Source organism: Pantoea sp. X-Soil-ISGK-259, assembly GCF_059730705.1.
On sequence record NZ_AP035986.1, the window covers coordinates 2,637,317 to 3,098,689 of the forward strand.

General features: G+C 54.8%; 422 protein-coding genes, 8 tRNA genes, 2 other RNA genes, 5 pseudogenes and 1 riboswitch (2 of these 438 only partly in view). Of the genes and pseudogenes, 172 read left to right on the plus strand and 265 right to left on the minus strand.

Going from position 1 to position 461,373, the window contains the following annotated elements:
* The 11 genes from mdtC to AC6I77_RS12540 all read left to right on the plus strand — a co-directional run.
* Positions 1 to 418, plus strand: the 3' end of a protein-coding gene (gene mdtC / locus AC6I77_RS12490) for a multidrug efflux RND transporter permease subunit MdtC (protein ID WP_004571271.1). Its footprint begins 2,654 nt before the window's first position; 418 of the gene's 3,072 nt are visible here — the last part of the coding sequence; its start codon lies off the left edge, out of view; its stop codon occupies positions 416 to 418.
* Between the two features lie 54 nt (positions 419 to 472).
* Positions 473 to 1,879 carry an MFS transporter gene (locus AC6I77_RS12495; RefSeq protein ID WP_033762022.1) on the plus strand — a complete coding sequence of 469 codons (1,407 nt, stop codon included), beginning with the start codon at positions 473 to 475 and terminating at the stop codon, positions 1,877 to 1,879.
* A complete protein-coding gene (gene baeS, locus AC6I77_RS12500) occupies positions 1,876 to 3,264 on the plus strand; it encodes an envelope stress sensor histidine kinase BaeS (protein WP_497816989.1) in 1,389 nt (462 codons plus the stop codon). Before AC6I77_RS12495 ends, baeS begins: the two co-directional genes overlap by 4 nt.
* A 6-nt stretch (positions 3,265 to 3,270) precedes the next feature.
* Positions 3,271 to 3,978, plus strand: coding sequence for an envelope stress response regulator BaeR (baeR, locus tag AC6I77_RS12505; RefSeq protein ID WP_004571268.1), 708 nt, complete (start codon positions 3,271 to 3,273; stop codon positions 3,976 to 3,978).
* A 120-nt stretch (positions 3,979 to 4,098) separates the two neighbouring features.
* The gene (trhP, locus tag AC6I77_RS12510; RefSeq protein ID WP_192377812.1) at positions 4,099 to 5,481 is read left to right on the plus strand and encodes a prephenate-dependent tRNA uridine(34) hydroxylase TrhP; all 1,383 of its coding nucleotides are present in this window, start codon (positions 4,099 to 4,101) and stop codon (positions 5,479 to 5,481) included.
* A 222-nt stretch (positions 5,482 to 5,703) separates the two neighbouring features.
* Positions 5,704 to 6,603 (plus strand): lipid kinase YegS, encoded by a 900-nt coding sequence (gene yegS, locus AC6I77_RS12515; RefSeq protein ID WP_004571266.1) that lies wholly within the window; start codon positions 5,704 to 5,706, stop codon positions 6,601 to 6,603.
* Between the two features lie 207 nt (positions 6,604 to 6,810).
* On the plus strand, positions 6,811 to 8,025 hold the full coding sequence (gene manD / locus AC6I77_RS12520; protein WP_497816990.1) for a D-mannonate dehydratase ManD: 1,215 nt from the start codon (positions 6,811 to 6,813) through the stop codon (positions 8,023 to 8,025).
* Positions 8,026 to 8,035: 10 nt separating this feature from the next.
* The gene (locus tag AC6I77_RS12525) at positions 8,036 to 9,046 is read left to right on the plus strand and encodes a Zn-dependent oxidoreductase (protein ID WP_039659783.1); all 1,011 of its coding nucleotides are present in this window, start codon (positions 8,036 to 8,038) and stop codon (positions 9,044 to 9,046) included.
* Between the two features lie 80 nt (positions 9,047 to 9,126).
* Entirely contained in the window at positions 9,127 to 10,410 is a 1,284-nt protein-coding gene (locus tag AC6I77_RS12530) for an MFS transporter (RefSeq protein ID WP_004571263.1), read from the plus strand.
* Positions 10,411 to 10,477: 67 nt separating this feature from the next.
* The gene (locus AC6I77_RS12535; protein WP_192377743.1) at positions 10,478 to 11,938 is read left to right on the plus strand and encodes a mannitol dehydrogenase family protein; all 1,461 of its coding nucleotides are present in this window, start codon (positions 10,478 to 10,480) and stop codon (positions 11,936 to 11,938) included.
* An 87-nt stretch (positions 11,939 to 12,025) separates the two neighbouring features.
* On the plus strand, positions 12,026 to 12,712 hold the full coding sequence (locus AC6I77_RS12540) for a GntR family transcriptional regulator (RefSeq protein ID WP_004571261.1): 687 nt from the start codon (positions 12,026 to 12,028) through the stop codon (positions 12,710 to 12,712).
* Positions 12,713 to 12,763: 51 nt separating this feature from the next.
* Here the strand turns inward: AC6I77_RS12540 and thiD are convergent, their stop codons facing one another.
* Together thiD and thiM are read right to left on the minus strand one after the other, a co-directional pair.
* Positions 12,764 to 13,564 carry a bifunctional hydroxymethylpyrimidine kinase/phosphomethylpyrimidine kinase gene (gene thiD, locus AC6I77_RS12545; protein ID WP_078804585.1) on the minus strand — a complete coding sequence of 267 codons (801 nt, stop codon included), beginning with the start codon at positions 13,562 to 13,564 and terminating at the stop codon, positions 12,764 to 12,766.
* Positions 13,551 to 14,348 carry a hydroxyethylthiazole kinase gene (thiM, locus tag AC6I77_RS12550; protein WP_497816991.1) on the minus strand — a complete coding sequence of 266 codons (798 nt, stop codon included), beginning with the start codon at positions 14,346 to 14,348 and terminating at the stop codon, positions 13,551 to 13,553. Before thiM ends, thiD begins: the two co-directional genes overlap by 14 nt.
* Before the next feature lie 34 nt (positions 14,349 to 14,382).
* A riboswitch (TPP riboswitch) is annotated at positions 14,383 to 14,483 on the minus strand.
* 307 nt (positions 14,484 to 14,790) lie between these two features.
* On the opposite strand from thiM, the gene AC6I77_RS12555 reads away from it, so the two are divergent.
* Positions 14,791 to 14,988, plus strand: coding sequence for a hypothetical protein (locus AC6I77_RS12555; RefSeq protein WP_004571258.1), 198 nt, complete (start codon positions 14,791 to 14,793; stop codon positions 14,986 to 14,988).
* Between the two features lie 98 nt (positions 14,989 to 15,086).
* Entirely contained in the window at positions 15,087 to 16,046 is a 960-nt protein-coding gene (locus AC6I77_RS12560) for an AEC family transporter (protein WP_004571257.1), read from the plus strand.
* Positions 16,047 to 16,109: 63 nt separating this feature from the next.
* Here the strand turns inward: AC6I77_RS12560 and ahpF are convergent, their stop codons facing one another.
* Entirely contained in the window at positions 16,110 to 17,675 is a 1,566-nt protein-coding gene (ahpF, locus tag AC6I77_RS12565; RefSeq protein WP_004571256.1) for an alkyl hydroperoxide reductase subunit F, read from the minus strand.
* A gap of 71 nt (positions 17,676 to 17,746) precedes the next feature.
* On the minus strand, positions 17,747 to 18,310 hold the full coding sequence (gene ahpC / locus AC6I77_RS12570) for an alkyl hydroperoxide reductase subunit C (RefSeq protein ID WP_004571255.1): 564 nt from the start codon (positions 18,308 to 18,310) through the stop codon (positions 17,747 to 17,749).
* 247 nt (positions 18,311 to 18,557) lie between these two features.
* On the opposite strand from ahpC, the gene AC6I77_RS12575 reads away from it, so the two are divergent.
* The gene (locus tag AC6I77_RS12575; protein WP_004571254.1) at positions 18,558 to 19,013 is read left to right on the plus strand and encodes a GNAT family N-acetyltransferase; all 456 of its coding nucleotides are present in this window, start codon (positions 18,558 to 18,560) and stop codon (positions 19,011 to 19,013) included.
* Here the strand turns inward: AC6I77_RS12575 and apbC are convergent.
* Positions 19,010 to 20,122 (minus strand): iron-sulfur cluster carrier protein ApbC, encoded by a 1,113-nt coding sequence (gene apbC, locus AC6I77_RS12580; RefSeq protein ID WP_004571253.1) that lies wholly within the window; start codon positions 20,120 to 20,122, stop codon positions 19,010 to 19,012. The two genes, AC6I77_RS12575 and apbC, sit on opposite strands and share 4 nt — an antisense overlap.
* 176 nt (positions 20,123 to 20,298) lie before the next feature.
* Here apbC and metG point away from each other — a divergent pair, with 176 nt between their 5' ends.
* From metG to sanA, 6 genes are all read left to right on the plus strand, one after another.
* Positions 20,299 to 22,332 carry a methionine--tRNA ligase gene (metG, locus tag AC6I77_RS12585; protein WP_039659778.1) on the plus strand — a complete coding sequence of 678 codons (2,034 nt, stop codon included), beginning with the start codon at positions 20,299 to 20,301 and terminating at the stop codon, positions 22,330 to 22,332.
* A 229-nt stretch (positions 22,333 to 22,561) separates the two neighbouring features.
* Positions 22,562 to 22,954 carry a CidA/LrgA family protein gene (locus AC6I77_RS12590; protein WP_004571250.1) on the plus strand — a complete coding sequence of 131 codons (393 nt, stop codon included), beginning with the start codon at positions 22,562 to 22,564 and terminating at the stop codon, positions 22,952 to 22,954.
* The gene (locus AC6I77_RS12595; protein WP_004571249.1) at positions 22,947 to 23,639 is read left to right on the plus strand and encodes a CidB/LrgB family autolysis modulator; all 693 of its coding nucleotides are present in this window, start codon (positions 22,947 to 22,949) and stop codon (positions 23,637 to 23,639) included. The genes AC6I77_RS12590 and AC6I77_RS12595 overlap by 8 nt, the downstream gene beginning before the upstream one ends.
* 120 nt (positions 23,640 to 23,759) lie before the next feature.
* Positions 23,760 to 24,650, plus strand: coding sequence for a cytidine deaminase (gene cdd, locus AC6I77_RS12600; protein WP_004571248.1), 891 nt, complete (start codon positions 23,760 to 23,762; stop codon positions 24,648 to 24,650).
* 269 nt (positions 24,651 to 24,919) lie between these two features.
* Complete coding sequence (locus AC6I77_RS12605) at positions 24,920 to 26,617, plus strand: NAD-dependent malic enzyme (protein ID WP_004571247.1); 1,698 nt, start codon at positions 24,920 to 24,922, stop codon at positions 26,615 to 26,617.
* A 135-nt stretch (positions 26,618 to 26,752) separates the two neighbouring features.
* A complete protein-coding gene (gene sanA, locus AC6I77_RS12610; protein ID WP_004571246.1) occupies positions 26,753 to 27,472 on the plus strand; it encodes an outer membrane permeability protein SanA in 720 nt (239 codons plus the stop codon).
* A gap of 442 nt (positions 27,473 to 27,914) precedes the next feature.
* On the opposite strand, the gene mglC is transcribed toward sanA, so the two are convergent.
* The 7 genes from mglC to AC6I77_RS12645 form a co-directional block, all read right to left on the minus strand.
* Positions 27,915 to 28,925 (minus strand): galactose/methyl galactoside ABC transporter permease MglC, encoded by a 1,011-nt coding sequence (mglC, locus tag AC6I77_RS12615; RefSeq protein WP_003854114.1) that lies wholly within the window; start codon positions 28,923 to 28,925, stop codon positions 27,915 to 27,917.
* A gap of 19 nt (positions 28,926 to 28,944) precedes the next feature.
* Positions 28,945 to 30,465: a galactose/methyl galactoside ABC transporter ATP-binding protein MglA gene (mglA, locus tag AC6I77_RS12620; RefSeq protein ID WP_003854115.1), complete on the minus strand. Its 1,521-nt coding sequence runs from the start codon at positions 30,463 to 30,465 to the stop codon at positions 28,945 to 28,947.
* Between the two features lie 68 nt (positions 30,466 to 30,533).
* The gene (gene mglB / locus AC6I77_RS12625; RefSeq protein ID WP_003854116.1) at positions 30,534 to 31,529 is read right to left on the minus strand and encodes a galactose/glucose ABC transporter substrate-binding protein MglB; all 996 of its coding nucleotides are present in this window, start codon (positions 31,527 to 31,529) and stop codon (positions 30,534 to 30,536) included.
* Between the two features lie 351 nt (positions 31,530 to 31,880).
* Positions 31,881 to 32,879: an HTH-type transcriptional regulator GalS gene (gene galS, locus AC6I77_RS12630; RefSeq protein ID WP_497816992.1), complete on the minus strand. Its 999-nt coding sequence runs from the start codon at positions 32,877 to 32,879 to the stop codon at positions 31,881 to 31,883.
* Between the two features lie 146 nt (positions 32,880 to 33,025).
* A complete protein-coding gene (gene yeiB / locus AC6I77_RS12635) occupies positions 33,026 to 34,186 on the minus strand; it encodes a DUF418 domain-containing protein YeiB (RefSeq protein ID WP_497816993.1) in 1,161 nt (386 codons plus the stop codon).
* A 48-nt stretch (positions 34,187 to 34,234) separates the two neighbouring features.
* Entirely contained in the window at positions 34,235 to 34,900 is a 666-nt protein-coding gene (gene folE / locus AC6I77_RS12640; protein WP_008926107.1) for a GTP cyclohydrolase I FolE, read from the minus strand.
* A 124-nt stretch (positions 34,901 to 35,024) separates the two neighbouring features.
* Positions 35,025 to 36,152: a YbfB/YjiJ family MFS transporter gene (locus AC6I77_RS12645; protein WP_485522929.1), complete on the minus strand. Its 1,128-nt coding sequence runs from the start codon at positions 36,150 to 36,152 to the stop codon at positions 35,025 to 35,027.
* 117 nt (positions 36,153 to 36,269) lie between these two features.
* Here AC6I77_RS12645 and ptrR point away from each other — a divergent pair, with 117 nt between their 5' ends.
* The 3 genes from ptrR (at position 36,270) to fghA (ending at position 39,234) form a co-directional block, all read left to right on the plus strand.
* On the plus strand, positions 36,270 to 37,181 hold the full coding sequence (gene ptrR / locus AC6I77_RS12650) for a putrescine utilization regulator PtrR (RefSeq protein ID WP_003854125.1): 912 nt from the start codon (positions 36,270 to 36,272) through the stop codon (positions 37,179 to 37,181).
* Between the two features lie 73 nt (positions 37,182 to 37,254).
* Positions 37,255 to 38,379: an S-(hydroxymethyl)glutathione dehydrogenase/class III alcohol dehydrogenase gene (locus AC6I77_RS12655; protein ID WP_003854127.1), complete on the plus strand. Its 1,125-nt coding sequence runs from the start codon at positions 37,255 to 37,257 to the stop codon at positions 38,377 to 38,379.
* Between the two features lie 12 nt (positions 38,380 to 38,391).
* A complete protein-coding gene (fghA, locus tag AC6I77_RS12660; protein WP_008926109.1) occupies positions 38,392 to 39,234 on the plus strand; it encodes an S-formylglutathione hydrolase in 843 nt (280 codons plus the stop codon).
* 143 nt (positions 39,235 to 39,377) lie between these two features.
* Here the strand turns inward: fghA and AC6I77_RS12665 are convergent, their stop codons facing one another.
* The 5 genes from AC6I77_RS12665 to AC6I77_RS12685 all read right to left on the minus strand — a co-directional run bounded on the left by AC6I77_RS12665 (position 39,378) and on the right by AC6I77_RS12685 (position 44,296).
* A complete protein-coding gene (locus AC6I77_RS12665) occupies positions 39,378 to 40,166 on the minus strand; it encodes an ABC transporter ATP-binding protein (protein ID WP_003854130.1) in 789 nt (262 codons plus the stop codon).
* A complete protein-coding gene (locus tag AC6I77_RS12670; protein ID WP_003854131.1) occupies positions 40,166 to 41,242 on the minus strand; it encodes a FecCD family ABC transporter permease in 1,077 nt (358 codons plus the stop codon). Before AC6I77_RS12670 ends, AC6I77_RS12665 begins: the two co-directional genes overlap by 1 nt.
* A 219-nt stretch (positions 41,243 to 41,461) precedes the next feature.
* Positions 41,462 to 42,928: an amino acid permease gene (locus AC6I77_RS12675; protein WP_375150283.1), complete on the minus strand. Its 1,467-nt coding sequence runs from the start codon at positions 42,926 to 42,928 to the stop codon at positions 41,462 to 41,464.
* A 117-nt stretch (positions 42,929 to 43,045) separates the two neighbouring features.
* A complete protein-coding gene (yieE, locus tag AC6I77_RS12680) occupies positions 43,046 to 43,912 on the minus strand; it encodes a DNA-binding transcriptional regulator YeiE (RefSeq protein WP_003854133.1) in 867 nt (288 codons plus the stop codon).
* A gap of 9 nt (positions 43,913 to 43,921) precedes the next feature.
* Entirely contained in the window at positions 43,922 to 44,296 is a 375-nt protein-coding gene (locus tag AC6I77_RS12685) for a YkvA family protein (RefSeq protein WP_003854134.1), read from the minus strand.
* A gap of 106 nt (positions 44,297 to 44,402) precedes the next feature.
* On the opposite strand from AC6I77_RS12685, the gene AC6I77_RS12690 reads away from it, so the two are divergent.
* Positions 44,403 to 45,458, plus strand: a complete 1,056-nt coding sequence (locus AC6I77_RS12690) for a YeiH family putative sulfate export transporter (RefSeq protein WP_375150284.1) — start codon at positions 44,403 to 44,405, stop codon at positions 45,456 to 45,458.
* A gap of 51 nt (positions 45,459 to 45,509) precedes the next feature.
* Positions 45,510 to 46,355, plus strand: a complete 846-nt coding sequence (nfo, locus tag AC6I77_RS12695; protein ID WP_003854136.1) for a deoxyribonuclease IV — start codon at positions 45,510 to 45,512, stop codon at positions 46,353 to 46,355.
* Between the two features lie 165 nt (positions 46,356 to 46,520).
* Here the strand turns inward: nfo and fruA are convergent, their stop codons facing one another.
* From fruA to AC6I77_RS12715, 4 genes are all read right to left on the minus strand, one after another.
* Positions 46,521 to 48,233: a PTS fructose transporter subunit IIBC gene (fruA, locus tag AC6I77_RS12700; protein WP_110411237.1), complete on the minus strand. Its 1,713-nt coding sequence runs from the start codon at positions 48,231 to 48,233 to the stop codon at positions 46,521 to 46,523.
* Between the two features lie 16 nt (positions 48,234 to 48,249).
* Positions 48,250 to 49,188 carry a 1-phosphofructokinase gene (fruK, locus tag AC6I77_RS12705; protein ID WP_003854138.1) on the minus strand — a complete coding sequence of 313 codons (939 nt, stop codon included), beginning with the start codon at positions 49,186 to 49,188 and terminating at the stop codon, positions 48,250 to 48,252.
* The gene (gene fruB, locus AC6I77_RS12710; RefSeq protein ID WP_314508965.1) at positions 49,185 to 50,315 is read right to left on the minus strand and encodes a fused PTS fructose transporter subunit IIA/HPr protein; all 1,131 of its coding nucleotides are present in this window, start codon (positions 50,313 to 50,315) and stop codon (positions 49,185 to 49,187) included. Before fruB ends, fruK begins: the two co-directional genes overlap by 4 nt.
* Positions 50,316 to 50,587: 272 nt before the next feature.
* On the minus strand, positions 50,588 to 50,842 hold the full coding sequence (locus AC6I77_RS12715; protein ID WP_003854141.1) for a YkgJ family cysteine cluster protein: 255 nt from the start codon (positions 50,840 to 50,842) through the stop codon (positions 50,588 to 50,590).
* 163 nt (positions 50,843 to 51,005) lie between these two features.
* On the opposite strand from AC6I77_RS12715, the gene yeiP reads away from it, so the two are divergent.
* The 9 genes from yeiP (at position 51,006) to yejF (ending at position 61,821) form a co-directional block, all read left to right on the plus strand.
* On the plus strand, positions 51,006 to 51,578 hold the full coding sequence (gene yeiP / locus AC6I77_RS12720; protein ID WP_003854146.1) for an elongation factor P-like protein YeiP: 573 nt from the start codon (positions 51,006 to 51,008) through the stop codon (positions 51,576 to 51,578).
* Positions 51,579 to 51,652: 74 nt separating this feature from the next.
* The gene (locus tag AC6I77_RS12725; protein WP_375150285.1) at positions 51,653 to 52,621 is read left to right on the plus strand and encodes a CobW family GTP-binding protein; all 969 of its coding nucleotides are present in this window, start codon (positions 51,653 to 51,655) and stop codon (positions 52,619 to 52,621) included.
* A 42-nt stretch (positions 52,622 to 52,663) separates the two neighbouring features.
* Entirely contained in the window at positions 52,664 to 53,371 is a 708-nt protein-coding gene (locus AC6I77_RS12730) for a phosphatase PAP2 family protein (protein ID WP_003854148.1), read from the plus strand.
* 512 nt (positions 53,372 to 53,883) lie between these two features.
* Positions 53,884 to 54,459: a bifunctional murein DD-endopeptidase/murein LD-carboxypeptidase gene (gene mepS / locus AC6I77_RS12735; RefSeq protein ID WP_071591717.1), complete on the plus strand. Its 576-nt coding sequence runs from the start codon at positions 53,884 to 53,886 to the stop codon at positions 54,457 to 54,459.
* A 216-nt stretch (positions 54,460 to 54,675) separates the two neighbouring features.
* The gene (gene pdeN, locus AC6I77_RS12740; protein ID WP_497816994.1) at positions 54,676 to 56,238 is read left to right on the plus strand and encodes a cyclic di-3',5'-guanosine monophosphate phosphodiesterase PdeN; all 1,563 of its coding nucleotides are present in this window, start codon (positions 54,676 to 54,678) and stop codon (positions 56,236 to 56,238) included.
* A 44-nt stretch (positions 56,239 to 56,282) separates the two neighbouring features.
* The gene (locus AC6I77_RS12745) at positions 56,283 to 58,091 is read left to right on the plus strand and encodes an extracellular solute-binding protein (RefSeq protein ID WP_497816995.1); all 1,809 of its coding nucleotides are present in this window, start codon (positions 56,283 to 56,285) and stop codon (positions 58,089 to 58,091) included.
* Positions 58,092 to 58,102: 11 nt separating this feature from the next.
* Entirely contained in the window at positions 58,103 to 59,197 is a 1,095-nt protein-coding gene (locus AC6I77_RS12750; protein ID WP_003854153.1) for a microcin C ABC transporter permease YejB, read from the plus strand.
* The gene (locus AC6I77_RS12755; protein WP_003854154.1) at positions 59,194 to 60,216 is read left to right on the plus strand and encodes an ABC transporter permease; all 1,023 of its coding nucleotides are present in this window, start codon (positions 59,194 to 59,196) and stop codon (positions 60,214 to 60,216) included. Before AC6I77_RS12750 ends, AC6I77_RS12755 begins: the two co-directional genes overlap by 4 nt.
* A complete protein-coding gene (gene yejF / locus AC6I77_RS12760; protein WP_105098966.1) occupies positions 60,217 to 61,821 on the plus strand; it encodes a microcin C ABC transporter ATP-binding protein YejF in 1,605 nt (534 codons plus the stop codon).
* On the opposite strand, the gene AC6I77_RS12765 is transcribed toward yejF, so the two are convergent.
* The 3 genes and pseudogenes from AC6I77_RS12765 to rsuA all read right to left on the minus strand — a co-directional run bounded on the left by AC6I77_RS12765 (position 61,808) and on the right by rsuA (position 64,383).
* The gene (locus tag AC6I77_RS12765; RefSeq protein WP_003854157.1) at positions 61,808 to 62,128 is read right to left on the minus strand and encodes a YejG family protein; all 321 of its coding nucleotides are present in this window, start codon (positions 62,126 to 62,128) and stop codon (positions 61,808 to 61,810) included. The two genes, yejF and AC6I77_RS12765, sit on opposite strands and share 14 nt — an antisense overlap.
* Positions 62,129 to 62,415: 287 nt before the next feature.
* Positions 62,416 to 63,612: a Bcr/CflA family multidrug efflux MFS transporter gene (locus AC6I77_RS12770; protein WP_008926121.1), complete on the minus strand. Its 1,197-nt coding sequence runs from the start codon at positions 63,610 to 63,612 to the stop codon at positions 62,416 to 62,418.
* A gap of 49 nt (positions 63,613 to 63,661) precedes the next feature.
* Positions 63,662 to 64,383, minus strand: a pseudogene (gene rsuA, locus AC6I77_RS12775) (16S rRNA pseudouridine(516) synthase RsuA).
* A 155-nt stretch (positions 64,384 to 64,538) separates the two neighbouring features.
* Here rsuA and radD point away from each other — a divergent pair.
* The gene (radD, locus tag AC6I77_RS12780) at positions 64,539 to 66,293 is read left to right on the plus strand and encodes a DNA repair helicase RadD (RefSeq protein WP_008926122.1); all 1,755 of its coding nucleotides are present in this window, start codon (positions 64,539 to 64,541) and stop codon (positions 66,291 to 66,293) included.
* Between the two features lie 176 nt (positions 66,294 to 66,469).
* Positions 66,470 to 66,754, plus strand: coding sequence for a 50S ribosomal protein L25 (rplY, locus tag AC6I77_RS12785; protein ID WP_003854168.1), 285 nt, complete (start codon positions 66,470 to 66,472; stop codon positions 66,752 to 66,754).
* Between the two features lie 120 nt (positions 66,755 to 66,874).
* Here the strand turns inward: rplY and yejK are convergent, their stop codons facing one another.
* Positions 66,875 to 67,879, minus strand: a complete 1,005-nt coding sequence (yejK, locus tag AC6I77_RS12790; RefSeq protein WP_033743236.1) for a nucleoid-associated protein YejK — start codon at positions 67,877 to 67,879, stop codon at positions 66,875 to 66,877.
* Positions 67,880 to 68,037: 158 nt separating this feature from the next.
* Between yejK and AC6I77_RS12795 the strand changes: the two genes are divergently transcribed.
* The 6 genes from AC6I77_RS12795 to AC6I77_RS12820 all read left to right on the plus strand — a co-directional run bounded on the left by AC6I77_RS12795 (position 68,038) and on the right by AC6I77_RS12820 (position 73,549).
* Positions 68,038 to 68,265 (plus strand): YejL family protein, encoded by a 228-nt coding sequence (locus AC6I77_RS12795; RefSeq protein WP_010248348.1) that lies wholly within the window; start codon positions 68,038 to 68,040, stop codon positions 68,263 to 68,265.
* A 22-nt stretch (positions 68,266 to 68,287) separates the two neighbouring features.
* Complete coding sequence (gene yejM, locus AC6I77_RS12800) at positions 68,288 to 70,042, plus strand: LPS biosynthesis-modulating metalloenzyme YejM (protein WP_003854173.1); 1,755 nt, start codon at positions 68,288 to 68,290, stop codon at positions 70,040 to 70,042.
* Positions 70,043 to 70,115: 73 nt separating this feature from the next.
* Positions 70,116 to 70,192, plus strand: a tRNA-Pro gene (locus AC6I77_RS12805).
* Positions 70,193 to 70,641: 449 nt separating this feature from the next.
* Positions 70,642 to 70,845, plus strand: a complete 204-nt coding sequence (locus AC6I77_RS12810; RefSeq protein ID WP_003854174.1) for a hypothetical protein — start codon at positions 70,642 to 70,644, stop codon at positions 70,843 to 70,845.
* A 68-nt stretch (positions 70,846 to 70,913) separates the two neighbouring features.
* Positions 70,914 to 71,630 carry a 4'-phosphopantetheinyl transferase family protein gene (locus tag AC6I77_RS12815; protein WP_312544006.1) on the plus strand — a complete coding sequence of 239 codons (717 nt, stop codon included), beginning with the start codon at positions 70,914 to 70,916 and terminating at the stop codon, positions 71,628 to 71,630.
* Between the two features lie 254 nt (positions 71,631 to 71,884).
* Positions 71,885 to 73,549, plus strand: coding sequence for a carboxylesterase family protein (locus tag AC6I77_RS12820; protein ID WP_375150310.1), 1,665 nt, complete (start codon positions 71,885 to 71,887; stop codon positions 73,547 to 73,549).
* Between the two features lie 230 nt (positions 73,550 to 73,779).
* On the opposite strand, the gene AC6I77_RS12825 is transcribed toward AC6I77_RS12820, so the two are convergent.
* From AC6I77_RS12825 to apbE, 3 genes are all read right to left on the minus strand, one after another.
* A complete protein-coding gene (locus AC6I77_RS12825; protein WP_003854180.1) occupies positions 73,780 to 75,432 on the minus strand; it encodes a multidrug ABC transporter permease/ATP-binding protein in 1,653 nt (550 codons plus the stop codon).
* A gap of 96 nt (positions 75,433 to 75,528) precedes the next feature.
* The gene (gene alkB, locus AC6I77_RS12830) at positions 75,529 to 76,170 is read right to left on the minus strand and encodes a DNA oxidative demethylase AlkB (RefSeq protein ID WP_003854182.1); all 642 of its coding nucleotides are present in this window, start codon (positions 76,168 to 76,170) and stop codon (positions 75,529 to 75,531) included.
* Positions 76,170 to 77,219, minus strand: a complete 1,050-nt coding sequence (apbE, locus tag AC6I77_RS12835; protein ID WP_003854184.1) for an FAD:protein FMN transferase ApbE — start codon at positions 77,217 to 77,219, stop codon at positions 76,170 to 76,172. The genes alkB and apbE overlap by 1 nt, the downstream gene beginning before the upstream one ends.
* 168 nt (positions 77,220 to 77,387) lie before the next feature.
* On the opposite strand from apbE, the gene AC6I77_RS12840 reads away from it, so the two are divergent.
* A complete protein-coding gene (locus AC6I77_RS12840) occupies positions 77,388 to 77,498 on the plus strand; it encodes a hypothetical protein (protein WP_008926126.1) in 111 nt (36 codons plus the stop codon).
* A 149-nt stretch (positions 77,499 to 77,647) separates the two neighbouring features.
* Positions 77,648 to 77,842: a hypothetical protein gene (locus AC6I77_RS12845; protein ID WP_003854187.1), complete on the plus strand. Its 195-nt coding sequence runs from the start codon at positions 77,648 to 77,650 to the stop codon at positions 77,840 to 77,842.
* A 17-nt stretch (positions 77,843 to 77,859) separates the two neighbouring features.
* Here AC6I77_RS12845 and ompC read toward each other — a convergent pair whose 3' ends face one another.
* From ompC to AC6I77_RS12875, 6 genes are all read right to left on the minus strand, one after another.
* Complete coding sequence (gene ompC / locus AC6I77_RS12850; RefSeq protein WP_039659746.1) at positions 77,860 to 78,972, minus strand: porin OmpC; 1,113 nt, start codon at positions 78,970 to 78,972, stop codon at positions 77,860 to 77,862.
* A 598-nt stretch (positions 78,973 to 79,570) separates the two neighbouring features.
* The gene (locus tag AC6I77_RS12855; protein ID WP_039659744.1) at positions 79,571 to 80,740 is read right to left on the minus strand and encodes a beta-barrel domain-containing protein; all 1,170 of its coding nucleotides are present in this window, start codon (positions 80,738 to 80,740) and stop codon (positions 79,571 to 79,573) included.
* Entirely contained in the window at positions 80,737 to 82,881 is a 2,145-nt protein-coding gene (locus AC6I77_RS12860; protein ID WP_140033193.1) for a type I secretion system permease/ATPase, read from the minus strand. Before AC6I77_RS12860 ends, AC6I77_RS12855 begins: the two co-directional genes overlap by 4 nt.
* A gap of 16 nt (positions 82,882 to 82,897) precedes the next feature.
* On the minus strand, positions 82,898 to 84,253 hold the full coding sequence (locus AC6I77_RS12865) for a TolC family outer membrane protein (protein ID WP_003854194.1): 1,356 nt from the start codon (positions 84,251 to 84,253) through the stop codon (positions 82,898 to 82,900).
* A 303-nt stretch (positions 84,254 to 84,556) separates the two neighbouring features.
* Entirely contained in the window at positions 84,557 to 86,491 is a 1,935-nt protein-coding gene (locus AC6I77_RS12870; protein ID WP_375150311.1) for an Ig-like domain-containing protein, read from the minus strand.
* 341 nt (positions 86,492 to 86,832) lie between these two features.
* The gene (locus AC6I77_RS12875) at positions 86,833 to 104,532 is read right to left on the minus strand and encodes an Ig-like domain-containing protein (RefSeq protein ID WP_497816996.1); all 17,700 of its coding nucleotides are present in this window, start codon (positions 104,530 to 104,532) and stop codon (positions 86,833 to 86,835) included.
* A gap of 749 nt (positions 104,533 to 105,281) precedes the next feature.
* Here AC6I77_RS12875 and AC6I77_RS12880 point away from each other — a divergent pair.
* The 3 genes from AC6I77_RS12880 to rcsB are packed head-to-tail and all read left to right on the plus strand — an operon-like array spanning position 105,282 to position 109,765.
* The gene (locus AC6I77_RS12880; RefSeq protein WP_003854200.1) at positions 105,282 to 106,436 is read left to right on the plus strand and encodes an MFS transporter; all 1,155 of its coding nucleotides are present in this window, start codon (positions 105,282 to 105,284) and stop codon (positions 106,434 to 106,436) included.
* Positions 106,437 to 106,455: 19 nt separating this feature from the next.
* Positions 106,456 to 109,113, plus strand: a complete 2,658-nt coding sequence (gene rcsD / locus AC6I77_RS12885; RefSeq protein ID WP_008926131.1) for a phosphotransferase RcsD — start codon at positions 106,456 to 106,458, stop codon at positions 109,111 to 109,113.
* A gap of 1 nt (position 109,114) precedes the next feature.
* The gene (rcsB, locus tag AC6I77_RS12890) at positions 109,115 to 109,765 is read left to right on the plus strand and encodes a response regulator transcription factor RcsB (RefSeq protein WP_003854204.1); all 651 of its coding nucleotides are present in this window, start codon (positions 109,115 to 109,117) and stop codon (positions 109,763 to 109,765) included.
* 52 nt (positions 109,766 to 109,817) lie between these two features.
* Here the strand turns inward: rcsB and rcsC are convergent, their stop codons facing one another.
* Both rcsC and gyrA read right to left on the minus strand, forming a co-directional pair.
* Positions 109,818 to 112,670 (minus strand): two-component system sensor histidine kinase RcsC, encoded by a 2,853-nt coding sequence (gene rcsC / locus AC6I77_RS12895; protein ID WP_003854206.1) that lies wholly within the window; start codon positions 112,668 to 112,670, stop codon positions 109,818 to 109,820.
* Between the two features lie 459 nt (positions 112,671 to 113,129).
* Positions 113,130 to 115,802: a DNA topoisomerase (ATP-hydrolyzing) subunit A gene (gene gyrA / locus AC6I77_RS12900; protein ID WP_140033189.1), complete on the minus strand. Its 2,673-nt coding sequence runs from the start codon at positions 115,800 to 115,802 to the stop codon at positions 113,130 to 113,132.
* A 177-nt stretch (positions 115,803 to 115,979) separates the two neighbouring features.
* Between gyrA and ubiG the strand changes: the two genes are divergently transcribed.
* The 4 genes from ubiG (at position 115,980) to yfaE (ending at position 120,962) form a co-directional block, all read left to right on the plus strand.
* Positions 115,980 to 116,705, plus strand: a complete 726-nt coding sequence (gene ubiG / locus AC6I77_RS12905; protein WP_003854209.1) for a bifunctional 2-polyprenyl-6-hydroxyphenol methylase/3-demethylubiquinol 3-O-methyltransferase UbiG — start codon at positions 115,980 to 115,982, stop codon at positions 116,703 to 116,705.
* Between the two features lie 505 nt (positions 116,706 to 117,210).
* On the plus strand, positions 117,211 to 119,496 hold the full coding sequence (nrdA, locus tag AC6I77_RS12910) for a class 1a ribonucleoside-diphosphate reductase subunit alpha (RefSeq protein WP_003854215.1): 2,286 nt from the start codon (positions 117,211 to 117,213) through the stop codon (positions 119,494 to 119,496).
* A gap of 72 nt (positions 119,497 to 119,568) precedes the next feature.
* Complete coding sequence (gene nrdB / locus AC6I77_RS12915; RefSeq protein WP_003854217.1) at positions 119,569 to 120,699, plus strand: class Ia ribonucleoside-diphosphate reductase subunit beta; 1,131 nt, start codon at positions 119,569 to 119,571, stop codon at positions 120,697 to 120,699.
* A 2-nt stretch (positions 120,700 to 120,701) separates the two neighbouring features.
* On the plus strand, positions 120,702 to 120,962 hold the full coding sequence (gene yfaE / locus AC6I77_RS12920; RefSeq protein WP_003854219.1) for a class I ribonucleotide reductase maintenance protein YfaE: 261 nt from the start codon (positions 120,702 to 120,704) through the stop codon (positions 120,960 to 120,962).
* 139 nt (positions 120,963 to 121,101) lie between these two features.
* Here the strand turns inward: yfaE and AC6I77_RS12925 are convergent, their stop codons facing one another.
* Together AC6I77_RS12925 and elaB are read right to left on the minus strand one after the other, a co-directional pair.
* Positions 121,102 to 122,298, minus strand: coding sequence for a nicotinamide mononucleotide deamidase-related protein YfaY (locus AC6I77_RS12925; protein WP_110411226.1), 1,197 nt, complete (start codon positions 122,296 to 122,298; stop codon positions 121,102 to 121,104).
* A 246-nt stretch (positions 122,299 to 122,544) separates the two neighbouring features.
* Positions 122,545 to 122,856: a stress response protein ElaB gene (elaB, locus tag AC6I77_RS12930; RefSeq protein ID WP_003854223.1), complete on the minus strand. Its 312-nt coding sequence runs from the start codon at positions 122,854 to 122,856 to the stop codon at positions 122,545 to 122,547.
* A 335-nt stretch (positions 122,857 to 123,191) separates the two neighbouring features.
* Between elaB and AC6I77_RS12935 the strand changes: the two genes are divergently transcribed.
* Positions 123,192 to 124,850: a glucan biosynthesis protein D gene (locus tag AC6I77_RS12935; RefSeq protein WP_008926468.1), complete on the plus strand. Its 1,659-nt coding sequence runs from the start codon at positions 123,192 to 123,194 to the stop codon at positions 124,848 to 124,850.
* Positions 124,851 to 124,883: 33 nt separating this feature from the next.
* Here the strand turns inward: AC6I77_RS12935 and AC6I77_RS12940 are convergent, their stop codons facing one another.
* From AC6I77_RS12940 to lrhA, 15 genes are all read right to left on the minus strand, one after another.
* Positions 124,884 to 125,342, minus strand: a complete 459-nt coding sequence (locus AC6I77_RS12940; protein ID WP_105098956.1) for a GNAT family N-acetyltransferase — start codon at positions 125,340 to 125,342, stop codon at positions 124,884 to 124,886.
* A gap of 125 nt (positions 125,343 to 125,467) precedes the next feature.
* Positions 125,468 to 126,925 (minus strand): NADH-quinone oxidoreductase subunit NuoN, encoded by a 1,458-nt coding sequence (gene nuoN, locus AC6I77_RS12945; protein ID WP_003854230.1) that lies wholly within the window; start codon positions 126,923 to 126,925, stop codon positions 125,468 to 125,470.
* Positions 126,926 to 126,931: 6 nt separating this feature from the next.
* Positions 126,932 to 128,452 carry an NADH-quinone oxidoreductase subunit M gene (nuoM, locus tag AC6I77_RS12950; protein WP_003854232.1) on the minus strand — a complete coding sequence of 507 codons (1,521 nt, stop codon included), beginning with the start codon at positions 128,450 to 128,452 and terminating at the stop codon, positions 126,932 to 126,934.
* 210 nt (positions 128,453 to 128,662) lie between these two features.
* A complete protein-coding gene (gene nuoL, locus AC6I77_RS12955; protein ID WP_497816997.1) occupies positions 128,663 to 130,498 on the minus strand; it encodes an NADH-quinone oxidoreductase subunit L in 1,836 nt (611 codons plus the stop codon).
* Positions 130,495 to 130,797 (minus strand): NADH-quinone oxidoreductase subunit NuoK, encoded by a 303-nt coding sequence (gene nuoK, locus AC6I77_RS12960; protein WP_003854236.1) that lies wholly within the window; start codon positions 130,795 to 130,797, stop codon positions 130,495 to 130,497. Before nuoK ends, nuoL begins: the two co-directional genes overlap by 4 nt.
* Positions 130,794 to 131,345, minus strand: coding sequence for an NADH-quinone oxidoreductase subunit J (gene nuoJ, locus AC6I77_RS12965; protein ID WP_003854237.1), 552 nt, complete (start codon positions 131,343 to 131,345; stop codon positions 130,794 to 130,796). The genes nuoK and nuoJ overlap by 4 nt, the downstream gene beginning before the upstream one ends.
* A 10-nt stretch (positions 131,346 to 131,355) precedes the next feature.
* Positions 131,356 to 131,898, minus strand: a complete 543-nt coding sequence (gene nuoI, locus AC6I77_RS12970; RefSeq protein WP_003854239.1) for an NADH-quinone oxidoreductase subunit NuoI — start codon at positions 131,896 to 131,898, stop codon at positions 131,356 to 131,358.
* Between the two features lie 11 nt (positions 131,899 to 131,909).
* Positions 131,910 to 132,887 carry an NADH-quinone oxidoreductase subunit NuoH gene (nuoH, locus tag AC6I77_RS12975; RefSeq protein ID WP_003854240.1) on the minus strand — a complete coding sequence of 326 codons (978 nt, stop codon included), beginning with the start codon at positions 132,885 to 132,887 and terminating at the stop codon, positions 131,910 to 131,912.
* On the minus strand, positions 132,884 to 135,607 hold the full coding sequence (nuoG, locus tag AC6I77_RS12980; RefSeq protein WP_497816998.1) for an NADH-quinone oxidoreductase subunit NuoG: 2,724 nt from the start codon (positions 135,605 to 135,607) through the stop codon (positions 132,884 to 132,886). The genes nuoH and nuoG overlap by 4 nt, the downstream gene beginning before the upstream one ends.
* 109 nt (positions 135,608 to 135,716) lie before the next feature.
* Positions 135,717 to 137,057, minus strand: a complete 1,341-nt coding sequence (nuoF, locus tag AC6I77_RS12985; RefSeq protein WP_497817225.1) for an NADH-quinone oxidoreductase subunit NuoF — start codon at positions 137,055 to 137,057, stop codon at positions 135,717 to 135,719.
* 2 nt (positions 137,058 to 137,059) lie between these two features.
* The gene (nuoE, locus tag AC6I77_RS12990) at positions 137,060 to 137,575 is read right to left on the minus strand and encodes an NADH-quinone oxidoreductase subunit NuoE (RefSeq protein WP_003854243.1); all 516 of its coding nucleotides are present in this window, start codon (positions 137,573 to 137,575) and stop codon (positions 137,060 to 137,062) included.
* Between the two features lie 2 nt (positions 137,576 to 137,577).
* Positions 137,578 to 139,377 (minus strand): NADH-quinone oxidoreductase subunit C/D, encoded by a 1,800-nt coding sequence (nuoC, locus tag AC6I77_RS12995; protein WP_375150313.1) that lies wholly within the window; start codon positions 139,375 to 139,377, stop codon positions 137,578 to 137,580.
* A gap of 113 nt (positions 139,378 to 139,490) precedes the next feature.
* Complete coding sequence (locus AC6I77_RS13000; RefSeq protein WP_003854245.1) at positions 139,491 to 140,168, minus strand: NuoB/complex I 20 kDa subunit family protein; 678 nt, start codon at positions 140,166 to 140,168, stop codon at positions 139,491 to 139,493.
* Between the two features lie 15 nt (positions 140,169 to 140,183).
* A complete protein-coding gene (locus AC6I77_RS13005) occupies positions 140,184 to 140,627 on the minus strand; it encodes an NADH-quinone oxidoreductase subunit A (protein ID WP_003854246.1) in 444 nt (147 codons plus the stop codon).
* Between the two features lie 638 nt (positions 140,628 to 141,265).
* Positions 141,266 to 142,189 carry a transcriptional regulator LrhA gene (gene lrhA, locus AC6I77_RS13010; RefSeq protein WP_003854247.1) on the minus strand — a complete coding sequence of 308 codons (924 nt, stop codon included), beginning with the start codon at positions 142,187 to 142,189 and terminating at the stop codon, positions 141,266 to 141,268.
* Positions 142,190 to 143,153: 964 nt separating this feature from the next.
* Between lrhA and AC6I77_RS13015 the strand changes: the two genes are divergently transcribed.
* Together AC6I77_RS13015 and yfbR are read left to right on the plus strand one after the other, a co-directional pair.
* A complete protein-coding gene (locus AC6I77_RS13015; RefSeq protein WP_003854248.1) occupies positions 143,154 to 144,371 on the plus strand; it encodes a pyridoxal phosphate-dependent aminotransferase in 1,218 nt (405 codons plus the stop codon).
* Positions 144,372 to 144,440: 69 nt separating this feature from the next.
* Positions 144,441 to 145,040: a 5'-deoxynucleotidase gene (yfbR, locus tag AC6I77_RS13020; protein WP_003854249.1), complete on the plus strand. Its 600-nt coding sequence runs from the start codon at positions 144,441 to 144,443 to the stop codon at positions 145,038 to 145,040.
* Between the two features lie 29 nt (positions 145,041 to 145,069).
* Here the strand turns inward: yfbR and AC6I77_RS13025 are convergent, their stop codons facing one another.
* The 3 genes from AC6I77_RS13025 to yfbV all read right to left on the minus strand — a co-directional run bounded on the left by AC6I77_RS13025 (position 145,070) and on the right by yfbV (position 146,835).
* A complete protein-coding gene (locus tag AC6I77_RS13025; RefSeq protein WP_314508868.1) occupies positions 145,070 to 145,729 on the minus strand; it encodes a sugar phosphatase in 660 nt (219 codons plus the stop codon).
* Between the two features lie 13 nt (positions 145,730 to 145,742).
* The gene (locus AC6I77_RS13030; protein ID WP_003854251.1) at positions 145,743 to 146,237 is read right to left on the minus strand and encodes a YfbU family protein; all 495 of its coding nucleotides are present in this window, start codon (positions 146,235 to 146,237) and stop codon (positions 145,743 to 145,745) included.
* A 145-nt stretch (positions 146,238 to 146,382) separates the two neighbouring features.
* Positions 146,383 to 146,835: a terminus macrodomain insulation protein YfbV gene (gene yfbV / locus AC6I77_RS13035; protein ID WP_497816999.1), complete on the minus strand. Its 453-nt coding sequence runs from the start codon at positions 146,833 to 146,835 to the stop codon at positions 146,383 to 146,385.
* A gap of 337 nt (positions 146,836 to 147,172) precedes the next feature.
* Here yfbV and ackA point away from each other — a divergent pair, with 337 nt between their 5' ends.
* Positions 147,173 to 148,375 carry an acetate kinase gene (ackA, locus tag AC6I77_RS13040; protein ID WP_187512878.1) on the plus strand — a complete coding sequence of 401 codons (1,203 nt, stop codon included), beginning with the start codon at positions 147,173 to 147,175 and terminating at the stop codon, positions 148,373 to 148,375.
* 86 nt (positions 148,376 to 148,461) lie between these two features.
* Positions 148,462 to 150,591 (plus strand): phosphate acetyltransferase, encoded by a 2,130-nt coding sequence (gene pta / locus AC6I77_RS13045; RefSeq protein WP_033743374.1) that lies wholly within the window; start codon positions 148,462 to 148,464, stop codon positions 150,589 to 150,591.
* A 110-nt stretch (positions 150,592 to 150,701) separates the two neighbouring features.
* Here the strand turns inward: pta and yfcD are convergent, their stop codons facing one another.
* Entirely contained in the window at positions 150,702 to 151,226 is a 525-nt protein-coding gene (yfcD, locus tag AC6I77_RS13050) for an NUDIX hydrolase YfcD (RefSeq protein ID WP_003854255.1), read from the minus strand.
* A gap of 108 nt (positions 151,227 to 151,334) precedes the next feature.
* Positions 151,335 to 151,976, minus strand: coding sequence for a glutathione transferase (gene yfcF, locus AC6I77_RS13055; RefSeq protein WP_497817000.1), 642 nt, complete (start codon positions 151,974 to 151,976; stop codon positions 151,335 to 151,337).
* Positions 151,977 to 152,158: 182 nt separating this feature from the next.
* Between yfcF and AC6I77_RS13060 the strand changes: the two genes are divergently transcribed.
* Positions 152,159 to 153,058, plus strand: coding sequence for a TIGR01777 family oxidoreductase (locus AC6I77_RS13060; protein WP_497817001.1), 900 nt, complete (start codon positions 152,159 to 152,161; stop codon positions 153,056 to 153,058).
* Between the two features lie 36 nt (positions 153,059 to 153,094).
* Here the strand turns inward: AC6I77_RS13060 and hisP are convergent, their stop codons facing one another.
* The 15 genes from hisP to AC6I77_RS13135 all read right to left on the minus strand — a co-directional run bounded on the left by hisP (position 153,095) and on the right by AC6I77_RS13135 (position 166,904).
* Positions 153,095 to 153,868: a histidine ABC transporter ATP-binding protein HisP gene (gene hisP, locus AC6I77_RS13065; RefSeq protein ID WP_497817002.1), complete on the minus strand. Its 774-nt coding sequence runs from the start codon at positions 153,866 to 153,868 to the stop codon at positions 153,095 to 153,097.
* Positions 153,869 to 153,876: 8 nt separating this feature from the next.
* Positions 153,877 to 154,593: an ABC transporter permease gene (locus AC6I77_RS13070; protein ID WP_003854259.1), complete on the minus strand. Its 717-nt coding sequence runs from the start codon at positions 154,591 to 154,593 to the stop codon at positions 153,877 to 153,879.
* Positions 154,586 to 155,275 (minus strand): histidine ABC transporter permease HisQ, encoded by a 690-nt coding sequence (locus tag AC6I77_RS13075; protein ID WP_003854260.1) that lies wholly within the window; start codon positions 155,273 to 155,275, stop codon positions 154,586 to 154,588. The genes AC6I77_RS13070 and AC6I77_RS13075 overlap by 8 nt, the downstream gene beginning before the upstream one ends.
* A gap of 179 nt (positions 155,276 to 155,454) precedes the next feature.
* Positions 155,455 to 156,237 (minus strand): lysine/arginine/ornithine ABC transporter substrate-binding protein ArgT, encoded by a 783-nt coding sequence (gene argT / locus AC6I77_RS13080; RefSeq protein ID WP_003854262.1) that lies wholly within the window; start codon positions 156,235 to 156,237, stop codon positions 155,455 to 155,457.
* Positions 156,238 to 156,496: 259 nt separating this feature from the next.
* Entirely contained in the window at positions 156,497 to 157,066 is a 570-nt protein-coding gene (locus tag AC6I77_RS13085) for a UbiX family flavin prenyltransferase (RefSeq protein ID WP_008926477.1), read from the minus strand.
* 112 nt (positions 157,067 to 157,178) lie between these two features.
* A complete protein-coding gene (gene purF / locus AC6I77_RS13090) occupies positions 157,179 to 158,696 on the minus strand; it encodes an amidophosphoribosyltransferase (protein ID WP_078804617.1) in 1,518 nt (505 codons plus the stop codon).
* A gap of 37 nt (positions 158,697 to 158,733) precedes the next feature.
* Complete coding sequence (cvpA, locus tag AC6I77_RS13095) at positions 158,734 to 159,219, minus strand: colicin V production protein (RefSeq protein ID WP_003854265.1); 486 nt, start codon at positions 159,217 to 159,219, stop codon at positions 158,734 to 158,736.
* A 265-nt stretch (positions 159,220 to 159,484) separates the two neighbouring features.
* Positions 159,485 to 160,267, minus strand: coding sequence for a cell division protein DedD (gene dedD, locus AC6I77_RS13100; protein ID WP_003854266.1), 783 nt, complete (start codon positions 160,265 to 160,267; stop codon positions 159,485 to 159,487).
* A complete protein-coding gene (gene folC / locus AC6I77_RS13105) occupies positions 160,257 to 161,525 on the minus strand; it encodes a bifunctional tetrahydrofolate synthase/dihydrofolate synthase (RefSeq protein WP_337026994.1) in 1,269 nt (422 codons plus the stop codon). Before folC ends, dedD begins: the two co-directional genes overlap by 11 nt.
* Positions 161,526 to 161,619: 94 nt before the next feature.
* Positions 161,620 to 162,534, minus strand: coding sequence for an acetyl-CoA carboxylase, carboxyltransferase subunit beta (accD, locus tag AC6I77_RS13110; RefSeq protein WP_031590594.1), 915 nt, complete (start codon positions 162,532 to 162,534; stop codon positions 161,620 to 161,622).
* 144 nt (positions 162,535 to 162,678) lie between these two features.
* On the minus strand, positions 162,679 to 163,341 hold the full coding sequence (locus AC6I77_RS13115; RefSeq protein WP_003854268.1) for a DedA family protein: 663 nt from the start codon (positions 163,339 to 163,341) through the stop codon (positions 162,679 to 162,681).
* Between the two features lie 29 nt (positions 163,342 to 163,370).
* Positions 163,371 to 164,174: a tRNA pseudouridine(38-40) synthase TruA gene (gene truA / locus AC6I77_RS13120; protein WP_008926481.1), complete on the minus strand. Its 804-nt coding sequence runs from the start codon at positions 164,172 to 164,174 to the stop codon at positions 163,371 to 163,373.
* A 2-nt stretch (positions 164,175 to 164,176) separates the two neighbouring features.
* Positions 164,177 to 165,184 (minus strand): aspartate-semialdehyde dehydrogenase, encoded by a 1,008-nt coding sequence (locus AC6I77_RS13125; RefSeq protein ID WP_003854270.1) that lies wholly within the window; start codon positions 165,182 to 165,184, stop codon positions 164,177 to 164,179.
* A gap of 303 nt (positions 165,185 to 165,487) precedes the next feature.
* Positions 165,488 to 166,621: a 4-phosphoerythronate dehydrogenase PdxB gene (gene pdxB, locus AC6I77_RS13130; RefSeq protein WP_497817003.1), complete on the minus strand. Its 1,134-nt coding sequence runs from the start codon at positions 166,619 to 166,621 to the stop codon at positions 165,488 to 165,490.
* Positions 166,622 to 166,676: 55 nt separating this feature from the next.
* Positions 166,677 to 166,904 (minus strand): hypothetical protein, encoded by a 228-nt coding sequence (locus AC6I77_RS13135; RefSeq protein WP_181162194.1) that lies wholly within the window; start codon positions 166,902 to 166,904, stop codon positions 166,677 to 166,679.
* An 89-nt stretch (positions 166,905 to 166,993) separates the two neighbouring features.
* Between AC6I77_RS13135 and AC6I77_RS13140 the strand changes: the two genes are divergently transcribed.
* Positions 166,994 to 167,893 carry a DMT family transporter gene (locus AC6I77_RS13140; RefSeq protein WP_442843622.1) on the plus strand — a complete coding sequence of 300 codons (900 nt, stop codon included), beginning with the start codon at positions 166,994 to 166,996 and terminating at the stop codon, positions 167,891 to 167,893.
* On the opposite strand, the gene AC6I77_RS13145 is transcribed toward AC6I77_RS13140, so the two are convergent.
* Both AC6I77_RS13145 and tctD read right to left on the minus strand, forming a co-directional pair.
* A complete protein-coding gene (locus AC6I77_RS13145; RefSeq protein ID WP_003854274.1) occupies positions 167,874 to 169,262 on the minus strand; it encodes a sensor histidine kinase in 1,389 nt (462 codons plus the stop codon). The two genes, AC6I77_RS13140 and AC6I77_RS13145, sit on opposite strands and share 20 nt — an antisense overlap.
* Positions 169,253 to 169,924 (minus strand): transcriptional regulator TctD, encoded by a 672-nt coding sequence (tctD, locus tag AC6I77_RS13150; RefSeq protein ID WP_003854275.1) that lies wholly within the window; start codon positions 169,922 to 169,924, stop codon positions 169,253 to 169,255. Before tctD ends, AC6I77_RS13145 begins: the two co-directional genes overlap by 10 nt.
* Positions 169,925 to 170,044: 120 nt before the next feature.
* Here tctD and AC6I77_RS13155 point away from each other — a divergent pair, with 120 nt between their 5' ends.
* The 4 genes from AC6I77_RS13155 (at position 170,045) to flk (ending at position 174,145) form a co-directional block, all read left to right on the plus strand.
* Positions 170,045 to 171,025, plus strand: coding sequence for a tripartite tricarboxylate transporter substrate binding protein (locus AC6I77_RS13155; protein WP_008926486.1), 981 nt, complete (start codon positions 170,045 to 170,047; stop codon positions 171,023 to 171,025).
* Between the two features lie 12 nt (positions 171,026 to 171,037).
* Positions 171,038 to 171,469, plus strand: coding sequence for a tripartite tricarboxylate transporter TctB family protein (locus tag AC6I77_RS13160; protein ID WP_008926487.1), 432 nt, complete (start codon positions 171,038 to 171,040; stop codon positions 171,467 to 171,469).
* A 10-nt stretch (positions 171,470 to 171,479) separates the two neighbouring features.
* Entirely contained in the window at positions 171,480 to 172,985 is a 1,506-nt protein-coding gene (locus AC6I77_RS13165) for a tripartite tricarboxylate transporter permease (protein WP_105098949.1), read from the plus strand.
* Positions 172,986 to 173,098: 113 nt separating this feature from the next.
* Entirely contained in the window at positions 173,099 to 174,145 is a 1,047-nt protein-coding gene (gene flk / locus AC6I77_RS13170; protein WP_003854279.1) for a flagella biosynthesis regulator Flk, read from the plus strand.
* A 1-nt stretch (position 174,146) separates the two neighbouring features.
* Here flk and AC6I77_RS13175 read toward each other — a convergent pair whose 3' ends face one another.
* Positions 174,147 to 174,590: a rhodanese-like domain-containing protein gene (locus tag AC6I77_RS13175; protein ID WP_003854280.1), complete on the minus strand. Its 444-nt coding sequence runs from the start codon at positions 174,588 to 174,590 to the stop codon at positions 174,147 to 174,149.
* 87 nt (positions 174,591 to 174,677) lie between these two features.
* On the opposite strand from AC6I77_RS13175, the gene pdxR reads away from it, so the two are divergent.
* On the plus strand, positions 174,678 to 176,102 hold the full coding sequence (gene pdxR, locus AC6I77_RS13180; RefSeq protein WP_497817004.1) for a MocR-like pyridoxine biosynthesis transcription factor PdxR: 1,425 nt from the start codon (positions 174,678 to 174,680) through the stop codon (positions 176,100 to 176,102).
* A gap of 78 nt (positions 176,103 to 176,180) precedes the next feature.
* Here the strand turns inward: pdxR and fabB are convergent, their stop codons facing one another.
* Positions 176,181 to 177,401: a beta-ketoacyl-ACP synthase I gene (gene fabB / locus AC6I77_RS13185; RefSeq protein ID WP_003854282.1), complete on the minus strand. Its 1,221-nt coding sequence runs from the start codon at positions 177,399 to 177,401 to the stop codon at positions 176,181 to 176,183.
* 154 nt (positions 177,402 to 177,555) lie between these two features.
* On the opposite strand from fabB, the gene mnmC reads away from it, so the two are divergent.
* On the plus strand, positions 177,556 to 179,562 hold the full coding sequence (mnmC, locus tag AC6I77_RS13190) for a bifunctional tRNA (5-methylaminomethyl-2-thiouridine)(34)-methyltransferase MnmC2/FAD-dependent 5-carboxymethylaminomethyl-2-thiouridine(34) oxidoreductase MnmC1 (protein WP_140033183.1): 2,007 nt from the start codon (positions 177,556 to 177,558) through the stop codon (positions 179,560 to 179,562).
* Positions 179,563 to 179,598: 36 nt separating this feature from the next.
* Here mnmC and AC6I77_RS13195 read toward each other — a convergent pair whose 3' ends face one another.
* From AC6I77_RS13195 to prmB, 6 genes are read right to left on the minus strand one after another with little or no spacing between them, the layout of a single operon-like run.
* The gene (locus AC6I77_RS13195) at positions 179,599 to 179,883 is read right to left on the minus strand and encodes a YfcL family protein (protein ID WP_003854283.1); all 285 of its coding nucleotides are present in this window, start codon (positions 179,881 to 179,883) and stop codon (positions 179,599 to 179,601) included.
* A 32-nt stretch (positions 179,884 to 179,915) separates the two neighbouring features.
* Positions 179,916 to 180,461, minus strand: a complete 546-nt coding sequence (locus AC6I77_RS13200; protein WP_140033182.1) for an elongation factor P hydroxylase — start codon at positions 180,459 to 180,461, stop codon at positions 179,916 to 179,918.
* Positions 180,462 to 180,480: 19 nt separating this feature from the next.
* Complete coding sequence (locus AC6I77_RS13205) at positions 180,481 to 181,284, minus strand: sulfite exporter TauE/SafE family protein (RefSeq protein ID WP_003854285.1); 804 nt, start codon at positions 181,282 to 181,284, stop codon at positions 180,481 to 180,483.
* Positions 181,285 to 181,292: 8 nt separating this feature from the next.
* The gene (gene mepA, locus AC6I77_RS13210; RefSeq protein WP_003854286.1) at positions 181,293 to 182,117 is read right to left on the minus strand and encodes a penicillin-insensitive murein endopeptidase; all 825 of its coding nucleotides are present in this window, start codon (positions 182,115 to 182,117) and stop codon (positions 181,293 to 181,295) included.
* A 4-nt stretch (positions 182,118 to 182,121) separates the two neighbouring features.
* Positions 182,122 to 183,207, minus strand: coding sequence for a chorismate synthase (gene aroC, locus AC6I77_RS13215; RefSeq protein WP_078804626.1), 1,086 nt, complete (start codon positions 183,205 to 183,207; stop codon positions 182,122 to 182,124).
* Between the two features lie 45 nt (positions 183,208 to 183,252).
* Complete coding sequence (gene prmB / locus AC6I77_RS13220) at positions 183,253 to 184,185, minus strand: 50S ribosomal protein L3 N(5)-glutamine methyltransferase (protein WP_008926490.1); 933 nt, start codon at positions 184,183 to 184,185, stop codon at positions 183,253 to 183,255.
* Positions 184,186 to 184,344: 159 nt separating this feature from the next.
* Between prmB and smrB the strand changes: the two genes are divergently transcribed.
* A complete protein-coding gene (smrB, locus tag AC6I77_RS13225; protein ID WP_031590577.1) occupies positions 184,345 to 184,893 on the plus strand; it encodes an endonuclease SmrB in 549 nt (182 codons plus the stop codon).
* 29 nt (positions 184,894 to 184,922) lie between these two features.
* On the opposite strand, the gene sixA is transcribed toward smrB, so the two are convergent.
* From sixA to AC6I77_RS13245, 4 genes are all read right to left on the minus strand, one after another.
* Complete coding sequence (gene sixA, locus AC6I77_RS13230; protein ID WP_078804627.1) at positions 184,923 to 185,405, minus strand: phosphohistidine phosphatase SixA; 483 nt, start codon at positions 185,403 to 185,405, stop codon at positions 184,923 to 184,925.
* 224 nt (positions 185,406 to 185,629) lie between these two features.
* Positions 185,630 to 187,726 (minus strand): fatty acid oxidation complex subunit alpha FadJ, encoded by a 2,097-nt coding sequence (gene fadJ / locus AC6I77_RS13235; RefSeq protein ID WP_497817005.1) that lies wholly within the window; start codon positions 187,724 to 187,726, stop codon positions 185,630 to 185,632.
* Positions 187,726 to 189,036 carry an acetyl-CoA C-acyltransferase FadI gene (gene fadI, locus AC6I77_RS13240; protein ID WP_497817006.1) on the minus strand — a complete coding sequence of 437 codons (1,311 nt, stop codon included), beginning with the start codon at positions 189,034 to 189,036 and terminating at the stop codon, positions 187,726 to 187,728. The genes fadJ and fadI overlap by 1 nt, the downstream gene beginning before the upstream one ends.
* A gap of 158 nt (positions 189,037 to 189,194) precedes the next feature.
* Positions 189,195 to 189,491, minus strand: coding sequence for a YfcZ/YiiS family protein (locus AC6I77_RS13245; RefSeq protein WP_003854289.1), 297 nt, complete (start codon positions 189,489 to 189,491; stop codon positions 189,195 to 189,197).
* A gap of 358 nt (positions 189,492 to 189,849) precedes the next feature.
* Between AC6I77_RS13245 and fadL the strand changes: the two genes are divergently transcribed.
* On the plus strand, positions 189,850 to 191,133 hold the full coding sequence (gene fadL / locus AC6I77_RS13250) for a long-chain fatty acid transporter FadL (RefSeq protein ID WP_008926495.1): 1,284 nt from the start codon (positions 189,850 to 189,852) through the stop codon (positions 191,131 to 191,133).
* A gap of 317 nt (positions 191,134 to 191,450) precedes the next feature.
* On the opposite strand, the gene mlaA is transcribed toward fadL, so the two are convergent.
* From mlaA to ccmA, 10 genes are all read right to left on the minus strand, one after another.
* Positions 191,451 to 192,215 carry a phospholipid-binding lipoprotein MlaA gene (gene mlaA, locus AC6I77_RS13255; protein ID WP_003853085.1) on the minus strand — a complete coding sequence of 255 codons (765 nt, stop codon included), beginning with the start codon at positions 192,213 to 192,215 and terminating at the stop codon, positions 191,451 to 191,453.
* 150 nt (positions 192,216 to 192,365) lie between these two features.
* Positions 192,366 to 193,577 carry a c-type cytochrome biogenesis protein CcmI gene (ccmI, locus tag AC6I77_RS13260; RefSeq protein ID WP_003853087.1) on the minus strand — a complete coding sequence of 404 codons (1,212 nt, stop codon included), beginning with the start codon at positions 193,575 to 193,577 and terminating at the stop codon, positions 192,366 to 192,368.
* A complete protein-coding gene (locus AC6I77_RS13265) occupies positions 193,577 to 194,029 on the minus strand; it encodes a cytochrome c-type biogenesis protein (RefSeq protein WP_003853088.1) in 453 nt (150 codons plus the stop codon). Before AC6I77_RS13265 ends, ccmI begins: the two co-directional genes overlap by 1 nt.
* Positions 194,026 to 194,583: a DsbE family thiol:disulfide interchange protein gene (locus tag AC6I77_RS13270; protein ID WP_003853089.1), complete on the minus strand. Its 558-nt coding sequence runs from the start codon at positions 194,581 to 194,583 to the stop codon at positions 194,026 to 194,028. The genes AC6I77_RS13265 and AC6I77_RS13270 overlap by 4 nt, the downstream gene beginning before the upstream one ends.
* Positions 194,580 to 196,538, minus strand: a complete 1,959-nt coding sequence (locus AC6I77_RS13275) for a heme lyase CcmF/NrfE family subunit (RefSeq protein ID WP_008926497.1) — start codon at positions 196,536 to 196,538, stop codon at positions 194,580 to 194,582. The genes AC6I77_RS13270 and AC6I77_RS13275 overlap by 4 nt, the downstream gene beginning before the upstream one ends.
* Positions 196,535 to 197,020 (minus strand): cytochrome c maturation protein CcmE, encoded by a 486-nt coding sequence (ccmE, locus tag AC6I77_RS13280; RefSeq protein ID WP_008926498.1) that lies wholly within the window; start codon positions 197,018 to 197,020, stop codon positions 196,535 to 196,537. Before ccmE ends, AC6I77_RS13275 begins: the two co-directional genes overlap by 4 nt.
* On the minus strand, positions 197,017 to 197,250 hold the full coding sequence (ccmD, locus tag AC6I77_RS13285; RefSeq protein WP_003853092.1) for a heme exporter protein CcmD: 234 nt from the start codon (positions 197,248 to 197,250) through the stop codon (positions 197,017 to 197,019). The genes ccmE and ccmD overlap by 4 nt, the downstream gene beginning before the upstream one ends.
* Positions 197,247 to 197,987 carry a heme ABC transporter permease gene (locus AC6I77_RS13290; RefSeq protein WP_008926499.1) on the minus strand — a complete coding sequence of 247 codons (741 nt, stop codon included), beginning with the start codon at positions 197,985 to 197,987 and terminating at the stop codon, positions 197,247 to 197,249. Before AC6I77_RS13290 ends, ccmD begins: the two co-directional genes overlap by 4 nt.
* Positions 197,988 to 198,054: 67 nt before the next feature.
* Positions 198,055 to 198,714 carry a heme exporter protein CcmB gene (gene ccmB / locus AC6I77_RS13295; protein WP_003853097.1) on the minus strand — a complete coding sequence of 220 codons (660 nt, stop codon included), beginning with the start codon at positions 198,712 to 198,714 and terminating at the stop codon, positions 198,055 to 198,057.
* The gene (gene ccmA / locus AC6I77_RS13300) at positions 198,714 to 199,331 is read right to left on the minus strand and encodes a cytochrome c biogenesis heme-transporting ATPase CcmA (RefSeq protein WP_008926501.1); all 618 of its coding nucleotides are present in this window, start codon (positions 199,329 to 199,331) and stop codon (positions 198,714 to 198,716) included. The genes ccmB and ccmA overlap by 1 nt, the downstream gene beginning before the upstream one ends.
* A 242-nt stretch (positions 199,332 to 199,573) precedes the next feature.
* On the opposite strand from ccmA, the gene AC6I77_RS13305 reads away from it, so the two are divergent.
* From AC6I77_RS13305 to AC6I77_RS13320, 4 genes are all read left to right on the plus strand, one after another.
* Positions 199,574 to 200,509 (plus strand): formate/nitrite transporter family protein, encoded by a 936-nt coding sequence (locus AC6I77_RS13305; RefSeq protein WP_008926502.1) that lies wholly within the window; start codon positions 199,574 to 199,576, stop codon positions 200,507 to 200,509.
* 561 nt (positions 200,510 to 201,070) lie between these two features.
* Positions 201,071 to 201,904, plus strand: coding sequence for a ParA family protein (locus AC6I77_RS13310; RefSeq protein WP_497817007.1), 834 nt, complete (start codon positions 201,071 to 201,073; stop codon positions 201,902 to 201,904).
* A gap of 1 nt (position 201,905) precedes the next feature.
* Complete coding sequence (locus AC6I77_RS13315) at positions 201,906 to 202,307, plus strand: hypothetical protein (RefSeq protein WP_497817008.1); 402 nt, start codon at positions 201,906 to 201,908, stop codon at positions 202,305 to 202,307.
* Positions 202,308 to 202,976 (plus strand): hypothetical protein, encoded by a 669-nt coding sequence (locus AC6I77_RS13320; RefSeq protein ID WP_497817009.1) that lies wholly within the window; start codon positions 202,308 to 202,310, stop codon positions 202,974 to 202,976.
* 83 nt (positions 202,977 to 203,059) lie between these two features.
* Here the strand turns inward: AC6I77_RS13320 and AC6I77_RS13325 are convergent, their stop codons facing one another.
* The 31 genes from AC6I77_RS13325 to AC6I77_RS13475 all read right to left on the minus strand — a co-directional run bounded on the left by AC6I77_RS13325 (position 203,060) and on the right by AC6I77_RS13475 (position 227,391).
* A complete protein-coding gene (locus tag AC6I77_RS13325; RefSeq protein ID WP_497817010.1) occupies positions 203,060 to 203,383 on the minus strand; it encodes a S24/S26 family peptidase in 324 nt (107 codons plus the stop codon).
* A 1-nt stretch (position 203,384) separates the two neighbouring features.
* Positions 203,385 to 203,624 carry a DNA polymerase V gene (locus tag AC6I77_RS13330; RefSeq protein WP_497817011.1) on the minus strand — a complete coding sequence of 80 codons (240 nt, stop codon included), beginning with the start codon at positions 203,622 to 203,624 and terminating at the stop codon, positions 203,385 to 203,387.
* A 557-nt stretch (positions 203,625 to 204,181) separates the two neighbouring features.
* On the minus strand, positions 204,182 to 204,997 hold the full coding sequence (locus AC6I77_RS13335; protein ID WP_497817012.1) for a hypothetical protein: 816 nt from the start codon (positions 204,995 to 204,997) through the stop codon (positions 204,182 to 204,184).
* Complete coding sequence (locus AC6I77_RS13340) at positions 204,998 to 207,406, minus strand: hypothetical protein (protein WP_497817013.1); 2,409 nt, start codon at positions 207,404 to 207,406, stop codon at positions 204,998 to 205,000.
* A gap of 60 nt (positions 207,407 to 207,466) precedes the next feature.
* Complete coding sequence (locus tag AC6I77_RS13345) at positions 207,467 to 211,072, minus strand: TipJ family phage tail tip protein (RefSeq protein ID WP_497817014.1); 3,606 nt, start codon at positions 211,070 to 211,072, stop codon at positions 207,467 to 207,469.
* Positions 211,073 to 211,128: 56 nt separating this feature from the next.
* A complete protein-coding gene (locus tag AC6I77_RS13350; protein ID WP_497817015.1) occupies positions 211,129 to 211,752 on the minus strand; it encodes a tail assembly protein in 624 nt (207 codons plus the stop codon).
* Complete coding sequence (locus AC6I77_RS13355) at positions 211,745 to 212,464, minus strand: C40 family peptidase (protein WP_497817016.1); 720 nt, start codon at positions 212,462 to 212,464, stop codon at positions 211,745 to 211,747. Before AC6I77_RS13355 ends, AC6I77_RS13350 begins: the two co-directional genes overlap by 8 nt.
* Before the next feature lie 2 nt (positions 212,465 to 212,466).
* Positions 212,467 to 213,204 (minus strand): phage minor tail protein L, encoded by a 738-nt coding sequence (locus tag AC6I77_RS13360; protein ID WP_497817017.1) that lies wholly within the window; start codon positions 213,202 to 213,204, stop codon positions 212,467 to 212,469.
* Positions 213,205 to 213,255: 51 nt separating this feature from the next.
* A complete protein-coding gene (locus AC6I77_RS13365) occupies positions 213,256 to 213,597 on the minus strand; it encodes a phage tail protein (RefSeq protein WP_497817018.1) in 342 nt (113 codons plus the stop codon).
* 15 nt (positions 213,598 to 213,612) lie between these two features.
* Positions 213,613 to 216,096, minus strand: coding sequence for a phage tail tape measure protein (locus tag AC6I77_RS13370; protein ID WP_497817019.1), 2,484 nt, complete (start codon positions 216,094 to 216,096; stop codon positions 213,613 to 213,615).
* 21 nt (positions 216,097 to 216,117) lie between these two features.
* Positions 216,118 to 216,288 (minus strand): phage tail assembly protein T, encoded by a 171-nt coding sequence (locus AC6I77_RS13375; RefSeq protein WP_164913083.1) that lies wholly within the window; start codon positions 216,286 to 216,288, stop codon positions 216,118 to 216,120.
* 5 nt (positions 216,289 to 216,293) lie between these two features.
* Complete coding sequence (locus AC6I77_RS13380; RefSeq protein WP_497817020.1) at positions 216,294 to 216,779, minus strand: phage tail assembly chaperone family protein, TAC; 486 nt, start codon at positions 216,777 to 216,779, stop codon at positions 216,294 to 216,296.
* 43 nt (positions 216,780 to 216,822) lie between these two features.
* The gene (locus tag AC6I77_RS13385; protein ID WP_497817021.1) at positions 216,823 to 217,326 is read right to left on the minus strand and encodes a phage tail tube protein; all 504 of its coding nucleotides are present in this window, start codon (positions 217,324 to 217,326) and stop codon (positions 216,823 to 216,825) included.
* Between the two features lie 54 nt (positions 217,327 to 217,380).
* Complete coding sequence (locus tag AC6I77_RS13390) at positions 217,381 to 217,746, minus strand: DUF3168 domain-containing protein (RefSeq protein ID WP_497817022.1); 366 nt, start codon at positions 217,744 to 217,746, stop codon at positions 217,381 to 217,383.
* The gene (locus AC6I77_RS13395; protein ID WP_497817226.1) at positions 217,743 to 218,228 is read right to left on the minus strand and encodes an HK97-gp10 family putative phage morphogenesis protein; all 486 of its coding nucleotides are present in this window, start codon (positions 218,226 to 218,228) and stop codon (positions 217,743 to 217,745) included. The genes AC6I77_RS13390 and AC6I77_RS13395 overlap by 4 nt, the downstream gene beginning before the upstream one ends.
* Positions 218,221 to 218,553, minus strand: coding sequence for a phage head closure protein (locus tag AC6I77_RS13400; protein ID WP_497817023.1), 333 nt, complete (start codon positions 218,551 to 218,553; stop codon positions 218,221 to 218,223). The genes AC6I77_RS13395 and AC6I77_RS13400 overlap by 8 nt, the downstream gene beginning before the upstream one ends.
* 2 nt (positions 218,554 to 218,555) lie before the next feature.
* The gene (locus AC6I77_RS13405) at positions 218,556 to 218,774 is read right to left on the minus strand and encodes a hypothetical protein (protein WP_497817024.1); all 219 of its coding nucleotides are present in this window, start codon (positions 218,772 to 218,774) and stop codon (positions 218,556 to 218,558) included.
* Positions 218,775 to 218,834: 60 nt separating this feature from the next.
* Complete coding sequence (locus AC6I77_RS13410; protein ID WP_497817025.1) at positions 218,835 to 219,161, minus strand: head-tail connector protein; 327 nt, start codon at positions 219,159 to 219,161, stop codon at positions 218,835 to 218,837.
* The gene (locus AC6I77_RS13415; protein WP_497817026.1) at positions 219,109 to 219,360 is read right to left on the minus strand and encodes a hypothetical protein; all 252 of its coding nucleotides are present in this window, start codon (positions 219,358 to 219,360) and stop codon (positions 219,109 to 219,111) included. Before AC6I77_RS13415 ends, AC6I77_RS13410 begins: the two co-directional genes overlap by 53 nt.
* Before the next feature lie 19 nt (positions 219,361 to 219,379).
* Positions 219,380 to 220,546, minus strand: a complete 1,167-nt coding sequence (locus AC6I77_RS13420) for a phage major capsid protein (protein WP_497817027.1) — start codon at positions 220,544 to 220,546, stop codon at positions 219,380 to 219,382.
* A gap of 11 nt (positions 220,547 to 220,557) precedes the next feature.
* Complete coding sequence (locus tag AC6I77_RS13425) at positions 220,558 to 221,226, minus strand: HK97 family phage prohead protease (protein ID WP_110330224.1); 669 nt, start codon at positions 221,224 to 221,226, stop codon at positions 220,558 to 220,560.
* 17 nt (positions 221,227 to 221,243) lie between these two features.
* Entirely contained in the window at positions 221,244 to 222,521 is a 1,278-nt protein-coding gene (locus AC6I77_RS13430) for a phage portal protein (RefSeq protein ID WP_497817028.1), read from the minus strand.
* Between the two features lies 1 nt (position 222,522).
* Entirely contained in the window at positions 222,523 to 224,055 is a 1,533-nt protein-coding gene (locus AC6I77_RS13435) for a terminase large subunit (RefSeq protein WP_497817029.1), read from the minus strand.
* Between the two features lie 12 nt (positions 224,056 to 224,067).
* Positions 224,068 to 224,502 (minus strand): hypothetical protein, encoded by a 435-nt coding sequence (locus AC6I77_RS13440; RefSeq protein ID WP_110330221.1) that lies wholly within the window; start codon positions 224,500 to 224,502, stop codon positions 224,068 to 224,070.
* A 182-nt stretch (positions 224,503 to 224,684) separates the two neighbouring features.
* Positions 224,685 to 224,894: a serine acetyltransferase gene (locus tag AC6I77_RS13445; RefSeq protein ID WP_497817030.1), complete on the minus strand. Its 210-nt coding sequence runs from the start codon at positions 224,892 to 224,894 to the stop codon at positions 224,685 to 224,687.
* Between the two features lie 12 nt (positions 224,895 to 224,906).
* Positions 224,907 to 225,197 carry an HNH endonuclease gene (locus AC6I77_RS13450; RefSeq protein WP_497817031.1) on the minus strand — a complete coding sequence of 97 codons (291 nt, stop codon included), beginning with the start codon at positions 225,195 to 225,197 and terminating at the stop codon, positions 224,907 to 224,909.
* Between the two features lie 22 nt (positions 225,198 to 225,219).
* Positions 225,220 to 225,753 (minus strand): hypothetical protein, encoded by a 534-nt coding sequence (locus AC6I77_RS13455; RefSeq protein ID WP_497817032.1) that lies wholly within the window; start codon positions 225,751 to 225,753, stop codon positions 225,220 to 225,222.
* A 92-nt stretch (positions 225,754 to 225,845) separates the two neighbouring features.
* Entirely contained in the window at positions 225,846 to 226,073 is a 228-nt protein-coding gene (lysC, locus tag AC6I77_RS13460; protein ID WP_446676388.1) for an Rz1-like lysis system protein LysC, read from the minus strand.
* Positions 225,988 to 226,425, minus strand: a complete 438-nt coding sequence (locus AC6I77_RS13465; RefSeq protein ID WP_010246551.1) for an Rz lytic protein — start codon at positions 226,423 to 226,425, stop codon at positions 225,988 to 225,990. Before AC6I77_RS13465 ends, lysC begins: the two co-directional genes overlap by 86 nt.
* Complete coding sequence (locus tag AC6I77_RS13470) at positions 226,413 to 227,045, minus strand: glycoside hydrolase family 19 protein (RefSeq protein ID WP_497817033.1); 633 nt, start codon at positions 227,043 to 227,045, stop codon at positions 226,413 to 226,415. Before AC6I77_RS13470 ends, AC6I77_RS13465 begins: the two co-directional genes overlap by 13 nt.
* Positions 227,029 to 227,391, minus strand: a complete 363-nt coding sequence (locus AC6I77_RS13475; RefSeq protein WP_083838704.1) for a phage holin, lambda family — start codon at positions 227,389 to 227,391, stop codon at positions 227,029 to 227,031. Before AC6I77_RS13475 ends, AC6I77_RS13470 begins: the two co-directional genes overlap by 17 nt.
* Positions 227,392 to 227,874: 483 nt before the next feature.
* Between AC6I77_RS13475 and AC6I77_RS13480 the strand changes: the two genes are divergently transcribed.
* Positions 227,875 to 228,885: a hypothetical protein gene (locus AC6I77_RS13480; RefSeq protein WP_442843597.1), complete on the plus strand. Its 1,011-nt coding sequence runs from the start codon at positions 227,875 to 227,877 to the stop codon at positions 228,883 to 228,885.
* A gap of 30 nt (positions 228,886 to 228,915) precedes the next feature.
* On the opposite strand, the gene AC6I77_RS13485 is transcribed toward AC6I77_RS13480, so the two are convergent.
* The 13 genes from AC6I77_RS13485 to AC6I77_RS13545 form a co-directional block, all read right to left on the minus strand.
* Entirely contained in the window at positions 228,916 to 229,281 is a 366-nt protein-coding gene (locus tag AC6I77_RS13485) for an antiterminator Q family protein (protein WP_442843596.1), read from the minus strand.
* Positions 229,282 to 229,302: 21 nt separating this feature from the next.
* Positions 229,303 to 230,319: a DUF968 domain-containing protein gene (locus AC6I77_RS13490; protein WP_497817034.1), complete on the minus strand. Its 1,017-nt coding sequence runs from the start codon at positions 230,317 to 230,319 to the stop codon at positions 229,303 to 229,305.
* Positions 230,316 to 231,032 (minus strand): phage antirepressor KilAC domain-containing protein, encoded by a 717-nt coding sequence (locus AC6I77_RS13495; protein WP_497817035.1) that lies wholly within the window; start codon positions 231,030 to 231,032, stop codon positions 230,316 to 230,318. Before AC6I77_RS13495 ends, AC6I77_RS13490 begins: the two co-directional genes overlap by 4 nt.
* A gap of 150 nt (positions 231,033 to 231,182) precedes the next feature.
* Positions 231,183 to 231,548: a RusA family crossover junction endodeoxyribonuclease gene (locus tag AC6I77_RS13500; protein WP_497817036.1), complete on the minus strand. Its 366-nt coding sequence runs from the start codon at positions 231,546 to 231,548 to the stop codon at positions 231,183 to 231,185.
* Positions 231,545 to 231,742, minus strand: coding sequence for a hypothetical protein (locus AC6I77_RS13505; RefSeq protein ID WP_497817037.1), 198 nt, complete (start codon positions 231,740 to 231,742; stop codon positions 231,545 to 231,547). Before AC6I77_RS13505 ends, AC6I77_RS13500 begins: the two co-directional genes overlap by 4 nt.
* A complete protein-coding gene (locus AC6I77_RS13510; protein ID WP_497817038.1) occupies positions 231,739 to 232,035 on the minus strand; it encodes a hypothetical protein in 297 nt (98 codons plus the stop codon). The genes AC6I77_RS13505 and AC6I77_RS13510 overlap by 4 nt, the downstream gene beginning before the upstream one ends.
* On the minus strand, positions 232,032 to 233,369 hold the full coding sequence (locus AC6I77_RS13515) for a ParB/RepB/Spo0J family partition protein (RefSeq protein WP_497817039.1): 1,338 nt from the start codon (positions 233,367 to 233,369) through the stop codon (positions 232,032 to 232,034). The genes AC6I77_RS13510 and AC6I77_RS13515 overlap by 4 nt, the downstream gene beginning before the upstream one ends.
* Complete coding sequence (locus AC6I77_RS13520) at positions 233,366 to 233,488, minus strand: hypothetical protein (RefSeq protein WP_261766356.1); 123 nt, start codon at positions 233,486 to 233,488, stop codon at positions 233,366 to 233,368. Before AC6I77_RS13520 ends, AC6I77_RS13515 begins: the two co-directional genes overlap by 4 nt.
* Positions 233,485 to 233,919, minus strand: a complete 435-nt coding sequence (locus AC6I77_RS13525; RefSeq protein ID WP_497817040.1) for a PerC family transcriptional regulator — start codon at positions 233,917 to 233,919, stop codon at positions 233,485 to 233,487. Before AC6I77_RS13525 ends, AC6I77_RS13520 begins: the two co-directional genes overlap by 4 nt.
* Positions 233,920 to 233,932: 13 nt before the next feature.
* Positions 233,933 to 234,826 carry a conserved phage C-terminal domain-containing protein gene (locus AC6I77_RS13530; protein WP_497817041.1) on the minus strand — a complete coding sequence of 298 codons (894 nt, stop codon included), beginning with the start codon at positions 234,824 to 234,826 and terminating at the stop codon, positions 233,933 to 233,935.
* Entirely contained in the window at positions 234,816 to 234,998 is a 183-nt protein-coding gene (locus AC6I77_RS13535) for a DUF4222 domain-containing protein (RefSeq protein WP_497817042.1), read from the minus strand. The genes AC6I77_RS13530 and AC6I77_RS13535 overlap by 11 nt, the downstream gene beginning before the upstream one ends.
* Before the next feature lie 186 nt (positions 234,999 to 235,184).
* Positions 235,185 to 235,733, minus strand: a complete 549-nt coding sequence (locus AC6I77_RS13540) for a YmfL family putative regulatory protein (protein WP_010246575.1) — start codon at positions 235,731 to 235,733, stop codon at positions 235,185 to 235,187.
* A gap of 54 nt (positions 235,734 to 235,787) precedes the next feature.
* Positions 235,788 to 236,003: a helix-turn-helix transcriptional regulator gene (locus tag AC6I77_RS13545; protein ID WP_497817043.1), complete on the minus strand. Its 216-nt coding sequence runs from the start codon at positions 236,001 to 236,003 to the stop codon at positions 235,788 to 235,790.
* Positions 236,004 to 236,111: 108 nt separating this feature from the next.
* Between AC6I77_RS13545 and AC6I77_RS13550 the strand changes: the two genes are divergently transcribed.
* The 3 genes from AC6I77_RS13550 to AC6I77_RS13560 are packed head-to-tail and all read left to right on the plus strand — an operon-like array spanning position 236,112 to position 238,431.
* Positions 236,112 to 236,759 carry a LexA family protein gene (locus AC6I77_RS13550; protein ID WP_497817227.1) on the plus strand — a complete coding sequence of 216 codons (648 nt, stop codon included), beginning with the start codon at positions 236,112 to 236,114 and terminating at the stop codon, positions 236,757 to 236,759.
* Between the two features lie 32 nt (positions 236,760 to 236,791).
* Positions 236,792 to 237,616, plus strand: coding sequence for a HipA family kinase (locus AC6I77_RS13555; protein ID WP_497817044.1), 825 nt, complete (start codon positions 236,792 to 236,794; stop codon positions 237,614 to 237,616).
* Positions 237,613 to 238,431, plus strand: a complete 819-nt coding sequence (locus AC6I77_RS13560) for a DUF3037 domain-containing protein (protein WP_497817045.1) — start codon at positions 237,613 to 237,615, stop codon at positions 238,429 to 238,431. Before AC6I77_RS13555 ends, AC6I77_RS13560 begins: the two co-directional genes overlap by 4 nt.
* A 77-nt stretch (positions 238,432 to 238,508) precedes the next feature.
* On the opposite strand, the gene fumD is transcribed toward AC6I77_RS13560, so the two are convergent.
* Positions 238,509 to 238,712, minus strand: coding sequence for a fumarate hydratase FumD (fumD, locus tag AC6I77_RS13565; protein WP_497817046.1), 204 nt, complete (start codon positions 238,710 to 238,712; stop codon positions 238,509 to 238,511).
* 427 nt (positions 238,713 to 239,139) lie between these two features.
* Positions 239,140 to 239,586 carry an ECs1072 family phage-associated protein gene (locus tag AC6I77_RS13570; protein WP_497817047.1) on the minus strand — a complete coding sequence of 149 codons (447 nt, stop codon included), beginning with the start codon at positions 239,584 to 239,586 and terminating at the stop codon, positions 239,140 to 239,142.
* Positions 239,587 to 240,031: 445 nt separating this feature from the next.
* Here AC6I77_RS13570 and AC6I77_RS13575 point away from each other — a divergent pair, with 445 nt between their 5' ends.
* Genes AC6I77_RS13575 through AC6I77_RS13585 form a run of 3 tightly spaced genes read left to right on the plus strand, consistent with a single transcriptional unit; the run spans position 240,032 to position 241,043 of the window.
* Positions 240,032 to 240,568, plus strand: coding sequence for a beta clamp domain-containing protein (locus AC6I77_RS13575; RefSeq protein ID WP_497817048.1), 537 nt, complete (start codon positions 240,032 to 240,034; stop codon positions 240,566 to 240,568).
* Between the two features lie 29 nt (positions 240,569 to 240,597).
* Entirely contained in the window at positions 240,598 to 240,756 is a 159-nt protein-coding gene (locus AC6I77_RS13580) for a DUF1317 family protein (RefSeq protein ID WP_497817049.1), read from the plus strand.
* A 5-nt stretch (positions 240,757 to 240,761) separates the two neighbouring features.
* A complete protein-coding gene (locus AC6I77_RS13585; RefSeq protein WP_497817050.1) occupies positions 240,762 to 241,043 on the plus strand; it encodes a hypothetical protein in 282 nt (93 codons plus the stop codon).
* 216 nt (positions 241,044 to 241,259) lie between these two features.
* Here AC6I77_RS13585 and AC6I77_RS13590 read toward each other — a convergent pair whose 3' ends face one another.
* A complete protein-coding gene (locus AC6I77_RS13590) occupies positions 241,260 to 242,429 on the minus strand; it encodes a tyrosine-type recombinase/integrase (RefSeq protein ID WP_497817051.1) in 1,170 nt (389 codons plus the stop codon).
* Positions 242,430 to 242,622: 193 nt separating this feature from the next.
* On the opposite strand from AC6I77_RS13590, the gene AC6I77_RS13595 reads away from it, so the two are divergent.
* The 3 genes and pseudogenes from AC6I77_RS13595 (at position 242,623) to AC6I77_RS13605 (ending at position 243,560) form a co-directional block, all read left to right on the plus strand.
* Positions 242,623 to 242,694: transfer RNA gene (locus AC6I77_RS13595), tRNA-Arg, on the plus strand.
* A gap of 173 nt (positions 242,695 to 242,867) precedes the next feature.
* Positions 242,868 to 243,045 (plus strand): annotated as a pseudogene (locus tag AC6I77_RS13600) (Arm DNA-binding domain-containing protein); the annotation flags it as partial.
* Between the two features lie 296 nt (positions 243,046 to 243,341).
* On the plus strand, positions 243,342 to 243,560 hold the full coding sequence (locus AC6I77_RS13605; protein WP_497817052.1) for a hypothetical protein: 219 nt from the start codon (positions 243,342 to 243,344) through the stop codon (positions 243,558 to 243,560).
* A gap of 232 nt (positions 243,561 to 243,792) precedes the next feature.
* Here AC6I77_RS13605 and AC6I77_RS13610 read toward each other — a convergent pair whose 3' ends face one another.
* On the minus strand, positions 243,793 to 244,608 hold the full coding sequence (locus tag AC6I77_RS13610; RefSeq protein ID WP_497817053.1) for a serine protease: 816 nt from the start codon (positions 244,606 to 244,608) through the stop codon (positions 243,793 to 243,795).
* A 60-nt stretch (positions 244,609 to 244,668) separates the two neighbouring features.
* On the opposite strand from AC6I77_RS13610, the gene AC6I77_RS13615 reads away from it, so the two are divergent.
* Positions 244,669 to 245,016 carry a hypothetical protein gene (locus AC6I77_RS13615; RefSeq protein WP_497817054.1) on the plus strand — a complete coding sequence of 116 codons (348 nt, stop codon included), beginning with the start codon at positions 244,669 to 244,671 and terminating at the stop codon, positions 245,014 to 245,016.
* A gap of 1 nt (position 245,017) precedes the next feature.
* Here AC6I77_RS13615 and AC6I77_RS13620 read toward each other — a convergent pair whose 3' ends face one another.
* Complete coding sequence (locus tag AC6I77_RS13620; RefSeq protein ID WP_008926506.1) at positions 245,018 to 245,806, minus strand: DUF4225 domain-containing protein; 789 nt, start codon at positions 245,804 to 245,806, stop codon at positions 245,018 to 245,020.
* Between the two features lie 82 nt (positions 245,807 to 245,888).
* Here AC6I77_RS13620 and AC6I77_RS13625 point away from each other — a divergent pair, with 82 nt between their 5' ends.
* A complete protein-coding gene (locus AC6I77_RS13625) occupies positions 245,889 to 246,371 on the plus strand; it encodes an Hcp family type VI secretion system effector (protein ID WP_008926507.1) in 483 nt (160 codons plus the stop codon).
* A 295-nt stretch (positions 246,372 to 246,666) separates the two neighbouring features.
* Here AC6I77_RS13625 and AC6I77_RS13630 read toward each other — a convergent pair whose 3' ends face one another.
* Complete coding sequence (locus tag AC6I77_RS13630; RefSeq protein WP_039659619.1) at positions 246,667 to 247,545, minus strand: helix-turn-helix domain-containing protein; 879 nt, start codon at positions 247,543 to 247,545, stop codon at positions 246,667 to 246,669.
* 177 nt (positions 247,546 to 247,722) lie between these two features.
* On the opposite strand from AC6I77_RS13630, the gene AC6I77_RS13635 reads away from it, so the two are divergent.
* Positions 247,723 to 248,622, plus strand: a complete 900-nt coding sequence (locus AC6I77_RS13635) for a DMT family transporter (RefSeq protein ID WP_497817055.1) — start codon at positions 247,723 to 247,725, stop codon at positions 248,620 to 248,622.
* Between the two features lie 36 nt (positions 248,623 to 248,658).
* On the opposite strand, the gene AC6I77_RS13640 is transcribed toward AC6I77_RS13635, so the two are convergent.
* A complete protein-coding gene (locus AC6I77_RS13640) occupies positions 248,659 to 248,892 on the minus strand; it encodes a hypothetical protein (protein WP_003848934.1) in 234 nt (77 codons plus the stop codon).
* A 291-nt stretch (positions 248,893 to 249,183) separates the two neighbouring features.
* On the opposite strand from AC6I77_RS13640, the gene AC6I77_RS13645 reads away from it, so the two are divergent.
* Positions 249,184 to 250,410, plus strand: coding sequence for an L-lactate MFS transporter (locus AC6I77_RS13645; RefSeq protein ID WP_008926511.1), 1,227 nt, complete (start codon positions 249,184 to 249,186; stop codon positions 250,408 to 250,410).
* A 48-nt stretch (positions 250,411 to 250,458) separates the two neighbouring features.
* Here the strand turns inward: AC6I77_RS13645 and AC6I77_RS13650 are convergent, their stop codons facing one another.
* Positions 250,459 to 251,334: an SMP-30/gluconolactonase/LRE family protein gene (locus AC6I77_RS13650; protein ID WP_497817056.1), complete on the minus strand. Its 876-nt coding sequence runs from the start codon at positions 251,332 to 251,334 to the stop codon at positions 250,459 to 250,461.
* Positions 251,335 to 251,597: 263 nt separating this feature from the next.
* On the opposite strand from AC6I77_RS13650, the gene AC6I77_RS13655 reads away from it, so the two are divergent.
* Positions 251,598 to 251,771 carry a hypothetical protein gene (locus AC6I77_RS13655; RefSeq protein WP_497817057.1) on the plus strand — a complete coding sequence of 58 codons (174 nt, stop codon included), beginning with the start codon at positions 251,598 to 251,600 and terminating at the stop codon, positions 251,769 to 251,771.
* Between the two features lie 75 nt (positions 251,772 to 251,846).
* Here AC6I77_RS13655 and AC6I77_RS13660 read toward each other — a convergent pair whose 3' ends face one another.
* The 4 genes from AC6I77_RS13660 to AC6I77_RS13675 form a co-directional block, all read right to left on the minus strand.
* Positions 251,847 to 252,128 carry a lipoprotein gene (locus AC6I77_RS13660; RefSeq protein WP_003848928.1) on the minus strand — a complete coding sequence of 94 codons (282 nt, stop codon included), beginning with the start codon at positions 252,126 to 252,128 and terminating at the stop codon, positions 251,847 to 251,849.
* A 274-nt stretch (positions 252,129 to 252,402) separates the two neighbouring features.
* Positions 252,403 to 253,209: a hypothetical protein gene (locus tag AC6I77_RS13665; protein WP_003848926.1), complete on the minus strand. Its 807-nt coding sequence runs from the start codon at positions 253,207 to 253,209 to the stop codon at positions 252,403 to 252,405.
* A gap of 9 nt (positions 253,210 to 253,218) precedes the next feature.
* A complete protein-coding gene (locus AC6I77_RS13670) occupies positions 253,219 to 253,671 on the minus strand; it encodes a universal stress protein (protein ID WP_105098939.1) in 453 nt (150 codons plus the stop codon).
* A gap of 13 nt (positions 253,672 to 253,684) precedes the next feature.
* Positions 253,685 to 254,464, minus strand: coding sequence for an IclR family transcriptional regulator (locus AC6I77_RS13675; protein WP_003848922.1), 780 nt, complete (start codon positions 254,462 to 254,464; stop codon positions 253,685 to 253,687).
* 149 nt (positions 254,465 to 254,613) lie between these two features.
* On the opposite strand from AC6I77_RS13675, the gene AC6I77_RS13680 reads away from it, so the two are divergent.
* The 3 genes and pseudogenes from AC6I77_RS13680 (at position 254,614) to ypdK (ending at position 257,523) form a co-directional block, all read left to right on the plus strand.
* Positions 254,614 to 256,212, plus strand: coding sequence for an MFS transporter (locus tag AC6I77_RS13680; RefSeq protein ID WP_438476788.1), 1,599 nt, complete (start codon positions 254,614 to 254,616; stop codon positions 256,210 to 256,212).
* Between the two features lie 2 nt (positions 256,213 to 256,214).
* Positions 256,215 to 257,245: pseudogene (locus AC6I77_RS13685) on the plus strand (HlyD family secretion protein).
* 203 nt (positions 257,246 to 257,448) lie between these two features.
* The gene (gene ypdK / locus AC6I77_RS13690) at positions 257,449 to 257,523 is read left to right on the plus strand and encodes a membrane protein YpdK (RefSeq protein WP_099257831.1); all 75 of its coding nucleotides are present in this window, start codon (positions 257,449 to 257,451) and stop codon (positions 257,521 to 257,523) included.
* A gap of 51 nt (positions 257,524 to 257,574) precedes the next feature.
* Here the strand turns inward: ypdK and alaC are convergent, their stop codons facing one another.
* Positions 257,575 to 258,807, minus strand: a complete 1,233-nt coding sequence (alaC, locus tag AC6I77_RS13695; protein WP_438476786.1) for an alanine transaminase — start codon at positions 258,805 to 258,807, stop codon at positions 257,575 to 257,577.
* Between the two features lie 117 nt (positions 258,808 to 258,924).
* A complete protein-coding gene (locus AC6I77_RS13700) occupies positions 258,925 to 259,449 on the minus strand; it encodes a GNAT family N-acetyltransferase (protein WP_003848913.1) in 525 nt (174 codons plus the stop codon).
* A 269-nt stretch (positions 259,450 to 259,718) separates the two neighbouring features.
* On the opposite strand from AC6I77_RS13700, the gene AC6I77_RS13705 reads away from it, so the two are divergent.
* Together AC6I77_RS13705 and AC6I77_RS13710 are read left to right on the plus strand one after the other, a co-directional pair.
* Positions 259,719 to 261,389: a sensor histidine kinase gene (locus tag AC6I77_RS13705; protein WP_003848911.1), complete on the plus strand. Its 1,671-nt coding sequence runs from the start codon at positions 259,719 to 259,721 to the stop codon at positions 261,387 to 261,389.
* Complete coding sequence (locus AC6I77_RS13710; RefSeq protein WP_003848909.1) at positions 261,386 to 262,114, plus strand: LytR/AlgR family response regulator transcription factor; 729 nt, start codon at positions 261,386 to 261,388, stop codon at positions 262,112 to 262,114. Before AC6I77_RS13705 ends, AC6I77_RS13710 begins: the two co-directional genes overlap by 4 nt.
* Positions 262,115 to 262,279: 165 nt before the next feature.
* Here AC6I77_RS13710 and glk read toward each other — a convergent pair whose 3' ends face one another.
* Together glk and ipdC are read right to left on the minus strand one after the other, a co-directional pair.
* Positions 262,280 to 263,245: a glucokinase gene (gene glk, locus AC6I77_RS13715; protein WP_003848907.1), complete on the minus strand. Its 966-nt coding sequence runs from the start codon at positions 263,243 to 263,245 to the stop codon at positions 262,280 to 262,282.
* 160 nt (positions 263,246 to 263,405) lie between these two features.
* Positions 263,406 to 265,058 (minus strand): indolepyruvate decarboxylase, encoded by a 1,653-nt coding sequence (gene ipdC / locus AC6I77_RS13720; protein ID WP_003848906.1) that lies wholly within the window; start codon positions 265,056 to 265,058, stop codon positions 263,406 to 263,408.
* 219 nt (positions 265,059 to 265,277) lie between these two features.
* On the opposite strand from ipdC, the gene mgrA reads away from it, so the two are divergent.
* Both mgrA and AC6I77_RS13730 read left to right on the plus strand, forming a co-directional pair.
* Positions 265,278 to 266,267 (plus strand): L-glyceraldehyde 3-phosphate reductase, encoded by a 990-nt coding sequence (gene mgrA / locus AC6I77_RS13725; RefSeq protein ID WP_003848901.1) that lies wholly within the window; start codon positions 265,278 to 265,280, stop codon positions 266,265 to 266,267.
* A 171-nt stretch (positions 266,268 to 266,438) separates the two neighbouring features.
* A complete protein-coding gene (locus tag AC6I77_RS13730; RefSeq protein ID WP_003848899.1) occupies positions 266,439 to 266,858 on the plus strand; it encodes a DUF2502 domain-containing protein in 420 nt (139 codons plus the stop codon).
* Between the two features lie 46 nt (positions 266,859 to 266,904).
* Here AC6I77_RS13730 and AC6I77_RS13735 read toward each other — a convergent pair whose 3' ends face one another.
* Entirely contained in the window at positions 266,905 to 268,146 is a 1,242-nt protein-coding gene (locus AC6I77_RS13735) for an Nramp family divalent metal transporter (RefSeq protein ID WP_008926522.1), read from the minus strand.
* A 369-nt stretch (positions 268,147 to 268,515) separates the two neighbouring features.
* On the opposite strand from AC6I77_RS13735, the gene AC6I77_RS13740 reads away from it, so the two are divergent.
* Positions 268,516 to 269,706: a NupC/NupG family nucleoside CNT transporter gene (locus tag AC6I77_RS13740; protein WP_003848895.1), complete on the plus strand. Its 1,191-nt coding sequence runs from the start codon at positions 268,516 to 268,518 to the stop codon at positions 269,704 to 269,706.
* Between the two features lie 314 nt (positions 269,707 to 270,020).
* Here the strand turns inward: AC6I77_RS13740 and AC6I77_RS13745 are convergent.
* A tRNA-Ala gene (locus tag AC6I77_RS13745) sits at positions 270,021 to 270,096 on the minus strand.
* 44 nt (positions 270,097 to 270,140) lie between these two features.
* Positions 270,141 to 270,216: transfer RNA gene (locus AC6I77_RS13750), tRNA-Ala, on the minus strand.
* Positions 270,217 to 270,575: 359 nt separating this feature from the next.
* Between AC6I77_RS13750 and AC6I77_RS13755 the strand changes: the two genes are divergently transcribed.
* Positions 270,576 to 271,364, plus strand: a complete 789-nt coding sequence (locus AC6I77_RS13755) for a formate/nitrite transporter family protein (protein ID WP_003848892.1) — start codon at positions 270,576 to 270,578, stop codon at positions 271,362 to 271,364.
* Between the two features lie 111 nt (positions 271,365 to 271,475).
* The gene (locus AC6I77_RS13760; RefSeq protein ID WP_003848889.1) at positions 271,476 to 271,829 is read left to right on the plus strand and encodes a YfeC-like transcriptional regulator; all 354 of its coding nucleotides are present in this window, start codon (positions 271,476 to 271,478) and stop codon (positions 271,827 to 271,829) included.
* 35 nt (positions 271,830 to 271,864) lie between these two features.
* On the opposite strand, the gene gltX is transcribed toward AC6I77_RS13760, so the two are convergent.
* Positions 271,865 to 273,280, minus strand: a complete 1,416-nt coding sequence (gene gltX / locus AC6I77_RS13765) for a glutamate--tRNA ligase (protein ID WP_039659597.1) — start codon at positions 273,278 to 273,280, stop codon at positions 271,865 to 271,867.
* 271 nt (positions 273,281 to 273,551) lie between these two features.
* On the opposite strand from gltX, the gene AC6I77_RS13770 reads away from it, so the two are divergent.
* The 6 genes from AC6I77_RS13770 to AC6I77_RS13795 all read left to right on the plus strand — a co-directional run bounded on the left by AC6I77_RS13770 (position 273,552) and on the right by AC6I77_RS13795 (position 274,994).
* Positions 273,552 to 273,627 (plus strand) — tRNA-Val (locus tag AC6I77_RS13770).
* A gap of 41 nt (positions 273,628 to 273,668) precedes the next feature.
* Positions 273,669 to 273,744, plus strand: a tRNA-Val gene (locus AC6I77_RS13775).
* A gap of 36 nt (positions 273,745 to 273,780) precedes the next feature.
* A tRNA-Val gene (locus tag AC6I77_RS13780) sits at positions 273,781 to 273,856 on the plus strand.
* A gap of 4 nt (positions 273,857 to 273,860) precedes the next feature.
* Positions 273,861 to 273,936, plus strand: a tRNA-Lys gene (locus tag AC6I77_RS13785).
* Positions 273,937 to 273,979: 43 nt separating this feature from the next.
* A non-coding RNA gene (locus tag AC6I77_RS13790) (RtT sRNA) lies at positions 273,980 to 274,112 on the plus strand.
* Positions 274,113 to 274,655: 543 nt separating this feature from the next.
* Complete coding sequence (locus AC6I77_RS13795; protein WP_008926525.1) at positions 274,656 to 274,994, plus strand: FlxA-like family protein; 339 nt, start codon at positions 274,656 to 274,658, stop codon at positions 274,992 to 274,994.
* Here the strand turns inward: AC6I77_RS13795 and AC6I77_RS13800 are convergent.
* The gene (locus AC6I77_RS13800) at positions 274,991 to 275,911 is read right to left on the minus strand and encodes a LysR family transcriptional regulator (RefSeq protein WP_008926526.1); all 921 of its coding nucleotides are present in this window, start codon (positions 275,909 to 275,911) and stop codon (positions 274,991 to 274,993) included. The two genes, AC6I77_RS13795 and AC6I77_RS13800, sit on opposite strands and share 4 nt — an antisense overlap.
* A gap of 95 nt (positions 275,912 to 276,006) precedes the next feature.
* Between AC6I77_RS13800 and AC6I77_RS13805 the strand changes: the two genes are divergently transcribed.
* Positions 276,007 to 277,023: a bile acid:sodium symporter family protein gene (locus AC6I77_RS13805; RefSeq protein ID WP_003848880.1), complete on the plus strand. Its 1,017-nt coding sequence runs from the start codon at positions 276,007 to 276,009 to the stop codon at positions 277,021 to 277,023.
* Between the two features lie 27 nt (positions 277,024 to 277,050).
* On the opposite strand, the gene AC6I77_RS13810 is transcribed toward AC6I77_RS13805, so the two are convergent.
* The 3 genes from AC6I77_RS13810 to zipA all read right to left on the minus strand — a co-directional run bounded on the left by AC6I77_RS13810 (position 277,051) and on the right by zipA (position 280,369).
* Positions 277,051 to 277,269: a DUF3820 family protein gene (locus AC6I77_RS13810; RefSeq protein WP_003848878.1), complete on the minus strand. Its 219-nt coding sequence runs from the start codon at positions 277,267 to 277,269 to the stop codon at positions 277,051 to 277,053.
* 1 nt (position 277,270) lies between these two features.
* Positions 277,271 to 279,289, minus strand: coding sequence for an NAD-dependent DNA ligase LigA (gene ligA, locus AC6I77_RS13815; RefSeq protein ID WP_182629653.1), 2,019 nt, complete (start codon positions 279,287 to 279,289; stop codon positions 277,271 to 277,273).
* A gap of 75 nt (positions 279,290 to 279,364) precedes the next feature.
* Positions 279,365 to 280,369 carry a cell division protein ZipA gene (gene zipA, locus AC6I77_RS13820; protein ID WP_008926527.1) on the minus strand — a complete coding sequence of 335 codons (1,005 nt, stop codon included), beginning with the start codon at positions 280,367 to 280,369 and terminating at the stop codon, positions 279,365 to 279,367.
* 218 nt (positions 280,370 to 280,587) lie between these two features.
* Here zipA and cysZ point away from each other — a divergent pair, with 218 nt between their 5' ends.
* Positions 280,588 to 281,355, plus strand: a complete 768-nt coding sequence (cysZ, locus tag AC6I77_RS13825) for a sulfate transporter CysZ (RefSeq protein ID WP_039659590.1) — start codon at positions 280,588 to 280,590, stop codon at positions 281,353 to 281,355.
* A gap of 141 nt (positions 281,356 to 281,496) precedes the next feature.
* On the plus strand, positions 281,497 to 282,465 hold the full coding sequence (gene cysK, locus AC6I77_RS13830) for a cysteine synthase A (RefSeq protein WP_003848872.1): 969 nt from the start codon (positions 281,497 to 281,499) through the stop codon (positions 282,463 to 282,465).
* Here the strand turns inward: cysK and AC6I77_RS13835 are convergent.
* On the minus strand, positions 282,443 to 282,757 hold the full coding sequence (locus AC6I77_RS13835) for a hypothetical protein (RefSeq protein ID WP_153574537.1): 315 nt from the start codon (positions 282,755 to 282,757) through the stop codon (positions 282,443 to 282,445). The two genes, cysK and AC6I77_RS13835, sit on opposite strands and share 23 nt — an antisense overlap.
* 95 nt (positions 282,758 to 282,852) lie before the next feature.
* Here AC6I77_RS13835 and ptsH point away from each other — a divergent pair, with 95 nt between their 5' ends.
* From ptsH to crr, 3 genes are all read left to right on the plus strand, one after another.
* Positions 282,853 to 283,110 carry a phosphocarrier protein Hpr gene (gene ptsH / locus AC6I77_RS13840; protein ID WP_003848868.1) on the plus strand — a complete coding sequence of 86 codons (258 nt, stop codon included), beginning with the start codon at positions 282,853 to 282,855 and terminating at the stop codon, positions 283,108 to 283,110.
* A gap of 161 nt (positions 283,111 to 283,271) precedes the next feature.
* Complete coding sequence (gene ptsI / locus AC6I77_RS13845) at positions 283,272 to 284,999, plus strand: phosphoenolpyruvate-protein phosphotransferase PtsI (protein WP_003848857.1); 1,728 nt, start codon at positions 283,272 to 283,274, stop codon at positions 284,997 to 284,999.
* A 42-nt stretch (positions 285,000 to 285,041) separates the two neighbouring features.
* Complete coding sequence (crr, locus tag AC6I77_RS13850; RefSeq protein ID WP_008926530.1) at positions 285,042 to 285,542, plus strand: PTS glucose transporter subunit IIA; 501 nt, start codon at positions 285,042 to 285,044, stop codon at positions 285,540 to 285,542.
* A 61-nt stretch (positions 285,543 to 285,603) separates the two neighbouring features.
* Here crr and AC6I77_RS13855 read toward each other — a convergent pair whose 3' ends face one another.
* The 10 genes from AC6I77_RS13855 to AC6I77_RS13900 form a co-directional block, all read right to left on the minus strand.
* Positions 285,604 to 286,944 (minus strand): ATP-binding protein, encoded by a 1,341-nt coding sequence (locus AC6I77_RS13855; RefSeq protein WP_003848854.1) that lies wholly within the window; start codon positions 286,942 to 286,944, stop codon positions 285,604 to 285,606.
* Positions 286,941 to 287,621 carry a response regulator transcription factor gene (locus AC6I77_RS13860; RefSeq protein WP_003848852.1) on the minus strand — a complete coding sequence of 227 codons (681 nt, stop codon included), beginning with the start codon at positions 287,619 to 287,621 and terminating at the stop codon, positions 286,941 to 286,943. The genes AC6I77_RS13855 and AC6I77_RS13860 overlap by 4 nt, the downstream gene beginning before the upstream one ends.
* A 168-nt stretch (positions 287,622 to 287,789) precedes the next feature.
* Positions 287,790 to 288,674, minus strand: coding sequence for a cysteine synthase CysM (gene cysM, locus AC6I77_RS13865; RefSeq protein ID WP_003848848.1), 885 nt, complete (start codon positions 288,672 to 288,674; stop codon positions 287,790 to 287,792).
* 81 nt (positions 288,675 to 288,755) lie between these two features.
* A complete protein-coding gene (gene cysA, locus AC6I77_RS13870; RefSeq protein WP_039659586.1) occupies positions 288,756 to 289,844 on the minus strand; it encodes a sulfate/thiosulfate ABC transporter ATP-binding protein CysA in 1,089 nt (362 codons plus the stop codon).
* Positions 289,834 to 290,709: a sulfate/thiosulfate ABC transporter permease CysW gene (gene cysW, locus AC6I77_RS13875; protein WP_008926532.1), complete on the minus strand. Its 876-nt coding sequence runs from the start codon at positions 290,707 to 290,709 to the stop codon at positions 289,834 to 289,836. Before cysW ends, cysA begins: the two co-directional genes overlap by 11 nt.
* Entirely contained in the window at positions 290,709 to 291,542 is an 834-nt protein-coding gene (gene cysT / locus AC6I77_RS13880; RefSeq protein ID WP_003848842.1) for a sulfate/thiosulfate ABC transporter permease CysT, read from the minus strand. The genes cysW and cysT overlap by 1 nt, the downstream gene beginning before the upstream one ends.
* Positions 291,542 to 292,558, minus strand: coding sequence for a sulfate ABC transporter substrate-binding protein (locus AC6I77_RS13885; RefSeq protein WP_039659584.1), 1,017 nt, complete (start codon positions 292,556 to 292,558; stop codon positions 291,542 to 291,544). Before AC6I77_RS13885 ends, cysT begins: the two co-directional genes overlap by 1 nt.
* Before the next feature lie 252 nt (positions 292,559 to 292,810).
* A complete protein-coding gene (locus tag AC6I77_RS13890) occupies positions 292,811 to 293,428 on the minus strand; it encodes an RpoE-regulated lipoprotein (protein ID WP_039659582.1) in 618 nt (205 codons plus the stop codon).
* 65 nt (positions 293,429 to 293,493) lie between these two features.
* The gene (locus tag AC6I77_RS13895) at positions 293,494 to 293,961 is read right to left on the minus strand and encodes a DUF2919 family protein (protein ID WP_003848836.1); all 468 of its coding nucleotides are present in this window, start codon (positions 293,959 to 293,961) and stop codon (positions 293,494 to 293,496) included.
* Positions 293,951 to 294,376 carry a GNAT family acetyltransferase gene (locus AC6I77_RS13900; RefSeq protein WP_003848834.1) on the minus strand — a complete coding sequence of 142 codons (426 nt, stop codon included), beginning with the start codon at positions 294,374 to 294,376 and terminating at the stop codon, positions 293,951 to 293,953. Before AC6I77_RS13900 ends, AC6I77_RS13895 begins: the two co-directional genes overlap by 11 nt.
* A gap of 207 nt (positions 294,377 to 294,583) precedes the next feature.
* On the opposite strand from AC6I77_RS13900, the gene amiA reads away from it, so the two are divergent.
* From amiA to ampH, 5 genes are all read left to right on the plus strand, one after another.
* Positions 294,584 to 295,429 carry an N-acetylmuramoyl-L-alanine amidase AmiA gene (amiA, locus tag AC6I77_RS13905; RefSeq protein ID WP_008926534.1) on the plus strand — a complete coding sequence of 282 codons (846 nt, stop codon included), beginning with the start codon at positions 294,584 to 294,586 and terminating at the stop codon, positions 295,427 to 295,429.
* A gap of 100 nt (positions 295,430 to 295,529) precedes the next feature.
* Positions 295,530 to 296,444, plus strand: a complete 915-nt coding sequence (gene hemF / locus AC6I77_RS13910; RefSeq protein WP_105098929.1) for an oxygen-dependent coproporphyrinogen oxidase — start codon at positions 295,530 to 295,532, stop codon at positions 296,442 to 296,444.
* A 346-nt stretch (positions 296,445 to 296,790) separates the two neighbouring features.
* Positions 296,791 to 297,741 (plus strand): transaldolase, encoded by a 951-nt coding sequence (gene tal / locus AC6I77_RS13915; protein ID WP_003848827.1) that lies wholly within the window; start codon positions 296,791 to 296,793, stop codon positions 297,739 to 297,741.
* Positions 297,742 to 297,798: 57 nt separating this feature from the next.
* On the plus strand, positions 297,799 to 299,799 hold the full coding sequence (gene tkt, locus AC6I77_RS13920; RefSeq protein WP_008926536.1) for a transketolase: 2,001 nt from the start codon (positions 297,799 to 297,801) through the stop codon (positions 299,797 to 299,799).
* A gap of 259 nt (positions 299,800 to 300,058) precedes the next feature.
* Positions 300,059 to 301,222: a D-alanyl-D-alanine-carboxypeptidase/endopeptidase AmpH gene (gene ampH / locus AC6I77_RS13925; protein WP_003848822.1), complete on the plus strand. Its 1,164-nt coding sequence runs from the start codon at positions 300,059 to 300,061 to the stop codon at positions 301,220 to 301,222.
* Here ampH and AC6I77_RS13930 read toward each other — a convergent pair.
* The 4 genes from AC6I77_RS13930 to AC6I77_RS13945 all read right to left on the minus strand — a co-directional run bounded on the left by AC6I77_RS13930 (position 301,219) and on the right by AC6I77_RS13945 (position 305,254).
* Positions 301,219 to 302,292, minus strand: coding sequence for a DUF1176 domain-containing protein (locus AC6I77_RS13930; protein WP_187512851.1), 1,074 nt, complete (start codon positions 302,290 to 302,292; stop codon positions 301,219 to 301,221). The genes ampH and AC6I77_RS13930 overlap by 4 nt on opposite strands.
* 189 nt (positions 302,293 to 302,481) lie before the next feature.
* Positions 302,482 to 303,060 carry a GDP-mannose pyrophosphatase NudK gene (gene nudK, locus AC6I77_RS13935; RefSeq protein ID WP_497817058.1) on the minus strand — a complete coding sequence of 193 codons (579 nt, stop codon included), beginning with the start codon at positions 303,058 to 303,060 and terminating at the stop codon, positions 302,482 to 302,484.
* A 144-nt stretch (positions 303,061 to 303,204) separates the two neighbouring features.
* The gene (ansP, locus tag AC6I77_RS13940; RefSeq protein WP_008926539.1) at positions 303,205 to 304,701 is read right to left on the minus strand and encodes an L-asparagine permease; all 1,497 of its coding nucleotides are present in this window, start codon (positions 304,699 to 304,701) and stop codon (positions 303,205 to 303,207) included.
* A gap of 280 nt (positions 304,702 to 304,981) precedes the next feature.
* Positions 304,982 to 305,254 (minus strand): YdgH/BhsA/McbA family protein, encoded by a 273-nt coding sequence (locus AC6I77_RS13945; RefSeq protein ID WP_078804647.1) that lies wholly within the window; start codon positions 305,252 to 305,254, stop codon positions 304,982 to 304,984.
* Between the two features lie 257 nt (positions 305,255 to 305,511).
* On the opposite strand from AC6I77_RS13945, the gene narQ reads away from it, so the two are divergent.
* The 3 genes from narQ to acrD all read left to right on the plus strand — a co-directional run bounded on the left by narQ (position 305,512) and on the right by acrD (position 311,241).
* Positions 305,512 to 307,200, plus strand: a complete 1,689-nt coding sequence (gene narQ, locus AC6I77_RS13950; RefSeq protein WP_497817059.1) for a nitrate/nitrite two-component system sensor histidine kinase NarQ — start codon at positions 305,512 to 305,514, stop codon at positions 307,198 to 307,200.
* A 128-nt stretch (positions 307,201 to 307,328) separates the two neighbouring features.
* Positions 307,329 to 307,958, plus strand: a complete 630-nt coding sequence (locus AC6I77_RS13955; RefSeq protein ID WP_497817060.1) for a response regulator — start codon at positions 307,329 to 307,331, stop codon at positions 307,956 to 307,958.
* Positions 307,959 to 308,124: 166 nt separating this feature from the next.
* On the plus strand, positions 308,125 to 311,241 hold the full coding sequence (gene acrD / locus AC6I77_RS13960; RefSeq protein WP_003848807.1) for a multidrug efflux RND transporter permease AcrD: 3,117 nt from the start codon (positions 308,125 to 308,127) through the stop codon (positions 311,239 to 311,241).
* 105 nt (positions 311,242 to 311,346) lie between these two features.
* Here acrD and ypfM read toward each other — a convergent pair whose 3' ends face one another.
* The gene (gene ypfM / locus AC6I77_RS13965; protein ID WP_376747919.1) at positions 311,347 to 311,409 is read right to left on the minus strand and encodes a protein YpfM; all 63 of its coding nucleotides are present in this window, start codon (positions 311,407 to 311,409) and stop codon (positions 311,347 to 311,349) included.
* A gap of 412 nt (positions 311,410 to 311,821) precedes the next feature.
* Between ypfM and AC6I77_RS13970 the strand changes: the two genes are divergently transcribed.
* Genes AC6I77_RS13970 through AC6I77_RS13980 form a run of 3 tightly spaced genes read left to right on the plus strand, consistent with a single transcriptional unit; the run spans position 311,822 to position 313,530 of the window.
* Positions 311,822 to 312,190 (plus strand): ArsC family reductase, encoded by a 369-nt coding sequence (locus AC6I77_RS13970; RefSeq protein ID WP_033761518.1) that lies wholly within the window; start codon positions 311,822 to 311,824, stop codon positions 312,188 to 312,190.
* 1 nt (position 312,191) lies between these two features.
* A complete protein-coding gene (gene dapE, locus AC6I77_RS13975; protein WP_003848801.1) occupies positions 312,192 to 313,319 on the plus strand; it encodes a succinyl-diaminopimelate desuccinylase in 1,128 nt (375 codons plus the stop codon).
* 22 nt (positions 313,320 to 313,341) lie between these two features.
* Complete coding sequence (locus AC6I77_RS13980; protein ID WP_003848800.1) at positions 313,342 to 313,530, plus strand: YpfN family protein; 189 nt, start codon at positions 313,342 to 313,344, stop codon at positions 313,528 to 313,530.
* Between the two features lie 261 nt (positions 313,531 to 313,791).
* On the opposite strand, the gene ypfH is transcribed toward AC6I77_RS13980, so the two are convergent.
* The 6 genes from ypfH to dapA form a co-directional block, all read right to left on the minus strand.
* Positions 313,792 to 314,472, minus strand: a complete 681-nt coding sequence (ypfH, locus tag AC6I77_RS13985; protein ID WP_003848796.1) for an esterase — start codon at positions 314,470 to 314,472, stop codon at positions 313,792 to 313,794.
* A gap of 97 nt (positions 314,473 to 314,569) precedes the next feature.
* Complete coding sequence (locus AC6I77_RS13990) at positions 314,570 to 316,522, minus strand: tRNA(Met) cytidine acetyltransferase TmcA (protein WP_033761487.1); 1,953 nt, start codon at positions 316,520 to 316,522, stop codon at positions 314,570 to 314,572.
* Entirely contained in the window at positions 316,522 to 317,388 is an 867-nt protein-coding gene (ypfJ, locus tag AC6I77_RS13995) for a KPN_02809 family neutral zinc metallopeptidase (RefSeq protein ID WP_003848793.1), read from the minus strand. Before ypfJ ends, AC6I77_RS13990 begins: the two co-directional genes overlap by 1 nt.
* Before the next feature lie 140 nt (positions 317,389 to 317,528).
* Positions 317,529 to 318,242, minus strand: coding sequence for a phosphoribosylaminoimidazolesuccinocarboxamide synthase (gene purC / locus AC6I77_RS14000; protein WP_003848791.1), 714 nt, complete (start codon positions 318,240 to 318,242; stop codon positions 317,529 to 317,531).
* A 145-nt stretch (positions 318,243 to 318,387) separates the two neighbouring features.
* The gene (bamC, locus tag AC6I77_RS14005) at positions 318,388 to 319,419 is read right to left on the minus strand and encodes an outer membrane protein assembly factor BamC (protein WP_003848789.1); all 1,032 of its coding nucleotides are present in this window, start codon (positions 319,417 to 319,419) and stop codon (positions 318,388 to 318,390) included.
* 14 nt (positions 319,420 to 319,433) lie between these two features.
* A complete protein-coding gene (dapA, locus tag AC6I77_RS14010) occupies positions 319,434 to 320,312 on the minus strand; it encodes a 4-hydroxy-tetrahydrodipicolinate synthase (protein ID WP_003848787.1) in 879 nt (292 codons plus the stop codon).
* Positions 320,313 to 320,455: 143 nt separating this feature from the next.
* Between dapA and AC6I77_RS14015 the strand changes: the two genes are divergently transcribed.
* Both AC6I77_RS14015 and bcp read left to right on the plus strand, forming a co-directional pair.
* On the plus strand, positions 320,456 to 321,037 hold the full coding sequence (locus AC6I77_RS14015; RefSeq protein ID WP_497817061.1) for a glycine cleavage system transcriptional repressor: 582 nt from the start codon (positions 320,456 to 320,458) through the stop codon (positions 321,035 to 321,037).
* Positions 321,038 to 321,192: 155 nt separating this feature from the next.
* Complete coding sequence (bcp, locus tag AC6I77_RS14020) at positions 321,193 to 321,660, plus strand: thioredoxin-dependent thiol peroxidase (protein WP_003848783.1); 468 nt, start codon at positions 321,193 to 321,195, stop codon at positions 321,658 to 321,660.
* Between the two features lie 93 nt (positions 321,661 to 321,753).
* Here bcp and AC6I77_RS14025 read toward each other — a convergent pair whose 3' ends face one another.
* The 9 genes from AC6I77_RS14025 to AC6I77_RS14065 all read right to left on the minus strand — a co-directional run bounded on the left by AC6I77_RS14025 (position 321,754) and on the right by AC6I77_RS14065 (position 330,386).
* A complete protein-coding gene (locus tag AC6I77_RS14025) occupies positions 321,754 to 323,319 on the minus strand; it encodes a sensor domain-containing diguanylate cyclase (protein WP_008926546.1) in 1,566 nt (521 codons plus the stop codon).
* Between the two features lie 160 nt (positions 323,320 to 323,479).
* Entirely contained in the window at positions 323,480 to 324,310 is an 831-nt protein-coding gene (locus tag AC6I77_RS14030; protein WP_003848775.1) for a phosphodiesterase, read from the minus strand.
* Between the two features lie 10 nt (positions 324,311 to 324,320).
* Positions 324,321 to 325,304, minus strand: a complete 984-nt coding sequence (locus AC6I77_RS14035) for an ABC transporter ATP-binding protein (protein ID WP_003848773.1) — start codon at positions 325,302 to 325,304, stop codon at positions 324,321 to 324,323.
* A complete protein-coding gene (locus tag AC6I77_RS14040) occupies positions 325,301 to 326,116 on the minus strand; it encodes an ABC transporter permease (protein WP_008926548.1) in 816 nt (271 codons plus the stop codon). Before AC6I77_RS14040 ends, AC6I77_RS14035 begins: the two co-directional genes overlap by 4 nt.
* Entirely contained in the window at positions 326,113 to 326,988 is an 876-nt protein-coding gene (locus AC6I77_RS14045) for an ABC transporter permease (protein WP_039659561.1), read from the minus strand. The genes AC6I77_RS14040 and AC6I77_RS14045 overlap by 4 nt, the downstream gene beginning before the upstream one ends.
* Complete coding sequence (locus tag AC6I77_RS14050; RefSeq protein WP_003848768.1) at positions 326,988 to 328,010, minus strand: ABC transporter substrate-binding protein; 1,023 nt, start codon at positions 328,008 to 328,010, stop codon at positions 326,988 to 326,990. The genes AC6I77_RS14045 and AC6I77_RS14050 overlap by 1 nt, the downstream gene beginning before the upstream one ends.
* Positions 327,994 to 329,016: a LacI family DNA-binding transcriptional regulator gene (locus tag AC6I77_RS14055; protein ID WP_497817062.1), complete on the minus strand. Its 1,023-nt coding sequence runs from the start codon at positions 329,014 to 329,016 to the stop codon at positions 327,994 to 327,996. Before AC6I77_RS14055 ends, AC6I77_RS14050 begins: the two co-directional genes overlap by 17 nt.
* Positions 329,017 to 329,141: 125 nt before the next feature.
* Positions 329,142 to 329,750 (minus strand): DsrE family protein, encoded by a 609-nt coding sequence (locus AC6I77_RS14060; protein WP_003848763.1) that lies wholly within the window; start codon positions 329,748 to 329,750, stop codon positions 329,142 to 329,144.
* 30 nt (positions 329,751 to 329,780) lie between these two features.
* Positions 329,781 to 330,386 (minus strand): DsrE family protein, encoded by a 606-nt coding sequence (locus tag AC6I77_RS14065; RefSeq protein WP_003848761.1) that lies wholly within the window; start codon positions 330,384 to 330,386, stop codon positions 329,781 to 329,783.
* 753 nt (positions 330,387 to 331,139) lie between these two features.
* On the opposite strand from AC6I77_RS14065, the gene bepA reads away from it, so the two are divergent.
* The gene (gene bepA, locus AC6I77_RS14070) at positions 331,140 to 332,603 is read left to right on the plus strand and encodes a beta-barrel assembly-enhancing protease (protein WP_485522864.1); all 1,464 of its coding nucleotides are present in this window, start codon (positions 331,140 to 331,142) and stop codon (positions 332,601 to 332,603) included.
* A gap of 50 nt (positions 332,604 to 332,653) precedes the next feature.
* Complete coding sequence (gene arsC, locus AC6I77_RS14075; protein ID WP_497817063.1) at positions 332,654 to 332,995, plus strand: arsenate reductase (glutaredoxin); 342 nt, start codon at positions 332,654 to 332,656, stop codon at positions 332,993 to 332,995.
* Here arsC and hda read toward each other — a convergent pair.
* From hda to upp, 3 genes are all read right to left on the minus strand, one after another.
* Positions 332,992 to 333,699: a DnaA inactivator Hda gene (gene hda / locus AC6I77_RS14080; RefSeq protein WP_033743385.1), complete on the minus strand. Its 708-nt coding sequence runs from the start codon at positions 333,697 to 333,699 to the stop codon at positions 332,992 to 332,994. The two genes, arsC and hda, sit on opposite strands and share 4 nt — an antisense overlap.
* A gap of 102 nt (positions 333,700 to 333,801) precedes the next feature.
* Positions 333,802 to 335,085 carry a uracil permease gene (uraA, locus tag AC6I77_RS14085; RefSeq protein WP_497817228.1) on the minus strand — a complete coding sequence of 428 codons (1,284 nt, stop codon included), beginning with the start codon at positions 335,083 to 335,085 and terminating at the stop codon, positions 333,802 to 333,804.
* A gap of 137 nt (positions 335,086 to 335,222) precedes the next feature.
* Positions 335,223 to 335,849, minus strand: coding sequence for a uracil phosphoribosyltransferase (gene upp, locus AC6I77_RS14090; RefSeq protein ID WP_003848753.1), 627 nt, complete (start codon positions 335,847 to 335,849; stop codon positions 335,223 to 335,225).
* A 229-nt stretch (positions 335,850 to 336,078) separates the two neighbouring features.
* Between upp and purM the strand changes: the two genes are divergently transcribed.
* Positions 336,079 to 337,119, plus strand: coding sequence for a phosphoribosylformylglycinamidine cyclo-ligase (gene purM / locus AC6I77_RS14095; RefSeq protein WP_003848745.1), 1,041 nt, complete (start codon positions 336,079 to 336,081; stop codon positions 337,117 to 337,119).
* Positions 337,116 to 337,754, plus strand: coding sequence for a phosphoribosylglycinamide formyltransferase (gene purN, locus AC6I77_RS14100; protein WP_375150746.1), 639 nt, complete (start codon positions 337,116 to 337,118; stop codon positions 337,752 to 337,754). The genes purM and purN overlap by 4 nt, the downstream gene beginning before the upstream one ends.
* Before the next feature lie 280 nt (positions 337,755 to 338,034).
* Here purN and pstB read toward each other — a convergent pair whose 3' ends face one another.
* Genes pstB through AC6I77_RS14115 form a run of 3 tightly spaced genes read right to left on the minus strand, consistent with a single transcriptional unit; the run spans position 338,035 to position 342,539 of the window.
* Entirely contained in the window at positions 338,035 to 338,802 is a 768-nt protein-coding gene (gene pstB / locus AC6I77_RS14105; RefSeq protein WP_003848740.1) for a phosphate ABC transporter ATP-binding protein PstB, read from the minus strand.
* Between the two features lie 12 nt (positions 338,803 to 338,814).
* Complete coding sequence (gene pstA / locus AC6I77_RS14110) at positions 338,815 to 340,449, minus strand: phosphate ABC transporter permease PstA (RefSeq protein ID WP_003848739.1); 1,635 nt, start codon at positions 340,447 to 340,449, stop codon at positions 338,815 to 338,817.
* Positions 340,446 to 342,539: an ABC transporter permease subunit gene (locus AC6I77_RS14115; RefSeq protein WP_497817064.1), complete on the minus strand. Its 2,094-nt coding sequence runs from the start codon at positions 342,537 to 342,539 to the stop codon at positions 340,446 to 340,448. The genes pstA and AC6I77_RS14115 overlap by 4 nt, the downstream gene beginning before the upstream one ends.
* A gap of 150 nt (positions 342,540 to 342,689) precedes the next feature.
* On the opposite strand from AC6I77_RS14115, the gene ppk1 reads away from it, so the two are divergent.
* The 5 genes from ppk1 to mgtE all read left to right on the plus strand — a co-directional run bounded on the left by ppk1 (position 342,690) and on the right by mgtE (position 348,791).
* A complete protein-coding gene (gene ppk1 / locus AC6I77_RS14120; protein WP_003848735.1) occupies positions 342,690 to 344,750 on the plus strand; it encodes a polyphosphate kinase 1 in 2,061 nt (686 codons plus the stop codon).
* A gap of 5 nt (positions 344,751 to 344,755) precedes the next feature.
* Positions 344,756 to 346,282, plus strand: coding sequence for an exopolyphosphatase (gene ppx, locus AC6I77_RS14125; RefSeq protein ID WP_140033150.1), 1,527 nt, complete (start codon positions 344,756 to 344,758; stop codon positions 346,280 to 346,282).
* 41 nt (positions 346,283 to 346,323) lie between these two features.
* Positions 346,324 to 346,938 (plus strand): tellurite resistance methyltransferase TehB, encoded by a 615-nt coding sequence (gene tehB / locus AC6I77_RS14130; RefSeq protein WP_140033149.1) that lies wholly within the window; start codon positions 346,324 to 346,326, stop codon positions 346,936 to 346,938.
* 102 nt (positions 346,939 to 347,040) lie between these two features.
* Entirely contained in the window at positions 347,041 to 347,226 is a 186-nt protein-coding gene (locus tag AC6I77_RS14135; protein WP_003848728.1) for a YfgG family protein, read from the plus strand.
* 131 nt (positions 347,227 to 347,357) lie between these two features.
* Positions 347,358 to 348,791, plus strand: coding sequence for a magnesium transporter (mgtE, locus tag AC6I77_RS14140; RefSeq protein WP_008926560.1), 1,434 nt, complete (start codon positions 347,358 to 347,360; stop codon positions 348,789 to 348,791).
* On the opposite strand, the gene AC6I77_RS14145 is transcribed toward mgtE, so the two are convergent.
* Positions 348,792 to 349,289, minus strand: a complete 498-nt coding sequence (locus AC6I77_RS14145) for a helix-turn-helix transcriptional regulator (RefSeq protein ID WP_140033148.1) — start codon at positions 349,287 to 349,289, stop codon at positions 348,792 to 348,794.
* Positions 349,290 to 349,309: 20 nt separating this feature from the next.
* Entirely contained in the window at positions 349,310 to 349,555 is a 246-nt protein-coding gene (locus AC6I77_RS14150; protein ID WP_003848722.1) for a hypothetical protein, read from the minus strand.
* A gap of 194 nt (positions 349,556 to 349,749) precedes the next feature.
* On the opposite strand from AC6I77_RS14150, the gene AC6I77_RS14155 reads away from it, so the two are divergent.
* The gene (locus AC6I77_RS14155; protein ID WP_140033147.1) at positions 349,750 to 349,929 is read left to right on the plus strand and encodes a GDFGVC terminal motif YodC-like protein; all 180 of its coding nucleotides are present in this window, start codon (positions 349,750 to 349,752) and stop codon (positions 349,927 to 349,929) included.
* A 30-nt stretch (positions 349,930 to 349,959) separates the two neighbouring features.
* Here the strand turns inward: AC6I77_RS14155 and AC6I77_RS14160 are convergent, their stop codons facing one another.
* From AC6I77_RS14160 to guaB, 3 genes are all read right to left on the minus strand, one after another.
* Positions 349,960 to 350,733, minus strand: coding sequence for a DUF3750 domain-containing protein (locus tag AC6I77_RS14160; RefSeq protein WP_003848719.1), 774 nt, complete (start codon positions 350,731 to 350,733; stop codon positions 349,960 to 349,962).
* Between the two features lie 306 nt (positions 350,734 to 351,039).
* Positions 351,040 to 352,620 carry a glutamine-hydrolyzing GMP synthase gene (guaA, locus tag AC6I77_RS14165; RefSeq protein ID WP_003848716.1) on the minus strand — a complete coding sequence of 527 codons (1,581 nt, stop codon included), beginning with the start codon at positions 352,618 to 352,620 and terminating at the stop codon, positions 351,040 to 351,042.
* 68 nt (positions 352,621 to 352,688) lie between these two features.
* Complete coding sequence (gene guaB / locus AC6I77_RS14170) at positions 352,689 to 354,155, minus strand: IMP dehydrogenase (protein ID WP_497817065.1); 1,467 nt, start codon at positions 354,153 to 354,155, stop codon at positions 352,689 to 352,691.
* 168 nt (positions 354,156 to 354,323) lie between these two features.
* Between guaB and xseA the strand changes: the two genes are divergently transcribed.
* The 3 genes from xseA (at position 354,324) to AC6I77_RS14185 (ending at position 357,156) form a co-directional block, all read left to right on the plus strand.
* Positions 354,324 to 355,697 (plus strand): exodeoxyribonuclease VII large subunit, encoded by a 1,374-nt coding sequence (xseA, locus tag AC6I77_RS14175; protein WP_033761516.1) that lies wholly within the window; start codon positions 354,324 to 354,326, stop codon positions 355,695 to 355,697.
* 116 nt (positions 355,698 to 355,813) lie between these two features.
* Complete coding sequence (locus tag AC6I77_RS14180) at positions 355,814 to 356,827, plus strand: M4 family metallopeptidase (RefSeq protein ID WP_140033146.1); 1,014 nt, start codon at positions 355,814 to 355,816, stop codon at positions 356,825 to 356,827.
* Entirely contained in the window at positions 356,824 to 357,156 is a 333-nt protein-coding gene (locus tag AC6I77_RS14185) for a protealysin inhibitor emfourin (RefSeq protein ID WP_008926700.1), read from the plus strand. Before AC6I77_RS14180 ends, AC6I77_RS14185 begins: the two co-directional genes overlap by 4 nt.
* A 40-nt stretch (positions 357,157 to 357,196) precedes the next feature.
* On the opposite strand, the gene AC6I77_RS14190 is transcribed toward AC6I77_RS14185, so the two are convergent.
* The 13 genes from AC6I77_RS14190 to AC6I77_RS14250 all read right to left on the minus strand — a co-directional run bounded on the left by AC6I77_RS14190 (position 357,197) and on the right by AC6I77_RS14250 (position 377,317).
* Positions 357,197 to 359,638, minus strand: a complete 2,442-nt coding sequence (locus tag AC6I77_RS14190; protein ID WP_039659542.1) for a glucose/quinate/shikimate family membrane-bound PQQ-dependent dehydrogenase — start codon at positions 359,636 to 359,638, stop codon at positions 357,197 to 357,199.
* Positions 359,639 to 359,948: 310 nt separating this feature from the next.
* On the minus strand, positions 359,949 to 360,170 hold the full coding sequence (locus AC6I77_RS14195; protein WP_039659539.1) for a zinc ribbon domain-containing protein: 222 nt from the start codon (positions 360,168 to 360,170) through the stop codon (positions 359,949 to 359,951).
* Between the two features lie 62 nt (positions 360,171 to 360,232).
* Positions 360,233 to 361,723, minus strand: a complete 1,491-nt coding sequence (gene der / locus AC6I77_RS14200) for a ribosome biogenesis GTPase Der (protein WP_008926703.1) — start codon at positions 361,721 to 361,723, stop codon at positions 360,233 to 360,235.
* A gap of 174 nt (positions 361,724 to 361,897) precedes the next feature.
* A complete protein-coding gene (bamB, locus tag AC6I77_RS14205; RefSeq protein ID WP_003848699.1) occupies positions 361,898 to 363,079 on the minus strand; it encodes an outer membrane protein assembly factor BamB in 1,182 nt (393 codons plus the stop codon).
* 19 nt (positions 363,080 to 363,098) lie between these two features.
* Entirely contained in the window at positions 363,099 to 363,716 is a 618-nt protein-coding gene (locus AC6I77_RS14210) for a YfgM family protein (RefSeq protein ID WP_136196758.1), read from the minus strand.
* A gap of 39 nt (positions 363,717 to 363,755) precedes the next feature.
* Positions 363,756 to 365,030 carry a histidine--tRNA ligase gene (gene hisS, locus AC6I77_RS14215; RefSeq protein ID WP_039659536.1) on the minus strand — a complete coding sequence of 425 codons (1,275 nt, stop codon included), beginning with the start codon at positions 365,028 to 365,030 and terminating at the stop codon, positions 363,756 to 363,758.
* A 105-nt stretch (positions 365,031 to 365,135) separates the two neighbouring features.
* Complete coding sequence (gene ispG, locus AC6I77_RS14220) at positions 365,136 to 366,257, minus strand: flavodoxin-dependent (E)-4-hydroxy-3-methylbut-2-enyl-diphosphate synthase (RefSeq protein WP_003848692.1); 1,122 nt, start codon at positions 366,255 to 366,257, stop codon at positions 365,136 to 365,138.
* A gap of 37 nt (positions 366,258 to 366,294) precedes the next feature.
* A complete protein-coding gene (rodZ, locus tag AC6I77_RS14225; RefSeq protein ID WP_003848690.1) occupies positions 366,295 to 367,314 on the minus strand; it encodes a cytoskeleton protein RodZ in 1,020 nt (339 codons plus the stop codon).
* Positions 367,304 to 368,038, minus strand: a complete 735-nt coding sequence (gene pilW, locus AC6I77_RS14230; protein WP_039659535.1) for a type IV pilus biogenesis/stability protein PilW — start codon at positions 368,036 to 368,038, stop codon at positions 367,304 to 367,306. Before pilW ends, rodZ begins: the two co-directional genes overlap by 11 nt.
* An 80-nt stretch (positions 368,039 to 368,118) precedes the next feature.
* On the minus strand, positions 368,119 to 369,288 hold the full coding sequence (gene rlmN / locus AC6I77_RS14235) for a dual-specificity RNA methyltransferase RlmN (RefSeq protein ID WP_039659533.1): 1,170 nt from the start codon (positions 369,286 to 369,288) through the stop codon (positions 368,119 to 368,121).
* A gap of 186 nt (positions 369,289 to 369,474) precedes the next feature.
* Complete coding sequence (ndk, locus tag AC6I77_RS14240; RefSeq protein ID WP_003848684.1) at positions 369,475 to 369,906, minus strand: nucleoside-diphosphate kinase; 432 nt, start codon at positions 369,904 to 369,906, stop codon at positions 369,475 to 369,477.
* Positions 369,907 to 370,081: 175 nt separating this feature from the next.
* Positions 370,082 to 372,418, minus strand: a complete 2,337-nt coding sequence (pbpC, locus tag AC6I77_RS14245) for a peptidoglycan glycosyltransferase PbpC (RefSeq protein ID WP_039659532.1) — start codon at positions 372,416 to 372,418, stop codon at positions 370,082 to 370,084.
* A gap of 3 nt (positions 372,419 to 372,421) precedes the next feature.
* Complete coding sequence (locus AC6I77_RS14250; protein ID WP_497817066.1) at positions 372,422 to 377,317, minus strand: alpha-2-macroglobulin family protein; 4,896 nt, start codon at positions 377,315 to 377,317, stop codon at positions 372,422 to 372,424.
* A 146-nt stretch (positions 377,318 to 377,463) separates the two neighbouring features.
* Between AC6I77_RS14250 and sseA the strand changes: the two genes are divergently transcribed.
* Positions 377,464 to 378,306, plus strand: coding sequence for a 3-mercaptopyruvate sulfurtransferase (sseA, locus tag AC6I77_RS14255; RefSeq protein WP_003848671.1), 843 nt, complete (start codon positions 377,464 to 377,466; stop codon positions 378,304 to 378,306).
* 41 nt (positions 378,307 to 378,347) lie between these two features.
* Here sseA and sseB read toward each other — a convergent pair whose 3' ends face one another.
* The 5 genes from sseB to trmJ form a co-directional block, all read right to left on the minus strand.
* A complete protein-coding gene (gene sseB, locus AC6I77_RS14260) occupies positions 378,348 to 379,112 on the minus strand; it encodes an enhanced serine sensitivity protein SseB (protein ID WP_003848669.1) in 765 nt (254 codons plus the stop codon).
* Between the two features lie 46 nt (positions 379,113 to 379,158).
* A complete protein-coding gene (gene pepB / locus AC6I77_RS14265; RefSeq protein WP_003848667.1) occupies positions 379,159 to 380,445 on the minus strand; it encodes an aminopeptidase PepB in 1,287 nt (428 codons plus the stop codon).
* A 161-nt stretch (positions 380,446 to 380,606) separates the two neighbouring features.
* Positions 380,607 to 381,767 (minus strand): IscS subfamily cysteine desulfurase, encoded by a 1,161-nt coding sequence (locus tag AC6I77_RS14270; protein ID WP_140033139.1) that lies wholly within the window; start codon positions 381,765 to 381,767, stop codon positions 380,607 to 380,609.
* 88 nt (positions 381,768 to 381,855) lie between these two features.
* On the minus strand, positions 381,856 to 382,353 hold the full coding sequence (gene iscR / locus AC6I77_RS14275; protein WP_003848664.1) for a Fe-S cluster assembly transcriptional regulator IscR: 498 nt from the start codon (positions 382,351 to 382,353) through the stop codon (positions 381,856 to 381,858).
* 130 nt (positions 382,354 to 382,483) lie between these two features.
* Positions 382,484 to 383,236, minus strand: coding sequence for a tRNA (cytosine(32)/uridine(32)-2'-O)-methyltransferase TrmJ (trmJ, locus tag AC6I77_RS14280; protein WP_003848663.1), 753 nt, complete (start codon positions 383,234 to 383,236; stop codon positions 382,484 to 382,486).
* A 132-nt stretch (positions 383,237 to 383,368) separates the two neighbouring features.
* Here trmJ and suhB point away from each other — a divergent pair, with 132 nt between their 5' ends.
* On the plus strand, positions 383,369 to 384,172 hold the full coding sequence (gene suhB, locus AC6I77_RS14285; protein ID WP_008926709.1) for an inositol-1-monophosphatase: 804 nt from the start codon (positions 383,369 to 383,371) through the stop codon (positions 384,170 to 384,172).
* A gap of 62 nt (positions 384,173 to 384,234) precedes the next feature.
* On the opposite strand, the gene AC6I77_RS14290 is transcribed toward suhB, so the two are convergent.
* From AC6I77_RS14290 to AC6I77_RS14300, 3 genes are all read right to left on the minus strand, one after another.
* Positions 384,235 to 385,248 (minus strand): TIGR04086 family membrane protein, encoded by a 1,014-nt coding sequence (locus AC6I77_RS14290; protein ID WP_008926710.1) that lies wholly within the window; start codon positions 385,246 to 385,248, stop codon positions 384,235 to 384,237.
* 204 nt (positions 385,249 to 385,452) lie between these two features.
* Positions 385,453 to 386,433: a nickel/cobalt transporter gene (locus AC6I77_RS14295; protein WP_497817067.1), complete on the minus strand. Its 981-nt coding sequence runs from the start codon at positions 386,431 to 386,433 to the stop codon at positions 385,453 to 385,455.
* Positions 386,424 to 387,050, minus strand: coding sequence for a DUF1007 family protein (locus AC6I77_RS14300; RefSeq protein ID WP_497817068.1), 627 nt, complete (start codon positions 387,048 to 387,050; stop codon positions 386,424 to 386,426). The genes AC6I77_RS14295 and AC6I77_RS14300 overlap by 10 nt, the downstream gene beginning before the upstream one ends.
* 155 nt (positions 387,051 to 387,205) lie before the next feature.
* Here AC6I77_RS14300 and csiE point away from each other — a divergent pair, with 155 nt between their 5' ends.
* Positions 387,206 to 388,474, plus strand: coding sequence for a stationary phase inducible protein CsiE (gene csiE, locus AC6I77_RS14305; RefSeq protein ID WP_312543865.1), 1,269 nt, complete (start codon positions 387,206 to 387,208; stop codon positions 388,472 to 388,474).
* Here csiE and AC6I77_RS14310 read toward each other — a convergent pair.
* Both AC6I77_RS14310 and glyA read right to left on the minus strand, forming a co-directional pair.
* Complete coding sequence (locus AC6I77_RS14310) at positions 388,456 to 389,604, minus strand: 3-phenylpropionate MFS transporter (protein ID WP_003848653.1); 1,149 nt, start codon at positions 389,602 to 389,604, stop codon at positions 388,456 to 388,458. The two genes, csiE and AC6I77_RS14310, sit on opposite strands and share 19 nt — an antisense overlap.
* A gap of 128 nt (positions 389,605 to 389,732) precedes the next feature.
* Positions 389,733 to 390,986: a serine hydroxymethyltransferase gene (gene glyA / locus AC6I77_RS14315; protein ID WP_003848651.1), complete on the minus strand. Its 1,254-nt coding sequence runs from the start codon at positions 390,984 to 390,986 to the stop codon at positions 389,733 to 389,735.
* Positions 390,987 to 391,312: 326 nt separating this feature from the next.
* Between glyA and hmpA the strand changes: the two genes are divergently transcribed.
* Positions 391,313 to 392,497: an NO-inducible flavohemoprotein gene (gene hmpA / locus AC6I77_RS14320; RefSeq protein WP_497817069.1), complete on the plus strand. Its 1,185-nt coding sequence runs from the start codon at positions 391,313 to 391,315 to the stop codon at positions 392,495 to 392,497.
* Positions 392,498 to 392,902: 405 nt separating this feature from the next.
* Here the strand turns inward: hmpA and glnB are convergent, their stop codons facing one another.
* From glnB to purL, 5 genes are all read right to left on the minus strand, one after another.
* Positions 392,903 to 393,241, minus strand: a complete 339-nt coding sequence (gene glnB, locus AC6I77_RS14325) for a nitrogen regulatory protein P-II (protein ID WP_003848647.1) — start codon at positions 393,239 to 393,241, stop codon at positions 392,903 to 392,905.
* Between the two features lie 184 nt (positions 393,242 to 393,425).
* Positions 393,426 to 394,760 (minus strand): two-component system response regulator GlrR, encoded by a 1,335-nt coding sequence (glrR, locus tag AC6I77_RS14330; protein ID WP_003848633.1) that lies wholly within the window; start codon positions 394,758 to 394,760, stop codon positions 393,426 to 393,428.
* A complete protein-coding gene (gene qseG, locus AC6I77_RS14335) occupies positions 394,760 to 395,428 on the minus strand; it encodes a two-component system QseEF-associated lipoprotein QseG (RefSeq protein ID WP_003848631.1) in 669 nt (222 codons plus the stop codon). The genes glrR and qseG overlap by 1 nt, the downstream gene beginning before the upstream one ends.
* Before the next feature lie 3 nt (positions 395,429 to 395,431).
* Complete coding sequence (locus AC6I77_RS14340; protein ID WP_003848629.1) at positions 395,432 to 396,859, minus strand: sensor histidine kinase; 1,428 nt, start codon at positions 396,857 to 396,859, stop codon at positions 395,432 to 395,434.
* A gap of 579 nt (positions 396,860 to 397,438) precedes the next feature.
* On the minus strand, positions 397,439 to 401,326 hold the full coding sequence (gene purL, locus AC6I77_RS14345; protein ID WP_497817070.1) for a phosphoribosylformylglycinamidine synthase: 3,888 nt from the start codon (positions 401,324 to 401,326) through the stop codon (positions 397,439 to 397,441).
* 266 nt (positions 401,327 to 401,592) lie between these two features.
* Between purL and mltF the strand changes: the two genes are divergently transcribed.
* Positions 401,593 to 403,050 (plus strand): membrane-bound lytic murein transglycosylase MltF, encoded by a 1,458-nt coding sequence (gene mltF / locus AC6I77_RS14350; protein WP_003848623.1) that lies wholly within the window; start codon positions 401,593 to 401,595, stop codon positions 403,048 to 403,050.
* Here mltF and tadA read toward each other — a convergent pair.
* Entirely contained in the window at positions 403,047 to 403,538 is a 492-nt protein-coding gene (tadA, locus tag AC6I77_RS14355; RefSeq protein ID WP_110411086.1) for a tRNA adenosine(34) deaminase TadA, read from the minus strand. The two genes, mltF and tadA, sit on opposite strands and share 4 nt — an antisense overlap.
* A gap of 63 nt (positions 403,539 to 403,601) precedes the next feature.
* The gene (yfhb, locus tag AC6I77_RS14360; protein ID WP_039659517.1) at positions 403,602 to 404,240 is read right to left on the minus strand and encodes a phosphatidylglycerophosphatase C; all 639 of its coding nucleotides are present in this window, start codon (positions 404,238 to 404,240) and stop codon (positions 403,602 to 403,604) included.
* 155 nt (positions 404,241 to 404,395) lie between these two features.
* Between yfhb and AC6I77_RS14365 the strand changes: the two genes are divergently transcribed.
* Together AC6I77_RS14365 and AC6I77_RS14370 are read left to right on the plus strand one after the other, a co-directional pair.
* On the plus strand, positions 404,396 to 405,235 hold the full coding sequence (locus tag AC6I77_RS14365) for a MurR/RpiR family transcriptional regulator (RefSeq protein WP_003848617.1): 840 nt from the start codon (positions 404,396 to 404,398) through the stop codon (positions 405,233 to 405,235).
* A 55-nt stretch (positions 405,236 to 405,290) separates the two neighbouring features.
* A complete protein-coding gene (locus AC6I77_RS14370; protein WP_003848615.1) occupies positions 405,291 to 405,539 on the plus strand; it encodes a YfhL family 4Fe-4S dicluster ferredoxin in 249 nt (82 codons plus the stop codon).
* Here the strand turns inward: AC6I77_RS14370 and acpS are convergent.
* From acpS to rpoE, 11 genes are all read right to left on the minus strand, one after another.
* Positions 405,536 to 405,916 (minus strand): holo-ACP synthase, encoded by a 381-nt coding sequence (acpS, locus tag AC6I77_RS14375; protein ID WP_497817071.1) that lies wholly within the window; start codon positions 405,914 to 405,916, stop codon positions 405,536 to 405,538. The two genes, AC6I77_RS14370 and acpS, sit on opposite strands and share 4 nt — an antisense overlap.
* On the minus strand, positions 405,916 to 406,647 hold the full coding sequence (pdxJ, locus tag AC6I77_RS14380; protein WP_003848612.1) for a pyridoxine 5'-phosphate synthase: 732 nt from the start codon (positions 406,645 to 406,647) through the stop codon (positions 405,916 to 405,918). The genes acpS and pdxJ overlap by 1 nt, the downstream gene beginning before the upstream one ends.
* A 72-nt stretch (positions 406,648 to 406,719) precedes the next feature.
* Entirely contained in the window at positions 406,720 to 407,448 is a 729-nt protein-coding gene (gene recO / locus AC6I77_RS14385; RefSeq protein WP_003848609.1) for a DNA repair protein RecO, read from the minus strand.
* A gap of 4 nt (positions 407,449 to 407,452) precedes the next feature.
* Positions 407,453 to 408,358 carry a GTPase Era gene (gene era, locus AC6I77_RS14390; protein ID WP_003848607.1) on the minus strand — a complete coding sequence of 302 codons (906 nt, stop codon included), beginning with the start codon at positions 408,356 to 408,358 and terminating at the stop codon, positions 407,453 to 407,455.
* 145 nt (positions 408,359 to 408,503) lie between these two features.
* Positions 408,504 to 409,184, minus strand: coding sequence for a ribonuclease III (gene rnc / locus AC6I77_RS14395; protein WP_003848606.1), 681 nt, complete (start codon positions 409,182 to 409,184; stop codon positions 408,504 to 408,506).
* A gap of 131 nt (positions 409,185 to 409,315) precedes the next feature.
* The gene (lepB, locus tag AC6I77_RS14400; protein WP_003848604.1) at positions 409,316 to 410,290 is read right to left on the minus strand and encodes a signal peptidase I; all 975 of its coding nucleotides are present in this window, start codon (positions 410,288 to 410,290) and stop codon (positions 409,316 to 409,318) included.
* Between the two features lie 9 nt (positions 410,291 to 410,299).
* Positions 410,300 to 412,099 carry a translation elongation factor 4 gene (gene lepA, locus AC6I77_RS14405; RefSeq protein ID WP_003848603.1) on the minus strand — a complete coding sequence of 600 codons (1,800 nt, stop codon included), beginning with the start codon at positions 412,097 to 412,099 and terminating at the stop codon, positions 410,300 to 410,302.
* A gap of 218 nt (positions 412,100 to 412,317) precedes the next feature.
* Positions 412,318 to 412,782 carry a SoxR-reducing system protein RseC gene (gene rseC, locus AC6I77_RS14410; protein WP_008926717.1) on the minus strand — a complete coding sequence of 155 codons (465 nt, stop codon included), beginning with the start codon at positions 412,780 to 412,782 and terminating at the stop codon, positions 412,318 to 412,320.
* Positions 412,779 to 413,735: a sigma-E factor regulatory protein RseB gene (gene rseB / locus AC6I77_RS14415; protein ID WP_003848599.1), complete on the minus strand. Its 957-nt coding sequence runs from the start codon at positions 413,733 to 413,735 to the stop codon at positions 412,779 to 412,781. The genes rseC and rseB overlap by 4 nt, the downstream gene beginning before the upstream one ends.
* Positions 413,735 to 414,388: an anti-sigma-E factor RseA gene (gene rseA, locus AC6I77_RS14420; protein WP_497817072.1), complete on the minus strand. Its 654-nt coding sequence runs from the start codon at positions 414,386 to 414,388 to the stop codon at positions 413,735 to 413,737. The genes rseB and rseA overlap by 1 nt, the downstream gene beginning before the upstream one ends.
* A gap of 30 nt (positions 414,389 to 414,418) precedes the next feature.
* The gene (rpoE, locus tag AC6I77_RS14425) at positions 414,419 to 414,994 is read right to left on the minus strand and encodes an RNA polymerase sigma factor RpoE (RefSeq protein ID WP_003848595.1); all 576 of its coding nucleotides are present in this window, start codon (positions 414,992 to 414,994) and stop codon (positions 414,419 to 414,421) included.
* 412 nt (positions 414,995 to 415,406) lie between these two features.
* On the opposite strand from rpoE, the gene nadB reads away from it, so the two are divergent.
* Complete coding sequence (nadB, locus tag AC6I77_RS14430; RefSeq protein WP_039660456.1) at positions 415,407 to 417,026, plus strand: L-aspartate oxidase; 1,620 nt, start codon at positions 415,407 to 415,409, stop codon at positions 417,024 to 417,026.
* On the opposite strand, the gene trmN is transcribed toward nadB, so the two are convergent.
* Entirely contained in the window at positions 417,011 to 417,760 is a 750-nt protein-coding gene (gene trmN, locus AC6I77_RS14435; protein WP_039659514.1) for a tRNA(1)(Val) (adenine(37)-N(6))-methyltransferase TrmN, read from the minus strand. The two genes, nadB and trmN, sit on opposite strands and share 16 nt — an antisense overlap.
* A gap of 164 nt (positions 417,761 to 417,924) precedes the next feature.
* Here trmN and srmB point away from each other — a divergent pair, with 164 nt between their 5' ends.
* On the plus strand, positions 417,925 to 419,253 hold the full coding sequence (srmB, locus tag AC6I77_RS14440; protein ID WP_003848590.1) for an ATP-dependent RNA helicase SrmB: 1,329 nt from the start codon (positions 417,925 to 417,927) through the stop codon (positions 419,251 to 419,253).
* A gap of 217 nt (positions 419,254 to 419,470) precedes the next feature.
* On the opposite strand, the gene grcA is transcribed toward srmB, so the two are convergent.
* On the minus strand, positions 419,471 to 419,854 hold the full coding sequence (gene grcA, locus AC6I77_RS14445) for an autonomous glycyl radical cofactor GrcA (protein WP_008926720.1): 384 nt from the start codon (positions 419,852 to 419,854) through the stop codon (positions 419,471 to 419,473).
* Positions 419,855 to 420,096: 242 nt separating this feature from the next.
* On the opposite strand from grcA, the gene ung reads away from it, so the two are divergent.
* On the plus strand, positions 420,097 to 420,777 hold the full coding sequence (gene ung / locus AC6I77_RS14450) for a uracil-DNA glycosylase (RefSeq protein ID WP_105098901.1): 681 nt from the start codon (positions 420,097 to 420,099) through the stop codon (positions 420,775 to 420,777).
* A 59-nt stretch (positions 420,778 to 420,836) separates the two neighbouring features.
* Here ung and grpE read toward each other — a convergent pair whose 3' ends face one another.
* On the minus strand, positions 420,837 to 421,418 hold the full coding sequence (gene grpE, locus AC6I77_RS14455; RefSeq protein ID WP_003848585.1) for a nucleotide exchange factor GrpE: 582 nt from the start codon (positions 421,416 to 421,418) through the stop codon (positions 420,837 to 420,839).
* A 122-nt stretch (positions 421,419 to 421,540) separates the two neighbouring features.
* Between grpE and nadK the strand changes: the two genes are divergently transcribed.
* The 3 genes from nadK to bamE all read left to right on the plus strand — a co-directional run bounded on the left by nadK (position 421,541) and on the right by bamE (position 424,699).
* A complete protein-coding gene (nadK, locus tag AC6I77_RS14460) occupies positions 421,541 to 422,419 on the plus strand; it encodes an NAD(+) kinase (RefSeq protein WP_003848582.1) in 879 nt (292 codons plus the stop codon).
* A gap of 84 nt (positions 422,420 to 422,503) precedes the next feature.
* Positions 422,504 to 424,165: a DNA repair protein RecN gene (gene recN, locus AC6I77_RS14465; RefSeq protein ID WP_003848580.1), complete on the plus strand. Its 1,662-nt coding sequence runs from the start codon at positions 422,504 to 422,506 to the stop codon at positions 424,163 to 424,165.
* A 186-nt stretch (positions 424,166 to 424,351) separates the two neighbouring features.
* A complete protein-coding gene (gene bamE / locus AC6I77_RS14470) occupies positions 424,352 to 424,699 on the plus strand; it encodes an outer membrane protein assembly factor BamE (protein ID WP_003848578.1) in 348 nt (115 codons plus the stop codon).
* Between the two features lie 96 nt (positions 424,700 to 424,795).
* On the opposite strand, the gene AC6I77_RS14475 is transcribed toward bamE, so the two are convergent.
* Both AC6I77_RS14475 and AC6I77_RS14480 read right to left on the minus strand, forming a co-directional pair.
* Positions 424,796 to 425,089: an RnfH family protein gene (locus AC6I77_RS14475; protein ID WP_154926906.1), complete on the minus strand. Its 294-nt coding sequence runs from the start codon at positions 425,087 to 425,089 to the stop codon at positions 424,796 to 424,798.
* A complete protein-coding gene (locus tag AC6I77_RS14480) occupies positions 425,082 to 425,516 on the minus strand; it encodes a type II toxin-antitoxin system RatA family toxin (RefSeq protein WP_008926724.1) in 435 nt (144 codons plus the stop codon). The genes AC6I77_RS14475 and AC6I77_RS14480 overlap by 8 nt, the downstream gene beginning before the upstream one ends.
* Positions 425,517 to 425,674: 158 nt before the next feature.
* On the opposite strand from AC6I77_RS14480, the gene smpB reads away from it, so the two are divergent.
* From smpB to AC6I77_RS14500, 4 genes and pseudogenes are all read left to right on the plus strand, one after another.
* Entirely contained in the window at positions 425,675 to 426,157 is a 483-nt protein-coding gene (gene smpB, locus AC6I77_RS14485; protein WP_003848573.1) for an SsrA-binding protein SmpB, read from the plus strand.
* Positions 426,158 to 426,200: 43 nt separating this feature from the next.
* Positions 426,201 to 426,562, plus strand: a transfer-messenger RNA (tmRNA) gene (gene ssrA / locus AC6I77_RS14490).
* Between the two features lie 175 nt (positions 426,563 to 426,737).
* Positions 426,738 to 427,421: pseudogene (locus AC6I77_RS14495) on the plus strand (phage integrase central domain-containing protein); the annotation flags it as partial.
* Positions 427,422 to 427,589: 168 nt separating this feature from the next.
* Positions 427,590 to 427,916 (plus strand): hypothetical protein, encoded by a 327-nt coding sequence (locus tag AC6I77_RS14500; protein WP_187512834.1) that lies wholly within the window; start codon positions 427,590 to 427,592, stop codon positions 427,914 to 427,916.
* A gap of 18 nt (positions 427,917 to 427,934) precedes the next feature.
* Here AC6I77_RS14500 and AC6I77_RS14505 read toward each other — a convergent pair whose 3' ends face one another.
* Positions 427,935 to 428,207 (minus strand): hypothetical protein, encoded by a 273-nt coding sequence (locus AC6I77_RS14505; protein WP_140915747.1) that lies wholly within the window; start codon positions 428,205 to 428,207, stop codon positions 427,935 to 427,937.
* A 381-nt stretch (positions 428,208 to 428,588) separates the two neighbouring features.
* Positions 428,589 to 429,146, minus strand: coding sequence for a hypothetical protein (locus AC6I77_RS14510; RefSeq protein WP_238343229.1), 558 nt, complete (start codon positions 429,144 to 429,146; stop codon positions 428,589 to 428,591).
* Between the two features lie 327 nt (positions 429,147 to 429,473).
* Between AC6I77_RS14510 and AC6I77_RS14515 the strand changes: the two are divergent.
* Together AC6I77_RS14515 and AC6I77_RS14520 are read left to right on the plus strand one after the other, a co-directional pair.
* Positions 429,474 to 429,898: pseudogene (locus AC6I77_RS14515) on the plus strand (hypothetical protein); the annotation flags it as partial.
* A 412-nt stretch (positions 429,899 to 430,310) separates the two neighbouring features.
* Positions 430,311 to 430,775 carry a hypothetical protein gene (locus AC6I77_RS14520; protein ID WP_337026957.1) on the plus strand — a complete coding sequence of 155 codons (465 nt, stop codon included), beginning with the start codon at positions 430,311 to 430,313 and terminating at the stop codon, positions 430,773 to 430,775.
* A 316-nt stretch (positions 430,776 to 431,091) separates the two neighbouring features.
* Here the strand turns inward: AC6I77_RS14520 and AC6I77_RS14525 are convergent, their stop codons facing one another.
* Positions 431,092 to 431,313: a hypothetical protein gene (locus tag AC6I77_RS14525; RefSeq protein WP_050556827.1), complete on the minus strand. Its 222-nt coding sequence runs from the start codon at positions 431,311 to 431,313 to the stop codon at positions 431,092 to 431,094.
* Positions 431,276 to 431,920: an Ssp6 family T6SS pore-forming effector gene (locus AC6I77_RS14530; RefSeq protein ID WP_497817073.1), complete on the minus strand. Its 645-nt coding sequence runs from the start codon at positions 431,918 to 431,920 to the stop codon at positions 431,276 to 431,278. The genes AC6I77_RS14525 and AC6I77_RS14530 overlap by 38 nt, the downstream gene beginning before the upstream one ends.
* A 385-nt stretch (positions 431,921 to 432,305) precedes the next feature.
* Between AC6I77_RS14530 and AC6I77_RS14535 the strand changes: the two genes are divergently transcribed.
* The 3 genes from AC6I77_RS14535 (at position 432,306) to oxlT (ending at position 434,689) form a co-directional block, all read left to right on the plus strand.
* On the plus strand, positions 432,306 to 432,605 hold the full coding sequence (locus tag AC6I77_RS14535; RefSeq protein WP_497817229.1) for an RNase A-like domain-containing protein: 300 nt from the start codon (positions 432,306 to 432,308) through the stop codon (positions 432,603 to 432,605).
* A 7-nt stretch (positions 432,606 to 432,612) separates the two neighbouring features.
* A complete protein-coding gene (locus tag AC6I77_RS14540) occupies positions 432,613 to 432,909 on the plus strand; it encodes a contact-dependent growth inhibition system immunity protein (RefSeq protein WP_140033128.1) in 297 nt (98 codons plus the stop codon).
* A gap of 505 nt (positions 432,910 to 433,414) precedes the next feature.
* Complete coding sequence (gene oxlT, locus AC6I77_RS14545; RefSeq protein ID WP_039659478.1) at positions 433,415 to 434,689, plus strand: oxalate/formate MFS antiporter; 1,275 nt, start codon at positions 433,415 to 433,417, stop codon at positions 434,687 to 434,689.
* 174 nt (positions 434,690 to 434,863) lie between these two features.
* Here oxlT and cirA read toward each other — a convergent pair whose 3' ends face one another.
* A complete protein-coding gene (gene cirA / locus AC6I77_RS14550; protein ID WP_497817074.1) occupies positions 434,864 to 436,837 on the minus strand; it encodes a catecholate siderophore receptor CirA in 1,974 nt (657 codons plus the stop codon).
* Positions 436,838 to 436,887: 50 nt separating this feature from the next.
* The gene (locus AC6I77_RS14555) at positions 436,888 to 438,039 is read right to left on the minus strand and encodes an ABC transporter substrate-binding protein (protein WP_105098878.1); all 1,152 of its coding nucleotides are present in this window, start codon (positions 438,037 to 438,039) and stop codon (positions 436,888 to 436,890) included.
* A gap of 629 nt (positions 438,040 to 438,668) precedes the next feature.
* Here AC6I77_RS14555 and AC6I77_RS14560 point away from each other — a divergent pair.
* From AC6I77_RS14560 to AC6I77_RS14610, 11 genes are all read left to right on the plus strand, one after another.
* Complete coding sequence (locus AC6I77_RS14560) at positions 438,669 to 439,499, plus strand: DeoR/GlpR family DNA-binding transcription regulator (RefSeq protein WP_008926749.1); 831 nt, start codon at positions 438,669 to 438,671, stop codon at positions 439,497 to 439,499.
* Between the two features lie 12 nt (positions 439,500 to 439,511).
* On the plus strand, positions 439,512 to 440,495 hold the full coding sequence (locus tag AC6I77_RS14565) for a substrate-binding domain-containing protein (protein WP_003850327.1): 984 nt from the start codon (positions 439,512 to 439,514) through the stop codon (positions 440,493 to 440,495).
* A gap of 1 nt (position 440,496) precedes the next feature.
* Positions 440,497 to 442,002 carry a sugar ABC transporter ATP-binding protein gene (locus AC6I77_RS14570; protein WP_039659473.1) on the plus strand — a complete coding sequence of 502 codons (1,506 nt, stop codon included), beginning with the start codon at positions 440,497 to 440,499 and terminating at the stop codon, positions 442,000 to 442,002.
* Positions 441,995 to 442,984, plus strand: coding sequence for an ABC transporter permease (locus tag AC6I77_RS14575; RefSeq protein WP_008926751.1), 990 nt, complete (start codon positions 441,995 to 441,997; stop codon positions 442,982 to 442,984). The genes AC6I77_RS14570 and AC6I77_RS14575 overlap by 8 nt, the downstream gene beginning before the upstream one ends.
* 15 nt (positions 442,985 to 442,999) lie before the next feature.
* Positions 443,000 to 444,049 carry an ABC transporter permease gene (locus tag AC6I77_RS14580; protein ID WP_033743482.1) on the plus strand — a complete coding sequence of 350 codons (1,050 nt, stop codon included), beginning with the start codon at positions 443,000 to 443,002 and terminating at the stop codon, positions 444,047 to 444,049.
* On the plus strand, positions 444,049 to 444,741 hold the full coding sequence (gene alsE / locus AC6I77_RS14585) for a D-allulose 6-phosphate 3-epimerase (protein ID WP_003850331.1): 693 nt from the start codon (positions 444,049 to 444,051) through the stop codon (positions 444,739 to 444,741). The genes AC6I77_RS14580 and alsE overlap by 1 nt, the downstream gene beginning before the upstream one ends.
* On the plus strand, positions 444,738 to 445,634 hold the full coding sequence (gene alsK / locus AC6I77_RS14590; RefSeq protein ID WP_003850333.1) for an allose kinase: 897 nt from the start codon (positions 444,738 to 444,740) through the stop codon (positions 445,632 to 445,634). Before alsE ends, alsK begins: the two co-directional genes overlap by 4 nt.
* Entirely contained in the window at positions 445,631 to 446,593 is a 963-nt protein-coding gene (locus tag AC6I77_RS14595; RefSeq protein ID WP_003850334.1) for a ribokinase, read from the plus strand. Before alsK ends, AC6I77_RS14595 begins: the two co-directional genes overlap by 4 nt.
* Before the next feature lie 328 nt (positions 446,594 to 446,921).
* Complete coding sequence (locus tag AC6I77_RS14600; RefSeq protein WP_003850337.1) at positions 446,922 to 447,167, plus strand: YmjA family protein; 246 nt, start codon at positions 446,922 to 446,924, stop codon at positions 447,165 to 447,167.
* Positions 447,168 to 447,311: 144 nt separating this feature from the next.
* Positions 447,312 to 447,800: a cold-shock protein gene (locus tag AC6I77_RS14605; RefSeq protein WP_039659471.1), complete on the plus strand. Its 489-nt coding sequence runs from the start codon at positions 447,312 to 447,314 to the stop codon at positions 447,798 to 447,800.
* A gap of 324 nt (positions 447,801 to 448,124) precedes the next feature.
* A complete protein-coding gene (locus AC6I77_RS14610; protein WP_003850345.1) occupies positions 448,125 to 448,979 on the plus strand; it encodes a PA4780 family RIO1-like protein kinase in 855 nt (284 codons plus the stop codon).
* Positions 448,980 to 449,047: 68 nt separating this feature from the next.
* Here the strand turns inward: AC6I77_RS14610 and mgtU are convergent, their stop codons facing one another.
* A complete protein-coding gene (gene mgtU, locus AC6I77_RS14615; RefSeq protein ID WP_008926754.1) occupies positions 449,048 to 449,179 on the minus strand; it encodes a magnesium transporter protection protein MgtU in 132 nt (43 codons plus the stop codon).
* Entirely contained in the window at positions 449,145 to 451,847 is a 2,703-nt protein-coding gene (mgtA, locus tag AC6I77_RS14620; protein ID WP_192377793.1) for a magnesium-translocating P-type ATPase, read from the minus strand. Before mgtA ends, mgtU begins: the two co-directional genes overlap by 35 nt.
* A gap of 657 nt (positions 451,848 to 452,504) precedes the next feature.
* Between mgtA and AC6I77_RS14625 the strand changes: the two genes are divergently transcribed.
* The 6 genes from AC6I77_RS14625 to speG all read left to right on the plus strand — a co-directional run bounded on the left by AC6I77_RS14625 (position 452,505) and on the right by speG (position 458,270).
* Positions 452,505 to 454,073 (plus strand): ABC transporter substrate-binding protein, encoded by a 1,569-nt coding sequence (locus AC6I77_RS14625; RefSeq protein WP_003850350.1) that lies wholly within the window; start codon positions 452,505 to 452,507, stop codon positions 454,071 to 454,073.
* Entirely contained in the window at positions 454,073 to 455,125 is a 1,053-nt protein-coding gene (locus AC6I77_RS14630) for an ABC transporter permease (RefSeq protein ID WP_192377794.1), read from the plus strand. Before AC6I77_RS14625 ends, AC6I77_RS14630 begins: the two co-directional genes overlap by 1 nt.
* Positions 455,122 to 455,979 carry an ABC transporter permease gene (locus AC6I77_RS14635; RefSeq protein WP_192377795.1) on the plus strand — a complete coding sequence of 286 codons (858 nt, stop codon included), beginning with the start codon at positions 455,122 to 455,124 and terminating at the stop codon, positions 455,977 to 455,979. Before AC6I77_RS14630 ends, AC6I77_RS14635 begins: the two co-directional genes overlap by 4 nt.
* Positions 455,969 to 456,799, plus strand: coding sequence for an ABC transporter ATP-binding protein (locus tag AC6I77_RS14640; protein WP_140915753.1), 831 nt, complete (start codon positions 455,969 to 455,971; stop codon positions 456,797 to 456,799). Before AC6I77_RS14635 ends, AC6I77_RS14640 begins: the two co-directional genes overlap by 11 nt.
* A complete protein-coding gene (locus tag AC6I77_RS14645) occupies positions 456,792 to 457,469 on the plus strand; it encodes an ABC transporter ATP-binding protein (protein WP_497817075.1) in 678 nt (225 codons plus the stop codon). The genes AC6I77_RS14640 and AC6I77_RS14645 overlap by 8 nt, the downstream gene beginning before the upstream one ends.
* 255 nt (positions 457,470 to 457,724) lie before the next feature.
* Positions 457,725 to 458,270, plus strand: coding sequence for a spermidine N1-acetyltransferase (gene speG / locus AC6I77_RS14650; RefSeq protein WP_003850356.1), 546 nt, complete (start codon positions 457,725 to 457,727; stop codon positions 458,268 to 458,270).
* Here speG and AC6I77_RS14655 read toward each other — a convergent pair whose 3' ends face one another.
* The 4 genes from AC6I77_RS14655 to AC6I77_RS14670 form a co-directional block, all read right to left on the minus strand.
* On the minus strand, positions 458,271 to 458,690 hold the full coding sequence (locus AC6I77_RS14655) for a hypothetical protein (RefSeq protein ID WP_003850357.1): 420 nt from the start codon (positions 458,688 to 458,690) through the stop codon (positions 458,271 to 458,273).
* 85 nt (positions 458,691 to 458,775) lie between these two features.
* A complete protein-coding gene (mmuM, locus tag AC6I77_RS14660; protein ID WP_003850358.1) occupies positions 458,776 to 459,711 on the minus strand; it encodes a homocysteine S-methyltransferase in 936 nt (311 codons plus the stop codon).
* The gene (gene mmuP, locus AC6I77_RS14665; RefSeq protein WP_008926759.1) at positions 459,701 to 461,110 is read right to left on the minus strand and encodes an S-methylmethionine permease; all 1,410 of its coding nucleotides are present in this window, start codon (positions 461,108 to 461,110) and stop codon (positions 459,701 to 459,703) included. Before mmuP ends, mmuM begins: the two co-directional genes overlap by 11 nt.
* Positions 461,111 to 461,244: 134 nt before the next feature.
* Positions 461,245 to 461,373, minus strand: the 3' end of a protein-coding gene (locus tag AC6I77_RS14670) for a DUF2002 family protein (protein WP_003850360.1). It continues 207 nt past the right edge of the window; only the last 129 of its 336 coding nucleotides appear in the window; its start codon lies off the right edge, out of view; its stop codon occupies positions 461,245 to 461,247.

Sequence of the window (461,373 nt, forward strand, 5' to 3'; positions counted from 1 at the left end):
CTCGGCGGGTGTCGGGGCGTTGCTGGCGCTGGAACTGTTCGATACGCCCTTTAGCCTGATTGCGCTGATCGGTATTCTGCTGCTGATTGGCATCGTGAAAAAGAACGCCATCATGATGGTCGATTTTGCGCTGGAGGCCGAGCGTAACGGCCAGCTGAGTGCGCGAGAGGCGATTTTCCAGGCGTGCCTGCTGCGCTTCCGGCCAATTATGATGACCACACTGGCGGCATTGTTTGGCGCGCTGCCACTGGTGCTGAGCAGCGGCGACGGTGCCGAACTACGTCAACCGCTGGGAATTACCATTGCAGGCGGGCTGGTGATGAGCCAGCTGCTGACACTCTACACCACGCCGGTGGTCTATCTGATGATGGATAAATTGCGGCGCAAAAAGCGTCCGCTGACCGCCGCCGCGCAATAGCCGTAATGAGTGTGTCGGCAGGCACGGCGCGTGATGCTTTTATCGGGGGGATCGATGACTACGCAAAGCACTAACGTCCGCTGGCAACTGTGGATCGTTGCCATCGGCTTCTTTATGCAGACGCTGGATACCACCATCGTCAATACCGCGATCCCATCGATGGCGCACGATCTGGGAGTCAGTCCGCTGCACATGCACTCGGTGATCGTCTATTACGTGCTGACGGTGGCGGTGATGCTGCCGGTCAGTGGCTGGCTGGCGGATCGTTTTGGCGTGCGTAACGTTTTCTTCTGCGCGATTCTGCTGTTCAGTATCGGCTCGCTGCTGTGCGCCATGTCCGGCACGCTGGATCAGCTGGTGCTGTCGCGCGTGGTTCAGGGGATTGGCGGCGCCATGATGGTCCCCGTGGGTCGCCTGACGGTGATGAAAATCGTGCCGCGCGAGCAATATATGTCCGCCATGACCTTTGTCACCCTGCCCGGCCAGATTGGCCCCCTGCTGGGTCCGGCACTGGGCGGTGTGTTAGTAGAGTACGCCAGCTGGCACTGGATCTTTCTCATCAATATTCCGGTCGGCATCGCCGGCGCTATCGCCACTCTGATGCTGATGCCCAACTACAGCATGCAGACGCGGCGCTTTGATTTCGCCGGGTTTATCCTGCTGGCCGCTGGCATGGCAACCCTGACACTGGCGCTGGATGGCCAGCGCAGCAGTGGTGGCTCACCGCTGTTACTGGGTGCCATGATTCTCGTTGGCCTGTTCTCTCTGCTCTTCTACCTGATACATGCACGCGGCAATGATAATGCGCTGTTCAGCCTGAAACTGTTTGATAACCGCGTTTATGCCATTGGTCTGCTGGGCAGTTTTACCGGCCGCATCGGCAGCGGCATGCTGCCCTTTATGACCCCTATTTTTCTGCAGATTGGCATGGGCTACAGCCCGTTTCACGCCGGTCTGATGATGATTTCAATGGTGCTGGGGAATATGGGGATGAAGCGCATAGTGGTGCGCATCGTCAATCTTTACGGCTACCGCAACGTGCTGGTGATGTCGACGGTGGCGCTGGCGCTGGTGGTCCTGCTGTTCCCCCTGGTGGCGCTCATGGGTTGGGTCTGGCTACTGCCGCTGGTGCTGTTTCTGCAGGGCATGGTCAATGCCATTCGCTTCTCTTCAATGAATACCCTGACGCTGAAGGAGCTGCCCGATGAGCTGGCATCCAGCGGCAACAGCCTGTTGTCGATGATTATGCAGCTGTCGATGAGTATTGGCGTCACCGTCGCCGGGCTGTTGCTGGGCGCATTTGCTCATGAAAACATGGCGAACAGCACCGCGAATCACTCAATGTTTATTTATACCTACCTTTGCATGTCGCTGATTATTCTTCTGCCCGCGCTGGTGTTCTGGCGCGTTCCGCCACAGACGAATGCCAACGTTGATTTGCGACGCCGGAGAGAAAAATGAGAGTTAACCTGCGACTGGGCATCGGTGCCAAACTGTTTATGGCGATTTTCGCTACCTGCATGTTGGTCCTGATCACCATGCACTGGGGCGTTCGGATGAGTTTCGAGCACGGCTTTGTCGACTACATTAAACGCGGCAACGAGCAGCGGTTAAACCTGCTCAGCGATGCCCTCGCCGATCAGTATGAGCAGCACGGCAACTGGGATTTTTTGCGCCATAATGATCGGCTGGTCTTTACCATGCTGCGCTCGCTGGAGCAGAATCCCGACAGCAACAGCCAGCTACCGCCGCACGGCTGGCGGACCCAGTTCTGGATTCTTGACCAGCAGTATAAAGTGCTGGCCGGACCAAAATCGCCGGTGCCACCCGAAGGCACACGACGCAACATCACCACCAGCAACAATAAAGTGGTCGGCTGGGTGATCGGCTCGCCGCCGGAGCGGCTGACGCGCAGCACCGATATTAACTTTGATCAACAGCAGCGGCGCACCAGCTGGATTATCGTGGGGCTTTCAACGCTGCTGGCGGCACTGGCGACGTGGCTGATGGCGCGCGGTCTGCTGGCGCCGGTCAAGCGACTGGTCGACGGCACCCATCATCTGGCGGCCGGTAATTTTGCTACCCGCGTGGAGGTCAGCAGCCGGGATGAGCTGGGCCAGCTGGCCGGTGACTTTAACCTGCTTGCCAGCTCGCTGGAGAAAAACGAGAGCATGCGGCGCGCTTTTATGGCCGACATCTCCCATGAGCTGCGCACGCCGCTGGCGATCCTGCGCGGTGAACTGGAAGCGATGCAGGATGGGGTGCGCAAACTGACGCCGGAAGCGATCGCCTCGCTGCAGAGCGAGGTGGTGGTGCTGACCAAGCTGGTGGACGATCTGCACCAGCTGTCGCTGTCGGATGAGGGTGCCCTTGCCTACCGCAAACAGGCCACCGATCTGGTTCAGTTGCTGGAGGTGACGGCGGGCAGCTTTGCCGAACGCTATCGCGCACACGGCCTGACGCTGAAACTGAATCTGCCCGAAAACGCCCCGTTCTTTGGCGATCCCGACCGGCTGATGCAGTTATTCACCAACCTTCTTGAGAACAGCCTGCGCTACACCGACAGCGGTGGCCGCGTTGAAGTGACACTGAAGTATGAAGCGCCCAACTGGTGCATCGATTTTGATGACAGCGCACCTGGCGTGGATAAAGAACATCAGGTGCAGATTTTTGAGCGTTTCTTCCGCACCGAAGGCTCGCGCAACCGCGCCAGCGGCGGCTCGGGTCTGGGACTGGCCATCTGTAAAAATATCGCTGATGCACATGGTGGCGATATTCATGCGTCGCACTCTGATTTAGGTGGACTGAAAATCGCGCTACACTTGCGCTATGTTCCCCTTGTGTAAACGCTTATGAGCCAGGAAAACCACGACCCGCTGATTCTGGTGGTCGAAGATGAGCCGAAACTGGCGCAGCTGATGATCGATTATCTGCACGCCTCAAATTACCGTACCCATCACATCGCCGACGGCAACGCGGTGCTGGAGTATGTGCGTCAGACGCCACCCGACCTGATGCTGCTGGATTTAATGCTGCCCGGCACCGATGGCTTAACGCTTTGCCGTGAAATCCGTCGTCATTCCGAGCTGCCGATTATTATGGTCACCGCGCGTACCGAGGAGATCGATCGGCTGCTGGGATTAGAGCTGGGCGCGGATGACTACATCTGCAAACCCTTCAGTCCGCGTGAAGTGGTCGCACGGGTCAAAACGATTCTGCGCCGGGTCAGGCGTTCAGCGGAAGAGCCGCAAAGCGCCTCGTTGCTGCGGGTCGACGAAAGCCGCTTCTTCGCCAGCTGGCGCGAAAAGCCACTGGATCTAACTCCGGCGGAATTCCGCCTGCTGAAAACGTTGTCGCTGGAACCGGGCAAGGTCTTTTCACGTGAACAGCTGCTCAACCATCTTTATGATGACTACCGCGTGGTCACGGATCGCACCATCGACAGCCATATCAAGAATCTGCGGCGGAAGCTGGAGAACCTCGACAGTGAGCAACCTTTTATCCGCGCTGTTTACGGGATGGGCTATCGCTGGGAAGCCGATGCCTGTCATTTGATCTAGTTTGATCCCGATCAATTTACTTCCCTTTTCTCACTGCCTACAATTCCGCACCCTTTGCAGGGCTTAATGGTCCTGCACCTGTCGCCTGAAGCGACATACTGACCTGACATCAGTGAGAAGATCATGAAACCCGAACTGCTTTCCCCTGCTGGCACGCTAAAAAACATGCGTTACGCCTTTGCTTATGGGGCCGATGCCGTCTATGCCGGCCAGCCGCGCTATAGCCTGCGGGTGCGCAACAACGAATTTACCCACGAAAATCTTGCGCTGGGCATCAATGAAGCGCACGCGCTGGGCAAAAAATTCTATGTGGTGGTGAACATTGCGCCGCATAACGCCAAGCTGAAAACCTTTATTCGCGACCTGACGCCGGTGGTGGAGATGCAGCCTGACGCGCTGATCATGTCCGATCCCGGTCTTATCATGCTGGTGCGCGAGGCTTTTCCGACGATGCCGATTCACCTGTCGGTGCAGGCCAATGCGGTCAACTGGGCCACGGTAAAATTCTGGCAGCAGATGGGGCTGAGCCGGGTAATCCTGTCACGCGAGTTATCGCTGGAGGAGATTGGCGAGATCCGCCAGCAGGTGCCGGAGATGGAGCTGGAAGTCTTCGTTCATGGCGCGCTCTGTATGGCCTATTCCGGTCGCTGCCTGCTGTCAGGCTATATGAACAAGCGCGACCCGAATCAGGGCACCTGCACCAATGCCTGCCGCTGGGAATATAAAGTGCAGGAAGGTCAGCAGGATGAGGTGGGGAATATCGTCGGTATTCACACGCCTGTCGCAGTGCAGGATGTCACGCCGGTGCTGGGCATCGGTCAGCCTACCGACAAGGTGTTTCTGCTGGAAGAGAAGATGAAACCTGGCGAAGTGATGAGCGCATTCGAAGATGAGCATGGCACCTATATCATGAACTCGCGGGATCTGCGCGCGGTCGCGCATGTTGAACGGCTCAGCGAGATGGGCGTTCATTCGCTGAAAATCGAGGGGCGTACCAAGTCCTATTACTACTGCGCCCGCACCGCCCAGGTGTATCGCCGGGCGATTGATGATGCCGCTGCCGGGAAGCCGTTTGATCCGTCACTGCTGTTAACGCTGGAAGGCCTGGCCCATCGCGGCTATACCGAAGGCTTCCTGCGCCGCCACACGCATGACAGTTATCAGAATTATCAGCAGGGTTTTTCCGTGTCCGATCGCCAGCAATTTGTCGGCGAATTTACCGGCGAGCGTCGGAATGAGTGGGCTGAAGTGGCGGTGAAGAACAAGTTTATGCTGCACGACAGCGTGGAGATCATGACGCCCGAAGGAAACCTGAATTGTCAGCTTGATGCGCTGCAGAACGCGCGCGGCGAACCCACAGAGGTTGCGCCGGGCGATGGCCATCGTGTCTGGTTGCGGGTGCCGCAGGAAGTCGATCTGCGTTTTGCACTGCTGCTGCGCAACTTCGATCATGGTGAAGATACCCGGGATCCACATAATCGTTTACCAACGGAAACATTTTGAGGAAATCAGAACAGGATCACAGACCCCTGTTCAGCGCTGCTTTATAGTCCTGCCTGCTGCTAATGAGTAACAACAAACGGCAGATTTACCTGGAACCACCTCATTTACCCGCCCGGCTCCCCCGTGCGGGTTTTCTTTTTTCTCTCTTTCGCCAATTATTTACTGCTGGCAGCTATGTTATAAATTCCCCTTCTTACTCTGTAGATCTCCAAGGAACGCAAAATGGATAATAAACCGCTAACGCTACTCATTCTGAATGGGAAAGGCGCGGGCAATGATGATCTGCGCGAAGCCATTACTGCCCTTCGTGAAGAAGGCTTCGATATTGCGGTGCGTGTCACTTTTGAAAAAGGTGATGGCGACAGGTACGTCAAAGAGGCGATTGCGCTGCAGGCGGAGACGGTGGTCGCAGGTGGTGGCGATGGCACCATCAACGAAATCGCGACGGCGCTGGCGGCATCGAATGCCGATCATCGCCCGGTGCTGGGCATCCTGCCGCTGGGAACGGCCAATGATTTTGCCACCAGCGTGGGCATCCCGGAAGAGATGGAACCGGCATTGCGCCTGGCGATCCAGGGCAAAGCCAGCACCATCGACCTGGCCAGAGTGAACCAGGATCACTACTTCATTAACATGGCGACGGGTGGATTTGGCACCCGTATCACCACGGAAACCCCGGAAAAGCTAAAGTCGGCACTGGGCGGTGTTTCCTATTTTATTCACGGCCTGATGCGCATGGATACGCTGAAACCTGATACCTGCGAGATCAGCGGTCCCGATTTCAACTGGCAGGGTGATGCGCTGGTCATTGGTATTGGTAATGGACGTCAGGCGGGCGGTGGTCAGCGACTCTGCCCTTCGGCCCTGATTAACGATGGCCGGCTGGACGTCAGCATTGTCACCGCACAGGAGCTGCTGCCGACCCTGTTGCACTCACTGACGGGCGACGATGACAATCCGGGCATCGTCACCGCACAGCTGGAGTCACTGACCATCCGTTCTCCGCATGAAATGACCTTTAACCTTGATGGCGAGCCGCTTTCGGGACGGGAATTCGTGATTGAGGTGATGGCGGGCGCATTAAGCTGTCGCCTGCCACCACAGTGTGAACTCCTTTCCTGAGCCTGATTCAGGGGGCGAAAGCCCCCTTTTAATGCCGGTCTGAATCTCTGTTTGTAAAAAACGCCTCTTTCATTCCCCCTGTTTGCCGCGCCAGGGTACCCCTGAAAACACTCTGTGACTGGGTTCACAACTCTGTCAGACCAACTTGTATGGTAGTATTAAAGTGCGTACTTTTTCATCATTGAACGCTGACTGAAAGGCACCAGGATGAAAATTGTTAAGGCGGAAGTATTTGTAACCTGCGCAGGCAGAAACTTTGTCACTCTAAAAATCACCACGGATCAGGGGCTGACCGGCATTGGCGACGCCACGCTGAATGGCCGTGAATTACCGGTCGCCTCCTACCTGAAAGATCACATCTGTCCGCAGCTGATAGGCCGCGATGCCCATCAGATCGAAGATATCTGGCAATACTTCTACAAAGGCGCTTACTGGCGTCGCGGTCCGGTGACCATGTCCGCTATCTCTGCGGTCGATATGGCACTGTGGGATATCAAAGGTAAAGCTGCCAATATGCCGCTTTACCAGTTGCTGGGTGGTGCCTCACGCACTGGCGTTATGGTCTATTGCCACACCACCGGTCATTCCCTTGATGAAGTGATGGATGACTACGCCAAACACAAAGAGCTGGGCTTCAAAGCGATTCGCGCCCAGTGCGGCGTGCCGGGCATGAAAACCACTTACGGGATGGCAAAAGGCAAAGGCCTGGCTTACGAGCCAGCAACCAAAGGTCACTGGCCGGAAGAGCAGTTCTGGTCAACCGAGAAATACCTCGATTTCACGCCGAAACTCTTTGCGGCTATCCGCGACAAATTTGGTTTCGATGAGCATCTGCTGCATGACATGCACCATCGCCTGACACCGATTGAAGCCGCGCGTTTTGGCAAGAGCGTGGAAGATTATCGCCTGTTCTGGATGGAAGATCCGACACCCGCCGAAAACCAGGAATGCTTCCGTCTGATCCGCCAGCACACCGTCACGCCGATTGCGGTGGGCGAAGTGTTTAACAGCATCTGGGATTGTAAGCAGCTGATTGAAGAGCAGCTGATCGACTACATCCGCACCACCATCACACATGCGGGCGGCATTAGCGGTATGCGACGTATCGCTGATTTTGCCTCGCTCTATCAGGTGCGCACCGGCTCCCACGGTCCTTCAGATCTCTCCCCGATTTGCATGGCGGCGGCACTGCACTTTGACCTCTGGGTGCCGAACTTCGGCGTGCAGGAGTACATGGGCTTCTCTGAACAGATGATGGAGCTATTTGACGCAAACTGGACCTTTGATCAGGGCTATATGCATCCCGGCGACAAACCGGGCCTTGGCATAGAGTTCAACGAGAAACTGGCTGCGAAATATCCCTATGAACCTGCCTATCTGCCGGTCGCCCGTCTTGAAGATGGCACCCTGTGGAACTGGTAAGGAGAAACTCATGAAAAGTGTTGTTATTGAACAGCCAGGCGAACTGGTGATAGCTGAACGTCCACTGCCACAACCGGCGGCAGGTGAAGTCCGGGTCAAAGTGGCCTATGCCAGTATCTGCGGTTCGGATGTGCATATCTGGCACGGCCATAACCCGTTCGCGAAATATCCTCGGGTTATTGGTCACGAATTTTTTGGTGTGATCGATGCGGTAGGTGCGGGAGTCGATGCGGCCCGACTGGGTCAGCGCGTGGCGGTCGATCCGGTGGTGAGCTGCGGCAGCTGCTATCCCTGCTCGGTAGGCCGCCCCAATGTCTGTACCACACTGCAGGTGATTGGCGTGCATCGCGACGGCGGCTTCAGCGACTATGCGCTGGCACCGGCAAAAAATGCCTGGGAGTTGCCGGACGCCATCCCCGACAAGCTTGCCAGCCTGGTTGAGCCCTTTACCATCGCAGCCAACATCACGGCGTTTCTTAAGCCGCAGCCAGACGATGTCGCCCTGATTTATGGCGCCGGACCAATGGGGCTTACCGCGATTCAGGTACTGAAAAACGTCTATAAAGTGAAAAAAGTGATGGTGGTGGATCGTCTGCCGGAACGCCTGGCGCTGGCTGAAGAGAGTGGTGCCGATCAGCTGTTCGATAACAGCGAAATCCCACTGGCAGCACAGCTTGAGGGCGTCCAGCCCACGCTGATTATCGACGCCGCCTGCCATCCCGCTATTCTGGCAGAAGCCGCCGCGCTCGCCTCACCGGCCGCGCGTATCGGTCTGCTGGGCTTCTCCGGCGAACCGTGCAGCATTACTCAGCAGAGCCTGACCAGCAAAGAGCTGTCGCTGTTTACCTCGCGTCTCAACAGCAACCGCTTTCCACAGGTGATCGCGTGGATGGAAAAAGGCTTGATCCAGCCAGAGAAACTCGTGACGCACTACTTCCCGCTGCAGGAGATTGAACGCGCGATGAGCCTGTTCGAAAAAGATCCGCGCACCTGCTGCAAAGTGATCCTGCAAATGGGTTAACTCCCGCTGAACACCAGGTCTCCTTCGCCGGTGCGTACCCGCCGGCCTGATTAAAAAAGAAAACAGATCACGGAGTTTGTATGTTCAAGAATCTGCGCTGGACCCTCGTTTTGCTGCTCTTCCTGGTTTACATGATCAACTACCTCGATCGTGTTGCCCTCTCACTGACGGTGCCGCTGGTGGAGAAAGATCTGGCGATCAATGCTGAGCAGTTCGGCATGATTTTCGGCAGCTTCTTTTTCGGCTATGCCCTGTTTAACTTTGTCGGCGGCCTCGCCACTGACCGCTTTGGCCCGAAAATCGTGCTGGCCGTGGCGGTGGGTGCCTGGTCCATTTTCTGCGGCATGACTGCACTGGCGACCGGCTTCTGGTCGCTGCTGATTCTGCGTGTGCTATTCGGCATGGCGGAAGGCCCAATCTGCTCCTCAGCCAACAAAGCCATTAACGGCTGGTTCCCGAAAAAACAGGCCGCAACAGCGATGGGCTTACTGAGTGCCGGCTCACCTTTGGGTGGCGCCGTCGCCGGCCCGATTATTGGCTATCTTGCTCTGGCCTATGGCTGGCGTCCGGCGTTTGTGATCGTCTGCTGTATCGGTCTGGTCTGGATGGCGTTCTGGCTCTTCTTTGCCGCTGATAACCCGGCAAAAAGCAAAATTGTCACCGAAAAAGAGCGTCTGCTGATTGATCGCCTGAAAGCCACCAATCCGAATGATGAGGTTGACCTGGCTGAAACGCCGCATCCGTTTGGCTACTACCTGCGCCAGCCGATTATCCTGGTCACGGCGTTTGCCTTCTTCTGCTACAACTACATCCTGTTCTTCTTCCTGAGCTGGTTCCCGGCCTATCTGGTGCAGGCGCACGGCCTGGATATCAAATCCATGAGCATCACCACCATGATCCCGTGGATAGTCGGATTCGTTGGTCTGGCGCTGGGTGGCTGGATCTCCGATAAAATCTTCAATATCACCGGCAAACTGTTGTTGTCCCGTAAAATTGTGCTGGTTGTCTCACTGCTGGCAGCCGCAATTTGTGTGGCACTGGCGGGTACGATAAAAGAAGTGGTTCCCGCCGTTATGATGATGTCGGTGTCGATTTTCTTTCTCTATATCACCGGCGCGATCTACTGGGCGATTATTCAGGATGTGGTACACAAGAGTCGTATCGGCAGCATCAGCGGCTTTATCCATCTGGTGGGTAGCCTCTCCGGCATCATCGGGCCGATCGTCACCGGCTTTATTGTCCAGCACACCGGTAAATTCGATAGCGCCTTTGTACTGGCGGGTTGTGTCGCCGCGCTGGGGGCTTTCCTGGTGCTGTTCGTGATTCGCAGTCCGAAATCCCAGGATAAACCGGTTTCGGTCTGAGTGTTGTTCCGCTAACAGAACGATGATTTCGGGGCGCCATGCGCCCCGTTTGCCATAAGGACGGAGTATGTTACAGATTGATCGCCTGCCCGCTGAGGTCCAGCGCCCCACTTACGACCGCAGCAATTTAAAGACTCGCATGGTACATATTGGTTTTGGTGCGTTTCACCGCGCGCATCAGGCACTCTGCAGCGATAAGCTGGCTGAACAGGGCAGTGACTGGGGCTACTGCGAAGTTAACCTCAACAGCGGCGATCTGATTCAGGCTCTGCGTGAGCAAAATCTGCTCTATACCCTGACAGAGATGGCCGATGACTCACTGCAAACCCGGGTCATTGGCGTGATTACTCAGGCGCTGCACGGCAAAAGTGATGGGATTGAGGCGGTGATCAACGCAATGAGTCAGCCAGAGGTGGCCATTGTCTCTATGACCGTCACCGAGAAAGGCTATTGCCATCAGCCCGCCAGTGGAAATTTAAACCCCGATCATCCTGACATCGTGCACGATCTGCAGAATCCAGACTCGCCTCGCTCGCTGCCGGGTCTGATTCTGGCCGCGATTCGCCGTCGGCGGAAGCAGGATCTGCCTGCGTTCAGCGTAATGTCCTGCGACAACATGCCGGAAAATGGTCACGTCATCCGTAATGTGATTGTGCAGCTGGCACAGTATCAGGATCCGGCGCTGGCAGACTACATTCAGCAGCACATCACCTTCCCCTCCACCATGGTGGATCGCATCGTTCCGGCCATGACCGATGCGGCATTTGCCGCGCTGAACGCGCGCCTGGGTTGCAGCGATCCCGTTGCGGTTGAAGCGGAACCCTTCTTCCAGTGGGTGATCGAAGATAACTTCGTTAATGGTCGTCCGGCGTGGGAAAAAGCAGGCGCAGAGCTGGTCAGCGATGTCCTGCCCTATGAAGAGATGAAACTGCGGATGTTGAATGGCAGCCACTCTTTCCTGGCCTATCTTGGCTTCCTGGCCGGTTATGAGTACATCAGCGACTGCATGGCCGATCCTCATTTCCGCGCCGCCGCCCGTTCACTGATGGTGGATGAGCAAGCCCCGACGCTGCGCACTCAGGGCGTGGATCTCAATGCATACGCCGATTCGCTGATTGCCCGTTATGAAAACCGCGCGATTAAACATCGCACCGGACAGATTGCCACTGACGGCACCCAGAAGCTGCCACAACGTATGCTTGATAGCCTGCGCTGGCACCTGCAGCGCGGCAGCGACTGCGAGCTGCTGTTGCTGGGCGTGGCGGGCTGGATGCGCTATGTCGGCGGCATTGATGAGAAGGGTCAGCCGATTGAGATTCGTGATCCGATGAAAGCGCAACTGGCAGAATGCGTCGCCAGCAGCGAAGAGGGTGAAGCGCGTGTACGGGCGTTACTCTCCATGCGCGAAGTGTTTGGCGACGATCTGGCGCAGAATGCCGATGTGGTCGGCCGACTGACCGCCTGGTATAACAAACTGGCCACTCAGGGCGCGCGCGCGACCGTGCATCAGTCTCTCAACCGCAGCTAAAAGGGCTGGCGCAGACGCAGCGCGCTGATTAGACTGGCACTTTCCCATCGCGCTGGCTTTTGCCAGCCGTAATATGGATATTGCTGCATGTCGATCGCCTATACCATTACGACCAGCGAACCGGTAAATCAGCAGATTTACCGGTATCTGCGCAAAGATATTGTCACCTGCGCAATTCAGCCAGGCTCGCTGCTTTCTGAAAAGGAAGTGTCCGCGCGCTTCAACGTCTCACGCCAGCCGGTGCGCGAAGCGTTCATCAAGCTGGCTGAAGCCGGACTGGTACAGGTATTGCCGCAGCGCGGCACCTTTGTGCGCAAAATCTCCGCTAAGCGGGTAGCGGATGGCCGCTTTATCCGTGAAGCGGTGGAAGTGTCGGTGGTTCGTCGCGCGGCGCTGGAGATAGACGACTCGTCGCTGATGGCGCTGGAACATAACCTGCAGCTGCAGCGCATGGCTGCTGAACGCCATGACAGCCAGGCTTTTCTTACGCTGGACGATGAGTTTCATCGCCTGATCGCTGAAAGTATCGACTGCAAGCTGGCCTGGGAGACGGTTGAGAACATCAAAGCGGCAATGGACCGCGTGCGCTTTCTGACGTTGAGTGAAGTCTCGCCGCCAGAAAAGCTGATTGAGCAGCATGAAGAGATTTTTGCCGCGCTCAAGGGCCATGACGACAATGCTGCCGAAGCGGCGATGCGTCGCCACCTGCAGGAGATGATCTTCTCAATCACCCCCATTGCCGAGCGTAACAGCGCCTGGTTTGAAGCACCCTAATCGCTCATCACCCGCACCGCCTGAATGTCAGGCCGGTGCGGGTCTTCGCCGTCACCACCATTGATGAAAATGGTGAACCGGCCCGATGCCCTTCCCGACCTCCAGCGTATCTGCCATTAACAACGCCTGTTGTAACCAGTTTTTGGCTTCCCCAATCGTCTCTGCCCAGTCAGCATGACGCGGACGCAACGCGGCTAAGGCGGCCGACAACGTGCAGCCGGTGCCATGGGTGTGACGGGTGTTGACGCGAGACGTGCTGAATCGCTGCTCAGTGGAATGCGTGATCAGCCAGTCCGGGCTCTCTGCCGCCGTAAGATGTCCGCCTTTCATCAGCACAGCCTGACAGCCCAGCGCCAGCAATGCCCGTCCCTGCTCGCGCATCTCCGCCTCATCGCTGGCGACAGCACAGTTGAGCAACGCCGCCGCTTCCGGCAGATTCGGTGTGATCAACGAGACCTGCGGCAATAACAGCTCACGTACGCTGGCCACGGCGTCTGGCGAGAGCAGCGCATCGCCACTTTTTGCGACCATCACGGTATCCAGTACCACAAACGGGATATCTGCCTTTCTCAGCCGGGCAGCAACCTGCTCTACGATAGCCGTTTCTGACAGCATGCCAATTTTTGCGCTGTCGATGCGCACATCACTCAGCACCGAATCGAGCTGGGCGGCAACAAACTCAGGTGCAATCCGGTAAACAGACTGCACGCCTTGCGTGTTTTGTGCCACCAGCGCGGTTATGACGCTGGTGCCATAGGCGCCCAGAGCCGAGAAGGTTTTCAGATCGGCCTGAATGCCTGCCCCGCCGCTGGGATCGGTACCGGCAATCGTCAGGGCATTAATGCGCTTCATTGCCCACCTCCAGCGTCCAGAGGGCATCAATAAACGCGGTGGCAAAACTGCCCGGCCCGGCAGCCTGCGCCGCTGCCTTTTCTCCCGCCAGGGCCATGACCTGACAGGCGGCCGCGACATTCATTAGACGATCACCAGGCAGACTGCTGAAGCCCGCTACCACGGCGGAGAGTGCACAGCCGGTGCCCACCACCCGTGTCATTAACGGGCTTCCACCGCTTATGGCGAGGATCCGCTGACCATCCGTGGCGTAGTCCACTTCACCGGTGACGATCACCAGCGTTTTCCAGGTCTCAGCGAGTTGCTGTGCTGCATCAATTGCCGCATCCGCCTGATGCAGTGTATCAACGCCCCGCCCGCCACTGGCCTGCTGTGCCAGCGCCAGAATCTCTGATGCATTGCCGCGGATCACCGCCGGTTGCTGACTCAATAACCGCTGACAGAAGTCACTGCGCAGCGTCAGCGCGCCGACCGCAACCGGATCGAGTGTCCAGGGTGTGCCCGCCAGATTAGCGGCAGTGATGGCAGCCTGCATCGCCTGCTGCCGTTCGGGGGTTAACGTGCCCACATTAATCAGCAGCGCATCGGCCAATTCACTGAACTCTGCGGCTTCTTCCGGATCGATCACCATCGCCGGTGAGGCATTAAGTGCCAGCAGTACATTGGCGGTGAAGTTCTGAACCACGTCATTGGTCATGCAGTGCACCAGCGGTGACTGACGGCGGAAAGTGTGCAGGATGGGCGCGAAGTGCGCGGCAGAAAGGTGTTGAGATTGATGTGTCATCGTAGCTCCCAACCGGCGAACAAGAAGGCGAATGCGGTCAGGCATCAGACTTCCCTACGCTGGCATTATCCAGTTCAGGTCAGCGGGTTTTTCTCAGCCCTTTCCGTGTGGAAAGCGGCACCCCGAGTCGTGTTACGGCTTGCAGCATAGGAGAGCTATACGGTGAAAGCAAGCGACACCTGTCGGGGAAATAATCCGTGCTGAAACAATTCATATGATCCCGATCAACGCCTGAGGTCACAAAAAAAGGCTTAATGCTGCGGGTTAACGAAACACCTCTTTATAGTTAGCTTTATTTATCCCCCTGACAGGAAATATTTCCTGCAGTGTCTCTGACTGCATAATAATAATTAACCTGCTTGCAGCATCATCGTAAAAAATATTTTATTTCATGAGGTTAGTTACCTCCTGAAGCGGAACTTCATACTATGCAGGATGTATGATGCGATTTTTAGCGCTTATTCCACACCGTCATCGATGGCAGGATATTATTATTGAACGTCAGGGTGCCGTCGCACCCAGTGGCAGATATTATTTTTCAACCTATATTTCCGCACGCTGCTCAGGCTGTAACGAAATAATCCATCGCGTCTATTATCGTGATATCACCGATGAACAGGCGCGTCGCTGGCTAGATTAGTCGCCCTCACGGCGGAGGGTTCAGACACCGTTCCAGTTAACAGTTAGTTAGCAATTTGTTAGTCTGATAACTAATCATCGCCTGATCAGACGCCCTCTATGCCACTGCTGTTTGAAAGCTTAAGCCATCAAATTTATCTCTCAGCTCCGCTGTTTATCCTGATCTTACTGGGATACTGCCTGACACGCCTCGGAAAATGGCCTGCCAGCATCAGCGAAGGGATGAACCGCTTTGTGTTTAACGTTGCACTGCCCTGCATGCTGTTTCGGGTAATGAGTACCTTCTCACAAAGCCCGCCGGTGGATGCGCGCCTGTTACTGGCCTTCTTCGGCAGTTGCCTGCTGGTGTTTATCGTGGGGCGACTGCTGGCAACAAGGCTGTTCGATCTGGATGGCGTGGCGGCTTCAGTCTTTGCCCTGGGCGGTATCTTCTCTAATAACGTGATGCTGGGGATCCCGGTGGCCACCGTGTTACTCGGGCCAGAAGCGCTGCCGCCGGTGGCGCTGGTGCTGGTGTTTAACAGCCTGATCCTGTGGACTTTACTGACCGTTTCAGTCGAGTGGGCGAAGCAGGGCAGCTTCTCGCTGAATGGCCTTTGGCGCACATTGATCGGTGTGCTGAAGAATCCGCTCATCATCGGCATTCTCAGCGGTACAGCCTGGAGTTTTCTGCAACGCCCGTTGCCACTGCTGGCCGCTGAACCATTAAAGATGCTGGCCTCGCTGGCCGCGCCGCTGTCGCTGGTCACGCTGGGCATGAGCCTGGCGCACTATCGGGTGCGGGACGGCTTAAAAGAGAGCTACACCATTTGCCTGCTGAAGCTGGTGCTGCAACCGATGACGGTATGGGCTATCGCGTGGCTGACCGGTCTGCCGCCGCTGGAGAGTAAAGTGGTAGTCCTGCTGGGATCAATGGCGGTGGGAGTAAACGTTTATCTGATGTCGCAGAAGTTTAATGTCATTACCGGCCCGGCGGCGGCCAGCATGCTCTTTTCTACGGTGTTTGCCGCGGTAACGACGCCGATATGGATGATGCTGATGACGCTGGCGGGCTATTAACAGACTAAAAAAAGCCCCTCAGCACGAATGCTGAAGGGCTATTGTCTGTCTGACTAAACGTTATTAAGCTGATTTAGTGCGAATCAGATAGTCAAAAGCGCTCAGTGAGGCTTTTGCGCCTTCGCCGCTGGCAATAATAATCTGCTTGTACGGCACGGTAGTGCAGTCGCCCGCCGCGAACACGCCTTTCAGGCTGGTTTCGCATTTACCATCGATGATGATCTCACCCATTTTATTGCGCTCAACCGCGCCTTCCAGCCACGGGGTATTTGGCAGCAGACCGATCTGAACGAAGATACCAGAGAGCGGCAGCTCATGGGTGGTCTGCGTCGTACGGTCAAGATAGTGCAGGCCGGTCACTTTAGTGCCGTCGCCTTTCACTTCGGTGGTCTGCGCGTTCAGGATGACATCAACGTTCTTCAGGCTACGCAGCTTATCCTGCAATACCTGGTCGGCACGCATCTCACCGGCAAACTCCAGCAGCGTAACATGTTCAACGATACCCGCCAGGTCAATGGCTGCTTCAACGCCGGAGTTACCGCCGCCGATCACTGCCGTACGCTTGCCTTTAAACAGCGGGCCATCGCAGTGTGGGCAGTAGGTGACGCCTTTGGTGCGATACTCTTCCTCACCCGGCACACCCATGTTGCGCCAGCGTGCGCCGGTCGCCAGAATGATACTGCGTGACTTCAATACTGCGCCGGAGGCGGTTTCGATGGCATGCAGTCCGCCCTCTTTCGCCGCCGGGATCAATTTGATGGCGCTCTGGCTTTCAATGACATCCACATTGTAATCATCAACGTGTGCGCGCAGTGAACCTGCCAGTTTCGCGCCTTCGGTTTTCGGTACGGAAATATAGTTTTCGATATCCACCGTATCCAGTACCTGGCCGCCAAAACGTTCGCCCATCAGGCCAGTACGGATACCCTTACGCGCTGAGTAGATGGCTGCCGCTGCACCCGCCGGGCCACTGCCGATAATCAGGACTTCATAGGCGTCACGCTTGTTCAGCTCTTCCGCTGCACGTTTATCCGCGTTGGTATCTACTTTGCTGACGATTTCCGCCAGGCTCATGCGGCCCTGACCAAACTCCTTACCATTCAGGTAAACCGCTGGCACGCCCATCACGTTGCGTTCCTGAATCTCGTTCTGGAACAGGCCACCGTCGATAGCGGTGTGGCTGATGCGCGGGTTAATCACCGCCATCAGGTTCAGCGCCTGGACGACGTCCGGGCAGTTATGGCATGAGAGTGAATAATAGGTTTCGAAATGGAAGTCGCTGTCCAGCGCGGCGATCTGGTCCAGCAGGCTCTGTGCTTCTTTAGACGGATGCCCACCGGTCTGTAACAGTGCCAGCACCAGTGAGGTAAATTCGTGACCCAGAGGTGAACCGGCAAAACGCGGGCCGCTGTTCGAACCTGGGTTGGTGATCAGAAATGAGGGCTTACGCACCTGACGATCGTTCTCTTCGCGGAAGCTGACTTTGTCAGACAAGCCGGCGATATCAACCAACAGTTCACGGATCTCGGTTGATTTTGCACCCTCATCCAGGGTGGCAATCAACTCAACAGGTCTGGTTAATTTCTCAAGGTAGGCCTTGAGCTGGGTTTTCAAATTTGTGTCGAGCATAGTGATATCCTGGTCAAAAAATCGGGTGCCGCAGCACCCGATTGGAGAATGATCGAAAGAGCGAAGCGGGATTAGATTTTGCCAACCAGGTCCAGAGACGGAGCCAGTGTTGCATCACCTTCTTTCCATTTAGCCGGGCACACTTCACCTGGGTGAGAAGCCACGTACTGAGCCGCTTTCACTTTACGCAGCAGGTCAGAGGCGTCACGGCCAATGCCTTCAGCAGTGATTTCGATTGCCTGGATTACGCCTTGCGGGTCAACGATGAAGGTACCACGGTCAGCCAGACCTTCATCTTCACGCATGATTTCGAAGTTACGGGTCAGCGCGCCAGTCGGGTCACCGATCATTGTGTATTTGATCTTCGCGATGGTGTCTGAAGAACCGTGCCAGGCTTTGTGGGTAAAGTGGGTGTCGGTAGAAACGGAGTAGATGTCTACGCCCAGTTTCTGGAACTCTTCGTAATGGTCAGCTACGTCGCCCAGCTCGGTCGGGCAGACGAAGGTGAAGTCAGCTGGATAGAAGAAGAACACACTCCATTTACCTTCAACGTCTTTCTCGGTTACGTCGATGAATTCGCCGTTTTTGAATGCTGCGTTTTTGAACGGCTTAATTTTGGTATTGATAATAGACATCTGGTGGCCTCCGTTAAAATATGTGATGCAGGTTACATAATTTTCGGGCCAACATCTAATACGCGGACGTTATCAATCTGATAAACGAAAGCTATCAAACGCTGAGAGCCTGATGCTCTCTGGCCCGGCAGGCAGTGTACAGCGATTTACGTGACATTTAACCCGCTTTATCTTTTACGCGATCTTTTAGGCACGTCTCGGCTAATCACTGCTAGTTTTGTAAGACCAGATGATAAGGAGCTGACCCGTGGAGATTCGTCCGTTTACTGAAGCCGACCGTCCTTTCCTGCGTACGCTGTTTCTGGCAGCGCGACGACATAACTGGCGCTGGCTGGAGGGCAGCGAGTGGCAACTGGAAGATTTTGATGGCGTTATTCTGGGGGAGACCGTCCTGGTTGCGGAGGCTGATGGCCATCGGGTCGGCTTTGCAGGTCTGCTGGAGAACGACAACTTCCTGCACAGTCTCTATGTCGATCCAGACTGGCAGGGGCGCGGCGTGGGCAGCGCGTTGCTGGAGGCGGTAGAGGCGCGTTTTACCTCAACCGGCGCGCTTAAGTGCCTGCAGAAGAACAAAGCGGCGCAGGCATTTTATCTGAAGCATGGCTGGAAGATGATTTCACAGGGCGAAGGCGAGCACGGCGGTTATGTGCTGATGCACTACCCGCTGGCCTCACAATACGCCAGCGGGTCGGGTCGGGCTTAAAGCGCGCGGAAGGCGATATCGCCAGGGATGACCTCGCCCTGCCAGTAAAGCTGGGCCGCGACGCGTCCGGCCAACTGGCGATACAGCGTGGTAAACTCGCTATCGGGCCGGCGAATCACTGTCGGTTCACCTTCATCAAGATCTTCGCGCAGGTCAATGTGCAGTGGCAACTGGGCCAGCAGTTGCGTCTGGTAATCCTCCACCAGTTTCTGCGCGCCGCCGGTGCCGAAAATCGGCTCGTGGAAGCCACACTGGCTGCAGACATGCAGGCTCATATTCTCTACCACACCCAGCACCGGCACATTGACCTTTTCAAACATGACCAGTCCTTTGCGGGCATCAATCAGGGCGATATCCTGCGGCGTCGTGACCACCAGCGCACCGGTTACCGGCACGTTCTGCGCCAGCGTCAGCTGAATGTCGCCCGTGCCGGGCGGCATATCCAGCACCAGATAATCCAGCTCAGGCCACAGAGTCTCATTCAGCAACTGCATAAGCGCTTTACTGGCCATGGGGCCGCGCCACACCATCGCATTGTCATCCGTGACCAGATAACCAATGGAGTTGGTGGCCAGCCCATGTGCCATGATCGGCGCCATATGGGTCCCATCCGGCGAGGTTGGCCGCTGGTCCTGAGTCCCAAGCATGTTCGGCACAGACGGGCCGTAGATATCCGCGTCAAGAATGCCGACGCGCGCGCCCTCAGCTGCCAGCGCCAGTGCCATATTTACGGCGGTGCTGGATTTACCCACGCCGCCTTTGCCGGAGCTGACCGCAATAATGTTTTTAACCCCGTTAACGCCCGGCTGGTTTTTCACCCGCTTCAGGGTGGCGATATCGTGGCTGAGCCGCCAGTCGATGGCGCGTGCGCCGGTCTGACGCAGCAGGTCGGCGCTGACCTGCTCTTTCAGGGCATCGAACCCGCTGGCCCACGCAAACGGCATCAGCAGTTCAACATGCAGCGTTCCATCCAGCTGCGCCACGTGGTGCAGCGCTTTCAGCGAGGTGAGATTCTGTTTAAGGGTCGGATGCTCAAAGCTTCTCAATACGCCCGCTACGATGGCGCGCAGGCCCTCTGGCGTATGCGGTTCCCGGGATTGTACTGTCATCCCCTGCTCCTTATTTCTGCTGTGCTTACGCTGTGTTTCAGCGATGTATTGTCAATGATATCAGATGCTCGTGGATCTGCGGCGACTGGCGGGGTGAATCCCTTATGTTTACGCAGGAGAAGCCATCAGTTACCATCTAAGCCCGTTTTTTCAATCAACAGAAAGCTACGCAAACTATGACTCAAGTCGCTAAAAAAATTCTGGTAACGTGCGCACTGCCTTACGCGAACGGATCAATCCATCTCGGCCACATGCTCGAGCATATCCAGGCAGATATTTGGGTGCGTTACCAACGAATGCGTGGCAATCAGGTTTATTTCATTTGCGCCGATGATGCGCACGGCACGCCTATCATGCTGAAAGCTCAGCAGCTGGGCATTGCGCCGGAGCAGATGATTGCAGAAATGAAAAGCGAGCATGAAGCCGACTTTGCCGGTTTCAACGTCAGCTATGACAATTATCACTCCACTCACGGCGATGAAAACCGCGAGCTGTCTGCGCTGATTTACGGCCGCCTGAAAGAGAACGGTTTTATTAAAAACCGCACCATTTCCCAGCTTTACGATCCGGAAAAAGGGATGTTCCTGCCGGACCGTTTTGTGAAAGGCACCTGCCCGAAATGTAAGTCACCTGATCAATACGGCGACAACTGTGAAGTCTGCAGCGCGACCTACAGCCCGACCGAGCTGATCGATCCGAAGTCTGTGGTTTCTGGTGCGACGCCAGTTCTGCGCGACTCTGAGCACTTCTTCTTTGATCTGCCGTCCTTCAGCGCCATGCTGCAGGCGTGGACCCGCTCCGGTGCGCTGCAGGATCAGGTGGCGAACAAAATGCAGGAGTGGTTTGAGTCAGGCCTGCAGCAGTGGGATATCTCACGCGATGCGCCTTACTTCGGCTTTGAAATTCCGGATGCGCCAGGCAAATACTTCTACGTCTGGCTGGATGCGCCTATCGGCTACATGGGCTCGTTCAAGAACCTGTGCGACAAGCGCGGCGACATCGACTTCGACGAATTCTGGCGTAAAGACTCCACCACCGAGCTGTATCATTTCATCGGTAAAGATATCGTCTATTTCCATAGCCTGTTCTGGCCAGCGATGCTGGAAGGCAGCAACTTCCGCAAGCCGAACAATCTGTTTGTACACGGCTATGTCACCGTTAACGGTGCCAAGATGTCGAAGTCGCGCGGCACCTTTATCAAAGCCAGCACCTGGCTGCAACATCTGGATGCCGACAGCCTGCGTTACTACTACGCGGCGAAACTCTCTTCACGTATCGACGACATCGACCTGAATCTGGAAGATTTCGTCCAGCGCGTAAATGCCGACATCGTCAACAAAGTGGTTAACCTGGCGTCACGTAACGCAGGCTTCATTACCAAACGCTTTGAGGGCAAACTGGCAGCAGAACTGGCCGATCCGGCGCTCTATCAGACCTTCGTTGATGCGTCAGAGAAGATTGGTGATGCCTGGGCTGCGCGCGAATACAGCCGTGCTATCCGTGAAATTATGGCGCTGGCCGACCTGGCGAACCGTTATGTCGATGAGCAGGCTCCGTGGGTGGTCGCGAAGCAGGAAGGCCGTGATGCCGATCTGCAGGCCATCTGCTCAATGGGCATTAACCTGTTCCGCATTCTGATGACCTGGCTGAAGCCGGTGCTGCCGTCACTGAGCGCCCGTGCAGAGGGCTTCCTGAACTGTGAATTGAGCTGGGATGCCATTGCGCAGCCGCTGCTGGATCATCAGGTTGCGCCATTCAAAGCACTCTACAGCCGCATTGAAATGGCGAAGGTTGAGGGACTGATTGACGCCTCAAAAGAGGATGCTGCCGCAGCAAGTGCACCAGCCGCAACCGGTCCGCTGGCAGATGCGCCGATTGGTGACACCATCACCATCGACGATTTCGCCAAAGTGGATATGCGCGTTGCGCTAATCGAGCAGGCGGAACGGGTTGAAGGTTCAGACAAGCTGCTGCGTCTGCAACTCGACCTGGGCGGTGAAAAGCGTCAGATTTTCTCGGGCATCCGCGCCGCTTATCCTGATCCCTCTGTGCTGGTCGGTAAAATGACCATCATCGTGGCCAACCTGGCGCCGCGTAAAATGCGCTTCGGCATCTCCGAAGGTATGGTGCTGTCAGCGGGTCCGGGCGGGAAAGATCTGTTCGTGTTGTCCGTTGATAGCGGTGCTGTACCGGGCATGCCGGTTAAGTAAAGGTCTGCCCTCTGCGGTTTAAACTGCAAAGCACACTGCCGTTCTGAAACCCTTCGTGCCTTAGCTCTGGCACGAAGGGTTTTCTCTTCTCTGTTACCACGACTACTCAACCTCTCCTTTTCTTTCCCGGCACGCTTCACCCGACCCTGCCCTGTACCCATAAGTGTGATCGCTAGCACGCTAAGCGGTTAATGCGTATGATGAAGCTCAGTGAAAACAGGAGCCTGCCATGCTCACCGTGCTGTCTGTCTGCGGACGTTATCTTCGCGCTTTTATCATCATTTATCTCTGCTTATACGCCGGTATCGGTATCGCCTCGCTGCTGCCTATAAAAATGCCCGGCAGCATTCTGGGGATGTTAATTCTGTTTGCCCTGCTTGCGTCACAGATTCTGCCAGTGAGCTGGGTGAAGCCGGGATGCCATCTGCTGATTCGCTATATGGCGCTGCTGTTTGTGCCGATTAGCGTCGGGGTAATGAGCTACACCGATATTCTTACCGCGCAGTTCGGCCCTATCGTTGTCTCCTGCGTCGTCAGCACCCTGCTGGTCCTCTCCATTGTTGGCGTAAGTGCCCACAAGCTTCACAGCCGCCGTCCGGCCGGGGAGTCTGCTGATGAGTGAGATATGGTGGTCGCTGCCATTGACGCTGGCCGCCTTTTTTCTGGCGCGCAAGCTGGCGATAAAACTGAAGATTTCGCTGCTCAATCCGCTGCTGGTGGCGATGGCGATCATTATCCCGATACTGCTGCTGTTACAGCTGCCCTACTCGCGCTATTTCGCAGGCAGTGAGATTCTCAATCAGCTGTTGCAACCGGCCGTGGTTGCGCTGGCATTGCCGCTGTATGAGCAGATGCACCAGATTCGTGCCCGCTGGAAGTCCATTATCGGCGTCTGCTTTATTGGCAGTGTGACCGCCATGAGTTCAGGTACTGCTATTGCTCTGTGGATGGGTGCCACGCCCGAAATTGCCGCCACGATCATGCCCAAATCCGTGACCACACCCATCGCGATGGCTGTCTCCGGCTCGCTGCATGGTATCCCCGCTATCAGCGCTATTTGTGTACTTATTGCCGGGGTGCTGGGTGCGGTGTTCGGGCACACGGTACTGAATCTGCTGGGCGTGAAGTCTAAAGCCGCGCGCGGACTGGCAATTGGCAATGCGTCACATGCCCTGGGCACAGCACGCGCGGCCGAGCTCGACTATCAGGAGGGCGCCTTCAGTTCACTGGCGCTGGTGATCTGCGGCATCATCACCTCACTGCTGGCGCCCTTTATTTTTCCGCTCCTGCTGCACTGGTTTGGCTGAAACTTTGCGATAGATCTCGCAAAGTTGAAACATGCAACACAGGTTACATTGTCAGAGCGATGTGGATCACATATAAACCGGTGACTGGCACATCGCCCTGCTGAATTTAATGAGGCTCACATGCAATCCCGTTTCCTCTCCGCTTTTGAGGCATTGCCGTCAACGCTGCAAACTGCACTGGCTCCCCTGCTGAACGAGGCTGACTTCAACGCCGTGCTCAGCGCCGACCAGGTCGCCTCGCTGCAACAACAGACCCAGATGGATGCCGATGCACTGGCGCTGGCGCTGCTGCCTCTGGCGGCGTCCTGCGCCGTGGCTACCGTGTCGCATTTTAACGTCGGGGCGATTGCCCGTGGCGTCAGCGGCAACTGGTACTTCGGGGCCAACATGGAATTTGTCGGCACGGCGATGCAGCAGACGGTTCACGCCGAGCAGAGCGCCATTACCCATGCGTGGCTGCGTGGCGAGCGCCAGCTTGAGACGATAACCGTTAACTACACGCCGTGCGGGCACTGCCGTCAGTTTATGAACGAGCTGAACAGCGGCACCAGCATTCGTATCAGCCTGCCAAAGCGCGCGATCAGCACCCTGGCCGACTATCTGCCCGATGCCTTTGGCCCACGCGATCTCGACATCACAACCTTCCTGATGGACGAGGTTGATCATGGTTACGTGGCCGTGGGCGATGAACTGGTACAGGCCGCCGTGGCCGCCGCCAATGCCAGCCATGCGCCTTACAGTCAGTCACACGCTGGTGTTGCCCTGCTGACCCAGGATGGCGCGATTGTCGCGGGTCGCTATGCGGAAAATGCCGCGTTCAACCCAAGCTTCCCGCCACTTCAGGCGGCGCTGGTCTTGCTGAACATGCAGGGCGGCGATGTTCATCAGATAAAAAAAGCGGTTTTAGCTGAAGTAGAAAATGCCACGTTAAGCCAGTTCGCCGCCACACAGGCAACACTTGAGACATTTGGTTGCGGTGAGCTGCTGCAGGTGACGCTGTACAAAGCATAACCCGCTGTCAGAGAGGCCACAGTTTTGTGAGCTTTTATGAACAAACGCTGTACTTCTGCGGGAAATTTCATAGGATCTGGCGCCAGAATTCACGTGATCACAAATTACTCTGAATAATTCAGGTTGCAGGATGGCACCGCGGTCGTGAATCTTTCTGGAGCGGTTACCCTGCCGCTGCCGGGCCTGCAGTCTGAGCTATAACGGGTAAGAAAACTGGCGCTACCTTTCCGGCGTGACGCCAGACAACACTGCAACCGGAGCATCACTGCATGGAACTCGACTACGAAAGTAAACGCCCGCTGTATATCCCTTATGCTGGCCCGATTTTGCTGGAATTTCCCCTGTTAAACAAAGGCAGCGCCTTCAGTATCGAAGAACGTAACGAATTCAACCTCAATGGTCTGCTGCCAGAAGCCGTAGAATCGATTGAAGAACAGGCGCAGCGTGCCTGGCGTCAGTTCCAGGACTTCAAAAACAATAACGATAAGCATGTCTACCTGCGCAACATCCAGGACACCAACGAAACGCTGTTTTACCGCCTGCTGGATAACCATCTCGAAGAGATGATGCCGATTATCTACACCCCGACCGTTGGCGCAGCGTGTGAACACTTCTCTGAAATCTACCGCCGTGCGCGTGGCGTGTTCATCTCCTACCCAAACCGCGATCGCATCGAAGATATGCTGCAAAACGCCACCAAGCAGAATGTGAAGGTCATTGTGGTGACTGATGGCGAACGTATTCTGGGCCTCGGCGATCAGGGCATCGGTGGCATGGGTATCCCGATTGGTAAGCTTTCGCTGTATACCGCCTGTGGCGGCATCAGCCCGGCGTACACGCTGCCGGTTGTGCTGGATGTCGGCACCAACAATCAGCAGTTGCTGAACGATCCGCTCTACATGGGCTGGCGTCATCCGCGTATCACTGGCGAAGAGTATGATACGTTCGTGAATGAGTTTATTCAGGCCGTTAAGCGCCGCTGGCCGAAAGTGCTGTTGCAGTTTGAAGATTTCGCCCAGAAGAATGCTATGCCGCTGCTGAACCGCTATCGCGATGAAGTCTGCTGCTTTAACGACGATATTCAGGGCACCGCCGCCGTGACCGTTGGCACGCTGATTGCGGCCAGCCGCGCAGCCGGTAGCCGCCTGTGCGAGCAGAAAGTGGTGTTCCTGGGTGCCGGTTCTGCGGGTTGCGGAATCGCTGAACAGATCATTGCGCAGATGAAATCAGAAGGTCTGAGTGATGATGAAGCGCGTGGCCGGGTAATGATGGTGGATCGCTTTGGTCTGTTGACTGATAAGCTCCCCAACCTGCTCGACTTCCAGAGCAAGCTGGTGCAGAAAAGCGAAAACCTGCAGACCTGGGATATCACCAATGATTCCATTTCGCTGCTGGATGTCGTACGCAATGCGAAACCCGATATTCTGATTGGTGTCTCCGGCCAGCCGGGTCTGTTCACCGAAGAGATCATTCGCGAGATGCACAAGCACTGTAAGCGCCCTATCGTGATGCCGTTGTCGAACCCGACATCACGCGTGGAAGCCACACCTGCGGATATCATTGCCTGGACTGACGGTGCCGCGCTGGTCGCCACGGGCAGCCCGTTCTCACCGGTGAGCTGGAATGGTAAAACCTATCCGATTGCGCAGTGCAACAACTCCTATATCTTCCCCGGTATTGGGCTGGGTGTGATTGCGTCAGGCGCCAGCCGCGTTACCGATACCATGCTGATGACCGCCAGCCGTGCGCTCGCCGACTGTTCACCGCTGGTGAATGAAGGCGAAGGCCCGGTGCTGCCTGAGATTAAAGATATTCAGGGTGTGTCGAAAATCATTGCGATGGAAGTGGGTAAAGCGGCTCAGCTGGCGGGTGTCGCCGTAGTGACCTCAGAGGATGTGTTGTCACAGGCTATCGCCAACAACTTCTGGCTGCCGCAGTATCGTCATTATCGTCGTACCTCGATTTAACCTTCAGACTGCCGGATCGCAGGCGATCCGGCAGTGTTCAAAAATAGCACAGCCAGCCGGCAGTAACTTGCTTCACTGCGACAGCTCAAGTAGCCTTGTCCCATCTCAACATTCTGACATCGAGTCTCCAGGCGCATGCTGAAACGCGTTTCCATTGGTCTGCTTTTCATCATCTTACTGATGATGGCAACGGCGCTCGGCCTTGATCGTTGGATCAGCTGGAAAACTGCGCCTTTTATCTACGAAAATGTCGCCTCTTTACCCCATCGTCAGGTTGGCGTGGTGCTGGGTACGGCTAAATATTATCGTACCGGCGTCATCAATCAGTATTACCTCTATCGCATTCAGGGCGCGCTGAACGCCTACAACAGCGGCAAGGTCAATTACCTGCTGCTGAGTGGTGATAACGCGCTGCAAAGTTATAACGAGCCGATGACCATGCGACGCGACCTCATCAAAGCTGGTGTCGATCCGGCTGATATCGTGCTCGATTATGCCGGGTTCCGTACGCTGGACTCCATCGTTCGCACACGTAAAGTGTTTGATACCAACGATTTCATTATTATCACGCAGCGTTTTCACTGTGAGCGTGCGCTGTTTATCGCCTTACAGCTGGGTATTCAGGCGCAGTGCTATGCGGTGCCCTCACCTAAAAACATGCTCAGCGTGCGCTTCCGTGAAGTCGGTGCCCGACTGGGCGCGCTGGCGGACCTCTTTCTGCTCAAGCGTGAACCTCGCTTCTTAGGTCCGCTGGTACCTATTCCCGCCGTACGCGATGTCCCTGAAGATGCGCAGAGTTACCCTGCGGTGACGCCGGAGCAGCTGCTGGAGCTGGAACAAAAACTGCGGAAATAGCTGGCGCTCAGCGGCTTCTTTTAGCTTTGCTGAAATCGCATTGTTAGCACTTTGCTGCGGTCTGGCAGCAAGGTACAAGGTTCAGGGAATTCTGACAGCAACGACTAAGCTCAACGCGCAGGGAACAGGGTCAGAAGAGAAAAGCGTCCCGCGTCAGGGACGACGCGGGACGAGCGTGTCATGGATGACGGCCTTTGCGACTTTCCGATCTGACCCTGTTCCCTTCGCTGACTCGATCTCACAGCAATGCCTCCAACACTCTCCCTCATAAAAAGCGTTCTGCAGAGGAATAACACGAGCCGAGCGTGTCATGGATGACAGGTTTTGCGTCTTTCCGATCTGACCCTGTTCCCTTCGCTGACTCGATCTCACAGCAATTCCTCACAACATCTGCCCATAAAAAAAGCGACCCGAAGGTCGCTTTCTTAGCGTTGAATCAGACTTACTTCTTACGAGAGTATTTCAGTGAATCCAGCGCAACGGCGAAGATAATGATGCCGCCTTTAATGATGTACTGCCAGTAAGGGTTGACGCCGATATAGGTCAGACCGTAGTTGATAACGGTGAAGATCAGTACACCGGTCACGACGCCCGCTACGCTACCCACACCACCGGCGAAGGAGACGCCGCCGACCACACAGGCCGCAATCGCATCCAGCTCATACATAAAGCCGAGGTTGTTGGTGGCAGAACCGATACGACCCGCTTCCAGCATCCCGCCGAAGGCGTAAAACACACCTGACAGGGCATAGATCATGATCAGGTTCATCGGGACGTTCACGCCAGAGACTTTCGCCGCTTCCGGGTTACCGCCGATAGCAAAAATGTTTTTGCCGAAGCGGGTTTTGTTCCACAGCACCCAGACGAAAATAATGGCAATCACAGCGTAGAACGTGATGAACGAAAGTTTGAAATCACCAAAGCGCAAGAAGCCCTGGGTAAATTTCGAGAAGCCCGCGTCAAAACCGGCAATCGGTGATGCACCAACAAAGTCGTAATAGAGTGAGTTGATACCGTAAACGATAATCATGGTGCCCAGCGTGGTGATAAATGGCGTTACCTTCAGGTAAGCAATAATCACACCGTTGACCAGACCAATCACACCGCCGATGATGCACACGGTCAGAATAACCAGTGGAATCGGCACGGTATCCAGCGTCGGGAAGACTTTGTTCGCGTTATCCATCGCCTGCAGCAACGTCGCGGCGACAACCGCAGCCAGACCAACCTGACGTCCGGCTGACAGGTCAGTACCCTGGGTCACAATCAGACCTGCCACACCCAGTGCAATAATAATGCGCACTGAAGATTGGGTCAGAATATTACTCAGGTTCATTAAACTTAAAAACGATGGATCCTGGAAGATGATAATAGCCAGCAATACCAGCAGAACGACGTAAATGCCGCCCTCTTTTAACCAGGTTAGCGCATTCTTTTTTGTGGTCGCTTTCATGTTAACAGCCCTTGCTTCATTAAAGGTGTAATGACGCTAAACGCAATATTTCGTTCTGCGTGGTCGTTTTGGTATCAACTATGCCTGCTACCAGTCCATTACTCATTACCAGAATACGATCGGTAATGCCTAACAGCTCCGGCATTTCAGAAGAGATAATAATGATGCCCTTTTCTTTCTTCGCCAGCTCAGCAATCAACTGGTAAATTTCGAATTTTGCACCAACATCAATACCGCGAGTTGGTTCATCAAGCATCAGGATTTCAGGCTGGGTCAATAACCAGCGGCCAATAATCACTTTTTGCTGGTTACCGCCCGAAAGCGAACCAATTTGAGTATGGTGGCCTGGTGTCTTAACGCGCATAGAATCGATCACCCACTGGGTATCACTCTTCATGCGTTTATTATCCAGCAGCCCCATACTGTTTTTATATTTTTTAATATTGGAAATAAGCGAGTTAAAACCAATATCCAGATAAGCATAAATACCGGTTGAGCGACGCTCTTCCGTCACCAGCGCAAAACCGTGGTTAATGGCTTCGTTGGCGCTGTGATTATTAATCGGTTTACCATGCAGTTTAATGGTGCCGCCCGATTTTTCGCGAATGCCAAACAGCGTTTCGACGATATCGGTACGTTTGGCGCCCACCAGCCCGGCAATGCCGAGTATCTCCCCTTTACGCAGATCAAATGAGATGTCACGAATCGACGGCTGACGCAGCGACGTCAGATTGCGCACCTCAAGAATGGTCTCGCCTGGCACGTTGGTACGGTCAGGGAAACGCTGGTTCAGTGAACGGCCGACCATCATAGCGATGATCTTATCCATATCCAGCCCTTCCAGCGGCTGAGAGGTAATCCACTGACCATCACGCAGAATGGTGATCTCATCGCACAGCTGGAAAATCTCTTCCATCTTGTGCGAAATATAAACAATGCCGCAGCCGCGATCTTTCAGTTTGCGAATAATCGTGAACAGGTGATTAACCTCTTTCTCAGTCAGCGAGGAAGTCGGTTCATCCATAATCACAATTTTCGCGTCGTAAGAGAACGCTTTGGCAATTTCAATCATCTGCATCTGAGATACAGAAAGATTGGCAACTTTGTCGCGCGGATCGATATCGATATCCAGCTCGTCAAAAATCGCTTTTGTATCCTGATACATTTTATCCTGATCGACAAAAAAGCCTTTGCGCGGATAGCGCCCAAGCCACATGTTGTCCATCACGGTACGTTGCAGTACCAGGTTTAATTCCTGATGCACCATCGACACGCCATTTTCCAGCGCCTCTTTGGAGCTTTTATAATCGATCTCGTTACCCTGAAACAGGATACTGCCGGTATCTTTTTTATAGATACCAAACAGGCATTTTAATAATGTGGATTTCCCGGCACCGTTCTCGCCCATTAATGCATGAACAGAGTGAGGCCGCACTTTCAAATTAACATTATCTAACGCTTTAACGCCGGGAAATGATTTTGAAACATTCGTCATTTCCAGCAAATATTCTCGCTGCGCGGTCGTGTTATCACTGGCCATATTTTACCTGGCTAAAAAACGGTGGTGACATAAAAAAGGCGCGACCGCGGTCGCGCCCGTAATCGATCTTATTTCACGAACTGAGACAGGTTTTCTTTATCAACCGGCACGTAAGGAACGCGGACGATCTTATCAACCATCTTGAAGTTAGTGCCATCAGTTGCCGCTTTGCCGTTCGCCAGGTTATTGGCAATATCCAGCGTCGCTTTCGCCTGGTTTTCCGCATCGTTCAGCACGGTACCGGCCAGCGCACCGGATTTAACCAGCGCCAGCGCTTCTGGCAGGGCATCGACGCCGAACACAGGGATTGAGGTCATGTTGTGCGCTTTCAGCGCTTCAACCGCACCCATTGCCATCGCATCGTTGTTGGCAATCACCACTTCGATTTTTTTGGCGTTCGGGCCTGACAACCATGCATCCATCTTATCTTTAGCCTGCGCGGTATCCCACATGGCCGTATCCATTGCTAACTGCTGGGTTTTCAGACCATCTTTGTTCAGGGTGTCGATCACATATTTGGTACGGGCTTCTGCATCAGGATGACCCGGCTCGCCTTTCAGCAGCACGAACTGAATGGTGCCATCTTTGTTCAAATCCCAGGCTGGCGTCGCTTTCCAGTGTTTCTCGATCAGCTGACCCTGAATGATGCCGGACTCTTTAGAGTCGGTACCGACGTAGTAGGCTTTGTCATAACCCGCCAGCACTTTGGCGTTCGGTTCTTTGTTGAAGAAGACAACCGGCACATCGTTAGCACGCGCTTTGTCTACGATCACCGCAGCGGCAGCCGGGTCAACCAGGTTAATCGCCAGCGCTTTCACGCCTTTTGCCATCAGCACGTCAACCTGATCGTTCTGTTTGGACTGGTCGTTCTGTGAGTCATTCATCAGCAACTGTACGCCACCGATCGCTTTCGCTTCTTTCTCGATGTCTTTACGCACCATTGACATGAAGTTGTCATCGTATTTGTAAATGGTCACGCCGATACGGGTGTCAGCTGCGTGAGCGGTTGCACCAAACATCATACTGGCAACCAGTGCTGTAAGCGTGAAAACCTTCTTATTCATGGTATCTCCGGTTTTATTATGCAGGGTCTTTTTAGCGCTACCGCGCAACATGCGGGAGAGCAATCGGTAAAACAGATCGGCGCGTCGGCTAACGTAATGGGGATGTTGAGCCGTTGAATACCGTCTAAAACCTGACATCCTTGTGCCTGAATGCTTCCATGAAGAGGGGGTGAACCCTATAACCGGCTACTGAGACCACAACTGATGCCGTTACACTGGCGTTACATAATGTTTCAGTCCGGTAAGACGCTGCCATCATAGTGAGAGCAATGTTAATTAACTGTGAATGTAATCACAGATTGAAAACGGTTACATGCCTGAATCGCCTGAATTAGTGACGGACTCCACATTTTACCGCTGCGCCACCGAATGACGCCGCACCAGCGTCGGCATAAAGATATGTGTTGCGGTGTCATCAAGCAGGCCTGCTGCGCCCTGCAGTGCCAGTTCTGTGGCGATTTTTGCCATAGATACAATGGGATAGCGAACAGTCGTTAACTGTGGGTCGGTGTAACGGGAAATGGGAATATCATCGAAGCCAATGACAGAAAAATGCTGTGGAACCTGAATGCCGTTGTCTTTCAGCGCAGTGAGCGCGCCAGCAGCCATGCCGTCGTTATAGGCAAACACCGCCGTAAGGTTGAGATTGCGCCCCAGCAACTCCACCATCGCTGCTTCACCGCCCTGCATGTCGGGCTCTGCACTGGCTATCCAGCTCTCCTGGGGCCGAATGCCCTGCTCTGCCATTGCCTGCATCCATCCTTCACGACGCTGGGCCACATCTTCGATCGGATGACTGGAGCAGAGATAGCCGATGCGGCTATGTCCCTGTTGTAACAGGGTTCTTGAAGCCATCAATGCGCCAGTGACGTTATCCAGACTGACGCTGCGGTGTTCAAAACCGGGAACGATACGGTTAATGACTACCATGCCGGGTACGTGCTGCATAAAGTCCGCCAGTTCCGCATCCGGCAGTGTTTTTGCATGCACCACCAGCGCGCTGCAGCGCTGACGGATCAGCACTTCAATGGCATGACGCTCTTTCTCTTCCTGATGCCAGGAGTTGCTGATTAACACATGTTTGTGCACGCGCTGCGCTACGGTATCGACTGCTTTAACCAGCGCCCCGAAGAAGGGATCGGAGACATCCATCACCACCACCCCAATCGTGTCGCTGACCTGCGTCGCCAGCGCCTGGGCGTTGGCGTTAGGGCGATAGCCCAGCGCTTCAACCGCCTGTAACACGGTGTCACGGGTATCTGAGGTCACGGCGTTGCTCTGATTAAGGACGCGCGACACGGTCGCCACTGACACGCCAGCCTGACGGGCAACATCACGAATAGTTATCATGCAGCAGTTCCAGAAAGGAAAATTAGGCATCACGCCGGGTTGAACACCGGCGCTATTTTGTCAGGGGCGGGAGGCGAGCAGCGTGAATTGCGTCACATCAATGAAAACGGTTACATACAATTCTGCAACCTTTGTGATGGCGGTCATTATCCTGCGTTGTCAGTGATGCGTGATTTACCGGCTGAGAGCAGCGTAAACCGCCGCCACAGCCATTCCAGCGGACCCTGTGCGAAGAAATGTAACCAGATGAGAGAAAACAGAATATTGATGAGCCACACCGCAGGCACCATCAGCACCAGCTCCAGCCGGGTGAAGTGCATATAGAAGCCAAAGCGATAGAACAATGTAGTGCAGATCACGGTCTGAAGCAGGTAGTTGGTCAGCGCCATCCGGCCCACGCACTGGATGGCATAGCTGATGCGCCAGCGCGCGATCTGCGGCCAGTAAGCCAGGCAGAGTGCGGTGTAGCCCAGACTAATTAGCGGGCTGGCAAGGTCGCGCGGCGCTTGCAGGTAAAATGCGGTCCAGCGAAACTCCCAATGTAACAGCCATTGCGCTGCCACACCGGCCACCGCAATGGAGAACCCAATGATTAACAGCAGCGCCGCCGCCTGACGATAATGCCGTGCAGGGAATTCGCCAATCAGCCAGCCGCTGCGCAGCAGTGCGCCACCGATCATCATCAGACCTGCCAGCTGCCAGCCATACTGCGCCGCAAGCGCCATCAGCCCTGACGAAAGATGGTCCAGCCGGTTCTGTATCGCGTCCCAGCCGCCAGCAAGTTTCCAGAACTGTTCATATTGCAGTTCTGCTGCACCCGGCAGCCAGGAATGAGTCGGCTCAGGAGAGGAGATCGACCCAAACACCAGCAGCACCCCGCAGCCGACCAGGTAGAGCAGAATGCCGGTATTCATCAGGCTGCGGGTGGAGGGAACATCACGCAGCACCCGCCACACCACCAGCCCGATAATGCCGTAGTCCAGCAGGATGTCACCTTCCCAGAGAAAAACCCCGTGTACAAAACCGATCAGGACCAGAAGGGAAAGCCGGGCTGTGAGCCAGCGACTGCCGCGCGGCAGCTGCATTTGCAGACCCGCGCCAAACAGCAGCGCAAACAGCGTGAGGAATTTGAGCTGAGCAAAAACGTCAGAGAGTGCCCATGTCCAGGCATCGGAAAGCGTGACGCTACCCTGCCAGGCTGGATTAAGGTAGGCGGCTGAAGGCAGACCGAAGCCGACAATATTGAGCAGCAGAATGCCGAGAATGGCACATCCACGAATGAAATCCAGCGCGTGATAGCGTTGCATGCGGCACCTGCACATTGAGGCGGGCAACGTTATGCGCCCGCCATAAACTCAACTATGGCGCACCGCGCGCAAAAATTCCTGACGGGTGTTCTGACTTGACTTGAACAGGCCACCCAGCGACGTCGTGGTAGTGGCGCTGGTGGCATCTTTTACGCCACGCGCTTTGACACAGTAGTGCACCGCATCAATAGAAACAGCCACATTGTTAGTGCCCAGCAGCGTCTGCAATGCAACCAGAACCTGCTGCGTCAGCCGCTCCTGCACCTGCGGACGCTGAGCAAAGAACTGCACGATGCGGTTAATTTTCGACAGGCCAATCACCTTTTCTTTGGGAATATAGGCGACGGTAGCCTTGCCATCGATGATCACAAAGTGGTGTTCACAGGTGCTGGTCAGGGTGATATCACGCACGGTCACCATCTCATCGACCTTCATTTTGTTCTCAATGACGGTGATTTTCGGGAAGTTTGCGTAGTCGAGGCCGGAAAAGATTTCATCCACATACATTTTGGCGATGCGATGTGGCGTTTCCATCAGGCTGTCATCTTCAAGATCCAGATTCAGCAGCTGCATAATCTCGGTCATGTGCCCGGCAATCAGGCTCTTACGCGTTTCGTCATCAATGTCGCGCGTCGGTGCACGTAACGGCGTTTCCAGTCCACGCGCCAGCAGCGCTTCGTGAACCAGGGCAGCTTCCTGACTTAAGGTGCTCATCTACTCTTCTCCGGCTGGTGTTGCGCCCGCAAGCTTTTGCCTGCGGGCCCTGTAATCAGGCGCGTATTGTGAAACTTTCTTTGCGGGGAATCCAGCAATCAATCAGATTGGTGATGAAAGCTTTTCACTCAATTCTTCGCCAGACCAGCAGGCCTGCCCAGACCAGACTCACCCCTGCCACCCAGAGCGCAGGCTCAAGCCGATGTAACAAGGCCGTTGAGAGAAAAGAGAGCAACGGGCCGACAAGTTGTCCAATCGCATAGCCGGTCGTCAGCAGGCCAGCCATGAATCGCAGATGGTTGGGCGCCAGTTCGCGGGCGCAGAGCATTGACAACTGCACCACACTCAGGAAGCCGCCTCCGACCAGCAACGCACCGGCCAGCAGGCCACTAAAGCCGGGCAGCAGCGCCGCAGCAAACACACCCAGCGCCTGTGCCCAGAGCACCAGCGCCAGGCGGACATGGCTGTGCCCCCAGCGCCGCGTCAGGATACCCAGCAGGATGCCGGTCATTGCCGCCCCGCCAAATATCGGCCAGACAAACTGCGCGAAGATGCCGTCAGGAAAACGTGTGGCGGCCATCTGCGACAGAAAAGTCGCGGGCAGGATGTAGCCAAACCCTGCCAGACTGTAACTCAGCACCAGACGTTTAAGATTGCGGTTCAGCACCAGCGGCTCGGGTGCCTGATCCGGACGATGCAGTTCGCCGCGACGCGGTAAGTTACGGGTGATTAGCGCAATCAGCAGCAGCGCCAGCGCACCGTAAGCAGCCCAGGCAAGACCGGCGGAGACCTGGAATGTGTGCAGCGCGACCCCCAGCAAACCACTGACAAAAATGCCGCAACCCGGTCCGGCAAACACGGCCGCCGACAACCCTGCCCGCCCATGCCGATGCAGCTGTTCGTTGCTCCAGGCCGCCACCAGCACCATCGCCCAGCCGCTGGCCCAGCCAATCAGAAAACGAATAGCGCCATGCAGCCACGGGCCGGTTGCCAGTGCCGAGAGCAGCGTCAGGATTACCGCGCCCCACACACCCGCCTGCAGCCGCAGTTCGACCCTTTGATGCGCCCGCATCGCATCAAAGGAGCCACACAGGTAGCCTAAATAGTTGAGGGCTGCGACCAGGCTGGCACTGGTAAGCGTCAGCTGGTGAGCCTGAATCATCAGTGGCACCTGCGGCGTAAAGGCAAATCGCCCTATGCCCATCGCCACAAATAAAGTTAAAAATGCACTGAGCGCGACGCGTAACGCCATTGCTGAACTCCTGTTGTTCTGCCCTGAGATCTCTTCTGACTTGCTAATAGCATGCAGGATGACTAAACTCACGGAAAGTGAATAATATTAACCAACTTGTTTACAGGAAGAGAAGATATGGATTTAGTTCAGCTGCGTATGTTCTGTTCCGTCGCCGAAACGGGTTCACTGGCGCGCGCAGCAGAACATCTGCATCGCGTCCCCTCTAATCTCACCACGCGGCTGCGTCAGCTGGAAGAGGAATTAGGTGTTGATCTCTTTATTCGTGAGAAGCAGCGCATTCGCCTGTCGCCGATGGGCCATAATTTCCTGAATTATGCGCAACGCATTCTGGCGTTAAGTGAAGAAGCGATGAGCATGACCCGAACCGGCGAACCGGCGGGAAACTTTGCACTGGGCTCCATGGAGAGCACCGCAGCGACCCGCCTGCCTGGCCTGCTCGCCGCCTATCATCAGCGCTTTCCTAAAGTGGCGCTGTCGCTGATTACCGGCACCTCAGGCGAAATTATCGATCGGGTCCGTGAAGGCACCCTGGCCGCTGCGCTGGTGGATGGCCCGGTTTCTCATGATGACCTGAATGGCTGCATCGCTTTTCGCGAGGAGATGGTGCTGATCACCGGGCTGGATCATGGGCCAATCACCACGGCGCGCGACGTGCAGGACGATACTCTGTTTGCGTTCCGCAACAGCTGCTCTTACCGGGTGAAGCTGGAGAGCTGGTATCGCGACAGCCAGACCGCACCCAACAGTGTGATGGAGATTCAGTCCTATCACGCCATGCTGGCCTGCGTAGCGGGCGGTGCAGGGGTCGCGATGATTCCGGCTTCGGTGCTGAAGCAGATGGCGGATCGGTCGCGGGTGCAGGCGCATACCCTGCCCGCAGCTTATCGCGACACCGCCACCTGGCTGATGTGGCGGCGTGACGCCTTTACCCCGAATGTAGAAGCGCTGAAATACCTGATTATTGAACAGTTTGACGATCGTCCGCTCAACGATGAGCTGATCCACCCATTGCAGGCGACGGAATAAGCGTTCCACGCTATGTTTAACTCACGAAAAAAGGCGCTATTACGCGTCACAATCTGACTGGAAGAGGGATTGCATGAACATGATCAAAACCCGTGCCGCGGTTGCCTGGGCTGCTGGCGAACCACTGAAAATCGAAGAAGTGGATTTAATGCCACCGCAAAAAGGTGAAGTGCTGGTGCGTATTGTCGCGACCGGTGTCTGTCATACCGACGCCTACACGCTTTCCGGCACTGACCCGGAAGGTGTTTTCCCGGCGATCCTTGGCCATGAAGGCGGCGGCATCGTGGAAGCGGTGGGCGAAGGCGTAACCAGCGTGGAAGTGGGAGACCATGTCATCCCGCTTTACACCCCGGAGTGCGGCAAATGTAAGTACTGTCTTTCGGGCAAAACTAACCTCTGCCAGGCGATTCGCGCCACCCAGGGTAAAGGCCTGATGCCGGACGGCACCACCCGCTTCTTCAAAGATGGCAAACCGATTTTCCATTACATGGGTACTTCGACCTTCTCTGAGTACACCGTCATCCCGGAGATCTCACTGGCAAAAATCAGTAAAGAAGCACCGCTGGAAGAGGTTTGTCTGCTGGGCTGTGGCGTCACGACCGGCATGGGCGCGGTAATGAACACCGCCAAAGTGAAAGAAGGCGACACCGTGGCGATCTTCGGTCTCGGCGGCATCGGTCTTTCTGCGGTGATTGGCGCGAAAATGGCGAAAGCAGGCCGTATCATTGCCATCGACCTCAACACCAGCAAATTCGATCTGGCACGTAAACTGGGTGCCACCGATCTGATTAACCCGAAAGATTACGACAAACCGATTCAGGATGTGATTGTCGAGCTGACCGACGGCGGCGTGGACTTCTCGTTTGAGTGTATCGGTAACGTCAACGTAATGCGTTCCGCACTGGAGTGCTGCCACAAAGGCTGGGGCGAGTCTGTGATTATCGGTGTTGCCGGTGCCGGTGAAGAGATCTCTACCCGTCCGTTCCAGCTGGTAACCGGTCGCGTCTGGCGCGGTTCCGCGTTTGGTGGCGTAAAAGGCCGTTCACAGCTGCCAGGCATTGTGCAGGATTACCTCGACGGTAAATTTGCCCTTAACGACTTCATCACTCACACCATGCCGCTGGAAGAGATCAACGACGCCTTTGATTTGATGCACGAAGGAAAATCGATTCGCTCGGTCGTGCACTTTAACAAGTAATCAGGAGGCGTTATGGCATCCACTCTGGAGCTACTGGAAGAACACCGTATTTTTGGCGGCTGGCAGCAGCGCTGGCGTCATCAGTCAGCCGTGCTGAACTGCCCGATGACCTTTAGCATCTATCTGCCCACCCCGCACGGTGATGCACCGCCGCCGGTGGTCTGGTTTTTAGCCGGCCTGACCTGTAACGACGAGAATTTCACCACCAAAGCGGGCGCGCAGCGCGTTGCGGCGGAACTGGGTCTGGTGCTGATTATGCCGGACACCAGCCCGCGCGGTGACGGCGTGGCGAACGATGAGGGATACGATCTGGGTCAGGGTGCGGGATTTTATCTCAATGCCACCCAGCAACCCTGGGCGAGTCATTTCCGCATGTTCGACTATCTGAGCAGCGAGTTACCTGCCCTGATTGCGGATAACTTCAAGGTCAGTGAACGCCAGTCAATCATGGGTCATTCTATGGGCGGACACGGCGCGCTGATGCTGGCGCTGCGTCTGGGTAACCGCTTTGCCTCGGCTTCAGCCTTTGCACCGATTGTGAATCCAATGCAGGTGCCTTGGGGCCAGAAAGCGTTTCAGGCCTATCTGGGCGACGATCGTGCGGCGTGGCGGGAATATGACAGCTGCCAGCTGATGGCGGAAGTCTCCCATCGGTTGCCAATGCTGATCGATCAGGGTGACAGCGATCAGTTCCTGGCCGATCAGCTGCAGCCAGAGCGGTTAGAGGAGATCGCCCGCGAGGTGGGTTTCCCGCTGACGCTGCGTATTCAGCCGGGTTATGACCATAGCTACTTCTTTATTGCCAGTTTTGTGGAAGATCATCTTCGCTTCCATGCCCAGCATCTGCTGGCGTAAATAATCAGGGCCGCTATTGCGGCCCTCTTTTTTTGCATGCTGTAGAGGCGGGAACATGGTTGCAACGTCAGCGCCCTGCCAGCCCTGCACTCTCCTTTCCGAAAGAGGCGGATACTTCAGCCGCCGCAACCTTAACCTGACGATCAGACTAAGGCCGGACCGGTCAGCCCATCGATCATCACCTGCGGAATGCCGCGTGAGCAGTGTTCGATACGCCCGTTGACGCCATACACTTTTGCCAGCGTAGCCGGCGTAATCACCTTATCCGGCTGCCCTTCTGCGACCAGCGCGCCCTGCTTAAGCATCAGGGCATGTTGCGCATGACGCAGCGCGATGTTGATGTCATGCACCACCACCACCGTCACGATGTTGCGCTGGGCCGTTTCGCGGCGCACCAGGTCCATGACGTGGAACTGGTAATTGAGATCCAGCGCGCTCAGCGGTTCATCCAGCAGCAGCAGTTTAGGGCGACGGATTAAAGATTGCGCCAGCCCGACCAGCTGCTTCTGTCCGCCCGAAAGCTGATCAAGGTAGCGCATCGCCAGATGGGCAATGCCCAGTTGTTCCAGCAGATGCATGATTTCCGCTTCACTGCTGGCACTGTGCAGGCCACCGGAGGCACGCTGTGCCACGATAATCGATTCCAGCACATGCAGATGCACGCCCGCAGGCAGCGACTGTGGCAGATAGACTACGTTTTTCGCACGGCGGGCAAACGGCTGAGTCATGAGATCTTCACCGTTAAGCCACATCTCGCCCTGACCTTTATTCAGACCAGCCAGTGCACGCAACAGCGTCGATTTACCGCAACCATTCGGTCCCAGCAGAACGGTAATCTCACCCCGTGGCAACGGAGCCACGTTGAGGTTTTCAATCACTTTATGTTTGGGATAACCGGCACTGAAGCCGCGTAATGTCAGACCCGTTTCCATTATACCGTCCCCCGATGGCGCAGAATAATACTCAGGAAGAACGGCACACCAATCAGTGACGTCACAATACCCACGGGAATAATGACACCCGGCAGCAGGTTTTTCGACGCGACTGACGCCAGGGAGAGCACCAGCGCGCCAACCAGCGCACTGGCAGGCAGATAAAAACGGTGATCTTCACCAAACATCATGCGGGCAATGTGGGGTGCAACCAGGCCGATGAAGCCAATGGGTCCCACAAACGCCACCGCAAGCGCCGAAAGGATACTGATGCGCAGCAAGGTGGTCAGGCGCAGCCGACGCACGTCGATACCAAAGCTCACGGCGCGGTCTTCACCCAGACGCAGCGCCGTCAGCTTCCAGCTGCTCATCATTGAGAACGGCACCAGGATGGCCAGCGCCACGGTCAGCACGCCCAGCTTCTCCCAGGAGGCGCGCGCCAGGCTGCCCATGGTCCAGAACACCAGACCCTGCAGCGTATCTTCGCTGGCAATGAACTGCATCATTGAGACCAGTGCGTTAAAGGTAAAGACCAGTGCGATACCGAACAAAACGACGCCCGCAGAGGAGACCTGCGTCCAGCGGGTCACAGCATCCAGCATCAGCGCGGCAAACAGTGCAAAGACAAAGGCGTTGGCTGAGATTAACCACTGATCAGGAATGCCAGGAATACCGACGCCGAGAATGATCGCCAGCGCGGCACCAAACGCCGCCGCCGATGAGACACCGAGCGTAAACGGGCTGGCCAGCGGGTTATTCAGGATAGTCTGCATTTCTGCGCCGGCCAGGCCCAGCGACAGCCCGACCACCAGCGCCATCAGTGCATAAGGCAGACGAATATCCCAGACGATAACACGGGTACCGGCATCGACACTGTCGGGGCTGAGCAGCGTATTCCACAGCGTGTCCAGTGAGAGCCCGGCCGGACCGAGCGTAAAGTCGAGGATTAACGAGGCAACAATCGCCACCAGTAATACGCCAATCCAGATCAGGCGGCGGCGCAGCACCTGATGATAGTTTTGCATGGTGTGGTGAAGCGTCTCTTCCCCCGCCAGCAGCGAAGTTTCGGTAGTCATTTTTGAACCCTGTGTGGCTATCACGTCAGAAAACGCAGTCACAATAGTGCAGGTGATAATAATTATCAATTCGTTCGCATAAGCGAGGCGAGAAAAAACCGTAAAAAATGGTGTTGTTAGGGGAACGATAATGGCAGTTATAGCGCCTTGACGTTAAAGATGGGGAAGAGCTCAGGGCGCTGTGTCAGGTACCTGACTTAACAGCGCCAGCGCACAGTTCTAATCTTTATGAACCGGGAACTCCATCTCGCTGTACTTCACGAAACGGCTGCCGCGCGTCAGCCTGTAGCCGAACCAGATAATCAGGAACAGCGGAAGGCCAATGTAGGTGGCCGCTACGCTGTACCAGTCAATGCTGTCGTTAAGGAATGCCTGATAGTTCTGACCCAGCGTAATGATCAGGCAAAGCACAAAGGCGAAGATCGGCCCCAGCGGGAAGAAGCCGGAACGGTAAGGCAGATCGTTCAGGTCATGTCCCTGGGCGACATAGCCGCGGCGGAAACGATAGTGACTGATGGCAATACCCAGCCAGGCGATAAAACCAGTCATGCCTGAGGTATTCAGCAGCCACAGATAGACTTCCTGATTACCAAACTTAGAGGTCAGGAAGCACAGCCCGGCCACAACGGTCGTCGCCCATAAGGCATTGCGCGGCACGCCGCCTTTGGAGAGTTTCGCGAAAATGCGCGGCGCTTTGCCTTCACTCGCCAGGTTGTAAAGCATACGCGTTGAGGCGTACATACCGGAGTTACCGGCTGACAGCACCGCCGTCAGGATCACCGCATTCATCACCGCTGCCGCGGAGAGCAGACCGGCGTTCTGGAACACCAGGGTGAACGGGCTGACGCTGATATCGTCTATGTCGTTATGCAGCAACTGTGGATCGGTGTACGGCAGGATCAGACTGATAATCAGGATGGCGAACACATAGAACAGCAGGATACGCCAGAAAATCTGCCGCACCGCGCGCGGGATATTTTTGGCCGGATCTTCAGATTCGCCCGCCGCGATACCGATCAGCTCGGTGCCCTGGAAGGAGAATCCCACAATCATCGCCACGCCAATCATTGCCGCAAAGCCACCCGCAAACGGCGCATCGCCAACCTGCCAGTTATGCCAGCCCGCATGCTCCGCACCGCGCATAATGCCGATAATCATCAGCACGCCAACAATGATAAAGATAATCACGGTGGCCACTTTAATCAGCGAGAACCAGTATTCCGCCTCGCCAAAGCCTTTCACCGAGATGTAGTTAAGCAGAAATATCAGACCCAGGAACAACGCGCTCCAGATCCAGCCTGGCGTGTCAGGGAACCAGTAGGTCATCACCAGCTGGGACGCCACCAGGTCAACTGCGATGGTCACCGCCCAGTTGTACCAGTAGTTCCAGCCTAGGGCGAAGCCAAAACCCTCTTCGACATATTTCGCGCCGTAGGTGGCGAAAGAACCCGAGACGGGCATAAAGGCGGCCAGCTCACCGAGACTGGTCATCAGGAAGTAGACCATCAGGCCGATGAGCATATAGGAGAGAAGTGCTCCACCGGGGCCAGCCTGTGCGATGGTTGCGCCAGAGGCGACAAACAGGCCAGTACCGATTGAGCCGCCGATGGCGATCATCGTCAGATGACGGGCTTTTAACGCACGTCGTAATGCAGGTTGTTGTGTTGTATTTGGGTCATTATGCATGTGTTAACGCTACGCTGGGTAAAAATGAGGCGCGATTGTAGCAGCCAGACCGCCTCTGTATAGCTGATGCCATGCTGTTATAAGTTATGTTCATGATCGCGCCCGAATTATTAGCGGTCACTCACGGCAATAGGACAAAAAGCGCGTCAGCGCTTTTGAAATATGCTTCTGCCGGTGATGAATGCGGTAGAGCGTTCGGGTCAGACGCGGCAACGGAATCGTCAGTTCTGTCAGCGTGCCCGCCTCCAGCAGATCGGCAATCACCCGGCGTGAAAGACAGCTGATCCCCATGCCATGCCGCACTGCATGCTTGATCGCTTCGGAGTTGCCCAGCTCCATGCCCAGCTGAAAACTTGGCAGGTGTGACAACAGCAGATAGTCGACGATTTCACGGGTGCCCGAGCCACGCTCGCGCAGGATCCAGGGCGCTTCGGCCAGCGTTTTCAGCGTCACCGGCTGTTGCAGGATCGCGGCGTCAGGTGCGGCAAACACCACCAGTTCATCTTCCAGCCAGGGTTCACTGACCAGCTCGGTCATGTGACACGGCCCTTCAATCAACCCGACGTCTACGCGAAAATCGGAAACCGCCTGAATCACATCCTGACTGTTTCCGACGCTCAGCTCCAGCGGCAACCCCGGAAAATCACGGCGATAAGCGGCCATCATGCCCGGCAGCAGATAGTTACCGATGGTGCTGCTGGCGAAGATGCGGATTGCGCCGTTATCCTCTTTGAACAATTGCTCAATTTCACCTGCCTGCTCCAGCAGTCCTACCGCACGCGGATAGAGCAGCCGCCCGTGCTCATTTAGCACCAGCCGTTTGCCGACCCGATCAAACAGCTGCACCCCGAGCTGACTCTCCAGATCGGCCAGCGCCGCGCTGACTGCGGACTGCGACAGCGCCAGCAACTGCGAAGCCTGCGTCGTTGAACCGCTTTTGAGCACTTCGGTGAACACTTCGATTTGCCGCAGCGTAATGTGCATTGTTGCCTCTTAACTCAATGAATGCCTGACAAGATAAATCATTAATGCCAGCCAGAGCAGCCCGGCGATGCCCAGCCAGCCTGCCATTTTTTTACCGCGCGCACGCTGAGACTGCGCTTTCGCGATGCTGCTGATACGCACGTCTTTCGGCAGCAACCGCATCAGCACCATGACGCCCGTCGGGATAATCACCGCGTCATCCAGCAGACCAACAAACGGGATCACATCCGGGATGAGATCGATCGGGCTGACGCCATACGCGACCAGCCCCAGCATCGCCACTTTGTTCCACCAGGGCGTGCGCGGATCGCGAAAGGCAAACCACAGCACCCGGGCATCTCTTTTGATCAGCGTCGCCCAGCGGCGCAGACGCGAAACTATCATGATTGCGGCCTTATCGTTTATTCTGGTCAATTATAAATATATTATCAATTTCACTTTTAAGCCAGTCGCCGTCATGATCATGACTCAACCATGAGGAGTGACCACCATGACCGAACTGAGCATCGCTAAACCCCATCATCCTGTTACGCTCTGGTTCCCCGGTCTGCTGCTGACTGCCGCGATTGCCGCGGCTGCCAGCTGGCTCGCACAGCAACCGGTGGTGGCAGCAGCGGGGCTGGGTTCACTGACCCTGGCAATCATGCTGGGCATCCTGGTCGGCAATAGCGTCTTTACGCCTCTGGCGTCGCGCTGCGACAGCGGCGTGATACTGGCTAAGCAGAAGCTGCTGCGGCTGGGGATCATCCTGTTTGGATTTCGCATCACCTTACAACAGATTGCCGACGTTGGTTTTAGCGGCATCCTGATTGATGCGCTGACGCTGAGCAGCACCTTCTTTATTACCTGCCTGCTGGGCATCCGGCTGCTGAAACTGGATCGCGATACCGTCTGGCTGATTGGCGCGGGCAGCAGCATCTGTGGGGCAGCGGCCGTACTGGCGACCGAGCCAGTGGTAAAAGCCGCCTCCTCGAAAGTGGCGGTGGCTATTGCAACCGTGGTGCTGTTCGGCACGCTGGCAATCTTTATCTATCCAATGCTGTGGCCGCTGGCGCACCATCTTTTTCCAGGCCTGAGTGCATCGCAGTTTGGGGTATTTACCGGTTCGACCATCCATGAAGTGGCACAGGTCGTGGCTGCCGGACACAGCATCAGTCCCGATGCCGAGAACAGCGCGGTGATTGCCAAAATGCTGCGGGTGATGATGCTGGCCCCGTTCCTGCTCTGCCTGAGTGCAGTGCTACGCGGCAAACGCAAAGCGAGCAACGCGCGTCAGCCGGTGACGTTTCCCTGGTTCGCCCTGCTGTTTATCGCAGTCGCGCTGTTTAACTCGCTGCAGCTGCTGCCTGCCACGGTAGTGGCCACGCTGAACGAGCTGGCGGGTCTGCTGCTGGCGATGGCGATGGCGGCTCTGGGATTAACCACCCGTTTTAGCGCATTACGTGAGGCGGGCGTTAAACCGCTGCTGCTGGGCGCACTGGTATTTGGCTGGTTAATCGCGGGTGGCGGCACCATCAATCTGCTGGTGCAACATTTCATGGGCTAACAGCATCGGGTATCATGCCGTTTCATCCGTGCATAGCCCCAGGAGAAAGGCATGAAATATATCGGCGCACACGTGAGTGCGGCAGGTGGTGTGGATCAGGCAGTGATTCGCGCCCATGAAATAGAAGCCACCGCCTTTGCCCTCTTTACTAAAAATCAGCGTCAGTGGAAGGCCGCCCCGCTCTCCACTGAGGTGATTGATGCTTTTCGCGCCGCCTGCGAGACGTACAAATTCAGTCCGCAGCAAATTCTGCCGCACGACAGTTTTCTGATTAACCTCGGTCATCCGGTTGAAGAGGCGCTGGAGAAATCCCGCGCGGCCTTTATTGATGAATTAAAACGTTGTGACCAGCTCGGCCTGACGCTGCTGAACTTCCATCCCGGCAGCCATCTGCATCAGATTGAAGAAGAGGCCTGCCTGAAGCGGATTGCGGAGTCGATCAACATCGCCCTCGACCAGAGCCAGAATGTGACCGCCGTCATTGAGAATACCGCCGGTCAGGGCAGTAACCTCGGATTCCGCTTCGAGCACCTCGCCACCATTATTGAACATGTCGAAGATAAGTCGCGCGTCGGCGTCTGCATTGATACCTGTCATGCGTTTGCTGGCGGGTATGACCTGCGTACCGAAGCGGACTGCGAGGCAACCTTTGCTGAGTTTGAGCGCATTGTCGGCTTTGATTATCTGCGCGGTATGCACCTTAACGATGCCAAAAGCGCCTTCGACAGTCGCGTTGACCGCCATCACAGCCTGGGTGAAGGGAATATCGGCAAAACCGTATTTAGCTGGCTGATGAAAGATCCGCGGTTTGATGGTATTCCGTTAATTCTTGAGACTATTAATCCCGACATCTGGAAAGATGAGATTGCCTGGCTGAAAGCTGAACAGCAGGGATAGAAAAAGGGAGCCAGCTGGCTCCGAGATTTTTGACAAAGTCAGGCCTGGTTGCTGTAAGACTGAGCCTGAACAGGGAACAAGGTCAGATCGGAAAGACGTAAAAGCAAACAGGGAGCCACCGGCTCCCTGTTATTATCACTTCAGCAGATTATGCATTTCTGCACATCAGGCTTTCGCCAGCTGCTCTTCCGGACGTTTCAGTATCGCATAGCCCAGACCCGCAACCGCAGTACCGATGACAATCGACATCAGATAACCGACAACCGGGGTAATGGCGCCAGGGATCAGCAGTACAAACAGTCCACCGTGCGGTGCCATCAGTTTCGCGCCAATCGCCATGGAGATCGCGCCGGTGATTGCGCCGCCCACGATACAGCAAGGCAGAACACGCATCGGGTCACGGGCTGCGAATGGAATCGCACCTTCAGAGATAAAGCAGAGACCCAGAACCAGTGCCGCTTTACCACCTTCCTGCTGACCTTTGTTGAATTTACGACGGGCAACCAGCGTAGCCAGACCCATCGCCAGCGGTGGCACCATACCGGCTGCCATGATGGCGGCCATCGGTGCATACGTCTGCGAACTCAGTAAGCCGACGCCAAATGCGTAAGCCACTTTGTTCACCGGACCGCCCATATCGGTACACATCATGCCGCCCAGGATTGCGCCCAGCAGGACCGCATTCGCCGTGCCCATGTTAGCCAGCCAGTGTGTCAGGCCATTCATGATGCCCGCAACCGGTTTGCCCACCACGTAGATCATCAGCAGGCCGGTGATCAGACTCGCGAACAGCGGGATAATCAATATCGGTTTCAGCGCTTCCATACTCTGCGGCAGTTTGACTTTGCCGCTGATCAGCTTCGCTGCATAACCGGCAATAAAGCCCGCGATAATACCGCCTAAGAAGCCTGCATTGATGCTGGTGGCGATCATACCGCCAATCAGACCTGGCGTCAGACCCGGACGGTCAGCGATGGAGAAGGCGATAAAGCCCGCCAGCACTGGTACCATCAGAGCAAAAGCGCTGCCCCCACCGATTTGCATCAGCGCAGCGGCCAGAGTGCCCTGTTCTTTAAACGCTGTGATACCAAAAGCAAACGACAGGGCGATGCTCAGACCACCCGCGACCACCATCGGCAGCATGTAAGAAACACCGGTCAGCAGGTGACGATAAGCCCCTGCCCCGCCTTTCTTCTCTTCTTCACTGCTATTGCTCTGTCCACCAGCCACCGCTTTATACGGCTTCGCTTCTGCAACCGCTTTATCCAGTTCCTGCGCGGTTTTCTTCAGCGCCAGACCGGTTGAGGTGCGGTACATCGGCTTCCCGTCAAATTTCGCCAGATCCACTTCGATGTCAGCTGCGACGATCACCAGATCGGCGGCAGCAACTTCTTCCGGGGTGATGGCGTTACCCGCACCCACTGAACCGCGAGTTTCAACTTTCACCCACCAGCCGCGACGGGTCGCTTCAGCCTGAATAGCTTCGGCAGCCATAAAGGTGTGTGCCACGCCGGTCGGACAGGCGGTAACGGCCACAACGCGTTTCTGCGCGCCAGCCTGAGCCGGTGCTGCAGCTGATGCACCTGCAGGTGTTGCCACAGCCGCAGGAGCCTGCCAGGTTTTGGCTTCAGCTTTGGCGCGGTTAAGGAAGGTTTCCGGCTCGCGGACCGCCAGCTGGATATCACCCAGCCAGACCGCTTTGCCGTTCAGCGCCGCATCATCCGGCACGTTTTTACCCAGCACAATCGCCAGTTCAGCGTCGGCAGGGTTCTCAGTCAGGGTCAGGCCCGCAGCAGCTGCGGCGGCAGCCAGACGTTGTTGCGCCATATATGCGGAAGCCAGTCCCAGTGTAGGGTCTTTAATCAGCAGCGTTTTCATTATCGCTCTCCTGCTGTCAGTTAACGGGTTGTAAGTCGACACGCGCCATCATTGCGGCCAACTGCGTACGATCGGAAACGCCAACGTTGCTCTGGCTGACGGCCATCGCCGCCACGGCAGTCGCAAGACGCAGCGTGTGTTCGCTGGATTCACGCATCAGCAGGCCATAAATCAGGCCGCCCACCATCGAATCACCGGCACCCACGGTGCTGACGACTTCACACACCGGCGGTTTAGCAATCCATTCGCCTGACGCGTTGACCCACAGTGCGCCTTCCGCGCCCAATGAAATCACCACATGGGCGATGCCCTGCTCGCGCAGTTCGTGCGCAGCGCCAATCACATCCTGCAGACCAGGCAGTTTGCGACCGGCCCAGATCTCCAGCTCACGGCGGTTAGGTTTCACCAGCCATGGTGCGGCTTTCAGTCCTGCCACCAGCGCCTCGCGGCTGCTGTCAAAAATGATGCAGGGGCAGTGAGTACGCAGTTCGGTCATCCAGCGGGTAAAGGCATCGTGATCAACGCCTTCTGGCAGGCTGCCGCTGACGCAGACCATGTCGAACTGGCCCAGCCAGGTCAGAGAATCAGCCGTAAAACGATCCCAGTCCTGACCCGTGACCTGGAAACCGGAGAAGTTCAGATCGGTAACGTCGCCGGTCTGTTCAGTGAGTTTAACGTTAATACGGGTACGGCCCGGCACCACCTGGAAACGGTTGGCAATGCCCAGCTCGCTGAACAGCTGCTGGAAGCCGTCCTGATTCTCTTTACCCAGGAATCCACCCACGGTGACATCGATACCCAGGTCTTTCAGGACTTTAGCAACGTTGATGCCCTTGCCCGCCGCGTGCAGCCCGGTGGTTTTCACCAGGTTGACTTCGCCGCGTTCAATTTCAGGGGTATATCCCACCAGGTCATACGCCGGATTCAGCGTGATGGTGGCGACGCGTCTGCTCATGCTGCCCCCTCGCCCAGACCGCTGTTGATCGCCTCTTCAATGGCGGTCAGCGCCTGCTGTGCATCGTCACCGCTGGCGGTGAAGCGCAGGCGATGGCCTTTCTTCACGCCCAGCGCAACCACTTTCATCAGGCTACGGCCGTTAGCAGGTTTACCGCTGCCGTCGAGATTGGTCACCGTGATGTCGCTGTTGAACTGCTTGATTACGCTAACCAGCGCGGTGCCTGGACGGGCATGGAGACCATGCTCGTTGCGAATAGTGAATTCTGCGGTCAGCACCTCAGCCTGCTCATCAACTTCGCTGGTCAGCAGTGCGTAAACACCTGCCGCATCCGCTTTAAGCAGGCGATCTGCTTTGTTCTGCTGCAGTAATGCGCTGAGGTAACCCAGCACTTCCAGTGGACGTTCATCGGTCGCTGAAACGCTGATTAACAGCGCCGCGGATTCGCCCTGATGGTCGAATGCATGTTCAGCGCGGCTGATGGCAACACCGCTGCGCAGGTTGCCGAGGCTGCTGTCGCTGAGCCAGATGCCCTGACCCAGATTCAGCGGAGCCGTCGAGACCACGTCTGCGACGTAGCTCGCATCCACCACACCCGCGGACTGCAGCCGGCCAGCATTCATTGCCTGCAGAGTGATCAGATCGCTGGCAGCGACGTTGAGCGTAATTAATGAGGTGTCAAAGCTGAACTCGGCGGCCTGTTTTTCGCCCATCAGCAACGCACGGAGATCTTCAGCAGAGGCGGTTTTGAGCTGTTCAGCAATGGTGTCATCGCTCAGAACATGGGTCAGTTGACGCAGCAGCGCCAGATGCTCATCCGACTTAGCGGCAATCCCGATGGCGACATAAGCAGTCTGATCGTCACCCCAGGCAATGCCCTGCGGGAACTGAAACACCTGAACACCGGTTTTCAGGACCATGTCTCGGGTATCGGTGGTGCCATGGGGAATTGCGATGCCGTTGCCGAGGAACGTTGAGGTTTGCTGTTCGCGGGCCAGCATGCCATTGACGTAGCCTTCCGTCACATTACCCGCAGCGGTTAACGCGGCAGCAACCTGACGAATGGCCTCTTCTTTATTCTGGGCGCTGGCTCCGGTATGGATGGCCTGCAATTCGAGCTGGAACATAATTCTCCTCGCTTGCTGAGATTGAATCGTTTCAGCCAGTGGGGGTTTTTTTACGCCATGCTGTTGAAAACAGGTGGCGCAGTCACCGCTGAAACGTTTCAGGGATTGTGGTACAGCAATTTTCCGGAGGCAAGAGAATGCGCAAACGGCGTAACAGATTTTTGACGTTACGCACATTTCAGGGGGATTATGGGGAATAAAAAGTGAACAGGCTGACGCGGTTGCTGTAATGCAGAGATCTGTGGACCGAAAATGTCAGCAGCGTCAGCGCTTCAGGGGGCAGTATCGGCTTCGAGCTGAAGTAAGTATGTCATCGCCTCCTGGCGTGAGTTGCCACACATGCTGTATGCAGGCTGCAGGCCTGCGCAGACGGCAGGACGCAATGGCGAACCAAACAGTTTGCAGCGCAGTAAGTCATCGAGCTGAACGCAGGGCGTGTTCGCGGGCTTGCCGTCAGGCATGCCAGGAATGGGTGAAGAGATCGAGGGCGCTGTACAACAGGCACCGCACTGGCTACGGCATTGCATGCTGTGCTCCGGCAGAGAAAGTCGCGGCGACAATAGCAGTCCGGGGCAGAAATTGCCATGAAAGCCGCGGCCTGACATAAAATTTCGCCACCACCATATTGCCAGTTTTCACCGGCACGCGTAACGTTGCGCGCACTTCACTCTCAAGATAGCGAGAACAGCAATGCCAAAAGCCAATGAAATCAAAAAAGGGATGGCCGTCACGCACAACGGTAAACTGCTGCTGGTTAAAGACATTGATGTCCAGAGCCCCAGCGCACGCGGTGCTGCCACCCTGTATAAAATGCGCTTTACCGATGTCCGCACCGGTTTAAAAGTTGAAGAGCGGTTCAAAGGCGACGAGATTATTGATGCGATTTCGCTCAGCCGTCGCAGCGTCACCTTCTCTTATATAGATGGTGATGAATATATTTTCATGGATGACGAGGATTACACCCCTTACTCCTTTAAGCAGGAGCAGATCGAAGAAGAGCTGCTGTTTATCCCTGAAGGCGGCATCCCTGGCATTCACGTGCTGACGATGGAGGGTCAGGTACTGGCGCTGGAACTGCCACAAACCGTGGATATGGAGATCGTGGATACTTCACCAGGCATTAAAGGGGCTTCCGCCAGCGCCCGTACCAAACCAGCCGGAATGAGCACAGGCCTCTCTATTCAGGTTCCGGAATATTTGAGCAACGGTGACCGCATCCGTATCCATATCGCTGAACGCCGTTACATGGGCCGCGCTGACTAAACCGCCAGCCTGCTGCTGATCGCGATAATGTTATAGTATTACACTATTGCGTTATTTTCTGGCGGGGGCGTCCCATGACACGCGTTAATCTGATTACCGGTTTTTTGGGCAGCGGCAAAACCACGCTGCTCTGCCATCTGCTGGCAGCGCGGCCCGCAGGAGAAAAGTGGGCGGTGCTGGTCAATGAATTTGGCGAGATTGGGATCGACGGTGCCCTGCTGGCCGATCGCGGTGCCACGCTGAAGGAGATCCCCGGCGGCTGCCTGTGCTGCGTTAACGGTCTGCCGATGCAGGTTGGGCTGAATATGCTGCTGAAGAGCAAGCCCGACCGACTGCTGATTGAGCCAACGGGTCTGGGCCATCCGCGTCAGGTGTTGCAGATGTTAAGTGCGCCGGTGTATCAGGCGTGGCTGCAACTGAACGCCACTCTGACGCTGCTGGATGCTCGTCAACTGGCTGAGCCGCGTATTGTTGCCAATGAAAACTTTCGCGATCAACTCGCTGCCGCCGACATTATTATTGCTAATAAGCGCGACTGCTGGAACGAAGAGGACCGTCAGCGCCTGGCTGACTGGCAGCAGCAGATGCAGCCTGCTCGTCCTCTGATACAGACCGAATTCTGTCAAATCCCCCTTTCCCTGCTTGATGCCCCTTATCTGCCGCGCGACCTCCCTGCGCCGCATCACCATCATTCGTCGCCCCCGACCAGCGGTCTGGCGGCATTACGACTGGATGGCGAGGCGCGATGGCGTCGGGCGCTGAACCACGGCCAGGGCTATAGCGCCTGCGGCTGGCTGTTTGATGCTGACACGCTGTTTAGCCGCGATGCGCTGCTGGAGTGGGTCCGGCTGGCAGCGGTCGATCGCATTAAAGGGGTAATGCGCACGCCAGAAGGCACAATGCGTATTAACTGCCAGGCAAAAGAGTTGCAAAGTGAGACATTCACCTCACTGCCGCCCGATAGCCGTATTGAGATCATCCATTCTCAGCAGGTCGACTGGAATCAGCTACAATCGGCATTGTTGAAGTGCCGTTTACGCTAAGACAGGTATTGTCGGCGGTTATTTTTTTAATGAGTTTTAATTATGCGCGTAACCCGCCTTATTACTATCCTGCTGCTCAATGCACTGGGCATAGTGCTGTTTCTTTCCTGGTATTTGCCGCCTGAACACGGTTTCTGGTTTGGCATCGATAAATCTGTTTTCTTTGGCTTCAATAATCAGATGGGCACTCATCCGCTCTTCGCGCTGATCGTCGCTATCACCAATTTTCGTGGTTTTGATGCGGTATCCCTGCTGGCGATGGGTCTGCTTTATCTGTCGATCTGGCGGCAGGAAACGCCAGAGGCCAGGCGTCGGATGCTGGCCATTGGTATCACCATGTTGTTAACCGCCGTGGTGCTTAATCAGCTGGGCCATTTATTGCCCGTGAAACACTCGAGTCCGACGCGATTCTTTGATCACGTTTATCGCGTCAGTGAATTAACCGGTATTCCCGCTAAAGATGCCTCAAAAGACAGTTTCCCTGGGGACCACGGTATGATGCTGATCATCTTCGCCTGCTTTATCTGGCGTTATTTTGGTTTCAGCCGTTTTATCGTTGCCGCCGCTATTGTGGTGATATTTTCACTGCCGCGCGTCATGGCGGGCGCGCACTGGTTTACCGATATTGCCGTCGGTTCACTGTCGGTCGTTTTAGTCGGACTGAGCTGGTGGCTATTAACACCAGCGAGTGACGTATTGGTTAACTGGTTTTATCGCAAATTACCGGGTAAATATAAGCCCGTGATGTAAATGTTAAGCGCGGTCGGTTTACCCGCCAGGTTCATAACCGCCCGCGCTTATAAAAAACAGCTCCTCACTATTAGGCTGCTAATTAAATTCACGAAAAGAAAAGGTTATGACCCGGCTTACGCGTTAACGAGTCTTCACACCAGGCTGTCAATTAAGAAAACACTGAAACAGCAGGCTATGCCCCGAATTGACCTCCCTTTCATCCCCTGTTCTCACCATTATTTCCCCACAATTGTCTCTAAAATAGTCAGTGTGTTACAGTTTGATTCTCATCAAAAAAACCTATATGAAATTGATTAAAAGCACTCGCCACGGCGTCTGTAATCAGTTAACCTCAGTCGCAGTGAGACTACAGCGGCAGAAAATTCAGATTTTTTACCGTTAAAGTGTGTCCATTAACACATTTTAGTAATTAAGGATTTGTCTTAGCCTGTTTCGCTTATTAATCTCCCTGTTTTGTCATCTGGCTGGCGACAATTTTGTCGTAAGGAAATCGAAGGAAAACCCGAATAATGGTCAAGTCTCAACCAATACTGAGATATATAATGCGGATCGTGCCCGCATTGGCGCTAGCCACACTCCTCTCAGCTTGTAGCAGTACCCATAGCAGTCAAAACGCGAATAACGAGAATCATGAAGTTAACAACCACAATGGTTTTTTACTTCAGGCGTCTCAGGATGAGTTTGAAGAAATGGTGCGTAACGTCGATGTTAAGTCGCGCATCATGGAACAATACGCCGTCTGGAAAGGTGTGCGCTATCGCCTCGGTGGCGATACCAAACGCGGGATCGATTGTTCCGCCTTTGTACAACGCACCTTCCGCGATCAGTTTGGCTTAGAATTACCTCGTTCTACCTCTGAGCAACAAGACACAGGCAAAGAGATCACCCGCAGTAAATTACGCCCTGGCGATCTGGTGATGTTCCGTGCCGGTTCAACGGGCCGCCACGTGGGCATTTACCTGGGTAACGATAACTTTGTTCATGCATCTACCAGCAGTGGCGTGATGATCTCCAGTCTCAATGATGACTACTGGAAAAAGCGTTACCGTGAAGGGCGTCGTGTATTAAGTCGTAACCCGACCTGATTATCACCTTCGATTTTCTCTCGCCAGAGAACAAGAAACGCTGCCTGTGCAGCGTTTTTTTTCGTGCCTGAAGATGGCAGGCAGATTTTTATCAGATAAAAGCATTGTATTTCAGATAAATAACGAGACATTTCAGACTCTCTCGTTATATTCTCGGTCGCTTAAACCGAAGCAGTCGTGCGCAATAACATAATAATAATTTATCAGGAGCACCTCATGCCATTGTCGGGGGCACTACGGCGCCGTGACACTACTCCTCGCCGTATCGCATGCAGTAGCGCGATGGCTGGCGGCTTATTCTTTCTTTTGTTCGCCGTACTCTCTTTTCACCAGACCTGGCAGAAGCGCGAACGGCAGCATCAGCAACTGCTGGAGAACAGTCGCACGGCATTGGAGCAAACGCTCTCCACGTTGATTAACAGCACTCTCACTCCCCTGCTTCCGTTTACCCACACTGCCTGCCATAACATAGATCGTGAACTGACCTCACGCGCCGCCTTTGCCGGAAACCTTCGCGCCATTCTGCTGGTTGATAACGGTATAGCCTTTTGCTCGTCAGCGACCGGCAGTTTTAGTCTGCCACTTAATGTGATTGCGCCGCACAGTGATATTTCGCGCGATACCGACCTGCAACTGATGCCAGGCACGCCGTTGCAGCCGAATAAACCGGTGCTGGCCTTGTGGATCAAAAATCCAGGCAGCCTGCAGTCAGGCGTTTTCGCGACGCTCAATATCACTCTCGCGCCTTATCAGCTGCTGGCGTCCCGGCGACCGGAAATCACCGGCATGGCACTCATGGCACAGCGCAGCGCCTTAACCAGCTGGCAGTCCGGCCTCATTGAGAATAAAAACCTGCCGAAGCCCCTGCACCAGCAGGCGCTGACAGGGTATCCGCTCCAGTTTGTCGTGTACGGCTCTACTCTGGCAGTCAGCGACTATCAAACTATCCTGCTAAGTGGCCTGTTGCTGTCGCTGCTGTTTGCAGGGGGATGGTGGCTACTGTTGTCGGTGTATCAGCGTCCCGGCAGAGAGCTGATTCGGGCCATGAAACGCGGCGAGTTTCACGTTGAGTATCAGCCGCTGGTGACGTCTCATGATGGCCAGCCTTATGGTATGGAAGCATTATTACGCTGGACTCACCCGACGAAAGGCCCGGTTCCGCCCGATGTCTTTATTCATTTTGCAGAATCACAGAATCTGATTATTCCGCTGACGCGGCATCTGTTTCAGCTGGTTTCCCGTGATGCACATCTGCTGTGTCATACCATTCCCCGTCATGCCAGCCTGAGTCTCAACATTTCGCCCCTGCACCTGGCTGACAGTGGTTTCCGTCAGGATGTGCTGCACTGGCTTGATACCATGCCTGCGGGACACTTTAACTATGTGTTTGAGATTACTGAGCGAGCCATGGTGCGGGATGAAAACGTCGGAGAACTGTTTGACTGGCTGCATCAGCAGCAGATTCATATTGCTATTGATGATTTTGGTACCGGGCATAGCGCGTTAATCTATCTGGAACGTTATGACTTTGATTACCTCAAAATCGATCGCGGTTTTGTTCAGAGCATCGGTACAGACACCCAGACCTCACCGGTTCTGGATTCCGTGTTGCAACTGGCGAAGAAACTCAACTTAAAGAGTGTGGCCGAAGGCGTTGAGACCGGTGAGCAGGCTACCTGGTTAATTAATCGTGGTGTAACGCATTTGCAGGGTTATATCTTTAGCCGTCCGTTACGGCCAGAAACGCTGATAGACTATTTCCGTCGTCATAAGGCCTGACATGACCTGGCCTGAAACGCCCCGGACATCTGACTGGAGGAATCATGCTGTTTCGCTTTGGACTCATACTGCTGTGTGGCCTGCTCAGCGCCCCGCTGCTGGCTGCCTCTGTCCAGCAAAGCTATGCATTCACCCAGGCTGGTGAAGCAAAATATCCGCCCGGTTTCAGCCATTACGACTATGCCAACCCCAGCGCGCCCAAAGGAGGCAGCATCACCCTGGCGGTGATCGGTACCTATGACAACTTCAATCGCTATGCCTCACGCGGCAATCCAGGCATTAACACCGGCACGCTTTATGACGGGCTTTACACCAGTTCAGACGATGAACCCGGCAGCTATTATCCGCTGATTGCCGAGTCGGCGCGCTATGCCAGCGATTTTTCGTGGATCGAGATCCAGATGAATCCCCACGCCCGCTTCCAGGATGGCACACCGATCACCGCCCGCGACGTGGCGTTCACCTTTGAAAAATTCATGACTGAGGGCGTGCCCCAGTTCCGCGTCGCCTACCGTGGCGTTAGCGTAAAAGCGCTGAACGACCTCACAGTGCTTATAGAAGCACAGAAGCCGGATAAAGATCTGCTGCTTGGATTACTGACGCTGCCGGTGATCGCCGAGTCGTTCTGGCACGATAAAAAGTTTAACGAGCCGTTAAGCGCACCGCCGTTGTCGAGCGGACCCTATCGCATTACCCGCTGGAAGCTGGGCCAGTTTATTGAGTTCAGCCGGGTAAAAGATTACTGGGCCGCCGATCTGCCGGTAAACCGCGGACGTTTTAATTTTGATCGCATGCGCTATGACTACTATCTGGATGACAATGTGGCGTTTGAGGCCTTTAAGGCTGGCGCTTTCGACTGGCGTGAAGAGACTTCGGCGAAGAAATGGGCCACCCAGTATCGCGGCCGCCATTTCGACGATGGCAGCATCGTCAAAGAGACCACGCCCAATGACGCTGCTATTGATACCCGCTGGCTGGCATTTAACAATGAAAAACCGCTGTTTCATGATCGACGCGTGCGTCAGGCTTTCTCACTGATGTTCGATTTCGAGTGGATGAACAAAGCGCTTTACTACGGAGCCTGGCATCGCGCCAGCAGCTATTTCCAGAACACGGAGTATGCTGCCAGTGGTGTGCCGGATGCACAGCAACGGGCGCTGCTTGAACCCTGGCGCGCACAACTGCCGCCAGAGCTGTTCAGCCAGCCCTATCAGCCACACAAAACGGATGGCAGCGGCTATGACCGCGCCAGTCTGTTAACCGCATTTGACCTGTTAAAACAGGCGGGCTGGCAGATTAAAAATCGCCGCCTGGTCAATGATAAAACCGGTCAGCCGTTCACCGCCGAGTTGCTGTTACGCAGCGGTTCTGACATCGACTGGGCACTCCCGCTGCAGCACAATCTTTCGCGGCTTGGCATTACGCTGAATCTGCGGCAGATCGACAGCTCGCAGTATCTGCGGCGCAAACGGGAAGGTGACTACGATATGATTGCCACCGCCTATTCAGCGATGCCCATCCCGACGTCCAGCCTGCAGATCCTCTGGCACTCCGACTACATCAACTCGTCGTGGAACAGTGCGCGGGTTAAAGATCCGATAGTGGATCACTTTGTGAAACAGATTGTGGCGCATCAGGACGATCCTGCTGAACTTCGCCCGATGGCTCAGGCGCTGGATCGGGTGCTGCTGTGGAATGCCTATATGATCCCAAGGTGGTACAACGCTGAACAGCGGCTGGCATACTGGGATAAGTTTTCTCACCCTGCACGCAAGCCTGCCTACAGTACAGGGCTGGAAAACTGGTGGTACGACACAAACAAAGCCGGACGCCTGCCGGCCAGTAAACGCTAAGGAGATCACCGTTGGCCGCTTACTTTCTGCGCAGACTGCTGCTGATTATCCCGACCTTGTGGGCGATCATCACGCTTAATTTTTTTATCGTGCAAATCGCGCCCGGCGGCCCGGTCGATCAGGCGCTGGCAAATATTGAGTTTGGTCAGACAACCGGCCTGCCCGGCAGCGGGGCGGAGAGCGCCAGTTCACGCGCCAGCTTCAGTCACATTAATCCTGGCGATAATCAGTATCGTGGCGCACGCGGGCTGGATCCTGAAGTGATTGCTGAGATTAAAAAGCGTTACGGCTTCGATAAACCTCTCTGGCAGCGCTACGGCGAGATGCTGTGGAATTACCTGCGTCTGGATTTTGGCGACAGCCTGTTTCGCAGCGCCTCGGTGATCGGGCTGATCAAAGAGAGCCTGCCAGTCTCGATCAGCCTGGGACTCTGGAGCACCCTGATTATTTATCTGGTGTCGATTCCACTGGGGATCCGCAAAGCGGTGCGCAATGGCAGCGCCTTTGATGTCTGGAGCAGCGCCTTTATTATCATCGGCTACTCCATTCCGGCCTTTCTGTTCGGCATCATGCTGATTGTGCTGTTTGCCGGTGGCAGCTATCTCGACTGGTTTCCGCTGCGTGGGCTCACCTCTGCGCAGCACGATACACTGCCCTGGTATGGCAAAGTGCTGGACTACTTCTGGCATATCGCTCTGCCGGTGCTGGCGACAGTGATCGGCGGCTTCGCCACGCTGACCATGCTGACCAAAAACGCCTTTCTGGACGAGATCCGCAAACTCTATGTGGTGACCGCGCGCGCCAAAGGGGTGCCAGAGCGACGCATTCTCTATCATCATGTGTTTCGCAATGCGATGCTGCTGGTGATCGCCAGCTTCCCGGCCACGTTTATCAGCATGTTCTTTACCAGTTCGGTACTCATCGAAGTGATGTTCTCGCTCAACGGGCTTGGGCTGCTCGGCTATGACGCGACATTGCAACGCGACTACCCGGTGATGTTTGGCACGCTCTATATTTTCACGCTGATCGGTCTGCTGATGAATATCCTCAGCGATCTGACTTATACGCTGGTCGATCCCCGCATCGACTTCGGGAGCCGCTCATGACGCTCTCACCGCTGAATCAGCAGCGCTGGCAGCGCTTTCGTCACAACCGACGCGGCTACTGGTCGCTCTGGATCTTTCTGATCATTTTTCTGCTGTCGCTGGGTGCTGAACTGATCGCGAATGACAAGCCGTTGCTGGTGCATTACCACCAACGCTGGACGGTGCCGCTGCTGTTTGACTACAGCGAAACCGACTATGGCGGTGTACTGGCGACAGCGGCGGATTATCAGGATCCCTGGCTGCGGCAGCGCATCAGGCAGAATGGCTGGGCGCTGTGGGCACCGATTCGTTTCAGCGACGGAACCATTAATTTTGCTACTCAGGTGCCCTTCCCTTCTCCGCCTTCTGCGCAGAACTGGCTCGGCACGGACGCCAACGGCGGCGACGTACTGGCTCGGCTGCTCTATGGCACACGTATCTCTCTGCTGTTCGGTCTGCTGCTGACGCTTCTCTCCAGCGTAATCGGGATTGTGGTCGGCGCGGTGCAGGGCTATTTCGGCGGCAGAATTGACCTGATTGGGCAGCGGATGATTGAAGTCTGGTCTGGCATGCCCGCGCTGTTTCTGCTGATTCTTCTCTCCAGCGTGATTCAGCCTGGCTTCTGGTGGCTGTTGCTGGTCACCGTGGCGTTTGGCTGGATGAGTCTGGTAAGTGTTGTCAGGGCAGAGTTTCTCCGTACCCGAAATTTTGATTACATTCGTGCCGCGCAGGCGCTGGGCGTCAGCGATGGCCGGATTATGTTGCGCCATATGCTGCCTAACGCGATGGTAGCCACACTGACCTTTCTGCCGTTTATTTTGTGCGGATCGATTACCACGCTGACCTCACTCGACTTTCTGGGCTTCGGCCTGCCGCTGGGTTCGCCCTCGCTGGGCGAGTTACTGCTGCAGGGCAAAAACAACCTGCAGGCTCCCTGGTTGGGTCTGGCGGGCTTTTTCACGCTGGCGATCCTGCTTTCGCTGCTGATTTTTATCGGCGAAGCGGTGCGCGACGCCTTTGATCCGGGCAAAGGAGCCTGAATGACGACGCCATTGCTTGCTATCAATCATCTCTCAGTCGCCTTTCGTCAGGGCAAGCAGCTTCGACAGGTCGTGAATGACGTGTCGCTGCGCATTGACGCAGGTGAAACGCTGGCGCTGGTGGGTGAGTCTGGTTCCGGCAAGAGCGTCACCGCGCTGTCGGTAATGCGACTGCTGCATGAGGCTTCAGTGATTTATCCCAGCGGCGAGATTCTGTTTAACGGTGAAGATCTGCTGCGCGCCCGCGAGCAGCGTCTGCGGGGTATTCGCGGCAACCAGATCGCGATGATTTTTCAGGAGCCCATGGTGTCACTGAATCCGCTGCACACCGTGGAGAAGCAGCTGTATGAAGTGCTGTCACTGCATCGCGGGATGCGTCGTCCGGCCGCACGCGGTGAGATTCTCAGCGTGCTCGATCGGGTCGGTATCCGGCAGCCCGCCACCCGGCTCAATGATTTTCCCCACCAGCTTTCCGGCGGTGAACGCCAGCGGGTGATGATTGCCATGGCGCTGCTGACCGAGCCGCAGCTGCTGATTGCCGATGAGCCGACCACGGCACTGGATGTGACGGTTCAGGCCCAGATCCTGACGCTGCTGCGCGAACTGCAACGTGAGCTGAACATGGGCATGCTGTTCATCACGCATAACCTGAATATTGTGCGTCAGCTGGCAGATAATGTCAGCGTGATGCGCAACGGTCACATCGTGGAGCAGAATCGCTGCCAGACCCTGATGAACCAGCCGCAGCATCCTTACAGCCAGCAGTTGCTGGCTGCGGAACCGGAGGGAAAAGCCGTTCCGCTGCCCGCAGCGTCGCCCATTCTTCTTCGTGTCGAGCAGCTTCAGGTGAGCTTTACACAGCGGCGCGGGCTGTTCCGTCGCCAGAACAGTGAAAAGCGGGTGCTTTCCGGATTGAGTTTTAGCCTGCGGCGTGGCGAAAGTCTGGGCCTGGTGGGTGAGTCCGGCTCGGGTAAAAGCACCACCGGGCTGGCACTGCTGCGGCTGATTGCCTCACGCGGCGAGATCTGGTTTGACGGTCAGCCGCTGCATCAACTGTCGCGTCAGCAACTGTTGCCGCTGCGTCAGCGTATTCAGGTGGTGTTTCAGGACCCTAACTCCTCACTCAATCCGCGCATGACGGTGCAGCAGATTATTGCTGAGGGTCTGGCGGTACATCAGCCTGAACTCGACAGTGTGCAGCAGACGCAGCGGGTTATCGCCGTCATGGAGGAAGTGGGGCTTGAAGCGGAAAGTCGCCATCGTTATCCGGCCGAATTTTCTGGCGGTCAGCGACAGCGTATTGCTATTGCGCGGGCATTGATTCTGGAGCCGGAGTTGCTGGTGCTGGATGAACCGACTTCATCGCTGGATCGCACGGTGCAGAAGCAAATTCTGACGCTGTTACGCCGTTTGCAGCAGCAGCGGCAGCTCAGTTATCTGTTTATCAGTCACGACCTGGATGTGGTTCGCGCGCTGTGCCACCAGCTTATCGTGCTGTGCCAGGGAGAGGTCGTGGAACAGGGCGAGTGTGAAAGGCTGTTTGCTTCACCCGTGGCAGATTATACCCGCGAGCTACTGCAGTCGGCGCAGCTTAACCTCCAATAAAGGTTTCTGCTATCGCCACGCCCTGATTTTTCAAACAGCAGTTAGTGGCACTTTCGTCACGACGCTGAATGAACAGGCAGGGCTGCCCTTCGCACTCAGCAACTTTGCAATCAACCTGAATATCCGCCAGAACCTCTTTTAACTGCTGCAGAATCTCCCACGCCGGAATGCCGTCATGGCTGATCAATCGCAGCGCCACGAAATCCTGCTCATCCAGCGTTGCATCATCAGAATCAATGGCGCTGTGGTGATCGCTGGCCCAGCGAAAATGCTGTGGCAGACGATGCACAATTGAAAGTTGCAGCATAGTTTACTTTCCCCGGATGAGTTTATGTCGCAACACCGACCTGCCCGCAGCCAGCGGGTCATTCACCGCAGAGTCCGGACAGGGAGGCCCATCCGTGCGGATTGCAGAAGCGCATTTTTGCGACTTACATCGCACTTCAGCCTATATGTACCGCGTTCACTCACCGTTAACAATCATTTTAGACGCATTATGATTACTTTTTTAACTAAAAATTTTCACAATAAAGAAACAAAACTGTCGGGATGTGCATCACTGCGGGCAATCGGGGAAGAAACCACTGCGCCCGGTTAACGGGTCGCAGTGCGGGGACGTGAAGCGTAGAAGAAGAGCAGCAGAGAAATTGTCGCGCACAGGGCAATTGTGCCGACCATCGGCCAGGCGCTGTTGAAACTCACCAGCGACAGCAGTGCACCGACAAAAGCACCCACGCCAAAACGCAGCGTGCCCGCCAGAGAGGATGCCGTTCCGGCCATATGCGGAAACTCATCCAGGATCACCGCCATCGCATTCGATGAGACCATCGACACGCAGCCGATAAACATCGCGATTCCCATCACCAGCGGCAAAAAGCCGAGGCTGAAGGCGCTGACAACCAGCAACCAGATGCCCATGCAGAACTGTATCAGCAGCCCCAGCCGGAACATCGCCACCGGGCCAAAGCGGCGCACGGCACGGCTGTTAATCAGCGTCAGGACAAACAGAAACACCACGTTGAGACCAAAGTAGTAGCCAAAGTTTTGCGGTGAGACGTGATTCAGCTCGATGTAAACAAAGGGGCCGGCATTGAGAAAAGTAAAGAGCCCGGCAAAGGAGAAGCCGCTCGACAGCATGTAACTGAACGCCCGTTTGTGGCGAAACAGCGTCACGAAATTGCCGAGCGTGGTGCGCAGATGAAAACGCTGTCGCTGCTCCGGCTTCAGGGTTTCGCGGATTTGTGTGGTTACCAGCACGGTGGTCACTAATGCCGCTCCCGCGAGCGCCCAGAAAATTGCGTGCCAGCTCCAGAGCACCAGCAGCCAGCCACCGATGATCGGCGCCAGCAGCGGCGCGATGGTGGTAATCAGCATCACAAAGGACATCATGCGCGAGAAGTCCTCTTTCGAGTAACTGTCACGCATCAGCGCGTTGATCACCACACTGGCTGCGGCGGCAGAAAGTCCGTGCAGGAAACGCATCAGAATCAGCTGGTCGATGGTCTGTGACAGTGCACAGGCCGCAGCGGCGCAGGCAAAGATCAGCGTGCCGAGTGCAATTACCGGCTTACGCCCATAGCTGTCTGCCAGCGGCCCATAGATAAGCTGGCCAATCGCGAAGCCAAGGATGTAGAGGTTAAGCGACATCTGCACGCTACCGGCTGACACCCCGAACTCACGCGCAATCTGCGGCATGGCAGGCAGATACATGTCAATCGACAACGGCATCAGCATGGCTAACAGACCGAGGATGACGACCAGTCCTGTTGGCGAGTTCTTTTCCTTACGCACACCTTCTCCTGCACAAATGAGTCTGGGTCGGGCCGCCTGGCCCGCCCGGTTATTTTGTCTGCAGCTCTTTCGGCAGACCAATACTGGCGATCTCGTCTTCTGTCAGCGCACGGTATTCGCCCGGTTTTCCAGATCCTCGTCCAGCACGATGTCACCGATGCGTTCACGATGCAGCTCAATGACCCGATTGCCGACGGCTGCAAACATCCGTTTCACCTGGTGGTAACGACCTTCGCTCAGTGTCAGCCGCACATCTGTGGGGGTAATCACCTCCAGCTGTGCCGGTTTCGTCAGGCTCTTCTCATTGTGCAGCTGCACGCCCGCTGTAAACTGCGCGGCCGTATCGTCACTGATCGGCGATTCCAGGGTGACACGATAGGTTTTCTCGCAGTGATGACGTGGCGAGGTAATGCGGTGTGACCACTGGCCATCATCTGTCAGCAGCACCAGTCCGGTGGTGTCGATATCCAGACGCCCTGCCGCATGCAGTTTGAATGACATCGGCTCTTCGATGAAATAGATGATGGTGGGATGATCGGGATCGTCGGTTGAGCAGACGTAACCCTGCGGTTTGTTCAGCATAAAGTAGCGAGGACCGGTCTGCATCTGCAGTACGTTGCCGTCATAGACGACTTCGTGGTCGGGCAGCAGTTTGAACGCGGTATCGCGGACAACTTCCCCGTTAACGGTGACACGCTGGCCACGGATCTCGCGATGAGCGATGGCGCGGCTGATTTCCAGTTGCTGAGAGATGAATTTGTCGAGTCGCATGAATTCGTTTTGCCTGTTACTGCGGAGGGAATCTGAAACGGCCTGGTTAACCGTTGAAAATGTGCGGGAAGTATAACGTGATCCGCGCCAGCCTGACAGCGCGTTTACCGCACTTTCATGGCATAATTGCCGCCAGTTATACAAAAGTGAGCAACATGTCTTTTACCTTACGCCCCTATCAACAGGATGCGGTGAATGCCACCGTGGCGCATTTCCGTCGCCATCAGGAACCTGCCGTCATTGTGCTGCCAACCGGTGCCGGCAAGAGTCTGGTGATTGCCGAGCTGGCCCGGCTGGCCCGTGGCCGGGTGCTGGTGCTGGCGCACGTCAAAGAGCTGGTGGCGCAGAACCACAGTAAATATCAGGCCTACGGGCTGGAGGCGGATATCTTTGCTGCCGGACTTCAGCGCAAAGAGAGTCAGCGCAAAGTGGTGTTTGGCAGCGTGCAGTCAGTGGCGCGTAACCTCGACCAGTTCGACAGCGCTTTCTCGCTGGTGATTGTCGATGAGTGTCACCGCATTGGCGATGATAAAGAGAGTCAGTATCAGCAGATCTTTAATCATCTGCGTCAGCACAATCCGCAACTGCGTTTACTGGGACTGACCGCTACACCGTTCCGTCTGGGTAAAGGCTGGATTTATCAGTTCCACTATCACGGCATGGTGCGTGGCGATGAAAAATCGCTGTTTCGCGACTGTATCTATGAACTGCCCCTGCGCTACATGATCAAGCATCAGTTTCTGGTGCCGCCGGAACGACTGGATATGCCGGTGGTGCAGTATGACTTCAGCCGTCTCACGGCACAGTCCAACGGCCTGTTCAGCGAAGCCGATCTGAACCGTGAACTGAAGCAGCAGCAGCGCGTGACGCCCCATATCATCCGCCAGATCGTGGAGTTCGCTGAAGATCGGCTGGGCGTGATGATTTTCGCCTCGACGGTGGAGCATGCGCGTGAAATCCTGCGACTGCTGCCAGAAAACAGCGCGCTGGTCTCGGCCGAAACGCCAGCCAGAGAGCGCGATGCCCTGATTCTGGCGTTTAAGGCGCAGCAGCTGAAATTCCTGGTGAATGTGGCGGTGCTGACCACCGGGTTTGATGCGCCGCACGTTGACCTGATCGCAATCCTGCGCCCGACCGAGTCGGTCAGCCTCTATCAGCAGATCGTCGGACGCGGCCTGCGGCTCTCACCGGGTAAAACCGACTGCCTGATCCTCGATTACGCGGGTAATCCGCACGATCTCTTTACGCCCGAAGTTGGCGCCCCCAAAGGGGCCAGCGACAATCAGCCGGTTCAGGTTTTCTGTCCCGCCTGCGGTTTCGCCAACACCTTCTGGGGCAAGGCGACCGAAGATGGCATGGTGATCGAGCATTTTGGCCGGCGCTGTCAGGGCGTACTGGAAGATGACGAAGGTGAGCGCGAACAGTGTGATTTCCGCTTCCGGTTTAAAAGTTGTCCCGACTGCGGCGCAGAGAATGATATTGCCGCCCGACGTTGTCACCAGTGCGACAAAATTCTGGTCGATCCGGACGATATGCTGAAAGCGGCGCTGAAACTGAAAGACGCACTGGTGCTTCGCTGTGGTGGCATGACGCTGGAACAGGGCCATGACGCCAAAGGGGAATGGCTGAAGGCGACCTATTTTGATGAGGAAGGCACCAGCGTCAGCGAACGCTTTCGTCTGCAGACGCCGGCCCAGCGTAAGGCGTTTGAACAGCTCTTTATGCGTCCCCATCAGCGCGCCCCCGGCGTGCCGCTGGGCTGGCAGACCGCCGCTGACGTCCTGGCACTCCAGCCGCTGCTACGTCATCCCGATTTTGTCGTCGCACGGGCCAAAGGCCAGTTCTGGCAGATCCGCGAGAAAATGTTCGATTATCAGGGCCGCTATCGCCGCGCCAATGAGCTGCGTTAACAGGTGATGCCAGCGAGGGCTGACCGGATGCTGAACCCGGCGAGCGGGTATATCGTTTGCTACCACCCGGCATAACGGCTATACTGCCGCCCGCTTTTGCATGTGCATCAGCGGTATTGAATAACCTGCCTGTTACTGGGTCGCCTGTAGCAGGATTTAAATAAAGAGATATATTAATGCTCACTATCAATGCAGTAGAACGTAAAGAGCAGGGTAAGGGTGCGAGCCGCCGCCTGCGTACAGCAAACCGTTTCCCGGCCATCATCTACGGTGGTTCTGAAGCGGCTGTTGCCATCGATCTGGATCACGACTCAGTAATGAACCTGCAATCTAAGCCAGGTTTCTACGACGAAGTTCTGACCCTGTCAGTTGACGGCAAAGAAACTAAAGTGAAAGTTCAGGCTGTTCAGCGTCACCCGTTCAAGCCAAAACTGTTCCACATCGACTTCGTTCGCGCTTAATCGCGAATTACGTTGAAATGTAAAAGGGCCGGTTGAGAAACCGGCCCTTTTATTTTGTCCCTGATACACAGAGATAATCGACGTGTCAGAGAACAGAAGCCGGGCTAAGCCCGGCTTTTTTTATTTGCTGCTGGTACGGCGCTGAAGCTGGTCGCGCAGATTGGGTGGTGTGCCCTTAATCGTCAGGGTATCCGTGGCCGGATCCCAGAAAATGCGCTCGCCCAGTAACATCGCATCAAAATTCAGGGTCAGTCCCCCGCCGCTGCCGGCAAACTTCGTCAGCTGACGCAGCGTACTGCGATCCGCCGGGAAGCTCTCTTCCAGCTCGTAGCCCTGCTCCTGGGTAAAGGCCTGGAAGGTTTTCTCGCCCAGTGGTGGCAGCTCGCTCGACAGATCTTCCAGTGCAATTTCCTCGCCCGCCTGCAACTGTTCGTTGCAGTAGCTGTAAACCTGCTGGCGATAGTTCTGCCGTTCCTGCTTATCCAGTTCGGATTCGTTGCAGTAATCATCAACGGCCTGCAACAGACCGCGGTTCTGCGCCTTCGTGTCTAATCCCACTTCGGCACCCAGGAAGTCCATAAAGAAGTCAGCCACTTTACGTCCGACGCGGCCGCGCAGGAAGGTCAGGTAACGGGTCGATTCCGGGTTGGTTTCCCATTCGGTTAAATCAATTCGCGCCACGATATCCGCATGATTGATGTCGAGATAGTGGGTGCTGCTGATATCCATCTGCTCATTGACGCGCATACTGGACTGGCTGTTCAGCACCGCAATCAGCAGATATTCCACCGCCAGATAGCGATAGTGAATAAACAGCACCACGCCGCCTTCAGCGAACGGATATTTGGCCAGCTCGTCGCGCAGACGACCTGTTGCAGCGCGGCTAAAAGCGAGAAAATCATCGTTGCCCTTACGACAATTACGCAGCGCTTCTGCCAGTTCACTTTCTGCATTGAACAGGCCATAGGCTTTGCTTTTTGCGCTGTAAACCCGGTGTAACTCCTCCACCATCGCGTTAACCGTGTTGGTGGCAGGCAGCAGTGAATCGCGCAGCGCCAGTTCAAGCTGGTTTTCATCGCGTTTGATTAACTGATGCAGGGCAATCTGGTCGATATCCAGACTCATGGTAGACTCTCCTTTTAGCACAGGCGCGTATTCAAACACCGCCAGCATCGGCTTTCAACTCTATGCGTGAAGCGAACGTACTGCTTTCGATAAAATTGCGGTAAAAAGTGCGCTATTCCGGTAATATATCGCCTTTTGAAATGAGCTTAGACGACGATATGGCACAATCATCCCGTTACAGTGACGAACGCGTGGAACAACTCCTCGCGGAAATGGCCCAAATCCTGCACAAGGACAAGGCCCCCACCGATCTCTCCCTGATGGTTCTGGGAAATATGGTGACCAACTTAATTAACAGCGATGTCGCTCCGGCGCAACGTCGTTCACTGGCACGTTCTTTCGCCGATGCCCTTCAGGCATCAGTGCGTGACGATAACGCCCATTAATTGGCTGATTTGATTTCATAATATGGTAACCAACCGGCAGCGCTACCGCGAAAAAGTCTCCCAGATGATCAGTTGGGGGCACTGGTTTGCTCTGTTTAACATCTTATTCGCGCTGATTTTAGGCAGTCGCTACCTGTTGGTCGCCGACTGGCCTTCTTCGCTGGCGGGGCGCATCTACGCCTATACCAGCTGGGTTGGCCACTTTAGTTTTGTCGTTTTCGCTGCCTATCTGCTGATTATCTTCCCGCTGACCTTTGTGGTGATGTCGCAACGGCTGATGCGGGTGTTATCCGCGGTGGTCGCCACTGCCGGACTGACGCTGATAATGGTCGACAGTGCAGTGTTCAGCCGTTTCCACCTGCACCTTAATCCTGTGGTGTGGGAGCTGGTCATTAACCCTGACCAGAGCGAGATGGCGCGCGACTGGCAGCTGATGTTTATCAGCGTGCCGCTGATATTCCTGGTCGAGATGCTGTTTGCGACCTGGAGCTGGCAGAAGCTGCGCAGCCTGAATCGCCGCTCATTTGGTAAACCTGTTGCCGCTCTGTTTATCAGCGCCTTCTTTGCCAGCCACCTGATGTATATCTGGGCCGATGCCAACTTCTATCGCCCGATTACCATGCAGCGCGCCAATCTGCCGCTCTCCTATCCGATGACGGCCCGTCGCTTCCTTGAACGTCACGGTCTGCTGGATGCGCAGGAGTATCAACGCCGGTTGATTCAGCAGGGCGATCCGGAAGCGGTGGCGGTAGAGTATCCGCTGAGCGATATCACCTTCCGCGATGCTGGCACCCGTAACAACCTGCTGGTGCTGACTGTTGATGGTCTGAACAATGCTACGCTTGCCAAAGCGCTGCCGCAGCTTAATCAGTTCGCCAGCGAAAACGTGCGTTTTACCCAGCACTACAGCGCCGGTGATACACCTGAGAAAGGGTTGTTTGGCCTGTTCTATGGCATCTCCTCCAGTTACATGAACGGTATTCTGGCATCACGAACACCGTCGGCACTGCTGGGGGCACTGAGTACTCAGGGTTATCAGTTTGGCCTGTTCTCCTCGGAAGGCTTTAATCCGCCGCTCTACCGTCAGGCGCTGCTGACCGACTATTCACTGCCTGCGACAACCAGCCAGCCCAACGCCAGCACCGTGGCGCAATGGCAGAACTGGCTGGAGAAACAGAAAGCTTCGCAGGCGCCGTGGTTCTCATGGATTGCTCTGAACGGGCCTGATGTCACCGGCGACAACAGCAAAGCGCGTCAGCGCAGTTATCTCCGTCAGGCACCTGCTGTTGATGAACAGATTAGCGCCGTGCTAAGCAGCCTGCAGGCGCGTGATTTGCTGAAGAACACCGTCGTAGTGATTACGGCGCAGCGTGGTCTGGCACTGGATGGCGATCCTGACAGCGCCGGAAACCGTCAGACGCTGCAGGTGCCACTGGTGATTCACTGGCCTGATACACCGGCGCAAACTGTTGATCGGCTCTCTGATCATCAGGATGTAATGGCAACGCTGATGCAGCGACTGCTGCATGTGCGGACCAATCCGGTGAACTATTCACAGGGTGAAGATTTGTTTGCTGCACGTCGCCGTCATGACTGGGTGGCGAGCAGTGAAGAGAATAAGCTGGTGATTACCACGCCGCAGGTGACGCTGGTGCTCAACAACAACGGCAGCTATCGCGCTTATGATGCACAGGGCAACGCGCTGAAAGATCACAAGCCAGAGCTGGCGCTGCTGTTGCAGGTCCTGACTGAGGAGAAGCGGTTTATCGCTAACTGATTAATTATCAGGCAAATAGTCGGCAGGTATCTTGCATTAATGACGATAACCAGTAGACTAATCCTCCAGTGTTCGGCACGTAGCGCAGCCTGGTAGCGCACGGTCATGGGGTGTCCGGGGTCGGAGGTTCAAATCCTCTCGTGCCGACCAAATTCCCTGAAAAGCAGCCCAAAAGGCTGCTTTTTTCGTTTCTGTCATCAAAACATAACTTTCATCACATCTCCTGCAAAGCGTTCTATACTTAACAGCGTGTGGGTAACAAGAGGAGAGTTCATGACATTAATCGAAAAAGATGATCCATCCGAAGCACCCGAGTCCGGCGATAAGCAACCTTCCCCGCCAGACCAGAAGTAACCCACAGGGCCGCGTATGACGCGGCCTTTCTGTTTCTGTTATCTCTGCCCACTCTCCGGCTTAACATTCAGAATTGTCCGCTGAAGCAGTTAACATTTCTCTTACAATCAGCAGGTTAACGCGGGCGCCCGAAACTGATCTGCCTCACAAAATCGGCCATCAGTCGCGTCTTTTCATCAAACTGAAACAAAAATGTCACAAAAATTGCCTACTCTAAACTCCCCAGAAATTGACGGATAATTTTTATGGCGATCAAAGCGAAAAGCCTGAAAGATGCGGAGGCTTTACTGCATTCAGGCATTAGCAAAGTGGAACTGGCGTATGACATTGGTAGCGACGACTTCTTTCGTCTGGCGAGCCACTGGTGCGACCGGGGTGCACGCATCAGCAGGGGTCACCACCATTTTGTTGTTTCTCTGAAGAGTTTTGCCATTCCTCCCAACGACTGATTACGGCGGGCTGCTTGCCCTGATGCATCGTGCCTGATTTAATGCCTTTTTGGCTTAAATGGTTTCGCATGCGCTATCCCGACCTGCCGCTGCCGCCTGTTCCAGGCGGCTTTATTCTTTCCAGCCACCTGAACCACAGCGATTATTTGCTGGCGGTGAGTCGCTTTGACCCGCAAAAGTATCATGACGTGCTGGCTGTCGAATGGGGTATTCCCTTACCCGCCCGACTGCAGCAGGCTGTCACTAAACGGCGTGCTGAATACCTCGCCAGCCGTTTACTGGTCCGGTCGGTAATGAAAGAGCTGGGCATTGCCGATTTCATCCTGACCAACGCACCCGATCGCTCCCCCTGCTGGCCCGCTGGCGTTCAGGCGTCGCTGTCGCACAGTGCCGGTGTGGTCGTGGTAGCGGCAACCCGGCAACGCTGTGCGGTTGGCGTCGATGTTGAGCAGTTGATGTCAGAGACGACGGCGCAGGAAACGGCAGAGTTGTTGATGAATGCGCAGGAACAGCAACTTTTGCAGACGCTGCCCGTCTCCTTCAGCACTGCCGCGACGCTGCTCTTCTCTCTCAAAGAGAGCCTTTATAAAGCGCTGTGGCCACAACTGCATCAGCCGATGGATTTTCTGGATGCTGCACTGGTGTCGGTAGATTTCGCGCAGCAGCGCGCGACGCTGCAACTGGCTCAGGACTTCGGTGGCTGTTTTGCGATGGGGACGTTACTGGAGGCGGAGTTTATGTGGCGCGATAATCAGGTGATCACGCTGATTATGCATCGGCTTTAAAAGCGTTCTAAACAGAACGCCAGTATGTTTTTTCCTGGCCTGTCACCTTGTGATTTGCGACCACCACTAAATCAGAATTCACAATAAGCAGAGGCACAACAGGGTCGATGCGTTCCGCCAGCCACAGGCATATTTCACCACCAAAAAAGAGTAACACGCGATAATGGCTGGATTTGTGCTGTTTTGTGAGCCAGACATGAGTGGGTATTGCGACACTTCAGGTATAAGAAATATTTCCCTGGAACAAGGTACGCATGAAAAATTCTCTGTTCAGATTGTCCCCGACTTTTTTACTCTTTTTGCTTGCCTCATCAGCCACTGCACAAACGATCTCCCCTGAAATTACGACGCAGTCAGGCAAAGTCAAAGGCGCAGAGCATCAAAACACGCTGTCCTGGACCGGTATTCCTTATGCAAAAGCACCGGTCGGGGAACTGCGCTGGAAAAAACCGATTTCCCCTGACGCATGGCAAACCGTTTTCGATGCAACCCGGCCCGCTACAGACTGTATCCAGGTTTCCCCGGACGGAGCCAAAGGTGATGAGGATTGCCTGAATCTCAATATCTATCGCCCGACAGAGAGCAGCACACCGCTTCCGGTGCTGGTCTATATTCATGGTGGCAATAATCAGCTGGGCAGTTCCACTGAGTTCGCGCCGGCGTTTATCGCTGAAAAATACAATGCCGTGATTGTCACCGTAAACTACCGTCTTGGCGCACTCGGCTTTAATCCATTGAAAGCACTGAACGATGGCAACCCGCTGGATGACTCCGGGAATTACAGCTTACTCGACATCAAACAATCGCTGGCGTGGATCAAAGACAATATTTCGGCTTTTGGTGGTGACAGAAATAATATTACCGTTTCCGGATTTTCAGCGGGTGGCAGAGACGTGATGGCGATGCTTATATCGCCCCTTTTTAAAAATACTTTCAACAAAGCCATCGTTTTCAGTGGTGGCATGACCACCTCTGACAAACATGAAGCGGAAAGCATCTTCGCGCAAAGAATAGCGCCTCTGGTCGTTAAACAGGGCATTAAACCGGATGCCGGCGCAGCGAAAAGCTGGCTCCTGTCGGGCTCACCAGAGGTTCGTCATTTTCTCTATCAGCTTCCGGCAGCAGATCTGGCAATGCTTTTTGGCGATGCGGGAATTCGCATGAATCAATTCCCGCATCTCTACCGCGATGGTGTGGTGATCCCGAAGGATGGATTTGAGACCAAAAATTATAATGCCGTCCCCGCCATCATGGCCACAGGACAACAGGAGTTTTCTTTCTTCGCCCGTAACGACCCACTGTTTGCAACACAGGTGAAAGACGGTTCGCTTAAAAATGATACCGCGCTGCTGAATAAATACACCTTTGCAAATTATTATGGCGGGCTGCTATATAGCCTGTTTAATGTTAACCAGTCTGCTGAGCGCATGTATAAAAATTATAACGCGCCGCTGTATGGGATGGAGTTCCGTTATGGCACGGATGCGTTTGTCACAGGTGATAAACTATCGGCCATCGGTTCTTTCCACGGCGTGTTTATGCCTTTTTGGGATAAAAATAAGTATGCTGAATTTACGCAGGATGCGCTGAAGCTAAAAGGCTCTCAGGCATTAGGTGAATTTTTTAATTCCTACATTAAAAACTTCCTGGCAACAGGGTCACCCAACGATCAGACCCTGCCGGAATGGAAGAAATGGACACCGGAAAATGCCGCAGCGGGGGAATCGCTGCTGGTGATGGATGCTAACAAGCAGAAAGCCATTATCTACATGAGCAATAAGACTTATAGCTATAACGATATTCTCACCCGCATTGAACAGGACAACGCCCTGTCAGCGGCAGACAAAAATAGTGTTATCAAAAACGTGCTGAACAATCGCTGGTTCAGCGCACCGCTTGATCAACATTTCGCCCACTAATCCGCTGCCTCCTGCGCTGGCAGGAGGCAAACTTTAACGCATCGACTTCACTGCAGATGACCTGCCGTACAGGGCTGTTATCTGTGATTTACTGCGTATGAGGCACACCTGCCAATGGATTGTTCAGTCAGCACGGCTGCCTGCTGCTGACGCTTACAGAAGTGTTAACACCGTGTTCAGCGACCTGCACGGCAATTAACGCGGTAGCTGCTGAGTGTTGCCATCTGCCGTCAAAGCCCTGTATCGGTGCGTTTAACCGAGTCGAGCGTGGCGAGGTCGCGTTCATTACCGGTCAGCTCCGTCAACTGGCCTTCGCGCATCTCCAGCAGCCGATCGGCATGAATGAAGTAGTGATCGTCATGGCTGATAGCAAACACCGTTTTACCCGCCTGCTGCAACCACGGCAGCAGCTCACGATAGAAGATGCGTCGGAAATGTGGGTCCTGATCTGCCGCCCACTCATCCAGTAGCAGCACATCGCGTTCTTCTGCCACCGCCAGCAACAGCGCCAGTCGCTTACTCTGTCCTTTTGAGAGCCGCAGATTGAGCACTTTATTGCCTTCAATCTTCAGCTTGTCCTGCATCTTCAGCCTTTCCAGCCACTGCTGCACCAGCGCCGGATTGGCGGCAACGCCTTCCCGCCCGATTAACCGGTCAAACAGATGCAGGTCGGTAAAGACCGCGGAGAACTGACTGCGCCAGACATCCAGCTCGTCTGCCGTGATCGCTTTACCATCCAGCAGCAGCGTGCCGGACTGCGGTTGATACAGCCCGGTCAGCAGCATCGCCAGCGTCGATTTTCCGCTGCCGTTGCCACCAATCAGAAACACCAGTTCGCCCCGGCGCAGCGTCAGGTTAATCGGCCCGACCTGGAAGCCGTTGTCACCATAGTGAAAAGAGACGTCGCGCAGCTCCAGAGTTTGCCAGTCTGACGACGCCGAGGGCGCGTGAAACCCTGCCTGATAAGGCGCGAGGTCAAAGGCGTTGAGCTTACGGAATGCGACCTGGGCGCTGAGCAACGTGGGTAACGCGCCCACTGCAGAAAGCAGCGGCGTGCGTAAGAACAGCAGCGTCAGGGAGAAAGTCGCGGCCACAGCAGTATTGGCCCAGCCCAGGCTGTTAGCCATGAAAAAGACCATGCCGATAGCGCCCAGGGTCATGATATTTGACCAGTTGACCGCACTCAGATGATAAGTATCGGCACGCACAATATGGTGACGCCAGGCGCGGGCATCTTCCTGATAAACTGTGTCATAGACCTGTTGCGCACGTGAGCGGTTAAGCTGTAACTCTTTACGCCCCTCAATCACCGTCTGGTAATCACGATAGAGGTTGTCTTCGATTTCGCGCAACTTTGCCATGTGCTGGTAAACCCGCGAGACCAGCATCCAGCCGCCCACCAGCGTCACACCCAGCCAGAGACTGGTCACCAGCAGCATTTTTGGTGACAGCCACGCGAGATAGATGGCTGAGCCGAGGGTAATGATTACGCCCTGAAACAGCTCCGGCAGACGCACAAAAGCCAGCGTAATTGCCCGCACGTCGCTGGTCAGTCCCGCCAGCAGTTGTGCACTGCCGAGTTGCTCGATGCGTTCAACCCGGCTATCAAGGATTCGCTTGATGAACTCGCCACGCAGTCGCCAGACAAACTGATGCCCGAGCATCGTCAGTGCCAGCTGCGAAGCCAGCGTCACCGCCATCAGCACCACCAGCTGCAACAGGAACTGCGGCAGCACCGCGAATGAGGTGTTGATGGCGACAATCATTTCGCGGTTGATAAAGGCGATCATGCCGATACCCAGCACGGCGCTTAACAACGTCAGGGCAATGACCCCGATAAAAGGCCAGCGAAACTGGCGAAAAACAACGCTTAACAACGTCATGCAGGCAATCCATCAGCTAAAAAACAGCCTGCAGTTTAATGGGATGCCAAATGATAGCAATAGTTATTCTCACCACGCCGTGACTGCCGTAGTGGGTTAAAAGGCGCGACGAAATGTCAGGTTATAACGCCAGGCGCCGGCCAGCGGATGCACGCCTGGCTTAAGCGGCAAAATGCCGTGGTAACGCAGGCGCGACGGCCCGCCCCACACCACAATATCACCATGCTCAAGCAGCACACGCTGGGTGCTGTCGCCCCGTTCGAAGCCACCGAACTGAAACACGGCCGGCAGACCCAGCGACACCGAAACGATGGGCTGGTGCAGGTCTTTCTCATCTTTATCCTGATGCAGCGTCAGCTTCGCACCCGGTTCATAGCGATTAAGCAGACAGGCATCCGGATTAAAGCCAGGAAAGCCCGCCTCCGCCGCGGCCTGCTGCGCCAGCTCGCGAAACAGCGGTGGCATGGGCGGCCATTTGCGGCCATTGAGGTTATCCTGCTGCTGATAATTGTAGCCGCGTGAATCCACCGACCAGCCAAAATCGCCGCAGTTGGTCATCGCCACCGACATGCGATGGCCACCCGGCGTAATGCGATGGGCAAAGGGGTTCTGATCCGCAATCGCCAGTATCTGCTGATACAGCGCCTCTGCGTCATCACGTGCGCGGCGCCGCAGGATCACGGCCCCCTCCGCCAGCGGCTCCTGCCAGGGTTGCTCTTCACTAAAAAGATCTAACATCAGGGTTCTCCGGATTCAGCGGGAATCAGAAAAGCAGCAAACTGCGGCGACATCCAGCTGACAAATTTATCGCCCTGCTTGCTGATCAGATAGACCGCCAGATGCTGTTCAATTGCCAGCGCTTTGGCTTTCTCGGTGCCGAGCACCATCAGTCCGGTGTCCCAGCCATCGGCTTCCAGCGCCGTGGTGGCAATCACCGTGGCAGAAACCAGTTTATGCTCAATGGGTCGTCCGGTAACGGGATCGATCACATGAGAAATGCGCTTGCCGTCCAGTTCATAATAGTTGCGATAGCTGCCGGATGTACTGATACCGTGTCCCTGCAGACTCACGCGTGCCTGAACCGCATTCTCCTGATCGGTGGGTTTCTGGATCGCCACCCGCCACGGCTGCTGTTGCGCATTAAGACCCCGGCTCAGCACGGCACCGCCGACTGACACCAGATAGTTGTTGATACCGAGCTGCTCCATCAGCCGTGCCAGATGATCGGTGGCAAAGCCCTCACCCACCGTCGAGAGATCGACATAGAGCTCTGGCAAATCTTTCTGCAACCATTGTCCATCCGCACCCTGCAGCACTCTCAGATGCTGCAATCCGGTCTGCGCACGGGCGGCGGCAATTTGGGCTACATCCGGTGTATGGATGGGCTGTTTCGTCGGGCCAAAGCCCCATAAATTAACCAGTGGACCGACGGTAATGTCCATCGCCCCGCCGGTTTTACGGCCAATCCGCAGCGAGGTCGTGACAATGTCCGCCATGTTTTCACTCACCGGCTGCGGTGACAGGTCACGGCTCTGGTTAAAGCGCGATAACGCAGAGTCCGGCTTCCAGGTGGAGAGCTCGGCATCATCCGCGTCCAGCTGCTGCTGAATCCGCTGCTGTAAGGCCGCTTTACGCTTACTCTCAACACCCGCCAGGCTCACCCGCCAGACGGTGCCCATGGTTTTTCCTTCCAGCACCATCGCTGTTGTCGGTGCTGATTGATCACAGCCCGCCGCCGTCAGAATTAAAATCGACATAAACAGCAGATTAATCTTATAACTCATCATTCCTCGCCTGTAACACTTTATGAATAGCCACTACAAAGCATAAAGTTTGGGTAAATTCGCTTAAATAGAGTTGAATATTTCACTGAATCACGAGAGCATTCCCCGGTCATCTATCCTGATCCCGCCTCGCGACAGGGGATTAACATTAATCAAAGTAAGGAGCTACAGATGATCTATGCGATTCTGGTCGTTGCCCTGGGTCTGTTTGTTTACGGCAGTTATAAAGTTGTCGAACAGCGTCGTCATCGTCACATGACCCCTTCCCGGCCGCGCCAGTAACGGGCTTAACTGCACCTGATTGGGGCAATCGCTCCCTGACGTGCGCGGCAAGTGTATCAAAACGGGCGTAACGCCTGTGGCTGTGAGAGCGGTAAAGCTGGCATGAATTCTGCACTGTTGAAACAGTGTTTATCTCTGAGAGGTGCAGAATGAAAAATTCACAGAAGTGGCAGTCAGCATGGCATCACTGGTTGAGCTTTTCTGCTTTTACTCTGGCAGGCGTGGCATTTGAAGGCGCGCGGTTTGGCAGCGTTATGTCATCAGAAACAACGGCGCCGGAAGCAACGAAGTGGCCAAAGGCTGATGCGTTTAGCCCGGAAGATAACGCAGGAGCGCAGCCGTAACTGCGCTCCCTTATCACTTAGAACTGGTAAACCAGGCCTACACCCACCACGTCGTCGGTATTGATACCGGCCGCGTCGGTGAAGGCGTTGTCGTCCAGCAGGTTGATCTGGTAATCAACATAGGTAGACATGTTTTTGTTGAAGTAATACGTCGCGCCAACATCGATATATTTTTTCAGATTCTGTGTGCCCCAGTTCTGAACATCGGTGCCACGTGAGGTCACGTAGGCCAGAGATGGGCGCAGACCAAAGTCGAATTGATACTGCGCAACCAGTTCCCAGTTATCCGCTTTATCCGCATAACCAAACGCTGAAGAGTCGGTGCTGCCGAAGCGGGTTGCGTTGAAGGAGCGTGAGTACATCGCTGCCAGATAGACGTTGTTCGCGTCATATTTCAGACCGCCAGTATACACTGACGCTTTATCGCCATGGCCGAGGATACCTGATGTTTCGCTGTTCTGGTCGTTGGTACGGTCAGACTGGAAGGTTGCCGCACCAATGCCGAAGCCTGAACCCAGATCATAGGTCGTGCTCAGACCCCAGCCGTCGCCGTTCTGGCCCAGCACGTCACGACCATTCGGTGACTCGCTGCTGTTGCCATTCTTACCCTGATACTGGACTGCGAAGTTCCAGCCATCCACCAGACCGAAGAAATTGTTGTTACGGTAGGTCGCCATGCCGTTACCGCGCTGATACATGAAGTTATCCGCGCCATAGGTATCGCCGCCGAACTCAGGCAGCACGTCAGTCCATGCGCCGATGTCATAGGCTACGCCGTAGTTACGACCATAGTCGAAGGATCCCGCATCACCAAATTTCACACCGGCGAACCCAACACGGGTAAAGCTGTCTGCTGTCCCCTGGTCTTCAGAGTTGTTTAGTGCTGCCTGGTATTCCCACTGGCCGTAACCGGTCAGCTGATTGCTGATTTCTGTTTCGCCTTTGAAGCCGAAGCGAACGTATGACTGGTCGCCGTCGGAACTGCTGTTGTCAGAGAAGTAGTGCAGGCCGTCAACTTTACCGAAGAGATCTAATTTGTTGCCGTCTTTATTATAGATTTCAGCTGCGTTTGCTGATCCTGCTGCAACCAGCAGTGCAGGAATCATCAGGGAGAGAACGCGACGTTTCATTTTATTACCCTCTGTTATATGCCTTTATAATTTGCCACTGCTAACTGAATGATTAAAAATTCAGCCGGCAGGTCATTGTTGTTTTATAGCGGGTAATAATCCACCAGGAAAATGCTACTAAATTTCCAAAACTGTTTCATCCATCGAAACAGTTATTTCATAATGTAAATAGCGGGGAACTAATAACCAGCACAGATCGGTAAAAAAAACCGCACAAATTGATACACCCCTTCCGATATCTTTGTTATCAACAGTTTACATCAGAGCATTCTGAAGCACTGAATGATAAAACTTATACGACATCTGATAATAGAATAGACCCCGCTATCATCATTTATTCCATTATTACCTTCATTCTCCCCGAATGAGATGTACAACTTATTATTTCCCGCCGGACAATCTGTCCGGCATTTTTTTGCCTGTCATTCGCCGTCGCACTATATCTTCGTAAACATTTTTAACGTGGTTAAATTAACTTCACTCTGCTTCCGCACAGTTTGTTAAATTGCGCACACTTTGTGCCCGGATAGTCTGAATATCCGCCATGTTAATTTATCACCGTAATTAAGCAAATAAGCCTCTCAGCTGGACCGCATTTTCAGCGCTCGCGCAGCGATTCTTTGACTTTATTCAGTGGTTTAATCAGGTAATCCATGACGGATTTCTGACCGGTTTTAATCTCCACATTGGCCACCATTCCGGGCACAATCGGGAATTTTCGGCCAGTGCGGTTGGTCAGCTCGGCTTTCTGGGTACGAACGTAGACACGATAATAATATTGATCACGTTTCACCTCATCCTGCAGCGTGTCTGGCGACACCGTTTCCACTTCGCCGTGCAGATCGCCATAAATAGAGGAGTCATAGGCGGTGACTTTCACGGTGGCGGCCAGTCCGGGCCGAATCCAGGCGATATCGCGTGGATTGATACGCGTCTCAATCAGCAGTTGATCCTCCAGCGGCACAATTTCCATCAGTTTACCGCCCGGTTCCAGTACACCACCCACCGTGGTGACCTGAATATCTTTGACGATGCCGCGCACCGGCGAGTAGAGCGTCGCGCGCGTCAGCTGATCCTCTTTGCCTGCGGCAACCTGCAACTGCGCATCCAGTTCCGCATTGTTTTTCACCTGCTCTTCGTGAGCGCGCACCAGATAGTCATTGCGCGCTTCGTCGATTTTGCCACGTAGATCGCTGACCTGACGACGCAGACGGATCACCTCAACCTGCCCTGCCGCGCCTTTCGCCACCAGCGGTTCGGTGAGCCGCAGCTCATCCTGCACCAGTTTCAGCGACTGCTGCAGGTTACTGATGGTTTCAGTGAGATTACGACGTCGCGACTCATAGAGCTGCCGCTCGCGCGTAACCAGATTCGGCTCCTTCAGCGTTTCGGCACTGAACTTCAGCGGCGTGCCCGACAGCTCCGCTTCCAGCCGCTCGGACGAGGCACGCAGCGTGCGCACTTTAGCCTGCGCTTCACCGAAATTTGACTGAAAGCGCGTTGGATCGAGGGTCGCCAGCACCTGCCCTTTCTCAACAATGTCACCTTCATGCACATTAAGCTGTTTGACGATGCCGCCATCCAGGCTGTCGATCACCTGCGCGCGGCTGGAGGGCGTCACTTTACCGGTGCCCACTGTGACCTCATCCAGAATGGCAAAGTGCGCCCAGATCAGAAATATCGCCAGCGCGGCGGTGCAGAGCCAGATAATCGCTGATGTCCGGCGCTCATGACGGGCAAGATCTTTATCAACAATCACCAGACTCATGCCACATCTCCTTTACCTGCCGTAGCAGGTGCAGTCGCGCGGCGCAGGATCTCGTCGCGCGGACCATCAGCGACAATGCGCCCGTTATCCATCACCACAATACGATCGACCATTTTCAGCAGTGCCGGACGGTGCGTCACCAGCACCAGCGTCCGGCCGCTGATCCAGCCCTGCAGCTGACGAATCACATGCTCCTCCAGCTGTTCATCCATTGCCGCAGTGGGTTCATCCAGCAGCACCACCTGCGGCTGACGCAGGATCAATCGGCTCAGCATCACCATCTGACGTTGCCCGCCAGAGAGCCCGCGACCGCCTTCATTGATAATACGATCCAGGCTGGCGGCGTCCTGCTGGATCAGCGACAGTGCGCCGCTGATACGCAGTGCCTGCAGCATCTCCTGTTCGCTGGCATGGGGATTGCCCAGCATCAGGTTCTGCCGCAGCGTGCCAAAGAAGAGGCGGGAGTCATGCGACAGCCACCCGAGCTGACGGCGTAAATCAGTGGGATCGATACGCTCAATATCGACACCATCAACAATCACCTTGCCCTGACTGGCCTGTGCCTGACCGGCAAGAATCTTCAGCAAGGTCGACTTCCCTGCCCCGACCTTACCCAGAATGGCAATCTTCTCGCCGGGCTTGATCTGCAGCTGCTGCACGTTGAGCACATTTTTTTCATTCTCTTCGTCATAGCTGTAATGCACATTGCGCAGATCGTACTGGCCGGTGAGCGTCGGACAGTGCGCCAGCGTGGCGGCTTCAGGTTGATCGAGCGGCTTTTTCAGCAACTCATCCAGCCCTTTCATCGCCATTTTGGCGTGCTGCCAGCGTGAGAAGACCATGGTCAGCTGCATCAGTGGAGCGATAGTGCGGGATGAGAGCAGGCTACAGGCGACCAGCGTACCGGTGGTGATGTGTGAATCGAGCACCAGGTAAACCCCAAACACCAGCATCCCTGCATAGGTGAGCTGCTGCACCGTCGATGCCCAGCCGGTAAGGCGCGCGCCCCACAATCGCTGCTGATTGCTGATCGCGGCGCTGACTTCATGCGTCTGCTCCCACTGACGCTGGAAATAGGGTTCGGCCTGAAGCGCCTTGATATCCTCAATGCCTTCAATGGTCTCCACCAGCACGGCATTACGCAGCGCGCCCTCACGCAGCCCCTCTTTAGCCAGCCGCGCCATGGGAATCTGAACCAGCAGACCCGGAATGACGATCAGCGGGATCGCCGCCAGCGGAATCAGCACCAGCCAGCCGCCTATAAACGACATGATGAACAGGAACAGGATAACAAACGGCAGATCGGCCGCGGCACCAACCGTGGTCGAGGTCAGCAACTCGCGCACCTGGTCGATCTCACGCAGTTGCGAGATAAATGAGCCGGTCGATTTCGGCCGCGCCTCATTACGGATGCTCATCGCCCGGGCAAACAGCATGGCGGAAACTTTCAGGTCGATGCGTTTACCCATTAAATCTGAGACCTGGGTTCGCATCAGCCGGATAAGATATTCAATCGCCGCAGCAATCAGTACCCCGACAAACAGCACCCACAGCGTGGACTGTGACTGCGCCGGAATCACCCGATCGTAGACCTGCATCGAAAAGAGAATTCCGGCCAGTGCCAGCACATTACCGATCACCGACGCCAGTGAGATCTCGGTGATACGACGCCCCATGCCGCGAAAGTTTTTCCAGAACCAGTGTGGCTCATAAGGCTGAATGAATTCGTCGATGCGCGCATCACGGCCACGCGCCGCCACCCCAATCACGCCAACATCGCCCTGAGCACGTGTCAGCAGCTCCGATAAGGCGCTTTCACGCACCACATCGCCGCCTTCACTGAGCCAGTAACGCGCGCTGCCGTCCGCATCGATATTCTCCAGCACCGCTACGCTGGCATTTTCCAGCACCAGCACCACCGGCGTGATCTCCTGACGCCAGCGCAGTTTGTTCTGCGGCACCATGGTCAGATGCAGTCCCAGCAGGCCGGAGAGCCGCTCCAGCTGCTGTGACACCGGCAGATGTTCAAACCAGCGCATCTGCTGACGCAGGGTTTTGCCATCGGCAGGCTTACCGAATCGCGCGGCGACGCGCAGCATGGCGGCAATCCAGTTATCGGTGTTCAGGGTTAACGTACTCATGATTTTTGCCTTATCGCTATTGCAGCGAAGGAAGGAGATCGCCGCTGCTTTGCTGGCGATCGATACCCATGATATCGAGCAGATTGTCTACTGCGGCGGCATAGCGTACGGTGGCGTCCCAGCCATCGTAGAGCGCGGTGATACGTGAGCTGTCAGCCTGAAACACATCCTGTTCTACACTCAGCAGATCGTTCAGGCTGCGCTTGCTCAGACGATATTCATCGGCATAAACATTGCGGGTATGGTCGGCGCTGGCCAGCTGCACTTCCCCGGCAGCCTGCCGTTGCTGCGCGCCAATCATGTCGGCATAGGCGGTTGAGGCGTTCTGATTAATGGCGAGTTTGGCTTGCTGCACTGCAGCCTGCGCTGCCTCACGGTCGCCCTCCGCTGATTCAGTTTTGGCATTGACCATGCCACCCTGATAGAGCGGCGCTTCCACCTGCAGCTGCACTTCATCATCCCAGTAAGACTGGCGATCGTTTTCATAGCGGGTCCGGCCCGCCTGCACTTTGATGGTTGGCCAGTGACCGGACTGTGCCTGGCGTACCCGTTCACGGGCGGCCTCCTGTTTAGACTGTGCGCTGCGCACCGCCGCGCTGCTTTCATAGGCAATTTTGTCGAGGGTGATCTGCTGTTTCAGGAGTGCCTGGGGCAGTTCTGGCAGTGTGGCGGGCACCACGCCGGTCAGTACAGTGAGTTGGGCGGTAGCGGAGCGCAGCTGGGCGCGATACTGCTCAAGCGTGGCTTGCATTGCGGCGATGCGGGTTTCCGCCTGCAGCACGTCTGACTGTGAGTTGAGCCCCGCATCGGCGCGCAGTTTCGCGATATCCCGCACCCGCTGCAGTGAAGCGATATTAGTGTGCGCGATGTCTGCCAGCGCCTGGTAGCGTTTGACTTCGAGGTAGGCCTGCAGCGTATCTTCCGCCACGGTGGTCATGGAGTCGAACAGGCCGAAGCGATAAGCCTCTGACAGTGCATGCTGTTCATCGATGGCGCTGCCGGTACGCCCAAAGTCGTAGAGCAGCTGGCTAAGCGTGATACCGCCGGAGCCATTGTTGTTGAGGCTCCCGGCGGAGTCAGTCTGATGGGAGCGGCCCGCCGCACCCTGTAGTGAGATTTGCGGATACCAGGCGCTGCGGGCGGCATCAAGATCGCCCTCGCCAACGTGGATCTGTGCCGCCGCTTCCGAGATTTTCGGATTACGGGCGAAGGCCCGGAGAATGGCGTCGCGCAGCGTTAAGCTGGCAATCTGTTCTTCGGTCGGCGCTGCGCGCCAGTTAAATTCTGCTTTGGGTAAGGGTGCGGAAAAGACCGCATTCACTGACACGCCGCTCAGGGCGCACAATAAAAAAGTTAACTGCGCTTTGTTCATTATCCATACCAACAGGGGGTTTTATCATCATGATGTTTTTCCTGGTGAACAAAGCGAGCAAAAGGGATGACGATCAGATCCTGACAGAGTTATTGCATTATTTTATTTATGATTAACATCAGAGACACTAAATAACTATTAACATTATTAGATCATATTCTGTACTTATTCCTGTTAAATAGTGATGAAATCTTTAATATTCCGCCTGAATGAATGAAAATTAACCACCCAGCCACGCCTGACCACTCCAGACAGGCTTAACAGACCTGCCCGGAAATCAGTACTTTTACTAATGATTTAGCGTCACACTATCGACTGTGCTGCCGGATGCTGCAACAGGTGATCGGCAAGCGTATAAGGCACATCTGAGAAGAGATGGCTCTCCTGAGGGAGGACAGCAACAGATGCCTGTGCCACATGCCCGGTCTCTGCCTGCTGAGTCTGACTAACGGTTTCCAGCAGCTGATCCAGCGTCTGCCCCTCTGTCAGGCTCGCCGTTTCGGTATGCGATGCCACCTGCACCGTCTGGCTGGCCGTCGCGATATTACCGGCGCTGTCTTTGGCGCTGACCGTCATCGGATATTCCCCCTCATCCAGTGGAGCCAGTTGTCCGGCCAGAATGGTCAGGGACCAGCCACCATCCGCTTTGACACTGGCGCTGTAATGCTGATCGCCCAGCGTTAATTCCACCTGGCTCCCCGGTTGCAGATTGCTGGAACTGCCCTGAATCAGATGCCAGCTGTTCACATCGGCAGCATCGATTTTGTTGTCGCCAAAGGCGATGTCCAGCGTCAGGGTTGGCCGCTGATGTACGGCAACGGTAAATAGCGTGTCCCAGCTTTGGGTATCGCTGTTGCCATAGTCATCCTGGCGATGGAAAGTGGCGGTGACCGGACCATCCGGCAGCGCCATAAGCTCGCTGGAGGTCATCGTGACCATGCCTTTTGCGTCAGGCTGGTAGGTTATCCCATTGATTTCCAGTGTTCTGCAACCCTCAATATAGAAGCTCAGATCGTGCTGCGCTTCCTGATAGTTGAGGATCATGTCACCACCGATATCCATTTCGGTGTAGACCTGCTGTAAATCCGTGTGGATATTCAGTTCATGGGTGACGTCGGTGTAGTTTTTTGCCCCATCAATGGACCAGGCACGGATTTCCCCGGCGCTGATAAAGGCGTTCACCTCCGCTGCCGGGATGATCACCTGCCAGTGTCCTTCCTGGCCCAGGGTGGCGTTATAATCTTTTCCGTTGGCGCCGCTGATAACCAGCTGATGGCCCGGCATGACGGTGGTCAGCATGCCGCTCAGCAGCAGATCCTGCTGGCTTTCCGCAAGGTTAATCACATCGTCCGCAGTAATCTTATCGAAGGTTATCTGTGGCAGGCTGCTCTGATGAGTGATCAGCGTCAAATCGTGAGAGTCAGTTGCCGTTTTTCCGTTGGGATCGGTCGCCGTGACGTTGAGGCTGTAAACGCCATCCGGCAGCGCGGTTAAATCACTTTCAGCAAAAGAACCGTACCATTTGCCGTCACTTTCCATGTGCGCGGTGGTGGTTTGCGTGCCCAGCGTTAGTTTCAGCACCGACCCCACCGGCAGGTGTGTTGCGCTGCCGCTGATCTCAACACCATAAATGCTCTCGGCAATACTCACCGCGTTGTCACCACTGACCGTATCCACGGTCAGTGTCGGTTTGATGGTGCGATCAGCATAGAGACCAAAATCGACGTCGGTAGTGGTACTGTGGCCCGCTTTATTGGTGAGGGTCAATTGCAGGCTGTGATTGCCATCCGGCACCCCTTTTAGCGCCTCAGCGGGCATAGAGGCGTTCCAGTAGCCCCACTTATTGACCGTACTGTGCCAGCTCTGGTCGTTAAAAGTCAGTGTCACTGTTGAACCCGCTTCACCTTCAGCACGCCCCCGCAGATGTACTGGCTTATGCGCTTCCCAGCTGGCGATAACGCCGTCCATGGCGATGGGTTCGTAAGGCCGTAGTGCCGGGGGAGATGAACTCTTCACCGTGGACAGCGTGTTGTCATTAACCGGGCTGCTATGCAGCGATTCCGTGGAGAAAGTGCTGATTGGCAGGTTCAGGCTTTGCGCAGCCACCGGAAGGCTCAGGCTTTGCAGGGGAAGTGGCACGATGGCTGGCAGCGTGCTGTCGGTAACGGCAAAGTCGCTGACTGCCGTCTGGAAAATGGATTCAAGCCGGACAGAACGAAACGTATCACGTGTTGACATAGGTAACCTCAGTTCAGAACAGAAACGCAGACTAAAACGCCCGGATAAACCGGACGTTAAGGCTGTCGACAGGTGGTGGGTCAGCTGATGCTGCCCGTTTCCGCTGGTCGGAACTGGTTACCCGCAGGTAACAGGGATGGAGAAAGAGGACGCTGATAAAGCGACAAAGGGAGCCAGAATAATGATTCACGGCGTGACGCCGTTTGTTGCACCTACCCTAATCTTTCATTCTGCTAATGAATATTGGCGATTATCTGGAAAATAAATTATCACGTGACTAAATAAAAAAGCGGGTGCTTTCGCACCCGCTTCTCCGATCAGCCTGACCGACGTTATTATTGCTACACCACATGAACCTGCAGATTCTGCTGCACCAGCACATCACCCAGGGTGTTCTCACTGGTCAGCGCCGAGTTGTGGTAGATCTCAAAGACTCTGCCCTCTACCGTGCGCTCGCCAGTCACTTCCCAGATACCGCCGTTGCTGTTTGCCAGGGTGACCTGACTGCCATCCGCGCCTTTGATCATCAAATCGTCACTCTGTTTGTCCGTAATATTGAGTGCCTCATTGAGATCGAGTTTCACGGAGTTGGTGCCGGTTTTACCCAAATCGAGCACTTCAATGTGTTCAACTTTCAGGCCCAGCGCGGTGAGGTCCAGACTGAGGTACTCACCGTTAAGCACAAGTGTATCCGTGCCTGCGCCGCCATCAATATGGGTAAAGTTAAGGTCACTGACCGTCACGGTATCCGCGCCGCTGCTGCCGGTAACCGACGCCCCTTCTGCCGTCGTGCCATCAGCCAGCGTAATCACTACGCCGCCGATGGTATAGCCCGCCTCCTCTGCCGGTGCCGCTGCCACCGCGGTGTCACTCGCTGTGGCGGTTTCACTGCTGACCGGCGTTACGGTATCCGCTTCGGTAATCAGCGTCGAGGTCACTGCGACATGGGCGCTGTTATCGTCGCTGCTGGTGCTCGTATTGTGCTGCGTTTCCGTGCTGGCACTGGCGACCGTGGCGCTGTCATCCGCTATTGAGAACAGCGCAAGCGACTCGGATGCCGCCAGCGTGACCGGCAGCACAGCACCCAGCAACAGCGTGTTTGTGGTGGTGTAACTGTTACCGGCTGCGTCGGTAATCGAAACTTTTGCCAGCGTACTCAGCGACAGCAGCAGGCCACCCACCGACAGCAGTGACGGTGAGAAGTTAACCGCATAACGCCCCAGCGCATCGGTTGTGGTGTTCAGCGTCGGACCGTTGTTGCCGTTGGCCAGAAGCAACGTTACGCTGACTTTTGAGCCCTGCGCGGCATTCAGCGATCCGCCCTGCACCACCAGACCGCTGAGCAGAGAACCCACAATGCTGAGTACAGGATCAACACCCACCAGCGGCTGATTATGCGACAACGCGGTAAAGCTGCTGGTACTGGTCGCGGTGTTGCCACCAATATCCGCCACCGTCACGGTCAGCGGATGGCTGCCGTCCGGAATGCCTTTCAGCGTCGCTGATGGCACGCTGATGCTCCATGCGCCGTTCGCACCGATGGTGGTGGTGAGGATGTTGCCCGCCACGTTCACCGTTACCGTGCCACCCGCCGCGTTAGTGCTGGTTCCTCTGATGGTCTCAGGGGCATTGGCCTCTGAGATGTTGAGGTAGCCATCGCCACCAAAGAAGCTGTTCACGCTGACCGTCGGCGTGGTGTGACTCACTACGCCCAGCGACGCCGAAGTGGAACCACTGGTACCTGCACCGTTGATGACGCTGGCGGTGACAGTCTGTAGTCCATCTGCAATGGCGGCGAGGTTAGCTGCCGGAACAGAGAGACTCCAGTTGCCATTGCTGCTCACGGTAGTGCTGTATGTCTGCCCACCCAGCGTCACCCGCACCGCCGATCCCTCAGCATTGCTGGCGGTACCTGAGATAGTCTGTGCGGTTTTTACATCCACCGCGCTCAACGCACCGTCTCCAAACAGTGAGGTAATGGCGACCACTGGCGTCGACTGGCTGATGGCGTTCAGCGTTCCACTGCTGTTCACCACATTTCCGTAGGCATCGGTGCCAGTGACCGTCACGGTTTTAATGCCGTCAGTGATCAAGGCAAGGTCCGCTTTTGGCACGCTGATGCTCCAGTTGCCGCCACTCACTACTTTGGTGGTATAGGTCTGGCCATTCAGTGTGGCGCTGACGACAGAACCCGCTGAAAGGCTGGAGGTCCCGCTCAGGGTCTGGCTGGAAGCCAGATCCAGGGCGCTCAGCACACCGTCGCCAAACACCGTATTCACTGTCAGGGTTGGCTGGACCAGTCCCAGGGAGACGCCCGCGCTGGTGCTGCTGACGTTACCGACCGTGTCGGTGACAGACGCACTGACGGTGAAGTTACCGTTAAGCAGCGTCGAGAGCACCGCTGGCGAGATGGCAGTAGAGAACGTACCGTCGGCGTTGACCTGCGCGGTGACGTTGGTACTGCCAATCGCCAGCCTGACGCTGCTGCCCGCCGCCAGCCCGGAGACGGTGCCGCTGATAGTCTGCGTGACCAGCGATTCCGCCACGTTAAGCACGCCGTCACCAAACAGCGGATTGAGCGTCACTTTCGGCAGATTGTGAATACCCACCAGCGCCCCGGCAGTGGTGCTGGTGGTGTTACCGGCGCTGTCGGTGACACTGAATCCGACCGTCAGGTTACCATCGGCAATCCCCTGCAGCAGCGCAGGCGTCAGCGAGACGGTAAAGTTGCCATTCGCATCCGTTGCCGTCACAAACTGCTGTGCGCCCACCGACACCACCACACGCGACCCCGTTTCCGCACCGCCCACGACGCCGCTGATGATCTGCGTCGACAGCGCATCTGCCACGTTCAGCAGACCGTCGCCGAACAGCGGATTCACCGTGATGGTCGGCAGCAGCGTATCGACGCGGACACCGGCGCTGGTGCTGGCGGTATTGCCCGCTGCATCCGTGACCGAAGCCCCTACCGTCACGTTGCCCTGTGCCAGCGTGCCCAGAATATCCGGCGTTACCGTGGTGCTGAAGGCGCCGCCCGCACCCACGGTAGCGCTGAGCTGGCTGTTGCCCACCGAGAGTGTGACCACACTGCCCTGCGCAACGTTATTTACCACGCCGCTGATCACCTGTCCGGTGGCGATATCGGCCAGATTCAGTACCCCATCACCAAACAGTGACGTCAGCGAAATGGACGGTGTCTGGGTAAAGATACCAATTGAGGCGCTGTTAGAGGCAACGTTACCCACGGCATCCCTGACACTGACACCCAGCGTCAGATTGCCATCCAGCAGTGAAGTCAGATCGCTGCCCGGCAGGTTAACGCTCCACCTTCCGCCCGCCTGCACCGTTGTACTGTACGTCTTGCTGCCAAAGGTCACAGTCACCTGTGAACCTGCAGCTGCATTGCTGATGACGCCACCGACCAGCTGTCCGGCTGCGGCTTCTGCAATGTTCAGCAGGTTATCGCCGCCAAACAAGCCGGTGAGCGGACCAACGACCGGCACCGCATCGACAATCGCCGTAGCGGTTTCACCCACCGTGCGGGTGTTGCCTGCGGCATCCGTCAGGGTGACGTCAATATCCAGCTGACCATCGGTGAGCAGACCCAGTACCGACGGTGGCACCACGATAGCCCATTTACCATCCTGACCCACTGAGGCAGAGAGCGTGGTCCCGCCCAGCACCACGGAAACTGTGGCACCGACGCCCGCGGAGAGTGCGGTCCCGGAGATCGTCTGCGCGACGGTGGTATCCAGCGCACTGAGCGTGCCGTCGCCGAACACCGAATCAACCACCAGCGTCAGCGCACTGTTGACCACTTTATTGACCGTTAGCGTGGCGTCGGTCTGGTTGCCTGCAAGGTCATTGATCCGCACGCCAAACACCAGCGCGCCGTCATTGAGGCTCGACAGGACGTTCGGCGCAAGATCGATGCTCCAGCGTCCGTCAGCCCCCACCGTCGCGGTGGCGATCGGGGCGGCATCGCCCAGATAGAGGCTGATGGTCTGGCCTTCGGCTCCCTGCGCGCTACCGGTCAGCACCTGACCGAGCACCAGGTCTGCGGCGTTGACCACGTTGTCGCCGAGGAATGCGTCCACCAGTACCAGTGGCGCGGCGGTATCGACCGTCACTGTCTGGGTAGCCGCCCCCACGTTGCCGGCGGCATCCGTCAGCTGCGCGGTGATTGGCGTGGTGCCATCGGTAAGTGCCTGCATTGCGCTGGCAGGAACGGTAGCAAACCAGGTGCCGTTGGTTTGCACCACCGCGTTGTAGGTCTGGCCATTGAAGGTCACAACGACCGTGCGGCCAGCCTCAGCGATATCGGCGGTGCCGGTAATCGCCTGGCTTAGGGTGCTTTCATTGCCATTAACCTGGTTATCACCCGCAAAGGTATTGATCGACAGGGTTGGTGCAGTCAGATCGATCAGCACGTTACCGCTGGTCGTCACCGGTGTTGTGCCATCTGTGGCCGTCACGGTGATGCCGACGCTGCCGTCCGCATTGCCAAAGGCGGTGACGGGCAAGGCCCCGGTCGACCAGTTGCCCGACGCATCCAGCGTGGTGGTGTAGGGAACACTATTGATCACCACCTCCACTGACCCGTTCGCGCCGAGGTTAGCCGAAGTACCACTTACCGCTACCCCACCCGCCACATCCTGGGTGCTGATAATGTTGTCGCCCGAGACTGTGTCCAGCGTTACCAGCGGGCCTGGTGGTGGCGTCAGATCGACGGTCAGCGAGACAGGCACGGTTGCGGTATTGCCAGCCAGATCGGTCACTGCCAGCGTCAGCGTGGTCGATGGCGTAAAGGTGGCCATCTGCTCTGGCGTCAGCGTCACGCTCCAGTTGCCGTTACCGTCAACAATTGCGGTGCCAAGGATGGTGGTATTCAGCGAAACCGTGACGACAGAACCGGTTTCTGCGCCGGTCGTGGTGCCGCTGAGTATCTGCGGCTGAATGCTCTCGGCGTAGTTAACGACGTTGTCGCCAGTGAAGTCGGTAAAGCTAAGCACCGGCGGGGTTTTGTCGAGCACCAGCGAACTGGTAATGGTGGTGCTGTTGCCCGCTGCATCGGTTGCTGTCACGCTGACCGGATAGGTGGCATCCGGCAGTGCTGAAAGCTGCGCCTGAGTCAGGGGCACCGTCCAGTTGCCATTCGCATCCACTGTTGCGGTATAGGTCGTGCCGTCAAGCGTGAGCCCCACCGTCTGATTCGCGCCCACCTCACCGGTGGTGCCGCTCAGGGTAATGCCCGCGGCAACATCGCTACTGTTTACATAGCTGCCGAGGAATTCCGGATTGACTGCAGGCTGTGGCGCGGTGAGATCAGCGGTGAATGGCAGTTGCGCTGATGCGCTATTGCCCGCTGCATCCACCACGTTGACCGTCAGCGTCTGCGGCCCGCTACCCAGTGAACTCAGGGCATCCGGCGGAATGTTTACGGTCCAGTTACCGTCGCCATCCACTGAGCCAGAATAGCGACTGCCGTTAACATCGACGGTGATGCTGACCGCCTGATTCGCCCCCACACTGCCGGTGGTGCCGGTCAGGGTCACGCCTGCCGCCGCTTCACTGATGTTCAGCAGATTATCTCCGCCAAATGCACCAGGGTTAAAGCCGGGTACCGGCACGGCCACTTCGGTGACCACATTCAGCGCCGTGTTATCGCTGTTACCCGCGATGTCGATTGCGGTCACGGTAATAGTGTGAGTGCCGCTGGTGAACGTGGCCAGCTGCGCTGGCGACAGGGCCAGAGACCAGCTGCCGTCGGTCTGCACCGTTGCAGCCAGCGGCTGATCATTATTGAAGCCGGAGATCAGGACCGATACAGTCTGACCGGCACCGCTAATGCCGGTGGTACCCGTCAGGATCTGTTCCGTTCCCGCCTCGGCAGCGTTCAGCGCACCGTCACCAAACGGCAGATTCAGGGTGACATCCGGCAGCGAGTTAATCGCCACCAGCACCGTACCGCCGAAGCTTCCGGTGTTGCCGTTCACATCGGTGACGGTCACCGTCACCGGCCAGTTGCCACCCGGCAGTGACTGCAATACAGCAGGTGGCAGGTCCAGTGACCAGCGGGAACCATCCTGACTGAGCGTTGCGGAATAAACAGTCCCATTGAGCGTGACGGTGACCCCCGCTGCGTTATCAACATTCACCGCACCGGTAAGCGATCCCCCTGCGGCCGCCTCTGCGGCGTTAATCCGCCCATCAATAAAGGGTGTATCCAGCGAGGGGTCAGCAATCGGTGTAATCGCAGAGATAAATGTTTTGGTCGCCTCGGTCGTGTTTCCTGCCCGATCCGTGGTTGTGAGGGTCAGGGTATGTTCCCCGCTCCCCAGGCTGGCGATTACCTCTGGCGTCAGGCTGGCCGTCCAGTTGCCACTGGCATCGACCGTGACGGATAACGGGATAGCGTCATCACCTGCCGTGACGCTCAGCGTCTGACCCGCCACGACGGTGGAGGTGCCGGTAACCTGCTGAACCGAGGCGGCTTCACTGATATTAATGACGTTGTCGCCGAACTGCGTAACAGCAAAGTCAGCGGAAACCGGTGGGGTTTGCAGGATCTCAACGCCTGCAGTGGCCTGCGCCGGATTTCCGGCAGCATCAACAGCAGTGACCACCACCTGTGTCAGTCCATCGTCAAGGCCTGTGAGCGCACCCGATGCCAGGTTCAGCGTCCAGCTGCCGCTGACATCCGTGGTGGTGCTGAACGTCAGCCCGCCAAGAGCGATGTTTACTACACTGCCTTCCGGCAGGTTGGTACTGTCACCACTCAGCGTTATCGGGCCTTCGGTTTCTGCCAGACTGAGCAGCGAATCGCCAAACGGTGTGTTCAGGGTCAGCGCTGGCAGGGTGTTAAACGCCACATCCAGTGAGGTGGTGGTGTCCGTGGTGATATTGCCCGCCGCGTCAGTGACAGAAACGATGATCGCATTGGGGCCATCCGCCAGTTGTTGCACGTCGGCCGTCGGAACAGTAATTGTCCAGTTTCCGTCGGCATCTGCCGTGGCGGTGTAGCTGACATTATTCAGCGTTACCGTCACGGGTATTGCGCCCGTGGTGGTGCCGCTGATGGTGAGATCCTGCAGCGACTCCGACAGGTTAAGGGTGTCGCCCGCACTGACCGTAATATCCGTCAGCACAGGGCGTGTGGTAATAAAATCAACCTCCTTCGTGGCGGTTGCCGGATTACCCGCGACATCCGTTGCGCTGACGGTAAAGGTCTGGCTGCTACCTGGCACCACATCGGCAAAGGCCGTGGACGGTACATTCACCGTCCAGATGCCGTTCGCATCGAGAGTGGTCGTCGTCGTGTAATCCGTGCCGCTCAATGACACCGTTACGACAGTACCCGCTGCCAGCAGCGTGCTGCTGCCACTGACCGCAACCTCTGCAGTGGACTCGGTGGCATTGATCACATCGTCACCGGCGACCACGTTCATGGTCAGCGTCGGCTGAACCTGCGCGCTGGCCAGCACAACCAGACTGCCACTGGCACTGGCCGGGTTACCAGAGGCATCGGTTGCCACCACCTGCACCAGTTGATCGCCATCCGGCAGATTACCCAGCGCGGCGGCCGGAACGGTTACCGCCCAGCTGCCATTCGCGGTCACCGTGCCGCTGTACTGCAGGCCGTTCAGCGTCACCGCCACCAGCTGGCCCTCAGCCAGATTGGTGCTGGTGCCGCCGATGCTCAGATCCTGCTGCGACTCGGCCTGGTTAAGGAAGTTATCCTCACTGAGCGTCCCGAGGGTCAGGGTCGGCAGATTCAGACTGTCAGCATCGCGCGTCAGTGTGGTCTGAACCGCAACCGCCGGGTTGCCCGCTGCATCGGTCATTGAGACAACAACCGGGTAGGTGTTGTCCGCCAGCCCCTGCACAACGCTGGCAGGCAGCGTCACCTGCCAGGTGCCGTCAGAGAGCACCAGAGTGGTGTAATCGACATTCTGGAAACTGACCGTCACTGTCTGCCCGGCATCCGCCACCGTTGCCGACCCACTGATGGCGACCGCTTCCAGTACCTCCAGGGAATTGATGATGTTATCGCCGCCGATGGGGTTGACGCTCAATACCGGCGGTGTGAGATCAACGGTGACGGCGCTGGTCAGCAGACCGCTGTTACCGGCCGCATCGCTGGCATTGACCACCAGGGTATTGATCCCCTCGTCCAGCGTCTGCACCTGCGCAGGTGTTAAATTCAGCGTCCAGTTGCCCTGCGCATCCACCGTGGCCGGGTAATCATTCCCGCCTAGCGTCACGGTGACGGTCTGGCCGTCGCCCGGCACACCGGTGCTGCCGGTCAGTGTCTGGCCGACACCCTGCTCAGCCAGATTCAGATAACCATCACCAAACGGGGTGTTTATGCTGACCGACAATGCCCCGGTTGCCACGGTGATTTCACGCGTTTCCGTGACCGGGTTACCCGCCGCATCACTGACTGTCACAGTCAGGATGTAAGCGCCGGCCTGAATACCGGCCAGCGAACCGGCAGGCAGTGTCAGGCTCCAGTCGCCCTCCTGGGTAACGGTAGCCGTCCAGAGCTGATTGTTCAGGGTAATCGTGACCTGCTGCCCGGCTTCAGCATTGCTGCTGCCGCTGAGGACAATCGGAGCGAGGCTTTCGGCGATATTAACGCTGTTATCGCCCGCAACGGCGTTCAGGGTCAGCGTCGGTGGCGTCAGATCCACCGTTACGCTGCCCGGTGTGCTGCCGGTGTTACCCGCCGCATCCTGCACCGTGACGGTATAGCTAATAACATCTTCTGGCAGGTCAGCCAGCGCCGTAGCAGGCACGTTGATCTGCCAGTTGCCGTTGCTGTCGACCGTACCGTTATACGTGACGCCATTCAGCTGCACGCTGACGCGCTGTCCGTCACCTGTTACACCTGTGGTGCCGCTCAGGGTTTGTGCTGTGGCGATCTCGCTGCTGTTGAGCACTCCATCGCCAAAGGCAGAGAGGATTTGTGGTGCCGGCAGAGTGGTCGCCAGTACGTTAAGCGTCGCCTCACTGCTCAGGGTCGACCCGCCGCTGTCTGTCGCGGTGACGGTCACGGTGTAAGGCCCATCGGCGAGCGCCGTGAGTGCCTCAGCCGGCACGATCGCACTCCAGCGGCCAGTGGCCGAGACCTGCGCGGTATAGCTGATGTTGTTAAACAGCAGCGTCACCGTACTGCCCTCAGGCACATTCACCGAGGTGCCGGTCACGATCAGCGACTGACCCAGCTCCTGTGCATTCAGGTAGTTGTCCTGGCTGATGGCGTCCATCGCCAGGCCAGAGGCGTTGCTGTTCACGTCAAAGTTGAGATCACGGCTAGTGGTGTTGCCTGCCACATCGCTGACCGCCACAGTGAAACTGGCGCTACCGTCATTAATGGCCGCCAGCGCACCGGCTGGCACGGTCAGGCTCCACGCGCCGCTCGCCTGCACGGTGGCGCTGTAAACCGTCCCCTCAATGTTCACAGTGACCAGCTGGCCCGCTTCAACATTGGTGGTGGTGCCCGAGAGACGCTGATCGGTGAGGCGTTCCGCGCCATCAACCACGTTGTTACCAGCAAACGCATCCAGCGTCAGGGTTGGCAGTGTGCCGGGTTCCACTTTCAGCGCCAGGTCACGGCTGGTGGTGGTGGCATTGCCTGCCGCATCGCTGGCGGTCACGGTCAGTGGATAGCTACCGTTGCCCAGCCCGGTGTAAACCGTGGCAGGCAATGCCAGCGACCAGCTGCCATTAACGTCAGCGGTGGTGCTCAGCGTGGTGCCGTTGAAGCTGGCCACAATCAGCGCGTTTGCTTCGCTGCTGCCGGTCAGCGTGAGCGGCTGCTGACTTTCGGCAGCATTGATAATGCCATCGGATGGCGTGATGAAGTTCAGCACCGGAGGCACGGTATCCACCACAATGTTGCCATTCGCCTGGCTGGTGTTGCCTGCTACATCACTGACAACCACGGTGTAAGGCGCATTGCCCTGTGGCAGCGCAGCCAGAATATCGGCCGGAACCGCGACCTGCCAGTTGCCCGTGGCATCCACCGTACCGCTGTAGTTACTGCCGCCCAGCGTCACAACGACCGTCTGGCCGTCACCGGTTACGCCGGTGCTGCCGGTGATCACGCCACCTGCCGAGGCTTCCTCACCGTTGAGAATGCCATCATTGAATGCCACACCGGGAGTGGCCACTGGCAATGCGCTGGCGACAATCGTCAGCGTGGCGTCACTGGTCGCAAACTCTGTTCCGTTAGCGTCGCTGGCGGTGACCGTGATGATTTGCGGGCCATCCGCAGTGCCGGTAAAGGTGCCAGCCGGTAAGGTGAGGCTCCAGCTTCCCTCTGCCGCCACGGTGACACTGACCGGCGTCCCATTAGCCACGACGGTGACAATGCTGCCGTCCGGCAGACCACTGGTGCTGCCGCTCACGACGATGGCGCCATTCACTTCCTGTGCATTGAGGTAGTTGTCGTCGCTAATCGGTGCCAGCGCAATCGACGGCAGGGTGTTGTCCACGCTGAAGTTAAGCGGGCTGCTGGCCGTATTACCCACGACGTTAATCACACTGACGTTCAGTGTCTGATTACCCTCCCCCAATTCAGCCAGTGCACCTGCAGGCAGAATGATACTCCAGTTGCCACTGGCCGCGACCACGCCACTGTATTCGGTGCCATTCAGAGAGATGATGACCTGCTGGCCCGCTTCAACATTGCTGCTGCTGCCGCGGACCGTAATCGGCTGTAGCTGCTCTGCCGCCGTCACGATGCCATCACCGGCAAAGGTGCTGCTATCTATGGTCAGCGCAGGCTGTATCTCCGGCGAGGTAGCCACATTCAGATCAATCACCTGGCTGCTCTGATTACCGTTCGCACTGGTTTCCGTCACCGTTACCAGATTACTGCCTGACGGCAGTGCTGCTAGCGCTTCAGAGGCGATCTGCAGCGTCCACTGTCCATTTACGCCAACCGTGGTGCTGTAAATCTGGTCATTAAGCTGGACCGTGACAATATCGCCATTCTGACCGCTGCCACTGACGACCAGCGGCTCCGCCAGTTCACCTGTGTTCAGCGCATTGTCGCCGCTGATCGGTGCGACCACCAGCGGAGGCGGCGTTGTGGCAACTGTCAGCGCACTGTTCTGGCTGTTGCTGTTCCCCGCCTCGTCGGTGACGGTGATCACCACGGGATAGCTGATGCCGTTAGTCAGACCGGCCAGTGCCGCTGGCGGCACAGCCAGCGTCCAGTTTCCGCCCGCCTCAACGGTGCCTGTGTAGGTGACGCCATTCAGCGTGACACTCACGCTGTCGCCTTCAGTGCCTGCACCGCTGAAACTGAAGCCGTTGGCCTGTTCTGCAATGTTCAGCACGCCATCGCCAGCAGGCGTATCAAAGCTGAAGTCGGGTGGCGTGGTATCCACGGTAACCGGGAATGGCGTGGTGGCGACGTTGCCGCTCAGAGTCGTGACAGTCACGTTAAGATCGTAACGACCCTCTGGCAGCAGTTGCAGACTGGCAGCAGGCACGGTAGCCGTCCAGCTGCCGTCGGCGGCAACTACTGCCTCATAGGTCTGGTTATTCAGTACAAGGCTGACGCTGCCGCCGGGCGCAACGGTGCCGCTCAGGTTCAAATCCGTGGTCGTTTCAGTCGCATTGATAATGCCATCGATGGCAATCGGATTAACGGTCAGCGCGGGTAAGCCGGTATCAACAATCAGCGGTTCACTGATGCTGGTGCTGTTACCTGCCACATCGCTTACCGTCACGGTAACCGGATTGCTGCCCTGCGGCAGTGCCTGTAGCGCATCTGGCGGCAGCGTGACGCGCCATTCACCATTTGCTGCGACCGTTGCCGGATAACTTATGCCGCCCAGGGTCACGCTGACGGCCTGGCCTGGCTGGACTGAGCCGGTCAGCGTCTGCGCCACGCTGGCTTCATCCGTGTTGAGAATGCCGTCAGTGAAAGGCGTATTGATTTCCGGGTCTGCCAGCGGCGTAGTCGCCACCAGCAGCGGCTGATTGATCTGCACATCACCCGAAGAGACGGTAACCGTGGTGTTACCCTGCGGCAGATTTACCAGGTCAGCAGCGGGCACCGTCAGGGTCCAGCTGCCGTTTATATCGGTTGTGGTGGTGTAAACCGTGCCGTTGGGTTCCAGCGTCACGCTGATCGGACTGTTAGCCGGCAGGTTTGCCGAGCCGCCACTTACAGTGAGATCACTCTGTGCTTCCAGCCCATTCAGCGCATTGTCACCACTGATCGGGGTCACCGACAGCGACGGTTCGGGTAAGATAACCACGCTGAATTGCCCTTCAGCAGGCAGCGCCGGGTTACCGGCCTGATCAGTAATCGCTACGGTAAAGGTTTTTTCGCCCAAACCGCCCAGCGATCCGGCGGGCAGCGTCACACTCCAGCTACCGTTCGCCAGTACCTCACCGTCGTAAGACTGCCCGTTAATGGTCAATAATACCGGCGAACCGGCCGGTACGCCGGTGACATTGCCGGTGACCAGAATGTCGCTGAGCTGTTCCGCGCTATCGACCTGATTGTCGCTGGTGACGGGATCAATGGTCAGGGCGGGTGACGTGGCCGCCAGCACGGTAACGCTGGTCAACTGTGTGGTGGTGTTGCCATACGCATCGCTGATGGCAACGTTGATCGGATAGATCTCATCGCCCAGCTGGCTGACAATCGCGGCGGGAACCGTTACGCTCCACGCGCCGTTGGTATCCACGGTGGCGGTGTAGGTTTCATTATTGAACGTTACCGTGACCGTATCGCCCTGCGCACCGCCACGCCCGTCGAGAGTGAGATCCTGGGTGTGCTCAGCGATATTGATATAACCATCGCTGCCCGGCGTGGAGACTTCCAGCAGCGGCGGCGTGGTGGCGAAAATCAAGGGACTGCCGGTTTGTGTGGTGTTGCCATCGGCGTCCGTCGCCACCACCGTTACGGTCTGGGTGCCATTCGGCACATTCGCCAGATCAGAGGCAGGAATATTGACGCTCCAGTTGCCACCCTGCGCCACCACGGCGCTGTAAGTCACGTTATTCAGCGTGACGCGAATGATGTCGCCTTCGTCGCCAGTGCCGCTGACGATCAATGGCTGCTGCGCATCGCTGTTGTTGATCGCGCCATCATTAGTGAGATCGTTGATCGTCAGAGCCGGTACGGACGTGGCGACCCGCAAAGACGTATCCTGCGAGCTGCTGTTACCGGCCGGATCGGTCACCGTAACCGTTACCGGATAAGTCTGATTGGTCAGCGGGCCCAGATCGGCAACCGGAACGGAAGCACTCCAGGTTCCGTTTTCATCAACAACGGCGTTATAGGTCTTGCCGTTTAACCCCACCGTTACGGTGTCGCCCGTGGTGCCGGTGCCGCTGATCAGCAACGGCTGAGTCAGTTCTTTGCTGGTCAGAACCCCATCACCGCCCGGTGCGGTCACGGCCGCAACCGGAAGTTGTGTGTTGACTAACAGCGGTTGCGTCTGGGTGGCGATGTTCCCGCTGGCGTCGGTCAGCGTGACGGTCAGCGTATAGCTGCTGCCATCAGACAATGCCTGCAATGCTGCTGGCGGCAAATCAACCGTCCAGTTGCCCTGCTCATCGACTGTGGCGCTGTAACTCTGGTTGTTCAGCGAAACAGAAACCCGCTCGCCCGGCAGTGCACCTGAACCACTGATCGGCACACCCGCCGTCACTTCACTGCTGTTGAGAATGCCATCGCCACCTGCGACCTCAGCCACAATCAGCGTCGGTGGCAGCGTGTCGACGCTGAAATTCACCGTCTGGTCCGCGCGGTTGCCCGCCTCGTCAATGGCGGTAATGATCAGGCTGTTAGCGCCCTGCGCCAGTAAAGCGAGATCGCTGGCAGGCACTGGCAGGCTCCAGCTGCCGTCGGCATTGACAGTGGTGCTGTAAGTTTTGCCGTTAAGTTCCACTTCAACCTGCTGGCCCGCGACGGCCTTGCCGGTGCTGCCGCCGATCAGCAGATCGCTATCCGCGTCCGTCCGGTTGAGAACACCATCGGTGATCGCACTCTCGTCCAGCGTGATTTGCGGCAGCGCAGAGGCGACCACATTCAGCGGAGCGGAGGCGGTCAGCAGCGTATTGCTGGCATCGACGGTCGTCACTGAAATCTGTTTCACACCGTCGGTGATATCGGTGAGTGCACTTGCCGGAACGGTGACGCTCCAGACGCCATTGCTGCTCACCACTGCGCTGTAATTACCGCCGTTAAAATTAAGCTGCACCGTCTGGCCTGGATTAACACCCACCGCCGAACCGCTGATGATCAGATCGCTGCTCAGCTCCTGCAAATTGAGGAAGCCATCCGCGCTGACCGGTTCATTGATTGAGACGATGCCAGGTTCGCCTGCTGCTGGCGCGACGTTAATGTCACGGGTGTCAGTGGCCACAGCACCGGCTACCGTCGTGACGCTAACCGCAATGGCGGTGCTGCCCGCTGCCAGTGCGCTGAGCGCTGCAGACGGGATCTGTGTACTCCAGCTGCCATCAGGATTGACCGTGGCACTGTAATTCTGACCGCCCAGGGTGATGGTGACCGTCTGGCCCGCCTCCACATTGCTGGTGGTGCCGGAGAGCGTCTGATCCAGGGCTTTTTCGCTGTTATCCACCAGATCGTCACCGGCGAACAGGGCAATAGCCACTGTCGGCGTTTCCGGTTGCGCCGGGGTATCCACCACAATCGCCCGATCTTCGCTGGCGATTATGCCCGCCTGACTGGAAACCGTGGCCGCGATAGTTGCACTGCCCGCCGCCAGTGCTGCCAGTGCGCTGGCTGGGACATTCAGGCTCCAGCTGCCATCCGCGCCGACCGTGGCGCTGTAAGTCTGGTCGCCCAGCGTGACTGTGACGATTTGACCCACCTCGACATTGGTACTGCTGCCGCTCAGCAACTGGTCGCTGGTTTTCTCATCGTTGCTCAGGACGTCATCACCGGCGAACTGATTGATGATGAGGGTGGGCTGGCCCGGCTCAGTCACCGGTGGCTCGACGGTGATCGCCAGCGTGTCGCTAACGCTGGTGCCCGCTGCGTTGCTGACCGTCACCACCAGCGAGGCAGATCCTGCGGCCAGCGCACCGAGTGCATCGGCCGGAATCGCGATATTCCAGCTGCCGTCAGGATTGACCGTGCCGCTGTAGCGCTCTCCGCCCAGGGTTACGGTCACAACCTGGCCCGCTTCGATGTTGGTGGTGCTGCCTGAGACCGCCTGAGCCTCCAGCTTCTCATCGTTGCTCAGGATGTTGTCTTCAGCGAAGGCATTGACGGTTAACGTTGGGGCATTCGGTGAAGTGCCCGCTGACGCCACCAGGAAGTCACGGGTTTCACTGACGGCTGCGCCGAGCGTATCGGTGACTGTAGCGTTCAGGGTCGTGCTACCGGCGGCCAGCGCCGCCAGCGAACTGGCTGGGATCGAGACGCTCCAGTTGCCATCCGCGCCAACCGTGGCGGTAAAGGTCTCACCATTCAGGGTGATAGTGACCTGCTGGCCCTCAGCAATATTGGTGGTGGTGCCGCTCAGCAGCTGATCGGTGGCTTTCTCGCTGTTGCTGAGGATATCGTCACCGGCAAAGGCGTTGATGGTTACGGTGGCTTCACCCGGCTGCGTCGCCGGGGCTTCGACGGTGATCGACTCCGAAGTTGTCGCGGTGTCGCCCGCCGCATTGCTGACCGAGGCGGTCAGGGTAGTGGTGCCTGCTGCCAGTGCGTTCAGCGCGGCGGATGGCACGGTGACGCTCCAGCTGCCGTCACCCTGCACGCTGGCGCTGTAGGTCTGACCACCGAGGGTCACGGTGACGATCTGTCCGGCTTCAACGTTGGTGACCGTGCCGCTGACAGGCTGATCGGACGCTTTCTCGGCGTTGCTCAGGTCGTTATCGCCAGCAAATTCATTCAGGGTCAGCGCCGGCACGCCCGGCTCAGTCACAGGTGCCTCAACCGAGATATCGCGGGTTTCGCCTGCGCTCACACCATCGACGTTGCTGACGGTGGCGCTGATGACATTGGATCCCGCAGGCAGGTTGCCCAGCGCACCAGCCGGAACAGTCACGCTCCAGTTACCACTGCCATCCACGATGCCAGCGTAAGTCTGGCCACCAAAGGTGATCGTGACCGTCTGGCCCGCTTCGACGTTGGTGGTGGTGCCAGAAAGCGTCTGGGCGGTCCCTTTTTCGTCGTTGCTGAGGATGTCATCCCCGGCAAATTCATTGATGGTAACGGTCGGTTCGCCCGGTTGCGTCACCGGCGCTTCCACGCTGATGGGCAGGCTGCTGGTCACGGTGTTACCGGCCGCATTGCTGACCGAAACCGTCAGTGTCGTTTCACCTGCCGCCAGTGCGCTCAGGGCCGCTGAGGGTAGCGTGATGCTCCAGTTGCCCTGCGCATCTACGCTGCCGCTGTACGTCTGACCGCCCAGCGTGACCGTCACAACCTGACCCGGTTCGATATTGCTGGTGCTGCCGGTCACCGTCTGATCGGTGGTTTTCTCTGCGTTGCTCAGCTGGTTGTCACCGGTAAATTCATCCACCGTGACCGCAGGCGGACCCGTAACGACAGGCGTATCGACGCTGATTGCGCGGTTTTCACTGGCTTCAATGCCAGCCTGATTAGTGACGACCGCAGAAATCGCAAGTGAACCGGCATTGAGCGCATTCAGCGCCGCAGGTGAGAGCGTGACGCTCCAGTTGCCCTGCGCATCCACGACTGCGCTGAAGGTCTGATTGCCCAGCGTGATGGTGACAACCTGACCCGCTTCCACATTGCTGGTGGAGCCGCTCAGCAGCTGATCGGTGGCTTTCTCGCTGTTGCTGAGGACATCATCACCGGCAAACTGATTGATGGTGATAACCGGCGTTCCCGGCTCGGTCAGGGGCGGCTCGACGTTAAAGGTCAGGCTGCCACTGGCGGCGGTGCCTGCCTGGTTAGTGACGGTTGCTGTGAGGGTGGCGTTGCCGGTGGCCAGCGCGCTCAGCGCATCCACAGGCACAGTAATACTCCAGCTTCCGTCCGCGGCTACGCTACTGCTGTAGCTCTGACCGCCCAGTGTCACGGTGACCACCTGCCCGGCTTCAACGTTACTGGTGCTGCCGGACAGCGTTTGTGGCGTTGTTTTTTCGCTGTTATCCAGCAGGTTGTCGCCGGCAAAGGGATTCAGACTGATAACCGGTGTCGCGGGTGTACCGGGATCGGCGGCAGCGACGGTAACCGGCAGGCTGCCCGTAGCGCCTGTGCCCACCGCGTTACTGACGCTGACGTCGATGGTGGTGGTGCCTGCGGGAAGTCCCGCCAGCGCGGCGGCAGGGATCGTAACGCTCCAGCTGCCATCGGTGCCGACTGTGGTGTTGTAGGTCTGTCCGCCCAGCGTAACCGTGACAATCTGACCGGCTTCGACATTGCTGGTCGTGCCGCTCAGCACCTGATCGGTCGTTTTTTCCGCATTATCCAGCACATTATCGCCAGCGAAGGCATTCAGGGTAATGGCAGGTGTCCCGGGTGTGACCGGTGTTCCCGGATCGGTGCCACCGGCGTTGCCGCCGCCGTTACCTCCACCCCCTCCGCCACCGCCGCCGATGCCCACTGCCAGTCCGGCTAAACCGAGCACACCCAGACCGCCTGCGGTGATGACGCCCATTGACGTATTGGCGTTATCCGCCAGCAGCAGCGGCTCTACGCTGTCGAGTGATTCATAGGTCGGTGTGATCGAACGGGAAGCGAGTTCAGCCCCTTCTGCGGTCTGCGGGAAAAGTGCATGTTCCGGTGGATTGACGCCATCATCGAACACCAGTTCGCTGTGCTGACCATCGGCGTCATCAAGAAAGAATTTTTGGTAGCGTACTGTGCTGCCGTCACGCATTTTCAGCACCAGATCGTTACCCTGGCGCTCAAACTGCGTCACCATGTCTCGCGTGCCGCTGATACGTACAACGCTGGGTTCGGTGAGGTTAATGGACTGTGATGAACCGCCAGTGGTCTGTGAGAGGAGTGTACCGTTTTCGCGCGAGATGATATCTACACGGCTCTGTGTGAGTTCTGCCATTTATAACCTCTGTTACACCAGATTAGCTAATATACTGAATCCTTAAACATAAATTTATTTTATGCTTAAAGTCTTCACGCATCATTTCACCTTCTGAGATGAAGAAGGTGTCTTAACCTGGCGCAGGTAAAAATGGCGAAACTAAGCCGCGTCACTAACGCACATAAAATAGGCGCGCAGCGGTATTATTATTAGTTTTTGAGTGTTTTAAGCTGTACAGACTTTCACACAACGTAAAGGTTGTGACTGATTAACTTTTAGCGTAACCATGTTAAAAATCAATTTCAATGTACAGATTTGGTTATGATTAAAACATTATTACATTAGCCATAACCGAAAATTCGTTTTCAGGTAATGCGCTTTGTCTTTGTTTTTTCATGTCAATTTATTGCTGACTGTTTCCATAAATGATGCGATGAGGCTTAAAACCACTGCGTCATTAACGTGAGGGCCATGACAGGAATTTTTTTAATTGTGTGATTCAGTCAGCATTTACAGGTGGTGCTGTTCTGCGTTTTTAACAGCAAGCCCTTGAAAAAAGGCAGGGAAATTTGAGTTAAGTACTCCCGGATGAGCGGTGGTCATACCAGGAAAGTTCTGGAAAAAATTTGCGATGCAACAAAAGTCGGTAAACTGCCGGTTTTGCCATTTATGCGATGTGACTGCACCACTTTTGACAAGAGGCGCAACGGCCACTGACTCGCGGCCAGTGCTACACTTTTCCGCTTTAACATTGATGAATCCGACCTATGACCGCACTGGACGCTTCACAACAACATAAACATCAAAGCCGCCTTAACTGGGGTACACGCACTATCTTTTTAATTAATGGCTTAGGGATGTCAGCCTGGGCTCCGCTGGTGCCGTTTGCCCGGGATCGTCTGCAGCTCAGTGGCGCGTCCCTGGGCGCCTTGCTGCTCTGTCTGGGTATTGGTTCGCTGGCGGCGATGCCGGTGACCGGCACGCTGGTGGCGCGTTTTGGCTGCCGTCGCGTGATGTGCGTCTCCACCCTGTTAGTACTGATGATGATGCCGCTGCTGGCGACAGCAGACTCTCATCTGGTGATGGCGGCTGCGCTAATGCTTTTTGGTGCCGGGCTGGGCATGCTGGATGTGGCGATGAATTATCAGGCGGTTCAGGTTGAGCAGGCTGCAGATAAACCGATGATGTCGGGCTTTCATGGTTTCTTCAGTCTTGGTGGTATTCTGGGCGCAGGAACCGTCAGCCTGTTGTTGAGCCGGGATTTCACTCCACTGACCGCTACGCTGGTGGTAATGGCAATAATGCTCTTGCTGCTGCTATGGCGATTGCCGGTCCTGATGAATGCGCGTCTGCATCAGCCCGATCAGCCCTGGCTGGTGATCCCACGTGGCTGGGTTGCGTTCCTTGGCCTGCTCTGCTTTATCCTTTTCCTGGCGGAAGGGGCCGTACTGGACTGGGGCGCGCTGCTGCTGCTGCAGAACCCGGCGATGTCACCCGCCTATGCCGGACTCGGCTATGCCGTCTTTTCCGTGGCGATGACGCTGGGCCGTTTTAGTGGCGACAAGATCATCCAGCGTTTTGGCCGCTATCCTGTGATGCTCTCCGGCGCCCTGACCGCCGCAGCGGGTATGTGTCTGGCCGTCTGGCTGCCGTGGCCGGAGATCGCTCTGCTGGCTTTCCTGCTGGTCGGCTTTGGTTTATCCAATACGGTGCCGATGTTGTTCAATGCTGCCGGGAATCAACAGGATATGCCTGCGAACCTGGCGATTTCTGCCATGACAACGCTGGGATATGCGGGTATTCTCTCAGGTCCGGCTTTAATCGGATTCATTTCGCAATGGATCAGCCTCAGCGGCGCATTTTTACTGATCGCCCTGTTGCTGTTAGCGGTAGCCGCCAGTGCGCGAAAAGTTGCGCGATAATTCAGGTACCTGACACGCTATGTTGTATAAGTTTCCACTGACCTCCGGCAATGTCACCCGCTTTTTTGTGGTTTTCAATCTGGTGCTCCTGCTGGCGCTGGGCTTTATGGTGCATAACTCGGTCAATGCCTGGCTGACCGGGAAACGCTATGCCATGGACGATCTGGCGCGTGACGTACAGAAACGTATTGATGCCTATCGCTTTGCCACCTGGCAGATATATGAAAACCTCTCAACCAGCGCAGCCGGTGCGCCACCTGGCAGTAACCTGCAGGAGACGCGGCTGCGTCCTGATGTCTATTATCTGGAAAAAACCCGGCGTAAAACGGAAGCACTGATTTTCGGCTCACATGACAGCAGTACGCTGGATATGACCATGCGGATGTCGAACTATCTCGACACGCTGTGGGGCGCGGAAAATCCCACGTGGTCGATGTACTTTTTAAATGGTCAGGACAACAGCCTGATTATGATTTCGACCCTGCCACTGAAAGATATGGCAACGCGCTATAAAGAGAGCGCCATCAGTTCAATGGTGGATAGCCGTCGCGCTGAGATGCTGCAGCAGGCCAATGCGCTGGATGAACGCGAGAGCTTCTCGCCACTGCGCCACCTCGCCTTCCAGAACGATCACTATTTCACGCTGCGCACCACCTTTAACCAGCCGGGCCATCTGGCCACTGTTGTCGCCTTTGATCTGCCGGTTAACGATATTGTTCCGCAGAACATGCCGCTGGAAAACTTCCAGCTGCGTCAGGACACCTCAATGCCTGCCAGCAGCAGTGAACAGCAGGATGTGGAAAATACCCGTGTCTCACTGGTTAATCCCAATATCGAGATTGCGGCCACCCTGCCAAGTACGCCGTTGCAGCTGGTTTATCAGGTGCCGATTACTCGCCTGATTATCGACAGCCTGCATAATCTGCTCTGGCCGCTCCTGATCAACCTGCTGCTGTTCCTGCTCTCGCTGGCGGGGATCGTGCTGCTGCGTCAGCAGTCACTGCGTCCCAGCGAAAACCAGAGCGCTGAACTCGATTCACTGCGGGTGCTGAATGAAGAGATTGTGGCCAGCCTTCCGGTCGGTCTGCTGGTGTATGACTTTGCCAGCAACCGTACTCTGCTGAGCAATAAGATTGCTGAACATCTTTTGCCTCACCTCAATCTGCAGAAGATCATTAATATGTCCGACCAGCATCAGGGCGTGCTGCAGGCCACCATCAACAACGAAGTGTATGAGATCCGTCACGCCCGCAGCGTGCTGTCGCCGCATACGCAGCTGTTTATGATGCGTGATCAGGATCGCGAACTGCTGGTTAACAAGAAATTGCAGAAAGCGCAGCAGGTGCTGGATCGCAATCATCAGATGCGCCAGCAGCTGCTGCATAATCTGGGCCATGCGCTGAATCAGCCACTGGAAAAAATGGTGGCGCAGCTGGTGCAGCTCAGCCAGCGTGATGCCGATGAAACCGTACTGGACCTGCTCGACGAGAGCCAGGGCCTGGCGCGACTGGTAGATGATATCGTGCTGCTGAACCGGCTTGAAGCACACGACTGGTCACCGGATGCGACCGTCTTCAACCTGCAGGAACTGCTGGATGAGATTGCGCTGGAAAGCCTGCCGTTGATGCGCCGCAAAGGGCTGTCGCTGGTGGTGAATAATCATCTGGCGAATGACGAGACGCGCTTTGGCGACCGTCGCGCCCTGCGCAAAGTCCTGACCACGTTGATGCACTACGCCCTGACCACGACCCGCTGGGGGAAAATTACCCTGGAAGTTAAGGCTGCGGAGAAGCAGGCCGACAGAGTGATCATCGAACTGGTGGATACCGGTGCGGGCCTGACGGTGGATGAACTGGCGAATGTCGACTTCCCGTTCCTGGGGGATACCAGCCAGGATCGTTACGGACAGGCCTCCGGCATGGCGTTCTTCCTGTGTAAGCAGCTCTGCAAGCAGATGGGTGGCAGTCTCGATATCGTGGCAAAAGCGGATATCGGCACGCGCTATAACATGCAACTGCCGCTGGTGCTGGAAGAGAAGCGTGAGGAAGAAGAGGAAAAAATTCTGGATGGCGTGACCGCGCTGGTGGAGATCACCGTGGAGGACGTACATAAAATCGTCTGCCGCCATCTGGAGAACTGGGGAGCGCGTTGTCTGACACCTGATGAGCGCATTTCCGGTCAGGATCACGATGTCATGGTGACCGACGATCCCTCGAAGCTTAGCGGCTGGGCACTGCTGCTGGCGGAAGATGAATTGGGTCATCATGCACTGAACGACCAGCAGTATCGGGTCAATTTCAATCTCAGTAATGCGATGCTGGATGCATTGCTGGCCCTGATTGAGAAACAACTGTCGCATGATGTGATGGATAACGACATGGAAGACGACGCGGCCACGCCATTAATGAGCGGCGGCTATTTCCAGCTGTTTACGGAGACAGTACCGGTTGATGTGAAGAGACTGTATACTGAGTCGGCGGAAAAGGACTACGCCTCGCTTGCTCAGACAGCGCATCGCCTAAAGGGCGTGTTTGCCATGCTCAATCTGACTCCCGGCAAACAGCTTTGTGAAGAGTTAGAACACCACATTAAAGCGTGTGACGATTCAAACATTACAAATACCACCAGTGATATTGACGCTTACGTCAATCAACTGCTGCAGCAAGGTAACCAATAAGATGAATAACTTAAACGTAATTATTGCCGATGACCATCCAATTGTCCTTTTCGGTATCCGAAAGTCTCTGGAACAAATTGAATGGGTCAACGTTGTAGGTGAGTTCGAAGACTCAACAGCACTGATCAATAATCTGTCCAAGCTTGATGCCAACGTCCTGATCACCGACCTCTCTATGCCAGGTGAGAAGTATGGCGATGGTATTACGCTGATTAAATATATTAAACGCCACTACCCGGATCTCTCGATTATTGTTCTGACCATGAACAATAACCCCGCGATTCTGAGTTCAGTCCTTGATCTCGATATCGAAGGGATTGTCCTGAAACAGGGCGCGCCTACCGATTTACCAAAAGCACTGGCTGCACTGCAGAAAGGCAAGAAATACACGCCAGAAAGCGTTGCGAAACTGCTGGAGAAGATCAGCGCGGGTGGTTATGGCGACAAGCGCCTGTCACCGAAAGAGAGTGAAGTGCTGCGTCTGTTTGCAGAAGGTTTCCTGGTAACCGAAATCGCCAAGAAACTGAACCGCAGTATCAAAACCATCAGTAGCCAGAAGAAATCAGCGATGATGAAACTGGGCGTGGATAACGATATCGCACTGCTTAACTACCTGTCCTCTGTCAGCCAGAGTCAGGTCGAAAGAGACTAAGTTCCTCCTGAAGCGGTGCAGCTGCACCGCTTCGCCTCTGCCCTTTCCTGCCCTATCCCCGCCGCGTTTTACGAACCCGTTCAGCATAGATTGCCAGCGTCACTTTCAGCACGTCTAACGTCACCGGCTTCGACAGACAGTTATCCATACCTGCATCCATACAACGCTGTTTCTCTTCTGCCAGCGCATTCGCCGTTACGCCCACAACCGGGAACAGATGGCCCAGCTGACGTAATCGCTGCGTCAGGCGATAACCATCCATGTTCGGCATATTCACGTCGGTGAGCACGATATCAATCTCATTACGACTCAGGACATTCAGGGCATCAACGCCATCCTGGGCCGTTTTCACCTGATAGCCCAGCGTGCCAAGCTGTTCAGACAGCAGCATGCGGTTAATAGGATGGTCATCGACGATCAGCACCATGATGTCATCGTTATGAACTTTCTCTTCTACCGGGGTGGCCAGCAGCAGCGCATCGGCGGCGTCATTGCCCAGTGCAATCCGGTAGATGCGTGCCAGCAGCGCCGGCACCTCGTGCAGTGTGGCGGTGGAGTGGATCCAGCGTCCCGGCTGACGTTCACGCGGCATATCGACATGGGATCCGTCAAACGTGACCAGTGCGCGAAGCGGTGCATCAGTCTCCAGTTCGTAATCCGTCATGACCACATCATCCGGGCCTGGCTTACCGTTATACTCCGCTACCTGAATGCCCTGCTGCTGAATCTGACGCGTGATAAACGCCGCAAGATACTCATTGCGCATCGCCAGCCAGATTCTCTTATCCTGTAAGTCCTCCAGCAGCATCAACGACGGCTTCTGTCCCTGGTAAATCGGAATACGCACAATAAACTGGCTGCCCATGCCTGGCTCTGAATCGACCTCGATGTCGCCATCCATCATATTGATCAGCTTTTCACAGATCGCCAGTCCCAGCCCGGTCCCCTGGAAATTACGCTGCACGCCATTTCCCACCTGGAAGAAAGGATCAAACAGGCGTGGAAGCTCTTTCGCCGGAATACCGACACCGGTATCACGAACGCGGAAAGCCAGATAGCCCTGTGCAACGTAGGCGTGCAGAATAATACAGCCGGTATGCGTAAACTTAATCGCGTTGTTAAGCAGGTTCGAGATCACCTGCTGCAGGCGCAACGGATCGCCGTCCAGCACCTGCGGAACGTCATGTTCGATAAAGCAGTAAAGCGTCAGCCGCTTCTTCACCACCAGCGACAGATAGTTGCCCACAATGTGCGTGACAATTTCGCGAGGGGCAAACGGACGTGGCTCAATTTTCAACTGCTCTGACTCGATTTTCGAGAAGTCGAGAATATCACTGATGATCTTCAGCAGCAGGCTGGAGGAGTTGTTCATGGCCGTCACCAGCGAGTCGATACCGCTGGGTAGCTCTTTGGTCTGCAACAGATCGAGGTTACCGATAATGCCATAGAGCGGCGTGCGCAGTTCATGACTGACGGTGGCAAGGAACATCGATTTTGACTGGCTCGCCTGCTCTGCCGCGTGGGCCATCTCCTGCAGAGACTGCTCCATCCTTACGCGCGCCGAGACATCAACCAGCACACAAATCGCGACGTTCTCATTACGATAGCGCGAATGCACAAAGCTGATTTGCAGGTTGGTATTGCTGCCGGTCAGCACATCAACAAAGTTAACCTGCTGCCCGCCAATGATTTCATTCAGCCGAAGGCGGTCCTCCTGCGTCAGCAACGTCAGATAATTATGTGCCAGCTCATTACTCAGAATATTGGTGCCGTCGCTGGTGCGTAAGATACAGATCCCCACCGGCGCCGAGGCGACAATCTTACGGTTAAACTGCTCATGCTCTTCCAGACGGTGTGCATTCTCCTCTGCCGGCAGGAACATCCGGCGCTCGAATACCCAGGCGAGAGTAAACAGGATAACGGCACTGAAAATATTGAGCAGCAGCGCATTGATGATCATCAGCTTGAGCTGATCCACCATCACATCGGTAGGTACTGACCACACCACATTCAGATCGGAGGGCGGAAGTGGCTTTTTCAGCACCAGCTGACGATAACCATTCAGGTAACCGAACCAGGTTTTATCATCAGGCAGATTGTCGAGCGAGAAGCCCAGGCCGCCGCGCCGCGAGTTAAGCAGTGGACGATAGTTCTCATCGGTAATCGACGCAATGATCGGCAGGCTGCCCGGCTGAATAAACTCATCCAGTCGGATATTTTGCTCAACACCCAGCAGTGCCTGTAACTTGTTCGCGACGTAAACCGGCACCACCATATAGAAAGTGCCGACGCCAGGCTGAGCACTGCTGTTGATCCAGTACATCGGATTTCGGCGCTCTTCTTCACTGCTGTTGCGATAACGCAGCACATTCTCACGCAGCGATTTCAGGCTGCGTTCCCGATCAGCGTTGCTGCTGCCAATCGTAAAGTCGGCCAGACACTGACTTTCTCCACCGATAAAGAACACCCGATTCAGTTCATACGACGAGGCGAAGTTACTTTTCCAGTAATTGATGTAGTAGCTGAGAGAATCGAGCGAGTTGCGCCAGGTATTGCTCATTGAGGTACAGTCGCCATCCGAAAAGAGTGGCGTAAACTGCGGCTGGGTTGTTTTGCCTGGCATCATGCCGGTCAGTACATCCAGGCCACTGCTGGCATTGGTTAAGCGGTTCTCGGTGATATATTTCAGTTCACGCACCATGTCCGCCGAATGGCGCACATACCACTGAATCGTGCCGTAGTTGCTGGCAAACTCCTGCCGAACCTGCGTCTCTTTATTATGCAGTACGCTGATAATATAAAACGCTGTCAGAACGGCGCCCAGCGTCCAGATTAGCAGCGCCAGCGCGCGGAAAAGGTAGCGCGAGATGCGAAGCGTAGTGCGGAAAGAGACAGGATATTTCAAAGGTGACTCGCAGTTGGCAAGGTTAGTCGCATCATCGATTTTTAATGCCCATACACTAGCTTTATCGGGCGAAAAAAGCCAGCCAGCCGCAGGTTTAGCGGAAAGTTTGGGAATCTTTTAAGACAGTGAAAGCGACACGTTAACTCCAGCATCCAGTGGCCGCTTCTGCGCACTCAAACAAACAGACGCTCACAACATTGAAAAGCGACGCCGCTGACTAAACAAGAAAGGCCCGCACTGCCCGAAGAGCAAAGCGTCCACGCCAGGGATGGCGTGGCCGATCCGCAGGGATGCGGGACTCCTTTGCAATCGGGCAGTGCAGGCCTTTCGACGGCTCCGATTTCGCAGCCATAAGCTCCCTGCTCCCTGCAATTCTCCCCATCACATCAAAAAAAACGGCAGGCCGGGTTTCCCCTGACCTGCCGTTTCTGCAACGAACCTCAGCTCACATCAGACAAATTATTCTTCGTCTTCAGCCGCGTCGTCTTCGTCTTCTGCATCCGCTTCCGGTGCAATCTCTTCATCGTCGATCTCTGCTTCTGGCGCGATATCATCCTCGCCTTCCGCTACGCTACCGTCGATTGAATCCAGCTCTTCTTCTTCAACCGGCTCGGCAACACGCTGCAGACCGACCACGTTCTCATCCTCTGCGGTACGAATCAGAATCACACCCTGGGTATTACGACCCACGACGCTCACTTCTGACACGCGGGTACGCACCAGCGTACCAGCATCGGTGATCATCATAATCTGATCGCCATCGACAACCTGAACCGCGCCAATCACCGGACCATTACGTTCGGTCACTTTGATAGAAATAACACCCTGCGTCGCACGCGACTTGGTCGGGTATTCGCTGTTGGCAGTACGCTTACCGTAACCATTCTGGGTCACGGTCATAATTGCACCCTCTTCACGCGGTACAATCAGCGAGACCACACGATCGCCTTCAGCCAGCCTGATGCCGCGAACGCCAGAGGCAGTACGACCCATCGCACGGACTGCGGTTTCTGCAAAGCGCACCACTTTACCGGCCGCTGAGAACAGCATCGCTTCGTCATTACCATTGGTCAGCGCCACACCGATCAGCTCATCATCGTCACGCAGGTTCACGGCAATAATACCGGCGCTGCGCGGACGGCTGAACTCTTTCAGCGCGGTCTTCTTCACGGTTCCCAGCGCGGTCGCCATAAAGATATTGAAGCCTTCGGTATACTCACGTACCGGCAGAATCGCTGTAATACGCTCGTTGGCTTCCAGCGGCAGCAGGTTCACGATCGGACGTCCCCGCGCACCACGACTCGCTTCCGGCAACTGATAAACCTTCATCCAGTAGAGACGACCACGGCTTGAGAAGCAGAGAATCGTGTCATGGGTATTGGCCACCAGCAGACGATCAATGAAGTCCTCTTCTTTAATACGTGCGGCTGACTTGCCTTTACCACCACGACGCTGCGCTTCATAGTCGGTCAGCGGCTGATACTTCACGTAGCCCTGATGCGACAATGTCACCACAACATCTTCCTGATTGATCAGGTCTTCGATATTAATATCAGCGGTATTGGCAGTAATCTCTGTGCGACGCTCATCGCCGAACTGATCACGCATCAGCTCCAGCTCTTCGCGAATCACTTCCATCAGACGATCGGCGTCAGACAGAATGCGCAACAGCTCTGCGATCTGCTCCAGCAGACCTTTATACTCATCCAGCAGCTTCTCGTGCTCAAGACCGGTCAGTTTCTGCAGACGCAGATCCAGAATCGCCTGAGCCTGCTGCTCGGTCAGATAGTACTGACCGTCACGGATGCCGTACTGCGGATCCAGCCACTCCGGACGAGCGGCATCGTCGCCCGCACGTTCCAGCATCGCTGACACATTACCCAGATCCCACGCCTGCGCAATCAGACCCGCTTTCGCTTCTGCCGGGTTAGGTGCACGACGAATAAGCTCAATAATCGGATCGATATTCGCCAGCGCAATCGCCAGACCTTCCAGAATATGCGCACGGTCACGGGCTTTACGCAGTTCGAAAATGGTACGACGCGTCACGACTTCACGACGATGGCGAACGAAGGCGTCCAGAATATCCTTCAGTGCCATAATCTTTGGCTGGCCCTGATGCAGCGCCACCATATTGATACCAAAAGAGGTCTGCAACTGGGTCAGTGAATAGAGATTATTCAGAACCACTTCGCCGACGGCATCGCGCTTGATCTCAATCACGATACGCATGCCGTCTTTATCAGACTCATCGCGCAGTGCGCTGATGCCTTCAACGCGCTTCTCTTTCACCAGCTCCGCAATCTTCTCAATCAGGCGTGCTTTGTTAACCTGATACGGAAGCTCATGAATGATGATGGTCTCGCGGCCCGTTTTCGCATCGGCTTCCACTTCGCCACGCGCACGGATATAAATTTTACCGCGACCGGTGCGGTACGCTTCTTCAATACCACGGCGACCATTGATGATGGCGGCTGTCGGGAAATCTGGCCCCGGAATGTGCTCCATCAGCTCTTCGATGCTGATGTCTTCATTTTCAATATATGCCAGGCAGCCGTTAATCACTTCACGCAGGTTATGCGGTGGAATGTTGGTTGCCATACCCACGGCGATACCGGAAGAACCGTTCACCAGCAGGTTAGGGATTTTGGTTGGCAGAACTTCAGGGATCTGCTCAGTGCCGTCATAGTTCGGGACGAAATCGACGGTCTCTTTTTCCAGGTCAGCTAACAGGTCGTGGGCAATTTTCGACATGCGAATTTCGGTATAACGCATCGCCGCGGCGGAGTCGCCGTCGATGGAACCGAAGTTGCCTTGTCCGTCCACCAGCATGTAACGCAGGGAGAAAGGCTGGGCCATACGTACAATGGTGTCGTAAACGGCGGAATCACCATGCGGGTGATATTTACCGATAACGTCACCGACGACGCGGGCAGATTTTTTATAGGGTTTGTTCCAGTCGTTACCCAGTACACTCATCGCAAAAAGAACGCGACGGTGAACCGGCTTCAGGCCATCACGCACATCGGGTAAAGCTCGGCCAACGATGACCGACATGGCGTAACCGAGGTAAGAATTTTTTAATTCTTCTTCGATATTGACCGGTGTAATTTCTCTCGCAAGGTCGCTCATGGAGCCGCTATCCCTCTACTTAATCCCGGATTTTAAAGGTGCGAAAGTATATCACACTGCAATGCTCTGGTGAACGTTAACCACCGATTTCCCCCGCTTTTCATTGTCCCTGAAAGGTGTGCCAACTGCGGTTAAGCGTTTATACTGTGGGCACATTTTGTCAGGAGTTACGATTCAATGAATGCACAACCGCAGAATCATCAGCATAACGTCGATGCGCAGGAAATTGCCAAGTTTGAGGCCGTTGCCTCGCGCTGGTGGGATCTGGAGGGTGAATTTAAACCGTTGCACCGTATCAACCCGCTGCGCCTGGGCTACATCGCGCAGCACAGCAACGGTCTGTTCGGTAAAACTGTGCTCGACGTCGGATGCGGCGGCGGCATTTTATCCGAAAGCATGGCGCGTGAAGGCGCCGTCGTGACCGGTCTGGATATGGGTGCGGAACCGCTGGCCGTGGCGCGCCTGCATGCTCTGGAGAGCGGCGTGACGCTGGACTATGTGCAACAGACCGTTGAAGAGCATGCCGATCAGAACGCCGGAAAGTATGATGTGGTGACATGTATGGAGATGCTGGAGCACGTGCCGGATCCGCGCTCGGTGATTCACGCCTGTGCGAAGCTGGTCAAGCCCGGGGGCGAAGTCTTTTTCTCAACGCTGAACCGCAATCCAAAGGCCTGGCTGCTGGCGATTTTCGGCGCGGAATATGTGCTGCGCATGTTGCCGCGCGGCACCCATGATGTGAAGAAATTCATCCGCCCATCCGAACTGCTGGGCTGGGTCGATGAAACGCCCCTGCGTGAACGCCACATTATTGGCCTGCATTACAACCCGGTGACCAACCGCTTCAAACTGGCGCCCGGCACTGATGTGAATTATATGGTGCACACTCACCACGCGGGTTAAGTCATCTGCCCGCCTGAATCCGGGCGGGCACTTTTTCCTCTGCCTGCTCTTCCTGTCAGAGCGGTTAGTGCCCTCGCCTGGTGGCAGGCATTCCGATGGCTGCCAATAGGTTACGTCAGCCATGCCCGCATCCGCTCAACGTCGCGGCCCCCTGCTAGCGGCTTTTATCCATTTTTCATCCCTTTTCTGGCTGAATCCTGAGGATTGAATAAGAAACACGCGCCCGATCATAATAAGAAAAAAAAGTGTGATCCGGTTGACATGTTGCCAGGCCTTACAAGGCGTGGGCTAAGAAATTTCGCAAGAATTACAACCCCTCCAGCCATCATTTTTTGCTCTTGTTAAGCGGCCGTAAAATACTAAAATATGCCCCCATGTAGTTATGACTTTTCTCTTCACCCCCTAGATGTAGTGTTTATCCACACATTATTCACAATGAATAGGCTGTGTATAAACCGGGATTTCTTTTAATTTTTGGATACTCACGCAAAGGTAAATACGCGACATGAACCAGAGTCTGCTCGTTACTAAACGCGATGGCCGCCAGGAGCGCATTGATCTCGATAAAATTCACCGTGTGCTGGACTGGGCAGCTGAAGGGCTGAACAACGTCTCAGTGTCACAGGTGGAACTGCGCTCTCACATTCAGTTCTATGATGGAATCAGAACGTCTGACATTCATGAGACTATCATCAAGGCCGCAGCAGACCTCATCTCTCGCGATGCCCCTGACTATCAGTACCTGGCTGCCCGCCTGGCGATCTTCCACCTGCGCAAAAAAGCGTATGGTCAGTTTGAGCCGCCGAAGCTTTATGACCAGGTCGTTAAGATGGTCGACATGGGCAAATATGATCGCCACCTGCTGGAAGATTACAGCCAGGAAGAATTCGCGCAGATGGACGAGTTCCTCGACCACTGGCGAGACATGAACTTCTCCTATGCCGCCGTGAAGCAGCTGGAAGGCAAATATCTGGTGCAGAACCGCGTCTCGGGTGAAATCTACGAGAGTGCGCAGTTCCTCTACATTCTGGTCGCGGCCTGCCTCTTCTCTGGCTACCCGCGCGATACGCGTATGGATTACATCAAGCGTTTCTATGATGCGATCTCAACGTTTAAAATCTCGCTGCCGACGCCAATCATGTCAGGCGTGCGAACCCCGACGCGTCAGTTCAGCTCCTGTGTGCTGATCGAGTGCGGCGACAGCCTGGACTCCATCAACGCCACCTCAAGCGCGATTGTGAAATATGTTTCTCAGCGTGCTGGTATCGGCATCAACGCCGGTCGTATCCGTGCGCTGGGCAGCCCGATTCGCGGGGGTGAAGCGTTCCACACCGGCTGTATCCCGTTCTACAAGCATTTCCAGACTGCGGTGAAGTCCTGTTCTCAGGGCGGCGTGCGTGGCGGTGCAGCAACGCTCTTCTACCCGATGTGGCATCTGGAAATCGAAAGCCTGCTGGTGCTGAAAAACAACCGTGGTGTTGAAGGCAACCGCGTGCGTCACATGGACTACGGTGTACAGCTCAACAAGCTGATGTATCAGCGCCTGCTGAAAGGCGAAGATATCACCCTGTTCAGCCCGTCTGACGTGCCAGGCCTGTATGATGCGTTCTTCGCCGATCAGGATGAGTTCGAACGTCTCTACACCAAATATGAGCAGGATCAGAGCATCCGTAAGCAGCGTGTTAAAGCGGTCGATCTCTTCTCGCTGATGATGCAGGAACGTGCTTCAACCGGCCGTATCTACATTCAGAACGTCGATCACTGCAACACTCACAGCCCGTTTGATCCGCGCATCGCCCCGGTTCGCCAGTCTAACCTCTGCCTGGAAATCGCCCTGCCGACCAAACCGCTGGAAGATGTTAACGACGAAAACGGTGAGATTGCACTGTGTACGCTTTCTGCGTTCAACCTTGGCGCCATCGAAAGCCTCGACGATCTGGAAGAGCTGGCTACCCTCGCCGTTCGTGCGCTCGATGCGCTGCTCGATTATCAGGATTACCCGATTCCGGCTGCCCAGCGTGGCGCAATGGGTCGTCGTACCCTGGGTATTGGCGTGATCAACTACGCTTACTATCTGGCGAAGCACGGTGTGCGCTACTCCGATGGCAGCGCCAATGGCCTGACGCACAAAACCTTTGAAGCCATTCAGTATTACCTGCTGAAAGCGTCCAATGAGCTGGCGAAAGAGCAAGGTGCCTGCCCGTGGTTCAATGAAACCACCTATGCGCAGGGCATCATGCCGATCGACACCTACAAGAAAGATCTGGACGCGATCAGCAACGAACCGCTGCATCTCGACTGGGAGAGCCTGCGTGAAGAGATCAAAACGCACGGCCTGCGTAACTCGACCCTGTCTGCGCTGATGCCGTCTGAGACTTCGTCGCAGATCTCCAATGCCACCAACGGCATCGAGCCACCACGCGGTCACATCAGCATCAAAGCATCGAAAGATGGCATCCTGCGTCAGGTGGTGCCGGAGTATGAGCGTCTGAAAGATCAGTACGAACTGCTGTGGGAAATGCCGAACAATGACGGTTACCTGCAACTGGTGGGTCTGATGCAGAAATTCATCGACCAGGCGATTTCGTCTAACACCAACTACGATCCATCACGCTTTACTAACGGTAAAGTGCCGATGAAACAGCTGCTGAAAGATCTGCTGACCGCGTACAAGTTTGGCGTGAAAACGCTCTACTATCAGAACACCCGTGACGGTGCGGAAGATGCGCAGGATGACCTGGCACCTTCTATCCAGGATGATGGCTGCGAGAGCGGCGCCTGTAAAATCTAATGGTCAGGCGGGAGATTCTCCCGCCTCATTCATTTCACGAGGCCTGGCTTCGTCTACTTTTGGACAACTTTTATGGCTTACTCCACTTTCTCACAGAACAAAAATGATCAGCTGAAAGAGCCGATGTTTTTCGGTCAGTCCGTAAACGTGGCGCGCTTCGATCAGCAAAAATATGACATCTTTGAAAAGCTGATCGAAAAGCAGCTCTCCTTCTTCTGGCGTCCGGAAGAGGTTGATGTCTCACGCGACCGAATTGACTACCAGGCGCTGCCGGACCACGAGAAGCATATCTTTATCAGCAACCTGAAGTATCAGACACTGCTGGATTCCATTCAGGGTCGCAGCCCGAACGTCGCCCTGCTTCCGCTGATCTCGATTCCTGAGCTGGAAACCTGGATTGAAACCTGGGCGTTCTCCGAGACGATCCACTCCCGTTCTTACACCCATATCATCCGTAATATCGTTAACGATCCGGCGGTGGTATTCGACGATATCGTCACCAATGAGCAGATTCTGGCGCGTGCCCAGGATATCTCACGCTATTACGACGATCTGATTGAGATGACTAACTACTGGCATCAGCTGGGCGAAGGCACGCATAAGGTCAACGACAAACAGGTTGTGGTCAGCCTGCGTGCCCTGAAGAAGCAGCTCTATATCTGCCTGATGAGCGTCAATGCGCTGGAAGCGATCCGTTTCTATGTCAGCTTCGCCTGTTCATTCGCTTTCGCCGAGCGTGAACTGATGGAAGGCAATGCCAAAATCATCAAACTGATCGCCCGCGATGAAGCGCTGCACCTGACCGGCACCCAGCATATGCTGAACCTGCTGCGCAGCGGCGAAGACGATCCGGAAATGAAAGAGATTGCGGCAGAGTGCCGTGAAGAGTGCTTCGAGCTGTTTAAGAAGGCAGCGCTGCAGGAGAAAGAGTGGGCGGAATATCTGTTCAGCGGCGGTTCAATGATCGGCCTGAACAAAGACATTCTCTGCCAGTACATTGAGTACATCACCAATATCCGTATGCAGGCAGTTGGCCTTGATCTGCCCTTCCAGACGCGCTCTAACCCGATCCCATGGATTAACTCCTGGCTGGTGTCTGACAACGTGCAGGTTGCGCCACAGGAAGTGGAAGTGAGCTCCTATCTGGTGGGTCAGATCGATTCTGAAGTAGGCGCTAACGACTTCGACGACTTCCAGCTTTAATCATGAGTCGCGACGTTGTTATTCTGCGCAGTTCCGGCGCCCGGCTGGAATGCGCAGAAGATCACCCCAATCTGCTCTCCCTGCTGGAAGCCAATAATCTCTGCGTGGAGTTTCAGTGCCGCGAAGGTTACTGCGGCTCCTGCCGGATGCGGCTGCTGAAAGGCGAAGTGCATTACCCACAGCGGCCGCTGGCCTTTGTGCAGCAGGATGAGATTCTGCCCTGCTGCTGCAAAGCTAAAGGCGAGATCGAGCTTGAGTTATAACTGAGACGGAACAAGTCTGGCTTGATTTGCTGTTAGATCGAGTCAGCTTATTTATTGCTGTGAGAATGCCCCCGCAAAGGGTCATTCACAGTCACATACAAAACGGGCGCCTCTGGCGCCCGTTTTGTTTTCACTGAAATTACTGTCTGACAGTTTCAACCACATCAATCCAGCCGTGACCGGTGCTCACTTCGCTGCCGTGTAACCAGCGGCGCAGCATATTCATCGCCATCATCGCTACCACCTTCTGGCGCGTCTCCAGGTTATGACGACCGGTGCTGAACTTCACGCGCTGACCAAAGCCGCCATCCGGCGTATGTAACGCTACCGAAATCGTTTCCTGTTCCAGGCTGCCAACAGAAAGCGCCAGCGCTGCCTGCTGCTGTGCGGCAAGTTCGCGCGTGCGCGTCACCTGCTGCTCCAGCGTCTCCTGCGTTGATGGCAGAATGTCAGCGCCCCGCAACGGCACGCTGGCGGCAGCCAGCTGCCAGTAAAGCAGCCCGGCGGTGTATTGCTCACTGACCGCCAGCTGCTCGCCACGCTGCGTCAGCTCGCGTGCCAGCAGCGCCGGTAACCCTTCCGTGCCTTCAAAGATAGTGCACTCCGCCAGTAACAGACGCACCTGCTGCCACACCTGCTCCATCGCGACACGCTGACTGGCCGGGCCGGTCAGTTTGATCTCAATGATCGGCATCGACGAGCGATAGCCCATCACCACACCTTCCGGCAGCGCCAGCGGCTCCAGCTCAGCGGCAATATCACTTTCACCGCGACCAAAGGTGGTCAGTCGTAGACAAATCGGCGGTTCGGGCGGCGAGAATTTTGCTTTCAGACGGGGAATGATCTGCTGCTCCACCATCACCTTAAATTCAGATGGCACGCCAGGCGTGAAGAATATCCAGCAGCGGTTGAGTTGCAGGGCAAAGCCACAGGCGGTTCCAACCGGATTATCAATCAGCTCCGCATTGGCCGGAATTTCAGCCTGCTTGCGATTGCTGGCGGCCATCACCCGGCCACGGCTGGCGAACCAGGCTTCCATTTGTGCCAGCCAGTCCTGCTGCATCTCCAGTTCAACCCCACAGGCGCGAGCGGCTGCCAGCGCGCTGAGATCGTCACTGGTGGGACCCAGGCCGCCATTCACAATCAACACGTCGGCCTCATGGCTTCGTGCCTGCAGGGTGTCGATGAGCGATTCCAGTGAATCCCCAACCGTGGTTCGGCTGGTCATGGGCAAACCTTGCTGGAATAAAATATCAGCCAGCCAGGCGGCATTGGTATCGACGATTTGGCCATGCAGCACCTCATCCCCGGTAGACAGCATCTCAATTCTAATCACGTCCGGTTCTCCTTTTCACGTTTATTTAACTGTATGAAGTCCACCTGCGAAACACAATCTGTGTGACCAGTGTTTGTTACTGGTTTATCTAAAGCAGCACGTTGCGCATAAAAGTGAATGAGGGCGAGGCAGGCTCAACAGAGGTGAATCAATGAGGGGTTGAGAAAACAATAAAAAAACGGCGGGATTTACCCGCCGCAGGTTTACTGCTGTCGTCTGTTACCGCGCTGCATGAGCGAATCGCAATTAGCGACGCGCCAGCAGCAGGCCGAGAACCAGGCCGGCGGTTGCACCAATACCTACGCCCTGCCACGGTTTTTCGTGCACGTAATCGTCTGCACGATATGCCGCTTGTTTAGCGCGATAGTAGTAACTGTCGGACGCCTGGCTGACACGGGATTTAACATCGTTCAGCGCCTGTTCAGCTTTGCTTTTAAGCTCAATGTATTTCTGATCGGCCGGATCGCCTGATGCCTTAAGCACTTCTTCCAGGGTTTCGGTCAGTAACGCAATATCGTCATCGAGGCCCGATTCGAATTGATTTGTCTGATTTACCATCATTTCCTCCGTGTGAATTGCAAAGCAGTTCATTAACTATAGCCATAATCTGGCGCTCTGCTGATTTCCTGCTCCAGGAATCACCTGATTTTTCATCTGTTAATCTTACTCAGTGCAGGCGGTGCGCCGCTTCGCTGCGCAAAGAAGTGTAAGACGCAGCGGCAACCGCCGAATTTCGCTTCGCTTCTTTGATTAATCTGATAAATTTTGTCGTGACTGAATTTTCCAGTAACCCTACTGTCGTACCCCTCTGTTGCCTGTGATTATCGGGCCATGAAAGTGCATGTTGCACAACAGTCACGACACCCTCGAACAGCTAAGGAATGATCTCTGGCATGAATCGAAGAATGTTTATGAAAGCGTCAATGGCCTTCTCTGCCGTCAGCGGCATGACCGGCCTGTCAACGCTGTTTGCGCAATCCGCATGGGCAGAAGATGGCATTGCTGACGGAACCGCCGTACGCTTCGATTTCGACGTATTGAAGAAAAACGCGGCTGCGCTGGCGAAGAAACCCTGGGGCGGTGCACCAGGTGCACTGCCGGAGACGCTGGCCACACTGACCCCACAGGCGTACAACGAAATTCAGTATGACGCCAACCACTCACTCTGGAATAACCTGCCCGATCGTCAGCTGGACGTGCAGTTCTTCCATGTCGGCATGGGCTTCAAGCGGCGCATCCGCATGTTCTCTGTTGACGGCGAGAGCCGTCAGGCACGCGAAATTCACTTTCGCCCTGAGCTGTTCAACTATAACGACGCGAAGGTTGATACTAAGCAACTGGAGGGCAAAACTGACCTCGGCTTCGCCGGTTTCCGCGCATTTAAAAAACCGGAACTGGCCCGTCGCGACATCGTATCCTTCCTTGGCGCAAGTTACTTCCGTGCGGTAGACGATACTTACCAGTATGGCCTCTCGGCGCGTGGTGTCGCGATCAACACCTTCAGCAATGGCCAGGAAGAGTTCCCCGATTTCACCGCCTTCTGGTTTGAAACGCCGAAAGCGGAAGATACCACCTTTACCTGCTACGCCCTGCTGGATGGCGCCAGTGTGACGGGTGCCTATAAGTTCATCATCCACTGCGAAGAGAAACGCGTGGTGATGGAGGTGGAAAACCACCTGTTCGCCCGTAAAGAGATTCGTCAGATTGGCATCTCGCCAATGACCAGTATGTTCAGCTGCGGCACCAACGAGCGCCGCATGTGCAACACCTACCATCCGCAGATCCACGACTCCGATCGTCTGGCGATGTGGACCGGTAAAGGCGAATGGATCGCCCGCCCACTGAATAATCCGCAGCGTCTGCAGTTCAACGCCTATGAAGATGAGAATCCGCGAGGCTTCGGCCTGCTGCAGTTGAATCACGACTTCAAGGATTATCAGGATGTGATTGGCTGGTATGACAAACGTCCGAGCCTGTGGGTTGAGCCGGTCGGCAAGTGGGGCAAAGGCGCGATTAACCTGATGGAGATCCCGACCACCGGTGAAACGCTGGATAACGTGGTCTGCTTCTGGCAACCGGCTGAGCCGGTGAAAGCGGGTAGCGAGCTGAATTTCTCCTACAAGCTTTACTGGAGTGGTCTGCCGCCAGTGCGAAGCGGTCTGGCACGTGTGGATGCGACCCGTACCGGTATCGGTGGTTTCCCGGAAGGCTGGGCGCCTGGCGAACACTTCCCGGAAACCTGGTGCCGCCGCTTCGCCATCGATTTTATTGGTGGTGATCTGCAGGCTGCTGCGCCGAAAGGCATTGAGCCGGTGATTACCGTTTCATCCGGCAGCGTGAAGCAGGTTGAAATTCTGTATGTCGATCCGCTCAAAGGATACCGCATCCTGTTTGACTGGTATCCGAACAGCGATTCCACCCAGCCGGTAGAGATGCGTCTGTTCCTGCGCAGCAAGGATGAGACGCTGAGTGAAACCTGGCTTTATCAGTATTTCCCGCCTGCGCCGGATCAGCGCAAATATGTCGATGACCGTCAGATGACGGTGGGTTGATAGAAAAAGGCGAGGCTCAGGCCTCGCTTTTTTTTATGGCGCATTCTTCAGCATATCGACGTGCGGAATGCCATCTTCCAGATAGTTCTCCCCCACCGCCACAAAGCCGTGCTGCCCATAGAAGTTTTCAAGATGCGCCTGCGCGGAGAGAAATATGTCACGGCCTGGCCAGTGCTGCTGACAACTGCTGATCGCCTGTTCCATCAGACGATTGCCCAGACGCGCACCGCGCACCCGATCTGAAACAATGACCCGTCCAATTTTCACCGGGCTGGTTTCATCTTCCGGGGAAAGAAGTCGCGCATAAGCCACCAGCTGATCATCCACCGTGCCCAGCAGATGCCTGTTTTCGGCCTGTAAATCTTTGCCATCCACATCAAGATAAGCACACTGTTGCTCCACCACAAACACCGCACTGCGCAACGCCAGCAGCGCATAGAGTTCCGGGGCGGTAAGTTCGCTATGGTGTTTATCCTGCCAGTCAATGTTCATGGTCTCTCCTTACTAAACCAGACACTCTACATCAGCGCGAGGTCGTCAGCACCAGCTGGTCACCTCATCTGACAGACAAAAAAAATCAGGCCCGGAGGCCTGATTCATTATTCGCAGTTATCAGCTTACATCAGTGGCTGAGCCATCTGGACCAGTCTGATGAGCGGCTGCGGGTAAACCCCTAACAGCAGTACCAGAATGGCAGAAATCAGAACCACGACACCACCGGCGGTGAATGCCCAGTTAGCCGGGGTATCACGGGTGTGCAGTTCCGGCGGGCTGAGGTAGAGACTTACCGTTACGCGCAGATAGTAGTAAAGGCCAATCGCACTGCCCGCTACTACCGCACCGGTCAGCCACCACAGATGCGCACTGACGCCTGAAGCAATCACGTAGAATTTACCGATAAAGCCCAACGTCATCGGGATACCGGCCAGTGACAGCATCATCACTGTCATGACCGCTGACAGGATAGGACGATGCCAGAACAGACCGCGATAAGAGTAGAGTGAATCTGCATCCGGGCCACGATACGGGCTGGACATCAGACTCACCACACCAAAGGCACCCAGGCTGCTGAACAGATAACCGGCCAGGTAAACACCTGAGGTTTCCAGCGACAGCTGATGATCTTTCACTGCAATCAGCGCGACCAGCAGATAGCCGAGGTGGGCGATAGAGGAGTAACCCAGCAGACGCTTGATGTTGCTCTGCGAAATCGCCATCAGGTTACCGAACAGAATCGAAACGAAGGCGATCATGGCCAGCACAGTGCGCACCGCTTCGCTGTCGGTCACCGGCGCGTACATAAACAGACGCATGATGACACCGAAGATCGCAATCTTGCTGGCTGTCGCCAGGAAGGTTGAAACCGGCGCAGGCGCACCCTGATACACATCGGGCGTCCAGAGATGGAACGGAACCAGTGAAAGTTTGAAGCCCAGGCCGATGATCATCATGCCCAGCCCCACCAGCAGCAGTGGCTCATGGATCATGCTGTCAGTCAGGCTCTGACCCAGCGCAACAAAGCTCAGGTTACCGGAGTCGGCGTAGATAAGCGCAATACCAAACAGCAGGAACGATGAGGCCGCCGCAGACAGAATGGTGTATTTCAGTGCGGCTTCCAGCGAACGTTTCTGGCGGAAAGCGTAGCCAATCAGACCAAACAGCGGCAGCGACAACAGCTCAATGCCGATGAACAGCGAGGCCAGATGGTTAGCACTGGCCAGCACGATGCCACCGAGGGCCGCAATCAGCACCAGCAGATAGAACTCATCTTTGTTGTCCGGGTAACCCGCCAGCCATGGATAGGCAAAGGTACAGGTCGCCAGACTCGCCAGCATCACCAGCGCGGTATAGAACATCGAATAGCCATCGACGCGCAGCAGCGGCGTGACATCCATCGCCCCGACCTGACCGACAAAGTAGAGCGAGAGCAGCGCCAGATTCAGGCCAACTACCGTTAGCGTGGCGTTAACGAAGTGGTTGCGTCGCCAGGCAATGGACAGCATCACAACCACCACCGTCAATCCGACGATTAACAGCGGTAGTAACGCAATCAATTGGTGAGGAGTTATTGTCATGGCGAATTACGGCCTTGTAGTTGAAATTGAAGCGGTAAACCACTGCTGAATATTGCTCATGGCAGCGTGCGAAGTATCCAGAATCGGCTGTGGATAGACGCCCAGCAGCACCAGCAGCACCACCAGAACACCGATGGTCATGAACTCGCGCGGCGACATGCCTGGCAGCGGATCTTTCGATTTCGCTTCGCCATAGTAAGCGCGCTGCATCATCACCAGCGAGTAAATCGAGGCGAACACCAGACCAAAGGTCGCGATGATGATAATCATCGGCACCACCTGGAAGCTGCCGGTCAGAATCATAAATTCGCCGACGAAGTTACCCGTACCCGGCATACCGAGGTTGGCGACAGCAAAGAAGAGCGACAGACCCGGAATCCATTTGATGCGCGACCACAGACCACCCATCTGACGCATATCACGAGTATGCAGACGCTCATACAGCTGACCACACAGAATGAAGAGTGCCGCTGCGGACAGACCGTGTGCAATCATCTGAATCACCGCACCCTGCAGCGCCAGCTGGCTGCCGGTGTAGATAGCAATCAGCACAAAGCCCATGTGCGAAATCGAGGTATACGCGATCAGACGTTTGATATCGGTCTGCGAGAAGGCCATCCAGGCACCGTAGAAGATCCCAATGATGCCTAACCACATAGCGATTGGCGCAAACTCTGCTGACGCGTTCGGGAACAGCGGCAGACTGAAACGCAGTAAGCCATAAGCCGCGGTTTTCAGCAGGATACCTGCCAGGTCAACAGAACCCGCAGTCGGCGCCTGACTGTGCGCATCCGGCAGCCAGCCATGTAACGGCACTACCGGCATCTTCACCGCAAAGGCGATAAAGAAGCCCAGCATCAGCAGATATTCAACACCGCTCGACATTGGCGTCTTCAGAAGCTGTTCATAGTTGAACGTCCAGACACCGGTCGCGTTGTAGTGGACAAACACCAGGCCCAGAATCGCAATCAGCATCACCAGACCGGAAGCCTGGGTGTAGATGAAGAACTTAGTCGCAGCGGAGATGCGGGTTTTGCCGTCAGACGCTTTATGACCCCAGAGCGCGATGAGGAAGTACATCGGCACCAGCATCATTTCCCAGAAGAAGAAGAACAGGAACATGTCGATGGAAAGGAACACACCGATTACGCCGCCCAGGATCCACATCAGGTTCAGATGGAAGAAGCCCTGATACTTTGAAATCTCATTCCATGAACAGAGCACCGCCATCAGACCGAGCAGGCCTGTCAGCACTACCATCAGCAGCGACAGGCCATCAATGGCTAAATGGAAGCTGATGCCGAAGCGTGGGATCCACGGAACGGAGAAACTTGACTGCCACTGCGGAATGCCCGCTGCCTGCGTCAGTGAATAGCCTCCCTGCAACCAGAGTTGCAGCGAAAGCGCCAACGTCAGCCCCATGGTGATCAGCGCGATCCAGCGTGGCACCTTCGCGCCAAGGCGCTCAGTGAGCCAGCAGATCAGACCGCCGACGAAGGGTATGATAATTAGCCAAGGTAATAACACGGCACACTTCCCTTTTCTTTGTCTTAGTTCGGGCTATCTTACTTGCCAGTTTGATTCCCGGCAGTGCTCGCAATCCTCACATACCTCGGTATGCTCCGGTTGCTGCGCGCTGGCGGTAACCAGACTGGCTGCGACGATAACGCCCTTGCTCAGGACAATTTTTGACATTCTCAATGGGCAGATTAACTAACCTGCCCCGCTCATCAATCTTTAAATCACCAGCAGCATAGCCAGCACCAGTACGGCACCCAGGCTCATTGACGCAACGTACCAGCGCAGGTAGCCGTTCTCACTGACAACCAGGCCTTTGTTGGCAATGCGTGACAGCAGCGCAGGCAGGTTCATCAGACCATTCAGTGGGTCGCGCTTCAGCAGCCACGCAATGCCCAGGTAGGGTTTAACGAACACTTTATCGTAGAGCCAGTCGAAGCCCCAGGCCGCAAACCACCAGGTGCCGAAGAAGCGGCCTGGCGCACTGTTTGCGATACGGGTAACCAGCTCACGTTTGCCCAGCCACAGCGCAGCAGCGATCAGAATGCCGACAATCGCTACGACGCCCGAGGTGATTTCCAGTCCCACTTTGCCCGCTTCACCAAACTCACTGGCTGGCAATACACCCGCCAGCGGTGGCGTAATCAGCGCACCAATGAAGGTAGAGAGCAGCAGCAGTACAATCAGCGGCAGATGATGGGTAATGCCTTTACCGGCGTGCGCATGAATTTTCTCTTCGCCGTGGAACACGATGAAGATCATGCGGAAGGTGTAGATAGAGGTCAGGAACGCCCCTACCAGACCCGCAAACATCAGGTTGATGTGACCGTTAGCCAGTGCGCCGAACAGAATCTCATCTTTACTGTAGAAGCCCGCCGTAATCAGCGGCAGTGCCGCCAGCGCCGCGCCGCCAACCAGGAAGCAGGTGTAGACCAGCGGAATGCTCTTGCGCAGGCCACCCATTTTGAAGATGTTCTGCTCGTGATGGCAGGCCAGAATCACTGAACCCGAAGAGAGGAACAGTAACGCTTTAAAGAAGGCGTGCGTCATCAGATGGAAAATCGCCGCATCCCACGCCTGAACACCCAACGCCAGGAACATGTAACCAATCTGGCTCATGGTGGAGTAAGCGAGAACACGTTTGATGTCGGTCTGTACCAGCGCGGCAAAGCCCGCCAGCACCAGGGTAATTGCCCCGACGATGCCGACCAGATGCAGCACTTCCGGCGTCAGCAGGAAGAGACCGTGGCTGCGGGCAATCAGGTAAACACCCGCTGTCACCATGGTCGCGGCGTGGATCAGTGCTGAAACCGGTGTCGGACCGGCCATCGCATCAGCCAGCCAGGTCTGCAACGGCAACTGTGCCGATTTACCGACCGCGCCACCCAGCAGCATCAGCGTTGCCCACTGCAGCATATGGTTGTCTGCGGCAAAGTGCGCCGGCGCCAGTTCCATCATCTCGCGGAAGTTCAACGTGCCCAGCTCGTTGTAGAGAATGAACAGGCCGAATGCCAGGAAGACGTCGCCCACGCGGGTGATGATAAAGGCTTTCATCGCCGCTTTGCCGTTTTCCGGATTGCTGTAGTAGAAGCCGATCAGCAGATAAGAGCAGAGCCCTACCCCTTCCCAGCCCAGATACATCAGCATCAGGTTATCGGCCAGCACCAGAACAACCATGCTGGCGATAAACAGGTTGGTATAGGCGAAGAAGCGGGAGTAGCCCTCTTCTCCACGCATATACCAGGAGGCGAACATATGAATGAAGAAGCCAACACCGGTGACGACTGACAGCATGGTCAGAGACAGGCCATCCAGCGTCAGGTTCACTTTCATGTCGAAGTTGCCGACATGCATCCAGGTCCAGAGTGACTGGGTATAGGCTTGCTGACCACTGGCGAAGAACTCGAATCCGAGCATCACTGTAGTCAATGCTGCCAGACCCACCGATCCCATACCTACCGTGGCCGACAGGTTCTCAGACCAGCGACCGCGGGAAAACGCTAACAGCAGAAAGCCGATCAGCGGAAACAAGACAGTTAAATAGAGAAGATTCATCCGCGCATCTCGCTCACAGTATCAATGTTCAGCGTCTGACGACGACGATAGAGCTGAAGCAGCAGCGCCAGACCAATACTGGCTTCCGCTGCCGCCAGGCTGATCGCCAGGATATACATCACCTGTCCATCGGCCTGACCCCAGTAGCTCCCGGCAACCACCAGAGCTAAGGCGGCGGCGTTGATCATGATTTCAAGGCCGATCAGCATAAACAGCAGATTGCGGCGTATCACCAGCGACGTCAGTCCAAGGACAAACAGCACGGCAGCAAGAATCAATCCATGTTGTAACGGGATCATGCGTTCTCCTTTTTCACCTGAGCGGCGTCAGCATTACGGTTACTCAGGACTTCGCCCTGACGCTCTTCACGACCGATATGGAACGCCACGACCAGACCTGCCAGCAGCAGCATAGAAGCCAGTTCAACCGCCAGCACATAAGGACCAAACAGGCTGATGCCGACCGCTTTGGCGTCGATGATGGTGCCATCAATGCCCTGGTCATTCGCCGTCAGGATGGCGTAAATCATCACCACCAGCAGCAGCAACGAGACGATGCCGGGACCAATCCACAATGACGGGCTGAGCCACTCACGCTCCTGCTTCTCCGTCTGCTTGCCCAGGTTCAGCATCATAACGACGAAGACGAACAGCACCATGATGGCGCCAGCGTAGACGATGATCTCCAGCGCACCCGCAAAATAGGCACCCATAGAGAAGAAGACGCCCGCGATCGATAACAGCGAAACGATCAGGTACAGCAACGCATGTACCGGATTGGTGTGGGTAATGACGCGCAACGTCGTCAGCACCGCCACCAGTCCGCAAAGATAAAACGCAAATTCCATGCCTTGCTCCTTAAGGTAATAAGCCTTTGACGTCGATAGGCTTGGCTTCGTTTTCCGCTTCGCCCTTATCTTTACCGTCAATCGCCATACCTGCCATGCGGTAGAAGTTGTACTCCGGATATTTACCCGGTCCCGAAATCAGCAGATCGTCCTTTTCATACACCAGATCCTGACGCTTAAACTCACCCAGTTCGAAATCCGGGGTAAGCTGAATCGCGGTGGTCGGACAGGCTTCTTCACACATGCCGCAGAAAATACAGCGTGAGAAGTTGATGCGGAAGAACTCCGGGTACCAGCGGCCATCTTTGGTCTCGGCTTTCTGTAGTGAAATACAGCCAACCGGACAGGCAACCGCACACAGGTTACAGGCGACGCAACGCTCCTGACCATCCGGATCGCGGGTTAACACGATACGGCCACGATAGCGTGGCGGCAGATAAACCGGCTCTTCCGGGTACATCTGCGTTTCACGTTTGGCAAAGGCGTGCAGCCCTATCAGCCAGATACTGCGAACTGTCGTGCCAAAGCCTACGACAATATCTTTCAAAGTCATTTGTTAACCCCTTACGGCGCTGTGTAGAGAATCACTGCGGCAGTCGCCAGCAGGTTCAACAGCGTCAACGGCAGACACACTTTCCAGCCGAATGACAGCACCTGGTCGTAGCGTGGACGCGGAAGCGCAGCACGAATCAGGATGAACATCATCATAAAGAACGCCGTTTTCAGGGCGAACCAGATGAACGGCGGCAGGAAAGGTCCGTGCCAGCCACCAAAGAACAGCGTTACGATCAGCGCTGAAACGGTGGTAATCGCCACATATTCGCCGACAAAGAATAGGCCAAACTTCATGCCGGCATATTCAATGTGATAACCATCTGCCAGTTCCTGCTCCGCTTCTGGCTGGTCAAAGGGATGACGGTGACACACCGCCACGCCAGCAATACAGAAGGTTACGAAACCAAAGAACTGCGGAATGATGTTCCACAGGTGCGTCTGGCTGTTGACGATATCGTTCATGTTGAACGAGCCCGCCTGCGCCACCACACCCATCAGCGACAGACCCAGGAACACTTCGTAGCTCAGCGTCTGCGCCGAGGCGCGCATCGCACCCAGCAGCGAGTATTTGTTGTTACTCGACCAGCCAGCAAACAGCACGGCGTAGACCGCAAGGCCCGCCATCATCAGGAAGAACAGCAGACCGATATTCAGGTCTGTCACCATCCAGGTTGGCGACACTGGCACGATAGCAAAGGCCAGCAGCAGAGAAACAAAGGCAATAACCGGCGCAAGGGTAAAGATAAAGCGGTCGGTAAATGGCGGAACCCAGTCCTCTTTAAAGAACATTTTGATCATGTCCGCAACCAGCTGGAGCGAGCCGCCCCAGCCGACGCGGTTAGGTCCGTAACGGTTCTGGAACAGGCCGAGCAGACGACGCTCGGCGAAGCTCATGAACGCGCCGCAGGCCACAACCACCAGCAGAATCACAATGGCTTTAACAATGGCCAGCAGAATGTCGATAACGTCCGGTGTTAACCAGCTCATTGCGCCGCCTCCTGCAGAGTGTCGATTTTACTGTTCGCCAGGAATGGCGGAACGCCCGGCATACCCAGCGGCAGACCAATCTGACCCGCCTGCAGTGACGCCGAGAAACGGACCGGCAGACGCACTGTCTCGCCGGCACAGCTGAATTCAACCGCCGCGCCATTGTTGACGCCCAGCTTCGCTGCATCCTCCGGGTTAATCACCAATGCAGGCTCTGTCATGCGCTGCTGGAAGACCGGTGAACGCTGTGACATCTCTTCGCTACCGAACAACCGGTGGAGAGGCGCCACACGCCACTTCGCATCACTGACAAACGCGGCAGGAACGGTTGTGAACCATGGCAGCTCACTGTTGCTGGCTTCAAACAGGCGTACGCCCGGATCGCCATGACGCAGTTTGCCGCCCACTTCAGCCTGGAACTTGTTCCACGCCTGCGGTGAGTTCCAGCCTGGAGCCCAGGCAAACGGAATCTGCGAACGCGGAGCTGATGGCTGGTTGTTCCCTTCCATAGAGAAGGCGAACATGGTGTCCTGGTCCTGCGGCTGACGCGGTTCATGAACGCTGATATTCGCGCGCATCGCAGTACGTCCACTGTTACGTATTGGAGAACGCGCCAGTTTCTGACCACGGATGCGGAAGCTGGCGTCAGGTGCCGCTTCTTTAATACCCGCGAGCTGTGGCAGACGGGTCACCACGGCATCGATCACGTGATCGAGCTGCGTCCAGTCCACGTGACGGCTTTCCAGCGTGCTGTGCAGCGAGTGCAGCCAGCGCCAGCTTTCCAGCATCACAACGTTGCTGTCGTAATAGGCAGGATCGTAAACCTGGAAGAAACGCTGGGCGCGGCCTTCATGGTTAATAGACGTCCCGTCGCTTTCAGCGAAGCTGGCGGTGGATAACACCAGGCCCGCTTTCTCCAGCGTGGCTGTACGCTGATGATCAACCACAATCACGTTCGTGGTCTGCGCCAGGGCTGCATCCACCACGGCTTTTGGTGCGTGACGATAGAGGTCATTTTCCAGCACCACCAGCGCATCGGCTTCGCCGTTGCTCAGTTGCTCCAGCGCATGCTCCAGCGGATTACCGCCGATCATGCCCAGACCGATGCTGTTGGCGTGACCCGCCAGCAGAGTAATGCCGACATCTGCGCCGCGTGCCTTCAGGGCTTTCGCCACGTTCGCTGCGGCTTCAATGACTGCGCTGCTGCCTGAGTGAGTACCGGAGATGATTAATGGCTTTTTCGCGCCGGCCAGCGCCTGAACGACAACATCCATTTTCCCGTTGAGCTTGCTGTCGAAATCGGTCACTGCCGGAGCAGATTCATCCAGTGCACTGGCGATAGCGAAGCCGAGGCGCGCCTGATCTTCAACCGGCGCACGATAGCTCCATGCCGCGATATCATCCAGACGGGTTTCATCAACATGGGTAACGAACAGAGGATGCTTCGCGTTCTGACCGATGTTCATAATGGCGGCGATCTGCCAGTCTGCGACTTTCTGCGCAGCGGCCATATCACGCGCTTTGCCTTTTACCGCCTGACGGACAGAGAGTGCCACGCGAGCACCAACCTGTGTAAGGTCTTCACCCAGCACCAGCACCGCATCGTAGCTTTCAATTTCACGCAGCGATGGCGTATAGACACCGCTTTCGCGCAGGACTTTGAGCATCAGTTCAAGACGGGCCTGCTCGTCCGCTGGCATACCGGTTGAGAAGTTCTCTGCGCCCACCAGTTCACGCAGTGCAAAGTTACTTTCAACGCTGGCGCGCGGCGAGCCGATACCGATCACTTTCTTCGCCTGACGCAGCAAATCTGCACCGGCATTGACCGCCTGCTCTGCGTTCAGCGTGACCCAGTCATTGCCGCGCAGCAGCATCGGCTGACGCGGACGATCTTTGCGGTTCACGTAGCCATAGCCAAAGCGGCCACGGTCACACAGGAAGTAGTGATTTACGGTGCCGTTATAGCGGTTTTCGATACGACGCAACTCACCATAACGCTCACCAGGGCTGGTGTTACAGCCGACACTGCACTGCTGGCAGATGCTCGGCGCAAACTGCATATCCCATTTACGGTTATAGCGTTCTGAGTGGGTTTTATCCGTGAAGACGCCGGTCGGGCAGATTTCAACCAGGTTGCCAGAGAACTCGCTTTCCAGCGTGCCATCTTCCGGGCGACCAAAGTAGACGTTGTCATGCGCGCCGTAGACACCCAGATCTTTGCCATCGGCATAATCTTTGTAGTAACGCACACAGCGGTAACAGGCGATACAGCGGTTCATCTCGTGGGAGATGAACGGACCGAGATCCTGATTACGGTGAGTACGTTTGGTGAAGCGATAGCGGCGGAAGCTGTGGCCGGTCATTACTGTCATATCCTGCAGGTGACAGTTACCGCCCTCTTCGCACACCGGACAGTCGTGCGGGTGGTTGGTCATCAGCCACTCCACCACGCTTTCGCGGAACTCTTTCGCTTCGCCATCATCGATGGAGATGAATGTGCCGTCAGAGGCCGGTGTCATGCAGGACATGACAAGACGGCCGCGGGTATCTTCGGCATTCTGGAATTGCTTTACCGCACACTGGCGGCAGGCCCCAACGCTTCCCAGCGCCGGATGCCAGCAAAAGTAAGGAATATCAAGGCCCAGAGAGAGACATGCCTGTAGCAGGTTGTCCGCTCCGTTCACATCATACTCTTTACCGTCTACATGAATTGTAGCCATAGTGACATGCTTCCGTAAGGCTCGTCAGAGACGAGCGTTAATCATATTCTTGCCCCGACGCACGACATTGTCGGGGCGGCGGCACCAGGCCTGTTCCGTTTTTGGTGAATTACCAGCGCGCTTTCAGCAGGTTTGGCTGGATCCCGCCAATGGCACGGGTATTACCAAACACCTGCGGCGCCATGCCGGCTTCAAACTCTTCACGGAAATATTTAATCGCACTTTGCAGCGGCTCAACCGCACCTGGCGCATGCGCACAGAAGGTTTTACCCGGGCCAAGCTGACGGCAGAGTTGCAGTAAGGTTTCAATATCGCCTGGCTGGCCCTGTTTATGCTCCAGCGCACGCAGAATTTTCACGCTCCACGGCAGACCGTCACGACACGGACTACACCAGCCGCACGACTCACGGGCAAAGAACTCTTCCAGGTTACGCACCAGGGAAACCATGTTGATCTCGTGATCAACGGCCATTGCCAGCGCCGTACCCAGACGACTGCCCGCTTTGCCAATGCTGGCAAATTCCATCGGCAGATCCAGGTGCTGGTCGGTCAGGAAGTCAGTCCCTGCGCCGCCGGGCTGCCAGGCCTTGAACTTCAGTCCGTCACGCATGCCGCCTGCATAATCTTCCAGGATCTCACGTGCGGTGATACCGAATGGCAGCTCCCAGACGCCGGGATTTTTAACCCGCCCGGAGAAGCCCATCATTTTGGTACCGGCATCTTCACTTTTAGAGATGTTTTTGTACCACTCCACACCGTTGGCCAGAATCGCCGGCACGTTCGAGAGGGTCTCTACGTTGTTCACGCATGTTGGTTTGCCCCACGCGCCCGCACTCGCCGGGAATGGCGGCTTGGAACGCGGGTTAGCACGACGGCCTTCCAGTGAGTTAATCAGTGCCGTCTCTTCGCCGCAGATATAACGCCCTGCGCCGGTATGGACGATCAACTCAAAGTCGAAGCCGGTACCGAGAATATTTTTACCGAGATAGCCCGCTTCCGTGGCTTCAGCAATCGCACGGCGCAGATGCACCGCCGCTTCAATGTATTCGCCACGTAAGAAGATGTAGCCACGGTAGGCCTTTAGCGCAAAGGCGCTGATCAGCATGCCTTCCACCAGCTGGTGAGGCATCTGCTCCATCAGCAGGCGGTCTTTATAGGTGCCTGGCTCCATTTCATCGGCGTTACACAGCAGGTAACGGATGTTCATCGACTCATCTTTCGGCATCAGGCTCCACTTCAGACCGGTAGAGAAGCCTGCACCGCCGCGCCCTTTCAGGCCGGAGTCTTTGACTGCCGCGACAATTTCATCCTGTGACATGCTTTTCAGCGCTTTTTCCGCACCGGCATAGCCGTTTTTGCTGCGATATTCATCAAGCCAGACAGGTTGCTTGTCGTCACGCATCCGCCAGGTGAGCGGATGGGTTTCAGCAGTACGAATGATCTGTTTGATTGTCATTGATACTGCTCCAGCAAAGAGGGAATGCCTTCCGGCGTCAGATGAACATGCGTGTCTTCATCCACCATCATCGTTGGGCCCTTGTCACAGTTACCCAGGCAGCAGGTTGGCAGCAGCGTAAAGCGGCCATCAGCAGTGGTTTGACCCGGTTTGATATTCAGCTGCTGCTCCAGTGCGGACTGGATGCCCTGATAACCGGTGATGTGACAGACCACGCTGTCACAATAACGGATCACATGACGGCCAACCGGCTGACGGAAGATCTGGCTATAAAACGTCGCCACCCCTTCAACATCACTCGCCGGGATACCCAGTACGTCGGCAATCGCGTTGATTGCGCCGTCCGGCACCCAGCCGCGCTGTTTCTGCACGATCTTCAGCGCTTCAATGGAGGCTGCACGCGCATCTTCGTAGTGGTGTTTTTCGTGCTCAATAGCGTGATGCTCTTCCGCGCTCAGCACGAAGACCTCGTTAGGGTCGATCGTTTTAATGGCAATGTGTTGATCGTGCATAATTAGCGGTCCACGTCTGACATAACAAAATCGATACTACCCAGATATACGATCAGGTCGGATACCAGGCTGCCACGGATTACTGAAGGAATCTGCTGCAGATGCGGGAAGCTCGGCGTACGCACGCGGGTGCGGTAGCTCATGGTGCTGCCATCGCTGGTCAGGTAGTAGCTGTTGATCCCTTTCGTCGCTTCAATCATCTGGAACGATTCATTGGCTGGCATCACCGGTCCCCACGAAACCTGCAGGAAGTGGGTGATCAGCGTTTCGATGTGCTGCAGCGTACGCTCTTTCGGTGGTGGCGTGGTCAGCGGATGATCCGCTTTAAACGGCCCCTCTGGCATATTGTTGAGACACTGCTCAAGGATACGCAGGGACTGCCACATCTCTTCCATCTTCAGCTGAACACGGCTGTAAGCATCGCTGACGCCGTCGCCGACCGGGATTTCGAAATCGAAGTTTTCGTAGCCTGAGTATGGACGCCATTTGCGCACGTCAAAGTCGAGACCCGTGGCACGCAGGCCGGCACCGGTCGTGCCCCACGCCAGCGCCTCTTCCATATTGTAAGCAGCAACGCCTTTTGAACGACCAATCAGCACGGTGTTACGCAGTGCCGCTTTGTCATATTCCTTCAGACGCTTCGGCATCCAGTCCAGGAAGTCACGCAGCAGACGTTCCCAGCCTCGCGGCAGGTCGTGTGCTACACCACCGATACGGAACCAGGCCGGGTGCATACGGAAACCGGTAATGGCTTCAACCACGTCATAGATTTTCTGGCGATCGGTAAAGGCAAAGAACACCGGCGTCATCGCGCCGACGTCCTGAATAAAGGTCGAGATATAAAGCAGATGGCTGTTAATGCGGAACAGCTCAGAGAGCATCACGCGGATCACGTTTACGCGATCGGGCACCACGATACCAGCCAGTTTTTCTACCGCCAGCACGTAAGGCATTTCGTTTACGCAGCCGCCGAGGTACTCGATACGGTCAGTGTAAGGAATGTAGCTGTGCCAGGACTGACGCTCACCCATCTTTTCGGCACCACGATGGTGATAACCGATGTCAGGTACGCAGTCGACAATCTCTTCACCGTCCAGCTGCAGGATGATGCGGAACGCACCGTGCGCCGACGGGTGGTTAGGCCCGAGGTTCAGGAACATGAAGTCTTCGTTGGTGGTGCTGCGCTTCATGCCCCAGTCTTCAGGCTTAAAGGTCAGCGCCTCCATCTCTAAATCTTCTTTCTGCTTAGTCAGCGTGAAAGGATCGAATTCGGTGGCGCGCGCCGGGTAATCTTTACGCAGCGGATGGCCTTCCCAGGTAGACGGCATCATGATGCGCGTCAGGTGCGGGTGACCATCAAAGGTAATACCAAACATCTCCCAGGTTTCACGCTCATACCAGTTGGCATTCGGGAAAAGACGGGTGATGGTCGGCAGATGCATGTCGTTTTCAGAGAGTGCCACCTTGAGCATGATGTCGCGGTTGCGTTCAATCGACAGCAGGTGGTAGAAAACGGAAAAATCCGCCGCAGGCAGGCCTGCACGGTGGGTACGTAAACGCTCATCCACGCCATGCAGGTCATACAGCATGACGTAAGGCTTCGTTAATTTACGCAGGAACTCGGTAATTTCCAGTATCTGTTCACGCTTAACCCAGACCACCGGAATGCCGGTGCGGGTTGGCTGTACAGTGAAGGCATCCGGCCCAAAACGGTTACGCAACTCGCCGATCACCGGGTCATCAAGGTGATCACGGGTTTGCCATGAAGGCTGAGCGAGATCTTGCGTGGTCAAATCTGTCATACGTTACTCACCATTCCGGCCTGGTCTCAGGCACTCAAATGAAGGCGTCAGGATGGGGCCATGCATTAAATTGTGATGTTCTGCTGCAGGCGCTCTTTTCCATCCATACGGTTTTAAACTTCGTCCGGGCTGCGCAGGTTTGTGACTGCGATGCGCTCGCCGCGTTTTCTTTCACGCTCTGAAGGCATGTTAGCGCGGTAAACGCCCTGGTCGCCGACAACCCATGAAAGCGGACGGCGCTCTTTGCCGATCGACTCCTGCAACAGCAGCAGTGCCTGCATGTAGGCTTCAGGACGTGGCGGGCAGCCAGGAATATAGACATCTACTGGCAGGAATTTATCGACGCCCTGCACCACCGAATAGATGTCATACATGCCGCCCGAATTTGCGCAGGCACCCATTGAGATCACCCATTTTGGCTCCAGCATCTGATCGTATAAACGCTGAATAACCGGAGCCATTTTGGTAAACGGCGTGCCGGCAATAACCATGAAATCCGCCTGGCGTGGCGAGGCGCGCATAACTTCAGCACCAAAACGTGCCACGTCATGGACCGCGGTAAACGATGTGGTCATCTCAACGTAACAACAGGACAGGCCAAAGTTATAAGGCCAGAGTGAGTTTTTACGTCCCCAGTTCACCATGTCATGCAGGGCATTTTCGAGTTTGCCCATATAAACGCTGCGATGAACGTGCTGCTCCAGCGGATCGCTGACGATTTCCTGCTTTTGCAGAGGATAACGGTCGTTCTCACCACCGTTCGGGTCTATGCGGGTGAGCGTATAGTCCATCTTATTGCCTCTCTTTTACTGCTTATGAGGATTGGTGTGGCTGACCGTAGTAGTTTTCACCACTACGCGACGGCGAGCTGGAGCCCAGTCCAGTGCGCCAATGCGTACCAGATAGACCAGACCCGCAAGGAGCACCAAAATGAAAATTGCGGCTTCCACAAAGCCGACCCAACCGCTTTCGCGGATTGAAGTCGCCCATGCGTATAAAAAGAGGGCTTCGACGTCAAAAATGACGAAAAACATCGCAACCAGATAAAATTTCGCCGACAGGCGGATATGGGTGTCACCAACGGATTCAATGCCCGATTCGAATGGCGTGTCTTTATAGCGGGCGCGCGCTCTGCCGCCAAGCAACCATCCTCCGGTCAGCATGAAAGCACACAAGCCAAAGGCAATAACGATAAATACGATAAACGCCCAGTGCTGAGCGATGATTTCGGTGGTAGTTGACATACTCATTGCTTACTCATCAAAAGTGGCGCTGGCATCCTGCACGCGTTTCCCGCAGCAAACTGACCACATCGATTCAAGGGAAGGGTAAAAACCTTTTAAATGTCACTGTTATTACGGAATAAACAGCAATTTAATGGGGTTTTTTACTCCTTTCTATAACCTTTTGTCAACTTTGACAAAAGTATCCAAACATTATTTCACACCTGCATCATATTATTAACAAATGATGCCCCGCTTTCCAGCTAAATCGCTTCAGTCTGTAGGGTTAATTTTAGTGTAGCGGGTAATCACACGCATGGATCGTGCGTTTAACAAACATATTTTGACAGGTATGACTCTTTTTTCCTTCCCCTTAGCAGGGGTATTTTCTTGATCCAGAACACACTTTTGCCCTTTTTGCGTTAATTTCCTCCACCTGAAGCCTTGATACGGAACAAAAGGTTCGTTTTTATGGATTGCAGATTTCAGTTTGTAATGGAGTGAAATACAGTGAGGGATTTACATCAGGGAGGTTGTCGTCGGGGCGAGTCTGACAAGGGTCAGATAGTAAAAAAGCCCCTCGTTCTGTTCAAAGAATGAGAGGCTTATTTATAAGCGTTTGTTAAGGCAATGGCGCTGATGTTGAGTACAACACGTTAGCGCTATTACTCTTCGTCATCCAACAGCAACGCACCGTCTGGATTGTTGCTCAGATTGTACGGATCATTAGTAGACTGCATGGCATTAAAGATAGCAAGCGCCAGCTCATTATCACTGTCAGGATTACGGCACAGCAGATACTGCGTATCCGGGAGAACCGGCAGACCTTCAGCCGCACCCATAACACGCAGTTCCGGGCTCATCATCTCGACCGGGCGCGCTGTTACGCCAAGACCCGCTTTCACTGCAGCTCGTACGGCAGCCAGAGTAGAAGCGACGTAAGAGATACGCCATGGGATACCGGCTTCATTGAGATGATCAATGGCCATATCACGGTAAGGACTTGGCTCATCCAGCAGCACCAATGGAATCGCTTCGCCGCGCTGGAAGATATAGTCCGCTGCGCAGTACCACAAGGTGGGTGAAGTACGCAGTACCTGATAGGTAAAGTTGCCCGGGCTGGACGTTGTCACCACCAGGTCAACTTCACCCTGATTGAGCATTTCCATCATGAATGGATTACGTTTAACCCGCACATCAATGGCCAGTTTCGGATAAACCGAGGTCACCCGGTTTAACAGGAACGGCAGAATAGTGTCAGAGGTGTCATCAGAGGCACCAATAGTCAGTACGCCCTGAATGTTGCTGTACATCAGAGATGTGCAGGCTTCGTCGTTAAAACGAAGAATTTTTCTGGCATAGCCTAAAAGCTGGATCCCATGCTCTGTTAAAAGCTTATTACGTCCATGTCTGGCAAACAGCTCTTTACCTACCAATTGCTCCAGACGCTGCATCTGCTGACTGACTGCTGACTGGGTTCTGCAGACCGCTGCAGCGGCGGCTGCAAAGGTATTCAAATCCGCAACGGCAACGAAAGTTCTCAGCAGATCGAGGTCGAGATTCAGTATCGGACGATTTGCATTAGTCATGTTTTTTCTTCACTTATAAGATTTTTACGAACTACTACCCTGGTGTTATTACAAGCTTATCAAAGTGATAAGCGGTAATGGTGCTTAATGACAGTCCTGTGTGAAGACTGACATAAAAAAAATTTTATGTGGAACCTGCACCGTTGACTCACCCGAAGGGAGCACGATGCTTTAAGACAGAGACAACTTCTTCTGTACCGATGGCGCTGGGGTGCGCAAATGCAGGAAGCTGTTTAGTTGTCTTATTCCCACCGGAATGAATCGGGCGGGATAAAAACTACACTTAGCGGGCTATCAAGGCGAAGCGGCTAAGTGCACTAAATAATAAATTATACTTAATCATTTTTGACTTCAAAATGGAAATGATTTTGTGAAAAGCGCTGTAAATTTTGTGACAAAGGCATTTCGTGACCCTTATGCCACATTATTGATCACTTTTTAACCCTTCAACGTTCTGAAAATTAGTGAGGAAGTGTTAAGTAGTGCTCACTATCCTGTATTTAAGGTGCCGAATGAAACGCCTTTTTTGGTACTTTTCCGGCGATCACAAGGCCTTAAACAGCACACTCTTAAGCAGTGTTAAGGCGTAAATAGATCTCATGTTATAAAACTGGCCATAAAACGAACATTAATAAAATAAATTTTAACTATTCCTCAAAGTGTATATTTCAGCGGTAAAGAAAATATCTCTCCGTATTGAGTCCACAAACCTTTTTAAATTCCAGAGGCAGATGTTGGCTCGCTACGGTTTTGGGTGGATTAAAATTCTAAAAATTTCTTTATACATAGTTTTATTAACCACCCTCAGCGAGAGCTGTTACTTTTTACGCTACGCATTCTGCAAAAAGTTGTTGAACCCGCCAAAACGGGGCGGCACCCTTCTTTTGTGACCGTGAGGAGAGTACATTGTGCTGGTTCGATTTCTGTGGCAGCCACAAGGATTCTGCCCATCAAGGCGGTAACAATGACTTTTCAAATTGATAAATCCGGAAAACTCGATAACGTCTGCTATGACATCCGTGGACCGGTACTGAAAGAGGCTAAGCGCCTTGAAGAAGAAGGTAATAAAGTTCTCAAGCTGAACATTGGCAATCCGGCGCCGTTTGGTTTCGAAGCACCGGATGAGATCCTGGTTGATGTCATTCGTAACCTTCCCAGCGCTCAGGGTTATTGCGACTCCAAGGGCCTCTACTCCGCCCGTAAAGCAATCATGCAGCACTATCAGGCACGCGACATGCGCGATGTCACGGTAGAAGATATTTATATCGGTAACGGGGTATCAGAACTCATCGTGCAGGCGATGCAGGCGTTACTGAATAGCGGCGACGAAATGCTGGTGCCCGCGCCCGACTATCCCTTATGGACAGCCGCGGTTTCTCTCTCCAGCGGTAAAGCGGTGCACTATCTGTGTGATGAGTCTGCCGGCTGGTTCCCTGATCTGGATGATATCCGTAGCAAGATAACGCCTCGTACCCGTGGCATCGTGATCATCAACCCGAATAACCCTACCGGCGCGGTCTACAGTAAAGAACTGCTGTTAGAGGTGGTTGAAATTGCGCGTCAGCATAATCTGATCATTTTCGCCGACGAAATCTACGACAAGATCCTTTACGACGACGCCCAGCATCACTGCATTGCGGCCCTGGCGCCCGATCTGCTGACCGTGACGTTCAATGGCCTCTCCAAAACCTATCGCGTGGCCGGTTTCCGTCAGGGCTGGATGGTACTGAACGGGCCGAAGAAACATGCGAAAGGCTATATTGAAGGGCTGGAAATGCTCGCCTCAATGCGTCTGTGTGCCAACGTCCCGGCGCAGCATGCGATTCAGACGGCACTGGGCGGCTATCAGAGCATCAGCGAATTTATCATGCCTGGTGGTCGTCTCTACGAGCAGCGCCAGCGTGCATGGGAGTTGATCAATGATATTCCTGGCGTCAGCTGTGTGAAGCCGCAGGGCGCGCTCTACATGTTCCCGAAAATCGATGCCAAAAAATTCAATATCTTCGACGATCAGAAGATGGTGCTGGATTTTCTGTTACAGGAAAAAGTGTTGCTGGTTCAGGGCAGTGCGTTCAACTGGCCGTGGCCCGATCATCTTCGCATCGTTACGCTGCCACGCGTCGATGATCTGGAGATGGCGATTAATAAATTTGGGCGTTTCCTGCAAGGCTATCGTCAGTAATCACGCCCGCGTATACTGACGTTATTTGGGGAGAGCCGGTCTCTCCCCTGCCTGCCAACAGGAACGCGCATGACACAAAGCCACTTCTTTGCTCACCTCTCCCGTCTTAAGCTGATTAATCGCTGGCCGCTGATGCGCAATGTGCGCACCGAAAATGTCTCGGAACACAGTCTGCAGGTCGCTATGGTGGCGCACGCCCTGGCGGTGATCAAAAATCTCAGGTTCAGCGGGTCGCTTAATGCCGATCGTATTGCCATGCTGGCGCTTTATCACGATGCCAGTGAAGTGCTTACCGGCGATTTACCGACACCGGTGAAGTATTACAACGCGCAGATCGCCCACGAATATAAGAAAATCGAAAAGATTGCTCAGCAAAAGCTGATTGAGATGCTGCCGGAAGAGTTTCAGGAAATCTATCGCCCGCTGATCGATGAGCATCTGCATAGCGAAGAGGAGCAGGCCGTTGTGAAACAGGCGGATGCGCTCTGTGCCTATGTTAAGTGTCTTGAAGAGTTGTCTGCCGGGAATAATGAATTTTTACTGGCGAAAGCGCGGCTGGAAAAGACCCTGGCGCAGCGTCGTTCGCCGGAGATGGATTACTTCGTTGACGTGTTCATTCCGAGCTTCAGCCTGTCACTGGATGAAATCTCGCAGGATACGCCTTTGTAAGCCCGGCGAACTGGCCGCCGGGCGGACCCTTAAGCCTGCTGACTAAAGGTAAAACTGCCGTCAGACTCGCGGGAAACTACCAGCGATGCCAGCGATTCGAGCTTAAGCGCCACGTCATCCAGCCGGGGTGTCTCCGCCGCAGGATTAATAGCAATCACCGTGCAGCCCGCATTCAGGCCGGATAAAATTCCGGCGGGAGCATCTTCTGCCACTACGCACGATGTCGCCGCTAACCCCAGTTTCTCCGCACCCAGCAGGTAAGGATCGGGTTCAGGTTTACCTTTCGCCACCTGCTCAGCCGTAATGAACACAGCAGGCTTTGGTAACCCCGCGGCTTTGTGACGGGCATGAGCGACCGGCACCGAGCCTGAGGTGACAATTGCCCAGGGAATATTCAGTTCGTTCAGCCGGTTCAGCAACGCGACGGCACCGGGCAGCGCCTGCACACCGTCGGTGTCCGCCGCTTCAGCCTGCTCCAGCGCGGTAAACTCCGCCTGTATAGCCTCTTCCGACTGACCTGCCATAAAATGACGCAAAGAGGTGATCGCCTGTTTGCCATGGATAAAATCCAGAATCTCATCAGCGGCGATACCATGACGGGCACCCCACTGGCTCCAGGCTCGTTCAACCGCTGGCAGCGAATCCACCAGCGTGCCGTCTAAATCAAATAGAAAACCTCTGTAGGTCACGCGCTCCTCCTCTTCAGGCATTGATCACTTGTGCAATTTCATTTGCACTTAAATGGTACTGGCGCGGACAAGTCTGCCACAAAGCTAACATGCGTTGATACTTTTCCCACATTGGGGTCTGGGCATTGAAACCGTGAGTACCGGAATCGAAGTGGGTATACCGCCCTTCTGTATTCACCATAAAACGGACGTAGCCCAGCAGCCGCGCTTCAGTTGCCGCATCAAAGCCCAAAAAGGCGAGACGGCGCGCTTCAAGCTGACCTTTATCTTTAAGGTTCGACCAGGAAACATGGAGGGCATGATGCATCTCCATAATATCGATCACCGTCCGGCAGATCGCTTCGCTGAGTTCGCCAAACTCTTTGTCCAGCTCACGCATCTGCAGCGCATAGCCGCGTTCGATGATGGTCTGGTAACGGCGGAAGCGTTCAGCATTTTCAGGCTCAAGCATCGCCATGATTTTATACTGGTTAGTGAGAATCAAACGCTGTGCATGGGTCATTTCCATCATTGACTCCCGGTCAGAGACCGCTCAGTTAATCGACAATGGAGAAATGATTGCACAGCGTTAACGACACGGAAACCGCCGTCTCGCCTTTCTTTGATTTGGCCGCAGGTTAGCGGTAATTATTTTACCGCCAGCCTGGGTTTGCCTAGAGATCGTCGAGGAAGGTGCGGTCGAGCTGTTTAAACGCCCGCTTAAGCAGATCGGCCAGTGCCTGATAAGTCGGCTTGCCTTCAACCGGTGCTATCGCCTGCCCGGCTTCTTCCAGTCGGGTACGCACCTCATGAAACCAGTTAAGCAGCGTTGGCGGCAGTGGCGTCACTGAACGCTTGCCCAGCCACCACAGTCCCTGCATCGGCAGGCTGCAGGCAAACAGCGCAGTCGCCACGGCCGGGCCTAACTGACCGCCCATCGCAATCTGCCAGGTCAGCGTAAAAATCGCCAGAGGTGGCATAAAACGAATGGCAAAACTGGTTGCCGATGAAACCCGGTTTTCCGGGAACACGGGGGCCAGGCGCTTATCAGCAGGCCAGGTCTTCATATAGTGTTGGCCGCGCTGAAACATCCGAAACCAATTGGTACTGCCAGATTCATTCGCCATGGCTCACCTCAACTAATACTGCAAAGATTAAAAAATAGTTATAAAGACACAACTTTACGTAACAACCTTCAATTATTTTTGTCTTTAAAGATGACTCCAGCTATTCTGACGCCGTTTTAACACCTCTCCGGAAGCGGAATGCGCCTTTGGGAAGAGGCCTGAGCCAAGTTTCGACAAGGCAATCTTAAAATTTTCGCGTAAGATTACCGAAATTTTTTGCGGAATCGCAGATTTCTGTCTACCGCATGATGTTTGTCATTAATCTACCAGCTTTCATGGGCTACGCTGATAGTCTGATTGCGTTTAATTTAGCCACTCTCAAAAAATAGGTACTTCCATGTCGAGTAAGTTAGTTCTGGTTCTGAACTGTGGCAGCTCTTCCCTTAAGTTTGCCATTCTTAACCCTGCCAGCGGTGAAGAGTTCCTGTCAGGCCTGGCGGAATGTTTCCATCTTCCTGAAGCCCGTATCAAATGGAAGCTGGAAGGCGAAAAACAGGAAGCGCCTCTGGGTGCTGGCGCAGCGCACAGCGAAGCGCTGAACTTTATCGTTAAATCCATTCTGGCACAAAAACCTGAGCTTTCGGCACAAATTGCTGCAATCGGCCATCGTATCGTTCATGGCGGCGAAAAACTGACGCAGTCAGTCATCATTACTGAAGAAGTCGTCCAGGGCATCAAAGACGCCTCCTCTTTCGCACCGCTGCACAATCCGGCTCATCTGATCGGGATTGATGAAGCGATGAAAAATTTCCCTCACCTGTCAGACAAGAATGTCGCGGTATTTGACACCGCTTTCCATCAGACAATGCCGGAAGAGTCTTATCTCTATGCGCTGCCGTACAAATTGTACAAAGAGCATGGCGTTCGTCGCTATGGCGCACATGGTACCAGCCACTTCTACGTGACTCACGAAGCGGCCAAAATGCTTAACAAGCCACTGACGTCACTGAACATCATCACCTGTCACCTCGGCAACGGCGGTTCGGTCTCTGCGATTCGCAACGGCGAGTGCGTGGACACCTCAATGGGTCTGACCCCGCTGGAAGGCCTGGTGATGGGTACGCGCAGTGGCGACATCGACCCGGCGATAGTCTTCTTCCTCCACGATACGCTGGGTATGAGCGTTGATGCCATCAATAAACTGCTGACTAAAGAGTCTGGCCTGTTAGGTCTGACCGAAGTCACCAGCGACTGCCGCTACGTTGAAGATAACTACAGCACCAAAGAAGATGCGAAGCGTGCAATGGATGTCTTCTGTCATCGTCTGGCGAAATATATCGGCAGTTACACCGCGCTGATGGATGGCCGTCTTGACGCCGTCGTGTTTACCGGCGGCATCGGCGAAAACGCCGCGATGGTGCGTGAACTCTCACTGAAAAAACTGGCGCTGCTGGGCTTTGAAGTTGACCACGATCGCAACCTGGCCGCCCGTTTCGGCAAATCTGGTTACATCAATAAAGAAGGCACTCGCCCGGCGCTGGTGATTCCGACCAACGAAGAACTGGTCATCGCCCAGGACGCCGCGCGGCTGACTGCGTAAAACACTTCTCTCCGTCAGCTCAGGCTGACGGAGTTGTTTTTGACACCCTGCCATTACTGAGAGGTTCAAACGTGTCACGTACAATTATGCTCATTCCGACCGGCACCAGCGTCGGCCTGACCAGCGTCAGCCTCGGCGTTATTCGCGCCATGGAGCGCAAAGGCGTCCGTCTCAGCGTCTTCAAGCCAATTGCTCAGCCGCGTAGCGGCGGCGATACGCCGGATCAAACCACCACGATTATCCGTAAGAACTCCTCGATTCCTGCCGCTGAACCGCTGCAGATGTCACGTGTGGAATCTCTGCTGGGATCGAACCAGCAGGATGTGCTGATGGAAGAGATCATCTCCCGTTACCATGCCAACACGCAGGATGCGGAAGTGGTTCTGGTTGAAGGGCTTGTGCCGACCCGTAAGCATCAGTTTGCCAACGCGCTGAACTACGAAATCGCCAAAACCCTGAACGCAGAAATCGTCTTCGTGATGGCGCTGGGCAATGACTCGCCGGCACAGTTGAAAGAGCGCATTGAACTGACTCAAAGCAGCTTCGGCGGTCAGAAGAACAAAAATATCACGGGCGTTATTATCAACAAACTCAACGCGCCGGTGGATGATCAGGGGCGTACCCGTCCTGACCTGTCAGAGATCTTTGATGACTCCTCAAAAGCGAGCATCGCCAACATCGATCCAAAGCAGCTGTTCTCAGACAGCCCGCTGCCGGTGCTGGGCTGCGTGCCGTGGAGCTTTGATCTGATTGCTACCCGCGCGATCGATATGTGCCGCCACCTGGATGCGCGTATCATCAATGAAGGTGAAATTCAGACCCGCCGGGTCAAATCCGTCACCTTCTGTGCGCGCAGTATCCCGCACATGCTGGAGCATTTCCGTCCTGGCTCACTGCTGGTGACTTCCGCAGACCGCCCTGATGTGCTGGTCGCCGCCTGTCTGGCCGCGATGAACGGCATTGAGATTGGTGCAATTCTGCTGACCGGTAACTATGAGATTGACGATCGCATCGCCCGTCTCTGCGACCGGGCTTTCCAGACCGGCCTGCCGGTGTTTATGGTGAAAACCAACACCTGGCAGACCTCCCTGAGCCTGCAGAGCTTTAATCTTGAAGTGCCTGCTGACGATACGCAGCGCATTGAGAAAGTGCAGGAATATGTGGCCAGCTACATTAATGCCGAGTGGATTGAGTCACTGACCGCCACCTCTGAGCGCAGCCGTCGCCTGTCACCTCCAGCCTTCCGCTACCAGCTGACTGAGCTCGCGCGTAAAGCGGGTAAACGTGTCGTGCTGCCAGAGGGTGATGAGCCGCGTACGGTTAAAGCGGCCTCTATCTGTGCTGAGCGCGGTATCGCCACCTGCGTCCTGTTAGGCAATCCGGATGAGATTCAGCGTGTCGCTGCGGCTCAGGGTGTCGTACTGGGCAAAGGTGTCGAAATTGTTGACCCGGAACAGGTACGTGAAAACTACGTGCCACGTCTGGTTGAGCTGCGTAAGAGCAAAGGCATGACCGAAGTGGTCGCTCAGGAGCAGCTGGAAGATAACGTGGTTCTCGGCACCATGATGCTGGAGAGCGGTGAAGTGGATGGTCTGGTTTCAGGCGCGGTTCACACCACCGCCAACACCATTCGTCCGCCACTGCAGTTGATCAAAACCGCGCCGAACAGCTCGCTGGTTTCATCCGTGTTCTTTATGCTGCTGCCGGAGCAGGTGCTGGTCTACGGTGACTGCGCCATTAACCCGGATCCTACCGCTGAGCAGCTGGCTGAGATTGCTATCCAGTCAGCGGATTCTGCCAGCGCCTTTGGTATCGATCCGCGTGTGGCGATGATCTCCTACTCTACCGGCACGTCAGGTGCAGGTAGCGATGTTGAGAAAGTGCGTGAAGCAACGCGCATTGCGCAGGAGAAACGTCCTGATCTGGTCATCGATGGTCCGCTGCAGTATGACGCCGCGATCATGGAAGATGTGGCGAAATCGAAAGCGCCAAATTCACAGGTTGCAGGTCGCGCTACCGTGTTTATCTTCCCGGATCTCAACACCGGTAACACCACCTACAAAGCGGTACAGCGTTCAGCCGATCTGATCTCAATCGGACCGATGCTGCAGGGTATGCGTAAGCCGGTCAACGATCTGTCGCGCGGTGCGCTGGTTGACGACATCGTCTATACCATCGCCCTGACGGCTATTCAGTCACAGCAGGCTGAAGGTTAAGCGTCTGGTAACAACGAAAAAGGCATGCCACGAGGCATGCCTTTTTTTTCGCCGGTAACCGGGCAGTCCACGTTAATGCGCGTCGGTCACTGGTATGAATGCGCCCGTTTTCAGGCCCGGTTATCACCGTTGCGGCTCATCCACAGAGAGAGCGCTTTCAGCGAATCGTCGGTAAATTCATCACAGCGTGCGGTGATCTCATCGGGCGTCATCCAGATAATCTCATCGACTTCCGATTCCTGCATGGCGAAAGGGCCATGTGACACACAACTGAACAGACCGCCCCAGACACGGCAATGCTGATCTTCGAAGTAGAATTTGCCATGCTCAGCAAACGGCACGGCGGCAATCCCTAACTCCTCTTCCGCTTCACGTCGCGCAGATTCCAGCATATCTTCACCGCTCTGCACCACGCCGCCTGCGGTTGCGTCCAGTTTGCCCGGCATAAAATCTTTTATCTCAGTGCGACGCTGTACCAGAATCTTACCCATACCGTCATGAACCACGATATAAGTGGCGCGGTGACGCAGGCACTGAGCACGCATCTGCGCGCGTGTCGCCTGAGCAACGACTTCATTCTCTTCGTTTACGATATCGACCCACTCAATGCCGTCACCCGCAGTTTGATCCACCATCCGTAACCCTTTCCTGTTTGGCGTACAGTTGCGTACGCAGTTTGCCACGTCGTTATTTTTATGTGGCGTAAGGTAATCACTTACGCCAGCATGAGCAAGCCCCGGCTGTTACCGATTTTTACCACTTTCTGCTAACCACAGCTGTACCGAGGCGCGTTGCCACTGAAACTCAGCATATTGCTGTAAGCGTGCAGGCAGAGGATCGCCATGCAGTACCAGCCGGTTAAGCATCACCGCCAGATCGGTATCTGCAATTGACCACTCGCCAAACAGGTTCTGCTGTCCGTCTGGCAGCAGACGTTCGACAGCCGTAACGAGTTTATCCACCGCCTGCTGCGCTGACGCGGTCAGCGGCGCAAAGCGTTCACCGGCAAACAGCACCTCTGTCGGACGCTCCTGACGAATCCACAGGAAGTCACTGCGCAGCCAGGCCTGAATCTCTCTCGCGCGCGCGCGATTTTCGCGGTCGCGAGGATAGAGACGTTCAAACTCGGGTGCCGGAAAACGCTCTTCAAGATATTCGGTTATCGCCGAGGATTCGCTTAACAGAAAGTCATCAATCTGCAGGGTCGGAACCCGGCAGGTCAGCGACAACTCACGGTATGCCGCTGCGTATTGCTGATTCTGCGACAAATCGACGCGTTTCAGGTGGAACGGAATCCCTTTTTCGTTAAGGGCAACGTAGGCCGACATGGCGTAAGGACTGAAAAATGATGAATCTGACCACAGGGTGATGGGCGGATAATTCATCGGTTACCTCAATTGGCTGTCAGGATTGCATCATGTTTACCGATTTTTTTTTGCGAAGGCAACGCTGAGCTGATCCGATCTCTTCCTTCAGAAGAAGAAACCGCGACGCGACTCACTATAGAGTGGCTCCACTCTTCTATGCTGAAAGGTGCAAATAACAAAAACATCAAGGGAGCCGCAACATGCACATTCTTATTACCGGTGGCACGGGACTGATTGGCCGTCACCTGATTCCACGTCTGCAGCAGTTGGGCCATCAGATCAGCGTGGTAACGCGCGACGTGGTCAGCGCGCGTGAAAAACTGGGCGAGAACGTCGCACTCTGGTCAGGACTGGCGCAACAGTCGACACTGGATGACATCGATGCGGTGATTAATCTGGCGGGCGAATCGATCGCTGACAAACGCTGGACGGAGCCACACAAGCAGCAGCTCTGTGAAAGTCGCTGGCAGATAACCGAGCAGATCGCCTCACTGATCAACGCCAGCACTACGCCACCCGCCGTATTGATCTCAGGTTCGGCAACCGGCTTTTATGGCAATACCGGCGATCTGGTGCTGACCGAAGAGGACCAGGGGCAGGATGAGTTCACGCATCAGCTCTGCGCCCGCTGGGAGCAGCTGGCGCTCACGGCGGAAAGCGAACGCACCCGCGTTTGTCTGCTGCGAACTGGCGTGGTACTGGCGCCCGAGGGCGGCGCACTCAGCAAAATGAAGTTGCCGTTTAAGCTCGGCATCGGCGGGCCAATCGGCAGTGGTAAACAGTACATGCCGTGGATCCATATTGATGACATGCTCAACGCCATTATCTGGCTGCTGGACCATGATGACCTGAGAGGGCCGTTCAACATGGTCGCACCTTACGCGGTGCGTAATGAGCAGTTTGCCGCCACGCTGGGTCGGGTTATGCATCGTCCGGCCTTTATGCGTACGCCTGCCAGCGCCATTAAGCTGATGATGGGCGAATCGTCGGTTCTGGTGCTGGGAGGACAACATGTGCTGCCAAAGCGGCTGGAGGCGTCAGGTTTTGGCTTCCGCTGGTACGATCTGCAGGAGGCATTGCAGGATGTAGTGAAGCATTAACCAGAAGCCCGCGCCCGGCCAGGCGCGGGCTCAGGCTTACTTCAGCGATCTCTTGAGGAACTGCTGTAAACGTGGACTTTTCGGGTTGCCAAACACCTCCGCAGGCGGCCCCTGCTCTTCGATTTTGCCCTGGTGCAGGAAAATCACATGGCTGGAGACGTGACGGGCAAATTCCATCTCATGCGTGACGACCACCATGGTTTTACCCTCTTCCGCCAGCTTCTGCATGATGCGCAGCACTTCGCCTACCAGTTCAGGATCCAGCGCCGACGTCGGCTCATCAAACAGCAACACTTCCGGCTCCATCGCCAGCGCGCGCGCAATCGACACACGCTGCTGCTGACCACCCGAGAGATGCACCGGATACTTCGCCTGCGCCCGCGCATCAATGCCGACTTTATCGAGATAGCGGATGGCGCGCTCACGCGCTTCCGCTTTACTCAGCCCCAGCACCTGAATCGGCGCTTCCATCACATTTTCCAGCACTGTCATGTGACTCCAGAGATTAAAGTGCTGGAACACCATGGTGAGGCTGGTGCGCAACGCGCGCAGTTGCTCTTTGTCAGCCACTTTAAGCTGACCATCTTTGTCGCGGACTAAGGTGATCTGCTGGTTGTTCACCATGATGCTGCCTTCACTCGGTTTTTCGAGGAAGTTGATGCAGCGTAAAAAGGTACTTTTCCCTGAACCGGACGATCCAATGATGCTGATCACATCGCCCGCTTTAGCAGTTAACGAGACCCCTTTCAGCACTTCATGTTCACCGTAACGCTTATGCAATTCGGTGACGCTTAATTTATTGTCAGCCATAGTTCTACTCAATGCGATGAAGAGGGTTTCACGTGGGCCAGCCAGCGGCGTTCCGCCAGGCGGAACAGGCTGATCAACACGTAAGAGATAATCAGGTATAACACAGCCGCAATGCCAAAGGCGGTAAACGGCTGATAGGTCGCCGAGTTAATATCCCGCGCGATTTTCAGCAGATCCGGCACCGTGGCGGTGAAAGCCAGCGCCGTGGAGTGCAGCATCAGAATCACTTCGTTACTGTAGGCCGGCAGTGCCGTCCGCAGCGCCGAGGGCAGGATAATGCAGCGATAGAGTTTAAAGGTGGAGAAGCCATACGCCCGCGCCGCCTCAATCTCGCCGTGGGGCACCGAGCGAATGGCACCGGCAAAGATCTCTGTGGTGTAAGCACAGGTATTCAGGGTGAAGGCGAGTAACGTACAGTTCAGGCCACTGCGGAAAAATGCGTTCAGCAGTTCAGTGCCTTTTACAATCTCCAGCGTGTACATGCCGGAGTAGAACACCAGCAGCTGCACATAGAGCGGCGTGCCGCGAAACACGTAGGTAAAGAGCCAGACCGGAAAACTGATAAACCGGTTAGGCGAAACCCGCGCGATCGCCAGCAGGATGGCCAGACAGCCACCAACGGTCACCGAGAGAATCAGCAGCCACAGGGTGATAGCCACACCGGTAAAACGATAACCGTCGGTCCAGAGCAGCGATTTCCAGTATTCCTGAATAATCTCAATCATAACTCGCCCTCTTCACACCGACCGTATAGCGACGGTTCAGCCACCACAGCACGCCATTCGACAGCGTGGTGAACACCAGATAAATCACACCCGCTACAATAGCGAAGTAGAACGGCTGCCAGGTACTTTTCCCCGCCAGTTGCGTTGCCTTCACGACATCTTCCAGCCCCAGCAGCGAGACCAGCGCGGTGGCTTTCAGAATCACCTGCCAGTTGTTGCCGATGCCCGGCAACGCATAGCGCATCATGGCCGGAAACAGAATGCGGCGGAACACCTGCGCGCTGGTAAAACCAAATGCAGTAGCCGCCTCTATCTGTCCCTGAGGCACAGCCATAAAAGCACCCCGGAAGGTTTCGGTGAAGTAGGCACCATAGATAAAGCCGAGCGTGATGATACCGGCCACCATCGGGTCGATATCAAACTGCGCCATACCCAGCGCATCGGTTACCTGGTTGAGGACAATCTGCAGACCGTAGAAGATCAGCAGCATCAGTACGAGGTCAGGCACGCCACGAATCAGCGTGGTGTAGCCTTCAAAAATCATCGCCAGCGGCCGGCTGCGCGACAGTTTCGCGCCTGCGCCAATCAGGCCCAGCAGCACGGCCAGTACGACAGAGGTGAGTGCCAGCTCCAGCGTCACCAGCGTGCCCCGAAGAATTACATCAGAATAGCCATACAGCATCGAAAGGTCCTGTCGTGGGGGTGTAAACGAAACGCTGCCCGCAAGCGAGACGGGCAGTTTAGCTTTACCTCTCCGTTTCAGACGCTTTCCGTCATCACCGGGCCAGGTCCGGTTTCTGCCTCGGGCAGAACCGGCTCAGTCCCGGCAGAACGGAAACAGAAGGTAAAGCGACAGGATGGTTAGTCGCCGTACACATTGAAATCGAAGTATTTCTTCGCAATCTTGTCGTAGGTGCCATCTTTACGCATGTCAGCAAAGGCTTTGTCGATGGCGGCTTTCAGTTCGCTGTCATCTTTACGCAGTCCCATACCGGTGCCGACGCCAAAGATCTTGTCATCTTTGACGGCCGGACCGGCAAAGGCGTAGTTTTTACCGACTGGCTGCTTCAGAAAACCTTCGCTGGCCTGCACTTCATCCTGGAAGGCCGCATCAATACGACCGGCATTCAGATCCTGATAAACCAGATCCTGATTAGCATAAGGGGTGACGTTAACCCCTTTAGGCCGCCAGTTCTGATTGGCATAGGTTTCCTGGGTTGTGCCCTGCAGCAGACCGATATTTTTGCCTTTCAGCGACTCAATGGTCGGTTGAATTTTCGATCCTTTCGGTGCGACTAAACGCGCATTAGCAGCGTAAAGCTTATCCGAGAAGGCGATCTCTTCCTGACGTTTTGCTGTGATGGAAAGTGAGGAGATGATGGCATCAATTTTTTTCGCTTTCAGCGACGGGATCAGCGCATCGAAGTCGCTTTCAACGTAGGTGCATTGGGTATGAATACGTTTACAGATTTCGTTAGCGAGGTCGATATCGAAGCCCACTAACTTGCCTTGCGCGTCTTTCGACTCAAACGGTGGGTAAGTTGGATCTGTGCCGATACGGATTGAACCCGGCACTGCCGCGAATACGCTGGCAGCACTGGATAAGCCCAGCATCAGGGAAAGAGCCAGAACACGCTTTTTCATAGATTACCCTCAAGTGAAGTGCTTTTTGTTATGTGGTTTGTGATGTGTTTGCGCAAATTAATTTGCATGTTTCATGCCAGTTCTGCAAGTTTTCCACGCAGTTAGCGTGATGTCAGACAGGCGAAAACGCTGTGTTTGTAGGGGGAATATAGCAGTGAAGTAAAAGAGAAAAAGCGACGTTGTTAACTTTTGGTGCATCAAATGCACGAAGAGTGATCCGAGGCGCGCTTATGCACTAAATAAGTGCGCCAGCGGAACTTTATGCACCCTGCCAGCGCGCGAAGAGATCTTCCGGTAATTCGATATCGAATTGATCAATAACCCGGTTGACGGTCTGGTCAATCAGCTGATCGATGGTTTCAGGCCGATGATAAAAAGCCGGCACTGGTGGCATTATTATGGCGCCCAGCTCGGCGGCGGTGGTCATCATGCGCAGGTGTCCAACGTGCAATGGCGTTTCACGTACGCACAATACCAGCTTACGCTGCTCTTTTAATATGACGTCAGCCGCACGGGTCAGCAGGGAGTCAGTGTAACTGTGGACGATGCCTGAAAGCGTTTTCATTGAACAGGGTAAAATCGCCATGCCCAGGGTTTTAAACGACCCCGACGAGATATTTGCTGCAATATCGCGCACGTCATGCACCACATCGGCCAGCGCCTGCACGTCACGCAGCGAATAGTCGCTCTCCAGCCCCAGCGTCTGACGCGCCGCCTGGCTCATGACCAGATGCGTTTCTACTTCTTCCACCTGCTGCAACACCTGCAGCATGCGCACGCCATAGATCACCCCGCTTGCGCCGGAGATGCCAATGATGAGTCGTTTCATATTCCAACCTTATGTCAGCCAATGCACTATCATACGCGGCCAGCAGGTTTCTGAAAACAAACAGGGCGGGATTGCTCCCGCCCTGCTTTATGTTGACCACCCGCTGAGCATATCAGCCCTCGTTGTGCAGCTCGAGGTTTTCGACTTCGTTCTGGCGTTGAAGCGCTTTGGCGTCATCGTTGCGCAGCGATTCCAGATACTCCAGATACTGCTGATCGACATCTTTCGTCACGTAGATACCGTTGAACACCGAGCATTCAAACTGGGCGATGTCCGGGTTCTCTTCACGCACCGCTTCAATCAAATCGTCCAGGTCCTGGAAAATCAGCGCATCGGCTTTAATCAGCTGGCGAATCTCTTCCACTTCGCGGCCATGCGCAATCAGTTCCGTGGCGCTCGGCATATCAATGCCGTAGACGTTCGGGAAACGAATTTCCGGTGCAGCAGACGCCAGATAAACGCGTCTGGCGCCGGCTTCACGCGCCATCTCAATGATCTGCTCTGAGGTGGTGCCCCGCACGATAGAGTCATCCACCAGCAGGACATTTTTATCACGGAATTCAGCACGGTTAGCGTTGAGCTTGCGGCGAACCGCGCTGCGACGTAACTGCTGGCCCGGCATGATAAAAGTACGGCCAACGTAACGGTTTTTCACGAAGCCCTGACGATAAGGCTTGTCGAGAATACGGGCAATTTCCAGCGCGATATCGGTAGAGGTTTCCGGAATAGGAATCACCACGTCGATATCCAAATCTTCCCACTCGCGGGCAATTTTCTCGCCCAGCTTGGTGCCCATGCGGACACGGGCGCTGTAGACGGAGATTTTATCCAGGAAAGAGTCCGGACGGGCAAAATAGACATATTCGAACAGGCACGGATTGCTTTTCGGGTTTTCAGCACACTGGCGGGTAGAGAGCTGGCCCGCTTCAGTGACATAGACGGCTTCACCCGGTGCGACGTCACGGATGAACTCAAAGCCCAGCGTATCCAGCGCGACGCTCTCGGAGGCGACCATATATTCGGTGCGACCATCAGCGATAACGCGCTTGCCCAGCACCAGCGGACGGATGCCATTAGGGTCACGGAAAGCAACCATGCCGTGGCCGATAATCATCGAGACAACCGCGTAGGCGCCACGCACCTGCTGATGTACGGCAGCCACCGCGGCAAAAATGTTGTCGGCTTCCAGCGGATCATTTTGAAAACGATCTAACTCCTGCGCAAAGATATTCAGCAGGATTTCAGAATCTGAGGTGGTATTAACGTGACGGCGGCCCTTTTCAAACAGGTGCTTGCGCAGCACATGGGCGTTGGTCAGGTTACCGTTATGCGCCAGGGTGATGCCGTATGGGGAGTTTACATAGAATGGCTGCGCTTCAGAGGCACTGGAGCTTCCCGCAGTGGGATAACGCGCGTGGCCAATCCCCATATTGCCCTGCAGACGCTGCATGTGGCGTGCTTCGAAAACGTCGCTGACCAGGCCATTTGCCTTTCGCAGGCGAAAACATTTCAGCGCATCAATCGTACAAATGCCTGCGGCATCCTGCCCGCGGTGCTGGAGCACCGTTAACGCGTCATAGATCGACTGGTTGACCGGCATGAAACCGGTGATACCGACAATACCGCACATGTTGTCATTTCCTCATTTAGCCGCACTCCCGGTCACATCACCGGGGTAAAAAACTCGACGTGCTTTTCAGGTAATCAAAAAACCACCTGATGATATAACTGAACTCGGGAATGAGTTGAGACTGTTGCCAGTCTGGACTTTTAGAAAAGCCAGTGAATGTATCAAGGAAGAACAGCAAAGCGGCTACGATCAGCACACCACGCAACGCCCCGAAACAGACGCCCAACACCCGGTCGGTTCCCGACAGGCCGGTTTTCTCCACCAGCGTGCCGATAACGTAGTTCACAATGGCCCCTACAATCAGGGTAGCCACAAACAGCACACCGATGGCGATACCGTTACGAACCAGTTCGTCGTCAAAACCTGTAAACCAGACTGCAAGGTAGGCGTAGTAATGACTGGCGACAAAAAACGCGCATCCCCAGGTAACAAGAGATAAGGCTTCCCGGACAAACCCACGGACGAGGCTGACCAGAGCCGAAAAACCAACTACCGCAATAATGACGTAATCAATCCAGATCATGAACTCTTCCAGCGCCAGTGCAATTGCACCCCTGCATCCAGTTCGGGGCGCATTCTAACAGAAAAAGAAAACGTTTGCGTAGCGGTTTTCTTTTTCTGCATCCATAAAAAAGGCGATGAAAAAAAACGCAATCGCCTGGGTGATTCTCAGCCGGAAAGGCCGTTGAAAATATTCACTATTTCAGGCGTACCGCGCGACCTGAGCACGCTGTACGCCGGGAAAAAGACGCTGCCTGTTACTGCTATCGGCAGCGCCAATCGCCGGTTTAGCGGGCGCTGTACGGTTTCACAACACCGCCCAACCCTGAGATGCTTTTCAGCTCGCCAACGGCACTCTGCATTTTGGCTTTCGAGGCATCCGGCCCGACGTAAATGCGGGTAATCTGACCCTGAACGGGCGTTGAAGGCACAGTAAAGGCGCGATAGCCCGACAGCCGCAACTGCGCGACAATCTCATTCACTTTGCTGGCGTTTTTCAGCGCACCTAACTGCACCACATAAGCCTGCCCTGCCGGTGCGGTCGTCTCTGCTGCTTTTGGCGCCGCTTCCTGCTTCGGCTGTTCGACCGCTTTAGGCGGTTCTTCCGGCTTCGGCTTCGTCTGCTCCACCGCTTTAGGCTTCTGCTGTTCGACCGGTTTCTGCTTAGGCTGCTCAGTGACTTTAGTTTTCTGCTGCTCTGCCACTTTCGGTTTGGTCACCGTCTGTGCAGGCACAGACTGATGAACCGGCGGCGGCGAAACCACAGTCGGTTCGGTATCATCATCCGGCTCGGCACGCCCCTGCTCTGCCGTGACGCTGCTTTTGCTATTACCATTACTGCTGTTGACCGCATTGCCCGCGCCTTCAGGTGGCTGGGATGGCAGCGACTGGGTAACCGGTGGCACCATTTCACTGTCCTGCTGATCGTCAGGTTTCGGCACCAGCGGAATGGCTGCGAACTCTTCTTTGTAATGCTTTTTCTGACCATCCAGCAGCCCTGGCAGCACAATCACGCCAACGGCGACCAGAATAACGGTGCCGACTAAACGGTTTTGAAACTTACTTGCCACGTCCTTTCTCCGTTTCAATCGATTCCATGACCTGCGCAACGGTGTGGAATGAACCACAGACCAGCACAGTGTCCTGCGGCGCTGCCCGCTGGCGTGCCTGCTGCCAGGCGAGCTCAACCGAGCTAAAGGCTTCGCCCTGCGAGAGGCAGTCCAGCAGTTGCTCAGCACTGGCGCCGCGCGGACCGTCAAGCGGTGCGCAGTACCAGGCATCGACCATGGGTGCCAGCGCCGTCAGCGTACCGGCAATATCTTTATCATGCAGCATGCCCACGACGGCATGCACTTTGCCGCGTTTCGGCAGCGTCGCCAGCCGTGACGCCAGATACGACGCTGCATGCGGATTATGAGCGACATCCAGAATCACGCGCGGTGATTCACTAATCGTCTGAAAACGTCCTGGCAGCATCGCCAGCGGCAGGCTGGCGCGAATCTGCGCCTCACTGACCTCAAGCCCTGAGACACGCAGCGCGACCAGTGCCGTCGCCGCGTTAGGTAACGGCACCTGGGGGAGCGGCAGATCGTTAAGCTCCCCCAGCGCATCACGCAGCGACCAGCTTTCGGCCTGAGCTTGCCATGACCAGTCACGGTTGCGCTGTAACAGCTCAGCGCCTTTTTCCTGCGCGACCACCGCGATGCTGTGTGGCATATCGGGTTCACCGACGACTGCCGGTTTCCCCGCCCGGAACACACCCGCTTTCTCACGCCCGATGCTTTCGCGATCCGGCCCAAGCCAGTCAGTATGATCCAGTGCAATGCTGGTGACTACGGCGACATCGGCATCCACGATGTTGGTGGCATCCAGCCGTCCGCCGAGGCCGACTTCGAGGATCACCACATCCAGCTGCGCCTGGCGGAACAGATTGAGCGCAGAGAGCGTGCCAAATTCGAAATAGGTCAGGGAGATATCCGCACGTCCGGCTTCAATCTCCGCAAAGCTGGCGCAGTGCTGCGCTTCACTCAGCTCCTCTCCCTGGACCCGAACACGCTCGGTGTAGCGCACCAGATGTGGCGAGCTGTAGACGCCAACGCGGTAGCCCGCGGCAATCAGCAGCGTTTCCAGGGTCCGACAGGTCGTGCCTTTGCCATTAGTGCCGGCTACGGTAAAGACAAAGGGAGCGGGTTTCAGCAGGTCGAGACGAAGTGCTACCTGACGAATACGGTCCAGACCCAGTTCGATGGCCTGAGTATGCAGGTGCTCAAGATAATAAAGCCACGTGGCCAAAGGCGACGTGGCTTGAGGAAGGTGAAGATTGTCCATATGTCCCGTTTTGCTTATTTATACCTGGCAGACTGGTGCTGCGGTATACGGTGCATTGGTAAGAGGTGCTTTGGACGCACCTCTCTATCTCCTGTCAGGCCTCGTTGCTTTCCGATTCAGTCGTCGCAGGAGCGGACTGTTCACCGTCATGCAGCGGTGCTGGCAGGTTCATCATTTTTGCCAGCAGGCTTGCCAGTTTGTAACGCATTTCCGGACGACGAATGATCATATCGATCGCGCCCTTCTCAATCAGGAACTCACTGCGCTGGAAGCCTGGCGGCAGTTTTTCGCGCACGGTCTGTTCGATCACGCGTGGACCGGCAAAGCCGATCAGCGCTTTAGGTTCCGCGATATTGAGGTCACCCAGCATCGCAAAACTGGCCGAAACGCCACCCATCGTCGGGTCAGTCAGCACAGAAATATATGGCAGACCGCGCTCGCGCATTTTGGCCAGTGCCGCACTGGTTTTCGCCATCTGCATCAGCGACTGCAGCGCTTCCTGCATACGGGCACCACCACTGGCGGAGAAGCAGATCAGCGGACAGTTATCTTCTAACGCCTGCTCAACCGCACGCACAAAGCGCGCACCAACCACAGAACCCATTGAACCGCCCATAAAGGCAAATTCAAAGGCTGCCGCAACAACCGGCATGCCGTGCAGCTGACCTTTCATGACAACCAGCGCATCTTTCTCGCCGGTGTCTTTCTGGGCCGCTACCAGACGGTCTTTATACTTTTTGGAGTCACGGAACTTGAGCAGATCTTTAGGTTCAAGTTCACTGCCCAGCTCAACCATAGTGCCCTGATCGAGGACACTGCCGAGACGCTCACGGGCATGCATACGCATGTGATGGTCACACTTCGGGCAGACCTCAAGATTACGCTCCAGCTCGGCGCGGTAGAGAACCTGACCACAGCTGTCACACTTGGTCCAGACCCCTTCCGGGATACTGGCTTTGCGCACAGGCGTTCCGGTGCTTTTATTAAGAATGCGTTCAATCCAGCTCATTGATGACCTTTCTGTTTAAAACTGACCTGGTCCAGTCGTCTTGATACTGCTGAAAACAGCTTCAGCAGACGGTAAATGTCGCTCATTAAACCACAACCTGTTCAGACTGTGGATAAAAATCTGGTCTTACCCCTGAGCGAAGCCTTATGGCAGCTTCTGCTGCTTAGCCTGACGGCGATGACGCCAGACTTCAATCACACCCGGCAGAATCGACACCACGATAATGCCGACAATCAGCAGCTTCAGATTTTCCTGCACCACCGGCAGATCGCCAAACAGGTAGCCGGCGTAGGAGAACAGCAGCACCCATAGCAGCGCACCCGTCACGTTGAACAGTGCGAAGTGGCGATAGGACATATGGCCCATACCCGCAACAAACGGCGCGAACGTCCGGACGATGGGCACAAAGCGCGCAAGGATAATGGTTTTTCCGCCATGACGGGCATAAAACGCATGGGTTTTATCCAGATGGCTGCGACGGAAAATCTTCGAGTTCGGGTTACTGAACAACCGTTCGCCAAACAGGCGGCCAATGGTGTAGTTCACCGCATCGCCCAGAACCGCCGCCACCACTAACAATGCCACCATAATGTGCACATTGAGATCGTTACCTGGCAGCGCGGCCAGTGCGCCCGCCACAAACAGCAGCGAATCACCCGGCAGGAATGGCGTGACCACCAGTCCGGTTTCGCAGAACAAAATCAGGAACAAAATAGCGTAAATCCAGATACCGTACTGTGCAACCAGTTCAGCAAGATGCACATCGATGTGCAGAATAAAATCGACCAGAAAATGGATAAACTCCATAGCGCGCCCTTTTAAGTCCTGAAAGTAAATTAATCCGCGAGGAACAACGGTCCCATCGACGGTTGTGGTAACGCAAAGTGGGATGGGTAATCCACCGCCACCAGATACAATCCCTCTGCCCGGGCTGTGGCTGCCGCCAGTGTCCGATCTTTCGCTGCCAGCAGCGTGGCCATCCATGACTCAGGCTTATTGCCGCAGCCTATCTCCATCAGACTGCCCACGATATTGCGCACCATGTGATGGACAAAAGCGTTGGCTTTGATATCCACAATCACGTAAGGGCCCTGACGCGTGACGTTAAGATGAATCACGTTGCGCCACGGGGTACGCGACTGGCACTGCACGGCGCGAAATGAGGTGAAATCATTTTCGCCTAACAAACATTGCCCGGCGCGCTGCATCTTCTCCGCATCCAGAGGATGGTAGAAGTGCGTGACGCCCTGCGCCAGCACCGCCGGACGCAGACGCTGATTGTAGATCAGGTAGCGATAGCGTCGGGCCGTAGCGCTGAAGCGGGCATGAAACTCATCCGGCACCGCTTTCACCCAGCGCACCGCAATATCCGGCGGCAGATTAGCGTTGACGCCCAGCGTCCAGGCACCATCAGGTCGTTGTGATGTCGTCTCGAAATGGACCACCTGCCCCGTTCCGTGCACGCCGGCATCGGTGCGGCCCGCGCAAAAAATGCTGACCGGGTGATCCGCGACCTTCGACAGCGCGCGCTCTACCTTCTCCTGCACGCTGCGGACTTCATTCTGACGTTGCCAGCCGTAGTAACGACTGCCGTCATACTCGATGCCGAGCGCCAGTTTTTGCGTCTGACCATCGGACATGGTTACAGATACTCCTGAACCAGTTTCTCGGCAGTTTTCACCGCCATCAGCGCGCCGCCAAAACGAATATTGTCCGCCACTGACCAGAACTGCAGTAACTCCGGAATACCGTAGTCGTTACGTACCGCGCCGATACTCAGTTCGCCGTTGCCTGAGGCATCCGTAACCGGCGTTGGCACTTCATCCTCTTCGCTCAGACGAATATCTGACGCCAGCGCCAGCTCGGCACGCGCTTCTTCCGCAGAGAGCGGGCGCAGGTTTTCGATATGCACAATCTGCGCATTACCGTAGAACACCGGTGCCTGTACGCTGCTGACCGCAATCGGTAAGCCTTCGTCCTGTAATACCTTACGTACCTGATCAATCAGGCGACGTTCACTTTCCACGCTGCCTTCTGCATCGGCCTGTTGGGGCATCAGGTTAAACGCCAGCTGACGACCAAAATGGTGTTCATCGGCTGGAATACCATTCAGCAAGCGGGCACTTTCCCCGGCCAGCGCATCCACCGCCACTTTGCCGTAGCTGGAGACCGAGATCAGGTTCGTCACCTGTAAACGGCTCAGTCCGGCTGCATCCACCAGCGGTTTAATTGCGGTCAGCAGCTGGCTCACCAGATTATCTGCCACGCTGATGATGTTGCGATTACGATAATCAGCCAGCACCTGCGGGTTCACATCCGGCACCACCAGCGGCACATCAGGTTCCAGCGCAAACAGCTCGCTGCTGTCGATCACCAGACAACCGGCGTTTGCCGCTTCATCGGCAAAGCGCGCCGAAGCGTCACGTCCCGCCACGAAAAAGGCCAGCTGCGCCTGTGACCAGTCGAATGTCTCTGCATTGTCGACCCGCACCGAGCGGCCCTCATAACGCTTGATTTCGCCCGCGCTGTTTTCGCTGGCCAGCAAATATAATTCACCAACCGGGAACTGGCGTTCCGCCAGCAGTTCCAGTACAGCGTTCCCTACTGCGCCTGTCGCGCCAAGTAGCGCAATATTCCAGCCGTCAGACATGTTGGTTTACTCCAGACAATGACATAAAAACAGAAGGCGGTGATATTCACCGCCCAGGGATTCAGATTTATCCCCATCGTCTTTCACGTTGCATCTTTGCTGGCTGCGTTCACTCAACCGAATCACTTACCTGAGTAAGCTCATCGGGACTCGTGCTCTTGCCGCCGCAATGCAACCCGAAATCCATGGGGTATCTCCCCCGGAAACCACCGTCATGCAGCCATGCCAGCAGTACGCATCGCTTCCGTCAACTGACTGATTCAGTGCGGAAACCGCGCCGGGGCGACTGACCTGCAGCGCCCGTTATTTCGGGGAGATGATTGCGTTAAAGCCCAGCAGGTTTAGCTTCTCAGCCGTTGTGGCGTCATCACATTTCACCTGCAGCGACGACCATTCGCGGCGCTCCAGATACTGCTTGCGCAGGCGATCAAATTCGCCCGGTTTGGCCGCCACTTTACGCAGGGGGGCATCATCGCGGCGCACATCATACACCAGATGCGCCAGGCGTTTCAGCGTTGGCTGATCCAGCGGGCCATTCAGGGTGATTTCACTGAACTCCGGCACCGGCAGTAAAGTGCTGAGCGGCACCTGCTGCGGCTGACCAATAAAATCGCACCAGGCTTCAAATACCTGCGTAGTGCCGCGTGCTTTGCCTTCCAGGGTGTAGCCTGCGATGTGCGGTGTGGCGATATCAACTTTATCCAGTAACGCCAGTGAGAGATCCGGCTCCGGCTCCCAGACATCCAGTACAACGCTGAGATCCGGCCGCATTTTCAGCACTTCCAGCAGCGCGCCATTGTCCACCACCGGACCGCGACAGGCATTGATCAGAATGGTGTTGGGCTTCAGCGCCATCAGCAGCGCCGCATCCGCCAGATGCCAGCTTTTATAGGGACCGTCTTTAAACAGCGGGGTGTGGAAAGTCAGAATATCAGCCTGTGCGGTGACGGCTTCCAGCGACAGGAAATCGCCCTCGTCACCCCGATCGGCGCGTGGTGGATCGCACAGCAGGGTTTTGATGCCCCAGGCCTCCAGACGCTTTTGCAGACGCCCGCCAACGTTACCGACACCGACGATGCCGACCGTGCGGTCACGCAGCTCAAAGCCGTCACGCTCCGCCAGCAGCAGCAGCGCAGAGAAAACATATTCCACCACGGCAATGGCGTTACAACCCGGAGCGGCAGAGAACGCAATGCCCGCCTGCTGCAGCCAGTTCTCGTCGATATGATCGGTGCCCGCCGTAGCGGTTCCGACAAACTTTACCGTCTTTCCTGTCAGCAGTGACTCATTCACCTGGGTGACTGAGCGCACCATCAGGCCATCGGCATCGGCCAGTTCTGCCACCGGCAGCGGACGTCCCGGCACCGCGACAACATCGCCGGTACGACTGAATAACTCACGGGCGTAGGGCATATTTTCATCGACCAGAATTTTCACTACGGCTTTCCTGTCAGTTGCATAGAGGGGAGTGATTCTGGCACAAAGCGACGCGTTAGCCTAACCGTGCGCGATAGCGATCGGGCGTGATTTCCGCCGGCTGCCTGAAAATGACAATCAGCGCCGGGGCGGAACGGTATTCCAGCGCAAGGGCGAGACGCTGCACACTTTCCCCTGCGCCGGCAGCACGATGGCGCGCAGAAAACGCAGCCGCTGTCGTGACCCGCCCGATGTCATATGACGCGGGGAGTGACTGGTCACTTTCAGGATCACTCTGTCCCATCAATCACTTATTTTTCCGATATTAATGATCTGAATAAATCCGGACACGCGTACAATGCGCCTCATTAATTATACATATAGAGAGTCAGCATGTTTTTCCTCTATCCGCTCTTTGCGGTAATAATCTGGTCAATCAACTCCATTGTCAGCAAGCTCTCAGCCAGTGCGATCGATCCCGCGGCGATCTCTTTCTATCGCTGGCTGCTGGCGCTACTGGTGCTGACGCCCTTTGTGCTGCCGGGCGTGTGGCGGGCGCGTGTGGCTATCAAGCCGCATCTCTGGCGGCTGGCTATGCTTGGACTGCTCGGGATGGTGCTCTATCAGAGCCTCGCGTATTACGCGGCACACAGTGTCAGCGCACTCTTTATGGGCATTATTGGCGCACTCATTCCGCTGCTCACCGTGCTGCTGAGCGTCGTGATCCTACGCATTGCGCCGACGCTCGGTATCCTGCTCGGCAGTATCATCTCATTCATCGGTCTGGTATGGCTGGTCAGTGAAGGCAATGTGATGCAACTGCTGAATCATGGCCTGGGCAAAGGCGAACTGCTGATGCTGGCCGCTTCCGCCGCCTATGCACTCTATGGCGTGTTGACACGGCGCTGGGCGCTGCCGCTGCCTATCTGGCAAAGCCTGTATGTGCAGATTTTATTTGGTGTCGTGCTGCTGTTGCCAGGTTTTCTGCTGGCACCTGAGGTGGCGCTTAACCGGCATAATCTGCCGCTGGTGGCATTTGCCGGTCTGTTTGCGTCGATCATTGCGCCGTTCCTGTGGATCCATGGCGTGCAGCGTCTGGGGGCCAGCACCACCAGCATCTTTATGAATCTGATTCCGGTATTTACCGCGGTGATTGCGGTGATATTCCTGCATGAACAGCTGCACAGTTACCACTGGATTGGCGGCGGTCTGACGCTGGGCGGTGTGATCCTGGCCCAGCGACTGCGTACGCCGTTAACCCGGCGTAAAGCGGTCAGCCTGCCACCGAGGTAAACAAGACGGTTACCCGCAGCCCGCCAAGCTGCGGGCTGCGGTCCAGCTGCATTGTGGCACCATGCCAGGCACAGATATCCTGGACCAGCGCAAGACCAATACCCGCACCGGGCTGCATGCCGACATTATCCAGCCGCTGAAAAGGCTGCAGTGCTTTGGCCTGACTGGCATCCTCAATGCCCGGACCACTATCCTCAATTTCCAGTTTTCCAGGTGTCACGCGCGCCGTCACCACGCCATTGTGCGGGGTGTATTTAATAGCGTTATCAAGCAGGTTGGCGCACAGCTCGCCCAGCAGAACACCATCCCCCACCACCTTATGACACTCTTCACCCTCATAACCGAGGTCAAGCTGCCGGGTTCGCGCCGCCGGATAACGGCTAAAACAGGCTTCACGCACAATGGCGGCCAGATCGACACGTGCCATTGGCTTATCTTCACCATGCCGCGCTTTAATGCGGGCCAGCTGTAGCAGCCGGTCGGTAAGTAAAATGGTCTCATCCAGCGTGTGGCGCATCCCAAGCAGGCTCTCCTGCCACTGCTCAGGACGATCGCTGTTGAGTGCCACGCTGACCTGAGTTTTGAGGATGGTCAGCGGGGTGCGAAGCTGGTGAGCCGCGTCGGCGCTGAAGCGATCCTGACGCGCCAGCAGCCCGCGCAGGCGCTCCAGGTAACGGTTAAACGCGATGATCAGCGGCTGAAGCTCTGACCAGGGTAATGACGGCAGTGGCGTTAACTCTCCCCCATCCCGCTGCAGGACAATGCGTGACAGTCGACGTAGCGGTCGCAGCACCCGACGCAGCATCAGACTGGCCAGCAGTAGCGTCATCAGAACCAGCCCGCTCTGACTGATCAGCGCAGTGCGCATCAACCGGCTGGCGAACTCCTGACGAGAATTAATGGTTTCAGCCACCAGGACCAGTGCCATGCCTTCAACACCCGCCTCACTGACCGGTTGCCAGAGTGCCGCAACGCGAATGCGATGCTGGTGATAGCGACCATCATAGAAATGCACCAGCGCCGGATAAGCGGTCGACATTTTACTGGCTGGCGGAATCGGCGGCAGATCGTCGTAACCGGAGAGGGTTTTCCCCTGCGGGGAAATGACCTGATAAAACAGCTGATCATTCATATTGCGTTCAAAGCTGTCGAGCACTACCCAGGGAACATCGACTTCCAGATGCTGCTGTCGTACCACCAGACGTTCTGCCACGGTTCGGGCCGAAGCCAGCAGCGAGCGGTCATAGGCCTGGTTGGCTGCCGCCAGCCCACTCTGATAATGGGTATAGACTGACAGGGCCCACAGCAACAGCAGTGGCAGGCCCAGCCACGCCAGCAGCTCGCCGCGCAGAGAGTGAATCAGCCGCACGGCAAGGTTTCCAGGCTGTAGCCGAGTCCGCGCAGCGTCACAATCGCTACATCACTGCCCGCCAGTTTTTTACGCACCCGATGCACATACAGCTCAATGCTCTCCGGACTGGCCTCATCAGCCAGAGTAAAGGTCTGTTCATAGAGATGCTGACGGGAAACGGGCCGGCCATGGCGCTGCATCAGGGTAGTAAGAATACTGGATTCGCGCGGCGTTAATGCCAGCGGCTTTTCAGCCAGCAGAAAATAGCCCTCCCCATCCAGCACCAGTTGCCCCAGTGACTGACTTTGCGCGGACTGGCTTTGACTGCGCCGCAACAGCGCGCGCAATCGCGCTTCCAGTTCATCCAGTTCAAACGGCTTGGTCAGATAATCATCCGCCCCCAGATTCAGGCCGCGCACCCGGTCATCCAGTGCACTGCGCGCCGTTAACAGCAATACCGGCACACCCTGTCCACGCCGCCGTAACCGCGTCAGCACCTCCAGACCATCAATACGCGGCAGGGAAACATCCAGCACGACCAGCGCATAGGCTTCACATTGCAACGCGTGATCGGCGGCAACCCCATCTGCAACCCAGTCAACGGCGAAGCCCTTTTGCGTCAGCGCCTTCTGCAGCCAGCGTGCCAGTTCAACGGTATCTTCTACCAGTAAGAGACGCATCTCACATCCTGTCATTAAATCCGGGCAGTGAAAGGTAAATGAAAGGTAACTGTTTTAACAATTCAGTAACGCCAATATTACGGCTGTAATCACACTCTGGAAGAATGAATGGAGCGCACGATGAAAAAAATAATCCATACCGCCCTTACCTCTGCCCTGCTGGCTCTGCTGGTGCCGGCTGCGAATGCCGCTGACGGCCCTGGCCGCACCGAATGTATTGCACCTGCCAAACCGGGCGGCGGATTTGATCTTACCTGCAAGCTGCTGCAGGTCTCGCTGCAGGAAACCAAACAAATTGAAACCCCGATGCGCGTGACCTATATGCCTGGCGGCGTGGGTGCGGTGGCCTATAACGCTATTATCGCCCAGCGCCCGGCTGAAGCGGGCACGGTGGTCGCCTTTTCTGGCGGATCGCTGCTGAACCTGTCACAGGGCAAATTTGGCCGCTATTCGGTTGACGATGTGAAGTGGCTGGCCGCCGTGGGAACGGACTACGGTATGGTCGCCGTACGCGAAGATGCGCCATGGAAAACCCTGGGCGAACTGATGGCGGCAATGAAAGAAGATCCGACCAAAGTGGTGGTCGGTGCCGGCGCGTCAATCGGCAGTCAGGACTGGATGAAAACGGCGTTGCTGGCGCGCGAAGCGGGCATCGATCCCCGCAAAATGCGCTATGTCGCCTTTGAAGGCGGTGGTGAGCCGGTAACGGCGCTGCTCGGTAATCATATTCAGGTGGTTTCCGGCGACATGAGTGAGATGGTGCCACATCTGCAGGGCGGCAAAATGCGGGTACTGGCGGTGATGTCCGATCAACGTCTTCCTGGCCAGCTGGCTGAGGTCCCTACCGCCAAAGAACAGGGTTTTAATATCGTCTGGCCCGTTATTCGTGGCTACTACCTCGGCCCTAAAGTCAGCGATGCTGATTATCAGTGGTGGGAGCAGGCATTTAAAAAGATGGTGGATACCCCGGAGTTTAAAAAACAACGCGATATGCGTGGTCTGTTTGAATTCAACATGTTCGGGCAGGAACTCGATAGCTACGTGAAAACGCAGGTGGCGGATTATCGTGAGAAGGCAAAATCATTTGGTCTGGCCAAATAAGCGGAGCGAATCATGAGCGATCGTATTTTTGCGGGCCTCTGGCTGGCCCTGTGCCTCGGCGGCATGGTAATAGCCTGGCAAATTCAGAGTGAATACAGCTACGAACCGGTGGGACCACGACCGTTCCCGATGGCGATCCTTGGCCTGATGGCAATCTGTGCCGTGCTGATGCTGTTTCGTAAACCGGACACCATTCACTGGCCAGCCCACAGCACACTGAAACGTCTGGTGGCGCTGGCGGCAATGATGATGCTCTATGGCTGGCTGTTTGAAATGCTGGGCTTTGCCATCAGCACAACGCTGCTGACGTTTGGCATCGGCTTGCTGTTTGGTGCGCGCTGGTGGGCAGCCGCACTGTCCGGCGTGGTAATGGGCTCCACACTTTTTTATGCCTTTGACCGTCTGCTGGAAGTGACCCTTCCGGTCGGCAGCTGGCTGAGTTAAGGAGAGTATCATGGATACCTGGTCCTTTTTAATGCAGGGCTTTGCCGTCGCCATGACGCCAGAGAACCTGCTGATTGCCCTGATTGGCTGTTTTATCGGTACCATCGTCGGCCTGCTGCCGGGTCTGGGGCCGATCAACGGCGTGGCGATCCTGATGCCGCTGGCCTTTGCCCTGCACTTACCGGCGGAATCGGCGCTGATCCTGCTGGCAACGGTCTATATCGGCTGTGAATATGGCGGACGCATCTCCTCCATCCTGCTGAACGTGCCCGGTGATGCCGGCGCGATCATGACCGCGCTGGATGGTTATCCGATGGCGCAACAGGGCAAAGCAGGCGTTGCCCTGTCCATCTCAGCTGTCAGTTCATTCATCGGTTCAACCATCGCTATCCTCGGCATTATTCTGTTCGCGCCCCTGCTGGCCAGCTGGTCGCTGGCATTTGGCCCGGCGGAATATTTTGCGCTGATGGTGTTCGCTATCGCCTGTCTTGGCAGCATGATGAGTCACAATCCCCTGAAGTCGTTCCTTGCGGCATTAATAGGGCTCAGCATGGCTACGGTGGGCGTGGATGCCAATACCGGCGTGTACCGCTTTACCTTTGACAGCGTTCACCTTTCCGATGGCATTCAGTTTGTGGTGGTGGTGATTGGTCTGTTCTCAGTCAGCGAAATTCTGCTGATGCTGGAGTCCACCAGTACCGGGCAGAAAGCGGTTCGTGCCAGCGGTCGCATGATGTTCAACATGAAAGAAGCCTCTATGGCAACCGGCGCAACGCTGCGCTCCTCGTTTATCGGTTTCTTTGTGGGTGTGTTACCTGGCGCAGGCGCCACCATCGCCAGTGCTATTGCCTACATGACTGAGAAAAAGATCAGCGGCAGCGATCAGTTCGGTAAAGGCGATATTCGTGGTGTGGCAGCACCGGAAGCGGCAAACAATGCTTCTGCCTGTGGATCCTTTATTCCGATGCTGACACTGGGTATTCCCGGCTCAGGGACAACAGCGGTGATGGTCGGCGCATTAACGCTCTACAACATCACACCAGGACCGGCGATGTTTGTTGAGCAGCCAGATATTGTCTGGGGCTTGATTGCTGCCCTGCTGATTGGCAACGTAATGCTGTTGATCATGAATATCCCGATGATCAACGTCTTCGCCCGCATGCTAACCATTCCATTGTGGTTTCTGGTGCCAGCCATTGCCGCTATTTCTGCCGTGGGCGTCTACGCGGTGCACAGCACCACCTTTGACCTGTTGCTGATGGTGGGATTGGGTATCTTTGGTTATATCCTGCGTAAAATGGATTTTCCGATGTCGCCGTTGATTCTGGGATTTGTGCTGGGTGAGATGCTGGAGCAGAACCTCCGTCGCGCCCTGTCGATCAGCAACGGCAACATGGTCATTCTGTGGGAAAGTCTGATCTGTAAAATCCTGCTGGTTCTGGCAATTGCGGTTCTGCTGGTGCCGCCAATCTGGAAACGCTGGCGTCGTCACCAACTGAAGCGCACCGAAGCGTAATTCTCCTGCCGAAACGCGCATGCCCCCGTGGGATTTCCCGGGGGCTTTTGCTATCATGGCCTATTCTTTTTCCGGCGCACCCCACGCTGTTCTGTTTTTCCAAGGAATCCGCCATGCAACCTCTTAGCGGCCCCGGTGTGCCGGTCGATCGTTCATCTGTCAATCCGCAAACCGGCGTAACGCGTCACGGTTCCGTGGCCGGTGAACAGCCTCTTTCGCCTGCGCAGCGCACGACGTTAGAACGCCTGATCGTGCGTATCTCTTCGCTCAGCAATCTTAAAGCGCCTGAACTCTGGGCGGGGCTCCGTCATGAAGTGGGCGTCAAGAGTGAAGCGGAGTTGCAGTCGCGTCATTTTCCGGCAGCGGAGCAGTATCTTAATAACCGCCTAACACAGACGCAAAATGGACATGCCACCCGCCTGCTGATGACCCAGCTCACCGACTTGCTGCCCAAGGGCAATAACCGCCAGGCTGTCAGCGATTTTATCCGTCAGCAATTTGGCCAGACAGTGCTTAGCGCGCTGAGCCAGGATCAGTTGCGCCAGGTGCTGACGATGCTGCAGAACGGGCAGATGACGATTCCCCAGCCGCAGCAGATTCGCGTCAGCGACCGTACGCTGCTGCCTGCTGAGCACCATACGCTGAATCAGCAGGTGGTGCGCCTTGCCGCTGCCACCGGCGAATCTACCGGTAAGCTGTGGACGGCTGCGCTGAAGCTGGTGAACCTGACCAGCGGCGATCCGATCCCGTCACGTCACTTCCCGCTGCTGACCCAATATCTCCAGGTGCGCCAGACGCTGAGTCAGCACAGCGCCCCCACGCTGCACTTGCTGGAAGCCTCCCTGAAACAGCCGCTTGATCAGCAGGAGCGGCAGCAGCTGGAGGATTACAGCCAGCAGCGTTTTCAGGCCACGCCACAGACGGTGCTCACGGTGACGCAGACTCAGGATTTGCTGAATTTTCTGTTCAGCCGTCGCGCAGACCGGGCAGAAAAACTGCACGAACAGCCGCTGGCTGCCAGCGAGATTAAACCGCAGCCGATCTGGTCACCCTTTGTCGCCTCGCTGCCGCCGCCGATTCAGTCACTGGCAGGGCGTCCGCTGTTGGGTTTCTTTATTGCACTGGTCGTCATCACCCTTTTACTCTGGCTGGTACTCTGAGCTAACAGCCACAGGATGCTTTGGTCGCGGTAACGGGCCATTCACCCGCCGCATCACCCCAGGTCAGCGGATGACCATCACGTTTCCAGAAATCCAGCCCGCCAATTAACTCCTTTACCTGAAAGCCCAGCGATGCCAGCTTCAGGGCCGCTTTCGTCGAGCCGTTACAGCCAATGCCGTCACAATAAGTGACATACACTTTGCGGCGATCAAGCCGGGCCGTCGTGCTGGCATCCATCCCGCGATGCGGAAAGTTGATGGCGCCGCAGATGTGCCCGGCGCGATAAGCCTCCGGCGCACGCGCATCAATCACCACGATAGCCTGACGCTGCTGCTCCAGGTCTTCCGCCAGATCCCACGCGTCGGTGTAATACGCGAGTTTTGACTGCAGATAGTCGAGGCTTTGCTGCGGCGTGGCGGCCGGAATGCGTAAAACTGATGACATAGCGATTCTCCTGTTGTGATGAATTCGCAGTTTACGGCAAAGTGGACTGCTTACTGATACCCATTCTTCATCAGGGATAAGACCGATATGCCTTCACCGCTGTTACAACTTTTCCAGCATCAGACCAGTGGCGGCGTGCGTGAACGTCTCTGCGCGACCCTTCGGCTGGCGATTAACCGGCACCATCTGCGTGCGGGTCAGCAGTTACCCTCCAGCAGACAGCTGGCGCTGGATCTGCACCTTTCACGCGTGACGGTGGAAGCGGCCTACGGACAACTGGAGAGTGAAGGCTATCTGCGACGTGAAACCGGTCGCGGTACTTTTGTCGCCATCATCATCCCCGGCACACCCTCATCTTTGCCGACACGGCATCAGCCCGCCCGTTTTTCGGCGCGCGGCCAGCAGGTGCTGGCAACCGGTGGCTGTCAGGATCCCCCTTTTCCTCACGCGTTCGCATCCGGTTCACCGGAGTTACGTGCGTTTCCTCACGACACCTGGCGACGCCTGAGCAGCAGCGTACAACGTTCTCTGGGCAGCACCGCAATGGGATATGGCGATCCCTGTGGCTATCTGCCGTTACGCAGTGCACTTGCTGATTATCTGACACTCTCCCGGGGCGTCGCGTGCCAGCCGGAGCAGGTCATCATTCTGACCAGTTCCCAACAGGCGCTGCAGTTACTGAGCATGATGCTGGTCGATCCTGGTGATGAGGTGTGGATGGAGGAGCCGGGCTATCCCGGTGCCCGCAATGCCTTCCTGGCTGCAGGCGCACAGGTGCGTGGGATTGTTGTTGATGCCGAAGGCGCCCTGCCCACCAGTGGCAGTGCAACGCTCATGTACCTGACGCCCTCGCATCACTATCCCACCAGCGTCACGCTCAGCCTGCCGCGACGTCTGGCATGGCTGGACTGGGCACAGCGCAACCAGAGCTGGCTGATAGAAGACGATTACGACAGCGAGTTTCACTACAACGAACGTCCGATTCCTGCATTGCAGGGTCTGGACCGGCATCAGCGGGTCATTACGTTGGGCACCTTTTCGAAGTCGCTGTTTCCTTCCCTGCGGCTGGCCTGGATGGTCGTGCCGCCGGCGCTGGTTACGCCCATAGGCCGTGCACGGAGCGTGCTGGATGGGCACAGCGCCCTGCTGCCGCAGGCTGTCACCGCCGCCTTTCTGCAACAGGGACATTTCGCCAGCCATCTGCGCCTGATGCGTCAGCTCTATCACAGCCGTCGCGATCGGTTGCTTGAGCAGATTGAGCAGCGGCTCTCGCCGTGGATCACGCCAATAGCCAGCGGCGGTGGATTACAGCTGACGGTAACAGTACAAAAGGATGAAGCACGCTTAACCGCGCTGGCAACACAACAGGGATTGCTGCTACCGCGACTGAGTCCGCTTTATGCCGGACACGCATCTCAACAAGGCTGGATGCTCGGTTTTGCCGCGCTGACGCCTGACGAGATTGTGGCAGTATGCGATAAGTTGCTGCGGCTACTGCAGCGGGAGGGTTAATACCGAGGGGTAAATGAGGTAACGGAGATGGGCTTTAAAAACAAAAAGGGCCGGCAAGCCGGCCCTTCAGAGTACTGATTACGCCTGATATTTACGCATGGTCAATGTGGCGTTGGTGCCGCCAAAACCAAAGCTGTTAGACATCACGGTGGTCAGCTCTTTTTCCACTGGCTCAGTCACAATGTTCATGCCGGTTGCTGCCGCGTCCAGCGAGGTGATGTTGATGCTTGGCGCGATAAAACCATGCTCCAGCATCAGCAGCGAGTAGATCGCTTCCTGCACGCCAGCGGCACCCAGTGAGTGGCCGGTCATTGCTTTGGTCGCAGAGATGTATGGCGTGTTATCGCCAAACACTTCACGAATCGCACCCAGCTCTTTCACATCACCTACCGGGGTAGAGGTTCCGTGGCTGTTCAGATAGTCGATGGGTGTATCGACACCGTGCATCGCCATCTTCATGCAGCGTACTGCGCCTTCGCCGGATGGCGCAACCATGTCTGCACCGTCTGACGTCGCACCGTAACCGACGATTTCGGCATAGATGTGCGCACCACGAGCCAGCGCATGCTCCAGCTCTTCAACAACGACCATGCCGCCGCCACCCGCAATAACAAAACCGTCGCGCTCGTTGTCATAGGTACGTGACGCTTTTTCCGGGGTGTCGTTGTAACGGGTAGAGAGCGCGCCCATCGCGTCGAATTCACAGGCCATTTCCCAGCACAGCTCTTCGCCGCCGCCAGCAAAAACGATATCCTGCTTGCCGAGCTGAATCTGCTCAACAGCATTACCGATACAGTGCGCCGAGGTGGCACAGGCGGAGCTGATTGAGTAGTTTACGCCATGAATCTTGAACGGCGTGGCGAGGCAGGCAGAGACGCCAGAAGCCATCGCTTTGGTGACCACGTAAGGGCCAACCGCTTTCAGGCCACGTGGGCTGCGCATCGCATCAGCACCAAATACCTGGAAACGTGGAGAACCGCCGCCTGAGCCTGCAATCAGACCCACACGTGGGTTGCTCTGATACATTTCAGTGGTGAGGCCGGAATCTTTAATCGCTTCTTCCATGGAAAGATAAGCATAGATTGACGCATCACTCATAAAACGCACAACTTTGCGATCGATGAGGCCGGTGGTATCCAGTTTAACGTTACCCCAGACGTGACTACGCATGCCGGAATCTTTCATCTCTTCAGAAAAGGTGATGCCAGAGCGTCCTTCACGCAGAGATGACAGCACCTCCTGCTGGTTATTACCAATACTGGAAACGATCCCTAAGCCAGTAATCACAGCACGTTTCATTCAATCTTCCTCATCCACTTCTTCTTAATTGGCATGCACTCTAGCGTACACTTGTACGCCGAACAAGTCCGATCAGCTATTTCCTTTTGTAAATTTGCGTCATGTCACGTGGGTCGCTAAAATCGCGCCACTGCCTGAAAAATGAGCCTTTACCGTGAAATTAACCCCGGTCGAACATGCGCAGCTAAACTGGAATGAACAGGGTACACCTGTTTCCCGAGCGTTTGGCGACGTCTATTTCTCTAATGACAATGGTCTGGAAGAGACACGCTATGTCTTCCTTGGCGGCAACGGTTTTCCCCAGCGTTTTGCTGAGCATCCACGGGATCTGCTGATCGTGGCGGAAAGCGGTTTTGGCACCGGCCTCAATTTTCTGACGTTGTGGCAGGCGTTCGATGCGTTTCAGCGTGACCAGCCTGATGCCACTTTAAAACGTCTGCATTTCATCAGCTTTGAGAAATTTCCGTTAACCCGTGATGACCTGGCTGCGGCGCAGCAGCACTGGCCTGAACTGGCCCCGTGGGCGGCGGCGCTGCAGGCGCAATGGCCCGCCGCCCTGCCCGGCTGTCAGCGACTGCTGTTTGACGGCGGACGTATCACCCTCGACCTGTGGCTGGGCGATATTAACCAGCTGATGGGAGAGCTGGATGAGAGCCTGAATCGTCAGGTGGATGCCTGGTTCCTGGATGGTTTCGCGCCGTCGAAGAACCCGGATATGTGGACGCCAGCACTGTTCAGCATGATGGCAAAACTGGCGCGTCCGCAGGGGACATTCGCGACCTTTACCGCCGCAGGCATTGTCCGGCGCGGTCTGCAGGAGGCCGGCTTTGACGTCATCCGCCGCAAAGGATTTGGTCCCAAGCGCGAAATGCTATGCGGACCGTTACAGGACGCGCCTGCGCTGCCTGCCGGGCAGCCCTGGTATCATCGTCAATCAGCGGCGCAACGTGATGTTGCGCTCATTGGCGGCGGCGTTGCCAGTGCCACGCTGGCGCTGGCGCTGCTGCGTCGCGGCTGGCGGGTGACGCTTTACTGCGCCGATGAGGCGCCGGCGCTGGGCGCGTCCGGCAATCGTCAGGGAGCACTCTATCCGCTGCTCAACCAGCACGACCCGGCGCTTGCCACCTTTTTCCCGGCAGCATTCAGTTTTGCCCGGCGGCTCTACGATCAGTTAACTGTCGCCTATGAACATCACTGGAGCGGTGTGCTGCAACTGGGCTGGGATGAGAAAAGCCGTAAGAAGATCGATCAGATGCTGGCGATGGGCCTGCCTGAATCCATTGCCCGTGGCGTTAATGTGGATGAGGCAGAGACGCTGGCGAATGCCGAACACGGCTGTGGCGGTATTTTCTATCCGCAGGGCGGCTGGCTTTCACCGGCTGAGCTGACCAGCGCGATGCTGGCGCATGGCGAAACCCAGGGATTACGCATTCACTGGCTGCATCGCGTCAGCGAACTTTCACGCGAGGGCGATCACTGGACGCTGACGTTCAGCGATCGTCCGGCGGTCCGTCATGCCACGGTGGTGCTGGCAAACGGTCATGCGATAGCCGACTTTGCGCAGAGCGCCCCGCTGCCAGCCTATCCGGTGGCCGGTCAGGTAAGCCATGTTCCCTCCACGCCGGGGCTTAATGCACTCCACACCGTGCTCTGTTACGACGGCTATCTGACGCCCGTCAGCCCACAGTTTGGTACTCACTGCATCGGTGCCAGCTATCACCGTGGCGAAACCGCCACAGATTACCGGGAAGAGGATCAGCAGGAGAACCGCAGCCGCCTGTTGCATTGCCTGCCTGACAGCCGCTGGGTAACAAACGTGGATGTCAGTGGCGGTGAAGCAAGAATGGGCGTGCGCTGTGCCACGCGGGACCACCTGCCAATGGTGGGCGGCGTACCGGATTATGATGCGACGCTTAAGCAGTATGCTGATTTACCGACCCAGCTTGCAGCAGGTCATGACATCGCTGACGCACCTGAGTTTACGGGCTTATACCTGTTTGGGGCGCTGGGGTCGCGCGGCCTGTGCAGTGCACCGCTGGCAGCCGAAGTGCTGGCAGCCCAGCTGACCGGCGAGCCACAGCCGCTGGATGCCAGTACGCTGGCAGCCCTCAATCCGAATCGTTACTGGGTAAGAAAATTACTGAAGGGAAAAGCGGTTTAGCTGGCGATGATAAGGGCGGCATGCCGCCCTGCACGGTCAGGCGGAGAGCTGACGAGCCTGGACAAACAGGTTGTCCCACATCCCCACCACTAATGCCTGATCGCGCGGCGAGAGTTCACCCGCCGCAATGGCATTTTGCAGGCTGCGGGAGACCTGAATCTGCAGCGCTTCTGGCGTATGTTCGCCCAGTTGCTCCACCTCGGCCACGGCCAGTGTCAGATGCCCGCGCAGATAACCGCTGGCGAACAGCTCATCGTCACTGGCATGCTCGACCATGTCGTCAATCAGGGCCAGAATACGCGCTTCAAATTCTGCGATCATCTCAATTCCTCTATTTATAATGCCTTTCTGCATCACAGATCGTCCGGCCAGGGAAACTGCGACGCTGTTAATGACGGCCTGCCATAAAATTCCGCCAGGGCGGTAATAAAACGCGCGGGACGGTCGGGAATGCCCGACGTCAGATAGCTCATGACCTGAGCATGGACTTTACGCTGAAACGCAATGCGATCCGGCTCACAATCTCCGTCGAGATTGTCACAACTCACGTTGAAGGGAAAGCCTGCCGCCGTACAAAACATCCACTCCAGCGCCTGCGGCTTAACTTCCACGGCTTCAAACTGACTCTGGGTCAGCGCGTCGCGGCCATCCGGGCAGTACCAGTAGCCAAAATCGACCAGTTTGCGGCGGGCTTCACCGGCGATGCACCAGTGTGAGATCTCGTGAAGAGCGCTGGCGTAGAAGCCGTGGGCAAAGACCACGCGGTTCCACGGCGACTCTGCATCCGCAGGAAGATAGATCGGTTCATCGTCGCCTTTAATTAGACGGGTCTGAAATTCATCGCTGAAACAGCGATCAAACAGCGTGATCAGCTGTTCATAATAATGAGTCGGGTTCATGACGATATCACGTAAAAAGTTACGAATGCAGCGTGGCCAGCCAGGCCAGAACGTCGCTGCCGTGGCTGTCCCACAGTAATTTAATGCTCATGACGGCAGAGACAATGACCACCATCGGGCGGATCAGTTTCTGTCCGCGGCTCAGCACCAAACGCGCGCCCAGACGCGCGCCGCAGAACGCGCCGAGCATCATAACCAGGCCGGTTCCCCACACCACTTTGCCGCCGAACATAAAGAACAGCAGGCTGCCCAGGTTTGAAGTGAAGTTGAGGACCTTGGCGTGTGCAGTCGCTTTGGCCAGGTTATAGCCGCAGAGCGTGACGAAAGCCAGCGCATAAAAGGAGCCTGCACCCGGTCCGAAAAATCCGTCGTAGAATCCCACGGCTCCGCCGCCCACCAGCGCATAAGCCAGGCCATGCAGGCGGCGCGCCTGATCCACTTCCCCCAGGCGCGGCATCAGCAGGAACCACAGGCCGATGGCGATTAAAAACAGCGGCAGCATCTGACGCAGAAAATCCGCCTGCAGACGCTGAATCAGTATCGCACCCAGCACGGACCCCATCAGCGTCATGGCGATATTCAGCCACTGCTCATTCAGCTTCACTGCACCGCGCCGGACAAAGTAGAGGCTGGCGGAAAACGATCCGCCGACCGATTGCAGTTTATTGGTCGCCAGCGCCTGGGCAGGAGAGAGGCCCGCCGCCAGCAACGAAGGTACCGTAAGTAATCCCCCGCCACCCGCGATTGAATCAATAAAACCGGCCAGCATGGCGATTAAAAACAGCAGCCCGACCAGCAGCGGGCTGACCACAAACCAATCCATGGAATCCCTTACAGTAAATGTTTATCCAGCAGGGCCTGACAGGCAGGCGGCAGCGGCGGTGGCTCACGTTTCACCGGTGCACCAGAACCCGGTTGCTTCGGCAGGAACCAGCTCTGCAGTTCTGCGCCACAACCATCACCTGGCGGCGGCGCAGGCTGATCTTCACAGCCAATACTGCCTGCCGGGCAGCGCAGCCGCACATGCATATGGGCACGATGAGCAAACCACGGACGCACTTTACGCAGCCAGTCGCGATCGTTACCTGCATCAGCACAAAGCTGCTTTTTAATTGCCGGATTGACGAAGATGCGTGTGACATCATCATCTTTGGCCGCCAGTTTAATCAGGCTGTCGATTTCCGGCTGCCAGTGGCGCGCAATGACATTTTTATCGCCTGGCCCAACCAGATCCAGCGGCTGCGGCTTCAGCAGTTGCTGCGCGCTCCAGCGGCTTTTTGGTAGCTGCAGCCAGATATCTACATCCAGTCCGGTCTGATGACTGGCGTGACCGCTGCTGAAGCGCCCGCCTGCTGCCATGCCCATGTCGCCAATCAGCACGTTACCCAGTTGCAGGTTATGCACCTGGGTGCTGAGCCGCTGAATAAACTGAATCAGATCGGGATGACCGAAATAACGCCGCTGATCCTGCCGCATCACCTGATAGTTGGGTGAATTCAGCGGCAGCGACTGCGCGCCAACAATACAGCCATTGGCAAAGCCGCCAATAGATTGCGGTGCGCCGCTGATTGGATGCTGAATATTTTGCCACGGCGTCGCCGCCAGGCTTGAGGCGCTGATCAGCAGCGCACTCAGGGTAAGCAGGAGCGCTTTCATGCCATCACCAGCGCGGCACGGAGCTGTTAACATCACCGTTCTGCGCCCGCTGGCGCAGAAGATGATCCATCAGCACGATCGCCATCATCGCCTCCGCGATCGGCACGGCACGGATCCCTACACAGGGATCGTGACGACCTTTGGTGATCATCTCCACTTCTTCGCCATCACGGGTAATGGTTTTACCCGGCACGGTGATGCTGGAAGTCGGTTTCATCGCCACATTGGCGCTGATGATCTGACCGCTGCTGATGCCGCCCAGAATGCCGCCCGCGTGATTGCTCTGGAAACCATCGTGACGGATCTCGTCGCGATGCTGACTGCCGCGCTGGTTTACCACCGCAAAGCCGTCGCCAATTTCGACGCCTTTTACGGCATTGATACTCATCAGCGCGTGCGCCAGATCGGCGTCCAGTCGGTCGAAGACCGGCTCGCCCAGGCCTGGTGGCACGTTCTCAGCCATGACAGTGACTTTGGCGCCAATGGAGTCGCCCTCTTTTTTCAGGCCGCGCATCAGTTCGTCCAGCGCTTCCAGCTTGTCAGCATCCGGGCAGAAGAACGGGTTCTCTTCTACGATGCTCCAGTCTTTCAGCTCGCAGGCGATATCACCAATCTGTGACAGATAGCCGCGCACCACCACACCGTGTTTCATCTGCAGGTATTTCTTGGCGATGGCACCTGCCGCCACACGCATCGCGGTTTCGCGCGCCGACGAGCGGCCGCCGCCACGGTAGTCGCGCTGACCATATTTCTGCTCGTAGGTGTAATCCGCATGGCCCGGACGAAACAGATCTTTGATCGCGCCGTAATCCTGCGAGCGCTGATCGGTGTTCTCAATCAGCAGACCAATTGAGGTGCCGGTCGTCACGCCTTCAAACACACCGGACAAAATTTTCACCTGATCCGGCTCGCGGCGCTGCGTGGTATAGCGCGATGTGCCAGGACGACGGCGATCGAGATCGTGCTGAATATCGGCTTCGGTCAGCGGAATGCCTGGCGGCACGCCGTCAACAATGCAGCCCAGCGCAAGACCGTGGGACTCGCCGAAGGTGGTTACTCGAAAAAATTGCCCGATGCTGTTTCCGGCCATGCTGTTTCCTTCTCAGGGTTTGGCGGGCGATACTTCGCCCCACTTTTAGTCTTTATAAAAAGAGAAATGGTGTTGTGCGTCGACAATCTGCTGGCGCGTCAGCGTAAAGACGCCGTCACCGCCGTTGTCGAATTCCAGCCAGGTAAAGGGCACATCGGGATACTGCTCGATCATGTGCACCATGCTGTTGCCCACTTCGCAGACCAGAACGCCCTGCTCGCTGAGATAGTCAGGCGCACACGCCAGAATACGGCGCACCAGCTTCAGGCCATCGCTGCCTGCCGCCAGACCCAGCTCAGGTTCGTGGCGATATTCGTTTGGCAGATCATCCATGTCTTCCGCATCCACATACGGCGGATTCGTGACGATCAGATCGTATTTTAGCTGCGGCAGTTCGCGGAACAGGTCAGCACGAATCGGCGTCACCTGATGAATCAGCCCATGCTCTTCAATGTTCTGCTCGGCGACGGCCAGCGCACCGGTGGAGATATCCACGGCGTCCACTTCCGCTTCCGGGAAGGCATAGGCGCAGGCAATCGCGATGCAGCCGCTGCCGGTACACATATCCAGAATATGACGCGGCGGCGTGCTGACCAGACCGGCAAAGCGGTTCTCAATCAGTTCGCCAATGGGTGAACGTGGAACCAGCACGCGCTCATCCACAAAGAATTCGTGACCGCAGAACCAGGCTTTATTGGTCAGATAGGCGACCGGAATGCGCTCGTTGACGCGACGGATAACGCGCTCAACGATCAGCAGACGTTCGCTGGCGGTCAGACGCGCGTTGCGCATATCTTCAGGAATATCCAGCGGCAGCCAGAGTGACGGCAGGACCAGTTGAACGGCTTCGTCCCAGGGATTGTCTGTACCATGTCCGTACCAGATTCCGGCAGCGGAAAAGCGGCTGACCGCCCAGCGCAGCATGTCCTGAATGGTGTGCAGTTCGTTCACTGCCTCATCGACGAAAATTTTGTCCACGTAGCCCTCCGCAGGCCTTTTGCTAAATCGGCCAGTAGTGTGCCATGAAGCCGGGGAGAATTCAGCGCAGCGAGGTGAAAAAGCTGACATTTAATGACACTTAACGGTAAGGTAGCGGCTCTGCTGTGTGACAGCCTTTTCTGATATGACTGACCTGCCATGAGTAAAAAAACACCATTAAGCCCGGATGATCAAGCGCTGTTTCGCCAGTTAATGACCGGAACACGTCAGTTAAAACAGGACACCTTTGTCCATAAAGCGCCGGTGAAAACCCGCCAGATTCCGGTGAAACGTCTGCTTTCAGAGCAGGCGGACAACAGTCACTACTTTTCGGATGAGTTTCAGCCGCTGCTTTCTACGGAAGGGGCAACCCGTTACGTTCGCGCCGATGTCAGTCACTTTGAGCTGAAAAAATTGCGTCGCGGCGACTATACGCCGGAGATTTTCCTGGATCTGCACGGATTAACGCAGCAGCAGGCTAAGCAGGAGCTGGGGGCACTCATCGCCGCCTGCCGACGTGAACATCTGTTCTGCGCCAGCGTCATGACCGGTCATGGGAAGCATATTCTGAAGCAGCAGACGCCGCTGTGGCTGGCCCAGCATCCGTGGGTGATGGCTTTTCATCAGGCGCCGAAGATGTTTGGCGGTGACGCCGCGCTGCTGGTTTTGATTGAGATTGAGGAGTGGCAACCGCCTGAGTTGCCATAAAAGGGGCCGACGGGATCGGCCCACAGACGTCAGATCGCTTTCGCCAGTTTTTTGGGACTGACCTGCCACAGCAATTTACCTGAGCTTGCCGCGGGATCGAACTCCACGCAGGCAATGGCGGAAGTGGCAAACATGGGCGGTGTTTCCTGTGGGCACAGTTCAGAGACTAAATACCCCACCAACGGTAAATGTGAGATCACCAGCGCCGATTTCACGCCTTCATTCGCCAGCGCCTGCAGATAGCACCCTACCATCTCAGGATCGCCACCTGGCGTTAACTCCGGCAGAACGTCCTGGCCTTCCGGCAGGGGAAAGGCTTCACGCACCGTCGCGAGCGTTTGCTGCGCGCGTAAATAGGGACTCACCATTACTCGCTCAATGTCCGGCGTCTGGCTGTTAAGCCAGTTGGCCATTTGACGTGATTCGTTGCAGCCACATAAGGTCAATGGCCTGACTGAATCACTGGCTGCTTCCAGAGCCGCATCGCCGTGACGCATGATAAAAACTTGCATAAAGCACCGCTGTTGTTTGTCGACATCGCCCGACGCGTAGCGCCTGACTCTTCACTCTGCGAATGAACGCTGTGTTTTACCCTAATGGCTTCAGTATAGTCAACCGGTTGTTTATTAAATAAGCACTTCTCAGAATCATGCTGCGCCGCACACTCTGGCGGCGTTTTTCTAAGCCGCTGAATCGGATTGGTTATTCCATTTTCAGCAGAAATGTAAAATTTCGTCTATTTTTTAGCCGCCTCAATCAGCGCGTCACAGGGTGTAAAACGTTCCCCATGTTGCTGCGTAAGCCGGGTTAATCTGTTGACCATTTCCGCCGCGCCCAGTTTGTCCATGTAGTGGAACGGACCACCCAAAAATGGCGGAAAGCCGATGCCAAACACGGCACCGATATCGCCATCGCGCGCGCAGCGGATCACCTGCTCGTCAAGACAGCGGGCCGCCTCATTGAGCATCATCATGACACAGCGTTCAGCAATCTGTGCCTCACTCTGCCTGGCTTTCGGTGTGACCTTCAGCAAAGTGTAAAGTGAGGCGTCAGGTTTTTTACGCTGCCAGCGCGGCTGGTCATAGCGATAAAAGCCTTTGCTGTTTTTACGTCCCTTGCGGCCATCTTTCAGCACCGCATCAAACGCGGCCGGCTCGGCAAAGCGTTCGCCATAGGCCTGATGCAGGATGGGACTGATTTTACTGCCGACGTCGATACCCACCTCATCCAGCAGCTGAATCGGGCCGACCGGAAAACCAAACTTCACCAGCGCCCGATCAATATGGTCGATGGGTTCGCCCTCCAGCAGGCAGCGCATCGCTTCATTTATATAAGGCGTCAGGATGCGGTTAACATAGAAACCCGGCTTGTCCGCCACCACAATCGGGGTTTTGCCCTGGCTGCGTGCCAGTGCCACAATCGTCACCAGCGTTGCGGTTGAGGTGTTCAGATGGGGAATCACTTCCACCAGCGGCATTTTTTCGACCGGACTGAAATAGTGCAGCCCGATGACGTTTTCCGGATGCTGCGCTTTGGCGGCGATCTCTGCGATCGGCAACGAAGAGGTGTTTGAGGCAAACAGCGTGTGCGGCTGGCAGTGTGCTTCCACTTCGCTCACCATCTGCTGCTTCAGCGCTAAATCTTCGAATACGGCTTCGATCACCACATCACGCTGTGAAAAGCCCTGATAATCGGTGCCGCCCGTGATACGAGCCATCTGCTGTTGACGCTGTGCCGGCGTCAGCTGGCGTCGTTTAACCTTTTTACTCAGCAGCTCCCAGCTGGTTTTCAGCGCATGGTTTACCCCTTCCAGGCTGATATCTTTGATGCGCACCGGCAAGCCCGCGTTGATGGCGGTGACGCTGGCGATGCCGCCGCCCATCAGGCCACCGCCGAGAATAGCGACGCTTTTCACCGCGGCAGGCTCCGCGTCTCCGCCCCGCTCTTTCTTCATGGCCGTTGTCGCGAAGAAGATGCCGCGCAGCGCAACGGATTCTGGCGTCATCGCCAGTTCACCAAAGGCACGCGCTTCAGCATCATGTCCTGCCCGGCTGCCCTGTTCCAGCCCGATGCGCACCACCTCAATAATGCGATTTGCCGCCGGATAATTGCCCTGGGTTTTGGCAGCTGTCTGACGGCTCGCCAGGGCAAACAGTGCCTGACGGCCAATCGGGCCATGCAGCAGACGGTCGCGCAGCGGCAGCGTTCGTCCGCTGACCTTGCCCTTTTTCACACGGGCGATGGCGGTCTCCAGCAGAATCGCCTGCGGCACCGCGTCATCAACCACACCCAGCTTACGTGCCTGTTTAGCCCGCAGCGTTTTGCCAGTCAGAATCAGCGGCAGCGCCTGCTGCACGCCGATTAAGCGTGGCAGCCGCTGAGTGCCGCCAGAGCCTGGCAGCAAGCCGAGCTGTACCTCCGGTAATCCGAGCCGGGTTTTATCATCCAGCGAACAGATACGTGCATCGCAGGCCAGCGCCAGCTCCAGTCCGCCGCCGAGGCAGGCACCGTGGATGGCTGCAACCACCGGGAACGGCAGCGCGTCGAGCGCAGCCATCACTTCCTGGCCCTGTTTTGCCAGCGCTTCAGCTTCCTGCGCGCTCTTGCAGCGGTCGATCATGCTGATGTCCGCACCCGCAATGAAGTTATCCGGCTTGCCGGAAATCAGCACCAGGCCAGCCAGCTTTGGATCGCGCCGCGCCTCCGCAATAATCGCGGTGATCTGCCCGGCAAATTCCGCTTTCAGGGTGTTCATTTTCTCATCAGGGACATCAATCGTGATGATGCCGACGTGATCCAGTCGCATCTTCAGATGAAACGCATTCTGCTCCATTATTCGGCCTCCAGAACCATTGCCGCACCCAGACCACCTGCTGCACAGGCAGTGACCAGTCCTAACCCGCCACCCCGGCGGCGTAATTCGTTCAGCGTCTGGGTAATCATGCGCGCGCCCGTGGCGGCGAAAGGATGACCATAGGCGATTGAACCGCCCAGCACGTTAAAGCGCTCTTCATTCACTTCGCCCAGCGCATGCGGACGATTCAGTACCTCACGTGCAAAGCGCTCATCGCGAAACATCTGCAGGTTGCTCAGCGTCTGGGCGGCAAACGCTTCATGCATATCGATCAGCGTCAGATCGGCCAGGGTCACGCCAGCGCGATCCAGGGACAGTGGTGAAGCGTACGCCGGACCCAGCAGCATATCCTGCTGCACCCCGATAGCGGAAAAAGCGTAGCTGCGCAGATAACCCAGCGGTCTGATACCCAGCTCGCGGGCGCGGCCCTCGCGCATCAGAATCACCGCGGCCGCGCCGTCGGTGAGTGGCGTACTGTTGGCCGCAGTAACACTACCGTGCTGGCGATCAAATGCCGGACGCAGTCGGGCGTAATCCTCCGCTTTGGCATTCATACGGACGTTATTGTCCTGATCGATAGCGGTTTTCCACGGCGGCACAAAAGCGGCCATCACTTCCTGATTCAGTACCCCGGATTGCCAGGCTCGGGCGGCATGCTGATGGGATCGCAGTGCCAGCGCATCCTGTGCTTCACGGGTAATGCCGTGACTCTTCGCCATCTGTTCGGCTGTGTCGCCCATGCGCAGGCCGGTGGAATACTCCGCCACTGCGGGTGGCACCGGCAGCAGATCGCGTGGGCGCAGACGTCGCAGGATCTGCAGTTTCTGCCCGACGCTGCGGGCTTTATTGAGATCCACCAGCGCACGCGCCAGCGTTTTACTGACACCGATTGGCAGCACTGAAGAGGAGTCAGCCCCACCCGCGATGCCCGCAGAGATGGTGCCCGCCATCAGACTTTCTGCCACATTCGCTACCGCCTGAAAACTGGTGGCGCAGGCACGGCTAACACTGTAAGCGTCGGTATGTACATTCAGCCCGCTGCTTAAAACAATTTCCCGCGCAATGTTCGGCGCTTCCGGCATCTGCACGACCTGCCCAAAGACCAGTTGCTCTATCACTTCAGCGGGAAGTTCACTGCGCGCCATTAATTCGCTGACCACCATACGTCCCAGTTCAATGGCGGGAATGCCATGAAAGCCGGTCGCCTGGCGCAGGAAAGGGGTGCGTAACCCATGGGTTATTGCGATGCGTTCACCATCACGCGTCAGCAGCGGCTGCGCTTTGCTCATTATTCTCACCTGTGGCTGGGACTGTGGCATCATTGCCTGAAGAGGTCTGACCTGATCAGTGTTAACCACAAGCGGGTGAGCCGCCAATATCGGAAAGGAAAAAGTGCGAAGGGAAACACGAAAATGAAAAACGCCGCATGTACGCGGCGCTTAGAGATTTAACGCAAACCGAGCTGAAAAATCAGGGTTTCAGCCTGGCAGCTGAAGGTGAAATCGACATCGAGCTGTACGCCCTGATTTACTTCGCTGAAGCGCGATTCAATCACACAGGGTTCTGATTCAACCTCACGCGCGCGCTGGGTAAGTTGCGCTAATTTCGCTTCCGCATCGGCACGCTGAGCAAACCATTCTGACCAGCTTGCAGTGCAATCGGTGTTATCCATCACTGTGCCCACATCAACACAGCAACAGGCTGCGGTTTCGGTCGCACTGCATTTTTTAATGGCATCAGTCATTTCATTCTCCTGACCAGCATTCTGGCGGTTTGCGCGATTTTATGACCGAAATTTTACCTGCTTGCCCAAAAATGCGCCACGCGTATGGCCCTAAGTGACGAATATCACAATAAAAATTGATCCAGAACAAACTGGAATCGGTATGCTGTGCAGAATTAGGGCTGTTTTGTTAAGCAGATCGAATTTTAAGCGATCAATTCTGAAATATTTGAAAAACAATATTGCAACATGCACACAGGTCGGACCTATACTCTCCGCACTGGTCTGATATGTGCGCTTTACATCAGTCCCTACAATCCGCCGTCCTTTGTTACGCGACGTTATAGCGTTAAATAATAATTCACATGAGGTTGTGGTCATGAACCATAAAAACCTGTTTGCAAAGTCAGCCGTGGCGGCTGCAGTGGCGCTTGTCTCTTCACACGTTTACGCAGCTGGATTTCAGTTAAATGAATTCTCTACGATTGGTTTAGGTCGCGCATATTCAGGCGAAGGGGCAATGGGCGATACGGCGGCGTCAGCCAGCCGTAACCCGGCGACGATGGCATTAATGGATCGTCCTGAATTTTCACTCGGTGCGGTTTATATTGCGCCAGATGTCAACATCAGTGGTCGCAGTCCCAGCGGACGCAGCCTGGATGCCAATAATATTGCCCCGAATCAGTGGATCCCCAATATTCATTACGTTCAGCCTATTAACGATCAGTGGTGGATTGGCGCATCTGCAACGTCAAATTATGGCTTAGCCACAGAGTTTAATAATGGCTACACCGCAGGCGGTTACGGGGGTAAAACCGACCTGATGACCGGCAATTTCAATCTCAGCACCGCCTATCGTCTGAATGATCATTTTAGTGTGGGTGTGGGTTTTGATGCGGTTTACGCCAAAGCCAAAATTGAACGCTATGCAGGTGAATCAGGCGCGAGGCTGGGTATTCCGGCTGATACCCAGGTGGCCCATCTGAAAGGCGATAAGTGGGGCTACGGCTGGAATGCCGGTGTCCTGTATGAAGTGGATGAAAATAACCGCTTCGGCTTTACCTACCGTTCAGAAGTTAAAATTGATTTCGATGGCGATTATAAGAGCAACCTCTCATCACGGCTGAATGCGTTTAATGATCCGACCGTGACCGGTGTTCCTGATGGCACCAACGGCACGACCGTTCCGGGGGCATTAACCCTGAATCTGCCGGAGATGTGGGAAGTGTCGGGCTGGCATAAAGTGGCACCGCAGTGGGCGGTTCACTACAGCCTGGCGTACACCAGCTGGAGTCAGTTCCAGGAGCTGAAAGCGACCGGTTCAAACGGCCAGACGCTGTTCTATAAAGATGAAAGCTTCCACGATGCGTACCGCATTGCGCTGGGCACGACCTATTCCTACGACAAGAACTGGACTTTCCGTACCGGTATTGCGTTTGATGACAGCCCGGTGCCAGCAGATAAGCGTTCTATCTCTATTCCGGACCAGGATCGTTTGTGGCTAAGTGCCGGTACCTCTTATGCCTTTAACGATAATGCCTCTGTTGATTTAGGCATCTCTTATATGCACGGACAGAAAGTGACGGTGAAAGAAGGTCCTTATACCTTTACCTCTGAAGGTAAGGCCTGGCTTTACGGCGCGAACTTTAACTACAAGTTCTGATGAAATAGCACGATCAAAAAGGGCGACTCTGGTGAGTCGCCCTTTTTTGTGGCGGCGGGTCGCTGGCTGGCTCAGGGAGCATGCGCCCTTTGCAAAGACGCAAAACCCGCCATACCTGACTGCTCAGCGTGGGCGATTACGCACCTCATCCCTGAGATGCGCCCGCTGCCGGGCCAACGCTTTGCGTTGTTTAAAAACGCTCCCGGCGTTTTTATCCATGGCCCGCGATGCTTTGTTCCGGGCGTATGCTCCCATCACTTCAGCTGCTGTGCGCTCTGCAGAAAAACACAGCGACACGCAGGCAGGGGATCCTGCATTTACTGCGCGTCGATATCCTTCAGGTCATCCTGAATCGCGGCTGCGTTAGGGTTGTCTTCCGGCTTGAGCTTGCCACCGCGCGCCAGGAAGTCGTGACGCTGGAAGTAAGCGTTACGAATAAAGGCATACGGATCGCTCTGCTGTTTCAGGATCGCATCAGAATCCAGCAGCTGCGCACGGGTCTCGATCCCTTCAAGTGTCCATTTACCGATCGACATCGGCCAGGTCAGCCAGCCAAGAATCGGATAGAGGGTATCAACGTAGTCGCCGCCATCCTGACGAACCGTAAAGCTGCCATAGGCAGGCAGTTCAACGTAAGGACCATAGCCAACGCCGTAATGACCCAGCGTAGTACCGAAACGGTGCGGCTCTTCACGCGCCAGTTCCGGGTTCGCTTTACCGGCAACGTCAATGAAACCGCCCAGGCCCAGCACGCTGTTCAGGAAGAAACGGGTAAAGTGAATACCCGCATCGCGCCCGTCACCCACCAGGATGGCGTTGACCATGCTGGCAGGTTCTTCCAGGTTGCCAAGGAAATTGCTCAGGCCGGTACGTGCCGGAACCGGCACATAATCGCGCCAGGCGACAGCGACCGGACGTAACACATACGGATCCAGCACATTGTAGTTAAAGTTAAACATCGTGCGGTTAAAGCCTTCGAATGGATCGCTGCGCCCGGCAGGATCGCTATTCGCGGGCTTTGAACTGGCACAACCCACCAGAAGGACGCTGGCCACAGCCAGGCTGGTCAGGCGATAATTCATTCCAATCTCCCTGTGCGGATGAAAAAGGTCTACCCATCGTTCAGGTCACAGCCCGGAGTCGAATCGGCTTACCCGATGAGCATAGCTGACTTTGTGCCAGAGGCAGCAGGCAATGGCACGCATCATTGTTAACATTATCAATTTTTACGTTCAGGGAAGCTGCTTATTGATCTCTACCGCGATGGACTGATGCCCATCCCAGGGCGTTACGGCGCTCAGCCCCAGCCAGTCACCCGGCTGCGGATTGGCGCTGCCATCGCGTGAAACGCGCACCCTTACTGCGACCTGATGCTGCGCCGACAGCAGGCGATCTGGCATCATGGCGTTACTGTCATCCAGCGTCAGCGTCAGCGGGAAATGACTCAGCGGCATCCGCTTAACCGCCACCGGCACGGGTGAATCCCCGTCAGAAACCGAAATATACAACACTCCGTCTGGCGGTAACATTTTTTCTGCCTCAGGTGTCAGCGTCACGGTCAGCGCCAGCTGACGACTCTGCTGCCCTGCCTCACTTCTGGCCTTTTCAATGCTGCGGGCGATCATCGCGTGCCGCTTGTCATCGGCAGGCAACAGAGCTAAAAGCGTCTGCCATGCGTCGATAGCCTGATCGTATTGCTGCTGTCCGTAAGCATTAAACGCCAGCAGGCTCAGCGTCCGCAGGTTGTGCGGATCTGCTTTCAGCAATGATTGCAGCAGCAGTGACGCCTGCCGGTTATCCTGCGGGTCAGAAGATCGCGTCAGAACCTCTGCATAATCCTGTTTGAGCGCCAGATCGTTGGGGGCCAGCTGTAAAGCATGCTCAAAGGCCTGACTGGCGATCTCTGTATTATTCAGCACCATGCCGAGCCGCCCCAGCATCGTCCAGTCGGCCAGATTATCCGGTTCTGTTTGCAACGCGGTACGCAATCCGAGCTCTAAACGCGCCAGCTCTTCCATGCTCAGCGGTTTAGCGCCAGGGTCCATCAGACGGGCACGCAGCTCAGGATACGCCTGCTGCACCTGCATCCAGCCAGTGAATTGTGCCAGGCCGCCGGTTTTCAGATAAGTGCCCAACGAGACCGCAATCAGTACAATCAGGCCTGGCAGCAAAATCCAGCGGCTGCTGGTGTGTGATTGCATTGCCTGTGACGGCGGAATATCCGCCAGTAGTGTCTGCTGTAATTCCCGCTCCATCAGCGGACGTTCAGCGACCACGCCCTGCGCTTCATCCTGCGCCAGCTCATCTATGCGCTGATGGTAGAAGCGCTGATTAAGACGATCGCGATCGCCTGTGCTGGCCTGACGTTGCCGCCAGCCCGCCGCCATAAACAGCGTGCAGGCTGCCAGCAGTAACAGAAAAAGGGTGATCCAAAATGCACTCATTACGGCTTCCTGTCTGACTTCAGTAGCGCATTAAGACGCTGTTGCTCATCTTCATCCAGCTCGCTGCGGGTTTTACGCTGACGGCTGCGCAGGATGATCACCGCGCCGCCCAGTAGCGCAAACAGCGCCGGGCCCGCCCAGAGAATCAGGGTGGAGGGCGTGACCGGGGGCGAATAGCTGACGAAATTGCCGTAACGCGCCACCATATAGTCGATGATCTGCTGCCGACTCTGGCCCTGCTTCATCAGCTCGTAGACTTTTAATCGCATGTCGGCGGCAATCATGGCATTCGAGTCGGCGATGCTGTTGTTCTGACATTTCGGACAACGCAATGACGCAGTCAGGTCACGGTATTGCTCTTCCTGGGCTACCGAGTCAAATTGCAGCGTGTCGATGGTCGCCCAGAGATTGATGCTGAACAGCAAGCCGCAGAGCAGTAACAGCGTTCTCATGATCCCGCCTCCGCGCTGTATTTCATCCACAACGGTTTCACTTCCTGCTCCCAGACACGCGCATTCAGATCGCCCGCATGGCGATAACGAATGATTCCTTTGCCGTCGATCAGGAAGGTTTCCGGCGCGCCATAGACACCAAGATCGAGTCCCAGCATACCGTTGCCATCATAAAGACTCAGCGCATAGGGATTGCCCAGCGTGTTCAGCCAGTTAACGGCCTTGCGTCGATCGTCTTTGTAGTTCAGCCCCACCACGCGGATGCCCTGCTCCGCCAGCGTATTCAGATACTGATGCTCTGCGCGGCAGGTCGGACACCAGGTCGCCCAGACATTCAGCAACATCGGCTTGCCATCCGTCAGCACATGCTGATCGTAGATTTTGCCCGGCTGATCCAGTGCTTCCAGCCGGAACAGCGGCACCGGTTTGCCAATCAGCGCAGATTCGAGTCGGGTCGGATCGTCACCCTCGGCATTGCGGGTCAGCTGCCACAGCAGCGCCGCCGCCAGCAGCAGAAACAGCATCAGGGGAATAAACAGGATTTTCTTATTCATGTCCGCGCCTCCGTTTCCGCTTTTTTGCGCGAACGGTAGCGGGGATCGAACAGGCAGAATAGGCCACCCAGCGCCATCAGTGCGCCACCGAACCAGATCCAGCGAACAAAGGGTTTGTAGTAAATGCGCACGGCCCAGCTGTCATCATCCAGCTCTTCGCCCAGCGCCGCATAGAGATCGCGGCTGAAACCGCCATCGATCGCCGCTTCAGTCATCATGGTGCGGGCAGCGGTGTAAAAGCGTTTTTCCGCCTGCAGTGTTGCTTCATGTTTGCCGTTGCGGGTGACATCGATAATACCCATGCCGCCGCTGTAGTTCGGCCCCTGCAGATTCTGCACACCACGGAAGACAAAGTGATAGTGATGAATATCGACACTATCGCCTGCTTTCATCCGCACATCGCGCTCCACGCTGTACTGCGTGCTGAATGCAATGCCAATCACCGTGACCCCTACGCCCAGATGGCCCAGCACCATGCCCCAGTGACTGCGTGACAGATGACGTAATCCGGCAAAGAACGGGTGACGATGGGTGGCGCGTTCGTGCAGCTCCAGCAGTGTCAGTACAATAATCCAGAGCGACATCAGCAGGCCAACCACGGTCATCGCCTCAATGCGATCCTGCAACCACCAGGGAATGATCATGGAACAGGCCAGGGTCACGATCAGCGCCAGTGCCAGCCGTTTTGCCAGCTTTTGCGGTTCATCGCGACGCCAGCGCACCAGCGGTCCGATTCCCATCAGTAGCGCAAACGGCGCCATCAGCCAGCTGAACATGGTGTTGAAGAACGGCTCGCCGACCGAAATGCTGCCCAGCCCCAGTTGCTTATGTACCAGTGGCAACAGCGTGCCGAGCAGGACCACCAGCATTGCGGCAATCAACAGCACATTATTGCCAAGCAAAAATGATTCGCGCGACCAGGTTTCATTCTGTACCCGGCCACGCACCTGCCCGCCTTTGATGGCGTAAAGCAGCAGCGAGCTGCCGATGACAATCACCAGAAACGCGAGGATAAACATCCCGCGCGCCGGATCGGAGGCGAAGGAATGCACCGACACCAGCACCCCGGATCGCACCAGGAACGTCCCCAGCAGGCTCAGCGAAAAGGCCGTAATCGCCAGCAGCACAGTCCACGCTTTGAAGGTGCCACGCTTTTCCGTGACTGCCAGCGAGTGCATCAGAGCGGTGCCCGCCAGCCACGGCATAAACGACGCATTTTCAACCGGATCCCAGAACCACCAGCCGCCCCAGCCCAGCTCGTAATAGGCCCACGCCGATCCCAGCACAATGCCAATGGTCAGGAAGACCCAGGCCGCAGTCGTCCACGGGCGTGACCAGCGCGCCCAGGCGGTATCCAGCCGGCCAGCCATCAGTGAGGCGATGGCAAACGCAAAGGCCACCGAAAAGCCGACATAGCCCATATAGAGCAGCGGCGGATGGAAGATCAGGCCGATATCCTGCAGCATGGGATTCAGGTCATGGCCGTCTATCGGGAAGTCCGGCAGCGTGCGGCCAAACGGATTCGACGTCAGCAGGATAAACAGCAGGAAGCCAAGATTGATCATCCCCATCACTGCCAGCACGCGTGCCAGCGCATCCTGCGGCATACCGCGACTGAATATCGCCACCGCCAGTGTCCAGGTGCTCAGCAGCAACACCCACAACAGCAGCGATCCTTCATGTGCGCCCCAGGTGGCGGCGATGCGATAGTAAACCGGCAGCAGGCTGTTAGAGTTGGTGACGACATAGGCAACGGTAAAGTCGTTGCTGATAAAGGCCCAGACCAGCAGTGCAAACGCCGCAGCGATACAGACAAACAGACCCGAGGCCAGCGGACGCGCCATCGCCATCAGGCGGGCATCCTGGCGCACCGCGCCCCACAGTGGATAGCTGCTCAGCAACAGGGAGAGGCCCAGCGCCAGGCAGAGCAGAAAAGTTCCGATTTCGGGCATCATGATGATTTATTTCCCACCTGATAGCGCGACTGCGGGCCGGTTTGATCACTCTTCATCGCGTTTTCAATCTCCGGCGGCGTATATTTCTCATCATGTTTTGCCAGAACCTCTTTGGCGATCACCTGGTTGCCCGCCGCCAGCACGCCCTGCGCGACAACGCCCTGCCCTTCACGGAACAGGTCCGGCAGGATCCCTTCAAAACTGACGCTGACCACACCACGCGCATCATAAAGTTTGAACGACACAGCCAGCGTTTTCGGATCGCGCCGGACGCTGCCGGGCATCACCATGCCACCGACGCGCAGCCGCTGTCCCGCTTCGGGCTTCTCGTGCGCCTCCCCTTTGCCGTAGAGGATTTCGCCTGGGGTATAGAAGAGATCGATGTTTGAGCGCAGCGCATACATCACCAGCGCGGTGGCCAGGCCAAGACCGAGCAGGATCGCCAGGGCCGCATAAAGGCGGTTGCGTCGACGGATATTCACAACTTCTCTCCTGCCGCTTCAGCCGCGGCTTTTTTCGATTTTGCTGCCCGGATGCGACGTTCACGTGCGTCACGCTGGCGAATCTCCGCCAGCAAACGGCGGCGCAGTAACAGGGTATGCAGCGTCAGGCCGATCAGTGAAAGCAGCGTGCAGGCCACCGCCAGCCAGACGTAGAAAGCGTAACCGCCCATCGCAAAGAAAGCGTGCCAGGAGGAAAAGGCTGGAGTCATGCCTGCTCCCCCCGCTTCGCCACATCAATCGCCCAGGGACGATGACGTTCGGTTAACAGAATCAGGTTACGCAGTCGCATCAGCGTCAGCGTAATAAAGACCAGCAGATAGCCGAGGATTGCCCAGCGCAGCGGCGTGCGCATGACCGGCGCAATCGCCTGCTGGAGAATGCCCGACGAGCCCTGATGCAGGGTATTCCACCACTGCACGGAGAAGTGAATGATTGGCAGATTGACCACGCCGACCAGAATCAAAATACCCGCTGCCCGGCCTGCGGTGCGGCGGTCATCAAAAGCGTGATACAGCGCAATCACGCCCATATAGAGGAACAGCAGTACCAGCTCTGATGTGAGGCGGGCATCCCAGATCCACCAGGTGCCCCACATCGGCTTGCCCCATGCCGAGCCAGTGACCAGCGCAATAAAGGTAAAAACCGCACCCACCGGAGCCATGGCGGCGGAAACCAGATCGGCCATTTTCATCTGCCACACCAGGCCGATAAAGGCGGCGATGGCCATTGAAGCATAAACCCCCATCGACCACATCGCAGCGGGCACATGAATGTACATGATGCGGAAGCTGTCGCCCTGCTGATAGTCAGCGGGTGCGTATCCGAATCCCCAGACCCAGCCCAGCAGCAACGCCGCCAGCCCGGCGATGGCGAACCACGGAACCAGTCGCCCCGAAAACTGATAAAGCCGTTCGGGTCTGGCCAGCTGATGTAACGCTTTCCACATATCAAATGCTCACATTAACGATAAAAGAGTGTTGCCGCGTCTTGTACGCGCGGTTATTGCAAAGTGGCTATTGCAACGTGATGCGTAGCGCCGCCGCCGTAGCAAACGGCGCGAGTGTCGCACTGCCCACCAACATAGCGCCAAGAATCGCCAGATAGCCGCCAATCGGCAACCCCTGACTGGCCGCCTCCATCGCCGCACTGGCGAAGATTAAAACCGGAATAGCCAGCGGTAATACCAGCAGGCTCAGCAGCACGCCGCCGCGCCGTAAACCCACCGTCAGACCCACGCCAATCGCACCGAGAAAACTCAGGGTTGGCGTACCCAGCAACAGCGTCAGGGCCATTGCCCGCCAGCCATTAAAATCCAGTGACAGCAGCAGCGCGGCCAGCGGCGACAGGATAATCAGTGGCACGCCAGTGACCAGCCAGTGCGCCACCACCTTGCCGATAACCGTTACCGGCAGCGGCGTCGGCAGCAACACCAGTTGCTCCAGCGAGCCATCGCTGAAGTCATCACGGAACAGACGCTCCAGCGCCAGCAGCGACGCCAGCAGCGCAGCAACCCAGGCAACGCCCGGTGCAATGCGAGCCAGCTGTTGCGGGTCCGGTCCGATACCTAAAGGAAACAGGGTAATGACGATCAGGAAAAACCAGAGTGGATTGACGACATCCGCGCCGCCACGAAAGGCGATGCGTAATTCACGCTGGATGAGGCGAAACAGCATCACTCTGCCTCCACATCGCCGAGGCGAATTTTACGCACCCGCGCTGCCTCTGCAGGCAAATCCTGATGGGTGGTCAGGATCACTGCACCGCCGTTATCGGCATGCCGGGCGAACTGCGCCATTAATTTTTCAATACCCGCTTTGTCGATGGCGGTCAGCGGCTCGTCAAGAATCCATAGGCGAGCCTGACTGAGCCACAGACGTGCCAGCGCTACCCGACGCTGCTGCCCTGCCGACAACCGGCTGACGGGCACCTCTTCGTCGCCCGTGAGATCGACACTTTCCAGCGCAGCAAAAATCTGCGCATTACTGCAATCGGGATGGTAAAAGCGCAGATTTTCCAGTGGCGTGAGCACGCCTTTGACGCCGGGCTGATGACCCAGATAGAGCATTGCCTGATGCCAGCTTTCACGCTGACGCAGGATCGACTGCTGCTGCCAGCGTATTTCACCCTCTTCAGGACGGCTCAGCCCGGCCAGCAGGCGCAGCAACGAGGTTTTACCGGCACCATTGGGGCCTTCAATCTGCACAATGTCACCTGCGGATACGCGAAATGAGAGCCGCCGGAACAGCGACCGTTCGTCGTATGCACAAGTGAGTGTAATGATTTCCAGCATTGAAGGGGGAGTCGCACCAGCTAAAAGTGGCCGGGATATTACCACAATGTTGCTGTGGGCCGAAGTGTGAGCCAGCGCTCAGTTTCGCTGGTAAGGGATTATTCGTGCGTTTTCATCAGCAGTCTGAATAAAAATGCAGTTCCGAAAAACGTTGTTACGCTTATTCGCATCGGACGTTACATTTCCGGCAAATAAAAAACGGCTACGCTTATAACGTTACAGCACTATCACCAGGAGAAAATATGAAGCCTTCATCAGGTAATGAGCAGGGTCCTAACGACGTAGAGAGCGAAGAGAAGGACAAGGGCACTGACATCGAAGTTGATGAGGAGGCTTTACCCTCCCGCGCGGCTGCGATTCATGAAGAGATTCGCCAGGATGGAGAAAAGGAGCTGGAGCGCGACGGTATGGCGCTGCTCTGGTCAGCTATCGCGGCAGGCTTATCCATGGGTGCCTCGCTGATGGCTAAAGGGATATTTAAGGTACATCTGGATGGCGTACCGGGCGCTTTCCTGCTGGAAAATCTCGGTTATACCTTTGGTTTTGTTATCGTCATTATGGCGCGCCAGCAGCTGTTTACTGAAAATACCGTTACCGCCGTATTACCGGTGATGCACAAACCCACCTGGGGTAACACGGGCCTGCTGTTACGGTTATGGAGCATTGTGTTGCTGGGTAACCTGATTGGTACAGCGCTGGGTGCGCTGGCCTTCAATGAGATGCCGATTTTTGACGAGGCCACCCGCCAGGCGTTTACCGACATCAGCATGAAGGTCATGGAAAACACGCCAGGCGAGATGTTTGCCAATGCGGTCATTTCCGGCTGGATTATCGCCACCATGGTCTGGATGTTCCCCTCTGCGGGCGGCGCGAAACTGCTGGTGATTGTGATGATGACCTGGCTGGTTGCGCTGGGCGACCTGGCGCACATTGTCGTGGGCTCAGTAGAAGTGCTCTATCTGGTGTTTAACGGCAGCATTAGCTGGCATGAATTCCTGTGGCCGTTTGCCCTGCCGACGCTGCTCGGCAACATCACTGGCGGCACCCTGATTTTTGCGTTGATCAGCCATGCACAGATTCGCAATGACATGAGTGAAGCCGCTGTGGCCAAAGCAAAAGCTGAGAAGCGGAAGCAGGAAAAACGCCGCCAGCGTGAAGAGAAGGAAAACGCGGAATAAATGGCAAGGGCAGACAAGGCTGATTTACCGGTTTTGTCTGCCTTTCAGGCATGCTGGCTGAACCTTTGATATTGAGATCAAACCGTCAGGCTAAAGCAGAGAATCTTTTCAGCGTGAACGATCTGCACGCGTCATGTTTAATTGCGTTCAGTGCAGAAAATCGGGATTGCTGGCGGAATGAGCAAACGCGCGGCAACCTGGTGAATTTTCAGGACTGTTTCGCTATACTGCACGCCGCTGTCCTCTTAGTTAAATGGATACAGAAGAAAATAATTTAATTAAATGATTTTATTGGATTATTTTTTAAAGATTGCATTTAATGGTACGCATTTATGTACACAAAAATCTGATTATTTTTCCTTTTTGGTCTTTAGAGTCCTAACTCCATACTTCAAATATCTACTCAAAAAAGCTCATGGATATGAGCTAAAAACCCTGATAAATACACAGTTTCAATATTTTAATGATTTGCTATATGATGTTTTTATAAAGCCACGCCATATGACTTACAGGCTTTAGATTAAAAATTTACTTTAATTTTATTTCAAGGATTGGAATTATATGTCTGCTCCAGTTATAAGTTTTATAAATATGAAGGGTGGTGTTGGTAAAACAACGCTATGTGTTGGGATTGGAGAATACCTCGCTAATTATCTTGAAAAGAAAATCTTAATCATTGATATTGATCCTCAATTCAATGCCACCCAATCGGTACTGAACAAGTACAATAGAGTAGAAGAATACGTTAATACCCTGCAAAAAGAGAAAAAAACCATTCGAAGGATTTTTGAAACCCCTTCATCAATAATGGAACAGGCTAAAAGAGTTTCAGTAGAGGACGTTATAACCAAATTTTCTGATGGTCTAGACGTCATCTTAGGCGACATGGATATTATTTTTGACACCTCTCAAGAAGCTGTTAGGATTCAAAAAATAAAGAGATTCATTGACGACAATAATTTGAAAGAAAGCTACGATTATATTTTAATAGACAGCCCCCCTACAGTGTCATTATTTACCGATGCCGCTCTTGTTGCATCCAATTACTATCTTGTTCCTGTAAAGATTGATCATTATTCAGTTTTAGGCGCTACTAGCTTAATAAGTGTAGTTGGTAATTTGCAGCACAATCACAACCCAAATATCAAACATATGGGTTTCGTTTATACAAGCACAGATGAACGATTCACCGAAAAAACATCTAGAATTAAGGAAGAGTTTGAAGCCACCCCCCCTTTCGATGAGTTATACTTCTTTACCAACAGATTGTCATTCGTTCGCAATCTCATGGTTGGGAATCAAGGTAACATACCATCAAGTTATCAAAAATCTAGAAATGAGATTGATTTAATTTGCAGAGAATTCATTGAAAGATTAGAGGCGCTGGAGGATTAAAATGGATAACTATAAAGAGTTAAAGCAGATACAAATGCTATATACAAATAAGAAGATATCCAAAGAAGTGCTTATAGGATCTGTAGTTTCACTAATTTTAAATAAGAAAATATTAAAATCAAACATAGAAGCTTCAGATTTTATAAAATTTGTTTTCCAGACAGACATGCCCCTATACGCCTCTCGGTCAAGGACAGTTATGGTGGCTAAAATCTGTAGAAAAATTTTTGATTCCAATGAAAAGGAGGTTCAAAACTACGCAAATAAAACTTACAGCATCATTAAAGAAATTCTCAATGATTACTCTGTATTAGAGAAAAACGATAAGCTCATTAAAGATAAAAACAATTCTTTGACCAATATGTCTAAATGGATCCATGGTATTATCAGGAGGGGTGAGTAAATGTTAACCACTCATCCCTTTAATAGCAAAAGTGATGTTTCTGATTTTGTCGCGCACATTAAAAATGAACAAAGAACCACACAAGACGTTAACTTGCTTACAAGTATTTTCAAGTTAGCCTTTCTCATGAACGTAATTGTTGAGAACAATGTACGACTTCATCATAAAAGTTACATTAGTGGAATAACTTATGACATTCTTAATTCTGTGATCGCAATCATTGATCATAAGGAGCGATATCTTTATTTAAATATTAGGTCAATGATCGAGCACATCGCAAGGATTGCTCTTGATAAGTGTTACAACGGGAGTGACTTTGATGGGACAGTTCGCAGAAAAGACTTCGATTATTTAAAAAAAGAAAGAGCCGCCGAAAACTGGAAGTACATGCATGAAAACTACACAAAAGCTTGTCAGTTTATTCACTCTTCTCCTGAGGTGAAGCTGAATATAAAGGCAAAATTCATGGATTTGTTATCTAACGATTCTTCGACAAAACCATCTAAACAAATCATACACTTACAAAAAATAGTTTCCGCTCTAAGCCTGATATTTATAAAGTATTACGAATTAGAGATATCCAGCGTCTTTTATAGAAGCCAAGGCGAGTTGAAATATATTTTAGGCGCATCTTTGTATAAGGAATATGAGTCGTTTGCAAAAAGGTAATTTTATCTTAAAGATGAGCGTTAAACTCATTTCTGTAATTACACTAAAAAGCAGCTTAAGTGCTGCTTTTTAATTATATATAGTTATATGGGTAGCCAGTCAGCATCGTAAACGTCCAGTACTTCGAACGTCACAACACCGAGCATAACCACCCCTTCCAGCGATTCCCCGTGGATCGTCTCACCGTCCGAAGTGATGATGCTTGAACTATACAGTTTTCCCAGTTGTGGATAGTCATCGAACTGGAACGCGACTATATCGCCAGGCTTAGCAGCTAACGAGCGATCAACCAGCACGAACCCCTCTGGTGTATCAACACGAATCATGTTTCCCGGATTCGGCATCAGGATGTTGTTCAGGTTTAGGCGCTGCTCAATGTAATCAGTAGCCGGTGATGGGAATCCCATGTCAGATACCCCCGTTCGGGTTGAACTGGTGGTATGTCTTGGCTTCACCCTCTTGAGTGGAGGCATCTCGGAACGTTGTCGTATTGTTTTTTATCCACTGATTGGCCTCACGCAGACTGAAGTGCCAGTTAACCCTCTCCAGCTCCCTGACGAACGCCTGCGTGGTGACGACATAGCGGCCAGATGGCTCTCGTTTAATAGCGCTGACAAATGCGTCTTTGATTTCGTAGTCACGCGGCATGATAAATCCTCCTCTGATAAATACTGTACATATAAACAGTAATATCGATCGGTGGATTTGATCAAGTCGAAGCAGGTCACAGATTTGTAAAGAGATTGAGGGCAAAGGTTTTTTAATCAGACGGGTAGGATGATGATTTACTAATCTTAAATTAACCACCCCGAGCATATTGAGATGGACGCGCGGCTAACGCATACCCCGTCGCCGGGGATTTCCTATTCACACCAATGAGTCATCATGCTTTCTATCCCGGGTCAACTCTGAGCACCTACTCCTGCACAGGGCGGACGCAAATCCGCTCTGTACATTTTTTGCCCCTTAAGCACAAAAAATCAAGAAAAATAAGATTACACCTATATTCAATAAGTTTATTTAACTGGACTGGATTTTCATTATCTCTCAGAGTAAGGCACAGAGAGTGTCAACATGCTCTCTCTCCTCTAAAAAAAGCCTCACCTTTCGCCGCGCCGATGCCAACCTGCGCGGCTTTTTTTTCATATACAGATGCTATCAGGCTTTAAAAAGCCAGTTCACCCCGGGTTATCATCAGGCCTTCATTATACAAAACGCCCGTTTATTGATGCAGCATCAGTCGCCAGTACCTGCGCAGCGGTCAGCGTCGTGGCCGTCAGGTCATCCTTTCTCACGCGATAAAGCTTCCCTGACCACGCCAGCGGGAAGGAGGCCGACGTTCCGATGTACCTGTTCGTCGGGGCCGCCGGGATGGTGGTGGCAACCGCAGCATACCCTGACGTGTAAACCACCTTCGCGTCGACCCAGACCGTCAGCTGCTGCTGCGTGCCGTCCGCCGTCACCTGCAGTTCAAAAGCCACCTGATGCAGGCTGTTGTCATAAATCGCAGCCAGCGCCGTGGCCAGCCCCGAGTAGTTTTTACCGCGCGCGTAAACGGAAACGGAGGACGGCAGTGCGGCCGCTCCAGGGTTGCTCAGCAACGTCAGCATGGCCGTCGCCGGGGAGTTAATCAGCCCGGTGGCAAAGCTCAGCGTCTGGTTATTACCGCTCGACGCCGTTCCGGCACCGTAGTTCGCCATCTTCAGCCAGGTCGTTAGCAGCCAGTGCTTCTCGTCCGGCTGAGGCGCTGCCGCATCCGGCAGGTTAAACACGTCACCGTTCACGCCGGAGAACACCATTCCCCCGCCCTGGTAGCTGTGCGCCTTCGCGAACGTGGCAACGGAGTCCTCATAAGACAGGCTCTTTATCGCCGCTCCGGCCGCCACGTCTTTTGCGCCCCCCGCCCACGCGCTGGAAACGTCAAACAGCGCCTTTGTGCCCGGATTAATGGACACGTCGCGATAAAGCTTCAGTCCTGTACTCACGGTAACGCCCACTAACTGCTCAATTCTTCCGGCCATTTATAACCACCCTTTATTTTTGATGAACTGATATACAAATTCTGCGTTAACATTTGCGCCCACCTCCAGCGCCATATCCGGCGTGAGCGAGCCTCCGGTACCGCTCAGAGCCTGTGACGGGTGCAGCGCATCGTAGCGAAGCGAGCGCGGCGTCAGGCCCGCAGCCACGTCGGCTACGTCACCGGCTGAGGCCGGATTGGCGTGGTTCAGAAAGTTCTGCCGGATATCCACGCCGTTAATTTCGCAGTAGTACTGCGGATACAGCGCCTTGTAGCGTCGGTTCAGCTCCGTCATCTGCGCGTAACCTGCCGAGCCGGTGCCCTCCGACGCGGAGTTAAACTCGGCCAGCACCACGATTTTTTTGCCGGCATTCTTCACGTTCTCCACCATGGCGGTAAGGTTGCTGATAATCAGCTCCGTTTCGCTCAGGTTGTTTCGCCCAATCCAGAACAGGTTGATGCACTCGTCGTGAAGCTCAAACCGGGTGTCCTTTAGCGTGCTGCCCTGCACGGTCGTGGTGGTGACCGGATAGACGTAAACCGGAACGGCTGCCGCCACGGTGACGGCCTCGCCCGCCGCGTCGCGCGTGAACACCGCGTTCGTTCCGTCCCACGTGAAGACGCCGTCCACCCCCGCCAGCCTGCACGCAAGCGGAACCGGAGAGGCCAGACCGCGCAGCGGACCCGGCACGGCGGGCAGCAGGTTAACCGCACCGCTGGCGGGAATGACGCCGCCCGATGGCGCGTAGTATGACGGTGCGCCCCCCTGCCGTGAGGCAATCGCATCGCTCATCTGTCCCGACAGGCCGAAGTTACAGGTGGGCACGCCGGACAGCTCGTAAAGCCGCTTCAGGAACGCGCCGTTGTTGATAAAGGAGTGTCCCCAGCCCACTATCCGTGGCCTGCCAGTGTAGGCGTGCGCCCTGAAGTCAGGCGCTCTGGCAAAGAAGAGGCCGCCGGGAGGCGGGTCGGCGCGGTCCGACTGCCACACGATGCCGTCCAGCCCGTCCGGGCGGGGTGCGGTCTCGTTGCTGGTTCCCGCCGTCACCTGCTGCTGCTGCCCTGTCTCCGCGTTCATGACGCTGACCTGATATGTGCCGGCGGCGTCGGCCTGTGACCACGGAGTGAACGGATTGACTTTCTGCGGCGTGATGTCCTGTGATTTCTCATAGGCCACGTCCCAGTGAGCAGACCGGGTCAGGTAGTCCCCCAGGTCAAACAGGATATTTTTCTGCCCGTCGGTCAGGACATATGCCTTCGGGTTAAATTCATATTCAGACGACGAAGAGGAAAAGCGCGTGGTTTCACTGAGCGCTGTCAGGTTTGCCTTATCTGCTGAAGGCAGCATGCCACCCGCATCCAGCGGAACACCGTTGATAAACAGCGCCGGATAGTTCCCGGCCAGCAGGCTGAATTCCTGCCCCCCCTTCGTGTAGCGCATGACGTTCCCCTGGCTGTCGAGCGTGACCGTGTCGTACCGGGGGCCAAAGGCATACTCGCCGTCGTTGTCCAGGCTGCGGTAAGTGGTGGTCTGGTTCAGGCTCTGCACGTTCTCCTTATCGGGCGCAGCAAGGATACCCGCCGGGTCAAGCGGCTCCCCGCCCACCTCCAGAGACGTGGCCTTCAGAACAGGAAAAGATGACGCCAGCAAAAAATACTGTTGTCCGCCCGAGGTGTAAGACAGGATATTATTCTGGCTGTCAATCAGGGCCGTATCGAACGGAAGTGCGAGGTCGAACTCCCCTGCTGCGCCGCCCTTAAACACAGTGGACTGACTCAGGGGCGCGAGGCTTCTCACCGATTCATATGCGGGCAGGCTGCGCCCCGTGGCGACCAGCACACCCGCATTATTGACGTATTCATCCGCCAGCAAAAGACTGTCCTGGCTGCGCACGTAGGTGGCGGCCCCGTCCGGAATGTTCGCCATATCCGCCTGCGCTGCAGCCAGCGTCATATACTGCCGGCTGAGCGGGACAAGATTTTTCAGCGGGTCTTCCACCGTATCGACCAGTTTTGCAATATGTCCCCAGCTTGGCCCTGTGAACTCGGTCCGGTCAGGGCGTGTGACTGTTACCGAGGGGTCGTCACTGTAAATTTTCTGCCAGTTCTGAAAATCCAGGATACGGCCACGCGCTACCTGCCCGAAATCATTAATGACCTTCTGTGTGATAGCGACCTGCATCAGGGCAGGTACTGCAGTCCAGGCCAGACCGGAAACAGACGGACCGTCAAAGGGTTCTGCGAGTATAATCTTCAGGTCTGAGGTAACCTCAGATGCCACTATCGTATAAGGCGCATCCCCTGCCGTGACATACACGAAATCCCCAGGCTTCAGTTCTGACAAAAAAAAGGTTCCGGTCCCCGTAACGGTCACAGAGCCGTTAGTTAATGCAATAGTGCCTGCTGGCATGCTTTTCTCCGGGCAATAAAAAAGCCCGGCTCAATGGCCGGGCTGATGGGTTAATGGTTATCAGGTATGGAACTGGTTGGCTGTCGGGGCGGCGAAGATCTGCGCGGACCAGCTGGTATTCTCGTGTTGCCCCTGATTGAGAGCGCCCGCACTGAGCCTGACGTTGACCGGATCCGTTCCGATATCAAAGGAAAAAGTGTACTCGGATAACTGATTAGTCCCTTCCCCGCCTAAGTCATAGCTGACGAGAGGCGATATTTCCTGCGTTCTGCCGTCAGAAAACTGCACGACGACCTTTGACGCGTTCTGACTATTATTCCTTTGCCTGAGGATACGCCCGCTTATTGTCATGCTGACGTCACCGCGTCCTGCCGTACCGTCCCAGTAAATCACGCTGCTGGCGTTGGTCGTTCTGTGGTAGAAACTGAAGCTTTTTGCCTGCATCAGCGGTCCGTTGATGCGGTTGGCATTAAGCGTTCCTTTGATGGTGCAGTTCTCATTGATGAGGACGTTATCGAGCTCCCCTTCGCTCGCATAAATCTTCCCGCGAACGGTGACGCCGGAGAACTCAGCCGTACCATTTTTGCCAATATGCCAGCCGGTCTGCCCTGGAATGTAGCCATCAGACTCGATGTAGTCGCCAATCATGGCGTTGGTAATCCAGGCCTCACCAATGAAGGCCTGATTAATCAGCACCTGACCGTCTTTAATTATGAAAGGAGAAAAAAGCGTACTGCCGCTGCCGCTGATCACCACAAACTGATTCGCATTCACGGCAAAACGGGTGTCAACCTGCGTACCGTTCACCACGGCCGCCACGGAAATACCCGCATCGTATTTCGTGCCGTTGTAATTCAGACCCATCTTCATCGTCCAGATGGCAGAGGGGCCGCTGGCATCCGCATAGGCAGTAAACTTCTCCTGAATCACCGCTTCCTGCTCTTCAAATTTTGCCGCCACGTCCTTTTCGGTCTGGGCAAGGGCGCTGGTCGCATCCACGGCAATCTTCCTCGCCTCGATAATGCCGGCGCGGTTTTTACCGTAGTTGCTCCACTGCTGATCCACGTCGTCGTAACTGGCAAGGATGGTTTCCGCCAGCAGCTGCGGATCGGTAATCAGTGGTGCCATCAGCGCTTTTCCGTCAGGGGTCTTGAGATATTTTTCCAGCGTGTCCTGAATCAGCGCGTTGGCATCGATGTTGCTGGCACCGGCAACATACCCTGTCCAGTCACCCGTATTCCCAATTCGGTCCACCAGCCGGGCGCGGTACCAGCGGCGAACACCAGCGGGCATTGGCCCATGCTGATAACTGACGCCGGGGTACGGCACATAAGCCAGAAGCTGAGGATTCTGGCCGTCAGCGGTAGTAGCAACCTGAACCTCAGTATACGAAGTGTCTCCTGAGCCATCAGGGAATGCCCAGGTGACATCAATCGCCCACACAACGTTATCAGTGGCACAGAGGTTAACCGGCGTGCCCGGCTTACCTGCTTTGCCACTGAGTGAGGTGGAGTCAGCGTAACCCCACGGTGACGAAACCTCTGCCGCATTGACAGCACGCACCCGGACATCATAGACGCCAGTGTAAATACCCTGAATGCTGAAGCCCTGAGCGCTGGTGACCGCGACGTTAATCCAGTCGCCTTTGTCTTTACGCCACTGAGCCACGTAGCTGATAGCGCCTTCAACGCGGTCCCACGTCACCTGCATTGATGAAACTGACAGCCCCTGCTCAACAAAGCTGACTTCACTTATTTTGATGCTGGCCGGTGCCTTAAGCACGCTGATGGGCGTGACCGTAATTGGCGCAGGCTCAATGCGCACGCCATCGTCAATGTAGCGGTACTTATTCGGATCGTGCTGTACGCCGGTAATTGTAAAGGTGCCGTCATCGTTTCCAGCAACAGAAGTAACGCGGAAGTACTGAATTGCCAGATTATTGCTGTCGATAGCCCATACAGTCCCCGCCACCGGCGTAATGCGAAAAGTTGTATTCACGCTGACCGTTTTCTTATCGGCGCTGATGCTGCCAATTGTGCGGGTCTGTGCGGTACCGTCCGGCAGGTTTACAACCAACCTGTCACCGGCAGCATAATCAACGGCACGGTCCAGCGTGATGCGCAATCCATTCACCGAACTGATGCGCCCGCCGTTCTGCTTGCCGCTGCGGAACGGGTCAGCCACGCCGATAATCTCAGCCGGGATCGGAATGTAACCGTCCAGGCCAACGCCGAATGAAACCGTGCCATCTTTTGCATTAGACAGAATGGCCCAGCGCCCACGCCGGTGCGCCTCGCTCTGGGACGTGCAACCGATAGCGGTGAGGCTCATCTCGCGCACATCATAGCGCTGAACCAGGTCTGAGTCGTAAACGCCTTCAACCGTGTCTGAATAGTGGTTAATCGGGTCGGACCAGCTCACCTGACAGGACGAATAACGGTTTTTATAGCTGCCACCGGCATACGTAAACAGCCCGTCAATGACGTTTGCCGCGTGGTAAACGAAATCGACGTCAACGTTGCCGTCTGAATCAACCTGCGGCACATCTGCATTCACGAAAATCTGGCTGTTGCCCCAGAACGTAATGCCACGAAAGATCGCCGCAATATCTTTCAGAACCGTATAAGCATCCTGCTGGCTTTGTATAAAGACGTTACAGGTAAAGCGCGGCTCAGTGCCACCCGCGCCGTCTGACACCGGCTGGTCGCAATACTGTGAAATACTGTACAGCTCCCACTTGTCGATCATAGTGGCATCGACACGTGTCCCCATGCCGAAGATTTTATCCAGCACCAGGTCATAAAAAATCCATGCCGGGTTATTGGTATAGGCATATTTAAAATCACCCTGCCATGTTCCCGCATGGGTACGCGAAACCGGGTCATATGTCGTCGGCACGCGAACCATCCGCCCTTTCGGCTTGCAGGTGACCTTGGGTGCCTGACCGCTGAACTGGCTGGCATCGACTTCAATATAGAGCAGTGCGGTGTTTGGATAGCGCAGCTTACTGTCGATAATCTCAGCGAATGAGAATACCTTAAAAGCGTTAACCAGCTTTGACGATGTTGAATCAGCGGTGATGCGACGCACCCGGACAGACCAGCCGGATGTCGCTTTTGGTAAATCGATGCGGTGATCGCGCTGATATTCAGAGGTGGTTTTACCATTGAAGCTGCCATTAACAACGGTGACCCATGAGCTGCCGTCTGTTGAAAGGTCAATAGCGTACTGCGTCACGGTACCTACCATGTCGCCATTGTCTTTATACTGATACTGCACCGGCAGGCTCAGCTTGATGCGAACGGCGTCGAGCGTCAGGTTTGAGAACTGGCGCGTCCAGGCGACAGCCTGCGTGACGGCAACGCCGACTGACAGTTCATTATCTACTTCGGGCATGCCCTGAATATAGGTCTGGTCCTGCGTTCCCCTGCGCCAGTCCCACACGACACCGGTAAAGTTATAGGTGCCGTCTTCGTTCGCCAGCTGCGTATCATTCAGGTAAATCTGCTGTGCGGTTAAATCGCCCTGAATCTCACCCTCAGAGATCGCCAGCAACATTTTTAATTTGGCGATAGACAGCAGGTCGTCTGGTTGCTCTACCGGAGTATGGGCGCTGCCGCCGCCACCTTTACTGCCATGAATCACGGCACCTTCGAGAAGTCGCATATTTCACCCATAAAAAAAGCCACCCAAAGGTGGCCTGATAATTAATCCCTAACTGATTACTGCTGATCGCTGGTAAAGCTGCCCGCACTGATGACCGCGCCGCCAATTTCCCGCGTCCCGTAAAGCACCGGCACCGGATAACCCATGGCAACGGTATTCACCGGCGCACCAAACGCATAGTTCGGCTTGTTGTCCGTGCTGGATGAGGCACCCACGTTAAGCTTGGGCTGTGGCGTCAGCATCTGTACGACCCCGCCCAGCAGCATACTGATACCGATACTGGTCAGTGCTGTGGTAGCCAGGCCAACGGCGGTCGTGGTGCCGATAGCCGCACCATATGCAGCCAGTGACGCGCCCGCGGTGAAGAATGCAGCCACAATCGCGACGGCACCGATGATAATCTGTAGCGTACCGCCGCGCTTTGAGCCTTCCAGCACCGGCTCCATCTGAAACTCAGTCGCCGCTGAGGACATATCGAATTCCTGCAGGCCGATATTGTCTTTGCCGCTGAAGAAGGCAAACCGGATATTATTGAGGTGGGCGTTTGACACGAATTTTTTGAAACCCGGCACCTGTGAGCACATCGCCCGCAGCAGCTCACGCAAATCCGCGACGTGAAACTGGTGAACCGGTCCAAACATTTTTGCCATTCGGCCTTTGAGTCGCATGGTTTTAAGCATCCATCAGCTCCTTTCTGCGCACGACACGCACGGTACGGTTACGCCAGTATTCCCCATAGGGCACCCGTGTAGACAGGCTCCCGGCGTTATGATGAAGAATGATGTTATTGCCCAGATAGATTGCGGCGTGGTTCGTTACCGGGGCGCTGATGCGCATCATGATCATGTCGCCCTCACGCATCTCCGCTGGCTCAACCTCCACAAACCCCTCTGACTGCCAGTTGTCGTCATACAGGTTTTCTTTGCCGTTTACCCACCACTCATAGTCAACAGACCAGTTCTTCAGGGTGATGCCGTGCTCACGCTGGTACCAGTCCATGATGAGTGTCCAGCAGTCATTGCTGCCTATAAGCCAGGGGCGGCCGGTGTAGTCGCGGTCAGTACGCGGGCTGATAGTGCAGAAGTCGCCGTCCGGCCACGACATGATGCCCCACTCAACGCCGGAGAAGTCGCACTGCACCCTGTCATGCTCTGACGGGATGAGCTGCGGCACATCGGGGTGTGAATGGATAACCATCAGAATATCGCCCTGCGCTTCAGCAGTCCGCTTATCCTCCGGCGACAGCGTAAAATGCTCTGTCGGCGTGTCAGCGATATTCCGGCAGGGGATGTAATTCTGGGTCCGGCCTGACTGAATGACCAGCCCGCATGCCTCTTTCGGGTATTCGGCGGCAACGTGCTCGCGTATCGCCTCAAGAATCTTTTTGCGCATCGTTATTTCCCCTGCAGGTTTGCAGCCGGGAACCCGCCGAACGGCAGCGGCTGGTCATCGCCAAGTCGTGCTTTGCAGTCTGCCATACGCCCGCCGCACACGTCTTTTGACGGGTCGCTGGTCGCCGTGCCGTCTTTGGTGAAATACCGGTTGCCTGCATAATCACAGCCGGTGCCGGTGCGGTACCAGCCACGCATGCACCAGGTGCAGACAGGCGTTATCTGACGTGATGGCAGCTGCAGGCTCTGGATATCAAACGGTGAGCAGAGCTCGAAATCCACCTGAGCGCGTGTCTCGGAGGTTTTCGCATTCACATAGAACAGCTGAACGCGTTCCTCCTGCGGATTGGCGTTTGGGTTGCCTGCCGTCCAGTTTGACGCATCGAGATACTTTGCCAGCGTGGTGTGGATACGCACCTTCGCTTTCACCATGTCGTCAAACTGCAGGCACAGCGCGGTAACATAGTTGCCCACGTTGCCGACAGAAAGCTTTGGCGTCGGCTGTGAACCGGTACTGCTCATTTCCATGCCGGTCAGCTCATAGGGGTGCGGATCGTACTCATTGCCCTGCCAGATGATTGACGGCAGGTTTTCCGCTGCGAAAGACTTCCAGCCTTCAGTCGGCAGGTTATACGCATGAAAGCGCAGCACGGTATCAAGACCGAAAGCAGTACCGTCTATCTCAATCAGCTGGACCAGACTCCCCGGCTCCAGCGCCTGAATGTCCTGGTTAAAACTCATTTTTCACCCAATAAAAAAGGGCGCTGAGCGCCCTGTTGTTATCGTGACATGTCACGGTGCGAAAGCCTGTTCGAAGGTAAAACTGATTTCCACGAAGTTGCCGTTAATGAAGGCGGGTCGGATTGAATCAGACTTAACGCGGTAAAGCTTTTTCTCTCCCCACGGATTGACCCACCAGCAGGAGGCGGTGACGTGTGCTTTGAGAAAAGCCCTCACAGTCGCCATTTCAGCTTTGCTGCCGCTGCAGGTTACCGGCCAGGACTCGCGCTGATCGTTGATCCCGACACCAGCCACCTGCTTATAGCCTTCACCGAACTGGGCCTGAAGCGTGGCAACGTTGACCTCCTCAGTTGCCCCCGTTCTGACGCACCAGCTAAAAGTATCAGTCGTCATTTTTCACCATGAATGTTATCCGCCGCGATAAAGTATGCCACCAGGCAGTATTGCTTTCTTAAGTTCGGTAGACAGAACCGTCTGGATCATGCTCTGCAGCTGTCGGGCAGTATTAGCCGTGTTGGCGCTGCTGGTTTCACCAGCTCCGCCGCCCTCAACCGTGACAGGTGCGCTGACAGAAATAGATGTACCGCCGCTGCCACCGCCATTACCTATCGCACGCACACCGAGTGACCCATCTGCCGCTCGCGTCAGCGGCATAATCGCTTCAGGACCCGCCTCGCCCATCAGACCAGCACCTTTAGCGAAGGCAAACAGCGTCGGAGAACTGACAACCGAACCGCTGTACTGGCTCAGGTCATGGGACTCATAGACCCCACCTTTAGCGTTAAGAGTCAGGTTGTTGTAGGAGCCACTGCTGAATGAGTTATTCGCTGTGCCACCGCCAGCCGATGCAGCGCCAACAGCAGCGCCACCCACAGAACTGACAATGCCACTCACCAGATTGACCGCGGCCATCTGCAGAGCAACTTTGGCGATCATGCTGAGCACCGATGAAGCCCAGTCCTTCCAGCTGGCTTTGTTCCCCATCAGCATGGATGAAACGTTATCCAGAGCACTGTCCATGGAGCTGCTGACGATGCTTGCCGCTGATGCCGAATAGTTTGATGACGTATCCAGCCAGTTCGCCAGCCCGTCACTCACGCCGCCCATCCAGTCAGACTGCATGGCATCCATGCTTTTGTAATAGTCCTCCTGAATTTTCAGGCGGTCGCTCATGGCGCTGCTGATGGCACTGGTTTCACGTTCATAGAGCGATTTAGTAATGTCACCAGACTGATACTGCGTCTGCAGCTCACGCTGCTGATCAAGGTACTCCCGCTCGATGCTGAGGCGTTCCTTCATGCGCTGGCGCTCTTTATCCCCCTGACCGGCCCCCTGAACGTCAATATTCAGCGATGACTTCGCGTTGCTGTTCTGCGCCTGCAGGTTGGCAACGAATGCCGCTATTTTGGCATTTTCCTCGTTCGCCTTTTTAACCGCATTCAGCCGGTCAACTTCCTGCGCCAGAAACTCCAGACGCTTCTGCTGTGTGGCGTTTAGCCCCTGCAGTTTGCCGTCAGCAATATCAAACTGAAGCTTCTGCTGCTCGGTCACAACCGCCGTCTTTTTGCCGGTTGTGTCAATCAGCTCAATCTGGCGCATATAACCGCGCTCAGTCGCTTTGAAAGCAGACTCCAGCTTTGCAGCTGCAGTATCTTTTTTCACTTTCGCCGGCTTACCGTTTGTTTCTCCCTTATCAAGCCCGAAGTCCAGCAGTGAAGAAGCTGTACCCGGCGTGACGTCGGGTGACACTTTGATGTCTTTGGGCTGATTATTCAGCTCAGCCAGGCGGCCGGTGAGTGTGGCAATTTCTTCAGACACCGCTTTAACGCTGTCGTCCTTGCCCATGATCCAGCCCAGAAAGGTCTGGCTGCCATCGTACATGCCGTTGCCGCGACCTTTTGTCGTGCTGTTCAGGTAGTCAATGCGGGCCTGAATCTGGTCTGGATTATCCATATCCACGCGATTACCCAGCGCGGCCATTCTGTTACCGGAAGCGGATGCCAGCTTACCTGCGCCCGCCGCAGCCTTAATCAGCCATCCGGCAAGCTGTGCCACCTGACTTACCAGGTCGGCGATACCCTGCAGAACCTGTGGATCGGTCAGTACATCATGAATGTCTGAGAGAGAATTATTCAGCGGGCTCAGGTCAACGTGCGCCAGCCCGGCTGCAATCTCCATCTTCAGCCCTTTTACCTGCGCCTCCATATCCTGAAACAGGGTGTTGACCTTAATCAGATCATCAATGGATTGCGGGTCAGGCGCGACGCCATAATCTTTCGCCAGCTGAATGAACTGGGTCAGCTTTGCGTTGTTGTTGTCGAATAGTGGAAGAAGTTTTGAAAGGTCATTGCCCAGGCTTTCAAGGATGGTGACCTTGCCTGCGTTGGTGCTGATTTTGCCCAGCGCTTCGCCAATCGCCAGTAACTGCTTGTCCGGTGATACCTTCGACAGCTTATCAGCAGACAGGCCAAGCGAGTTAAGTGCATCAACGGCCTCACCTGACTTGTTCAGTACTGCATCACCGATTTTATCGCTGAGATCCTTGAAGATGTCAGCCATGTTGTCACCGGAGATACCGGCTTTCTCTGCCGCGAACTGCCAGGCAAGAAGCTCCTGCGTGGACATCTTCAGCGACTTCGCCCACTGGTCTGTGGCATTCACCTGTTCAGACGTTGATTTAAGCAAAGCGAAACCAGCTGTGCCCGCCGCGAGCGCTGCCGCCTGAACCGCGCCGCCTACTGAGAGCAGTGCGGCAGAGCTGGCCGCAGCATCTTTCTGGACTTGTTTAGCCCACTTTTCAGAGGCACGCTCAGCCTTATCCATGCCTGAAACGAAGCCGCCCACTTTAGCGACCAGGTCAATCGTCAGCGTGCCAAGTGATTTTGAAGCCATAAACTCTCCGTCTGGCGGCCATTATCCCCAGCTGGTCATGGCTTCATTAAGTGAAATCGGCTCATCAGCAGCAGTGACTTTTGTGAAGTGCAGCGTGAAGTCAGTCGGGCTGAACGGCGGCGTTTTCGCATCACGGTTCACGTTAGCGATGATGCTTGCCACAACCCCTGCGCCCCACTCGGTGCGCATCATGGGGTTCAGGCTTCCGTAACGTTCCCGGTATTTTGCCCAGAGCTGCGACTCTTTGAAGGTGAGCGTCTCACGCGCTTCTGCGATGGTGCGCCCGCCGATGCCGTTGAGGACGAGCTCGCACCAGAATTCGTCTTCGGCGCTGAGCTCGAAGTCTTTCCCAGATCGTTAACTTCCTGAATGGCCACCAGCAGCGCAATGGTCAGCGCACCGTCGAGAGAGCCCCGCTCCGGGTCAGCTTCACCGGTGATGTCAGCCGGGGTGAATACGGGCTTGCCAGACTCATCACAGATTGATGCTGCAATGCGGCCTGCCACCCCATCCACTTTACCGCCCATCGCCAGCACATCAGACGTGGCGGTGTGATAGCCCATCGGACGCACATACACGGTCGCGGTAAACTCTTTGTCGCCCTGCTTCCAGCTGATTTCTTTTTCGACCGGACGCCCGGTAAAGGCACCGGCGTTTTTCAGCGTATCGAGTGTCAATTTCATCGTTTATTCCGTTAATAAATCAGGGGCAGAATCGCCCCTGAAATCAGGCAGAGGCAGCGGCTTTAGGCACCCATACAGCAGAGCCAGAACGCTGAATGGAAGCAGAAGAAGAGACGACCGTGTTGGCAGCGAAATCAAAAGGGAAGTCGGAGACATAACCTTTGAACACAAACCATGTGCGGCTGTCAGGCAGCGTCAGCCCATCTACTGCACCAGCAGCGTCAGCAGCAGCGGCAGCTGGCGAAGCGGTTCCATCTGACCAGCCAATAGCAAAAGTCAGGTCCTGATCATCTTCAGCATCAGAAATAGACAGGTTATAAAGCATGATGTGACTGGTGTTTTTTGGGTCCGCATTCAGCGTCAGGGACGCCGCACCCGGCGTGCGCAGACCACGCTTATAGGTCCGGTCCAGTCGCTCGGAAAGACAGGTATCTTCAATCTGGTCGGCAGGGTTACTGCCGGGTGAAAATGCAGTAATGCACTCAATTTCGCTCACCGCGCCTTTTGCGAGCACAAAAAGCTGTGTGCCTTGCGTCAGTACAGACATTGTTATCTCCGGTTATAAAAAAACCGGCACAGGGCCGGTGGGTGAATAGTTCAGTTAGCGCGGCACTATCCAGTCAACATCGAATGAATAGCGATATCGCCTGGTTAAATTGTCGCGGGTTTGATCGCCCCATCGGGTGATGTAGGCGTGGGACTCGATGGCATCACGCAACGCTGCGGCCACAGCAATTACTTCTTCAGGTGTGTCAGCATAAACATCAACCTGGAGCGTGAACGTATCCGCATCGGGTCGCTGAGACAGGTAATTCTCCGGCTCACCAGTAATGTTCTGCCAGACAGCATAGGGATAAATAACATCGTCATCCTGCTGACCAAACGGATACAGGCGCAGGCTTTCACCACCAATCAAAGAGTTAACTTCAGGACTGGCGCTACATACGGGAAAAATGGGTGCTATCACGGTGACTGCCCTTTCTTGCGGGCGCGTTTAATTGCCCGGTCAATTGCCAGTTCGTACTCGGTGCCAAAAGTATTAACGACCTGATCGATACTGCTTTCGGCAGCCGGACGCATAAATGGCTGCGCCTTCATTTTTTCCGTGCCGAATTCAAGCAGTCGCCAGTGGGGAGTAGGTGCATTCACACTTTTGTCGGGATGTTTTTGCAGAACCGCGCCGTGCGCAACGCCAATGCGAAACCCGAGGTTTCCCGTCTGTTTGAACAGCCTTCCGTTCCAGCGAAGCGCAACGTTATTCGCGATACTCCTGCCCGTTGACGTATCGTCCAGCTGCCGGGCGTTGGCTCTGGCTTTGTCAGCAATAACATTTCCGGCACGACGCAGTGCGGCCCTGCCACCCTTTCGCCTGAGGTCATCGCTGATTTCACTCAGCTTGCCCAGCAGTGAATCCATGCCCGTCAGGTTAAAATCAACGCCATCAGCCATCATTTACGCCCTCTGAGCACGGAAGCGTCAGGTAATCACGACCGCTTTTATCGTCAGCCAGAACACCTTCAATGTTATAGATTTTCCCGGCATAAACGATGCGATGCTTCGGTGTCACATCGCTGCGAAAGCGAATGGTGATACGTGTGGTCACTTCACTCTGTGTGGCTTGTGCCGCGACAAACTCGCGCGCAGACAGCGGGGCAACCTCCGCCCACAGCTTTGCTGTTTCCTGCCAGGAATTAACGACAGATCCCGTTGAAGGGTTCTGGGTTTTGACGGGTTTTTGAAGCGAGACGCGATGACGTAATTTTCCGGCCTGCATAATTACCTCTTAGCCGCCCCGCTAAGATACGTCGGCGCTGGCATATCATCGTCAGAAACGTCAATGACTGACTGATAAACGACAGCAGCAAGTGCCTCATTTGATTCAGCCAGGCGGTTTATTGCTTCGCTCTGAGACCTCATCCCCTCCGCTACCAGATGAAGACTCTCTGCCAGCTTCTCCAGCGTGGTCGCCAGCAGGCTTTCCTGTAATTCTTTCATTAGCGAGTGCCACCATTTTTTTAAGCCATTCGCGGCGCTTCTGGCATCCTGAACAGGCCATCAGTGCCACTTACGGTGCCGGTATAACAACGCCTCCACACCAAACGGGATTTCAGACAGGCTCTGCCCGCTTGCTTCACGGTTTGCATAGTAATGACCGATAAGCAGCAGCATCGCCTGCCATATTCCGGAAGAAAAAAGAACCTCACGCGGAGGTTCATCGTTCTCATCAGGAGGCGTAAGCTGTACAACCAGAGAGCCGTCACAGTAATGCTCGACGAAGTCAACTGACGCTGCGGCATACCCCTTAATCAGGTCGTCTTCATCATCGTGATCAACTCTCAGGTGCGTCTTTATCTGCGCCATCTGCTGCGGGCTTATTTCCACCTTTGACCACCTTCTTTGCAGGCCTGGACGAATTCTCGTCTGATGAGGCATCTTCCAGCGCTTCAGCCAGGTGCAGCCCGACAAGAGCCTCACCGATTTCTTTTTTAACCACCTTAATCTCGCCCTGAGAAACAGTGCCGAGATGAAAGTGTGAGAACATACGCAGGGCTTTAATCTTCATGTCTGCAAACGCGGCCATTGCTGACCGCGCCCTTCAGTTATGCGCCGCCAGCGGCAACGGTGATATCGCCGGTCACAATGGCGGCAGGACGATAGTGCGCAAGCGCCAGACGCTCTTCACACAGAATGGTCAGCATATTTTTCACAAAGTTATCGCGATCCTGATTGCTGATTTCAACGGTAGCGTCCATGCGGTCCCACACCTGAGAAGCCAGGCCAAACGCGCCGACTGTGAATTTACCTGCTGTCTGAGCGGTCGTTGAAACAACCGGCAGACCCCAAAGCACTTTCGAAGCGAAAGCCTGAGGACCTCCGAGGATATAGTTGCCGTTGGCATCCTTCAGCAGCGCGATGCGGTGCCAGTCAGCCGGGTTAAGCACGATACCGTCCGCTTCAAACTCGCTCAGCGACACCTGATAAATAGCGTGCGCCAGAACGTCAGCTCCGGTATCACCGGTGGCATTGAGTGCCGCTTCATAGTCGTTAGCGACCACGTTCAGCCCCTGAAGGTTGTCACCGGTGCCGTCACCGTTAAGCATCTGATTTTCTTCAACCAGCGCCAGACCGTACATCATGCGGGAGTTGATGTAAGACTGCAGGGCGGGCGCATCATCCATAATCTGACGTGATGCCTGAATCCAGTGCGCGATGGTTTTCACGTTCGCGGTTTCTTTAGTAAAGGTGATGTTGCTCTCAGGCTTCAGCGTGCCTTCAGCTACCGGCGCAGCCGCATTGGTAAATACGTTCTCACGCACATATTCAAGGGCATTGCTGGAGATGCGGCCCTGTGACAGCAGGTCACGAACTGTCAGACGACGCAGGCCAGGCATAAGAATGCCCGGATTCTGCTGTGGCTGAACGAGGCTACCGGCAGAGGTACTGCCGGAACCGATCGCCTTATCAAAGCTGGTCACTTTTGCTTTGGTACGTGAGCCATCCCAGCCTTTGATCAGGTCTTCAGAGACACGCTCGGCAAATGACTTCTGAGCGGTCTGATCAGGTGAGTTGCCTGCCAGCTTCTGCTCAAGATCAAACAGACGGGTGCCAGTGGTCTTCAGCTCGTCCTGTGCTTTTGCCAGGTCAGTCTGAAGCTGCTGGTTAATCTGGCCGTTTTCGTTGATGGATTTACGCTGTTCTTCGATGAGCTGTTTCACTTCTTTCTGTGAATTCTCAATCGCTTTTTCAAGAGTGGCTAATTCAGACATGTAATGCTCCGTTATGCGTTCCGCAGGTTAGCGGCAAAGGAAGTTATGCGCTGTGCAAGCGCGTCAATGTCGCCGCTATCGGACTCGCTCCGACCTGCGGACTTAACACTGGCAAGAAATGCCTGTGCTTCTGCACGCGAAAGCCCTGCTGAATCCCTCAGGAAAGCTTCCGCGTCTCGAATGGTTTTGATTGTTTCGATGCTCTTCATGGCAGACACGCCAGCAAGCTCGTTAGCCGGGAAGGTGCAGACACTTATCTCCCGTAAATAGGAGATGTTTTTAAAGATCATTCCCGTAGTACCGATGCTGTAATCGTCTTTTGATACGGAAAATCCGACTGACATACCTTCAACGGTGCCGTGCTGCATCGCGGCTTTAAGATCAGATGAAGCGCTCAGGCCCGGCGTTAACTGACCTCTGACAAAAAGCCCTTTTTCATCCTCTTCAAGCGTCTCCCACTTACCAACCGGCACTTCAAAAGTGCGGTGATTAAAGAACATCGCCACCTTGCGGCTTTGCGTGGCCAGCGTGTTTTTGAAAGCGCCGGGAAGAATGATGTCGCCGTCAGAATCAGTGTTGTTAAACACAGAGGCGTAGCCTTCAAAAATTCCCTGACTGCCATCGCCTGCAAACTTGATTTCCGCCTGGTTAAAGGACAGCGTTTTCTGAATGTCCGGCATTTAAGCCCCCATAAAAATTAAGCCCCGTCAGTGCGGGGCTTAGTGTTTGTGCCGAGGTCGGTAATGGGTATATTTTGTGACTGGCGGGTTGCCACATCACCGCCGGGGATAGGCGGCAGGTTGTCCAGCCTTCGAACTTCGTTCACCGTGCGGATGCCGGTATTAACCATGATCTGCATGAAGGTGGCGCGACTGGCAGAATCACCGCGCAGCAGGCCATCCAGATTGTGCTCGGCATGAATCCTGCCCTGCTCAGCATCTTTGACCAGCCATCGCTCAATGCTGTATTCCCAGCGATCCAGATAGGGTTTCAGCGTGTACTGCAGAAACCCCAGATTCTGCTGCTCAATCCCGCTGCCCCACGAGGTGGATTTATCAACATCCCCGACCAGATGCGGGGGAACGCCGTAAAATCTCGCCAGCTCTGCCACCTGAAACTTACGTGCCGCCAGAATTTCTGAATCCTGAGGAGAAACGCCAATTGACTGAGTGGTAAAGCCGCTTTCCAGAATCCAGAGACGCTTTTTAACCGGGCCACCAGCGATCTCTTTAAAGTTTTCCTCCAGCTGCCCGCGCTGCTCTTTGGTCAGCACCTTACCGTCAGTCATCAGTATCTGCGGGGACTTGGCACCGTTGGCGAAGAACTCACGCTGATTATCTTCCATCGCTATTGCAACGCCGGCCGATTTCGCACTGAAGGCCAGAGGCGACAGGCCAACCAGACCATTGAAGCCAAAACCTTTCAGATGGAAGATTTCTTTAGTCCTGAACTCGGCATATTCGCTGTCACGCTTGTAGCGGTAAATAACGGTTTTACCGTTATCGCTCAGGCGCACATCCATATTGGCACTCATCAGCGGAACCATGCTGATCACATCGCCCACGCTGTTTCGCTCAACATGGGCGTATGCATTTCCATACGCGCAGAGCTGCATTGTCATGGCCTCGCGAAACTCAAGCGCCGTCATGAAGTTGTTGGGCCTGAATCTCAGCAGTCTCGCCAGCGGGTTGTCATTTCCAACCTTCTTTCGCTGGTCGCTTACCGTTTCGAATACGTCCAGAGGGAGGGAAGCCGTTACTGTGGAAATTAAGCGGATACAGGCCCACACGGTGCTGATCTGCATATTGCGTTCGTCGGTAACAACAGAATCCCCCACCACGCCGTGTGCGGACGTTCCTGCCATCTGTGAACCACTATCTGGGGTCACCAGACGTCCACCGGTCAGGATGGAGGCCATGCGTGCCCAGAAAGGCGACCGCGTTCGCAGGTCAATGCTGTAATCGGTATCTGCCATTTTAAACGCTCAAAAAGTTATAGATGAAGTCGTCAACGTCGCCCTGCTCTTCCACCTCATCACTGTTCTGCGCACCAATCGACATCGCCAGCGCAACCATGCCATCTATTCTTCCGCTGGATTTACCCTTAACAAACTTGCGGTTGCCTGCGGGATCGGTGATGACAGTTGCGTTTTTGGCGCACATTTCCAGAATCGGGTGGTTACCATGCTTCAGTTGAGCGCCAAGAAGTTTTGTTTCCAGTTCGCGCAACGCGGGAGACATAGAAACAAACCCCTGACCAAACTCCACAAATCGCTCAAGCTCAGATTCGGTAAACCCGGCATCAATCAGATGCGGGCGAAGGAAGCGCATGTTGTAGCGGTCAAAAGCGATTGCCCTGACGTTGCAGTTGTCAAAAAGCTTTCTCAGCTCTTTTGCGATAAAGGCATACTCAATAGCCTTGCCCGGTGTCGTGTTCAGGTAGCCCTGTTTCGCCCATATATCGTATGGCACTCGGTCGTTACGGGCCTTGTCAGCCAGCCCTTCAGCAGGGAGCCAGAACTTACTGTGAACATCACCTTTGGCAGAAGTCAGTACCAGCGCCGTCAGGTCAGACACGCTCGACAGGTCCAGACCGCCCCAGACGGTGACCCCGTTCAGATCATCAGGCTCTTCTTTGTTCATGTGCCAGACGGTCTGGCTGACAAAGGGGCTTTTAGCCTCGACACGCCGGTTGAGTACTAGGTTTTCAAATTCAGCCTGTCGTGACGGCAGGCGTTTGGCACTTGCGGCCATGTCCAGCACTTCCTGCTGATTCATGAAGACATCAAAGGCGGGATTGGCTAAACGGATTGCCTCAACTGAGAACGGGTCAATATCTTCGGGTGCGGTATCTATCCTGACCACAGTTCGCGGGTCAGCGCCGGTCAGTCCGTCATCAATCAGCAGGCTGAGCAGATCACTGGCGTCCGGTGCCTGCGTACTGATAATGATGGATATAGGGTTTTCCTGAGCTGCTGTCGCGGTCTCCAGCGCCTCATACAAAGGATCACGTGGACCACGAACCTGACCCAGCTCATCATGGGCAACGAAACGCGGCGAAAAACCATATGCCGTGGTTGCCTCTGCGCTGAGGGCGCGATAATAGGAACCGAGGTCCGGACAATGAATCTCTTTTACTGAGTCTTTTATGGCAACGTACTGCATGAGCACAGGGTTCATGCGACACATTTTTGATGCCAGATTAAAGAGGATTGCTGCCTGATCGCGGGAGCGGGCTGCAGAATAAAGCTGTGAGTTATGGGCGGCTTCAGGCCCTACAAGGTAGAGCAGCATCAGCATGGCAGTTTCAACAGTTTTGGCGTTCTTACGCCCCCTGGTGATAATGCCGCGCCGGGTACCGTGAACGTTATCGAAAATCGCCCTGAAGTCATCCTTCATAAAAGGGGCCATCTTCAGCGGCTGACCTACAAACTTTCCTTCAGGGATAAGGATGTGCTTTTCACACCAGGCAATATTTCTTTCAGCTCTTGTCAGAGTTTTTTTAACCATCAGCTAAGAGCCTCAGTCAATCTCCCAGGGCTTTTTGTCTCGCGCAAGATTGTTGTTTGCACGGCCCACCGTTTTAGGATCGGCGGTTGCCTGCCGGGTAATTCTGAGCCGGGTTGCCAGAGATGATGCAGAGCGGACTTCCCGTTCACGCATTGTGAGCAGTTTGTCATAGCGCTTCAGGCCGTCTTCACGCGACAGCCATTCAAGCTCGAACTCGTCAATCTGCATTGTCAGCAATCGCGACTGAACGACATGGCGGCAGTACATTTCCATCATGTCACGGTGTGTTTCTGTAAACGAACTTGCCGGGTTGTCATTTACCAGTCTGACCCACACGTTAATCTCTGGGTCGCTGAGATGAATTGACGGCTGCAACCTGCTTTCAGCCAGAGCTGGCAGCGAGACAGCAGACGTCGCAGCCAGAGACTTTCTGCCTCGCTGTGCCATTACTTTTTCCTTTTTTTCTGGACGTTTTTAAAAAAGAAACTGAGGGCGCGGTCTTTAAGGTTTTGCTGCCAGAGTTTTGTCCCTCCCCCCCGTGCCTGCCATAAGGATAATGATAATAGTTATCAAATGGGCATCAGAGCGCCGACTTGGTGTCATCGGCTGACTTCAAATGCTAATGATTATCACTTCTCAATGATTTGCAGGTTCTCGCGTGACAGACTGGCAGGTACCAAGCTCTTGCCGATACCAATCGGAATTGACATGCTGACCGATGGCATAGTCTCGCCCACTTCATGACTGAACCCGATGGCCGTAACCGAATTGAACTGAATGCCGTCGATACTGAACTCAATCAGCTTGCCATCTCTATATTCAATCTTGAGGTCTTTCATTCATTTCTTCCGTTACCAGATAACGCGGCCATCATCGTCGAACTCAGTCACTGTTCCGCCATTCTCCAGACGCTGCTTCACTGAGTCATGGCAACGTTTGCAAAGTGACTGGAGATTGTCGGGATCATGGAATAGCGCAGCATCGCCTTTATGTGGAGTGATGTGGTCAACTATGGATGCTGAGATAACTTGATTGCGCTTGAGGTGGAACTCGCAAAGCGGTTGCTTCTGGAGCTGGTGATAGCGAAGGCGATACCAGCGCTTAGAGTTATAGAGGTTATGCCAGGGTGAATTTGATGCCATCTTCACTCCATTAAAATAAATACTAAACTTTCAAAAATTCAACCTTACCACTAAGTTCCAGAAGAATTTTATTCAACTCTATATCAAATTCCTCCCCAGATCGTAACACATCATTCTTTAATTTAATTTTATCATCAACCCTTCCACTCTGAGCCTTGAAGAAAGCGTCATTTGCAGGCTTTAGTAAGCCCCTGCACTTTGTGATCTTTTTAAAAAGGTCAGGGAAGTATATTCCTGATGTAGACTGCACAGCTAACCAATCATCTTCATTATGTAGCTCGTTATTTCTTTTGTTCAGTTCCGATAACACCATAGAGCCATCTATAAGCATTATATAATTCATGTGAACGCTAAATATTGTTGACTGCCACTTCAATAGTGCCAAGTATAAACGCTCACACTTTTCAATCTTTAACCTTTCCTTTTCTTTTTTGATGTCTAAATCGGCTTGTATTTCCAATCTTTTCTCACTTGCTTTATTTGTAATATAACTTGCAACCAATGCTGAGAAAGATGAAATTAAAGCGACGATTATTGTAACCCAAATGCTTACCATGATTTATCCAGTTTTAAGAAGTCATTATTTCATAATAGTTATGCTAATTAATCATTTCAAGTATTGTTCGTTAATGTACTACTGCAATCCGGCTATTTACTTTCCAGCTTGCGGATAGCCGCGCGATCAATGTTGCACTGCCCCAGAGCGCCGTATAACTCAGCATTGAGGCTTACGCTGTCACCGAACGTCATGTTCTGCGACGGCGCTGGCACGTCAATCTGACTGGTCAGTTCAGCCGGAAGGCTTAGCTGTGGCTGCTTTACTGTCCGGTACTCCACCAGCGGCTTTTGCTGCGTCCCGCAGCCTGTCAGCAGCATCAGGGGGAACAGGAGCAACAGCACACTTGTCCGCCGCAAGGTAACGCTTAATTTCATTCTGTAGTTTCCGGTTCTGCTGGGCTGTAACGGCGCGCTGCTCTGTGACCTGACTCATCACTTCGTTTTGCTGTTTAACGGCTGTTACCAGCTCAGTAACGCTTGATGCCAGACCATCGTTCTTAGAGCGCAGATCATTAATCTGCTCGTCTTTGCTGTTTGCCAGCTTCTCAAGCCTGTCGTTCGTTGCCTTCAGCTGTGAGTTACTGGCGTTCAGCCCCCACAGCGCGACGCAGATAAGGCCGATGATGACTAGGCCTGAATTGTTTCGGATAAAGCCGATTACGTTGAACATAGAATCCCCTTAGATTTTGATAAGCGGGATTTCCGGTCGTCCAGACCATTGGTGCCACCGTTAATGATTCTGGTGATGCGGATAACATCATCAGAGTCAGCCAATTCGTTAAGGCCGTTATTTTTCCACCATGCCGCAGCAGACATCGCCGCAAAGCGATAGCCCAGCAACAAATCAGGATTCGCCACCACGTCAGCGCCCAGCTGTTTCACCAGTGCTGCATAGTTGGCTTTGCCGGTAATCTGAATCAGTCCACGACCGCGATAGCGGTAACCATCTCCCGAAGCCACATCACCATTACCATTACGGTTTGCGTAAATGATGCTGGCGATCATCTTCTGGTTAGCCGCATGCATCGCATTACGACCATAGGCCCGAGCCTGTTCAGCGGTGATGCGCTTACCAAACATTGCCGTCAGCGCGTTCTCGCTATAGTTCAGCCCTTCTTCCACCTTCAGGAACCCGGCTGACTCATGCCCCGTCTGCGCCAAAAAGTGGGCCTGCCTTAATGGCGTGCTTATCTGGAAGGCTGAGAGGCTTGCCGCTATATGAGGAAACCATGCATCACGCAGCGCATTACTCACGCCGGTCGCAAGCTGAAAACTACTGGCTGTCAGCATTACTGTCTCCCAATCGCTTATCTATCTGGCGGCGAATCCTTGTTGATATGTAATCCACACCGAGGAAGCCAAGGAACACCGCAGCAACCCGCGTAATGTCCTCACTAAAGTGCCAGTTGAACGCCGAACCAATCACCTGCAGGCTTGGTTGCAGGAAGAAGGCGAAGACGCTGCACATCGCAGCATCAAGCAGGCGGCGTGACCATGCGTCTTTACCAACGTATGTGGCTCTTAGAATCGCCATGACTCCGGCAAGACCCGCATAGCCGGTTTCGTTTTTGTGGGCATAAAGCCAGGCGATCAGGCTTGCCCAGAACCCAACGTCTTTATCCGGCATGCGTTTCATCCTCACCTCCGTTAATTGGCAGGTGCTGTCAGTAGTCATAAGAAAGATGCGCAACACCACGGTGTCAAAAGTGTGTGTGGAGACTGATTGGTGTGCGCAAAAACGAAAAAAGGCCGCTCTGTGGCGACCTCTTTGTGTAGGAACCCTGACGCGATAGCGGTAATAGCCTTGCCCGTCGGCAACAGGGTTAATTATTTATACCTTGCAGGAGATGATTAAAAACCATCCCCTCAAGGTTATGCGGCCAAAAAAAACCTCCAGGCTGGTGAGGCCCGAGGCGCTTTGACATCCACATTTAGAACTGACTTTCAGCAGATAAGCAGTACTGCGTAGTGACGACTCTTATCACAGTACACATGTTTTTGCGGACCGCGATAGTGATTTTTTTATCGTTTTGATTTATTTTCATGCTCACAGCTAATAAATACAAAGAAGAGTTTAGTCAGCGCTAAGTTGTCCTAAACTCAAATCGAGGGATTTTCATTGGATGAGAAACAATTCGTTATTGAGTCAGAGAAGCAAGCCTTTGATTTAATTCAAGAATATTTAAATGGCAGTAATTTACCTGAAGATATCACTTTCAGCGGTTGGCCTAACTTAACAATAAGACTTACTGGCGAAAAATTTAACAAATCACTGACCCCTTCTGTAATGAAAGGGTTTGTAGAAATGCAGTCTCAAATCAACAAGTCTTATGCTTTAGCTAAATACGGCTTACCCGATGTCCGTAAACTTACAAAAGAAGAGCTTGATGCTTTAGAGATTGAAGTTACAGTTGAGCAGGGTTCTTCCCTTGTTGAAATCAACATTGATGGATTTTTGACAAAGCTCACACAGGAACTAGCAGGAAAAATGACTGGCACAGAAATTGTTATCACTGTACTTGGTGCCGCCGTGATATGGGGCGGTGTGACTGCCTTTAAGCGTTTCCTGGAATACAGGAAAGATACGCGCATGGCAGAAATTGCCAAAGATGGCGATAAAGAAAGCCTTCGCACCATGCAATCTATGAGTCAGGAAGAAACAAAGCGGCTGCGAGTTATTTCTGAAATGATTGCTCAGAAGCCTTTGTTAGATAACATGGATCGCATGTCCTATGATGCCAAAACGCAAATGGTTAAGTCATTTGTTCGCTCAGATACTGCTGAAATTGATGGAGTAACTATTGATTCTGCAACTGCTAAAGAGTTGGTTACCAACGCGCGACGCCGTTCAGTAGAAATGAGGATTGATGGCGTTTATCGTATCGAAGAAGTAAACAACACTGATCCTGAATGCTTCAAGGTCAAAGTGAGGCGTATTGATTCTGATCAGCGATTAACCTGTGTTGTACAGGATGTATTCCTTGATGAGTCAGGTAACAAAGAAGCGCTTCAAAAAGCAGAATGGGAACGCAAGCCAGTACATCTCAGCATCAACGCTAAACACGTTGATGGCGATATAAAATCTGCAGTTATCCTATTTGTTAAAGATGTTGAAAAAAAGCCCGAGTAATCGGGCTTAATTTATTGAATTTTAATAATTTTAATCGTCCATTTCTAGGCGAGTATCAAGCCAAGCCAAACACCCTTCAAGAAAACCCTCAGCCATCTGAACTCGTATTCTGATCATCTTTTCATCACACTTGGCACGCTGAGCTAACTTTCGTTTTGAGATGTTGTAAAAGTAGTGGAGCACAATTAATTCATGTTCGTCTGGACGTCGAGTGCGAAGCTTTGCAAGGCATGACTCGATAACAAGCCCATCATCATCACAGCATGAAAGGGTTAATTTGGAATTTTGCGGTAACAACCCTTTAAACCCAGCTGCAACAGGGGAGTAATCGACCCCACTGTTTTCAGAACGCGCCCATCCCGCCCAGCGCTCTAATACCTGTGACATGTCACGCATATTTAATCCTCTCCACACACTTTATTTTTTGTCTGTCCCGATAACGCCGACTGCAATCGCGAAATCCAGGAACCTGAATAGCAGCTCAACCTGACTGCCGTATTTTGCTTCAAACACTTTCATATCCCGGTGCAGTTCATCGTGATGCGCCCTGCAAAGCGGTATCACGAATAAATCATGGGCCTTTGTCCCCATTCCCCCCTGACCGTGTCCGATGATGTGATGAGGATCGTCCGCATGACTACCGCAGCATGCGCAACTCTGCGACTTTACCCATCGTGTGTACTTCTCACTCTCCCAGCGCTTACGCTTTGGGCGCTTCATGAATGATTCTGGGGATTCCGGGTCCGCACGGAGGCTGATTATATTTTTGACGACCTGTGCAGCGTCCTGAATCACCTCGCGTGCCGGACGCGCCGGGATGATTCTGGCTTCTTTAAGTTCGCCAGCCTGAATAACCTCTTTTGGCATGCGCAGAACACGCCTGGCCGGTGCCTCCGGTATGAGATCAATCAGGTTATTCAGTGAGGCCCACCAGCACAGCTCCGGCAGCGTCAGTTGATGGTCGCCGTTGAGCGCCATCTGACTGCATGCAGCCCTGATGATCCAGAGGGCTGTATTTCCTTTGGCGATATTCTCCAGGCTACCGGGTACGCCGTTTTCCCTGAATTCATTATCGTGGCTGTAACAAAGAGACACCAGGCCGTTTTCGATTTCTGACACTGTGAACTCATGGTGATGCCATGCCCCGGACTGCTCCCACTGGCAGCAGCCAAATGACTGGACGAAAGATGTCAGCGCATTAAGCCCACCAGCAGCCGCTATCACACGTTCGTGACCGAAGAAGGGAATCAGTGAGGGTTCATCAAGTAGCGGTTGCGTGCCGTCATTCAGCCGCCCTGATGGCAGGTCTGCCATATCCATTGTCGGAGTGCTGATCACAACGCGGGATTTGAACAGCTTCAGCAGCTCCGGCCCCGGCTTGAGCAGCACTATCCCTGTGCGTGGCGCTATTTCAGGTGTAAGCAATGCCCTCACTCAGCACCGCCTGCAGCTTTGTACGCCGTCCATAGTCCGCCAATCCACTGAACGCCCTTTGCGGTGAATCGGGACTGACTGAACATGTAATTTGATTCGGTAGTGGTTCCGGTTCTGACCTCAAACCGACCAGCCTCGATGTGCTGGCTGTAAGGTGTCAGGACGCCATTAAGGCGGTACATAACCCGGCTTTCAATCAGGAACAGGCGTAATTCAGGCTCTTTGGCTTCAAGAAGTTTTGCCACCTGCCGGAACGTCATTGAACTGGTGGCCGTGACGTACCGATCCACGAACGCAACCTTTGGCGCGGCTTCAGTAAGCTGCAGCTGCAGGCGCTCTTTCTCTTCTTCCGCTTCAGCGGCCAGGCGGAGTGCCTCAGCAAAGGTCTGCGGGATTTTAGCTGGCGGGCTTTCCTCTAGCTCATGAAGCCGCTTAATCACTTTCATGCGAAGAATGGCACTGTAACCGGTAATAAGGCATTCGGTGTGCTCACGGTCGAGGTGATACTCAGTTCGCTGGCGGTTCATGGTGTCGAAATAGATACGCTGGAATTTCAGCGCATCTTCTCCCAGGTCATCCAGCATACGGCGGATATCTACAGTGACATTTTTGTGTTCTTTGCCTGTCAGTTCGGCAATCTCACGGCTGGTCATGATTGGGGATTGAATAGCATTGGATACAGGCGCAATAGCACCCGCTGATTGATTCAGCATTTTGACCTCTCCACACACTGGAACAACATTTTTAAATGGCCCCGCCCCATCACCTGCAAGTGAGCGGGACCAACCTTGGTACGGCGACTGCAATCACCAGTACAGCACTCACTATACCTAATTTTACTGGTCATGTAACCAGTTGCGGACCTATGCCGCCACCGGCTGAAACTCGCTGATCACCACCTCAGATTTACCGCCTTTAGTGACCGGACCCCACTCTACAGTGAATCGCTTTATCTGCCTGTCATCGCCCCATACACCGGCGTGCGTGAGGCTGTCGAACAGGGCTTTGAGGTAGTTATCTAAGTCGCGCTGTCGCTTGTCTGGCGGGTATAGCAGCACAGTAACCTCCACGTTCACTGTAATCGGCTGCGGGCGGCGTTTGAGCTGCTGAAGCACGGCGGCAAATGCGTTGGAGCGGAAACAGCGCCCGGAGGCGCTGATCAATACTCCCTTTCTGGTGTTACGCCAGTACGTGTTAACGCTTGGCGGGAATGGGAGCGTTAACTTCACAACCACCCCCAAATAATCAGTAACGCATATTTGATTAACGCCAATGGCCAGGCTAACCCCCTCGCAATGGAAGGCAGTGGACTGCTGATATCTTTGTGGCGGTTCGAGCTGCTGTGCTCAGCCACAATACCGGCAAAGAAAAAATAAAATGCAGCGAATAGAATTGAGCCGATGAACGCTTCATGTGAGATCATGGTTTGCTCCAGTGATCTTCGATGGAAACACCGAGCCGGTGCAACCAGTCAGCCAGTTTTAGCATGGACTCTCTTTCGCTGAGCCCACGAGGAAAGTCTTCCAGTGCTATGGTGGGCTTGAATGCGCCAAAGCTATCCCGCTCGACGGTGATCTTTTGCTCCAGCATGGTATTCCAGATTTTGCTGTTATGCCGCACAAGATACTCAAACCGAGTTTCACCCTCTTTCACATCGAGAGAGTATTCAGTGAGTATCACCTGATTTCTCCCTCCACCGAGCCTCATCCAGCTCATAAAGCCACCTCGCCAATATCCGGGATCGTCATCTGAGCAACTACCTGACGGACTGCCTGACGCAGCATGCGGATGTTTGACCAGCATTCACGGTCGGTCTGCTCCACCAGCGCGATAAACTCCTGAACCGTGCAGGGCTTGTCCTGGCGAACTTCAATTAGAACCGCTGAGAAGCGCTGCAACTGCTCTGCTGCCAGCTCTGAATCGTCGTACTGCTCTGATACCCATAGCTTCAGTTCAAGATCATCCTGATGCTGTTTTATCAGGCGGACTGCGCTGGCAATCGTCTCTGCTGGCACTGTTACACAGGTAGGGTTCTCAACTGAATCAGCCGCCCATGTATGCGCCCACTTGGATTCGCTGTAGGTGTACTCAGCTTTCATCTTGAACGCGGCAATAACGCAGGCCCAAACCTCAACGCCGCTTTGCTCAAGGATTTCGTGCTTGAGCAATGGCAGGTCGTCAGCATCGCCGTTCACTGTCTTAACCGGTGCCGGCTCCTCAATGACTGATTGCGCGACCCCGTAATGCTCTTTGGCCATCAGGATAATATCCATCAGCTCAGCCGCCTGCAGGTCCGTAGCAAAATCCAGGCTTACCTGTGCGTCCTCATGCAACTCTGCCTCACAGTATCGGGCAATAATCTCTACCAGTTTGCGTGCCTGTGCTGCACTGAATTGCGGCATAGCATCAGTTTTGGTCAGCTTCTTCTTGCCTGCTGCTTTCGCCTTCTGCATCTGCTCCTGCGCTACCGATGATGCTTTCACGCCGTGCTCACGCTGCAGGGCTACTGCTGTGGTCGCTGCTACTTCGCCAGATTTCACCATCTCAATCAGCGGCTCGCCAACGGTCAGCAGCTGGAGGTGCTGTTCAACGTCTGTGATCGAACGCTTCACCTTTGCGGCAATCTCCGCTGGCTCTAAGCCCTGATTCACGAGGCGCTGATAGGCTGCTGCACGTTCCAGCGGCAACAAAGCGCGGCCCTGACTGCTGGTGACCATGAACGCCACGCTATCAGCTTCGCTGCCAACGAAGTCCTTACACTCAAGGCGCAGCGTATAGCCTGCTTCCTGTGCCAGCTTCGCACCGTAATAACGATGGTGACCGTCGATAATCTTGATGCCCTTCTCCGTGACCTTAACAGCCAGCGGAGGCACATGCTCACCAGCGATAAAGGCGTCCCGGAATTCCTCGACATGGGTCTGATCAATATCACGAATGTTGTAATTAGTTTCGACATACAGCTCATCAACGCCCAGCAGGTAGGTTTTTCTGGTGGTGATATCGGTATCGCTATTTTTCTTGTCGTCGTAAACGCGCGCTAAAGTGCTCATGCTGTGGTCAGCTCCCATGTCAGGACAATAATCAGGGCGACAATCATCACCGCTGCGGTGCGGATGGCCTGGTAGAAAATCTCATTGCGTTGATAGTGGCTCTTCAGGTGCGCTTTCATTGGCGAACCTCACTCAGGAAGCTTTCACCGATACTACCTGTATCAAGTCCACCGTTGCTGCCACAGTTGAGTGAGCCTTTCACGGCGCAGCGGTCGCAGTTCTCTTTGGCTTCGTTGCGTGATGCGTCGAACTTCGCCACCAGCATCGCCTCACGCCATACCTGAGCTGCACGCAGCCAGAACCCTTTGCTTTCAAGTTCGGCGGCCTGCTTCGCTTTGTGGCTGTATCTCTCGCTCTCAACCGGCAATGGGTCGATGTTGATTGAGTAACTCCAGTCGCTGGCACGCTTTAGCAGCCCTTTGGTGAACAGCGGTTTGATAAAACGCTTCACCGATGTCTCATGCAGGCCGGTTAGCTTGCAGAGTTCGCGCACCTTCAGCGGGCCATTGCGGGTAATCAGTTCAAGAATTTTTGATTCGTGGTTGATCATGATTTATCCACCGTTAACCGCGAAAGCCGTGAGGCACTGAGCTGTCAGGCTGCGGAATGACGGTGATATCACGCTGCATGTTGCGCCTCAGAGCATTCCACTCAGAACGCGGCGGGCGACCGTGTTTGTCCCATTTGGTGGCTGACTGGAGGTAGCCAGGCAGATTTCCGGGGACGAACAGAGTCTTTGGCCGCATGTACTGGTATTCCTCGGTGCCTTCCCAGTGGACGTGCTTGTAATCCACCACCAGGCAAAGCTCTTCCACCGTGAAGTCGTCTTTCAGCCGGGACTTGATGTAACCCATCGACGACTGCGCCTCAGTATGCTTTGCCCCGGTAATTTTGTTCAGGTGACGTAAAACCTGACGTGATCGATTAACAATTGACCACTCGTCGTCTGGTTGCGACGCAACCTGACAAAAGGGTTTTTTATCTGATGGATCATGTTTTGAATTTACTGACGGATCGTCGCCAGATTCTGGCGGGTCAAAACTGTTATTTTTGCTGGATTCTGACGGGTGAAAATTTGATGCGTCAAAATTCGGTGCATCAGATTTTGATGCGTCATATTTTGATGTGTCAGATTCTGACGCCTCAGATTCTGACAGGTGAGCGGCAGCTGATTCGCGAAGCTTTTTGACGTTCAGCTGATACATGTTGGAGTTGTTGCGGTTACCTTTGCGACGCGATGTGCTGGTCAGCCAGCCTTCACTTTCCAGCTTGCGGATCGATGTACGAACAGTGCTCGGGCCAGCGCCAATCTGACGTGCAATGGTAGCGATTGACGGCCAGCAAACACCTTCGTCGCTTGAGAAGTCAGCCAGGCGTGCCATTATGGCAACCATGGTGATCTTCATGCCAGATGATGCGCAGCCGTCCCAGACGAATGCTGATAATTTAACGCTCATGATTTACCCCAACCTCTCTGAAATATTGCCTGCACCGTTCGAGAGAGCTGAAGCACTCGCCATGTTCGTAGTTGTCACGCAGGTAGATAACCCGGTCGTTCTCTGGCTCCCAGCGAATGACCCGCACAGGGTTGCCGCGCTTATCGCGGAAGATTCGGTCGAGCTCTCGCATTTGGTCGCCTTCATTCGCTGGTTAGCATCGCCCACAGCCCAATCCACGAAGCTGTGGTTAACTTCTTCGCTGACGCCTGGTACATTAAGCACATACCGCAGCGGCTCGCTGCTGAAGCGGCCACCAGCTGACGGAAGGCAACGGAATTGCGGTAATCCTGATTTTCTGGTTAAATTGATCACGCGATTAGTTCTCCACACACGTTGATTTAGTCGCATCGAACGCCGCGGACTGCAATCCAGCGGCGTTCACCTTTTCTGGAGCACAGAAAACGCGATACAGCAGCGTCAGATGCTCCTGCCACTTCGCCATTACCTGATAGCTGTTCTCTTCAATCTGCTCACGTTCAGCCGCATCAATCACACCGTCAGCGGTTGCTTTGCGGATGTAGGCAGAATGCTTACCAATCCACTCGACAGACTCCATCAGACGCTGATTGATATCCGCGTTATCCACATCCTCAATGTCCACCAGCGGGACGTTGACGCTGTTTGACTGACGGGACACAGCGTTAGCGATGTGCTTGGTGCCGCTTGCCTGCTGCAGAACCATCGCCCAGCCCATTGGGAAAATCTGATCGCCGTTGGTACGCAGACGGTTGAACAACGCATCCTCTGTTACACCCAGCCATTCAGCGGCTTCCGCATAACCACCTGGAAGACTCGAAATCGTCTTCTTGATTGCCGCCACCAGCCATGCCGGTTGCTTCTCTACTTGCCAGTGCTTCTGATCCACGGTTAAGCCCTCTTGCCTGTGGTTACTAAGTCAAAATGGAACGATTAAAATCTGTTACTTGTTCGCTTTGCCTGGAGGAAACACGTCATCCAGGGAGCAACTGGCTCCCAGCTTGTTGAGTCCTAAAACAATCATTCGGCACTCATCAAGGCCGGGCTTACGGATGCTTAGCTCATAGTTGGCTACTCGCGACTGGCCCCAGCCAATAACATCAGCCAAAACAGACTGGGAAATACCGAGCTTCTTTCTTTGCTCAGCGATAGTGTTCATTGGCTTCTCCAAAAGTTAATCACAAAGCAATTACACACAATTCGTGATTAAGAGTCAATGACAAAACGTGTAGATACAGTAATCACGCTGCGTGTTAAATTTGATGGGATGAAAACAATGCATGAGTTGATAGGGGAAAGGATTAAAGCCCTAAGAGAAAGCAAGGGATTGAGCCAGGCGCAGCTTGCCAGATTATGTGGCTGGGCAGCTCCGTCACGTTTGGGGAATTATGAATCTGGAACGAGGAAGGTCAGTTCTGACGATGCAATCTTACTAGGGTCTGCTTTAGGTACATCTCCTGCCAAAATACTTTTTGGTGAAGATGCTGATGCAGTCTTCAAACAGTATGAATACCCCCTGTTTACTTATGTCCAGGCTGGTGATTTTTCTGAGGTGGGTAGCTTTACTTCCAGAGACGCTAAGGCATGGGTCCCTACTACGAAGAAGGCCAGCGATAAAGCTTTCTGGCTTGAAGTTAAAGGTCACTCAATGACCGCGCCGCAGGGCGTTCGTCCGAGTTTCCCGGAAGGTATGCTGATCCTCATCGACCCGGCAGAACCGGTCGTGACTGGCGACTTCTGCGTAGCGTCAGCAAATGCTGACTCTGAAGTGACTTTCAAAAAGTATGAGAAGGACGCAGGCGTGAGCTATCTGGTGCCTCTCAACCCTGCCTATCGAATCCTAGACTGTGATCACAGTTGCCGACTTATAGGTAAGGTTGTAAAGGCCCAATGGCCTGAAGAGACATTCCAGTAATTTCATATAAACAATCAAGTAGTGGAGTAAAAATGGAAGAAGACTCACAACCTGATAAAAACATTACTGTTCAAGAGCCCCTTTTTACTCTTGAAATTGTCGATTACAGGCCTGCCATGGGAACTGCCCATCTTAGACATACAGTCATTGCATCTGATGGATTAGAGTATGCAATAAAGGGCATTTCGGACGGTGATGCGTCTTCTTTGTCGGGAATTCCACATCCCAAACAAATTCCAGCATCTGAGTGGTTATGCACTAAACTGGCAGAGTTTAGCGGACTCCCTACCCCAACTTGTAGAGTTTTGGTTGACCCAGACACCGAAGAACACTTCTTTGGTTCACGATATGATCTTGCAGCTGCTAGTAAGCCACAAGAAGAAATTAATTTTGCTGTCGAGTTGATGTCGGGGCCATCCATCCTCCGCAAGCAAGTTTGGTCTGTATACGCCTTTGACCAGTTTGTATTCAACGTTGACAGGCACACCGGGAACTACCTTTACACAAAGAATCGATATGGGAATTTGACTATCCAGGCTTTTGATTTCAGCCTTGCTGCCATGGTGATGGGCTGGCCTAACAAAACTGAATCGGCTCTAATCCCCCCGGGTTGTAACACCACAAACTGCTGGGAAGTGATAAAGCAGTTGACTTATAATGACTTGACCTGTAAAGACCCTGCATTGTTAGTATTGGATAAGATTTCTAAAATCAGTGCAGGTATAGTTGAGAGGATTTTCGAAGACATGCCAGAGTCATGGATTAATCCTCTTCAAAGAGATGCTCTGCTGACCTGGTGGTCAAGTGATGGGCGAATTAAGCGAATCGACACGGTTAAAGGGGAGGTGCTGAAATGAGTACATACAAATACAGTATTATCAGAATAACTCCAAACCCCGTGCGTGCCGAAACTATCAATGTTGGTCTTGTTGTGATGAAACCTTCAGGGCCTGATGTTCGCGTTATTGATAGTCCTGCAAAGCTGAAAGCTATCACAAACATGTTTGGACTTGAGGCTTTGGAAAATAGTCAGAAACAGCTTGAGAAAATACTCAATTCTGGATTGAGTATTGACCAAGCTGCGCTTTTTTTTCAGGGTAGCTTTACTCTATCAAGCATTGGTACATTTAACGCTGCTGATGATCGCCAATATGAAAATAAAATCAATGAGTTAAATAAGATTTTCATTACTCCTGAGCGTGCAAAGAGAAAAACAGACGTTTCACAAAAAAGAATAATTACTGAGTTAAAAGATAGGTTTGAGCAAGAAGGAATTATGGGAAAAAACCTTCAAGACATTAGTGAGCATAAGGTGGTACAAGGCTATCCCCTCTCTGAATCTGAAGGACTTTATGCTGAGCTCTTGCTGAAAAACGGAGTCTATCATTTGACCGAAACTTTAGATTTACGAATTTCAAACAACCGCCAGAAGATGGGTGAGTCTGCATTCAAAGCTGTAACAATGAATGCAGCAAAAACTATTTGGAAAAGTGAAGTTAAAACCTTTGTAGTTTTTGCAGCTGACATTCCTCAGGAAAAAGCGCATTCTCAACAGCTGAATTTAGTTGGCGGTTATGCTGATAACGTCTTCAATTTATTAAGCAATGATGATATGGCTGCTTACTATGACCATATGCTCGTTGCAGCTGGAAAGAGCCTAAACTTTCACTGACGTTTTACATCATTACGCCATTTTTTGGTTTGCATACAATGCCACGAAAGTCCGCCACAGTGCGGGCTTTTTTATCCCTACCGATCCAGCACTCTCGCCGCAGCTTCCATTGCTTGAATGAGCAGCCTTGACCGCTCAGGGTTCTTTGATGCCAGCGCCGTTCTGAGTGCATCCGCTATCACTATCTGCTTCGACTCAACCCCATAATCGTGAAGTGTGAATACCACGTCACCGACAACCCTGCACATCTCGTCATAGAGTTCATCTGATTGTTTGCTCATGACACCCCCACTATTTAAGCGATAATCAGCTATCTAATAGCATCACAATCAGCTCAAAACTTCATCTAAAAATAATTTATCACACGAAAAATCATGCACATAATGTGTTCCTTAACGCATGTACACGTTTTGTGATTGACCGTCAAATCACATTATGTGTATATTTAACCCATCAACAGCGAACAGGCAGGACGCCCACGAAGTAGCCGCCCGAGGCGTAAGAAGATCGGGATGATTCGCTGATCAGGAAGTTTTCAAAATGCCGAGGTGAATGTGAAATCGATAATTATTCGCGCTGAGTCCGATGCGGAGTTGATTGAGGTGATGGACTTTAAAGTACGATCCGCCCGAATGCTGCAGGTGGCGCTTGCTGAGAAAGAATCCCTCATGCAAGCGCTGTCATCCTGCGAGGAGCGTATCGCTCAGTTTACCAATGACGCGGCGGTGGAATTTGAAGGTACAGCTCCGGGTCCCACTCCTCCAAGCGGTAATCGCTGAAGTACTCTCGGCGTCGAGATGTTGAGTAGGAATTGATGAGATTTACCACTTCTTCTGGAAGATTTTTAGGAAGCAGCTCTTCATGCAGACTAAGGAAAATATCTGAAAGTGACATGCTTCTGATTTCACTTAGGCTCCATGAATATTTATGAATAAGCAGATGCTCAAGTGCTCTTTTGCCCCTGAGGTTTGCCCAACCGGTTGAATATTTTTCCCGGTGAAGATGCAAAACAACTTCGAGGGCAAAAATTTCAGCAATGCGGTTTTGCAGCTGAGTGTATCCGGGCTCAACAACAGTGCCGTAAAGCTCGATACCATGAAGTTCAGAAAGTTTTTTTCTGAGAATTAAAAGGTAGCTTTCACTGATAACAGACATTAAAGATTCCTTCTTTGCTGTTGGGGATATCCAGATTATCCGATTCCTTGTTGTTGGGGAATAGCAGGGAAACACGGGCCGGACGTGGATAAATAAACCGGCACACAACGATGAGATCATTTGGCGGGCGTAAATGGGCGCTCCACAGAGGCGCTAAGTGCTCTCAACGTTGTGGTGAATGCGGCTATGCGCTCGCGGTGAACTGATACCAACTTTCATGCGGTCAGTTGGTGCTTCAAGTCTAAGTCACCGCTCTGGAACTTGTCAGTTCGGCCAGAGCACCGGGAGGCACCCGGCACCGCAGCAACCTTTCAAGTGTGTGGAGTAATCGGGCTGTGGGTTATTGCAGTAACCCAACAGCCAAATTAAACGAATCCCAAAAGCGTTTTATTGCCGTCACTGGCAAGGGATTCATGCAACCAAAAATCGTGTGTGGAGAATGATAATGCTACTGACGCTAACCAAACCGGCCTTGCTATCTGCATTGCTTTTTCAGGCTAAGAATGATCCGCGTTACTACCTGATGGGCTTTTGTTTTGCTCCTGGCAAAGAACTCTATTCAACTGATGGACATCGGTTATTTATCGGTGAGCACCAGACAGATGGCCTTGAGCAAAACATTATTGTTCGCCTTAAAGGTCCGCGCTTTACCCATTTTGATAAAGCCACTTTTGATACTGACTCAGGTGTTGTTACCTACCTTGATGAGTTTGGTTCCCGTCAAAACCTCGGGCTATGCGAAGTTGTAGATGGCAACTACCCGGATGTTAAACGTGTAATCCCAACGGATAGCAAACCGGTTTCTGAGATCGGCTTTAACGCTAAATATCTGGCTGATGTTGAGCGGGTTGCCCGGCTTTATAACCCTAAATTCGAATCAATACGCATCAAACCTAATGGCAGTTCCACAGGGTCGCTGATTGAAATCAGGAACCCATGGGAGTCCGCAAAAATTATTGTCATGCCAATGCGTCTTGATTAACCACGCCTTAATAGCGATTGGAGAATTTAATGGAAAAGCCATATGACCATATCACCGTAGGCATCATCACCCTGCCCTACAGCCATATCCTCAACGGCTGGGTTATGCCTGACGGTTCGGTAATCACTAATCCTATTAAGGCGCAGAACGAAGCTGAGCGCCTTAACAGCACCATCACCATTCACTGAGGGCGATGACATGCATCACTTCAAATCGAATAAAGAAGTTGTCGCTGCCGGATAACTGCTCCGCACGCCGCCCTGGTCGAGAGCCGTATGAGCTAAACGAGTACATAGCGCTGTTAATCCGAAAGGATGCCGCTGAGCTGGCGCAGCAGATTGAGACGCTGGCCCACCAGCAGTGCGGGAAGTGCAAAGAGCAGCTGCCGGTGCAGTCATGCCCTTGCCAGGGTGAGGCTGCGTGCTGGACCACCAGCGGCTGGCATGAGCTGAAATTAAATCTCAATACGCCGTGACCTGTCACGGCTAAACAAACCTGATGCAGCGGGAATGTGTGGAGAACAATATGCACCACGATTTTATGAGTGAAAAAGAAGTTATGGCCGAGATTGGTAAAGCGAGAACGGCACTCTGGCGGCTGCGTAAGCAGCATGGTTTTCCTGCGCCAGTGCTAACACATCCGGCGCGGTATAGCCGCAGAGCTGTTGAGAAATGGATTTGTGATGGAGGGGTTAACAGAGCTGTTTGACGTGCCAGAATATTTTATCTGCGTACAGCTCATACGCCTTTCTTTGATCTTCCAGCCAGTCGTGTTTGTTGTACACAGCCATGACACCACCAAGTTCATGCCCCAGCATTTTCTCAGTGACATGGGGCATGATCCCTTCGCTTGATAAGTTAGTCACCAGTGAACGGCGGAAGTCGTGGGTGCGCCATTCTGGAATATCAATAGTCTCTCTCAGTTTCCTCATATACAGATTGGATGAAGATCGATCGATAGCTTTATCAAGCTCCTGCCCCGGAAACAAAACATTATTCCCATTATTGAGCAGGCGCTCCACCATAGGCTTCATTTGCTCAAAGATAGGACGCCTGATGATGTTCCCCATCTTCGAATGCTCGGATGGCGTCGTCCATATCCAGTCGGTGGTATTAAACTCCGCAGCATTAGCCAGGCGAAGCTCAGACAAGCGAGCCCCCCACAACAACAGCATCTGATGTAGTAACCTGTTAGAGGTGACGATCTTGCTGTTCTCAAGCGCCACCCATATTTTCGCCAGCTCGCTATAGGTCAGAACGCGATCACCAACATCAGGCTTCTTACCAATATTTTTGACGCTCAGTTTAGTGATCTCACATGAGGGTATCAGCTGTCGGCTGATGCACCAGTGAATGACTGACCGGAGCTGAAGCAACAGAACGCGGGCTTTCTTCTTGTTCAGCTTTTCCTGTTTATCAAAAAACTGGACCCAGGCTGATACAGGGATGTTGGCAACAGGCACATCCTCAAACTCGTTGTACATGGTGTTGTACACAACCGATTTATACAGCACCTGAGTATTGTGTTTGAGGCCTTTAACATATTTCTCCCACCAGTTATCGAGGCACTCTTTCAGAGTCAGCTCACCAGTGCTACCGGCAAAATAGGTTTTTGGGTTGACCCCCTTCGTGTACAATCCACGCATCTCGCCAACGGCAATACGGGCATCTTTCAGCGTTGTCGAAGGGTAGCGGCCGACAGTGAGACGAACAGGCTTTCCATTCCAGCGATAACGGTGCTGAAATGTAATCGTGCCAGATGGAGTGATGCGAACGCTCAGGCCGTCACCATCGGTAAGTTCCGCTGGTCCGTTGTAAGCTTTGCCATTGATGCTTCTTAATTTGGTGTCACTCAGCGCCACTGTGATTTCCTGTATACACTCTTTAATTGCATTCTGTACTCAATGTGTACTCATTGGCAAGTGAACGAAGCGATGTTAAAGGTGAGCGGCGTTAAACCGAGCGAAACAAAATAGAGCATAAAGCTTGTAAAAATCTGAGGTTTTACGATAGGATGCGAACCGTCGGAACAACTTCAAAACTTCCGCGAACAACGTCCTCTTAGTTAAATGGATATAACGAGCCCCTCCTAAGGGCTAGTTGCAGGTTCGATTCCTGCAGGGGACACTTTTTGCCTGTCTCTCAACGTCAACTTTATCCATTCCATTCAGTAAGTTAATTCAATTCTATAGTCTACCTGCGTCTCCAGCAGGCTCACAAAATCCACAGTGTTATGTTGGTATAATTGTTAGTATGTTTGGTTCGATAATGCAGATACCATCAGCCGGAGATTTTTTACTATGCCACTCACTGAGTTAAAGGTAAGGAATTCAAAGGCTGCTGCGAAGCCTGTCAAAATGACAGACGGTAATGGTATGCATCTTTTTATGACCCCCACACGGTTCCAAATACTGGCGTTTTCAGTATCGCTTTGGCAGCAAACAAAAGATTCTTGCTCTCGGTGTTTATCCTGAGGTTTGACCTGCTCCCCGTTGATAAACACGCTGCGATGTTAGTAATGTCTTCATAAGCCACATGAGGACATCCCCATGAACGCGGGATCCGCGATAAGGAAATGCAGTTAAAGCAGTGATGTGAAATTTTCGACCAGATCCTCAACAAATCCATAGCAAAATAATGAGCACCAAAATCATATAAGGAATTAAAAATGAATAGATTTTCAACAGTTGCAGCCCTGTCTTTAGCAGTTTTGCTTACCGGCTGCGACAGCAAACCCTCCTCTTCCGAAATCCAGAAAGCTATGCAGGACAACATTGAGCGCACAAACCAGACAGCGATACGGTGAGAATAGCAAAGACATGCTCACGACTCTAAACCAAGCTGATAAGGTTTCCTGTAAGGAGTCAGAGGAAAAAGGGAAATACCTTTGCAAAGTGGATACTGATATAAAACTACCCATGATGGGCGAGAAGCAAACTGTAGCTGAATTTAAATTCATTAAAAACGATGGTAACTGGAAAGTGTCACCGTAACCTAACGCATCAATCTACAATAGAAATTCTTAGAAAAATCCCGAAGGAAAGCTATTTTATTCAATTGCAGCGCCAGAAAATATATCAAAAAAACAAATCATTCACACCATTATCAGGATTGTTTGAGGGGTGAATAACACTCACTATTAATTTACACAAATTAATGAATGAGCTTTTTCAACTCTACTTAACTGTGTGAGAAGGTATAAGAATTATATTTCCCAAACCCTATCTAAGCATCATCATCATTTAAGTATGAATTAAGATTATCAGCAAAATCAATCAAGGTAGAACCTACCAGAAAATTACCTCTTTTAGGTCGATGTTCTTTGAATATACCAATAGCTTTTAAAGAAACTCCGCCGTCCAATTTATTAATTATCAACTGAGCAATCACGCTTCCACTCATACCTGCAAGCGAAGTAACGGTTTTATTAGTACTGGCATCCTCAAAACAGATGTTTTTTTCTTTTCCGCCAGCAATAAAATGGAAATAAATATCTTCGGTTTTTCTTTCATAAAAAAAGTTGTGAAAATTAATATTAAAAGGCGACAAGCCTTTCTCAGGGTGCATTTTATGTAACTTATTAACTTTTGATGGATATCCCATGATCACAAATGAAGATGTTTTCTCAAAAAAATCGTTATTAACTTTAGTATCAAAAAGAACGCTATTTGGTATAGCCTTCATGATTTCTTCAGACATAGGAATAATAGCGTAATCTTGTTCATCATTAAAAAATACTTCCAGATGCTCGAACTTAAATTTATTTCCGTCAATCGATATGAACGACAATTCACTTTTTTTCATCTCTTTAATTACATGGGAAGCAGTAACAATACAAGGTATATGGTCACCTAATAGATATATAAAACCGCTTCCGATCAAAAAGCCCTCTTGTTTACGGTGAGGTTGAGTTATAAAAAAAGACACTAGTGAACTCTGCCATTCCAAAGCTAATTCAGTAGTCCTGCTCTCATCAATCCACGTTGGGGAATAGTGTATAATTGAAAAATGCGGATAAATTAATTTTGAGTCCTCTAACACTTTCATTTCCTTTTGAATGACAATATAATTTTTTCTGGTAAATTATTAGCAATGTGAGTTATGATCAATATAAATCTACAATTTGGTGATGATATGAACATTTTTGAAATTGAAGAAAAACTTGCTGAAAACGGTTTCAATGCGAAAGATATTGCGGCTTTAAGAATGCAAGCTGAAAAAAGTGGAACGACTTACCCGGCTTTACTTAAAGAGCTTAGCATACGTTTTATTGCTTCAATGGTCGTTGTAGCCATTCTTGCTATAGTCTGGATATACACGCTTATGTACAAGGATAGCCTCGCTGTTACCTCATACTCAATCACAATGCTAATCATAGCTCCTATTTTTTACATTTTCACACCCATGAAGTTAGGCTACAAATCATTCCGGTACACGAGAAAAAAGTGATTTATTTTTTATTATCGTAAATTGATTTCAGAGCCGAATAGTCATTATATATTTCCACTCCTAATTCAAAGCGGCTCATATCTTTGATACCCCTAACGAAGTCGGAGTTTACGTAGTAAAAAAGTCGAAATGTTTGAGGTTTTCTTATCAGCCTGAACATGCCATAGGCCGAAAGAGCAAGATCCATACTGCTGTAGGCAATTTCACCTGTTTTTTGATCAAAACCCAAGAACCTGGCTGCTCCAATGTAACCATCTTTCAAGAATCCCTGGGCGTCATTTTTTCCTGTAATAACATTCATTACACCTTCCTGAACGCCATTCACGCCATGAAGCGTGAGCATCGCACCAAAACCAACCCCTATTATATTTCCGGTTGCAGCTGAAGCGGCCATAACTCCAAACCCAGCCACCACCTGTAATCCACTCAGTACTACCCCCACACCATCGATAATATATCCCCAGATATCACCTTGCTGAACGAATTTTACTGAAGCATGCAATGCCGCCTGACCAGTACGAAGAAGTTGATCTTGTCTCATGAGATTACGATGTTCTTCTTTCAGGTTTTGAATGCATTGCTGGCATTCATCATCGCTGGCACCTGTTCGAATCGTATCAATCTGAGCATTAACGAAAATCTTCACTTCGTCCTGAAACTGAATCCTGTTGTAACCCTCAGACAAGTGAATCAAAGATAAGTGATTTGACGTACTAAGCAGCTGATTAGCTTCAGCATTAGCCATAGTCAGAAAGTAATCCTTGAATCGGTCTGGTTTCCAGTAGTCCATGACTGTGCCTTTATGTCATTATACGTATCGTTAAGTTTATTTAATCAGATTCCCTTACACAGGGAAAGCAAAAGGACCAGCTATGAGTACAGACATCTTCTTAAAAATCGATGGCATCACAGGCGAATCACTGGATAGTAACCATAAAGGCTGGATTGCTATTGAATCTTTCACCTGGGGTGCAAACCAACCAGGGAATATGTCTGCTGGAGGCGGTGGTGGCGCAGGAAAAGTTCAGTACCGGGACCTGTCGGTTCAGGCACTTATTGACAAAGCTACGCCAGCGATAATGCGCTACGTATCCAACGGCAAACATGTCGCCAAAGTTGAGCTTTCAGTATGTAAAGCCGGAGGCAGCCAGATTGAGTACTGTCGCATTACGCTTGAAGACGTCCTTATCACCAATGTGGTTTTCAATGGCACTACAAATCGTGACCTTATCGGAGTCTCATATCAGTTTCAGGCATCAAAAGTCAGAACACAGTATTGGGAACAGTCTGCGAGTGGCGGCAAAGGCGCTGAAACTCAGTCAGGGTGGGATATTAAAGGTAACAAAGAACTGTAATGTCTCAAGAACATTAGATGGTTTAACATGTTCCGAAGCTTTTTATTTAAGGTGTCCATCAAGATTGGCACCTTCATATTTTATCTGCCCATAAGAATGTTTCTCAAAGTATAACTCTTAATCCGATTAGACACTCTTGACACATTCATGAAGCATTAATGAAAATTAAGACTCATATGTTAAGCCAGAACTCAAAAAAGTTTTAATGCTCTGAAGAATCATTGCCGACTGGCTAAATGGTAATCCAGGGCTGGTTATTCAGTGTGGCTTGAAATCAGTATCTATAGCGGCAAGTTTAGAAATTTTGACAACTCCCCCGCCGGCACGCCGAAGGCGTCATGCCATAAACCTGACGAAAACGATGACTGAAGTGTGCTGAAGAGTGGAATCCACACTGAAAAGCAATGTCGGTCAGCGTCAGGTCAGGTCGCTCAAGCAACGTCCGTGCGCGCTCCATACGACGGCGCATCACAAACTGGTGTGGCGCTTCGCCCGTGGTGTGACGGAACATACGGGCAAAGTGAAACTCACTTAATGCCGCTTCCTGCGCCAGCACCGCCAGAGTTAAAGGCTGGTCGAGATGGGTTTCAATAAATTCCAGAACACGTCGTAATACCGCCGGCGCCAGTCCGCCACGCACCTGTGGCAGTTGCCACCTGACTTCGCTGTAGTGCTGCAATAGATGGGTCAGAAGCAGTGTGGATGCACTGCTCAGCATCAGCTGGCTTGCGGGCTGTTGCCAGTCACTGCTCAGAAGAAAGTGCCGATAAAGCTGGGTAATGCGGTCATCAGTGGAAAAGATTTTTTCATGCAGATTTAACTGCGCCGGGCTGCGGTCCCAGACCCGTTCGGCCAGCTGCCGCAGCTGGTTTTCGCTGCAATAGAGATGAACAAAGGCGAGATCGGCTCGCAGATCCCAGGTTGATTCCGTGCCTGCCGGCATCAGACAGAAGCGATCCGGTGCGCCACCATTACGCCAGCCGTGTGGGGTTTTATGCCAGGTATCGTAGCCGCCCGCGACATAAAGGCTCAGGGTGTGATGATCGCTTAGGTTGGTGACGCGATCGCCGCTGTTGAACCAGGCTGCCAGCTGAATGCCACTATTAAGATGCACATGGTCACGCAGTTGCGCTTTGTGACGTTGCAGCATTTCAAAGGTCTGGTAGGTACGCATCAAAGTATCAGTTCAGATAAAACAGAAGATCAGTTTACGGATTGTAAGGGACAGAGAACAGGTCACATTGGGACGGAGGATAAAAATGCGCAAGATTTTGCAAATCCGGCGCAATGCCCTGCAAGACCAGAACGCAGTGCAGATGCAGAATCAACGGTTTAGATCGGAGAATCTGGCATGAACCTGTTTTTGTATCTTTCTGTTGTACTTATCTGGGGCACGACCTGGATCGCGATTTACGCGCAACAGTCTGCGGGCGATAACGCCGTGGTCGTCGCGGTGTTCTGGCGGTTTTTGCTGGCTTCACTGGTCATGCTATTGCTGCTTACGCTGATAAAACGGCTGCACAGACTGACACTGCAGGATCATCTCTTTTGTATGCTGCAGGGCTGTTGTGTCTTTGGCTTCAACTTTGTCTGTTTCTATTACGCGTCCGGCTATATCAGCAGCGGACTGGAGTCAGTGATTTTCTCAATGGCTGTCATGTATAACGCCATTAATAGCTGGGTATTCTTCCGTCAGCGCCCCTCTGCACGTCTGATTCCGGCGGTAGTGCTGGGGATGGCAGGCATTGTTGCCCTGTTCTGGCACGATCTGCGCAGCACGCAGGCCTCGGCAGAATTGATATGGGGCATTGGATTGAGTGCACTGGGCACCCTGGGATTTTCATTCGGCAATATGATCAGTCAGCGACATCAGCGTCTGCAACGCGACGTACTGACAACTAACAGTTACGGCATGTTATACGGTGCGGTTGCGATGGCCCTTGTCTCGCTGGCACAGGGGATTTCGCTGCAGCCAGCATGGAATACCCAGTGGGTGGGAGCCTTAATTTATCTGGCTCTGGTAGGGTCAGTGATAGGGTTTGGCGCCTACTTTACGCTGGTCGGTCGCATCGGAGCCAGTCGTGCTGCATATACAACTGTCCTGTTTCCGCTGGTTGCACTGGCACTTTCCACCCGATACGAAGGGTACGAATGGCATGCCAGCGCCATCCCTGGCCTTGTCATGATTTTGCTGGGCAATGTTGTGATGTTTGCCCGCTGGCCGGCAAGCCGTCGCCGGGTCATTATCTGACATGAATGCGGGCTAAGGCCCGCGTCCGGATGGGCGTTACGCCGACTGCTGCTGAAGAAGTTTCTGTGGTTGATTGATCGCTTTACGCGCAATCCAGTAAAGCAGAACACGCTCATCGTCACTATCACGATCGGCCATGGAGAGCAGTTTCAATGCCAGGGTCGATTTAGTCACAGGCTGCTGTTCTGTACTGAGTTCAATCACCGCCTGACCGATGATGCAGCAAACGTCATCCTCACTGCTATTGGATTCATATGTCCGGTCTTTCATATTTCCTCCTGTTAAGTGAGTTGTAAGTCTGGCAAATAATCTGGAAACCCGCTCACAGAAACAGCGAAATGAAACATTATCTTACGGCTAATTACGCTTACACATCATGATGCCGTATTGGTTACTTTTCCCGTTACGCCCCGTCGCTGCACCTGTGACGATGTCGTTCATACCCTCTGAAGAGCATTTCATTCCCTGATCCGTTCTATTCATGCCTTTATTACACACGCACGCGAAGCACGGCTTTATTCTGACCGCAGTTTCCAGATTCCCGGACGGGAGAGAAAAATCATGAACCAGACTCAACAGGCTTCTTACCAGCGTTCCCGCTGGCTTACATTGTTCGGCACGGTAATCACTCAGTTCGCGCTGGGGTCAGTCTACACATGGAGTTTGTTTAATGGCCAGCTGTCACAGAAGCTGGATGCCCCCGTCAGTCAGGTCGCTTTTTCTTTCGGCCTGCTGAGTTTAGGTCTGGCTATCGCCTCTTCGCTGGCCGGTAAATTACAGGAACGTTTTGGTGTACGCCGCGTCACTATCGGTGCAGGTGTACTGATGGCACTGGGTTTCTGGCTCACCGCTCACGCAAATAACCTGATGATGCTCTATTTCAGTGCCGGCTTGCTGGTCGGTCTGGCCGATGGCGCAGGTTACCTGATGACGTTGTCTAACTGCGTGAAGTGGTTCCCTGAGCGCAAAGGAATGATCTCTGCCTGTGCGATTGGGGCATACGGTCTGGGCAGCCTGGGATTTAAATTTATTTGCGGGGCGCTGCTGGCGACGGTGGGTCTGGAACAGACCTTCATGATCTGGGGCGTGCTGGCGATGTCGATGATTATTCTCGGTGCGCTGCTGATGCGTGAAGCACCACTGCAGCAGATCGGAACCTCAACTAAAGGTCAGCAACATACGCGGGATTACACGCTGGCACAGTCGGTACGTCTGCCGCAGTACTGGATGCTGGCGCTGATGTTCCTGACCGCCTGTATGAGCGGCCTCTATGTGATAGGCGTTGCCAAGGATATCGGCGAAGGCATGGTGCATCTTTCCACGCAGACAGCTGCCAGCGCAGTAACAGTGATCGCGATTGCCAACCTGAGCGGTCGTCTGGTACTGGGTGTGCTCTCTGACAAAATGATGCGCATCAGAGTCATTTCACTGGCGCAAATTGTGTCTCTGATCGGAATGAGCGTGCTGCTGTTTACCCGGATGAATGAGATGACCTTCTTCCTGTCACTCGCCTGTGTCGCCTTCAGCTTTGGCGGCACTATCACAGTGTTCCCATCGCTGGTGAGTGACTTCTTCGGGCTCAACAACCTGACTAAAAATTACGGTCTGCTCTATCTCGGCTTTGGTATCGGTAGCGTGCTGGGTTCACTGGTCGCCTCACTGTTTGGTGGTTTCACCGTCACCTTCAGCCTGATTATGACGCTGCTGGTCATCTCGCTGTTCCTGTCACTCACTATCCGCTTACCTCAGAGTTCCATCACAGCAGAACCGGTGTTGCAACGCCATTAACGCTTACTGACAATGATTACGGGCCGCAATTAAGCGGCCCGTAGTCGTTTAACCGCGGAATCGCGGCTCTGCCATTCCCGCCACCGCCAGGTCTACTGCAAAGATATCGCCGGACTGCGGATAGCGTGCCAGCTCCTCTTCCGTGCGATCTTCACGTGAACTGGTAATGAACAGCGTTTTAAGATCGGCACCGCCAAAGGCCACCATGGTTGGCCACTTCACCGGCAGCAGGATCTCATCGACGATTTCGCAACTCTGCGGATCGATACGTACCACGCGTCCGCCATCAAACTGTGCAGACCAGTAAAATCCTTCACTGTCCACAGCAGCGCCATCCGGTAGCCCGCCCTTCGCGTCGAAACGGCGGAACAGCGTGCGCTCACCCGGTTCGCCCTGCTCATTCAGCGGATAGCGATAGAGTGCCTCATTCGGCGTGTCGCTGTGATACATCCAGCGTCGGTCAGGAGAAAATGCCAGCCCGTTGGAAATTTTAATGTCGCGCGCCTTCACCTCCAGCTTCAGGTCAGGCGTCACACGGCACAGCAGGCCGCCGTTTTTGTCCTGCGGTTCCCACAGGCTGCCGCACCAGAAGTTACCCCAGGGATCAACGCGGCCATCATTAAAGCGACTTTGCGCAGCGATACCGGGATTCTCTGCGACCTTTTTCTCCGGCTTACCCTGCGCATCCAGCAGCCAGACACCGCCGCGCAGTGCCGCTATTATCCCGCCCTGCTCACGCAGCCCAATACATCCCACCTCTTCCGCCTGCGGGAAGGTTTGCAGCTCGCCGCTGACTGGATTAAAACGGTGAATGGCCGGTGCCAGGATATCGACACAGTAGAGCATCTGCTCCTCCACTGACCAGAGCGGGCATTCGCCCAGCTCTGCCTGTAAAGCCAGAATATTTTTAACGTCATGCGGCATGTTTCTCTCCCATTGAACTGACATGCTAATAATGTAGTGGTAAAAACTTTTAAATGAGAATTATTTTCGCTTGATTTTGAGACTATTCTCTTTGATAGTATCTATTATTCAGTTCATTCCGATGTCTTTAATTCCCCTTACCGCACACTTCAGCATTTTGAAATATTCCGTCATATCTTCTTAAATAACTCTACAAAGCCTGCATCTTCACTCCACTTTTCCGGCGTAGTGTCGTAGTCATTGGAAAAGAGGAGAAGCTTCCGATGAAGAGATTAATTAAAGTCGCTTCTGTCGTTGCACTGATGACGTTATTAAGTGGTTGTATCATCAGCCCACGACACGACAATGGCTGGCATCGCGGTGGTGGCGGCGGATATCAGGGAGGCTACTATGGAGGTTATCACGAAGGGTATCATGGCGGTTACTATCGCCACTGACGGGCAAAGATGTCACACAGCATAAAATAAAAGCATTACATTTTAAGGGCGGGATATTTATCCCGCCCGTTTTATTTAACTTTTCAATGCGTAATTACACTGGAACCACGCTTTCTTCAGTCCCGGAATATGACTCTCCTCGGCAGGCAGCGCTTCGACCTTATCAAATCCTTTACTGCTGCAGTAATTCGCCAGATCAATATCCATTGCGTCACGATTGACCTTTGCCGGGTCAAAACGGTACTGAACGGTATTTGAATCCGGATCTTCATCAACACGTTCGAATGCCCCGGGTTTGCTGGCAGTACATCCACTCAGCAAAATCAGCGCTACTGCGCCGGTAATTAGTTTTTTCATAGTTGTTGTCCTCACGTTGCCGCGCAGTGTATGACGCAGCATGTCGATCATCCATAGGATTTATGCGCGAAAATTAAAAATTGAGAAGCTTTTGCCGATTAATGTAATACGATTAAACGGCTATCGCTATCGTGTCAGAAATGACAGGATGTACTCAGACAAGACGAAACGAAGACTGCACCACACCAGGAAATGCCAAAAATAAAAAAGCTGTTCATCTCTCTTCCCTGCCCGCGCTTAGCGGGCTTTTTTTTGCCCGCTATTCCGCGGTCGCTTACTGACCCGTCATTGCCACCATTCTACGTAACAGGTTAGCGGCGCGTTTGTCAGGTAATGCCAGAATGGCACTGTAGAGATCAATGGACATGCCACACAGCGATGAGCGATCCACTGCCGTGTCAGCTGGCATATTCAGCTGCTGCAGTTTGTCGCCCCATTTCAGAAAGAGGCGTCCGACGATCTTTTGCAGATCATCCTGCGCCTGCGTCTTATCGAGGGGCTTTTCGGGCGGAGGGCTGTTAAGCAGCAACTGCTCCATGGCATCCGCTTCTTTGCGATTCAGCGAAGACGGTAGCGTAGTCTGTAAATTAATTCCTCCACTCACCTGCGGATAGAGAAAACGGAAGCAGAGACCCGGATCGATTTGATTCAGCGCCCGCATCTCTTCTACTGAGACGCCGATATAGTTAACCACCGCTGCATCCGTTGCGCGCATCAGCCGTTGGTTGACCACCTCAATCAGCCAGCCACGCAGTTCACCTGTTGCCTGCAGAGCGGGCTCGCCTGCACGGATTCGACGGGTCAGCTCCTGGGTCAGCAATAACCAGAGCGCGGGTTCCTGCGTTTGCAGCACGCGATAGCCTGGCATCTTTGCCAGTTGATTTACTGCCTGCTCATGCTGGCTTGCCTGCAACTGATGCGGCGCGACCCAGCTGAACCAGAGCAGATTAGCCATGATCAGGGGCAGCAGAAAAATGAGCAGCCCCTGCCACAAACGCAGTCGGGTCGTTTTGATCAGCACAATAACGATCAACGCCAGCAATGAAAACGCAGCCAGCGTAATAAAAAGCAGAGAATTCATGCTGCGGGGTTAATCCTTACGCACATCGATTAGCACAGGACAGTGAGCACGCTCAATCACCGCTGCGCTGACCGAGCCTTTTAATAATCTGTTAAACGAAGAGAGGTGGCGACGTCCCATGATAATCATGCTTGCCTTAAGCTGTTGTGACTGGGCAACAATGGTATCTGCCGCCTCACCCGCCAGGATCACGCCACGCGCATTAATGCCAGCGCGCAGTAACGGTGCCAGTGCATGACGCACCACCATTTCCGCCGTATTTTGCTCATCCTGTGCTGCCACAAAATCGGCCGGGTCTTCACCCGCATCGATTTCCATCGGCTGATTACAGGAGGAGTAGGCAGGATCGACGCAGCACAGCACCACCACATCGGCGCTATGTGCCAGCGCTTCTTCAATCGTCAAGGCAACCACTTTCCCGGCAACCGGAGAGTGGTCTATGGCCATCAGCAGGGTTTTCATCAGATGCTTATCCTTAAATCGCGGCAACTTTGCCGATTTCACGCACCAGCGCCTCTTTACACTTCAGCATCTCGTCACGAAAACGCGCTTCATGTCGCAGAAAACGAGCAGAGGGCACCAGTAAAGAGACAGAAAAGCGACCAAACAGCGTATCCAGCGCAAACGCCATGGTAGAGATCCCTTCCAGGGTTTCACCGCGATCCACGGCGATACCGGTTTCGCGGACTTCCCTGATAAGTTGTAGCAATTGTGGCAATGTTTTCACCGTCTGATCGGTCAGCTCCTGCCAGGCGTCGCCAACAATCGTCCGGACATCTTTTTCACACTCCAGTGCCAGCAACGCCCGTCCCCCGGAGGTACTGTAGAGCGGCAGATTCAGTCCCATATGCGGGACAACCCGAAGTTCACGTGACGCCACGACATGGTGAATAATCGCCAGCTGGCTGCCGCTGGCGCGCGCCAGCGAGACCGTTTCATTAGTATCCGAAGAGAGTTTTTCCAGTAGCGGACTGACCAGATCAACCACGTCGGTATGCACGCTGGAGATCAGTTTTAACAGGGCAGGTCCCAGACGCAATCCGCCCGCCCCACTGCTGCGCACAAGCTCTGCGCTGTCGAGCGCAGCGACAATGCGCTGCACCGTTGAACGGGGCAGTTCCACCGCCTGAGCGATCTCGCCAAGGCTCATGCCGCCCGGCTGTTCGCCCAGCGCATTAAGAATTTTTGCCGCACGGGCGATGACCTGGATACCGCCCGTTTTTTCATCCTCGCGGCTGGAGGGTTGATGTGCCATAGCGTCGTCCTGTTTGAGCTGCCTTACTGTAGCGCGAATGCCGCACTTTTTACAGCCTGTACCACATTGCAATACAGCATACCGGGATGTAATATTACGCCCTGTATCACATTGCAGTACACTGCATCATAATAACGAGATTGCCAGTAATGAACGCTAAGCCCGCCACGCCGCCGGCTCCTCATCCTTTTACACTGCGACTAGCCCTGGGCCTGATCGGCGTGCTTATTGCTGCGCTGACCTCCGGGCTGAACGACCGCGTCAGTGATATCGCGCTGGCTGATATCCGTGCCGCAATCGGCATCGGTTTCGATCAGGGTAGCTGGATTATCTCCGGCTATCAGGCGGCAGAAGTTGCGGCGATGATGATTGCCCCCTGGTTTGCCGTCACCCTGTCGCTGCGGCGTTTTACGCTCGGCGTGTCGGCGGGATTTATGCTGACCGGCATTCTGCTGCCGCTGGTGCCGGATCCCACGCTGTTTATCAGCCTGCGCGTGCTTCAGGGGCTGTTTGGCGGCGCACTGCCGCCGATGCTGATGACTGTTGCTCTGCGCTTTCTGCCGCCGCCTTTTAAGCTGTTCGGCCTGGCGGGCTATGCCCTGACCGCGACGTTTGGCCCCAATATGGCAGCGTCGCTGGCCTCAATATGGACCGACCATGTCAGCTGGATGATGGTGTTCTGGCAGGTGGTGCCTGGCATGCTGATTGCGATGATGCTGATTAGCTGGGGGATACCGCAGGACCCGCTGCGTCCGGAACGTTTTCAGCAGATCGATCTGTTCGGCATGGTGACCGGTTGCAGTGCTGTCGCGCTGCTGGTGCTGGTGCTGACCCAGGGGGAGCGTCTTGACTGGCTGAACTCGCCACTGATCGCCGGTATGCTGCTAGCCGCCTTGCCGCTGCTGCTGGTTTTCCTGATCAATGAGTGGTTTCACCCGCTGCCGCTGTTTAAATTGCAGATGCTCAGACGGCCCAACCTGGCGCACGGCCTGCTGGGGCTGGCCTGCGTGCTCATCCTGGGGCTTTCAGGTTCCGCGCTGCCTTCGGCCTACTTTGCTCAGGTGAGCGGCTTTCGCACCCTTGAGTTTGCCCCGCTGGCACTGACCGTAGGCCTGCCACAATTGCTCATCGCGCCACTGATTGCGGCACTGCTCAATATCCGCTGGATTGATTGCCGCTGGATGCTGACGGCGGGCGTCGGCCTGCTGGTGACTGCCTGTCTGCTGGGCTCGCAGATCACCAGTGACTGGGCGCGACAGAATTTCTGGCTGCTGCAAATCCTGCAGGCGTTCGGACAACCGATGATCATTTTGCCGATATTGATGAGTGCCACCAGCGTTGTGGCCCCACCTGAAGGCCCTTTTGCCTCCGCGATGTTTAACACGGTGCGCGGGTTTTCCAGTATTGCCGCCTCCACGCTGGTTGAGGTTTTCCTTTCTCATCGTGAGCAATTTCATTCCAGTGTCCTGATTAATCAGGCCGCCAGCCGCAGCTGGCTGATGACCGCGCCGACAGCCGACCAGGCCAGCCGCAGTTTGCCGCTATTGCCGGATGGCAGCATCAGCGCCAGCGATAATCTCAGCGGATTCGCCACCCTGGTCCGGCATCAGGCCACGATCCTGAGCCTGAGCGACAGCTGGCTGATGCTGACCGGCTTTGCCGCCTGCCTGTTATTGCTTACCGCCATCCTGCCAAAACGGGTCTGGCCGCCTCAAACTTTGATTCAACACCCTCCCCGGAATAACTGAATATGCGTACTTTTGAAATGAGAAGAACCCTGCTGCTGAGTCTGCTGCTGCTGGTGTTACTGGCCATTGCCTTTGTTGTCTGGACGATGATGACCAGCAACGATCACCGCACCAATGATGCTTACGTCAATGCGGATTACACCCTGGTAGCACCGAAAGTCTCGGGCTACATAAGCCATGTTGAGGTGCAGGATAATCAGCAGGTCAAAGCGGGCCAGTTGCTGGCAACGCTGGATGACCGTGACTATCGGGTGGCGCTGGAGAGTGCTGAAGCTGACCTGCAGGTGAGTCAGGCGAAACTGCTGAGCAGCCAGGCTCAACTGGAACAGCAGCAGTCGATGATTGATCAGCAGAAAGCCAGCGTCGCGGCAAGTCAGGCTTCTGCGCAGTATGCGGGTCAAAGCGCCGATCGCTATAACCGCCTCTATAAAAGCGGCACCGTCGCCGCTGACGATCAGCAAAAGGCCAGCTCAAATCAGCGCTCGGCGCTGGCAGCTGTCCATCAGAGTCAGGCTGCACTGGCATCGGCAATAAAACAGGTGGGCGTATTACAGGCGGCGGTGCGTTCAGCAGAAGCGGATGTTGCCGCAGCCAAAGCCAGCGTCGATCAGGCCAAGCTGAATCTCTCCTACACGCGCATTACGGCTCCTGTTGACGGCATGGTGGGTCAGCGTGCGGTGCGGACAGGCGCATACGTTTCAGCCGGAAAACCCGTCTGCTGGCCGTGGTCCCCCTGCAGCAAACCTACATTACGGCTAACTACCTTGAGACGCAGTTAAGCGATGTGCGCCCAGGACAGCGGGTCCGAATCCGGGTTGATGCCCTGCCAGGCGAGACCTTTACCGGTCATGTGGACAGCATCGCACCGGCCACTGGTGCAACTTTTTCAGCGATCGCTCCCGATAACGCCACAGGCAACTACACTAAAGTCGTTCAACGTCTGCCGGTGAAAATTGTGCTGGATGGCGACCAACCGCATCTGGCTCAGTTACGTGTCGGCATGTCGGCGATCCCTGAAATCGAGGTGCCCTAAAATTGTGAGCAATATCTCAGAACGGGCCTATTTCATTTGGGTGGGATTACGCGTAAATTAGCGCCTGATCCTGTTCTGAGAGTTATTCAGATCGACCCGGAAGAGAGCAGACCATTACTGAAATGGCGATCTCTTTTCCACATCTGTTCGCGTTGCACTGGTTTGGGATCGCCATCATCGTAACCGCTCAGAGGAGTTGCTTTGTGAAATATGCCTTGATGGGAATATCTTTTTTCGCGTTACTTTGGTTCGGAACCTTTGTTCTGCTGCTGAAGTAATGGCGTGACAGTGCCGCCATGGGGCGACCATCGTGTCGCCCCTGCTGGCTGTCAGCTCTCTTCTTCTGTTTTCATGCTGCCCGGCAATACGCCATCGGCACGAAACATCGCCTTAATTCCCCGCACTGCCTGACGAATACGATCGCTGTTTTCAATCAGCGCAAATCGCACGTGCGTGTCGCCATAGTCACCAAAACCGATACCAGGGGAAACACAGACTTTCGCCTCCTGCAGCATATGTTTAGCAAATTCCAGCGAACCCAGATGTGCATAATGGTCGGGAATTTTTGCCCAGACGTACATCGAGGCTTTGGGGTTATCCACCATCCAGCCCGCTTCATGCAAGCCTTTGACCAGCACATCACGGCGGCGTTTATACTGCTCAGCAATGTCACGCACGCACTGCTGATCCCCTTCCAGCGCGGCAATGGCTGCCACCTGTAGCGGCGTAAAGGTGCCGTAGTCATGATAACTCTTGATACGCGCCAGCGCGGCGACCAGCTCTTTATTACCCACCATGAAACCGATACGCCAGCCTGCCATGTTGTAGCTTTTTGACAGGGTAAAGAATTCAACGGCGACATCACGCGCGCCCGGCACCTGCATAATCGACGGCGCTTTCCAGCCATCGTAGACGATGTCAGCATAAGCCAGATCGTGGATGACCAGCACGTTGTACTGCTTCGCCAGCGCAATCACCCGCTCGAAAAAGTCGAGTTCCACACACTGTGCGGTCGGGTTGGATGGGAATCCAAGGATCATCATTTTTGGCTTGGGGTAGCTTTCACGGATAGCGCGTTCCAGCTCACTGAAGAAGTCGACACCCGCCACCAGCGGCACCGAACGCACCTGCGCTCCGGCAATCACTGCACCGTAGATATGAATCGGATAGCTGGGATTGGGCACCAGTACGGTATCACCATGATCCAGCGTCGCCAGCATCAGATGCGCCAGCCCCTCTTTGGAGCCAATGGTGACAATTGCCTCAGATTCAGGATCGATCTCCACCTGATAGCGCTCAGCGTACCAGCGCGAAATCGCTCTGCGCAGACGCGGTATGCCGCGCGAGGTGGAATAACCGTGGGTATCGTCACGCTGCGCCACCTGGCATAATTTTTCGACAATGTGAGGCGGAGTCGGACCATCCGGGTTGCCCATTGAAAAGTCGATGATATCTTCGCCGCGCCGACGCGCAGCCATCTTCAGTTCAGCGGTGATGTTGAAAACGTAAGGAGGTAAACGTTCAATACGGGAGAAACGACGGGGTGTGCTGTTATCAGCCATGATGTCCTCTGGATTACGTAAGCGCCCGGACCGTCCGAGCGACGTGGGTCACTGCGGTGACCCGTTACGAACATAACGTGGCGAGGATCATTTTGTCGAGGGTGGCGGAAAATTTTTTTATTTTTGCGGATTCAGCCGTCCCAGCAGCCAATCGTTCACCCAGTGGCCATCCAGCAGATAATTATCCCGCAGCGTGCCTTCCAGCTGAAAACCGTTTTTCTCCAGAATACGACGTGACGCCCAGTTTCCTTCAATCACCATCGCCTTGAGTTTGTGAAAATCGGCTTCAAGCAGAAACTGACACAGCGCCGCCAGCGCTTCGCTGCCATAGCCCTGACCACAGTGGCGATGCAGCAGCATATAGCCCACCTCCGCCTGACGATACGGTTCCCATTCCGGGCTGCAGCCAAACAGGCCAATGGGCTCACCGCTGTCCTGGCGTCTTGCCACCAGGCAGAGCATATGAAAACTGCCCGGCTGCCAGGGTGCCAGACGCTGGGTGAAACGCTGTCGAATATCCGCTTCATCAGGAATTTCGCTTACCCATTTCATGGTGTCGGGATCTTCATGGACGGCACGAAACAGTTGCCAGTCTTCGGGTTGTAATTTACTCAGGGTTAGTCTGTCGGTGACAAGTTGCATCTGTGGCTCCCGATGGGCGCGGTTTTCCAGCGGTTAGTGGCGCGCGTCACCGCGCAACATAGCAAAACGGCTTCACAGCGACCAGCGTGAAAAACTGTTCCCCTTTATTCCACTCAACTTTTCCTCTTTTTACTGGATTGCCGTAAAAATTGATCTGAAACATTAACTTGTGGCGGGATTGATCGGGGTGCTAGCGGTTCGCGATCACATTTTTTATCATAGAGGCACTTTCCATCGCTCACGAGTCGCCTGTGTCCTCCCACTTCACGATGTTACTGGCAGTTTTTGACCGCGCCGCCCTGATGTTGATCTGCCTGTTCTTCCTGACGCGCACCCGGCCTTTTCGTCAGCTGCTGCAAAAAGATGAGCACACCCGCGCGGAAAAAGTGGCGGTCACTGCCATCTTTTCCCTGTTTGCGCTGTTCAGTACCTGGTCGGGCGTCAATGTCGACGGTTCGCTGCTGAATGTGCGGGTCATTGCCGTGATGGCGGGTGGGATTCTGTTTGGTCCCTGGGTTGGCATCGCCACCGGTGTGATTGCGGGTCTTCACCGTTTTCTGATCGATATTCATGGCGTCACTTCCGTGCCCTGCCTGATTACCAGCATCATTGCCGGTGTCGTCGCGGGCGGGATTAATCGTCGGGTACTGAAAGAGCATCGCTGGCGCGCCGGTATCGTCGGCGGCATGCTGTGTGAAGCCCTGACGATGTTGCTGATCGTCCTGTGGGCGCGCCCTGCCTCACTCGGGCTGGCGATTGTGTCGGAGATTGCCCTGCCGATGATCCTCGGCGCGTCCAGCATCGGCATCATTGTGTTGCTGGTGCAAAGTGTTGAGGGAGAGAAAGAGGCTATTGCTGCCCGCCAGGCCAAGCTGGCACTGGAGATCGCCAACAAAACGTTGCCGCTATTTCGTCAGGTGAACAGCGACTCGCTGCGCAATATCTGTGACATTATCCGAAGAGAGATCAAAGCCGATGCGGTGGCGATGACGGATAAAAAGCAGATTCTGGCCTACGTCGGCTATGGCGAACATAATTATAAACATGGTGATGATGGCATCAGCCCGACGACGGCGCAGGCGATCAACAGCGGTAAAATTATTATTAAGAACAATGATGAAGCGCACCGTACTAAAGATATACATTCGATGATCGTCATCCCGCTGTGGGAAAAAGGCAAAGTCACCGGCACGCTGAAAATCTATTATCGCCGCGCACACCGTATTACCGGCTCGCTGAAGGAAATGGCGATTGGCCTGTCACAAATTATCTCAACCCAGCTTGAAGTGTCGCGCGCCGAGCAACTGCGTGAGATGGCCAATAAAGCGGAACTGCGCGCGCTGCAAAGTAAAATAAATCCCCATTTCCTGTTCAATGCGCTGAATGCTATTTCCTCTTCTATCCGGCTCAATCCCGATACTGCCCGCCAGCTGGTCATTAACCTTTCACGCTATCTGCGCTACAACCTGGAACTGAACGATGATGAGCTGATCGACATCCGTAAAGAGCTGTGGCAGGTGAAAGATTATATCGCCATTGAGCAGGCGCGATTCGGCGATAAACTGACGATGATTTATGACGTCGATGAAGATCTGCATTTTCTGCTGCCAAGTCTGCTGATTCAGCCACTGGTAGAAAACGCCATTGTGCATGGTATTCAGCCCTGTAAAGGCAAAGGCGTGGTCACGCTGAGCGTCCGGGATCTGGGCGATCGGGTGCGGATCTCCGTGCGGGATACCGGTCAGGGCATCAGTGACGAAGTCGTGGAACGGGTGGCACGCAATGAGATGCCCGGCAATAAAATCGGTCTGCTCAATGTGCACCATCGCGTCAAACTCCTGTCAGGTCAGGGACTGAACATCGTGCGGCATCAACCGGGCACCGAGATCGCTTTTACGCTGAGTAAAAATGGCCAGCGCCTGGCGGAGAATCTGTTATGAAAGCCATTATTGTGGAGGATGAATTTCTGGCCCAGCAGGAGCTGAGCTGGATGATTCAGCATCACAGCAAAATCGAAATTGAAGCCTGTTTTGATGATGGTCTTGATGTACTGAAGTATCTGCAACAGCATCGGGTCGATGTGATTTTCCTCGACATTAATATCCCCTCGCTGGATGGCATGTTGCTGGCACAGAATATCCATCAGTTTGCCCACAAGCCGCTGATCGTCTTTATTACCGCGTGGAAAGAGCATGCGGTAGAAGCATTCGAGCTTGAGGCATTTGACTACATTCTCAAGCCCTATCAGGAGTCGCGGATTGTCACCATGCTGAACAAGCTGGAAGCCACCGCACAGGCGCAGCAGGCTGTGAGTCATCTTAGTGCCACACCTGCGCCGCAGACCGTCAACCTGATTAAAGATGAACGCATTATCGTCACTGACGTGAATGACATTTACTATGTTGAGGCGCATGAAAAGCTGACGTTTGTCTATACCCGGCGCGAGTCCTACGTCATGTCGATGAATATCACCGAGTTCTGTTCACGCCTGCCAGAGCAGCAGTTCTTCCGCTGTCACCGCTCTTACTGCGTCAGCCTGAGCAAGATCCGCGAAATCGAGCCGTGGTTTAACAACACCTATCTGCTTAAGCTGCGCGATCTGGAATTTCAGGTGCCGGTCAGCCGCAGTAAGGTTAAGCAGTTCAGACAGCTGATGCGTCTGTAATGCAGGAGAGTGAGGGAACGATTCAGGCAGGAAGTGGCTTTCAGGACAACAGCAGGAAAAGGCAGGAGAAGTCAGGCGGTGATTTCCCGGGCCTGAACGGCTGAAGCCTCCAGGTCGGGAAAGCGATCGCGCGCACAAAGGCTGTGCGCGCGGAGTAAAGCAGAATCAGATTTCGCGGCCCAGCGTCTGACGCAGATGCGCGCCCGCACCCAGCAGGCCAGGCTGATCGTGCGTAATCATGTAAACCGGGATGCTGGCAACATAGTCGCGGAAGCGTCCTTTATCTTCAAAAGCCGCACGGAAACCCGACGCCTTAAAGAATTCCAGGAAGCGAGGCACAATACCTCCCGCAATGTAGACGCCACCAAAAGTGCCCAGGTTGAGCGCCAGATTGCCGCCAAAACGGCCCATAATGACGCAGAACATGGAGAGCGCGCGACGGCAGTCGGTACAGCTGTCATCCAGCGCACGTTCACTGACATCTTTCGGCTTCAGATTTTCCGGCACGCGGTTGTCAACTTTCACAATGGCACGGTAGAGATTAACCAGACCGGCACCCGACAGCACACGTTCAGCTGAGACATGGCCCAGTTCTTCACGCAGCACTTCCAGGATCTGATCTTCTTCTTCGCTGTTGGCCGCAAAATCGACATGACCGCCCTCACCTGGCAGGCTCACCCAGCGCTTGTCCACATGCACCAGATGGCTGACGCCTAAGCCGGTACCGGCACCATAAATGGCGATAGGTTTATCTTTGACCGGCTCTGAGCCGCCAAACTGAATCACGTTTTCGGCGGTCAGCATCGGAATAGCCATGGATACCGCAGTAAAATCGTTAATGATTTCCAGGTGTTCAAAACCGATGTTCTCTTTGAGCTTGCGCGTAGAAAACGCCCAGTCATGGTTGGTCATTTCAACCCAGTCATCGGTAATCGGGCAGGCGATAGCAATACAGCCATCTTTAACGTCCTGCTGTTGTTCATCAAGATAGTGGCGGATGACGGCTTCGAGGCTGTCGTATTCTGATGTTGAGAATGTTTTGGCCTGGGTGATGCTGCCGCTTTCCACCTCACACAGGGCGAGGCGCGCGTTAGTACCGCCGACATCGCCGACCAAGGCATAGGTTGTCATTCTTCTGTTGCTCCGCTTGGGGTCTTAAGAGTTGGAGGACACTATAAAATTCTGCCCATAAAACAACAACGCTCACCGGTGCGATTGGTGAGCGTCTTACTCAGTTGTGCTACAGCCTAACCGCGTTAGTCCAGCATGCACAGCGGCAACTATCTGAATCTTAGCCGCCGTTGCGTTGATTCAGGCAGGCGGTGACTTTTCTTAGCAGTGGCGGCAAATCGTCTTTCAGCATAACCACCTCAACCAGCGAAAGCCATTGAGGCGCGGCAAGTCGCGTCATCACCTCGTCTAACTGCACGGTTTCACTGATGCGCCAGCTCTGCGCCTGGCCCTGAAGGCTAAGGGCGTGTGGCAGAGCCGTCCAGTTCCACGGGGCGATATCATTGTAACGTTGTGTTGCGCCATGAATCGCCCGTTCGACGGTATAGCCGTCATTATTCAGTAAAAAGATTATCAGTCGCTGCCCATCGCGCAACATCGACCCCAGCTCCTGAATAGTCAGTTGCGCCGAACCGTCTCCGATGATCAGGATAACCCGTCGATCAGGGTTGGCGGTCTGCGCGCCAAACGCTGCCGGAAGAGTATAGCCGATTGATCCCCATAATGGCTGAACCACCAGCTGTGCCCGCGAGGGTAATCGCAACGCGGCGGCACCAAAGGCGGCCGTCCCCTGCTCGGCCAGAATCAGGTCGCCGGGTTGCAGAAATCCCTGCATGGCCTGCCAGAAGGCGTGCTGACTGATCACCGCCGTGGGTTCTGCTGGCTGCGCGGCGGGGATTGCGGCGGCAGGCTGCCACTGCTGACCATAATGTTCAAACAGCGGTTGCAGTTCACTGAGCGCATCCGCCATCGACAACGGCGCAAAACGTTCATTACCCACGCTGGCACTGAAGGGCTGCAGATCGATCAGTCGCTCGGTGGCAAACTGCTGTGTAAAACCTGCCGTAATGGTGTCGGTAAAACGGACACCGACGCAAATTGCTGCATCCACCTGTTCAATCTGTTCACATACCTGCCCTGCACTGGCCGCGCCGGCATAGGTACCGACGTAACCTGGCTGCTGCTCATCCAGTACGCCTTTGCCCATCAGCAGACTGGCGCAGGGAATCGCGCTCTGTTCGCGCAGCGCGGCCAGCGCAGACTGCTGCTGCCAGCGCAGCGCCAGAAAATCTGCCAGCAGTGAGACACGCTGTGCCGGTGCCAGTAAACGTTCTGCCGCGGCCCTGAAAGCGCGACGCGCGTCAGCCGATGCAGGCTGATGGGTGTTCAGCGGCTGTGCAGGTGGCTGCACAGCCATGGCTGCCACGTCCACCGCCAGCGACAGATAGCCGGGACGACGGGCCTGCAGCGCACTGATAATCACCCGATCAATCTCAGCCGTGGCATTGTCGGCAGTCAGCAGTGCGGTTGCCACACTGACCTCGGCAGCCATGCGAATAAAATGCTGGAAATCACCATCGCCCAGCGAGTGATGCACGCAGTCACCCTGCAACTGCGCCTGCGTGGCTGGCGCACCTACAATATGAATCACCGGCAGATACTCGGCATAACTGCCCGCAGTACCATTAATCGCGCTGAGCTCGCCAACACCAAACGTCGTTAACAGTGCCCCCGCGCCGTTGCAGCGCGCATAACCGTCCGCCGCATAGGCTGCGTTGAGTTCATTGGCGCAGCCCACCCAGCTGATTTCAGGATGGGCAATAACGCGGTCCAGGAATTGCAGGTTGTAGTCGCCCGGCACACCAAACAGATGCTTGATACCAATCTCCTGCAGACGGGTCAGCAGGTAATCTCCGACAGTGAATGTGGACATTGCGCGTTCCTTTCAGGGAAGAGTCGGGTTAAGTATCTGACAGAGGGTGAAATTAGCGAGGAGAGTAGCTATTTTAACCAGCCGCAATGCCTGGCAAGACGACGTTACGCTGGCGGAATATTCTGTAAAATCGCGAACTGCTGCGCGCTGTCACTAAGTGTAACCGTATACACTGATAGACTTTTGGCACATATTCCCGTTTTTGCTCAGGAGCGCTAAATGTCCTCTTTCCCCCATCCCGATCGCTATCAACAGATGGAATATCGCCGCAGCGGCCGCAGCGGCATCAGACTGCCTGCAATTTCGCTGGGACTTTGGCACAACTTTGGTGACAGCACGCGGGTCGATAACAGCCGTGAGTTGCTACGTCATGCATTTGACCTCGGCATCACCCACTTCGACTTAGCGAATAACTACGGCCCGCCTCCGGGCTCGGCGGAAGAGAATTTTGGTCGTATTCTGCGGGAAGATTTTCGTGCCCATCGTGATGAGCTGATAATCTCCACCAAAGCGGGCTATACCATGTGGCAGGGGCCTTATGGAGACTGGGGGTCGCGTAAGTATCTGATTGCCAGTCTGGATCAAAGCCTTAAACGCATGGGGCTGGAATATGTCGATATTTTCTATCACCACCGTCCCGATCCGGAAACCCCGCTGGAAGAGACGATGCGCGCGCTCGATCATGTGGTACGCCAGGGCAAAGCGCTTTACGTAGCTCTTTCTAACTATCCGGCTGAACGGGCTGCCCAGGCGATTGCTATCCTGCGCGATCTCGGCACCCCCTGCCTGATTCACCAGCCGCGTTATTCGATGTTTGAACGTACCCCTGAGCAGGGATTGATTCAGACGCTGGGCGATGCGGGCGTTGGCTGTATCGCTTTCTCTCCCCTGGCAGGCGGTGTGCTCACCGATCGCTATCTGCAGGGCATTCCGGAAGATTCGCGTGCGGCCAGCGGCAGCAAATTCCTGAGCGAAAGCCAGCTGACCGAAGAGAAGATGGAAAAAGTCCGCAGGCTGAATGTCATCGCACAGCAACGTGAGCAGAAACTGGCGCAGATGGCGCTGGCGTGGGTATTGCGCGATGATCGCGTCACGTCAGTGCTGATTGGGGCCAGTAAAACGGCGCAGATTGATGACGCGGTGGCCATGCTCGCCCGTCGTCAGTTCAGCGAAACCGAATTAGCGGCCATTGACGCGGCTCTGATGTAAGCATTCACCGCCCGGCGCAGGTCGGGCGTTTTTTTCACCAGAATAGTCTCAATCCCCCTTCTCTCCCCAATTTCCTCACAATTTTCCGACACAATGGTGCGGTAACAACAGTAATACGCAGGCATAATCACTGCGCCGCAACAGCATCAGCCTGTTGATGAGGAGAATATAATGAAAAGAGCTCTAATTTTTGCTGCCCTGCTGGCGCTGTTTTCGCCGCTGGCCTGTCACACAGCCGAGGCGTCCAGTGCCTCTATTTCTCTGGTCCCTGGCGTCACCCTGAATCTGGGCGATCGCGATAATCGTGGTAATTACTGGGATGGCGGTCGCTGGCGTGAACCCCGCTGGTGGAATGACCGCTATACCTACAACGAACGCCGCTGGTGGCGACACGAAGAGTGGCGTCGTCAGCAGCAGTGGGAGCGTGAACGCCGCTGGCAGGAGCGCGACCGCGAGCGCCGCTGGGATCATCAGTATCGCCGCGATCGCGACTGGGATCATCATGACCGTCGTGGTCCAGGTCCTGGCCCGCGTGGTTTTGGGCCCCACGGACCCGGTGGACCCGGTCCGCATGGCCACGATCGTCACTAACAAAAAACGCCCGGCATAGCCGGGCGTTTTTTGTTTCCAGAAATCCCTACAGTCCCAGCGCTTCACCTACCAGCAGGTAAAGATTCAGCGCAATCACCAGCAGCACGATCAGTCGCCCGGTGTTCTGCATCAGACGCGAGTTCACCATATCATCGCCCATCAGCTCGCGGTTGCCGGTAAAGGAGAGCAGCGGAATCAGCGCCAGCGCGATACCAAAGCTCAACAGCACCTGACTCATCACCAGAACCCGTGTCGGATCCCAGCCTGCCCAGATGACAATAAACGAGGGCAGCATGGTGACAGTTCGACGCACCCAAAGTGGAATGTGGAAACGGATGAAGCCCTGCATTACCACCTGCCCCGCCAGCGTACCGACCACTGTTGAGGAGAGTCCCGCGGCCACCAGGCTCAGACCAAATACGGTTGCGGCAGCCTGACCTAACAGCGGTTGCAGCGTCAGATAGGCCTGATCGAGCTCTGCAATTTTGCTGTGACCACTAAAATGAAACGCCGCTGCCGCAGTTGCCATCATCGCCAGGTTTACAAATCCGGCGATGGTCATGGCAATCGCCACATCCAGTTTAGTTGAGGAGTAACGCTGACTTTTGCTGTCCTCACTTTTGCCCTGCGTCAGCGCAGAGTGCAGATAAATTACGTGCGGCATGATGGTCGCCCCAAGCACGCCGGCGGCCAGGAATACGGCATCCGACGTCGGTAACGCGGGCAGCGCCATGCCGACCACCAGCTCTTTAATATTGGGCTGGGAGAAGAAAAGTTCGACAATATAGGCGGCCGCCACAAACAACAGCAGTCCACCAATCACCAGCTCCAGCGGCTTCTGCCCGCGACTCTGTAACATCAGTATCAGGAAGGTGGCGATGCCCGTCAGCACCGCGCCCTGCATCAATGAAATGCCGAGCAGCAGTTTGAACCCCAGTGCAGCACCGATAAACTCCGCCAGATCGGTGGCCATCGCGATAATTTCCGCCTGCACCCAGTAAAACCAGACGGCAGGCCGGGGAAAGCGATCGCGGATGTGTTCGGCAAGATTTTTGCCGGTGGCGATACCCAGCTTGGCAGACATGAGCTGAATCAGCATGGCCATGATATTGGCCCACACCACCACCCACAGCAATTTGTAGCCGTAAGCAGCGCCTGCCTGAATGTTGGTCGCAAAGTTGCCCGGATCGATATAGCCAATAGCGGCGATAAAGGCGGGCCCCAGCAGTGCGAGTTTGACTTTTCTGACTCCGCGAGCAGCGCGCTCGGCGGTACGACTCTCAAGCATATCCGGTACCCTGTCTGAACATTTGCCTGCCCCGGCAGCTTAGGGGTTAGCATGTGCAAGTGAAATTCGTTTATTGTTATCGGTGTAATAGATGCTGCTATAAAGTATAGCCATTGCTATACATTACAGTAAAGGAAGTGAGTGCTAAAAATGTGAGCAACGGTGTCACTTTACGCTCTGTGTAAAATTCAGACAATAATTATGTGGTTATCTGGGTTGAACGATTTTTAAACAGGGCGTGATCTCTGGAACTTTTCTGGAAAATATAGCGATAGCGAATACTTATAATGTGGTTCAGATCTCGTTTTTAAGTAACGCGTTACATAGAATACGCAACAAAATACAACCCTCCTCAAATTTGGAGCAACTATGTCCCATATTTTGCAATTTCTTTTAGCACTGGTGGTGGTCGGGATACTCTCCTTGCTGGTCAGTCACGATCGTAAAAGCATTCGCATTCGCTACATTATACAGCTACTGGTGATTGAAATTGTGCTCGCCTGGTTCTTCCTGAACTCAGAAGCGGGACTGGGTTTCGTCAAAGGCTTCGCCGGCTTCTTTGATCATCTGCTGAAGTATGCGGCCCAGGGCACAAACTTTGTCTTCGGTAACATGAATGACAAAGGCCTGGCGTTCTTCTTCCTCAACGTATTGTGTCCAATCGTCTTTATCTCTGCGTTGATCGGTATTCTGCAGCATTTCCGTATCCTGCCGTGGGTTATTCGCGGTATCGGTACTGTGCTGTCGAAAGTCAATGGCATGGGAAAACTGGAATCTTTCAACGCCGTGAGTTCTCTGATACTGGGACAGTCAGAAAACTTCATTGCCTATAAAGATATCCTGGGCAAGATGTCACAGCGCCGCATGTACACCATGGCCGCGACGGCGATGTCGACCGTTTCGATGTCTATTGTCGGTGCCTACATGACCATGCTGCAGCCAAAGTATGTGGTCGCCGCACTCGTGCTCAACATGTTCAGCACCTTTATCGTGCTGTCATTGATCAACCCTTACCGCGTTGAGAACGAAGACGATCTGCAGTTGCAGGATCTGCATAAAGGTCAGAGCTTCTTCGAGATGCTGGGCGAATATATCCTGGCCGGTTTTAAGGTCGCGATTATCGTTGCCGCGATGCTGATTGGTTTTATCGCGCTGATTTCAGGTCTGAACGCCCTGTTTGATCTGATCTTCGGCATCAGTTTCCAGGGCGTGCTTGGCTATGTCTTCTATCCGTTTGCCTGGGTGATGGGTGTGCCGTCGGGTGAGGCGTTGCAGGTCGGCAGTATTATGGCGACCAAGCTGGTATCGAATGAATTTGTCGCCATGATGGATCTGCAGAAAATTGCAGGTCAGTTGTCACCCACTTCAGAAGGTATTCTTTCCGTGTTCCTGGTGTCGTTCGCCAACTTCTCTTCCATCGGCATCGTGGCCGGTGCAATTAAAGGTCTTAATGAAGAACAGGGCAACGTGGTTTCCCGCTTTGGCCTGAAGCTGCTGTACGGCTCTACGCTGGTCAGCGTGCTCTCCGCCGCTATCGCCGGTCTGGTTCTGGCGTTCTGAGTGCAGTGCTGAACATTTGAGGGCGAGCCTGTCTCGCCCTTTTCGTTTTTCGCCATCCCTGCTTTTCTTCCCGCTGAATACCTCTTCAGGCGACGTCCGCCCTTATACAATACACTCAGATTCTGCATGTAAAGCGCGCACGAGGCGCAGCACAGCGTTATCCGGGCAGAACGCGGCGGCGCTTGCCGGGTATGTACGCGTTAAGCGTGCGCAGCAGCTGATTTGCAAAGCAATAGCGTTAGATTCGCAGAAAGGCGAATGAAAGATAAATCAGAAAGGATTTTGACAACAATGACATCGACGTTGTCAGAAAATGGTGGAGATAAGCGGGATCGAACCGCTGACCTCTTGCATGCCATGCAAGCGCTCTCCCAGCTGAGCTATACCCCCACATCTGGAATCGTTTTTCAGTGCCAAACTTTTGGGAAAAAGTTTGGTGGAGCTAAGCGGGATCGAACCGCTGACCTCCTGCATGCCATGCAGGCGCTCTCCCAGCTGAGCTATAGCCCCGAACCGAAAAACTGTCGCGTTAAGCGACGGACGGCATAATATGAAACCGCCTCCAGGGTGTCAACGGCAAAATGACATTCTCTGTTTGATCGCTGAAAAAGGCGGCAACCTGCGAAGTTTCAGCAGCATGCTGCAGATAAAAATCATGTCTGGTCATGCAGTACCGTTTTTTAACTGTTATACCCGCTGCCATCAGGTTAATTCACGGTTAAATATGTTATAGGAATTTTCTTGTCTTCGTCTTTTTCGCATGCAAAACTTAGCCCGCTAATTTAGTGGCCACCGGGACCCTCTCCCGCGCGCCGCGCGTCCACCAGGCGTTATCGTCCCATTAATCATAAAAAAACTATTGAGATACTATGTCGCTGCATACACCTAAAGAAATCGCACAACTGGCGATCCAGTCTGGCGTGGCTAAAAGTCGTGCGCCTGTCAGCATCCTTCTGATTCTTGGCTTTATGGCGGGTGCATTTATTGCGACCGGCTTCCTGTTAGATCTTCACGTCATTAACTCCCTGCCCGCTGAATGGGGCTCTTTCGGTGGCCTGTTAGGTGCCGCAGTCTTCCCTGTGGGTATCATTATGACCGTGCTGGCGGGTGGCGAGCTGCTGACCGGCAATATGATGACGTTACCCGTGGCCTGGTTCGCCCGCCGCATCAGCTTTATGAGCGTAGCGCGTAACTGGTTCTGGGTGACCCTGGCGAACTTTATCGGCAGCGTGGCTGTTGCATGGTTCTTTGGCCATATGCTGGGCATGACCGAAGGTGACTACCTGAAAAAGACCGTGGCTATCGCCTCTGCCAAAGTTCATGCCGATTTCCTGCATTCCTTTATTTCAGGCATTGGCTGTAACTGGCTGGTGTGTCTGGCTGTGTGGCTGGCATTTGCGAGTAAAGATATGGTTGGCAAAATCTTCGGCATGTGGTTCCCGGTGATGGCGTTTGTTGCCATTGGCTTCCAGCACGTTGTCGCTAACATGTTTATTATTCCGGCCGCCATTTTTGCCGGTCAGATGAGCTGGGCAGAGTACTTCCCTAACTTTGTCGCCGTCTTCCTGGGCAATGCCGTAGGAGGAGCCGTCTTCGTTGGTCTGGCCTATTTCCTGGCATTCCGTCCTGCTGCCGAACCTGCCAGTAATCCTCAGTAATTCTCTTTTGCCTTTTGTCATCAGACAAAAGGCAATTTCAGCCTACGTTACTTTTCACCGTTACTTTTTGCTGTAATATGTACCGCTAATGTATTTAACAGGGACAGTGTCGTGAAAAAGGAATGGCTTACCCCCGAAGAGCTGGCTGCAGAAACGGGTTACAGTCGGCAAACGGTGAATAAGTGGATCAAGCGGGAGAACTGGACAACCACGCCGAAGCCCGGAGTTCAGGGCGGCAAGGCACGTCTTATTCATATTGATGAACGCGTAAAAAGTTTTATTCAATCCACCCGCAACCTTAATGAACCCACAGCCACCTATGGCGCAGTAACGAATTCATTACCTGCGTTATTGTTAAGTTCCATCCAGCAAATGAGTCAGGATGAACAGGATCAACTCACTGCATTAATCTTACGTGAAGGGATTAAAGGCGTGCTGGAGCGACTGGGAATTGGTGAAGAGTAAGAAAACCGGAAGCGTATCGCCTCCGGCTGTGTTCATTACGCCTGCGCTTCGCGCTCACTGATAAAGGCCAGGGCCTGCTCAATACGGGCCACGCTGCGGCTGCGGCCAATCGCCTCCACGGTGACATCCAGACCCGGTGACTGACCGGCACCGGTCACGGCCACACGCAGCGGCATGCCGACTTTACCCATACCCACTTCCAGCTCATCTGCGGTGCTCTGAATCGCCTGATGCACGTTTTCAGCCGTCCATTCAGTGATGGCGGCCAGCTTGTCACGCACCACTTCCAGCGGCTGACGCGCGACCGGACGAAGATGTTTCTTCGCCGCATCGGCATCGAACTCTGCGAAGTCTTCGTAGAAGTAGCGGCAGGATGCAGCCATTTCCTTCAGCGTTTTGCAACGCTCGCCCAGCAGACCCACCAGCTTCGCCAGTTCCGGTCCGGTGCGGGTATCAATTTTCTGCTCTTCAATATGCCACTGCAGATGTGTCGCCACATATTCTGGCGGCAGCGTATTGATATAGTGGTGGTTCAGCCACTGCAGTTTCTCAGTGTTGAACGCACTGGCAGACTTACTGACGGCATCCAGCGTAAACAGCTCAGCCATTTCAGCCACGCTGAAAATTTCCTGATCGCCATGTGACCAGCCCAGACGAACCAGGTAGTTGAGCAGCGCTTCCGGCAGGTAGCCGTCATCACGATACTGCATCACCCCTACTGCGCCATGACGCTTGGAGAGTTTTTTGCCATCATCGCCCAGAATCATGGAAACGTGAGCGTAGACCGGAACCTGCGCGCCAATCGCTTTGAGGATGTTGATCTGACGTGGTGTGTTGTTGATGTGGTCTTCACCACGAATAACATGGGTGATACCCATATCCCAGTCATCAACAACAACGCAGAAGTTATAGGTTGGCGAACCATCGGTGCGGCGGATGATCAGATCATCCAGTTCCTGGTTACTGAACTCGATCGGTCCACGAATCTGATCGTCAAAGATGACCGAACCTTCCTGTGGATTGCGGAAACGCACCACGCATGGCTCATCATCAGCATGATGTTCATGGCTGTCACGGCAGCGGCCGTCATAACGCGGCTTTTCGTTGTTCGCCATCTGTTCTTCGCGCAGCGCTTCCAGGCGTTCTTTAGAGCAGTAGCATTTATAAGCGGTTCCGGCTTCCAGCATGTCATCAATGACCGCGTTATAGCGATCAAAACGTTTAGTCTGGTAGTAAGGGCCTTCATTCCAGTCGAGGCTCAGCCAGTTCATACCATCCATGATGGCTTCGATAGCTTCCGGCGTGGATCGCTCCAGATCGGTATCTTCAATGCGCAGCACGAACTCGCCCTGGTTGTGACGGGCAAAGAGCCAGGAGTAAAGTGCGGTACGTGCGCCACCGACATGCAGATAGCCGGTTGGGCTTGGCGCGAAGCGTGTTTTGATTTTCATTGAGTATTGCCTTAGATGCGCGGGTTCTTTGTCTGGATGACAAAAAACAGGTTAGACGCGAAAAACAGTGGGCATATTCTAGCATCTGACGGTGAATCCTCAATGCATGCCCGCCGGTTGCGTCCCGGGAAAAGGGACTTTTCTGCCAGTAAAACCAGCACATTGGCTAAAAGCGCAACAGGATGTTTAAAAATAAACCGAACGCACATTTATGTTTTAAAAAGCGTTGACTCAAAATCAACTATCCCTATAATGCGACTCCACACAGCGGGGGTGATTAGCTCAGTTGGTAGAGCATCTCCCTTACAAGGAGGGGGTCGGCGGTTCGAACCCGTCATCACCCACCACTCTTAACAGCGTGGCCCGCAGTGAACAGGTATGAAGATATGGGTGATTAGCTCAGTTGGTAGAGCATCTCCCTTACAAGGAGGGGGTCGGCGGTTCGAACCCGTCATCACCCACCATATCTGACCTGTTAAAGCAGTACTGAAGTACGAAGTGGGTGATTAGCTCAGTTGGTAGAGCATCTCCCTTACAAGGAGGGGGTCGGCGGTTCGAACCCGTCATCACCCACCACTTCGGGTCGTTAGCTCAGTTGGTAGAGCAGTTGACTTTTAATCAATTGGTCGCAGGTTCGAATCCTGCACGACCCACCAATTCAGAATAAAGCGCCTTTTGGGCGCTTTTTTCGTTTCCGGGGTACGGACGTGACCGTGCGGGATGAGAACCTGCTGCAGGTTCGACTGAATCGCTGGCGATTCAGGCTGATGCGTTAGCATCACCCGGAGGGCGAGGCCCACGATGGGCCGAGGCTATCCTGCACGACCCACCAATTCAGAATAAAGCGCCTTTTGGGCGCTTTTTTCGTTTCCGGGGCACGGACGTGACCGTGCGGGATGAGAACCTGCTGCAGGTTCGACTGAATCGCTGGCGATTCAGATTACGGACAAACTCAAATCAGGGCGCATCTTGCAGCGATGAATAGCTCAACTAGCAGGGAACAGGGTCAGAGGAGGAAAGCGTCCCGCGCCATGGACAAAAACGCCGGGAGCGTTTTTGAACAACGCAGAGCGTTGGCCCGGCAACGGGCGCACCTCAGGGATGAGGTAAGTAATCGCGCGGGCCGAGCGAGCCATGGATGGCGGTTTTAGCGTCTTTCCGAACTGACCCTGTTTCCTGCGCTGGCTCGCTCTCACTGCCATCAGTCCAGACTTTGTCGACAATCTGAAGGCCTGTAAGGCGCTTTTTTCGTTTCTGCTGTTTAGACATTGGCTTGTAGATAAGCTCCCTTCTTTTCCAAACCTTAACAATCTCCGCGCTAAAGTCGTTTCACAGCGTGCCGATAACGTATGTGACGACTTACAGGGAGAAAATGATGTCCTCAATTTCCGGAATTTTAAGCAGTGCGGTCAGTAGCGGTGACAGCGGCGGCAGTGTTGCCTCTCAGGTCGCAGCCCTGAATAAACAGATTCAGAATGTCTTAACGCAGGTCAAAGAGCTGGCCGACAACAAAGAGCTGACTGACGAACAGAAAGCTGAAATGCAGCAGATGTATCAGTCACAGCTCACCATGCTGCAGGCACAGATTGCGCAGCTGGAGCAGAAGCAGGCGGAGCAGGATCAGCCAAAAAGTGACAGCACGCCTGTCAGTGCGAACAAAGCAGACGGCATTAACCGCCCTACCGACACCAATAAAGTGGACGTCTATATCTAAAACGCGGGGCTGGCTTCGCGTTGTTGCGCCAGCAGCGCTGCCTGCTGGCGCACCTCCTGCCAGATCGCTTCGGCAGCAGGCGTCAGCGAGCGGTTTTTACGTTTGATCAGCGTCAGGCTGCGATTAATTTCCGGATAAAGACGACGCACACTAAGGTCACGATCGGCCGGTAACGGTAAGGCCAGCGCGGGCAGAATACTGATGCCGATCCCCACTTCTACCATCGGAAACAGCGTAGCGGGATGGCCAATTTCCTGCACCACTTGCGCCCTGATGTTCTGCTGCTGCATCGCCGCATCAATCAGTACCCGACTGCCGGACGCGTAATCCTGCAGCACCATGGTGCGACCATCCAGCATCGACCATTCAGCCCTTTCCACCTGCGCCAGCGGATCATCATCGCGGCACAACAGCAGGAAAGGCTCATCCAGAATCGCGATGCTATCAAAATCACTGTCGCTGAGCGGCCCAATCACAATCCCGAAGTCGACCTCGGCGTTACGCACACTTTGCAGCACCCACTGCTGAGCGCGATCGTGCAGTATCACTTTGATATCGGGAAAGTGCTGCTGACTGGCAGCCAGACATTGCGGCATAAGATGCGCAGAGATGGTCTGGCTGGCTGCCACTCTGACGGTGCCACTGCGCTGCTCCCCAAAACTGCGGATATCCAGCAGCGTCGTATGAATCTCCTCCAGCAGGCGCTCCATCCGTGACGCCAGCTGCTTGCCTGCCTCGGTCAGCATCACCTCACGCGTGGTGCGATCCAGCAGCCGGACGCCGGTTTCCGCTTCCAGCTCTTTAATACTGTGGCTGACTGCCGACTGACTCAGACCTATCGCCTGCCCCGCCTGACTGAAACCACCGTAGTGTGCCACTGCAATAAAAGTCCGAAGCTGACGCAGGGTATAATTCATCGATTATGCTCATAGATTAATTCAATAAATCAATTTTATTTCTAAAACCAATTCACGCACAATCGCGCTATTGAAAAATTTACCGGATTTTAACAATGGGCTTTTTAAAACTCGATCCGATGATGGTCAAACTCATCATCACCGTGCTGCTGGCGTCGTTCCTGCCAGCGAAAGGGATCTACGTCGATGTCTTCAGCTACCTCGCGACGGCAGCGATAGCACTGTTATTCTTTATGCACGGTGCCAAACTTTCGCGTGAAAAAATCATCGCAGGCAGCAGCCACTGGCAGCTGCATCTGTGGATTATGTTCAGCACCTTTGTGTTGTTTCCCGCGCTGGGTCTGCTGCTGGTCTGGTGGCATCCGGTTGATGTCGGTCCGGAAATTTATACCGGCTTTATCTACCTCTGTATCCTGCCAGCCACCGTTCAGTCCGCTATCGCGTTTACCTCTATGGCAGGCGGTAACGTTGCAGCAGCGGTGTGCAGCGCCTCGGCATCAAGCCTGCTGGGTGTATTTATTTCGCCGTTGCTGGTGAACCTGGTGATGGATATACACAGCAGCGCGCCCAGCGACGGTCTGGAGCAGATCGGTAAAATTATGCTGCAACTCATGGTGCCATTCATTCTGGGCCACCTCTCTCGTCGCTGGATCGGTGGCTGGGTTGAGAAACATCGCAGCCTGATTGGCAAAACTGACCAGACCTCGATTTTGCTGGTCGTTTATTCCGCCTTCAGTGAAGCCGTGGTGAATGGCATCTGGCATCGCGTTGGCTTGACTACGCTGCTGTGGATTGTGGCAGGTTCAATCATACTGCTGACCGCCGTGCTGATTATCAACCTGCTGGCCTCGCGCCTGTTCCGCTTTAAACGTGCCGACGAGATTGTGGTGCTGTTTTGTGGCTCGAAGAAGAGTCTGGCGAACGGGGTGCCCATGGCGAATATTCTGTTCCCGGCCAGCACCGTGGGGATTATCGTGCTGCCGCTGATGATTTTCCATCAGGTTCAGCTGATGGTCTGCTCGTTTATTGCCGGCCGTTACAAGAAGACCAATGAGAAACAGCAACAGCAGACGCTGAAGGTTAAAGATTCGGTGATGGAGTCACAGAAGTAGAACAGGTGCCCGCCTGCGCGGGCACAGTTACTTGCGGGTCTGGAGCGGTTTAACTAATCCCTCCAGACCTTCAATTTTTATTGTCAGAGTCAACTGCATCAAATCCCCCAACAGCCCCGACGGGAAGTCGCCACTGCGGGCAAACCACAGCAGATAAGGCTCAGGCAGATCGATCAGCATCCGCCCTTTATATTTCCCAAACGGCATCGGCGTATTGGCTATCGCCACCAGCTGATGTTCATCCATCTCAGGCCCCCAGCAGTCGAATCATTTCCGCTTCATCAATTACCTCTATGCCCAGTTCCTGGGCTTTCGCCAGCTTGGAACCGGCAGCTTCGCCGGCAATCAGCAGATCGGTTTTCTTCGATACGCTGCCGCTGACTTTTGCGCCCAGTGCGACGAGCCGCGCTTTGGCATCATCACGGTTCATCTGCGACAGCGAGCCGGTCAGCACCACCGTTTTCCCCGCGAACGGACTGTCGATCTCTTCGGCTTTCACCACCACCACCTGCGGCCAGTGAATGCCGATCTCGTCGGTCAGCTGACGGATAACCTCACGGTTGCTCTCCTCTTCCATGAAGTTGCGAACGTGTGTGGCAACAACTTTGCCCACATCCGGTACCGCAATGAGCGCCTCAAGATCGGCATCCATCACCTTCTGCAGCTCACCAAAATGGTTAGCCAGATTAGCGGCGGTAGCTTCACCCACTTCACGAATGCCCAGCGCATAGAGGAAGCGTGCCAGCGTGGTCGACTTCGCTTTCTCCAGCGCATCTACAACGTTTTGCGCTGATTTCGGCCCCATGCGATCCAGTCCGGTCAGCTTGCCCGCCGTGAGACGGAACAGATCGGCTGGCGTACTGACGTACTCTTTCTCCACCAGCTGGTCGATAATCTTATCGCCCATGCCATCCACATCCAGCGCCCGACGTGAGACAAAATGCTTCAGTGCCTCTTTGCGCTGTGCGCCGCAGATCAAGCCGCCGGTGCAGCGCGTGACTGATTCGCCTTCAACCCGTTCAACCTCAGAACCGCAGACCGGACAATGGGCAGGAAATACCACCTCCCGCGTCTCTTCAGGTCGCTCCGCGATAACCACGTTGACGACCTGCGGAATCACATCGCCGGCGCGGCGAATCACAACTCGATCACCGATGCGTAAACCCAGCCGTTCGATTTCGTCTGCATTATGCAGTGTGGCATTGCTGACGATAACGCCTGCGACCTGCACCGGCTCCAGGCGAGCTACTGGCGTGATAGCGCCTGTGCGGCCAACCTGAAATTCGACGTCGCGCACCCAGGTCAGCTGTTCCTGTGCCGGGAACTTAAAAGCAATCGCCCAGCGCGGCGCTCGCGCCACAAAGCCCAGCTGCTCCTGCAGCGCCTGTGAATCGACTTTGATTACGACACCATCGATATCAAAACCCAGGTTCGGACGTTGTTGCTCAATTTCCCGATAGAACGCCAGGGCTTCCTCCGCATTATGCACCCGCTTAATGCGGTCGCTGACCGGCAGGCCCCAGGCTTTAAACTGTTGCAGGCGCTCCATGTGGCTGTGTGGCATCTCACCGCCTTCCAGCAGGCCAAAACCGTAGCAGAAAAACGTCAGCGGACGTTTGGCGGTAATGCGTGGATCAAGCTGACGCAGGGAACCTGCTGCTGCATTACGCGGGTTAGCAAAAACTTTGCCGTCTGTGCGTCGCGCTTCTTCATTAAGCTTCTCGAAGCCGCGCTGCGTCATAAACACCTCGCCGCGCACTTCCAGCCGGGCCGGGATGTTGTCGCCCTTCAGCCGCAGCGGGATAGCGCGAATGGTCCGGACGTTGGCGGTAATGTTCTCACCGGTCGTGCCGTCACCGCGCGTCGCGGCCTGAACCAGCAGGCCATTTTCATACATCAGGCTGACCGCAGCGCCATCGAGCTTGAGTTCACAGCAGTAAGTAATGTCCTCACTGTTTTTCAGCCGATCCTGTACCCGCTTGTTGAAAGCCATAAATGTGGCTTCATCAAACGCGTTGTCCAGCGACAGCATCGGCACTTCATGGCGAACCTGCTCAAATACCGTCAGCGGCGCAGCACCCACACGCTGGGTGGGCGAATCCGGTGTAATGAGATCGGGATGTTCCTCTTCCAGCTGACGCAGTTCACGCATCAGGCGATCGTATTCAGCATCCGGCACTTCCGGCGCATCCATGACGTGGTAGAGATATTCGTGATGGCGCAGCGTGGTGCGCAGTTCGGTGATGTGATCCTGGACGGATTTCATAAAGCCCCATCAGATAAAAAACCCCCGACAGGCGGGGGTTTGTTTTAACAATTCAGATAGCGTTTAGCGCAGGTGTCAGACGCCAACCACATCGCGGATACGCGCTTTGTAAGTTTCCAGCTTCTGTGGCGTCATCATGCGACGCTCATCGTCCAGCACCACGCCACCAACATCATCAGCGATACGCTGTGCAGACTGCAGCATCAGCTTGAAGTTCTGATTCGCATCGCCATAAGAGGGCACCATCATAAAGATGGAGATACCAGGCGTGCTGAAATCGGTCATCATGTCAGGATTGAACGAACCTGGCTTGACCATGTTAGCCAGACTGAACAGCACCGGACCACTGCCTGCCGGACTAAGATGACGATGGAAAATATTCATTTCACCAAACTGGAAGCCCGCCTGCAGAATACCCTGCAGCAACGCTTCACCGTTCAGTTCGCCGCCCGAATGGGCAGCAACATGCAGCACCAGTACGGCTTCTTTCGGTTTTTCTGCTGGCGCTTTAGCCGCGGGTTGTTCAGGCGCAGGAGGCGCTGACACCTCAGGCTGCGGTTGTGGCTCAGGTTCAGCCTGGTACTGCGGCGCAGGCTGCACAGACTCCAGCGGATCCAGATCCAGCAACGGGTCGGCCTGAACAGGCGGCGCGACGAAAGTCTGCGCTGGCTGCTGACGCACCGGTTCAGGGCGCGGCTGTGGAGCAGGCTTCGGTGCCGTAGTGAACAGCGGATCGCTGTCAGGTTCGGGTTGCGGTGCGGGTCGTGGCGCAGGCTGACGCACAGGCTCAGCGGGCGCTTGCTTACGCGGCGCTTCTGGCTGTGGTTCGCGGATCTCATCGAAACGCGGTTCCTGATGGACGTTGCGCTCAGAACGAACACGAACCTCGCCGACGCCGTCATCTTCGTCGTCAATCAGGTCCTGCTCATCATGGTCATCACGTTGTTTTAGACGTTTGTGCGGGCGATCGCGGAACACTGACGAACGCTCTTTACGGCTGGTCCACAGCCCGTGAAGAAGGAGCGCTATAATGGCGATCGCGCCAACAACGATTAATATCAGACGCAAATCCTGCATCATTGTATTCTCTGTTGTTCCAATACCTTGCCACCGCGGCAAACTTTATCCTCTAACTGTATTTGCCCTGCTACACAAGTGCAAGTCTGTGCAGTATTTTCTGACAAATAAGATAGGCAACCCACGCTTTTTCGCTGTTTTTTTACCCAAACGGCACCTGGCCTGGAGAAAAAGCCAGGTTATAGTGAGCGCGCCTTAACACCTTCAGGAGAATTGGCTTTATGGCCCTTGAGAATTCCGTCTCAAATTTTAACGGCATGCACTACTTTAGCCAGGGCTGGAAACTGGTCCGTCTGCCTGGCATTCGCCGCTTTGTGGTGATGCCACTGCTGATCAACATCATTATGCTGGGCGGCGCATTCGTCTGGCTGTTCTATCGCCTCGGCGACTGGATTCCACGCCTGATGGCCCATATTCCCGACTGGCTGCAGTGGCTGAGTTATCTGTTGTGGCCATTGTCGGTGATTGCGATTGTACTGGTGTTCAGCTATTTCTTCTCAACGCTGGCAAACCTGATTGCTGCTCCATTCTGCGGCCTGCTGGCCGAACAGCTCGAAGGCCGCCTGACCGGTAAGCCTCTGCCCGACAGTGGCTGGGCGGGAATGATTAAAGATGTGCCGCGCATTATGAAGCGCGAGATGCAAAAACTGGGCTATTACCTGCCCCGCGCGCTGGGACTGTTGCTGCTCTACTTTATTCCGGGATTTGGTCAGACGGTGGCGCCCGTGCTGTGGTTCCTGTTCAGTGCCTGGATGTTATCCATTCAGTATTGCGACTACCCGTTCGACAACCACAAAGTGCCTTTTCAGCAAATGCGAAACGCCCTGCGCCGGCACAAAACGGCCAACATGCAGTTTGGCGCGCTAACCAGCCTGTTCACCATGATTCCGATTCTTAATCTGGTGATTATGCCGGTTGCCGTTTGTGGTGCCACCGCCATGTGGGTTGACCGTTACCGGCCGCAACTGGCCCGCAGTGAGGTGCGCTAGTCACACCCGCACGCCTTATGCTCTTTTTAGCAGGGCTTATTGCCGGGCGAAATATAGATATACGATTTCTTTCCTTCCGCCCCCAGGCAGAACAGGTATGCTCATAGCGTTCCCAATAATTCATACAGTTAAGGACAGGCTATGAGTAAGATCTATGAAGACAACTCTTTGACAATTGGTCATACGCCATTGGTTCGACTGAACCGCATCGGTAACGGCCGCATCCTTGCGAAAGTTGAATCCCGTAACCCGAGCTTCAGCGTAAAATGCCGTATCGGTGCCAATATGATTTGGGACGCAGAAAAACGCGGTATTCTGAAGCCCGGTGTTGAACTGGTTGAACCGACCAGCGGTAACACCGGTATTGCGCTGGCCTATGTTGCCGCAGCGCGCGGCTACAAATTAACCCTGACGATGCCAGAAACCATGTCAGTGGAACGTCGTAAATTGCTGAAAGCGCTGGGTGCTAAGCTGGTGCTGACCGAAGGTGCTAAAGGCATGAAAGGCGCCATCAGCAAAGCGGAAGAGATTGTCGCCAGCGATCCGGACCGATATGTCCTGTTGCAGCAGTTCAGCAACCCGGCTAACCCGGAAATCCATGAGAAGACCACCGGCCCGGAAATCTGGGAAGACACGGATGGCGAAGTGGATGTCTTTATCGCAGGTGTCGGCACCGGCGGTACGCTGACCGGGGTGAGCCGCTATATCAAAAACACCAAAGGTAAGAAAGACCTGATAACCGTCGCCGTTGAGCCAACGGATTCACCGGTAATTGCTCAGGCGCTGGCGGGTGAAGAGATCAAGCCTGGTCCACACAAAATTCAGGGTATCGGCGCAGGCTTTATTCCGGGCAACCTTGAGCTGAATCTGGTGGACCGCGTAGTGGCGATCACCAATGATGAAGCGATCAGCACAGCGCGTAAGCTTATGGAAGAGGAAGGCATTCTGGCCGGTATCTCATCCGGTGCTGCCGTCGCCGCCGCGCTGAAGCTGCAGGAAGACGAAACCTTCGCGAATAAAAATATTGTGGTCATTCTCCCCTCCTCCGGCGAACGCTATCTGAGTACGGCTTTGTTTGCCGATCTCTTCACAGAAAAAGAGCTGCAGTAGCAGCGGCAGATAGTCTGAAAATGGAGAAAAAAGCACCCGCCTGGGTGCTTTTTTGTGGTGCAGATCTCACTTTCATAACCCGGCAGATTGATTTCAGTGACGCCGATCTGGTATTCAGACTGCCAATTATTTCGATGCCTGAAATTAATCCGCCTTTGAAGTGGATCAAGCTGAATCGATTTACGGATTCAGTGAAACGGCGAATCACGGCATAATTAACCGGTGACGTGTAGAATCGGTTTTGAGAAGCAACGGAATGTAGATTTGACGCCTGCGCGTCTTTGGTCAGCATGATGCTATACCCGCGCACCTACACAGGCTAAAGTGAAGGCTCCAGGCTAGACTTTAGATCCATAACACTCATCCTGATAACGTTGGGGAAATAGAATGTTCCAGCAAGAAGTTACCATTACTGCACCAAACGGTCTGCATACTCGCCCAGCTGCGCAATTCGTAAAAGAAGCCAAAGCTTTCCAGTCAGAAATTACCGTGACCTCTAACGGTAAATCAGCAAGCGCGAAAAGCCTGTTCAAGCTGCAGACATTGGGTTTAACCCAGGGAACGGTTGTGACGCTTTCTGCAGAAGGCGAAGATGAGCAGAAAGCAGTTGAGCATCTGGTCAAACTGATGGCTGAACTGGAGTAATCTCCGCTCAGCTCTCCAGCCAATCGACTCCTCTGCGCCATTGAGTGCAAACATCTTGATCGCGGACAACCTGTCCGCGTTATTGCTTTCGTAGAGTACGTGTCCCGCGACAATGGCACCGCATAGAGTCCCATCAGCCATCGTGATTAAAAGGTAGCGTTATGATTTCAGGCATTTTAGCATCACCAGGTATCGCTTTCGGCAAAGCACTGCTGCTGAAAGAAGACGAGATCGTCATCAACCGCAAGAAAATTTCTGATGATCAGGTTGAGCAGGAAGTACAACGCTTCCTTGATGGCCGTAGCAAAGCGGCATTACAACTGGAAGCGATTCGCGTCAAAGCGGGTGAAACCCTCGGTGAAGAGAAAGCAGCCATCTTCGAAGGCCACATCATGTTGCTGGAAGATGAAGAGCTGGAGCAGGAAATCATCGATCTGATTAAAAAAGATCACGCTTCTGCCGATGCTGCTGCCTACTCTGTTATTGATGGCCAGGCGAAAGCTCTGGAAGAGTTAGATGACGAATACCTGAAAGAGCGTGCGGCTGACGTACGTGACATCGGTAAACGTCTGCTGCAAAACATCCTCGGTCTGCACATTGTTGACCTGAGCGCTATTCCGGACGAATCCATTCTGGTGGCAAAAGATTTAACGCCGTCAGAAACCGCACAGCTGAACCTGAAAAAGGTGCTGGGCTTTATCACCGATCTGGGTGGCCGTACCTCACACACTTCAATCATGGCGCGCTCGCTGGAGATCCCAGCCATTGTCGGCACCGGCAATGTGACCGTCACGGTTAAAAACGGCGATTTCCTGATCCTGGATGGCGTTAACAATGCGATTCACGTCAATCCTTCTGAAGCGATTCAGGAAGAGCTGAAAGCCGTACAGAATCAGTATCTGTCGGAAAAACACGAATTAGCCAAGCTGAAAGATCTGCCAGCCGTCACGCTGGATGGTCACCAGGTTGAAGTCTGCGCCAACATCGGTACCGTGCGCGATATCGCCGGTGCTGAGCGCAATGGCGCTGAAGGCGTTGGTCTTTATCGTACCGAATTCCTGTTCATGGACCGTGACTCTCTGCCAAGCGAAGAAGAGCAGTTCCAGGCGTACAAAGCCGTTGCTGAAGCGATGGGTTCACAAGCCGTTATCGTTCGTACCATGGACATCGGCGGTGACAAAGATCTGCCTTACATGAACCTGCCGAAAGAGGAGAACCCGTTCCTCGGCTGGCGTGCTATCCGCATCGCTATGGATCGCAAAGAGATTCTGCATGCGCAGCTGCGTGCTATCCTGCGCGCCTCCTCCTTCGGTAAACTGCGCATCATGTTCCCGATGATCATTTCGGTTGAAGAAGTTCGCAGTCTGAAAGCGGAACTGGAACTGCTGAAAGCGCAGTTGCGCGAAGAAGGTAAAGCCTTTGATGAAAGCATCGAAGTCGGCATCATGGTGGAAACCCCGGCTTCAGCCGTGATTGCGCATCATCTGGCGAAAGAAGTCGACTTCTTCAGTATTGGGACAAACGATCTGACGCAGTATACTCTGGCGGTCGATCGTGGTAATGATTTGATCTCGCACCTGTACAACCCAATGACGCCGTCTGTGCTTAACTTAATCAAGCAAGTCATTGATGCATCTCACGCTGAAGGTAAATGGACCGGCATGTGTGGTGAGCTGGCAGGTGATGAACGTGCTACACTACTGTTACTGGGAATGGGGCTGGACGAGTTCAGCATGAGTGCCATTTCTATCCCTGGCATCAAGAAAATCATTCGTAATACTAATTTTGAAGATGCGAAGGCATTGGCAGAGCAGGCACTGGCTCAACCGACAGCGGAAGACCTGATGAACCTGGTAAACAAGTTTATTAAGGAAAAAACGCTCTGCTAATCTGCATGATGCTGGCCCCAAATTACTGCTTAGGAGAAGATCATGGGTTTGTTTTCTAAACTTTTTGGCGAAAAAACGGATAGCGCTGGGACAATTGACATCGTAGCGCCTCTGTCAGGCGAAATCGTGAATATTGAAGACGTACCAGATGTGGTGTTTGCAGAGAAAATCGTGGGCGACGGTATTGCTATCAAACCCAGCGGCAACAAAATGGTTGCGCCTGTTGATGGCACTATCGGTAAGATTTTTGAAACCAATCACGCTTTTTCGATCGAATCAGACAACGGCATTGAGCTGTTTGTCCACTTCGGTATCGATACGGTAGAACTGAAAGGTGAAGGCTTCAAACGCATCGCTGAAGAAGGCCAGAAGGTCAAAAAAGGCGATGTGGTTATCGAGTTCGATCTGCCATTGCTGGAAGAGAAAGCGAAATCAACCCTGACACCGGTTGTTATCTCCAACATGGATGAAATCAAGGAATTGATTAAGCTGTCTGGCCAGGTCACCGTCGGCGAAACGCCGGTGATTCGCATCAGAAAGTAAGTATGCGTTGATATCATAACGGCACCTGCGGGTGCCGTTATCGTTTCTGCAATACACCTTTTCAGGGCTGCCAGTGTGGCAGACGCAGCGTCAGTTCAAGTCCACCTTCTGGCCGGTTCCGGGCATCAACCTCACCATGATGCGCCAGTACGACCTTGCGCACGATAGCCAGACCCAGACCATACCCTTTACCCATCAGCGGCGAATTTACCCGCACAAACGGGTCAAAGATGCTGGAGAGTTTATCCTCGTCGACACCCGGCCCCTGATCGCACACCTGAATTGCCAGCCACTGCGCTTCTGCGCGCAAATGCACCTCAATCCGCTGTCCTGGCAGAGAGAAACGCAGCGCGTTACGTAACACGTTCTCTACGCCGCGCCGTATCAGCTCGGCATTGCCTCGCACGGTGTAATCAGCCTCGGCATCGACATGCAGCTCAACCTGCACACCGGGAATCTGCGCTTCATAACGGACATCAGTAAGGACTGCCTCCAGTAAACCAGTCAGGTCAAAATATTGCTCATCCGGAATGCTTTCATGCTCGGCCCGCGACAGCGTCAGCAGTTCGCCAATCATCTTGTCCAGCCGACGCGCCTCTTCATCAATGCGATCAAGCGAACTGTTTACGCTCTCTGGCGTCTGTCTGGCCAGTCCGGTAGCCAGCTGAAGTCGTGCCAGCGGTGAACGAAGCTCATGCGAGATATCGTGCAGTAGCTCTTCACGGGCGCGCACCAGGGTGTCCAGCCGCTCGACCATGGCATCAAAGGCTTCTGCAACGTTTGAGATCTCGTCGTGGCGCTTTCGCATGATCGGGAATAGCCGCACACGTAAATCACCCTCGGCGACGCGGGAAAATCCCTCACACAGCTGACGCATAGGCCGCGTCAGATTCCAGGCCAGCAACAGGCTGAACAGCAATCCCACCGAACCGGCAAAGATGAAAATCGGCTCAGGAATATTCAGAAATTTGCGTGGCATCAGATTATGCATGCTGTCTTTGCGCATGCCATCCAGGTCGTAACGCAGCTGATACTCTTTGCCATCAGCACCCTGAACCCAGCGCACCACCTCTTCAGGAAGACGCCCCACATAATCCAGATTGCCGCTGTTTTGTGATTGTGGCGATTTTGCCTGCTGCGTCACATGGAAAAACTGTCGATCGCTGTTATCCCAGTCCGACAGCATCGCATTCAGCGCGTCGGGCCCGCTGCGCGCCAGCACCGATGCAGCAGAAGTCATCTGCAGATCGACAATGCGCCGGATAGCCACAATTTCAGGCGGTTCGTGACGTTTACCGGAGAGCGTAAAACCCAGCCAGATAAGCTGACTCATGATGACAAAAACAATCCAGAAGCCGATAAAAATCTTCCAGAACATGCGTCCACGGTAACTCTGTTTCATCGAATGCGGTAACCGATGCTGCGAACGGTTTCAATGTTGATGCTGTCAGCAGTTAATGCACTGAGCTTCTGACGGATATTGCTGATATGCACATCGACACTGCGGTCATAGGCTTCACGCGGACGACCCAGCCCCTTCTCAGAGAGCTCATCTTTCGACACCACCCGATCCGGGGCGCGCAGCAGTAAATCCAGCAGGTTAAATTCCGATGCCGTCAGATCGAAGGCTCGCCCCTGCCATTCACTCATGCGGGTAGCCGGATTCAGCGTCAGCTCGCCCCAGCGCAGCGGCTCTCTGGCATCAGGTTGCGGAACCTGCTCTTCGAAACGACGCAATACGGCGCGCAGGCGGGCCACCAGTTCCCGGGGATAGCAGGGCTTTGGCATATAGTCATCTGCACCCATCTCCAGACCGATCACCCGATCAATGTTATCGCCTTTGGCGGTCAGCATAATCACCGGAATCCGGCTGTTCTGGCGTACCTGCCGCAGTACATCAATACCGCTCATGTCGGGCAGCATAATGTCCAGAATCATGGCGGTGAACTCACCTGATAGCGCGCCCTGAATGCCGGCGCTGCCGGTCAGAACCAGCTGCGCATCGAACCCCTCGGCGATCAGGTACTGGCTTAGCATCGTGCCTAATTCAACGTCATCATCAACAAGCAAAATTTTCATGTTTATCTCTCGACAGAATTGGCGCTATTTTGTCCTGTACCGGGCGTTCGTGCAGCCTGATTTACGCGATCCTTACAGATTCAGTCTATCTGGCGCGTGAAATACTGTTAAAAAAAGCCTGTGGGCAGCAAACGCTGCGCACAGGCTGGGTTCCCGCATCAGCAAAGATTACTGATGATAGAGTCCGGTAGAGAGATAGCGATCGCCGCGATCGCAGGCGATCGCCACCACCACGCTGCCCGGATTAGCCTGCGCAATGCGCAGCGCCCCCGCAACCGCGCCGCCTGAACTGACGCCACAAAAAATACCTTCACGGCGTGCCAGCGCCCGCATCGTTTCTTCCGCTTCTTTCTGCGCCATATCCATCACATCATCCACCAGATCGGGACGGTAGATGCCCGGCAGATAGGCCAGTGGCCAGCGGCGAATGCCCGGAATGCTGCTGCCTTCACTCGGCTGTAAACCGATCACCTTCACGCCCGTGTTGTTCTCTTTCAGGTAACGCCCTACGCCGGTGATGGTGCCGGTCGTGCCCATGCTGGAGACAAAATGGGTCATGCGCTGATTCGACTGCTGCCACAACTCTGGCCCGGTCGTCTGATAATGGCCCAGCGGGTTATCAGGATTATTGAACTGATCCAGCACCCGCCCTTCACCACGCGCGGCCATTGCCTGCGCCAGATCGCGTGCGCCTTCCATGCCCTGCTCTCGCGGCACCAGAATCAGCTCCGCGCCGTAGGCACGCATCGCATCCTGCCGCTCCTGACTCATGTTGTCTGGCATCAGCAGGCGAAGACGATAGCCTTTCATCGCTGCGATCATCGCCAGTGCAATGCCGGTATTGCCGCTGGTGGCTTCAATCAGCTGATCGCCGGGTGAAATGTCACCGCGCAGCTCTGCCTGATTGATCATCGACCAGGCTGCGCGATCTTTTACCGAACCCGCCGGATTATTACCTTCCAGTTTGAGCCAGACCTCACTGCCGTTGGCAGGCGTCAGGCGCTGCAACTTAATCAGCGGGGTATTGCCGATGGTATTTTCAAGAGTCGTCACGGTCTGCTTCCTGGCCTGTTACAAACGAGAGGCGAAAAAAAGGCGGGAGTCACACTCCCGCCCGTTGTTGATGAGAAAATATCAGGCGCTTTGTGCAAAGGCAACCGGGCGCAACGGTGTGTCACCTTTATAGAGGCGCGCCTGCTGCAGGCCTACGAAGAGACGCTCGCCACGAATCGGGGCCGTCTGATCACCTTCAAACACCAGCGAGAACGGCTCGCTCTGCCAGCCAGCAGGCTGCACCACCAGCTGCCAGAAGTGGCCACGCGGGCTCACTTCCAGCACCTGCACCGGTAACGGGGTTTCCAGACTGCTGCGGCGTGACACGTCGATTTCCCACGGACGCAGGAACAGCTCCACGGCGCCCTGATGTGCCGAGGTATAGCCCAGCGGCCAGTGATGCGCGCCCACGTGGAACTGCGATCCCTGAATTTCGCCATCAAAGCGATTCACTTCACCCAGGAACTCCAGCACAAAGCGGGTTGCCGGATCGCGCCACACATCATCTGGCGTGCCGACCTGTTCGATGTTGCCCTGGCTCATCACCACCACGCGATCGGCGACTTCCATCGCCTCTTCCTGGTCATGGGTCACAAACACACTGGTGAATTTAATCTCTTCATGCAGCTGACGCAGCCAGCGGCGCAGCTCTTTACGTACCTGAGCATCCAGCGCGCCAAAGGGTTCATCCAGCAGCAGAATCTGAGGTTCAACCGCTAATGCACGCGCCAAGGCCACACGCTGTTTCTGGCCGCCCGACAGCTGTGCCGGGAAGCGATTCGCCAGATGGGCCAGCTGCACCATCTCCAGCAAACGGGTGACACGTTGTTTGATCTCCGCCATTGAAGGACGTTCACGACGCGGCAGGACGGTCAGGCCAAAGGCGATGTTGTCGAACACCGTCATATGACGGAACAGCGCATAGTGCTGAAACACAAAACCGACCTGACGGTCGCGCGCATGCAGGCGGCTGACATCGTTGCCATGAAAACGGATCTGACCGCTGTTCTGATGCTCCAGCCCGGCGATAATACGCAGCAGCGTGGTTTTACCCGAGCCTGATGGGCCAAGCAGCGCCACCATTTCACCCGAGGCAATATCCAGAGAGATATCGTTCAGCACCGAGGTGCGACCAAAGGACTTGTTGATCTTGTTAATCTCAATGCTCATGATTTCCCTCCTGTTGCAGGCGTTTGTGCTGTTGCTCTAAACGCCACTGCACAATGCTTTTCAGAAACAGCGTCACAATTGCCATCAGGGTTAACAGTGCGGCTGCGGTGAACGCGCCAACGGTGTTGTAGTCCTGATGCAATAATTCAACCTGAAGCGGTAACGTATAGGTCTCACCGCGAATCGATCCCGAGACCACCGAGACCGCACCAAATTCACCAATCGCACGGGCGTTGGTCAGCACGATGCCGTACAGCAGCGCCCAGCGTATGTTCGGCAGCGTCACACGACGGAACATCTGCCAGCCAGAGGCGCCTAACAACACCGCCGCTTCATCTTCATGACTGCCCTGACTCAGCATCACCGGAACCAGTTCGCGGACCACAAACGGACAGGTCACAAACACCGTCGCCAGCACCATACCCGGCCAGGCAAACATAATCTGGATGTTATGCGCATCCAGCCAGCCGCCTGCCGGACCATTCACGCCCCAGAACAGCAGGTACATCAGACCGGCGACAACCGGCGACACGGCAAAAGGAATATCGAACAGGGTCAGCAGCAGCTGACGTCCCGGAAAGGTAAAGCGCGTGACCAGCCAGGCAAGCAGCGTGCCGAATACCAGGTTAACCGGAACGGTAATCAGTGCCACCATGACAGTCAGCCAGATAGCGTGCAGCATGTCCGGGTCGGCCAGATTGCTGAGCGCCACGATCAGGCCCTGATTGAGCGCCTCCCAGAAGATGGAGGCCATCGGCACCACCAGCAGCAGAACAGAAATCAGTACGCCAGTACCAATCAGCAGCCACTTGCCCCAGTTCACCGGCTGACGCGCCGCGTGATTAAGTTGTGAAACCTCAGCCATTAGTGACCTCCCAGACGACGGCCAAAGCGGCTCTGTAATGTGTTAATGGCGAATAACAGAATCAGCGAGGCCGTCAGGATCACCGAGGCGATGGCGCTGGCCGCCGGATAGTCGAACTCCTGCAGCCGGACAAAAATCATCAGGGAGGTCACTTCGGTTTTCCAGGCGATGTTACCGGCAATGAAAATCACCGCACCAAACTCACCCAGGCTGCGCGTAAAGGAGAGTGCCGTACCGGCCAGCAGCGCAGGGGCCACCTCTGGCAGCACCACGCGGCGGAAGCTCTGCCACGGCGTAGCACCCAGGGTTTCGGCGGCCTCTTCATATTCCGGGCCTAACTCTTCAAGCACCGGCTGTACGGTTCGTACCACAAACGGAATGCTGGTAAAGGCCATGGCAATGGCGATACCAATCCATGTGTAGGAAATTTTGATGTCGAAATGGGCGAACCACTGTCCGTACCAGCCGTTGACCGAAAAGAGTCCGGCCAGGGTGAGACCTGCTACGGCGGTAGGCAGTGCAAAGGGCAGATCCATCAGACCGTCCAGCAACGCACGGCCCGGGAAGCGATAACGGGTCAGAATCCACGCCATTAGCATGCCGAACACGGCATTAAATAGTGACGCAACACCGGCAGAGAGCAGCGTCACTTTATAGGCGGCAATCAGCTGCGGATTAGTCACCACATCCCAGTACTGCTGCAGCGTCATCTGCGACAGCTGCATGATCACCGCGCTGATCGGCAGCAGCAGAATCAGGCAGGTAAAGAGCAGGCTGGTGCCAAGGCTGAGACCAAAGCCGGGCAATACGCGTTTATGGCTGGCTGCAAACATTATCCGCGCCCCGCCGCTAACAATTTATCGAGCTCACCGCCGCTGACAAAGTGCGTTTTCATTACCTTGTCCCAGCCGCCAAAGGCATCTTCCACCCGGAACAGGCTGGTCTGCGGAAAGCGATCTTTCTGCGCTGCCATCAGCTGTGGATTATTCACGCGATAGTAGTAGTGCGTAATAATATTCTGCGCTTCTGGGGTGTAGAGATAGTTCAGGTATGCGCTGGCCGCATCTGCGGTTTTGTTGGTGGCGACGTTCTTATCCACCCACGCCACCGGAAACTCCGCCAGAATATTGGTTTTCGGCACCACGACTTCATATTCATCTTTGCCGTACTGGTTACGGATGTTATTCACTTCCGACTCAAAGCTAATCAGGACGTCGCCCAGACCGCGCTCAGCAAAAGTCGTCGTCGCGCCACGACCACCGGTATCAAACACTTCCACGTTTTTCAGGAACTGCGTCATAAAGGCCTGCGTTTTGGCCTGATCGCCGCCATCAGCTTTGTCCGCTGCGCCCCAGGCGGCCAGATAGGTGTAGCGGCCATTACCGGACGTTTTCGGATTCGGGAAAATCAGCTTTACATCGCTGCGGGTCAGATCTGACCAGTCATGAATCTGCTTTGGATTTCCTTTGCGCACCAGAAACGCCATGGTGGAGTAGAAAGGTGAGCTGTTGTTCGGCAGACGGCTTTTCCAGTCTGCAGCAATCAGATTGCCTTTATCGTGCAGCACCTGCACATCCGTCACCTGATTGTAGGTCACCACATCCGCGCGCAGTCCCTGCAGGATAGCCAGCGCCTGTTTTGATGAACCGGCATGTGACATCTTGATAGTGAGCGGATCGCCTGGATGTGTGGCATCCCACTGTTTAACAAACGGAGCATTCAGGGCAACAAACAGCTCCCGCGACACATCGTAAGAGCTATTAAGAAGTTCAGTGGCGTTGGCTGCGCCAGCAAGGCTCAGCGACAACGCGATACCGCTCACGATTTTTTTCATCGCTTGTAATGTCATTTGGCACCCTGAAAAAGTTTGATGCGGATCTCACCCGCTGAGGCATCAGTTTATTTATAACTCAGTGAAAACCAGTAACGGTTTTATATATCGTTTAATGATTTCAAAGTCGAAAAAAGCATAAGACGGCGGCAGAGTTTATGCACAAATCAGCAAAAGCCGATGGGGAGATGGAACCGCGTGCAGCGTGGGCTGGCAGGGGTTCTGAGCTGTTCAGCGGCCGCCAGGGGGCGGCGCGCTGATAAGGCTGGCTTAACGCTGCCAGACAATCTTGCTGATTTTCCAGTTTTTCAGGGTATCGTCAGAAGGCATCAATCCTTCCGGCCCGTGCCAGTCGCCATGATAGACATAAGTCAGATGCTGACTGCCTGGCGCACGGCACGCCACGTCACGCGCGTCGGGGCCGCTGGCTAAGGTGCAGTTGTCGAAGGCTTTGCTGAACTTATTACTGAAGGCATCACCCACTTTGCTGCCGTCGCTGCTGGCGATCGCGCTATCCATGACCTCGATACGATCGACCTGCGACTCTCCATAAATTACCAGCTTAACTTTGCCATCATTCAGCGCCTGCCAGAATGAAATCACCTGACCATTCTCGCTACGCATGCCCTGTCGCAGCGAATAGTCACCGTTCAGTCCGGCACTGATCGCGTCCTCTTTCATGGCGGTCGAGGCGGTTAACCCACCCACGCCCTGTTCAGTCGCGGTCAGCGTGGAACCAAACCAGTTCCATGGCAGCGCAGAAGACCAGTGATACGTCAGCGGATTCCACCAGCTTGCCTGCTGGCTGCTGTCAGCGCCGGAACCCGAACTGGCACAGCCGCTCAGTGCAACGGCGGCGATCAGTAGCGTGGAACGAACAGCTTTCATGAGAACTCCTGTAAATACGATGCCGGAAAGGCGGAAATGATTGGAGTCGCAAAGCGACAAAAAGTTTAGTTGAGATGGTGTTCGGGCAGAAAGCAGTCGCGGCAGCGGCGATTAAACTGCAGCCAGATCAACGCCAGCAGGTCGAACAGCGTCAGCAACAAGGGCAGCGGTGAGCTGAGCAGATCACCCTGCACAAACTGCCAGCCCTGCCAGAGGAGATTCACCAACAGCGACAGCGCCAGTACGCTGCGCCAGTGCTGCCAGAGTCGCGGCAGGCGCGTGCGATAGCCGGTCAGCAGCAGGCCCGCCAGCGCGGGTAAACCCAGCGCCAGTCCAATCCAGAACGCCTGACGATCCGGATAGAACAGCGCCAGCAGATCGTTGCCCTGTTGCCGTGACGCGCCAGCCATCGCCAGCAGCAGCCAGGTTCGGGCCTGAAGCAACAGGATTAGCCAAAAAAGAAACGGCAGCCGTAGCTGCCCTTTCGCGTCGTATTCGTCCGGCTGATAGCCAGGCAACGGATTAGTATTCACGATCTTCAATCAGACGCTTACCAAACAGCAGCGCATCAACCGGCTCATAATCGAGCTTCTCATAAAACGCCACCACCTGATCGTTCTCTTCACGGATCATCAGATGCAGTTTCGGACAGCCTCGCGCGATCAGCTTTTTCTCCAGACGGTTCATCAGCGCATTCGCGAAGCCGCGTCCCTGATAGTCAGGATGCACCGCCAGGTAATACGCCGCGCCACGGTGACCATCGTAACCGCCCATCAGCGTGCCAACGACGACACCGCCCACTTCAGCGACCAGAAAGAGATCGGGGTCGTGATTCATTTTGCGTTCGATATCCAGCTCCGGATCGTTCCATGGCCGTAACAAATCGCAACGTTCCCATAAGGTGATCACTTCTTCAAAATCTTCCTGGCGGAAGGCGCGGATTTCCATCTTCTTTACCTGCAAATAAGCACAATTTGCTGATTATCACGCATTCTCTGCTGCACGCAACCCTCCATGGCGAGGGACAAATAAAAAAGCGCAAATTTCCTGTTCGCGACCTGCAATACAAAGTAATGCCCTGAAATGGTTCTGTGATCGCAGGCAGCAGAGGCTTAGGCTATAACACCGGCAAGATTCCTGTTACCGGACCCCCACATGCACCTGCTTAAACGTTTGATTCATCGTCGTCAGTTACTGCTTTCCGGGCTGGCGCTAGCCATTTTAACGCCGCGTGCGGTTCAGGCTAAAGAAAAAACCCTCACCGGAGCAAATCCTCATACGCGCCCGGCTCCACCAGCGAAAAACGGCAAACGCATCGTCATGATCGATCCTGGCCACGGTGGCATCGACTCCGGTGCTGTTGGCGAAGAGGGTTCAGAAGAGAAACACATCGTGCTGGAGATCGCTGGCAACGTGCAGCGCCAGCTCCAGAGCCATCCGCGCATTGAAGTGCGCCTGACCCGCGACAGCGACCATTTTATCCCGCTCTATCAGCGCGTCGAGATCGCGCATCAGCACGGCGCCGATCTCTTTATGTCGATTCATGCCGACGGCTTTACCAGCCCCGACGCCAGTGGCGCCTCCGTATTTGCGCTCTCTAATCGTGGGGCCAGCAGCTCCATGGCGCGTTACCTGTCACAGCGGGAGAACGATGCAGACAAACTGGGCGGCGTGAAAGCGCAGCAGCAGGATCACTATCTGCAGCAGATCCTGTTCGACCTGGTGCAGACTGATACCATCAAGAACAGCCTGACACTGGGCAAGCACGTACTGGACCAGATCCGACCGGTGCATCATCTTCATAGCCAGCACACCGAGCAGGCGGCCTTTGCGGTACTCAAGTCACCGTCGATCCCCTCCGTGCTGGTTGAGACTTCCTTTATTACCAATCCGCGCGAAGAGCAATTACTCGGCACGACGGCGTTTCGCCAGAAAATTGCCTCTGCAATTGCCAGCGGCATCGTCAATTACTTTGATGAGTTTGACCGCCGCAACGCCTGATGTGGGTAGCGGGTTTAGGTCCGGGCACTCGCCGTACTCATGCAAGCGGCGCGGTTTTGCGTATAATCGCGTCAGACTTTGACAAACGATAAGCGAAAAGATGGCTGATATTTCACGCGTAAAAGCATTCCTGCTCGCACTGCAGGATGAGATTTGTAACCAGCTGGCAGCTGAAGATGGCGGCGCACAGTTTGCCGAGGATAGCTGGCAGCGTCCTGGCGGCGGCGGCGGTCAGAGCCGCGTCCTGCGCAATGGCGCGGTGTTTGAGCAGGCAGGCGTCAACTTTTCGCATGTGCATGGCGATCAGATGCCAGCATCAGCGACCGCGCACCGGCCAGAGCTGGCGGGTCGTAGCTTTGAAGCGATGGGGGTCTCTCTGGTGATCCACCCGAACAATCCCTATGTGCCCACCAGTCACGCCAACGTGCGCTTCTTCATCGCCGAGAAACCGGGTGCCGATCCAGTCTGGTGGTTTGGCGGCGGCTTTGACCTGACCCCCTTTTATGGCTTCGAAGAAGATGCGCTGCACTGGCATCAGACTGCAGCAAACATTTGTCAGCCTTTTGGTGAAGATGTTTATCCACGCTACAAAAAATGGTGCGACGACTATTTTTATCTGAAGCATCGTGATGAGCAGCGCGGCATTGGCGGTCTCTTTTTTGACGATCTCAATACGCCCGACTTTGAGCAGAGCTTCAGCTTTATGCAGTCGGTAGGCCGCGGCTTTATCGATGCTTATCGGCCCATTGTGGCGCGCCGTAAAGATCATCCTTGGGGCGATCGTGAGCGCCAGTTCCAGCTCTACCGCCGTGGTCGCTATGTGGAGTTTAATCTGGTGTGGGACCGTGGCACGCTGTTTGGCCTGCAGACCGGTGGCCGCACAGAATCGATCCTGATGTCGATGCCACCGCTGGTGCGCTGGGAATATGATTACCAGCCCGAGGCCGGCTCTCCTGAAGCGGCTCTCTATCGCGATTTCCTGCCGGTGAAAAACTGGCTGAACCTGCCCGTCTGATTTCTTCTGCCGCTGCAGCGCGAGCCTGCCCCCGCGCTGCGCTTACCTCTCTCCTGATCGGTTTATTCTTTTTTACAGGGCACGGATTGCTACAGTGCAGCCTGCGTCATTCCGCGTGACTGCTATGCTTACAGATGGAATATGGCGCATCCCACGGTAAAAACCGCATGACGGCTCCTTCGCACCGCCTCGCAGCGCAACAATCAGAGAAACCGCATTTCCATCAGAAAGTCTCTGTTGCAATGTTATGGGTTCGCGTTACCGGTAGCAGAACATGCCACAGACCGGCTGCGAGGCCTGAGGTGCTCCCTGTTCGCTTTCATTTTTCTTTTCAAGGAGTTTAGAGATGAATCAGTTAGAAGCCCTAAAACAGTTCACCACCGTGGTGGCGGACAGTGGTGATATCGAATCGATTCGTAATTACCATCCGGAAGACGCTACCACCAACCCCTCACTCATTCTGAAAGCGTCCGGTCTCGAAGGGTATAAACACCTGATGGATGACGCGATTGAGTACGCCAAAAAACAGGGTGGCAGCAAAGAGACCCAGATTATTAATGCCAGCGACAAAGTGGCGATCAACCTCGGTATGGAAATCCTGAAGAGCATACCGGGCCGTGTTTCGACCGAAGTGGATGCGCGCCTCTCCTTCGATCGTGGCATGTGTGTCACCAAAGCAGAAAAACTGATTCGGATGTATGAAGAGCACGGTATCGACCGCTCTCGCGTACTGATTAAGCTGGCGTCGACCTGGGAAGGTATCCGTGCAGCAGAAGAGCTGGAGAAAAACGGCATTAAGTGCAACCTGACACTGCTCTTCTCCTTTGCCCAGGCGCGTGCCTGTGCCGAAGCGGGCGTGTTCCTGATCTCCCCGTTTGTTGGCCGCATCTACGACTGGTACAACTCACGCAAGCCGATGGAACCCTATGTGGCGGATGAAGATCCCGGCGTGAAGTCTGTGCGTCGCATTTACGATTACTACAAAAAGCACCGTTACAGCACCATCATCATGGGTGCCAGCTTCCGTAAAGTGGAGCAGATTATCGCGCTGGCGGGCTGCGATCGCCTGACGATCTCCCCTAACCTGCTGGAAGAGATGCAGAACAGTGATGCGCCGCTGGAGCGCAAACTGGAGCCCTCCACAGAAGGCTTCCATCAGCCATCGCCGCTCTCCGAAGCGGAGTTCCGCTGGGAACATAACCAGGACCCGATGGCCGTTGAGAAACTCTCTGACGGCATCCGCCAGTTCGCGGTTGACCAGCAGAAACTGGAAGATGTGCTCGCCGCACGCCTGTAGTCCTCATTTTAATCGGGCGGGACATTCCCGCCCTGATGCATAACAAGGGAGAACTGTATGTCCTCACGCAGAGAGTTGGCAAACGCGATCCGTGCACTGAGCATGGATGCCGTCCAGAAGGCAAATTCAGGCCACCCCGGTGCGCCGATGGGTATGGCCGATATCGCCGAAGTGTTGTGGCGCGACTTCCTCCAGCATAATCCGACCAATCCCGCCTGGCTTGATCGCGACCGCTTTATCCTCTCCAACGGCCACGGCTCCATGCTGCTTTATAGCCTGCTTCACCTCAGCGGCTATGACCTGCCAATTGAAGAGTTGAAAAATTTCCGCCAGCTGCACTCTAAAACGCCAGGTCACCCGGAAATTGGCTATACCCCAGGCGTTGAAACCACCACCGGCCCGCTGGGTCAGGGACTGGCTAATGCCGTGGGTCTGGCGATTGCAGAACGCACGCTGGCCGCGCAGTTTAACCGTCCGGACCATGACATCGTCGATCACCACACCTATGTGTTTATGGGCGATGGCTGTCTGATGGAAGGGATCTCGCACGAAGTCTGTTCACTGGCGGGCACCCTGGGCCTGGGTAAACTGATTGGCTTCTACGACCATAACGGTATTTCAATCGATGGCGAGACCGAAGGCTGGTTTACCGACGACACCCACAAACGCTTTGAGTCCTACAACTGGCATGTGATTGGCGACATCGACGGACATGACGCTGACGCTATTCGTGACGCCATTAAAGAAGCACAGAGCGTTACCGATAAGCCTTCACTGATTATCTGCCGCACCATTATCGGTTTCGGGTCACCGAACAAAGCCGGTAAAGAGGAGTCGCACGGCGCAGCGCTGGGTGAGGCTGAAGTTGCCCTGACCCGTAAGCAACTGGGCTGGAACTACCCGGCGTTTGAAATCCCGGCTGAAATCTACCAGCAGTGGGATGCTAAAGCGGCGGGTGCTGAACGTGAAAAAGCCTGGGATGCGAAATTTGCCGCTTACAAAGCAGCCTATCCTGAGCTGGCGAAAGAGTATGAACGCCGCATGAATGGCGAAATGCCGGCCAACTGGGAAACTGAAGCAGCCCGTTTCATTCAGGAACTGCAGGCTAATCCGCAGAAAATCGCCAGCCGCAAAGCGTCACAAAATTCGCTGGAAGCCTACGGTAAAATGCTGCCGGAATTCCTTGGCGGCTCGGCCGATTTGGCACCGAGTAACCTCACTATCTGGTCAGGCTCCAAATCGATCAAAGAGGATCCGGCCGGTAACTACATTCACTACGGCGTACGTGAATTTGGCATGACGGCGATTGGTAACGGTATCGCGCACCACGGCGGTTTCGTTCCTTACACTGCCACCTTCCTGATGTTTGTGGAATATGCGCGAAACGCCGCGCGTATGGCGGCATTAATGAAGGCGCGTCAGATTCTGGTCTACACCCATGACTCCATCGGTCTGGGCGAAGATGGCCCGACGCACCAGCCGGTTGAGCAGATCGCCAGCCTGCGTCTGACGCCAAACATGAGCGTATGGCGTCCTTGTGACCAGGTGGAAACGGCGGTGGCGTGGAAAGCGGCTATTGAGCGCCATCACGGTCCAACCGCGCTGATCCTCTCCCGTCAGAACCTGCTGCAGCCGGAACGTACGCCGGAGCAGATCGAAAATATCAAACGCGGCGGCTACGTGCTGAAGGATTGCGACGGCACGCCAGACGTTATTCTGATCGCCACCGGTTCTGAGATTGAAATCACGCTGGGTGCAGCAGAAAAACTCACCACGGGCGGCCACAAGGTGCGGGTGGTTTCACTGCCTTCAACTGACCTGTTTGATGCGCAGGATGCCGCTTACCGCGAATCGGTTCTGCCGAGCGGCGTGAAAGCGCGTGTGGCAGTCGAAGCAGGTATTGCTGACTACTGGTTCAAGTATGTCGGTCTGGATGGTGCAATTGTCGGGATGACCACCTTTGGTGAGTCCGCCCCTGCCAGCCAGCTGTTCGCAGAGTTTGGCTTCACGGTTGAGAATATCGTCAGCCATGCTGAAGCATTACTCAAGCCTGTTTAAGGCCTGCGCCCTTCCCGGCTCACCGGGAAGGGCCATTTCATCTTAAAAACTGAAACAGAAAAAAACCTCTATTCCCCTCTTCACGCCCCGCGCAAACTGATTACTATAGAGCCGTCCTATTCAATGCTGCCTGTACGCTGGCTGGCCCTCTTTTCCTGCTGTTGTTCCTGCCGGGATAAAAACGGGTCTGACCTGCTGCATCCTGATGAGTGAAGGCAGATTTTCTCTGATATCTATAGCGAAGCCACTTCCGTTGAACATGCGTACACCCTATTTACTGGCCCTGATGGTTTCACTGCTTCCTTTAAAAAGCATGGCGCAGGTCGCGCCCGATCCGCTGCTGGCTTCTCAGATTGTTGATCGCTATGCGGAACATATTTTTTATGGCAGCGGTGCAACCGGCATGGCGCTGGTGGCGATAGATGGCAATCAGCGGGTGTTCGCCAGCTTCGGTGACACCCGTCCCGGCAACAATGTGCGTCCACAGAAAGATTCACTGATTCGCATCGCCTCGCTGAGTAAGCTGATGACCAGTGAAGTGATGGTGAAGATGGCTGAACGCGGACAGATTCGCCTTGACGATCCCCTGAGTAAATATGCGCCTCCAGGTGCACGCGTGCCCACGTATAACGGCCAGCCTATTCGCCTGATTAATCTCTCAACCCACACCAGCGGACTGCCGCGCGAACAGCCGGGCGGCAAAGCGCAGCGTCCGGTGTTTGTCTGGCCGACGAAAAGCGAGCGCTGGACATGGCTGGCGCGCGCCAGCCTTAAAGCGGCACCCGGCAGCAGTGCCGCCTACTCCAACCTGGGCTACGATCTGTTGAGCGATGCGCTGTCACGCGCCGCCGGCACCCCTTATCCGGCGCTGTTTCAGCAGCTGATAACCCGCCCGCTCGGCATGAAAGACACCACCTTTACGCCGTCGCCTGAGCAGTGCGGACGCCTGATGGTGGCGGAGAAAGGTGCCAGCCCGTGTAATAACACGCTGGCGGCGATCGGCAGCGGCGGCGTCTATTCCACGCCGGATGATATGGGCCGCTGGATGCAGCAGTTCCTTAACTCTTCCGTAAACCATCGCACGCCGCAGATCGATCGACTGCAAACGCTGATTTACCGTCGCGATCAGCTGCACAAAGTTGAAGGCATGGATGTGCCGGGTAAAGCGGATGCACTGGGTATGGGCTGGGTCTATATGGGGCCAAAAAATGGTCGCCCGGGCATTATTCAGAAAACCGGCGGCGGTGGCGGTTTCATCACCTATATGGCGATGGTGCCGCAGCATAACGTTGGGGTGTTTGTCGTGGTGACGCGCTCGCCGCTGACCCGCTTTACGCCAATGAGCGACGGCGTGAACAATATGCTGGCCGAACTGGTGGGTAATCAACTGGGCTCACCGATGATGGTGCAGGCCATTCCTTAACGCTGCTGTACGCTACCGTCAGACTGGCTGACCCACAGGGTTGGCCAGCCATCACTGCTGTGCCAGGCGTCACAGGTCGACTCTTCTGCATACTCCGCTAACACAAAACGCGTGCCATCAAACTGCCAGCGTGTCGCACTGCCACAATCGCCCAGTCCCCGTCCTTTACCAAAGGTGTAGAGCTGGCCGCTGGCCGCATCATACTCGGCGTTAATCAGCTCCAGCTGACGATCGCTGGCACCCGGCGGTGTAAACGGCAACGTTAAGGTAATACCCCGCGCCACGTAAGGCTGGCTGCGCGTCACTTCAAACGCCAAATCGATCACGTTATAGGCCCCCATTTCACAACTGACCAGCAGCAGCGCGCGCTGGTCAGTAAGGGGAGCCACGCTGACTTCCCGGCGTAGCGGATCGAGTGAACAGGAATCGGTATTGACCCGCCAGGTGCCGTAATCAATGAGTCCGCTGGTCTCATCGCGCGTCAGTGCTGCGGGCGGCTCGACAGCAGGCGGCAATGGCGGCAGCGCAGGCGGCGGCGGAACGTCCCAGCTGGCACGGTCGCCACGCTTGATCCACGCGCTCAGGCTGTTGACCCGCCCCTGGGTGTCATCCATCAGCAACAGTGCAGCTTTCATGCCGCGCAACGAGATCAGCGCATTGGGATCAAAGGTGAGCTGCAGGGTTTTCGCCTCCATCACCAGATCAAGGAACTCATCTATCGCGATGGTATTGCTGGTGGCGAGATGATGAGGTTCTACCGTCCAGTGTTTGAGGTCGGGTTTAAGGCGGCGCTGATCGAGCAGCAGGTTATCCTGAAGCGGACCGCCAGGCAGCGCACCACTGTAGGCGCTGCCATAGTCAATGCGCAGCAAGGGGCGATCGTTGACGCCCGCATGACGTGAAATCGTCATCACCAACCCTTTGTCGCCTGGAATATTGCGCGCCACGCAAAAGGCGACATTGTTGCAGGTAATTTGCCAGTCGTTGAATGACTTTTGCAACGGTTCCGCCTGAACACAGGCAACCCACAAAGACGGCAACAGCCACAGCGATTTCATCCAATACGACATTAAGAAAATCGATCCCCGAATAACCAGAATGGAGAGGATAGCGCATCAACGGGCCTGGCAGGGTTCGCATTCTGTGAACCTGTGCAAAAAGCGCAGTTAAGTGCTTAAAAAGCGTACATAAGGTGGATAAAGCTGCATCCTTCCACGTTCAGCGATGCTGCGCGGCAACAGGTATGACAGATGGGTTTCCTAAGGCCTCAGCCATCCCGCAATCTGCGCATGCTGTAGCAGCATAATGGTTTTACCGTCGCGAATACGGCCATCGGCCACCATCGCCAGCGCATCAGGGAAACTCATTTCCAACACATCAATTGACTCATCCTCAACGCCACCGCCTGGGTTGTCGCGCAGTGATTCGTTGTATTCTGCCGCAAAAAAGTGGATCAGTTCGGTCACGCCGCCCGGCGACATATAGCAGGTAAAGAGTGTCTCCACCTCACCGACTGCATATCCGGTCTCTTCAATCGCCTCTTTGCGGATGCAATCTTCCGGGGAGTCGTCGTCCAGCAAGCCCGCGCAGGCTTCAATCAACATGCCGCCGTCGTTGCCGTTGACGTACGTGGCGATACGGAACTGGCGCGTCAGGACGACGCTGTTCTTTTCGCGGTTATAGAGAAGGATGGTCGCCCCGTTTCCGCGATCGTAGACTTCGCGTTTATGACGGATAACCTCGCCACGGCGATCGGTGATGTCATAGGTGTAGTTGCGCAGCACAAACCAGTTTTCAGACAGGAGCTTATTTTTGATGATGTTGATCTTAAACGACATGGAGACTCCGCTACCGCATAAAGGGAGTTATTCATCATAGGGCCAGGCTTGCCGGAAAACTATCCTAATTCGCATTGCCAGAAAGGCGATTAGCGGCCAAAAAAAAGCCAGCCCGAAGGCTGGCCCTGATTGATGCAGACCTGATCAGCGTGAGGTATCGTCAGCCAGTCGGGTTGACTGAGGCTCATCCTCGTGATGATCCTGTTCGGTCTGCGCGATAGCGTTAACACGCTTACGCACACCAAACCATCCCAGCACCAGCAGCACTGCAATCAGCGGAATAGAGGCAATGGTGTACGTCCCGTTCGGGTAGTCAAACGCCATCAGTACCAGCACGCTGAACAGGAACAGCAGCGTCAGCCATGAGGTGAACGGCGCACCTGGCAGCTTGAAGCTGACATCATCTGCTTTGCCTTCTTTGATCGCTTTGCGCAGACGCAGCTGGCAAACCACGATAAAGGCCCAGGAGGAGATAATGCCCAGTGAGGCAACGTTCAGGACGATCTCGAATACCTGAGAAGGCACATAGTAGTTAAGCACTACACCAATGACATAAACGGCAATGGTGACGAGAATACCGGCATAAGGGACCTGCTGACCGTTCATCTTTGACATGAATTTCGGTGCAGAGCCACCCATCGACATGGAACGCAGAATACGCCCGGTTGAATAGAGGCCGGAGTTCAGGCTGGAGAGCGCTGCGCTCAGGACCACGATGTTCATGATGCTGCCAACGTAAGGCACGCCAAGTTTCGAGAAGAAAGTCACGAATGGACTCTGGCCCGCCTGATAGGCATTCCATGGCAGCAGCAGCACCAGCAACACAACCGAACCGACATAGAACAGACCAATACGCCAGATCACACTATTGATCGCTTTCGGCAGCATGGTTTGCGGGTCTTTACATTCACCGGCCGCCGTACCGACCAGCTCAATTGAGGCAAAGGCGAATACGACGCCCTGAATCAGCACCAGCGCGGGCAGCAGGCCGTGCGGGAACAGGCCGCCGTTATCAGTAATCAGATGGAAACCGGTGCTGTTGCCATCCAGCGGCTTGCCGGTGCCAAGAAACACCACACCCACCACCAGGAAAATCACAATCGCCAGCACTTTCACCAGCGCAAACCAGAACTCCATCTCGGCAAACCACTTAACGCCAATCATGTTCATGGTGCCGACAATCGCCAGCGCGCCCAGCGCAAAGACCCATTGTGGCACATCACCAAACGCGCCCCAGTAGTGCATGTAGAGCGCGACGGCGGTGATATCGACGATACCGGTCATCGCCCAGTTGACGAAATACATCCAGCCTGCAACGTAGGAGGCTTTCTCACCCAGGAATTCACGGGCGTAAGAGACAAAGCTGCCACTGCTCGGGCGGTGTAACACCAGTTCGCCCAGCGCACGCAGAATGAAGAAGGAGAAGATGCCACACACCAGATAGATGAGGGCTAACGCGGGGCCAGCAGCCTGCAAGCGGCCACCTGCACCCAGGAACAAACCGGTGCCGATAGCACCGCCGATCGCAATCATCTGAACGTGACGGTTACCCATCGCTTTCTGGTAGCCAGCATCGTGAGAATTCAGCCAGCGGCGTTTCGCAGCGCGCATCTCACCTGGGGTTTTCTTTTTAGATTTCATAGCATTCCTGTTTGTCCGGACCATCAGTCGTCGTCTCCCCAATGCGAACGTAACGCCCTGCAAAATGGGGGATTTTCCTCTGTGCGTTTGCCCGTGAGTGAGTGCCGGGCAGCGCGGGAATTTACGGCGATGAATCCTACCCGTTCTGCAAGAACGAAGCAAAATATACCGGGCAGATGCACAGGCTGATTTGTAAGAATCAATCCTGATGCACAAAAACAAAAAAACCGGCCATTTTCAGGCCGGTAAAAGCTACAGGGATGGAAACTGGAGGGTGGGGTTAGCGATAAATCTCTGCGGTGCCGCTCCACAGGCTGGAGTCGCCTGGGTTATCGACGCCGATAACACGGTAATGGCTGGCGCCCATCTCTTCCGCTTTTTGCGACAACTGACGATTTGCATCGTCCAGTGAGCCGCGAACGCCGGAGACAGAGACGCTGCCGATGCTCTGCATACCCAGCGCCTGTGACCGATCGACTGGCGCGGCGGCGAAGGTGGCAAATGAGGCGGTAGCCAGTAAAGCACCCGCCAGTACAGCACTCAGTTTTTTCATTGGATGCTCCTTGATCTGTGATCGGGATTGCGTTGCTAATGACTGAGTGAATTATTAGCGCTGCAATGAAAAGCAACATCGGCACGATGTAAACCTGTTCCCTTTTTAACCGTAAAATCGTAACGCATCCTGGGAAGTGTCAGTCGAGGTCATTTTATGTGCGACCTGTAATGTCCTGTGCGATAAACAGGGAAGGGATCATTTGCGTTGCGTGACTTCGCTCATATAATTCCCCCACTCAGAAGAGGGCCATTAATGTGATCGTTAAACGTTCAGTTACACAAAGCATCGCTCGGGCCCTCAGCGCCATTGTCCTGCTGTCGCTGCTCACCACCAGTCTGGCCTTAGTCACGCTACTCAGCAGTCAGCGCGACGCCGAGGCGATTAATCTGGCGGGTTCACTGCGCATGCAGAGCTATCGCATGGCCTGGGATGCCAGCCGTCAGCCGCAAAACCTGCCGCAACATTTCGCGCGCTATCAGCAAACGCTGGATGCGCCAGTGCTGCAAAATCTTGATCGGCCCTGGGTACCGCGCGAAGTGGGCGTTCGCTACCAACGACTGCGCGCCGCCTGGCCTCTCCTGCAACAGGCGTTGCAACGGGGTGATAGCGTGGCCTTGCAGCAGCAGGTGCCCATTTACGTCGGGGAAATTGATCGCTTTGTTCTGGGTCTGCAACGCTATACCGAATTAAAAATGCATCTGGTGGCCGCCAGCAGCCTGGTCGGTGTTATTGCGATTGTGGCGCTGGCGCTCATGACGATTCGCTTTACCCGACTGCATGTCGTGCGGCCACTGAATGCGCTGGTCACAGCCAGCCGCTACGTCGAGAATGGCAACTTTGCTTTTCCGCCGTTGCACGTTGAGCAACAAAATGAGCTGCGGGTTCTGTCGCATGCCTTTAGCGGTATGGCGGCACGCCTGCATTCGCATTACCAGTTGCTGGAGAGTACGGTTCGCGCAAAGACGGAAGACTTAACTCAGGCGAATCGCACGCTGTCGCTACTCTATGACAGCTCACAAATGCTGACCGCCAGCCCACTGCATCCGGCGTTGTTTGAAGCGGTGCTGACCACGGTGCTGACGCGTGAAAAACTGACGGCAATCTGGCTCGAGAGCGACCAGTTTCAGTTCCGCGCCGGTGACGAAAAGGCGGCTGGTGAGTGGCAACGTCAGCCATTACAGCAGGATGAGCAGCAGATTGGCGAATTACGCTGGCAGACATGTGGCGCTTCCCCACCGGATGAGCTGATGCGCAGTCTTGCGGCGATGCTGGGACGCGCAATCTGGATCTGGCAGGCACAGCAGCAGTATCAACAAATGCTGCTGATTGAAGAGCGAACGACGATTGCCCGGGAATTACATGACTCACTGGCGCAGTCACTCTCCTTTTTACGTATTCAGCTGACCCTGTTACGCCGCACCGTGGACAAGGATGACAGTGCCGCCCATGGGATTATCGCTGACTTCGATCAGGCGCTGGCTGATGCCTACCGTCAGTTGCGCGAACTGCTGACCACCTTCCGCCTGACCATTGAGCAGGCAGATCTGGTGGCGGCGATGCAGGCAATGATCGCCTCGTTGCAGGAAAAGAGCGGCGCAGAGATACATTTTAACTATCAGACCGGCCTGCAGAGTCTGGAGGCACAGCAGCAGGTACATGTCTTGCAGATCGCCCGGGAGGCGTTGCTGAATGCGATCCGTCATGCGAGTGCGCAGGTGATCAACGTGGACTATCAGCACAGCAATCAGGGTGAGCACTTACTTACAATAACGGATGACGGCGTGGGCATCGGCAGTACTGACGAACCTCCAAGCCATTACGGTCTGACGATTATGGCTGAACGAGCCCAGCGCCTTAATGGTAATCTGACCCTTCACGCACAGGAACAAGGGACCCGGGTTGAACTGCGCTTTCCACCGCAACCGGCACGGCAGCTAACGTAATTTATCCTTCAAATAATTAAAACACGCTACTGGCTACAGATAGCCGGCTATTAAAGGCTGAACACAGGCATACCGGTGCGCGATACGTGTTGCCCCGCCGCAGTCTGAAACGATAAAACGGAGAAATTATGCAACAGCCCGCATTAACATTGATGATTGTGGATGATCACCCTCTGATGCGCCGCGGCGTTCGTCAGCTGCTGGCACTGGATCCCCGGCTGGACGTGATCGCCGAGGCTAAAAATGGCACCGAAGCGCTGGCGGAAGCCCGCCGTCAGGAACCTGACATCATTCTGCTCGACCTCAATATGAAAGGCATGTCCGGGCTGGATACCCTAAAGGCGCTGCGCCACGAAGGTATCAGCTCGCGCATCCTGGTGCTGACCGTCTCCGATGCCCGCAGTGATATTTTTGCCATGGTGGATGCCGGTGCCGACGGCTATCTGCTCAAGGACAGCGAGCCAGAGATTCTGCTGGGACATATTCTGCAGGCATCGCGGGGCGAGAAAGTCTTTAGTGAGGGCGTTGCCAGCTATCTGGATAACCGTCAGCACAGCGCCGACCCTCTGCGTCTTCTCACTGACCGCGAGCGCGACGTGCTCCAGGAGGTGGCGCGTGGCCTGTCAAACAAAGAGATCGCTGCCATTCTGCATATCTCTGAAGAGACAGTGAAAGTGCATATCCGTAACCTTCTGCGTAAGCTGGATGTCCGTTCACGCGTTGCCGCCACGGTGATGTGGCTTGAAAGCCGCAAATAGCCAACGAATTTACATTTTCTCCTCAATTTCTCCACGATTTCCCTCGCTGCCGCACGTAAAGTGAAAGGCGGCGGAGAATCGTGTAAAGACCCTGCGACCTTTCTGCCTGTGGCCCGTTGCCGGTGGGCCTGACCGATAATAATAAGTCCTGAGGAGTGTCGATTTAATGTCGAATTTCTTTATCGACCGCCCCATTTTTGCCTGGGTGCTGGCGATTCTGCTGTGCCTGTGTGGCACCCTTTCAATTATTTCGCTGCCTGTTGAGCAGTATCCCGATCTGGCTCCACCTAATGTGCGTATCACCGCTAACTATCCCGGCGCATCCGCCGAGACGCTGGAAAACACCGTAACTCAGGTGATCGAGCAGAACATGACCGGCATCGATAATCTGATGTACATGTCCTCGAACAGCAGCAACACCGGTCAGGCGCAAATCACCCTCACCTTTACTGCCGGGACCAATCCCGACGAAGCCCGCCAGCAGGTTCAGAACCAGTTGCAGTCCGCCCTGCGCAAATTGCCGCAGGCGGTGCAGTCGCAGGGCGTGACGGTCAACAAAACCGGTGACAGCAATATTCTGATGGTGGCCTTCGTCTCGACCGACGGCAGTATGGATAAGCAGGATATTTCAGACTATGTCGCCAGTAATATTCAGGACCCGCTGAGCCGTATTGATGGCGTCGGCCAGGTTGATGCTTACGGCTCGCAATATGCGATGCGCATCTGGCTCGATCCCAACAAACTGATCGCTTACGCGCTCACCACCGACGATGTCGTCAATGCAATCCAGTCGCAGAATACCCAGGTGGCTGTGGGTCAGGTCGGTGGCCTGCCGTCGGTGGAGAAACAGGCACTTAACGCCACGGTCAACGCCCAGTCGATGCTGCAGACCCCCGAGCAGTTCCGGGCCATTACCCTGAAAAACAATCCCGACGGTTCTGTGGTGACGCTGGGCGATGTCGCCACCGTGGCGCTGGGCGCAGAGAAGTATGATTATCTGAGCCGCTATAACGGCCAACCTGCGTCAGGCCTGGGCGTGAAGCTCGCGTCCGGTGCCAATGAGATGAACACTGATAAGCTGGTACGGGCGCGTATAGAGGAACTCTCGCACTATTTCCCTCACGGCCTGGAAGCAAAAATTGCCTATGAAACCTCGCCGTTCGTCAAAGCATCAATTACCGATGTGGTGAAGACGCTGCTTGAAGCAATCGTGCTGGTATTTGGCGTGATGTATCTGTTTATGCAGAACTTCCGCGCCACCTTAATTCCCACCATTGCGGTGCCGGTAGTGCTGTTTGGCACCTTTAGCGTCCTTTATGCCTTTGGATTCAGCATCAATACCCTGACCATGTTTGCCATGGTGCTGGCGATAGGACTACTGGTGGATGATGCCATTGTGGTGGTGGAAAACGTTGAACGCATCATGCATGAAGAGGGACTTTCGCCGCGTGCTGCCACACGAAAATCGATGGGACAGATTCAGGGTGCACTGGTGGGTATTGCGCTGGTGCTCTCTGCGGTGTTTGTGCCAATGGCGTTTTTCGGCGGTACCGTTGGCGCCATTTATCGTCAGTTCTCTATCACCATTGTCTCGGCGATGGTGCTGTCAGTGCTGGTGGCGATGATCCTGACGCCAGCGCTCTGTGCCACACTGCTCAAACCCGCTACGCAGGGCGAGGTGCACGAGCGTCGCGGCTTCTTCGGCTGGTTCAATCGCCACTTTAATCGTAACGCTGACCGCTATGAACGCGGCGTTGCGGGCATCCTGCGCACAGGTGGTCGCTGGCTGCTGGTCTATGTCGCGATTATTGGCCTGATGGCGTTTCTGTTTCTGCGTCTGCCGACGTCGTTTCTGCCGCTGGAAGATCGCGGCGTATTCCTGACTCAGGTTCAGCTTCCGGCAGGTGCGACGCTTGAGCAAACGGCCAGCGTCGTTGCCAAAGTCGAAAATTATTATCTCACCGAGGAGAAGGCCAACGTACTGTCGGTTTTCTCCACTATCGGTGCCGGGCCGGGCGGCAATGGACAGAACGTCGCACGTCTGTTTGTCCGTCTGAAAGACTGGGAAGCGCGGCCCGGCGCCGATCGGACTTCGTTTGCGATTATCGATCGCGCGACCAAAGCGTTTCAGAAGATTAAAGAGGGCCGGGTGATTGCCAGCAGCCCACCTGCTATCACCGGCATGGGCAGCAGCTCTGGTTTTGACATGGAACTGCAGGATCACGCCGGTATCGGCCATACCCAACTGATGGCGATGCGCGACAAACTGCTGGAGATGGCAGGCAACGATAAGTCGCTGTCACGGGTACGGCACAATGGACTGGATGACAGTCCGCAGCTGCAGATCGATGTGGATGCCCGTAAAGCGCAGGCGCTGGGCGTGTCGCTGGATACCATCAACGACACGATGACCACGGCCTGGGGCTCAACCTATGTGAACGACTTTCTTGATCGCGGCCGGGTGAAAAAGGTCTATGTACAGGCCGCCGCCGAATTCCGCATGCTGCCGGACGACGTCAATAAGTGGTATGTGCGCAACAGCAGCGGCAAAATGGTCCCCTTCTCCGCGTTTGCCACCAGCCGCTGGGAGACCGGCTCACCCCGTCTTGAACGCTATAACGGTTATTCTTCACTGGAGATTGTCGGGGAAGCGGCTAATGGCGTCAGCAGCGGCACGGCAATGGACGAGATGGAAAAGCTGGTGAATGCCCTGCCGCTGGGCGTCGGGTTCCAGTGGACAGGTGCTTCTTATCAGGAGCGCCTCTCTGGCTCACAGGCACCGGCGCTGTATGCGATATCGTTGCTGGTTGTATTCCTCTGCCTGGCCGCACTGTATGAAAGCTGGTCAATTCCGTTCTCGGTGATGCTGGTGGTCCCACTGGGTGTCGTCGGCGCGTTGATTGCGACCTGGCTGCGCGGACTGGAGAATGATGTCTACTTCCAGGTGGGCCTGCTGACAGTCGTCGGGTTATCCGCCAAAAACGCCATCCTGATTGTGGAATTTGCTAATGAGATTAACAGTAAAGGACGCGAACTGGTGGAGTCCACGCTGGAGGCATCGCGTCAGCGTCTGCGACCGATTCTGATGACCTCGCTGGCCTTTATCTTTGGCGTGCTGCCGATGGCAATCAGCAGCGGCGCAGGCTCCGGCAGTCAGCACGCGGTAGGAACCGGTGTGATGGGTGGAATGATCTCCGCCACGCTGCTGGCGATCTTTTTTGTGCCGCTGTTCTTTGTGCTGGTTCGCCGTCGCTTCCCGCTGAAAGAGAAGCCACTCGACTGATCACTGAGGCAAATAAAAAGCGGCCACTGATGTCAGTGGCCGCCTTATTTCTGTGTGTGGTAAGAATTCCAGTCAGCAGGTTTACCCCGCCTTTACCTCAGCCTGTTACTTGTTGCGTAACATTGCTTCGATAAATTCTTTCCAGGTTCCCATTTCAGTGTCAATCATGATGCCCTCTCTTATTGTGCTGGCGATGTTACGCTCTTTTTTTAATCAGGTGAATACGGTTACACCTGTTTTATTTATCGGCAAGCCTGATAAAAACATGAATTCTGCCGGTTCTGGAAGCTGACGCACATTTCAGCAACTCCTTAACCCGATTGAAAATAATTTATTTTAAGCCCAGCGGTAGACTATTTTATCTGCATGGCGAAATTCCGAATAAAATAATGCTAAGCAAGGTAATGATTACCTGAGAAATTGATAGCGGTTACCCGAGGATAAACGGTGGCTTTCACGACACGATCGCGGGTCAGATTCCCGCGCCCCGGCAACTGCCGCAACGGATCACACTATGGTAAACTCGCGCTTTGGCTGCTTTTTCAGCTTTTACTTCTCACAGGACAATAAGGATCGGGCAATGAGCACGCAGTGGGTGATGTTCGGGATTAAAAATTGCGACACCATAAAAAAAGCCCGGCGCTTTTTAACAGACGCAGGCGTTGAGTATCACTTTCACGATTACCGTGCCGATGGCCTGAGCGATGTCCTGCTGCAGGAATTTATCGATGCGCTGGGCTACGAAGCCCTGCTTAATACCCGCGGCACCACCTGGCGTAAACTGCCAGAGACCGACCGTGAAGGGGTTACCGATGCCAGCAGCGCCAAAGCGCTGATGCTGGCGCATCCCACCATGATTAAGCGCCCGCTGTTGCGCACCCCGGATGGCAGTTTGCTCGCCGGTTTCAGCGAAGCCACCTATCAGAATGCTATCCAGGAGAGGTCATAATATGTTTTGCCCGGTCATTGAGCTGACGCAGCAGCTTATTCGTCGCCCTTCCCTCAGCCCCGATGATGCCGGGTGTCAGGCTCTGCTGATCGCCCGTCTTGAAGCTATTGGTTTTAAGATTGAAACGATGAACATCGACGACACCCTGAATTTCTGGGCCACCCGTGGCGAAGGTGAAACACTGGCGTTTGCCGGTCACACCGATGTGGTGCCGCCTGGCGATGCCAGTCGCTGGATCAACCCACCTTTTGAGCCCACCATACGCGATGGCATGCTGTTTGGTCGTGGTGCGGCCGACATGAAAGGTTCACTGGCCGCCATGGTGGTAGCTGCCGAACGTTTTGTTGCAGCACGTCCCCATCACAGAGGGCGACTCGCCTTTATGATTACCTCTGATGAGGAGGCCAGCGGGACCAACGGCACGGTTAAAGTGGTTGAACGGCTGATGGCGCGCCGGGAACGGCTCGACTATTGCCTGGTCGGTGAGCCGTCCAGTACGGAAGTGGTCGGTGACGTGGTGAAAAATGGCCGTCGTGGATCAATTACTGCCAACCTGACGGTGCATGGTGTGCAGGGGCACGTCGCCTATCCGCACCTTGCGGATAATCCGGTCCACCGGGCAATGCCAGCACTGAATGAGCTGGTCGCCACGGAGTGGGATCAGGGAAATGAGTTCTTCCCGGCAACCAGCATGCAGATTGCCAATGTCCAGGCGGGCACCGGCAGTAACAACGTGATCCCTGGTGAGCTGTTTGTGCAGTTTAACTTCCGCTTCAGCACTGAACTCACTGATGAGCTGATTCGCCAGCGCGTCGAAGCATTGCTGGATCGTCACCAGCTGCGTTACACCATTGAGTGGAAACTTTCGGGTCAACCCTTCCTGACCACGCGCGGTAAGCTGGTTGATGCCGTCGTAAAAGCTGTCGCGCACTATAATGAAATTAAGCCGCAGCTGCTGACTACGGGTGGAACCTCTGATGGCCGGTTTATTGCCCGGATGGGGGCGCAGGTGGTTGAACTGGGACCGGTAAATGCCACCATTCATAAAATCAATGAGTGTGTGAAAGCTTCAGATCTGCAGATGCTGAGCCGGATGTACCAACGCATCATGGAACAACTGATCGCCTGATGGCGATGTTAAGGAGCAGCAAATGGAATTTATTAAAGATTACTGGTGGATCCTGGTGATCCTGCTGATGGTTGGCGTGCTGATGAACGTTTATAAAGATCTGAAACGCATCGATCACAAGAAGTTTATGGATAACAAACCAGACCTGCCGCCGCATCGTGATTTCAACGATAAATGGGATGACGACGATAACTGGCCGAAGAAGAAGTAAACGAAAATGCCCCTGCTCTGCAGGGGCATTTTTATTGTTCTTCATAAAGTCAGCCCTCATCAGCGTTAAGATCGAGCCTGCGCAGGGTACACGGTCAGATCGGAAAGTCGCTAAAGCCAATCCATGGCCGCTCGGCCCGCACCGTCCCTGGCGCGGGACGCTTTCCTCCTCTGACCGAGCTCCCTGCGTGTTGAATTTATGCGTAGCGGCGGGATTACCCCCGGTTCGGCATTGTCAGCAATCTGCTCTGCAGGGGCATTTTTACATCAACGCGATAACGTCATCGTCACCGGGTTTTGCGCCGCTTAACGCCTCATCAAAGTAGCGTTTTGGCACCGTATAACGCAGATGATTCAGCGCCAGTTCCATACTGCGGTGATCGATGGCATGCGCCAGATCGTCAACGATGTCCAGAGTGACGTCGCCCCCGCGGGCGGTCAGCCGCTGCTCCGCCTCCTGTGCATGGTGCAACGGGATCTGCTCATCATAATCACCGTGGATCAGATGAATCGTGGTGCGGGTACTGGCTTTCTCCGGCAGCGTGATAAACCGGCCATTGAACACCACCGCGCGGCCCGCCAGATCAGGATTCGCTTTGACGCCTTCCAGCACCATACTGCCGCCCTGCGAAAAACCGACTAAGGCTGTCGCTTCCGCCCGCACGCCGCTCTTTTTTTGCCAGTGACGCACCGACTCGACAAACTGCGGCATCGCCGCATCAACCCGCTGCTGGATAGTCTGATCGTGCAGGTCAGTTTCGCCAAACCACTGACGAACCGCGCCAGGCGAGCCAACGGACACCACCAGCGCGTCGGGAAAGGTTTTCGCAAACCAGTGACCAATCTCACCCATTGAATCCGGGTTATCGCCAACGCCATGGTAGAGCAGAAACAGCTGTGCTGTGGTAGCAGGCTGTTGAACGATTACATATTTCAGTGTCATGTTGTTGACCTCCTGTGTTCACTCTACGCCGCGTAGCAAAAAATGATATGGGGATAATTTGAACCAGCTGGTCGAATTATTTCAACGGCCGGTGCAGTCAGCCCGCAGTAACGCCCAGGCTCTGGAGCGCTGTTGCTGCCTGCTGACGTAACACCGCGACCAGCGCTTTACGGCCACTCACGCCTGCCTGCCGGGCAAGCTCGCTTAGCGCATCGGGGGCGGCAACGACTGCGGCCAATAACGGGGCGGGCGCGACACTGGCTTCTGCCAGACGCTGCAATACCGGCAGGCTCGCCTCCAGGGGCCGCTGCGCCCAGGCAAAACCGATGGCCAGATGCATATCCTGGGCTGTTAATCCATTATCTGGGATCTGATCAAACTGCAGGTCCAGCGCGATATGTTGTCGCAACAGTGGCCAGTCACGCGCCAGCTGTTCTGCCGCCCGGCGCGCTAATGCCCTGCCCGCAGCAGAACAGGGCAGAATAGCCATTGCCGCATAGCAGCCGCTGCTGGCTTCGCGCTGGCTGCCTATTCGCACCAGAGTAAAACCACAGGCGCGCCAGAACGCCCAGAGTGATTCAGTGTAGCCGAAGCTGACAGAGAGGTAGTCGTGTTCTGCAGCCGCACGGGCCGCGGCGGCCACAAGCTGCTGACCGATTCCGCGGCGACGGCTCTCCGTTGCCACGGCAACACGGCTGATTCGTTGCGAGCGCAGGATTGCCGCTTCGGCAAGACCGGCGTGGGCAGCCAGAGATTGCGCCACCAGATTCCCGCGTGGTCGCCGGGTGCCCGCCCAGACCGCCTGCGCCAGTGCTGGCTCAAGACCGCCCTCCTCCACCAGCCAGAGTGCACCCTGTAATGCAGGTGTCTCGCCCGCCCGCCACAACGTCATACCCGGCGCATCCAGCAGGCGGCGCAGATCAAGTGGCGACGTGCGATAGTGCGCGCTGGTGAGCAGGCGATAGGCGGCTTCCAGCGTGCTGAAATCGTGACGTTCAACAGGATGCGGTGTGGCCGGAGAATCGGGTGCCGTCACGCTGGCATCGTCAAACAGCAGCGCCTGATTCAGCCACTGCTCCAGCGGATCACAACGCGACCAGCGCAGCGGCTCGTCCAGCGTGAAATAGTGCACCCCGGTAAGCCCGGCGCAGAACTTAAGGATAAAGCCGCGCCCGCTGCCTTCGTAGCCCTGCACGGTGGTGGTGAGCAACACGCGGGGATAACGGCTGACCAGCGCCTGCAGTAGCGGGGCCGGTATCGCCGCCGCTTCATCCACAATCAGCCAATCCGCCTCGGGCGGCGGCTCCAGCGCCAGCAGTGCATCCGGCGCCATAAAGTGAAAATGCTCAGCGGCAAAGGTGGCCAGCACCTCCGTTGAAGCTTTCGCGGGTGCCGTGACCAGACAATGGCGATTCTGGCGGGCCAGCATCCCCGCCAGCGCCGATTTACCCCGTCCACGGGCGGCGGTCAGCACCGCGATCCCCGATGGCAGTCTCATCAGTTGATCGAGTATCGCCTGCTGCTGTTGCGGGGCCTGACAGTGCCATTCTGGCCAGTCAGGCTGCACCGGAAAACGGCATGGCTGATGCTGCCGCTCCAGCAGTACCTGGTCATCCGCCAGGATCAGCTGTTGCAGATGGTGAACAAAATGGGGTGTTGGGATGGGCTGAGCGACATCGGCCCAGCGCAGGCTGTCGGTGTCAGGCTGCTGCGACCACCCTTCCCAGGGCGGGACCAGCAGTAACAGCCAGCTACCTGCGGTGAGCGTGCCAGCCAGCGCAGCGAAAGCCTCGGCATGAAAGCCCTGGCGGGCATCGAATATCCCATGACGAAATTCACGGCCAAGCAGCGTGCGAACCGCGCCTGGCTGTTTGTGCATAAGTGACTCACCAGAGGAAGCAGAGAAGAGCGGCTCCGGGCTTAGCACCAGCCAGTCGCCTGGCAACGCGTCATGCCACTCTGCAGCACGCTCCAGGCACCAGTCCGGGTCGCCGCTGATCACGGCCAGGCGACGCACACCGGCCTGCTGCATAGACTGTGTTGCGATCATCAGTTGCTGGCGAAGGTGTTGCACTGTCCTGGATTGCCACCATCAAATCCGCGCTTAAACCAGGTGTAGCGTTGCTCAGAGGTGCCATGGGTAAAGCTGTCCGGCACTACGCGGCCCTGACCCTTCTGCTGCAGACGGTCATCGCCAATCGCCTCTGCGGCGTTCAGCGCTTCCTGCAAATCCCCTGCTTCAAGGATGTTCTCTTGCTGCATATAGTGTCCCCAGACACCGGCAAAACAGTCTGCCTGCAATTCCATTTTCACAGAGAGCTGATTGACCTGCGTCTGGCTCGCGCCCTGCTGCATTTCACGTACTTTAGGCTCAATACCCAGCAGTTTCTGAACATGGTGGCCCACTTCATGCGCGACAACGTAGCCCTGGGCGAAGTCGCCGTCAGCGCCGAGTTTGTTTTTCATCTCGTCATAGAAAGAGAGATCGATGTAGACAGTCTGATCGGCTGGACAGTAGAAGGGTCCCATCACGGATTGGCCTGTGCCGCAGCCGGTTCGGGTTGCCCCGCGATACATCACCAGCTTTGGTGCAACATACTGTTTGTTCATCTGTTTGAACAGCTTGCCCCAGGTATCTTCCGTGGTCGCAAGAATCACCTTAGTGAATTTTGCAGCCTCGTCATCATTGGTGCTGACGCTGCGCTGTTGCTGCTGGCTGGTTGGTGCAACGTCCCCACCCGTCAGCAGCGCGGTAAGGTCATAACCGTAATAACCTGCAATAGCCACCACCACCAACAGGATGATACCGCCTTTGCCGCGCGGCAGACGAATCTGACGGCCTCCGCCACCTAAACCGGACGATTGATCGCGACGGTCCTCTACATTGTCGCTTTCGCGACGCCCTTGCCAGCGCATGCTCTCTTCCCTCAGTCATTTTTTTCAGATGGCATGATTTTAGTTGCGTGACCGGGCAATCACCAGCTTTAGGCTGAAATGAAAACGGAGAGCCTGGGCTCTCCGTTTTATTCTGCTTACTTACTGCACTGCAGGCTGACTCAGTCGAGTTTTACGCCCAGCCTCTGTGCCACTGCTTCATAAGCTTCGACTACGCCGCCCAGGCTCTGGCGAAAACGGTCTTTGTCCATTTTATCCAGGGTCTCTTTGTCCCACAGGCGTGCACCATCTGGCGAAAACTCATCGCCCAGCGTGACTTCACCGTTAAACAGACCAAACTCAAGTTTGAAATCAACCAGAATCAGACCCGCATCGTCGAACAGCTTGCTCAGCACTTCGTTGGCTTTAAAGGTCAGTTCCTGCATCCGCGCCAGGTTCTGCTTGCTGACCCAGCCAAAAGTTTCGCAGTAGGATTCGTTGACCATCGGGTCATGCTTTTCATCATCTTTGAGGAAAAGATCAAACAGCGGGGGATTGAGCACAATGCCCTCTTCCACGCCCAGACGTTTTACCAGCGAACCTGCGGCGCGGTTACGGACCACGCACTCTACCGGCACCATCTCCAGCTTCTTCACCAGCGCTTCGGTATCAGACAGCAGCGCTTCCATCTGGGTTGGAATACCCGCTTCCTGCAATTTGGTCATGATGAAGTGGTTAAACTTGTTGTTAACCATTCCTTTGCGATCAAATTGCTCAATTCGGGCGCCATCACCTGCTGACGTATCGTTGCGGAATTCGAGTATCAGCAGATCCGGATTATCGGTGCTGTATACGGTTTTCGCTTTACCGCGATACAACTCAGCTCGCTTTTGCATCTTATTCACTCCAGACTTGAAATAACGGGTGTTCAGCGGCCAGTGCCGCTGCGGCGATTGCCTTGACGCAATCGTTTACTTCGCCGCGCGCTATTATGCCAAAAACAAAATAAAAAGGCCGGAGAATCTCCGGCCTGAGGCAACTTTATTTGTTCAGCGCCGCCTGGAACACGGCCACCAGCGCATCGTTCTGCGACTGGGTCAGCACATGCCCTTTCGGGTCGATAAATTGCAGACTGGTGCGGTTGTCCAAATCACCGACCTGCACTTTGTAATCACCGTCAGGTAATTCCGGGTCTTTTGCGCCAATGGAATCCCAGTCGCTGCTGCTCAGTGACTTGTAGGTCACTTTCATGCTACCCGTTGAGCGAGTGGTATCCGTCACCTCCATCCCAACGCGTTTCATCGCTTCAGGCAGACGCTGCCACGCCACATTATATGGCGTGCGCAGGATCAGCATTGGCAGGCCGGTATCATCTGCGCCGCTCTGCACATCAATAGCCCCACTCACCCGACCTGCCGCCGCGTTTTCACTGGCGGTATCAATCTTGTCCAGACCGGTGCTGATTTCATTCAGCATCTGCGCGGTATAGCGCTGGATCTGCACAGGTGAGGTAACGGTTTTACCCGCCTGCTGCAGCTCCAGCAGACGTACGGTGAGCTGCTGCTGATAGCTCTGCGACTGCACACTGATCTGGTAGCGACCACGATACTGCTGATCTTCATCAGCACGATTCCACTGGACCCAGTCGGTCGTCAGCTGCTGGCCGGCGTCATTACGTGAAGCAATCGCGAAATTGTTTGACTGCACGACGCTCACGACGCGTGGCCAGACTGAACCACGGCTACTATCAATCATCAGTGCGCCCGTGTTGTTGCTGAACTGCGCACGGGTGCCGTTCATCAGGGCCAGCGGCTGGGCAGGTGGACGAATGTCGAGCTGCTTGCCGGTCGGTGCCTGACTGCTGGTGCGCGGTACATCGTAATCACCACGCTGTACCGGCAGGATCATGCCGGCCGGCGCTTTCAGTTCACTTAACTGACTGGCTTCAAGATAAGATTCGTCACCACTGACCTGGCGCTTATAACGCTGATCACTTGAACAGGCCGACAACAGCATCAGGGTAGAAAGCCCCACCACTGTGGCTACTGTTGACCGCTTTACTGAGTAATTCATTCAAACTCCCTAAATTATCGCAAACCCGCTTTCACCAGCGCCTGCTCCACTTTCGGCTGGCCAGCTGCAGTCAGTGGCGTCATTGGCAGACGCAGCGTGTCGTTAGCGATTAATCCTAGCTGTTTCGCAGCCCATTTCACCGGGATAGGATTGGGTTCACAGAAAAGCGTCTGGTGCAGGTGCATCAGACGCTGATTCAGGCGGCGTGCCTCAACGAAATTGCCCTGCTGTGCAAGTTGACACAGTTGAACCATTTCGCGTGCAGCGACGTTTGCGGTCACCGAAATGACGCCTTTACCGCCCAGTTGCATAAAGTCCAGCGCAGTCGCGTCATCGCCACTCACCAGAATGAAATCTTCATTTACCAGCTCTTGGATCTGACTAACACGCGATAAGTTCCCGGTTGCCTCTTTGATTCCGATAATATTTTTGATTTCGGCCAGGCGGGCAACGGTTTCCGGCAGCATGTCACAACCGGTGCGCGAGGGAACGTTATACAGCATCTGTGGCAGGCTGGTGCTATTCGCAATCGCTTTGAAGTGCTGGAACAGCCCTTCCTGGGTCGGACGATTGTAATAAGGCGTCACGGTGAGGCAACCCACCACGCCGGAATTTTCAAAACGCTTCGTCAGAGAGATGCCTTCAGCGGTGGCGTTTGCACCGGTTCCGGCTATCACCGGGATACGGCCATCAGCCAGTTCCAGGGTCAGCATCACCACATCACCATGTTCTTCATGGCTCAGGGTTGCAGATTCGCCTGTGGTGCCGACGGAAACGATCGCCGCGGTGCCGCTGGCGACATGATAATCAATCAGTTTTTTCAGACTCGACCGGCAGACATTACCGTTGTCATCCATTGGCGTAACGAGTGCAACAATACTTCCCGTAAACATTGGCGATCCCCTCGACAAACAAGTGCTTCATGGTACGTTTTACACTTAGGGAAAAGCAAGCAAGCCACGCCATTCCCGCGCTTGTCAGCAGTTTTTTTTATGTTTACCTTATGGTTATTAGCGAAAGCAGAGGAAAAGCCATTTTGCCGCAATCTCAGCCCCATCATCTGGTGATCACCGCGCTTGGTGTTGACCGTCCGGGTATCGTCAACACCATTACCCGACACGTCAGCAGCTGCGGTTGTAATATTGAAGATAGCCGTCTTGCCATGCTCGGGGATGAGTTCACGTTTATTATGCTGCTGTCGGGCAGCTGGAACGCAATCACACTGATTGAATCGACATTGCCGCTGAAAGGCGCAGAGCTGGAGCTGCTGATCGTCATGAAGCGAACCAATGCCCGGCTTCGTCCGCCGATGCCGGACACCGCATTCATCCAGGTTGAAGTGGCCGATTCGCCGCATATTATTGAGCGTTTCACCGATCTTATTGATAAGCATCAGATGAACGTGGCCGAACTGGTGTCGCGAATCACACCTGCGCAACACGAATTGCCACCGACACTCTATATTCAAATGACGGCCCACAGTCCAACGCGAACCCGTGGCACGTCGTTTGAGCAGGCTTTTAATACCCTGTGCCAGGAGCTGAATGCCCAGGGAACGCTACGTCTCTACAGTTTCTCAGACGCCGACAGCAGCGAACCTGTCAGCGCGATACGCTAAGCTTTGGTCCTTAAACCGGAGTTATTTCTCCACATTACTGACGCCTGAATGCGCGGCTATGTGGTGAAATACCCCCTGATGGTAATGTTGCTGCTGGCCGTTTCTGGCCGGATGGTGTATTACCCACAGCCTGAATAAGAAAATGGAGAGATGTGATGAATCCACTGAAAGCCGGAGATACTGCACCCGCATTTAGCCTGCCTGACCAGGACGGCGAACACGTGAATCTGACCGACTTCCAGGGACAGCGCGTTCTGGTGTACTTCTACCCGAAAGCGATGACACCAGGCTGCACCGTGCAGGCGTGCGGTCTGCGTGACAACATGGATGAGTTGAAAAAAGCGGGCGTGGAAGTGCTGGGTATCAGCACCGACAAACCGGAAAAACTGTCAAAGTTTGTCGAAAAAGAGCTGCTGAACTTTACGCTGCTGTCAGATGAAAATCATGAAGTCTGCCAGGCGTTTGGCGTCTGGGGTGAAAAAACGTTTATGGGGAAAACCTATGACGGTATTCATCGCATCAGCTTTTTGGTTGATGCCGAGGGCAAGATCGAAAAAGTGTTTGATAACTTTAAGACGTCGAATCACCACGACATGGTGCTGGATTACGTCAAATCAGCCTGATGTTAAGGGGCGCGTTAGTCTGACCGCCGCGCCCCTGCTTCTCTTTTTCCCGCACGTTTACCCTGCCGTAATGAAACATCCGGTTTCACCCGACTAGGAGTCGGCAACGATCACACAGTTACGTCCGGCACTCTTCGCCTCATAGAGCGCCGCATCCGCCTGTTTCAGGCTGTTTTCCAGTCCCGCATCCTGCGAACCATTCCAGGCCGCCACGCCAATAGACAAGGTAATGCGCCCCACGTCAGTCAGCCAGGCTTCAGCAATGCCCACCCGTACGCGTTCTGCGATGATCTGCGCCTCATCCAGGGCCGTTCCTGGCAATAGCATCAGGAACTCCTCTCCGCCATTGCGACAGACCACATCAGACTGACGGGCGCTGGCACGCAGCGTACTTGCCACCTGCTGAATGACCCGGTCGCCCACGTCGTGGCCCCAGCTGTCATTAACGTTTTTGAAATGATCGATATCCAGTGCCAGCACCGAAAAAGGCTGACGCAGGGTCCGATAGTACTCCAGCACCGCATTCAGACCCCGGCGATTGAGTACCTGAGTCAGCGGATCGGTCTGCGCTTCTGAGTTAAGGCGACCAATTTTATCCTGCACCAGCCCAATACCGGTGAGCAGCGCACGCTTTACCTGGGCCGCTTCAAAATACCAGGCGGTGATGCCGCCAATTTCTTTTGATACGCCCTGCGCATCCATCCGGCTGGCTTTGCGCGCCAGCTGGAAGAGTGGCCGGGCAATCAGACGTGCCATGACTAAGGCCACCAGCAGAGTCAGCAGCGCGAACGGCACAGAATTTTTCAGCACTTTCATCAACAGACCGGACAGCGGATCCAGTGTGACGTTAATCGGCTTCAACGCTACCACTGTCCAGCCTGTCGTCGGCACCACGGCAAAGCCCGCCAGCTGTGTGGCATTACCCGGACCGGCAAGCATCAGCGAGCCATTGGTCTGGTCATCACGCGGATTGACGATGGCAGGCAGCGTTTTGCCAATCAGTTGACGATTCTGGTGATACAACACCTCATTGTTGCTATCGAGCACATAAACCGTTGTGCCATCGCGATAGAACTGCTCACCCAGCAGCGCATTGAGTATGCTTTTCTTCTTCAGGTAGATCGTGCCGCCGATGTAGCCCAGGTAGTCACCCTCGGGACTCCAGACAGGCCATGAGACAAAAACCAGCAGATTATTGGCGGCAGAAAGGGAGGGTTTACTGATGATCGGCTGTCGCAGGGTCAGCGCCTCTCGCGAGGCGTCACTGGTGAGGTGCATACCCTGTAACGTCAGTGACTCGGGGGAAATTGCTTTGATCACGCCCTGCGCATCCACGATCGCGACGGAGTTGAAACTGGTGGTCTGCTCACGCAGTCGATTGACTTCATTGTTCAGCAGCCCCTGATTAGTAAAGTCACGGCTGAGCTGATTGGCGCTGTAATGAAGTTGAGACTGCGCCAGCTGGAAGAAAATTTCACTGGTTGAGGCGAGCTTGGCGGCATACGCCCGGTTAGCCTCAAGCGTGGTGTCAATAAGCACCTGGCGCTGAACCCGCCAGGTAGCGTAGAGCGCGTTCGCGAGTGTGATAACAATGCTGACAATCACCAGCAGGGCGATCAGATTGCGCAAATCGGCCTTGGGCCGGATGTGCTTTAGCATGGCGTCGCCGCGCCGAAGATGAGTGTCATGTCGTGAATGCCTGATTATTTTTTTAAGTGTGCCAGAGGCCCTGATATCCGGGCTTAAGTCTACACTGTGTCGGCATTTTTGAGCAGCACTAAGACAAATTTTACCCCGCTTAATACAGATTTAGCTGGCACTAATCGATTAATCCCTGACTATCGTAAAATGGCCAGGGTCCTGAAAAATGGCCAATCGCGCACTGATGTGTGACCATTCCCTCTCCGGGTTGCCAGCAATGCAGTAAATAGCCGGGCGGCTCCAGGATAAAGTGCGCGGGCCCCTCCGGATGCAGATCCAGCGCGACCTGATGCGATACGCCCGGCGCGACACAGGCGAGCGTGCCAGCAAAGCGGGTCTGCAGGCTGCGATGCAGATGTCCACACAACACCCGTTCTACCTGCGGATGACGGGCAATGATCGCCTCAAGAGCCTGCGGATGGCGTAACCGTTGCCGATCCATATGCGCAATGCCGCAGGCAAAAGGCGGATGGTGCAGCATGACCAGGGTGGGCTGATCCGCGGACATGCCCAGCGCCTGGTCCAGCCATTCTAACTGTTCCTCATCTACCTCACCCCACGGCTGTTGCGGTACGCTGGAATCCAGGGCAATCAACCTGACGCCGCCCACACTCAGCTGCCAGTTCAGTGTGGGTCCGGATTGCAGATAGCCGTGATCAGGGAAGGCAGCCCGCAGCGCCTCGCGGTCGTCGTGATTGCCCGCCATGAGATAAAACGGCGGTTGCAGGCGCTGCAGGGCTTCCCGCAAAGTCTGATACTCATCCGGCCTGCCAAAATCGACCAGATCGCCGGTAATTACCACTGCATCAGGTCGCGGCTGCAGCGAGTTGAGGGTATCGATAACCTGCAGTAACGCCGCATGGGTATCGACCTGTTTGTATGAGAGGCGGCCATGGGCCTTGATATGCAGATCGCTGATTTGAGCAATCAATGTGGGTTGAAGAGACACAACAGACTCCTTAGCAACTGAATTCCAGCGCGGCGTGGCTGGTCAGCGACCAGCTGATACGCTGCCCCGCCTGCCAGATTTCGCGCGCATGACGATCGACCTGAATGGGATTATCCAGTCCGATATCAATCAGTAAGCGCTGTGAAGCGCCGAGAAACATACTGCCCACCACCACGCCGCGCTGTGCATAGCGCGTATCATCGGCCAGCAGAACATCTTCCGGGCGGCAAAAACGCACAGGATGGCCTTCCGGGTCGTGCGCAACGCAGTTAATCGCACCCACAAAATCGGCCACAAAGCGGGAAGCAGGACGCTGATAAATGCCCTGCGGGGTATCAAGCTGCACCAGACGGCCCTGCTCCATCACCGCGATGCGATCGCCCAGCGCCATCGCCTCCTGCTGATCATGCGTGACGTAAACGGCGGTGATCGCCAGCCGCTTAAGCAGCGCACCGATCTCCAGACGCAGTCGGTCGCGCAGCCTGGCATCAAGCGCCGCCAGCGGCTCATCAAACAGCAGCACTTTAGGCCGGGCGGCCAGCGCACGTGCCAGCGCCACACGCTGTTTCTGCCCGCCGGACAACTTATCAATCGCGCGATGTGCCAGAGGCGTCAGATCAACCAGCGCCAGCATCTCTGCAACCCGCGCCTCTCGCTCGGCACGCGGCACGCCCTGCACCTTCAGGCCATAGGCGACGTTCTGCGCCACGTTAAGTGTCGGGAACAGCGCGTAGTTCTGGAACACCATGCCGACATTGCGTTTCTCAATCGGCAGCGCGGTAACGTTACGTTGATCAAACCAGATCTCGCCCGGCGGATCGCTGCTTTCCAGGCCACTGATAATGCGCAGTAGCGTGGTTTTACCACAGCCCGACGGTCCCAGCAGAACCAGCGTTTCTCCGGCATGCACGCGCAGATCGAGCGGATGCAGCGCGACCTGCTGATTGAAGCGACGCGAGCAGTGGCGCAGCGTCACATTGATGGCCTCATTCATACAGTTTCCTCTCTCTGCTGCCGCGACGTTTGCCGTTCCAGCCAGTGATTACAGGCGTTAAGCAACAGCAGCAGCGGTAAAATCATCATGATAAAGATCAGCGTGTAGGCGGACCCGACTTCCAGCCGCATGGAGGTGTAGCTGTCGGCCAGCCCCACCGGCAGCGTTTTGGTCAGCGGTGTGTGGAGCATCCAGGTAATGTTGAACTCCCCCACCGACAGGGTAATGACCATAAATGCACCCGCCAGAATGCCGTTACGGCAGTTCGGAACGACCACAGTAAAAAAGCGACGCCAGAAACTCGCCCCCAGACTGGCGGCGGCCTCTTCCAGGCGCGGAAGATCAATCGCCTGCATCACCGACAGCACCGGGCGAATCATGAAGGGCAGTGTAAAAAGCACATGGCCGATCAGGATAAAGAGCCAGCTGTCGCGCAACGCACTGAACTGACCGTAAAGCAGAATGATGCCCAGCGCGGTGGCGAGGCCCGGCAACGCCACCGGCAGCATCAGACACTCCTCAATACGCGAGGCCCAGCGTGACGGTGACTTCAGTAAGCCCCAGGCGGCGGGTATGCCAGCAATGACCGTCACCGCCAGACAGCTCAGCGCAATCAGTAATGACAGCCAGAAGGTGTCGGCATACATCTGCCACACCTGCTCCACCCACTTCAGTGTCAGGCCACTGCGCAGGCCCGCGAAGTAGTTCTGTGTAACGCCCGCCAGCATCGAGAGCATGACCGGCACGATCATAAACAGTGCGGTGAGGCTGGTGATCGCCACCTGCAGCCAGAAGAGACCCCGTCGTTTCATGATTCATGCTCCTTCCGGCGCGTAAGGCCATTAGCCAGCATCAGCGCCAGCCAGGCCACGGCGCCCATCACGACTGAGAGTGCCGCCGCAGTGGCAAAGTTAGCGTAATTGGTGAACTCACCGTAAATGGTCAGCGGCAGCACAGCGAGTTCGGTACCCAGCGTAAAGGCGGTGCCAAACGCGCCCATACTGGTGGCGAAACAGAGTGCACCACAGGAGAGCAGCGCCGGTTTCAGTCCGGGTATGATGATGTCTATGATGATGCGCCACTGGCTGGCACCCAGTGAACGGGCCGCCTCTTCCAGCGATCTATCCAGTTTCTCACTGGCCGCCACCAGCGTTACGATGGCGCGCGGCAGCGAAAAGTAGAGATAGCCAACAAATAAGCCGCTGAGTGAATAGGCGAAGACCCAGCGTTCATGAAACAGGCTGAGACTGAGTTGCGCCAGCACACCCTGACGCCCCGCCAGCATAACCATCAGAAATCCCACCACCACGCCCGGAAAAGCCAGCGGAAAGGTCAGCAGCGCCAGCAGCGTTCCTCGCCCGGGAAAGCGCTGCCGCGCCAGAAAGCAGCCCACCACCGCCGCAATCAGCAGCGTGACCAGGGTCACCGCCGCCGAGAGCAGGACGGTATTCAGCAGGCTTTGCAGATATTGTGGCTGACTGATTACCGTCCAGTAGCCACTGTGGTGCGTGGTGCGATCCTCCGTCATGCCGATCTGTAACAGGCGGGCAAACGGCAGCAGCCAGAAGGCAGCAAAGAAGAGCAGCGCAGGCAACAGCATCCACGGCCAGTTTGCCCCCAGCGGGCGGAGCCGATGGCTAAGCGGCCCGCCCGTGGTTAAGGAATTAATGTCTGAAAGTGACATCAGCGAATCTCACTCAGATAGCGGGCGGAGAAGCCCTTCTGTGCATCGGCCATCTGCTGATAATCGACCGTGTGGGCGCGCGCATAATCACTGTCAGGCAGAAAATATTTTTTCGCCTCAGGTGACATCGCGCCAGCCCGTACCGGACGCAGCCAGGCATTGGCCCAGATTGCCTGACCCGCATCGGACAGCACGAAATCGATCACTTTCTTACCGTTGGCCGGATGCGGCGCGTTCTTCACGAGGCTGATAACGTACGGCACCGTCACCGTTCCCTCACTCGGGATAACAAACTCGACATTGGCGTGATCTTTGTAGCGGGCGCGATAGGCGTTGAAGTCATAGTCGATCAGAATCGGGATTTCGCCTGAAATCAGCCGCGCATAGGCGGTCTGCTTAGGCACAATGGGCTGGTTGCGCTGCAGCGCTTTGAACCAGTTGATGGCGGGAGTGAAGTCATGCAGGCTGCCGCCTTTGGCCTGATTCACCGCGACTGCGGCCACATAGCCCACAAAGGCACTGGCCGGATCAAGATAACCCACCATGCCTTTATATTCCGGCTTCAGAAGATCATCCCAGGATCGTGGCACCGGCGCGCCACCCAGCGCATCAACATTCACCATAAAGCCCATGGTGCCGGAGTGCAGCGCTACCCATTTGCCCGCCGGATCTTTCATACCGGCCGGGATTTCATCCCAGTGAGCCGGCTTATACGCGCTGACCACGTCAGCACTGACAGCCTGAATGCCGAAGCTGACGCCGTAATAGACCACGTCGGCAACCGGATTATTTTTCTCTGCCACCAGCTGCGCCAGCGCCTGACCCGAGTTTTTATTGTCCTGCGGCACATGAATGCCGGTCGCTTTTTCAATCGCCTGAAGCTGCGTGGCCCAGTCGGCCCACTCAGGCGGACAGTTGTAGCAGATAGCATTTTCCGCCGCCTGGACCCATGAACTGGTCAGCGTGCAGCCGGCCAGCAGCGCCGCGCTGGCGATATATCTGAGATTAAACGTGAGTGACATGATGTTTCCCTGAAGAAGAGCCATAAAATGCCGGGGCGATACTCTCCCCGATCCGTAAATGATGGGGCAGCAGGTGGGTTTCACTGCCCGGATTCAGAAGCAGATCAATGGCGAGCGTTCCCATCAGCGCAATCGGCTGAACCACGCTCGCCAGTGACGGTGAAAGCTGTTCGCCCAGCGCAATGCCGTCGAAACCGATCACTGACAATTGATGCGGCACGCTGACACCTGCACGCGCAGCCGCCCCCAGCAGGCTGATAGCCAGCAGATCGTTACTGCAAATCACTGCAGTCAGCGGCGAAGGTGCATTCATCAGCGGCAGCAGCGGCTTGAAATCGGAGTGGATATGGCTCGGCATCTCAATCATCGCCTGCGGCGTCAGACCAGCCTGCTGCATGGCCTGGCAGTAGCCGAGAAAGCGAAGACGCGCGCGATCGGATTGCTGCATTGGGCCTGCGGCCATCACGATGTGACGGTGGCCCAGAGAGATGAGATGGGTGGTCGCTTCGGCCATCGCTTTGCGGTTGTCGACGTGCAAAGCAGGCCACGCGTGCTGTTGGGGCACGCTGTGGGTCAGTACAAACGGCATCTTCGCTGCCGCCAGTGTGGGCAGCAGCGCACTGCGGTCGGCGTCTGCCACCGTCAGTACCAGACCGGCAACACGCTGGTGCAGCATATGTTCGACAATGGCTGCTTCCCGCTCAGCCTGATAATCACTGGTCGCCACCAGCAACGCATAGCCTGCCTGCTGTGCCTGCTGCTCCATCGCCTGCAATTGCATGGCAAAAACCGGATTGAGCAGAGAAGGCAGCAGTACACCGAGCGTGGTGGAGTGGCGGGTACGGAGCTGACGGGCAATGTGATTCGGCCGAAAACCTATCTGTTCTGAGGCGGCAAGCACCTTTTTCAGGGTACCCGGTTTAAGCAGATGAGGATCAGAGAAGGCGCGCGCAGCGGTTGCGCGGGAAACCCCTGCCAGTCTGGCTACGCTGAGTAAATCGGTCATGTCTGCCTCGTTTATCGTCAATGAGATCGATCTCATTGCGGTCTAAACTAGTGGCGTTATATGACAGGCGTATCTCAGGAAGTTGACTGGCAGATGACAGCGGCAGTGACGCCGCTGCTGGAGAGTTAAAGCATCAGGAAGGCGTAACCGCTGTTTTCCAGGGTGGCAACGGTGGTGCCGCTGGAGATGGTATGAGTGACCATCGGGTCAATCCAGTTGCGATCAAGCTGATGAAACGCGACAGACTGATCACAGATAGTGACCTGAACGCCCGCTTTTTTCAGCTCGCTGATCAGCTTCAGGTTCGGGTTATCGACGCCATAAGCTTTGCTGAACTGATCATTATTCAGCGCTGATGACACTGCATCACCGTTAATCGACACCACAAATTTCAGCTGGTCGAGTGGCACACCCGCCGCATAATAGAGGTTGGTGACACGCGCTACGCGCTCCAGACCCAGATTCGGCTTACGAATATCGCCTTCATTACGGTTAATCTGGAAAACAATTTTATTACTCAGGCCCGCTGTCGTGCCGGGTTTAAATGCGGGCGTGTCGACATAATGTATTTTTCCGTAGCCCTCGATTGCTGGCGTACTCCAGAAATCAGCAGGCTCAGATTTATTATCCGCCATTTTCCCACTGACCTTATCGTATAATTCCGGCAACTGTAAAACATTGCCCCCAATAAATCCGGCAACGGCTGCCATCACCACTAAAGCTGCTGGACGCATTTACGTTTCTCCCAATTATTTAAATATGAATTACATTGCCAGCCACGCGTATCCCTGATTTTGCAGGGTTGATACGGTGGTTGGACTGGAAAGCGCATGTACCACGGATTTATCAATCCAGTTATTGGGATAGTGATGGAATGCCACGGACTGATCGCAGACCGAGACTTTCACTCCCGCCTGATTCAGCTCATTAATCAGCTTCAGGTTTGGATTTTCGATGCCATAAAATTGTTTGAAATGGGCATTGTCCAGCATGGCGGGCGTCGCATCTCCGGTGACTGACACCACAAACTTCAGTTGGTCAGCCGGAATACCCGAGGCGATATAGAGATTGACCACCCTGGCTACACGTTCCAGCCCCAGATTGGGTGCGGTCATCGCCCCGTCACTTCGGGTAATCTGGAAAACAATTTTGTTACTCAGGCCCGGCACCGGTTTAAACGCGGCGTCAGGCTCGTAATGAATTTTTCCGTAACCTTCAATCGCCGGCGTGCTCCAGAATCCGGGCGCTTCCTGTGGCTCGGTTGCAAAATGGCGTGTCACTTTGTCGTAAATATCGCCACTCTGTGTGACAGCCGCGCCAACGACGCCGCCAATAATGGCGATTAACGCGTATGAAACAACTGAACGCATAACCCTTCTCTCCGGCATATTTTGTCTGGCAGATTCAGAATTGAATCAGGTCGGCTATCTATACCACAGCGCAGGTGTAATGCTTGCCTCTGTAAATTCAGGTCAACGCAGCGCTGATAACTATTGGAATTATTCACAGCCGGAATTAATCGAAAAGTTTCATGATGAGAAATAAAAAGTCTTATCTGGAGTGGACCTGACTATTTCTCCTTTTTCCTTTTCGATGCTATTCATTATATAAAAATAACCACCAGGCTAATCTGGAACACGTGGAATAAGGCGGGAGAGACGATTTGATTTATCAATGGTTGAAAGGCATTTAGCGGCGCAGAGTGCGCTATTTTTTCAGAGTAGACCTGGAAAAACACATGCCATGTTCAGTTTTTTTGAGTGAATTTACATAACTTTATAAAAATAAGCTTACTGGCTTCGGTTGTCTGGCAGCAGATTCTGCTCTGATTCAACGAAGCGCAATGTAAATAAACAACAACGCCATAATTTAACCGCTGACGACCCCGGCAATACCCCGCCAGTTTTTTTTCGTTTAACTGCCGTTTAAACTGTCATGATGTTCAATTTTTTTCTTCATAATCGGCGATCTTGCTCAAATCAGGCGGGCAATTTGCCAGAAAACAACATTTCTTTCTTTTGAGGCCCTGGTTAAGATAGTTACGAACCGTCGTTATCTGCGAAAAACGGAACATTCCCGCTGCGCACCTGTCCATTCTCAGGGCCTCTCTACAGGATTCAGGCATGTTGAACTCGTTAAAGAAAACGCTGATCGCCGCGCTCCTTCCGACGCTCATTTTCTCCACTCTGACACCCGCTAACGCCGATGTCAGTGACTCACTTCCCGATATTGGTACTACGGCGGGTTCGACGCTATCAATTAATCAGGAATTGCAGATGGGCGACTTCTATGTGCGCCAGCTGCGCGCCAGTGCGCCGCTAATCAACGATCCGCTGCTTAATCAGTACATTAATCAGCTGGGGCAACGACTCGTTTCTCACGCCGACTCGGTGAAAACGCCGTTCCATTTCTTTCTGATCCAGAACGACGAGCTTAACGCCTTTGCCTTTTTCGGTGGCAACGTGGTGCTGCACTCGGCGCTGTTCCGCTTCACTGATAACGAAAGCCAGCTGGCCTCAGTGATGGCACATGAAATCTCGCACGTCACCCAGCGCCATCTGGCGCGTGCCATGGAAGATCAGAAGCGTAACGCGCCGCTGACCTGGGTCGGTGCACTGGGCTCCATTTTGCTGGCGATGGCCAGTCCGCAGGCGGGCATGGCCGCGCTGACGGGTACTCTGGCGGGAACGCAGCAGGGAATTATCAGCTTTACGCAGGGCAATGAGCAGGAAGCAGACCGCATCGGGATTCAGGTGCTGCAGCGCGCTGGCTTCGATCCCCAGGCAATGCCGAACTTTCTGCAAAAACTGGCCGACCAGAGCCGCTTCTCTTCGAAGCCACCTGAAATTCTGCTGACGCACCCCTTGCCCGACAGTCGTCTGGCGGATGCCCGCAACCGTGCTAATCAGATGCGGCCGGTGGTGGTGCAATCCACGGAAGATTTTTATCTGGCAAAGGTGCGTTCGCTGGGCATGTACTCTACCGGACGTAATCAGCTTACTGACGAACTGCTGAGTCAGTATGCCAGCGGCAATTCCCGTGAGCAGATGGCGTCACAATATGGCAAAGCCATACAGTTTTTGCAGGCGAAGAGTTACGCCGATGCGAAACGTATTATCACCCCGTTGCTGGCGAAGCAGCCCAATAATGTCTGGTTCCTGGATATCATGTCGGACATTGATATCGGCCTGAATCAGCCACAGCAGGCCATCGCCCTGCTCACCGCCGCAACCGGTGCCAAAAACAGTCCGGTCGTGCAGCTCAATCTGGCCAATGCCTACGTTGAAGCGAAACAGTATGCCAATGCCAGCCGTATTCTGAACCGCTACACCTGGGCCAATAAAGACGATCCCAACGGCTGGGATTTACTGGCACAGGCCTCGGCACAGCAGGGACTGCATGATGAAGAGTTATCGGCGCGGGCAGAGAGCCTTGCGCTGAATGGCCAGCTTGATCAGGCGATCACCACCCTGAGCAGTGCCAGCGCACAGGTGCCGCTCGGCAGCCTGAAACAGGCGCGTTACGATGCCCGTATCGATCAGCTGCGCCAGTTACAACAGCGCTTTAAGCAGTATCAGAAAGGCTAAGCACTCACACCGCCAGCACGTCGCGAACAGAGAAGAAAGGAGAGTCAGAGATGGTGACGATTTATCACAACCCGCGCTGCAGCAAGAGCCGCGAGACACTGGCGCTGCTGACTGCCCGCGGAATTGAGCCGGATGTGTTGCTCTATCTGCAGACGCCGCCCGACCGCGAGACGCTGCAAATCCTGTTACAGAAACTGGGTATGCAGCGCGCACGCGAGTTAATGCGAACTAAAGAGGCGATCTACAGCGAGCTGGCGCTTGACGACAAAGGCGAAAGTGCGCTGCTGGATGCGCTGGTAGAGAATCCGGTGCTGATTGAAAGGCCGATAGTGATCAATGGCGATAAGGCGCGGATTGGCCGCCCGCCAGATGCGGTGCTCGACATTCTTTAAAGGCCGAGCGTCTCTTTAACAAAGGGAATGGTGAGTTTGCGCTGGGCGCTGATCGAGGCGCGATCAAGACGATCCAGCGTATCAAACAGCGTGCGCATTTCACGATCGAGTCGCTTCAGCAGGAAGCGACCCACATCTTCAGGCAGCTCAAATCCGCGTAACCCGGCACGCAACTGCAACGCCTGTAATTTATCTTCATCAGAAAGCGGCTGCAGGCGATAGATTTGCCCCCAGTCAAGGCGCGAGGCGAGATCGGGCAGCTGAAGATTAAGCTGGCGTGGCGGACGATCGCCGGTGATAAACAGACGCGTGTTACCGGTTTCCAGAATGCGGTTATAGAGATCGAAGATCGCCATTTCCCATTCCGGCTCGCCTGCAATGCACTCGATGTTATCGATACAGACCAGTGACAGCTGCTCCATCCCTTCCAGAACGTCCGGAACAAACCAGGTGCGTTTATCCAGCGGAACATAGCCCACGGCTTCACTGCGCGCGGACATTTCGGCACATGCGGCGTGCAGCAAATGGCTCCGCCCACCGCCTTCGCGTGACCAGAAGTAGAGATAGCTGCCATGTTGTTGGTTGAGCGCGCCTTTCAGGGCGGCAATCAGCGACGGGTTTTCCCCCGGCCAGAAGCTGGAGAAGGTTTCATCGTCAGGTAAATAGAGTGGCAATGACAATTGTGCCGGCGTGTTCAGAAGCACCTCAGCAAGAGAACAAGCAAAAAATCGGGGGAAGTCTAACACAGTTTTCAGAAAGAGATGAATGGGGCGTCCCTGCCCCGGATCCTGTCAGGCTCGCAGCGATCACTGCTCGCGCGGTTCTTCAGCCTCCAGCACCACTTCTTCCGGTCTGAGCAGCGAGATAATCCGGAAGATCAACGCCAGTCCGACACCGACTATCGTCGCCAGCGCCATGCCTTTCAGCTCCGCTGCGCCGATATGCACTTTCGCCCCGCTGACCCCGATGATCAGGATCACCGAGGTGAGGATCAGGTTCTGCGCTTTGTTGTAATCGACTTTGGATTCGATCAACACCCGGATACCGGAGGCGCCAATGACCCCATACAGCAGCAGCGACACACCGCCCATAACCGGAACCGGGATCGCCTGGATCACCGCCGCCAGTTTGCCAACGCAGGAGAGCAGAATCGCCAGAATCGCTGCGCCGCCAATCACCCATGTGCTGTAGACGCGGGTAATCGCCATCACACCGATGTTTTCACCGTAGGTGGTGTTGGGCGTGGAACCAAAGAAGCCGGAGATGACGGTCGATAAACCGTTGGCGAACATTGAACGATGCAGACCGGGGTCGCGAATCAGATCTTTCTTCACGATATTGGCGGTGACCACCAGATGACCGATATGCTCGGCAATCACTACCAGCGCCGCAGGCAAAATCGTCAGCATCGCTACCCACTCAAAGCGCGGCGTATAAAAGGTCGGCAGTGCAAACCAGGGCGCTTTGACCACGCCGCTCCAGTCAACGATGCCCATAAACGCGGAAAGCAGATAACCCGCCACGACCCCGACCAGAATCGGGATGATCGCCAGGAAGCCACGGAACAGCACGGAACCGAAAACGGTTACCGCCAGCGTGACCAGCGAGATCAGCACAGTTTTACTGTCGGGCGTACTGCCTTCAGCAGGCAGCAGGCCCGCCATATTCGCGGCCACACCCGCCAGCTCCAGACCGATGACGGCGACAATTGCGCCCATCGCCGCCGGAGGGAACATCACATCAAGCCAGCCGGTTCCGGCGCGTTTGACAATCAGCGCCACGATGCAAAACAGCACGCCGCACAGAATAAACCCGCCCAGTGCGACCTCATAACCCAGCGGCAATAACAGCAGCACCGGCGAGATAAAAGCAAAGCTCGAACCCAGATAGGCGGGAATTTTGCCTTTACAGATAAAGAGATAAATCAGTGTGCCGACCCCGTTAAACAACAGCACTGTCGCCGGGTTGATGTGAAACAGAATGGGTACCAGTACCGTGGCACCAAACATGGCAAACAGGTGTTGCAGGCTGAGTGGAATGGTTTGCAGTAACGGCGGTCGTTCACTGACGCCAATGGCGCGACGAGTCATCATTTATCCCCTTATTTTTTCCCCGACGATTCGGGCCTCAGGCACAGCAGCAGGCACGCCGGTGCGCCTTGCGGCAGGCCGAATCCGTGGGGTGTTTTTTGCCAAAAAAAAGCCGACTCTCTGGTCGGCTGTGCGTTTTATTTGGTTCCGAAAATTTTGTCCCCGGCATCGCCGAGCCCGGGAATGATGTAACCCTTTTCATTCAGTCCCTGGTCCACTGACGCGGTATAAAGCTCGACGTCAGGATGCGCTTTCTCCAGCGCGGCAATCCCTTCTGGTGCAGCAACCAGAACCAGCACTTTGATGCTGGTGCAGCCCGCTTTCTTCAGCAGATCGACGGTGGCGATCATGGAACCGCCGGTCGCCAGCATCGGGTCAACCACCAGCGCCAGGCGCTCTTCAATGTTAGAGACCAGCTTCTGGAAGTAGGGAACTGGCTCCAGGGTTTCTTCATCACGGTAAACACCCACCACGCTGATACGGGCGCTGGGAACGTGCTCCAGCACCCCTTCCATCATGCCCAGGCCGGCACGCAGAATCGGGACCACCGTGATTTTTTTGCCTTTGATCTGGTCGATCTCTACCGGGCCATTCCAGCCCTCAATGGTGACGCGCTCTGTTTCCAGATCGGCGGTCGCTTCGTAGGTCAGCAGGCTGCCCACTTCAGAGGCCAGCTCGCGAAAACGCTTTGTGCTGATATCATGCTCACGCATCAGGCCCAGTTTATGTTTGACCAGCGGGTGTCTGACTTCCACGATCTTCATTGGTGTTCTCCCGGAATGAGTTGAGCTAAAAAAAAATCGCGGGATTATACCGCCTTTTGCGCCCTGCGCCACCTGCTCTTGCGCAAAGCCGCGGCTTTTACCGGAACAAATAGAGGATTAATGAAAATCGCCCGATGCGCAATCCCGGACTCGCAAACGTTTGCCTGCACTGATAGAATTGCCGCGCTTTATTTTAACCACCAACCGCAATTCGCGTGGGGACCTCGCAGTGACCGACAAAACCTCTCTCAGTTACAAAGACGCCGGTGTTGATATTGATGCTGGTAACGCTCTGGTTGACCGTATTAAAGGCGTAGTGAAAAAGACGCGTCGCCCGGAAGTGATGGGTGGACTGGGCGGTTTTGGTGCGCTTTGCGCGCTGCCGCAAAAATACCGTGAACCGGTGCTGGTCTCCGGCACCGATGGCGTCGGCACCAAGCTGCGCCTGGCGATGGATCTCAAACGCCACGATGCCATTGGTGTTGACCTGGTCGCGATGTGCGTTAACGACCTGGTGGTACAGGGCGCTGAGCCGCTCTTCTTCCTCGACTACTACGCCACCGGCAAACTGGATGTGGAAACCGCCTCTGCGGTGATCACCGGCATCGCCGAAGGGTGTCTGCAGTCGGGTTGTGCGCTGGTAGGCGGTGAAACTGCTGAGATGCCAGGCATGTATCACGGCGAAGATTACGACGTGGCGGGTTTTTGTGTCGGCGTGGTGGAAAAGTCAGAAATCATTGATGGCAGCAAGGTGCAGGATGGTGACGTACTGATCGCCCTCGGATCAAGCGGCCCGCACTCCAATGGCTATTCGCTGGTGCGCAAAATTCTGGAAGTCAGCAACACGGATCCACTGGCTGAACAGCTGGAAGGCAAACCGCTGGCTGATCATCTGCTGGAACCGACCCGCATCTACGTGAAAAATATCCTGAGCCTGATTGAGCAGGTCGATGTACACGCTATTGCGCACCTGACCGGCGGCGGCTTCTGGGAGAATATTCCGCGCGTACTGCCTGACAATACTCAGGCCGTGATCGACGAGAAGAGCTGGGAATGGCCGGCGGTATTCAGCTGGTTACAGCAGGCGGGCAACGTCAGCCGTTTCGAGATGTACCGCACCTTTAACTGCGGCGTCGGCATGATCATTGCCCTGAGCCCGGCAGAGGCGGACAAGGCGATTGCGCTGATGCAGGCCGCAGGCGAGAAAGCCTGGAAGCTCGGCGTGATTAAAGCGTCGGATGCTGAAGAGCGTGTGGTTATTAACGGATGAAAAAGCTGGTTGTACTGATTTCCGGCAACGGAAGTAACCTTCAGTCCATCCTTGACGCCTGTGAAAGCGGGCAGATTCACGGCAGCGTCGCTGCCGTGTTCAGCAACCGTGCCGCCGCTTATGGCCTGACGCGGGCGCAGGAGGCGGGCATTCCCGCCCATGCGCTTGCCGCCAGTGACTTCGCTGACCGCGAAGCCTTTGATCGTCAGCTCATCACTGAAATCGACGCATACCGTCCAGACCTGATTGTGCTGGCCGGATATATGCGCATTCTCAGCAGCGCTTTTGTGGCGCATTTCCATAATCGCCTGCTGAATATCCACCCTTCCCTGCTGCCGAAATATCCGGGTCTGAATACCCATCGTCAGGCGCTGGAAAATGGCGACAGCGAACATGGCACGTCCGTGCATTTCGTGACGGACGAGCTGGATGGTGGTCCGGTGATCCTGCAGGCCAAAGTGCCGGTCTTTCCTGGCGACAGTGAAGCGGAGATTACGGAGCGGGTGCAGCACCAGGAACACGCTATCTATCCGCTGGTGATCAGCTGGTTTGTTGAGGGTCGGCTGGAAATGCGAGACGGCAAAGCCTGGCTGGATGGCGAACCGCTGCCGCCGCAGGGCTATGCTAACGACTGATGCATGGGAAGCCAGGGCTTCTTATGAAGTACTGGCAGAGTAAAGATTCAGGGAGCCTATGCCCTCCGTAAAGACGCAAAAAATGCTATCCATGGCAGCTCAGCGCGGACGATTACGCACCTCATCCCTGAGGTGCGCCCGTTGCCAGACCAACGCTTTGCGTTGTTCAAAAACGCCCCCGGCGTTTTTGTCCCTGGTCAGCGATACTTTACTACAGGCATAAGCTCCCATCGCTTTGAATTCAGGAGTTGTCAGTCAGAATACCCATTTTTCCTCTCCCTCAGCCGTAACGCCCCGTAATATAATCTTCAGTCCGTCGCTGTTTCGGCGCGGTGAAAATCCGGTCGGTCTCATCAAACTCCACTAACGCGCCCTGATGCATAAACGCAGTGTAATCTGACACCCGCGACGCCTGCTGCATGTTGTGCGTCACCAGCACCAGCGTGAAATGCTGCTTCAGTGTGGTCATCAACTCTTCAATCACCAGCGTGGAGATCGGATCCAGCGCGGAGGTCGGCTCATCCAGCAGCAGCACTTCCGGCTCAATCGCAATGGCACGGGCAATCACCAGCCGCTGCTGCTGTCCGGTCGAAAGCGTCAGCGCATTCTGTGACAGCTGATCTTTCACCTCACTCCACAGCGCCGCCGCGCGCAGTGCCCGTTCACAGGCTTCGTTCAATACCCGCCGATCGCGCACACCCTGTAAACGCAGCCCATAGACCACATTCTCATAGATCGACTTTGGAAAAGGATTGGGCCGCTGAAACACCATACCGACCCGACGGCGCAGCGCGGAGAGATCCTGTCCGGGTTGCAGGATCGGCAGTGAATCCAGCAGCACGTCGCCCTCTACCCGGCAGTGATCAATCACGTCGTTCATACGATTAAAGCAGCGCAGCAGCGTCGACTTGCCACAGCCTGAGGGGCCAATCAGCGCAGTAATCCTGTTTTTCGGCACCTGCAGAGAAATATCCTGCAGCGCCTGGCGCTCGCCATACCACAGCGACAGATGGTTAACGGTCAGCGCGATATCCGTGTCGGACGTCATAGTCATAGCCTGTTATTGAGTCATAAGACGATAGCGTTCACGCAGACGGTGGCGCAGGCCCATCGCCAGCAGATTAAGCGACAGAATAATCAGCACCAGCAATAGCGCGGTGGCAAACACCAGCGGCCGGTCAGCTTCAATATTCGGACTCTGAAACGCCAGATCGTAAATCTGGAAGCCCAGATGCATAAACTTGCGATCCAGATGCAGATAAGGAAACACTGCGTCGACCGGCAGTTCCGGTACCATTTTTACTACCCCCACCAGCATCAGCGGTGCGGTTTCACCAGCAGCACGCGCTACCGCCAGAATCAGGCCGGTCAACATGGCCGGCACTGCCATCGGTAACACCACGTTCCACAGCGTTTCCGCCTGGGTCGCGCCCAGCGCCAGCGAACCCTGACGCAGGCTGTTGGGAATACGGGATAAGCCTTCTTCCGTCGCCACAATCACCACCGGCAGCGTCAGCAAGGCGAGCGTCAGTGAGGCCCACAGCAAACCCGGCGTGCCAAAAGTGGGATTCGGCAGCGCGCTGGCGAAGAAGAGCTGGTCAAGGGTGCCGCCCACCAGCCAGACAAAAAAGCCCAGACCAAATACGCCATAAACGATTGAAGGGACGCCCGCCAGATTGACCACTGCGATACGCACCAGCCTGGTCAGCGCATTGCGTCCGGCATATTCGTGCAGCCAGATGGCGGCAATGACGCCCAGCGGCATCACCACCACCGACATCAGCAGCACCATCAGCACGGTGCCAAATATCGCCGGAAACGCCCCGGATTCACTTTCACCCTCGGCGGGTGTGTCACTGACGAAACGCCACAGCTGATGCAAAAAATGTCCGGTTTTGCCGGTCAGCGTCATCGCATTAGGCTTCCAGCTGTCAACGATTTCGGTCAGCGGGATCGCATGTTCGGTGCCCTGCACATCCCGCAGAACTAACACATCGCGCTGACTCTGCAGTTGCAGAGAAGCCAGTGTCTCACTCAGTTGATTGAAGCGGCGCTGTAAGGCAGCCTGATTGGCCTGATATTCCGATTCGGCCTGCAGATCAAAGTGGCCGGCAGCACGGTTTGTGGCCGCCTGCTCATCAAGCTCCTCACGCTGGCTGTTGATGCGCGCCATCCCGACCCGGCGAATCTGGTTAGCCTGCCTCACCAGCATCTGCACCTGTCCGAGCCGCTGATTCAGCAGCGCATCGGGATCCTGCGCAGTTAACTCTTCATTATCTTCACGCAGGCCAACAAACCAGCCATAAGCCTGGCCGTGACTGCGGCGTTGCAGCACCATGATATCTGCTGGCTGGCTGACCTTCGCTGCCGTGCGACTGTAGACGACCCGGAAATCGGGTGCGTCCCAGTCACGGTTACCGGTTTTGATCAGATAGCGATTCACCTGACCGCCGCTGTTACCCTGCTCATCGGCCGGGGCCGGAAAACGTCGCTGATGTTCCAGCGTTTCGCCCAGCAGACGTGTTTCACCGCCCTCAGGCTGACTGAACGTATAAAGGTCAACGCGCTGCGGCCAGAAAGCGCGAACGCCCTGCCACGCCAGTAGGCCAATCAGCAGCGTAAAAGCCAGCAGGCAGACGGCGACGGCACCGGCGGTTAACCAGCGCCAGCGGTCATTCTGTCGCATCGCTTTCATGCCTGCTCCTCGTGCTGGCTGTAGCGCTGACGCAGTCGCTGACGGATCAGCTCGGCAACCGTGTTAATCACCAGCGTAAACAGCAACAGCATCAGTGCGCTGAGAAACAGCACGCGATAGTGGGCACTGCCCGCTGCTGCTTCCGGCATCTCAATGGCGATATTGGCAGAGAGCGCGCGCAACCCGCTGAACAGGCCACCTTCACTTTGCGGCGTATTGCCGGTCGCCATCAGCAAAATCATGGTTTCTCCTACGGCGCGTCCCAGACCGATCATCAGGGCGGCGAAAATACCGGCAGAGGCTCCCGGCAGCACGACGCGGGTCAGTGTCTGCCAGGGCGTCGCCCCCAGTGCCAGCGAGCCCTGCCCCAGTGCAGCAGGCACGCTAAACAGCGCATCTTCTGAGAGGGTGAAAATCAGCGGCACCAGCGCGAAGCCCATCGCCAGCGCAGCCACCAGCAGATTGCGCTGCTCGTAATGCGGGAGCCAGTCACCGGCATCCGGTATAAAGAGTGTGGGCAGCCACAGCGTCAGCAGCGTGACCAGCAGCAACAGCGGCAGCAGAACCATGACCTCACGTCCCGGCTGACGCCAGCGTGGTGGTAAACGCGCGCTGAATACGCCGCACAGCAGCAGCGCGCCTGCCAGCGTTAGCGGCAGCAGCAGCACACCCACCAGCGCCTGACCGATATGCGGCGCGAGCCAAATCCCGGCAATCAGCCCCACCACCACGCTCGGCAGCGCACCCATCATCTCAATGGCCGGTTTAACCCAGCGCCGCAGGCCTGGCGCCATAAACCATGCGGTGTACATCGCCGCCGCCAGCGCCAGCGGTGTCGCAAACAGCAGTGCTAAACTGGCCGCTTTCAGCGTTCCCGAGACCATCGGCATCAGGCTGAATTTGGCCTGATAGTTATCACCGGCCGCAGTCGATTGCCAGACCCAGTCGGGCCCAGGGTAGTTTTCATACCAGATCTTTTGCCAGAAATTGCGCCAGGTGACGTCCGGCCACGGATTATCAAGCCGCAGTGTCTGCCAGCTGCCCGGCCGCTCAATCAGCAGGCTGTCGCCGTGGGGAGAGAACTGCGCCTGCACAATGCCCGGCGCCAGCTGACGCTGCAGTATCGGGCCATCCTGCTTACTGGCGAACAGCCGAAGCATCCCCTGCTTACTGAGGGTCGCAAACACGCGACGTTGAGATTCCGTCACCAGAATCGTCTCACCGTCGCTGTTGCTGTCGGCAAAGGTCCGGATTTGCTGAAGCCGTGGCCCCTGATCGCTGGCAATCGCAAACCACTGGGTGACGCCGCGGTTATCCTGGATCAGCAGGCTTTTCCCTCCCACCAGCAGATGCAAACTTTGCGGAGGCTGCGGCAGCATGTGGGTTTCGCGCAACAGAGCCCGATCATCATCAAGTTGCCAGACCCGCAGCAGATTGCCTTCAGTGGTGTAGAGCAGATCGCCGGATGGCGAGAGTGCCAGCAGATCCAGCTGACGTTGCGGAAGCGGGATAATGGATGCCTGACGATCGGTGCCCAGCGTCAGCACCCGGAGTCCGGCCTCGGTGAGAGCAGCAATGCGCCACTGGCTCGCATGACGCGTCGCCAGCGCCATCTTCGTCACCGCGCCATCAGGCAGATGGAACGGTTTGTCACCCAGTGGAAAACGCCATTGCTGGTCGGCTGTCGGCTGCATCAGCGTTAGCGCGCCCTGCATATTCAGCAACAGTGTTTGCCCGTCGGCACTCTGCACAGCGTCATCGGGAGCGGGAGTCAGGGTCAGCGCCGGTTCTGCAGGCTGTCCATCCAGCGGAATAAAACGGGCCGCACCGCGTGCACTGATTCGCCAGCCGACACTGCCCTGATTGCCTATGGCTAAAGCGGGCGCACGATCCCAGAGCTGCTGGCTGGCCGCAATTTGCAGGCCCGGCGCATTAAATAGCGGTAATACCACGCCAATCAACCAGCAGAATAGCAGCAGCATCAGCAATAGGATCGCTACGCCACAGCAGGTGACCAGTCGCCGCGTCAGACGGTCAACGGCACGACGCTTACGATCGCTGAATTGGACAGGAATGTGGTTTGCGCTCATGCGGTTCCGGTGGCAGCCTGAAATAAGCCGCTATGTTGCCCGTAGCCGATTGATAAGACAACTCCTGGCGTTGGACAACGCTGCCATACTCTCGCCATAATGTTGGTGGATACTGGATCTTCAGTCCTGCAACCGCTAAATGGAGTGAGAATGGGTCAGGTAAAGCTTTATATTGAAAAAGAATTAAGCTGGTTATCCTTTAATGAACGGGTTTTGCAGGAAGCCGCAGACAAAAGCAATCCACTGATTGAGCGGATGCGCTTTCTGGGCATCTACTCCAATAATCTCGACGAATTCTATAAAGTGCGTTTCGCCGACCTCAAACGCCGCATTCTGATTGGTGAAGAGCAGGGTTCCGCCAGTACGCCACGCCATCTGTTTAAGAAAATTCAGCAACGGGTGATGAAGTCCGATCAGGAGTTTGATGCGCTCTATAACGATCTGCTGCTGGAGATGGCACGTAATCAGATCTTCCTGATCAACGAACGTCAGCTCTCATCCAATCAGCAGGCCTGGCTGCGCCACTACTTCAAACATGAACTGCGTCAGCACATCTCGCCGATCCTGATCACCCACGAAACCGACCTGACGGAATTCCTCAAAGACGACTACACCTATCTGGCAGTAGAGATTATCCGTGGTGACCATATTCAGTATGCACTGCTGGAAATTCCGTCTGACAAAGTGCCGCGTTTCATTAATTTACCGGCAGAGCCACCGCGTCGCCGTAAACCGATGATCCTGCTGGATAACATTTTGCGTTACTGCCTGGATGATATTTTCAAAGGCTTCTACGACTACGACGCGCTCAACGCCTATTCAATGAAAATGACGCGTGACGCCGAGTACGACCTGGTTACGGAGATGGAGTCGAGCCTGCTGGAGCTGATGTCCTCCAGCCTGAAGCAGCGACTGACGGCGGAGCCGGTACGTTTTGTCTACCAGCGCGATATGCCCGACACCATGGTGTCGCTGCTGTGCCATAAGCTTTCCATCTCTAACCTGGATTCCATTTTGCCGGGCGGCCGCTACCACAACTTCAAAGACTTTATCGGCTTCCCGAACGTCGGCAAAAACAACCTGGTTAACCGCCCGCTGCCGCAGATTCGCCACATCGGCTTTGATGGCTTCCGCAACGGCTTTGATGCGATTCGTAATCGCGACGTGCTGCTCTACTATCCATACCATACCTTTGAGCATGTGCTGGAGCTGCTGCGTCAGGCATCGTTTGACCCCAGCGTGCTGGCAATCAAAATCAATATCTACCGCGTCGCCAAACACTCCCGCATTATGGATGCGATGATCCATGCCGCCTATAACGGTAAAAAAGTCACGGTGGTGGTGGAACTGCAGGCGCGCTTTGATGAAGAAGCTAACATTTACTGGGCGAAACGCCTGACTGAAGCGGGTGTGCACGTCATTTTCTCCGCACCAGGCCTGAAGATTCACGCCAAGCTGTTCCTGATTTCACGCCGCGAAGGCGAAGAGATTGTGCGCTACGCGCATATCGGTACCGGCAACTTTAATGAGAAAACCGCGCGACTCTATACCGATTACTCATTGCTGACCGCGGATGCGCGCATCACCAATGAAGTGCGTCGGGTGTTCAACTTTATTGAGAATCCCTATCGGCCTGTGACGTTCGATCACCTGATGGTGTCGCCACAAAACTCGCGCCGGATGCTGTATGAACTGATCGACACCGAAATTGCCAATGCTCAGCAAAATAAGCCCTGCGGCATTACTCTGAAAATAAACAATCTGGTGGACAAAGGTCTGGTTGATCGGCTTTATACAGCCTCGAGCGTAGGGGTAAAGGTCAATCTTCTGGTGCGCGGAATGTGCTCATTAATTCCTGACTTGCCTGGGATCAGTGAAAATATTCGTGTCATCAGTATTGTTGATCGTTATCTGGAACATGATCGCGTCTATATTTTTGAAAATGGCGGCGATAAAAAGGTGTTCCTCTCCTCCGCTGACTGGATGACGCGTAACATCGATTACCGCATTGAAGTGGCTGTGGCGATCCTCGATCCCCACATCCGGCAGCGTATACTCGACATTATTGCTATTCAGTTGAGTGATACGGTGAAAGCCCGCATCGTCGATAAAGAGTTGAGTAACCATTACGTCCAGCGCGGCAATCGTCGTAAAGTGCGCTCGCAGCTGGCCATCTATGATTACATCAAGAAACTGGAACAACCTGAATAAATCCTATGCCAATTTCTCATAAAAGTACGCCAAAACCCCAGGAGTTTGCGGCGATTGACCTGGGCTCGAACAGTTTCCATATGGTAATTGCGCGGGTTGTCGATGGTGCGATGCAGGTACTGGGCCGCCTTAAACAGCGCGTCCATCTGGCGGACGGGCTGGATGCTCAACACAACCTCAGCGAAGAGGCGATGGAGCGGGGCTTAGCCTGCCTGGCCCTGTTCGCCGAACGCCTGCAGGGTTTCAGTCCCAGCAACGTGACGATTGTCGGCACCCATACGCTGCGCGAGGCGATCAATGCCGAAACCTTCCTGCAGCGCGCTGCCGAGGTGATCCCCTATCCAATCGAGGTGATTTCAGGCCATGAAGAAGCGCGTCTGATCTTTATGGGTGTGGAGCACACACAGCCGGAAAAAGGCCGCAAGCTGGTGATCGATATCGGCGGTGGCTCCACTGAGCTGGTGATTGGTGAGGATTTCGAACCTCAGCTGGTTGAGAGCCGGCGCATGGGTTGCGTCAGTTTCGCCCAGCTCTATTTCCCGAAAGGGGAAATCAGCCGTGAAAACTTCCGTCGTGCCCGCTTAGCGGCTGCACAAAAGCTGGAAACGCTGGCGTGGCAATATCGTCTGCATGGCTGGCAATATGCGCTGGGCGCATCCGGTACCATCAAAGCTGCCTGCGAAGTGCTGCAGGCGATGGATGAAAAAGAGAAGCTGATTACGCCTGAGCGTCTCGAAAAGCTCTATGACGAAGTGATGAAACATAAATCCTTCTCTGCACTGAGCCTGCCGGGCCTGTCAGAAGAGCGTAAAGGCGTGTTTGTCCCCGGACTGGCGATTCTCTGTGGCGTCTTCGATGCGCTGGCGATTCGCGAGCTGCGCCTCTCCGACGGTGCGCTGCGTGAAGGTGTGCTCTATGAGATGGAGGGCCGTTTCCGCCATCAGGATATTCGCAGCCGCACAGCACAAAGTCTGGCTAACCATTACGCCATCGACAGCGATCAGGCTCGACGTGTGCTGGAGACGACCGAGCAGCTTTATTTGCAATGGCGCGATCAGAACCCAAAGCTGGCGAATCCGCAACTGGCTGCACTGCTAAAATGGGCGGCGATGCTGCACGAAGTGGGCCTGACTATCAATCACAGCGGCCTGCAACGTCATTCAGCCTATATTCTGCAAAACACCAACCTGCCGGGGTTCAATCAGGATCAGCAGATGCTACTGGCGGCACTGGTCAGATTCCATCGTAAAGCAGTGAAGCTTGATGAGTTACCACGCGTAACGCTGTTCAAGAAAAAGCAGTTTGTGCCGCTGATTTTTCTGCTGCGCCTGGGCACCCTGCTGAATAATCAGCGCCAGGCCACCACGCGTCCGGATGCATTAACCCTGAAATGCGATGATGGCCACTGGACGCTGATTTTCCCGGCGGGCTACTTTGCGCAGAACAATCTGGTTCAGCTCGATCTTGAACGCGAGCAGGCTTACTGGAACGACGTCACCGGATGGAAGCTGATCCTCCAAGAAGATATCTGACAACCCGGGCGCCCCGCGCCCGTTTAACTGAATTGATGACTATGACACAACCAACCGCACCGCTTTCAGGCGAAAACTATTTTGCCGACACCTATGGTTTAACGCCGCCCCACTCCGAAGTGGTTGCGGCTCTGCCCCAGCTTAACGTCGGCAAGGCGCTTGATCTTGGCTGTGGCGTGGGACGCAATACGCTGTTTCTGAATCAGCACGGTTTTGACGTCACAGCGTGGGATCACAATCCGCAGAGCCTGGCGCGCCTGCAGGAGATTATTGCGCAGGAAAACCTTCAGGGTATTCACACTGAGCAGCGAGATCTGAACAACACACGCTTTAATGGCGGCTTCAACGTTGTGCTGTCGACCGTGGTAATGATGTTTCTGCAGCCGCAGACCATTCCGCAGCTGATTGCCGACATGCAGGCCTGTACGATCAGGGATGGTTTCAACCTGATTGTGGCGGCGATGAACACGGACGATATGCCCTGCCCGGCAGATTTCTCTTTTGCGTTTAAATCGGGCGAACTCAGCCACTATTATCGCAACTGGCACATCGTGAAGTACAACGAGCACCCCGGTCAGCTGCATCGTAAAGATGAAAACGGTAACCGCATCACCTGCCGCTTTGCGACGTTACTGGCGCAAAAAGCGAGTTATTGATCTTTATCTGCTGTTTTTTTCAACAGCGATTGATTTCATCTGGCGACTGTGACTAAATATTGCAGTCGCCCTATGATGGGCTCATTACAGGAACCACCCCGCGTGAACAGCGCTATTTCTCCCCGAAGACGTCAAAAAACCGGCACCATGACCCGCATTGTGCTGCTGATCAGTTTTATCATTCTCTTTAGTCGCCTGATTTTTATCCTGCCTGCTGCCTTCGAGCATCATCAGCAACAGAAAGCTATTCCTGAGCCTGTCACCGTCACATCAAATGATACGCGCTAGCGAATACTGATATTTCGCCTGAATTGCACTGAAACCTGAACGGAATCCAGATAACTGGACTCTTTTTTGCATCCCTTTTTCAGGCGAAACGCTACACTGCGTGCTGGTGCTTACAGACTAAGGGATCCAATGTGTCTGCCTCTCAATCTCAACGTTTAAGTGAAATACGTCATCGCATTCTGACGCTGCTGCTCAATGAGCACGATCTGGTTGATTCCCTGCTGGAGAAATCCGGCGATCTCAACCCTGAACAGCAACGTGAAAATGCGGCCCAGCGTGATGCGCTGGAACAGGATATTCAGCAGCTTCATGCCGCTGACCTCGCCGACATTCTTGAAGCCCTGCCCGAAGAGGAACGTCAGGCATTGTGGCGTCTGGTGCCAAACGAGCGGCGTGGTCACGTGCTGGTTGAAGCCTCAGAAACGGTCTGGGCCAGCCTCACCGAAGAGATGAGCGACCGTGATATCCTGCGCGCTATCCAGCCGCTGGACATCGACGATCAGGTCTGGCTGGCACAATATCTGCCGCGTGACCTGACCGGGCGCCTGCTGGCGACCGTGGAGCCAGCTCTGCGCGCCCGCATGCTCGATATGGTGCAGCTCGACCGCGACCGCGTAGGCCGGGTGATGGATTTTAATATCCTGACGGTGCGCGACGATGTCACGCTGGCAACGGTGCAGCGTTTTCTGCGCAAGCGTAAAAGCATGCCAGGCGGTACCGATAAACTCTTTATTACTAACAAAGACAATCAGCTGCTGGGCGAACTGCTGCTGACGGATATCCTGCTTAACAAACCTAAAACTCTGGTCAGCGACGTTATGAACGCGCGCCCGACCACCTTCCAGCTCAACGACAAGGCCGAAGATGCGGCCAGCGCCTTTGAGCGTTATAACCTGATTTCTGCTGCCGTCACCGACGCGAAGGGCAAACTGATTGGCCGTGTGACCATCGAAGACATTGTCGACCTGGTGAATGCCGAAAACGAAAGTAACATTCGTAAAATGGGCGGCATCAGTCAGGAAGAGGATGTGTTTGCCCCGGTGCGTAAATCAGTACGCAAACGCTGGGCCTGGCTGGCCATCAATCTCTGTACCGCCTTTGTTGCTTCGCGGGTTATCGGGCTGTTTGAAGGGACGATTTCGCAAATCGTGGCGCTTGCCACCCTGATGCCAATTGTTGCGGGTATTGGCGGCAACACCGGTAACCAGACCATCACCATGATTGTGCGGGCACTGGCTTTACATCAGGTTGAACCGGGTAACTTCTCGTTTCTGATTGTCCGTGAACTGGGCGTAGCGCTGATCAACGGCCTGTTCTGGGGCGGCATTATGGGCGGCATTACCTGGCTGATGTATGACAATATGGCGCTGGGTGGCGTCATGATGCTGGCCATGGCGCTGAATCTGCTGCTGGCCGCGCTAATGGGTGTACTGGTTCCGCTGGTGATGACCAAAATGAAGCGCGATCCGGCCGTAGGCTCCAGCGTATTGATCACCGCTCTGACCGATACCGGCGGCTTCTTTATCTTCCTGGGACTGGCGACGATCTTCCTGCTGCCGCACTGATCAAGCGTGCAGCCCGTAACGTTGCAGCGACCCGTTGAGATTGCGCTGCCGCGTCACCTGTGCCAGCTCACGGGTCGCCGCAGGCAGCGTGTAATTGCCGCGCTGGCTCAACCACTCCAGCACATCGGCTAAATGCCAGATGGCGGTTTTACCGTCGTGCACCGGCAGTGGAAAGGGCGGGCGGTGGCTGAGCATTAACTTACGCATATTCTGACGCGTCATGCCGATGATCTCGGCCACATCCGTCAATCCCACAAAATCAGGTGCCGCTTCTACCAGCGTGGCACCCGGTATAGCACGCAGCACATCCTCTTCTGCCTGTTTCAATACCTCCGTGGCAGAGTCAGACTCCCGGGTAAACTCCAGTGCAATGCGCCCTGGCATACCCAGACCAATCAGTGCATCATCACAGCCTGATACTGCCAGTGTTTCCAGCAACTCATCCACCGGCGCATGCCCTTCCGGCAGGCTAAACCGCAGTGTAAAACAATATTCCATATGCCTCTCCTTGTGCTGCTTCAGGACTTCAGATAGTGACAATTATCTACCACGCGCCGCAGCGCCTGGGCATGCTGATGTGCATTTTTCGGTGTGCTCCAGATGCAGGTCAGACAAAACTCCCCACATCGGCACATCAACAGATTTTTCGGGCAGTACATTTTGCCCCAGGCGTGATGACCTCCCGTCACGACCAGCCAGCCATGGGTTTCTGCGTAACGTAACGCCGTTTCAATCTCTTTACTGGGATGCCGCTTCCTTGCCATGTGTGTCCCTATCCTGACGCTGAATGATTGAGTTGTCAACTGACAACCAGGTAAATATTTCTTAATGCGCCTCAGCATGCGCAGACTTTTTCTCGCAGTAAAACGGTCAGGGTATAAACTGGAAAACGTCACGCAAAAAATAAACCGCGCCAGCGAGAATCCGGCCGGACTCATGTTCAACAACGGAGGCAGGAATGTTTAAAGCAGAGGATTTTGTTCAGTCGAAAACCGGCGGGCCTAAAATGCAGGTATTGCGCGTCGACGGCGACACCCTGTGGTGCGCGCGCGTTGATGATGCGGCCAAGAAAGAGTTCGAAGTGAAAGCAGAGAGCGTCAATCTCTATCACGAAGAAGGTGACTTTGGCGTGTGCTGACGCAAAATGGCCCCTGACGGGGCCAGACTGTCAGGGTTTGTCCTGCTGAAGGTTGTCATTGCCCAGACCACCGATAAACGGCAACCGCAGCCGGAACGGCGTAAAATCGAGTCCCATGTTAAGCCCCAGCAGGTTCACTTCAAGTCCCTCTTCCGCGCCCAGCGTCACGCCCGCCACGCCCAGAATCGACACCTGCAAACCGCGCCCGGATGGCGGCAGCCCGATGGGATGCCACAGTGACCGGTAATCTTTGCCCAGCGCATTGGCGGGCAGATCCAGTTTTAAAGCCGGCACTTCACGGCCGATATGCGCCAGGAAGGTATTGCTGTTCGGTCCGGGCCAGGCACGATAAGTTGTCGGCCACGGATAGGATTTAATGGCGGCTTCAATCTGCGGAATCATCGCCTCGGCTTCCGGTCCGCGATGCTCCACCAGCAGCCGGGGTTTTGCGCCATACCAGTAACCATCCGGCAGGTTGGTGTTGCGCCGGATTTTGTCGCCGCTGCCCCAGCTAATCACTTCGTAGCGGGTGAAACGCGTTTCACCTGCGCGCTTAAAGATGATCCAGGGATGCACCGCCACCCGCCCTTTCCAGCCATAGGTCGGCGCCGCATAGACCTGCACGATAGCCAGGTTATATAACGCACGCGGATCGGGCGCGATTCCGGACGAATCCCGCCGGGCAGTGGCCCAGCCACCGGTCTGTGCGGTTTCGCCGTGACGCGTCGCCTGCGCAATGCTGGCCCCCAGCGACAGCAGTAGCACGGCAACAAAAAACAGGCTGAACACTTTCAGTGAGAGCATGACAACATTCCTGATGACGTAAGAATCACGAAACGCCTGAGTAGCAGGCGGTTACAGTAAGTAGCGGCTTTGGGATACGGATTATCGAAGCGGCGGATAAAAGCAGGACACAAAGGAAGTTAAGTGCAGGCTTCTACTGCAGGGAGAATAGCGCAATTTCCGGTAAAGTGAACAGAAAACCGCCAGTGATGGGGATAGATGTGCTGAAAGGTTAAAATGGCCCATCTAAGTGGAGTTCAGGCAATAAAAAGCCCGCTGAAAGCGGGCTTTTAAAGCATCAGGAGCTAATCGGCGGCATGGGCCGGTTTATTCCCACTCAATCGTCGCCGGTGGCTTGCCGCTGATGTCGTACACCACGCGGGAGATGCCGTCGACTTCATTGATGATGCGGTTTGAGACGCGGCCCAGGAAATCATACGGCAGGTGCGCCCAGTGTGCGGTCATAAAGTCGATGGTTTCCACCGCACGCAGCGAGACAACCCAGTCATATTTACGGCCATCGCCCATCACGCCGACCGAGCGAACCGGCAGGAAGACAGTGAACGCCTGGCTGACTTTGTTGTAGAGATCCGCTTTATGCAGCTCTTCGATGAAGATGGCATCGGCACGGCGCAGCAGGTCGCAATACTCTTTCTTCACTTCGCCCAGCACACGCACGCCCAGACCCGGACCCGGGAACGGATGGCGATACAGCATGTCGTACGGCAGGCCCAGCTCCAGACCAATCTTGCGCACTTCGTCTTTGAACAGCTCTTTCAGCGGCTCAACCAGGCCCATCTTCATCTCTTTCGGCAGGCCACCCACGTTGTGGTGTGACTTGATGACGTGCGCTTTACCGGTAGCTGACGCCGCCGACTCAATCACGTCCGGATAGATGGTGCCCTGTGCCAGCCACTTCACATCCTGCAGCTTCAGCGCTTCTTCGTCGAACACTTCCACAAAGACGCGACCAATGGTCTTACGCTTGGCTTCTGGCTCATCAATACCCGCCAGCGCATCCAGGAAGCGCATCTCAGCCGGCACATGGATGATGTTCAGACCGAAGTGGTCGCCAAACATATCCATTACCTGTTGTGCTTCGTTCAGACGCAGCAGGCCGTTATCCACGAACACACAGGTCAGACGGTCGCCGATGGCACGATGCAGCAGCATTGCCGTCACAGAGGAGTCCACTCCGCCTGACAGACCAAGGATGACCTTGTCGTTGCCAACCTGCTCACGCAGGCGTTCAACGGCATCTTCAATGATTTTGGCCGGTGTCCACAGTGCTTCACATTCACAGATGTCGATGATGAAGCGCTCAAGCATCCGCAGACCCTGACGGGTATGGGTCACTTCCGGGTGGAACTGCACGCCGTAGAAACGCTTTTCTTCGTTGGCCATAATGGCAAACGGACAGGTTTCTGTGCTGGCAACGGTCACGAAGTCAGCCGGGATCGCCGTGACTTTGTCGCCGTGGCTCATCCAGACATCCAGCAGCGGTTTACCGGTGGCGCTGATTGCATCTTCAATGTCGCGAACCAGGGCACTTGGGGTCGTCACTTCAACCTGCGCATAGCCGAACTCGCGCTCGTTAGAGCCAGATACTGTGCCGCCCAGCTGCATTGCCATGGTCTGCATACCGTAGCAGACACCCAGCACCGGCACGCCTGCGTTGAAAACATATTCAGGTGCACGCGGGCTGTTCAGTTCTGTGGTGCTTTCCGGGCCACCAGAAAGGATGATGCCGCTGGGGTTGAACTGGCGAATCTGCTCTTCGGTGACATCCCATGCCCAGAGTTCGCAATAAACGCCGAGCTCGCGCACGCGACGTGCCACCAGCTGCGTGTATTGTGAGCCGAAATCGAGAATCAGAATGCGGTGCTTATGGATATTTTCCGTCGTCATTGAGGGGTTTCCAGAACGGTGACTTGATCAATAAAAGCGCCCGGCTGAAGCCGGGCGTGAAATCGGGATTATGAACCCATGCGGTAGTTCGGTGACTCTTTAGTGATGGTCACGTCATGCACGTGGCTCTCATTGATGCCCGCACCGCTGATGCGAACAAATTCCGCTTTGGTGCGCAGGTCGTCAATGGTCAGGCAACCGGTCAGGCCCATGCACGAACGCAATCCGCCCATCTGCTGATGCACGATCTCTTTCAGACGGCCTTTATAGGCCACGCGACCTTCGATACCTTCCGGCACCAGCTTGTCAGCGGCGTTATCAGTCTGGAAGTAACGGTCAGACGAGCCTTTGGACATCGCGCCCAGTGAACCCATACCGCGATAGGATTTGAATGAACGGCCCTGATAGAGTTCGATCTCGCCCGGCGACTCTTCGGTCCCCGCCAGCATTGAACCGACCATCACACAGGACGCACCCGCCGCGATTGCTTTAGCGATATCACCAGAGAAACGGATACCGCCGTCAGCAATCACCGGAATACCGGTGCCTTCCAGCGCTGTAACCGCGTCAGAAACGGCAGTGATCTGCGGAACGCCCACGCCGGTTACGATACGGGTAGTACAGATTGAGCCCGGGCCGATACCGACTTTAACGGCGCTGACGCCTGCCGCGACCAGCGCCAGAGCGCCTGCGCCAGTGGCCACGTTACCGCCGACGATTTCCAGATCCGGGTATTTAGCGCGGGTTTCACGGATGCGTGACAGCACACCTTCAGAGTGGCCGTGTGAAGAGTCAATCAGCAGCACGTCAACGCCTGCTGCGACCAGCGCATCAATACGCTCTTCGTTACCGGCACCCGCGCCCACCGCTGCACCGACACGCAGTCGACCCTGCGCATCTTTACAGGCGTTAGGTTTACGTTCGGCTTTCTGGAAGTCTTTAACAGTGATCATGCCCAGCAGATGGAAGCTGTCATCCACGACCAGCGCTTTCTCAACGCGCTTTTCGTGCATCTTGTGCAGGACCACATCACGCGCTTCACCCTCTTTCACCGTTACCAGACGCTCTTTCGGGGTCATGACCGCAGAGACCGGCTGAGAGAGGTCGGTGACAAAGCGCACATCACGACCGGTGATGATACCCACCAGTTCGTTGTCGCGGTTAACTACCGGGTAGCCTGCAAAGCCGTTGCGCTCGGTCAGCACTTTCACATCAGCCAGAGGCGTGGTTGGCAGCACGGTCTGTGGTTCAGTGACCACGCCGCTTTCATGTTTCTTCACCTTGCGCACTTCGTCCGCCTGGCGTTCAATCGACATATTTTTATGGATGAAGCCAAGGCCGCCTTCCTGTGCCAGCGCAATCGCCAGACCCGATTCGGTCACGGTGTCCATGGCAGCGGAGAGCATAGGAATGTTTAAACGGATATTTTTGGTCAGCTGAGTGCTGAGATCGGCCGTATTAGGCAGGACGGTGGAGTGTGCAGGGACGAGCAGAACGTCGTCAAAAGTGAGTGCTTCTTTAGCGATTCTTAACATGGCAATACTCCACCTCGGGTGATTGAGAATAGATAAAATATTGCCGCGGCATTATACAGGCCGTAATCGATTGCCTCCAGCATTATTTAAGAAAAACTCTTGATCCGCGCAGGCAGCAATGTAGTATCGATGAATTAACCTGCTGATTTGGAATTTGATCTTCGTCACATGTCGCTGCCACCCATCGCCAATATTTTTACCGTCAGCCGTCTCAATACGACAGTGCGTCAACTGCTGGAGAAAGAGATGGGTCTGGTCTGGATCAGCGCCGAGATCTCCAACTTCACGCAACCGGCATCCGGTCACTGGTACTTCACGCTGAAAGATGATGGCGCTCAGGTTCGCTGTGCCATGTTCCGTAACAGCAATCGTCGCGTCACCTTCCGTCCGCAGCACGGTCAGCAGGTACTGGTGCGTGCCAACATCACGCTCTATGAACCCCGCGGTGACTATCAGCTGATTGCCGAGAGCATGCATCCGGCGGGTGAAGGCTTGTTGCAGCAGCAGTTTGAACTGCTGAAAGCAAAACTGGCGACCGAAGGATTGTTCGATCCGCAGCATAAGCAACCACTGCCGGAACCGGCACGCCAGGTCGGGGTTATCACCTCTTCCACCGGTGCGGCACTGCACGATGTGTTACGTGTGCTGCATCGCCGTGATCCTTCGCTGCCCGTGGTGATCTACCCCACCGTAGTTCAGGGTGTTGATGCGCCCGCGGCGATTGTCCGTGCAATTGAAATCGCCAACCTGCGCAATGAGTGCGACGTGTTAATCGTCGGACGCGGCGGCGGTTCACTGGAAGATCTGTGGAGTTTTAATGACGAACGCGTAGCACGCGCCATTTTTGCCAGCCGCATTCCTGTCGTCAGCGCGGTCGGTCACGAAACCGATGTCACCATTGCTGACTTTGTTGCCGATTTACGCGCGCCCACCCCTTCCGCCGCCGCTGAAATTGTCAGCCGTAACCAGCTGGAGTTGCTGCGCCAGTTGCAATCTCAGCAACAGCGGCTGGAGATGGCGATGGATTATTACCTGGCGCGCCAGCAGCGGCTTTATACCCGCCTTGAGCATCGTCTGCAGCAGCAGCACCCGCAGTTGCGTCTGGCTCGCCAGCAGACCGCCCTGTTCCGCCTGCAACAGCGTCTGGGTGAAGCGATCGAAACCCGTCTGCGTCACGCAACACGTCAGCAGGATCGCCTGTCCCAGCGACTCACTGCTCAACAGCCGCAGCAGCGCCTGTTCGAGGCGCAAAAGCAGCTTCAAAACTGGCACTATCGCCTGCAGCAGAGCATCACTCAGCAGCTTAACAGCAACAGGCAGCACTTTGGTCAGTTGGTGGCGCAGCTGGAAGGCGTCAGCCCGCTGGCGACGCTGGCGCGTGGGTTCAGTGTGACCACCGACACCACCGGACAGGTGGTGAAGAAAACGGTACAGCTCCAGAGCGGCGATCTGCTGCGCACCCGTCTGGATGATGGCTGGGTTGAAAGCCAGGTGACCCAGCTGTTACCTGAGAAAAAACGCCGCCGCAAAACCGCGTCCTGACGCTGACGCTTGCTGTCAAATCACACTTTTCCCTCACCGCTGGTCTGATGAATAAGGTTTAACCAGACTGGCGGGTCTATACTTTTTGGTACATTCATGATGCCAAGGAGTTCCAGATGGCTTACAGCGTTATTCCTCCCTATATCCTTCGCAAAATCATCGCACACGGTTCCGGCCACCAGCAGGAGCAGGCGCGTCGCACCCTGACTCACGTTCAGCACCTCATGGCGGAACACTGGCAAAAGCCGACCGGCGTAAAAACCGCGGCGGGTGGTCATGTGGATCGTGAAATTTATGATGCGCAAAGTCAGCAAACGCTGCCGGGTAAACTGATTCGTCAGGAAGGTCAGCCCGGCAATGACGACGTGGCTGCAGAAGAAGCCTGGGACTATCTTGGCGTAACCTATGACTTCTTCTGGCAGGCTTATCAGCGTAACTCGCTGGATAATCAGGGGCTGAAATTGCTGGGTACCGTGCACTACGGTGAGAAATACCAGAACGCTTTCTGGAACGGCCAGCAGATGGTATTTGGTGATGGTGACGGCGAAATCTTCAATCGCTTCACCATTGCGATTGACGTGGTGGCGCACGAGCTGGCGCATGGCGTCACTGAAAACGAAGCCGGGTTAATCTACTTTGAGCAGTCTGGCGCGCTGAATGAATCGCTGTCGGATGTCTTTGGCTCGCTGGTGAAACAGTTCAGTAAAAAACAGCGCGCCGACGAGGCCGACTGGATCATCGGTGAAGGTCTGCTGGCAAAAGGAATTAACGGGCGTGGTTTGCGATCGATGTCTGAACCTGGTACCGCCTACGATGATCCGATGCTGGGCAAAGATCCGCAACCGGCCCACATGGATCACTTCGTGAAGACCCGTGAAGATAACGGTGGGGTCCATATTAACTCCGGCATTCCTAACCGGGCCTTTTATCTGGCGGCTACAGCACTCGGCGGTTATGCATGGGAACAGGCGGGATATGCCTGGTACGACACCGTGTGTGACGACGAACTGCCACAGAATGCGGACTTTAAGACATTTGCCCGCTTCACCGTTGAGCATGGTAAAAAACGCTTCGACGCGTCGGTCAGCAATGCTATTGAACAGGCGTGGAAGGAGGTTGGCGTGTTATGAGTGACCTGCCCGAACTCACCGATGATGCCACCATCATCGTCGCGCGTGAAGGCGGCATGGCCTTTATTCCGGGGCTGCGCGCCGAACGTCGTTTTATGCTGGGTGAGCTGCCGGCACCGGAAAAAGAGCGCGTCTGCCATGCGCTGGAGCAGGCAATGCCGCTGGGCGAACCCGAGGAAAAAGCTGCGCAGGTGGGCAGTGGCGATCAGCGCTATTTCCGCATCCAGATTCAGTATGCCACCCGCCGCGAGGTGGGCACCATTGTGCTGCTGATTCCGGAACAGGTGGCACCACCTGAGTTGCAGGCGCTGTGGCGCGACGGCAAATAAAAAAAGGGCCGACAATGTCGGCCCTTCTCGTTAAGCGTTGTTACTTGCTGTCTGGCAGCGCGTACGCAATCACGTAATCACCACGGTCCGGAGACTGACGTGCGCCACCTGCCGAGATCAGGATGTACTGCTTACCATCTTTCGGTGAGACGTAGCTCATTGGGCCGCCCTGACTGCCCACCGGCAGACGTGCTTTCCACACTTCTTTACCGGTTGATGCATCAAAGGCGCGCAGGTAGTAATCCTGTGTACCGGCGATGAACACCAGGCCACCCTGCGTTGCCAGCGTACCGCCCAGCGTTGGCATACCAATCGGCATTTTCACGCGCATTTTAATACCAAACGGACCGGTATCCTGCACCGTACCGACCGGCACCTGCCAGACGATTTTCTGTGTTTTCAGGTCAATCGCCGACAGCGTACCAAATGGCGGTTTCTGACAAGGGATGCCCAGCGGTGACATAAAGCGGTTCTTATTCACAGCATAAGGCGTGCCTTTCAGCGGAACCGCACCCATACCGGTGTTGATCGCTTCGCCACCGTTACTGCCACGCGCCGTTTTATTGGTATCCGCCGGGATCATCTGAACCCACAGGCCCAGACGCATGTCATTGACGAACAACAGGTGATTGTTCGGATCGATCGACATGCTGCCCCAGTTCATTCCACCCAGTGAACCCGGGAAGCTCAGAGACTTGTCAGTGTCTGGTACGGTGAACAGACCGTCATAGCGCATCGATTTGAAACCAATACGGCAAGCCAGCTGGTCAAACGGCGTGGCACCCCACATGTCAGACTCTTTCAGCGTCTGGTTGCCGATCTGCGGCATACCGGTCGAGTGCGGCTGTGTTTTGGTGTACTGCTCGTTCGGGATATGACCCTGCGGCATCGGCAGTTCTTCGACTTTGGTCAGCGGCTTACCGGTCATACGGTCAAGCACGAAGATCATGCCGGTTTTGCCGCCAATCACCACCGCTGGCGTGGTGCTGCCATCTTTTTGCGGGAAGTCGATCAGGCTTGGCTGCATCGGCAGGTCGAAGTCCCACAGATCGTTATGTACGGTCTGATAGACCCACTTCTCTTTACCGGTGGTGGCATCCAGCGCCAGCACCGATGCGCCATATTTGTGATCCAGCGCGGTACGGTTCGCACCCCAGAGGTCAACTGACGAACTCCCCATTGGGATGAACACGGTGTTCATTGCCGGGTCATAAGACATCGGCGCCCATGAGTTTGGCGTACTGCGGGTATAATCTTTGCCCGGCATCAGTATCGCATTCGGGTCAACATTGCCCGGGTCAAACGCCCAGCGCATTTTGCCAGTAATCACGTCAAAACCACGTAACACACCACCAGGCATATCGGTCTGTACGTTATCTGCGACACGGCCACCCACCACAACCGTGGTACCGGCCAGCGTTGGCGCGGAGGTCAGCTGATATTGTGGGTCCGGTGCCTGACCCAGGCCCGCTTTGAGATCTACGATGCCGTGATTACCAAAATCTTCACAGAACTCACCGTTGTCGGCGTTGATCGCAATCAGACGCGCATCAATGGTATTCATCAGAATACGGCGCTGACAGCTGTCACCAGCTGGCAGCACAGCCGCCGTCACCGGTACAGAACCCGGCTTGTCCGGCTGTTGCACAGGTTTGGTGGCATCAAAGTAAGCCAGACCACGGCAGCGCGGCCAGACTTCAGCCTGGGCGTTGATTTCACGTTTCCAGATCTGCTTACCCGTGTTGGCTTCAACGGCGATAACGTTGTTATGCGGCGTACAGAGATAAAGGGTATTGCCAATCTGTAATGGCGTCTGCTGATCTTCTGCGCCGTTACCGGTCGGGCTGACTGGGGTATCACCCGTGCGGAAGGTCCACGCGACCTGCAGATCTTTCACGTTGTCGCGGGTGATTTGATCGAGTGCCACAAAGCGGCTGCCCTGAGGCGTGTTGCCGTAATTATCCCAGTCTTTCTGTTGTTTCGCTTTGTCTACCGGGATCAACGGTAACTCTTCGCCCGTAGCCGCAACGGTAGGATGAGGCTGGAACATCTGCACCAGTGTTGCCACCATGCCTGCCGCCAGCACTGCCGCGAACGCGTAAGAAGGTTTCGCCAGTGAGTGCTTACCTTCGTGCTTACGCAGTGAAGGCCAGATCAGGAAAGCCAGCAGCGTCAGTCCGGCTGGAACCATCAGACGCGAGACCAGTGGCCAGAAATCCAGACCTGCGTCAAACAGCGACCAGATCAGGGTGCCAGCAAAGACCAGCAGGAACAGAACCACTGCCGAAGATTTGCGACGGAAGAACTGAATTGCGGAGAGGACAGTAACAATACCCGCAATTAAAAAGTACCAACTGCCGCCCAAGGCAACCAGTTTACCGCCGCCAATTGCAAAAAACAGACCGGTGGCAAGCAGCACCAGTCCGAGCAGCATGGATGCGATTCCCAGCCCCTTTCCGGCGCGGGAGGATGTTTCAGCCATAACACTTACTCTCCTGAATAAACAGAGCGCCCGGACAGAGGCCATCCGGACTCCGGCGCGTTAACAGGTGCGCGTGGAGCATCGCTCGGTTTCAAATCGAATATAAACAGACCCGCGTCCGTGAGAATCTGTGGGCCGGAAGAGCACTGATGTGGCTGACCCCTCCCACGACGCGGCAGGATTGTACCACCTGGTACGTTACAGAGTGAACATATCTAACCGGTTTGTTACGGCGCAATAGCATTTTTGCTACAAATAGCCGGGCGTCGCGGTGGATTCTCAGACAGATTACGCGTAGCTGAAAGCGGCGTTAGTGACCTGGCGGCTGGAACAGTACGCGCTTGCGCGAGATCAGACCATGTCCATTGCGGCAAAAGTAGTCCACTGCACCGCAGGCTTTGAGTACGTCAAGCGGCTGGTGACACTCAGGGCAACAGGGTTTCGCGGGATAATGCGCACCACAGGCACTGCAGATAATTTCACCGTTGCTGAGCGACAGCGGTTGCTGACATTTTTCACACATCACCATCATTTTCTTCTCCCTGCCTGATGAGTTCAGAGCAAAAAAAAGAGGGCCAGATGGCCCTCATTTTGTTAACGCTTATTCTTTTTCATATGCGCCATCAGACGCTTACGTTTACGCTGCTGCGTTGGCGTCAGCAGGTTACGTTTGCCTTCATAAGGGTTATCACCCTCTTTGAACTGAATACGAATTGGCGTTCCCATCACGTTCAGTGATTTACGGAAGTAGTTCATCAGATAGCGTTTGTAAGAATCGGGCAGATCCTTCACCTGATTACCGTGGATCACTACGATAGGCGGGTTATAACCACCGGCATGCGCGTATTTCAGCTTAACGCGACGACCGCGTACCAGCGGCGGCTGGTGATCGTCTGCAGCCATGTTCATGATGCGCGTCAGCAGCGAGGTATTTACGCGTCGGGTCGAGCAGTCATAAGCTTCAGTGATCGACTCGAACAGATTACCCACGCCGCTGCCGTGCAGCGCAGAGATAAAGTGGATACGGGCGAAATCGATAAAGCCCAGACGGAAGTCCAGCGTCTCTTTCACTTCATCACGTACTTCCTGCGACAGGCCATCCCATTTGTTGACCACAATCACCAGCGAGCGACCACTGTTGAGAATGAAGCCAAGCAGTGAGAGATCCTGATCGGAAATGCCGGCATGCGCATCAATCACAAGCATCACCACGTTGGCATCTTCAATCGCCTGCAGCGTCTTGATCACCGAGAATTTCTCTACAGTGTCAGAGATTTTGGCACGCTTACGGACACCGGCGGTGTCGATCAGAACGTATTCACGTCCATCGCGCTCCATCGGAATGTAGATGCTGTCGCGGGTGGTGCCCGGCATATCGTAGACCACCACGCGGTCTTCACCGAGAATGCGGTTGGTAAGCGTTGACTTACCTACGTTTGGACGACCAACGATAGCCAGTTTGATCGGCAGGCCCGTCGGGTCGAAGTTTTCTTCTTCCTCTGCGGCTTCCTGCTCAGCAATCTCGTCAGCTTCTAACGCAGCCCAGTAAGCCTGGTTCTCTTCTTCTTCAGTGAGCTCGACCGCCTCAACTTTTTCCATCCACGGCAGCAGCGCCTCTTCAATCAGGCTGCTCACACCACGACCATGCGACGCCGCAATGGCGTGGATTTCGCCCAGGCCCAGTGAATAGAAGTCGACAATCGCCTGATCCGGATCCATCCCGTCAGTTTTATTTGCCACCAGGAAGGTCGCTTTCTGACGGGAACGGAGATGCTTCGCAATTTGCTGATCGGCGGCCATCATACCCGCACGCGCATCCACCATAAACAGCACAACATCGGCTTCTTCGATCGCCAGCAGTGACTGTTCAGCCATCCGCGTTTCAACACCCTCTTCGGTGCCGTCGATACCACCGGTATCAATAACAATAAATTCGCGCCCTTCCACTTCGGCGCGACCATATTTGCGATCGCGAGTCAGTCCAGGAAAATCCGCTACCAGCGCATCACGTGTGCGTGTTAAACGGTTGAATAGCGTAGATTTTCCCACATTGGGACGCCCAACCAGCGCGACCACAGGTACCATAACAAAATGCCTCAATAAAAAATTAATCGCCCGAATGGCGAGATTATAACGGCTCTGGCCGTTAAGTTCAGGCTTAAGGCGCAAAGAATACCATGCCTGACTAAAAACGAAACGGCCCCTGATTAAATCAGGAGCCGTCGGAACGGAGGATTTCACCTGCCAGACGTTTACCCGTTAACGGGTAATCGCATAAACCTCACCGTCTTTGGACTGGATCAGCAGCTTGTCGCTGGCAACTACCGGCTCGGTCTGGAAGCCTGAGCTATCCAGTTCCTGCTGTGCCACAAAACGTCCATCTGTGGTGTTCAGCCAGTGCAGATAGCCTTCGCTGTCACCGACTATCAGATAACCGTTGTAGAGCACCGGTGAAGTCAGGTTGCGATGCAGCAGATCGCTTTGACGCCAGATGGCAACACCGCCGTCAGTGTTAAGAGCGATCACACGATCGTCCTGATCGACCAGATAGATACGGCCGGCATCAACAATCAGATCCTTCACACCGCCGATTTCGCGTTTCCACAAAATCTGACCTGAACGCAGATCCAGCGCCGACAGATTGCCATTGTAGGCCAGTGCATAAACGACGCCGTTAACGATAACCGGTGTGGTATCGACGTCATTAAGACGGTCAATCTCCGTGGCACCGCTGACCTGAGAAATACGCTGCTGCCAGATCAGCTGTCCCTGGTTCATTGCCACGGCACTGACACGGCCGTTGTCGCCACCGACAATTGCGCCGCCAAAGGCCACAGCCGGCGCAGATTCACCGCGCAGAGACAGCGCTGGCATATCCAGGTTGACGCTCCACTTCACCACACCGCTGCTCTGATCCAGTCCCTGCAACATGCCGTTGCTGGTATGAATCAGCACCAGGCCATCGCTGACCACCGGACGTGACAGCGCTTCACCGGCGACTTTCGTCTGCCAGGCCACGCTACCATCGCTGCTGTTCAGGGCAAAAACCTGGCCGCGTTCGCTGCCAACATAAATGCGGTCGCCATCGGCCGTCAGGCCACCTGATAGCAGGGCTGAAATATTTTTCGAGAAGAAGCCGGTTTTCTCAGAGAGATCGACTTTCCACTTTTCTTTACCGTCTGCGGCATCCAGTGCTTTGACGATACCAAAGCGGTCGGCAGCGTAAACCGTATTATCCTGCCAGGCAGGATGCAGATTTGAGTAGAAATCACCCACACCGTCACCAACCGAGGTGCTCCACACTTTCTGTGGCGTGAACTGGTTTTCGACCTTCGGCAACGGGGCCATTTTTACTACATCTTCTTCGCCGCTAAACAGCGAACAACCGCTGAGCAAAGTGACTGAAATCAGTCCCGGCAGCAGGTATTTACGTAATTCCATGCGCTCTCTCTTGACTGGCTTAGCTTAAGTTATTCATCTTCATCTGCATCATTTGCTTCAATGCCGGAGAGGCGTCAGATTCAACCCCTTTACTCCAAGCATCGCGCGCGCCCTGCTTGTCGCCTTTGGTCAGCAGCGCTTCGCCGCGAATATCGGCCACAATGGCTGTCCAGCCATCACCCTTCACACCGTCAAGGGTTTTAAGCGCCGCATCGGCTTGATTCTGTTGCAGTTGAATGCGGGCCAGGCGCAGGTTAATGACCGCCTGCAGATTGGCATCTTTGGTATCTTTCAGTCCGTTTTGCAGCAACGTCGCAGCCTTATCGAGCTGACCGGCGTCAACATACTGCTTCGCCAGATCCATCGCTGCCAGCGCACCGTAGGTATTGCTGTTTTCACTGGCAAAACGGTTTACCGCTTCCAGCGTTTCCGGTTTGCCTGCCTGCATGGCGCTGGTCAGTTGCTGATACTGCGCAGACACTGACTTCGCCGTATCGTCCTGATGACTGCTCCAGTAACGCCAGCCACCCAGCGCAGCAATGCCGATCACTACGCCAATGGCTAACGCTTTGCCATTGTTGGCAAAAAAGTTGCGCAGCGCGTCGGTCTGCTCGTTCTCATTGCTATACACTTCCACGCAATCCCTCTCCTTTCTATGGTTGGTGCTGTGTCACGCTTACTGTAACAGCGTACGCAATACAGCAGCAGCCTCTGCCTGATCCAGCGTTTGCTGCTCGCCACGGCGTAGATCTTTAATCACGACCTGACCGGCTTTGACTTCATCCTCGCCTAACACCAGGGCAACACGCGCGCCCCACTTGTCAGCACGGGCAAATTGCTTCTTGAAGTTACCGCCGCCAAAGTTGGTCATCAGCCTCAGTTCTGGCGCTTCGTCACGCAATTTCTCAGCCAGCTGCATTGCAGCAGACTGCACGCCCTGACCTGAGGCGATAACATAGACATCCACATTGCTCGTCGGTTCAAATTCAGGATTAACCGCCTGAACCAGCAGCACCAGGCGCTCCATGCCCATGGCAAAGCCTACGGCTGGCGTTGCGCGCCCCCCGAGCTGCTCAACCAGGCCATCGTAGCGACCACCGCCGCAAACCGTGCCCTGTGAACCCAGGCTATCGGTGACCCACTCAATCACGGTGCGATTGTAGTAATCCAGACCGCGCACCAGACGCTGATTGACGGTGTAGCTGATTCCGGCGTCATCCAGCAGGGCACACAGGCCGCTGAAATGTTCGCGTGATTCGTCATCCAGATAGTCGCCAAGTTGTGGCGCATCATTCAGCAGTTGCTGAACATCGGGATTTTTACTGTCGAGAACGCGCATCGGGTTGCTGTACATGCGGCGCTTGCAATCCTCATCCAGCACCTCTTTGTGCTGTTCAAGGAAGGCGACCAGCGCGTCGCGGTAGTGAGCACGCGCTTCCAGCGAACCGATAGAGTTAAGTTCCAGGCGAACGTGCTCAAAGATACCCAGGGCTTTCCACCAGCGGGCATTCAGCATGATCAGTTCAGCATCGATGTCTGGTCCCTGCAGACCAAAAACTTCCACGCCAATCTGATAGAACTGACGATAGCGGCCTTTCTGCGGACGCTCATAGCGGAACATGGGACCCATGTACCACAGACGCTGTTCCTGGTTGTAGAGTAAACCGTGTTCGATACCGGCTCGCACACAGCCTGCTGTGCCTTCCGGACGCAGCGTCAGGCTTTCGCCGTTGCGATCGTCAAAGGTATACATCTCTTTTTCAACCACGTCGGTGACTTCACCGATGGCGCGCTTAAACAGTGGGGTTTGCTCTACCAGCGGTAAGCGAATTTCGCTGTAACCGTAGCTCGCCAGCGTCTGCTTGAGAACGCCTTCAATCCGTTGCCAGAGGGCAGTATCCGCAGGCAGGTAGTCGTTCATCCCGCGAATCGCCTGAATATTCTTCGCCACGTTAGAATCTCTTAATGCAAAAAAACCTGTCCGGCATCATACCTTATGAGGATGAAACCGCACAGGTTCAGTCAAAAAAGTCACGCACGCAGACCGCGCGCGCCATTATTTTTCCAGATGCTGCACATCAATACGGCGGCTGGCATCCAGCATCGACGCTTTGGCGCGAATGCGCGCTTCCAGCTGATCAATCATGTCATTGTTGTCGAGACGATCGCGCTGACGCACGCCATCTTCGTAGAAACCACTCTTCTTGCTGCCGCCGGTCACGCCCAGCGTAGAGAGGGTCGCTTCACCCGGTCCGTTGACGACACAGCCGATAATGGAGACATCCATCGGGGTGATCAGATCTTCCAGACGCTGCTCCAGCGCGTTGACCGTGCCGATAACGTCAAACTCCTGACGTGAACAGGTTGGACAGGCGATGAAGTTGATCCCGCGAGAGCGAATGCGCAGTGACTTCAGGATATCGAAACCGACTTTGACTTCTTCAACCGGGTCGGCCGCCAGCGAGATACGCAGCGTATCGCCGATCCCTTCTGACAGTAACAGGCCAAGTCCAATCGCAGATTTTACTGCGCCTGCGCGTGCGCCACCCGCTTCGGTGATGCCGAGATGCAGAGGCTGTTCGATCTGTTTCGCCAGCAGGCGATAAGATTCAACGGCAAGGAAGACGTCAGAGGCTTTTACGCTGACTTTGAATTGATCGAAGTTAAGACGGTCAAGATGATCGACATGACGCATGGCTGATTCCAGCAACGCCTGCGGCGTCGGCTCGCCATACTTTTCCTGCAGATCTTTTTCCAGTGAACCGGCGTTCACGCCAATTCGAATCGGAATATTGTTGTCGCGTGCGCAGTCAACCACCATACGGATGCGCTCGTTGTTCCCGATATTACCGGGATTGATGCGCAGGCAGTCGACGCCATACTCGGCGACTTTCAGGGCGATGCGGTAGTCAAAATGAATATCTGCAACCAGCGGTACATTCACCTGCTGTTTGATCAGTCTGAATGCTTCTGCGGCATCCATGGTAGGCACCGAGATACGAACGATGTCGACACCGACTCGCTCAAGGGCTTTGATCTGATTTACCGTCGCTTCCACGTCAGTGGTGCGGGTGTTGGTCATCGACTGAACAGCGATTGGCGCGCCGTCACCGACCGGCACCTTGCCGACGTAAATGCGTTTGGATTTACGGCGGATAATGGGTGCTTCGTTATGCATATTTCTTCTCCACAATTGCCCGGTACGCGATACGCTGTTATTGCGCACCCAACGTCAGGCGAGCAACCTGGTTATTACGGATAAAACGACTTAAATCAACGGGCTGATTCTGATATTGCACCTGAACCGCACGAGGCGCGCCAATTTTCAGACGATACGGAGGCGTTCCTGCGAGGCTGAGTTTACCACCACTACGCTGAATGCCGCTGAACAGTTTTTTGCCGGTCGCGTCACTGACTTCCAGCCAGCAGTCGGCGTTGAAGTTCATGACCACCGCATTAGGGTCAGCTGCCGGCTCATTGACCGCAGCTGCACCGACGGGCATCGGAGGTGCCGCGCTGGTTGTCGGCGTCGTGGCTGCTGGTGCAGCCGCTGAGTTGTCCACTGGCGCCTGGCTCGGCGACACCACAGCATTGCTGGTGTTATCCGGCTGAGTGGTGGTCGCGCTATTGCTGGCGGTGGCGGCCGGAGCCGCACTCGCCGGCGCACTGGCTGCGCCGCTGTTACTGGTCGTGGTGGTGTTGCTCTCGTCAGTTGCGGCAGGTGCCGCGCTATCACCACTGCTTTCACCCAGCGGAATCGACTGACCATTATCACCGCTGCTACTGCTCTGGTCGGTCATCGGCACCAGATCGTCCTGAGACGCTTTATGGTTCTGCCACCACCAGGCGCCCGTCAGCCCCACGACCACAAACACCACCAGCCAGGTAAAAATCATTAACCAGCCGTCGCGTTTCTTGCGGCGTTTGCCCAGTGAAAAACTTTGCATCGGCTCAATCTTTGAAGACCGAATCGGTGTCTGCTTCGCCATCATCGGCAGCAGTTCCTCTTCAGGAATATGCACCAGACGCGCGTAAGAGCGAATGTAGCCGCGCAGGAACGTGGAAGCTAAATCAGCAGGTGATTTGTCCTCCTCAATGTCACGCACGGTAGAAAGTTTCAGGCACAGGCGTTCAGCGACGTTCTGCTGCGTCAGCCCCATCTGCTCACGGGCCAGACGCAGGCGTTCACCTGTTGATTGTAATGCAGAGTTTTCTTGAGTGGCTTCAGTATTCATTAGCTAAATAACGCTGGTACTGTATCGATTGCGGAAAACGTCGCGCTAACCGGTCGCCATAACGTGAAACGTCAGCGGCATTTCCCTGTAGCGCGGCGAAACGTAAGTGTAACGCCAGACTTCGTGCTGTTTCAGGCAGTTGTTGCTGGTAAACACTAAGCAAAACCTGAGCCTTCGACAGATGGTTATCTGCCAGCTGCTTTTCAGCTTCCGACAGCAGCGAGTCAGCTTTACGCCTGTCAGCATCAATGGCCTGACGTAACGCCCTGCGGGCAGCAGCAACATCGCCAGCCTGCAGATAACAAAAGCCTGCCAGTTCAAGCGCGTCATTGCGAGCATCAAACTGCTGTGCTGCGCTTGCCCGACTAAACTGTTGATGCGCTTCGTCATACTGCCTTAAAGCGCAGAGAAACGCACCGTAATTGTTAGCAACAAAACCATTATCCGGCGCCTGCTGCTGTGCCAGTATAAACCGTGCCTGCGCCGCTGTCTGATTACCCTGCTTCAGTGCCAGCCGTGCCAGCGCAAGCGAGACCCGGTAATCATGTGGCGCAGCGGCCTGTGCCCTTAGAAAGTTTCGCTCAGCCGCAGCAGCGTCGCCACTGGCCAGATAGTGCATCCCTAACTGCAGACGCACCTCTTCTGCGCCAGGTTCACGCGGCTGACTGACACACCCGCTTACAACAAACAGCGCCAGCAACACTGCAGGTAATCCATTACGCATAATCGTTTCCCTCCGTTTGACGTTGACAGGCTGCAGCCTGCCACGGGTCATCACGTCAGGAAACGCGCGATTTCAACCTTCTAGAGAGGCTTCACAGATATGGCTTCACCCGCCATTTTGATGCGCATCGTCCGCTTGGTACGGTCAATGACTTCGCCGGCTAACTGACCGCAGGCGGCATCAATGTCGTCACCACGGGTTTTACGCACGATGGTGGTAAAACCATAGTCCATTAAAACTTTGGAGAAGCGATCGATACGGCTGTTAGAGCTACGGCCATACGGCGCGCCCGGGAAGGGATTCCACGGAATCAGGTTGATTTTACACGGTGTTTCTTTCAGTAATGCGGCAAGTTCATGCGCATCATCAGTGCTGTCATTGACGTGATCCAGCAGGACGTACTCAATGGTCACGCGTCCCTGGTTGGCGTTGGATTTCGCGATGTAACGCTTCACCGCCGCCAGGAAGGTTTCGATATTGTACTTTTTGTTGATCGGCACGATGTCATCACGCAGCTTGTCGTTTGCTGCATGCAGCGAGATCGCCAGCGCCACGTCGATCATATCACCCAGTTTATCCAGCGCAGGCACGACGCCAGAGGTGGAGAGGGTTACGCGACGCTTCGACAGACCAAAACCGAAGTCATCCAGCATGATCTCCATCGCCGGAACCACGTTATTGAGATTGAGCAGGGGCTCGCCCATGCCCATCATCACCACGTTGGTGATAGGACGCTGGCCGGTGATTTTGGCTGCACCAACAATTTTCGCCGCACGCCACACCTGACCAATAATTTCTGACACCCGCAGGTTACGGTTAAAGCCCTGCTGTGCGGTCGAACAGAATTTACACTCCAGCGCACACCCCACCTGTGAAGAGACACACAGCGTGGCGCGATCGCCTTCCGGGATGTAGACCGTTTCCACCAGCTGGTCGCCCACGCGAATGGCCCATTTAATGGTGCCGTCGGTGGAGCGCATCTCTTCCGCCACTTCTGGCGCGCGGATTTCCGTCAGCTCCATCAGCCGGTTACGCAGCTTTTTGTTGATGTCGGTCATCTGCTCGAAGTCATCGCAGCAGTAGTGATAAATCCACTTCATGACCTGATCGGCGCGGAAAGGCTTCTCGCCCAGCGACAGGAAAAATTCCCGCATCTGCTGACGGTTGAGATCCAGCAGGTTTATTTTCTGGCTTTTGGGAGAAACGACAATGGGGGACACGGACGCGGACGTCTCAATCTGTTCGGACATAATATTCTCTGGCCTCGTTGTTACACGTTATGGCGCTGTTCAGGGATAGGTGAAAAAATTGCGCCTTCATTAAGCGATGTCAATGAAGGCGCAATATTGTACAACATCTGCGGCCTGATAACAGGCGGGAGTGACCTCCCCTACGCAGATTTTTGTAAAGCCGCTGTAACGTTTATCGCCGGGCGATTAACGGGTACGTGGGCAGATTTCGTTTTCGCCGAAGAAATAAGCGATCTCGCGGGCAGCGGATTCAGCAGAATCTGAACCGTGGGTCGCGTTTTCGGTGAAGCTGTCAGCGTAGTCAGCACGCAGTGTGCCAGCCAGTGCGTTTGCCGGGTTAGTTGCACCCATCAGGTCACGGTGACGCTGAACCGCATTTTCACCTTCCAGCACGGATACAACAACCGGGCCAGAGGTCATGAATTCAACCAGACCATCGAAGAATGGCTTGCCCTGGTGCTCAGCGTAAAAGCCTTCAGCCTGCTCTTTGCTCAGCTGCAGCATTTTTGCGCCAACGATTTTGAAGCCAGCGCTTTCAAAACGGTTATAGATAGCACCAATCACATTTTTAGCGACGGCGTTTGGCTTGATGATAGAAAAAGTACGTTCGATTGCCATGATGACCTCTGTCTTGACGTTCTGAAGAAACCGGTGGCGTCCGCCCCGGTTAAGAAACGGCGCCGATTATAGGGGCTGAGTGCGGCATTGCCTATCAGAGATCCCCAATTTGTTGAAAATTCTTGATCTGAGTCGAGGCAGGCGCGCCATAGTTATGATTTAGCGCAAAAAATCGTCAGCCCCGAGTGAAGGTGACCGAGACAAGTTGTCCCTCTTCATCCATTACCACCAGCTGATACTCGCCGGGATGATCAAGATGCAGCGACAGGCTGTTCGCCGCGTTTTGCGTCATCAATGGCTCACCATTCAGGAACCACCAGCGTTGCGTGCCCTGCCCTCCCTGCACCGCGACCGGGATCGTCAGCGTGCTATTACCCGGCAGCGGTTTAACGATTTGCCGCTCAATAACGCCGGTGACAATCAGTGGTGCGCTACTGCCCTGTTGTAATGGCGGACAATGGGTATCGACAGGCGGTAAGCGCTGCGCCCGCCGCTCCTGAGGCGGCAGCCACGCTTCCAGCGGCAGCGGCCAGACCAGCCGTTCGTGGCGGGTGGCGCCGGGGCAATCTGCTGCGACGCGCAGTCCCTGCGCATTTTGCCAGTAGCCCGCGCGTAATCCGCTGAGGCTCTCCTGACCGGGCGCCAGCAGTGTTGGCGGCAACGTATCAGAAGCGACCCAGCTTTGCCGACGCTGGCGGCAGTTTTCATCTCCGGCAGGCAACGGCTGACCACCAGGCCAGCATATGGTCGCGACCGTTACCGAGGCCGGACGTGGGTCGACCGGCACGTCACGCCTGCCGAGACGGCTCATCAGCACGCTGTTAATCTGATTCATGACTGGCACGGCAGAGGCGAAACCAAACTGCCCGGCAACCGGAGTCGCATCCGGCCGCCCCACCCAGACGCCAATCAGATAACGGGGATTGATGCCCACCGACCAGGCGTCGCGATAGCCGTAACTGGTGCCGGTTTTCCAGGCCAGCGGCACCACATCAGGTACGCTGCCATTACCGGCCGGTTGCGCTTCACCCGCCAGGATGCGCCGGATGATCCACGCCGATGCGGGTGAAAGCAGCGGTCGCTGCTGCAAGGGTTGATCGGGCGTCCAGCGCAGTGCAGCGGCATTGCCGTGACGGGCAAAGGCGCTATAAGCCGCCACAATTTCATCCATACGGGCGCCGGTGCCGCCAAGAATCAACGAAAGATTGGGTTCCGCGCCTGGCGGGAAACGTAAATTCAGACCCACATTGCGCAGACGCGCCGCAACGTTTTTCGGTCCCAGCGCCTCCAGCACCTGTACAGCCGGCAGATTCAGGGAGCGTACCAGCGCATCGCTGGCGCTGACCGGCCCGTGAAAACCGGTGTCGAAATTGCCTGGTCGGTAATCACCAAAGCGACGCGGCACATCCTGCAGCAGCGATTCGGCATGAATCAGCCCCTCATCCAGCGCCATGCCGTAAACAAAGGGTTTTAACACCGAGCCAGGCGAACGCACGCTGGCGATCATGTCCACATGCCCGAACCGACTGTCATCGGTAAAGTCAGCCGAACCGACATAGCCCCGAACCGCCATGGTGGTGTGATCGACCACCAGCATCGCCAGTGAGGTGCGCGGCGGAAGCTGGTTTTTAACGTTCAGCGCCAGGCTTTCCAGTTCGCGCTGCAGTGAAGGATCGAGCGTGGAGACAATCTTGTCGCTGGAACTGATCGACAGTAATCGCCGGGCCAGCAGCGGCGCCATCTGCGGCATCTGCCGTGGCGGCAGCCAGACCGGCTCCTGACGGATTTCCGCCACCTGCTCAGCGGACCAGATGCGGTATTCCGCCAGCCGATCCAGCACTTTATTGCGTGCCGCTTCTGCCCGCTCTGGCCAGCGATCGGGGCGAAGTCGGCTGGGTGCCTGCGGCAAAACCGCCAGCAGCGCTGCCTCGCCCGGTGTCAGCTGTGACGGGGATTTCCCCAGCCAGCTCCAGCTTGCCGCGCCCACTCCTTCCAGCGTGCCGCCAAAAGGCGCACGGTTAAGGTAGAGCGTCAGGATGTCACGTTTGGAAAGGTGCCATTCAAGCTGCAGCGCCCGCCACGCCTGGATTAGCTTGCCCCGCAGCGTACGGGGTTGCGGGTCGATAAGGCGTGCTACCTGCATGGTCAGCGTGCTGCCACCGGAAATAACGCTTTGATGGCGCAAATCCTGCCAGGCCGCACGCACCAGCGCCAGGGGATTGATGCCGGGGTGATACCAGAACCAGCGATCTTCGTAGGTGAGCAGCGCCTGCAGATAAGCCGGAGCGACCTCTTCTGGTGTGACGGGATAGCGCCAGATGCCCTTGCTGTCCGCAAAGCGCCACAGCGGCGTGCCGTCGCTGGCCACAATCACCCGCGCAGGCTGCACCTCTTTAAGCGGCAGCGGGAACAGCCGATCCAGTCCCCATGTCGCCAGCCATAACGCCAGAAAAAAAAGCGGCAGCGCGAGCCACCGCTTTTTAATGGCGCTGATGTTAATCACGCCCTGCATCACTTACTGGATATGCAGCTGCGGCGGTGTACTGCCGGTGGCGCGCCACTCCGGCACATACATCGACTCCACCTGCGGCGGTGGCATCAGATAGCGACCCGGCGTGACCGCCCGGGCCAGATAGACCAGCGTGGCGGGACGATAGGTATCCACCGCCAGGGTCGCGACGAATCGATCGTCTCGGAACTCGATGTGTTTGATATCAGCCTGCTGCATGTCACCCATGCTCTCCTTCAGCGCATCCGCACTGTCACCGAGGCTGGCGCTGCTATCCGCCAGATTCTGGTTTTCCAGCTCCAGACCAGCAGGCAGCAGATCCACCACCAGCGCATCGCTGATGCTGCGTTTCGAGGAGACCGTCAGACGAACCACCAGCAATTCACCGCTGCGCAGATTACTGAGATCGGCAGCTTTGCCATCCAGGGTGAAATATTCACGTTTTATCCCGAGCACATTACTCTCCGGCTGAGGCGCAGCCAGCGGATAACCGGTGACGTCCAGACGACCATACAGCGGCGCACTGCCCGGATTACTGATGGTTAGCCCCTGCAGCAGTTGCTCCGCGCCCAGCCCTTTATTCAGCGGTGCATCGCCCTGTAACGGAGCTGGGTTACCGGACAGCTGCGCCTGCCAGCTCCCGCCCTGCGCCTGCTGTAAGGTATGCGCAGCCAGATAAAGCGCGTTATTTTCCTGGGTCGAGAACCAGCGTTTTCCCCTGACCTCTTTGGAGAGCGACAGCAGCAGACTATTCTGCAAATCAGGCTGCAGCTTATTCTCTGCTAACAGGGCAATCATCATCCCCTCATCGCGCACCGTGCTGCCATAGTCGCCGTACCACGCTTTGTCCGAGCGGGTCAGCGTGGCACCCTGCATGATCGCAAGCGATGCGCGCTGCCCGTCACCCATCAGCTTCAGCGCGACACCCAGCTGCATCAGCGCCAGGCCGGAGCGGGCTTTCTCACGCTTTTCATACAATGCACGCAGCGCACCCAGTGGCGCGCGCTGCTGACGCGCCAGCACCAATCCGGCGTAAGCCTGCACGCTGAACTGCAGCGCGGCGTTGTCGTCACTGCTGCCGCCGCTGATCTGCGCGGGATCCTGCAAGTAGCGCAGCAGCCGTGCGTTAGCGCGATCAACCACATTATCTGGCAGCGCATAGCCCGCCTCACTGGCGCGCAGCAGGAAGTCCGTTACATAAGGCGTCAGCCAGAACTCCTCTTCACTCTGTTTATCCCACAGCCCGAAACTGCCGTTAGCCCGCTGCATGCCCGCCAGACGAGCAATGCCGGTGTCGACGGCGGCCCGTCGCGCTTCATCGCTGCTGGTTTTAATGCCCATAGCAGTTAGCTCAGCATGGCTGGTGTAAAGCGAAGGCCAGAGCCCGCTGGTAGTCTGTTCCAGACAGCCGTAGGGATAGGCATAGAGCGCACTGATATAGCTGGCGATATTCAGCGGCGGACGATTGCTCAGCGTGAGTTGTCCACTCAGGGTCTGTGCATCCAGGCCGGTCAGCGCCGCTGCCGCGATCTGCCAGGGCTGATCGGGATTGATAACGGCATCAAAGTTCAGCGACAGGGCAGGATAAGGCGGCCGGACGCCGATTTTCCACTGCTGTTTGCTGGCCTTAACCTGTTCACCCGGCAGGTTCAGACCGGAAATCTGTACGGCAATCTCGCCATCACCAAAGCCGGTTTTCGCCGTGACCGGAATCTGCAGTGTGGTACGAGCGCCTTTGGCCAGCGTCACGCTCTGGCTGGCCGCACCGGTCAGATCGACTAAGCCACTGCTGGCCACATCCACTTTCAGAGTTTGCGGCAGATCGGTCAGGTTCGTGAGATCGAGCGCCAGTGATGCCGAGTCGCCGCTGGCAAGGAAGCGCGGCGTGGCCAGTTCGCTGATCAGCGGCGCCGCAACCACCAGTTTGCGCTCTGCCGCGCCGAAGCTATCGTCGCTCCAGGCCTGGGTCATCAGCCGCAGTTCGCCGTTAAACGCCGGGATCGGTAGCGTAATCGTCCCGTTGCCCTCTTTATCCAGCGTTACCGCCTGCAACTGTTGCGCCACGATATTCACATGCGTTACCGGCTTTTTACCGCCGCGCGTCATCGATTCATCTTCACCATCACCACCAAAACGCAGCGCCGCCAGTCGGCCTCCGCCTTCAATTAGCTGGCCAAAGACGTCGTACTGATCGACGTTGTAGCGTTTACGGCCAAAGAAAGCCTGCCACGGATCGGGCGTTTTAAAATCTGTCACGCTCAGTACGCCACTATCCACGGCTGACAGCAGCACATTCACTTTTTCAGTCAGCGGGCCGCCATCACGACTGGCATGAACTTTTACCGTCAGGCGTTGCTCAGGACGGATTTTATCGGGTGCATCCAGCGTCAGGTTTAAGCGGCGCGCTTCTGTAGCCATCGGCAGATGCAACAGCCCCACCGCGCGTTTTGGCGTTGCGCCACTGACCTTATCGCCGTCACGCACCACGATGGCACTGAAGTAGAGATCGTGACGCCGCCAGCTCTCAGCAACAGGGACATCCACTGTTGTGCCGCTCTCAGGTACAGTCAGCGGTTGCCACCAGAGCGTGCCGCTGCTCGACTCCACCATCAGGTAACCTTTACCGGCTGCCGGGGAGTCAACCTGCAGATGCACGGTGTCGCCCGGCTGGTAAGCCGCTTTGTCCAGCTTCAGTCTGACCTGATCCGGACGCAGTGCACCCGTGCCGTTGGTGTTGTCCTGCCAGTCATAACCGGCCTGGAACCGCACGCTGCTGACGATCTTCTCGCCCGCCTGCACTTCCAGCCGGTAGTGGCCCCACTCAACCGGGAAGCTGACTTTGGTGCTGCCGTCAGCCGGGATTGAGATGGCGCGTTCATCTTCCTGCAGGTCCTTGTCGCCATACTGCGACTGCCAGCCTTCGCTGTCCGAGAAGCTCCAGTAGTAGTCACGGCGCTCACGGATCAGGCGCACATCCAGCTTGTCTGCCGCCAGTTTCTTGCCCTGACTGTTGGCATAGACAATATCGAATTCGGCCAGGCTCTCTTCCGGCACGGTAGGCTCATCGTGATAGCTGTCACTGCGGTAGTCATAAACGGCCTTGTTACCGAACAGCGGCCGGATACCCGGCAGAGCTTCTGCAGGCCAGATGGCCTGGGTAGCGCGTCGGGTGACCGGACGTCCACCGGTCTCCAGCAGGCTGGCCTGCAGGATCAGGTTGAGCGGAGAGTGCAGCTGATCCCACTGACTCTCTACCGAAAGCTGCGCTTTACCGCTGGCGTCGAGTTTGAGATCGACCTCATCCAGCGTGCGCTTTAGCCCCTCTTCGGTAATGTCACCAAACTGGTAGCCCGGCAGTGCAGCCACCGCTTCGCGTGCCGGTCGCAGATAGAGTTGTCCCTGTAACGTGTTACCCGCCGCCGGTGCGCCAAAGAGATAACGCCCCTCAATACCAAACTCAACGGGGGCATCAGCAGGCTGCGGCTGAGGGTCATTTTTCAGGGTTAACGCCATACGCTCCGGCAGAAAATCCTCGACGTGGAACGTCCATTCACGCTTGAGGTTATCGCCGGTATTGAGTCGCAGTATCCAGTTGCCGGTCATGGCAGATTCGGGCAGTGTCAGGCGCTGCTGGTAGAGGCCCGCCTCAGGCTGCCAGACAAAGGTTCGCATCACCTGGCCATCGGGCTGCACCAGTTCTGCTTTTATCGGCTGAACGGGCAACGGATGTCCGTCGGCATCACGCAGCAGCGCATTGACGATGACGATTTCGCCTGGGCGATAGATATCGCGCGGCCCAAAGACAAACAGCTGTTTGTCATAACCCTGCGGTCCGGCAACCGGAAACTCCGCGAGATCCAGCGCCGGACGCGACAGGTCAATCATTGAGGTCTGTTCACCCTGCACGGCCAGCAGGATCCTGCCTTTTTCATCCGCCCTGAGGCGCAGATGGCCGGTGTTGTCACTGGTGCCGCTTTGCAGCACCTGCCCTTTGGCATCCAGCAACCTGACGCTGACGCCGGAAAGTGTCTGGCCGTTTGCCAGGCTCTGGGCAAACAGTTCAAATTGAGTCGGGAAGCGATGCAGTGAGAGGCCAATGTCGCTCAGGGTGAAAAGTGTAGCGGGCTGGCTGTAGCGATACGTTCCGGCCTGCTTCATCACCGCCAGATAGACGCCCGGCTGCTGAAGCGCGGTAATGTCACTCATCGGCAACTGCAATTTTTCACGGGTGTTGCGCGCCGGATTAAGCTCGAAGCGACCGGAGTAGACCAGCTGGCTGCTTTTCAACAGATCCTGTGACTGCCAGCTGGAGAGGTTATTGCCGTAATTCCACTGCGAGAGGAATTCTGCCAGGCCGGCATTCTTAATGCGGAAGAAATCGACATCGACCTGGTTCACATTTAGCGCCAGCACCGGCAGTCCCTGCGTGATACGCAGCGGCAGCAATGAACCGCGACTGGCAAACCCCACCATCGGCTGGATATCACTGGTGGCGATTTTCTGGCTGTAATCGGCGGCAAGCGTTTCACCGCTGGCCGCGCGCAATCCTGCATCCACCGTGACGGTGAAGTGACGTGAGGGTTCAGGATGACGGAAGCGCAACGTTTTGCGGTTAGCGGAAAGCTCCCAGCCGCCATCCACCCGGCCCTGTTTATCGTCAGTCAGCCTGACTTTTTGCGCGATATCCTGTTTATCATCCAGCGGCTGACTGAAGGTTAAGACCAGCGCAGCGGCACCGTCGATCTGCAGTTCTGAGAGATCGATAATGGTCAGCGGTTTGCTGACCTGAGCCGTTGAGGGTGCCTCTGCCGCCTGAAGAGGCAAAACAGGTAATAGAGTTGCTGACAGCAGCGAGCCACCGATCAGCATGCTGAACAGCAGCCGGGTGTTGCGTTTCTTCATGGTAGTTCCTTCACCGGGACGCAGGGAGTGTCGTTTGATTACGCCGCGCAATTTCATATCAATGCTCGCATTTAATCAACGCTTCTCTTGAGATGGTGCGCACATTCCCTGACACTGGTATGACAGATTGCTGAGATGAGGTTGTTATGACGACGCCACTGTTTGTGTCCGCCGACTGGTTACAAGAGCACTACAACGATGAACGCCTTCAGGTACTGGATGCACGTTTGTTGCCACCCGGAATGGAAGCGGTTCGCGATATCCAGGCTGAGTATCTGGCGGGTCATTTACCTGACGCCCCTTACTTTGATATTGAAGCCCTTTCCGATCACACCAGCCCTTATCCGCATATGCTGCCGCGTGCCGAGACCTTTGCCGTCGCGATGCGCGAGCTGGGCATCAGCAGTGATAAACATCTGGTCGTTTATGACGAAGGCAATCTCTTTTCCGCACCCCGCGCCTGGTGGATGCTGAAGACCTTTGGTGTGGCTCAGGTGTCGATTCTGGCCGGGGGATTGCAGGGCTGGAAAGCGGCCGGTTTTGCGCTGGCAAGCGGCGAAGTGAATCTGCCGGAAGGTGAGTTTGAAGCCCACGCGGATGAAAGCCGGGTGAAACGCCTGACGGATGTGCTGCTGATCAGCCATGAAGGCGGCGCGCAGATTGTTGATGCCCGTGCTGCCAATCGTTTTAACGCTGAAGTGGACGAACCGCGTCCCGGCCTGCATCGCGGCCATATTCCCAACAGCCTGAACGTGCCGTGGAATATGCTGGTTGAGCAGGGAACACTCAAGCCGGAAGCGGAACTGCGCAGAATTTTTGCTGACGCAGGTGTCGATATTTCCCAGCCAGTGGTCGCCAGCTGTGGCTCAGGCGTAACGGCGGTGGTGTTGATTCTGGCGCTGACCGCGCTGGGCGCACGGGATGCCACGCTGTATGACGGATCCTGGGGCGAATGGGGCAGCCGGGACGACCTGCCTATTGCGAAATAAAAAACAGGCGGCTCATGAGCCGCCTGTTTGTATTGAGTGCGTCAGATAATCCGCTCACTGCCCTTGAAGTCACGCAGGAAACTGCCCCAGCGACGTTCATAGAAGGGGGTGATGTGCGCGGTAAAGAAGTGGCTGATGCCGCGATCGTTCGGCATCACTTCACAGATATCCACTGGCGCATCGTCTGGCAGCGTATCCGTTGCCACACTGCCCGCCGCCTGGATGATCGCTTCAATGTTGCTGTCCGCTTCAATGCCAATCAGTAAATTAGGTGCTTCGTCTGCCCGTTCACGAATGCTGGCAATAAATGCCCGACGCACCTGCTTATGCTTCGTAAACAACTGAGTCAGCGAGTCGATCATCTGTGCAGGCGGTTCAGCCACCTCAGAGAGCAGCAGTGACTGCCCGCCTTCCAGCACAGTCTGCTGACTTAGCGCACTGCCCTCTTCCGCCAGCAGATGCGTGATCTCCGCTGCAGTGAACTCTTTGCCGGAAGGCAGTTTAGGATTGAGAAACAGCGTCTCGCCACGCGTCATCTCAAACAACGTCCGTACCGGCAGACGCAGCCAGGATTGCTCACCGTTTACCGCTTCACTCATCGCCTCTTCTGACGTGAAAAAAGGAATAATGCTGCTGCCATCCTCTTTTTCCCAGTGCTGGAGATCAACGGGCGTGCTGGCATCAAACTGTTGCGTGGTACTTTCGCCCGGAACAAAGACGTCAGATTCCAGCAGCAACTGGAAAAACTCGGGCCGATGGGCAGGCTCAGTCGCCGCCAGCTTCAGCACCTCTTCAAGACGGTTCATAGTTTCCCTCTGAACAGCGGCAGCATCAGCCACCGCTGAGATCGGCTTATTTCAGTAACAGATTGGCGAGGGTACGCACGCCCAGACCTGTTGCACCTGCCGCCCACTGATCAACGGCGCCTTTGCGATAGGTCGCAGAGCAGTCGATGTGCAGCCAGCCCTGCTGATAGTTGCTGACGAAGTGTGACAGGAACGCTGCCGCGCTGCTGGCACCGGCCGCATGAGACGGACTGGCAATGTTATTAAGATCGGCAAAGTTAGACGGCAGATGGCTGCGATGGAATTCGGCCAGCGGCAGACGCCAGAAAGGTTCGTTCTCACTCACTGCGCTGCCCATCAGCGACTGCGCCATCACCTCATCAAAGGTGAACAGCGCATGGTAATCGTTGCCCAGCGCCGTTTTAGCCGCGCCGGTCAGCGTTGCGGCGTCAATGATCATCGTCGGGTTCTGCTCGCTGGCGTCGATCAAACCGTCGGCCAGCACCAGGCGGCCTTCCGCGTCGGTATTCATCACTTCCACCGATTTGCCGTTGCGATAGCGAATAATGTCGCCCAGCTTGAAGGCGTTGCTGCTGACCATATTATCGGCGCAGCAGAGGTAGAGTTTGACGCGCTTGTTAAGACCGCGAGAAATCGCCATCGCCAGCGCGCCAGTCACCGTCGCCGCGCCGCCCATGTCAGACTTCATCGAGTCCATAAAGCTGCTCTGCTTCAGGCTGTAGCCGCCGGTATCAAAGGTAATGCCTTTACCGACCAGGCAGGCGTAAACCGGCGCATTCTCGTCGCCGGTCGGGTTGTAGTCGAGCGCCAGATAGACCGGCGGACGATTTGAACCGCGTCCCACAGTATGCAGGCCCATATAACCCTGCACCCGCAGTTCATCGCCTTTGGTAATACGATAGCTGACGGCGTCACCGCCCACTTCACTGATCAGATCGACGGCATTGTGCGCCAGCTGCTCCGGCCCCAGATCTTCTGCGGGCAGGTTAATGACGTTGCGCACCCAGTCGATGATTTTCAGACGGCGATCAAACTCCGCCTGCTCATGTTCGCCCAGTTCAGGCCAGTCAACCTGACGCTGGCCTTTCGGGCCACGGAAGCCCTGCCAGAATGCCCAGCACTGCTCAAGGTGCCAGCCTTCGCCGGTCAGCGCCACATGGCGGATGCCCTGGCCATCGATTTTATGGGCCGCACGCTGAATGGTATTCAGCGCATCTGCGCCGGTCAGGTGCAGTGTCATGCCGCTGTCGTTGCTGCTGAGAATCGCTTTTTCGCCCCAGCGCGCATCGGCGGGCTGGCTGCTAAGCGTAATGTTCATCGGTTGTGTGGTCATCGAAAAGCTCCGTAATCGTTATCTGTTTCATCCAGCCTGATTGTTATAACGGCTTTAATAAGATGTTAAATGTAATTCACAGAGAGACCTGATAACAGATTCCGCCGGGCGTTGCCAGCGAAGTGCCCATATTGGCGCAGTTTCCGGACTATCGCCGGGTATCAGGATTTCATTAAGGCCCGCAGACGGGTCACTGACTTCTGCACCAGTGCAATGGCGTAGTCGATCTCTTCTTCGGTCGTGAAGCGTCCCAGCGAGAAGCGAAGCGAACTGTGCGCCAGTTCTTCACTCAGGCCCAGCGCGCGCAGGACATAGGAAGGCTCCAGGCTGGCGGAGGTACAGGCCGAACCGGAAGAGAGCGCCAGGTCTTTCAGCGCCATGATCAGTGATTCACCCTCAACATCAGCGAAACTGAGGTTAAGAATATTCGGTGCACTCTGCTGCAGATCGCCATTAAGGGTAACGTCCGGCAGTGCGCTGATGCCCTGCCACAGGCGATCGCGTAGCGCCTGAATCCGCGCCATTTCAGTTTCGCGCTCTTCGGCGGCAATACGATAGGCTTCACCCATGCCGACAATCTGATGCACCGGCAAGGTCCCGGAGCGCATTCCGCGTTCATGTCCGCCGCCGTGGATCTGCGCAGCGATCTGCACGCGCGGTTTACGCCGTACATAGAGCGCGCCGATGCCTTTCGGGCCATAAAGCTTGTGGGCAGAAAACGACATCAAATCGACCGGTAACAGGCTGAGATCGATGGGCAATTTGCCAACGCTCTGGGTGGCATCAACATGGAACAGAATCTCACGCTCACGGCAAATTTCACCAAAGGCGGCAATATCCTGAATCACCCCGGTTTCATTGTTCACATGCATCAGAGTGACCAGAATCGTGTCGTCGCGCAGCGCCGCACGTAACTGGTCAGGCGAGATAATGCCATTGGTTGCTGGCGTCAGATACTTGACATCAAAGCCTTCACGCTCCAGCTGCTGGCAGCTGTCGAGCACCGCTTTATGTTCGGTCTGGCTGGTGATGATATGTTTGCCGCGTGCCTGGTGGGCATGGGCAGCGCCTTTGATCGCGAGGTTATCGGATTCGGTGGCGCCAGAGGTAAAGACGATTTCGCGGGGATCGGCGTTGACCAGTTCGGCGATCTGATTACGGGCAACATCAACCGCTTCTTCAGACTGCCAGCCAAAACGGTGCGATCGCGAGGCCGGATTACCGAACGTGCCATCCAGCGTCAGAAACTGCATCATTTTGCTGGCTACACGCGGATCGGCCGGCGTGGTGGCGGCATAATCCAGGTAAATCGGTAATTTCATTGCGCTACAGCTCCGTATAAAAAATCATACGTCTTTATAGCAGATTCGGCCCTGACCGCGTTAGCAGTAAGGGCCGCAACAGCGGGGATCAGGAGGCGCGTTGGTTAACGTTAATTCCCTGAGAACGCGGGCTCTGGAAGCGACGATTATCAATTGCATTCTGACGATCGGCCACATCCAGAATCTCCTGATTATTCACCAGCTCAGCCAGCGTAATATTGTTCAGGAATTCACTGATGCGCACGCTCAGATCGCGCCACAGCACGTGAGTCAGGCAGCGCTCGCCACCCTGACAACCTTCTTTACCCTGGCATTTGGTCGCATCAACAGACTCATCCACGGCGGTAATCACTTCACCGACAGAAATGGTGTTGGATTCTTTACCTAACAGATAACCGCCACCCGGACCACGCACGCTCGAGACCAGACCATTTTTACGCAGTCGGGAGAATAACTGCTCCAGATAGGAGAGCGAAATGCCCTGACGCTCGGAAATATCCGCCAGCGGGACCGGACCTTCATGGGAGTGAAGGGCAACGTCCAGCATTGCAGTAACGGCATAACGTCCTTTGGATGTCAGTCTCATAGCGTGTGACCTCAATAGCGTCCGGTTATCGGAGGATTAGCAACAGATGCGCTGAAGTCTGCCATTCCCGAGTAATTTGGTCAACTATTTAACCTGGTAAATTAGTCAGGTATTTAACCTGGTAATTTACTCAACTATTATCTGCTTCTTTTTTCTCGTTTTTACGCTTTTCAAACGATGAAAGCATGCCACGCAGGATGTTGAGTTCATCACGTTCCGGGCGTGCGCGGGTGTATAAACGACGCAGTTTACTCATCACCTGACCCGGATTAGCTTCACGGATAAAACCGCTGTTCAGCATCATCTGCTCCATATGCTGATAGAAGCGTTCAAGGTCATCCACCAGCGGATAAGGGGATTCTTCATACTTCGGTGCCGGGCTGGCCTGCTCCTGCGACTGTAACCACGCCATGCGCACTTCATAGGCGATAATCTGCACCGCCATCGCCAGGTTCAGCGAACTGTATTCCGGATTAGCCTGAATCGCGACGTGATAATGGCACTTCTGCAACTCTTCATTGGTCAGGCCAACACGTTCACGACCAAACACCAGCGCAACAGGTGCCTGCTGGCCCTCTTCCACGCTTTTCACGCCACATTCACGTGCATCCAGCATCGGCCAGGGCAGCGAGCGGGAACGGGCGCTGGTGCCAACGACCAGACTGCATCCGGCGATCGCCTCATCCAGCGAGTCGACAATTTTAGCCTCGCCGATAACGTCACTGGCACCGGCGGCCAGGGAGATAGCCTGTGAGTCAGGCTTGACCAGCGGATTAACCAGATAGAGGTTAGTTAAGCCCATGGTTTTCATGGCGCGCGCAACGGAGCCCATGTTACCGGTGTGAGACGTCTCAACCAGCACGATACGAATATTTTGCAACATGATTAGGGATACTCAGAAACGGGTCAGTAAAATCAGTAGGGCGAATATTAACATAAAGCAGGACATTTACCGAACACACTGCTATACTCCGCGCCGTTTTCCCCGTTCTTTAACATCCAGCGAGAGATACCGATGCATCCAATGCTCAACATTGCCGTGCGCGCAGCGCGCAAGGCCGGAAATTTAATTGCCAAATATTATGAAACCCCGGACGCCGTCGAAGCCAGCCAGAAAGGCAGCAACGACTTCGTAACGAATGTTGACCGCGAAGCAGAACGCCTGATTATCGAAATTATTCGTAAATCTTACCCGAAACACACCATCATCACTGAAGAAAGCGGTGAGCTGGCGGGCGAAGATCAGGATGTTCAATGGGTTATCGATCCGCTGGATGGCACCTCTAACTTCATCAAACGCTTACCTCACTTTGCTGTTTCGATCGCTGTGCGCATCAAAGGCCGCACTGAAGTCGCCGTTGTTTACGATCCTATGCGCAATGAACTGTTCACCTCTTCACGTGGTCAGGGCGCGCAGCTGAATGGCTACCGTCTGCGTGGCAGCACGGCACGCGATCTGGATGGCACCGTTCTGGCAACCGGCTTCCCGTTCAAAATGAAGCAGCATGCGCCTGCTTACATGAACATCATGACCAAACTCTTTACTCAGTGTGCTGATTTCCGTCGCACCGGTTCTGCTGCGCTGGATCTGGCTTATGTCGCTGCCGGTCGCGTCGATGGCTATTTTGAGATTGGCCTGAAGCCATGGGATTTTGCCGCGGGCGAACTGCTGGTGCGTGAAGCGGGCGGTCTGGTCACTGACTTCACCGGTAACCACGGCTATCTGCTGTCAGGTAACCTGGTCGCGGGTAACCCACGTGTCGTGAAATCGATGCTGTCGAATATGCGTGATGAGCTGAGCGAAGCGTTAAAACGCTAAGGTTCAGTACAGAAAAAGGCGGCTATCAGCCGCCTTTTTTATTGCCTGTTATTCAGTGATGATTAACGACGTTCGTGTGCCAGCACCTGACGAGGCTGTGTACGACGACCGACCATACCCATCACACCGGCCAGTACGGCTTCGATGATCAGCAGAATCAGTGCATACCAGCTTGCTTTAGCGGTTGCAGCCGCGGCTTTCTCACCGGCTTCACGCGCTTTCTGTTCAGCCTGCTGTTTCAGTTCCTGGTATTTCTGAACGGCCTGCTGATAGTTCTGCTCAGTTTTAGCGACAATCTGATCCACTTCCTGATCGCTTTTACCGGTACGCGCTTTAATAATATTTTTCAGCGCATCACGGTCGGCTGCCTGCAGAGTATCTGAATGACGATCCATCACACCTTTTACCCAGTTAGTCAGATCAGTATCAGCTGTCTGCGGATGATTCGCGGTGTTGCTAGCCTGGTTTTCTGCATTCTGCGCTTCTTTATTTGCGTCCTGCTTCAAATTCTCGGGTTGTAATTCCGGCTTGCCTGTCTGGCGTAATGTCGTTTCCAGTTCGTTCTGCAGGTTATCTAAATTAATATTATTCTCCTGCAGCTTTTGTTTTGCCATTTGAGTAACCGAAGGCGCTGCCGCGGAAATACCACTACCAAGTGCCTGGAAACCTGAACCCACAATATTCATCGCGCCGCCTAATACACTGGTCGCCAGTGCAATAGCCAGGTAAATAGTGAAAATTGTGCTAAGGCCAAACATCAATAAACCGTGCAGGGCCCCTTCGCGCTGAGCCAGTCGCCCGGCAACATAACTCCCTGCCGCCATCGCAACCAGCATTTCAATGGCTGTCCAGACCAGTGCGCCAGTACCCAGGCCGTCGAGAGGATTCTGTTCTTTCATCGGATCAATGGTGGTGGCACCAATGGCTGTTCCCAGCAATGTCAGAATGATATGAACGATTAAGGCACAAATAACACCGGCAAAAACGGCGCTCCAGGAAATACGTTTTAACGGTAATCCTGCAGGTCCGGTCGCCAGCGTTTCGGTGTAGCCATTATTAATACGGGTATCAGCCATGAAATATACTCCTCGCAATAAACAGAAAGCTGTCTTGATCTTTTATCATGCCGACGGCGGAATGCCGTTTTGGTATTAACAGCGTAGTCAGGGAATAGTGATTTCACCACTGAACTACTCAGATAAAAAATTAAAGTGATGAAGCCTCAGATAATTAGCGAGGTAAAGATAACAGCGGAAATTTTATTCCCGCTGCGCTTTTAGTCAGAAAGGTCGAATTCCGCCGCCCAGCGTTAACCTGGCAGACTGCCATAATGCAATACCCACTACGATTAATATCAGGCTACCAGTCAAAGCCAGGATGGGAATCAGAAGTCGCGTGATGCCAGCACCAGCACCAGGCTGCGCCAGTCGTTGTGCTACCGAGCGCGCCTGTTGTACCAGCAAACCAATTGCGGAAATAGTCAGGGCCGTGCCCAGTGCCATTACCGCAGCAGAGAGAATGCCCCAGCCATAAACACCAATCACTTTGGCGAACAGCAGCATCATAATCGCGCCGGAACAGGGACGTAAGCCCATCGACACCACCACCAGCATCTGAGTTTTCCAGCTGACGTTGCCATTCATCTGCTGCGGCGTCGGCAGATGTGCGTGGCCGCATCCGCAATGCTCGTCATGCTGATGCGGCGGCTGGAAAGCACGAAATACCGGAGCGGGTCGTGGGCGCAACGCCAGCCACAGCGCACGCAGCGCCCGATACCCGATCATCACACCCAGCCCGATCACCAGCAGATAACTGCCCTTTTCCAGCCAGAAACTGCTGAGATGCAGCTGGCGCGATGAGGTTTTCAGCAGCACCAGCATCACCGTGACCAGCACAATCGCGACCGATCCCTGCAGCAGTGAGGCAAGCAGCGTCAGCCTGATACTGGTTCTGACGCGGCTCGGATGGGTCGCCAGAAAGGTCGCGATCACCACTTTTCCGTGGCCCGGTCCCAGCGCGTGCAGCACGCCATAAAGCAGGCTGAATATCACCAGCGATATGCCTGCCTGGTGTGGCTGCTCCGCGACCTGCTGTAACAGCTGAGTCATCTGCCGGTGCAAATCTTTCTGCCACAATACACTCTGAAGCAGAATCTGCGACCAGTAAAGCCAGACCAGCAGTGCGCCGCCAGAGAAGAGTCCTGCTATCAGCCAGAGTGGCCAGAGTCGGGTGGCCCTGGAAGGCGTGGAGATTATTGACATGTCAGTACCACCGTTTGTGCGAACTGGCGGCCTAAATCCATCTCTTCAGCCGGGGCATCAGCTTTGTCCAGCGACAGCGCATACTGTTTCAGCGAGTCGTTGGGTTTGGGCGTATTGAGGATAAACCGGCAACGCGTCTGCAGTGCAGGCGGCAGCGTTAAAGCACCGGGATTGTCGTAAAACATATCGACGAAATAGGTGGGATCAAAAGTCAGGATCTCAAAGCGCTGTCCGGTCAGCTTCGGGGGTTCCGCCAGCGGCAGAATAAATTCCAGCACCGCTTTGTGGCCGTTTCGCGAAAGGTTATATTCCGTTGGCAGATTCAAAAACTTTACCCGCTGTTGGTTGTGCCAGATTTCTGAGAAGTAGTGCTGGCCCAGCACGTTTGCCATCACACCCGCTGCCAGCTTTTTCCACACTACAGTGCCAGGTTTCGCGTCGCCCGCGTCATACAGCAGATCAGCGGAGGTAATCTCATCCATGGTCCAGGTCATCTTCAACCCGGTAAAGGTGTCATCCTTCACCACCAGTTCCGTTTTCATATCAATGAAGCTGTGAGGGTGTGCCAGCACAGCCGGACTTAATACCATTAACAGAGCAAAGAGTGCGCGTTTCATAATGTTATAAAGTAACGTTCCCGACGAAAAGAATCTATAAGTAACAAAATTTTGTGACCCGCCTTAAACCTCTGGCAAATAAACCGCGTAAACCGCGCAGGCGCTGAACGGGTTGACTATTCTTAGCTCAAAATAGCCTGCTGGAAATCTGATTGATGAGTTCTGCTACCCCTTTGGCACCACTCTTCTCCCGTTCACAGCGTCAGTGCCATCTTTTATTGCTGCTGTTTCTGCCGACACCTTTGCTTACGCTTGAAAAAGTCTGCCAGCTGAATGGCGTCGATCCTGACGTTGCCCGACAGGATATCGCGGATGTGGGCCATGAGATACAGCGATATCACCAGCTGGAATTGCATCAGATGGTAGATGGCAGCTTTCGTCTTCATGGAACTGAGCTGGATCGGCGCCTCTGTCTGCTGCATAACCTGCGACGCAGTCTGCGTTTATCGCAGGACTTCGTCTGCGAACATTTTGCCGCGCCTCTGCGTCAGCGCCTGAAAGTCATGAAGATTGAGAAAGCGCTGTGGGATGAGACCAATTTACAGGCACTGATTCAGCACTGTAGCCTGCGCCTGAAGCGTGACTTCAGCGAACGTGACCGGCTGTTTCTGCAGATATTCATGAAGTATGGCTTGTGCCAGCGTCAGCCGGTGCTGTTCAGTGAGGCGCAATGTCTCTGGCTGCAGCAGAAGCCTGAGCGGCAGGCCGCTGAGGATGTGATTTACCACTGGCGCAAACGCTGTCACATTGCCCCGCCCGTCAGCGAAGCGGATTTCTGGACGCTGCTGTTCAGCCAGATACATACGCCGGTCGTGGACGCGGTTGCGCATCCTGCTGAACAGCAGTTAATGAAGGCGACTCAGCAGCTGATTGATGATTTTGAAGCCTGTGCCGGGATTACCTTTGCTGACCGCAATGAACTGCTGCACCAGCTCTATCCGCATCTGGCGCAGGCGCTGGATCGCACCCATTTCAATATCGGTATCGACAATAGCGTGGCACTGGATGTCAGCCGCCTCTATCCGCGTCTGCTTCGCACCACTCAGCAGGCGCTGCAGGCTTTTGAGCAGCACTACCGCATCGCTTTTACACCGGAAGAGGTGAGTTTAATTACCATTATTTTCGGCGCCTGGCTGATGCAGGAGAGTGCGCTGCAGGAGAAGCAGGTGCTGATCCTGACCGGCGACGACGCCGATCTGGAACAGGATGTAGAACAGCAGATTCGTGAGATCACGCTGCTGCCAATTAATATTACCTATCAGGACGTGAAACTGTTTCAGCGGGAGGGCGCGCCACGTGATGTCGACATCATCATTTCGCCCTACCCGACCTCGTTGCCACTCTACTCTCCGCCGCTGGTGCATGCGGAACTGCCGCTGACGTTACACCATCAGCAGCGTATTCGTTATTTACTGGAGTCGTAGCCGGGCCGCAGAAACAGCGCGGGCAGTGCCACCAGTGCCATCACCCAGAACAGATGCCCCTGCAGATGGGCGAACAGCACGCCGCAGATCATGGTCATTATCGCAATGCCACCGCCCATCGCCAGCGCGGAATAGAGCGATTGCAGTCGGATGACTTCCGCCCCCTGACGCGCCGCGATAAAGCGCATCGCTGCCAGATGGCAGACGGTGAAGCTGCCACAGTGGAGAATTTGCGCCACAATCAGCAGCGGCAGCGCCGTTGTCGCCCCCATCAGCCCCCAGCGAATTAGCGCGCAGATGCCCGAAAGCAGCAGCAGATCGCGCGCGCTCCAGCGGCGGAACAGCCGGTTGCTCATGGCAAAGACGACAATCTCTGCCACCACGCCCAGCGACCAGAGATAGCCCACCGTCGAGGCGGAATAGCCGCTCTCCTGCCACCAGATAGCACTGAAGCCATAATAGGCGGCGTGTGCGCCCTGCAGCAGTGTCACGCAGAGCATGAATCGCCATACCGCATTCTCGCGCAGTAACGCCCGCCACTCCTGCCATCCACCGCCCGCAGGGCCCTGTCGCTCATGGCCCTGCGGTTGTGTGACGGGTGTCAGCATCATGCCCGCCAGCATAGAAATGACGCCAATGGATAACAGCATCAGAATTGCGTTTGAGGACCAGGCGCTGACCAGCACGCCGGTTAACGCCGAGCTGATGACAAAGGCCAGCGAGCCCCACAGCCTGACCGGCCCGTATGCCAGCCCAATCTGCTGTGTCCAGGTGGCGGCCAGCGCATCGCTGAGGGGAACCAGCGGTGAGAAAAAGAGGTTAAAGCCAATCATCACGGTAAGCAGCCACATCCACTGCTCGCCCACCCAGAAACCGGCGGCGAACAGACAGGTCATCAGCGCCAGCAGGCGCAGCGCCGTAATCAACCGTGATGGATTTTTGACCTGAGAAGCGATAAGCAGACTGCCGACAAAGCGCGCGACCATGCCACATCCGAGCAGCAGGCCAATCTTTTCAGCATCCAGGCCGGTGCCTTTCAGCCACACGCCCCAGAATGGCAGATAGATGCCGTAACAGAAGAAGTAAGTGAAGTAGCCCAATCCGAGCCATCTGGCGGAGCCGATTGCCATATTCCCTCCAGTAAGTTTGCTGCCAGGCAGCATAAACAGGCGTTACTCTGGCAGAGCACTGCGGAGCAGGCAATAAAAAAGGATGGCAATTGCCATCCTTTTTGTGCTGTCTTACAACAGGTTAGCGATTAAGCATAGACCGGCAGACGGCTGCAGATATCCAGCACTTTCTTTTTGGTGCGCTCAATGGTGGCTTCGTCATTGACGTTATCCAGTACATCAGCGATCCAGCCAGCCAGCTCACGCACGTCTGCTTCGTTGAAGCCACGACGCGTAACGGCAGGTGTACCGATACGGATACCCGACGTCACAAACGGGCTTTTCGGGTCGTTCGGTACGCTGTTCTTGTTAACCGTGATGTTGGCACGGCCCAGCGCGGCATCCGCTTCTTTACCGGTCAGGTTTTTGCTCACCAGATCGATCAGGAAAAGATGGTTATAGGTGCCACCGGAAACGATGTCATAGCCACGCTCAATCAGCACTTCAACCATCGCTTTGGCATTTTTTGCCACCTGCTGCTGATAGGTTTTGAACTCCGGCTCCATCGCCTCTTTGAAGGCAACCGCTTTACCCGCGATAACGTGCATCAGAGGACCGCCCTGGCCGCCCGGGAAGACAGCAGAGTTCAGTTTCTTGTAGAAATCTTCGTCGCCGTTTTTAGCCAGAATGATACCACCGCGCGGACCCGCCAGCGTTTTGTGGGTGGTGGAGGTCACGACGTGCGCATGGGGAATCGGGCTTGGATAAACGTCTGCGGCAATCAGGCCGGCAACGTGGGCCATATCGACAAACAGCCAGGCACCCACGCTATCCGCGATTTCACGCATTTTCGCCCAGTCGCAGACGCCAGAGTAAGCTGAGAAGCCGCCAACGATCATTTTTGGCTTGTGGGTTTTCGCCAGTTCAGCCAGCTCGTCGTAATTGATTTTTCCGGTCTCATCGATACCGTAAGCAACCACGTTATAGAGTTTGCCAGACAGGTTAACCGGTGAGCCGTGAGTCAGGTGTCCACCGTGCGCCAGGTTCATCCCGAGGATAGTATCGCCCGGCTGAAGCAGCGCCGTATAAACAGCGAAGTTAGCCTGTGAACCTGAGTGTGGCTGCACGTTAGCGTAATCAGCACCAAACAGCGCTTTTGCGCGGTCAATCGCCAGCTGCTCAACGATATCAACGTACTCACAGCCGCCGTAGTAACGTTTGCCCGGATAGCCTTCAGCGTATTTATTGGTGAGCTGAGAACCCTGTGCCTGCATAACACGCGGGCTGGTGTAGTTTTCAGAAGCAATCAGTTCAATGTGCTCTTCCTGACGCACTGTCTCCTGCTCCATTGCCTGCCACAACTCGGCATCGTAATCGGCAATGTTCATATCACGCTTTAACATCCGGATCTCCTGACTCAGCTAACTTTCTGACGGTATTTACCCCCCTTCAGGGGCGAAGGCCAACAGTGTAAACCGTTTTAACAGGTGAAGGTAGGGTGAACCGCCTCTTTTTACGCAAACGATTGGCTGGCGACTGGCAGCGCTTTTTTACACCTTTTTAGCCTGTTCACCCGTCACATTTTTTCTCAACGATGTGACGGCGGCGTCTGTTGATGCACCAAAAAGTTGCCACATGGGGAGCCAGAAAGTTTCCCGGGTTATTTACACCACAGGCAAGGCGGCTATAACATGCATTTATAATACATGTTTAATAAGAGGCCATTGATATGCTTGATGCACACACCATCGCCACCGTTAAATCGACGCTGCCTGCCATAGCCGCCTGCGGTCCAAAGCTTACCGCACACTTCTATGACCGTATGCTGTCGCACCACCCTGAACTCAAAAACGTCTTCAATATGAATAACCAGCGCAATGGCGATCAGCGCGAAGCGTTGTTCAACGCTATCTGCGCCTATGGCGCGAATCTGGAGAATCTGGCCGTGCTGCTGCCTGCGGTAGAAAAAATCGCGCAGAAACACACCAGCCTGAATATTCAGCCTGCCCAATACGCCATCGTCGGTGAAAATCTGCTGGCGACCATCAAAGAATTGCTGAATCCCGGTGACGAGGCGCTGGCTGCGTGGGGCCAGGCCTATGGCATCCTGGCGGATGTGTTCATCAATCGGGAAGAAGAGATCTATCAGGCCACAGCGCAGCAAACCGGCGGCTGGCGTGGCACCCGCGCGTTTCGCATCAGCGCAGTTGAGCAGCAGAGCGAGGTCATTAAAAGCTTTACCTTCACGCCGGTGGATGGCGGCCCGGTAGCCGCTTTTAAACCGGGTCAGTATCTGACAGTACACCTGCAGCCTGCCAGCTTCGAGCATCACCAGATTCGTCAGTACTCACTGACGCATCTCAGCAACGGTAAAGCGTATCGTATTGCGGTGAAACGCGAAGCGCAGGGCACGGTCTCCGGCTGGCTGCATCAGCATGGCAAAGTGGGTGATGAGCTGATGCTCGCCGCACCGCACGGCGACTTCTTCCTGGAGGTCGATTCTGGCACGCCAGTCGCACTTATCTCTGCGGGCGTGGGTCAGACGCCGATGCTGGCGATGCTGCATTCACTGGCAGCCAGCGAGCATCGCGCACCGGTCAGCTGGCTGCACGCCGCAGAGAACGGCAAACAGCATGCGTTTGGCGAGGAAGTCGGTGCCACTGGCGCGCAGCTCGCCGATTTTATCAGTGAGGTCTGGTATCGCGATCCCGCTGCTGAAGATACCGGTCGCTATGACACGCAGGGGCTGATGGATATCAGCAAAATGGCTGCACGATTAGCGTCATCCGATACCCACTTCTATCTCTGTGGACCGCTACCCTTTATGCAGCATGTGGTGGCGCAACTGCGCGATGCCCGCGTGGCAGATGCACGCATTCATTACGAACTCTTTGGCCCGCACAAAGGGATGTAAATCTGCTACTAAGTTCAGGCAGCAACAGACAGCTTCAAAGCGAAGGGAACTCGGGCAGAAGAGGAAAGCGTCCCGCGCCATGGACAAAAACGCCGGGAGCGTTTTTGAACAACGCAAAGCGTTGGCCCGGCAACGGGCGCACCTCAGGGACGAGGTGCGTACTAAAAACGCCTGGAGCGTTTTTGAACAATGCAACGCGTTGGCCCGTTTACGGGCGCACCTCAGGGATGAGGTGCGTAATCGTCCGGGCCGAGCGTGCCATGGATGGCGGGTTTTGCGTCTTTCCGATCTGACCGGGTTCTCTGAGCTGGCTTGATCTCACAGTAGACCTCATCCGATTTCCAGGTATAAAAAAGCCCGCAACGCGGGCCTTTTTATAATGATTAATCGCTGATAAAAAGACGATCAGATCGCCTCTTCATCCTCTTCACCCGTACGGATACGCACCACGCGCGCCACGTCGAAGACAAAGATTTTACCGTCACCGATTTTGCCGGTCTGCGCGGTGCGCATAATGGTCTCGACGCAGGTATCAACGATATCGTCGCCCACCACCATCTCGATTTTCACTTTAGGTAAGAAATCGACCATATACTCTGCGCCGCGATACAGCTCGGTATGCCCTTTCTGGCGACCAAAGCCCTTTACTTCACTCACGGTCATCCCGGTGATGCCGACTTCCGCTAAGGCTTCACGAACATCATCGAGCTTGAATGGTTTGATAATCGCATCAATCTTTTTCATGTCAGACCCTTTTTCACTCCCTCCATGGTCAGAGGGTTTATCAAGTATAAATGTTGCTGGCGCTGTCGGGCGGTAATATCCGGGATTCTTCAGGTTGCCGCAAGCGCTGTCAGATTATGCTGACCGCACCCATTCTGATTCGGGCCTGAGCAGGCAACCTGCCGGTATTACGTCGCAGCCTCCGCTACTCTTTGAAATCACTGGCATCCAGTTCATGGCGAGACAGCAGCTTATAGAACTCCGTGCGGTTGCGTCCAGCCAGACGTGCTGCGTTGGTCACATTGCCTTTGGTCATCTGCAACAGCTTACGCAGATAATTCAGCTCAAACTGATTACGCGCCTCCGCAAAGGTCGGCAAGGCGCTGTTCTCGCCGCTCAACGCCTGCTCCACCAGCGCATCACTGATCACCGGTGATGAACTCAGCGCCACGCACTGCTCAATGACGTTTACCAGCTGGCGCACGTTGCCTGGCCAGCTCGCGGCCATCAGACGCTTCATCGCATCAACGGAAAAACTGCGAATCTGCGGTTTATGCCGTTCCGCAGCCTGGCGCAGCAGATGATTGGCCAGCAGCGGGATATCTTCTGTGCGCTGATGCAGCGCGGGTATTTTCAGATTCACCACATTCAGACGATAGAAGAGATCCTCACGAAACTCTTTCTTCTCCATCGCCTTCGGCAGATCGCGATGCGTGGCTGAAATGATTCGCACGTCGATTTCACTATCGTGGTCGCTGCCCAGCGGTCTGACCTTACGCTCCTGCAACACCCGCAGTAACTTAACCTGCAGCGGCTGCGGCATATCGCCAATCTCATCCAAGAACAGCGTACCGCCGCCTGCCGCTTTAAATAACCCCTCACGCGCACTGACCGCACCGGTAAAAGCACCTTTGGCGTGACCAAACAGCTCTGATTCCAGCAGCTGCTCCGGCAAAGCGCCACAGTTAATGGCGACAAAAGGCTTGCCGTTACGCGGGCTGGCGGCGTGAATCGCCTGCGCCAGCATCTCTTTGCCGGTGCCACTCTGACCATTAATCAGAACGCTGACATCCGACTGCGCCACCATATGCGCCTGCTCCAGCAGCTTTAGCATCAGCGGGCTGCGGGTGACGATCGCCTCGCGCCAGCGGTCATCACTGACCGGTGCCTGCTGTGCCAGCGCCTCATCAATCGCTTTGTAGAGTGCGTCCCGATCAACCGGTTTAGTCAGGAAGCTGAATACGCCCTGCTGCGTGGCGGAAACGGCGTCCGGGATGGAACCATGCGCCGTCAGGATAATCACCGGCAGACCGGTGTGGCGCTTCTGGATCTCGCCAAAGAGCGCCAGCCCATCCATCTCATCCATTCGCAGATCGCTTATCACCAGCTCAATCTTCTCTTTCTGCAACAGACGCAACGCTTCGGGTCCGCTGCCCGCAGTGGTGACCTGATACCCTTCGCTGCGAAGACGCATGCCCAGCAGCTTCAGCAGACTGGGATCGTCATCCACCAGCAGCAATTTTGCCGCTTGTCTGACCATCATTGCTCCTCATCCTGCGGCAGCGCTGTACCATGACTGCTGTCAGAAACATCCGGGGCTTTACGCGATGAGAGCTGCCGCTCAATGTCAGTCAGCCGCTCCAGCTTATGCTGCGTGTCACTGAGCTGCTGCTGTTGCTTAACCATCTGCTGGCGTATCGCCTCAAGCTGACTATCGCTGCTCTGTTGCAGATGGACATAACGGGTGCGCGCCTCACTGAGGTCAAGCTGCGCGGTCTGGTTGCTGCGCCACAACTGAATCAGCGGGCGCACAGACTGTGGGAAATCAGCGCTGTAACGATCCAGGGTTTCCACATAGCGACGACGCTCAACTGGCGTGACGTTGCCATTAGACATCAGCACGCCCTGTTTAAAGGCGCGCGACCAGTTCTCTGCCGGCCAGCGATGGGCTTCGGCTCTGGCTTCTGCAGGAGAAAGGCGCTCAGCACAATCGATCGCCCGCATCCAGTAAAGGGGATTATCCAGTGCGGCCCTCTTCTCTATCGGCCAGAGATCATTGCAGCGGGTCGCCAGATAATCAGCAATGCTGACCTCGGGTTCCGCTACCTGATGGCCTGACGACAGGGATGAGGTGGCCGGGGAGGTCGTACATCCGCTGAGGAGCAGCGTCGTCAGCGTGCTTAACAGCAACGCGGGTAAATATTTCATCAGTCAGACTTTCCCGGCAGTGGTGTTCAGTTCAATTCGAAAACAGACGTCAGCCTGCTCACAGGGGACCAGCGTCAGGTCGCCATGCATCCGGCGCAGGCAATCTTTGGCAATACTCAATCCCAGCCCGCTGCCTTTTACCGGCCCTTTGCGCTGCTGGCTGCCCTGGAAGAACGGTTCGAAAATCATTGCCTGCTCTTCCGGCGGAATCGGCGTGCCGCTATTCGCGACCTCAATCCAGATCCGATCGCCCTGCTGCTGACTGCGCAGCCAGATGGTACCGGATTCGCTGCCGTAGTTCACGGCGTTCGAGTAGAGGTTATCAATGACCCGCATCAGTAACGTCGGTTCAGCAAGACAGTGGCTGACCTCAAGATTAACGACCGTCTGCATGAGTTTGGCGCGCGCCGAGAGCGCATGTGCATTGACGACGCCCTCCACGATCGCTGCCACGCTGACCGGTTCCAGCTGGATCGGGCCATCCGCCAGTTTGCGATTGTAATCGAGCAGTTGTTCAATCAGCCGCTGCAGATGGCGGCTGCTGCTGTCGAGAATAGTGACCACCTCTTTCTGGTCGGCGTTCAGCGATCCGGCGACTTCATCCGCCAGCAACTCAGTGCCTTCACGCAGGCTGGCCAGCGGCGTTTTCAGTTCGTGTGAAAGATGGCGCAGAAACTCATGACGCTGAGATTCCAGCCATGCAAGCCGTTCGCTGAGCCAGACGATGCGCTGTCCCAGCGAGCGTAACTCGCGCGGGCCGCGAAAAATCACGCTGTTACCCAGCTCACGCCCTTCGCCAAGCCGGTTGATCATCCGCTCAATGCGCTTGACCGGCCCGATAATCATGCCGGTAAAGAGCGTCATCAGCGCGAGACTGATGATAAACAGAATCAGCGCCTGCCAGCCAAAAAACTGGCCGCGATCGGCGATTTCACGCTGCAGTTGTAAGCCACGCGAAAAGACCACTTCGCGCGTGTCCTGCACCATCTGCGCGTTAGTAGCAGAAAAGCGATCCAGTGCCTCTGCGGCGGGTGTAATGGGATTGCCATTATCACATTTCAGCGGCGTCAGCAGCGGCAGAGTGGCCTGCAAGGTCTGAAAGGCGGGCAGTTCAGGCAGACTGGCGCTATGCGAACTCAGCATCTGACTGTAGCGGGTGTACTGCGTCTGATAAAGACGCGACAGCGAGGCATCATCCAGCACGCAATATTGACGGTAACTGCGCTCAAGCTCTACTGCCGTTCGTGCCATTGCCTCACTTCTGCGCACATCGGTGAAGGTGTTGCGGTTGGTATCAGCGGCCTGTTCACTTAACGCAGAGAGACTTTCCCACGCCTGCCAGGCCAGTACCAGCAACGGTAGCAGCACCAGAACAAACGCCATCAACACCAGCTGACGCAGAGAACGGGGAAATAAACGCCATTTTTTCACGCAGACGCTTCCTTAAGATTTACTGTCTGGATGCTAGCGGACTCTGACAGCAGAAGAAAGGTGTGGTGGGCAGAAAGAGAAACAAAAGAAAACGGCAGGCTCAATGGCCTGCCGCTGTCACGACGCGTGGTGCATCGCGTAAGAATGGGTGGAGCCTTACTCAACGTTACGTCCGGTGTTTGATAACGCAAGCGATTATCGGTCAGGTGGACGGCAGGCTCCGTTTGGTGCGTCATTCGGGCTTTATGAGCTCTTATCCGCTTCGCGGGGCAATCATAAACAGGTGAATGAGCAGCTGCATAAGTATAGCAAGTTTCATGCCAGAAAATAAATCATTATATTTTTCAGCAGATTGAACGAGCTGCTCCAATGACACCTGCGAAAAGTCCGATGCAGACAGCGTCAATGTGTCTCCACAAGGCGACATTAAATCACCCCGGATACCCGCTCATTTAAAATCAATGAGATAGATGTCGCCATAAAGAGACAGTGCAATATCCCCCTTGTCGCCATTTGCCAACAGCGGCGTAAAAAAGAACAGGAGGCACACCGGCCTCCTGTTCATTTCAGCGGATTACATTAACCCAGCTGTCTGCGCGCATTGCGGAAAATGCGCATCCACGGGCTGTCTTCGCCCCACTCTGCCGGATGCCAGGAGTTGCTGACGGTACGGAAAACACGCTCCGGATGCGGCATCATAATGGTGACGCGACCACTTTCGTTGGTCACAGCGGTGATGCCGTTAGGTGAGCCATTCGGGTTAGCCGGATAGGTTTCTGTCACCTTGCCGAAGTTATCGACAAAGCGCAGTGCCACCAGCCCTTTCGACTCCAGGGCCGCCAGATGCGTCGCATCACGCACTTCAACAAAACCTTCTCCGTGCGAAACCGCGATAGGCATATGCGAACCGGCCATGCCGTCCAGCAGCAGTGACGGACTGGCGGCCACTTCGACCAGGCTGAAGCGCGCTTCAAAGCGTTCAGACTGGTTACGCACAAAGCGCGGCCAGAGATCGCTGCCCGGAATCAGTTCACGCAGATTGGACATCATCTGACAGCCGTTACAGACGCCCAGCGCCAGGGTCTGCGGACGGTGGAAGAAGGTTTCGAACTCATCGCGAACACGCGGGTTGAACAGAATCGACTTCGCCCAGCCCTCACCGGCACCCAGCACATCACCGTAAGAGAAGCCGCCACAGGCAACCAGCGCCTGGAACGCTTCCAGACCGCGACGCCCGGCCAGCAGATCGCTCATGTGAACGTCAATGGCGGTAAAGCCAGCACGATCAAAGGCAGCGGCCATCTCCACATGGGAGTTCACGCCCTGCTCACGCAGCACGGCGACGCGTGGACGCGCGCCCGTCGCGATCATCGGTGCCGCCACATCTTCCTGCGGATTAAAGGTCAGATTGACGTTGAGACCAGGATCGCTGTCGTTTTTCTTCGCTTCATGCTCCTGATCGGCACACGCCGGGTTGTCGCGCAGGCGCTGCATCTGCCAGGTGGTTTCTGCCCACCAGGTACGCAGCGTATTGCGGCTTTCACTGTAAACCGCACTGTCACCGGAACGGATCACAAAGCGATCGCCTGGCTGCGCGCTGCCCAGCAGATGCGTGGAAGCGGCAAGACCGTGATCGGCCAGGATCCGCTCAACGGCATCGCGATCGGCGGCGTTGATCTGAATCACCGCACCCAGCTCTTCGGTGAACAAGGCCGCCAGCGTATCGCTGCCCAGCGAGGCGATATCAACGTCAATGCCGCAGTGACCGGCAAAGGCCATCTCGGCCAGCGTCACCAGCAGACCACCGTCAGAGCGGTCGTGGTAGGCCAGCAGTTTCTGCTCAGCCACCAGCGCCTGAATCGCATTGAAGAAGCCCGCCAGCTGGGTGGCATCACGCACATCGGCAGGTTTGTCACCGAGCTGGCGATAGACCTGCGACAGCGCGGTTGCGCCCAGCGTATTCGCGCCGTTGCCCAGATCGATCAGCAGCAGCAGGTTGTCCTGATCGGCCTGCAGCTGTGGCGTGATGGTGCGACGGACATCTTCGACGCGTGCAAACGCAGTAATCACCAGCGACAGCGGCGAAGTCATCTCGCGCTGTTCAGTGCCTTCCTGCCAGCGGGTTTTCATCGACATCGAATCTTTACCGACCGGGATGGTGATCCCCAGCGCCGGGCAAAGCTCTTCGCCGACGGCTTTCACCGCCGCATATAAACCCGCATCTTCACCCGGATGACCCGCAGCGGACATCCAGTTAGCGGAGAGTTTCACGCGCTTCAGCGAACCAATCTGCGTTGCCGCCAGGTTGGTCAGGGCTTCACCCACCGCCAGACGACCCGATGCTGCGAAGTCCAGCAGCGCAACCGGTGAACGTTCGCCCAGGGCAAAGGCTTCGCCGTGATAGCTGTCGAGGCTGGCAGTGGTCACCGCACAGTTGGCCACCGGGATCTGCCACGGCCCGACCATCTGGTCGCGTGCCACCATGCCGGTCACGCTGCGGTCACCGATGGTGATCAGGAAGGTTTTTTCCGCCACAGCAGGCAGATGCAGTACGCGATTCACCGCATCAACCAGCGTAATGCCGTCACGCTGCAGCTCGGTGCCCTGCGCCTGCTGCGTCACCACATCCCGCGTCATCTTCGGCGTTTTGCCCAGCAGGACATCCAGCGGCATATCGATAGGCTTATTATCGAAATGGCTATCTTCCAGACTCAGGTGCAACTCTTCGGTGGCTTCACCAATTACGGCAAAAGGTGCGCGTTCGCGCTGGCAAATCGCCTCAAACTGCGCCAGCTGATCGGGTGCTACGGCCATCACATAACGTTCCTGTGATTCGTTACACCAGACTTCCAGCGGGCTCATGCCTGGCTCATCACTCAGGATGTCACGCAGGTTAAACCGGCCACCACGACCACCATCGCTGACCAGCTCCGGCATAGCATTGGAAAGGCCGCCTGCGCCCACGTCGTGGATAAACAGAATCGGGTTCTCATCGCCCAGCTGCCAGCAGCGGTCGATCACCTCCTGACAACGGCGCTCCATCTCCGGGTTATCACGCTGTACAGAGGCGAAGTCGAGATCGGCATCAGACTGACCCGAGGCCATGGATGAGGCCGCGCCGCCGCCCAGGCCGATGTTCATGGCCGGACCGCCCAGCACCACCAGCTTCGCGCCTACGGTGATTTCGCCTTTCTGCACGTGATCGGCACAGATGTTACCGATGCCGCCCGCCAGCATAATCGGCTTATGATAGCCGCGCAGCTCAGTGCCGTTGTGGCTGGTGACCTGCTCTTCATAAGTACGGAAGTAGCCATTCAGAGCCGGACGACCAAATTCATTGTTGAAGGCAGCGCCGCCCAGAGGTCCGTCGGTCATGATCTCCAGTGCGCTGACAATGCGGGCTGGTTTACCGAAGTCCTCTTCCCACGGCTGTTCAAAGCCAGGAATACGCAGGTTAGAGACCGAGAATCCGACCAGGCCCGCTTTTGGCTTGGAGCCGCGACCGGTTGCGCCTTCATCACGGATTTCACCACCAGAACCGGTGGCCGCGCCTGGCCACGGCGAAATCGCCGTTGGGTGGTTGTGCGTTTCCACCTTCATCAGAATGTGCGCAGCTTCCTGATGCCAGCGGTACTCGCTCTCTCCGGCGTCAGCAAAGAAGCGGCCAACCTCTGATCCTTCCATAACGGCGGCGTTATCTTTATAGGCAGAGAGCACGAAGTCCGGCGTCTTCTCCATCGTATTTTTGATCATTTTAAACAGCGACTTTGGCTGTTTCTCGCCGTCGATAATCCAGTCGGCGTTGAAAATCTTGTGACGACAGTGCTCAGAGTTCGCCTGCGCAAACATATAGAGTTCAATGTCGTTGGGGTTACGACCCAGTGCGGTAAACGCCGCCACCAGGTAGTCAATTTCATCGTCTGCCAGCGCCAGACCCAGGGAGATATTGGCCTGCACCAGCGCCTGACGGCCCTCACCCAGCAGATCGACACTTTTCACCGGCTGCGGCGTGTGGTGCGCGAACAACTGCTCAGCCTGCGCCAGGTCACTGAAGACCGTTTCCATCATCCGATCGTGCAGCAGTGTGCCCAGCGTTTGCCACTGCGCTTCGGTCAGCTGGGGAGCCTGTACATAGAAAGCCAGACCACGTTCCAGACGACGGACCTGTGGCAGGCCGCAGTTGTGGGCGATATCGGTTGCTTTGGATGACCAGGGCGAAATGGTACCAGGACGCGGTGTCACCAGCAGCAGACGACCCTGTGGAGCATGTTCAGCAAGAGAGGGACCATATTTCAGCAGACGTTGCAGACGGCTCTGTTCGTCAGCGCTTAAGGGCGTACTGACATCAGCAAAATGGATGTACTCAGCGTAAATATCACTCACCGGCAGATGAGCGTCCTGAAAGCGGGTCAGCAGTTTGTTTACACGAAATGCCGACAGGGCGGGCGAACCACGCAGAATTTCCATTAATAAGTCTCTCGTCAGGGCGCCGGGCGACGCAAATTGGGCGCAACAGGGAAAACGGGGCGTATTATAGAGAAAGCGACCTCGCGACGAAACCGTTTGCGCACAATTTTTGGCGACCCGGATTTGCCTGAAATTTGCGCAAAAGCTGCTATAAAAGTTGCTCAGCGTGATTTTGTTGCGCAAAATGCCCCTCGCTCTGGGAGTTCAAAGAAGATAAATACTGCCTTTAAAAGACAGAGGCCTTAGAGCCAGCGAGAGATAACTATTTGAAACGCCTAAAATTTAATTATCTGTTTATCGGTCTGGTTGCCGTGCTGTTAGCGTTAGCGCTATGGCCATCCATTCCCTGGTATGGGGGGGGGCAGGACCAGATTTCACAGATTAAATCGCGGGGAGTGCTGCGTGTCAGTACCATCAACTCCCCATTGACTTACTACACAGTTAACCAATTACCGGCCGGTATGGACTATGAGCTGGCAAAACGTTTCGCCGATTATCTGGGCGTCAAACTTAAGGTGACGGTTCGTCCTAACCTGAGCGATCTGTTTGATGACCTTGACGATGGCAAAGCCGATGTGCTGGCCGCCGGGCTGAACTATAACAATGAACGCCTGACGCGTTATCAGACCGGGCCAGGTTACTACAATGTTTCGCAGCAGCTGGTCTATCGCGTGGATAAGCCGCGCCCTAAAAACCTCGGTGACTTAAAGGGGCGGCTAACGGTTGCGGCGGGATCGGCTTACCTGTCAACGCTGAAGAGCGCGCGTTCTAATCAGTTTCCCGATCTGGACTGGGCGATCTCCACCGATCAGAGCCCTAAAGCCCTGCTGGAAGCGGTAGCTGATGGCAAGCTCGACTACACCATTGGCGACTCCGTCACCATCGCCCTGTTGCAGCGCATTTATCCGCAGCTGGCGGTCGCGTTCGACGTCACCGATGAAGAGCCGGTGACCTGGTATGTGCGGCACAGCGATGATGACAGCCTGAATGCGGCGATGCTCGACTTCTTTAACGGGATGGGAGAAGAAGGCGCGATGGCGCGGCTGGAGGAGAAATATCTCGGCCACGTCGGCACCTTTGATTATGTCGATACCCGCACTTTCCTGCGGGCCATCGACAATACGCTGCCCGACATCAAACCGCTGTTTGAGAAGTACGCTACCAGCATTGACTGGCGACTGCTGGCAGCGATCTCCTATCAGGAGTCGCACTGGAATCCGCAGGCCACCTCCCCTACCGGCGTACGCGGCATGATGATGCTGACGCGTAACACCGCGGAGAGTCTGGATGTGGGTGATCGTACCGATCCCGAACAGAGCATTCGCGGCGGCAGTCAGTATCTGCAGGATATGATGGCGAAGGTGCCACAGAGCATCCCGGAAGATGAACGTATCTGGTTTGCGCTGGCGGCTTACAACATGGGCTATGCCCATATGCTCGACGTCCGCAAGCTGACGGCACGCCAGGGTGGCGATCCGGACAGCTGGGCGGATGTAAAGCTGCGTCTGCCGATGCTGAGTCAGAAGCGTTACTACACCCAGACGACGTATGGCTACGCCCGAGGGCATGAAGCTTATAACTACGTGGAGAATATCCGCAAGTATCAGCTAAGTCTGGTGGGTTATCTGCAGGAGCAGGAGAAGCGTCTGAAGCAGCAGGCGGAAGCCCAGGCCGAACTGGCGAAGGGCTATCCGGCGGTTGAACCAAAGATCGCGATGAACTAACCCTGGCGCTGCGCCTGACGCAGCGCTTTTTTCTGCTCGCGACGCATACGGAAAAAATCGCTCAGCATGGCGGCGCACTCTTCAGCCAGCACGCCACTGTGCAATTCAATCTGATGATTCATGCCAGGGTGGCCCAGCACATCCAGCAGCGATCCCGCCGCGCCACTTTTAACATCGTGCGCACCATAAACCAGACGCGTTATGCGGCTGTGAACCATAGCACCGGCACACATGACGCACGGCTCCAGCGTCACGTAAAGCGTGGTATCCAGCAGACGATAATTTTCCAGCACTTTACCGCCCTGGCGCAGAGCCATGATTTCGGCGTGCGCCGTCGGGTCGTGCTGACCAATGGGCCGGTTCCAGCCTTCGCCAATCACCTGGTCGTTCTGAACCAGCACCGCGCCCACCGGCACTTCGCCCTGCTCCCACGCCCGTCGCGCCAGACCAAGCGCATGGCGCATCCAGTACTCATCTTGTTGTTTCACGCTGACCACTCCGGGCGACTAAAAAGCGGCGCATTATAGCGGTCTCATCGGTCCTTTAAAAACTTATTCCAGCTGTTGCAGTTCACCCGCCGGGGTCACGCGCCAGCGATGCTGACAGAAAAACAGCAGCGGGTTGTCCTGTTTGCTGTCGCTGTAGCCGCTGTAAAGCTGCAGCGGCGTACCGATTTTCTCTTCCAGCTGCGCCACTTTCTCATGGCCAAGACAGCGCATCGCCAGCACCCGCCCACCCCAGCCGCGCTGCATCTGGCTCGCAATCATCTTCACACGTGGCAGAAACGCGGAGTCGTAATAGACCTGCTCCACCAGCGACTGTGGCGATCCGGTGATCAGCCAGACTTCAGCATCATCACTGCTGAGATAATCCGTCAGACGCTGCTGCACCACCGGGAACGCTTTCACGCGCAGCCGGAACCACTGCGCAAACTCCGCTTCGAGGCGCAGCAATGTCTGCTCAGAGCGTCCAAAGGTAATTGACCAGAGCAGCAGGCTCATGGGCCAGCGAGCCGCACGGCCTTTAAACAGCAGGCCGATACCGACCACCGGCAATACCGGCACCACCAGCAGCAGATTAAGCGGGCGGCGACGCAGCAGATAGCGCATAAACGTGCCGAACATGTCCTGCTGGTGCAAAGTGCCATCCAGGTCAAAAAATACGATGCGACGTTGTGTTCCCCTGGTCAAACAACTCTCCTTTATGGCTGGTTCTGGAATGATAAAGAGTAGTGTAGCCATCATCAGGCGGTACGGCGATGACTGTCATTTTTAATTCCGATGACTACAATGCCCGATGAATAGTTTATTCTTCATTGATTATCCCTGAATGACGAGGATTGGGCATGAGTTCTTTGCTGCGCATTCGCCAGCTTTATCCACGACTGGCGTTGAACGAACGTCGGCTCGCGGATTTTTTACTGTCGCAACCCGATCGGGCGCGTCACCTGAGTTCACAAAAACTGGCGGAAGAGTCCGGCGTCAGTCAGTCGAGCGTAGTGAAGTTTGCTCAGAAGCTGGGCTATAAAGGTTTTCCGGCGCTTAAGCTGGCCCTGAGTGAGTCACTGGCGGACAAGGATGCCATTACCGTGCATAACCATATTCTGAGCGACGACCCGCTTAAAATGGTGGGTGAAAAGCTGCTGACAGAAAAGCTTTCAGCGATCCGCGCCACCCTGGATATTAATAGCGAAGAAAAGCTCAACGACGTGTTACAGCTGCTGAAAAATGCCCGCCGTATTTTACTGGTGGGCATCGGCGCCTCGGGCCTGGTGGCGAAAGATTTCTCCTGGAAGCTGATGAAGATCGGCATTAATGCGGTGGCGGAACAGGATATGCACGCCCTGCTGGCCAGCGTGCAGGCGATGGGGCCAGGCGATGTGCTGCTCGCCATCTCTTACACCGGTGAACGGCGAGAGATCAATCTGGCCGCGCAGGAAGCGGTTCAGGTGGGCGCAGATGTGGTGGCGTTCACGGGTTTTACGCCGAATACCCTGCAGCAGAGTGCCGGTTACTGTCTTTATACGGTGGCGGAAGAGCAGAGTACCCGCAGCGCGGCGATCTCCTCAACCACGGCACAGCTTGCTCTGACCGATCTGCTCTTTATGGCGCTGGTGCAAAACGATCCGGAGCGCGCGTCCAGCCATATTCGTCACAGTGAAGCGCTGGTGAAAAAGCTGGTCTGATCAGCGTCAGCACGTATAATACCCGCGCTTTTTCTGTTGGTATCAGGTGGGTAAAATGGCGCTGTTGATTACGTCCAGATGCATTAACTGCGATATGTGTGAACCGGAGTGCCCGAATCAGGCGATTTCACTGGGCGATGCGATCTATGAGATTGATGTCAGCCGCTGCACGGAATGTGTCGGGCACTATGAGCGGCCAACCTGTCAGCAGGTCTGCCCCATCGACAACACGATTATCATAGACCCACAGCACACCGAATCTCGCGATGCGCTGTGGGAGAAGTTCGTGCTGCTGCACGGCTAGCTTTCAATGATTACCGTGGCGCAGGCGTAGTGACGCTCATCGGCCAGCGTCACGTGAACGTGCTTAACGCCCAGCCTCTCTGCCACGTCAGCGGCATGCTGAAAGAAGCGTAACCCCGGTTTTCCCAGCGCATCGTTGTAAACTTCAAACTGATTAAACGCCAGACCACTGCGAATGCCGGTGCCAAAGGCTTTTGCTGCCGCCTCTTTAACCGCAAAACGTTTGGAGAGAAAGCGCACCGGCTGCTTGTGCGCCTGATACTGGTGCCATTCGGCTTCACTCAGCACCCGACGCGCCAGCCGATCTCCGGAGCGCTCTATCACCCCGGCGATGCGTTCAATCTCAACGATGTCCGTACCTAATCCGAGAATAGCCATTAGCGACGGGCTTCACGCAGCAGTTGCTTCATCTCTTTAACTGCATCCGGCAGGCCACTCATTACTGCACGCCCGATAATCGCATGGCCGATGTTCAGCTCATGCATTTCCGGCAGCGCGGCAATCGGCAGCACATTGTGGTAGGTCAGACCATGACCGGCGTTAACTTTGAGCCCCAGGCTGGCAGCAAAAGTCGCGGCATGGCGAATGCGCGCCAGCTCAGCGTCACGCGCCAGTCCCTCTGGTGCCTCGGCGTAAGCGCCAGTATGGATTTCGATGTAAGGCGCACCCGTGGCAACGGCGGCTTCGATCTGGCGGTGATCGGCATCAATAAACAGCGAAACCAGAATGCCAGCATCCTTCAGCAGTCGCACGGCCGCGTTCATCTTCTCCTGCTGTCCCGCCACATCCAGTCCGCCTTCCGTTGTCACTTCCTGACGCTTTTCCGGCACCAGGCAGCAGAAATGGGGCTGAATGTCACAGGCAATGCCGATCATCTCATCGGTGACCGCCATCTCCAGATTCATGCGCGTCTGAATCGTGTCACGCAGAATTCGCACGTCGCGATCGGTGATGTGACGGCGATCTTCACGCAGGTGCACGGTAATGCCGTCTGCGCCTGCCTGCTCGGCGATAAACGCCGCCTGTACCGGATCGGGATAGTTTGTCCCACGCGCGTTACGCACCGTGGCAATGTGATCGATATTGACGCCTAACAGCAACTCAGCCATGACCATCCTCACTTCTTTTCCATCGTGATGTTGAGTGTACCGCGCAAATATAAACAGGCGGTACGACCAGCGCTATTCTTCTGCCTGTTCGGGCTTTTTCTTCGGGATAAACTGGCGGAACAGCTCCTGACTTTTCAGCGGCTTGCCACCAAGATAAGGCTTCAGGGCGATGCGCGTAAAGCGCTTCGCGGCACGCAGGGTGTCGGCATCCGGAAACTCTCGCTCACACAGGGCGTGCAGCTCCCGTCCGGTAAAGCTGCGATTGTTCACCACCAGGCTGGCGATAAAACCCCGCTCTTCGCGATAGCTGTAGGTCATATCGTCGCTGACCGGCTCGCCGCTGCCGGCGCAGTGCAGGAAGTCGACGCCGTAACCCAGGTGACCGAGCAGCGCCAGTTCAAATCGTCGCAGTGCCGGTTCGGGCTTACCGTGTGTTGAGGCTAACGCCTGAAGACAGTTGAGATAGTCGAAGAAGAGTTCCGGGAAGGGAGATTCCTGCTGCAATACGCGTGAGACCAGCTCATTGACGTAGAGACCGCAGTAAAGCGTGATGCCGCTGAGCGGTAAAGCCAGCGACACCGCTTCGGCATTGCGCAGGGTTTTAACTTCCCCGCGCCCGCTCCAGCGAACCAGCAGCGGGGTAAAAGGCTGTAACGCGCCTTTCAGGTTGGAACGCCGGGAACGCGCGCCCTTGGCCAGTACCCGAACCCGTCCTTCACTTTCGCTGAACAGGTCGAGCAGCAGGCTGGTTTCGCTGAAGGGACGACTATGCAGCACAAAGGCGCGTTGCCAGCCTTCCATTGAATCAGAGATCGTCTGTATAACCCAGGCTGCGCAGTGCACGTTCGTCGTCTGCCCAGCCGGATTTCACTTTCACCCACAGTTCGAGATGCACTTTCGCTTCGAACATCTCTTCCATGTCCCTGCGCGCTTCGGTTCCGATGACTTTGATTTTGGCGCCTTTGTTGCCAATCACCATCTTCTTCTGCCCTTCACGCTCAACCAGGATCAGACCATGGATATCGTAACCGCCGCGTTCGTTGGTAACGAAGCGCTCAATCTCAACCGTGACAGAGTAAGGCAGTTCAGCGCCCAGGAAGCGCATCAGTTTTTCACGGATCATCTCTGACGCCATGAAGCGCTGTGAACGGTCAGTGATGTAATCTTCCGGGAAGTGATGATCGGCCTGTGGCAGATGCTTGCGGGTAATCGCCGCAATGGTATCGACGTTTTTGCCACTCTCAGCAGAGATAGGCACGATATCGAGGAAGTTCATCTGCTGGCTCAGGAACTGCAGATGCGGCAGCAGAATGCTTTTATCCTGGATATTATCGACCTTGTTGATCGCCAGCACGACCGGCACTTTGTTGTCGCGCAGTTTGTTTAAGACCATCTCGTCATCTGGCGTCCAGCGGGTGCCTTCAACCACGAAGATCACCAGCTCTACGTCACCAATCGAACTGCTGGCTGCGCGGTTCATCAGACGGTTAATGGCACGCTTCTCTTCCATGTGCAGACCCGGAGTATCGACGTAGATCGCCTGATATTCGCCCTCGGTGTGAATGCCCATGATGCGGTGGCGCGTGGTTTGTGGCTTACGCGAGGTGATCGACACCTTCTGCCCCAGTAACTGGTTCAGTAAGGTGGATTTACCGACGTTTGGTCGGCCAACAATCGCGACAAAGCCGCAATAAGTAACGTTTTCGCTCATTCGAATCCTGAGTTGTTCAGCGCATGATACGGCGCTGAAAAAGTGCTATTTGAATCGTGTGTCATTCAGCGTCTTCTGACGCCGGGACAGAACTGCCAAAGGATGATTCACTGTGTGCCGCTCCGGCACGGTCACCCCGACAGACCTATTCGAGACCTAATTTTATCAGCGCCTGTTCAGCTGCTGCCTGCTCAGCTTTACGACGGCTGGAGCCGACGCCGACGACCGGCTCGGCCATGCCACTCACCTGACAGTGAATGGTGAATTCCTGATCGTGGGCTTCGCCACGCACCTGCACGACCAGATAACTTGGCAGTGGCAGATGACGTCCCTGCAGATACTCCTGCAGACGCGTTTTCGGATCTTTTTGTTTGTCGCCAGGACTGATTTCGTCCAGACGGCTCTGATACCAGTCAAGGATCAGCTGTTCTACCCGCTCAATACCGCTGTCGAGGAAAATGCCGCCAATCAGCGCCTCGACCGTATCTGCAAGAATAGATTCACGACGGAAGCCGCCGCTTTTCAGCTCACCCGGTCCCAGACGCAGGCACTCGCCAAGATCAAATTCGCGGGCCATTTCAGCCAGCGTGTTGCCACGCACCAGTGTGGCGCGCATGCGGCTCATGTCACCTTCATCAACCCGCGGGAAGCGGTGATAAAGGGCATTAGCGATCACATAGCTAAGAATTGAATCGCCAAGAAATTCCAGGCGTTCGTTATGCTTACTGCTGGCGCTGCGGTGAGTCAGGGCCTGCTGTAACAGTTCCGAATGAGTAAAAGTGTAGCCCAGTTTGCGCTGAAGCTTGTTAATCAGGATGGGGTTCATGCGATTCCAGTTCTTTGTTGCGTCTGTGACTCTGCATACCAAACGGGGCTGGCAATCCAACACGTTCCGTTTGGTGTGCAGTGGCCTCCCTGAAGAGGCCACCCGAATTGCCTGTTAATCAGACAATGTTGTTAGTGGATACCGCCGATGCGACTGAATCGCACGCCGGTAGGCCACTGGCCTTCTTGTTTCTCAAAGCTCATCCAGATAGCGACCGCTTTACCGACCAGATTACGCTCCGGGACAAAGCCCCAGTAACGGCTGTCGGCGCTGTTATCACGGTTGTCGCCCATCATGAAGTATTGCCCTTTCGGCACGACCCAGCTCGACTGCGGCTGACCCGGCTGCTGATAATACATGCCTGCCTGACTCTGCGCTTCGTTTACCAGCAGAATGTCATGCGTCACGTTACCGATGGTCTCTTTGCGGGTGGCCAGGCGCAGACCTCCGCGCATAGTATCGCCCTGCGGCACCTGATAAAAACCGTTGCCGGTTTCGTTGCCATCAAAACCGCTAAAGGTCTGAATAAAGTTGCTTGGCTCAATATCGGTGTACGTTACCGCCAGCGCTGTGTCACAGGCTTTGTCGTCGCTGCAGGTCGGTTTTACCGTCAGGGTTTTGCTGTAAGGATCATAGATGACTTTGTCGCCCGGCAGGCCGATAACGCGCTTAATATAATCCAGGCTCGGATCTTTCGGGTATTTAAATACCGCGATATCGCCGCGCTTCGGCTGACCGGTTGGGATCAGCGTCGTCTGGGTAATCGGATCTTTGATACCGTAAGCGAATTTCTCCACCAGGATAAAGTCACCAATCAGCAGCGTTGGCATCATCGAGCCAGAGGGAATCTGGAACGGTTCGTAGATAAACGAACGCACGATGAACACCACCGCCAGCACCGGGAACACAGACGCGGTGGTCTCAACCCAGCCTGGCTTGGCAGCAACCTTCGCCAGCGTTTTGCTGTCGAGCGCGTTGCCGGTCTGGGCCTGAACCTCAGCCTGTTTAGCGCGACGCGCAGGTGCCCATTTAAAACGATCTATTACCCATACGATGCCAGTAATCAGCGTCGCTATCGCCAGAATCAGGGCGAACATATTAGCCATTGGAAATCCTTATTTGCTGTCCTTACCGACATGCAGAATGGCGAGGAACGCTTCCTGTGGCAGCTCAACGTTACCAACCTGCTTCATACGCTTCTTACCGTCTTTCTGTTTCTGCAGCAGTTTCTTCTTACGGCTCACGTCACCGCCATAACACTTGGCGAGTACGTTTTTACGCAGCTGTTTAACCGTTGAACGCGCGATAATGTGGTTGCCGATGGCAGCCTGAATCGCAATATCAAACTGCTGACGCGGGATGAGATCTTTCATTTTCTCAACCAGATCGCGTCCGCGATAAGGTGCGTTGTCGCGGTGAGTGATCAGCGCCAGCGCATCCACACGTTCAGAGTTAATCAGTACGTCAACGCGCACCATGTCTGAAGGCTGGAAACGTTTAAAGTTGTAATCCAGCGAGGCATAACCGCGCGAGGTTGATTTCAGACGGTCAAAGAAGTCGAGTACCACTTCTGCCATCGGAATTTCGTACGTCAGTGCCACCTGATTGCCGTGGTAAACCATGTTGGTCTGCACGCCACGCTTCTCAATACACAGCGTGATGACGTTGCCCAGATACTCCTGTGGCAGCAGCATGTGACATTCCGCAATCGGTTCACGCAGCTCTTCGATATTGTTCAGCGCAGGCAGCTTAGATGGGCTGTCAACATGAACGATCTCGCCACTGGTGGTCACGACTTCATACACCACTGTCGGCGCGGTGGTGATCAGGTCGAGATCGTATTCGCGCTCCAGGCGCTCCTGGATGATCTCCATGTGCAGCAGGCCAAGGAAGCCGCAGCGGAAACCAAAGCCCAGGGCAGTTGAGCTTTCTGGCTCATAGAACAGCGAGGCATCGTTCAGGCTCAGCTTGCCGAGCGCATCACGGAACGCTTCATAGTCGTCAGAGCTGATTGGGAACAGACCGGCATAAACCTGCGGCTTCACTTTTTTGAAGCCTGGCAGCGCTTTGTCTGCCGGGTTACGCGCGGTAGTCAGGGTATCGCCCACCGGCGCGCCAAGGATATCTTTGATGGCGCAGACCAGCCAGCCGACTTCACCGCAGTTCAGTTCATTACGATCGACACGCTTAGGGGTGAAAATTCCCAGACGGTCAGCGTTATAAACCTGGCCGGTGCTGAGCACTTTAATCTTGTCGCCTTTACGCATGGTGCCATTTTTCACACGCACCAGAGAAACAACGCCCAGATAGTTATCAAACCAGGAGTCGATAATCAGTGCCTGCAGCGGACCTTCCGGATCGCCTTCCGGCGGCGGAATGTCACGGACTAAGCGCTCCAGCACTTCGGGTACGCCGACGCCGGTTTTGGCTGAGCAGCGCACGGCATCCGTTGCATCGATACCGACGATATCTTCAATTTCCTGCGCGGCACGATCGGGATCGGCAGCAGGCAGGTCAATTTTGTTCAGAACCGGCACCACTTCCAGATCCATCTCCATCGCGGTATAGCAGTTCGCCAGTGTCTGCGCTTCAACACCCTGACCGGCATCCACCACCAGCAGCGCGCCTTCACAGGCGGCCAGTGAGCGGGAAACTTCATAAGAGAAGTCTACGTGGCCTGGGGTATCGATGAAATTGAGCTGGTAAGTTTGGCCGTCCTTCGCGTGGTAATCGAGTGTCACGCTCTGGGCTTTGATGGTGATCCCACGCTCACGCTCCAGATCCATAGAGTCGAGAACCTGCGCAGCCATTTCACGAGCGGTGAGTCCGCCACAGATCTGGATCAGACGGTCAGAGAGCGTAGATTTACCATGGTCGATATGAGCGATGATGGAGAAATTTCTTATGTGCTTCATTTATTGGGATATCTTCGCTTAAAATTCAGTTGAAAACCTGAGCACAGACACATTCAGGAAGATCGCTCTTTACCCACAATCCTGTCAGCCTCATTAATGACGACGCATATTACACTGTTAACGCCGCGCATAAAAGAATGGAACGTGGTGGAAGCGAAACAGATATCTGCGCAAAGCAGAATGGACAAAGGCCGCGAGATGCGCGGCCTGGACGTACGTTACGCTTCGCTTTCAACACGCAGCGCATCAGGAGGCAAGGCAATGCTCAGGATGACCGGCTGAAAAGCTTCACGGTCGCCAAATTTCATTGAAACACCTTTAGCAACAATAAAACCGCCGATGCCGCCCAGCAGCGCACCGCAGGCCGCTGCCAGATCGCTGTTAAACAGCGCCTGAAACAGCCCGGCCACCAGGAAAAGACCAGACAGCGGCGTCATATAGACCAGCAGTGCTGAACCGAGCAGGCTGCTCTCTTTGATGCCGAGCTCGATACGTTGTCCAGGTTGCAGCGGCTTGCTGCTGGCAATTTGCATCACATGGGCGTTTTTTGGACCGAGTTTATTCAGCATATGACTGCCACAGCCTTTACGCGCCTGGCAACTGTTGCAGGACGTTTTTGCTTCGGTATGCAGTGTGGCGATGCCATCCTGCCATGCCACTACGGTGGCCCATTCTCTCATCATTTTTGTGACCCCAGGTCAATGCTGTCCGCAATACGTTTTGCGGTGGAGGGCGGCAATTCGCCAATCACTGCAATTTCGTTATTATTGCGCACAACGGTCTGGACCGTACGACGTCCCGTGCGCAATGTCTGCGTCAGACTGGTTTTATCGGCTGGCGTCACGTTGATGGCGAAACTAAACAGCCCATCGCTGTAGAGCTTCGACTCCATATTTTTGTTCAGCCCCGGCAGTGTACGGCGATTCTGCGACACCAGTGACATGCCGGCAGGTATCCAGCCAGGTTGCCAGGTAAGCGTAACCGCATCCCCTTTCGGCACGGATAGCGACGGAGGCAGATTCGCTTTCTCGAGTCCCTGCATCAGATTACGCACCCCTTCATCCACCGCAAAGCTGATCACGCGGAACTGCTCCAGCGTTTCGCCATCACGATCAAGCAGGTCGATTCGCAGCGGCAGTTTGGTGTCCACATCCAGCCAGACCACATAGCTGTAACGGGTGCCATCACGGGAAACGATACGCAGCACATCACACATTTGATCGGCAATGCGGGAGCGCCCTACGGTAATAAAATCGTAGGCTGAGGCAAGTTTGGTGAAGTCAGCAAAAATTACCGAGGGCAAGGCATCGATAATATGATTGCCGGGAAGCGAAAAGGGATCGAGGCCGGGTTCGAAGTAGCTGATATCGTTGCCACGCTGGATAACTTCCCGGCGAGGCCCGTCCATCTGTAACAACTGCGCGAATATCCGGTTATCGATCACAGCGTGACGATAACGCAGCGATTCAATGCCGATGCGCGAGACGTTGATATAGGCGAATTCGTAGTTGAGGTTCTGACTTGCCTGCTCCATCTGCTGCAATAACGCCCCGGACGCGGTAGTTTGCGCCGGGGCGGCAGATGACCATAACAGACTGCCTGTCAGCAGGCTAACAGCATACCAAAGCGGCTTCATTACTGCTGCTGCTGTCCTAATGATTGGTTTCCGGGAACATCAACCTGCGCCTGTTTTGGCGCATTGGTTTCAATCTGCAGCTGGTCAGCATGCAGACGACGTTGCAGTTCATAGTCCTGCAGCATCGCATTTACGCGACGACGCTGGTCCTGAACCTGCTGGTTTGAGCTGTTTGTATCAAACGCATCTGACGGCACACCCAGGCTCACCGGCGACGCTTTCCCCATCATCGGCATGGTATTGAATACCGGAGAGTCAGAGGTTTGCGTGGCACTGCCTGCCGGCTGATTGTAGTGCTGAACACCCACGATCACGGCCAGTGAAACGCAGGCAGCCACACCCACCTGAGTCAGTTGCGCAGCCCATGGACGCGCTTTTTTCCAGAACGGCATTTTTTCCCAGCGGGAAGGCTCTGGCTGAGCTTCAGGGATCAGCGTAGTGACCGAACGTTTAGGTTCTTTTTCGATGTCAGCAGCGACGCGCGCAGAGATATCGAAATGCAGGACATCGCCTGTATCACCACGCATTGTATCGCGGATGAGATGATAGCTCGCCCAGCTTTTCTGTAATTCTGCGTCCTTAGACAAGGCGGAAAACAGCTCGTTATCTAAGGTCTCACCATCCATTAAAGCGGAAAGTTTTTCTTTCTGCATGCCTATGTACCCTTCCAGTAGCCGTTATCACTAACGTTGGATAAGCGGTTGAACTTTGTTGTCAATGGCCTCTCGCGCACGAAAGATACGTGATCGAACAGTGCCTACCGGGCAATCCATAATGACGGCGATCTCTTCATAACTCAGACCGTCCAGTTCCCTGAGGGTAATTGCCATACGCAAGTCCTCAGGTAGCGCCTCGATGGTACGAAAGACAATTTGTTTCAATTCGTCAGACAACATTAAGTTCTCAGGGTTCGAAATTTCTTTTAATGCACCCGCACTTTCGAAATTTTCTGCGTCAATCGCATCCACATCGCTGGATGGCGGACGTCGCCCCTGAGCAACCAGGTAATTTTTCGCTGTGTTAACCGCAATGCGGTACAGCCAGGTATAAAACGCGCTATCGCCCCGGAATGAGTCCAGTGCGCGATACGCTTTAATAAACGATTCCTGTACTACATCAGGGACGTCGCCCGAGGGAACATAGCGTGAAACCAGACTCGCCACTTTATGCTGGTAACGAATTACCAGTAAGTTGAACGATTTTTGATCTCCCTTCTGTACCCGCTCGACAAGGACCTGATCCGTTAACTGCTCGCTCATCCGAGGTAATGTCTCCCCAAATTTTTCATATGCAAAAGTAACTGCCAGCACATCTCATGTTCTGAGCAAGCATGCGCTTAGAGTTGTGATGTGGTGCGAAGTTCACTTCTCGCCCTGATATTTAACACGCCAATAGCCATTACACAGGTTGTTCGTTTTCGTTCAGTGTCAGGCGCGTAAATCGCAGGCAGAGTAACCTATGACAAGAGCTTTTTCATCATTAAATCCTTTAGGTTTAATAAGTTTGCTATAAAAAACCACCTCGTTAGCAGCCCGTTTTTAACTTACTGATTATAGGTAACTTTGGGAAATTCACTGCCGAATAGCGTGAGCTGGTGTTTAAAATACTTCACAGAAACCCCTATTGCGCTTATGCTCAGACGTATTCTTGTTTAGTAAATTAAACATTATGATGAATGTGACCCCGGATTATGAGTGCGATGTATTAATTGTTGGCAGCGGTGCCGCCGGTCTGTCGCTGGCGTTACGGCTGGCGAAGCATTGTCAGGTGACCGTACTCAGTAAAGCGCAGGTGAATGAGGGTTCAACGCTCTATGCTCAGGGCGGTATTGCTGCGGTGTTTGATGAGACGGATAGCATTGAGTCGCACATCGAAGATACGCTGATTGCCGGCGCAGGTTTATGCGACCGTGATGCGGTCTCGTTTATTGCCAGTAATGCCCGGCATTGCGTACAGTGGCTGATCGACAACGGCGTCGCGTTTGATCTCGACCCGCAGGCAGCGGGCGATATGCGCTATCACCTGACACGCGAAGGCGGCCACAGTCATCGTCGTATCCTGCACAGCGCTGACGCCACCGGTCACGCGGTTGAAACCACACTGGTGAGTCAGGCGCTCAGCCACCCCAATATACGGATTCTCGAACGTACCAATGCGGTCGACCTGATTCTTTCAGATAAAATCGGCCTGCCGGGCACACGCCGGGTGGTCGGTGCGTGGATCTGGAACCGTAATCGCGAGCGGGTCGAAACCTGTCGGGCACGAGCCGTTGTGGTCGCCACCGGCGGTGCCGCCAAAGTCTATCAATACACCACAAACCCCGATATCGCCTCCGGTGATGGCATCGCTATGGCGTGGCGCGCGGGCTGTCGGGTCGCCAATCTGGAATTTAACCAGTTTCACCCAACCTGCCTGTTTCATCCGCAGGCGCAGAATTTCCTGTTAACCGAAGCATTACGCGGTGAAGGTGCCTGGCTGCTGCGTCCCGATGGCAGTCGTTTCATGCCCGATTTTGATGAGCGTGCCGAACTGGCTCCGCGCGATATCGTCGCACGGGCCATCGATCATGAAATGAAGCGGCTGGGTGTCGACTGTATGTATCTGGATATCAGCCACCAGCCTGAAGAATTTGTTCGCGCGCACTTCCCGATGATCTATGAAAAGTTGCTGACCTTTGGCTTTGACCTGACCAAAGAGCCCATCCCGATTGTGCCTGCCGCCCATTACACCTGTGGCGGTGTCATGGTCGATCAGCATGGTCAGACTGACGTCAATGGGCTCTATGCCATCGGTGAGGTGAGTTACACCGGCCTGCACGGCGCTAATCGCATGGCTTCGAATTCACTGCTGGAGTGTCTGGTTTATGGCTGGTCTGCGGCAGAAGCGCTGATCAGGACGCTGCCCGCCATTGAAGCCGTTACTGCATTGCCTGCATGGGATGAAAGCCAGGTCGATGACGCCGATGAGCGCGTGGTAATCCAGCATAACTGGCACGAGCTGAGGCTATTTATGTGGGATTATGTCGGTATTGTCCGCACGACCCGGCGTCTGGAGCGGGCGTTGCGCCGCATTAACCTGCTTCAGCAGGAGATCGACGAATATTATTGCCATTTCCGCCTCTCCAATAATCTGCTGGAGCTGCGTAACCTGGTGCAGGTCGCTGACCTGATGGTGCGCTGCGCGCTGGAGCGGAAAGAGAGCCGTGGCCTGCACTTTATCCGCGACTACCCGGATTTACTGCCAGAGGCGCTGCCGACCATTCTGACACCGCCGGGCTACATGAAGAGGTAAAACTCCCGCGTCAGGCTGCACCACTCATCGGAATAGCGGGTGTCCGGCGCGCGGATGGCCAGACGCTCCAGTAACGTTTCACCGGCCTGCGGTGACAGAGCCAGCACAACGCGATGTGGCGGACGATGGGCATATTCCGCCACGTCCAGCCGGAAACGCAGATGCCAGCCATCCGCCCTAGCCAGATCGATAAACGCCTGGCCGGAAGCCGAGGGCAGCACCACACAGAACATCCCTTCCTCTTCAATCAGTAACGCGGCACTGCGTAAGAGCGTCTGATGGTCGAGCGAAGCCGTCGAACGTGCGCTGTCCCGCGCCGCGGTGGAGCAGGCCACGCCCGGCGCGAAATACGGGGGATTGCTGACGATAAGCGAGTAACGTTTATCACACTGCTCAGCCCAGCCGGCGATATCCTGCTGATGCACCCGAATACGTTCGGGCCACGGCGACTGCTGCACATTCTCCTGCGCCTGCCCTGCGGCTTCCGGTTCTAACTCAACCGCATCGATTTCAACCGGCGACGGCGTGCGCTGTGCCAGCATCAGCGCGATAAGCCCGCTGCCGCTGCCAATATCCAGAATGCGCCTGACACCGGCAACGGGCGCCCAGGCCCCGAGCAGAATGGCATCGGTGCCCACTTTCATCGCACAGCGATCGTGTGCGACAAAAAATTGTTTAAAGGTAAATCCGTTCTTGTTTAACTGTGGCCGTTCACGCGGCTTATCCTGCATCATTCGTCACTACCATCGTTTTTTCCTGCCGTACGGCAGCGCATGAGTGTAACGTGACGACAGAGGGAATTCACGCGACAGACACCCCCAGGCGCAGCCGAAACGGATTAACAGATGAAGATTCAGTCTGATCTGTCTATAATCAGCGCCCCAAACTGAGGTAGACCATGACAGTAACCACATTTTCCGAACTCGAACTCGACGAAAGCCTGCTACAAGCGTTGCAGGAAAAAGGCTTTACGCGCCCAACAGTGATCCAGGCTGCTGCAATTCCGCCCGCACTGGAGGGTCGTGACGTTCTGGGTTCGGCACCTACAGGGACCGGGAAAACCGCCGCGTATCTGTTACCGGCGTTGCAGCACCTGCTTGATTTTCCGCGCAAGAAATCCGGACCACCCCGCATCCTGATTGTGACCCCAACACGCGAACTGGCGATGCAGGTTGCCGATCATGCGCGTGAACTGGCGAAACATACCCATCTGGATATCGCCACGATCACGGGCGGCGTGGCTTACATGAACCATGCCGAAGTGTTCAGCGAAAACCAGGATATTGTCGTCGCCACCACCGGCCGACTGCTGCAGTACATCAAAGAAGAGAACTTTGACTGTCGCGCCGTAGAAACCCTGGTACTGGATGAAGCGGACCGCATGCTTGATATGGGCTTTGCCCAGGATATCGAAACCATCGCGGCTGAAACGCGCTGGCGTAAGCAGACCATGCTCTTTTCCGCCACGCTGGAAGGCGACAACATTCGCGACTTCGCCGAGCGTCTGCTGAACGATCCGGTAGAGCTGGAAGCGGACCCGAGCCGTCGTGAGCGCAAAAAAATTCAGCAGTGGTACTACCGCGCTGATGATCTGCAGCACAAGACAAAATTACTGATTCACCTGCTGAAACAGCCGGATGTGACGCGCTGCATCGTGTTCGTGCGTAAGCGTGAGCGTCTGCATGAGCTGGTGAGCTGGCTGCACGAAGCGGGGATTCGCAGCAGCTATCTTGAAGGCGAAATGGTGCAGGCGAAACGTAACGAAGCGATTAAGCGCCTGAGCGAAGGACGCGTTAACGTGCTGGTTGCTACCGATATCGCGGCACGTGGCATTGATGTTGAGGATGTCAGTCACGTCTTTAACTATGACATGCCGCGCACCGCAGATACTTACCTGCACCGCATTGGGCGTACCGGTCGTGCGGGCCGTAAAGGCATCGCCATCTCACTGGTTGAAGCGCACGATTTCGTCCTGCTGGGCAAAATCACCCGCTATGTGAACGAGCCTATCAAAGCGCGTGTGATTGACGAGCTGCGCCCTGAAACGCGTGCGCCAAGTGCCAAAACCACGGGAAAACCGTCGAAAAAGGTACTGGCCAAACGTGCAGAGAAGAAAGCCAGCGAAACTGAAAAACCGCGGGTGAAAAACCGTCATCGTGATGCCAAAAATGTCGGCAAACGCCGCAAGGCTAGCGGCAGTACGCCAGCTAACGAGAATGCGGAATAAATCATCGCCGTCATAAAAAAAACGCCTCAATTGAGGCGATTTTTTTTATCTGATAATCAGTAACAGCCCTTTCACACTGTTTTTCATGCCAGAGCGTTTTCTTTAAGGCGCGAGCATAACAATGCCGGGCAGTAAACTTCTTATCTCGTTAATTATTAAGCTAAAGATTGCTGTGTGCGCTTTGCGCTTATTTTCATCACCTGATTAATCAGACTGCTTAAAGACTTTCAGTAAAGGTACGGGTGATGACGTCGCGCTGCTGCTCTGGTGTCAGTGAGTTAAAACGCACGGCATAGCCGGAAACACGAATGGTCAGCTGCGGATAGTTCTCAGGATGTTTAACCGCATCTTCCAGTGTTTCACGACGCAGAACGTTGACGTTCAGATGCTGCCCACCTTCAACCCGCACCTGAGGTTTAATTTCAACCGGCACTTCACGCCAGGCAAATTCGCCCAGTTCGCTGAGCGCGACAACCTGGTCTTCTTCATAGCCCGCTTTTGCACACAGGCAACGCGCCTGGGCTTTCTCTTCGTCCAGCAGCCAGAATGAGTTCAGTAACTGTGAGTTGTTTGATTGCGTGATCTGGATACCCGTGATCATCATTGCGTCTCCCGAATAAAACGTGAATACATCAAATTTGAGGCCCCGGTATAGCACTCTTTATTCCAGGCCTCTTTGACCTGTATCAATACGAATCAGGCATTCAGGCGGCTTTAACGCTAACCCGTTGATCTCAAACCCGCTGCCATTAAAAAATAATTTGTATTATTCAAATTATTTTTGCCTTCAGGTCGACAGCAGGAACAGCTAAGCTTACGGCACTAACGTTAAGGGAGTTGAACATGGCTGAAAAGCTGACCTGGCACGACGTGCTGGCTGAAGAGAAAGAGAAACCCTATTTTATTGAGACGCTGAAGCAGGTCGCCGATCGGCGCGCCGAGGGTGTAACCGTCTATCCGCCGCAGAAAGATGTGTTTAACGCCTTTCGCCTGACAGAACTGGGCGACGTCAACGTTGTGATCCTGGGTCAGGATCCCTATCACGGGCCGAATCAGGCGCATGGACTGGCTTTTTCGGTGCTGCCCGGCGTTCAGGTGCCGCCCTCACTGCAGAATATCTATAAAGAGCTGGTACAGGATATTCCCGGCTTTGAAAAGCCCAACCACGGCTTTCTTGAGAGCTGGGCTAAACAGGGCGTGATGTTACTCAACACGGTGTTAACGGTTGAAGCGGGTAAAGCCCATTCTCATGCACGATTCGGCTGGGAGACCTTTACGGATAATGTGATTGCGGCGATTAACCAGCACTGTGAAGGGGTGATTTTTTTACTGTGGGGTTCGCATGCCCAGAAGAAAGGCAGCATTATTGATCGCAAGCGCCATCATGTGTTGCAGGCACCGCATCCCTCGCCGCTTTCCGCGCATCGTGGCTTTTTCGGCAGCAAACACTTTTCGACCACCAATGAACTGCTGAGCGCAGCCGGTAAAAAACCGGTGGACTGGACGCCGGTCTTACCGGATTAACGCCAGAAAGCACACGGCCGCGTCAGTGCGCGGCCGTGTGACAGGATTCAGGCGTTGAATCAGCTTTTAGCTTTAGAAACCGCCACCATCGCCGGACGCAGCAGGCGACCGTTCAGCGTATAGCCACGCTGCATCACCAGCATGACATGATTAGGCTCAAACTCTTCAGACTCCATCATCGACATTGCCTGATGCACTTCCGGGTTAAATGGCACGCCCGTTTCACCTACCACTTCAACACCGAATTTACGCACGGCACCCAGCAGGCCTTTCAGGGTCAGCTCAATCCCTTCGATCATGGATGCCAGCTGCGGGTCTTCTTTGTTTGCCACTTCCAGCGCACGTTCCAGGCTGTCGATGACTGGCAGCAGTTCGTTGGCAAACTTCTCCAGCGCAAATTTATGCGCCTTCTCAACGTCCATTTCGGCACGACGACGAATGTTCTCAACTTCAGCCTGCGCACGCAGCTGGGCATCGCGCACACCGGTTTGCGACTGCGCTAATTCAGCTTCGAGCTGAGCAATACGCTCATCACGCGGATCCACCTCTGCTGCTGTCTCCGCTTCCTGAGGTTGCTGCTGATCCTGCTGAATTTCGTCTGAGACTTGCTCGTTTGGGGTGTTCTGTTCTTTACTACTCATGAATTTCTCCGCGTTTTGCACATTCATTTCGCTGGTTGGCTTATTATGGGGATTGGTATGACGGATTCAAGGGAACCTATCACATTGCCTTGCCGTTTTGGCTTATAAGGAACACCGACCAGATGAACAAACACTTTAACTGCATTGGGATTGTAGGTCATCCGCGCCATCCCACTGCGTTAACCACGCATGAGATGCTCTGGCGCTGGCTGACGGCCAAAGGTTATCAGGTGATCGTTGAGAAGCAGATTGCGCAGGAGCTGTCGCTTCACGACGTACAGACGGGCACGCTGGCGGAGATTGGTCAGCAGGCTGATTTAGCCGTCGTGGTGGGTGGTGACGGCAATATGCTGGGCGCAGCGCGGGTGCTGGCGCGTTATGACATCAAAGTGATCGGCATTAACCGCGGTAATCTCGGTTTTCTCACTGATCTCGATCCGGATAACGCGCAGCAACAGCTGGATGAGGTGCTGCAGGGCAACTATTTCGTCGAGAGCCGCTTTCTGCTGGAAGCGCAGGTGTGCAAATCGGACTGCTCGCCGCGTATTGGCTCCGCCATTAATGAAGTCGTACTGCATCCTGGCAAAGTGGCACACATGATCGAATTTGAAGTTTACATCGATGAAGTGTTCGCCTTTTCCCAACGCTCAGACGGGCTGATTATCTCCACGCCCACCGGCTCTACAGCCTACTCACTCTCGGCGGGCGGCCCTATTCTGACGCCATCACTGGAGGCGATTGTGCTGGTGCCGATGTTCCCGCATACGCTTTCCGCGCGGCCACTGGTGATCAACAGCAGCAGTACCATCCGTTTACGCTTTTCTTCACGTCGCAGTGACCTGGAGATCAGCTGTGACAGCCAGATTGCGTTGCCCATCCAGGAGGGCGAGGATGTACTGATTCGCCGCAGTGCCGGTCATCTTGATTTGATCCATCCTAAAAACTACAGCTATTTCAATACGCTGAGTTCGAAACTGGGCTGGTCAAAAAAATTGTTCTGAAAACCGGCCTCGCCTCTTTACTGGATAAAAAACCAGTTTATACTGTATGAAAAACCATATGTGTTTATTCATACAGGTGAACCTATGCTGGCCCAACTGACCATCAGTAATTTCGCTATCGTTCGTGAGCTCGACATTGATTTCCAACGCGGCATGACAGCTATCACGGGTGAGACCGGTGCCGGCAAGTCTATCGCCATTGATGCGCTGGGATTGTGTCTGGGCGGTCGTGCTGATGCCGACATGGTGCGTCAGGGTGCCAGCCGGGCTGACCTCTGTGCCCGCTTCCAGCTTAAGTCCTCCCCTTCTGCCCAGCGCTGGCTGGTCGATAATCATCTGGATGAGGGCAACGAGTGCCTGCTGCGCCGGGTGATAAGCGCTGACGGGCGCTCCCGTGGCTTTATCAATGGCACAGCCGTGCCGCTCTCTCAGCTGCGCGACCTCGGCCAGTTGCTGATTCAGATCCATGGTCAGCATGCCCATCAGCTTCTGCTTAAACCTGATCATCAGAAACATCTGCTGGATGCCTATGCCGGTCACGACGATCTGCTGCAGCAAATGCGCGCCAGCTATCAGACCTGGAATCAGAGCTGCCGCACCCTGGCGCTGCATCAGCAGCAGGCGCAGGAACGCGAATCACGTCGCGAGCTGTTGCAGTATCAGCTGAAAGAGCTGAACGACTTCGCACCGCAGCCGGGTGAATATGAGCAGATCGATGAAGAGTACAAGCGCCTGGCTAACAGCGGACAACTGCTGTCGACCAGCCAGCAGGCACTGCAGCTGTTAGCTGACAGCGATGACACAAACCTCAACAGCCTGCTCTACACGGCGCGTGAGATGATTTCTGAACTGACTTCACTGGATGAGAAGCTGAACGGCGTTCACAATCTGCTGGAAGAAGCCGCCATTCAGTTGACCGAAGCCAGCGATGAGCTGCGTCACTACTGTGACAGCCTGGATATGGACCCTAACCGCCTGTATGAGCTGGAAAAGCGTATCTCACGTCAGATCGCGCTGGCCCGTAAGCATCACGTTACGCCGGAAGGCCTGCCCGAACTGCATCAGCAATTGCTGGCAGAAGCGGAGCTGCTCTCACAGCATGAAAGCGATCAGGAGAGCCTGCAGTCACTGGTGGGTGAACATTATCAGGCCGCGCTGAAAAGCGCAGAGCAACTGCATCAGCAGCGCAGCCACTTTGCTGACGAACTGCAGCAGCTGATCACCCAGAGTATGCATCTGCTCTCGATGCCGCATGGCCAGTTCAAAATCGCGCTGACCTTTAATCCGGATCAGCTCACGGCAGACGGCGCGAGCCGAGTCGATTTCCAGGTCACCACTAACCCAGGACAGCCATTGCAGCCTCTGGGTAAAGTGGCTTCCGGTGGTGAACTGTCGCGTATCGCGCTGGCAATTCAGGTGATTACTGCGAAGAAAATGGAAACACCGGCAATGATTTTCGATGAAGTGGATGTCGGCATCAGCGGCCCGACCGCTGCCGTGGTCGGTAAACTGCTGCGTCAGCTGGGTGAATCGACCCAGGTGATGTGTGTGACTCACCTGCCGCAGGTGGCCGGTTGTGGTCATCAGCACTTCTACGTCAGCAAAGAGACCGATGGCGCAATGACTGAAACCCATATGCAGCCACTGGACAAGAGGGCGCGTCTGCAGGAACTGGCGAGACTGCTGGGCGGCAGCGAGGTCACACGCAATACCCTGGCCAACGCAAAAGAACTTTTAGCCGCATAGCAGCGCACTTTTTTAACCCTCCGTGGTCATATGCTTGCTCTGTAGAGGTTTCCAACAGCGAAAAGGTTTATTATCATCGGCACTTATGTCGCCAGAGTAATAAAGCCTGCCGCAGGCAGAGTTCAGATTTTGATGGCAAGAAAGCCGCCTTTAAAAGGCGTTTGGCCCCGGAAAAGGAATGTATAGATGCGCTGTAAAACGCTGACTGCCGCGGCAGTAGTAATGTTGATGATGACCGCCGGATGTTCCACCTTAGAGCGCGTGGTCTATCGTCCTGATATCAACCAGGGGAACTATCTGGTTGCCAACGATGTGGCCAAGATTCATACCGGTATGACACAGCAGCAGGTGGCTTACACGCTCGGTACGCCGATGATGAAAGATCCTTTTGGCAGCAACGTCTGGTATTACGTTTTCCGTCAGGAGCCTGGTCATGAGGGCGTAAAACAGCAGACGCTGACGCTGACTTTTGATGGTAACGGCGTTCTGACTAATATCGACAACAAGCAGAATCTGTCACAGAACAACGACTGATTGCCCGTAAGATTGTCAGAAACAACAGACAGCAAAAAGGCGCACTGAGCGCCTTTTTTTATGCCATGTATCCGCTGTATCTGATGGGATAAGGGCTTATTTTTTGCTTTCTGCCGCTCGTTCTGCGCGCTGCCGGCGTAACTCTTTAGGATCGGCTATCAGCGGACGATAGACTTCGATACGATCGCCCTCATTCACCACATCATCCAGCTTCACCGGACGACTGTATATGCCGACCTTGTTACTGGCGAGGTCAATCTCCCGACGCAGTTCAAGTAGTCCTGATTTGAGGATGGTCTGTTCTACCGTGCTGCCCTGTTCCACTTTTACATAGAGCTGATACTGCTTTTCAGGCAAGGCATAGACCACCTCGACGGAGATATCAGGCACGGTAAACCTCTTTGGCGCGCTGTGTGAAAGCCTGCACCATGCTGTTGGCCAACTCTTTGAAGATCCGTCCAAAGGCCATCTCTACCAGCATGTTGGTGAACTCGAACTCCAGGCTTAACTCAACCTTGCAGGCGTCATCGCCCAGCGAGACGAACTTCCAGCCGCCAGTCAGCTTGCGGAACGGACCATCAACCAGTTGCATATGAATGCTCTGGTTATCCGTCAGGGTATTGCGGGTGGTAAACGTTTTGCTGATGCCCGCTTTCGACACATCCACGGACGCCGTCATCTGATTCTCAGACGCATCCAGCACGCGGCTTCCGGTGCAACCCGGCAGGAATTGCGGATAAGCATCCACATCATTTACAAGTTGGTACATCTGCCCGGCACTAAACGGGACCAGCGCCGAACGACTAATCTGAGCCATAATGGTTCCTGTTCATCACAAAACCGCTGAATAATAGCATTTTCAGCGATTAAACAAAAATGTCCCCGAGTGAGGGTGTGCTAGAATATCCCGTTTCCTGCCGCCCCGCTGGACTGGGGATGCGATAACCGACTAAGTGATGTAAAATACGCCGCACTATGACAAAGAAAAAAGCACACAAACCCGGTTCTGCCACTGTTGCCATGAACAAACGCGCCCGCCACGAGTACTTCATTGAAGAGGAGTATGAAGCGGGATTGTCGTTACAAGGATGGGAAGTTAAGTCACTTCGTGCCGGTAAAGCCAACATCAGCGACAGCTATATTCTGCTGCGCGATGGCGAAGCCTTTCTGTTCGGTTCAACCTTTCAACCCTTAGCCGTTGCCTCCAGCCATGTGGTCTGTGACCCGACGCGCAGCCGTAAACTGCTGCTGAAGCAACGTGAACTTGATTCACTGTATGGCCGCGTTAACCGCGAAGGCTACACCATCGTGGCGCTGTCGCTGTACTGGAAAAACGCCTGGTGCAAACTGAAGATTGGTGTTGCACGCGGTAAGAAAGAGCACGACAAGCGCGACGATATCAAAGACCGTGAATGGAAACTGGATAAAGCACGTATCATGAAGAATTCAAAGCGTTAAGCACTGGATTTTGATTTGTTTTGTTGCTAGTATTTGAAGTTCTGGGGCTGATTCTGGACTCGACGGGATTGTGAAGCCTTAGGAGCATGCCGAGGGGCGGTTTGCCTCGTAAAAAGCCGCAAAAAAATAGTCGCAAACGACGAAAACTACGCTTTAGCAGCTTAATAACCTGCTTTTAGCCTTCTCTCCCTAGCTTCCGCTCTTAAGACGGGGATCAAGAGAAGTCAAACCCAAAAGAGATCGCGTGGATGCCTTGCCTGGGGTTGAAGCGTTAAATCCAATCAGGATAGTCTGTTAGTGGCGTGTCTGTTCGCAGCTAACCGGCGAATGTAAAAACTGACTAAGCATGTAGTGCCGACGGTGTAGTAATTTCGGACGCGGGTTCAACTCCCGCCAGCTCCACCAAAATTCTTGGTTGATGGTTACCAGAACCATCATCGAAGTCCTGAAAGCCCGCAAGGTGAAAGCTTTGCGGGTTTTTTTGTGTCCATAGCAGTCCACTGAGAGTGGCTAGAATCCACGCCAAATGACACCCTGTTTTCGCCCCAGCCCCATGGGTCCAAAATCTGAGGGGCCGAACATGCCGAAAATCGTCACTAAACTCAATAATAATCAAATCAAAAACACTAAGCCTGCCGAGAAGGAAGTGAACCTCTTTGATGATGACAGCTTGTTTTTGCGCATATCGCCGATCATGAAAGGTGGCATGAAAACTGGTACTTCAGGTATGCGACTCCTGTGACTAAGAAACGAACGAAAATGAGTTTGGGTACTTACCCTTACCTTATATTCGCGCAAGATAGCTCTCTCAGAGATCAGTACCTTGCCCTACTCGCCCAGCAGATTGATCTGCAAACGCATAAGACCGACAAAGCGAATGCATTAAAAGCGTCCACTGAACACACCTTGTAGGTGGTGGCAAGAAAGTGGCTGGAAGAGAAGAAAAGAACGTCAGTGATTTTAGAAGATCATGTAGCTGATATCTGGCGTAGCCTTGAACGTAACGTCTTCCCTGGATTGAATAATGTTCCGATTAAAGAGATTCGGCCCAAACTCTTGAAGCATCAGCTTGATCCAATCGAACAGCGCGGGGGGTCTTGAAACCCTGAGGCGCATTATCTCCCGGCTAAATGAAATTTTTCGTTGAATAGCTACCAAGGAACTGATTGAGTTCAATCCCGTTGATATCTTTGCAGAGCGCCTTCAAAAATCTAAAAAGAAAAATATGCCAGCATTACCTCCTTCAGAATTACCAGGCTTTTTGGCTACATGTAATTTTAAAAGCACATATTTAATGCGGAAATGTTAGCATTAAAGAACTATTGCTAAAAATTAAAAAACCAGAAGCCTTACCAATACCGGTCCGGTTTGTATAGAGCTTGGGTAATGAGTTACAATCTGACTATCGTAAGACAAATAAATAACATTCATTATGAATAAAAAGAAAATCGAAGAAATGCTTTTAAAAGAGGGTTTTACACAAAAAGAAGTCTCTGTGATACGCCAGCATGCTGATAAAAACGGTTATCCTTATCCCTGGCTCCTTTCACAGTTAAAGAAAAGATTCATAGCTGCAATGATATTAATAGCTATCCTTCTCGCAGGACTCATTTATACCATTCGCAGCGGTACACAAGAAAACCTTGTATCTTATTCGATAACACTGTTAGCAGGCTTCACAATTCTGTATATTTTTATCCCGTTGAAGCCGGCATACAAAGCATTTAAATTTTTGCGAAAACACTCTCATATTTTATAAAGTCGATAATGAACATTTTCATTTATTTAATCGAAGAATCGCACTGCCTTTTCCCCCTACTGCAATACATTCACCACTAGAGACATCTATATAATATTTAACTGGATTAGGCATACTTTCCATCATCCATGGAAGATCTTCAGAAAATTTTAAATCTGAGGTTGAAATAACCCAAACAGATTTGCCATCAAAAGACGCTCTCACAGCCTCATGAAAACGTTCGTCCCAACCATGACCTGTTTCCCTTGCATATTCTTTGGCAATTTCAACAGCTTTATTTTGCGATATCATTGCTGAACTCCATACCAAACATTATACATCAACCCTCCAACCACTACTGGACCCAAAAGAATACCTGCGGTTTCATGCCGCAATAATGTATAGGTAATTTCGTAAGTATTTCCAAGAGGGAACTTGAAGCCTTCAATGATATATTCCCTACTCATCCTCTGGCTCTTAATAAGCCAATAGTTTCAGCAAGTGACTCTTCCAGGTATCGTAATATATATGATTTATTATATGCGCTTTGTCTCATGAAAACCCTAAGTTCTCTAAATAAATAGAACTTAGGCGCAATTGCCATGTGTACCTGTTCATGATAAAGAGTTGAAAGCATCTGCAAATATGCGTCATCTTTCGACATTGCGCCAGGATAGTAGTTGCGTCCTACTTCTACGTCCCCCAGGGTTTTGTGCGTCCCTGAACGACGTCACTATGCTTTGTGATTTTTATCTTAGGAGTATAACGCCAGCCTCCATTGCGAGGGAGGTTCATTTTCCTTCCAATATCGCTGCTGTATCTGGGCATTTTTACTCCCCTGAAAGGAGTCTTAAATGTATCACCAGGCTTCTTCTTCAAAAGAAGTGCGAGGACAGTATTAACGCCTATCAGAGTGATCGCGTCTGCTAAATCCTTAGCAGCAACGTCAAGATCTCCTTCGCTACGAGCTGCGTTAGTCTTCGTGGCAAAATCAAACAACTTCTTAGCCGCTTCAAGCGCTACGCCCCCTACTGCTACCCAGCCTACAATGAGAAGCACTAAATCAGCGATTTCACCAATCCCAAAAAAGTGCGCACCAGCCCAAACCACGATGACCCCCGCCATAGTTGCTAATGCTGATGGGGTGACCATAGCAAGAAGCTGTTGACCTACGTCAGAGGGTAAGAGCACTGCCGCTTTAGAAATGGCTAGCTGTAGCCTTGACTGTATATCGCCAGGGATAACTTCCATTCTCTATCCTCAGTTATATGTTAAGCTGCCTGCAGAATAACTCTTGAATACTGCATTATCCAGTAGTTTTGCTTATCATCTTTGTTTGACCTGATCGAAGAAAAGATATCCACTTATCATTTAGCTTTTAAAAAATTCATTAAAAATGACAGAACTAAAATAGTCATTTAAATTAACAATCCAACCTAACCCTCAATAATAAAAACGTTAAAATCCGAAAAAAATATAATGATAGTTGATATTAAATTTGAGAAAGCAAACAAAAGGCAATCACGATAATTCTATATTACTAACTGAAGGTTGTATCTGATACTGGGAGTAGATCAAAATCTACCCAGTCGCTCCCTGGTACATGAATGGTCTACAGTGGGGCTGGCATGATATTCAAGTTATGCAGGCAATGCAGCAAAAGCGGCAAAGTTCTTGAAATCAGGTGGTTACATAGGAATGGGGTTTGCCTTTGCTGGACCACGAATGACGTACTCAATGCCTGCGTTAAAGGACGTGAGAGCGAATGTAAAAGAACCGCATTCAAAGAGTATGGTAAGTTTGGTGCTTCGATCTTAACGGGTGTGGGAGCTGGCGCAGCCGGTTCTTTCGCAGGTTTAGGTGTATGCGCAGCAATAGGGATCGCCACAGCAGGAACCGGCGCGGTAGTCTGCGCTTCTGTTGGCTCAATAGCTGCGGGCTATGTAGGTGCTAAAGCGAGTGATTCTGTAATGGATACTATCTATGAATACATGGGAATTTGAGAAATGAAATCGGTCCTGATGGTCTTGATTATGCTTCCTTTAGTTTGCTTAGTAGCAAGTGTTATTTTGTATCTGATTAACAGGTCTCGCTACAAGGAATTGATCTCAGACTTCCAACAAAAGCATACACTTCCCCCCCCTTACTTGTTGCACTGCAATATGGGATATATAGGTTCACCTCTAATGGCCTATTTTTTCATGCGATTAAAACAAAACAAAAAAATCTTATTTTTAAACAGGAGCGATAATGCTTATAATTTTGCACATGAAAGTCAAAATATAAAAAAGATAAATACTCTCAAACCGCTTTACTATACTTTTGCATTTGGTTTTTCATGCTGTTTGCTACCTGGACTTATTGTGATTTTTATCCAACTTCATATTATTTAATTTTTCCAGTATGGAGATAGTCATGGAACAAACTCTCTCGGTAAAGCTTATTGAGAAAAGTAAAGCGACTGATTTTCAGCAGGCCGTTTCTGAAGTATTGATCGATAACAAACCGACGGGTATTACTATAAAAGGACAGGTACTCGAAGCCTCCGTTAAAGTCGACAATGACAGCTATATTCTTTTCACAACGGATGATGTGATCTTTGAAGAGTTTCTTACTGTTACTCTCATCAGCCTGAGTCAGGGTATTGTTGAAAGTTTGCAGGTTGGCAATGAGTATTCGTCAGGCTCTTTCGAGGTGCTGTCTGTCAATCACAAAACCATTGAGTTCAATTTCATTGGCGGGTCTGTCCGGACAATTAAAGTGAACGACTCGCCAAAGCTCCGTATCCCTTTCTTTTCGGATCCGCGTGGCGTAAAACGCTCTTCAGTTCTGAAAGCGTATCTGAAGATAGATGCAAAGCCATCGCCCTCCCCTGCATAAAAAACCATTTAGCAAAAGCAATTGTTATACATTTAGGTGTACCAACAATTTTATAATCAATAATTTTCATTTAAATTCACAAAGATAAAAAATCCATTCAGACTTCGCCAGCCAAATAAATTAAAGGGTTACGTTCCTGTATTCACCACACAGCCAGATCACATAGTGGTTAAAGAATCACCAGTAATTACTCCATAGAGCACATCCTTGAGATATGCTGGTTTTGATAAGAGAAAGTACGCAATAAAAAAGGCCATGATTAGTATCATGGCTTTGGCGTTTAATATCATAACTTACAGATTATGTGACATAATAATCATGCTTCACCTTTTAGCTTATCCATTAGATAAGCGATAAACCAGGCAAGTATGAAAAAACCAAAAAAACCAACAATCTTTAATGGCCAGCCTTCAAATATAAACAACGAGAAAAATGCTGCGAAGGAGCAGATCCCCGTGGAAAAAGCTTCAACCACATTAGTAGTTTGTATACCTATGAACTTAACAAATTTTAGTAGAAATGATTTTGCAGAGTTCATTCTGTATACCTTTACACATTAACGTATGGCTGTTGATGTACATCAGATAGGGTTCAAGTGGCTTCTCAACTAGAAAATAGACCATATCCAAATTCAGTCGGGAAACCTTAGAATAGGTCTTTGGGAATCTGCTTTTCATCCGTCTTGATGCGAGTGAAGCCTCTTCGATTAACCCTTGAATCATGAGAAGGTTCAACGATAGCGACGAACCAACTCTCACAAACCGCTTGAAGGTCTCAGCAGTAACGATACGAGTTAATATTTTTTTAGCTATAAACTGGGCCAGAATAAATTGTGAACCTACCCTTCCCCCTAGCCTGCCAGCACCATAACCCAGCTTACCATCAATAGCTTGCTTACTCTCATTATCGAGCTTTGCATAAAAATCGAAAATCACAATAGTAATCAGTTGTCGGATTGGTTCATGCCTGTTTGTAGTGGCCTTAACCAACCGCATAAATCGTTCTGTTTCCCTTCGATTCCGGTTCTTAAGATCGCTCCCGGCAAGGCCGCTACCCTGCCACGTTCTTATAACCCCCTGATACATGCCCGAAGGAATCGATGACATACCATCCACAATTCCATAAGCAATTTGCTTTGCGTCCATACTCTTCCTTATAAGCAAATTATGTCCAGGGTTGAGAATATCTAATCTGACGCAGGATTTCCATTGGAACTATATTCCAGCACCACCACTAATTAGACCCCATGTTAAAAATTGATTTATATAGTTATTTAACGATTATAATTATAAACATGTTATCTAAAAGACGAGCCATTTAAATATACATAAACAGAATTATTTTAAGCTATAAAAATAAGTTATGTTTTTCTTTAGCTCCTTTTGGAGATCCTATTACTAAAAATTCCTGAAATTCTTTTCACTCTTTTCAATTGTCGAACTTTGGCAGAAACTCAGCAGCGGCTGGCCTGTTGTGCGGTTTCGCGGCGTCCAGGCGATTGTCATGGTGTCGCTGTTCAGCTGCATCTTTGTGACCCGCTGGCCGTGCACCTCCACGCCCGGACGCAGTGACTGGACACAGGTACGGTCAGCAGAAGAAACTATATCGAAAGCGCTTTTCGCTAACCGTGACGAAATAAAATCGGTGTTGAGCGGAGGCAGGCTCGGAGGCAGGCTGACTATTCGCAATGCATCTGGCAAAGCAATCGGCTATGGTTTCCGGCGCGGAGGTAGCCAGCGAATAGTCATGAAAAATGTGAGAGTTGTTATTGAGTTTCAGCAATATAACGGCAAACCCTACTACATTCTCACAGCATTCCCGGATTTATAGGTAGAAAATGCAAAAATTCCACTTTCTTGACCAACTGATTTTCGGTTATTTCAATCAGGACGCAGACATCATCAATGATGGCGAGGATACGATCAAAGGCATCGTGCGGCTTTTCAAAAAGTCAGTACCAGACTGGATGCTTAATGATCTCGTTGAAGAAGTTGACGATTTTATCTCAGCCTATGGTGGCAATGTCGAAGAGGAATTCAGGAAACGATATGGGTTTGATTTTGCCCCTGAACTTTGGGAAACCACTGCTCATGAATTCCTGATGACTGTTCGTCAGATCTCTTCAGAGAAATAAGGCTTTCAGGAGTACATTTTCCTGGTTGATGATTACCCGATCCATCATCAAACTCCCTAAAGCCCCGAAGATGAAAACCCTACGGGCTATTTGTGTTTCCAGTTTTTCCCTACAGCCTGAATCTACCCATTCCATACCCAATCTTTCAGCCACCGGTTAAAGCTCTTTTCGAGAGCCCCTCTCAGCACATCGCCCTTAAAACCCAAAACCCCAATGCTTTTATGACCACCAGCGCTTTCCCACGCACCATCTCAGCGCACTAAATCTTTGCACTTCATCACACTAAACCTCTAAGCCATCTCATTACCTGTTGATATTAATGGTTATTTTTATTGGCACATTTTCTGCTTAATTCTCTTCATACACCTATGTACCGGCATATCGGTCTCAGTAATCTGGCATTAGCAGCAGGCAAAGGTTTGGAACTGCGCAATGCCAGAACAGTGTGTAAACAGAGCAGACTGATTTTCAGCTGTGTAGCAGAGCGTAATGTGGAGACATAAGAATGACCTCAATTAGCGAACCGGTGGTGATAGCGAAACACAGCAAGTGGGTGCAGCTTCTGCTTGGACTCATTTGCATGGCGGCTATTTCCAGCCCGCAGTACGTCTGGACGCTGTTAACCAAACCGATGATTGCCAAACTCGGCGTCGGACTGGCGGAGCTGCAGGTCACGTTCTCGCTGCTGATTATTCTGCAGACCTTTTTTTCTCCCTTCCAGGGCCGGCTGGTTGAGCGCTTTGGTCCACGTCTGCTGATCTCCATCGGTACGCTGATGGCGGGCTTCAGCTGGGTAATCGCGGCCCGGGTCGATAGCCTGACGGCTCTCTATCTGGTCTATGGCTGCCTGGGCGGACTGGGTACGGGGATTGTGTATATCGGCGTAGTGGGACTGGTGATGAAGTGGTTTCCACAGCAACGCGGTTTTGCCGCCGGAACCGTTGCGGCGGGCTATGGCATGGGCGCAATTTTTACCACCTTCCCGATTTCCATTTCTCTTAATAGCTACGGGCTGGAACAGACGATGACGACATTTGGTCTCATCTTCGCCGCTGTGGGACTTCTCGCCAGCCAGAACCTGAGGCTGCCTGAAAGCAGCGCGATGATGCCGGTCAGCAACACATCGTCACCCGTACGAGGCCAGCGCCAGTTTAAATCCAGAGAAATGCTGCGCCAGCCGCTGTTCTGGCTGATGTTCATGATGATGACCATGATGTCGACCTCAGGGTTGATGGTCACCTCGCAGATGGCAATTTTTGCTGAAGACTTTGGCATCAGCAAAGCAGTCGTTTTCGGTATGGCCGCCCTGCCACTGGCGCTGACCATCGACCGTTTCACCAATGGTTTGACGCGCCCGCTGTTTGGTTTTATTTCCGACCGCTACGGCCGCGAAAATACCATGTTTATTGCCTTCGCACTGGAAGGTGTCGCGATGACGTTGTGGCTCGCCTGCCGTGAAGATCCCGTGCTGTTCGTACTGCTTTCAGGCGTCGTGTTCTTCGGGTGGGGTGAAATCTTCTCGCTGTTCCCCTCCACACTCACCGATACGTTTGGCAGTGAAAATGCCTCCACGAATTATGGCTGGCTCTATATGTCTCAGGGAATTGGCTCGATCTTTGGTGGTCCGCTGGCGGCGCTGATGTATCAGCACACCCATAACTGGCACCTGGTCTTTAGCTGCGCGATTACCTTCGACTTTATCACGGCCGGTCTGGCGTTGTGGGTGCTCAAGCCCTGGCGTGCACGCTTTATGCACGCGCAAAATAATCGTGCACATTAATTGTCGGTGAGTGACATCGCTGAATGAGATCAGAACTGAACAGGCATCTTCTGCGTTCTTACAATGCATCGTCAGGACGGACTGATTCTGATGTCAGGCTCTGATGGAACCCGTAGTAACCACTTAAAGCGCAAAAACAGCCGGGACTGCTGATGTCCCGGCCGGCGCTGACGATCAGAAACTGTAATCAACAGCCGCGAAATATCTGCGGCCATCTTCGTTATAGCTGTAGTCGTCGCGGTTGAGATCTTTATCGGTCAGGTTCAGAACGCCAGCACGGATTTTCACCGCTTTGTTCACCTGATATGACCCGCCGGTATTCCAGGTGGTATATCCGCCTGGTGTTGCATTGCCATCGGTCACGGTGCGGCTCACGCCTTTGTAATTCGCGGAAAGATAGAAGCTCCAGTCCTCCAGCGGTTTCCAGTCAAGCGTCGCATTCGTCGTGTGGAACGGCAGTTCAGATAGCGGTTTATTGCCGCCGTTACTCAGATCGCGGGCGTCATTGTAGGTGTAATTCAGTCGGAGATTCAGCTTGTCGGCGACCGGCAGACCGAGTTCCGTTTCCAGCCCGCGGATCCGTGCTTTATTCACGTTGTAATAGCGGAAGATCGGATTGCCGCTGGCATCAAATCCGGCAAAGTTTGGATAGGATGGCGCCAGACTGCGGTTGGCGGTGCGGATAACCGTAATCATGTCGTCAATGTCGTTCTGAAACACCGTCGCGCTGGCGGTAACATCTTCAAGCCACCCTCTCTGACCGGCGTAATAGAGTCCGAACTCCATGCTTTCGCTGGTTTCTGCTTTCAGATCCTTATTGCCCACCACATTGCAGCTCCCGCGGCATGAACCACTGAGCCAGTCCGGGCTCAGCTGAAGCAGAGAAGGCGCTTTGAAAGCGGATGCCCAGCCGCCTTTCAACGTGACCGTATCGGTGGCGTTGTAGACCAGATAGGCACGCGGGCTCCAGTTGACGCCGTAGTTCTCGTGGTCATCCATGCGTACGCCGCCAGTCAGCGTCAGGTTTTCGAAGATGTGCCATTCATCTTCCAGGAACAGCGCGTACTGATTAGCCTGCACGCTGCCGCCATTTTTCATGTTTACCGCATCTTCCAGCTTATCGTTGCGGTATTCACCGCCGAACGTCAGGAATTGAGTGTAATCACCCAGCGGGATCACGACTTTGCCGTCGAGAGAATTGTTTTTCGAGGTAATGGTTTTGGCGTTTTTATTTTCGATTTTTTCACCGTAAAAACGCAGTTCGGTATTCGCCACTCCCCAGCGGCCAGCGTGGCCGAGCGAGTAGTTTTCGCGCTCGATACGGTTTTTATCCAGGGTGTCGGAATCCCGATCCTGACGATCCATCCCGTAACCGAACGTGATGTCCTGATCTTTATCCGGCGTCAGTGAGAATTCCACATTAGCATTACGCGATGTGTAACCTTCAATGCGCGGCTGACCAGTGCTGCCACTGGCGGAACTGGCCTGATCTTTATTGCGTTTACCCAGCGCACCATAAACTTTCACGCCCAGTAAATCGTCAACCAGCGGGCCGCTGGCAAAGAAATTGCCGTTGCCGCTGTCACCGCGATCGCGATGTTCCTGAACGGTGGTGTCTGCGCTCAGCGTGCCATGCCACTGGGTGCCGACTTTACGGGTGATGATGTTGACCACACCGCCCAGCGCATCGGACCCATATAAAGAGGACATTGGCCCGCGCACCACTTCAATACGTTCGATCGATTCTGCCGGGATCCAGCTCAGATCAAAATCGTTATGGCGGAAGACGGCGTTGCGGGAATTCACGCGTTTGCCGTCGACCAGGATCAGCGTGTAGCTGCTGCCCAGTCCGCGAATGCTGACACCCTGTCGGTTATCGCTTTCATTGGTGAGCTGTACGCCGGGAACGTCTTTCAGCACCTCTTTGAGGTTTTGTACCGGTTTTCTCTGCAGATCTTCGCGAGTGATTACGCTGATACTGGCGGGGGCATCTTTGAGATTTTGTTCGACAGAGGAGGCTGTAACCACCATCTGATCTTCATTTTCTTTCACCTCGCTGGCCTCTTCCGCCATCACCGGCATCGTGGCAGTAATCAGTTGTGCAAACAGCCCCGCTTTAACGGCAGGTGTAAATTTAGTCTTAACCATTTCTTCTCTCCGAGAGGTAAAACGCCCCGGCAGCCGGGGCAAAGTTCCTTTTACTCTGTCCAGTAAGTGCCGGTCGGTTCGACAGCGAGGAACTGTTTATAAAGTTGTTTTTGTGTTTTCTGCGGATCGAGCCCGGCAAACTTTTGCGGATAAAATGCTTTGGCAAAGTACTGAACGGCCAGCACGTTATAGGGAGAGTTGTAATAGTTGTGCCAGATGCCAAAACTGCGCCCCTCTTGCACGGCTTTCAGCGTGCTGATGCCTTTACGCGCCAGCAGCGGCTTCAGGCTGGCGCTCGCCTGTTCTGGTGTGGTCTGCGCGCCCAGCACTAAACTGACCGGCTGCGGATCACCCGCTTTCGGTGGTCTGGCACCTCCACTGACCAGATAGACATCCGGCTGCGCGGCAATGACTTTTTCCAGATTCACCTGACCGAGCGCGCCCGGCAGCAGAGGTTTGGCGATATTCACGCCACCCGCCAGATCGATAAAATCACCCATGTTGCCGTTACCGGCTGAGCGGCAACATTCATCTGCTGTGGAGGCCCGCAGTTCGATAAAGACTTTCGGTTTATCCTGCATCGGGATATCGCGGGTGACATCGGTGACGCGTTTAATATTCTCCTGATAGAAGCGGATGTACTCCTGCGCCTGTTTCTCGCGGTTCAGTACTTTCCCCAGCAGTTCCATACTCGGCAGAGTGTTTTTGAGCGGAGAAGTGCGGAAGTCCACAAACACCACGGGCACACCGGCGTTTTGCAGCTGTTTCACCAGCTCACTACCTTTGCCGGGACCGTGCCCCGACAGACCGAAAATCGCCAGCTGCGGATTCAGTGTCAGCACTTTTTCCGGGCTGATGGTGTCGGCACTGGTCGTGCCGATCAACGGAATGTTGTCGATTTGCGGGAACTTCGCCCGATAGGTGGCGTAGGTTTGCGGGTCAAGTTTACGGAAATCGCCCTGCCAGCCGACGATTCGGTCAAACGGTTTCTGGCCCTCAAGCAGCGAAAGAGCGAAGAACAAGCGGCCTTCTCCGAGTACCACACGCTGAACATCATCCGGCACGGTAACCGTGCGTCCCGCAACGTCTGTGACGGTGACCGCCTGTGCCGTTACACTGAGCAAGCAGAACGTGAGGCCTGCGAATCCGGCAACCATCTGCTTGCCAGAAAGCACTTTTACTAGTTTCTGAGGATAATTCATCTTCTTCCGATTCCTTTGCGTTTCCCTGAAGAGGAGCAAATAATAATGCAAACGATAACTATTATCAATTACATCTACATTTACATTTGTACGCAGCCCGGTGATTGAGCGCACTAAAGCGCCCATAAACAACGGTCAGAGAGTCACAAAACTGAAAGATGAAAAGCGTGAACGAGGCTGCGCATTCCATTACTGCAGTCTCGTGATCATAAAAGCAGAAAGCGCTCAGCGGGAGAACCATTGCCGGAACAGCTTGATTTTCGTCTGAATCACCAGGACTGAGTCTGTTATTTTTTCTCTTTCCATCACCCTCAGGTGACTTAACAGGAACGCTGAGAAAGTCAGGTGTGGATTTAAACGGTCAAACCCACACAAACGGTCATAAACAGTCACGCCATAGCAACAATGTCTATATAGTTTATTAACCCTTTTGGTGATTGCTACCTGCCGTATAAGGCTAATTATGTGAGCAAAATCACTAAATAATGTAATGAGCCGCAATATTTTTCATGAAATATTTCGACTTCATCACCTTATAAACGCCAGCGCAATTTACCCACGTGGACTCCTGCCCAGTCCACATTTTCCCGTGTCTGCTTCCAGTACTTTATATCCATCGGAGGATAAGTATGTTGCCGATTGAAAGACAGCAAAGAATTATTAATGAGATTAATATAAATGGCCGGGTAATTGTCTCAGAACTGGTCACTCTGTGTCAGGTTTCACAGGAAACAATTCGGCGTGATTTAAGCCAGCTTGAAAAGCGCGGTTTATTACAACGCAGCCATGGCGGCGCCGTTCTGATAAAAAAACAGAACACTGGCACACAAGGAAATAGCAGAATCGCTAACCAAAGTGAATTAACTTTTCGGCAGCGAATTAACGAGCACGTTGATGAAAAAATGATTATTGCCAAACGCGCGCTCGACTTTATCAGCCCCGGCGACTGTATTTTACTGGATAGCAGTACCACCTGCTGGTATCTGGCGCGACAGTTGCCAGACATTGAATTAACGGTATTAACCAATTCGCTGCGCATCGTACAGACGCTTGCCGCTCGCGGCAGTATTCGCACTATCTGTCTGGGCGGTGAATATTCCGATCGTGATGAGGCTTTCCATGGGGTGGTGGCTGAGCAACCACTACGGGAATTTCAGATTAATAAAATATTTTTTTCCTGTAGCAGTCTGGGTAACGACGGATATTTACGCGAAGGCAATGAGAATAATGCACACCTGAAACAACAGATGCTGCTGGCCGCCGAAAAAAAACATCTTTTAATGGATGGCAGTAAATTTCTGCGGCCCTCGTTCGCCCGGATATGTCATTACCGCGATGTCGATTTTCTTATTACTGACCAATTAAAAGATAAAGAGCTTGAACAGGAACTCGCGTGGAATGGCGTTAATGTCATCGTCTGTTCACAGCGTTATCAATCCATGCAGCTAATTAAAAATTAACCCGGAGTCTGTATGAAAAAACATCTTATCGCCTGCTCTTTACTTGCTCTGTTTGCCGCCACGGGCGCGCAAGCTGCTGATAAATTGCGTATGGGTATTGTGGTCAAAATTGGCGGTATTCCCTGGTTCAATGCCATGGAAACCGGCATTAAAAGTGAAGCAGCGAAACGCGGTATTGATGCGTGGATGGTCGGCCCTACTGCCGCTGACCCGGCACTTCAGGTGCGTGCCATTGAAGATTTGATTGCGCAGAAAGTCGATATCATCGGCGTAGTCCCCAACGATCCAAAAGTGCTGGAGCCGGTGCTGAAACGGGCACGCGATGCCGGTATCGAAGTCATTACCCATGAGTCTCCCGGTCAGCAGGGCGCCAACTGGGATTTTGAACTGGTCGATGCGACAACCCATGGCATCAATCATATGAAAGCACTGGCGAAGTGCATGCACGATGAAGGCAAATACGCCATGTATGTGGGCAGCCTGACGGTGCCGCTGCATCAGCAGTGGACTGACGCTGCACTCGCTTATCAGAAAGAGCACTACCCCAAAATGCAGCTGGTCACCGACAAATTTGGCGTTGGTGAATCACTGGATGACTCCATCCGTACCACGAATGAGCTGATGTCAAAATATCCCGATTTGAAAGGCATCCTGGCGTTTGGTTCGCAGGGGCCAATCGGTGCCGGACGTGCGGTCATGAACCGTAAAAAAATCGATCAGGTTTGTGTCCTTGGCTCTTTCAGTCCGGGACAGGGTGCCTCCCTGGTTCAGCGTAACGCCATCAAAGGCGGCTACATCTGGAATCCTGAGACCGCAGGCGAAGTCTTTGTGCGTATTGCCGACATGATGCAGAAGAAAGAGCCGATTACTGACGGCATGACGATTGAGGGGCTGGGCAAGGTAAAAGTGGATGAAAAGAGCCACACCATTCTCGGTAACAATACAGAGAGTCTGGATAAAGAAAACCTGCCAAAACTGGTAAAAATGGGGCTTTGATATGCAAGAGGTCACTCCACAGACACTGATTGCGCTCGATAACCTGTCGAAAACATTTGGTGGCAACCGCGCGCTGAGCGATATCTCCCTGACCTTACTGGCAGGCGAAGTGCACTGTCTCGCTGGCACCAACGGCTGTGGCAAGAGCACTCTGATCAAAGTGATTTCCGGGGTGCACGCCCCGGACAGCGGCAGCCGCATCACCCTGGGCGACGGCGCGCCACTGCCGCGCCTTACTACCCGGCAGGCGCGCGACTTCGGTATCCAGGTGATTTATCAGGATCTGTCGCTGTTTCCCAACCTGAGCGTGGCAGAGAACATCGCCTTTGAGCATAACCTCAACGGCCTGCTGCGCTGGCACCACCGCGCGCGGCTGCAGGAAAGCGCGCGCAGCATTATTAATGAGTTGAAGTTCGACCTGAATCTGGATGAAAAGGTCGCAGCGCTCTCCATCGCGCAGCGTCAGCAGGTGGCGATCTGCCGTGCCCTGGTCGCCGATGCGCGGCTGGTGATCATGGATGAACCCACCGCCTCCCTGACCCGAACCGAAGTAAATCAGCTGCTGCGAACCGTACGCTATCTGAAAGACAAAAATATCTGCGTGGTGTTTGTCAGCCACCGGCTTGATGAAGTGCTGGAGATTTCTGACCGCGTTACGGTAATCCGTGACGGGCGCAAAATGGGCTGCTGGCCCGCGCAGGAGATGACGCCGCACCACCTGACAGAGCTGATGACCGGTCTGAAACTCGACTACCAGCTAAAAGCGCCGACACGCAACGACAATCGCGCCATTCTGGAGATAGAGGATTTAACCCGCGCCGGCCAGTATCACAACGTCAATTTTAAATTGTATGAAGGCGAGGTGCTTGGGCTGTGCGGCCTGCTCGGCTCCGGACGCACTGAACTGGCACTCTCACTATTCGGCATGACACGTCCCGACAGTGGTAAAATCTGGCTCGACAGTAAGCCGGTACGCTTTCGCGGCCATGAAGATGCAATCAAAGCGGGTATCGGCTATGTGTCGGAAGATCGCCTGACGCTGGGCCTGGTGCAGCAGCAGTCTGTGGCAGACAACATGGTGCTGCCGATCCTCGACAAACTCCAGAACCGGTTTCACCTGATTGATGAATACCGCAAGAACAAGCTGATCCTGCAGTGGATCCAGCAGCTTGGCGTGCGCGTGGCCGATCCGAACCTCGCCATTTCTACCCTCTCCGGCGGCAATCAGCAGAAAATTGTGCTGGCGAAATGGGTGCTGACCCAGCCGCGAATTCTGATCCTCGACTCGCCTACCGTTGGGGTAGATGTGGGTGCCAAGGCCAGTATTTACCAGTTGATCCATGAGCTGGCGAAAGAGGGCCTGTCGATCATTCTGATCTCCGATGAAGTGCCAGAGGTCTGGTACAACTGCGACCGCATCCTGCATTTCCGCGATGGCACGATCCATGCCGAATACCAACCTGATAGCGTCGAGCAGCAGCAGCTGGCGGAGGTGATCAATGCCTGACTTTTCCCGTTTTCGTCCGCACTCCAGTCAGGGCTGGCTCGCCTGGGTACTGCTGGCATTCATTCTGTTTTTCTCGGTTGCCAGCGATCAGTTTCTCACCATGCAGAATCTGCTGGATCTGGCAGAGAGCTATGCCGTCACCGGCATCTTTGCACTGGGTCTGTTTGTGGTGCTGGTCACCGGCGGTATCGATATCTCCTTTGCGGCTGTCGCCTCCGTGGTGCAGTACCTGCTTGCGTCACTCTTTGTGCAGTTCCAGTTCGATAATGCGCTGCTCAGCATTGTGCTGGCGGTGATGTGCGGCACGCTGTTCGGCGTAATCAATGCGCTCCTGATTACCACGCTGCGGGTGGTCTCCATCATCATCACCATCAGCATGCAATCGCTGCTGTTCGGACTGCTGATGTGGGTAACCGGTGGCCGCAGCCTCTATTCGCTGCCGGAGTGGTGGATCACGCTGCGCAACGTGCTGCCGTTCAGCTGGCAGGGAGAGAGCTTTCAGGTGGGCCTGCCCCTGGTCACGATGCTGCTGATTGCTGCAGTAACGGCCCTGCTGCTGAACAAAACCAATCTGGGCCGTCAGCTTTACGCCGTCGGAGGGGATGCGGAGTCAGCCCGTCGTATTGGTATTCGCGTTGGACTGATCCACGTTTTCGCCTATGGCTGGCTGGGCGCGATGGCGGCGATTGGCGGGCTGGTACAGGTCTATCGCATGGGCGAAGTGGTGCCGAATGCGCTGGTTGGCGGTGAGCTTGATGTCCTGGCGGCGACAGTGCTGGGCGGCGCCAGCCTGATGGGCGGCAAAGGCACAGTTAGCGGCACACTGATGGGGGTTTTCCTGATCGCCATTCTGAAGAACGGCCTCAATCTGGTGGGAGTATCGAACTACTTCATGAATATCGTGGTTGGCGGCGTCATCATGATTGCGATCGCCGTGACCCATTACAAAAAACGCAAAGAAACTGACGTCAGTTTCGTGTGACAGAGGGCACTGATGATGAAATCACTGATTGCACTGCGCCCGGACGGCACCAACATCGGCCTGATGCTGCTTATCGCGCTGGCGCTGGCCATCTTTACGGTGATGCTGCCGGGTCGCTTCCTGACCGACTCAACCTTTATGAGTATGGCATTTCAGCTGCCGGAGCTGGGCTTACTCACACTGGCGATGTTTATCGCCATCCTCAGCGGCGGCCTGAACCTTGCCATTATCGCGACCGCTAACCTGACGGCGCTGTTTATCGCCTGGACGCTGATGAGCGCCCTGCCCGCCGGAGCCGGCATGGCGCTGCAATTGCTCTGGCTGTTCATCGCCATCATTGGCGCCATGCTGATCGCCGCCGTAATCGGCGTGGTAACGGGTCTGATGGTAACGCGAATCGGCGCGCACCCGATTCTGGTCACACTCGCAACAATGATGACGCTGAACGGTATCGGTATCTGGCTGACCAAAGGGGCTGCCGTCAGCGGCATGCCGCCGGTGGTACAGGCGCTGGGTGCTGATACGCTGCTGGGTATGCCGCTGCCGCTCTGGGTATTCCTGATCGCCGCCGCGCTACTGGCACTGTTTCTCGGTAAAACCCGCGCGGGAAAATGCATTTACATGGGCGGCAGCAATATCAACGCCACCTGGTTCAGCGGCATCAATACCCATCGCATGGTGATGCTGGTCTATGTGATCTCCAGCCTGCTCTGCGTACTGGCAGGCCTGATTATGATGGCGCGCTTTAACTCCGCGCGCATGGGTTATGGCGATGCTTATCTGTTACTGACAGTACTGGCGATTATTCTTGGCGGCACCGATCCCAACGGCGGATTCGGTCGCGTCACCGGTGTGGTGCTGGCACTGATTGCGCTGCAGGTACTTTCAACCGGTTTCAATCTGATGAACATCAGTCAGCACGTCAGCCTGGCAATGTGGGGCGCAGTATTGATTGTGGTCCTCGCCTTTAAACAATTTAAAACCCGATTCAACGAACACCGTGCAGTAAAGCTCAGCAGGCTGGCCGCGGTGCTTAATCCTCTGTCTGAAAAGAAGGAAGTATGATGCGTACTCAAATCTCCCCGTCACTGATGTGTATGAACCTGATGGAGATCAAGCACCAGCTACAGGTTCTCGACTCGCGCGCTGACTTTCTTCATGTGGATATCATGGATGGTCATTACGTTAAAAATATAACGCTCTCCCCTTTCTTCATTGAGCAGATCCGTCCTTTCACCCGCGTGGCGATCGACGTGCATCTGATGGTGGAAGAGCCGACTAATTTTATCGAGGCGGTTGCAAAAGCGGGGGCTGACTATATCTGTCCGCACGCGGAGACGATCAACCGCGACGCGTTTCGCGTCATTAATCTGATCCGCAGTTATGGTAAAAAAGTGGGCGTGGTGCTCAATCCAGCCACCCCAATCTCATATATTCAGCACTATATCCATTTGCTCGACAAGATCACCGTGATGACGGTGGATCCGGGCTACGCCGGCCAGCCTTTTATCCCGGAAATGGTTGAAAAGGTGCGTGAGCTGAAAGCACTGAAGCAGCAGCACGGATATCACTATCTGATCGAAATCGATGGCTCCTGTAACACCCGCACTTATCACCAGCTTATTGGCGCGGGCGCAGAAGTCCTGATTGTCGGTACCTCGGGCTTATTTAACATTCATGACGATTTAGCCACCGCCTGGAAGATGATGCGCGACAGCATTGATGAAGCCCAGGGGCTGGCGCAGGTGTCTGCATGAAACCGCGCTGGCTCGGTATCGACATTGGCGGCACCGGTACCCGGCTGCAGCTCATGGAAGCGGGAGGCGTCTGGAGCAGCTTTCGCAAGGTGCCCACCGCCAGCTGGGCCCGGCAGCCGGACGCGCTGCAGGCACTGGCTCAGCTTATTGATGATACGCTGGAACAGCAGCCAGTCAGCGGCATTATGCTGGGCCTGCCGGGTATCCTCAGCCGCGACAGAATGCAGGTGATTTCGCTGCCTTTTATCCAGGCGCTGGACCACCAGCCTGTGGCGGCACGCCTGGCAGCGGAGCTCGGTGTGCCCGTGGCGATGGACAAAGATGTGAACCATCTGATGCTGTGGGATCTGCTGCAGCTGGAGCAACTGCCGGATAACGCCGTCGGCCTCTATCCCGGCACCGGAATGGGCAACAGTCTGTGGCTCAATGGGCAGTTTTATCATGGCGAGCATGGCGGTGCTGGCGAACTGGGGCATGTGCCGGTGGCAGGCAATGATCTCCCCTGCCCGTGCGGTAATCGCGGCTGTGCGGAGACCCTGACTTCAGGCCACTGGCTGAGTCACTGGGCCACGCTGAACGCCGCCGACACGCCTATTTCTGCGCTGTTTACCCATCACGGCGACCAGCCTGAACTTCAGGCATTTGTGCGACGGCTGGCGCAGCTGATTGCAACTGAGATGAATATACTCGACCCGGAATATCTGATCCTCGGCGGCGGTGTGCTGGCGATGGCTGATTTTCCGCTGGCGTTGCTGCGCAACCAGATTCAGCAGCATCTTCGGCCACCGGTCACGCGCGAAAACCTGAAGATCATTTTCAGCCACTCAACCGACTACACGGGCTGTCGCGGTGCCTGTCTCGCCGCCGAACGCCTGTTCAGGAGCGCAGGATGAAAGGAAAAGTATGTGTTTTCGGTTCCTTTAACCTCGATGTTGTTGCCGTGATGCGTCGCTTTCCGCTACCAGGGGAGTCGCTGACAGCGCACAACAGCATGATGGGCGCGGGCGGTAAAGGCGCCAATCAGGCTACGGCGGCGCTGCGCGCTGGTGCTCGGGTGCACTACATCGGTAAAGTGGGCAATGACGATTTTGGCCTTTTCGCGCGACGTCATCTGGAGAAAACCGGCTTTGACGCCATTACGCTGTTTACCTGTAAAGAGAAACCCACCGGTAACGCGCTGATTTACGTCGCAGGCGACGACGCTGAAAATATGATTTCTGTCTATCCGGGCGCCAATACCACCGTGACCGCTGCAGAGGTCACGCGCTGCCAGCCTACGGTAGCCGCTGCCGATATTCTGCTGGTACAGCTGGAAAACAACCTGAGTGCCATTCAACGCATGGTTGATAACGCGCGTGCCAGCGGCACCTTTGTGATTCTCAACCCGGCGCCGTGGCAAAAAATCAGCGATGCGCTGCTGGCAAAGGTTGATTTGCTGACGCCTAACAGCACGGAAGCGAGCCAGCTTAGCGGGGTAACTGTTACTGATTTTGCCAGCGCACGTCGCGCCGCTGAGGTACTGCATCGTAAGGGTGCGCGTCAGGTCATTATCACGCTGGGCATTGCTGGCGCCCTGCTCTCTACACCTGCGCAGCAGCAGCGTATTCCGCTTTTTCCGGCACAGCCGCGCGATACCACAGGTGCTGGCGACGCGTTTAATGGCGCGCTTGCCGCCCGGCTCGCGTCCGGCGAGGATCTGCCCCAGGCGGCGCGATTTGCTGCGGCATTTGCCTCACTCTGTGTCGAACGTGCCGGCGCAGCCGACTCAATGCCCTCGTATGCCGAGGCTTTCGCGCGGCTGCAGGCGCACCCGGAATGTATTATCGAGCCGATTGAGAGCGTAATCGCGTGATGCAGACCGGCAAGCTGATCTTCATCAGTTCCACTCTGAACTCGCGCTGAACAGCGCGAGGCTTTTCAGGAGAGTGCTCATCGGGCATCTCCTCACGCGCCTGGCAGGAAACCGTCGTGCTGCGACGTGTCGATGGCGTTACAGCCCGGCGATCAGTTATCAGGAGGGGAATCGTTTTTTGCTCAGTATAAAATGCTCAACGCCTGAAGATGTGCGCTGACGCCCTTCCCCCTTTACAGCTCCTGCCCAAACACGAAATAATCTCCTTTTGAGCCATGCCACGAACGACGGTGAGGCCTTAACGTAACTTCAACGCTGCGGACACCCTATGAATAACGAAATTTCTCTCAAATATTATGATGTCGCAGATGAGTATGCGACGGAGTCTGCTAAGCCGGTAAGCGAAGCAGAACGTACCCCGCTGGCGCATTACTTCCAGCTGCTGATCACCCGTTTGATGAACAACGAAGAGATCAGTGAAGCGTCGCAGCAGGATATGGCGCGTGAAGCCGGCATTGATGAGCAGCGTATTGATGATATCGCGGAGTTCCTGAACCGCTGGGGCAACGAGTAACTGTTACTCATCGCCAGACGAGTGAGCGCCATACCGTCGCTCCCTGGCGCAGCTGAAAATTATCATCCAGACTTATATAGTCTGTGCAGGCATTGTGTTTTACACTGCGCGCTGTAAAAAACTGAGTAGATTAAGCAGGCAAAAATGGCGATGAACGGAACGATCACAACGTGGTTTGAAGATAAAGGTTTTGGCTTTATCAAAGATGAAAACGGCGATAACCGCTATTTTCATGTGATTAAGGTCGCCAACCCTGACCTGATCAAAAAAGATGCGGCGGTGACCTTTGAACCCACCACCAACAACAAAGGCTTATCTGCCTATGCGGTGAAAGTCGCGCCGACAAGTAAATACATCTATATCGCAGGCGAGCGGCTGAAGATCACCTCGATCAAATCTTACCTGGTCTACAGCGAAGAAGTCCCGCTCGATGCCGGTGTCGATAAAGAGAACGCGGTGCTGTCAGTCGGCCTGTTGCTGAATAACATCCGGCCGAAATCTGACACGAAAGCGAATGAAATGCGCTCGCTGAAAAAGCTGGCGGTCACCACATTCCAGGGAACCACGCTGACCTTCTCTGAAGATGAGATAGACATCGACAGCACGGTTAACGTGCTTAAAAGCCTGAAATAATCCCGCAGGTGGGCCAGTTTTCTGTGAGCAGGATGCTGGCCTGACAGACCGCTTCGGTCTGCTCTACAGGTTTTTCCCCGGACACATCATCCCTGCCAGCTGTGCGCAGTGGCCAGAAAACGATACTCGTGCAGACAAAACTGCCCTGCTCTTCCAGCTAATCCATTGTTTATGAAAAAACAAAGGTCAAACGCGCTGGTCATCAAGGATCATCCCCATAAAGCTACATTCCAGGGTAGAATCAGATTCTTTGTTCAGTCATTGCCAATATTTCCATCATCGCAAATTGATACGAAAAGTGGGTGAAATAAGGTATAAAGCCGCATGAAAATCCCAAACAGAATCCAGCCACTGGTCGATGACGGCCTGATTGACGATGTCCTGCAGCGGCTGAAAAGCGGCAAAGAAGCAGACGTCTATACCGTGCTTTGCGGCGGCAAGGTGCAGTGCGCCAAAGTCTATAAAGAAGCGACTCAGCGTAGCTTCAAGCAGGCGGTGCAGTATCAGGAAGGACGTAAAACCCGCAACAGCCGTAACGCCCGCGCCATGCAGAAAGGCACGAAATTTGGCCGTAAGCAGCAGGAAGAGTCCTGGCAGACTGCCGAAGTAGACGCATTGTTCCGCCTGGCTAACGCCGGTGTTCGTGTACCTCAGCCTTATCTCTGCATCGACGGTGTGTTACTGATGGAGCTGGTAACTGACGCCAACGGTGCGGTTGCGCCGCGCCTCAGCGATGTCATGCTCTCCGAAGAGCAGGCAATCACCGATTTCAACACCATGATCCGTAACATCGTTCGCATGCTCTGTGCAGGTATCGTGCATGGTGACTTATCCGAGTTCAACGTGCTGCTGGACGATCAGGGACCGGTGATTATTGACCTGCCCCAGGCGGTTGATGCGGCGGCCAATAACCATGCCGAGTCGATGTTCGAACGTGACGTAAACAACATCACTTCATACTATGGTCAGTTCGCTCCGCAGCTGCTTAAGACGCGCTATGCCAAAGAGATCTGGTTGCTGTATGAGGATGGCAAGCTCACACCAGAAACGCCGCTTACCGGAGAGTTTGTGGAAGAGGAGCGCGTGGTTGATATGGATTCGCTGATGGATGAGATCATCACTGCAGAGGATGAATATTACGAACGCCAGCGCGCCAGCCGTGAGCGCGACGAAGAGTAATCGCCCATTAATAAAAAAGGCAGTGAGTCGCCTCGCTGCCTTTTAATGTTCGCAGTTTTACAACGCTATCATCGCACCACGACCGTCAGCGCAATCAGAGTTAAGCCGATAATCATCACGCCGACAAAAACTTTATCGAGCCTGCCTTTTTTCATCTTCTCCTCCCTAGAACCACTGACCAAACCTGCGGATGTAGACATGTTTCATTCCCTGCGCCACCAGGCAGTAGCTGAACAGCGTCAGCACCAGCCACGGGAAGTATTGCCATGGCAGTGGCACCAGACCGACCATCGCGCCCAGCGGTGAGAACGGAATCAGGATGCCCAGCGCCATAATCGTCAGCGTGGTCAGCATCACCGGTAAGGTGGCGCGACTCTGGATAAACGGAATCTTCCGGGTACGCAGCATATGCACTACCAGCGTCTGTGACAGCAATCCCTCTATAAACCAGCCGGACTGGAACAGCGACTGCACGCCCGCATGATTCGCGCCAAAAACGAACCACATCAGCGCAAAGGTCGTGACGTCAAAAATTGACGACGTCGGCCCCATCCACAGCATGAAGCGTTTAATGTTGCCGGCATCCCATTTACGCGGCTTATTCAGAAACTCACGGTCAACCTTGTCCCACGGCAGTGCCAGCTGGGAAATGTCATACATCAGGTTCTGAATCAGCAGATGAATGGAGAGCATCGGCAAAAACGGAATAAAAGCACTGGCCACCAGCAGCGAGAAAACATTGCCGAAGTTGGAACTGGCGGTCATGTTCAGGTACTTGATGATGTTGCCAAAGGTCTCGCGTCCTTTGAGGACACCTTCATTCAGTACCTGTAAATCTTTCTCCAGCAGGATGATGTCCGAGGAGGCTTTCGCCACATCTGCCGCGCTGTCCACGGAAATCCCGGTATCCGCCGCCCGGAGTGCAGGCGCGTCATTAATGCCATCTCCCAGGAAACCGACGGTGTGACCATTCTGCTGCATCAGCCGCACCAGACGTGATTTCTGCAGCGGCGTCAGCTGGGCAAACAGCGTGCAACGTTCCACTTCCTGCGCCAGTTCGTCATCGTTCATCGCCTCAATCTGATCGCCGGTCAGCATCGCCGGATCGGTCAGTCCGACATCGGCGCAGACACGCAGCGTCACCAATGGGTTGTCGCCGGTCAGCACTTTCACCGCCACACCACTGTCGCGCAGGGCTTTAATCGCTTTACCCGCGCTGGCTTTTGGCGGATCGCGGAAGGTCAGCATGCCCTGAATAACCAGATCGCGCTCGTCACTGTCGTTGAGCGGCGCGCGCAGCTCCTCATCACGGGTTGCCACGAGCAGCACACGATAACCCTGCTGATGATAGTGTTCGGTCTGTGTCAGCAGCGCCGCTCGCTGCGCCGCATCCAGTGCAACGACCGCATCGCCCTTGCGCACGGCGATACTTACCGCCAGCATCTCTTTGACTGCGCCTTTGCAGATCAGCTGTGAACGATGCTGAGCCAGATCTTCCACCAGCACTGAAACCCGGCGGCGATCAAAATCAAACGGCAACTCATCCACCAGTTGAAACTGGCTGCGCAGAGACTGCGAAATGATTTTATCGCCCGCGCTGAGTACGGCGCGGTCCATCAGGTTTTTCGCGCCACTCTGGCTGCTGCCGTTCAGCCATGCCAGCAGCAGGACCTGAGCATCTTCATTGCCCTGTGCATCCAGATGATGCGCCAGCAGAATGGTGTCCTGAGTCAGCGTGCCGGTTTTATCCGTACAGAGCACGTCCATTGCCCCAAGGTTCTGAATGGCATTGAGCTTTTTAACGATGACTTTGCGACGAGACATCGCAATTGCGCCTTTGGCCAGGTTGGCGCTGACAATCATCGGCAGCATTTCCGGGGTCAGCCCGACCGCAACCGCCAGTGCAAATAGCGTGGCATCCATCCAGTCACCTTTGGTGAAGCCATTTATCAGCAGCACCACCGGCACCATCACCAGCATAAAGCGGATCAGCAGTTTGCTGACGCTATTCACCCCGCGATCAAATGCAGTTTGCGGACGGCTTCCGGTCAGCGATGAGGCCAGCGAGCCAAACCAGGTTTCGCCACCGGTCGCGACGACGACGGCGCTGGCTGTACCGCTGGCTACGCTGGTACCCATCAGGCAGATATTCGCTGACGCCAGCAGCTCTTTAGCAGTCTGGCCTGTGCCGTCAATACCCGCTTCACTGCTGTGTTTCTCAACCGGCAGCGACTCGCCGGTCAGCACCGCTTCACTGATAAACAGGTTACGTGAACTCAGGAGGCGCACATCGGCTGGCACCTGGTCGCCGGTGCTGAGCAGAATGATATCGCCCGGCACCAGTTCACTCATATCCACATCCTGGCGCTGTGCGGTTTCGCTGTCCGCCTCACGCCGCAGCACGGTAACCTGGCTACGAACCAGTGACTGCAGCGCCTGCGCCGCACGGTTGGTGCGAAACTCCTGCCAGAAGCGCAGCAGCCCGCTCAACATCACCATGGTGCAGATGATGATCACCCCGGAAAGATCGGTCTCCTGACCGGCGCGCAGCGGCAGCCCGTAGTCCGTTACAAAACTCACCAGCGCCAGGACCAGCAATACGTAGATAAACGGGTTATTAAACGCCATCAGCAGCTGAATCAGCGCCGGTGGCGCTTTCTCATGCGCGACTTCATTGCGGCCGTACAGGCTCAGGCGTTTCGCCGCTTCAGCCTGAGTCAGGCCCTGGTGGTGGCTGCGCAGGTTTGCCAGCGTCGTCTCAATGTGCTGGCCTGCCTGCTGTGCCACAGCAAACATTTTTTTACTTTTTTTATCGTTACGGTTGCCGGATGAAGTGATCGCAACCTGCTCCAGTTTCATGTCGCTCATTTCGACATCTCCCTGATTTAAAGCAATAGTTGTCCTGCACGCAAAATAAGGTGCATGGATAAAACCTGGCGAAGCCGGGTTATTTAATGCGGTGACCTTCAGGAATAATCACGTTATTCCGCCTGCACGCAAAATAATGACGCGCACAGGATTAGCCGACGTCGGTTAAACGCAGCATGTTGAAAGTCTGAGATCGTCAATCGGGCGTAGCCTGCGCTACGCCAATCGGGGCGGAGGAAAAAGAGCGAATATAAACAGCAGCATAACGCGCACTCCTGTGAATGACAGGATTTAAAAAAGGAGCGCGATCGTTAATTAAAGCGGGGATCGCTGCTCGCCGGTTGGCAAGCAGCAAAGAAAATTCAGCTTGCCAGAATTAAAGTTAATCGGGTATCACTGTCCAACTGAATTCTCCTGAAATTATCTGCAGCCATTATAAAGAGCGTCTGGCTGCGGTAAAGCAATAATAACCTGAATAATGGTTTCGTTGAGGTTTTGTTTCTGCTCAGCTTACCGCTTCGTTAACAGAGTGGCGATCTTCTTATAACCAGCAGGTAACCCTTATAACCTTTTGGCATATGATTAGCCCATATTCGACTATTCTTCACACCGGCCCTTTCGTAAACTCGCGTAACTTTTTAGAGGCAAGGAAATTTCATGAAAACTATAATTCCATCACTGCTGGCGCTGACGCTGGCTGGCGCCTTCACAGCACAGGCCGCAACACCAAAAGATACGCTGGTAATTGCACAATCTACTGACGACGCCGACAGCTTCGATCCGGCCAAAGGGTTTGAACTGACCAGCGTTCAGGCTTTTACAAACATCTATCAGCGTCTGGTCCAGTCCGATCCGCAGAACCCGGTGGACCTGAAGCCTACTCTGGCGACCTCATGGCAGCCCGGCAGCGACAACCGCAGCCTGACCTTTGAACTGCGCAAAGATGCGAAATTCTCTACCGGCAACCCACTGCGTCCGGAAGATGTGATCTTCTCGCTGGGCCGCGTGGTAAAGCTGAACCTCGATCCCTCTTTCATCCTGACACAGCTTGGCTGGACTAAAGATAACGTCGACGGCTTCCTGAAGAAGGTCGACGACAATCACGTGCAGATTAGCTGGACGGCTAACGTCAGCCCGACCTACGTGCTGAGCCTGCTCTCTGCCCCGGTTTCTTCCATCATTGATGAAAAAACCGCGATGGCGAACGCGAAGAACGGCGATTTTGGTAACGCCTGGCTGGCAACTCACTCTGCGGGCAGCGGTCCGTATCAGATCCGTAAAGTGGTGATGCATCAGGTGGTACTGCTCAGCGCTAACCCGACCTCACCGGCGGGCGCGCCAAAGATGAAAAATATCCTGATCAAAAACGTACCGGAACCGGCTGCGCGTCGTCTGCTGCTGGAACAGGGCGATGCCGATATCGCCCGTAACCTGGGTGCCGATCAGATCGCTGCGCTGAACGGCAAAACAGGCGTGAAGACGGAAGCGATTCCCATGGCGTCGCTCTACTACATCCAGTTCAACATCGGCGCAAACGAGACGATGAAGAATCCGGCCTTCTGGGAAGCAGCACGCTACCTGTGGGATTACAAAGGTATCGCTAACGAGCTGCTGAAAGGTCAGTTCGACGTGCATCAGAGCTTCCTGCCGAAGGGCTTCCTGGGCGCAATCAACGACACGCCATACAGCTACGATCCGGAAAAAGCCAAAGCGATTCTGAAGAAAGCGGGCCTGAGCAACGTGACCTTCAAGCTCTCTACCAGCAACCAGCCGCCTTATCTGGATATCGCACAGGCGCTGCAGGGCAGCTTCGCCAAAGCAGGCGTGAAAGTGGAAGTGGTACCGGGCCTGAGCTCAGAAGTGTCGACCAATGTGAAAGCGCATAAATATGAAGCGACGCTGAACGCCTGGGGTTCTGACTACTTCGATCCCAATACCAATGCCGCCTCGTTTGCTTACAACCCGGAAGATGGCAGCAAAACCATCGCTTACCGTTCAGACTGGCATATTCCTGAGCTGAACAAGCAGGTGATTGCGGCGACAGCAGAAAGCGATCCGAAAAAACGCGTGGCGCTGTATGAAGCGATGCAGCGTGAAGTGATGAAGAACTCACCTTACGTGATTGGGATGCAGGCGAAGAACCTGATCGCCCTGCGCGACAACCTGAAAGGCTACGTGCAGGGCATCAACCCTGACATGGTGTATTATTCGCAGGTTACTAAGTAATGGCACAGTCTGTCCCTTCAGCCGGGTTCGCCCGGCTTTTTTGGCAGCGTGGCGGACGGCTGATCGGTAGCATATTGTCGCTGCTGGTCACGTTGCTTGGCCTGCTTGCCTTCACCTTTATGCTGTCGCATCTGTCGCCGATTGATCCGGTGCAGCAGATTGCCGGCGATCACGCCAGTGAAGCGACCTACGCGCAGGTGCGTCATGACCTGGGTCTCGACGAGCCGGTGCTGATGCAGTTCTGGCGCTATGTCGAACATCTGGCGCACGGCGATCTGGGTGTCTCCCGTCTGACCAATCAGTCGGTGACTGGCGATCTGATGTCCACGTTCCCGGCCACCATTGAGCTGGCGACCTGCGCGATGATCTTCGCGGTGGTATTCGGCGTCGCGCTGGCGCTGCTGGCGGCCTGGAAACCGGGCAGCTGGATCGATAACCTCGCCCGCTTTATCTCGCTGCTGGGCTACTCGGTGCCAGTGTTCTGGCTCGGCCTGCTGGGTCTGCTGCTCTTTTATGCGGTGCTGCACTGGTCCGCCGGACCGGGACGACTGGATGATATCTGGGTCTATACCCTTGAGCCGAAAACCGGCTTTGTGCTGATCGACAGCTGGCTCTCAGGTGAACCGGAGATGTTCCGCAACGCGATTGCGCACCTCTGGCTGCCGGTGGTGATTCTCGGTCTGCTGGCGATGGCGGGCATTACCCGCCTGCTGCGTGCGGCGCTGCTGGAAGAGAGCAGTAAAGAGTATGTGGTGCTGGCGCGTGCCAAAGGTGCCGGTCGGGTGCGCATCCTGCTGCGCCATATATTCCCTAACGTGCTGGGCACGCTGGTTACGGTGATCGCCCTCTCCTACGCCACGCTGCTGGAAGGCTCGGTGCTAACCGAAACCGTCTTCGCCTGGCCGGGAGTGGGTCGATATATGACCAATGCGCTGTTCTCCGGCGATGTGCCGGCGATTCTGGGCTCAACCCTGTTGATTGGCAGCTGCTTTATCCTGATTAACACCCTGGCAGATGTTTTAACCTGGTTAACCGATCCGAGAACCCGATGACGCAACAACTCTCTGAACTCAAAACGCTACGGCCACGCCGTCGCCGTCAACGCGTGACCTCGTTAACCGTTGGCCTAACGCTGGTCGCGATTCTTATCCTGATGGCGCTGCTGGCACCGCTGATTGCACCTTTCGACCCGAATGTGCAGACCATGTCGAGCCGCCTGCTGGCGCCGTCAGCACAGCACTGGTTTGGCACCGATGGCTTTGGCCGCGATCTGCTGTCGCGCGTGATTTACGGCACACGCCCTACGCTGCTGCTGGTATCGCTGATTCTGGTGCTGACTATTCCGGCCGGACTGCTGATCGGCATCACCGCCGGTTACGTTGGCGGCTGGACCGAACGCCTGCTGATGCGCATCACCGATATTTTCCTGTCGCTGCCCAACCTGGTAATCGCGCTGGCGCTGGTGGCGATTCTCGGCCCTGGCCTGATGAACGGCGCGCTGGCACTGGCGCTGACCAGCTGGCCGCCGTTTGCCCGTCAGGCACGCGCTGAAACGCTGGCACTGCGCCGCAGCGATTACCTCGCCGCCGCGCGGATGCAGGGCATTACGGGCTTTCGCCTGATGTTCGGTCATATCCTGCCGCTCTGCATGCCCACGGCGGTGGTCCGCGCTGCGCTAAGCCTGGGCGGGATTATCCTGGCTGCTGCCGGACTCGGTTTCCTCGGTATGGGCGTTCAGCCGCCGACGGCTGAATGGGGCTCAATGGTCGCCGAAGGCAGTAAAGTGATCTTCGATCAGTGGTGGGTTGCGGCTGCACCGGGTGCGGCGATTCTGTTTGCCAGCCTGGCCTTTAACCTGACAGGCGATGGCCTGCGCGACCGACTGGATACCCGTCATGCAAAATAATCTGCTCCTTGCCGAAGGGCTGACCATTCGCAGTGATGAAGCGCTGCTGGTCGATAACATCAGCTTTTCCGTGGGCCGCGAACGTGTGGCGCTGGTCGGTGAGTCCGGCTCCGGGAAGTCACTGACCGCCCGCAGCCTGATGGGACTGCTCTCGCCCGCGCTGCATCTGCAGGCCAGCCAGCTTCAGGTGGCCGGTGAGAATGCGCTGACGCTGAGTGAGCGTCACTGGAACCAGCTGCGCGGTAACCGCGTGGCGATGGTGATGCAGGACCCGAAATATGCCCTTAATCCGACGCGCACCATTGGCTGGCAGGTGGAAGAACCGCTGATGCTGCATCGCCGCCTGAGCCGTGCCGAGCGTAAAGAGAAAGTGTGTGAGATGCTGGATGCGGTCGGCCTGCCCGATCCGCGTCGGCTGATGCAGCAGTATCCGCATCAGCTCTCGGGCGGCATGGGCCAGCGTGTGATGCTGGCAATCGCACTGATCACCGATCCTGACTTCCTGATCGCTGATGAACCCACCTCTGCACTGGATCATGCCATGCGCGATCAGGTGCTGGCGCTGATTCGCGGTCTGGTGGAAGCGCGTAACATGGGTCTGCTGCTGATCAGCCACGATTTGCAGCAGGTTTCGGAACATTGCGAGCGGGTGATGGTGATGTACAAAGGCCGGTTGCTGGATACGCTGCCCGCCGCTGAACTGCCTCACGCGACCCATCCTTACACCCGCACACTGTGGGCCTGCCGTCCGGGTAAAGCGACCCACGGACAGACTTTACCGGTGCTGGATCGCGCTGCGCTGGAGGCGAATTATGATTGAGTTACACAATCTCAGCGTCGCCCACAAACAGGGTTATGACCTTCGCACCGTGGTGCATGAGGTTAATCTTGAGGTTAACGCGGGCGAGTGTTTTGGTCTGGTGGGTCCTTCGGGCTGCGGCAAATCGTCACTGCTGTGGGTGCTGGCAGGTCTGAACCCACACTGGCAGGGCCAGATGCAGCTTGCCGGTCATACTGTTCAGCCGGGCAAAGCCTTTACCGGTGCGCTGCGTCAGGAAGTGCAGATGGTGTTCCAGGACCCTTATGCCTCGCTGCATCCGCGTCACCGGCTGCGTCGCACCCTGTCGGAGCCGCTGAAGCTGCTGAAACGCGAGAATATCAACGATCGTATCGATCAGGGTTTCCGTCACGTCGGACTCGATCCTGCACTGGCAGATCGCTATCCACATCAGCTCTCTGGCGGTCAGCGTCAGCGCGTCGCCATCGTGCGCGCCCTGCTGCTGCAGCCAAAGATCCTGCTGCTGGATGAGCCGACATCGGCACTGGATATGTCAGTGCAGGCGGAGATCCTCAACCTGCTCAACTATCTGAAACAGCAGGATGGTCTGACAATGGTGCTGGTCAGCCACGATCCCGATGTTATCGATCATATGTGCGATCGCGCGGTGCGCATGGCGCAGGGCCGCATCATCGAACAGATCTCTGCCTGAAACCCGGCCGGACGGCGTTAATCTGCCGTCCGGCGCTGTTTCACTCGTCGCGCATTTCGTAACTCGCCTCTTAATCGGCATTAACCCCTCTTCTCTCCTGCCGGACGGTGTGTGGTTCTCTCACAGCCATCTTGATTGCCACGCTACGCTATTGTCGGTTGTACGATAAAGCAGCGCCCCTATACGACTGCACAAAACGCAGCGCCAGGCTGATGCGGTATACTCGCGGCAACTATTTCATGAGAGGAAAAGGCGATGACGGTAAAACTGCGTCCACTGGAGCGGGAAGACCTGCACTTTGTCCATCAGCTGGATAACAACGCCAGCGTGATGCGCTACTGGTTTGAGGAGCCCTATGAAGCGTTTGTGGAGCTGTCCGATCTCTACAACAAGCACATTCATGACCAGACGGAACGCCGCTTTGTGGTGGAGCATAGCGGGCAGAAAGCGGGATTAGTGGAACTGGTGGAGATTAACCATGTGCACCGCCGCGCTGAATTTCAGATCATTATCGATCCGGCGCATCAGGGCAAAGGGCTGGCAACCCAGGCGGCAAAGCTGGCGATGGATTACGGCTTTTCGGTTCTCAATCTCTATAAGCTCTACCTGATTGTCGATCAGGAAAACGAGAAAGCGATCCATATCTATACCAAGCTCGGCTTCGAGATCGAAGGCGTGCTTAAACATGAATTTTTCATTAATGGGGAGTACCGCAACACCATCCGCATGTGCATTTTCCAGCATCAGTATCTGGAACGCCATAAAACGCCAGGCGGGATGGTGAAGCCGACCGCGCAGTGATCAGCCGCGCGCGCCAACCGGATTCATGAAGGGACGTGGATGTTCCGGCTTGAGGTCGTACATGCCGCCATAGAAAGGATCGACCAGCAACCAGCCGGGGAATCCACCTAATGGGATATTGCCCAGCAGATACCAGAGGTTAGCGCGAGCCTCGATAGGCACTGTAACCGGCACGTAGCCCGGGCTTTCCAGCATCAGCAGATAGTGCTTTTTGCCGAAGTAGCGGCCGGTGGATTTTGCCAGCTCAACGGTCTGCGGCGTGAAACCCTGCGCAACTGCGTAGCCACGCTCATCCTGCACGGTAAAGCGCGCGCCCTGCGGCAGAGAGTCGATGCGCACCATTTGGGTTTCAGTGCCGACAATGGTGGCACAGCCGCTAAGCAGCAGCGCGGCGGCCAGAGCCAGAATTCGCTGTTTCATGAAGGGGTCCACAGAGTGATCAGTGCTCAAAGTGTAGACCGCCTTCTTTGTCTCAATCGGGCTATCATCGCCCGATTCAGCCAGCTTATTGCGGTTGACAAGCGCGGGCGATAGCCGCGATGTCGTTGGGTGAGGTGCGACAGCAGCCGCCAATCAGCTTCGCGCCCGCCTGCTGCCACTCATCCAGCTTGTCGTGCAGCGTGCAGCCCGACGGCGCGGAATGCCATGTTTTGCTGCTGGCATCATACTGCTCGCCGGAGTTGGGATAGACCACCAGCGGTTTGTCGGTCAGCCTCTGCAACTGCTGCAGCGCTGGCGTTACGCTCTCCAGCGCTACGCAGTTGATCCCCAGCGCTATCACCTGCGGCTGCTGATTCAGCCAGCTCACCACCTCTGACAGCGGCGTGCCGTCGCTGATATGCCCGGCATCACGCAGCGTAAACGTGAACCACGCGCGGCCTTCCGGGAATTCAGCCAGCAGCTTCACCAGTGCCTGCGCTTCCGCAAACGAAGGCAGGGTTTCACAGGCCAGCAGATCGGCACCCGCCGCCAGCAGCGCCTGCACGCGCGGACGGTGAAACGCCATCATTTCCGCTTCCGGCAGTGCATAGTCACCGCGATATTCCGAACCATCCGCCAGGAAAGCACCATATGGCCCCACCGATCCCGCCACCAGCAGCGTTTTCGCATCGGGCCGGACCGCCAGATAGTCCTGACGTGCGCGGCGCGCCAGCTCGACGCTCTGGGCGATCAACGCCAGTGACTGCGCTTCATCAAGACCACGTGTGGCAAATCCCTGCGGCGTCGCCTGATAGCTGGCGGTAATGGCACAACGCGCACCGGCGACAAAATAGTCGTAGTGCACCTGATAGATGAGCTCAGGATTTTCCATCAGCACCTTTGCTGACCAGAGCGCATCGGCCAGATGGCAGCCGCGGGCTTCCAGTTCGGTGGCCAGCGCACCATCCAGAATCAGCAATGGTGACTCTGTTAAAGCCTGCGCGACAGGGTTATGCGACATCTTTGGCCTCCTCAGGCTTCGGGGATGATTTGTGGGTCAGATGGTATGCGGCGTAGCAGAACAGGACAAACGGGATGCCACACCATAGCGCGATACGCTGAGTTGGATCGAATGCCAGACCAACACAGGCCAGCAGACAGAGCAGAAAGCCCAGAATCGGCGTCAGCGGATAGAGCGGCGCGCGGTAAGCCAGATCGGCCAGCGATTTGCCCTGCTGAAGGTGACGGCGACGGAAAACAAAATGCGAGGCGCAGATGCTGAGCCAGACCGCGACCACCGCAAAGCCAGAGATAGCCGACAGCGCCACAAACACCGTGTCTGGCGCAACCACGCTGGAAACCAGCGCCAGCAAACCGCCCACCATGCTGACAGTAATTGCCAGCATGGGTACGCCGCGCTTGTTCACCCGGGAAAAGGCACGCGGCAGCGTATTTTCGTTGGCCAGCGACCAGAGCATACGGCCCGATGCGTAAAGGCCGGAGTTGGCCGCTGACAGGATTGCAGTCAGGATCACAAAGTTAATGATGTCAGCCGCATACGGGATGCCGATCTTTTCGAACACCAGCACAAACGGACTTTTTACGATGCCAGCCTGATCCATCGGAATCAGCGCCGCCAGCACAAAGACTGTGCCGATGAAGAAGATGATCAGCCTGGCCACGGTGGTGCGGATCGCCAGCGGCAGCACTTTCTCCGGCTGCTGGGTTTCACCGGCCGCAATCCCGATCAGCTCGGTGCCGGAGAAGGCGAAGTTCACCGCCACCATCGTCATCAGAATCGGCAGTACGCCATTGGGCAGCCAGCCGTGCGCGGTAAGATTGCTCAGACCGGGCGCGGGCGTACCATCTTTCATCGGGATAAAGCCAAACATCGCTGCGCCGCCCAGCACGATAAAGGCGACGATCGTGACCACCTTAATCAGCGAGAACCAGAACTCCCCTTCGGCGAAGAAGCGGGTTGAGATGACGTTCAGCAGATAGATGGCGCAGCAGAAGACCAGGCACCATATCCATACCGGAATCTGCGGGAACCAGTACTGCATACAGAAGCCCGCTGCCGTCAGGCTGGAGCCCAGGGCCACCGTCCAGGTCAGCCAGTAGAGCCATGCCACGGTATAACCGGTTGCCGGACTGAGATAACGCGCAGCGTAAACGTGGAACGCGCCGGTTTCCGGCATCGCCACAGAGAGTTCACCCAGACAGACCATCACCAGCCAGACCACCAGCGCGCCAATCAGATAGGCAAGCAGCGTACCCGCTGCTCCGGTAGTAGAAATGATATAGCCGGTGTTAAAAAACAGGCCAGTACCGATCACGCCGCCCAGCGATAACATCACCAGATGGCGCACTTTCATGGTGCGTTTAAATTGTTCCTGCGAGGGAGTTGGCTGTTCGCTCATCTTTTTTATCCGTATGGACGTCTAAACATCTATAGTGGACGATTTTATACGCGTCACAGCGGGTAATTGCAACGGCAGGAAACAGGGAGGATGGAAAGGCCGTTCAGAGCCCCGTCGCGGCGGGGCCTGATGCGTCAGCCGAAAACGCTTTGAATATAGCGTTCCAGCGCCATGCGGGAACTGAATCCGTGCGGGATGCCGTAATGTTCCTGTGAATCACCCGCCAGGTAGAGAGGGAATTGGGTGTAGTGATCGCAGGTCTT

Coding starts and splice junctions, on each gene's coding strand:
- AC6I77_RS12495 (WP_033762022.1), top strand. CDS start 473: ATGACTACGCAAAGCACTAACGTCCGCTGGCAACTGTGGATCGTTGCC.
- baeS (WP_497816989.1), top strand. CDS start 1,876: ATGAGAGTTAACCTGCGACTGGGCATCGGTGCCAAACTGTTTATGGCG.
- baeR (WP_004571268.1), top strand. CDS start 3,271: ATGAGCCAGGAAAACCACGACCCGCTGATTCTGGTGGTCGAAGATGAG.
- yegS (WP_004571266.1), top strand. CDS start 5,704: ATGGATAATAAACCGCTAACGCTACTCATTCTGAATGGGAAAGGCGCG.
- manD (WP_497816990.1), top strand. CDS start 6,811: ATGAAAATTGTTAAGGCGGAAGTATTTGTAACCTGCGCAGGCAGAAAC.
- AC6I77_RS12525 (WP_039659783.1), top strand. CDS start 8,036: ATGAAAAGTGTTGTTATTGAACAGCCAGGCGAACTGGTGATAGCTGAA.
- AC6I77_RS12530 (WP_004571263.1), top strand. CDS start 9,127: ATGTTCAAGAATCTGCGCTGGACCCTCGTTTTGCTGCTCTTCCTGGTT.
- AC6I77_RS12535 (WP_192377743.1), top strand. CDS start 10,478: ATGTTACAGATTGATCGCCTGCCCGCTGAGGTCCAGCGCCCCACTTAC.
- AC6I77_RS12540 (WP_004571261.1), top strand. CDS start 12,026: ATGTCGATCGCCTATACCATTACGACCAGCGAACCGGTAAATCAGCAG.
- thiD (WP_078804585.1), bottom strand. CDS start 13,564: ATGAAGCGCATTAATGCCCTGACGATTGCCGGTACCGATCCCAGCGGC.
- thiM (WP_497816991.1), bottom strand. CDS start 14,348: ATGACACATCAATCTCAACACCTTTCTGCCGCGCACTTCGCGCCCATC.
- AC6I77_RS12555 (WP_004571258.1), top strand. CDS start 14,791: ATGCGATTTTTAGCGCTTATTCCACACCGTCATCGATGGCAGGATATT.
- AC6I77_RS12560 (WP_004571257.1), top strand. CDS start 15,087: ATGCCACTGCTGTTTGAAAGCTTAAGCCATCAAATTTATCTCTCAGCT.
- ahpF (WP_004571256.1), bottom strand. CDS start 17,675: ATGCTCGACACAAATTTGAAAACCCAGCTCAAGGCCTACCTTGAGAAA.
- ahpC (WP_004571255.1), bottom strand. CDS start 18,310: ATGTCTATTATCAATACCAAAATTAAGCCGTTCAAAAACGCAGCATTC.
- apbC (WP_004571253.1), bottom strand. CDS start 20,122: ATGACAGTACAATCCCGGGAACCGCATACGCCAGAGGGCCTGCGCGCC.
- metG (WP_039659778.1), top strand. CDS start 20,299: ATGACTCAAGTCGCTAAAAAAATTCTGGTAACGTGCGCACTGCCTTAC.
- AC6I77_RS12590 (WP_004571250.1), top strand. CDS start 22,562: ATGCTCACCGTGCTGTCTGTCTGCGGACGTTATCTTCGCGCTTTTATC.
- AC6I77_RS12595 (WP_004571249.1), top strand. CDS start 22,947: ATGAGTGAGATATGGTGGTCGCTGCCATTGACGCTGGCCGCCTTTTTT.
- cdd (WP_004571248.1), top strand. CDS start 23,760: ATGCAATCCCGTTTCCTCTCCGCTTTTGAGGCATTGCCGTCAACGCTG.
- AC6I77_RS12605 (WP_004571247.1), top strand. CDS start 24,920: ATGGAACTCGACTACGAAAGTAAACGCCCGCTGTATATCCCTTATGCT.
- sanA (WP_004571246.1), top strand. CDS start 26,753: ATGCTGAAACGCGTTTCCATTGGTCTGCTTTTCATCATCTTACTGATG.
- mglC (WP_003854114.1), bottom strand. CDS start 28,925: ATGAAAGCGACCACAAAAAAGAATGCGCTAACCTGGTTAAAAGAGGGC.
- mglA (WP_003854115.1), bottom strand. CDS start 30,465: ATGGCCAGTGATAACACGACCGCGCAGCGAGAATATTTGCTGGAAATG.
- mglB (WP_003854116.1), bottom strand. CDS start 31,529: ATGAATAAGAAGGTTTTCACGCTTACAGCACTGGTTGCCAGTATGATG.
- galS (WP_497816992.1), bottom strand. CDS start 32,879: ATGATAACTATTCGTGATGTTGCCCGTCAGGCTGGCGTGTCAGTGGCG.
- yeiB (WP_497816993.1), bottom strand. CDS start 34,186: ATGCAACGCTATCACGCGCTGGATTTCATTCGTGGATGTGCCATTCTC.
- folE (WP_008926107.1), bottom strand. CDS start 34,900: ATGAGCACCTTAAGTCAGGAAGCTGCCCTGGTTCACGAAGCGCTGCTG.
- AC6I77_RS12645 (WP_485522929.1), bottom strand. CDS start 36,152: ATGGCGTTACGCGTCGCGCTCAGTGCATTTTTAACTTTATTTGTGGCG.
- ptrR (WP_003854125.1), top strand. CDS start 36,270: ATGGATTTAGTTCAGCTGCGTATGTTCTGTTCCGTCGCCGAAACGGGT.
- AC6I77_RS12655 (WP_003854127.1), top strand. CDS start 37,255: ATGAACATGATCAAAACCCGTGCCGCGGTTGCCTGGGCTGCTGGCGAA.
- fghA (WP_008926109.1), top strand. CDS start 38,392: ATGGCATCCACTCTGGAGCTACTGGAAGAACACCGTATTTTTGGCGGC.
- AC6I77_RS12665 (WP_003854130.1), bottom strand. CDS start 40,166: ATGGAAACGGGTCTGACATTACGCGGCTTCAGTGCCGGTTATCCCAAA.
- AC6I77_RS12670 (WP_003854131.1), bottom strand. CDS start 41,242: ATGACTACCGAAACTTCGCTGCTGGCGGGGGAAGAGACGCTTCACCAC.
- AC6I77_RS12675 (WP_375150283.1), bottom strand. CDS start 42,928: ATGCATAATGACCCAAATACAACACAACAACCTGCATTACGACGTGCG.
- yieE (WP_003854133.1), bottom strand. CDS start 43,912: ATGCACATTACGCTGCGGCAAATCGAAGTGTTCACCGAAGTGCTCAAA.
- AC6I77_RS12685 (WP_003854134.1), bottom strand. CDS start 44,296: ATGATAGTTTCGCGTCTGCGCCGCTGGGCGACGCTGATCAAAAGAGAT.
- AC6I77_RS12690 (WP_375150284.1), top strand. CDS start 44,403: ATGACCGAACTGAGCATCGCTAAACCCCATCATCCTGTTACGCTCTGG.
- nfo (WP_003854136.1), top strand. CDS start 45,510: ATGAAATATATCGGCGCACACGTGAGTGCGGCAGGTGGTGTGGATCAG.
- fruA (WP_110411237.1), bottom strand. CDS start 48,233: ATGAAAACGCTGCTGATTAAAGACCCTACACTGGGACTGGCTTCCGCA.
- fruK (WP_003854138.1), bottom strand. CDS start 49,188: ATGAGCAGACGCGTCGCCACCATCACGCTGAATCCGGCGTATGACCTG.
- fruB (WP_314508965.1), bottom strand. CDS start 50,315: ATGTTCCAGCTCGAATTGCAGGCCATCCATACCGGAGCCAGCGCCCAG.
- AC6I77_RS12715 (WP_003854141.1), bottom strand. CDS start 50,842: ATGCAATGCCGTAGCCAGTGCGGTGCCTGTTGTACAGCGCCCTCGATC.
- yeiP (WP_003854146.1), top strand. CDS start 51,006: ATGCCAAAAGCCAATGAAATCAAAAAAGGGATGGCCGTCACGCACAAC.
- AC6I77_RS12725 (WP_375150285.1), top strand. CDS start 51,653: ATGACACGCGTTAATCTGATTACCGGTTTTTTGGGCAGCGGCAAAACC.
- AC6I77_RS12730 (WP_003854148.1), top strand. CDS start 52,664: ATGCGCGTAACCCGCCTTATTACTATCCTGCTGCTCAATGCACTGGGC.
- mepS (WP_071591717.1), top strand. CDS start 53,884: ATGGTCAAGTCTCAACCAATACTGAGATATATAATGCGGATCGTGCCC.
- pdeN (WP_497816994.1), top strand. CDS start 54,676: ATGCCATTGTCGGGGGCACTACGGCGCCGTGACACTACTCCTCGCCGT.
- AC6I77_RS12745 (WP_497816995.1), top strand. CDS start 56,283: ATGCTGTTTCGCTTTGGACTCATACTGCTGTGTGGCCTGCTCAGCGCC.
- AC6I77_RS12755 (WP_003854154.1), top strand. CDS start 59,194: ATGACGCTCTCACCGCTGAATCAGCAGCGCTGGCAGCGCTTTCGTCAC.
- yejF (WP_105098966.1), top strand. CDS start 60,217: ATGACGACGCCATTGCTTGCTATCAATCATCTCTCAGTCGCCTTTCGT.
- AC6I77_RS12765 (WP_003854157.1), bottom strand. CDS start 62,128: ATGCTGCAACTTTCAATTGTGCATCGTCTGCCACAGCATTTTCGCTGG.
- radD (WP_008926122.1), top strand. CDS start 64,539: ATGTCTTTTACCTTACGCCCCTATCAACAGGATGCGGTGAATGCCACC.
- rplY (WP_003854168.1), top strand. CDS start 66,470: ATGCTCACTATCAATGCAGTAGAACGTAAAGAGCAGGGTAAGGGTGCG.
- yejK (WP_033743236.1), bottom strand. CDS start 67,879: ATGAGTCTGGATATCGACCAGATTGCCCTGCATCAGTTAATCAAACGC.
- AC6I77_RS12795 (WP_010248348.1), top strand. CDS start 68,038: ATGGCACAATCATCCCGTTACAGTGACGAACGCGTGGAACAACTCCTC.
- yejM (WP_003854173.1), top strand. CDS start 68,288: ATGGTAACCAACCGGCAGCGCTACCGCGAAAAAGTCTCCCAGATGATC.
- AC6I77_RS12810 (WP_003854174.1), top strand. CDS start 70,642: ATGGCGATCAAAGCGAAAAGCCTGAAAGATGCGGAGGCTTTACTGCAT.
- AC6I77_RS12815 (WP_312544006.1), top strand. CDS start 70,914: ATGCGCTATCCCGACCTGCCGCTGCCGCCTGTTCCAGGCGGCTTTATT.
- AC6I77_RS12820 (WP_375150310.1), top strand. CDS start 71,885: ATGAAAAATTCTCTGTTCAGATTGTCCCCGACTTTTTTACTCTTTTTG.
- AC6I77_RS12825 (WP_003854180.1), bottom strand. CDS start 75,432: ATGACGTTGTTAAGCGTTGTTTTTCGCCAGTTTCGCTGGCCTTTTATC.
- alkB (WP_003854182.1), bottom strand. CDS start 76,170: ATGTTAGATCTTTTTAGTGAAGAGCAACCCTGGCAGGAGCCGCTGGCG.
- apbE (WP_003854184.1), bottom strand. CDS start 77,219: ATGATGAGTTATAAGATTAATCTGCTGTTTATGTCGATTTTAATTCTG.
- AC6I77_RS12840 (WP_008926126.1), top strand. CDS start 77,388: ATGATCTATGCGATTCTGGTCGTTGCCCTGGGTCTGTTTGTTTACGGC.
- AC6I77_RS12845 (WP_003854187.1), top strand. CDS start 77,648: ATGAAAAATTCACAGAAGTGGCAGTCAGCATGGCATCACTGGTTGAGC.
- ompC (WP_039659746.1), bottom strand. CDS start 78,972: ATGAAACGTCGCGTTCTCTCCCTGATGATTCCTGCACTGCTGGTTGCA.
- AC6I77_RS12855 (WP_039659744.1), bottom strand. CDS start 80,740: ATGAGTCTGGTGATTGTTGATAAAGATCTTGCCCGTCATGAGCGCCGG.
- AC6I77_RS12860 (WP_140033193.1), bottom strand. CDS start 82,881: ATGAGTACGTTAACCCTGAACACCGATAACTGGATTGCCGCCATGCTG.
- AC6I77_RS12865 (WP_003854194.1), bottom strand. CDS start 84,253: ATGAACAAAGCGCAGTTAACTTTTTTATTGTGCGCCCTGAGCGGCGTG.
- AC6I77_RS12870 (WP_375150311.1), bottom strand. CDS start 86,491: ATGTCAACACGTGATACGTTTCGTTCTGTCCGGCTTGAATCCATTTTC.
- AC6I77_RS12875 (WP_497816996.1), bottom strand. CDS start 104,532: ATGGCAGAACTCACACAGAGCCGTGTAGATATCATCTCGCGCGAAAAC.
- AC6I77_RS12880 (WP_003854200.1), top strand. CDS start 105,282: ATGACCGCACTGGACGCTTCACAACAACATAAACATCAAAGCCGCCTT.
- rcsD (WP_008926131.1), top strand. CDS start 106,456: ATGTTGTATAAGTTTCCACTGACCTCCGGCAATGTCACCCGCTTTTTT.
- rcsB (WP_003854204.1), top strand. CDS start 109,115: ATGAATAACTTAAACGTAATTATTGCCGATGACCATCCAATTGTCCTT.
- gyrA (WP_140033189.1), bottom strand. CDS start 115,802: ATGAGCGACCTTGCGAGAGAAATTACACCGGTCAATATCGAAGAAGAA.
- ubiG (WP_003854209.1), top strand. CDS start 115,980: ATGAATGCACAACCGCAGAATCATCAGCATAACGTCGATGCGCAGGAA.
- nrdA (WP_003854215.1), top strand. CDS start 117,211: ATGAACCAGAGTCTGCTCGTTACTAAACGCGATGGCCGCCAGGAGCGC.
- nrdB (WP_003854217.1), top strand. CDS start 119,569: ATGGCTTACTCCACTTTCTCACAGAACAAAAATGATCAGCTGAAAGAG.
- yfaE (WP_003854219.1), top strand. CDS start 120,702: ATGAGTCGCGACGTTGTTATTCTGCGCAGTTCCGGCGCCCGGCTGGAA.
- elaB (WP_003854223.1), bottom strand. CDS start 122,856: ATGGTAAATCAGACAAATCAATTCGAATCGGGCCTCGATGACGATATT.
- AC6I77_RS12935 (WP_008926468.1), top strand. CDS start 123,192: ATGAATCGAAGAATGTTTATGAAAGCGTCAATGGCCTTCTCTGCCGTC.
- AC6I77_RS12940 (WP_105098956.1), bottom strand. CDS start 125,342: ATGAACATTGACTGGCAGGATAAACACCATAGCGAACTTACCGCCCCG.
- nuoN (WP_003854230.1), bottom strand. CDS start 126,925: ATGACAATAACTCCTCACCAATTGATTGCGTTACTACCGCTGTTAATC.
- nuoL (WP_497816997.1), bottom strand. CDS start 130,498: ATGAATCTTCTCTATTTAACTGTCTTGTTTCCGCTGATCGGCTTTCTG.
- nuoK (WP_003854236.1), bottom strand. CDS start 130,797: ATGATCCCGTTACAACATGGATTGATTCTTGCTGCCGTGCTGTTTGTC.
- nuoJ (WP_003854237.1), bottom strand. CDS start 131,345: ATGGAATTTGCGTTTTATCTTTGCGGACTGGTGGCGGTGCTGACGACG.
- nuoI (WP_003854239.1), bottom strand. CDS start 131,898: ATGACTTTGAAAGATATTGTCGTAGGCTTTGGCACGACAGTTCGCAGT.
- nuoH (WP_003854240.1), bottom strand. CDS start 132,887: ATGAGCTGGTTAACACCGGACGTTATCGACATTCTGCTGGCCATTGTT.
- nuoG (WP_497816998.1), bottom strand. CDS start 135,607: ATGGCTACAATTCATGTAGACGGTAAAGAGTATGATGTGAACGGAGCG.
- nuoE (WP_003854243.1), bottom strand. CDS start 137,575: ATGCACGATCAACACATTGCCATTAAAACGATCGACCCTAACGAGGTC.
- nuoC (WP_375150313.1), bottom strand. CDS start 139,377: ATGACAGATTTGACCACGCAAGATCTCGCTCAGCCTTCATGGCAAACC.
- AC6I77_RS13000 (WP_003854245.1), bottom strand. CDS start 140,168: ATGGACTATACGCTCACCCGCATAGACCCGAACGGTGGTGAGAACGAC.
- AC6I77_RS13005 (WP_003854246.1), bottom strand. CDS start 140,627: ATGAGTATGTCAACTACCACCGAAATCATCGCTCAGCACTGGGCGTTT.
- lrhA (WP_003854247.1), bottom strand. CDS start 142,189: ATGACTAATGCAAATCGTCCGATACTGAATCTCGACCTCGATCTGCTG.
- AC6I77_RS13015 (WP_003854248.1), top strand. CDS start 143,154: ATGACTTTTCAAATTGATAAATCCGGAAAACTCGATAACGTCTGCTAT.
- yfbR (WP_003854249.1), top strand. CDS start 144,441: ATGACACAAAGCCACTTCTTTGCTCACCTCTCCCGTCTTAAGCTGATT.
- AC6I77_RS13030 (WP_003854251.1), bottom strand. CDS start 146,237: ATGGAAATGACCCATGCACAGCGTTTGATTCTCACTAACCAGTATAAA.
- yfbV (WP_497816999.1), bottom strand. CDS start 146,835: ATGGCGAATGAATCTGGCAGTACCAATTGGTTTCGGATGTTTCAGCGC.
- ackA (WP_187512878.1), top strand. CDS start 147,173: ATGTCGAGTAAGTTAGTTCTGGTTCTGAACTGTGGCAGCTCTTCCCTT.
- pta (WP_033743374.1), top strand. CDS start 148,462: ATGCTCATTCCGACCGGCACCAGCGTCGGCCTGACCAGCGTCAGCCTC.
- yfcD (WP_003854255.1), bottom strand. CDS start 151,226: ATGGTGGATCAAACTGCGGGTGACGGCATTGAGTGGGTCGATATCGTA.
- yfcF (WP_497817000.1), bottom strand. CDS start 151,976: ATGAATTATCCGCCCATCACCCTGTGGTCAGATTCATCATTTTTCAGT.
- AC6I77_RS13060 (WP_497817001.1), top strand. CDS start 152,159: ATGCACATTCTTATTACCGGTGGCACGGGACTGATTGGCCGTCACCTG.
- hisP (WP_497817002.1), bottom strand. CDS start 153,868: ATGGCTGACAATAAATTAAGCGTCACCGAATTGCATAAGCGTTACGGT.
- AC6I77_RS13070 (WP_003854259.1), bottom strand. CDS start 154,593: ATGATTGAGATTATTCAGGAATACTGGAAATCGCTGCTCTGGACCGAC.
- AC6I77_RS13075 (WP_003854260.1), bottom strand. CDS start 155,275: ATGCTGTATGGCTATTCTGATGTAATTCTTCGGGGCACGCTGGTGACG.
- argT (WP_003854262.1), bottom strand. CDS start 156,237: ATGAAAAAGCGTGTTCTGGCTCTTTCCCTGATGCTGGGCTTATCCAGT.
- AC6I77_RS13085 (WP_008926477.1), bottom strand. CDS start 157,066: ATGAAACGACTCATCATTGGCATCTCCGGCGCAAGCGGGGTGATCTAT.
- purF (WP_078804617.1), bottom strand. CDS start 158,696: ATGTGCGGTATTGTCGGTATCACCGGTTTCATGCCGGTCAACCAGTCG.
- cvpA (WP_003854265.1), bottom strand. CDS start 159,219: ATGATCTGGATTGATTACGTCATTATTGCGGTAGTTGGTTTTTCGGCT.
- folC (WP_337026994.1), bottom strand. CDS start 161,525: ATGGACAATCTTCACCTTCCTCAAGCCACGTCGCCTTTGGCCACGTGG.
- accD (WP_031590594.1), bottom strand. CDS start 162,534: ATGAGCTGGATTGAACGCATTCTTAATAAAAGCACCGGAACGCCTGTG.
- AC6I77_RS13115 (WP_003854268.1), bottom strand. CDS start 163,341: ATGGAGTTTATCCATTTTCTGGTCGATTTTATTCTGCACATCGATGTG.
- truA (WP_008926481.1), bottom strand. CDS start 164,174: ATGTCCGATGGTCAGACGCAAAAACTGGCGCTCGGCATCGAGTATGAC.
- AC6I77_RS13125 (WP_003854270.1), bottom strand. CDS start 165,184: ATGTCTGACGGCTGGAATATTGCGCTACTTGGCGCGACAGGCGCAGTA.
- AC6I77_RS13135 (WP_181162194.1), bottom strand. CDS start 166,904: ATGGGACAGAGTGATCCTGAAAGTGACCAGTCACTCCCCGCGTCATAT.
- AC6I77_RS13140 (WP_442843622.1), top strand. CDS start 166,994: ATGTTTTTCCTCTATCCGCTCTTTGCGGTAATAATCTGGTCAATCAAC.
- tctD (WP_003854275.1), bottom strand. CDS start 169,924: ATGCGTCTCTTACTGGTAGAAGATACCGTTGAACTGGCACGCTGGCTG.
- AC6I77_RS13155 (WP_008926486.1), top strand. CDS start 170,045: ATGAAAAAAATAATCCATACCGCCCTTACCTCTGCCCTGCTGGCTCTG.
- AC6I77_RS13160 (WP_008926487.1), top strand. CDS start 171,038: ATGAGCGATCGTATTTTTGCGGGCCTCTGGCTGGCCCTGTGCCTCGGC.
- AC6I77_RS13165 (WP_105098949.1), top strand. CDS start 171,480: ATGGATACCTGGTCCTTTTTAATGCAGGGCTTTGCCGTCGCCATGACG.
- flk (WP_003854279.1), top strand. CDS start 173,099: ATGCAACCTCTTAGCGGCCCCGGTGTGCCGGTCGATCGTTCATCTGTC.
- AC6I77_RS13175 (WP_003854280.1), bottom strand. CDS start 174,590: ATGTCATCAGTTTTACGCATTCCGGCCGCCACGCCGCAGCAAAGCCTC.
- pdxR (WP_497817004.1), top strand. CDS start 174,678: ATGCCTTCACCGCTGTTACAACTTTTCCAGCATCAGACCAGTGGCGGC.
- fabB (WP_003854282.1), bottom strand. CDS start 177,401: ATGAAACGTGCTGTGATTACTGGCTTAGGGATCGTTTCCAGTATTGGT.
- AC6I77_RS13195 (WP_003854283.1), bottom strand. CDS start 179,883: ATGATCGCAGAATTTGAAGCGCGTATTCTGGCCCTGATTGACGACATG.
- AC6I77_RS13200 (WP_140033182.1), bottom strand. CDS start 180,461: ATGAACCCGACTCATTATTATGAACAGCTGATCACGCTGTTTGATCGC.
- AC6I77_RS13205 (WP_003854285.1), bottom strand. CDS start 181,284: ATGGATTGGTTTGTGGTCAGCCCGCTGCTGGTCGGGCTGCTGTTTTTA.
- mepA (WP_003854286.1), bottom strand. CDS start 182,117: ATGAAAGCGCTCCTGCTTACCCTGAGTGCGCTGCTGATCAGCGCCTCA.
- aroC (WP_078804626.1), bottom strand. CDS start 183,207: ATGGCCGGAAACAGCATCGGGCAATTTTTTCGAGTAACCACCTTCGGC.
- smrB (WP_031590577.1), top strand. CDS start 184,345: ATGAGTAAAAAAACACCATTAAGCCCGGATGATCAAGCGCTGTTTCGC.
- sixA (WP_078804627.1), bottom strand. CDS start 185,405: ATGCAAGTTTTTATCATGCGTCACGGCGATGCGGCTCTGGAAGCAGCC.
- fadJ (WP_497817005.1), bottom strand. CDS start 187,726: ATGGAGCAGAATGCGTTTCATCTGAAGATGCGACTGGATCACGTCGGC.
- fadI (WP_497817006.1), bottom strand. CDS start 189,036: ATGAGCAAAGCGCAGCCGCTGCTGACGCGTGATGGTGAACGCATCGCA.
- AC6I77_RS13245 (WP_003854289.1), bottom strand. CDS start 189,491: ATGACTGATGCCATTAAAAAATGCAGTGCGACCGAAACCGCAGCCTGT.
- fadL (WP_008926495.1), top strand. CDS start 189,850: ATGAACCATAAAAACCTGTTTGCAAAGTCAGCCGTGGCGGCTGCAGTG.
- mlaA (WP_003853085.1), bottom strand. CDS start 192,215: ATGAATTATCGCCTGACCAGCCTGGCTGTGGCCAGCGTCCTTCTGGTG.
- ccmI (WP_003853087.1), bottom strand. CDS start 193,577: ATGAGTGCATTTTGGATCACCCTTTTTCTGTTACTGCTGGCAGCCTGC.
- AC6I77_RS13265 (WP_003853088.1), bottom strand. CDS start 194,029: ATGAGAACGCTGTTACTGCTCTGCGGCTTGCTGTTCAGCATCAATCTC.
- AC6I77_RS13270 (WP_003853089.1), bottom strand. CDS start 194,583: ATGAATAAGAAAATCCTGTTTATTCCCCTGATGCTGTTTCTGCTGCTG.
- AC6I77_RS13275 (WP_008926497.1), bottom strand. CDS start 196,538: ATGATGCCCGAAATCGGAACTTTTCTGCTCTGCCTGGCGCTGGGCCTC.
- ccmD (WP_003853092.1), bottom strand. CDS start 197,250: ATGACTCCAGCCTTTTCCTCCTGGCACGCTTTCTTTGCGATGGGCGGT.
- AC6I77_RS13290 (WP_008926499.1), bottom strand. CDS start 197,987: ATGTGGAAAGCGTTACATCAGCTGGCCAGACCCGAACGGCTTTATCAG.
- ccmB (WP_003853097.1), bottom strand. CDS start 198,714: ATGCTGTTTCGCCTCATCCAGCGTGAATTACGCATCGCCTTTCGTGGC.
- ccmA (WP_008926501.1), bottom strand. CDS start 199,331: ATGCTGGAAATCATTACACTCACTTGTGCATACGACGAACGGTCGCTG.
- AC6I77_RS13305 (WP_008926502.1), top strand. CDS start 199,574: ATGAAGCCTTCATCAGGTAATGAGCAGGGTCCTAACGACGTAGAGAGC.
- AC6I77_RS13310 (WP_497817007.1), top strand. CDS start 201,071: ATGTCTGCTCCAGTTATAAGTTTTATAAATATGAAGGGTGGTGTTGGT.
- AC6I77_RS13315 (WP_497817008.1), top strand. CDS start 201,906: ATGGATAACTATAAAGAGTTAAAGCAGATACAAATGCTATATACAAAT.
- AC6I77_RS13320 (WP_497817009.1), top strand. CDS start 202,308: ATGTTAACCACTCATCCCTTTAATAGCAAAAGTGATGTTTCTGATTTT.
- AC6I77_RS13325 (WP_497817010.1), bottom strand. CDS start 203,383: ATGGGATTCCCATCACCGGCTACTGATTACATTGAGCAGCGCCTAAAC.
- AC6I77_RS13330 (WP_497817011.1), bottom strand. CDS start 203,624: ATGCCGCGTGACTACGAAATCAAAGACGCATTTGTCAGCGCTATTAAA.
- AC6I77_RS13335 (WP_497817012.1), bottom strand. CDS start 204,997: ATGGCCGGAAGAATTGAGCAGTTAGTGGGCGTTACCGTGAGTACAGGA.
- AC6I77_RS13340 (WP_497817013.1), bottom strand. CDS start 207,406: ATGCCAGCAGGCACTATTGCATTAACTAACGGCTCTGTGACCGTTACG.
- AC6I77_RS13345 (WP_497817014.1), bottom strand. CDS start 211,072: ATGCGACTTCTCGAAGGTGCCGTGATTCATGGCAGTAAAGGTGGCGGC.
- AC6I77_RS13350 (WP_497817015.1), bottom strand. CDS start 211,752: ATGCTTAAAACCATGCGACTCAAAGGCCGAATGGCAAAAATGTTTGGA.
- AC6I77_RS13355 (WP_497817016.1), bottom strand. CDS start 212,464: ATGCGCAAAAAGATTCTTGAGGCGATACGCGAGCACGTTGCCGCCGAA.
- AC6I77_RS13360 (WP_497817017.1), bottom strand. CDS start 213,204: ATGAGTTTTAACCAGGACATTCAGGCGCTGGAGCCGGGGAGTCTGGTC.
- AC6I77_RS13365 (WP_497817018.1), bottom strand. CDS start 213,597: ATGACGACTGATACTTTTAGCTGGTGCGTCAGAACGGGGGCAACTGAG.
- AC6I77_RS13370 (WP_497817019.1), bottom strand. CDS start 216,096: ATGGCTTCAAAATCACTTGGCACGCTGACGATTGACCTGGTCGCTAAA.
- AC6I77_RS13375 (WP_164913083.1), bottom strand. CDS start 216,288: ATGATGCGCACCGAGTGGGGCGCAGGGGTTGTGGCAAGCATCATCGCT.
- AC6I77_RS13380 (WP_497817020.1), bottom strand. CDS start 216,779: ATGAAATTGACACTCGATACGCTGAAAAACGCCGGTGCCTTTACCGGG.
- AC6I77_RS13385 (WP_497817021.1), bottom strand. CDS start 217,326: ATGTCTGTACTGACGCAAGGCACACAGCTTTTTGTGCTCGCAAAAGGC.
- AC6I77_RS13395 (WP_497817226.1), bottom strand. CDS start 218,228: ATGGCTGATGGCGTTGATTTTAACCTGACGGGCATGGATTCACTGCTG.
- AC6I77_RS13400 (WP_497817023.1), bottom strand. CDS start 218,553: ATGCAGGCCGGAAAATTACGTCATCGCGTCTCGCTTCAAAAACCCGTC.
- AC6I77_RS13405 (WP_497817024.1), bottom strand. CDS start 218,774: ATGAAAGAATTACAGGAAAGCCTGCTGGCGACCACGCTGGAGAAGCTG.
- AC6I77_RS13415 (WP_497817026.1), bottom strand. CDS start 219,360: ATGGCCGCGTTTGCAGACATGAAGATTAAAGCCCTGCGTATGTTCTCA.
- AC6I77_RS13420 (WP_497817027.1), bottom strand. CDS start 220,546: ATGTCTGAATTAGCCACTCTTGAAAAAGCGATTGAGAATTCACAGAAA.
- AC6I77_RS13425 (WP_110330224.1), bottom strand. CDS start 221,226: ATGCCGGACATTCAGAAAACGCTGTCCTTTAACCAGGCGGAAATCAAG.
- AC6I77_RS13430 (WP_497817028.1), bottom strand. CDS start 222,521: ATGGCAGATACCGATTACAGCATTGACCTGCGAACGCGGTCGCCTTTC.
- AC6I77_RS13435 (WP_497817029.1), bottom strand. CDS start 224,055: ATGGTTAAAAAAACTCTGACAAGAGCTGAAAGAAATATTGCCTGGTGT.
- AC6I77_RS13440 (WP_110330221.1), bottom strand. CDS start 224,502: ATGGCACAGCGAGGCAGAAAGTCTCTGGCTGCGACGTCTGCTGTCTCG.
- AC6I77_RS13445 (WP_497817030.1), bottom strand. CDS start 224,894: ATGAAAGACCTCAAGATTGAATATAGAGATGGCAAGCTGATTGAGTTC.
- AC6I77_RS13450 (WP_497817031.1), bottom strand. CDS start 225,197: ATGGCATCAAATTCACCCTGGCATAACCTCTATAACTCTAAGCGCTGG.
- AC6I77_RS13455 (WP_497817032.1), bottom strand. CDS start 225,753: ATGGTAAGCATTTGGGTTACAATAATCGTCGCTTTAATTTCATCTTTC.
- lysC (WP_446676388.1), bottom strand. CDS start 226,073: ATGCTGCTGACAGGCTGCGGGACGCAGCAAAAGCCGCTGGTGGAGTAC.
- AC6I77_RS13465 (WP_010246551.1), bottom strand. CDS start 226,425: ATGTTCAACGTAATCGGCTTTATCCGAAACAATTCAGGCCTAGTCATC.
- AC6I77_RS13470 (WP_497817033.1), bottom strand. CDS start 227,045: ATGCTGACAGCCAGTAGTTTTCAGCTTGCGACCGGCGTGAGTAATGCG.
- AC6I77_RS13475 (WP_083838704.1), bottom strand. CDS start 227,391: ATGAAACGCATGCCGGATAAAGACGTTGGGTTCTGGGCAAGCCTGATC.
- AC6I77_RS13485 (WP_442843596.1), bottom strand. CDS start 229,281: ATGCGTGACATGTCACAGGTATTAGAGCGCTGGGCGGGATGGGCGCGT.
- AC6I77_RS13495 (WP_497817035.1), bottom strand. CDS start 231,032: ATGCTGAATCAATCAGCGGGTGCTATTGCGCCTGTATCCAATGCTATT.
- AC6I77_RS13505 (WP_497817037.1), bottom strand. CDS start 231,742: ATGATCTCACATGAAGCGTTCATCGGCTCAATTCTATTCGCTGCATTT.
- AC6I77_RS13510 (WP_497817038.1), bottom strand. CDS start 232,035: ATGAGCTGGATGAGGCTCGGTGGAGGGAGAAATCAGGTGATACTCACT.
- AC6I77_RS13515 (WP_497817039.1), bottom strand. CDS start 233,369: ATGAGCACTTTAGCGCGCGTTTACGACGACAAGAAAAATAGCGATACC.
- AC6I77_RS13520 (WP_261766356.1), bottom strand. CDS start 233,488: ATGAAAGCGCACCTGAAGAGCCACTATCAACGCAATGAGATTTTCTAC.
- AC6I77_RS13525 (WP_497817040.1), bottom strand. CDS start 233,919: ATGATCAACCACGAATCAAAAATTCTTGAACTGATTACCCGCAATGGC.
- AC6I77_RS13530 (WP_497817041.1), bottom strand. CDS start 234,826: ATGAGCGTTAAATTATCAGCATTCGTCTGGGACGGCTGCGCATCATCT.
- AC6I77_RS13535 (WP_497817042.1), bottom strand. CDS start 234,998: ATGCGAGAGCTCGACCGAATCTTCCGCGATAAGCGCGGCAACCCTGTG.
- AC6I77_RS13545 (WP_497817043.1), bottom strand. CDS start 236,003: ATGAACACTATCGCTGAGCAAAGAAAGAAGCTCGGTATTTCCCAGTCT.
- AC6I77_RS13550 (WP_497817227.1), top strand. CDS start 236,112: ATGAAAACAATGCATGAGTTGATAGGGGAAAGGATTAAAGCCCTAAGA.
- AC6I77_RS13555 (WP_497817044.1), top strand. CDS start 236,792: ATGGAAGAAGACTCACAACCTGATAAAAACATTACTGTTCAAGAGCCC.
- AC6I77_RS13560 (WP_497817045.1), top strand. CDS start 237,613: ATGAGTACATACAAATACAGTATTATCAGAATAACTCCAAACCCCGTG.
- fumD (WP_497817046.1), bottom strand. CDS start 238,712: ATGAGCAAACAATCAGATGAACTCTATGACGAGATGTGCAGGGTTGTC.
- AC6I77_RS13570 (WP_497817047.1), bottom strand. CDS start 239,586: ATGTCTGTTATCAGTGAAAGCTACCTTTTAATTCTCAGAAAAAAACTT.
- AC6I77_RS13575 (WP_497817048.1), top strand. CDS start 240,032: ATGCTACTGACGCTAACCAAACCGGCCTTGCTATCTGCATTGCTTTTT.
- AC6I77_RS13580 (WP_497817049.1), top strand. CDS start 240,598: ATGGAAAAGCCATATGACCATATCACCGTAGGCATCATCACCCTGCCC.
- AC6I77_RS13585 (WP_497817050.1), top strand. CDS start 240,762: ATGACATGCATCACTTCAAATCGAATAAAGAAGTTGTCGCTGCCGGAT.
- AC6I77_RS13615 (WP_497817054.1), top strand. CDS start 244,669: ATGATCAATATAAATCTACAATTTGGTGATGATATGAACATTTTTGAA.
- AC6I77_RS13620 (WP_008926506.1), bottom strand. CDS start 245,806: ATGGACTACTGGAAACCAGACCGATTCAAGGATTACTTTCTGACTATG.
- AC6I77_RS13625 (WP_008926507.1), top strand. CDS start 245,889: ATGAGTACAGACATCTTCTTAAAAATCGATGGCATCACAGGCGAATCA.
- AC6I77_RS13630 (WP_039659619.1), bottom strand. CDS start 247,545: ATGCGTACCTACCAGACCTTTGAAATGCTGCAACGTCACAAAGCGCAA.
- AC6I77_RS13635 (WP_497817055.1), top strand. CDS start 247,723: ATGAACCTGTTTTTGTATCTTTCTGTTGTACTTATCTGGGGCACGACC.
- AC6I77_RS13640 (WP_003848934.1), bottom strand. CDS start 248,892: ATGAAAGACCGGACATATGAATCCAATAGCAGTGAGGATGACGTTTGC.
- AC6I77_RS13645 (WP_008926511.1), top strand. CDS start 249,184: ATGAACCAGACTCAACAGGCTTCTTACCAGCGTTCCCGCTGGCTTACA.
- AC6I77_RS13650 (WP_497817056.1), bottom strand. CDS start 251,334: ATGCCGCATGACGTTAAAAATATTCTGGCTTTACAGGCAGAGCTGGGC.
- AC6I77_RS13655 (WP_497817057.1), top strand. CDS start 251,598: ATGAAGAGATTAATTAAAGTCGCTTCTGTCGTTGCACTGATGACGTTA.
- AC6I77_RS13660 (WP_003848928.1), bottom strand. CDS start 252,128: ATGAAAAAACTAATTACCGGCGCAGTAGCGCTGATTTTGCTGAGTGGA.
- AC6I77_RS13665 (WP_003848926.1), bottom strand. CDS start 253,209: ATGAATTCTCTGCTTTTTATTACGCTGGCTGCGTTTTCATTGCTGGCG.
- AC6I77_RS13670 (WP_105098939.1), bottom strand. CDS start 253,671: ATGAAAACCCTGCTGATGGCCATAGACCACTCTCCGGTTGCCGGGAAA.
- AC6I77_RS13675 (WP_003848922.1), bottom strand. CDS start 254,464: ATGGCACATCAACCCTCCAGCCGCGAGGATGAAAAAACGGGCGGTATC.
- AC6I77_RS13680 (WP_438476788.1), top strand. CDS start 254,614: ATGAACGCTAAGCCCGCCACGCCGCCGGCTCCTCATCCTTTTACACTG.
- alaC (WP_438476786.1), bottom strand. CDS start 258,807: ATGGCTGATAACAGCACACCCCGTCGTTTCTCCCGTATTGAACGTTTA.
- AC6I77_RS13700 (WP_003848913.1), bottom strand. CDS start 259,449: ATGCAACTTGTCACCGACAGACTAACCCTGAGTAAATTACAACCCGAA.
- AC6I77_RS13705 (WP_003848911.1), top strand. CDS start 259,719: ATGTTACTGGCAGTTTTTGACCGCGCCGCCCTGATGTTGATCTGCCTG.
- AC6I77_RS13710 (WP_003848909.1), top strand. CDS start 261,386: ATGAAAGCCATTATTGTGGAGGATGAATTTCTGGCCCAGCAGGAGCTG.
- glk (WP_003848907.1), bottom strand. CDS start 263,245: ATGACAACCTATGCCTTGGTCGGCGATGTCGGCGGTACTAACGCGCGC.
- ipdC (WP_003848906.1), bottom strand. CDS start 265,058: ATGTCCACATTCACTGTCGGAGATTACCTGCTGACCCGTCTGCAGGAG.
- mgrA (WP_003848901.1), top strand. CDS start 265,278: ATGTCCTCTTTCCCCCATCCCGATCGCTATCAACAGATGGAATATCGC.
- AC6I77_RS13730 (WP_003848899.1), top strand. CDS start 266,439: ATGAAAAGAGCTCTAATTTTTGCTGCCCTGCTGGCGCTGTTTTCGCCG.
- AC6I77_RS13735 (WP_008926522.1), bottom strand. CDS start 268,146: ATGCTTGAGAGTCGTACCGCCGAGCGCGCTGCTCGCGGAGTCAGAAAA.
- AC6I77_RS13740 (WP_003848895.1), top strand. CDS start 268,516: ATGTCCCATATTTTGCAATTTCTTTTAGCACTGGTGGTGGTCGGGATA.
- AC6I77_RS13755 (WP_003848892.1), top strand. CDS start 270,576: ATGTCGCTGCATACACCTAAAGAAATCGCACAACTGGCGATCCAGTCT.
- gltX (WP_039659597.1), bottom strand. CDS start 273,280: ATGAAAATCAAAACACGCTTCGCGCCAAGCCCAACCGGCTATCTGCAT.
- AC6I77_RS13795 (WP_008926525.1), top strand. CDS start 274,656: ATGTCCTCAATTTCCGGAATTTTAAGCAGTGCGGTCAGTAGCGGTGAC.
- AC6I77_RS13800 (WP_008926526.1), bottom strand. CDS start 275,911: ATGAATTATACCCTGCGTCAGCTTCGGACTTTTATTGCAGTGGCACAC.
- AC6I77_RS13805 (WP_003848880.1), top strand. CDS start 276,007: ATGGGCTTTTTAAAACTCGATCCGATGATGGTCAAACTCATCATCACC.
- AC6I77_RS13810 (WP_003848878.1), bottom strand. CDS start 277,269: ATGGATGAACATCAGCTGGTGGCGATAGCCAATACGCCGATGCCGTTT.
- ligA (WP_182629653.1), bottom strand. CDS start 279,289: ATGAAATCCGTCCAGGATCACATCACCGAACTGCGCACCACGCTGCGC.
- zipA (WP_008926527.1), bottom strand. CDS start 280,369: ATGATGCAGGATTTGCGTCTGATATTAATCGTTGTTGGCGCGATCGCC.
- cysZ (WP_039659590.1), top strand. CDS start 280,588: ATGGCCCTTGAGAATTCCGTCTCAAATTTTAACGGCATGCACTACTTT.
- cysK (WP_003848872.1), top strand. CDS start 281,497: ATGAGTAAGATCTATGAAGACAACTCTTTGACAATTGGTCATACGCCA.
- AC6I77_RS13835 (WP_153574537.1), bottom strand. CDS start 282,757: ATGCTGACCAAAGACGCGCAGGCGTCAAATCTACATTCCGTTGCTTCT.
- ptsH (WP_003848868.1), top strand. CDS start 282,853: ATGTTCCAGCAAGAAGTTACCATTACTGCACCAAACGGTCTGCATACT.
- ptsI (WP_003848857.1), top strand. CDS start 283,272: ATGATTTCAGGCATTTTAGCATCACCAGGTATCGCTTTCGGCAAAGCA.
- crr (WP_008926530.1), top strand. CDS start 285,042: ATGGGTTTGTTTTCTAAACTTTTTGGCGAAAAAACGGATAGCGCTGGG.
- AC6I77_RS13855 (WP_003848854.1), bottom strand. CDS start 286,944: ATGAAACAGAGTTACCGTGGACGCATGTTCTGGAAGATTTTTATCGGC.
- AC6I77_RS13860 (WP_003848852.1), bottom strand. CDS start 287,621: ATGAAAATTTTGCTTGTTGATGATGACGTTGAATTAGGCACGATGCTA.
- cysA (WP_039659586.1), bottom strand. CDS start 289,844: ATGAGCATTGAGATTAACAAGATCAACAAGTCCTTTGGTCGCACCTCG.
- cysW (WP_008926532.1), bottom strand. CDS start 290,709: ATGGCTGAGGTTTCACAACTTAATCACGCGGCGCGTCAGCCGGTGAAC.
- cysT (WP_003848842.1), bottom strand. CDS start 291,542: ATGTTTGCAGCCAGCCATAAACGCGTATTGCCCGGCTTTGGTCTCAGC.
- AC6I77_RS13885 (WP_039659584.1), bottom strand. CDS start 292,558: ATGACATTACAAGCGATGAAAAAAATCGTGAGCGGTATCGCGTTGTCG.
- AC6I77_RS13890 (WP_039659582.1), bottom strand. CDS start 293,428: ATGAAAGCTGTTCGTTCCACGCTACTGATCGCCGCCGTTGCACTGAGC.
- AC6I77_RS13900 (WP_003848834.1), bottom strand. CDS start 294,376: ATGGAAATCCGCGCCTTCCGCCAGGAAGATTTTGAAGAAGTGATCACC.
- amiA (WP_008926534.1), top strand. CDS start 294,584: ATGCACCTGCTTAAACGTTTGATTCATCGTCGTCAGTTACTGCTTTCC.
- hemF (WP_105098929.1), top strand. CDS start 295,530: ATGGCTGATATTTCACGCGTAAAAGCATTCCTGCTCGCACTGCAGGAT.
- tal (WP_003848827.1), top strand. CDS start 296,791: ATGAATCAGTTAGAAGCCCTAAAACAGTTCACCACCGTGGTGGCGGAC.
- tkt (WP_008926536.1), top strand. CDS start 297,799: ATGTCCTCACGCAGAGAGTTGGCAAACGCGATCCGTGCACTGAGCATG.
- ampH (WP_003848822.1), top strand. CDS start 300,059: ATGCGTACACCCTATTTACTGGCCCTGATGGTTTCACTGCTTCCTTTA.
- AC6I77_RS13930 (WP_187512851.1), bottom strand. CDS start 302,292: ATGTCGTATTGGATGAAATCGCTGTGGCTGTTGCCGTCTTTGTGGGTT.
- nudK (WP_497817058.1), bottom strand. CDS start 303,060: ATGTCGTTTAAGATCAACATCATCAAAAATAAGCTCCTGTCTGAAAAC.
- ansP (WP_008926539.1), bottom strand. CDS start 304,701: ATGAAATCTAAAAAGAAAACCCCAGGTGAGATGCGCGCTGCGAAACGC.
- AC6I77_RS13945 (WP_078804647.1), bottom strand. CDS start 305,254: ATGAAAAAACTGAGTGCTGTACTGGCGGGTGCTTTACTGGCTACCGCC.
- AC6I77_RS13955 (WP_497817060.1), top strand. CDS start 307,329: ATGCAACAGCCCGCATTAACATTGATGATTGTGGATGATCACCCTCTG.
- acrD (WP_003848807.1), top strand. CDS start 308,125: ATGTCGAATTTCTTTATCGACCGCCCCATTTTTGCCTGGGTGCTGGCG.
- AC6I77_RS13970 (WP_033761518.1), top strand. CDS start 311,822: ATGAGCACGCAGTGGGTGATGTTCGGGATTAAAAATTGCGACACCATA.
- dapE (WP_003848801.1), top strand. CDS start 312,192: ATGTTTTGCCCGGTCATTGAGCTGACGCAGCAGCTTATTCGTCGCCCT.
- AC6I77_RS13980 (WP_003848800.1), top strand. CDS start 313,342: ATGGAATTTATTAAAGATTACTGGTGGATCCTGGTGATCCTGCTGATG.
- ypfH (WP_003848796.1), bottom strand. CDS start 314,472: ATGACACTGAAATATGTAATCGTTCAACAGCCTGCTACCACAGCACAG.
- AC6I77_RS13990 (WP_033761487.1), bottom strand. CDS start 316,522: ATGATCGCAACACAGTCTATGCAGCAGGCCGGTGTGCGTCGCCTGGCC.
- ypfJ (WP_003848793.1), bottom strand. CDS start 317,388: ATGCGCTGGCAAGGGCGTCGCGAAAGCGACAATGTAGAGGACCGTCGC.
- purC (WP_003848791.1), bottom strand. CDS start 318,242: ATGCAAAAGCGAGCTGAGTTGTATCGCGGTAAAGCGAAAACCGTATAC.
- bamC (WP_003848789.1), bottom strand. CDS start 319,419: ATGAATTACTCAGTAAAGCGGTCAACAGTAGCCACAGTGGTGGGGCTT.
- dapA (WP_003848787.1), bottom strand. CDS start 320,312: ATGTTTACGGGAAGTATTGTTGCACTCGTTACGCCAATGGATGACAAC.
- bcp (WP_003848783.1), top strand. CDS start 321,193: ATGAATCCACTGAAAGCCGGAGATACTGCACCCGCATTTAGCCTGCCT.
- AC6I77_RS14025 (WP_008926546.1), bottom strand. CDS start 323,319: ATGCTAAAGCACATCCGGCCCAAGGCCGATTTGCGCAATCTGATCGCC.
- AC6I77_RS14035 (WP_003848773.1), bottom strand. CDS start 325,304: ATGAATGAGGCCATCAATGTGACGCTGCGCCACTGCTCGCGTCGCTTC.
- AC6I77_RS14040 (WP_008926548.1), bottom strand. CDS start 326,116: ATGAAACGACGGGGTCTCTTCTGGCTGCAGGTGGCGATCACCAGCCTC.
- AC6I77_RS14045 (WP_039659561.1), bottom strand. CDS start 326,988: ATGTCACTTTCAGACATTAATTCCTTAACCACGGGCGGGCCGCTTAGC.
- AC6I77_RS14050 (WP_003848768.1), bottom strand. CDS start 328,010: ATGTCACTCACGTTTAATCTCAGATATATCGCCAGCGCGGCGCTGCTG.
- AC6I77_RS14055 (WP_497817062.1), bottom strand. CDS start 329,016: ATGACCGATTTACTCAGCGTAGCCAGACTGGCAGGGGTTTCCCGCGCA.
- AC6I77_RS14060 (WP_003848763.1), bottom strand. CDS start 329,750: ATGCGTCCAGCAGCTTTAGTGGTGATGGCAGCCGTTGCCGGATTTATT.
- AC6I77_RS14065 (WP_003848761.1), bottom strand. CDS start 330,386: ATGCGTTCAGTTGTTTCATACGCGTTAATCGCCATTATTGGCGGCGTC.
- bepA (WP_485522864.1), top strand. CDS start 331,140: ATGTTGAACTCGTTAAAGAAAACGCTGATCGCCGCGCTCCTTCCGACG.
- arsC (WP_497817063.1), top strand. CDS start 332,654: ATGGTGACGATTTATCACAACCCGCGCTGCAGCAAGAGCCGCGAGACA.
- uraA (WP_497817228.1), bottom strand. CDS start 335,085: ATGACTCGTCGCGCCATTGGCGTCAGTGAACGACCGCCGTTACTGCAA.
- upp (WP_003848753.1), bottom strand. CDS start 335,849: ATGAAGATCGTGGAAGTCAGACACCCGCTGGTCAAACATAAACTGGGC.
- purN (WP_375150746.1), top strand. CDS start 337,116: ATGAAAAAGCTGGTTGTACTGATTTCCGGCAACGGAAGTAACCTTCAG.
- pstB (WP_003848740.1), bottom strand. CDS start 338,802: ATGACGTCCGACACGGATATCGCGCTGACCGTTAACCATCTGTCGCTG.
- pstA (WP_003848739.1), bottom strand. CDS start 340,449: ATGAAAGCGATGCGACAGAATGACCGCTGGCGCTGGTTAACCGCCGGT.
- AC6I77_RS14115 (WP_497817064.1), bottom strand. CDS start 342,539: ATGAGCGCAAACCACATTCCTGTCCAATTCAGCGATCGTAAGCGTCGT.
- ppk1 (WP_003848735.1), top strand. CDS start 342,690: ATGGGTCAGGTAAAGCTTTATATTGAAAAAGAATTAAGCTGGTTATCC.
- ppx (WP_140033150.1), top strand. CDS start 344,756: ATGCCAATTTCTCATAAAAGTACGCCAAAACCCCAGGAGTTTGCGGCG.
- tehB (WP_140033149.1), top strand. CDS start 346,324: ATGACACAACCAACCGCACCGCTTTCAGGCGAAAACTATTTTGCCGAC.
- AC6I77_RS14145 (WP_140033148.1), bottom strand. CDS start 349,289: ATGGAATATTGTTTTACACTGCGGTTTAGCCTGCCGGAAGGGCATGCG.
- AC6I77_RS14150 (WP_003848722.1), bottom strand. CDS start 349,555: ATGGCAAGGAAGCGGCATCCCAGTAAAGAGATTGAAACGGCGTTACGT.
- AC6I77_RS14155 (WP_140033147.1), top strand. CDS start 349,750: ATGTTTAAAGCAGAGGATTTTGTTCAGTCGAAAACCGGCGGGCCTAAA.
- AC6I77_RS14160 (WP_003848719.1), bottom strand. CDS start 350,733: ATGCTCTCACTGAAAGTGTTCAGCCTGTTTTTTGTTGCCGTGCTACTG.
- guaA (WP_003848716.1), bottom strand. CDS start 352,620: ATGACGACGGAAAATATCCATAAGCACCGCATTCTGATTCTCGATTTC.
- guaB (WP_497817065.1), bottom strand. CDS start 354,155: ATGTTAAGAATCGCTAAAGAAGCACTCACTTTTGACGACGTTCTGCTC.
- xseA (WP_033761516.1), top strand. CDS start 354,324: ATGTCGCTGCCACCCATCGCCAATATTTTTACCGTCAGCCGTCTCAAT.
- AC6I77_RS14180 (WP_140033146.1), top strand. CDS start 355,814: ATGGCTTACAGCGTTATTCCTCCCTATATCCTTCGCAAAATCATCGCA.
- AC6I77_RS14185 (WP_008926700.1), top strand. CDS start 356,824: ATGAGTGACCTGCCCGAACTCACCGATGATGCCACCATCATCGTCGCG.
- AC6I77_RS14190 (WP_039659542.1), bottom strand. CDS start 359,638: ATGGCTGAAACATCCTCCCGCGCCGGAAAGGGGCTGGGAATCGCATCC.
- AC6I77_RS14195 (WP_039659539.1), bottom strand. CDS start 360,170: ATGATGGTGATGTGTGAAAAATGTCAGCAACCGCTGTCGCTCAGCAAC.
- der (WP_008926703.1), bottom strand. CDS start 361,723: ATGGTACCTGTGGTCGCGCTGGTTGGGCGTCCCAATGTGGGAAAATCT.
- bamB (WP_003848699.1), bottom strand. CDS start 363,079: ATGGAATTACGTAAATACCTGCTGCCGGGACTGATTTCAGTCACTTTG.
- ispG (WP_003848692.1), bottom strand. CDS start 366,257: ATGCATAACGAAGCACCCATTATCCGCCGTAAATCCAAACGCATTTAC.
- rodZ (WP_003848690.1), bottom strand. CDS start 367,314: ATGAATACTGAAGCCACTCAAGAAAACTCTGCATTACAATCAACAGGT.
- pilW (WP_039659535.1), bottom strand. CDS start 368,038: ATGCGTAATGGATTACCTGCAGTGTTGCTGGCGCTGTTTGTTGTAAGC.
- rlmN (WP_039659533.1), bottom strand. CDS start 369,288: ATGTCCGAACAGATTGAGACGTCCGCGTCCGTGTCCCCCATTGTCGTT.
- ndk (WP_003848684.1), bottom strand. CDS start 369,906: ATGGCAATCGAACGTACTTTTTCTATCATCAAGCCAAACGCCGTCGCT.
- pbpC (WP_039659532.1), bottom strand. CDS start 372,418: ATGCAGGGCGTGATTAACATCAGCGCCATTAAAAAGCGGTGGCTCGCG.
- AC6I77_RS14250 (WP_497817066.1), bottom strand. CDS start 377,317: ATGAAGAAACGCAACACCCGGCTGCTGTTCAGCATGCTGATCGGTGGC.
- sseA (WP_003848671.1), top strand. CDS start 377,464: ATGACGACGCCACTGTTTGTGTCCGCCGACTGGTTACAAGAGCACTAC.
- sseB (WP_003848669.1), bottom strand. CDS start 379,112: ATGAACCGTCTTGAAGAGGTGCTGAAGCTGGCGGCGACTGAGCCTGCC.
- pepB (WP_003848667.1), bottom strand. CDS start 380,445: ATGACCACACAACCGATGAACATTACGCTTAGCAGCCAGCCCGCCGAT.
- AC6I77_RS14270 (WP_140033139.1), bottom strand. CDS start 381,767: ATGAAATTACCGATTTACCTGGATTATGCCGCCACCACGCCGGCCGAT.
- iscR (WP_003848664.1), bottom strand. CDS start 382,353: ATGAGACTGACATCCAAAGGACGTTATGCCGTTACTGCAATGCTGGAC.
- trmJ (WP_003848663.1), bottom strand. CDS start 383,236: ATGTTGCAAAATATTCGTATCGTGCTGGTTGAGACGTCTCACACCGGT.
- suhB (WP_008926709.1), top strand. CDS start 383,369: ATGCATCCAATGCTCAACATTGCCGTGCGCGCAGCGCGCAAGGCCGGA.
- AC6I77_RS14290 (WP_008926710.1), bottom strand. CDS start 385,248: ATGGCTGATACCCGTATTAATAATGGCTACACCGAAACGCTGGCGACC.
- AC6I77_RS14295 (WP_497817067.1), bottom strand. CDS start 386,433: ATGTCAATAATCTCCACGCCTTCCAGGGCCACCCGACTCTGGCCACTC.
- AC6I77_RS14300 (WP_497817068.1), bottom strand. CDS start 387,050: ATGAAACGCGCACTCTTTGCTCTGTTAATGGTATTAAGTCCGGCTGTG.
- csiE (WP_312543865.1), top strand. CDS start 387,206: ATGAGTTCTGCTACCCCTTTGGCACCACTCTTCTCCCGTTCACAGCGT.
- AC6I77_RS14310 (WP_003848653.1), bottom strand. CDS start 389,604: ATGGCAATCGGCTCCGCCAGATGGCTCGGATTGGGCTACTTCACTTAC.
- glyA (WP_003848651.1), bottom strand. CDS start 390,986: ATGTTAAAGCGTGATATGAACATTGCCGATTACGATGCCGAGTTGTGG.
- hmpA (WP_497817069.1), top strand. CDS start 391,313: ATGCTTGATGCACACACCATCGCCACCGTTAAATCGACGCTGCCTGCC.
- glnB (WP_003848647.1), bottom strand. CDS start 393,241: ATGAAAAAGATTGATGCGATTATCAAACCATTCAAGCTCGATGATGTT.
- glrR (WP_003848633.1), bottom strand. CDS start 394,760: ATGGTCAGACAAGCGGCAAAATTGCTGCTGGTGGATGACGATCCCAGT.
- qseG (WP_003848631.1), bottom strand. CDS start 395,428: ATGAAATATTTACCCGCGTTGCTGTTAAGCACGCTGACGACGCTGCTC.
- purL (WP_497817070.1), bottom strand. CDS start 401,326: ATGGAAATTCTGCGTGGTTCGCCCGCCCTGTCGGCATTTCGTGTAAAC.
- AC6I77_RS14365 (WP_003848617.1), top strand. CDS start 404,396: ATGAGTTCTTTGCTGCGCATTCGCCAGCTTTATCCACGACTGGCGTTG.
- AC6I77_RS14370 (WP_003848615.1), top strand. CDS start 405,291: ATGGCGCTGTTGATTACGTCCAGATGCATTAACTGCGATATGTGTGAA.
- acpS (WP_497817071.1), bottom strand. CDS start 405,916: ATGGCTATTCTCGGATTAGGTACGGACATCGTTGAGATTGAACGCATC.
- pdxJ (WP_003848612.1), bottom strand. CDS start 406,647: ATGGCTGAGTTGCTGTTAGGCGTCAATATCGATCACATTGCCACGGTG.
- recO (WP_003848609.1), bottom strand. CDS start 407,448: ATGGAAGGCTGGCAACGCGCCTTTGTGCTGCATAGTCGTCCCTTCAGC.
- era (WP_003848607.1), bottom strand. CDS start 408,358: ATGAGCGAAAACGTTACTTATTGCGGCTTTGTCGCGATTGTTGGCCGA.
- rnc (WP_003848606.1), bottom strand. CDS start 409,184: ATGAACCCCATCCTGATTAACAAGCTTCAGCGCAAACTGGGCTACACT.
- lepB (WP_003848604.1), bottom strand. CDS start 410,290: ATGGCTAATATGTTCGCCCTGATTCTGGCGATAGCGACGCTGATTACT.
- lepA (WP_003848603.1), bottom strand. CDS start 412,099: ATGAAGCACATAAGAAATTTCTCCATCATCGCTCATATCGACCATGGT.
- rseC (WP_008926717.1), bottom strand. CDS start 412,782: ATGATGAGAGAATGGGCCACCGTAGTGGCATGGCAGGATGGCATCGCC.
- rseB (WP_003848599.1), bottom strand. CDS start 413,735: ATGAAGCCGCTTTGGTATGCTGTTAGCCTGCTGACAGGCAGTCTGTTA.
- rseA (WP_497817072.1), bottom strand. CDS start 414,388: ATGCAGAAAGAAAAACTTTCCGCTTTAATGGATGGTGAGACCTTAGAT.
- rpoE (WP_003848595.1), bottom strand. CDS start 414,994: ATGAGCGAGCAGTTAACGGATCAGGTCCTTGTCGAGCGGGTACAGAAG.
- nadB (WP_039660456.1), top strand. CDS start 415,407: ATGAATGTGACCCCGGATTATGAGTGCGATGTATTAATTGTTGGCAGC.
- trmN (WP_039659514.1), bottom strand. CDS start 417,760: ATGATGCAGGATAAGCCGCGTGAACGGCCACAGTTAAACAAGAACGGA.
- srmB (WP_003848590.1), top strand. CDS start 417,925: ATGACAGTAACCACATTTTCCGAACTCGAACTCGACGAAAGCCTGCTA.
- grcA (WP_008926720.1), bottom strand. CDS start 419,854: ATGATCACGGGTATCCAGATCACGCAATCAAACAACTCACAGTTACTG.
- ung (WP_105098901.1), top strand. CDS start 420,097: ATGGCTGAAAAGCTGACCTGGCACGACGTGCTGGCTGAAGAGAAAGAG.
- grpE (WP_003848585.1), bottom strand. CDS start 421,418: ATGAGTAGTAAAGAACAGAACACCCCAAACGAGCAAGTCTCAGACGAA.
- nadK (WP_003848582.1), top strand. CDS start 421,541: ATGAACAAACACTTTAACTGCATTGGGATTGTAGGTCATCCGCGCCAT.
- recN (WP_003848580.1), top strand. CDS start 422,504: ATGCTGGCCCAACTGACCATCAGTAATTTCGCTATCGTTCGTGAGCTC.
- bamE (WP_003848578.1), top strand. CDS start 424,352: ATGCGCTGTAAAACGCTGACTGCCGCGGCAGTAGTAATGTTGATGATG.
- AC6I77_RS14480 (WP_008926724.1), bottom strand. CDS start 425,516: ATGGCTCAGATTAGTCGTTCGGCGCTGGTCCCGTTTAGTGCCGGGCAG.
- smpB (WP_003848573.1), top strand. CDS start 425,675: ATGACAAAGAAAAAAGCACACAAACCCGGTTCTGCCACTGTTGCCATG.
- AC6I77_RS14500 (WP_187512834.1), top strand. CDS start 427,590: ATGAATAAAAAGAAAATCGAAGAAATGCTTTTAAAAGAGGGTTTTACA.
- AC6I77_RS14505 (WP_140915747.1), bottom strand. CDS start 428,207: ATGATATCGCAAAATAAAGCTGTTGAAATTGCCAAAGAATATGCAAGG.
- AC6I77_RS14510 (WP_238343229.1), bottom strand. CDS start 429,146: ATGGAAGTTATCCCTGGCGATATACAGTCAAGGCTACAGCTAGCCATT.
- AC6I77_RS14520 (WP_337026957.1), top strand. CDS start 430,311: ATGGAACAAACTCTCTCGGTAAAGCTTATTGAGAAAAGTAAAGCGACT.
- AC6I77_RS14525 (WP_050556827.1), bottom strand. CDS start 431,313: ATGAACTCTGCAAAATCATTTCTACTAAAATTTGTTAAGTTCATAGGT.
- AC6I77_RS14530 (WP_497817073.1), bottom strand. CDS start 431,920: ATGGACGCAAAGCAAATTGCTTATGGAATTGTGGATGGTATGTCATCG.
- AC6I77_RS14540 (WP_140033128.1), top strand. CDS start 432,613: ATGCAAAAATTCCACTTTCTTGACCAACTGATTTTCGGTTATTTCAAT.
- oxlT (WP_039659478.1), top strand. CDS start 433,415: ATGACCTCAATTAGCGAACCGGTGGTGATAGCGAAACACAGCAAGTGG.
- cirA (WP_497817074.1), bottom strand. CDS start 436,837: ATGGTTAAGACTAAATTTACACCTGCCGTTAAAGCGGGGCTGTTTGCA.
- AC6I77_RS14555 (WP_105098878.1), bottom strand. CDS start 438,039: ATGAATTATCCTCAGAAACTAGTAAAAGTGCTTTCTGGCAAGCAGATG.
- AC6I77_RS14560 (WP_008926749.1), top strand. CDS start 438,669: ATGTTGCCGATTGAAAGACAGCAAAGAATTATTAATGAGATTAATATA.
- AC6I77_RS14565 (WP_003850327.1), top strand. CDS start 439,512: ATGAAAAAACATCTTATCGCCTGCTCTTTACTTGCTCTGTTTGCCGCC.
- AC6I77_RS14570 (WP_039659473.1), top strand. CDS start 440,497: ATGCAAGAGGTCACTCCACAGACACTGATTGCGCTCGATAACCTGTCG.
- AC6I77_RS14575 (WP_008926751.1), top strand. CDS start 441,995: ATGCCTGACTTTTCCCGTTTTCGTCCGCACTCCAGTCAGGGCTGGCTC.
- AC6I77_RS14580 (WP_033743482.1), top strand. CDS start 443,000: ATGAAATCACTGATTGCACTGCGCCCGGACGGCACCAACATCGGCCTG.
- alsE (WP_003850331.1), top strand. CDS start 444,049: ATGCGTACTCAAATCTCCCCGTCACTGATGTGTATGAACCTGATGGAG.
- alsK (WP_003850333.1), top strand. CDS start 444,738: ATGAAACCGCGCTGGCTCGGTATCGACATTGGCGGCACCGGTACCCGG.
- AC6I77_RS14595 (WP_003850334.1), top strand. CDS start 445,631: ATGAAAGGAAAAGTATGTGTTTTCGGTTCCTTTAACCTCGATGTTGTT.
- AC6I77_RS14600 (WP_003850337.1), top strand. CDS start 446,922: ATGAATAACGAAATTTCTCTCAAATATTATGATGTCGCAGATGAGTAT.
- AC6I77_RS14605 (WP_039659471.1), top strand. CDS start 447,312: ATGGCGATGAACGGAACGATCACAACGTGGTTTGAAGATAAAGGTTTT.
- AC6I77_RS14610 (WP_003850345.1), top strand. CDS start 448,125: ATGAAAATCCCAAACAGAATCCAGCCACTGGTCGATGACGGCCTGATT.
- mgtU (WP_008926754.1), bottom strand. CDS start 449,179: ATGTCTACATCCGCAGGTTTGGTCAGTGGTTCTAGGGAGGAGAAGATG.
- mgtA (WP_192377793.1), bottom strand. CDS start 451,847: ATGAGCGACATGAAACTGGAGCAGGTTGCGATCACTTCATCCGGCAAC.
- AC6I77_RS14625 (WP_003850350.1), top strand. CDS start 452,505: ATGAAAACTATAATTCCATCACTGCTGGCGCTGACGCTGGCTGGCGCC.
- AC6I77_RS14630 (WP_192377794.1), top strand. CDS start 454,073: ATGGCACAGTCTGTCCCTTCAGCCGGGTTCGCCCGGCTTTTTTGGCAG.
- AC6I77_RS14635 (WP_192377795.1), top strand. CDS start 455,122: ATGACGCAACAACTCTCTGAACTCAAAACGCTACGGCCACGCCGTCGC.
- AC6I77_RS14640 (WP_140915753.1), top strand. CDS start 455,969: ATGCAAAATAATCTGCTCCTTGCCGAAGGGCTGACCATTCGCAGTGAT.
- AC6I77_RS14645 (WP_497817075.1), top strand. CDS start 456,792: ATGATTGAGTTACACAATCTCAGCGTCGCCCACAAACAGGGTTATGAC.
- speG (WP_003850356.1), top strand. CDS start 457,725: ATGACGGTAAAACTGCGTCCACTGGAGCGGGAAGACCTGCACTTTGTC.
- AC6I77_RS14655 (WP_003850357.1), bottom strand. CDS start 458,690: ATGAAACAGCGAATTCTGGCTCTGGCCGCCGCGCTGCTGCTTAGCGGC.
- mmuM (WP_003850358.1), bottom strand. CDS start 459,711: ATGTCGCATAACCCTGTCGCGCAGGCTTTAACAGAGTCACCATTGCTG.
- mmuP (WP_008926759.1), bottom strand. CDS start 461,110: ATGAGCGAACAGCCAACTCCCTCGCAGGAACAATTTAAACGCACCATG.